This window comes from Amycolatopsis sp. lyj-112, assembly GCF_046549055.1.
Classification (GTDB): Bacteria; Actinomycetota; Actinomycetes; order Mycobacteriales; family Pseudonocardiaceae; genus Amycolatopsis.
Genome location: NZ_JAJPWS010000005.1, coordinates 1 through 453142, shown reverse-complemented (window position 1 = coordinate 453142; position 453142 = coordinate 1). Strand labels below are relative to the sequence as shown.

437 protein-coding genes, 7 pseudogenes and 1 riboswitch (1 of these 445 cut by a window edge) are annotated in these 453142 nt (G+C 67.5%); of the genes and pseudogenes, 241 read left to right on the top strand and 203 right to left on the bottom strand.

The window, feature by feature from the left end; genetic code table 11:
• The 4 genes from gcvH to ACLJRL_RS20715 all read left to right on the top strand — a co-directional run.
• Window positions 1–248, top strand: the 3' portion of a protein-coding gene (gene gcvH / locus ACLJRL_RS20730; protein WP_410657866.1) for a glycine cleavage system protein GcvH. The gene continues 136 nt to the left of window position 1, outside the view; 248 of the gene's 384 nt are visible here — the last part of the coding sequence; its start codon lies beyond the left edge, outside the window; the stop codon is at window positions 246–248.
• A 124-nt stretch (window positions 249–372) separates the two neighbouring features.
• Window positions 373–840 (top strand): glycogen accumulation regulator GarA, encoded by a 468-nt coding sequence (garA, locus tag ACLJRL_RS20725; RefSeq protein WP_037305121.1) that lies wholly within the window; start codon window positions 373–375, stop codon window positions 838–840.
• The gene (locus tag ACLJRL_RS20720; RefSeq protein WP_410657865.1) at window positions 837–1598 is read left to right on the top strand and encodes a MerR family transcriptional regulator; all 762 of its coding nucleotides are present in this window, start codon (window positions 837–839) and stop codon (window positions 1596–1598) included. The genes garA and ACLJRL_RS20720 overlap by 4 nt, the downstream gene beginning before the upstream one ends.
• Before the next feature lie 220 nt (window positions 1599–1818).
• Window positions 1819–2292 (top strand): bifunctional nuclease family protein, encoded by a 474-nt coding sequence (locus ACLJRL_RS20715; protein WP_005150031.1) that lies wholly within the window; start codon window positions 1819–1821, stop codon window positions 2290–2292.
• A gap of 79 nt (window positions 2293–2371) precedes the next feature.
• On the opposite strand, the gene ACLJRL_RS20710 is transcribed toward ACLJRL_RS20715, so the two are convergent.
• A complete protein-coding gene (locus ACLJRL_RS20710; protein ID WP_410657864.1) occupies window positions 2372–3016 on the bottom strand; it encodes a TetR/AcrR family transcriptional regulator in 645 nt (214 codons plus the stop codon).
• A gap of 279 nt (window positions 3017–3295) precedes the next feature.
• On the opposite strand from ACLJRL_RS20710, the gene ACLJRL_RS20705 reads away from it, so the two are divergent.
• Window positions 3296–3880, top strand: a complete 585-nt coding sequence (locus ACLJRL_RS20705) for a MerR family transcriptional regulator (RefSeq protein WP_410657863.1) — start codon at window positions 3296–3298, stop codon at window positions 3878–3880.
• 46 nt (window positions 3881–3926) lie between these two features.
• Window positions 3927–4028, top strand: a riboswitch (glycine riboswitch).
• A gap of 170 nt (window positions 4029–4198) precedes the next feature.
• Window positions 4199–7081, top strand: a complete 2883-nt coding sequence (gene gcvP / locus ACLJRL_RS20700) for an aminomethyl-transferring glycine dehydrogenase (RefSeq protein WP_410657862.1) — start codon at window positions 4199–4201, stop codon at window positions 7079–7081.
• A gap of 3 nt (window positions 7082–7084) precedes the next feature.
• On the opposite strand, the gene ACLJRL_RS20695 is transcribed toward gcvP, so the two are convergent.
• Window positions 7085–7447, bottom strand: coding sequence for a nuclear transport factor 2 family protein (locus tag ACLJRL_RS20695; protein ID WP_410657861.1), 363 nt, complete (start codon window positions 7445–7447; stop codon window positions 7085–7087).
• Between the two features lie 145 nt (window positions 7448–7592).
• Between ACLJRL_RS20695 and ACLJRL_RS20690 the strand changes: the two genes are divergently transcribed.
• Window positions 7593–8402, top strand: a complete 810-nt coding sequence (locus tag ACLJRL_RS20690) for a helix-turn-helix domain-containing protein (RefSeq protein ID WP_410657946.1) — start codon at window positions 7593–7595, stop codon at window positions 8400–8402.
• A gap of 48 nt (window positions 8403–8450) precedes the next feature.
• Entirely contained in the window at window positions 8451–9278 is an 828-nt protein-coding gene (locus ACLJRL_RS20685) for an aldo/keto reductase (RefSeq protein ID WP_410657860.1), read from the top strand.
• A gap of 235 nt (window positions 9279–9513) precedes the next feature.
• Here ACLJRL_RS20685 and ACLJRL_RS20680 read toward each other — a convergent pair whose 3' ends face one another.
• Together ACLJRL_RS20680 and ACLJRL_RS20675 are read right to left on the bottom strand one after the other, a co-directional pair.
• The gene (locus ACLJRL_RS20680; protein WP_410657945.1) at window positions 9514–10185 is read right to left on the bottom strand and encodes a hypothetical protein; all 672 of its coding nucleotides are present in this window, start codon (window positions 10183–10185) and stop codon (window positions 9514–9516) included.
• 108 nt (window positions 10186–10293) lie between these two features.
• Window positions 10294–10614 (bottom strand): annotated as a pseudogene (locus tag ACLJRL_RS20675) (3-methyladenine DNA glycosylase); the annotation flags it as partial.
• A gap of 181 nt (window positions 10615–10795) precedes the next feature.
• Between ACLJRL_RS20675 and ACLJRL_RS20670 the strand changes: the two are divergent.
• Both ACLJRL_RS20670 and ACLJRL_RS20665 read left to right on the top strand, forming a co-directional pair.
• Window positions 10796–12118, top strand: a complete 1323-nt coding sequence (locus ACLJRL_RS20670) for a recombinase family protein (protein ID WP_410657859.1) — start codon at window positions 10796–10798, stop codon at window positions 12116–12118.
• Window positions 12119–12194: 76 nt separating this feature from the next.
• The gene (locus ACLJRL_RS20665) at window positions 12195–12365 is read left to right on the top strand and encodes a hypothetical protein (protein WP_410657858.1); all 171 of its coding nucleotides are present in this window, start codon (window positions 12195–12197) and stop codon (window positions 12363–12365) included.
• A 1692-nt stretch (window positions 12366–14057) separates the two neighbouring features.
• Here ACLJRL_RS20665 and ACLJRL_RS20660 read toward each other — a convergent pair.
• The 5 genes from ACLJRL_RS20660 to ACLJRL_RS20640 all read right to left on the bottom strand — a co-directional run bounded on the left by ACLJRL_RS20660 (window position 14058) and on the right by ACLJRL_RS20640 (window position 15809).
• Window positions 14058–14210: a hypothetical protein gene (locus tag ACLJRL_RS20660; RefSeq protein ID WP_410657857.1), complete on the bottom strand. Its 153-nt coding sequence runs from the start codon at window positions 14208–14210 to the stop codon at window positions 14058–14060.
• Window positions 14211–14236: 26 nt separating this feature from the next.
• A complete protein-coding gene (locus tag ACLJRL_RS20655) occupies window positions 14237–14395 on the bottom strand; it encodes a hypothetical protein (RefSeq protein ID WP_410657856.1) in 159 nt (52 codons plus the stop codon).
• On the bottom strand, window positions 14392–14595 hold the full coding sequence (locus tag ACLJRL_RS20650) for a hypothetical protein (protein ID WP_410657855.1): 204 nt from the start codon (window positions 14593–14595) through the stop codon (window positions 14392–14394). The genes ACLJRL_RS20655 and ACLJRL_RS20650 overlap by 4 nt, the downstream gene beginning before the upstream one ends.
• A 123-nt stretch (window positions 14596–14718) precedes the next feature.
• Entirely contained in the window at window positions 14719–15291 is a 573-nt protein-coding gene (locus ACLJRL_RS20645; RefSeq protein WP_410657854.1) for a hypothetical protein, read from the bottom strand.
• Entirely contained in the window at window positions 15291–15809 is a 519-nt protein-coding gene (locus ACLJRL_RS20640) for an HNH endonuclease (protein ID WP_410657853.1), read from the bottom strand. The genes ACLJRL_RS20645 and ACLJRL_RS20640 overlap by 1 nt, the downstream gene beginning before the upstream one ends.
• 337 nt (window positions 15810–16146) lie before the next feature.
• On the opposite strand from ACLJRL_RS20640, the gene ACLJRL_RS20635 reads away from it, so the two are divergent.
• The 4 genes from ACLJRL_RS20635 (at window position 16147) to ACLJRL_RS20620 (ending at window position 18354) form a co-directional block, all read left to right on the top strand.
• Complete coding sequence (locus ACLJRL_RS20635; protein WP_410657852.1) at window positions 16147–16869, top strand: hypothetical protein; 723 nt, start codon at window positions 16147–16149, stop codon at window positions 16867–16869.
• Between the two features lie 2 nt (window positions 16870–16871).
• Window positions 16872–17429, top strand: coding sequence for an ATP-dependent Clp protease proteolytic subunit (locus tag ACLJRL_RS20630; protein ID WP_410657851.1), 558 nt, complete (start codon window positions 16872–16874; stop codon window positions 17427–17429).
• 32 nt (window positions 17430–17461) lie between these two features.
• A complete protein-coding gene (locus ACLJRL_RS20625; RefSeq protein ID WP_410657850.1) occupies window positions 17462–17758 on the top strand; it encodes a hypothetical protein in 297 nt (98 codons plus the stop codon).
• 314 nt (window positions 17759–18072) lie between these two features.
• Window positions 18073–18354, top strand: coding sequence for a hypothetical protein (locus ACLJRL_RS20620; protein WP_410657849.1), 282 nt, complete (start codon window positions 18073–18075; stop codon window positions 18352–18354).
• Window positions 18355–19064: 710 nt separating this feature from the next.
• Here ACLJRL_RS20620 and ACLJRL_RS20615 read toward each other — a convergent pair.
• Together ACLJRL_RS20615 and ACLJRL_RS20610 are read right to left on the bottom strand one after the other, a co-directional pair.
• The gene (locus tag ACLJRL_RS20615) at window positions 19065–19706 is read right to left on the bottom strand and encodes a hypothetical protein (RefSeq protein WP_410657848.1); all 642 of its coding nucleotides are present in this window, start codon (window positions 19704–19706) and stop codon (window positions 19065–19067) included.
• 207 nt (window positions 19707–19913) lie between these two features.
• Window positions 19914–20444: a hypothetical protein gene (locus tag ACLJRL_RS20610; protein ID WP_410657847.1), complete on the bottom strand. Its 531-nt coding sequence runs from the start codon at window positions 20442–20444 to the stop codon at window positions 19914–19916.
• A 138-nt stretch (window positions 20445–20582) separates the two neighbouring features.
• On the opposite strand from ACLJRL_RS20610, the gene ACLJRL_RS20605 reads away from it, so the two are divergent.
• From ACLJRL_RS20605 to ACLJRL_RS20525, 17 genes are all read left to right on the top strand, one after another.
• On the top strand, window positions 20583–20906 hold the full coding sequence (locus ACLJRL_RS20605; protein WP_410657846.1) for an HNH endonuclease: 324 nt from the start codon (window positions 20583–20585) through the stop codon (window positions 20904–20906).
• A 259-nt stretch (window positions 20907–21165) separates the two neighbouring features.
• The gene (locus ACLJRL_RS20600; protein ID WP_410657845.1) at window positions 21166–21540 is read left to right on the top strand and encodes a phage terminase small subunit P27 family; all 375 of its coding nucleotides are present in this window, start codon (window positions 21166–21168) and stop codon (window positions 21538–21540) included.
• A 5-nt stretch (window positions 21541–21545) separates the two neighbouring features.
• A complete protein-coding gene (locus ACLJRL_RS20595; protein ID WP_410657844.1) occupies window positions 21546–23207 on the top strand; it encodes a terminase large subunit in 1662 nt (553 codons plus the stop codon).
• Window positions 23208–23404: 197 nt separating this feature from the next.
• On the top strand, window positions 23405–24700 hold the full coding sequence (locus ACLJRL_RS20590; protein ID WP_410657843.1) for a phage portal protein: 1296 nt from the start codon (window positions 23405–23407) through the stop codon (window positions 24698–24700).
• Complete coding sequence (locus ACLJRL_RS20585) at window positions 24697–25365, top strand: HK97 family phage prohead protease (RefSeq protein WP_410657842.1); 669 nt, start codon at window positions 24697–24699, stop codon at window positions 25363–25365. Before ACLJRL_RS20590 ends, ACLJRL_RS20585 begins: the two co-directional genes overlap by 4 nt.
• Before the next feature lie 92 nt (window positions 25366–25457).
• Window positions 25458–26639, top strand: coding sequence for a phage major capsid protein (locus tag ACLJRL_RS20580; protein ID WP_410657841.1), 1182 nt, complete (start codon window positions 25458–25460; stop codon window positions 26637–26639).
• A 62-nt stretch (window positions 26640–26701) separates the two neighbouring features.
• Complete coding sequence (locus tag ACLJRL_RS20575; protein ID WP_410657840.1) at window positions 26702–26893, top strand: hypothetical protein; 192 nt, start codon at window positions 26702–26704, stop codon at window positions 26891–26893.
• Between the two features lie 4 nt (window positions 26894–26897).
• Window positions 26898–27689, top strand: coding sequence for a hypothetical protein (locus ACLJRL_RS20570; protein WP_410657839.1), 792 nt, complete (start codon window positions 26898–26900; stop codon window positions 27687–27689).
• The gene (locus ACLJRL_RS20565) at window positions 27689–28132 is read left to right on the top strand and encodes a hypothetical protein (protein WP_410657838.1); all 444 of its coding nucleotides are present in this window, start codon (window positions 27689–27691) and stop codon (window positions 28130–28132) included. The genes ACLJRL_RS20570 and ACLJRL_RS20565 overlap by 1 nt, the downstream gene beginning before the upstream one ends.
• The gene (locus ACLJRL_RS20560; RefSeq protein WP_410657837.1) at window positions 28129–28338 is read left to right on the top strand and encodes a hypothetical protein; all 210 of its coding nucleotides are present in this window, start codon (window positions 28129–28131) and stop codon (window positions 28336–28338) included. The genes ACLJRL_RS20565 and ACLJRL_RS20560 overlap by 4 nt, the downstream gene beginning before the upstream one ends.
• Window positions 28326–29339 (top strand): phage tail tube protein, encoded by a 1014-nt coding sequence (locus ACLJRL_RS20555; protein ID WP_410657836.1) that lies wholly within the window; start codon window positions 28326–28328, stop codon window positions 29337–29339. Before ACLJRL_RS20560 ends, ACLJRL_RS20555 begins: the two co-directional genes overlap by 13 nt.
• Entirely contained in the window at window positions 29339–29782 is a 444-nt protein-coding gene (locus ACLJRL_RS20550; protein WP_410657835.1) for a hypothetical protein, read from the top strand. The genes ACLJRL_RS20555 and ACLJRL_RS20550 overlap by 1 nt, the downstream gene beginning before the upstream one ends.
• A 45-nt stretch (window positions 29783–29827) precedes the next feature.
• Window positions 29828–30262 (top strand): hypothetical protein, encoded by a 435-nt coding sequence (locus tag ACLJRL_RS20545; RefSeq protein WP_410657834.1) that lies wholly within the window; start codon window positions 29828–29830, stop codon window positions 30260–30262.
• A 214-nt stretch (window positions 30263–30476) separates the two neighbouring features.
• Complete coding sequence (locus tag ACLJRL_RS20540) at window positions 30477–33071, top strand: hypothetical protein (protein ID WP_410657833.1); 2595 nt, start codon at window positions 30477–30479, stop codon at window positions 33069–33071.
• A 48-nt stretch (window positions 33072–33119) separates the two neighbouring features.
• A complete protein-coding gene (locus tag ACLJRL_RS20535) occupies window positions 33120–37184 on the top strand; it encodes a LamG-like jellyroll fold domain-containing protein (protein WP_410657832.1) in 4065 nt (1354 codons plus the stop codon).
• Between the two features lie 19 nt (window positions 37185–37203).
• Entirely contained in the window at window positions 37204–37743 is a 540-nt protein-coding gene (locus ACLJRL_RS20530; RefSeq protein ID WP_410657831.1) for a hypothetical protein, read from the top strand.
• Window positions 37744–37891: 148 nt separating this feature from the next.
• On the top strand, window positions 37892–38107 hold the full coding sequence (locus ACLJRL_RS20525; RefSeq protein WP_410657830.1) for a hypothetical protein: 216 nt from the start codon (window positions 37892–37894) through the stop codon (window positions 38105–38107).
• A gap of 40 nt (window positions 38108–38147) precedes the next feature.
• Here ACLJRL_RS20525 and ACLJRL_RS20520 read toward each other — a convergent pair whose 3' ends face one another.
• The 5 genes and pseudogenes from ACLJRL_RS20520 to ACLJRL_RS20500 form a co-directional block, all read right to left on the bottom strand.
• Window positions 38148–39413 carry a helix-turn-helix domain-containing protein gene (locus tag ACLJRL_RS20520; RefSeq protein ID WP_410657829.1) on the bottom strand — a complete coding sequence of 422 codons (1266 nt, stop codon included), beginning with the start codon at window positions 39411–39413 and terminating at the stop codon, window positions 38148–38150.
• An 82-nt stretch (window positions 39414–39495) separates the two neighbouring features.
• A pseudogene (locus ACLJRL_RS20515) lies at window positions 39496–40116 on the bottom strand (3-methyladenine DNA glycosylase); the annotation flags it as partial.
• A complete protein-coding gene (locus ACLJRL_RS20510; protein WP_410657828.1) occupies window positions 40113–41156 on the bottom strand; it encodes a hemolysin family protein in 1044 nt (347 codons plus the stop codon). The gene ACLJRL_RS20510 and the pseudogene ACLJRL_RS20515, both read right to left, overlap by 4 nt.
• Window positions 41153–42511: a hemolysin family protein gene (locus ACLJRL_RS20505; RefSeq protein WP_410657827.1), complete on the bottom strand. Its 1359-nt coding sequence runs from the start codon at window positions 42509–42511 to the stop codon at window positions 41153–41155. Before ACLJRL_RS20505 ends, ACLJRL_RS20510 begins: the two co-directional genes overlap by 4 nt.
• Window positions 42512–42679: 168 nt before the next feature.
• Window positions 42680–43276, bottom strand: a complete 597-nt coding sequence (locus ACLJRL_RS20500) for a TetR/AcrR family transcriptional regulator (protein ID WP_410657826.1) — start codon at window positions 43274–43276, stop codon at window positions 42680–42682.
• Between the two features lie 209 nt (window positions 43277–43485).
• On the opposite strand from ACLJRL_RS20500, the gene ACLJRL_RS20495 reads away from it, so the two are divergent.
• From ACLJRL_RS20495 to pip (ACLJRL_RS20475), 5 genes are all read left to right on the top strand, one after another.
• Window positions 43486–43878 (top strand): hypothetical protein, encoded by a 393-nt coding sequence (locus ACLJRL_RS20495; protein ID WP_410657944.1) that lies wholly within the window; start codon window positions 43486–43488, stop codon window positions 43876–43878.
• Window positions 43879–43880: 2 nt separating this feature from the next.
• Window positions 43881–44507, top strand: a complete 627-nt coding sequence (locus tag ACLJRL_RS20490) for a DUF3558 domain-containing protein (RefSeq protein ID WP_410657825.1) — start codon at window positions 43881–43883, stop codon at window positions 44505–44507.
• Window positions 44504–45865, top strand: coding sequence for a hypothetical protein (locus ACLJRL_RS20485; RefSeq protein ID WP_410657824.1), 1362 nt, complete (start codon window positions 44504–44506; stop codon window positions 45863–45865). Before ACLJRL_RS20490 ends, ACLJRL_RS20485 begins: the two co-directional genes overlap by 4 nt.
• A 24-nt stretch (window positions 45866–45889) precedes the next feature.
• Window positions 45890–46621, top strand: a complete 732-nt coding sequence (locus tag ACLJRL_RS20480; RefSeq protein ID WP_410657943.1) for an ESX secretion-associated protein EspG — start codon at window positions 45890–45892, stop codon at window positions 46619–46621.
• A gap of 176 nt (window positions 46622–46797) precedes the next feature.
• On the top strand, window positions 46798–47703 hold the full coding sequence (pip, locus tag ACLJRL_RS20475) for a prolyl aminopeptidase (RefSeq protein WP_410657942.1): 906 nt from the start codon (window positions 46798–46800) through the stop codon (window positions 47701–47703).
• Between the two features lie 65 nt (window positions 47704–47768).
• On the opposite strand, the gene ACLJRL_RS20470 is transcribed toward pip (ACLJRL_RS20475), so the two are convergent.
• A complete protein-coding gene (locus ACLJRL_RS20470; RefSeq protein ID WP_410657823.1) occupies window positions 47769–48956 on the bottom strand; it encodes a Glu/Leu/Phe/Val dehydrogenase dimerization domain-containing protein in 1188 nt (395 codons plus the stop codon).
• Between the two features lie 173 nt (window positions 48957–49129).
• On the opposite strand from ACLJRL_RS20470, the gene ACLJRL_RS20465 reads away from it, so the two are divergent.
• From ACLJRL_RS20465 to ACLJRL_RS20430, 8 genes are all read left to right on the top strand, one after another.
• On the top strand, window positions 49130–50053 hold the full coding sequence (locus ACLJRL_RS20465; protein WP_410657822.1) for a LysR family transcriptional regulator: 924 nt from the start codon (window positions 49130–49132) through the stop codon (window positions 50051–50053).
• 130 nt (window positions 50054–50183) lie between these two features.
• A complete protein-coding gene (locus tag ACLJRL_RS20460; protein WP_410657821.1) occupies window positions 50184–51449 on the top strand; it encodes a glutamate-cysteine ligase family protein in 1266 nt (421 codons plus the stop codon).
• Window positions 51446–52798, top strand: coding sequence for an ergothioneine biosynthesis protein EgtB (egtB, locus tag ACLJRL_RS20455; RefSeq protein ID WP_410657820.1), 1353 nt, complete (start codon window positions 51446–51448; stop codon window positions 52796–52798). Before ACLJRL_RS20460 ends, egtB begins: the two co-directional genes overlap by 4 nt.
• Window positions 52799–52803: 5 nt before the next feature.
• Entirely contained in the window at window positions 52804–53586 is a 783-nt protein-coding gene (egtC, locus tag ACLJRL_RS20450; RefSeq protein WP_410657819.1) for an ergothioneine biosynthesis protein EgtC, read from the top strand.
• A complete protein-coding gene (gene egtD / locus ACLJRL_RS20445) occupies window positions 53583–54560 on the top strand; it encodes an L-histidine N(alpha)-methyltransferase (RefSeq protein WP_410657818.1) in 978 nt (325 codons plus the stop codon). The genes egtC and egtD overlap by 4 nt, the downstream gene beginning before the upstream one ends.
• Before the next feature lie 46 nt (window positions 54561–54606).
• Window positions 54607–55029, top strand: coding sequence for a nitroreductase family deazaflavin-dependent oxidoreductase (locus tag ACLJRL_RS20440; RefSeq protein WP_410657941.1), 423 nt, complete (start codon window positions 54607–54609; stop codon window positions 55027–55029).
• A gap of 158 nt (window positions 55030–55187) precedes the next feature.
• Window positions 55188–56795, top strand: a complete 1608-nt coding sequence (locus ACLJRL_RS20435; RefSeq protein ID WP_410657817.1) for an alpha/beta hydrolase — start codon at window positions 55188–55190, stop codon at window positions 56793–56795.
• A gap of 130 nt (window positions 56796–56925) precedes the next feature.
• Entirely contained in the window at window positions 56926–57888 is a 963-nt protein-coding gene (locus tag ACLJRL_RS20430; protein ID WP_410657816.1) for a hypothetical protein, read from the top strand.
• 10 nt (window positions 57889–57898) lie between these two features.
• On the opposite strand, the gene ACLJRL_RS20425 is transcribed toward ACLJRL_RS20430, so the two are convergent.
• Genes ACLJRL_RS20425 through ACLJRL_RS20415 form a run of 3 tightly spaced genes read right to left on the bottom strand, consistent with a single transcriptional unit; the run spans window position 57899 to window position 60614 of the window.
• Window positions 57899–58267, bottom strand: a complete 369-nt coding sequence (locus tag ACLJRL_RS20425; protein WP_410657815.1) for a darcynin family protein — start codon at window positions 58265–58267, stop codon at window positions 57899–57901.
• 15 nt (window positions 58268–58282) lie between these two features.
• Window positions 58283–59173, bottom strand: a complete 891-nt coding sequence (locus ACLJRL_RS20420; protein WP_410657814.1) for an SDR family oxidoreductase — start codon at window positions 59171–59173, stop codon at window positions 58283–58285.
• 13 nt (window positions 59174–59186) lie between these two features.
• Window positions 59187–60614: an MFS transporter gene (locus ACLJRL_RS20415; protein WP_410657940.1), complete on the bottom strand. Its 1428-nt coding sequence runs from the start codon at window positions 60612–60614 to the stop codon at window positions 59187–59189.
• Between the two features lie 157 nt (window positions 60615–60771).
• Here ACLJRL_RS20415 and ACLJRL_RS20410 point away from each other — a divergent pair, with 157 nt between their 5' ends.
• Both ACLJRL_RS20410 and ACLJRL_RS20405 read left to right on the top strand, forming a co-directional pair.
• Window positions 60772–61674, top strand: coding sequence for a LysR family transcriptional regulator (locus ACLJRL_RS20410; protein WP_410657813.1), 903 nt, complete (start codon window positions 60772–60774; stop codon window positions 61672–61674).
• Window positions 61675–61930: 256 nt separating this feature from the next.
• Window positions 61931–62374 (top strand): annotated as a pseudogene (locus tag ACLJRL_RS20405) (MgtC/SapB family protein); the annotation flags it as partial.
• A gap of 189 nt (window positions 62375–62563) precedes the next feature.
• Here the strand turns inward: ACLJRL_RS20405 and ACLJRL_RS20400 are convergent.
• Window positions 62564–62965 carry a MerR family transcriptional regulator gene (locus ACLJRL_RS20400; RefSeq protein ID WP_410657812.1) on the bottom strand — a complete coding sequence of 134 codons (402 nt, stop codon included), beginning with the start codon at window positions 62963–62965 and terminating at the stop codon, window positions 62564–62566.
• A gap of 49 nt (window positions 62966–63014) precedes the next feature.
• On the opposite strand from ACLJRL_RS20400, the gene ACLJRL_RS20395 reads away from it, so the two are divergent.
• Window positions 63015–63890, top strand: coding sequence for an NAD(P)-dependent oxidoreductase (locus ACLJRL_RS20395; protein WP_410657811.1), 876 nt, complete (start codon window positions 63015–63017; stop codon window positions 63888–63890).
• Here the strand turns inward: ACLJRL_RS20395 and ACLJRL_RS20390 are convergent.
• Window positions 63887–65023: an FAD-dependent oxidoreductase gene (locus ACLJRL_RS20390; RefSeq protein ID WP_410657810.1), complete on the bottom strand. Its 1137-nt coding sequence runs from the start codon at window positions 65021–65023 to the stop codon at window positions 63887–63889. The genes ACLJRL_RS20395 and ACLJRL_RS20390 overlap by 4 nt on opposite strands.
• 87 nt (window positions 65024–65110) lie before the next feature.
• Between ACLJRL_RS20390 and ACLJRL_RS20385 the strand changes: the two genes are divergently transcribed.
• Window positions 65111–65731 carry a TetR/AcrR family transcriptional regulator gene (locus ACLJRL_RS20385; protein WP_410657939.1) on the top strand — a complete coding sequence of 207 codons (621 nt, stop codon included), beginning with the start codon at window positions 65111–65113 and terminating at the stop codon, window positions 65729–65731.
• Here ACLJRL_RS20385 and ACLJRL_RS20380 read toward each other — a convergent pair.
• Together ACLJRL_RS20380 and acnA are read right to left on the bottom strand one after the other, a co-directional pair.
• A complete protein-coding gene (locus tag ACLJRL_RS20380) occupies window positions 65655–66473 on the bottom strand; it encodes an alpha/beta fold hydrolase (RefSeq protein WP_410657809.1) in 819 nt (272 codons plus the stop codon). The genes ACLJRL_RS20385 and ACLJRL_RS20380 overlap by 77 nt on opposite strands.
• A gap of 75 nt (window positions 66474–66548) precedes the next feature.
• Complete coding sequence (acnA, locus tag ACLJRL_RS20375) at window positions 66549–69356, bottom strand: aconitate hydratase AcnA (RefSeq protein ID WP_410657808.1); 2808 nt, start codon at window positions 69354–69356, stop codon at window positions 66549–66551.
• A 341-nt stretch (window positions 69357–69697) separates the two neighbouring features.
• On the opposite strand from acnA, the gene ACLJRL_RS20370 reads away from it, so the two are divergent.
• Together ACLJRL_RS20370 and ACLJRL_RS20365 are read left to right on the top strand one after the other, a co-directional pair.
• Window positions 69698–71047, top strand: a complete 1350-nt coding sequence (locus ACLJRL_RS20370) for an NlpC/P60 family protein (protein ID WP_410657807.1) — start codon at window positions 69698–69700, stop codon at window positions 71045–71047.
• 2 nt (window positions 71048–71049) lie between these two features.
• Complete coding sequence (locus ACLJRL_RS20365; protein ID WP_410657806.1) at window positions 71050–71592, top strand: molybdenum cofactor guanylyltransferase; 543 nt, start codon at window positions 71050–71052, stop codon at window positions 71590–71592.
• A 13-nt stretch (window positions 71593–71605) separates the two neighbouring features.
• Here the strand turns inward: ACLJRL_RS20365 and ACLJRL_RS20360 are convergent, their stop codons facing one another.
• Window positions 71606–72241: a hypothetical protein gene (locus ACLJRL_RS20360; RefSeq protein WP_410657805.1), complete on the bottom strand. Its 636-nt coding sequence runs from the start codon at window positions 72239–72241 to the stop codon at window positions 71606–71608.
• A gap of 77 nt (window positions 72242–72318) precedes the next feature.
• On the opposite strand from ACLJRL_RS20360, the gene ACLJRL_RS20355 reads away from it, so the two are divergent.
• From ACLJRL_RS20355 to ACLJRL_RS20340, 4 genes are all read left to right on the top strand, one after another.
• Window positions 72319–74595: a hypothetical protein gene (locus tag ACLJRL_RS20355; RefSeq protein WP_410657804.1), complete on the top strand. Its 2277-nt coding sequence runs from the start codon at window positions 72319–72321 to the stop codon at window positions 74593–74595.
• 610 nt (window positions 74596–75205) lie between these two features.
• The gene (locus ACLJRL_RS20350; protein ID WP_410657803.1) at window positions 75206–76276 is read left to right on the top strand and encodes an AAA family ATPase; all 1071 of its coding nucleotides are present in this window, start codon (window positions 75206–75208) and stop codon (window positions 76274–76276) included.
• Window positions 76277–76345: 69 nt separating this feature from the next.
• Window positions 76346–77230 (top strand): DUF58 domain-containing protein, encoded by an 885-nt coding sequence (locus ACLJRL_RS20345; RefSeq protein WP_410657938.1) that lies wholly within the window; start codon window positions 76346–76348, stop codon window positions 77228–77230.
• Entirely contained in the window at window positions 77227–78207 is a 981-nt protein-coding gene (locus tag ACLJRL_RS20340; protein ID WP_410657802.1) for a VWA domain-containing protein, read from the top strand. The genes ACLJRL_RS20345 and ACLJRL_RS20340 overlap by 4 nt, the downstream gene beginning before the upstream one ends.
• An 84-nt stretch (window positions 78208–78291) precedes the next feature.
• Here ACLJRL_RS20340 and ACLJRL_RS20335 read toward each other — a convergent pair whose 3' ends face one another.
• Window positions 78292–78753: a tRNA (cytidine(34)-2'-O)-methyltransferase gene (locus tag ACLJRL_RS20335; RefSeq protein WP_410657801.1), complete on the bottom strand. Its 462-nt coding sequence runs from the start codon at window positions 78751–78753 to the stop codon at window positions 78292–78294.
• A gap of 111 nt (window positions 78754–78864) precedes the next feature.
• On the opposite strand from ACLJRL_RS20335, the gene ACLJRL_RS20330 reads away from it, so the two are divergent.
• Window positions 78865–80460, top strand: coding sequence for an alkaline phosphatase D family protein (locus ACLJRL_RS20330; RefSeq protein ID WP_410657800.1), 1596 nt, complete (start codon window positions 78865–78867; stop codon window positions 80458–80460).
• Here the strand turns inward: ACLJRL_RS20330 and ACLJRL_RS20325 are convergent.
• The 6 genes from ACLJRL_RS20325 to ACLJRL_RS20300 all read right to left on the bottom strand — a co-directional run bounded on the left by ACLJRL_RS20325 (window position 80448) and on the right by ACLJRL_RS20300 (window position 86727).
• Window positions 80448–80879 carry an acyl-CoA thioesterase gene (locus ACLJRL_RS20325; RefSeq protein WP_410657799.1) on the bottom strand — a complete coding sequence of 144 codons (432 nt, stop codon included), beginning with the start codon at window positions 80877–80879 and terminating at the stop codon, window positions 80448–80450. The two genes, ACLJRL_RS20330 and ACLJRL_RS20325, sit on opposite strands and share 13 nt — an antisense overlap.
• Window positions 80880–80956: 77 nt before the next feature.
• Window positions 80957–82243: an alpha/beta hydrolase family protein gene (locus tag ACLJRL_RS20320; RefSeq protein WP_410657798.1), complete on the bottom strand. Its 1287-nt coding sequence runs from the start codon at window positions 82241–82243 to the stop codon at window positions 80957–80959.
• Window positions 82244–82344: 101 nt separating this feature from the next.
• Window positions 82345–83286 (bottom strand): TAXI family TRAP transporter solute-binding subunit, encoded by a 942-nt coding sequence (locus ACLJRL_RS20315; protein ID WP_410657797.1) that lies wholly within the window; start codon window positions 83284–83286, stop codon window positions 82345–82347.
• Entirely contained in the window at window positions 83283–84686 is a 1404-nt protein-coding gene (locus ACLJRL_RS20310) for a sensor histidine kinase (RefSeq protein ID WP_410657796.1), read from the bottom strand. The genes ACLJRL_RS20315 and ACLJRL_RS20310 overlap by 4 nt, the downstream gene beginning before the upstream one ends.
• A gap of 3 nt (window positions 84687–84689) precedes the next feature.
• Window positions 84690–85352 (bottom strand): response regulator transcription factor, encoded by a 663-nt coding sequence (locus ACLJRL_RS20305; RefSeq protein WP_410657795.1) that lies wholly within the window; start codon window positions 85350–85352, stop codon window positions 84690–84692.
• Window positions 85353–85368: 16 nt separating this feature from the next.
• Complete coding sequence (locus tag ACLJRL_RS20300; RefSeq protein WP_410657794.1) at window positions 85369–86727, bottom strand: MFS transporter; 1359 nt, start codon at window positions 86725–86727, stop codon at window positions 85369–85371.
• 191 nt (window positions 86728–86918) lie between these two features.
• Between ACLJRL_RS20300 and fabG the strand changes: the two genes are divergently transcribed.
• On the top strand, window positions 86919–87623 hold the full coding sequence (fabG, locus tag ACLJRL_RS20295) for a 3-oxoacyl-ACP reductase FabG (protein WP_410657793.1): 705 nt from the start codon (window positions 86919–86921) through the stop codon (window positions 87621–87623).
• A 47-nt stretch (window positions 87624–87670) separates the two neighbouring features.
• On the top strand, window positions 87671–88438 hold the full coding sequence (gene fabI, locus ACLJRL_RS20290) for an enoyl-ACP reductase FabI (protein ID WP_410657792.1): 768 nt from the start codon (window positions 87671–87673) through the stop codon (window positions 88436–88438).
• 72 nt (window positions 88439–88510) lie between these two features.
• On the opposite strand, the gene ACLJRL_RS20285 is transcribed toward fabI, so the two are convergent.
• From ACLJRL_RS20285 to ACLJRL_RS20275, 3 genes are all read right to left on the bottom strand, one after another.
• A complete protein-coding gene (locus ACLJRL_RS20285; RefSeq protein WP_410657791.1) occupies window positions 88511–88915 on the bottom strand; it encodes a nuclear transport factor 2 family protein in 405 nt (134 codons plus the stop codon).
• Window positions 88916–88923: 8 nt separating this feature from the next.
• Complete coding sequence (locus ACLJRL_RS20280) at window positions 88924–90105, bottom strand: Cmx/CmrA family chloramphenicol efflux MFS transporter (protein ID WP_410657790.1); 1182 nt, start codon at window positions 90103–90105, stop codon at window positions 88924–88926.
• A gap of 77 nt (window positions 90106–90182) precedes the next feature.
• Window positions 90183–90767 carry a TetR/AcrR family transcriptional regulator gene (locus ACLJRL_RS20275; RefSeq protein ID WP_410657789.1) on the bottom strand — a complete coding sequence of 195 codons (585 nt, stop codon included), beginning with the start codon at window positions 90765–90767 and terminating at the stop codon, window positions 90183–90185.
• 85 nt (window positions 90768–90852) lie between these two features.
• On the opposite strand from ACLJRL_RS20275, the gene ACLJRL_RS20270 reads away from it, so the two are divergent.
• Window positions 90853–91896 carry a ferrochelatase gene (locus ACLJRL_RS20270; protein ID WP_410657788.1) on the top strand — a complete coding sequence of 348 codons (1044 nt, stop codon included), beginning with the start codon at window positions 90853–90855 and terminating at the stop codon, window positions 91894–91896.
• Here the strand turns inward: ACLJRL_RS20270 and ACLJRL_RS20265 are convergent.
• Complete coding sequence (locus tag ACLJRL_RS20265; RefSeq protein ID WP_410657787.1) at window positions 91893–92687, bottom strand: hypothetical protein; 795 nt, start codon at window positions 92685–92687, stop codon at window positions 91893–91895. The two genes, ACLJRL_RS20270 and ACLJRL_RS20265, sit on opposite strands and share 4 nt — an antisense overlap.
• Before the next feature lie 148 nt (window positions 92688–92835).
• Here ACLJRL_RS20265 and ACLJRL_RS20260 point away from each other — a divergent pair, with 148 nt between their 5' ends.
• The 4 genes from ACLJRL_RS20260 to mshC all read left to right on the top strand — a co-directional run bounded on the left by ACLJRL_RS20260 (window position 92836) and on the right by mshC (window position 98323).
• Window positions 92836–94233, top strand: a complete 1398-nt coding sequence (locus tag ACLJRL_RS20260; protein ID WP_410657786.1) for a sigma 54-interacting transcriptional regulator — start codon at window positions 92836–92838, stop codon at window positions 94231–94233.
• A complete protein-coding gene (locus ACLJRL_RS20255) occupies window positions 94230–96188 on the top strand; it encodes a vWA domain-containing protein (protein ID WP_410657785.1) in 1959 nt (652 codons plus the stop codon). Before ACLJRL_RS20260 ends, ACLJRL_RS20255 begins: the two co-directional genes overlap by 4 nt.
• Window positions 96189–96244: 56 nt before the next feature.
• Complete coding sequence (locus tag ACLJRL_RS20250; protein WP_410657784.1) at window positions 96245–97012, top strand: MerR family transcriptional regulator; 768 nt, start codon at window positions 96245–96247, stop codon at window positions 97010–97012.
• A gap of 72 nt (window positions 97013–97084) precedes the next feature.
• A complete protein-coding gene (mshC, locus tag ACLJRL_RS20245) occupies window positions 97085–98323 on the top strand; it encodes a cysteine--1-D-myo-inosityl 2-amino-2-deoxy-alpha-D-glucopyranoside ligase (RefSeq protein WP_410657783.1) in 1239 nt (412 codons plus the stop codon).
• Window positions 98324–98405: 82 nt separating this feature from the next.
• Here the strand turns inward: mshC and ACLJRL_RS20240 are convergent, their stop codons facing one another.
• Both ACLJRL_RS20240 and ACLJRL_RS20235 read right to left on the bottom strand, forming a co-directional pair.
• Window positions 98406–100019 (bottom strand): ABC-F family ATP-binding cassette domain-containing protein, encoded by a 1614-nt coding sequence (locus ACLJRL_RS20240; RefSeq protein ID WP_410657782.1) that lies wholly within the window; start codon window positions 100017–100019, stop codon window positions 98406–98408.
• Window positions 100020–100191: 172 nt separating this feature from the next.
• Window positions 100192–100650 carry a MarR family winged helix-turn-helix transcriptional regulator gene (locus tag ACLJRL_RS20235; RefSeq protein ID WP_410657781.1) on the bottom strand — a complete coding sequence of 153 codons (459 nt, stop codon included), beginning with the start codon at window positions 100648–100650 and terminating at the stop codon, window positions 100192–100194.
• Window positions 100651–100800: 150 nt separating this feature from the next.
• Between ACLJRL_RS20235 and ACLJRL_RS20230 the strand changes: the two genes are divergently transcribed.
• Genes ACLJRL_RS20230 through ACLJRL_RS20220 form a run of 3 tightly spaced genes read left to right on the top strand, consistent with a single transcriptional unit; the run spans window position 100801 to window position 103454 of the window.
• Entirely contained in the window at window positions 100801–101379 is a 579-nt protein-coding gene (locus ACLJRL_RS20230; RefSeq protein WP_410657780.1) for an ArsR/SmtB family transcription factor, read from the top strand.
• Window positions 101376–102614: an MFS transporter gene (locus tag ACLJRL_RS20225; RefSeq protein WP_410657779.1), complete on the top strand. Its 1239-nt coding sequence runs from the start codon at window positions 101376–101378 to the stop codon at window positions 102612–102614. The genes ACLJRL_RS20230 and ACLJRL_RS20225 overlap by 4 nt, the downstream gene beginning before the upstream one ends.
• A gap of 15 nt (window positions 102615–102629) precedes the next feature.
• Window positions 102630–103454: a metallophosphoesterase family protein gene (locus tag ACLJRL_RS20220; RefSeq protein WP_410657778.1), complete on the top strand. Its 825-nt coding sequence runs from the start codon at window positions 102630–102632 to the stop codon at window positions 103452–103454.
• Window positions 103455–103546: 92 nt separating this feature from the next.
• Here the strand turns inward: ACLJRL_RS20220 and ACLJRL_RS20215 are convergent, their stop codons facing one another.
• Window positions 103547–104446, bottom strand: coding sequence for a PAC2 family protein (locus ACLJRL_RS20215; RefSeq protein WP_410657777.1), 900 nt, complete (start codon window positions 104444–104446; stop codon window positions 103547–103549).
• A gap of 364 nt (window positions 104447–104810) precedes the next feature.
• Between ACLJRL_RS20215 and ACLJRL_RS20210 the strand changes: the two genes are divergently transcribed.
• From ACLJRL_RS20210 to hisG, 5 genes are all read left to right on the top strand, one after another.
• Window positions 104811–105491 (top strand): HAD family hydrolase, encoded by a 681-nt coding sequence (locus ACLJRL_RS20210; protein WP_410657776.1) that lies wholly within the window; start codon window positions 104811–104813, stop codon window positions 105489–105491.
• A 55-nt stretch (window positions 105492–105546) separates the two neighbouring features.
• Window positions 105547–107010 carry a DNA-3-methyladenine glycosylase 2 family protein gene (locus ACLJRL_RS20205; protein ID WP_410657775.1) on the top strand — a complete coding sequence of 488 codons (1464 nt, stop codon included), beginning with the start codon at window positions 105547–105549 and terminating at the stop codon, window positions 107008–107010.
• 11 nt (window positions 107011–107021) lie between these two features.
• Complete coding sequence (locus tag ACLJRL_RS20200; RefSeq protein WP_410657774.1) at window positions 107022–107513, top strand: methylated-DNA--[protein]-cysteine S-methyltransferase; 492 nt, start codon at window positions 107022–107024, stop codon at window positions 107511–107513.
• 72 nt (window positions 107514–107585) lie between these two features.
• Window positions 107586–107849, top strand: a complete 264-nt coding sequence (locus tag ACLJRL_RS20195; protein ID WP_410657773.1) for a phosphoribosyl-ATP diphosphatase — start codon at window positions 107586–107588, stop codon at window positions 107847–107849.
• Between the two features lie 32 nt (window positions 107850–107881).
• Complete coding sequence (hisG, locus tag ACLJRL_RS20190; protein ID WP_410657772.1) at window positions 107882–108727, top strand: ATP phosphoribosyltransferase; 846 nt, start codon at window positions 107882–107884, stop codon at window positions 108725–108727.
• A 64-nt stretch (window positions 108728–108791) separates the two neighbouring features.
• On the opposite strand, the gene ACLJRL_RS20185 is transcribed toward hisG, so the two are convergent.
• The 3 genes from ACLJRL_RS20185 to ACLJRL_RS20175 all read right to left on the bottom strand — a co-directional run bounded on the left by ACLJRL_RS20185 (window position 108792) and on the right by ACLJRL_RS20175 (window position 111484).
• The gene (locus tag ACLJRL_RS20185) at window positions 108792–109727 is read right to left on the bottom strand and encodes a ParA family protein (RefSeq protein ID WP_410657771.1); all 936 of its coding nucleotides are present in this window, start codon (window positions 109725–109727) and stop codon (window positions 108792–108794) included.
• A 67-nt stretch (window positions 109728–109794) separates the two neighbouring features.
• A complete protein-coding gene (locus tag ACLJRL_RS20180; protein WP_410657770.1) occupies window positions 109795–110580 on the bottom strand; it encodes a thioesterase family protein in 786 nt (261 codons plus the stop codon).
• 10 nt (window positions 110581–110590) lie between these two features.
• The gene (locus ACLJRL_RS20175; RefSeq protein ID WP_410657769.1) at window positions 110591–111484 is read right to left on the bottom strand and encodes a RecB family exonuclease; all 894 of its coding nucleotides are present in this window, start codon (window positions 111482–111484) and stop codon (window positions 110591–110593) included.
• 143 nt (window positions 111485–111627) lie between these two features.
• Here ACLJRL_RS20175 and ACLJRL_RS20170 point away from each other — a divergent pair, with 143 nt between their 5' ends.
• Both ACLJRL_RS20170 and ACLJRL_RS20165 read left to right on the top strand, forming a co-directional pair.
• Complete coding sequence (locus tag ACLJRL_RS20170) at window positions 111628–112779, top strand: M50 family metallopeptidase (RefSeq protein ID WP_410657768.1); 1152 nt, start codon at window positions 111628–111630, stop codon at window positions 112777–112779.
• Between the two features lie 62 nt (window positions 112780–112841).
• A complete protein-coding gene (locus tag ACLJRL_RS20165; RefSeq protein WP_410657767.1) occupies window positions 112842–113666 on the top strand; it encodes a tRNA (adenine-N1)-methyltransferase in 825 nt (274 codons plus the stop codon).
• Between the two features lie 79 nt (window positions 113667–113745).
• Here the strand turns inward: ACLJRL_RS20165 and ACLJRL_RS20160 are convergent, their stop codons facing one another.
• Both ACLJRL_RS20160 and ACLJRL_RS20155 read right to left on the bottom strand, forming a co-directional pair.
• Entirely contained in the window at window positions 113746–114201 is a 456-nt protein-coding gene (locus tag ACLJRL_RS20160; RefSeq protein WP_410657766.1) for a hypothetical protein, read from the bottom strand.
• A gap of 7 nt (window positions 114202–114208) precedes the next feature.
• Window positions 114209–115033 carry a hypothetical protein gene (locus tag ACLJRL_RS20155; RefSeq protein ID WP_410657765.1) on the bottom strand — a complete coding sequence of 275 codons (825 nt, stop codon included), beginning with the start codon at window positions 115031–115033 and terminating at the stop codon, window positions 114209–114211.
• Window positions 115034–115394: 361 nt separating this feature from the next.
• On the opposite strand from ACLJRL_RS20155, the gene arc reads away from it, so the two are divergent.
• Window positions 115395–117197: a proteasome ATPase gene (gene arc, locus ACLJRL_RS20150; RefSeq protein ID WP_410657764.1), complete on the top strand. Its 1803-nt coding sequence runs from the start codon at window positions 115395–115397 to the stop codon at window positions 117195–117197.
• Window positions 117198–117256: 59 nt separating this feature from the next.
• Here the strand turns inward: arc and ACLJRL_RS20145 are convergent, their stop codons facing one another.
• Window positions 117257–118168: a DMT family transporter gene (locus ACLJRL_RS20145; protein WP_410657763.1), complete on the bottom strand. Its 912-nt coding sequence runs from the start codon at window positions 118166–118168 to the stop codon at window positions 117257–117259.
• A gap of 170 nt (window positions 118169–118338) precedes the next feature.
• Here ACLJRL_RS20145 and ACLJRL_RS20140 point away from each other — a divergent pair, with 170 nt between their 5' ends.
• Genes ACLJRL_RS20140 through ACLJRL_RS20130 form a run of 3 tightly spaced genes read left to right on the top strand, consistent with a single transcriptional unit; the run spans window position 118339 to window position 120325 of the window.
• Window positions 118339–118674, top strand: a complete 336-nt coding sequence (locus tag ACLJRL_RS20140) for a hypothetical protein (RefSeq protein ID WP_410657762.1) — start codon at window positions 118339–118341, stop codon at window positions 118672–118674.
• A gap of 36 nt (window positions 118675–118710) precedes the next feature.
• On the top strand, window positions 118711–119664 hold the full coding sequence (locus ACLJRL_RS20135; RefSeq protein WP_410657761.1) for an aldo/keto reductase: 954 nt from the start codon (window positions 118711–118713) through the stop codon (window positions 119662–119664).
• Window positions 119665–119719: 55 nt separating this feature from the next.
• Complete coding sequence (locus tag ACLJRL_RS20130) at window positions 119720–120325, top strand: hypothetical protein (protein ID WP_410657760.1); 606 nt, start codon at window positions 119720–119722, stop codon at window positions 120323–120325.
• A gap of 8 nt (window positions 120326–120333) precedes the next feature.
• Here ACLJRL_RS20130 and ACLJRL_RS20125 read toward each other — a convergent pair whose 3' ends face one another.
• Complete coding sequence (locus ACLJRL_RS20125) at window positions 120334–120846, bottom strand: NUDIX hydrolase (RefSeq protein WP_410657759.1); 513 nt, start codon at window positions 120844–120846, stop codon at window positions 120334–120336.
• Window positions 120847–120889: 43 nt separating this feature from the next.
• On the opposite strand from ACLJRL_RS20125, the gene dop reads away from it, so the two are divergent.
• The 4 genes from dop to prcA all read left to right on the top strand — a co-directional run bounded on the left by dop (window position 120890) and on the right by prcA (window position 124434).
• Window positions 120890–122392: a depupylase/deamidase Dop gene (dop, locus tag ACLJRL_RS20120; protein WP_410657758.1), complete on the top strand. Its 1503-nt coding sequence runs from the start codon at window positions 120890–120892 to the stop codon at window positions 122390–122392.
• A gap of 97 nt (window positions 122393–122489) precedes the next feature.
• Window positions 122490–122684: a ubiquitin-like protein Pup gene (locus ACLJRL_RS20115; protein WP_037319666.1), complete on the top strand. Its 195-nt coding sequence runs from the start codon at window positions 122490–122492 to the stop codon at window positions 122682–122684.
• A gap of 73 nt (window positions 122685–122757) precedes the next feature.
• Entirely contained in the window at window positions 122758–123594 is an 837-nt protein-coding gene (gene prcB / locus ACLJRL_RS20110; RefSeq protein ID WP_410657757.1) for a proteasome subunit beta, read from the top strand.
• 63 nt (window positions 123595–123657) lie between these two features.
• Entirely contained in the window at window positions 123658–124434 is a 777-nt protein-coding gene (gene prcA / locus ACLJRL_RS20105; RefSeq protein ID WP_410657756.1) for a proteasome subunit alpha, read from the top strand.
• Window positions 124435–124502: 68 nt separating this feature from the next.
• Here the strand turns inward: prcA and ACLJRL_RS20100 are convergent, their stop codons facing one another.
• Window positions 124503–125141: an RICIN domain-containing protein gene (locus tag ACLJRL_RS20100; RefSeq protein WP_410657755.1), complete on the bottom strand. Its 639-nt coding sequence runs from the start codon at window positions 125139–125141 to the stop codon at window positions 124503–124505.
• Between the two features lie 286 nt (window positions 125142–125427).
• Here ACLJRL_RS20100 and ACLJRL_RS20095 point away from each other — a divergent pair, with 286 nt between their 5' ends.
• On the top strand, window positions 125428–126402 hold the full coding sequence (locus ACLJRL_RS20095; protein ID WP_410657754.1) for an ArsR/SmtB family transcription factor: 975 nt from the start codon (window positions 125428–125430) through the stop codon (window positions 126400–126402).
• 9 nt (window positions 126403–126411) lie between these two features.
• Here ACLJRL_RS20095 and ACLJRL_RS20090 read toward each other — a convergent pair whose 3' ends face one another.
• Window positions 126412–127887 carry a bifunctional phosphatase PAP2/diacylglycerol kinase family protein gene (locus ACLJRL_RS20090; protein WP_410657753.1) on the bottom strand — a complete coding sequence of 492 codons (1476 nt, stop codon included), beginning with the start codon at window positions 127885–127887 and terminating at the stop codon, window positions 126412–126414.
• A gap of 148 nt (window positions 127888–128035) precedes the next feature.
• On the opposite strand from ACLJRL_RS20090, the gene pafA reads away from it, so the two are divergent.
• A complete protein-coding gene (pafA, locus tag ACLJRL_RS20085) occupies window positions 128036–129394 on the top strand; it encodes a Pup--protein ligase (protein ID WP_410657752.1) in 1359 nt (452 codons plus the stop codon).
• 79 nt (window positions 129395–129473) lie between these two features.
• The gene (locus ACLJRL_RS20080; protein ID WP_410657751.1) at window positions 129474–130508 is read left to right on the top strand and encodes a WD40/YVTN/BNR-like repeat-containing protein; all 1035 of its coding nucleotides are present in this window, start codon (window positions 129474–129476) and stop codon (window positions 130506–130508) included.
• A 158-nt stretch (window positions 130509–130666) separates the two neighbouring features.
• On the opposite strand, the gene ACLJRL_RS20075 is transcribed toward ACLJRL_RS20080, so the two are convergent.
• Window positions 130667–131248, bottom strand: a complete 582-nt coding sequence (locus ACLJRL_RS20075) for a TetR/AcrR family transcriptional regulator (RefSeq protein WP_410657750.1) — start codon at window positions 131246–131248, stop codon at window positions 130667–130669.
• A 70-nt stretch (window positions 131249–131318) separates the two neighbouring features.
• On the opposite strand from ACLJRL_RS20075, the gene ACLJRL_RS20070 reads away from it, so the two are divergent.
• From ACLJRL_RS20070 to ACLJRL_RS20060, 3 genes are all read left to right on the top strand, one after another.
• Complete coding sequence (locus ACLJRL_RS20070; RefSeq protein ID WP_410657749.1) at window positions 131319–132212, top strand: NADP-dependent oxidoreductase; 894 nt, start codon at window positions 131319–131321, stop codon at window positions 132210–132212.
• A gap of 21 nt (window positions 132213–132233) precedes the next feature.
• Complete coding sequence (locus tag ACLJRL_RS20065; protein ID WP_410657748.1) at window positions 132234–132575, top strand: ArsR/SmtB family transcription factor; 342 nt, start codon at window positions 132234–132236, stop codon at window positions 132573–132575.
• Window positions 132576–132646: 71 nt separating this feature from the next.
• A complete protein-coding gene (locus tag ACLJRL_RS20060) occupies window positions 132647–133522 on the top strand; it encodes a TIGR03620 family F420-dependent LLM class oxidoreductase (RefSeq protein WP_410657747.1) in 876 nt (291 codons plus the stop codon).
• On the opposite strand, the gene ACLJRL_RS20055 is transcribed toward ACLJRL_RS20060, so the two are convergent.
• On the bottom strand, window positions 133519–134217 hold the full coding sequence (locus ACLJRL_RS20055) for an SDR family oxidoreductase (RefSeq protein WP_410657746.1): 699 nt from the start codon (window positions 134215–134217) through the stop codon (window positions 133519–133521). The genes ACLJRL_RS20060 and ACLJRL_RS20055 overlap by 4 nt on opposite strands.
• A 9-nt stretch (window positions 134218–134226) precedes the next feature.
• Complete coding sequence (locus ACLJRL_RS20050) at window positions 134227–134673, bottom strand: SRPBCC family protein (protein ID WP_410657745.1); 447 nt, start codon at window positions 134671–134673, stop codon at window positions 134227–134229.
• A gap of 148 nt (window positions 134674–134821) precedes the next feature.
• On the opposite strand from ACLJRL_RS20050, the gene ACLJRL_RS20045 reads away from it, so the two are divergent.
• The 7 genes from ACLJRL_RS20045 to ACLJRL_RS20015 all read left to right on the top strand — a co-directional run bounded on the left by ACLJRL_RS20045 (window position 134822) and on the right by ACLJRL_RS20015 (window position 139776).
• Window positions 134822–135253, top strand: coding sequence for a winged helix-turn-helix transcriptional regulator (locus ACLJRL_RS20045; protein WP_410657744.1), 432 nt, complete (start codon window positions 134822–134824; stop codon window positions 135251–135253).
• 9 nt (window positions 135254–135262) lie between these two features.
• Window positions 135263–136243: a helix-turn-helix transcriptional regulator gene (locus ACLJRL_RS20040; protein WP_410657743.1), complete on the top strand. Its 981-nt coding sequence runs from the start codon at window positions 135263–135265 to the stop codon at window positions 136241–136243.
• Window positions 136240–137217 carry a helix-turn-helix transcriptional regulator gene (locus tag ACLJRL_RS20035; protein WP_410657742.1) on the top strand — a complete coding sequence of 326 codons (978 nt, stop codon included), beginning with the start codon at window positions 136240–136242 and terminating at the stop codon, window positions 137215–137217. Before ACLJRL_RS20040 ends, ACLJRL_RS20035 begins: the two co-directional genes overlap by 4 nt.
• A 9-nt stretch (window positions 137218–137226) precedes the next feature.
• The gene (locus tag ACLJRL_RS20030) at window positions 137227–137436 is read left to right on the top strand and encodes a bacteriophage holin (protein ID WP_410657741.1); all 210 of its coding nucleotides are present in this window, start codon (window positions 137227–137229) and stop codon (window positions 137434–137436) included.
• A 37-nt stretch (window positions 137437–137473) separates the two neighbouring features.
• Entirely contained in the window at window positions 137474–137812 is a 339-nt protein-coding gene (tatA, locus tag ACLJRL_RS20025) for a Sec-independent protein translocase subunit TatA (protein ID WP_410657740.1), read from the top strand.
• 108 nt (window positions 137813–137920) lie between these two features.
• The gene (gene tatC / locus ACLJRL_RS20020; RefSeq protein ID WP_410657739.1) at window positions 137921–138892 is read left to right on the top strand and encodes a twin-arginine translocase subunit TatC; all 972 of its coding nucleotides are present in this window, start codon (window positions 137921–137923) and stop codon (window positions 138890–138892) included.
• Between the two features lie 8 nt (window positions 138893–138900).
• Window positions 138901–139776 (top strand): diacylglycerol/lipid kinase family protein, encoded by an 876-nt coding sequence (locus ACLJRL_RS20015; protein WP_410657738.1) that lies wholly within the window; start codon window positions 138901–138903, stop codon window positions 139774–139776.
• On the opposite strand, the gene ACLJRL_RS20010 is transcribed toward ACLJRL_RS20015, so the two are convergent.
• Window positions 139760–140347 (bottom strand): hypothetical protein, encoded by a 588-nt coding sequence (locus ACLJRL_RS20010; protein WP_410657737.1) that lies wholly within the window; start codon window positions 140345–140347, stop codon window positions 139760–139762. The two genes, ACLJRL_RS20015 and ACLJRL_RS20010, sit on opposite strands and share 17 nt — an antisense overlap.
• Before the next feature lie 112 nt (window positions 140348–140459).
• Between ACLJRL_RS20010 and ACLJRL_RS20005 the strand changes: the two genes are divergently transcribed.
• From ACLJRL_RS20005 to ACLJRL_RS19985, 5 genes are all read left to right on the top strand, one after another.
• Window positions 140460–143237 (top strand): DEAD/DEAH box helicase, encoded by a 2778-nt coding sequence (locus ACLJRL_RS20005; protein WP_410657736.1) that lies wholly within the window; start codon window positions 140460–140462, stop codon window positions 143235–143237.
• A gap of 217 nt (window positions 143238–143454) precedes the next feature.
• Window positions 143455–144237, top strand: a complete 783-nt coding sequence (locus tag ACLJRL_RS20000) for a DUF4333 domain-containing protein (RefSeq protein WP_410657735.1) — start codon at window positions 143455–143457, stop codon at window positions 144235–144237.
• Between the two features lie 41 nt (window positions 144238–144278).
• Window positions 144279–145478, top strand: a complete 1200-nt coding sequence (locus tag ACLJRL_RS19995) for a GNAT family N-acetyltransferase (protein ID WP_410657734.1) — start codon at window positions 144279–144281, stop codon at window positions 145476–145478.
• Window positions 145479–145513: 35 nt separating this feature from the next.
• Window positions 145514–145924, top strand: coding sequence for a DUF4333 domain-containing protein (locus ACLJRL_RS19990; RefSeq protein WP_410657733.1), 411 nt, complete (start codon window positions 145514–145516; stop codon window positions 145922–145924).
• A 45-nt stretch (window positions 145925–145969) separates the two neighbouring features.
• Entirely contained in the window at window positions 145970–147190 is a 1221-nt protein-coding gene (locus ACLJRL_RS19985) for a GNAT family N-acetyltransferase (protein WP_410657732.1), read from the top strand.
• A gap of 10 nt (window positions 147191–147200) precedes the next feature.
• On the opposite strand, the gene ACLJRL_RS19980 is transcribed toward ACLJRL_RS19985, so the two are convergent.
• The 3 genes from ACLJRL_RS19980 to ACLJRL_RS19970 form a co-directional block, all read right to left on the bottom strand.
• Window positions 147201–148169, bottom strand: coding sequence for a pirin family protein (locus ACLJRL_RS19980; protein WP_410657731.1), 969 nt, complete (start codon window positions 148167–148169; stop codon window positions 147201–147203).
• Window positions 148166–149110, bottom strand: a complete 945-nt coding sequence (locus ACLJRL_RS19975) for a 5'-3' exonuclease H3TH domain-containing protein (RefSeq protein WP_410657730.1) — start codon at window positions 149108–149110, stop codon at window positions 148166–148168. Before ACLJRL_RS19975 ends, ACLJRL_RS19980 begins: the two co-directional genes overlap by 4 nt.
• 76 nt (window positions 149111–149186) lie before the next feature.
• Window positions 149187–149723 (bottom strand): NADPH-dependent FMN reductase, encoded by a 537-nt coding sequence (locus tag ACLJRL_RS19970; protein ID WP_410657729.1) that lies wholly within the window; start codon window positions 149721–149723, stop codon window positions 149187–149189.
• A gap of 118 nt (window positions 149724–149841) precedes the next feature.
• Here ACLJRL_RS19970 and ACLJRL_RS19965 point away from each other — a divergent pair, with 118 nt between their 5' ends.
• The 6 genes from ACLJRL_RS19965 to ACLJRL_RS19940 are packed head-to-tail and all read left to right on the top strand — an operon-like array spanning window position 149842 to window position 153821.
• Window positions 149842–150420: an ArsR/SmtB family transcription factor gene (locus tag ACLJRL_RS19965; protein WP_410657728.1), complete on the top strand. Its 579-nt coding sequence runs from the start codon at window positions 149842–149844 to the stop codon at window positions 150418–150420.
• Window positions 150417–151667 (top strand): MFS transporter, encoded by a 1251-nt coding sequence (locus ACLJRL_RS19960; protein ID WP_410657727.1) that lies wholly within the window; start codon window positions 150417–150419, stop codon window positions 151665–151667. The genes ACLJRL_RS19965 and ACLJRL_RS19960 overlap by 4 nt, the downstream gene beginning before the upstream one ends.
• Window positions 151668–151677: 10 nt before the next feature.
• The gene (locus tag ACLJRL_RS19955) at window positions 151678–152820 is read left to right on the top strand and encodes a M24 family metallopeptidase (protein ID WP_410657726.1); all 1143 of its coding nucleotides are present in this window, start codon (window positions 151678–151680) and stop codon (window positions 152818–152820) included.
• On the top strand, window positions 152817–153269 hold the full coding sequence (locus ACLJRL_RS19950) for an Lrp/AsnC family transcriptional regulator (RefSeq protein WP_410657725.1): 453 nt from the start codon (window positions 152817–152819) through the stop codon (window positions 153267–153269). Before ACLJRL_RS19955 ends, ACLJRL_RS19950 begins: the two co-directional genes overlap by 4 nt.
• Window positions 153270–153307: 38 nt before the next feature.
• Window positions 153308–153535 carry a hypothetical protein gene (locus ACLJRL_RS19945; protein WP_410657724.1) on the top strand — a complete coding sequence of 76 codons (228 nt, stop codon included), beginning with the start codon at window positions 153308–153310 and terminating at the stop codon, window positions 153533–153535.
• The gene (locus tag ACLJRL_RS19940; protein WP_410657723.1) at window positions 153522–153821 is read left to right on the top strand and encodes a hypothetical protein; all 300 of its coding nucleotides are present in this window, start codon (window positions 153522–153524) and stop codon (window positions 153819–153821) included. Before ACLJRL_RS19945 ends, ACLJRL_RS19940 begins: the two co-directional genes overlap by 14 nt.
• A 9-nt stretch (window positions 153822–153830) precedes the next feature.
• Here the strand turns inward: ACLJRL_RS19940 and ACLJRL_RS19935 are convergent, their stop codons facing one another.
• The 3 genes from ACLJRL_RS19935 to ACLJRL_RS19925 form a co-directional block, all read right to left on the bottom strand.
• Window positions 153831–154904 (bottom strand): GDSL-type esterase/lipase family protein, encoded by a 1074-nt coding sequence (locus ACLJRL_RS19935; RefSeq protein ID WP_410657722.1) that lies wholly within the window; start codon window positions 154902–154904, stop codon window positions 153831–153833.
• A gap of 89 nt (window positions 154905–154993) precedes the next feature.
• Window positions 154994–155494, bottom strand: a complete 501-nt coding sequence (locus tag ACLJRL_RS19930) for a DUF3237 domain-containing protein (protein ID WP_410657721.1) — start codon at window positions 155492–155494, stop codon at window positions 154994–154996.
• The gene (locus tag ACLJRL_RS19925) at window positions 155491–155898 is read right to left on the bottom strand and encodes a nuclear transport factor 2 family protein (RefSeq protein ID WP_410657720.1); all 408 of its coding nucleotides are present in this window, start codon (window positions 155896–155898) and stop codon (window positions 155491–155493) included. The genes ACLJRL_RS19930 and ACLJRL_RS19925 overlap by 4 nt, the downstream gene beginning before the upstream one ends.
• 89 nt (window positions 155899–155987) lie before the next feature.
• On the opposite strand from ACLJRL_RS19925, the gene ACLJRL_RS19920 reads away from it, so the two are divergent.
• Together ACLJRL_RS19920 and ACLJRL_RS19915 are read left to right on the top strand one after the other, a co-directional pair.
• Window positions 155988–156575 carry a TetR/AcrR family transcriptional regulator gene (locus ACLJRL_RS19920; RefSeq protein ID WP_410657719.1) on the top strand — a complete coding sequence of 196 codons (588 nt, stop codon included), beginning with the start codon at window positions 155988–155990 and terminating at the stop codon, window positions 156573–156575.
• A 72-nt stretch (window positions 156576–156647) separates the two neighbouring features.
• Window positions 156648–157304 carry a class I SAM-dependent methyltransferase gene (locus ACLJRL_RS19915; protein ID WP_410657718.1) on the top strand — a complete coding sequence of 219 codons (657 nt, stop codon included), beginning with the start codon at window positions 156648–156650 and terminating at the stop codon, window positions 157302–157304.
• A 1-nt stretch (window position 157305) separates the two neighbouring features.
• On the opposite strand, the gene ACLJRL_RS19910 is transcribed toward ACLJRL_RS19915, so the two are convergent.
• From ACLJRL_RS19910 to ACLJRL_RS19895, 4 genes are read right to left on the bottom strand one after another with little or no spacing between them, the layout of a single operon-like run.
• On the bottom strand, window positions 157306–157818 hold the full coding sequence (locus ACLJRL_RS19910) for a hypothetical protein (protein ID WP_410657717.1): 513 nt from the start codon (window positions 157816–157818) through the stop codon (window positions 157306–157308).
• Between the two features lie 55 nt (window positions 157819–157873).
• Window positions 157874–159241: a M20/M25/M40 family metallo-hydrolase gene (locus ACLJRL_RS19905; protein WP_410657716.1), complete on the bottom strand. Its 1368-nt coding sequence runs from the start codon at window positions 159239–159241 to the stop codon at window positions 157874–157876.
• Complete coding sequence (locus ACLJRL_RS19900) at window positions 159234–160061, bottom strand: M55 family metallopeptidase (protein WP_410657715.1); 828 nt, start codon at window positions 160059–160061, stop codon at window positions 159234–159236. The genes ACLJRL_RS19905 and ACLJRL_RS19900 overlap by 8 nt, the downstream gene beginning before the upstream one ends.
• Before the next feature lie 42 nt (window positions 160062–160103).
• Window positions 160104–160700, bottom strand: coding sequence for a hypothetical protein (locus tag ACLJRL_RS19895; RefSeq protein ID WP_410657714.1), 597 nt, complete (start codon window positions 160698–160700; stop codon window positions 160104–160106).
• Window positions 160701–161027: 327 nt separating this feature from the next.
• Here ACLJRL_RS19895 and abc-f point away from each other — a divergent pair, with 327 nt between their 5' ends.
• Window positions 161028–162656, top strand: coding sequence for a ribosomal protection-like ABC-F family protein (gene abc-f / locus ACLJRL_RS19890; RefSeq protein WP_410657713.1), 1629 nt, complete (start codon window positions 161028–161030; stop codon window positions 162654–162656).
• A 70-nt stretch (window positions 162657–162726) separates the two neighbouring features.
• Here abc-f and ACLJRL_RS19885 read toward each other — a convergent pair whose 3' ends face one another.
• Window positions 162727–163992, bottom strand: a complete 1266-nt coding sequence (locus ACLJRL_RS19885) for a family 1 glycosylhydrolase (RefSeq protein WP_410657712.1) — start codon at window positions 163990–163992, stop codon at window positions 162727–162729.
• Between the two features lie 190 nt (window positions 163993–164182).
• Between ACLJRL_RS19885 and ACLJRL_RS19880 the strand changes: the two genes are divergently transcribed.
• Together ACLJRL_RS19880 and ACLJRL_RS19875 are read left to right on the top strand one after the other, a co-directional pair.
• Window positions 164183–165028: an LLM class flavin-dependent oxidoreductase gene (locus ACLJRL_RS19880; RefSeq protein ID WP_410657711.1), complete on the top strand. Its 846-nt coding sequence runs from the start codon at window positions 164183–164185 to the stop codon at window positions 165026–165028.
• 87 nt (window positions 165029–165115) lie between these two features.
• On the top strand, window positions 165116–165718 hold the full coding sequence (locus ACLJRL_RS19875) for a CGNR zinc finger domain-containing protein (protein WP_410657710.1): 603 nt from the start codon (window positions 165116–165118) through the stop codon (window positions 165716–165718).
• On the opposite strand, the gene ACLJRL_RS19870 is transcribed toward ACLJRL_RS19875, so the two are convergent.
• Window positions 165672–166460, bottom strand: coding sequence for a PIG-L family deacetylase (locus tag ACLJRL_RS19870; RefSeq protein ID WP_410657709.1), 789 nt, complete (start codon window positions 166458–166460; stop codon window positions 165672–165674). The two genes, ACLJRL_RS19875 and ACLJRL_RS19870, sit on opposite strands and share 47 nt — an antisense overlap.
• Window positions 166461–166636: 176 nt before the next feature.
• On the opposite strand from ACLJRL_RS19870, the gene ACLJRL_RS19865 reads away from it, so the two are divergent.
• Window positions 166637–167716, top strand: a complete 1080-nt coding sequence (locus tag ACLJRL_RS19865) for a glycoside hydrolase family 5 protein (protein WP_410657708.1) — start codon at window positions 166637–166639, stop codon at window positions 167714–167716.
• A 90-nt stretch (window positions 167717–167806) separates the two neighbouring features.
• On the opposite strand, the gene ACLJRL_RS19860 is transcribed toward ACLJRL_RS19865, so the two are convergent.
• Together ACLJRL_RS19860 and ACLJRL_RS19855 are read right to left on the bottom strand one after the other, a co-directional pair.
• Window positions 167807–168691, bottom strand: coding sequence for a (4Fe-4S)-binding protein (locus ACLJRL_RS19860; RefSeq protein ID WP_410657707.1), 885 nt, complete (start codon window positions 168689–168691; stop codon window positions 167807–167809).
• A complete protein-coding gene (locus ACLJRL_RS19855) occupies window positions 168688–169869 on the bottom strand; it encodes a thiolase family protein (RefSeq protein WP_410657706.1) in 1182 nt (393 codons plus the stop codon). The genes ACLJRL_RS19860 and ACLJRL_RS19855 overlap by 4 nt, the downstream gene beginning before the upstream one ends.
• A gap of 88 nt (window positions 169870–169957) precedes the next feature.
• Here ACLJRL_RS19855 and ACLJRL_RS19850 point away from each other — a divergent pair, with 88 nt between their 5' ends.
• A complete protein-coding gene (locus ACLJRL_RS19850) occupies window positions 169958–170398 on the top strand; it encodes a winged helix-turn-helix transcriptional regulator (protein WP_410657705.1) in 441 nt (146 codons plus the stop codon).
• 72 nt (window positions 170399–170470) lie between these two features.
• Here the strand turns inward: ACLJRL_RS19850 and ACLJRL_RS19845 are convergent, their stop codons facing one another.
• Together ACLJRL_RS19845 and ACLJRL_RS19840 are read right to left on the bottom strand one after the other, a co-directional pair.
• Window positions 170471–171055, bottom strand: coding sequence for a DUF2867 domain-containing protein (locus ACLJRL_RS19845; protein WP_410657704.1), 585 nt, complete (start codon window positions 171053–171055; stop codon window positions 170471–170473).
• Complete coding sequence (locus tag ACLJRL_RS19840; protein ID WP_410657703.1) at window positions 171052–171336, bottom strand: antibiotic biosynthesis monooxygenase; 285 nt, start codon at window positions 171334–171336, stop codon at window positions 171052–171054. Before ACLJRL_RS19840 ends, ACLJRL_RS19845 begins: the two co-directional genes overlap by 4 nt.
• A gap of 93 nt (window positions 171337–171429) precedes the next feature.
• Between ACLJRL_RS19840 and ACLJRL_RS19835 the strand changes: the two genes are divergently transcribed.
• A complete protein-coding gene (locus ACLJRL_RS19835; protein ID WP_410657702.1) occupies window positions 171430–171978 on the top strand; it encodes a TetR/AcrR family transcriptional regulator in 549 nt (182 codons plus the stop codon).
• Between the two features lie 92 nt (window positions 171979–172070).
• Here ACLJRL_RS19835 and ACLJRL_RS19830 read toward each other — a convergent pair whose 3' ends face one another.
• The 4 genes from ACLJRL_RS19830 to ACLJRL_RS19815 are packed head-to-tail and all read right to left on the bottom strand — an operon-like array spanning window position 172071 to window position 174555.
• Window positions 172071–172796 carry a class I SAM-dependent methyltransferase gene (locus tag ACLJRL_RS19830; protein WP_410657701.1) on the bottom strand — a complete coding sequence of 242 codons (726 nt, stop codon included), beginning with the start codon at window positions 172794–172796 and terminating at the stop codon, window positions 172071–172073.
• A gap of 30 nt (window positions 172797–172826) precedes the next feature.
• Entirely contained in the window at window positions 172827–172973 is a 147-nt protein-coding gene (locus ACLJRL_RS19825; protein ID WP_168214319.1) for a hypothetical protein, read from the bottom strand.
• A complete protein-coding gene (locus ACLJRL_RS19820; RefSeq protein WP_410657700.1) occupies window positions 172970–174193 on the bottom strand; it encodes a hypothetical protein in 1224 nt (407 codons plus the stop codon). The genes ACLJRL_RS19825 and ACLJRL_RS19820 overlap by 4 nt, the downstream gene beginning before the upstream one ends.
• Window positions 174190–174555, bottom strand: coding sequence for a hypothetical protein (locus ACLJRL_RS19815; RefSeq protein ID WP_410657699.1), 366 nt, complete (start codon window positions 174553–174555; stop codon window positions 174190–174192). The genes ACLJRL_RS19820 and ACLJRL_RS19815 overlap by 4 nt, the downstream gene beginning before the upstream one ends.
• A gap of 111 nt (window positions 174556–174666) precedes the next feature.
• On the opposite strand from ACLJRL_RS19815, the gene ACLJRL_RS19810 reads away from it, so the two are divergent.
• From ACLJRL_RS19810 to mptB, 6 genes are all read left to right on the top strand, one after another.
• The gene (locus ACLJRL_RS19810; protein WP_410657698.1) at window positions 174667–176457 is read left to right on the top strand and encodes a hypothetical protein; all 1791 of its coding nucleotides are present in this window, start codon (window positions 174667–174669) and stop codon (window positions 176455–176457) included.
• Between the two features lie 292 nt (window positions 176458–176749).
• Complete coding sequence (locus ACLJRL_RS19805) at window positions 176750–178639, top strand: ABC transporter substrate-binding protein (protein WP_410657697.1); 1890 nt, start codon at window positions 176750–176752, stop codon at window positions 178637–178639.
• A 9-nt stretch (window positions 178640–178648) separates the two neighbouring features.
• Entirely contained in the window at window positions 178649–179680 is a 1032-nt protein-coding gene (locus ACLJRL_RS19800) for an ABC transporter permease (protein WP_410657696.1), read from the top strand.
• Window positions 179677–180582, top strand: coding sequence for an ABC transporter permease (locus tag ACLJRL_RS19795; protein ID WP_410657695.1), 906 nt, complete (start codon window positions 179677–179679; stop codon window positions 180580–180582). The genes ACLJRL_RS19800 and ACLJRL_RS19795 overlap by 4 nt, the downstream gene beginning before the upstream one ends.
• On the top strand, window positions 180579–182228 hold the full coding sequence (gene nikE / locus ACLJRL_RS19790) for a nickel ABC transporter ATP-binding protein NikE (protein WP_410657694.1): 1650 nt from the start codon (window positions 180579–180581) through the stop codon (window positions 182226–182228). The genes ACLJRL_RS19795 and nikE overlap by 4 nt, the downstream gene beginning before the upstream one ends.
• A gap of 82 nt (window positions 182229–182310) precedes the next feature.
• Window positions 182311–183870, top strand: coding sequence for a polyprenol phosphomannose-dependent alpha 1,6 mannosyltransferase MptB (mptB, locus tag ACLJRL_RS19785; protein ID WP_410657693.1), 1560 nt, complete (start codon window positions 182311–182313; stop codon window positions 183868–183870).
• A gap of 184 nt (window positions 183871–184054) precedes the next feature.
• Here the strand turns inward: mptB and ACLJRL_RS19780 are convergent, their stop codons facing one another.
• The 4 genes from ACLJRL_RS19780 to ACLJRL_RS19765 are packed head-to-tail and all read right to left on the bottom strand — an operon-like array spanning window position 184055 to window position 187994.
• Entirely contained in the window at window positions 184055–184471 is a 417-nt protein-coding gene (locus ACLJRL_RS19780; protein ID WP_410657692.1) for a TIGR03668 family PPOX class F420-dependent oxidoreductase, read from the bottom strand.
• Window positions 184472–184494: 23 nt separating this feature from the next.
• A complete protein-coding gene (locus ACLJRL_RS19775; RefSeq protein ID WP_410657691.1) occupies window positions 184495–185121 on the bottom strand; it encodes a class I SAM-dependent methyltransferase in 627 nt (208 codons plus the stop codon).
• A 48-nt stretch (window positions 185122–185169) separates the two neighbouring features.
• Window positions 185170–186057, bottom strand: coding sequence for an LD-carboxypeptidase (locus tag ACLJRL_RS19770; RefSeq protein WP_410657690.1), 888 nt, complete (start codon window positions 186055–186057; stop codon window positions 185170–185172).
• Window positions 186054–187994, bottom strand: a complete 1941-nt coding sequence (locus ACLJRL_RS19765) for a prolyl oligopeptidase family serine peptidase (RefSeq protein WP_410657689.1) — start codon at window positions 187992–187994, stop codon at window positions 186054–186056. Before ACLJRL_RS19765 ends, ACLJRL_RS19770 begins: the two co-directional genes overlap by 4 nt.
• Window positions 187995–188137: 143 nt before the next feature.
• Between ACLJRL_RS19765 and ACLJRL_RS19760 the strand changes: the two genes are divergently transcribed.
• The 6 genes from ACLJRL_RS19760 (at window position 188138) to ACLJRL_RS19735 (ending at window position 193193) form a co-directional block, all read left to right on the top strand.
• Entirely contained in the window at window positions 188138–188713 is a 576-nt protein-coding gene (locus ACLJRL_RS19760; RefSeq protein ID WP_410657688.1) for a DUF3090 domain-containing protein, read from the top strand.
• Window positions 188714–188717: 4 nt separating this feature from the next.
• Window positions 188718–189500 (top strand): SCO1664 family protein, encoded by a 783-nt coding sequence (locus ACLJRL_RS19755; protein WP_410657687.1) that lies wholly within the window; start codon window positions 188718–188720, stop codon window positions 189498–189500.
• A gap of 19 nt (window positions 189501–189519) precedes the next feature.
• On the top strand, window positions 189520–190398 hold the full coding sequence (locus ACLJRL_RS19750; RefSeq protein ID WP_410657686.1) for an aminoglycoside phosphotransferase family protein: 879 nt from the start codon (window positions 189520–189522) through the stop codon (window positions 190396–190398).
• Between the two features lie 50 nt (window positions 190399–190448).
• Window positions 190449–191264 carry a DUF3097 domain-containing protein gene (locus ACLJRL_RS19745; RefSeq protein WP_410657685.1) on the top strand — a complete coding sequence of 272 codons (816 nt, stop codon included), beginning with the start codon at window positions 190449–190451 and terminating at the stop codon, window positions 191262–191264.
• A gap of 95 nt (window positions 191265–191359) precedes the next feature.
• Window positions 191360–191791, top strand: a complete 432-nt coding sequence (locus ACLJRL_RS19740; protein ID WP_410657684.1) for an NfeD family protein — start codon at window positions 191360–191362, stop codon at window positions 191789–191791.
• A 58-nt stretch (window positions 191792–191849) separates the two neighbouring features.
• The gene (locus ACLJRL_RS19735; RefSeq protein ID WP_410657937.1) at window positions 191850–193193 is read left to right on the top strand and encodes an SPFH domain-containing protein; all 1344 of its coding nucleotides are present in this window, start codon (window positions 191850–191852) and stop codon (window positions 193191–193193) included.
• Window positions 193194–193268: 75 nt separating this feature from the next.
• On the opposite strand, the gene ACLJRL_RS19730 is transcribed toward ACLJRL_RS19735, so the two are convergent.
• Complete coding sequence (locus ACLJRL_RS19730) at window positions 193269–193811, bottom strand: winged helix-turn-helix transcriptional regulator (RefSeq protein WP_410657683.1); 543 nt, start codon at window positions 193809–193811, stop codon at window positions 193269–193271.
• 68 nt (window positions 193812–193879) lie between these two features.
• On the opposite strand from ACLJRL_RS19730, the gene ACLJRL_RS19725 reads away from it, so the two are divergent.
• Entirely contained in the window at window positions 193880–195220 is a 1341-nt protein-coding gene (locus tag ACLJRL_RS19725; protein WP_410657682.1) for a M20/M25/M40 family metallo-hydrolase, read from the top strand.
• Complete coding sequence (locus ACLJRL_RS19720) at window positions 195217–196467, top strand: MFS transporter (RefSeq protein ID WP_410657681.1); 1251 nt, start codon at window positions 195217–195219, stop codon at window positions 196465–196467. Before ACLJRL_RS19725 ends, ACLJRL_RS19720 begins: the two co-directional genes overlap by 4 nt.
• A 92-nt stretch (window positions 196468–196559) precedes the next feature.
• Here ACLJRL_RS19720 and ACLJRL_RS19715 read toward each other — a convergent pair whose 3' ends face one another.
• Genes ACLJRL_RS19715 through ACLJRL_RS19705 form a run of 3 tightly spaced genes read right to left on the bottom strand, consistent with a single transcriptional unit; the run spans window position 196560 to window position 198904 of the window.
• Window positions 196560–198017, bottom strand: a complete 1458-nt coding sequence (locus tag ACLJRL_RS19715; RefSeq protein WP_410657680.1) for a DHA2 family efflux MFS transporter permease subunit — start codon at window positions 198015–198017, stop codon at window positions 196560–196562.
• Window positions 198014–198316: a hypothetical protein gene (locus ACLJRL_RS19710; RefSeq protein WP_410657679.1), complete on the bottom strand. Its 303-nt coding sequence runs from the start codon at window positions 198314–198316 to the stop codon at window positions 198014–198016. Before ACLJRL_RS19710 ends, ACLJRL_RS19715 begins: the two co-directional genes overlap by 4 nt.
• Window positions 198317–198370: 54 nt before the next feature.
• Window positions 198371–198904, bottom strand: a complete 534-nt coding sequence (locus ACLJRL_RS19705) for a hypothetical protein (protein WP_410657678.1) — start codon at window positions 198902–198904, stop codon at window positions 198371–198373.
• Between the two features lie 82 nt (window positions 198905–198986).
• Here ACLJRL_RS19705 and ACLJRL_RS19700 point away from each other — a divergent pair, with 82 nt between their 5' ends.
• Window positions 198987–199490 (top strand): pyridoxamine 5'-phosphate oxidase family protein, encoded by a 504-nt coding sequence (locus ACLJRL_RS19700; protein ID WP_410657677.1) that lies wholly within the window; start codon window positions 198987–198989, stop codon window positions 199488–199490.
• Here the strand turns inward: ACLJRL_RS19700 and ACLJRL_RS19695 are convergent.
• Entirely contained in the window at window positions 199461–199961 is a 501-nt protein-coding gene (locus tag ACLJRL_RS19695; RefSeq protein WP_410657676.1) for a MarR family winged helix-turn-helix transcriptional regulator, read from the bottom strand. The genes ACLJRL_RS19700 and ACLJRL_RS19695 overlap by 30 nt on opposite strands.
• Window positions 199962–200083: 122 nt before the next feature.
• On the opposite strand from ACLJRL_RS19695, the gene ACLJRL_RS19690 reads away from it, so the two are divergent.
• A complete protein-coding gene (locus ACLJRL_RS19690; protein WP_410657675.1) occupies window positions 200084–200377 on the top strand; it encodes a DUF1330 domain-containing protein in 294 nt (97 codons plus the stop codon).
• A gap of 103 nt (window positions 200378–200480) precedes the next feature.
• Window positions 200481–201239: an SGNH/GDSL hydrolase family protein gene (locus ACLJRL_RS19685; RefSeq protein ID WP_410657674.1), complete on the top strand. Its 759-nt coding sequence runs from the start codon at window positions 200481–200483 to the stop codon at window positions 201237–201239.
• Here the strand turns inward: ACLJRL_RS19685 and ACLJRL_RS19680 are convergent.
• The 9 genes from ACLJRL_RS19680 to ACLJRL_RS19640 form a co-directional block, all read right to left on the bottom strand.
• Window positions 201230–201802 (bottom strand): TetR/AcrR family transcriptional regulator, encoded by a 573-nt coding sequence (locus ACLJRL_RS19680; protein ID WP_410657673.1) that lies wholly within the window; start codon window positions 201800–201802, stop codon window positions 201230–201232. The genes ACLJRL_RS19685 and ACLJRL_RS19680 overlap by 10 nt on opposite strands.
• A 101-nt stretch (window positions 201803–201903) precedes the next feature.
• A complete protein-coding gene (locus ACLJRL_RS19675) occupies window positions 201904–202143 on the bottom strand; it encodes a hypothetical protein (RefSeq protein WP_410657672.1) in 240 nt (79 codons plus the stop codon).
• Window positions 202144–202160: 17 nt separating this feature from the next.
• Window positions 202161–203507, bottom strand: coding sequence for a TRAP transporter large permease subunit (locus ACLJRL_RS19670; protein ID WP_410657671.1), 1347 nt, complete (start codon window positions 203505–203507; stop codon window positions 202161–202163).
• Window positions 203508–203587: 80 nt separating this feature from the next.
• Window positions 203588–204274, bottom strand: a complete 687-nt coding sequence (locus tag ACLJRL_RS19665; protein ID WP_410657670.1) for a substrate-binding domain-containing protein — start codon at window positions 204272–204274, stop codon at window positions 203588–203590.
• A complete protein-coding gene (gene otnC / locus ACLJRL_RS19660) occupies window positions 204271–204909 on the bottom strand; it encodes a 3-oxo-tetronate 4-phosphate decarboxylase (protein WP_410657669.1) in 639 nt (212 codons plus the stop codon). The genes ACLJRL_RS19665 and otnC overlap by 4 nt, the downstream gene beginning before the upstream one ends.
• Complete coding sequence (gene otnK / locus ACLJRL_RS19655; protein WP_410657668.1) at window positions 204906–206150, bottom strand: 3-oxo-tetronate kinase; 1245 nt, start codon at window positions 206148–206150, stop codon at window positions 204906–204908. The genes otnC and otnK overlap by 4 nt, the downstream gene beginning before the upstream one ends.
• On the bottom strand, window positions 206147–206755 hold the full coding sequence (locus ACLJRL_RS19650) for a hypothetical protein (protein ID WP_410657667.1): 609 nt from the start codon (window positions 206753–206755) through the stop codon (window positions 206147–206149). Before ACLJRL_RS19650 ends, otnK begins: the two co-directional genes overlap by 4 nt.
• Window positions 206752–207549: a hydroxypyruvate isomerase family protein gene (locus ACLJRL_RS19645; protein ID WP_410657666.1), complete on the bottom strand. Its 798-nt coding sequence runs from the start codon at window positions 207547–207549 to the stop codon at window positions 206752–206754. The genes ACLJRL_RS19650 and ACLJRL_RS19645 overlap by 4 nt, the downstream gene beginning before the upstream one ends.
• Window positions 207546–208523, bottom strand: a complete 978-nt coding sequence (locus ACLJRL_RS19640) for a phosphoglycerate dehydrogenase (protein ID WP_410657665.1) — start codon at window positions 208521–208523, stop codon at window positions 207546–207548. Before ACLJRL_RS19640 ends, ACLJRL_RS19645 begins: the two co-directional genes overlap by 4 nt.
• Before the next feature lie 127 nt (window positions 208524–208650).
• Here ACLJRL_RS19640 and ACLJRL_RS19635 point away from each other — a divergent pair, with 127 nt between their 5' ends.
• The 3 genes from ACLJRL_RS19635 (at window position 208651) to ACLJRL_RS19625 (ending at window position 211828) form a co-directional block, all read left to right on the top strand.
• On the top strand, window positions 208651–209370 hold the full coding sequence (locus ACLJRL_RS19635; RefSeq protein WP_410657664.1) for a GntR family transcriptional regulator: 720 nt from the start codon (window positions 208651–208653) through the stop codon (window positions 209368–209370).
• Between the two features lie 159 nt (window positions 209371–209529).
• Window positions 209530–210519 (top strand): methyltransferase, encoded by a 990-nt coding sequence (locus tag ACLJRL_RS19630; protein ID WP_410657663.1) that lies wholly within the window; start codon window positions 209530–209532, stop codon window positions 210517–210519.
• Between the two features lie 85 nt (window positions 210520–210604).
• Complete coding sequence (locus ACLJRL_RS19625) at window positions 210605–211828, top strand: hypothetical protein (RefSeq protein WP_410657662.1); 1224 nt, start codon at window positions 210605–210607, stop codon at window positions 211826–211828.
• Here ACLJRL_RS19625 and ACLJRL_RS19620 read toward each other — a convergent pair.
• Complete coding sequence (locus ACLJRL_RS19620) at window positions 211825–212337, bottom strand: CGNR zinc finger domain-containing protein (RefSeq protein ID WP_410657661.1); 513 nt, start codon at window positions 212335–212337, stop codon at window positions 211825–211827. The genes ACLJRL_RS19625 and ACLJRL_RS19620 overlap by 4 nt on opposite strands.
• A gap of 25 nt (window positions 212338–212362) precedes the next feature.
• Between ACLJRL_RS19620 and ACLJRL_RS19615 the strand changes: the two genes are divergently transcribed.
• The gene (locus tag ACLJRL_RS19615) at window positions 212363–212551 is read left to right on the top strand and encodes a hypothetical protein (RefSeq protein ID WP_410657660.1); all 189 of its coding nucleotides are present in this window, start codon (window positions 212363–212365) and stop codon (window positions 212549–212551) included.
• Here ACLJRL_RS19615 and ACLJRL_RS19610 read toward each other — a convergent pair.
• From ACLJRL_RS19610 to ACLJRL_RS19600, 3 genes are all read right to left on the bottom strand, one after another.
• A complete protein-coding gene (locus ACLJRL_RS19610) occupies window positions 212542–213654 on the bottom strand; it encodes a tyrosine-type recombinase/integrase (protein WP_410657659.1) in 1113 nt (370 codons plus the stop codon). The two genes, ACLJRL_RS19615 and ACLJRL_RS19610, sit on opposite strands and share 10 nt — an antisense overlap.
• A 100-nt stretch (window positions 213655–213754) precedes the next feature.
• The gene (locus ACLJRL_RS19605; RefSeq protein ID WP_410657658.1) at window positions 213755–214180 is read right to left on the bottom strand and encodes a nucleoside deaminase; all 426 of its coding nucleotides are present in this window, start codon (window positions 214178–214180) and stop codon (window positions 213755–213757) included.
• On the bottom strand, window positions 214177–215046 hold the full coding sequence (locus ACLJRL_RS19600; RefSeq protein ID WP_410657657.1) for an LLM class flavin-dependent oxidoreductase: 870 nt from the start codon (window positions 215044–215046) through the stop codon (window positions 214177–214179). The genes ACLJRL_RS19605 and ACLJRL_RS19600 overlap by 4 nt, the downstream gene beginning before the upstream one ends.
• Window positions 215047–215138: 92 nt before the next feature.
• On the opposite strand from ACLJRL_RS19600, the gene ACLJRL_RS19595 reads away from it, so the two are divergent.
• The gene (locus tag ACLJRL_RS19595; protein ID WP_410657656.1) at window positions 215139–215585 is read left to right on the top strand and encodes an Lrp/AsnC family transcriptional regulator; all 447 of its coding nucleotides are present in this window, start codon (window positions 215139–215141) and stop codon (window positions 215583–215585) included.
• A 252-nt stretch (window positions 215586–215837) separates the two neighbouring features.
• Window positions 215838–217277, top strand: a complete 1440-nt coding sequence (gene rox / locus ACLJRL_RS19590; protein ID WP_410657655.1) for a rifampin monooxygenase — start codon at window positions 215838–215840, stop codon at window positions 217275–217277.
• Between the two features lie 11 nt (window positions 217278–217288).
• Here rox (ACLJRL_RS19590) and ACLJRL_RS19585 read toward each other — a convergent pair whose 3' ends face one another.
• Window positions 217289–217627, bottom strand: a complete 339-nt coding sequence (locus ACLJRL_RS19585) for a winged helix-turn-helix transcriptional regulator (protein WP_410657654.1) — start codon at window positions 217625–217627, stop codon at window positions 217289–217291.
• A gap of 117 nt (window positions 217628–217744) precedes the next feature.
• Here ACLJRL_RS19585 and ACLJRL_RS19580 point away from each other — a divergent pair, with 117 nt between their 5' ends.
• The 7 genes from ACLJRL_RS19580 (at window position 217745) to ACLJRL_RS19550 (ending at window position 224085) form a co-directional block, all read left to right on the top strand.
• Entirely contained in the window at window positions 217745–218443 is a 699-nt protein-coding gene (locus ACLJRL_RS19580; RefSeq protein ID WP_410657653.1) for an alpha/beta fold hydrolase, read from the top strand.
• Window positions 218444–218534: 91 nt separating this feature from the next.
• Entirely contained in the window at window positions 218535–219230 is a 696-nt protein-coding gene (locus ACLJRL_RS19575) for a TetR/AcrR family transcriptional regulator (RefSeq protein WP_410657652.1), read from the top strand.
• Window positions 219227–220357: an FAD-dependent oxidoreductase gene (locus ACLJRL_RS19570; RefSeq protein ID WP_410657651.1), complete on the top strand. Its 1131-nt coding sequence runs from the start codon at window positions 219227–219229 to the stop codon at window positions 220355–220357. The genes ACLJRL_RS19575 and ACLJRL_RS19570 overlap by 4 nt, the downstream gene beginning before the upstream one ends.
• Before the next feature lie 61 nt (window positions 220358–220418).
• Window positions 220419–221246 (top strand): hypothetical protein, encoded by an 828-nt coding sequence (locus ACLJRL_RS19565; protein WP_410657650.1) that lies wholly within the window; start codon window positions 220419–220421, stop codon window positions 221244–221246.
• A complete protein-coding gene (locus ACLJRL_RS19560; RefSeq protein WP_410657649.1) occupies window positions 221243–222064 on the top strand; it encodes a hypothetical protein in 822 nt (273 codons plus the stop codon). Before ACLJRL_RS19565 ends, ACLJRL_RS19560 begins: the two co-directional genes overlap by 4 nt.
• 325 nt (window positions 222065–222389) lie before the next feature.
• Entirely contained in the window at window positions 222390–222905 is a 516-nt protein-coding gene (locus ACLJRL_RS19555) for an RNA polymerase sigma factor (RefSeq protein ID WP_410657648.1), read from the top strand.
• 52 nt (window positions 222906–222957) lie between these two features.
• Window positions 222958–224085, top strand: a complete 1128-nt coding sequence (locus tag ACLJRL_RS19550; RefSeq protein ID WP_410657647.1) for a CU044_5270 family protein — start codon at window positions 222958–222960, stop codon at window positions 224083–224085.
• A 3-nt stretch (window positions 224086–224088) separates the two neighbouring features.
• Here ACLJRL_RS19550 and ACLJRL_RS19545 read toward each other — a convergent pair whose 3' ends face one another.
• From ACLJRL_RS19545 to ACLJRL_RS19535, 3 genes are all read right to left on the bottom strand, one after another.
• Entirely contained in the window at window positions 224089–224967 is an 879-nt protein-coding gene (locus tag ACLJRL_RS19545; protein WP_410657646.1) for an RNA polymerase sigma-70 factor, read from the bottom strand.
• Complete coding sequence (locus ACLJRL_RS19540; RefSeq protein WP_410657645.1) at window positions 224964–225548, bottom strand: carboxymuconolactone decarboxylase family protein; 585 nt, start codon at window positions 225546–225548, stop codon at window positions 224964–224966. The genes ACLJRL_RS19545 and ACLJRL_RS19540 overlap by 4 nt, the downstream gene beginning before the upstream one ends.
• A gap of 67 nt (window positions 225549–225615) precedes the next feature.
• On the bottom strand, window positions 225616–226254 hold the full coding sequence (locus tag ACLJRL_RS19535; protein ID WP_410657644.1) for a CGNR zinc finger domain-containing protein: 639 nt from the start codon (window positions 226252–226254) through the stop codon (window positions 225616–225618).
• 90 nt (window positions 226255–226344) lie between these two features.
• On the opposite strand from ACLJRL_RS19535, the gene ACLJRL_RS19530 reads away from it, so the two are divergent.
• The 3 genes from ACLJRL_RS19530 (at window position 226345) to rox (ACLJRL_RS19520) (ending at window position 229921) form a co-directional block, all read left to right on the top strand.
• The gene (locus ACLJRL_RS19530) at window positions 226345–227124 is read left to right on the top strand and encodes an MBL fold metallo-hydrolase (RefSeq protein ID WP_410657643.1); all 780 of its coding nucleotides are present in this window, start codon (window positions 226345–226347) and stop codon (window positions 227122–227124) included.
• Window positions 227124–228365 (top strand): MFS transporter, encoded by a 1242-nt coding sequence (locus ACLJRL_RS19525; protein ID WP_410657642.1) that lies wholly within the window; start codon window positions 227124–227126, stop codon window positions 228363–228365. The genes ACLJRL_RS19530 and ACLJRL_RS19525 overlap by 1 nt, the downstream gene beginning before the upstream one ends.
• A gap of 128 nt (window positions 228366–228493) precedes the next feature.
• Window positions 228494–229921 (top strand): rifampin monooxygenase, encoded by a 1428-nt coding sequence (rox, locus tag ACLJRL_RS19520; protein WP_410657641.1) that lies wholly within the window; start codon window positions 228494–228496, stop codon window positions 229919–229921.
• On the opposite strand, the gene ACLJRL_RS19515 is transcribed toward rox (ACLJRL_RS19520), so the two are convergent.
• Window positions 229911–231074 carry an RNA polymerase sigma factor gene (locus tag ACLJRL_RS19515; RefSeq protein ID WP_410657640.1) on the bottom strand — a complete coding sequence of 388 codons (1164 nt, stop codon included), beginning with the start codon at window positions 231072–231074 and terminating at the stop codon, window positions 229911–229913. The genes rox (ACLJRL_RS19520) and ACLJRL_RS19515 overlap by 11 nt on opposite strands.
• A gap of 5 nt (window positions 231075–231079) precedes the next feature.
• Complete coding sequence (locus tag ACLJRL_RS19510; protein ID WP_410657639.1) at window positions 231080–231487, bottom strand: YciI family protein; 408 nt, start codon at window positions 231485–231487, stop codon at window positions 231080–231082.
• 107 nt (window positions 231488–231594) lie between these two features.
• Here ACLJRL_RS19510 and ACLJRL_RS19505 point away from each other — a divergent pair, with 107 nt between their 5' ends.
• Window positions 231595–232344, top strand: coding sequence for a dienelactone hydrolase family protein (locus ACLJRL_RS19505; RefSeq protein WP_410657638.1), 750 nt, complete (start codon window positions 231595–231597; stop codon window positions 232342–232344).
• A gap of 28 nt (window positions 232345–232372) precedes the next feature.
• Here the strand turns inward: ACLJRL_RS19505 and ACLJRL_RS19500 are convergent, their stop codons facing one another.
• Window positions 232373–232957: a TetR family transcriptional regulator gene (locus ACLJRL_RS19500; protein WP_410657637.1), complete on the bottom strand. Its 585-nt coding sequence runs from the start codon at window positions 232955–232957 to the stop codon at window positions 232373–232375.
• A 92-nt stretch (window positions 232958–233049) separates the two neighbouring features.
• Here ACLJRL_RS19500 and ACLJRL_RS19495 point away from each other — a divergent pair, with 92 nt between their 5' ends.
• The gene (locus ACLJRL_RS19495) at window positions 233050–234093 is read left to right on the top strand and encodes an NAD(P)-dependent alcohol dehydrogenase (RefSeq protein WP_410657636.1); all 1044 of its coding nucleotides are present in this window, start codon (window positions 233050–233052) and stop codon (window positions 234091–234093) included.
• A gap of 11 nt (window positions 234094–234104) precedes the next feature.
• Here ACLJRL_RS19495 and ACLJRL_RS19490 read toward each other — a convergent pair whose 3' ends face one another.
• Window positions 234105–234725, bottom strand: coding sequence for a dihydrofolate reductase family protein (locus ACLJRL_RS19490; protein WP_410657635.1), 621 nt, complete (start codon window positions 234723–234725; stop codon window positions 234105–234107).
• Between the two features lie 442 nt (window positions 234726–235167).
• On the opposite strand from ACLJRL_RS19490, the gene ACLJRL_RS19485 reads away from it, so the two are divergent.
• Both ACLJRL_RS19485 and ACLJRL_RS19480 read left to right on the top strand, forming a co-directional pair.
• Window positions 235168–235617 carry a MarR family winged helix-turn-helix transcriptional regulator gene (locus ACLJRL_RS19485; protein WP_410657634.1) on the top strand — a complete coding sequence of 150 codons (450 nt, stop codon included), beginning with the start codon at window positions 235168–235170 and terminating at the stop codon, window positions 235615–235617.
• Between the two features lie 7 nt (window positions 235618–235624).
• Window positions 235625–236506 (top strand): haloalkane dehalogenase, encoded by an 882-nt coding sequence (locus ACLJRL_RS19480; RefSeq protein ID WP_410657633.1) that lies wholly within the window; start codon window positions 235625–235627, stop codon window positions 236504–236506.
• Window positions 236507–236531: 25 nt separating this feature from the next.
• Here the strand turns inward: ACLJRL_RS19480 and ACLJRL_RS19475 are convergent, their stop codons facing one another.
• From ACLJRL_RS19475 to ACLJRL_RS19465, 3 genes are all read right to left on the bottom strand, one after another.
• The gene (locus ACLJRL_RS19475) at window positions 236532–238247 is read right to left on the bottom strand and encodes an ABC transporter ATP-binding protein (protein ID WP_410657632.1); all 1716 of its coding nucleotides are present in this window, start codon (window positions 238245–238247) and stop codon (window positions 236532–236534) included.
• The gene (locus ACLJRL_RS19470; RefSeq protein ID WP_410657631.1) at window positions 238247–239896 is read right to left on the bottom strand and encodes an ABC transporter ATP-binding protein; all 1650 of its coding nucleotides are present in this window, start codon (window positions 239894–239896) and stop codon (window positions 238247–238249) included. Before ACLJRL_RS19470 ends, ACLJRL_RS19475 begins: the two co-directional genes overlap by 1 nt.
• Window positions 239897–240086: 190 nt before the next feature.
• Window positions 240087–241193 (bottom strand): serine hydrolase domain-containing protein, encoded by a 1107-nt coding sequence (locus tag ACLJRL_RS19465; RefSeq protein WP_410657630.1) that lies wholly within the window; start codon window positions 241191–241193, stop codon window positions 240087–240089.
• A 103-nt stretch (window positions 241194–241296) separates the two neighbouring features.
• Here ACLJRL_RS19465 and ACLJRL_RS19460 point away from each other — a divergent pair, with 103 nt between their 5' ends.
• Together ACLJRL_RS19460 and ACLJRL_RS19455 are read left to right on the top strand one after the other, a co-directional pair.
• Window positions 241297–241956 (top strand): TetR/AcrR family transcriptional regulator, encoded by a 660-nt coding sequence (locus ACLJRL_RS19460; protein WP_410657629.1) that lies wholly within the window; start codon window positions 241297–241299, stop codon window positions 241954–241956.
• A gap of 91 nt (window positions 241957–242047) precedes the next feature.
• Complete coding sequence (locus ACLJRL_RS19455; protein ID WP_410657628.1) at window positions 242048–242845, top strand: alpha/beta hydrolase; 798 nt, start codon at window positions 242048–242050, stop codon at window positions 242843–242845.
• A 1-nt stretch (window position 242846) separates the two neighbouring features.
• Here the strand turns inward: ACLJRL_RS19455 and ACLJRL_RS19450 are convergent, their stop codons facing one another.
• The gene (locus ACLJRL_RS19450) at window positions 242847–243626 is read right to left on the bottom strand and encodes an SDR family NAD(P)-dependent oxidoreductase (RefSeq protein WP_410657627.1); all 780 of its coding nucleotides are present in this window, start codon (window positions 243624–243626) and stop codon (window positions 242847–242849) included.
• An 85-nt stretch (window positions 243627–243711) separates the two neighbouring features.
• Between ACLJRL_RS19450 and ACLJRL_RS19445 the strand changes: the two genes are divergently transcribed.
• Complete coding sequence (locus ACLJRL_RS19445; protein ID WP_410657626.1) at window positions 243712–244563, top strand: helix-turn-helix transcriptional regulator; 852 nt, start codon at window positions 243712–243714, stop codon at window positions 244561–244563.
• Here the strand turns inward: ACLJRL_RS19445 and ACLJRL_RS19440 are convergent.
• Window positions 244522–245766: a PucR family transcriptional regulator gene (locus ACLJRL_RS19440; protein WP_410657625.1), complete on the bottom strand. Its 1245-nt coding sequence runs from the start codon at window positions 245764–245766 to the stop codon at window positions 244522–244524. The two genes, ACLJRL_RS19445 and ACLJRL_RS19440, sit on opposite strands and share 42 nt — an antisense overlap.
• Window positions 245767–245877: 111 nt before the next feature.
• Here ACLJRL_RS19440 and ACLJRL_RS19435 point away from each other — a divergent pair, with 111 nt between their 5' ends.
• On the top strand, window positions 245878–246750 hold the full coding sequence (locus ACLJRL_RS19435) for an SGNH/GDSL hydrolase family protein (RefSeq protein WP_410657624.1): 873 nt from the start codon (window positions 245878–245880) through the stop codon (window positions 246748–246750).
• A gap of 84 nt (window positions 246751–246834) precedes the next feature.
• On the opposite strand, the gene ACLJRL_RS19430 is transcribed toward ACLJRL_RS19435, so the two are convergent.
• Window positions 246835–248016 (bottom strand): S8 family peptidase, encoded by a 1182-nt coding sequence (locus ACLJRL_RS19430; protein ID WP_410657623.1) that lies wholly within the window; start codon window positions 248014–248016, stop codon window positions 246835–246837.
• A gap of 272 nt (window positions 248017–248288) precedes the next feature.
• On the opposite strand from ACLJRL_RS19430, the gene ACLJRL_RS19425 reads away from it, so the two are divergent.
• The gene (locus ACLJRL_RS19425; RefSeq protein WP_410657622.1) at window positions 248289–249092 is read left to right on the top strand and encodes a pentapeptide repeat-containing protein; all 804 of its coding nucleotides are present in this window, start codon (window positions 248289–248291) and stop codon (window positions 249090–249092) included.
• A gap of 129 nt (window positions 249093–249221) precedes the next feature.
• On the top strand, window positions 249222–250175 hold the full coding sequence (locus ACLJRL_RS19420; protein WP_410657621.1) for a helix-turn-helix transcriptional regulator: 954 nt from the start codon (window positions 249222–249224) through the stop codon (window positions 250173–250175).
• Here ACLJRL_RS19420 and ACLJRL_RS19415 read toward each other — a convergent pair.
• Entirely contained in the window at window positions 250154–251092 is a 939-nt protein-coding gene (locus tag ACLJRL_RS19415; RefSeq protein WP_410657620.1) for an AraC family transcriptional regulator, read from the bottom strand. The two genes, ACLJRL_RS19420 and ACLJRL_RS19415, sit on opposite strands and share 22 nt — an antisense overlap.
• A gap of 81 nt (window positions 251093–251173) precedes the next feature.
• Between ACLJRL_RS19415 and ACLJRL_RS19410 the strand changes: the two genes are divergently transcribed.
• From ACLJRL_RS19410 to ACLJRL_RS19400, 3 genes are read left to right on the top strand one after another with little or no spacing between them, the layout of a single operon-like run.
• Window positions 251174–252001, top strand: coding sequence for an NmrA family transcriptional regulator (locus ACLJRL_RS19410; protein WP_410657619.1), 828 nt, complete (start codon window positions 251174–251176; stop codon window positions 251999–252001).
• A 32-nt stretch (window positions 252002–252033) separates the two neighbouring features.
• On the top strand, window positions 252034–252525 hold the full coding sequence (locus ACLJRL_RS19405; RefSeq protein WP_410657618.1) for a DUF1772 domain-containing protein: 492 nt from the start codon (window positions 252034–252036) through the stop codon (window positions 252523–252525).
• 57 nt (window positions 252526–252582) lie between these two features.
• On the top strand, window positions 252583–253596 hold the full coding sequence (locus tag ACLJRL_RS19400) for a GNAT family N-acetyltransferase (protein ID WP_410657617.1): 1014 nt from the start codon (window positions 252583–252585) through the stop codon (window positions 253594–253596).
• On the opposite strand, the gene ACLJRL_RS19395 is transcribed toward ACLJRL_RS19400, so the two are convergent.
• Window positions 253560–254693 (bottom strand): glycosyltransferase, encoded by a 1134-nt coding sequence (locus ACLJRL_RS19395; protein WP_410657616.1) that lies wholly within the window; start codon window positions 254691–254693, stop codon window positions 253560–253562. The genes ACLJRL_RS19400 and ACLJRL_RS19395 overlap by 37 nt on opposite strands.
• A gap of 83 nt (window positions 254694–254776) precedes the next feature.
• On the opposite strand from ACLJRL_RS19395, the gene ACLJRL_RS19390 reads away from it, so the two are divergent.
• From ACLJRL_RS19390 to ACLJRL_RS19375, 4 genes are read left to right on the top strand one after another with little or no spacing between them, the layout of a single operon-like run.
• Window positions 254777–255814, top strand: coding sequence for a hypothetical protein (locus ACLJRL_RS19390; RefSeq protein WP_410657615.1), 1038 nt, complete (start codon window positions 254777–254779; stop codon window positions 255812–255814).
• Between the two features lie 37 nt (window positions 255815–255851).
• Entirely contained in the window at window positions 255852–256139 is a 288-nt protein-coding gene (locus ACLJRL_RS19385; RefSeq protein WP_410657614.1) for a hypothetical protein, read from the top strand.
• Window positions 256136–257428 carry a hypothetical protein gene (locus tag ACLJRL_RS19380; RefSeq protein ID WP_410657613.1) on the top strand — a complete coding sequence of 431 codons (1293 nt, stop codon included), beginning with the start codon at window positions 256136–256138 and terminating at the stop codon, window positions 257426–257428. Before ACLJRL_RS19385 ends, ACLJRL_RS19380 begins: the two co-directional genes overlap by 4 nt.
• A 44-nt stretch (window positions 257429–257472) precedes the next feature.
• On the top strand, window positions 257473–257727 hold the full coding sequence (locus ACLJRL_RS19375; protein ID WP_410657612.1) for a hypothetical protein: 255 nt from the start codon (window positions 257473–257475) through the stop codon (window positions 257725–257727).
• A gap of 9 nt (window positions 257728–257736) precedes the next feature.
• On the opposite strand, the gene ACLJRL_RS19370 is transcribed toward ACLJRL_RS19375, so the two are convergent.
• Window positions 257737–258531: a TetR/AcrR family transcriptional regulator gene (locus tag ACLJRL_RS19370; protein WP_410657611.1), complete on the bottom strand. Its 795-nt coding sequence runs from the start codon at window positions 258529–258531 to the stop codon at window positions 257737–257739.
• A 69-nt stretch (window positions 258532–258600) separates the two neighbouring features.
• On the opposite strand from ACLJRL_RS19370, the gene ACLJRL_RS19365 reads away from it, so the two are divergent.
• Both ACLJRL_RS19365 and ACLJRL_RS19360 read left to right on the top strand, forming a co-directional pair.
• The gene (locus ACLJRL_RS19365) at window positions 258601–261333 is read left to right on the top strand and encodes a DEAD/DEAH box helicase (protein ID WP_410657610.1); all 2733 of its coding nucleotides are present in this window, start codon (window positions 258601–258603) and stop codon (window positions 261331–261333) included.
• Window positions 261330–262490: an SWIM zinc finger family protein gene (locus ACLJRL_RS19360; protein ID WP_410657609.1), complete on the top strand. Its 1161-nt coding sequence runs from the start codon at window positions 261330–261332 to the stop codon at window positions 262488–262490. Before ACLJRL_RS19365 ends, ACLJRL_RS19360 begins: the two co-directional genes overlap by 4 nt.
• Window positions 262491–262509: 19 nt before the next feature.
• Here ACLJRL_RS19360 and ACLJRL_RS19355 read toward each other — a convergent pair whose 3' ends face one another.
• The 6 genes from ACLJRL_RS19355 to ACLJRL_RS19330 all read right to left on the bottom strand — a co-directional run bounded on the left by ACLJRL_RS19355 (window position 262510) and on the right by ACLJRL_RS19330 (window position 267233).
• On the bottom strand, window positions 262510–263094 hold the full coding sequence (locus tag ACLJRL_RS19355) for a DUF4865 family protein (protein ID WP_410657608.1): 585 nt from the start codon (window positions 263092–263094) through the stop codon (window positions 262510–262512).
• Between the two features lie 88 nt (window positions 263095–263182).
• Window positions 263183–263587 (bottom strand): hypothetical protein, encoded by a 405-nt coding sequence (locus tag ACLJRL_RS19350; protein ID WP_410657607.1) that lies wholly within the window; start codon window positions 263585–263587, stop codon window positions 263183–263185.
• A 368-nt stretch (window positions 263588–263955) separates the two neighbouring features.
• Window positions 263956–265575, bottom strand: a complete 1620-nt coding sequence (locus tag ACLJRL_RS19345; RefSeq protein ID WP_410657606.1) for an acyl-CoA dehydrogenase family protein — start codon at window positions 265573–265575, stop codon at window positions 263956–263958.
• A complete protein-coding gene (locus tag ACLJRL_RS19340; protein WP_410657605.1) occupies window positions 265559–266164 on the bottom strand; it encodes a TetR/AcrR family transcriptional regulator in 606 nt (201 codons plus the stop codon). Before ACLJRL_RS19340 ends, ACLJRL_RS19345 begins: the two co-directional genes overlap by 17 nt.
• A gap of 32 nt (window positions 266165–266196) precedes the next feature.
• Complete coding sequence (locus ACLJRL_RS19335) at window positions 266197–266664, bottom strand: peroxiredoxin family protein (protein WP_410657604.1); 468 nt, start codon at window positions 266662–266664, stop codon at window positions 266197–266199.
• Window positions 266665–266696: 32 nt separating this feature from the next.
• Window positions 266697–267233, bottom strand: a complete 537-nt coding sequence (locus ACLJRL_RS19330; RefSeq protein ID WP_410657603.1) for an RNA polymerase sigma factor — start codon at window positions 267231–267233, stop codon at window positions 266697–266699.
• 95 nt (window positions 267234–267328) lie between these two features.
• Here ACLJRL_RS19330 and ACLJRL_RS19325 point away from each other — a divergent pair, with 95 nt between their 5' ends.
• The 4 genes from ACLJRL_RS19325 to ACLJRL_RS19310 are packed head-to-tail and all read left to right on the top strand — an operon-like array spanning window position 267329 to window position 270034.
• Entirely contained in the window at window positions 267329–267844 is a 516-nt protein-coding gene (locus ACLJRL_RS19325; protein ID WP_410657602.1) for a DinB family protein, read from the top strand.
• Between the two features lie 8 nt (window positions 267845–267852).
• A complete protein-coding gene (locus ACLJRL_RS19320; protein ID WP_410657601.1) occupies window positions 267853–268620 on the top strand; it encodes an NAD(P)-binding domain-containing protein in 768 nt (255 codons plus the stop codon).
• A complete protein-coding gene (locus ACLJRL_RS19315; protein WP_410657600.1) occupies window positions 268617–269381 on the top strand; it encodes a putative protein N(5)-glutamine methyltransferase in 765 nt (254 codons plus the stop codon). Before ACLJRL_RS19320 ends, ACLJRL_RS19315 begins: the two co-directional genes overlap by 4 nt.
• Before the next feature lie 11 nt (window positions 269382–269392).
• Window positions 269393–270034: a class I SAM-dependent DNA methyltransferase gene (locus ACLJRL_RS19310; RefSeq protein WP_410657599.1), complete on the top strand. Its 642-nt coding sequence runs from the start codon at window positions 269393–269395 to the stop codon at window positions 270032–270034.
• A 1-nt stretch (window position 270035) separates the two neighbouring features.
• On the opposite strand, the gene ACLJRL_RS19305 is transcribed toward ACLJRL_RS19310, so the two are convergent.
• Window positions 270036–270875 (bottom strand): class I SAM-dependent methyltransferase, encoded by an 840-nt coding sequence (locus ACLJRL_RS19305; protein WP_410657598.1) that lies wholly within the window; start codon window positions 270873–270875, stop codon window positions 270036–270038.
• Between the two features lie 27 nt (window positions 270876–270902).
• Window positions 270903–271742, bottom strand: coding sequence for an SDR family oxidoreductase (locus tag ACLJRL_RS19300; RefSeq protein ID WP_410657597.1), 840 nt, complete (start codon window positions 271740–271742; stop codon window positions 270903–270905).
• Window positions 271743–271927: 185 nt separating this feature from the next.
• Between ACLJRL_RS19300 and ACLJRL_RS19295 the strand changes: the two genes are divergently transcribed.
• The 3 genes from ACLJRL_RS19295 to ACLJRL_RS19285 all read left to right on the top strand — a co-directional run bounded on the left by ACLJRL_RS19295 (window position 271928) and on the right by ACLJRL_RS19285 (window position 274189).
• Window positions 271928–272206, top strand: a complete 279-nt coding sequence (locus ACLJRL_RS19295; RefSeq protein ID WP_410657596.1) for a winged helix-turn-helix transcriptional regulator — start codon at window positions 271928–271930, stop codon at window positions 272204–272206.
• Window positions 272207–272430: 224 nt separating this feature from the next.
• The gene (locus ACLJRL_RS19290) at window positions 272431–272607 is read left to right on the top strand and encodes a hypothetical protein (protein ID WP_410657595.1); all 177 of its coding nucleotides are present in this window, start codon (window positions 272431–272433) and stop codon (window positions 272605–272607) included.
• Window positions 272608–273208: 601 nt separating this feature from the next.
• Window positions 273209–274189 (top strand): tyrosine-type recombinase/integrase, encoded by a 981-nt coding sequence (locus ACLJRL_RS19285; protein WP_410657594.1) that lies wholly within the window; start codon window positions 273209–273211, stop codon window positions 274187–274189.
• A 1-nt stretch (window position 274190) separates the two neighbouring features.
• Here ACLJRL_RS19285 and ACLJRL_RS19280 read toward each other — a convergent pair whose 3' ends face one another.
• Window positions 274191–274574, bottom strand: coding sequence for a hypothetical protein (locus ACLJRL_RS19280; protein ID WP_410657593.1), 384 nt, complete (start codon window positions 274572–274574; stop codon window positions 274191–274193).
• A 66-nt stretch (window positions 274575–274640) separates the two neighbouring features.
• Here ACLJRL_RS19280 and ACLJRL_RS19275 point away from each other — a divergent pair, with 66 nt between their 5' ends.
• Window positions 274641–275420 (top strand): glycerophosphodiester phosphodiesterase, encoded by a 780-nt coding sequence (locus ACLJRL_RS19275; protein ID WP_410657592.1) that lies wholly within the window; start codon window positions 274641–274643, stop codon window positions 275418–275420.
• 95 nt (window positions 275421–275515) lie between these two features.
• Here ACLJRL_RS19275 and ACLJRL_RS19270 read toward each other — a convergent pair whose 3' ends face one another.
• Entirely contained in the window at window positions 275516–276190 is a 675-nt protein-coding gene (locus ACLJRL_RS19270; protein ID WP_410657591.1) for a transglycosylase family protein, read from the bottom strand.
• Between the two features lie 270 nt (window positions 276191–276460).
• On the opposite strand from ACLJRL_RS19270, the gene ACLJRL_RS19265 reads away from it, so the two are divergent.
• The 3 genes from ACLJRL_RS19265 (at window position 276461) to ACLJRL_RS19255 (ending at window position 279224) form a co-directional block, all read left to right on the top strand.
• Entirely contained in the window at window positions 276461–277861 is a 1401-nt protein-coding gene (locus ACLJRL_RS19265; RefSeq protein WP_410657590.1) for an MFS transporter, read from the top strand.
• Between the two features lie 30 nt (window positions 277862–277891).
• Window positions 277892–278650 (top strand): thymidine kinase, encoded by a 759-nt coding sequence (locus tag ACLJRL_RS19260; protein ID WP_410657589.1) that lies wholly within the window; start codon window positions 277892–277894, stop codon window positions 278648–278650.
• A 226-nt stretch (window positions 278651–278876) separates the two neighbouring features.
• Window positions 278877–279224: an RNA polymerase-binding protein RbpA gene (locus tag ACLJRL_RS19255; protein ID WP_027945319.1), complete on the top strand. Its 348-nt coding sequence runs from the start codon at window positions 278877–278879 to the stop codon at window positions 279222–279224.
• Between the two features lie 85 nt (window positions 279225–279309).
• Here the strand turns inward: ACLJRL_RS19255 and ACLJRL_RS19250 are convergent, their stop codons facing one another.
• The 3 genes from ACLJRL_RS19250 to ACLJRL_RS19240 form a co-directional block, all read right to left on the bottom strand.
• A complete protein-coding gene (locus tag ACLJRL_RS19250; RefSeq protein ID WP_410657588.1) occupies window positions 279310–280095 on the bottom strand; it encodes an SDR family NAD(P)-dependent oxidoreductase in 786 nt (261 codons plus the stop codon).
• A 76-nt stretch (window positions 280096–280171) separates the two neighbouring features.
• Window positions 280172–281479, bottom strand: coding sequence for a sigma-70 family RNA polymerase sigma factor (locus tag ACLJRL_RS19245; protein WP_410657587.1), 1308 nt, complete (start codon window positions 281477–281479; stop codon window positions 280172–280174).
• 45 nt (window positions 281480–281524) lie between these two features.
• Entirely contained in the window at window positions 281525–281908 is a 384-nt protein-coding gene (locus tag ACLJRL_RS19240; protein WP_410657586.1) for a DUF4406 domain-containing protein, read from the bottom strand.
• A 51-nt stretch (window positions 281909–281959) separates the two neighbouring features.
• On the opposite strand from ACLJRL_RS19240, the gene ACLJRL_RS19235 reads away from it, so the two are divergent.
• Window positions 281960–282757: a DeoR/GlpR family DNA-binding transcription regulator gene (locus ACLJRL_RS19235; protein ID WP_410657936.1), complete on the top strand. Its 798-nt coding sequence runs from the start codon at window positions 281960–281962 to the stop codon at window positions 282755–282757.
• Here the strand turns inward: ACLJRL_RS19235 and ACLJRL_RS19230 are convergent.
• From ACLJRL_RS19230 to ACLJRL_RS19220, 3 genes are read right to left on the bottom strand one after another with little or no spacing between them, the layout of a single operon-like run.
• Window positions 282711–283478, bottom strand: coding sequence for a polyprenol monophosphomannose synthase (locus ACLJRL_RS19230; protein WP_410657585.1), 768 nt, complete (start codon window positions 283476–283478; stop codon window positions 282711–282713). The two genes, ACLJRL_RS19235 and ACLJRL_RS19230, sit on opposite strands and share 47 nt — an antisense overlap.
• 26 nt (window positions 283479–283504) lie before the next feature.
• Complete coding sequence (lnt, locus tag ACLJRL_RS19225; RefSeq protein ID WP_410657584.1) at window positions 283505–285109, bottom strand: apolipoprotein N-acyltransferase; 1605 nt, start codon at window positions 285107–285109, stop codon at window positions 283505–283507.
• A gap of 9 nt (window positions 285110–285118) precedes the next feature.
• Window positions 285119–286729 carry an amidohydrolase gene (locus tag ACLJRL_RS19220; RefSeq protein WP_410657583.1) on the bottom strand — a complete coding sequence of 537 codons (1611 nt, stop codon included), beginning with the start codon at window positions 286727–286729 and terminating at the stop codon, window positions 285119–285121.
• Window positions 286730–287337: 608 nt separating this feature from the next.
• Here ACLJRL_RS19220 and ACLJRL_RS19215 point away from each other — a divergent pair.
• The gene (locus ACLJRL_RS19215; RefSeq protein ID WP_410657582.1) at window positions 287338–288732 is read left to right on the top strand and encodes a KamA family radical SAM protein; all 1395 of its coding nucleotides are present in this window, start codon (window positions 287338–287340) and stop codon (window positions 288730–288732) included.
• A gap of 190 nt (window positions 288733–288922) precedes the next feature.
• On the opposite strand, the gene ACLJRL_RS19210 is transcribed toward ACLJRL_RS19215, so the two are convergent.
• From ACLJRL_RS19210 to ACLJRL_RS19200, 3 genes are all read right to left on the bottom strand, one after another.
• Window positions 288923–293203, bottom strand: a complete 4281-nt coding sequence (locus ACLJRL_RS19210; protein ID WP_410657935.1) for a caspase, EACC1-associated type — start codon at window positions 293201–293203, stop codon at window positions 288923–288925.
• Between the two features lie 20 nt (window positions 293204–293223).
• Window positions 293224–293622 (bottom strand): effector-associated constant component EACC1, encoded by a 399-nt coding sequence (locus ACLJRL_RS19205; RefSeq protein ID WP_410657581.1) that lies wholly within the window; start codon window positions 293620–293622, stop codon window positions 293224–293226.
• Window positions 293623–293968: 346 nt separating this feature from the next.
• Window positions 293969–294184, bottom strand: coding sequence for a hypothetical protein (locus ACLJRL_RS19200; protein ID WP_410657580.1), 216 nt, complete (start codon window positions 294182–294184; stop codon window positions 293969–293971).
• A 471-nt stretch (window positions 294185–294655) separates the two neighbouring features.
• Here ACLJRL_RS19200 and ACLJRL_RS19195 point away from each other — a divergent pair, with 471 nt between their 5' ends.
• The gene (locus ACLJRL_RS19195) at window positions 294656–294844 is read left to right on the top strand and encodes a hypothetical protein (RefSeq protein ID WP_410657579.1); all 189 of its coding nucleotides are present in this window, start codon (window positions 294656–294658) and stop codon (window positions 294842–294844) included.
• A 946-nt stretch (window positions 294845–295790) separates the two neighbouring features.
• Here the strand turns inward: ACLJRL_RS19195 and ACLJRL_RS19190 are convergent.
• The 3 genes from ACLJRL_RS19190 to ACLJRL_RS19180 form a co-directional block, all read right to left on the bottom strand.
• Window positions 295791–296912, bottom strand: a complete 1122-nt coding sequence (locus tag ACLJRL_RS19190) for a hypothetical protein (protein ID WP_410657578.1) — start codon at window positions 296910–296912, stop codon at window positions 295791–295793.
• Window positions 296913–297195: 283 nt separating this feature from the next.
• Window positions 297196–299034 (bottom strand): hypothetical protein, encoded by a 1839-nt coding sequence (locus ACLJRL_RS19185; protein ID WP_410657577.1) that lies wholly within the window; start codon window positions 299032–299034, stop codon window positions 297196–297198.
• Window positions 299035–299441: 407 nt separating this feature from the next.
• Window positions 299442–299888: an anthrone oxygenase family protein gene (locus tag ACLJRL_RS19180; protein ID WP_410657576.1), complete on the bottom strand. Its 447-nt coding sequence runs from the start codon at window positions 299886–299888 to the stop codon at window positions 299442–299444.
• A 243-nt stretch (window positions 299889–300131) separates the two neighbouring features.
• Between ACLJRL_RS19180 and ACLJRL_RS19175 the strand changes: the two genes are divergently transcribed.
• Window positions 300132–301610 (top strand): M1 family metallopeptidase, encoded by a 1479-nt coding sequence (locus ACLJRL_RS19175; RefSeq protein ID WP_410657575.1) that lies wholly within the window; start codon window positions 300132–300134, stop codon window positions 301608–301610.
• A 9-nt stretch (window positions 301611–301619) separates the two neighbouring features.
• Here the strand turns inward: ACLJRL_RS19175 and ACLJRL_RS19170 are convergent, their stop codons facing one another.
• Both ACLJRL_RS19170 and ACLJRL_RS19165 read right to left on the bottom strand, forming a co-directional pair.
• Window positions 301620–302483 carry an urea carboxylase-associated family protein gene (locus ACLJRL_RS19170; RefSeq protein ID WP_410657574.1) on the bottom strand — a complete coding sequence of 288 codons (864 nt, stop codon included), beginning with the start codon at window positions 302481–302483 and terminating at the stop codon, window positions 301620–301622.
• Window positions 302484–302493: 10 nt separating this feature from the next.
• A complete protein-coding gene (locus tag ACLJRL_RS19165) occupies window positions 302494–303174 on the bottom strand; it encodes a GntR family transcriptional regulator (protein WP_410657573.1) in 681 nt (226 codons plus the stop codon).
• Window positions 303175–303312: 138 nt separating this feature from the next.
• On the opposite strand from ACLJRL_RS19165, the gene ACLJRL_RS19160 reads away from it, so the two are divergent.
• Both ACLJRL_RS19160 and ACLJRL_RS19155 read left to right on the top strand, forming a co-directional pair.
• A complete protein-coding gene (locus tag ACLJRL_RS19160) occupies window positions 303313–303486 on the top strand; it encodes a response regulator (RefSeq protein WP_410657572.1) in 174 nt (57 codons plus the stop codon).
• 60 nt (window positions 303487–303546) lie between these two features.
• Window positions 303547–303774, top strand: a pseudogene (locus ACLJRL_RS19155) (LuxR C-terminal-related transcriptional regulator); the annotation flags it as partial.
• 16 nt (window positions 303775–303790) lie between these two features.
• On the opposite strand, the gene ACLJRL_RS19150 reads toward ACLJRL_RS19155, so the two are convergent.
• The 4 genes from ACLJRL_RS19150 to ACLJRL_RS19135 form a co-directional block, all read right to left on the bottom strand.
• Window positions 303791–304063, bottom strand: coding sequence for a hypothetical protein (locus ACLJRL_RS19150; RefSeq protein WP_410657949.1), 273 nt, complete (start codon window positions 304061–304063; stop codon window positions 303791–303793).
• The gene (locus tag ACLJRL_RS19145) at window positions 304060–305070 is read right to left on the bottom strand and encodes a chemotaxis protein CheB (protein ID WP_410657571.1); all 1011 of its coding nucleotides are present in this window, start codon (window positions 305068–305070) and stop codon (window positions 304060–304062) included. Before ACLJRL_RS19145 ends, ACLJRL_RS19150 begins: the two co-directional genes overlap by 4 nt.
• Window positions 305071–305145: 75 nt before the next feature.
• Window positions 305146–306000, bottom strand: coding sequence for an NAD(P)H-binding protein (locus ACLJRL_RS19140; protein WP_410657570.1), 855 nt, complete (start codon window positions 305998–306000; stop codon window positions 305146–305148).
• Complete coding sequence (locus ACLJRL_RS19135) at window positions 305997–306440, bottom strand: nuclear transport factor 2 family protein (RefSeq protein ID WP_410657569.1); 444 nt, start codon at window positions 306438–306440, stop codon at window positions 305997–305999. The genes ACLJRL_RS19140 and ACLJRL_RS19135 overlap by 4 nt, the downstream gene beginning before the upstream one ends.
• Window positions 306441–306569: 129 nt before the next feature.
• On the opposite strand from ACLJRL_RS19135, the gene ACLJRL_RS19130 reads away from it, so the two are divergent.
• Window positions 306570–307397, top strand: a complete 828-nt coding sequence (locus tag ACLJRL_RS19130; protein WP_410657568.1) for a helix-turn-helix transcriptional regulator — start codon at window positions 306570–306572, stop codon at window positions 307395–307397.
• 110 nt (window positions 307398–307507) lie between these two features.
• On the opposite strand, the gene ACLJRL_RS19125 is transcribed toward ACLJRL_RS19130, so the two are convergent.
• On the bottom strand, window positions 307508–307777 hold the full coding sequence (locus ACLJRL_RS19125; protein ID WP_410657567.1) for a hypothetical protein: 270 nt from the start codon (window positions 307775–307777) through the stop codon (window positions 307508–307510).
• A gap of 102 nt (window positions 307778–307879) precedes the next feature.
• On the opposite strand from ACLJRL_RS19125, the gene ACLJRL_RS19120 reads away from it, so the two are divergent.
• From ACLJRL_RS19120 to ACLJRL_RS19100, 5 genes are all read left to right on the top strand, one after another.
• On the top strand, window positions 307880–308197 hold the full coding sequence (locus ACLJRL_RS19120; RefSeq protein WP_410657566.1) for a hypothetical protein: 318 nt from the start codon (window positions 307880–307882) through the stop codon (window positions 308195–308197).
• A 68-nt stretch (window positions 308198–308265) separates the two neighbouring features.
• On the top strand, window positions 308266–308709 hold the full coding sequence (locus tag ACLJRL_RS19115) for a hypothetical protein (protein ID WP_410657565.1): 444 nt from the start codon (window positions 308266–308268) through the stop codon (window positions 308707–308709).
• Window positions 308706–309926 (top strand): ATP-binding protein, encoded by a 1221-nt coding sequence (locus ACLJRL_RS19110; RefSeq protein ID WP_410657564.1) that lies wholly within the window; start codon window positions 308706–308708, stop codon window positions 309924–309926. The genes ACLJRL_RS19115 and ACLJRL_RS19110 overlap by 4 nt, the downstream gene beginning before the upstream one ends.
• Window positions 309923–311215, top strand: a complete 1293-nt coding sequence (locus ACLJRL_RS19105; protein WP_410657563.1) for a tetratricopeptide repeat protein — start codon at window positions 309923–309925, stop codon at window positions 311213–311215. Before ACLJRL_RS19110 ends, ACLJRL_RS19105 begins: the two co-directional genes overlap by 4 nt.
• A gap of 151 nt (window positions 311216–311366) precedes the next feature.
• The gene (locus ACLJRL_RS19100; RefSeq protein WP_410657562.1) at window positions 311367–312890 is read left to right on the top strand and encodes a nucleobase:cation symporter-2 family protein; all 1524 of its coding nucleotides are present in this window, start codon (window positions 311367–311369) and stop codon (window positions 312888–312890) included.
• A gap of 27 nt (window positions 312891–312917) precedes the next feature.
• On the opposite strand, the gene eccCb is transcribed toward ACLJRL_RS19100, so the two are convergent.
• The 3 genes from eccCb to ACLJRL_RS19085 form a co-directional block, all read right to left on the bottom strand.
• The gene (eccCb, locus tag ACLJRL_RS19095) at window positions 312918–316493 is read right to left on the bottom strand and encodes a type VII secretion protein EccCb (RefSeq protein ID WP_410657561.1); all 3576 of its coding nucleotides are present in this window, start codon (window positions 316491–316493) and stop codon (window positions 312918–312920) included.
• A gap of 558 nt (window positions 316494–317051) precedes the next feature.
• A complete protein-coding gene (surE, locus tag ACLJRL_RS19090) occupies window positions 317052–317792 on the bottom strand; it encodes a 5'/3'-nucleotidase SurE (RefSeq protein ID WP_410657560.1) in 741 nt (246 codons plus the stop codon).
• On the bottom strand, window positions 317792–318715 hold the full coding sequence (locus ACLJRL_RS19085; RefSeq protein WP_410657559.1) for a 1-phosphofructokinase family hexose kinase: 924 nt from the start codon (window positions 318713–318715) through the stop codon (window positions 317792–317794). Before ACLJRL_RS19085 ends, surE begins: the two co-directional genes overlap by 1 nt.
• Before the next feature lie 129 nt (window positions 318716–318844).
• On the opposite strand from ACLJRL_RS19085, the gene ACLJRL_RS19080 reads away from it, so the two are divergent.
• Complete coding sequence (locus ACLJRL_RS19080) at window positions 318845–319663, top strand: hypothetical protein (RefSeq protein ID WP_410657558.1); 819 nt, start codon at window positions 318845–318847, stop codon at window positions 319661–319663.
• A gap of 173 nt (window positions 319664–319836) precedes the next feature.
• Here ACLJRL_RS19080 and ACLJRL_RS19075 read toward each other — a convergent pair whose 3' ends face one another.
• From ACLJRL_RS19075 to ACLJRL_RS19060, 4 genes are all read right to left on the bottom strand, one after another.
• Window positions 319837–320625 carry an LLM class flavin-dependent oxidoreductase gene (locus ACLJRL_RS19075; RefSeq protein ID WP_410657557.1) on the bottom strand — a complete coding sequence of 263 codons (789 nt, stop codon included), beginning with the start codon at window positions 320623–320625 and terminating at the stop codon, window positions 319837–319839.
• 91 nt (window positions 320626–320716) lie between these two features.
• Window positions 320717–321667 (bottom strand): Leg1-related protein, encoded by a 951-nt coding sequence (locus tag ACLJRL_RS19070; protein WP_410657556.1) that lies wholly within the window; start codon window positions 321665–321667, stop codon window positions 320717–320719.
• A 9-nt stretch (window positions 321668–321676) separates the two neighbouring features.
• Window positions 321677–322237: a TetR/AcrR family transcriptional regulator gene (locus ACLJRL_RS19065; RefSeq protein ID WP_410657555.1), complete on the bottom strand. Its 561-nt coding sequence runs from the start codon at window positions 322235–322237 to the stop codon at window positions 321677–321679.
• 24 nt (window positions 322238–322261) lie between these two features.
• Window positions 322262–323773, bottom strand: a complete 1512-nt coding sequence (locus tag ACLJRL_RS19060) for an MFS transporter (protein WP_410657554.1) — start codon at window positions 323771–323773, stop codon at window positions 322262–322264.
• 192 nt (window positions 323774–323965) lie between these two features.
• Here ACLJRL_RS19060 and ACLJRL_RS19055 point away from each other — a divergent pair, with 192 nt between their 5' ends.
• From ACLJRL_RS19055 to ACLJRL_RS19040, 4 genes are all read left to right on the top strand, one after another.
• Window positions 323966–325375, top strand: coding sequence for a BNR repeat-containing protein (locus ACLJRL_RS19055; RefSeq protein WP_410657553.1), 1410 nt, complete (start codon window positions 323966–323968; stop codon window positions 325373–325375).
• Between the two features lie 401 nt (window positions 325376–325776).
• Window positions 325777–326577, top strand: coding sequence for a L,D-transpeptidase (locus ACLJRL_RS19050; protein WP_410657552.1), 801 nt, complete (start codon window positions 325777–325779; stop codon window positions 326575–326577).
• A 23-nt stretch (window positions 326578–326600) separates the two neighbouring features.
• The gene (locus tag ACLJRL_RS19045) at window positions 326601–327356 is read left to right on the top strand and encodes a choice-of-anchor P family protein (RefSeq protein ID WP_410657551.1); all 756 of its coding nucleotides are present in this window, start codon (window positions 326601–326603) and stop codon (window positions 327354–327356) included.
• 169 nt (window positions 327357–327525) lie between these two features.
• Entirely contained in the window at window positions 327526–327927 is a 402-nt protein-coding gene (locus tag ACLJRL_RS19040) for a VOC family protein (RefSeq protein ID WP_410657550.1), read from the top strand.
• 7 nt (window positions 327928–327934) lie between these two features.
• Here ACLJRL_RS19040 and ACLJRL_RS19035 read toward each other — a convergent pair whose 3' ends face one another.
• Together ACLJRL_RS19035 and ACLJRL_RS19030 are read right to left on the bottom strand one after the other, a co-directional pair.
• Complete coding sequence (locus ACLJRL_RS19035; RefSeq protein WP_410657549.1) at window positions 327935–328312, bottom strand: RidA family protein; 378 nt, start codon at window positions 328310–328312, stop codon at window positions 327935–327937.
• Window positions 328313–328361: 49 nt separating this feature from the next.
• A complete protein-coding gene (locus ACLJRL_RS19030; protein ID WP_410657548.1) occupies window positions 328362–329552 on the bottom strand; it encodes an MFS transporter in 1191 nt (396 codons plus the stop codon).
• A 107-nt stretch (window positions 329553–329659) separates the two neighbouring features.
• Between ACLJRL_RS19030 and ACLJRL_RS19025 the strand changes: the two genes are divergently transcribed.
• Window positions 329660–332587, top strand: coding sequence for an ATP-binding protein (locus ACLJRL_RS19025; protein ID WP_410657547.1), 2928 nt, complete (start codon window positions 329660–329662; stop codon window positions 332585–332587).
• Window positions 332588–332590: 3 nt separating this feature from the next.
• Here the strand turns inward: ACLJRL_RS19025 and ACLJRL_RS19020 are convergent, their stop codons facing one another.
• A complete protein-coding gene (locus ACLJRL_RS19020) occupies window positions 332591–333667 on the bottom strand; it encodes an acetyl-CoA carboxylase biotin carboxylase subunit family protein (RefSeq protein ID WP_410657546.1) in 1077 nt (358 codons plus the stop codon).
• A gap of 406 nt (window positions 333668–334073) precedes the next feature.
• Here ACLJRL_RS19020 and ACLJRL_RS19015 point away from each other — a divergent pair, with 406 nt between their 5' ends.
• The 4 genes from ACLJRL_RS19015 (at window position 334074) to ACLJRL_RS19000 (ending at window position 338506) form a co-directional block, all read left to right on the top strand.
• Window positions 334074–335690 carry a PLP-dependent transferase gene (locus tag ACLJRL_RS19015; protein WP_410657545.1) on the top strand — a complete coding sequence of 539 codons (1617 nt, stop codon included), beginning with the start codon at window positions 334074–334076 and terminating at the stop codon, window positions 335688–335690.
• Between the two features lie 22 nt (window positions 335691–335712).
• Window positions 335713–337029: a phosphoribosylamine--glycine ligase gene (purD, locus tag ACLJRL_RS19010; protein WP_410657544.1), complete on the top strand. Its 1317-nt coding sequence runs from the start codon at window positions 335713–335715 to the stop codon at window positions 337027–337029.
• A gap of 169 nt (window positions 337030–337198) precedes the next feature.
• Window positions 337199–338038 carry an alpha/beta fold hydrolase gene (locus ACLJRL_RS19005; RefSeq protein ID WP_410657543.1) on the top strand — a complete coding sequence of 280 codons (840 nt, stop codon included), beginning with the start codon at window positions 337199–337201 and terminating at the stop codon, window positions 338036–338038.
• A 21-nt stretch (window positions 338039–338059) separates the two neighbouring features.
• Window positions 338060–338506: a hypothetical protein gene (locus tag ACLJRL_RS19000; protein ID WP_410657542.1), complete on the top strand. Its 447-nt coding sequence runs from the start codon at window positions 338060–338062 to the stop codon at window positions 338504–338506.
• A gap of 75 nt (window positions 338507–338581) precedes the next feature.
• Here ACLJRL_RS19000 and ACLJRL_RS18995 read toward each other — a convergent pair whose 3' ends face one another.
• Window positions 338582–339724, bottom strand: coding sequence for a M20 family metallopeptidase (locus tag ACLJRL_RS18995; protein ID WP_410657541.1), 1143 nt, complete (start codon window positions 339722–339724; stop codon window positions 338582–338584).
• 32 nt (window positions 339725–339756) lie between these two features.
• Window positions 339757–341304: an AbgT family transporter gene (locus tag ACLJRL_RS18990; RefSeq protein WP_410657540.1), complete on the bottom strand. Its 1548-nt coding sequence runs from the start codon at window positions 341302–341304 to the stop codon at window positions 339757–339759.
• Window positions 341305–341419: 115 nt separating this feature from the next.
• Here ACLJRL_RS18990 and ACLJRL_RS18985 point away from each other — a divergent pair, with 115 nt between their 5' ends.
• The 3 genes from ACLJRL_RS18985 (at window position 341420) to ACLJRL_RS18975 (ending at window position 344469) form a co-directional block, all read left to right on the top strand.
• Complete coding sequence (locus tag ACLJRL_RS18985) at window positions 341420–342469, top strand: Lrp/AsnC family transcriptional regulator (protein WP_410657539.1); 1050 nt, start codon at window positions 341420–341422, stop codon at window positions 342467–342469.
• 264 nt (window positions 342470–342733) lie between these two features.
• Complete coding sequence (locus ACLJRL_RS18980) at window positions 342734–343072, top strand: type VII secretion target (protein ID WP_410657538.1); 339 nt, start codon at window positions 342734–342736, stop codon at window positions 343070–343072.
• On the top strand, window positions 343069–344469 hold the full coding sequence (locus ACLJRL_RS18975) for a WXG100 family type VII secretion target (RefSeq protein ID WP_410657537.1): 1401 nt from the start codon (window positions 343069–343071) through the stop codon (window positions 344467–344469). The genes ACLJRL_RS18980 and ACLJRL_RS18975 overlap by 4 nt, the downstream gene beginning before the upstream one ends.
• An 18-nt stretch (window positions 344470–344487) precedes the next feature.
• Here ACLJRL_RS18975 and ACLJRL_RS18970 read toward each other — a convergent pair whose 3' ends face one another.
• Window positions 344488–344880: an SRPBCC family protein gene (locus ACLJRL_RS18970; RefSeq protein WP_410657536.1), complete on the bottom strand. Its 393-nt coding sequence runs from the start codon at window positions 344878–344880 to the stop codon at window positions 344488–344490.
• Between the two features lie 103 nt (window positions 344881–344983).
• Here ACLJRL_RS18970 and ACLJRL_RS18965 point away from each other — a divergent pair, with 103 nt between their 5' ends.
• Window positions 344984–345787, top strand: a complete 804-nt coding sequence (locus ACLJRL_RS18965) for a helix-turn-helix transcriptional regulator (RefSeq protein ID WP_410657535.1) — start codon at window positions 344984–344986, stop codon at window positions 345785–345787.
• Between the two features lie 26 nt (window positions 345788–345813).
• Here ACLJRL_RS18965 and ACLJRL_RS18960 read toward each other — a convergent pair whose 3' ends face one another.
• Complete coding sequence (locus ACLJRL_RS18960; RefSeq protein WP_410657534.1) at window positions 345814–346302, bottom strand: hypothetical protein; 489 nt, start codon at window positions 346300–346302, stop codon at window positions 345814–345816.
• Between the two features lie 136 nt (window positions 346303–346438).
• Here ACLJRL_RS18960 and ACLJRL_RS18955 point away from each other — a divergent pair, with 136 nt between their 5' ends.
• Window positions 346439–346840, top strand: a complete 402-nt coding sequence (locus tag ACLJRL_RS18955) for a winged helix-turn-helix transcriptional regulator (protein WP_410657533.1) — start codon at window positions 346439–346441, stop codon at window positions 346838–346840.
• A gap of 3 nt (window positions 346841–346843) precedes the next feature.
• On the opposite strand, the gene ACLJRL_RS18950 is transcribed toward ACLJRL_RS18955, so the two are convergent.
• The gene (locus ACLJRL_RS18950) at window positions 346844–348628 is read right to left on the bottom strand and encodes a pectate lyase (RefSeq protein ID WP_410657532.1); all 1785 of its coding nucleotides are present in this window, start codon (window positions 348626–348628) and stop codon (window positions 346844–346846) included.
• 169 nt (window positions 348629–348797) lie between these two features.
• Between ACLJRL_RS18950 and ACLJRL_RS18945 the strand changes: the two genes are divergently transcribed.
• Entirely contained in the window at window positions 348798–349862 is a 1065-nt protein-coding gene (locus ACLJRL_RS18945; RefSeq protein ID WP_410657531.1) for a polysaccharide lyase family 1 protein, read from the top strand.
• Between the two features lie 51 nt (window positions 349863–349913).
• Here ACLJRL_RS18945 and ACLJRL_RS18940 read toward each other — a convergent pair whose 3' ends face one another.
• Window positions 349914–350699, bottom strand: a complete 786-nt coding sequence (locus tag ACLJRL_RS18940) for an NBR1-Ig-like domain-containing protein (protein ID WP_410657530.1) — start codon at window positions 350697–350699, stop codon at window positions 349914–349916.
• Window positions 350700–350953: 254 nt separating this feature from the next.
• Here ACLJRL_RS18940 and ACLJRL_RS18935 point away from each other — a divergent pair, with 254 nt between their 5' ends.
• Both ACLJRL_RS18935 and ACLJRL_RS18930 read left to right on the top strand, forming a co-directional pair.
• Entirely contained in the window at window positions 350954–351772 is an 819-nt protein-coding gene (locus ACLJRL_RS18935; protein WP_410657529.1) for a peptidoglycan-binding domain-containing protein, read from the top strand.
• Between the two features lie 107 nt (window positions 351773–351879).
• On the top strand, window positions 351880–352422 hold the full coding sequence (locus ACLJRL_RS18930; RefSeq protein WP_410657528.1) for a hypothetical protein: 543 nt from the start codon (window positions 351880–351882) through the stop codon (window positions 352420–352422).
• Window positions 352423–352460: 38 nt separating this feature from the next.
• Here ACLJRL_RS18930 and ACLJRL_RS18925 read toward each other — a convergent pair whose 3' ends face one another.
• The 4 genes from ACLJRL_RS18925 to ACLJRL_RS18910 form a co-directional block, all read right to left on the bottom strand.
• Complete coding sequence (locus ACLJRL_RS18925) at window positions 352461–353756, bottom strand: MFS transporter (protein ID WP_410657527.1); 1296 nt, start codon at window positions 353754–353756, stop codon at window positions 352461–352463.
• Window positions 353753–354100: a VOC family protein gene (locus ACLJRL_RS18920; protein WP_410657526.1), complete on the bottom strand. Its 348-nt coding sequence runs from the start codon at window positions 354098–354100 to the stop codon at window positions 353753–353755. Before ACLJRL_RS18920 ends, ACLJRL_RS18925 begins: the two co-directional genes overlap by 4 nt.
• Window positions 354097–354252: a ribbon-helix-helix protein, CopG family gene (locus ACLJRL_RS18915; protein ID WP_410657525.1), complete on the bottom strand. Its 156-nt coding sequence runs from the start codon at window positions 354250–354252 to the stop codon at window positions 354097–354099. Before ACLJRL_RS18915 ends, ACLJRL_RS18920 begins: the two co-directional genes overlap by 4 nt.
• 337 nt (window positions 354253–354589) lie before the next feature.
• Window positions 354590–355654, bottom strand: coding sequence for a DUF6348 family protein (locus ACLJRL_RS18910; protein WP_410657524.1), 1065 nt, complete (start codon window positions 355652–355654; stop codon window positions 354590–354592).
• A 161-nt stretch (window positions 355655–355815) separates the two neighbouring features.
• Between ACLJRL_RS18910 and ACLJRL_RS18905 the strand changes: the two genes are divergently transcribed.
• From ACLJRL_RS18905 to ligA, 3 genes are all read left to right on the top strand, one after another.
• Window positions 355816–356076, top strand: a complete 261-nt coding sequence (locus ACLJRL_RS18905) for a hypothetical protein (protein WP_410657523.1) — start codon at window positions 355816–355818, stop codon at window positions 356074–356076.
• An 82-nt stretch (window positions 356077–356158) separates the two neighbouring features.
• Window positions 356159–357256 carry a calcium:proton antiporter gene (locus ACLJRL_RS18900; protein WP_410657934.1) on the top strand — a complete coding sequence of 366 codons (1098 nt, stop codon included), beginning with the start codon at window positions 356159–356161 and terminating at the stop codon, window positions 357254–357256.
• A 54-nt stretch (window positions 357257–357310) separates the two neighbouring features.
• Window positions 357311–359302: an NAD-dependent DNA ligase LigA gene (ligA, locus tag ACLJRL_RS18895; RefSeq protein ID WP_410657522.1), complete on the top strand. Its 1992-nt coding sequence runs from the start codon at window positions 357311–357313 to the stop codon at window positions 359300–359302.
• Window positions 359303–359368: 66 nt separating this feature from the next.
• On the opposite strand, the gene ACLJRL_RS18890 is transcribed toward ligA, so the two are convergent.
• The 6 genes from ACLJRL_RS18890 to ACLJRL_RS18865 all read right to left on the bottom strand — a co-directional run bounded on the left by ACLJRL_RS18890 (window position 359369) and on the right by ACLJRL_RS18865 (window position 366405).
• Window positions 359369–360514 (bottom strand): family 2 encapsulin nanocompartment cargo protein terpene cyclase, encoded by a 1146-nt coding sequence (locus tag ACLJRL_RS18890; protein ID WP_410657521.1) that lies wholly within the window; start codon window positions 360512–360514, stop codon window positions 359369–359371.
• A 35-nt stretch (window positions 360515–360549) separates the two neighbouring features.
• Window positions 360550–361413, bottom strand: coding sequence for a geranyl diphosphate 2-C-methyltransferase (locus ACLJRL_RS18885; protein ID WP_410657520.1), 864 nt, complete (start codon window positions 361411–361413; stop codon window positions 360550–360552).
• Between the two features lie 50 nt (window positions 361414–361463).
• Window positions 361464–362852: a family 2B encapsulin nanocompartment shell protein gene (locus tag ACLJRL_RS18880; RefSeq protein WP_410657519.1), complete on the bottom strand. Its 1389-nt coding sequence runs from the start codon at window positions 362850–362852 to the stop codon at window positions 361464–361466.
• Window positions 362849–364270 carry a family 2B encapsulin nanocompartment shell protein gene (locus tag ACLJRL_RS18875; RefSeq protein WP_410657518.1) on the bottom strand — a complete coding sequence of 474 codons (1422 nt, stop codon included), beginning with the start codon at window positions 364268–364270 and terminating at the stop codon, window positions 362849–362851. The genes ACLJRL_RS18880 and ACLJRL_RS18875 overlap by 4 nt, the downstream gene beginning before the upstream one ends.
• 405 nt (window positions 364271–364675) lie before the next feature.
• A complete protein-coding gene (locus ACLJRL_RS18870; RefSeq protein ID WP_410657517.1) occupies window positions 364676–365326 on the bottom strand; it encodes a response regulator in 651 nt (216 codons plus the stop codon).
• Window positions 365323–366405 (bottom strand): sensor histidine kinase, encoded by a 1083-nt coding sequence (locus tag ACLJRL_RS18865; RefSeq protein ID WP_410657516.1) that lies wholly within the window; start codon window positions 366403–366405, stop codon window positions 365323–365325. Before ACLJRL_RS18865 ends, ACLJRL_RS18870 begins: the two co-directional genes overlap by 4 nt.
• 87 nt (window positions 366406–366492) lie before the next feature.
• Between ACLJRL_RS18865 and ACLJRL_RS18860 the strand changes: the two genes are divergently transcribed.
• From ACLJRL_RS18860 to ACLJRL_RS18840, 5 genes are read left to right on the top strand one after another with little or no spacing between them, the layout of a single operon-like run.
• The gene (locus ACLJRL_RS18860; RefSeq protein WP_410657515.1) at window positions 366493–367950 is read left to right on the top strand and encodes an alpha/beta hydrolase; all 1458 of its coding nucleotides are present in this window, start codon (window positions 366493–366495) and stop codon (window positions 367948–367950) included.
• Between the two features lie 33 nt (window positions 367951–367983).
• Complete coding sequence (locus ACLJRL_RS18855) at window positions 367984–368325, top strand: ArsR/SmtB family transcription factor (protein WP_410657514.1); 342 nt, start codon at window positions 367984–367986, stop codon at window positions 368323–368325.
• A complete protein-coding gene (locus ACLJRL_RS18850) occupies window positions 368322–368990 on the top strand; it encodes a cation transporter (protein WP_410657513.1) in 669 nt (222 codons plus the stop codon). The genes ACLJRL_RS18855 and ACLJRL_RS18850 overlap by 4 nt, the downstream gene beginning before the upstream one ends.
• Before the next feature lie 10 nt (window positions 368991–369000).
• The gene (locus tag ACLJRL_RS18845) at window positions 369001–369615 is read left to right on the top strand and encodes a class I SAM-dependent methyltransferase (protein ID WP_410657512.1); all 615 of its coding nucleotides are present in this window, start codon (window positions 369001–369003) and stop codon (window positions 369613–369615) included.
• Between the two features lie 46 nt (window positions 369616–369661).
• Entirely contained in the window at window positions 369662–370132 is a 471-nt protein-coding gene (locus ACLJRL_RS18840) for a hypothetical protein (protein ID WP_410657511.1), read from the top strand.
• A 44-nt stretch (window positions 370133–370176) separates the two neighbouring features.
• Here the strand turns inward: ACLJRL_RS18840 and ACLJRL_RS18835 are convergent, their stop codons facing one another.
• Window positions 370177–371193 carry an endo-1,4-beta-xylanase gene (locus ACLJRL_RS18835; protein ID WP_410657510.1) on the bottom strand — a complete coding sequence of 339 codons (1017 nt, stop codon included), beginning with the start codon at window positions 371191–371193 and terminating at the stop codon, window positions 370177–370179.
• A 38-nt stretch (window positions 371194–371231) separates the two neighbouring features.
• Here ACLJRL_RS18835 and ACLJRL_RS18830 point away from each other — a divergent pair, with 38 nt between their 5' ends.
• Window positions 371232–372281 (top strand): LacI family DNA-binding transcriptional regulator, encoded by a 1050-nt coding sequence (locus ACLJRL_RS18830; protein WP_410657509.1) that lies wholly within the window; start codon window positions 371232–371234, stop codon window positions 372279–372281.
• Here the strand turns inward: ACLJRL_RS18830 and ACLJRL_RS18825 are convergent.
• From ACLJRL_RS18825 to ACLJRL_RS18810, 4 genes are read right to left on the bottom strand one after another with little or no spacing between them, the layout of a single operon-like run.
• On the bottom strand, window positions 372242–375301 hold the full coding sequence (locus tag ACLJRL_RS18825) for a glycosyl hydrolase 115 family protein (protein WP_410657508.1): 3060 nt from the start codon (window positions 375299–375301) through the stop codon (window positions 372242–372244). The genes ACLJRL_RS18830 and ACLJRL_RS18825 overlap by 40 nt on opposite strands.
• A 17-nt stretch (window positions 375302–375318) precedes the next feature.
• Window positions 375319–376137 (bottom strand): carbohydrate ABC transporter permease, encoded by an 819-nt coding sequence (locus tag ACLJRL_RS18820; RefSeq protein WP_410657507.1) that lies wholly within the window; start codon window positions 376135–376137, stop codon window positions 375319–375321.
• Window positions 376137–377108: a carbohydrate ABC transporter permease gene (locus ACLJRL_RS18815; RefSeq protein ID WP_410657506.1), complete on the bottom strand. Its 972-nt coding sequence runs from the start codon at window positions 377106–377108 to the stop codon at window positions 376137–376139. Before ACLJRL_RS18815 ends, ACLJRL_RS18820 begins: the two co-directional genes overlap by 1 nt.
• A complete protein-coding gene (locus tag ACLJRL_RS18810; protein WP_410657505.1) occupies window positions 377105–378397 on the bottom strand; it encodes an ABC transporter substrate-binding protein in 1293 nt (430 codons plus the stop codon). Before ACLJRL_RS18810 ends, ACLJRL_RS18815 begins: the two co-directional genes overlap by 4 nt.
• A 133-nt stretch (window positions 378398–378530) precedes the next feature.
• On the opposite strand from ACLJRL_RS18810, the gene ACLJRL_RS18805 reads away from it, so the two are divergent.
• From ACLJRL_RS18805 to ACLJRL_RS18795, 3 genes are all read left to right on the top strand, one after another.
• On the top strand, window positions 378531–379550 hold the full coding sequence (locus tag ACLJRL_RS18805; protein ID WP_410657504.1) for a LacI family DNA-binding transcriptional regulator: 1020 nt from the start codon (window positions 378531–378533) through the stop codon (window positions 379548–379550).
• A 125-nt stretch (window positions 379551–379675) separates the two neighbouring features.
• Window positions 379676–381901 carry a glycoside hydrolase family 3 N-terminal domain-containing protein gene (locus ACLJRL_RS18800; RefSeq protein WP_410657933.1) on the top strand — a complete coding sequence of 742 codons (2226 nt, stop codon included), beginning with the start codon at window positions 379676–379678 and terminating at the stop codon, window positions 381899–381901.
• Window positions 381898–383148, top strand: a complete 1251-nt coding sequence (locus ACLJRL_RS18795) for an SGNH/GDSL hydrolase family protein (RefSeq protein ID WP_410657503.1) — start codon at window positions 381898–381900, stop codon at window positions 383146–383148. The genes ACLJRL_RS18800 and ACLJRL_RS18795 overlap by 4 nt, the downstream gene beginning before the upstream one ends.
• A 3-nt stretch (window positions 383149–383151) precedes the next feature.
• On the opposite strand, the gene pip (ACLJRL_RS18790) is transcribed toward ACLJRL_RS18795, so the two are convergent.
• From pip (ACLJRL_RS18790) to ACLJRL_RS18775, 4 genes are read right to left on the bottom strand one after another with little or no spacing between them, the layout of a single operon-like run.
• Entirely contained in the window at window positions 383152–384129 is a 978-nt protein-coding gene (pip, locus tag ACLJRL_RS18790; protein WP_410657502.1) for a prolyl aminopeptidase, read from the bottom strand.
• Window positions 384130–384180: 51 nt separating this feature from the next.
• Window positions 384181–384660, bottom strand: coding sequence for a ribonuclease E activity regulator RraA (gene rraA / locus ACLJRL_RS18785; RefSeq protein WP_410657501.1), 480 nt, complete (start codon window positions 384658–384660; stop codon window positions 384181–384183).
• Entirely contained in the window at window positions 384657–384830 is a 174-nt protein-coding gene (locus ACLJRL_RS18780; RefSeq protein WP_410657500.1) for a hypothetical protein, read from the bottom strand. The genes rraA and ACLJRL_RS18780 overlap by 4 nt, the downstream gene beginning before the upstream one ends.
• A complete protein-coding gene (locus tag ACLJRL_RS18775) occupies window positions 384827–385735 on the bottom strand; it encodes an EamA family transporter (RefSeq protein WP_410657499.1) in 909 nt (302 codons plus the stop codon). The genes ACLJRL_RS18780 and ACLJRL_RS18775 overlap by 4 nt, the downstream gene beginning before the upstream one ends.
• A 79-nt stretch (window positions 385736–385814) precedes the next feature.
• On the opposite strand from ACLJRL_RS18775, the gene ACLJRL_RS18770 reads away from it, so the two are divergent.
• Entirely contained in the window at window positions 385815–386699 is an 885-nt protein-coding gene (locus ACLJRL_RS18770) for a LysR family transcriptional regulator (RefSeq protein ID WP_410657498.1), read from the top strand.
• Between the two features lie 64 nt (window positions 386700–386763).
• Here the strand turns inward: ACLJRL_RS18770 and ACLJRL_RS18765 are convergent, their stop codons facing one another.
• Window positions 386764–387618 carry an NAD(P)-dependent oxidoreductase gene (locus tag ACLJRL_RS18765; RefSeq protein ID WP_410657497.1) on the bottom strand — a complete coding sequence of 285 codons (855 nt, stop codon included), beginning with the start codon at window positions 387616–387618 and terminating at the stop codon, window positions 386764–386766.
• A 26-nt stretch (window positions 387619–387644) separates the two neighbouring features.
• A complete protein-coding gene (locus tag ACLJRL_RS18760; RefSeq protein WP_410657496.1) occupies window positions 387645–388520 on the bottom strand; it encodes an NAD(P)-dependent oxidoreductase in 876 nt (291 codons plus the stop codon).
• 96 nt (window positions 388521–388616) lie between these two features.
• Between ACLJRL_RS18760 and ACLJRL_RS18755 the strand changes: the two genes are divergently transcribed.
• From ACLJRL_RS18755 to ACLJRL_RS18740, 4 genes are all read left to right on the top strand, one after another.
• A complete protein-coding gene (locus tag ACLJRL_RS18755) occupies window positions 388617–391826 on the top strand; it encodes a BTAD domain-containing putative transcriptional regulator (RefSeq protein ID WP_410657495.1) in 3210 nt (1069 codons plus the stop codon).
• Between the two features lie 147 nt (window positions 391827–391973).
• Window positions 391974–394547, top strand: a complete 2574-nt coding sequence (locus ACLJRL_RS18750; protein WP_410657494.1) for an FtsX-like permease family protein — start codon at window positions 391974–391976, stop codon at window positions 394545–394547.
• Window positions 394540–395232: an ABC transporter ATP-binding protein gene (locus ACLJRL_RS18745; protein WP_410657493.1), complete on the top strand. Its 693-nt coding sequence runs from the start codon at window positions 394540–394542 to the stop codon at window positions 395230–395232. Before ACLJRL_RS18750 ends, ACLJRL_RS18745 begins: the two co-directional genes overlap by 8 nt.
• The gene (locus ACLJRL_RS18740) at window positions 395229–395894 is read left to right on the top strand and encodes an ABC transporter ATP-binding protein (RefSeq protein ID WP_410657492.1); all 666 of its coding nucleotides are present in this window, start codon (window positions 395229–395231) and stop codon (window positions 395892–395894) included. Before ACLJRL_RS18745 ends, ACLJRL_RS18740 begins: the two co-directional genes overlap by 4 nt.
• Window positions 395895–395999: 105 nt before the next feature.
• Here ACLJRL_RS18740 and ACLJRL_RS18735 read toward each other — a convergent pair whose 3' ends face one another.
• Window positions 396000–397643, bottom strand: a complete 1644-nt coding sequence (locus ACLJRL_RS18735) for a tannase/feruloyl esterase family alpha/beta hydrolase (protein ID WP_410657491.1) — start codon at window positions 397641–397643, stop codon at window positions 396000–396002.
• 240 nt (window positions 397644–397883) lie between these two features.
• Between ACLJRL_RS18735 and ACLJRL_RS18730 the strand changes: the two genes are divergently transcribed.
• Window positions 397884–402182, top strand: a complete 4299-nt coding sequence (locus ACLJRL_RS18730; RefSeq protein WP_410657490.1) for a GH92 family glycosyl hydrolase — start codon at window positions 397884–397886, stop codon at window positions 402180–402182.
• 76 nt (window positions 402183–402258) lie between these two features.
• On the opposite strand, the gene ACLJRL_RS18725 is transcribed toward ACLJRL_RS18730, so the two are convergent.
• Both ACLJRL_RS18725 and ACLJRL_RS18720 read right to left on the bottom strand, forming a co-directional pair.
• Window positions 402259–403653, bottom strand: a complete 1395-nt coding sequence (locus ACLJRL_RS18725) for a M36 family metallopeptidase (protein ID WP_410657932.1) — start codon at window positions 403651–403653, stop codon at window positions 402259–402261.
• A gap of 131 nt (window positions 403654–403784) precedes the next feature.
• Window positions 403785–404990 (bottom strand): annotated as a pseudogene (locus ACLJRL_RS18720) (hypothetical protein); the annotation flags it as partial.
• A gap of 269 nt (window positions 404991–405259) precedes the next feature.
• Between ACLJRL_RS18720 and ACLJRL_RS18715 the strand changes: the two are divergent.
• The 4 genes from ACLJRL_RS18715 to ACLJRL_RS18700 all read left to right on the top strand — a co-directional run bounded on the left by ACLJRL_RS18715 (window position 405260) and on the right by ACLJRL_RS18700 (window position 412186).
• A complete protein-coding gene (locus ACLJRL_RS18715; RefSeq protein ID WP_410657489.1) occupies window positions 405260–406156 on the top strand; it encodes an RNA polymerase sigma-70 factor in 897 nt (298 codons plus the stop codon).
• A 32-nt stretch (window positions 406157–406188) separates the two neighbouring features.
• A complete protein-coding gene (locus ACLJRL_RS18710; protein WP_410657488.1) occupies window positions 406189–406953 on the top strand; it encodes an SDR family oxidoreductase in 765 nt (254 codons plus the stop codon).
• Between the two features lie 68 nt (window positions 406954–407021).
• Window positions 407022–410105 carry a GH92 family glycosyl hydrolase gene (locus tag ACLJRL_RS18705; protein WP_410657487.1) on the top strand — a complete coding sequence of 1028 codons (3084 nt, stop codon included), beginning with the start codon at window positions 407022–407024 and terminating at the stop codon, window positions 410103–410105.
• The gene (locus ACLJRL_RS18700; protein WP_410657486.1) at window positions 410102–412186 is read left to right on the top strand and encodes an FUSC family protein; all 2085 of its coding nucleotides are present in this window, start codon (window positions 410102–410104) and stop codon (window positions 412184–412186) included. Before ACLJRL_RS18705 ends, ACLJRL_RS18700 begins: the two co-directional genes overlap by 4 nt.
• Window positions 412187–412230: 44 nt before the next feature.
• Here ACLJRL_RS18700 and ACLJRL_RS18695 read toward each other — a convergent pair whose 3' ends face one another.
• On the bottom strand, window positions 412231–412875 hold the full coding sequence (locus ACLJRL_RS18695; protein ID WP_410657485.1) for a DUF4360 domain-containing protein: 645 nt from the start codon (window positions 412873–412875) through the stop codon (window positions 412231–412233).
• 282 nt (window positions 412876–413157) lie between these two features.
• The gene (locus ACLJRL_RS18690; protein ID WP_410657484.1) at window positions 413158–413799 is read right to left on the bottom strand and encodes a DUF4360 domain-containing protein; all 642 of its coding nucleotides are present in this window, start codon (window positions 413797–413799) and stop codon (window positions 413158–413160) included.
• A 448-nt stretch (window positions 413800–414247) separates the two neighbouring features.
• Here ACLJRL_RS18690 and ACLJRL_RS18685 point away from each other — a divergent pair, with 448 nt between their 5' ends.
• Window positions 414248–415237, top strand: coding sequence for a malate dehydrogenase (locus tag ACLJRL_RS18685; RefSeq protein ID WP_410657483.1), 990 nt, complete (start codon window positions 414248–414250; stop codon window positions 415235–415237).
• Window positions 415238–415298: 61 nt separating this feature from the next.
• Here the strand turns inward: ACLJRL_RS18685 and ACLJRL_RS18680 are convergent, their stop codons facing one another.
• Window positions 415299–415658: a MerR family transcriptional regulator gene (locus ACLJRL_RS18680; protein WP_410657482.1), complete on the bottom strand. Its 360-nt coding sequence runs from the start codon at window positions 415656–415658 to the stop codon at window positions 415299–415301.
• 51 nt (window positions 415659–415709) lie between these two features.
• Here ACLJRL_RS18680 and ACLJRL_RS18675 point away from each other — a divergent pair, with 51 nt between their 5' ends.
• Window positions 415710–416567, top strand: a complete 858-nt coding sequence (locus ACLJRL_RS18675; RefSeq protein WP_410657481.1) for an NAD(P)-dependent oxidoreductase — start codon at window positions 415710–415712, stop codon at window positions 416565–416567.
• Here ACLJRL_RS18675 and ACLJRL_RS18670 read toward each other — a convergent pair.
• The gene (locus tag ACLJRL_RS18670; protein WP_410657480.1) at window positions 416542–416685 is read right to left on the bottom strand and encodes a helix-turn-helix domain-containing protein; all 144 of its coding nucleotides are present in this window, start codon (window positions 416683–416685) and stop codon (window positions 416542–416544) included. The genes ACLJRL_RS18675 and ACLJRL_RS18670 overlap by 26 nt on opposite strands.
• Window positions 416686–416728: 43 nt before the next feature.
• Between ACLJRL_RS18670 and ACLJRL_RS18665 the strand changes: the two are divergent.
• Window positions 416729–416949: pseudogene (locus tag ACLJRL_RS18665) on the top strand (NAD(P)-dependent alcohol dehydrogenase); the annotation flags it as partial.
• A 97-nt stretch (window positions 416950–417046) separates the two neighbouring features.
• Here the strand turns inward: ACLJRL_RS18665 and ACLJRL_RS18660 are convergent.
• Entirely contained in the window at window positions 417047–417937 is an 891-nt protein-coding gene (locus ACLJRL_RS18660) for a TetR/AcrR family transcriptional regulator (RefSeq protein ID WP_410657479.1), read from the bottom strand.
• Between the two features lie 66 nt (window positions 417938–418003).
• On the opposite strand from ACLJRL_RS18660, the gene ACLJRL_RS18655 reads away from it, so the two are divergent.
• Complete coding sequence (locus tag ACLJRL_RS18655) at window positions 418004–419794, top strand: right-handed parallel beta-helix repeat-containing protein (RefSeq protein WP_410657478.1); 1791 nt, start codon at window positions 418004–418006, stop codon at window positions 419792–419794.
• A 108-nt stretch (window positions 419795–419902) separates the two neighbouring features.
• Here ACLJRL_RS18655 and ACLJRL_RS18650 read toward each other — a convergent pair whose 3' ends face one another.
• Window positions 419903–421294: a PLP-dependent aminotransferase family protein gene (locus tag ACLJRL_RS18650; protein WP_410657477.1), complete on the bottom strand. Its 1392-nt coding sequence runs from the start codon at window positions 421292–421294 to the stop codon at window positions 419903–419905.
• Here ACLJRL_RS18650 and ACLJRL_RS18645 point away from each other — a divergent pair.
• A complete protein-coding gene (locus ACLJRL_RS18645) occupies window positions 421293–422525 on the top strand; it encodes an aminotransferase class V-fold PLP-dependent enzyme (RefSeq protein WP_410657476.1) in 1233 nt (410 codons plus the stop codon). The two genes, ACLJRL_RS18650 and ACLJRL_RS18645, sit on opposite strands and share 2 nt — an antisense overlap.
• Before the next feature lie 57 nt (window positions 422526–422582).
• Here the strand turns inward: ACLJRL_RS18645 and ACLJRL_RS18640 are convergent, their stop codons facing one another.
• The 4 genes from ACLJRL_RS18640 to ACLJRL_RS18625 form a co-directional block, all read right to left on the bottom strand.
• Window positions 422583–424625 (bottom strand): M3 family metallopeptidase, encoded by a 2043-nt coding sequence (locus ACLJRL_RS18640; RefSeq protein WP_410657475.1) that lies wholly within the window; start codon window positions 424623–424625, stop codon window positions 422583–422585.
• Window positions 424626–424727: 102 nt separating this feature from the next.
• Window positions 424728–425447, bottom strand: a complete 720-nt coding sequence (locus ACLJRL_RS18635) for a histidine phosphatase family protein (RefSeq protein WP_410657474.1) — start codon at window positions 425445–425447, stop codon at window positions 424728–424730.
• 121 nt (window positions 425448–425568) lie between these two features.
• Window positions 425569–426408 carry an undecaprenyl-diphosphate phosphatase gene (locus ACLJRL_RS18630; RefSeq protein ID WP_410657473.1) on the bottom strand — a complete coding sequence of 280 codons (840 nt, stop codon included), beginning with the start codon at window positions 426406–426408 and terminating at the stop codon, window positions 425569–425571.
• Window positions 426408–427454 carry an LLM class F420-dependent oxidoreductase gene (locus ACLJRL_RS18625; protein ID WP_410657472.1) on the bottom strand — a complete coding sequence of 349 codons (1047 nt, stop codon included), beginning with the start codon at window positions 427452–427454 and terminating at the stop codon, window positions 426408–426410. Before ACLJRL_RS18625 ends, ACLJRL_RS18630 begins: the two co-directional genes overlap by 1 nt.
• Before the next feature lie 137 nt (window positions 427455–427591).
• Here ACLJRL_RS18625 and ACLJRL_RS18620 point away from each other — a divergent pair, with 137 nt between their 5' ends.
• From ACLJRL_RS18620 to ACLJRL_RS18610, 3 genes are all read left to right on the top strand, one after another.
• A complete protein-coding gene (locus tag ACLJRL_RS18620; protein ID WP_410657471.1) occupies window positions 427592–428557 on the top strand; it encodes an aldo/keto reductase in 966 nt (321 codons plus the stop codon).
• A 113-nt stretch (window positions 428558–428670) separates the two neighbouring features.
• Complete coding sequence (locus tag ACLJRL_RS18615) at window positions 428671–429684, top strand: YncE family protein (RefSeq protein ID WP_410657470.1); 1014 nt, start codon at window positions 428671–428673, stop codon at window positions 429682–429684.
• Entirely contained in the window at window positions 429681–429902 is a 222-nt protein-coding gene (locus ACLJRL_RS18610) for a DUF5703 family protein (protein ID WP_410657469.1), read from the top strand. The genes ACLJRL_RS18615 and ACLJRL_RS18610 overlap by 4 nt, the downstream gene beginning before the upstream one ends.
• Here ACLJRL_RS18610 and ACLJRL_RS18605 read toward each other — a convergent pair.
• The 10 genes and pseudogenes from ACLJRL_RS18605 to ACLJRL_RS18560 all read right to left on the bottom strand — a co-directional run bounded on the left by ACLJRL_RS18605 (window position 429895) and on the right by ACLJRL_RS18560 (window position 439382).
• Entirely contained in the window at window positions 429895–430638 is a 744-nt protein-coding gene (locus tag ACLJRL_RS18605) for an SRPBCC family protein (protein ID WP_410657468.1), read from the bottom strand. The two genes, ACLJRL_RS18610 and ACLJRL_RS18605, sit on opposite strands and share 8 nt — an antisense overlap.
• Before the next feature lie 48 nt (window positions 430639–430686).
• Window positions 430687–431325 carry a helix-turn-helix domain-containing protein gene (locus ACLJRL_RS18600; protein ID WP_410657467.1) on the bottom strand — a complete coding sequence of 213 codons (639 nt, stop codon included), beginning with the start codon at window positions 431323–431325 and terminating at the stop codon, window positions 430687–430689.
• 40 nt (window positions 431326–431365) lie between these two features.
• Entirely contained in the window at window positions 431366–432244 is an 879-nt protein-coding gene (locus ACLJRL_RS18595) for an alpha/beta fold hydrolase (RefSeq protein ID WP_410657466.1), read from the bottom strand.
• Window positions 432244–433566, bottom strand: a complete 1323-nt coding sequence (locus ACLJRL_RS18590; RefSeq protein WP_410657465.1) for a M20/M25/M40 family metallo-hydrolase — start codon at window positions 433564–433566, stop codon at window positions 432244–432246. The genes ACLJRL_RS18595 and ACLJRL_RS18590 overlap by 1 nt, the downstream gene beginning before the upstream one ends.
• Window positions 433567–433978: 412 nt before the next feature.
• The gene (locus tag ACLJRL_RS18585; protein ID WP_410657464.1) at window positions 433979–434236 is read right to left on the bottom strand and encodes a hypothetical protein; all 258 of its coding nucleotides are present in this window, start codon (window positions 434234–434236) and stop codon (window positions 433979–433981) included.
• 161 nt (window positions 434237–434397) lie between these two features.
• On the bottom strand, window positions 434398–435156 hold the full coding sequence (locus ACLJRL_RS18580) for a hypothetical protein (RefSeq protein WP_410657463.1): 759 nt from the start codon (window positions 435154–435156) through the stop codon (window positions 434398–434400).
• A 267-nt stretch (window positions 435157–435423) separates the two neighbouring features.
• Window positions 435424–435717 (bottom strand): annotated as a pseudogene (locus tag ACLJRL_RS18575) (transposase); the annotation flags it as partial.
• Between the two features lie 126 nt (window positions 435718–435843).
• On the bottom strand, window positions 435844–436191 hold the full coding sequence (locus ACLJRL_RS18570; RefSeq protein WP_410657462.1) for a hypothetical protein: 348 nt from the start codon (window positions 436189–436191) through the stop codon (window positions 435844–435846).
• A 169-nt stretch (window positions 436192–436360) separates the two neighbouring features.
• Window positions 436361–437818, bottom strand: a complete 1458-nt coding sequence (locus tag ACLJRL_RS18565) for a trypsin-like serine protease (RefSeq protein ID WP_410657461.1) — start codon at window positions 437816–437818, stop codon at window positions 436361–436363.
• 43 nt (window positions 437819–437861) lie between these two features.
• A complete protein-coding gene (locus ACLJRL_RS18560) occupies window positions 437862–439382 on the bottom strand; it encodes a S8 family serine peptidase (protein ID WP_410657460.1) in 1521 nt (506 codons plus the stop codon).
• A 269-nt stretch (window positions 439383–439651) separates the two neighbouring features.
• On the opposite strand from ACLJRL_RS18560, the gene ACLJRL_RS18555 reads away from it, so the two are divergent.
• Window positions 439652–442438, top strand: a complete 2787-nt coding sequence (locus ACLJRL_RS18555; protein ID WP_410657459.1) for an AAA family ATPase — start codon at window positions 439652–439654, stop codon at window positions 442436–442438.
• A gap of 668 nt (window positions 442439–443106) precedes the next feature.
• Here the strand turns inward: ACLJRL_RS18555 and ACLJRL_RS18550 are convergent.
• The 3 genes from ACLJRL_RS18550 to ACLJRL_RS18540 all read right to left on the bottom strand — a co-directional run bounded on the left by ACLJRL_RS18550 (window position 443107) and on the right by ACLJRL_RS18540 (window position 445872).
• Window positions 443107–443478 carry a hypothetical protein gene (locus ACLJRL_RS18550; RefSeq protein WP_410657458.1) on the bottom strand — a complete coding sequence of 124 codons (372 nt, stop codon included), beginning with the start codon at window positions 443476–443478 and terminating at the stop codon, window positions 443107–443109.
• A gap of 405 nt (window positions 443479–443883) precedes the next feature.
• Window positions 443884–444045 (bottom strand): hypothetical protein, encoded by a 162-nt coding sequence (locus tag ACLJRL_RS18545; protein WP_410657457.1) that lies wholly within the window; start codon window positions 444043–444045, stop codon window positions 443884–443886.
• Between the two features lie 1473 nt (window positions 444046–445518).
• Window positions 445519–445872 carry a hypothetical protein gene (locus ACLJRL_RS18540; RefSeq protein WP_410657456.1) on the bottom strand — a complete coding sequence of 118 codons (354 nt, stop codon included), beginning with the start codon at window positions 445870–445872 and terminating at the stop codon, window positions 445519–445521.
• A 689-nt stretch (window positions 445873–446561) separates the two neighbouring features.
• Here ACLJRL_RS18540 and ACLJRL_RS18535 point away from each other — a divergent pair.
• From ACLJRL_RS18535 to ACLJRL_RS18515, 5 genes are read left to right on the top strand one after another with little or no spacing between them, the layout of a single operon-like run.
• Window positions 446562–447332, top strand: a complete 771-nt coding sequence (locus tag ACLJRL_RS18535) for a thioesterase II family protein (protein WP_410657455.1) — start codon at window positions 446562–446564, stop codon at window positions 447330–447332.
• The gene (locus tag ACLJRL_RS18530) at window positions 447325–449082 is read left to right on the top strand and encodes an amino acid adenylation domain-containing protein (RefSeq protein ID WP_410657454.1); all 1758 of its coding nucleotides are present in this window, start codon (window positions 447325–447327) and stop codon (window positions 449080–449082) included. The genes ACLJRL_RS18535 and ACLJRL_RS18530 overlap by 8 nt, the downstream gene beginning before the upstream one ends.
• Window positions 449075–450439 (top strand): tryptophan 7-halogenase, encoded by a 1365-nt coding sequence (locus tag ACLJRL_RS18525; RefSeq protein ID WP_410657453.1) that lies wholly within the window; start codon window positions 449075–449077, stop codon window positions 450437–450439. Before ACLJRL_RS18530 ends, ACLJRL_RS18525 begins: the two co-directional genes overlap by 8 nt.
• Window positions 450432–451604 carry a cation:proton antiporter gene (locus ACLJRL_RS18520; RefSeq protein WP_410657452.1) on the top strand — a complete coding sequence of 391 codons (1173 nt, stop codon included), beginning with the start codon at window positions 450432–450434 and terminating at the stop codon, window positions 451602–451604. Before ACLJRL_RS18525 ends, ACLJRL_RS18520 begins: the two co-directional genes overlap by 8 nt.
• Complete coding sequence (locus tag ACLJRL_RS18515) at window positions 451597–452997, top strand: tryptophanase (protein WP_410657451.1); 1401 nt, start codon at window positions 451597–451599, stop codon at window positions 452995–452997. The genes ACLJRL_RS18520 and ACLJRL_RS18515 overlap by 8 nt, the downstream gene beginning before the upstream one ends.
• The last annotated feature ends 145 nt before the right edge of the window (window positions 452998–453142 follow it).

Below are 453142 nucleotides of genomic sequence, written 5' to 3'. Positions count from 1 at the left end.
AGGTCGGCAGGCATGTCGGCGCCGGCGACTCCTTCGGCGAGGTCGAGTCCACCAAGAGCGTTTCCGAGCTGTTCGCCCCGCTCGAAGGCGAGGTGGTCGCGGTCAACGACGCGGTGACCGACTCGCCCGAGCTGATCAACAGCGACCCCTACGGTGAAGGCTGGCTCATCGAGCTCCGGCTCGACGACGCGAGCAGCGTCGATTCCCTGCTCGAGGCCGAGGCGTACCAGGCACTGATTCAGGAATAGCCGCAGGCCGCGGCCCTCCGATCCGAGTAGGGGGAGCCGCGGGCCGGAGATTCGATCAGGCACGGTACGTTTGGCGTCCACAGTTCTTGAGTAGTGGCAACACACATGCGTTAGGAGAGCTCAGGTGAGCACGAACGACGGGCCCGGCGTTCCCCCGGAGCAGTCTCCGGAGCGGACCTCTGTCTTCCGGGCCGACTTCCTGGCCGACGTCGAAGGCACTGAGGCTCCTCCGGCTGCCGAGGCCCCCGTCCAGGGTGTGGACGCGCTTCCCGCCGGTTCCGCGCTGCTGGTCGTCAAGCGCGGCCCGAACGCGGGTTCGCGCTTCCTTCTGGACCGCGACACCACCAGTGCCGGACGGCACCCGGACAGCGACATCTTCCTCGACGACGTCACGGTTTCCCGGCGTCACGCCGAGTTCCGGCGTGAAGGCGGCGAGTTCGTCGTCATCGACGTCGGCAGCCTCAACGGCACTTACGTCAACCGTGAGCCGGTCGACCAGGCCGTCCTCGCCGGTGGCGACGAGGTACAGATCGGCAAGTTCCGACTGGTCTTCCTGACCGGCCCGGGTCACGGGGGCCAGGGGGCACAGTGACAGCGGCCGGGCGGCCTGATCGGGATGCGTCGCAGCGCGATGGGTTGAGCATCGGGGCCGTGCTGGCACAACTGCGCGGCGACTTCCCCGATGTCACCATCTCCAAGATCCGGTTCCTCGAGGCGGAAGGTCTGGTCCAGCCGGGCCGGACGCCTTCGGGGTACCGGCAGTTCGCTCCGGCGGACGTGGAGCGGTTGCGGTTCGTCCTGTCCGCCCAGCGGGATCACTACCTTCCGCTGAAGGTCATCAAGGAACAGCTCGACGCGGCGGATCAGGGCGCCGCGCCCTCGGCGGCGGCACCCCGGCCACCGCGGAAACTCGTTCCGATCGAAGCCCCGGGGGAGAACGGTGGCCTACCGGCCCCCGGGGACTTCGAGACGGACTACGAGATCCGGCTGACCGAAGAAGATCTTCTCCGCCAGGCGGGCATCGACGCCGCGACCCTGGCTGAGCTGCGGCAATACGGTCTCGTCCGCCCTGGCGCGGCGGGTTTTTTCGACCCGGACGCGGTCCTCGTGGCGAAGACCGTGAAGGCGATGACCGAATTCGGTATCGAGCCGAGACATCTGCGTGCCTTCCGCGCCGCGGCCGACCGCGAGGTCGGCCTGCTGGAGCAGATCGTGACCCCGGTGTATCGGCACCGTGACGAGGATGCCAAGGCGAGGGCCGATGAGGTCGTCCGTGAGCTCGCGGCACTGTCCGTAGCGTTACATACGCTCCTGGTGAAGGCCGGAATACGGGCCGTCGCCGGCGGTTGAACGAGTTCCGAGGTCCGGGAACCGCTCCGAGGCCACTTGTCAATGACTGAATGTTCGGCACCCTATGCCGTACCGTGAGAGTCGGGTTTGCCGCGAGCGAACCGAGAATGTCGGAGACAGCGAGCACAGCGCTCGGAAGACGGGTAGCGTCGGACTTGCCGTCGCTTGGTCGTCGAGACAAGCGCTGCAGCCCGTGCGCACGAGAGGGAGGCGAAGCCCGATGAGCGAAATGCGCGTCGTCGGCGTGCGGGTGGAGCTACCTGCCAATCAGCCGATCTTGTTGCTGCGGGAAACCGAAGGCGAGCGGTACCTGCCGATCTGGATCGGCTCGGTCGAGGCCACCGCCATCGCCTTGGAGCAGCAGGGAGTCCGCCCGGCCCGCCCGCTTACCCATGACCTGCTCAAGGAGGTCATCGGAGCACTGGGCCGCGAGTTGGAGCAGGTCGTCATCACGGACCTCAAGGAAGGCACGTTCTTCGCGGAACTGGTCTTCGACGGGGACATCCGGGTTTCCGCGCGGCCGAGCGATTCGGTGGCGCTGGCACTGCGGGTGGGGGTCCCGATCCATGCCGTGGACGCGGTACTGGAAGAAGCGGGTCTCATCATTCCCGACGAGCAGGAAGACGAGGTCGAGAAGTTCCGCGAATTCCTCGATTCCGTATCCCCTGAAGACTTCCGCGGCGCGGACACCTGAGCACGCCGCGAGATTTCGACGAGAAGGGGCAGCGCCGGTGGCGCTGCCCCTTCTTCGTACGTGCGGAGCTCAGGGGTGTTCAGGGTGCGGTGGCCTTGATGAACAGGTCGGCCAGTTCCCGCCCGTAGCGTTCCAGGTCCAGCTTCCGGTCGGCCGCGAACTTCGCGGCGACACCGTCGATGGCCTGCGCGATCGACAGCGCCATCACGTCCGGCGCGAAGTCGCCGAAAGCGCTTTCCTGCTGACCTTGGCTCAGCTGACGTTCGAGCCGTCCGGTGCGGAACTCTTCGACGATCAGGGCCGACATGAACCAGCCCTCGGTGTCGGAGCCGCTCGACGCCATCTCGACCATGACCCGCACCAGTTCCGGGTACGCGCCGAGGAACGCGATCTCCGATTCGACGTAGCCGCGCAGCAGCCCGGCGCGGTCGCTCGTGCCCTGGATGCGTTCTTCGAGGAACTTGTCCTTCATCCCGGTCGCGGTGGTGACCACGGCCTGCATCAGGCCGGCCTTGTTGGTGAAGTGGTACGAGATGATCCGGGTGCTGGACAGCCCGGCCCGCTCCTTGATCTTCGCGAACGACGTCTTGTGGTAGCCGACATCGGAGATCGTCGCGATCGTGGCGCCGACGATCTGGGCCCGCCGGGCGGCTTCGGTGACCGACAGTCCGAGTTCGGCCTGCACCTCTTGCAGGGCGCTCTGGGTCGAGGGATTTACTTGCATGAGTAAAAAGTAACACGGCTGAGTAAAAGTGGCAAGCGTGCTGCCGTTCGGGGGACTGTCACCAACAAGTCTCAAGATGAGCTTGAGGTCGACCGCGCGTCGCGTTGACCGGTTTGCCGGACGCGCTTACCGTCAATGGAGGTAAATCGCCACGGTGTCATTCGGAGTCCGCGTGGTTCGGATGTCTGGGGCGTTCGTTGCGGTTGACTCCGGTGCGTTCCCCCGTGGGAAGGTCCGGCTTTGTTCGCCGGCCGCCAGGTCGGGCGAGGGGAGGCATGCGTGGTCGAGGCTGGTAGCCCTCAGAAGCCGCCTGTTCAGTTCACCACTGACGGCGAGCAGGGTGAACTGTTCCCCGACTCCTCCCTCCCGGACGAACTCGTCGGCTACCGCGGCCCCGCCGCCTGTCAGATCGCCGGGATCACCTACCGGCAGCTCGACTACTGGGCCCGCACGAAGCTGGTCGCGCCGAGTATCCGCACGGCGCACGGTTCCGGTTCGCAGCGGCTGTACTCGTTCAAGGACATCCTGGTCCTGAAGGTCGTCAAGCGGCTGCTGGACACCGGTGTCTCGCTGCAGAACATCCGCGTCGCCGTCGATCACCTGCGCCTGCGCGGCGTCCGCGACCTCGCCAGGGTGACCCTGTTCTCCGACGGCACCACGGTCTACGAATGCACCTCGCCCGAGGAAATCGTCGATTTACTCCAGGGCGGGCAGGGCGTTTTCGGGATCGCCGTCAGCGGGGCGATGCAGGAGATCAGCGGCACCATCCACGAATTCCAGGCCGAGCGGGCCGACGGCGGCGTGGTCGAGACAGCGACTCCGGACGAGCTCACGCAGCGTCGTAACGCCCGTCGCACCGGCTGATCATGAAGCCGCGCGAGCGGCAGGGTAGGCTCACTTCCGCAGTCGACGAATCCGCGCGGGAGAGACCGAGCCACTAACAGCCGAGCTCGGCGCCGAAGGAGCAAGTCCTCCCCGGAACCTCTCAGGCACCCTGGACCGCGCGGATGAGACGCCTCTGGAAAGTGAGCCGGCAGGTCACCACCTGGCGGCCCCGCCGACGGTGCAAGCCCGGCTCAACTCACGGGTGAAACTCTCAGGCGCCCCCACGGGGGTACGGACAGAGTGGGGAGGGCCAGGACAATCCGTCCCGGCCCACCCCCGCGTCTTGGGAGGTCCCCGTTGGAGCCCGTGTCACTCGCCGCTCTCGAAGCCGGAACCTCGTTCGCGGACCGGCACATCGGTCCCGGCGCGGAGGAGCTTTCCCGCATCCTGGACGTCATCGGCGTCGCCTCCCTCGATGAACTCGCCGAGCGTGCCGTTCCCGCGTCGCTGCGGGAATCCGCGACGCCGCCGGACCTGCCGCCACCCGCCACCGAAACCGGGGCGCTGGCCGAACTCCGCGCGCTGGCCGCGAGGAACCGGCCGATGGTCCAGATGATCGGCCTCGGCTACCACGACACCGTGACCCCGCCGGTGATCCGCCGGAACGTGCTGGAGAGCCCGGCCTGGTACACCGCGTACACGCCGTATCAGCCGGAGATCTCGCAAGGCCGCCTCGAAGCCCTCCTCAACTTCCAGACCATGGTCGCCGATCTGACCGGCCTGGCGATCGCGAACGCGTCGATGCTGGACGAAGCGACCGCCGCCGCCGAGGCGATGACGCTGGTCCGCCGCGCGGGCAAGTCGAAATCCCACCGGTTCGTGGTCGACGAAGACACCCTTCCGCAGACGATCGAGGTCTTGCGCACGCGCGCCGAACCGCTCGGGATCGAGCTGGTGACCGCCGATCTGTCCCAAGGCATCACCGGGCTCGGCCTCGGCGGCGACTTCTTCGGAGTGCTGCTGTCGTACCCGGGCGCCTCGGGCGCGGTGCGGGAATGGGACCACACCATCGCCGAGGCCAAGGCGCTGGGCGCGGCCGTGGTGATGGCCGCCGATCCGCTGGCCCTGACCCTGCTGCGCTCGCCGGGTGAGCTCGGTGCCGACGTCGCGGTCGGCTCGACGCAACGGTTCGGGGTCCCGATGGGCTTCGGCGGACCGCACGCGGCGTACCTCGCCGTCCGGCAAGGGCTCGAACGGCAGTTGCCGGGCCGGCTCGTCGGGGTGTCGAAGGACGCCGACGGCGCGCCCGCGTACCGCCTCGCGCTGCAGACCCGCGAGCAGCACATCCGCCGGGAGAAGGCGACCAGCAACATCTGCACCGCGCAGGTGCTCCTGGCGGTGATCGCGTCGATGTACGCGGTGTATCACGGGCCGGAAGGCTTGCGCGCCATCGCGAACCGCGCTCACCGGATGGCCACCGTGCTCGCGGCCGGGCTCGCCGAGAGCGGCGTGGACGTCGTGCACTGCGAGTTCTTCGACACCGTGACGGTGTCCGTCCCCGGCCGTGCCGCGGGTGTGATCGGGACCGCGCGGGAACTCGGCGTCAACCTCAGGCTGGTGGACACCGACCACGTCGCCGTCGCTTGTGACGAGACGACGACCAGGGAGCATCTTTCCTTGGTGTGGAAGGCGTTCGGCGTCGCGGTGTCCGATGTGGACTCGCTCGACGCGGATACCGCCGACGGGTTCCCGCCGGATCTGCGTCGCACCAGCGAGTACCTGACACACCCCGTCTTTCACGCGCACCGCTCGGAAACGTCGCTACTGCGCTACCTCAGGTCTCTGTCCGATAAGGACGTCGCGCTCGACCGGAGCATGATCCCGCTCGGTTCCTGCACGATGAAACTCAACGCCACGGCCGAAATGGAGCCGATCACCTGGCCGGAGTTCGCCGGGCTGCACCCGTTCGCTCCCGCCGGGGACGCGGCCGGCCTGCTCGGTATCGTGAAGGATCTGGAGCACTGGCTGGCCGGGATCACCGGCTACGACGCGGTTTCGCTGCAGCCGAACGCCGGCAGTCAGGGCGAGTTCGCCGGCCTGCTGGCGATCCGGGCGTATCACCGTGAGCGCGGCGACGAGGCGCGGGACGTCTGCCTGATCCCGTCGAGCGCGCACGGCACGAACGCGGCGAGCGCCGTGATGGCCGGGATGCGGGTGGTCGTCGTCCGGTGTGACGACGAGGGCAACATCGACCTCGGTCACCTCAAGTCCACTGTGGACGCGCACGCGGACGACCTGGCCGCGATCATGATCACTTATCCGTCCACGCACGGGGTCTACGAGGACACCGTGCGCGAGGTCTGCGCGATGGTGCACGACGCGGGTGGCCAGGTGTACGTCGACGGGGCGAACCTGAACGCGCTGATCGGTGTGGCGCAGTACGGCAGATTCGGTGCGGACGTCTCGCATCTCAATCTGCACAAGACCTTCTGCATCCCGCACGGCGGCGGTGGTCCCGGTATCGGGCCGATCGGCGTCCGCGCGCACCTGGCGCCGTACCTGCCGAACCATCCGTTGCAGCCGGACGCCGGCCCGGCTACCGGGGTCGGGCCGATCAGCGCCGCGCCGTGGGGCAGCGCGTCGATCCTGCCGATCTCCTGGGCCTATGTCCGGATGATGGGCGCGGAAGGACTCAGGCGCGCGACCCTGACCGCGGTCGCGAACGCCAACTACGTGGCCAAACGCCTCTCGGAGCACTACCCGGTGCTGTACTCCGGGCATGACGGGCTGGTGGCCCACGAGTGCATCCTCGACCTCCGCGCGCTGTCGAAGCGGACCGGCGTCACGGTGGACGACGTCGCCAAGCGACTGGCCGACTACGGCCTCCACGCGCCGACGATGTCCTTTCCCGTCGCGGGCACCCTCATGGTCGAGCCCACCGAAAGCGAGGACCTCGGTGAGCTCGACCGGTTCTGCGACGCGATGATCGCGATCCGCGGCGAGATCGAGAAGGTCGCCGCGGGGGAGTGGCCGGTGGCGGAAAGCCCCCTGCGGAACGCCCCGCATACCGCGCGCTGTCTCGCCGGTGCCTGGGATCGCCCGTACAGCAGGGAGATCGCGGTCTTCCCGGCCGGGTTCACCGCCGCGAAGATCTGGCCTCCGGTGCGGCGGATCGACGGTGCCGCGGGCGACCGCAACCTCGTCTGCTCCTGCCCGCCACCGGAGGCCTTCTCTTCCTGAGTGTCAGCCGGGCATCTTGTCCAGAAAGCCCAGCACCTGCTTGATCCGGCCGTCCTCGACGGTGATGACGTCGAAGCCGATCGCCAGCGGCTCTTCGGCGCCAGGAGCGCCGAGGTACCACTGGAAACGCGCGATGTCGTGGTGTGCCTCGGGGGCGGCGGGCAGGCTGAACGTTAACCCGGCGAACTGGGCCTGCGCACCGGCGATGAAGCCGTCCACGCCGTCGTGACCGGTGACCGCGCCCAGCGGGTCGGTGTAGGCGGCGTCCTCGGTGAACACCTCACCGATCAGGGCGCGGCGCCGGTCCGTGTCCGTCTCGTTCCACACGGCGATGTACTGCTCGGCGATGCGCTGGATGTCCGACATGGAGTCCTCTTTCTCGTGGTGTGACTGGGTTGTGCGGTAACCGATGCCGCAACTCTGTCGGCCGAAGGTGGCTCCCGTCGATTACGCGGGAGGTAATGGCGGCCCGGCGCCCGCGGTGCGTAAGTTCGTGATCGTGACGACCACGATGACGGCGAATCGCGCGGGCAGGCCCGTCGGCGAACTCCTGCGGGAATGGCGCGACCGCCGCCGGATCAGCCAGCTCGACCTCGCCATCACGGCGGACATCTCCACCCGGCACCTGAGCTTCGTGGAGACCGGGCGCTCCCGGCCGAGCCGCGACATGGTGCTGCGGCTGGGAGAACACCTGGAGGTCCCCTTGCGGGAACGCAACCAGCTGCTGCTGGCGGCGGGCTACGCGCCCGCGTACGCCGAGAGCCGGCTCGGCGACCCGGAACTGGCCGCGATCCGCGGGGCCGTCCGGCAACTGCTGACGAGCCACGAGCCGTACCCGGCCGCCGTCGTCGACCGCGGGTGGAACCTCGTCGACGCCAACGCGAGCGTCTCGATCATGACCGACCTGGTCTCACCCGCGCTGATGACGCAGCCGGTCAACGTCCTGCGGCTCACCCTGCATCCGGAGGGTATGGCGCCGCACGTGCTCAACCTGGGGGAGTGGCGTGCCCATCTTCTCGGCAGGCTGCGGCGTCAGGTCGCCCAGACCGCCGACCCGGTCCTGACGGATCTGCTGGAGGAACTGCGCACCTATCCGTGTGATGACCCCGTCCCCGAGGTGGAGGTCCCCGGACCGGGCGACATCTTCGTCCCGTTGCGGCTGCGGCACGAAGGGGTGGAGCTGACCTTCTTCAGCACGGTTTCCACGTTCGGGACGCCGCTGGACATCACCGTCGCCGAGCTGGTGATCGAGTCGTTCTTCCCGGCCGACACGGTGACAGCGGACTATTTGCGCGCGTACGCGGCACGCGGGATGGAATGATGCTGGGCAAGGAGCCCCGCCACCGCACCCAGTGAGGATTCTTCTTCCATGGCCGCACCTTCCGTCGTCCTGAACAACGACGTAGCCATCCCGCAGCTCGGTTTCGGCGTCTGGCAGGTGCCGCCGGGCGACACGGCGAAGATCGTCCGTACCGCGATCGAGGCCGGATACCGCAGTATCGACACCGCCGCGTCGTACCGGAACGAAGCCGGCGTCGGGGAGGCGATCCGCTCGGCGGGCGTGCCTCGCGACGAACTGTTCATCACCACGAAACTGCCGAACCCGGGTCATGGCTACGACGCGGCGCTCCGCGCGTTCGACGCCAGCCTGGCCGAGCTGGGCCTGGACCGGATCGACCTGTACTTGATCCACTGGCCGATGCCGACCCGCGGAAAGTACGTCGAAACCTGGCGTGCGCTGGAAAAGCTCTACGCGGACGGCCGTATCCGTGCCATCGGGGTGTCGAACTTCCATATCCCGCACCTGCGGCGCCTGTTCGACGAAACCGTGATCGTGCCCGCGGTGAACCAGGTGGAACTGCATCCCCGGCTCCAGCAGAAGGCGCTGCGGGAGTTCAACGCCGAGCACGGGATCGTCACCGAGGCGTGGAGCCCGCTGGCGCAGGGGTCCCTGTTCTCGGACGTGACGCTGACCGCGCTCGCGGCCAAGTACGGCAAGACTCCGGCGCAGCTGGTGCTGCGATGGCATCTGCAGCTCGGCACGGTGGCCATCCCGAAGTCGGTGACGCCGTCCCGGATCCGGGAGAACTTCGACGTCTTCGACTTCGAACTCGCCGACGACGACCTGGCCGCGCTGGCCGAGTTCGACGACGGCACGCGGACCGGCCCGGACCCGGACAACTTCGACCTCGTTTAGCCCGTGTCTGGATGTGGGTTTGGTCCGTGAAGGACTCCTTGAGGGACTCAGAGTCCCTCAAGGAGTCCTTCACGGACCTGAGAATACGGACCTAACGTGTACATTCAGACAATTCGGTCAGCGGAGCCTGACGGCGCAGCGACCCAGTACGCACCGTTTAGCCTAGAAGTACGTGAAGGCCCCCTTCCCTGCGTCTAGCGCAAGGAAGGGGGCCTTCACGTACTTACCAAGGAGCTTAGGTGGCCTTGAGTCCCGCGGCGGCGAAGTCGGCCTGCTGGGCGGGCTGCTGCAGGTACTGGCGGAACGTCTGCGAGGCGCGCATCTGGACCTCGTCGATGTTCTTGCCCGCGAGCCCCACGAGCGGGTAATCGGCCGAGCGTGCGGTCGCGACCGATTCGGCGGGCGAGCCGACCAGTTCGGGCTTGGCGGTGCTCAGCTCGGTCACCCAGTAGGACGCCTCGGGCAGCCAAGCCGCGGGCATGCCGCCGATGGCGTCGAGGTTGGTCCTGCCGACGAGTGCGTCGAGCACGGAAGCCGAGGACAGCGCGTCGATCTGGATCACGACGCAGTGGTCGCGGACCACGGTCGCGGCGTTGTTCCACCGTTCCGCGGCCGCACGGACCGGCCTCTCGGCGCTGGGGGTGACGATGATTCGCATCGGGGTGTCACCGGCGGAGCAGGCCTTCGCCTGGGCCTCGGCGCGGGTGTTGAGCTCCCCGTCCGCCCAGTTCCAGCCGAACACACCGATCACGACCAGCGCCACCAGGACGAGGCAGGCGATCGGCCACGTGGCGAACTTGCGGCGGGGTGCCTTCTTCCCGACGATCCGGTGCGAACCGGTCACCTCACTGCGGCCCTGGGGTCGCTTCGGCGGGTCGAGGGGGTGCGGCACCGGCTCTTCGGCCACACTGTGTCGCCCCATCGTTGTCCTTTCGAAAGATGCGCGCACGCGCTGCGTATGCAATCAAACCGTTATCACTCTAACAGGGGACGATGTTACGGGGAATGCGATGACTCACAGTTGTTTTCCGCGTGTCGCGGACGCATTCCTTAACCCCGTCAGCAGCCGTTGGCAATGCGCTATCAGGTGCTTACGCAGAGGTGCGGCCCGGCGGGCGAAACCGGCTTGCGCACGGGCGTACTCGGCCCGGCCTTCCGGCGTCTCGATCCGCACCGGAGAGTAGCCGAAGGACGCCAGGTCGTACGGACTGGCCCGCATGTCGAGCTCGCGGATGTCCGCGGCCAGCTCGAAGCAGTCCCCGACCAGCTCGGCGGCGACGAACGGGCTCAGTTTGTAGGCCCACTTGAACAGGTCCATGTTGGATGACAAGCTACCTAGCATGGTTGGGGCACGTGATGGACTACACAGAAGCACAGCTAGACGGTACTGCCTGCATCGTGTGCGGCAGGGACTTCGTCGGCCCGTCGGTGCCGGTTGGCCACTCAAGCACGGGGTCACAGGTGTTCGCCTGCAAGGGCGACTGTGTGCAGGCTGCTGAGCAGACAGGAGACGTGTCGTGAGCGAAGAGTACGAAGAGTGCGGCGCGTACTACCGCAAGTCTGTTGTCAAGGATGGCGACAAAGAAGTTGAGTCGATAGATGTACAGCGGATGAAGTGCACCGACTATGGCGCTAGTCGTGAGCCCATCCCGTGGAAGATCGTTACCGAGTACATCGATGAGGGGATCTCGGCATCCAAGGGGCTGTACCGGCCGGACTTCATGCGGATGATGCAAGACATAGAAGCGGGCACGTTGAAGCGGCTGGTGGTTCGTGAGCAGGCCCGGTTATCCCGTGAAGACTTTGAACTGCACGTGTTCCTACGGGCGGTCAAGAAGCATGAGGTAGAGGTTCGGGACGCTAGCGGCAGAGAGATCAAGGGTGACCTACTTACCAAGATCAAAGCCGCTGTTGATACCGACTATGCAGACCAGGTTAAAAAGAACTCCACAGAACATCAGGAGTACATAGCTGTAACTGGCAAGCCGCCCGGTACCGGACATAGGCCATATGGCTATACCAAGAACTATGCCAATGTCATTGAAGCAGAAGCGGAAGTTATCCGTGAATGCGTCAAACGTGTAACCGCTGGTGAAAAGCTGTACAACATAGTCAAAGACCTGAACAAGCGAGAGATCTATAAGTACTCAGGCAAGCCATGGAAGTCACAAGACTTGTCCAAGGTGCTCAATAGGTCTGCTAACGCTGCTATCCGTACATACAAGGGTGAAGAGTCCAAGGGGCAGTGGCCAAAGATCATTGAGCCTGAAGAGTACCGGGACGTTAAAGCCATACTTGACAAGAATGAACCCTATTCAGAGACAACCGCTCGAAAGCATCTGCTTGTAGGGATTCTGGTCTGTGGTGTCTGTGGCGTGAAGCTTTCCGCCAAGAACCCTAGCTACTGGTGTAACCCCAATCGTGGGGGATGCGGGAAGATCGTACGAAACATGAAGGCCCTAGATGATTACATGATTCGCCGTACCTATGAGCACATTAAAAAGCTTCCTAAGCCTTCCGATGAGCCCAAGCAGGATGACACCGAAACTAAGATTGAGAAGCTGGAGAAGGAGCGCGAAGAGCTTAGGGAGACTCGCAGTGAAGTAGGTATGAGCTTCAAAGATTTCCACTACTTCGCTACCGAGATTGATAACAAGATCAAGGCGCTTCGCAAGCAGCAGGTAAAGACTATGCCGTTGCCGGTAGATGACGCTCAAAGCTTTCTAAAAGCCGGTACGGATAAGAAGCGGGATACCATCCGACGTCTCTATCCCGTAGTAGGGGTACTTCCGACTGGCAAGCGTGGTCGGAGGTTCAACCCTGATCAGCTTGAGTTCTAGCTCAAAGGTTCGCGGTTGTCGCAAATGTAGTATTAAGGTGAGGGGAAATACCCCCGCCAATAATTAAGGAGCTTGTATGTCAGAGCTACTGTACAGTCGGGTAACCGAGGACAAATCGGAAATCATCCTTGAAGACCGTGAAGGTACTGAGCTTGGTAGGTATCCGAACGCTGATGAGCTGCACAAGGATGCCAAGGAGAAGTACGGAAGCTTCATGCTTATCCCTAGGGAAGAGCAGCAGAAGTAGTTAGAAAACAAGCAAGCCCGGTAGCTGTTTCGGCTACCGGGCTGCTTTATGCCTACGACAAGATAACGTGGATATCCTTTGCTGTTGCTTCATCAAACGTCTCACTAGCTAGAGCTGACATTATCTGACTAATCCACTGTTCGCCTGGTAGGTCCTCCAATCCATCCATAGTGCCTCCTACATGTAAGAGCCCCTAGCAGGGAAAGACTGGGGATCACACCCGCTAGGGACTCTTCTAGTAGAGCACTTCATTTAATTGTTCTCAACTTGCTGAAAATCCAGAAAAACACCGTGACCTACTCGTTAGGTCCCCATACCTCTGAGTAGACCTGAACCGTACGTGAAGCCTTGCCCAACGTAGCGGTCACGCTCATGTCCTGGTTATTCCATTTAAAAACATAAGTGACCTGATCGCCCGGACGTAGTGAGCGGGTAGTGCATCCTCCATCACACTTACCATCGCTGGATACCAGCGGGGCAGACATGGAAATAACAGCAGGCTTTGTAGACTCGCCGTTATTCTTAACCCGAACAATAAGAGTGTTGTAAGACGTATCAGCGGTCACGGTCACACTGTCGACTAGTTCAGGCTCTACCGGGGTTGCTGGCTTGTCACTCGGCTTGGGTGCTTCCACCACAGGTTGCTTGGCGAGCTGCTGCACTGTCGGGTGTTCTACCGGCTGAGCTGTCCTAGGAACGAGCGAGGCAACACGGGGCTTGCTCGTGCTGGTCTTGGGGACACTGATGGCCGGAGAAGGGTTCTCAGGGGCTACAGACGGGGGAGTACTCACAGCGGCCGGAGTGGTCGGGTTCGAGCTGCTTGCACTCGGGGTACTGCTGGCAGGCACAGGAGCCGCTACCTGTGCAGGGGTACCACTCTCGCCGGAAGTCACCAGGACCAGGACAACGACAGTTGCAAGAGCAACCACACCAGCACTCAGAGCTACTACAAACTTACGCTTCATCGTGACCCCTTCTCTTGCGAACATCCAAGGGTAAGGCGAAAGCCAGTAGCAAACATAATTACTATCGGCTTAAACACTAAGAAGAAATCTAGTCGTTGTGTACTGCTAGCGATCAGTCAGTCACGGTACATAGCATGTGACCTTATCCGTAGAAGACCTGGTTTCCTTGTTAACTACTGTGCCGTTCTGCTTGATATGGCATTGAGCATTGCTACCAGTAGCTTCAACGATAGGTTTGGAGTTGGTACCCCATGTGTTGTTACCTAGGTCTACTGCATTGTCTTGAGCGGAGATGCTTGCTTTGCTTCCCGCGCTGATGGAGATCTCATAGGCATAGCTGCTTGCTGCACTGCTTGTAGTAGTAGGTGCTGCACTGGTTGAGCTAGTAGCTACAGGAGCAACAGCCGGGGGAGCAGACGAACAAGCAACACAACCCAGCACTACCGATACTGCAATAATAAAACGTTTCATGGTAACCCCTCTTTAAGTAGAAGACCCCATAGCTTATAGCTACAGGGTCTACCAGACAAGAACTATCACTACCCGTTAATCGATGGATATTCTAGGTAATGGCTTCTCAAGCCTAGATCATGCTTGGTGATGACGTCCGAGCAAGTATTACAAACCATAAGCAGGATATCCGGGGCTAGCTGGATAGAGACCAGTTCCCCCGAACATGGGTGCGGACCATAGTAGGTATGAGCACATCTACAATCCGCAACCCTGCTCATTCGGTATCGTCTTCTATCTCCAAGCTATCTACTAGCTCTTGCGCTGCCTTCTCAAAGGCTTGATAGCGCTTGAGATCACTGATGGTCATCTTTGCCAGATCAAACCCATAGGTCTCGGCAATGCGCTTGGCTTCTCTCAGAAGATCCATGCTTTGACTGTAGGCATCTTCGGGTGTCATTGGGCACCCCTTGTCTTTAGCTCACCTTTGGTAAACATGAGAGTTGTCTCAAACATGTTTTGCCAAGTCTCGTTAGCTAGGTAGTCGGCCATGTTGATTTCAAAGTACTCAAGGAAGTGCTTCAAGACATAGGCGCGTAGTTCGTCGTTGGTCATGCTGCACCCCTTTCAAGTTCCTCAAGTCTTATTGCAACTGCTGTCTTTAAGGTGTCCAGAGAGCCGGCTAGAATTTCAAGGTCCTCAATACTATCTGTCTCAAGGCCGATTATGGTTTTGGTGTTGTGATGCTTGGTAGTAATCCTGAAAGCGTCTGCAAGCTCTACCGGAAAGCTTACGTATACTCGTGCGTTGGTCATTGGTCTTCTCCTAAGTTGTTAGTGAAGCTCTCTAGAGCGGCTTCTGTAGCTCTTATCGCGTCTGCTAATCCACTGAACGCGTTAGTCATGTTCTCCATGTGCTGCTTGAGTTCGTTAAAGCTCTCATCCATGGTCAATCACTCGCCCGTCGTTCCAAGCTTCGTTGTTCATGATGCGATGAACACGAGTGGTTAGCCTGCCTACCTTGGCACTGAACCTCTGGTACTCCTTTGAACCTGTTTCACCCGGATAGTCAGCCGGGGGAGTAAGGAAGTCGGCTTGCTGTGCTGCTGTAAGGCTTGAGAAAGCCTTATCAAAATCTACATAGACAGCGTGTGCCTCACTGGCCAGTGTGTATCGTCCGAAAGCTTCGGCAAGCTCATACTTGTGCTTGCGGATAAACTCTCTTTCGTAGGTGTACTGGCCTGTCTCGTCCCAACGCTGAGCCTGCATCTGGCTGGCAAGCTTCTTTGCTTGGTTGTTGATGATCCGTACTAGATAGTTCTCTGATACATCAGCTTGAGCGCACTTCTCTTCGATAGAGCCTGACTCATACGTGAACCATTGGGCTACTTCTTGACGTAGGTCTTCCGGGTCTAGCTGGTGACTGGTCGCTATCTGACGGAATGAGAAGTAGTTATCTTTGCGATAGATAGCTTCAAGCCATGCTTCGGTAAATGTCTGTTCGATGGTCATCACTTGGCTTCAACCCAAACCTTGCCGGTAGTGATACGGCTGATTAGGGATGCACTGACATTGAACATTGATGAAAGCTCTTTGACAGGCATACCCTGTTTGCGAAGAGCGCGGATGAATGCAACCTTCTGCCAATTCAATCTAGGTGCCTTGTATGCAGTCCCATGCTTTACCGCGTCATCGTAGTTCTCGCGGTGTGTTCCATAGGCCAGGTTCTCTAGACGATTGTCATGCGGATTGCCGTTGAGATGCCTTGAGATCAAACCATCTGGTCGAGTGCCTACAAAGGTTTCCAATACGATTAGATGAACCTTGCGCGGCACCGCACGTTCTTCATTGGATAGCATGGTTACTGCCAAATACTGTGCTCGCTTAGGTCCTACTAGATTAAGCTTGAGCATCTTGGTACGTCCGTATTTATTGGAGCGAACGCGCCCCATGTTGGATACGTCGTAATCCTGGTATCCTGGTACTTGCTTCCAGATCTCTCCGGGTAGGTTGGTTTCACTGTTCTTCATTTAGTTGTTGTTCTCCGTATTAAAGTATTTACAACCTCTCGGCTGCATACTCTAATTATACAATGAATATGTTATTATCGTGCGAACGTCAAAATAGAAATATGCCATCTACCAGGGGCTATACCAAAGGTAACTTAACGTTTAGGTAACATAGTGGGGAAATAGGTGGAAATGCCTACTATGGCCGCACGGTAATAAAAGATTCTTGGTACAATAGATGTAAGAGCGCAAGACACGACTAAAGGAAGGATCTTCCTAACCTAGCTCAATACAAATGGATTTAGTCTCCGGGGTATGTCGTGTCCCCCGGAGACTATTTTTATGTGAAGGACACGACATGTACAAGAAATTAGACTGGCTACGCGTGATAGATACAGCGCTAGCAAACCAAGTAGAGATCAGCTACACCACCAAGAACGGCAAGACTCGTCAGATAAAGATGAGTCCTACAGTGGCGTTCATTGCGTACCACATCGCAGACAAGTTCGCGGACTGGAATACCGGGGAAGAAGTAAGGTGCTCGCACTCAAAGCTAGCTACTACCTTCCACATGTCCACTAAGACAGTCTCAGAAGCTTTCATTCTGCTATCAGAGCTTGGCTTCTTAATAAGAGACGTCACCAAAGAGACAATAGGTGGAACCAACTTCTACGACCTTGCAATGCCTAACCCTAGTTCCCTAGAAACAAGGGTCTGTTCCTCTGAAACAGGGGGTGTGTTCGAGGGAAACAAGGGGGTTGTTTCTCAGGGACAACAAACTACTAAGAGAACTACTAAAGAAACAAATAAGTTAAAGACTAATGCTAGCGTCCGCGAAGCGAACGCCCCGGCTTCGCCGGTTGTCTTCTCTCTATCTTCTATTAAGAAAGCTTCTAATCTTTTCTTTAAATTGAGAGAACCAAAGAAGGGTAACGAGGTAACCGACCCCTGTTCCCTAGAAACAGGGGTGTTGTTCTGGGAGAGAGGCAATGTCGAACAAGAGTCAGAAGACTTGCTCAACTGGGATGAGCCAATGCCGGAGCGAGAAGAAAAGATTGTCAACGTAGGAGAAGACTGGTAATCATGACAGACGAAAGACAACGGGTATTCAACGAGGGGAGCACCTTCTATGTTCTAGGCGAGTTTGACGATGATATGCGTAACGGCCTAGTTGTACCCTTAACAGAAAAGATCAATGAGCTAGCTAGTCAGCGAGACGCTGTGATCGATGTATGGGTTAGCTCAACAGGTGGAGACGCGTTCCTATGCATGGATCTTGTGCAGCGATTTGAGCTAGCCAAGTCACGCGGAATCATAGTGCGAACAATCGTGACAAGTCATGCATATAGCGCGGGGTCAATGTTGGCGGTCACAGGAACACCAGGAGAAAGATACATAGCTTCTAGTGCTGAACACCTTATCCACTATGGAACTCAGTGGGGATATTTGGTTAAGTCGCCAAGAGAGGTTGAGCGAAACGCTCAGCACCAAACACGTTGGTTTGAAACCTGCGTGAAGCACTATGAACGATATGCAAAAGTGCCAAAGCTTAGGGATCACCTTCGAGATGATCTGTTCTTTGTGAGTGCCGATGATGCTATCGCGTGGAAACTAGCAGACAAGGAACTAGGTGAACTATGAAGACATGTACTAAGTGCAAGCAGGCCAAACCCTTGAGCGAGTACTACAAGTCACAAGGCAGCAAAGATGGACTCAACACCGTATGCAAGGTGTGCTATCAGCTTCAAAGTAAAACACGAGAAGCGGAGAAGGCAGCTAGGACGTTCAAGAACAAGGTTTCAGAGTACGAGGCAGACAAGCTCAAAGAAGCCCTTGAGGAGGCGCTAGGGGAGCTAGAAGCCGGATGGAGTCCAGTAAGGCTAGATGCCTACCTAGTCAAGCTTAGAGAGGACTTCAGAGCCAGACAGAAAGAACGTGTGAAAGCTGCTGCTGCATTTCGAGCCAGTTAGACGCAATGCAGCACTCTAATATAGTGAAGAGGTTTCACTCATTTCTTCAACTCCTGTCCCTAGGTGTAGAGCAAGACTCCACCTAGGGACTCTTAATTTCCCGCTAGCAGCGACTCCTTCAACTGTGGTCATAACTAATTTCACCTGCTGCTAGCGGGTCTCAACTAAAGCATTGCGCCTAGATAATGAACGCAAAGATGCTTTTCGCCGGGAACGGCAACTAAACGAAAGACAGGGGATATAAGGCTATGGAGCCAATAATACTGGCTCTAATCGGCCTAGTAAGTGGTGGTGCACTGTTCAAGCTCATAGATATGTGGCTGAACAGACGCAAGCCCAAGTATGAGATGGACAAAGCTTTGAGAGATGAGCTACGTACATCGATAGAAGATTTATCAGCAAAGATCAAAGAACAAGACTTGAGGATAGATGCCTTGGAAGTCGAATCGGCAAGCTGGCAAGCAAGAGCACTCGATTGGTATCAACGTTACAAGATGCTAAAGGTAAAAGCCTTAGAAGTGCTCATTTCGCACGGTGTATCACTAGAAAAGGCTCAGCTTGCCCTACAAGAAGACAATGAAGAGTGGCTACATTAACTAGCTGAGCTTCGCTCAGATGAACGTCACTCGCACACGTAACGTCGCATGCTTCGCATACTCGGTTACGTCAGCACTCGTTACGTTCAGCCCCGGCTAGGGGTTACAAGGACTACCCGACGGCGGGTAAATACAAGATGGTCGTGGGACCAGAAAGGATACGCATGGATAGCGTAGAGAAGTTTTTCAAGTTCAATAATAGTAAGACTACCGAGATATTTGAGTTCAGTTGGATACAGGGCCTTGAGTTAGGTCCAGTAGAACACTGTGGAGTGCAAGGACGTAACGAACAGAGATTAGAAGTTGTATTTGATCAGCGTGACCGTAAGGCAGTAGCAGATCTATTTCGCAAGATGGCGGATAGCTTGAAAGATGATAGATAGCACACTGGCAGCAGTATTCACCTATGTCATGGTAGCTCTTCTATCTGTCCTATTGTTCATAGCTCTCTTCATCTACTAACTAAAACCTAAGGGGTAAAGACATATGACACAAGAATTAAGTAGATACGGTAAACGTATCATCCGAGACAACTATGGAGTATCGCCACAACTTATTGACTTCTCTCTAGTAGTGCAGTCAAACAACGTGGCAGTAGAGTTTAGATATGAGGACAAGGCAAAGGTATTAGAGGTTATAGATCTCATCCGCGCGGCGGTAGAGACAGACCCTGTACCAGACCCACCACCGGTAGAAGAACCACCAGGAGGCTAGGAAAGCTCTTTGTCAGGCTTGAACAGCTTTCCAAAGCTCGGATCGGAATCGGTGATAACACCTAGATCCTCTTGCATCATTGAAACTATTTGAGCGTTGCTTCTAATACCTTCAGCGTGGATCTTTACAAGGTCTAGAGCTTTAAATGCTGCTGCACTAGTTAATGATTGCATGAGGATTGCTATTATACGTTCGGTGCTTACAAGGGTAATCCCGAACTTCACAACTATTCTCATCCGGGCTACAAGCATAAGTTCGTTGTTTAGCTGGTGAAGGTCACCTTTGCTAGCTTCAAGCTTCTGCAAGTATCCTCTGATCTGGCTAATATGGTTGGCAGAGATTTCAGGCGATTGAGAATCAATAGAATCTTGAATCTTTGCGATGCCCTCTATAGAGCTGACGATACTACGAAGATGACGAAGGGTAGATAGGTATGCCTGCCTTCTATCGGCATAGAGAAGCTTGTAACGCTCTTGTATATCTTTATGTTCAAGTTCGGCTTTGTGCTTCTTATGGGTGTATCGCAAGGTAAGGAAAGTACTAAGGCCACCAGCAAGCAGGGTTGCTAGAGCAGTGATGCCAGCTACGACGGCTGTGAACCACCAGGGGCCAGCAGGAGCGGCAGGAGCGTTGTTCATGGGCGAGAAGCCTAGAGCTGGTGGGTAGACAGCACACCAGGGCACAACGTCACGGTGACGGAACAAGATCAACAATTCGCCGGCTAGCTTGGTACAGATCTTGGGACAAACAAGCGGGCAGCTCGTGCACTCGAACTCACCCTGAAAAGCCAAGAGCCCGTACAACCGAGATCCGGCCGTACGGGCTCTGAGAGCGTCTGAGACAGGCTAGTTGGCCTTCTCCAGTACGCCATCCTCAAACGCCTTGTCGATGGCTTCAATGAGCGTGTCGATAGACGGGGCACGCTCAGGCTCAGGGAATCCCAGAGCAACCACGAAGTCCTTGGTTCCCTTGCGGCTCTCCGGGGCATTGGCACCAGCCTTGAAGCCCCCGAAGTCCTTGGTGAACTTGTACTCGGCCCCCTTGGCGGCCAGGTCCTTCATGCTGTGCTTGGACTGGGGGACAGGAGTCAGGTTGGTGGTGGGACCACCAGGGCCGAACGTCTTGCGGTAGCCGTCACCAGGTTCACGGTCCCAAAGCTTGGGGTCTGTCTCGGTGTCAGCCTCTTCGGCCGCCTTGAGGTACTTCGCAACAACCTTGGCGAACGCGGTTGCTTCCTCCGAAGTCACATCAAGTTGGTAGACCTGCTCACCAACCCCGATGAAGATCTTCTCAAGCTCATCAAGGCTTGCTACCTCAGCGGCAGGCTTGCCGGACGTACCGGGAAGGTCAGATACATACGTGATCTTGACGCCCATGGTTACTACCTTTCATGTAGTTGATACCTAGGTACAAGCTAGCACATACCTTTGGTAGCCGTCATGTATGGGTCAAGGTATCCAAGCTTGTAACCCCTCAAGCTTTGAACAAGGTATAGGGGTGGTTCAGCAAAGGTAGTGGTCAACGTGGGTAAGCGGTTCTGTGCAGGGGGATGCAGGCGAGTACTAGCTACGGCCGGTCGCTGCCCTGAGTGCAAGCGAGCCAAGCAGCAGCAGCAAGACCAAGCACGAGGCACCAGCACCCAACGCGGGTACGGCTACGACCACGTACTAGCTAGGGCAGAGCTGCTAGCCGATGAACCTGTGTGCTGGATATGCGGGCTACCTGGTGCGGACACAGCCGACCACCTACGACCACGATCACGCGGGGGTAGGAGTGAGATAGATAACTACCTACCAGCACACAAGAGATGTAATAGCAGTAGAGGCAGCAAGGAATAAGGCAAGCTTAGTGCCTTAGCAATGAGCTTTACATTGAAACAAAAAGATTTTGAACTTCAAGTAGATCAAAGCCTTCTATGTATAAACGATGAATGATTGTGCATGCATGGGGAGGACTGATTGAAAAGTCTAGAGGGGTACCCCTTTGTAGACCCGCGCCTTTTGGTTCTGTGAAAAAACCGGATAGCAGCGGAAAAGTTGTCCATAGCTAAAGGCTATGCATGACTATGCAGTACCTATACATGAAGGAGGTAGATCGATGAGCTTCGAGCCACCTAAGGCAGTAATCGCGGGGGCGCTAGACGAGTGGAACCGTCTACTTCCGTACATGCGAGAACAGAATTACGACGTTGAAGAGAACGTACAACCATACGCTTCCTATTGCATTGCTGTAATGCGTAGAGACGAGTGTGAAGCGAACATAGCAGCAGAAGGCTTACTAGTTAAGTCCCGTAGAGACGGACACCTAGTACGCAACCACGCAACCATGATTCAGCAATCAGCTAATCAGACCATCTTAGAGATATCAAAACGCTTCGGGTTTACCCCGGCAGACAAGAAAGCTCTAGCTCAGGTCAAGGAAGAAGCGGGGGAGGACAAGCCTGATTGGCTTAAAGACATAGCAAGGAAGTGACCTGAATGGAGTTACCTTATGCCGATTGGAGACCGGATGGCGTAGCAGTAGATGAATACCTGTTTGATCAAAGACGTGTAGATGCCTGCATAGGCTTTATTGAAGACGCAATGATTCTAAGCTCTGGTTTTAACCAGGGCAAGAAGATGCGTTTGCTCGATTGGCAGAAGGAAGTATTTACGAAGCTGCTAGGTACCGTTCGTTGGTCATGGGAGCTTGAGCGCTTTGTAAGGCAGTACCGAAGCTGCAATATCTGGATTCCCCGTAAGAACGGGAAGACTACCATCATTGCCGCTCTTGCTATCTACCTACTGTCTATGGATATGCAGGTGTCTACCGGAGTACCCGGTAAGGCAACCATCCTGTGTGGAGCGTTGACAGCCGGGCAGGCTGATCAAATATTCAAGCAAGCTAAAGGCTTCATTCAGAAGAACAAGTACTTGAACAACCCTCGTATCTTCAAGATACGTAACGGTTGGAAAGAGATAGAGCACGTACCAACAGGCTCTATCCTCAAGGTAGTAGCTCAAGGTGATGACATTAAGCTCGGTAGCGAGCCAACAACAATCATCATCGATGAGCTTGCAGTACAGAAGAACGCTGACTTTATCAACTCACTCAAGGGTGGTCAGGGTTCAACAGCGGAACCCTTGCTTATCGGTATCTCAACAGCCGGGTATAAGAACAAGCATAAGTATGGGTTTGAAGAGTGGTCAGGCGATAAGAAGATCCATGAAGACCAGACACTCAATCCACAGAAGCTTGTCTTTATGCGTCCGTTGGACGAGACAGCCGATTGGGAAGATGAGGAGCTATGGCGTTACGCCAATCCTTCTCTAGGTCAAGCCAACTCATTTGAGTTCTTAAGAGAGCAGTACCGAGAGGTAAAGCTCAAGCCTTCCTTGCTGCCATGGTTCAAGGCGTACTACCTGAATATCTGGGGTACTTCCGGAAGCTCATGGATTGAAATGCACCGCTGGGAGCTTTCAGGACAAGCCGGGGGAGTGGTTCATAAAGAACTACTAGACGGCCGTCTCGCATATGGTGGGCTCGATTTGTCCAGCAAGAAAGACATGACCTGTTTCAGTCTCGTTCTACCGGGAAAGCCTGGCAGGGATGAGCAGAACGAGCCGGGTTACACCGTGCTTACGTGGTCTTGGGCTACTCAGTACAGCATTGATTCACGTGACGACCACATGAAGTACAAGCTAAAAGAGTGGGCGGAACAAGGCCACCTGAAAATATTCGACGGAGACGAAATCCAGTTCGAGCAAGTCAGGGACAAGATAGTAGAGCTGTGCAGCTTCTATGACGTTCAAGCCATAGGCATGGACACATGGGGCTCTAAGGATATTTCCCAGCAGCTCGAAAAGCAGGGTATAGAGATCATCGATGTTAGGCAGTCGGCTCAGATCCTAGGACCACCAACAGCACACTTTGAAGCGCTGGTATTGAACAAGCGCATCTATCACGGATTCAATCCGGTGCTGACTTGGAACCTGGAAAACGCGGCTGCTGTGACAGACAATCTTGACCGAACAATCCTTCACAAGAAGAGTTCGGCGGAAAAGATCGATGGTCTAGCGGCAACTATGAATGCTGTTTATCTGGCATATGAGCCGGCCAGTGACTATGAAGCACCACAAATTATTGAGATCGACTTCTGATCTTAGGGAGAGAACATGAATGTAAAAGCGAAGCTTTGTCTTCAACTGGTCGGGGTTATCTCGGTATGCGTTGGGACATTCCTAGTGGCGACGTGGCTAGGCCTGGTAGTTACCGGCTTGCTGCTAACCGCCATCGCAACAGGTCAGCCGGAGAAGCTGCCTGAGCAAGTCTTAGAAAAAGAGGATGACGGTTAAGTATGGGTCTATTTGGAAACTTCGAAAAGAGATCGGAGGTAGCAGCAGCTCAAGCTAGTGCAACATGGCGCGACATTATGCAGCCTGAAGATAAGTCAGGCACTATAGATGAACGTAAGGCTTTAGCAGACTCAGCCCTAGATACCTGTGTATCTACCATTGCGGATACCTGTGCAGGGTTGCCGCTGGATATTTACGAATACCAGCAGGACGCGAACGGTAAGCGTAAGCGTGTCGAGGTAGAAAAGCCTCAATGGCTGGTCCAGCCCAACGTTAACGAGCCACTGCTAGACACTCTGAAAACAACCCTTGTGTCTCTGTTGATGCATGGTAATGCCTGCTGGTTACTCATCCGCAATGAAGCGGGGGAGCTGGTAGGGGTAGAAGTCCTAGACGTAGAACGCGTAAAGGTCTACAAGGACAAGGGGCAGGTTAAGTACACCATTGATGGCAGCAACATGCTTAATGGTGAACAGATCATCAACGGTCACAATATCCTGCATTTCAAGAACAAGGCTTTGCCGGGAGAGTACTGGGGATTAAGCCCTATCGAGCTACACCGTAGAACCATTAACGGTTCACTCAAGTCAGAAGAGATCTCAACAGCGATGTTTGAGAAGGGCTTGATGACCAGTGGTGCTATCACCTATCCGGATAAGTTGGACCAGCCGGAAGCCGACCGAATCAGTAAGCAGCTCAGTGCAGCAGCATCGGTCAAGGATGGTCGAGGAAAGTTCCTTGTCATCTCTAACGGCGGAAAGATTCAACAGCTACAGATCAGCCCGGCTGATGCTCAGTTCCTAGAGCAGAAGAAATACTCAGCTATCCAAATAGCTCGAATCTATAAGTTCCCTGCCTACAAGATTGATCCCAGCGTTACCAGTACATGGGGCACCGGGATTCAAGAGCAGAACCAGAACTTTGTAGATACCACCTTGCGACCATGGATAGACATTCTTGAGTCTGTGATCAATACATACTTGGTCGAGGCCGGGCAGTACGTGAAGTTCAACCTTGACTCTATCTTGCGTGGAGATATCAAAGCTCGTTATGAGTCATACGGTAAGGCTATCTACAACGGCTTCATGGCACCTAATGAAGCTAGAAGCTTGGAAGACATGCCACCTGTCGAGGGTGGAGACACCTTCCTAGTACCTCTTTCTCAGGGAGACAGAGAACAGAACTACCGCAAGGGTGAGGCAGCAATTGCAAAACTCGTAGCGGAAGTGGAAGCACTAAAGCGCGGTATAGCGCTCAACGATAAACCTAATCCTGAAGAAGGAGGTATAATAGATTGAAGCAAGAGATAAGATCTTTTGAGTCTGAGTTTGATACTCGCTCTGAGCATAACAAGCTGGTTATCACTGGATATGCCGCCGTCTTTAATTCAAGGACACAGCTACAGCCGAGACTGTTTGAAGAGATCAGAAGCGGGGCTTTCACAAAGACCATTCAAGAGGCAGACGTCAGAGCCTTGTATAACCACGATCCTATGTACGTACTAGGACGAAACAAGGCCGGTACATTAAGACTGTCTCAAGATGACAAAGGATTGCACTACGAAGTTGATATGCCAGATACCCAGACAGGTAGAGACGTCTACGAGAGTATCCAGCGTGGAGATATTAGTCAGTCCTCATTCGCTTTCTATCCGGTAGCGGGCAAGACTCCTACTGAATGGGAACGTAGCGAAGAAGGTAGATACCTTGTTCGCACACTTCAAGAGGTAAAGCTCAAGGACGTAAGTCCTGTTACCTATCCGGCTTACCAGGATGCCACTGTAGGTGTCCGCGCAGCCGAGAACATCGCAGAAATGCGGGGGCTCGAACTAGGAGATAAAGACCTAGCAGAAGCTCTAGAGCTGATAGAAGAAGAGCAGCAGAAGCCGTCAACAGACACTTACGTTGCCCGTAAGCACATTGATACTCGCATCCTAGAGTTGCGTAACAAGTACCTTAAGTGAGCCGGTAAGAAACCACTCCGAAAGAAAGGTCTTAGCAGTAACCCTACCGGGGGTCTAAACCGGAATACATTTAAGGAACAAGTACACAGGAAATGAAGACCAACAAAGAAAGGCTTCAAGATGCACTAAAGGCGCATGAAGACCTAGTAAGTAAGTTTAATGATCTAGCAGGCCAGGAAGTAACCGAAGAGGTTCGCTCAGAGCTTGATGAACTAGACACAAAGATTGAAGCCCGTGCGGCTGAAATCGATCAGCTAGAAGCTCGTGTAGCTTCCGAAGCTAAGGTAGCTGAGACTCGTTCTCGTTACGCACACATCGTGGATGCAGCACCACAGAAGCGCGAAGAAGGTAAGTTCGGAGAAGAGCTACGTTCAGCGATTCTTGAGGGCAAGCCATTTGATGTTACTGGGGGTCCAGTTGTATCAAACATGGCTGAGTACCGCGCAGCACCCGTAAAGGCTGCTGGTGGTAACTACACCAACGATGACTTTGTAACCGCTGTAATGACAGCATTCGCTGAGAACACTGCTGTATTCCGTGCTGGTGCACGTATCGTTACTACTTCAAGTGGTGAGCCAATCACTGCACCTGTAGTAGCTAACATCGGTGGTGCTCTTACTGCTGAAGCTGCTGCTCTTCCAGAGACAACAGACAACACAGCAAAGACCCTTACCGCTTACAAGTATGGCGCTATTGCCGACTTGTCACGCGAACTTGTAGAAGACACTTCAGTTGATGTTGTTTCTCTAGTTGCAGGTCTTGTAGGCGACAACGTATCTGGTGCAGTGAATGCGCACTTCATTGCAGGTACCGGATCAAGCCAGCCACAGGGACTTATCGTAGGTGCTGGTGCAGGTGCTACCGCTGCTGGTGTTTCAGCAATCACTGAAGCCGACCTATTCGCCCTCTACTACTCAGTTAAGGACTCAGCACGTAACAAGGGAGCATGGTTCATGCACCCAACTACCGCTGCTGCACTACGTAGTCTTGAGGGTCTATGGACAATCAACCCAGCAGCAGACAACCCAGAGCAGCTATTGGGCCGTCCTGTCTTCACTGATTCAAGCATGGAGACACCAGGAGCCAACAAGCGTTCAATTGTCTTTGGTGACCCAAAGGCATACTTCGTTCGCTCTGTTCGTGGTCTACGCGTTGAGCGCTCAGACGATTACAAGTTCGGTAACGACCTTGTAGCCGTAAAGGTTGTATGGCGTGGTGATGGTGTAGTAACCGATCCAAACGCAATCAAGAAGCTAACTCACCCAGCTAGCTAATCAATAGCCGACAAGGGGACCACTTCGGTGGTCCCCTTTGGTATGGGCGGAAAGGACAAGCAATGAAAATCAAGATGGTGAAGAACTACGGCTATGACTTCGACAAACGCGGGGCATGGCTGGAAAGTGATTCTGAAGTAGAAGTAGAAGACAGCCTCGCAGCTCGACTATTGAGCGAAGGTAGAGCAGTACCAGTAGTAGAAGAGCAAGCTTCCGAGAAGAGAGCTAGGAGAGTTAAGAAAGAAGGTGCATGACTAGATGATTAAGCGTGGCAAGAGCGAGGTATTAAGACATACCTTCTATGTTGACGATACAGTCGCTGATGCAGGTACCGTGACCGTAACAGTTACTGATGAAGCTGATACACAGGTATTCACTGGTTCAGCAATCAAAACAGGTAATGAGTACTCATTTACGCTACCTGGTCAGGCAACCTTGGGAAGACTTGCCATTGAATGGAATGGTTCGCTTCTAGACGACACAAGTGCAGAGGAAGTCATTGGTAGCTACCTGTTTGAACTTGCAGAGCTAAGAGAAATATTTGTAGCACGTGACTTCAAGAAGGCTTACTCAAATAGCTTGCTTAGGGACATACGCGACCAGGTAACCGAGACCTTCGAGTCTGTGGCCAACCTGTCGTTTGTGGAACGTCGCAAGACAGTTCGAGTAAGCGTCGTTGCCGGGCAAGCGTTTCTTCCTGTCGTTGCGGTCCGCCAGGTGCTCACTGTGGACGGCGAGAGCTTCACAGGGGACTTCACCCCCAACGGTTGGGTTGACGGGCTCACAGGCAGCTCAGCGACCGTGACATACGAACACGGCCTTGACGGGGGAGTGACTGCCGAAGCTAAGGGCATGGCGCTAGAGCTGGCAGTGCATCTCACAGGGGCTCAGGCCAAAAAGACGCCGGACAACGCGGAGCAACTTACGGACGCGACCACAGGGAACACCTATCGCCTATCTCTAGTAGGAACACGAGGGATTGAAGTTCCCGTACCTCGCGTTGATGCATTCCTCAAGCGCATCAAGTTTGATGTACCGGGGGTGGCCTAATGAGTTTCACAACAGCTATTAACGTGAAAGTTTACTTAGAGAGCCGGCTAGGGGCGCTGCTTAATGACTATGAAGCAGGCATTGAAGTTGTCTATGGTCCATCAGTCAGCAATGACATACGTACAGCCGTAGCTATAGGAAATGTCGAGTGGGAATCCTACGACACAAGCTCTATGGGACCACGTCCAAAGATCTATGAAATCTACACCGTTGAATGTGCTCTGTTGGTAGAACAAGGTGATGGTTCACCACGTGACACCGATGCAACTGCACAAGACATTGTAGAAATCCTGGTCGAGGAACTACGTAGCAACAGAACACTTGGTTTCAATGTCGACTTCACCAACCTAGTTCCTCTTGGTTTGGAATCAGGGATTACTCAAGACGGTGAAGTAGGAACTATATTCAAGTTTAAGATTCAATGTGAGAAGAACCTAGCATGAGCACTCTCACTATAAGGATGCTCAAGGATTGGGCCGGATGGCTCAAAGAAGGACAAACCTACGAACTAGATTACTCGCTAGCAACCATGCTTATTGGACTAAAGAAGGCGCGGTATCACGGTGAAGCTATCAACTTGTTCAAGGGGTTCAATGAAAATAAACCGGCGGATAGCCAGGAAAGAGATGAGATTATATGGCCAACATGATTGACCAGTATATTAACGTGAAGGACGAATCTGTCTATGGCACCGCTGTTGCAGCAAACAGATCAGTAGACTTCAACTCAGAAGACTTTAAGGGCGACTACTCAAACGTCATTATTGCTTCTGGACTTAGAGCAGGCGAGTACGCACCTAATGCTAAGCGCGTTGCTCGAAACCCCAAGGGTGCGACAGGTTCCCTTGAGATCAATGGTGCAAATCAGGGTGTAGCGTTCTGGTTTAAGCACATGCTCGGTAACTACACCTTGGGTACTACTACCTCTGGCGTAACTACCCACACATGCAAGACAGGGGATACCAAAGGTAAGAGCTTCACTCTTCAGAAGAACATGGTTGGTTCCGACGGAATCGCCTATACCAAGACCTATCAAGGTGTAAAGGTAGTCGGCTGGGAGATCAGTAACTCAGTTGACGAGTACATGAAGATCAAGCTTGACCTAGACGGACAGAAGGAAACTCTAGGTGCTGGTGCTGGTCCGCTAGCAAGTCAAGCAAAGAACTTCGGCAACTCAGACAACCTTAAAGAATTCAAGTTCTACGAGGGTGTTGTTAATGTCGGCGGTAGTCAGGTAAGCGTATCTGAGATCTCTATCAAGGGTAAGAAGAACCTTGCGGCTGAACGCTACTTCTTAGGTACACAGCTTAAGAAAGAGCCAATTCAGAACGGGCAGGACGAAATAACCACTGAATTCAAGATGGAGTTCGAGGACCTTACTCAGGAACAGCGTGTAGCTTCTGCTCTTGAATCAGGTGCACAGGTATCAGTATCTGTAACCTGGACTGCAACCGAACCAGAAGCAGGCGGGGGAGTCTCAAGTATTACCTTGACCATGCCAGTTGTTTCGTTAGTAGACGCACCAAGCAGCATTGACGTAGGCAAGCTAGCCGAACAGAGCCTAACTGGAAACGTATTGTGGCCAGGTTCAGGACAGGGCGACAACATGCTTACCGCGACAATAGTTACACCAGACGCTACAGCGGTTTAATGGCGTACGTTCTTGGTGCTAACGCATTCAGGCAACTACGTGCCGACTTGAAAGAGATAGACCGGCAGGCACCTAAGCAGCTAGCCAGAATCAACAAGGAAGTTGCGCAGTACGTAGTACAGGTAGCCAGAGGTAAGGCGAACGAGCTGGGTGGAGTCTTTCGTAAGGCTGCACCAGCTCTGTCCGCATCTGGTTCAGGTTCAGCCGTAGCTGTGTTTCTGAAGAAGACTTCTAGGCCGTACGCGTTTGGTGCCGAGTTCGGTTCAAAGAAGTACAAGCAGTTCGACCCATGGCGGGGGAATCCTAAGGTCAATGCCTTTGATGGTGGACCAGGTTACTTCCTCTATCCATCTATCCGAGACCATAGAGCACGGATTGAAGAGAAGTGGACTGATGCGGTTGAAGCACTACTCAAGATATTTAAGCCTGTCTATGAAGGCTAAGCCTAGACCCCGGCTTTGTAGGGGTCACATTCATATGGAGGAAAGATGACAGACAAGGAATTTACTTTTGACTATAGATGGCAAGAGAGATTGACCCTACGAGACCGTGAAGACTTTGAGCGTGAATCAGGCTATGCATGGGATGACCTCATGAACGGTGGGGCTATCAGAACAGACGATAAGGGAAAGATCCTATGGGACAAGAATGGTGACTACCCACTTCGAGTAGTCAACATGCAGATGAACATAGCCTTTATCTACATCGTAAAGCGTACCGATGATCCAAGCGTCACTATCAACGACATTCGAGACTTACCGGGTGCTGTTCTAGATCAGCTGATGGTCAAGCAGATTCAGATGCTTCAAGAAGCTATGGAAGACGCAAAAAAAGACCTAGCCGACCAAGAGGCGAAGGAACAATCCAAGTCGTCGGCAGACCAGGGAACCGCGAAGTCAGGATCAAGAGCCTCAAAGAAGTAAGGCGAGAGCGCTATAAAGCTTATGCAAGGTTCTGTGAAGCATGGTTCGGCTGGACTTTGGAAGATGTACTAAACCTAACGTTTGAGCAGTATCAAGCCTTTGTTGAACGAGCGAACGAGAGGAATAAAGAAACGAAATAAGGTGACACTTCATGGCTGGTGATAGCCAAGTAAAGGTCCGAGTACTGGGAGACAGTAAAGACGGACAACGCGCGATGCGCGATTATGCCAGATCAGTTGCAGAAGCTGAGAAGGCGAACGAGCAATTTAATGCGAAGCTGAGCAAGTCCACCACCGTTGCTATGAAGATGCTTGGTTCAATGCCGATAGCAGCAGCGGCGGCAGGAGCAGCAACAGGAATTGCCCTAGCTGGTGTACCCATCCTATTTGGTGCAATAGCAGCAGCAGCCTTATCGAGCAACGCACGAGTCAGCTCAAGCTTTCATGAGATGACGGGCAATATCTCTGATGGTGTGAAGTCAGCAGCAGCACCGTTAGAGGGAACCTTAGTCAAGGCTATAGACAAGGTTGATTCAAGCTTCGCGAGAATGCAACCTGCCATTGAAGTAGCCATGACCAGCTCGGCGGGTTCAGTGCTCAAGCTTGTAGATGGTGTAACCGCTCTAGCAGAGAACGCCCTACCAGGTTTGGTGATAGCAAGTCAGAACAGCTATGCGCCGATGGTAGGTATGCAAAACCTGATGGCTAAAGCTGGTACCGGTGCTTCGGACTTCTTCAGAAACCTAAGTAGTGGGGCTGGTTCATCAGGAAGGATTCTTAGCGAGCTAGGAGACGTCGTCAGAGACTTCTTAGGGTTCGCCGGGCAACTGTTTGCCAACCTGAGCAACAACGGCGTAGGTGTGCTTTCACAGCTCAATGCAGCTTTGAACCAGGTCTATCAAATTATTCTTAGAGTGAGCAGCGATGGCTTACCGGTAGCAACTGGTGCGTTCAGTGGATTCATGACCATTGTATCTGGTGCGCTGAGTGTGATCACCGCTGTATCGGGTGCTCTTGGCGGATGGCTAGGCCCATTGGCACAAGTAGCAGGAGCCTTGAAGGCTGTAGATATGATTACCTTTGGAGCGGTGACCAGATCATTCGATGGTCTTGGAGCCAAGCTAAAGGAGTCACCAGGTTTCGCAGCAAAAGCCGGTACCGCTCTAGGTACAACATTGGCTACTGCGATTAGCCCGGCTGGTCTGGCAATAACTGCTTTAGCAATTGGTCTTACCATCCTTGGTGAGAAGCAACAGCAAGCAGCACGTCATGCATCAGAGCACAAGGGACGTATTCAAGAGCTGACTTCGGCAATCCAGCAGGACAACGGGGCAGTCGGTAATGCAACTCAAGCGATCGTAGCTAAGGCATTGGCTGATCAGAACGCGATAGGAAATGCTAAGGCTCTAGGTCTCAGCCTAGGTCAAGTAACCCTAGCTGCGAACGGTAATAAAACAGCACTTGATGGTGTGACAGGCTCTATCGATAGGCAGATTACTTCTGTGCTCGCAGCTTCACCAGAGAATGCCTACTTCACAGATACCTTCAAGGGTTTATCTCAGGAGATGGTGAACACTGGTAAAGGTGCTAACGAGCTTATTAGTAACTACTCATCATGGCGTGCCCATAGTCTTGATTTGAACGATGCTCAGCGTAGCCAATTGGATGCCTTGCTGAACTTGAAGGCAACCGTTCTACAGCAGAACCAAGCTGTTGGTCAGGCAACCACAATCCAGCAGGCATACCAGCAAGCCCTAGCTAATTCATCTACACAGCTAACCGCTTCACAGTATGCATCTCAAGCTACAAGCTCGGCTACTAGCCGTATGGCAGAAGCTATGAAGACCCTTGCGGACTTCACAACCGATGCGGCAGCTAAAGGGCAAGCACTAGTGACCGTGCTCGATATGCTTAATGGTCGTGTTCCTTCTTATGAAGAAGCACAGCAGACCATTAACGACACCCTAAGACAGATGGGTGAAGAGTTCGGTAAGAACATCGACAAGGCGGCGGGGTTCGGAAACCAGCTAGTAAACCTAGACGGCACAGTTAATACAACTACTGCCAACGGTTCGAGCTTGCAAAACCAGTTGGTGACTCTTCAAGGTGGGTTCGCAAACTCAGGTGCAGCCATTCAAGACCTCGTCGGTAAGGGTATGTCTTTATCGGCTGCTACCAACAAGGTAAACGGAGATCTTGGAGCACAGCAGAATCAGCTTATCGGAGTACTTCAAAAGGCTGGGTTGACCAAGGGGCAGATTGATTCATTGATCCGTACCTATGGTCTTGTTCCGAGAGATGTAACTACCAACGTTGTTGCTCACACAGGAGCAGCAGAGGCAGCGATCAACTATGCAGCGAGGGACCGAGTAGTAACTATCTCTACTTCGTTTCGTGACGTAGGTGGAGCTGGCTTCGGTAACCCAACCGGTAGAGCACGAGCTTTCGCCGATGGTGGAATTATCTACAACGACGTTGGCCGAACCTTGACCCCGATGGGAACACAGGCAGCCAAGGTCAATCCGAACACATGGCGTGTCATCGGTGACAACATGCGAGTACCAGAGTCCTTCATCCCTTGGGATGGCTCAGCTAGATCATTGAGCCTGTTAGCACAGACAGCAGATGCTTTTGGTTTGGGTTTGAGCGCGGGACAAGGTGCACCAGTAGTTGTATCCAGTGCGCCAAGTCAAGGCGTGACAATAGTCGTGAATCAATACGGCACAATCGTAGGTTCTAACGGCACACGTGAGTTTGCCGAGATACTTAAACAAGAGATTATCCGAACTGATAGAAGGGCGGGTAGATAAGAGGCAGGGGGCTTAGGTCCCCTGCCTCATTCATATGGAGGATAGAACATGGCAAGAGATTTTGAAGTTCAGATAGATAGGTCTGACGTCGCCGACTTAGCGTTTCCGGTTTGGGAGAAGCTAGAGCAGGTAAGCAAGATTGATACTTCACTTGGTAGAGACTACGAACGTGGTGGCATTAATCCAGGGGACGCAACCATTGCCTTTGAGTTCAATAAGGGTGATACAGGGTTCTCAACTGATGACCTTGAAGAGCTAGTGAATGATGACTATCTCAATGGGTTTAGCTACCTGGCATCAGACTATGTATCGCTAGCTGACAACAAGGTTGTTTTCAGGGATGCGACAGAGACAAACATTGATGCTAAGGGCAAGGTGTTCACTAGAGTTGGCGTATCGCCTGCTGCATATCAGTGGCGCATACCGTTCGATCCTATGTACGCGGCTATCATCGAACCGCTAGAGACCTATGTACTTGCGTGGTCACATTCAGAGACTTCTTATTCAAGTCCAGACCCAACAGTGACAGAGCACGCTAAAGCATTCTGGTACTCGGATGCAGGGGTGCTAGTTCGTGAGGATGAGTTCTTCACTGGCACACTTTCAACCGGGGGAGCGACACAGATAAAGGGCAAGATCAAGGCTCCCTCAAATGCTCGCTATGTGACAGTAGGTGCACAGCCAACCGGGCTAGGTTCAGCGGTCAAGGGTTACAGAGACTTTGTGTACAGCAGCTTTCAGGTTCACAAGTATGACGCTACATATGAAGCGTCGAACGGAGGTAACTACCTAAAGCCGTTCGCGATTGATGCGCTCGAAACCAGGCCACCTCAAGCAGGTACTAAACTTCGTGTCGTATCACCAGGTAACCAGTTCGATAGAAAGAAGTGGTTCCCGGTAAGAATTCTTGGTCATAACCAATACCAAAGAGCCGGCCAGGCATACAATCTATTGCCATTGGCTTACGACATAGACACAATTACAACAGTTGCGGACTTCTTCACTTCAACCAACGCAACTCTAACGCTCAACACAGGTACTCCGATATCGGGTACCAAGAGCTTGAACATCGTAACTACTGCGAGTTCACCAGCGACCATTACGTTAGGAGCTTCAAGCACTACCTTTATGGTTCCGGTTACACCAGGGGTCTTCTACAGTGTCGAGTACACAGGTAGGAACAACATTGCTACAGCAGCGTCAGTAAACATCACTGCAAACTACTTCGGTGGAAGCACCAACATGGGTACCAACGTGATGGGTGCTAGCTCTGGTCCTACATTGCATTCATGGGGCTTCACTGCACCAGCGGGTGTCTATGCCGTTCAGTTCGTCATGAGCATCTCAGGTGGAATTAGAAACATCACCGTTGATAACTTCACCGTACGAACAGCAGTAGAAGAGCCAGGGCCACACTGGAACAAGCTCGATTACATTGGTGATTTTGAGAACCTAACGGGGCTCAACTTGTCACAGTATGTTTGTACTAGCTTGGGTAACACTCTTGCTATTGTGTTTGATTCAACTCAAGCCCATAAGGGTAACCGAGTATTGAAGATGACTAAGGTCAACGGTGCTACATCGGCTAACGCCAGGTTCGGACACGTAGTGAACTCGTTCCCGGCTTACACCGAAGCACGAGGTAAGGCTAACGGTGTCGCATATCAAATGACCTTTTGGGCTAGAGCAAGTTCAGCTAATGCGAACACTAAAGTTCAAGCAGTGTGGAAGTCGAACAACACTCAAGCATTGTTAACCTCACTGCCACAACAGGCTCTCACCACTCAATGGAAGCAGTACATTTACAACTTTGCTGTACCCAGTGGAGCTACAGGTTTGCATGTTGGTGTGCAGATGGCGGGGGATGCGGCAGGTGCAATAGACGTGTTCATTGATGAAGTAACAGTAACTCGTCTACCGCCATACATCCGCTGGGATCTATCAAGCAGTACATCGAACAGTCGTATTTCTATCTATGATATTGACGCTTCTGATTCGGGTGCTGCTGCGATGCACTACGGTAATGACCTTATAGAAGACGTCAACTATGCGCATAACAACTTCTATCATTCAGGTAGTACACGTACCCGATACAAGGCTACTTGGAAGAGTGTTGGATATGACGCACCACTAGGAACTACTGCCTATGTGCAGTGGGTACCTATCACTGGTAAGTATCGTGGTGGTTTCGGAACCGACGTTGAAGGAATGCTCAAGGGATCATTCCCAGTCGAGGTATCAACTCCTATTGCTCTGCCAACAGGTGGGGGAAGTGTAGTGGTTGATGTGCTCGCACCGGATATTCCATGGTGTGCGATGGTGCCGGTAATCTACTTCGCAATGCCTAACGTGGGCGCAACCATGGGCTATGAGTTCATTGATGAATACATAGGCCCTGATGGTTACGAGAACGAGCCAAGCGTTTTGGAGAGTTCAGCTTTCCGGGGGAGTGTCGAGGTACGTAAGGACAAGACCAGTTCAGTTGCAATAGATGGAGAACGCTTCATCACTACAGCCGAGTTGCAATGTACCGACGTGCTTGGACAGCTCGGCAACGTGAAGATTAATACTCCCTACAAGCAGACTGTCATGAACGATGATCCGCTGGTCTATCTTCCAATGGATGATGACCTAACTACCATTGCTAATCTATCTTCTAGAGTGGAAGTTGATTTCAAGGTGAGAACTGTCGGTACTCCGAACAACTGGGGTATCTCTACTGACTCAAAGAGCCTCGCTGAAATAGGGGGTAGTTTCCGCTTTGAGAATCCGCCACTAGTTCCGGGAACTGTGCAGACTCAAGGGCAATTCGTCCATGGTGTCTATGACGGAACCTTGGTTGATAAGTATGAATCGAGCTATGAGGTTTGGTTCATGCGTGACGCTGGTGCGGCTCCGATGGTTGCCGATGGTTTGTTGAATCACAACAGCAGCATGCAAGCGGATGGACGTATTTACATCTGGCTTAACGGTACTGAGCTTTGGTACAAGTGGGGGCAGGCTCCGGGAGTCAAGTACATCTACAACATAGGTTCAGCTCATAACGACGGTAGGCCGCACTATGTAGCAATGACTATGAAGAACGATGTAGCTACTTGCTACTTCGATGGTTCGCCGGTAGGCACATTTACGGCTACTAATAAGTTCGTGAACAACCTTATGGTCGGTGGAAACATTCCAGAGACATACCAGTTCCACACTGGAAACCTTGGTCACTTCGCTTGGTATGACAAGGCTCTGTCTTACGCTGATGTTTATAGGCACTGGCGTGCTGGTCTCAATAATCGCCTAACTGAAACTGAGACAGCACGTATGCGCTATGTCATCGATGCAGCGAAGCAAGCTGGTATTCCGCCAGTACTGCAAACCAGGGACGGTATCAAGCCTAGTTCTACATCTAGGCTGACTCCTGCTAACTGGTCTACTGGTACTTCTCCTGCTGATCTCATGCGTAATGCAGCTGACTCAGCAAGCGGAACAGTATGGGCCGGGGGAGACGGAAGAATCATCTACGAAAACAAGCGTAGTAGATTCACCTATGGTATTACCCAGAGAAACAACACATGGGAGATAGGACCAGGAGACGACACTATCCAACCGGATGGTGATTTCGGTGCTAGTCCTGACTACACCAAGCTTATTAATGAAGTGTCCTACACAGGTAAGTTTAGTAGTGCCAAGGATGGAACCTTACGTGTGTTCCACAGAGTTTCACAGAACAAGTACGGTCGAGTTTCAATAGAAGAACGTACCGAGCTTAGTGATATGACTGAAGCCAGGGAGAAAGCTAACTGGTTGATGTACACCCATGCTAAGCCACTGACTAGGTATGACACCTTGAGATTCACCAATATCAATGCTGCTACAGATGAGTTCTGTAGAGGTGTTCGTATCGGTGACTACATCTATGGAGATCTAGTCAACAGCAACGGTCTAGGTGAAGGACAGCTTAGCCACTTTGTGGAGAAAGTCAGTCACTACATTGAGCCTCTTGAAGGAAAGCTCTTGTGGACTACAAGTATCGAGATCTCACCAGCTTATAACCAAGTTGGATGGATTATTGAAGACCCGGTCTACGGGCAAATGGATGCAGGAAACAGGATTGTTTTCTAGAGAAGGGATTGATTAATGGATGGCTACAGTACCATCACAGGATAACTGGTCAGCGGGGGAGTTTCCTACTGCTGCGAAGTTGAACAAAAACATCAGGGATGCGGTCAACTTCCTGATGAATCCGCCGGAAGCAAGACTAGCTAGGAAGCTTACTGCTCAGACTGGTCTTGGTAATGGTTCTACAACAGCTATCATCTTTGATAGCACGTTGCTTGATAACGACAGTATGACCAATATTGCTACAGCCAATACGCGAATCACTATCACTACAGCAGGTGCATACAATGTAGGTGTAGCTGCTCAACTGGTAGTAGGAGCTGACTTGGCTAACGCTAGATGGATGCAGCTATCCATTCGCAAGAACGGGGGTGTGAACATTGCTACTAGTGTTATGCCACAGTATGGCGTCGGTCTAGGTAGTGGCATGTCTTTCAGTATCCCGAACAACTGTGTTGCAGGAGATTACTTTGAGATTGTATGTAACTCGGCAGGAAGTGCATTCCAAACCAACGCGGTTGGAGATGGCGCAATGTTGTACGCTCGTTGGATCGGTAACTAAAGGCTTGTCACCTCCATATGACAAAGAAGAAGACCCCGGTATAAGGAAGAGATTCCAAGTACCGGGGTCTTTCTTTGTGTGCTGGCCGGCTCACAGATAGTAATATTAGGACTTGACTTAGTAGCTAGTACTAGTCCAAGCTATGTCTATGAACGAGATAGAGGAAGCAACCAACGCGGTGTTTGAAGAACTTCAGAAGGAAGATGGGATGTACCACGTGGTTGGAGAGAAGTTCTCCACAGAAGACCTAGCCGGGTACATCGAACTAGCAAGCCGATGGCTCAAGGATCAATCAGAGCTAACAACTTGGGAGATCAGGGAAGCCAACTGGGAAGAGATCTACAACTACTTCAAGAGCACATAGCAAAGCCGGGGCCACAAGCCCCGGCTTACTGCTGTCTGTACTAGTTGATTCGGCGGATCTCTTCGGCAAGGTCTGTCATGTCCCGTGTGCCGTACTTGTAGGCTGCTGATTTCAACGGAGCCAGCCGAACAGCCTTGCGGCCACTCTGTACCCCTGAGATGAGAGTCAGAGCCTTACGGCCCGTCTCAACGGCCGTGTCTCCTGAACCAGCCTCTAGGTAAGCATGTGCCAAGGTTGCATGCTCGAACGCTGCTGAACGTGATCCAGGCTTACGCTGCTTGAGACACGTGGTGAGATCCTTGATAGCAAGATCTGGGGAAGTCACGACCTGAGCTTGTCCAGTAACAGCGAGAATGTCTGTCTGGTTGAAGAAGCTCATCATGTCTTCATACTCACGCTCAGGCTTCACCTGTCCATAGGATTCCCATGTATGGCCGATGTAACGTTTGATGTGCTGCGTATCCCTATCCTTAAGACGACTGACAGCCCAAGCAGAGTGAGCAGCAAGACCAGCGTTGTACAGGTTGGATTGAATCTTGCTCGCAGGTACTACGGCAAGCTGATACAACTTCAAAGCTTGCTCTGCTTCACCAAAGTGCATCTCAGTCTTACCCGCACTGAACAAGGCTCGGCACTTGCCTAGCTCATCGTTGTACTTACCGGCTATCTCAAGAGCGGTAGAGAAGTGCGACATAGCTAGGTCATAGTCCCGCTGGTCTGTAGCGCACCAACCGGCAAAGCTATTAATCCAGCCCTCCATGGGTGCAAGCCGAGCACGAACGGCTTCGGACATGTCTGCCCGGAGAATCCTTTGAAGCTGCCTGATCAAAGCTTGAGCGGGTACGAGCTGCCCTGAAACCTCTTGCTCCAACCTTTGGATAGCTAGGAAGTACTTATTGAAAGCTACGGCGTCATTAGTGCCGATACGATCAAACTCAGGACTTGGCTCTAGTAGATAGTTCACATGCTCGTATGACTCATCACCGATCATCCGGGCTATTGAGTGCTTGATGAGATCAGGCACAGGGGCATCCGGGCGCGTACCGACAGACCAGCCAAGACCCATACGACCAAGGGGGATCTTCAAGCCTTCTGCGATGCGCTCAAGTACAGCCACACTCATGACCTTGCGACCATGGATGATTGCCGAGATCTCACCTTGGCGCATACCCGTGATGTCTGCCATGCCTCGCTGAGACCAACCACGATCCTTGAGCGCTAGCAAGATGGCTTGCACGTCCCGCGTTGCCAGCATGGTCGTGTACTCGGACCGGTACCAGTTGGGGAGCGCAGGGTGATCAGCCATGCGAAGAGAGTACATCGTGACCAGCGACCCAATCGAGTAACAGCAGGTCAGGAGCTTAGAGCGAAGTAGGTACTTCGCGTGTAAAGTAGTCCATGTTGGCGTGCAGGCAGCCCGGCTGCTCGAACTCGGCCTGGTTCTCCCGCGCCGGCCGGAGGGTGTTGCGCGGCCTGGCGGGCTCGGTGAAGAACCGGAACGCGTCGAAATGCCCGCACCGGATCTCCAGCGACTCGACGACGTCGTCCGTTTCGGTCGAACCGAGCCGCAGCGGAAGTTGTGAGTGACGAACCTCATTTGCGGGCTCTTGGTAAACCATTGCCCATTCATGAAGGCCGAAACAACTCAGCCTCGGCGCGCGCGACGCCGTCGCGGCCAGCAGCCGCTCGACGAACTCCGCCGTCTTCGCCCGGCCCTCGGTGAACCCGGCCGGATCCAGCATGACGCCGTCCGGGGTCTCGACGTAGCCCTTCCGCTCCAGGAACCGGTGCGCGGACGGTCCCGCGAGGACGACGTCGGGCCCAGGTTGCCAGCGCTCGACGTGTCCCGGGCGGTGCGAGTAGTAGGTGAAGAGGAAATCCAGCACCGGATGCTTCTCGCCCCGCGAGCGACGGCGCTGGTGTGGAGTCGTCCAGCGCCGCATCCGCGCGACGTGGTCGTCCTCCCGGGCCCGCCAGGCGGGCTCGGGAAGGACGATCAGGCCGGTCATGACATGACGTGGGTGCCGTCGCGGACAGTTCCCACGTATTCCTCGACGAGGTCTTCCAGCGCGACGACCCCGATGGCGTCTCCGGCGGAGTTCAGCGCCCTCGCCAGGTGACTGCCTTCCTTGCGCATCGCCGACAACGCCTCGTCGAGCCGGGCCTCGGCCCGCAGCTCGGTCAGCGTGCGCGTCTTGTCCGACGGCACGGGGGTCGACGGAGACTCGCTCACGATGTCGAGGACGTCCTTGACATGGATGTAGCCGGTCAGGGATCCGTCGTCGGCGCACACCGGGAAGCGGGAGAACCCGGTCGAGGACACCGCGCGTTCGACGTCGCCCAGCGTGGGCGAGCAGGGCAGCGTGGTGAGCTGCGCCGTCGGGACCAGGACGTCTGCCACCGTCTTCTCCACCGACGACAGCGTCTTGCTCAGCCGCTGGTGCTCGGACTGCTCCAGCAGCCCCTCGCGCCGCGATTCGCTGAGCAGTTCGGCGAGTTCGTCGGAGGTGTAGGCGGTTTCGAGTTCGTCCTTCGGCTCGACCTTGAACAGCCGCAGCAGCGAGTTCGCCACGAAGTTCAGCAGCCAGATGAACGGGTTGGCGATCTTCACCCAGCCCACGTGCACCGGGACCAGCCACAGCGCCAGGCGCTCCGGCTCGGCGATCGCGAGGTTCTTCGGCACCATCTCGCCGATCAGGACGTGCAGGATGGTGATGAACGCCAGCGCGATCGCGAACGAGATCGGGTGCAGCAGCACCTCGGGGATCCCGAGGTGCTCGAAGAACCCGGCCAGCTGATGCGCGATCGCCGGTTCGCCCAGCCGTCCGAGCAGCAGCGAGCAGATGGTGATGCCGAGCTGTGCGCCCGCGAGCATGAGCGAGACGTTCTTGCTCGCGTTGATCACGATCCGCGCGCGGGTCTTTCCCTGTTCCAGCAAGGCTTCGAGCCTGTCGCGCCGGGAAGAGATCAGGGTGAACTCGGCGCCGACGAAGAACGCGTTGGTCAGCAGCAGCACCACGACGAGGAAGATGTTGAACCAGTCGTTCATCGGGCGGGCTCCTGCTCGGGCATCACGGCGAGGTCCGCGGTGTTGCCGCTGACCCGGCGGACCTCGACCTCGGCGATCCGGAGCCGGTCCATTCTGGTCACGGTGAGGCGCCAGCCCTCGAGATCGGTGGCGGCGCCGGGGGAGGGGATCAGGCCGAGCCGTTCGAGGATCAGCCCGGCGATGGTCTCGTAGTCGCCGTCGGGCATCCGGAAACCGGTCTCGTCGGTGACCTCGTCGGCGCGCAGCTGACCGGAGACCAGCCAGCTGTCCTCGCTGACCTGTTGCGAGACAGGCGCTTCGCGGCCGTCGTGCTCATCGCGGACGTCGCCGATGATCTCCTCGACGACGTCCTCCAGCGTCACCAGCCCGGCGGTGCCGCCGTACTCGTCGACGACGATCGCGAGCTGGAAACGGGAGTCGCGCAGCCGGTTGAGCAGCGAGTCGCCGGGCAGCGATTCGGGCACCGTCGGGATGGGGCGCATGACCGAGCCGATCCGCACCGTGGCGCGCTGCGCGGCCGGGACGGTGAACGCCTGCTTGATGTGCACCGCGCCCTGCACGTCGTCGAGATCCTCGGTGTGGACCGGGAAACGCGAGAAACCGGTGCGGCGCGCGATCTCGACGAGGTCGTTGATCGTGTCGTCCACGGCCAGCGATTCGAGCTGGACGCGCGGCGTCATCAGCTCGTCCGCGGTCCGCTCGCCGAAGCGCAGCGACTTGTCCAGCAGTTCGGCCGTCGAGGTGTCGAGCGTGCCGCTTTCGGCGCTCGAGCGCACGATCGAGCCGAGTTCCTGGGGCGAGCGGGCCGACCGCAGTTCCTCCTGCGGTTCGACACCGAACTTGCGGACCAGGAAGTTCGCGCTGTTGTTCATCATGGTGATGAGCCAGCGGAACAGGGACGAGAACCGCGAGTGGTACCCGGCGACGGCACGCGCGGTCTGCAGCGGCCGGGCGATCGCGAGGTTCTTCGGCATCATCTCGCCGAGGATCATCGAGAGCGACGTCGCGAGGATCAGCGCGACGGCCAGGGAAACGCCGTTCGCGACGGGCTCGGAGAGGCCCATGCCGGCGAACAGCGGGTGCAGCAGGTCACCGATGACCGGTTCCGCGAGGTAACCGGTGATCAGCGTGGTGATGGTGATCGCCACCTGCGCGCCGGAGAGCTGGAACGACAGCGTGCGATGCGCCTTCTGCACGGTGTGCGCGCGTTTGTCGCCGACCTGGCGGACGTTCGCGTCGACGGTGCTGCGCTCGAGCGCGGTGAGCGAGAACTCAGCGGCGACGGCGAGACCGGTGCCGATGGTCAGCAGGAGGAACAGGAGAATGCCGAGAACGGCGAACAGGACTTCCATCATTCCGCACCGGCCGGAAAGTCGGCGGGAAGGATGTCCATGGGAGAGCCGGGTGTGCCACCCGGCTCGATACTGTCACCAGGTGACTGCGCGTCGCGCACGAAAAGAGTCACTCCTCAATCGGGAAAAGCCAACAAGAGACCGCCGCTGTCCTGCGGCGATGGATCAATCTTAACGCGTTCCCCCACCTGCGCGGGCGCGGTGCCGCCGCACGCTCTCCTCGACCAGGTCGAGGACGGGGCCGAGATCGTCTCCAGGCAGTCCCATCGCGAGGTGGGAGACGAGCCCTTCCAGGACGAGTTCGAGGTACGCGGTGAGGACGTCGACATCGACGTCGTCGCGGAGGATCCCGGCGTCACGCTGGCGCAGCAGGCGGCGGCGGGTCGCGGCGGTCAGCTGGTGGGACCGCTCGGCCCAGCGGGCACGGAACTCCGGGTCGGTCCGCAGCCGCCGCGAGACCTCCAAACGGGTGCCGAGCCAGTCGGCGGGGTGCTCGCTGCGGTTCGACAGCAGATCACGCATCACCTGGACGAGGCCCTGTTCGGCGACGACGTCGGCCATCCGCACGGCGTCGTCCTCGGCGAGCGCGAGGAAGAGCGACTCCTTGTCGCGGAAATGGTGAAAGATCGCGCCGCGGGAAAGTCCTGTGGCATCCTCGAGCCTGCGGACGGTGGCGCCCTCGTAGCCATAGCGGGCGAAGCACACGCGGGAGCCGTCGAGGATCTGGCGCCGGCGTGCGTCGAGGTGATCCTGGCTGACCCGTGGCATCCTGAGATCCTGTCACCGCGAACCCGGTTAATGCAATCCGTACGTACGTACTGTGACCAGTTCGCGGGAACTTCACGAGGCCGGGGAACCCGGCGACCTCGACACGCGTCCGACTGCTCTGCCGGATCGGCTGACACGCCGTCCGACACTTGGCTACGCTTTGTCCATCACGGTGCGTGAATGCTGAGGGGAAGGTGCGGGGCGTGGAGATGATCGGCGATGCCGCCAGTGCGGTAAAGGCCGTCTGGGGTGACCTCTTCCCGACGCCGGAGCCGACTGTGTACGGCGGAGGCGGCGGTGGGGGCGGCGGCTTCGAGATGAGCCCCGAGGAGCTGAAGACCGTCATCGGGCTTTGGCAGGACGAGCTGAAGAAGGTCGTCGACGACGGCGACAAGATCAACCGCATCGTCTCGGATCTCATGCCGCCGGGGCAGGACGAGGTCAGTTCGAGCTATGTGAACTCCGGTATCGACTCGCTGCTGTCCCTGCAGAAGCAGAACGAATCGATGAAGGCGTACATCGAGGGCTACATCGCCAAGCTCGAAGTCGCCCGTTCGAAGACGATGGCCACCGAAGCGGCCAACACCCTGCGCACGACCTGAGGATGCCGAACGTGTTGAGGAATCGCGCCGCCCTGGCGGCGCTCGTGCTCGTTTCCGCCGCGGTCGCCGGCTGCACGGGGGAGAACCCCGGCACGCCGACGCTGACCCCGGGAACTTCTCCGTCCTCGGCGTCGTCCGCCGCGCCGGAGGACCCGAACGTCCCGAAGGTAGCGATTCCGCTGGACGCTTCGGCGTACGTCGGTGACGCCTGCAAGCTGCTTCCGGCCGCCGCGGCGGCGGAACTGGGGTTCACCGAGCCCGGCGAATCGAAGAACGATACCAGTAATCCGGCCTGCAGCTGGGGGGTCCGCGGCAAGGCCGACTCGCTGCAGATCATCCTCGGCAGTGGCAACCGCGAGAAGGGCATGGGCGGTCTGGCCGGCCTGCACAAGGCCAAGAAAGCCGGGCAGTTGAGGTTCCTGGAGCCGGGCCCGGACGTCGACGGCTATCCGACCGTCTACTACGGAATCCAGGACCGGCGAGCGGGCGGCAACTGCGACCTCGCGGTGGGCGTCGCCGACGATCTGGCGATCAACACCAACGCCGGGGGCTACGACAACGAGCAGGATTCGTGTGAGACCGCGCAGAAGCTCGCGTCGGCCGTGCTCAAGACACTCAAGGGGGCATGAGGGTGGACGGCAAGCAGATCTTCGAGAACTTCACCGAGGGCGACACTCGAAATCTCCGTACCGCGTCTGATCGCGTCGCGGAGCTTTCGAACGCCTACGTCGACCGCGGCCTGAGCATCAAGGGGCTCCAGGAGCGGATGAAGGCGTCCTGGACCGGCGCTTCCGCGGACGCCGCGAACGCCGGAGCCGGCCCGTTGGAGCAGGCCTTCCGTGAGACGGCGGATCCCCTCTTCACGACCAGGGAATCGGTCACCGCGCAGGCCGACAGCTTCGACGAGTCGGGGCATACCGTCGTCCCGGTGCCGGACAAGCCGGAGAAGCCGAACCCGTGGACCACCGGCCTCAAGGGTGCGATCCCGATCGCCGGGCCGTTCATGGTCAACAACGACATCAAGAACTACCAAGAGGGTGTCGCGAAGCACGAGGCGGCGAACCAGAACAACGTCCGCGTGATGGACCAGTACGACTCGGTCACCAGCAACACGCGGTCCGCGCTGCCCACCGACTACGGCGTGCTCAAGTCCGACGGCGCGAACGTCAGCGTCACGACCGGTGGCGGTCCTCCGCCGATCAAGCCTCCTCCGTGGCCGGTGAAGCCCCCCAAGAAGGGTGGCGGTGACGACGAGGACGACAGCACCGAGACCAGCGGCACGAACAACAACGACAACAACCAGAACCAGAACCAGAACAAGCCGGGTGTCGGTGAAGACCGCCCGGTGAACCCGAACAAGCCGGGTGTCGGTGAAGACCGTCCGGTGAACCCGAACAAGCCCGGCGACGGCATCACCACGCCGACGAAGAAGCCGGGCACCGGCGACACGACGCTCCCGACCGGCGTCGGCAAGCCCAAGCCGGGGCAGAACACCGAGATCCCGGGCAGGGGCACCGGCCGGACTCCGGGCGAGACCAGCGACCTCATCGGTATCAACAACGGTCTCGGGCCGAACAACTCCGGTCCCGGCGGATCCGGGCAGAACCAGACTGGCACCGGGAGCGGCCGCGGCCTTCCCGGCCAGGGCAGTGCCGCCGGCAGGCTTCTCGGCGGTGAAGGTGGCCCTGGAGGCGGTCGTGGCGGTGGCCTCGGCGGCCCTGGCGGCGCCGGTTCCGGTGGTCTGGGTGCGGGCAAGGGCAGTGGCATGGGTGGAATGGGCGGCATGGGCGGCGCCGACCACCTCGCGGGTGGTCGTGGCGCCGGTGGGCGTGGCGGCGGCCAGATGGGGCCGATGGGCGCGGGCGGAAGGCGTGGCGAAAGCGACGAGGACGACGAGCACCAGCGTCCCGACTTCCTGATCGAGGCCGACCCCGACGCGATCTTCGGTACGGACCAGCGGACCAGCCCGCCGGTCATCGGCGAGTAGAGGATGACGGTCAGAACGGGCCGGGTGGACGTCCCGGTCGATGCCTTGGCGGTGCTCGCCGAACGCGAACGCGTCGGCGAGCTGCACATCACGCTGCGCCCGGAGCCGCGCTGGATCTCCAGGACCGCACGGGCCGAGGCGGAGAAACAGGTCGACACCGCCTTGGCGCAGGCCGGCTTGACCGACACTCGCGGCCGGGCATCGGTCGACTTCCTGGACTGGTTGCCGGTGCTCACGAAGCCGGCGATCGAGTACTACGGCTGGGTGAACGCCGGCGACCAGACCTACGGCGTCCTGGCGGCTTCGCTGGGTCTGCAGGCGGTGCTGGCGGTGTCGTCCGGCGACTGGGTCGGGCTGCAGGAGATCGACCGCCGCTTCCTGCCGGAGTCGCTCATCGAGCAGTTGCCCCCGGTTCCCGCCGGTGGTGGCCGGCTTCGCACGGTTCGCGCGTACGAACTCGAGGAAGCGGCACGGCGTGGCCCGGACACGCACTCCCTGCCGCCGGTCATCTCGGACATCGTCAGCCTCGTCCAGCGGCCGGTCGAGGGGAGCGGAGAGCTCTACGCGGGTAAGCGGGACGAGGTCGGCAGGCACGTCTCAGGTGAGGATCCGTTGCACTTCGCCGACACCGACTGGGGTCGCTACCTCAGCTACACCACCGGGCACGGTCACGATGCCGTGGTCCACATCGGCCCCGCGGGACCGACCGAACTGGCGGACGCGCTCCGCCACATCTCCGGCCTGCTGGGCAGCTAGACACACAAGTACGTGAAGGCCCCCTTCCTTGCGTTAGGCGCAAAGAAGGGGGCCTTCCCGTACTTGGTCCCGGGCATTCTTCCGGACTATTGTGACAGCGCTGTTGTAATGCTGGCGGGTCTGGGAGGACGAACGTGACACGGCTGTATCCGGAAATCGAACCGTACGACCACGGGATGCTCGACGTCGGCGACGGGCACCTCGTGTACTGGGAGGTCTGCGGGAATCCCGACGGCAAGCCGGCGGTCACGCTGCACGGCGGCCCGGGAACAGGCTGCAGCACCGGGCTGCGCCGCTACTTCGACCCGGCCGAGTACCGGGTCGTGCTGTTCGACCAGCGTGGCTGCGGCCGGAGCACACCGCACGCGGGCGAGCCCGAAGCGGACCTCTCCGCCAACACCACCGACCATCTGGTCGCGGACATGGAACTGCTGCGCGAGCACCTCGGCATCGAGAAGTGGCTGATCTTCGGCGGTTCCTGGGGTTCGGTGCTCGCGCTGGTCTACGCCGAGCGGTATCCGGACCGGGTCTCCGAGATGGTGCTGATGGGCCTGGCCACCGGACGTCGGCGCGAGACCGATCTGCTCACCCGCGGCCTCGGCGGCGTCTTCCCCGAGGCATGGGCGAGGTTCCGTGACGGCGTTCCCGAAGAGGATCGGGACGGCGATCTGGCCGCGGCGTACCTCAAGCTGCTCAGGGACCCCGACCCCGCGGTGCACGAGAAGGCGGCGGCCGAGTGGTGCACCTGGGAGGACGCGGTCATCCCGACTTCCCCGCCGTACAAGAGCTTCGAGACGCCGAAGTTCCGGCTGGCCTTCGCCCGGCTGGTCACGCACTACTGGAGCCAGGGGTCCTTTTTGGACGAAGGCGTGGTCCTGCGGGAGGCCAAGACGCTGGCCCACATCCCGGCGGTGCTCGCCGAGGGAAGCCTCGATCTGAGCAACCTCATCGGCACCCCGTGGGAACTGGCGCACGCCTGGCCGGGCAGTGAACTGGTGGTCGTCGACGAGGTCGGCCACAGCACCCAGGACGAGCCGATGCGCGACGTCCTCATCGGCGCCACCGACCGCTTCGCCTCCTGAAGACGCGCGTGAAGGCCCCCTTCCCTCGGCTCAGCCGAGGGAAGGGGGCCTTCACGCGCAGAGCGTCAGGGAATGACCAGCATCGGCGCGGTCTCCGGGGCCGTGGCGTCCGAACGGGTGGTTTCGGCGAGCCGGAGGCCGGTGGTGCGCGGCGAGATCCGGTCGAGGTTCCACGAACTGAGCAAGAGCGCCACCTTCGCGCGCATCTCGGTCCGCAGCCGCAGGAACGAGTCGGCCGGGTCGGCGCCGACCTCGCCCAGCAGGAGCCACCAGGCCCACGCCGCGGCGCCGGCGTTGGCGACGAAGTCCGGGATCACCGGGATGCCGCGCGCCGTCAGTCCCGCCTCCGCGTCGGGCGTGGTCGCCGCGTTGGCCGCCTCGATGACGACCTTCGCCTTGACCCCGCCCTGGTTCGCGGCGCGCAGCGCGTAGGAGATCGCCGCCGGGACGAAGATGTCGACGTCCATCGAGACGATCTCGTCGCGGGGGAGCAGCCGGACGTCGGCCGGAAGCCGGGTGCGGTCGATCTCGCCGTACGCGTCGCGCAACTCCAGCAGAGCCGGGATGTCGAGGCCCTCAGGCCGGTACAGCGTGCCCGCCGCGTCGGCGACGGCGACGACGCGCATGCCGGCTTCGTGCAGGTACCAGGCGGCGCCGCCGCCCATGGTGCCGATGCCCTGCACGGCGACGGTGGTCTTCGGGACCGCCCATTCCCATGCGTCGGCGACGCCGAGGCAGGCCTGCGCCACGCCGTAGCCGCCGACGACGTCACCGAGCAGGAGCCCGCCGGGAACCGGGGTGGTCAACCCGGCCTGGACGCGCCGCAGGGTGTGCGCCGGATCGGCCGAACGGCGGATCGCGGCGTGGTACGACTGCTCGAGCCCCAGCTTCGCGAACACCTCGTCGATCAGGTGCTGCGGCACTCCGAGGTCCTCGGCGGTGACCCAGTGGTTGTCGATCCACGGCCGCAGGAACGCGCAGAACCGTTCCAGTACACCGAAAGCGCGCTCGTCCTTCGGATCGAAGTCGATACCGCCCTTGGCCCCGCCGACCGGCAGGCCGAAGGTGGCGGTCTTGTTCGCCATCCCCCTCGCGAGGTCCTCGACCTCGGACATCGTGCAGCCCGCGCGCATCCGGGTCCCGCCGGTGGCGATGCCGGAGACCAGGCTGTGCACTACGAGGTAGCCGGTGGCTCCGGTGACGGGGTCGGTCCAGATCAGCCTCATCAGCGGTTCGGCGTTCCTCGCGGCCATGCGGCCACCTCCTTCGGGTTTAGGTCGGTGTTCCTGCGCCACCTCCGAGGGTGCGCCCAGGTGGGCACAGCCGTCCATTTACCGAATCTGAACGATGATGTGCAGAAAAACTGGTGTAACGCTCCTCGACGCGTCATCCGGCACCCGTCCCCGCACCCGTTTACGTTGGAGACATGGAGCTTTCGTTGCACCGCCTGCGGATGCTCCGCGAGCTGAGCAGGCGCGGCACCGTCACCGCGGCCGCCGCTTCGCTGCACTACACCGCCTCGGCGGTGTCGCAGCAGCTGGCGCAGCTGGAGCGGGACGTGGGCGCGAAACTGTTCGAGCGGTTCGGCAGACGGGTCCAGCTGACCGAACTGGGGCTGCTGCTGACCGAGCACGCCGAGGAGATCCTGGGCTCGGTCGAGCGGGCGACGCTGGCGCTGGAGGAGGCGCAGGCGACCGTCTCGGTGCGGCTCATGGCCGGGGTGTGGGCCTCGGTCGCGTCGGGACTCCTGCCGCACGCGCTGGCCGCGCTCGCGAACGACCATCCGGGGATCCAGGTCCGGACCCGCGAACTGGCGCCCGAAGACACCGCCGACGCCGTCCGAGACGGCGAACTGGACCTTTCGTTCGTGATCGACTACTCCGACGCGCCGATGCCGTGGGACGCCGGGCTGGAGCGCGCGGTGATCGCGGTCGAACGGCTGCACGCCGCGGTGCCCGCCGGTGCCGTGCCGTCGGGCAGCGCGTCCCTGCCCGAACTCGCCGAACACCCGTGGATCCTCGCCAGCCCGAAGAGCCACTTCGGGCGCGCGGTGCGCACCGCCTGTCATCGCCACGGATTCGAGCCCAAGATCAACCACGAGGTCGAGGAGCAGTCGACGGCGATGGCGATGGTCCGCGCCGGGCTCGGCGTCACGCTCGTCTCCGACCTCGGGCTCGGGCTCCGGCCGCCCGGGATCGACGTCGTCGCGTTGACCACACCGTTGCTTCGAACGGTTTCGATCGCTTACCGGACGACGTCGTCGCGCCGCCCGGCCTTGCAGCTGGTGATCGAGGCGGTCCGGAATGCCGCGGCGGCCCTGGGCCTGGGCACCGAGCCCGCTTTGCCCTGAATCGTCCAGTCCTGAGGGGTGGTCCGGGAATCCTGCCGAGCAAGAACGGACCTGAATTTGTCGGACCCCGCGTGTAGCGTCCGAAGTCAAGGTTTCTCAGGTATCGGACTACCGACTGGACGGCGGAAAGATGACTACTGTTCATGATTTCCCCGAGAAGTCCGGGAGCGCGTCGAACGCGACGGCGAAGGTCCTTTCGGACCGCGCCGAAGGTGAGGCGTATGTGGCTTCCGTGTGCTTCAAACACGGGCCACCGAGACTCCTCGGCGTAGAGCTGGAATTCACCGTGCACTACGCCGATGACCCCGCCCGGCCCCTCGATCCCGACGATCTGGCCACCGCGCTCGGCCCGCACACCCCGCGGACGTTGCGCCCCGACAGCCCCGCCCTCCCGCTTCCGGCAGGTTCACCGCTGAGCCTCGAGCCCGGATGTCAGGTGGAGATCTCCGCTCAACCACAGACCACGCTGCGCCACCTGGACGCCGTCGTCTCGGCCGATCTGGCCCACCTCGAATCCCTTCTCACCGCCCGAGGCCTGTACCTGGGCGAATCCGGGATAGACCCTTATCGCGCGCCCGTCCGCAAACTGGGCACGCCTCGCTATGCCGCGATGGAACGCCGTTTCGCCCCGATCGGTCCCGGGGGAGCGGCGATGATGTGCAGTACCGCCGGCCTGCAGGTCTGTGTGGACACCGGCGAGGCGGGGGACCTGACGGCCCGCTGGTCCGCCGTCCACGCGCTCGGTCCGCCCCTGCTGGCGACGTTCGCCAACTCGCGTGTCCACGCGGGACGCGACACCGGCCACGCGTCCTCTCGCTGGCTGGCGGTCATGGGGACCGAAGCGGCCCGTACCCGGTCGGGCGAGGCCGCCCGTGATCCCGCCGGCGACTGGGCACGGCGGATCCTGGATACCCCGCTGATGGTGCTGCCGAGGCAGGACGACGACGATTGGGACGCGCCCGAGTCGCTGACGTTCGCGGACTGGATCGACGGGCGCGGCGACGCGGCCGGGTTCGGCAAGCCGACCGAGGACGACCTCGCCTACCACCTGACGACGATGTTCACCCCGGTCCGGCCACAGGGCTACCTGGAGGTCCGCTATCTGGACGCGCAACCTGCCGCCAGGTGGCTGCATCCGGTCGCCCTGCTGACCGCCCTGCTCGCGCGCCCGTCCACAGTGGACAAGGTGCTCGAGCTGTGCGAGCCGGTGGCGGGCGAATGGGAGTGTGCGGCCCGGTTCGGCCTCGCCGACCGGGCGATCGCGGACGTCGCCAGTGAGGTGGTGGATCTCGGTTGCGCCGAACTCGGCACGACCGGCCTGCCACCGGAGACCATCACGGAGATCGGCGAGGGCGTGCAGGCCCTCGTGCACGGATCGAGGAGTTACCAGTCATGAGCGTGGAAAGCACCGAGGTCGACCCGCTTCGCGCGCTGAGCCCGCAAGATCTGCGGGCGCACGCGGCGGAGGCACTCACCAGGGCCCGTGAACGCAGCGTCGCGCTGACCGACGCGGTCGACGACGAGGACCTGGTCCGCCAGCATTCGAAACTGATGTCGCCACTGGTCTGGGACCTGGCGCATATCGGCAGCCAGGAAGAACTCTGGCTGGTCCGCGACGTCGGCGGGCGGGAGCCGCTGCGACCGGACATCGACGACATCTACGACGCGTTCCAGCACGCCCGTTCGGTCCGCACGGAGCTGCCGCTGCTGGGCCCGGAGGAAACCCGCGAGTATGTCCGCCAGGTGCGGGAGAAGTCCTTCGACATCTTGGAAAACGTTCCGCTGGAAGGCAGGCGGCTCACCGAAGACGCCTTCGCTTTCGGCATGATCACCCAGCACGAGCAGCAGCACGACGAGACGATGCTGGCCACCCACCAGTTGCGCCAGGGTGAGCCGGTGCTGCACGCACCCGCCCCGCCACCGGCGCGATCCGGACGGCTGCCGGCAGAGGTCTTCGTACCGGGCGGCGTCTTCACCATGGGCACGTCGGCCGAGCCATGGGCGCTGGACAACGAGCGCCCGGCGCACGAGGTCGCGGTCGACGCGTTCTTCCTCGACACCACGCCGGTCACCTGCGGGGCCTACGCCGAGTTCCTCGACTCCGGTGGCTACCAGGACCCGAAGTGGTGGAGTGAACGCGGCTGGGCGTACCGCAGCGAACACGGCATCACCGCGCCGCGGTTCTGGAAGCGGGAGCAGGACGGCTGGTGGCGTACCCGGTTCGGCGTCTACGAGAAACCCTCCGCCGCCGAGCCGGTGGTCCACGTTTCGTTCTACGAGGCCGAGGCGTACGCGGCTTGGGCGGGCAGGCGCCTGCCCACGGAACCGGAATGGGAGAAGGCCGCCCGGTTCGACCCGGCGACCGGCCGTTCGCGCCGGTTCCCTTGGGGCGACGAGGAACCCACTCCCGACCACGCCAACCTCGGGCAGCTTCACCTGAAGCCGGCGGAGGCGGGCGCGTACCCGGCTGGGGCGTCACCGCTGGGAGTGCACCAGCTGATCGGCGACGTCTGGGAGTGGACCAGCAGCGGGTTCGAGGCGTACCCGGGATTCGCCGCGTTCCCGTACAAGGAGTACTCCGACGTGTTCTTCGGCGGGGACTACCGGATCCTGCGCGGTGGCTCGTTCGGCACGGACGCGGCGGCCATCCGCGGCACGTTCCGGAACTGGGATCACCCGATCCGGCGGCAGATCTTCGCCGGGTTCCGCTGTGCCCGGGACGCACGACCGGGTGAGGTGGCCTGAACGGCATGTGCCGTCACCTCGCGTATCTCGGCGAGCCACGCTCGCCCGCCGAGCTGATCTTCCATGCCCGGCATTCCCTGCTCGTGCAGTCCTACGCCCCGGCCGACATGCGGGGCGGCGGCTCGGTCAACGCGGACGGGTACGGCCTCGGCTGGTACGCCGAAGGCCGGGAACCGGTCCGTCTCCGCCGGTCCGCTCCCTTGTGGACGGACGGCGACCTGCCCGCGCTGGCCGCGTCGCTGCGGTCGCCTGCCTTCATGGCGGCGGTCCGCAACGGCACGACGGGGATGCCGGTGGTCGAGGCGGCCAACGCGCCGTTCACCGGCGACGGCTATCTCTTCAGCCACAACGGAGTGGTGAAGGGGTGGCCCGGCTCGATGGCCGAACTCGCCGCGAAACTGCCGATCACCCGCCTGCTGACGCTGGAGGCGACGACGGATTCGGTACTGCTGTGGGCTTTGCTGCGTGAGCGGCTCGAAGCGGGCGAGGATCCGCTCGCGGCCATCAGGTGGCTGATCGGCGTCGTCGAGGAAGCCGGGCCGGGTTCGCGGCTCAATCTCCTGCTGACCGACGGCCGGACGCTCATCGGTACCGCGTGGACGCATTCCCTGTCCTACCGGGACATCGGGAGTGGTGTGGTCGTCGCCTCGGAACCGTGCGATGACGACCCGGAGTGGACTCCCATCCCCGAACGCCACGCCATCCGGGTCACCGGAGCAGGCGTGGAGATCCTTCCCCTTGAAGAAAGCACTGTCCTCGAAGCCGATCGGAGCCCTGAGGCGCGATGACCGAAGTCGATCTCGACCATCACCGCAGCGAGTCGGACGTCACCGAGCAACTGCGCGCGGACGTCCGGACCGGACTGGAAGCCGAGCAGAAATGGTTGTCGCCCAAGTGGTTCTACGACGCGCGCGGCAGTGAGCTGTTCGAAAAGATCACCGCTCTGCCCGAGTACTACCCGACCCGCAGCGAGCGGGAGATCCTCGCCGCCCGCGGAACGGAGATCGCGGCCGGCTCGGGGGCGCACACCCTCGTCGAACTCGGTTCCGGGTCGAGTGAGAAGACCCGGCTGCTGCTGGACGCGTTGTCCGGGCACGGCACGCTCAAGGAGTTCGTACCGCTCGACGTCTCCGAATCCGCGCTCGCGGAGGCCGCCGAGGCCATCTCGGCGGACTACCCGGCCCTCGAAGTCCGCGGCGTGGTCGGGGACTTCACCCAGCACCTCGACCTGCTGCCGGGTGACCGGCCGCGGCTGGTGGTGTTCCTCGGTGGCACGATCGGCAACTTCCTGCCCGCCGAGCGCGCCACCTTCCTGAGGTCGGTGCGTGAGGTGCTCGACGAGGGGGAGTGGCTCCTCATCGGGACGGACCTGGTCAAGGACCGGGAAACGCTGGAGCGGGCCTATGACGACGCGGCCGGCGTCACCGCCGAGTTCAACCGCAACGTCCTGCACGTGATCAACAACGGCCTCGGCGCCGATTTCGATCCGGCCGCGTTCGACCACGTCTCCTCTTGGGACGAGGAGAACGAATGGATCGAAATGCGCCTTCGCGCCCGCGAGTCGCTGACCGTCGACATCCCGGGCGCCGACCTGAAGGTGAAGTTCGCCGAGGGCGAGTACGTGCGCACCGAGATCTCCGCGAAGTTCCGGCAGGAGGGAATCGCCGCAGAACTGGCCGAAGCCGGTTTCTCGGTGGAGAAATGGTGGACGGACTCGGAATCGCGCTTCGGGGTGAGCCTGGCAAGATCTGTGCGTGGCTAACCCTCTGAGGCTTCTCGCTCGCGCGCTCGGCACGAAACCGTGGCTGATGCAACTCGCGGGCGGGATCATCTGGGTCGACAAGAAACTCCATCGGCTGTTCAAGGGGAAGGTGAGCCTGGTCGCGCTGGCCGGGCTCCCTTCCCTGCGGCTGACCAGCACCGGCCGCAAGAGCGGCCTGCCCCGCGATACCAACCTCCTGTACTTCCCGCACGAGGAGGACTTCGTGCTGGTCGGCTCCAACTGGGGGAGACCGAACGATCCCGCCTGGACGCACAACCTGCGCTCGCGGCCGGAAGCCGTCATCGCGCTGGCGGGCAAGGAGATCGAGGTCCTGGCCAGGGAACTCGAGGGCGACGAGTACGCCGCGATGTGGAAGCTGCTGCTGGACTTCTGGCCGGGTTACGCCATGGAGGAAAAGTCCGCTCGCCGTGTGTTACCGATTTTCGTATTAGAGAGAACCACTCGATAGGTTCGTACCATCCTTTCGGACGGTGACTGGGTAACCGGCTTGTGCGAGGCTCCCTGAGTGTTAACGCGCCGTGACGCCGGCGGTGCGCCGAGCGACATGTTCGCAGCATGTCGCCAGCTGAGGGAGGACTCGTTTTGCCGAGATCCACAAGGAGGCCGGTGCGCGGTCTCGCACTGGTAGGGGCACTCGTGGCCGGCGCCGCGTTGACCGGAATGCCAGGCACGGCGCTCGCCGTCCAGGACGGCGGGCCACCCGCCGCCCAGGTCGGGGCGACCGCGCCGGTGAACTGGGGCGCCTGCACGGCGGACCAGGTTCGCGGCGTTCCCGCCGACCAGGTCAAGCTCTACAGCTGTGCGCGCTACCGCGTGCCGATCGACCACGACAACGCGGCGCTCGGCACGATCGACATCGCGATGCTGAAGCGGGCGGCGAAGACGCCGGACAAGAAGATCGGCTCGCTGTTCCTCAACCCGGGCGGCCCCGGCGGCTCCGGGTTCCGGATGCCCATCGGCGCGACCAACTACTTCCAGCCGCAGGTGCTGGACCGGTTCGACCTGATCGGGTTCGACCCGCGCGGTGTCGGCGCCAGCAACCCGCTCAAATGCTTCACCACGCAGGAAGACGCGAACGACGTCTTCGGCGCGCAGGTCCTCGTGCCGCAGTCGCGGCAGGAGATCTCCGGCACGCTGGCCTCGTACCGGGACTACGGCCAGTTCTGCAAGAACAACGCCGGTGCGCTGCTCAACCACATGTCCACCAAGGACGTCGTACGCGACCTCGACAAGATGCGGGCGGGCGTCGGCGACCAGAAGCTGACCTTCGTCGGCTTCTCGTACGGGACCCTGATCGGGTCGACGTACACGGGCATGTTCCCGAAGCAGAGCCGCGCGATCGTCATCGACGGCAACGTCGACCCGGCACTGCGCACCAGTGACGGCGTGCAGTACGACCGGGAACGCGCTCGCGGGTTCGAGATCGCGCTGGACGGCTTCCTGCGCAAGTGCGCCCAGGTCGGGCCGAAGTGCTCGTTCAGTCCGGGCACACCGCGGGAGAAGTTCGACGAGATCCGCGACCACCTGCGCCAGCAGCCGATCAAGCTGCCGGACGGAAGCAGCTACGACCTCAACGCGTTCACCAGCACGGTGGCCGGGGTGCTGTACTCGCCGACGTCGTTCCCGCCGCTGGCGGACGACCTGCAGGCGCTGCACAACTTCCTCCACCCGCCGGCGGCGCAGACGGCACAGGCCCTCCAGCTGAAGGTGCTCCGTTCGGGTGCGAACGGGCGGGCCGACGCCGACCCGGACAGCCCGTACACCGGTGACGACTCCTACTTCGCCGTGAACTGCTCGGACAAGAAGATCACGATCAAGCAGGAGAAGGTCCCCGAGATCGCCGCGAAGTGGGAGAAGGAATCGCCCACTTTCGGTCGCTACCAGGCGTTCTCCGATATCGCGGGCTGCCCGGTGTGGCCGGCGAAGAAGCCGGACGTCTACCGCGGTCCGTGGCAGGCCAAGACCGACACCCCGGTGCTGGTCGTGGGCAACTACTACGATCCGGCGACCCAGTACCTGTTCTCGAAGCGGATGGCCGACCAGCTGGGCAACGCGCGGCTGCTCTCGGTCGACGCCTTCGGGCACTGCATCCTGGGTGACTCGCTCGGCGTGGACAAGGTGACGGCCGACTACCTGATCGACCTGAAGATCCCGGCCAACGGGCAGGTCTTCCAGCCGAACGTCCAGCCCTTCGAAACCGCCCCCAGCCCTTAAACCTGGGCGTTGGTCCGTGAAGGCCACCTTGAGGGACTCAGAGTCCCTCAAGGTGGCCTTCACGGCGTCCGGGACCAGGGCGGGGACCAGTCCCGGGGAGCTGGCTCTAGGTTTCCGGTGGGGAGGCTGGATGAACCGGAGCAGGTGGGCGAACGCCGGACGTCTGGCGCTGGCCGCGGCGGCAGTGCTCGCCGTCGCTTCGGTGATCTGGGTGGGTAACCAGGACACCGGCTATGGCCCGGTCGAGGCCACCGGTGTACCTGGCTCCTCCCTGGCCTCCCCGGCCCCGGTTTCCGCAGCCGACTACCAGCGCGCGCTCACCGATCTCGACAACGCGGCACGCCCGTTGACCGACCGGGTGATCGGAGCGGGAACGCAGGAGGACCTGCAGGCCGCGAAGGTGAACCTCGGCAGGCTCATCGAGGATCGCGTCCGGGCCTTCGGTGAACTGGTGCCGCCTCCGGAGATCGCGCAGGAGCACCGAAATCTCCGTGAAGGCCTGGCCGCGGAAGGGCGCTGGCTGAACGTGCCCCCGGCCGTGATCGCCGGCCCCGGCACCTGCGGTGCCAGGTCGCCCGGGCGGGTGATCGCCGAGCAGGTGCACGACACCGTCGAGAGCCTTTCGAACACGGACACGGCTCTGCGCAAGGCGATCGCCGCTCTCGCCGCGAAACGATTCGAGTTCGGCAGGTTCCTGCCCTCGCCTCCCGCACCCTTACCCGTCCCGCCGACCTCGCGGCCGCCCAACGGAAAGATCGTGGAGCGATCCGGTCCGCGCGGGGTCGGCAGATTGCAGATCGCCAACGGCTCCCCGTCCGACGTCGTGGTCTCCGTCGTCACCGGTGATCCCTCGAAACCCCAGGTGATGATCTACGTGCACCACGATGCGTCGGCGACCATCACCGGGATCTCGGGGGAGTACCGGGTTTACTTCAAAACCGGCGCCGGCTGGGATCCCGACACGCGGCGGTTCACCTCGGGATGCCGGTTCGAGAAGTTCGAGGAGAGCTTCCCGCCACGATCCGACTGGTGGATCGATGTGCACAAGTCCCCGGTGGGGACAGCGCGGACCGGTCCTGTCCCGGCCTACTGAGGCGGTGGTCTCACACGGTGACGCTCGCGTGGAGATCCAAGCCGTTGTTCGTGGCATACGCGTTCTCGATCCCGACCAGAAGGTCGACGATCTCGAAGTACCGGTCCCAGAACGGCGTCTCGCGCAGTGCCTCGATGAGAAGCTGGTACGAGTGGTGGTCGCGGGCCTCCCACACCCACACGTCGGTCACTCGCGCGGAGTAGAACTCGGTGTCGTAGAACCGCGAGCGGACTCCCTTCACCTTGCTCTCGATTGCCGGGAGGACTTCGGTCGTGAAGGCCTTCACACGCTGCTCGACGGTGAGGCCGAGCCATTCGGGTGTGGTCTTCACCAGGATGAAAGCGGTCACCGGGGTGGATTCCGTCGTTTCTTCGGCCATGGTGGTTCCTTTCGGTCAGGCGTAGGCGCCGGCTTCGATGTCCTCGGCCAGGCTCGGTCCGAACGGAGTCCAGTTGAGGAGTTCGCGGGTGCGAGTACTCGACGCGGACATGTCCAGTGCGAAGAACCTGCCGACGAAACCGAAGTGCTCGCCGGCGTCTTCCGGCGCGACGGACGTCACGGGGACGCCGAGCGTCCGTCCGACGGCTTCGGCGATTTCGCGGGTCGTAATGGCTTCTTCGTCGACGACGTGGAGCAGCGAGCCGGTGGGCGCGCCTTCGAGCCCCAGCCGGACGAGCCGGGCCGCGTCGGTGCGGTGCACGGCCGCCCAGGCCGCGCTGCCGTCGCCGATGTAGGCCGAGACGCCGTGCTTGCGAGCGGCCGCGACGATGGAGGCGAGGAAACCATGGTCGCCCACGCCGTGCACCGAGGGCGCGAAGCGAGCACTGATCACCCGCATGCCCTTCTCGGCGTATTCGAGGGCGAGGTTCTCACTGCCGCCGCGCATCGAATCGGGGCCGACGGCGGGGGAGGGGTCGCTTTCGGTGGCGGGACGGCCCTTGGCCAGACCCGAGAGCGCCGAGGCGAGCACGAAGGCCCGGCCGGTTCCGGTCAGCGCGCCGGCGAAGGTTTCGACGGCGCTCCGTTCGGCCCGGTTGGACATGGGCAGGTTGGCCCAATCGTGCTTGTTCGCCAGGTGGATGACGGCCTCGGCCTCGTCGGCGCCGGCGCGGAGGCCGTCGAGGTCGTCGAGATCACCGCGGCGTACACGTGCGCCCTTCCGTTCCAGGGTGGCGGCGGAGGTGTCCGAGCGGGCGAGGCCGGTGACTTCGTGACCGGCGTCGAGCAGCTCGTCCACGATGGCCGAGCCGATCCAGCCGGTGCCTCCGGTGAGGAAAACATGCATGGAAATGCTCCTTCTACTGGTTCCCGCGGGTGCGGGAAAGACGTGATTGCAGAACGACGAGCGCCCCGAGGACGAGCACACTCACCCCCATCACCAGCAGGGCCGTGCTCGTGCTCGCCACGAACGCGTCGATCACTTCGGGAGCCCTGCCGGGCGTGGTCACGGCGAGGGCCTGCGCCACGGTGTGCGGATCTTGGTTCGCGCGGATGTCCGGCGGCAGCGCCGCGACGAATCGTCCGGTGAGGATCGTGCCGATGACCGCGACGCCGAGGGCGCTGCCGAACTCCCGGGTGGTGGCCTGCAGCCCGGCGCCGACTCCGGCCTGGGCGGGCGGCAGTGCACCGGAGATGGCGCCGGACAACGTCGGAAGTGCCAGTGCGACACCGATGCCGGTGACGACGAGCCAAGCGGCGTAGACGAGATACGGCGTCTGGGAGTCGTTTGTGGACAGTCCGAGCAGTCCGGCGCCGACGAAGACGAACGCGAGGGCGATGGTGGCGTCGAGACCGATGCGGCGGGTCAGACGTCCGACGTGGCGGGCGCCGAAGATGATCGGGAGGGTCATCGGGATGATCCCGAGCCCGGTGCCCAGCACGCTGAATCCCTTGCCGTACTGCAGGAACGACGCGTTGACGTAGAACAGCGCGAACATGCCGAAGAAGATCGCCGTCATCCCGAGACTGGCGCTGCGCAGCGCGGGGACGCGGAAGAGCCGGGGATCGAGCAGTGGGTGTTCGGTCTTCAGTTCCACGATCGTCCACACGACGAACAGCACGGCGGAGCCGGCGAATCCGATGAGGACGATCGGGCTGGTCCAACCCGCTTCCGGTCCTTCGACGATGCCGAGCAGCAGCGCGACGGAAGCACCGACGAGCAGCACCGCTCCGGGCACGTCGAGCCGGCGGTCGTGCCGGGGGGACACCGGGGCGATCCAGCCGACGAACACGGCGAGTACCAGTGAGATCGGGATGGCGGCGAGGAACAGCCAGCGCCACGATCCGCCGGAAAGGACCGCGCCTCCGCCCACATTCCCGATGATTCCGCCGATTCCGGTCATCGACGCCCAGGCCGCGATCGTCGCGCCCTTGCGCTCGGCCGGGACGGCGTGCAGCAGGACGGCGAGCGTGTTGGGCAGCACGGCGGCGGCCCCGACGCCGGTGATCGCTCGGCCGACGAGGAGGAAGGGCACGTTCGGTGCGACGGCCGAAAGCAGGACGCCGACTCCGAACAGTGCCAGGCCGGCGAGCAGGACTCCCTTGCGCCCGAACCGATCGCCCGCGGCCCCGCCGGGGATCACGAGGCAGGCGAAGAAGATGACATAGGTGTCGACGATCCAGATCAGCGCCGACGCGGACGGGTGCAGGTCGCTCGCGGCCAGCATCGGGACGGCGAGGTTGATCGCGGCGACCATCCCGACGACGAGCACGACGCAGGCGCACATGACGGCGAGAAGGCCGCGCTGCGAGACCGGACGGTCCCGGTCGGCCGAGGTGTCCTCGCGAAGGTGAAGTCGAACTGGCATGTCCCTGACGCTATGGACCAGCATGGCCTTCGCGCCACGCAACATTGACAAAGGAGAGTTGCGTAAGATGCAAACCATGGCCGATCAGCTGGACCTGAACCTCCTGCGAGTGTTCGACGCCTTGCTGCGGGAAGGCAGCGTCACGGCGGCGTCCGAGCGCCTGCACCTGTCCATTCCGGCGACGAGCCGCGCGCTGGGCCGGTTGCGGCGGGCGATGGGGGATCCGATCCTGGTGCGCGCCGGCCGGGGGATGGTGCCGACACCGTTCGCGCTCCGGACCGTGCCGCGGGTGCGGTCGCTACTCGACGAGGCTTCCGCGCTGATCAGCGCGGACCGTGAAGTCGCGATCCGCGATCTCGAGCGCACCTTCACGATCCGCATCAACGACGGGCTCGCCGCGACGATGGCGACCGCGGCGGTCGAAGCGACGGCGGCCGTCGCGCCCGGCGTCGTCCTGCGCTTCGTCGCGGAAGGAACCGAGAGCACCGAGGCCCTGCGCGACGGCTCGGTCGATCTGGACATCGGCGCCGGCGACGTCGCGGCACCCGACATCCGGTCGATGCTGCTCTACCGCGAAAGGGTGGTCGGTATCGTCCGCGCCGACAGCACGCTGGGCCGCGCTCGCCGCCCGACGCTGGCGCAACTCTGTCGCTATCCCCACGTTTCGGCCTCGCGCCGCGGCCGGTCCCGTGGGCCGCTCGACGATGTCCTCGAAGCGGCCGGACTTCAGCGCCGTGTCGCGGCCGTCGTGCCGACCTCCGCCGTTTCGGCGTTCCTGGTCGCGTCGAGCGAGTACGTGGGACTCGTTCCGCAGCGGCTCGCCGAGCAGTACGGCCAGGCGCTCGGCATCCGCTGGTTCCCGCTCCCCGCGGACCTGCCGGAGATCGAGGTCCGGCTGCTCTGGCACGCCCGGCTCGACGCGGACCCGGCCCAGCGCTGGCTGCGCGACACGATTCAGGACGCGCTGGGCACTGCCTGATCCGCACTGTCCGGGCCGCCCTGTGTGAGGCGTTCAACGTCGCGCGCGGGGCGACCTCGGCGAATTCCGGTGGTATGGTCCCGAAGGTTGATCAACACCGATCGAGCACGAAAGCGAGGTGAGCGGCACATGCCGGAAGACAGTTCTGGATCGACCGGAAGTCCTCGCCGCTCGCCCCTGTGCGTGGTGCGCTGACCTTTCCGGTCTCCTTTCCCTGTCTGGCTTTGTGTGCGCACGCCAGAAAAGAGCCGGAATCATGAACACCTTCGAAATGCTGCTCAGGGTTGGCACCGGCGTCGGGCTGGGCGCGGTCATCGGGATCGAGCGGCAGTACCGCGCCCGGATGGCCGGGCTTCGCACCAACGCCCTCGTCGCCGTCGGCGCGACCCTCTTCGTTCTGATGTCAGCGCACGGTTTCGGCGGTTTGAGCACCTCCGGTGACGCCGACCCGACGCGCGTGGCCGCGCAGATCGTGTCCGGGATCGGATTTCTCGGGGCCGGCGTGATCCTGCGGGACGGGCTGAACGTGCGCGGGCTCAACACCGCCGCCACCCTGTGGTGCTCGGCGGCCGTCGGATCCCTTGCGGGAGCGGGACTTTACGTTATCGCGCTCGCCGGGACGGTGGTGATCGTCGGGGTCAACGTGCTGCTGCGGCCGCTGGGCCGGGTGGTGGACCGCCGCCCGGACAACCAGGAAGAGCACGAAACGGCCCAGGACTCGGCCTAGTGTCGCGTGACCCTGTTTGCCTTACGCCGCAGCGGCCCACGCGGCCCCTGGCTGCGTCGGAGAAAAGCCCAAGTACATCCAGTACGAGTGACTTTCCTCCGCCTTGCCAGGAACCACGTGGATCCACAGCGCCGCAAGGCAACAGGATCACGCGACACTGGCTCAAGCCGGGACGGGCTCGGCGCCGTCGAAGGGTGGGTAGCGTTCGCCGCCCACCTGTTCGGCGACGTCGATGTAGTCGGCGAGCGCGTCGCGGGATCGCGCGAGCTTCGCCATCTGGTCGTCCAGCCGTCGCAGTCGCGTGTGCATCGCGGCCAGCAGTTCGGGGCACCCGACCAGCTCCGGAGCCTCGCCGATCGCACAGGGGAGCAGGTATGCGATGTCCTCCGAGGACAGTCCGGCGCCGAGCAGATGCCGGATCTGCTTCACCCGCATCACGGCGTCCTCGCCGTACTCGCGATAGCCGTTCGCGCCGCGCTCCGCTTCCAGCAGGCTCTGCGCCTCGTAGTAGCGCAACTGGTGGGCGTTGACGCCCGTCCGGCGACTCAGTTCCCCGATCCGCATCGAATCCTCACTTGACCTTCATACCGGTATCAACGTTGACGATGGTGCCATGAACGAGAAAACCACCGCACCCGTCACGGTCATCGGCCTCGGCCTGATGGGCCGCGCACTCGCCGCCGCGTTCCTGAACGCGGGGCATCCCACCACCGTATGGAACCGGACGCCGGCCAAGGCAGATCAGCTGGTCGACGAGGGAGCCCGGCTCGCTCCGACCGTCGGCGACGCACTCGCCGCGGGCTCCCTGACGATCCTCTGCCTGACCGACTACCCGGCGATGTACGAACTTCTCGACGCGAGCGACATCGACGGCACGGCGCTGGTCAACCTGACCTCGGGCGACTCGGCTCAAGCCCGGGAAGCCGCCCAGTGGGCCGAAAAGCGCGGTGCCCGCTACCTCGACGGGGCCATCATGGCCATCCCGCCGTCGATCGGGACCGCCGAGGCGGTGATCCTGCACAGCGGGCCGCAACCGGACTTCGAGGCCCACCAGGCGACGCTCGGCGCGCTCGGCACCGTCACCTACCTCGGCGCGGACCACGGTCTGGCGTCCCTTTACGACGTGGCGGGCCTGGCCATGATGTGGAGCGTCCTGAACGCCTGGCTCCAGGGCACCGCGATGCTCAGGACCGCCGGTGTCGACGCGGTGACGTTCGCCCCGTTCGCGCGGCAGATCGCCGCCGGAGTGGCCGGATGGCTGCCCGGGTACGCCGAGCAGATCGACAAGGGCTCGTTCCCGGCCGAGGTGTCGGCACTGGAGACCGACGCCCGGGCGATGGCGCACCTGATCGAGGAGAGCGAAACGCTGGGTGTCAACGCCGAACTGCCGAGGCTGATCAAGGCGATGGCCGACCGCTCGATCGCCGCCGGGCACGGAGGAGAGCAGTACCCCGTGCTGATCGAGGAATTCGCGAAACCCAGCGCCTAGACCGGCGCTTCGTCGAACTCGGGGACGTCGGCGGACAGCAGGAACTCGGCCCCGCCTTCGAGTTTCCCGGCCATCTCGCGGGAGCGGGGGAGCATGGTCTCCTCGTAGGCGCGGACGCCGTCGGCGACGGTGGCGGCGTTCGCGAGCGCGACGGCGAGTTCGCTCGCGTCGAGCATGGCGAGGTTGACGCCGACGCCGAGTGGCGGCATGAGGTGGGCGGCGTCGCCGAGCAGCGTCACCGCCGGGTCGTGTTCCCAGGTGTGCGGGACCGGGAGGGCGAAGATCGGGCGGTCGACGTAGGGGCCGTCGTTGTCGGTGATCATCCGGCGCATCAGGGGCGACCAGTCCGCGTATTCGTCACGGAGCAGGGCACGGATGCCGTCGGTGTCGCCGATGGTCAGGCCGTGAGCGCCGATCCAGCCGACCGGCACCCGCCGGATCAGGTAGACGCGGATGTGGTCGCCGCTGTTGCGCTGGGCGAACAGGCCGCGGTCGCCGTCGGCCGCCGCGGCGCTGCCCCGGCCGACCAGTCCGGCGATCTCGGGATGCCGGTTCTCGACGTCGGAGAACCAGGCCTCCAGGAAGCTCACCCCGGTGTACCCGGGGACGGCGGGCGACACGGCCCGGCGCACCCGGGAGAAGGCTCCATCGGCGCCGATGACGAGATCGGTCTCGACGGTCGTGCCGTCGGCGAAACGCAACCGCCGAGGCCCGCCATCGGGATCGCTGATTCTGTCGAGGGCATGGCCCCACCGCACGGTTCCCGGCAGCAGGGAGTCGAGTAGCAGGGTGCGTAGCCGGCCGCGGTCGATCTCCGGTTTGAAGAGTTCGTCCGCTTCCGGGACGTGATGGAACTTGAGCTCGCCGTTCGCGTTCATCTGGCGCATTTCCTGGCCTTCGGGGCGGGCCAGCGCGAAGAACTCGTCGAGCAGGCCCGCTTCGCGCAGGGCGATCTGGCCGTTGTCGGCGTGCAGGTCGAGGGTGCCGCCTTGGTCACGTGCGTCGGGGCTCGCGTCGTGGTCGTAGACGGTGACGGCGATGCCGCGCCGCTGGAGGATTCGGGCGCAGGTCAGGCCGCCGGGTCCGGCGCCGATGATGCTGATGCGGGCTTGGGCAGGTCGTGGGGAAGTCATGTCCCCCAGAAAAGCAGAACGAGTAAAAAAGTGCAACGAGTCAACTTAGTGATCGTGGCAACCGTCGGCTATGCTCGTCTCATGACCGTGCCCCCTGTCGGCCGCCGTGAACGCAAGAAGGCGGCCACCCGGCAAGCGATCGCCGATGCCGCGCTCGAACTGTTCCTGGAGCGCGGCTACGACCAGGTGAGCATCCGGGACATCGCCGACGCGGCCGACGTGTCGACCACGACGGTGTTCAAGCACTTCAGCGGCAAGGAAGCGCTGGTCTTCGACGAGGAAGAAGACCGCGAGGCGGCACTGATCGCCGTGGTGCGGGAGCGAGCCGCCGGTCAGAGCATTCCGGACGCGCTCCGGCAGCACGTCCTCGCCAGCTGGCTGCCGGTGGCGGAGCATCCGCAGGCCGCCGAGTTCTCCGATCTGGTCGAGTCCACACCGGCGCTCCGCGCGTACGGCGAACGGATGTGGACTCGCCACACCGAGGCACTCAGCACGGCCATCGCCGACGACATCGGCGTCCCCCACGACGACCTCGCCTGCAGGGCTCTCGCTCGTTTCGTCCTCGAGATCCCGGCCGTCGCCCACGGGACCCAGGACCGCGCGGCCGCCGTCGAGACGATCTTCGACATCCTCACCCGCGGCTGGCGTGCTCCCCGTCCAGGAACCCCAAGAGGATCCGGGCGAAGTCCTGGGGCCGCTCCAGGTTGATCATGTGCGCGACGCCGGGAACGACGATGCTCCGGACGTCGTGTGCCTCCCGCTCGATCAAGGCGACGACGTCGTGGATGTCGGAGGCGTCGAGAGCGCCGACCAGGGCGAGCGTGCGCGGGGCCAGCTCGCCCGCGCGCTCGAGGGCGCGGAGTTCGTCCATCAGCGTGAAGCCGGCGAGACCGTGCCGGGTGATCGTGTGCGTGTAGAGCTTTCCGCACAGCCGCCGGATTTCCTGGTCGACGTCGGCCGGTGCTCGTTGGGGGCCGTCCACCCACATCCGCAGGATGCATTCGATGGCGGCGGGGAGATCGCCGGCGGCGCCTGCCTCTTCGAGCTTCCGGTTCTGTTCCAGGACAAAGGGATCCTTGAACTCGATGCCGCTGATCCCGGCCGCCACGAGGACGAGGTTCTCGACGAGGTCCGGGTACGTCAGCGCGAAGTCGATCGCGATCCGGCCGCCGCCGGATAGCCCGACCAGGGAAGCGCGGGGGAGTTCGAGCGCGGTCATCAGCGCGTGGAGATCGTCGTAGTGCCGGAACCGTCCGGTGGGCGTGGACGACTCGCCGTGCCCGCGGGCGTCGTAACGGATGGCGGTGTGGTGGCTTTCGAGCGCCGCCATCTCGGCATCCCAGGTGCGGGAGTCGAGCATTCCGCCGTGGAGCAGGATCACGGGATCGCCCTCGCCGCGAATCTCGTATGCCAGCTCACCGTTCTCGACCTGAACTCTCCCGCGGGTCATACGGCACGGTACCGAAGAAACAAGAACGCCCCTTTCCCTGAAATGCGGGGAAAGGGGCGTTCTCGAACAGAGTGCTTACACCTGGGTCATCTTCCGCAGGACGTACTGCAGGATGCCGCCGTTGCGGTAGTAGTCCGCCTCACCCGGGGTGTCGATGCGGACGTCCGCGTCGAACTCCACCTTGGCGCCGTCGGTCTTCGTCGCGGTGACGTGCACGGTGCGCGGGGTCTCGCCGTTGTTCAGCTCGGTGATACCCGAGATGTCGAACGTCTCGGTGCCGTCGAGGCCGAGCGACGAGGCCGACTCGCCCGCCGGGAACTGCAGCGGGATGACGCCCATGCCGATCAGGTTCGACCGGTGGATGCGCTCGAACGACTCGGTGATCACCGCGCGCACGCCCAGCAGCGAGGTGCCCTTGGCCGCCCAGTCCCGCGAGGAACCGGAGCCGTACTCCTTGCCGCCCAGGACGACCAGCGGGATGTCCTGCGCCGCGTAGTTCTGCGCCGCGTCGTAGATGAATGCCTGCGGGGCGTCGTCCTGGGTGAAGTCGCGGGTGTACCCGCCCTGCACGTCGTCCAGCAGCTGGTTGCGCAGCCGGATGTTCGCGAAGGTGCCGCGGATCATGACCTCGTGGTTACCGCGACGCGAGCCGTAGGAGTTGAAGTCCTTCTTGTCCACGTTGTGCTCGGTCAGGTACTGCGCGGCCGGGGTGCCCGGCTTGATCGCGCCGGCGGGGGAGATGTGGTCGGTGGTGACCGAGTCGCCCAGCTTCGCCAGCACACGGGCACCGGAGATGTCGGTGACCGGGGACGGCTCGGCCTTCATACCGTCGAAGTACGGCGGCTTCCGGACGTAGGTGGACTCCGCTTCCCACTCGAAGGTCTTGCCTTCGGGGGTAGGCAGGGACTTCCACCGCTCGCCACCGTCGAAGACGTCGGCGTAGTCCTTGGTGAACATCTCCTGCGTGATGGCGTAGTCGATGGTGTCCTGGATCTCCTGGGCCGCGGGCCAGATGTCCTTCAGGAAGACGTCCTTGCCGTCGGTGTCCTGGCCGAGCGGCTGGTTCTCGAAGTCGAAGTCCATCGTGCCAGCGAGCGCGTAGGCGATGACCAGCGGCGGCGACGCGAGGTAGTTCATCTTCACGTCGGGGTTGATCCGGCCTTCGAAGTTCCGGTTGCCCGAGAGCACCGAAACCGCGGTGAGGTCGTTCTCCTGGATCGCCGCGGAGATCTCGTCCGACAGCGGGCCCGAGTTACCGATGCAGGTGGTGCAGCCGTAGCCGACCAGGTGGTAGCCCAGCTTCTCCAGGTACGGCCACAGGTTGGCCTTGGTGTAGTAGTCGGTGACGACCTGCGAACCCGGCGCCATCGAGGTCTTGACCCACGGCTTGACCGCGAGGCCCTTGTCGACCGCGTTGCGCGCGAGCAGCGCCGCGCCGAGCATGACCGACGGGTTGGAGGTGTTGGTGCACGAGGTGATCGAGGCGATCACCACGGCGCCGTGGTCGAGGACGAACTCGCCGCGGTCGGACGTGCTGACCTTGACCGGCTTGCTCGGGCGGCCGCTGTGGCCGTTGGCGGCCGACTGGACCTCGACCGCGTCCTCTTCCTTGAACGACAGCGAAGCCGGGTCGCTGGCCGGGAAGGACTCCTCGACGGACTCGTCGACGTTGGTGTGCGGGACCTGCTCGCCGCCGACGTAGTCGTGGATCGACTTGCGGAACGCGGACTTCGCGTCGGTCAGCTCGATGCGGTCCTGCGGGCGCTTCGGGCCGGCGATCGACGGGACGACCGTCGACAGGTCCAGCTCGATGTACTCCGAGTACTCCGCCTCGTGCGACGGGTCGTGCCAGAGGCCCTGCTCCTTGGCGTACGCCTCCACGAGCGCGACCTGCTCGGGGGAGCGGCCGGTGAGCTTGAGGTAGCGGACGGTCTCTTCGTCGATCGGGAAGATCGCCGCGGTGGAACCGAACTCCGGGCTCATGTTGCCGATGGTGGCGCGGTTCGCCAGCGGCACGGCGCCGACGCTCTCGCCGTAGAACTCGACGAACTTGCTGACCACACCGTGCTTGCGCAGCATCTCGGTGATGGTGAGCACGACGTCGGTGGCGGTGACGCCGGTCGGGATCTCGCCGGTGAGCTTGAAGCCCACGACGCGCGGGATGAGCATGGAGACCGGCTGGCCCAGCATGGCGGCCTCGGCCTCGATGCCGCCGACGCCCCAGCCCAGCACGCCGAGGCCGTTGACCATGGTGGTGTGCGAGTCGGTGCCGACACAGGAGTCGGGGTAGGCCTGCCCGTTGCGGGACATGACCGTGCGCGCCAGGTGCTCGATGTTGACCTGGTGCACGATGCCGGTGCCCGGCGGGACGACCTTGAACTCGTCGAAGGCGCCCTGGCCCCAGCGCAGGAACTGGTAGCGCTCGCGGTTGCGCTCGTACTCGATCTCGACGTTGCGCTCGAAGGCGTCGGGGCGGCCGAACACGTCGATGATGACCGAGTGGTCGATGACCAGTTCGGCGGGCGCGAGCGGGTTGACCTTGTCCGGGTCGCCGCCGAGGTCGGTGACGGCTTCGCGCATGGTGGCGAGGTCGACGACGCAGGGGACGCCGGTGAAGTCCTGCATGATCACGCGGGCGGGCGTGAACTGGATCTCGATCGACGGGTCGGCGTTCGCGTCCCAGGTGCCGAGCGCGCGGATGTGGTCGGCGGTGATGTTCGCGCCGTCCTCGGTCCGCAGCAGGTTCTCGAGCAGGATCTTCAGGCTGTAGGGAAGGCGCTGGGAGCCCTCGACCTTGTTCAGGCGGAATACCTCGTAGGAGGCGTCGCCCACCTTCAGCGTGTCTTTGGCGCCGAAGCTGTCCTTGCTGGCGGGTGCAGTCACTTCTAACTCCAGTGGCGGGTCAGTTCGGTGTGTTCTCCGGGTCGTTCGGGTCGACCCGGAGCGAGTGTCGCGCACCCCCACCGTAGATCCGGACGCGGGATGGCACACCTCGTTCGTCGCTTCAAACAGTACGCCTGTCCTTTTTGCGTGGCAAGCCGACACGCGGGTAGGGAACGTCTCACCGACCTGCGTCCGTTCGAGTGACAAAGCGTTCGTCTGTTCGTCCCCCGTTGAGGGGAAATGGTGCCTACGGTGTGTAAGTTCCTTGTGGTGCTTCTGGTAATGATGTGACGTCAGTGGCACAGTGAGCTCGTTGTTCATGATCAGGAGGTGGGCGGATCGTGCGTGGTGAAACCGGGTCCGGGACCAGCGCCCGCCGTGGCGTGACCGTCGGGGCGTTCTGCCTCGCCCTGTTGCTGGGGGTGACGGGTACGGGTCTGGCGGTACCGCCGCCTCCGCCGAACCCCAGCGATTCGGAAATCGACTCGAGCAAGTCCGAGGCGAATACCAAGGCCGGCGACGTCGGCAGGCTCACGAACCAGCTCGCCCAGGCCGAGTCGAAGCTCTCTCAGCTCAACGACGACGTCGAGCTGAAAATGGAAGAGGCCAACAAGGCCAGGGTCGACTCGGAGACCGCGCAGGACGCCGCCGCGCAGGCCGACCGCGAGGCGCAGGCCGCGCGTACCGAATCCGACGCCGCGCAGGGCGCCATCGACAAGGCGCGCACGGATCTCGACAAGTTCGCCGCCGCCAGCTTCCAGCAGGGCAGCACGATCGGTTCGGTGTCGGCGTACCTCACCGCGGACAGCCCCAAGGAACTGCTCGGCCGCGCCCAGATGCTCGACGCCGTCGGCGGTAGCAGGCTGAACGCGCTCGACACGATGAAGCGCGCGCAGACGGAGAAGTCCAACAAGGACTCCACCGCGCGCAAGGCGCTGGAGATCGCGCAGGAGCGCAAGCGCGAAGCCGAGGCGGCCAAACACGAGGCCGACAACGCCCAGAGCGCCGCCCAGCACGCGCAGGACACCCAGGCCGTGCAGAACGACGCGCTGTCGGCCGACAAGACGAAGGTCGAGAAGCAGCTCTTCGAAGCGCAGCAGAAGGTCAGCGGTCTCCAGGGACAGCGCCAGCGCTACGAAGACTGGAAGGCGCAGAAGGCCCGTGAGGACGAGGAACGCGCTCGCCAGGCCGCGCTCGCCGCGTCGAAGCCCAGCCAGGGTGGCGGTGGCCGCCCGTCCGGCAGGCCCGTCCAGTCCGCCCCCGCCGGGGCGAGCGTCGAGGCCGTCGTCGCGAGGGCGCTGGCGCAGCTGGGACTTCCGTACGCGTGGGGCGGCGGCAACACCTCCGGCCCGACTCGCGGTATTCGCGACGGCGGCACGGCGGACCGCTACGGCGACTACAAGAAGATCGGTTTCGACTGCTCCGGGCTGATGATCTACGCGTTCGCCGGGGTGCGTGCGCTGCCGCACTACAGCGGCTACCAGTACAACGCCGGGCGGAAGGTGCCGCTCTCGCAGATGCGGCGGGGCGACATGCTCTTCTGGGGCGGGAGCGCCCGGGGCATCCACCACGTCGCGATGTACCTCGGCAACGGCCAGATGGTCGAAGCGCCGCAGTCCGGTCTGCGGGTGCGGATCGCGCCGGTACGCTACGGCGGCATCATGCCTTACGTGGCCCGGCTGATCGGCTAGGCGTGGTCTACGCGGGGATCGTGCTGGCGGGCGGTGCCGCCCGCAGGCTGTCCGGAGTGGACAAACCCGCGCTCCCCGTCGGTGGGAAACCGTTGCTGGCACGGGCTTTGGCCGCGTTGACCGAGGCGGACCCGGTGATCGTCGTCGGCCCCGAACGGCCCGGTTTCGGCGACGTCCGGTGGACGCGGGAGACCGAGCCCGGAACCGGCCCGGTGGCCGCGCTCGCGGCAGGCCTCGCGTTGGTGGACACGGAGATCGTCGTCGTTCTCGCCGGTGATCTCGCCGGCGTCCGGAAGTCCACTGTGGACAGGCTGGTGGCCGCGCTCGGTTCCGCTTCCGGTGCGGTTCTGGTCGACGCCGGGGGAGTGCGGCAGTGGCTTCTCGGCGCTTGGCGGACGGAAGCGTTGCGCGGCGCCTTGCCGGAGACAGTGGAGAACGCGTCGCTGCGGCGGACCTTGGGCGGCCTGGACATCGTGGAAGTGCCCGAGGAACCGGGCGAGAGCGACGACATCGACACGCCCGAGGACCTCGACCGGTTTTCGTGAGTGTGAAGTCTCCCTACAGCAGTGCGGCGGCGAGTGCGGCGTAGGCGCCGCCGCCGACGAGGAGGCCGACAAGGGTCCCGACCGAGACTTCGGCGGTGGTGTGGTCCTTGAGTTCGACGCGGGACCAGCAGACCCAGGCGACGCCGAGGAGCAGGAGCGCGGCCCAGGGGTTGTAGACCTGGACGAGGACGGCGACGGCCCCGGCGGCGACTGCCGCGTGCATGCTGACCTTGAACCTGGCTCCGAACGTGATCGCGACGCAGATGACCAGGCAGAGGAGTTCGGCGGCCGTGAGCGCGATCAGTTCGCCGGGTGCGTCGCCGATGATGAGGATGCCGAAGCCGACGGCGAGGAAGCCGATGCAGGCGGCGAAGGGGATCACTCGGGCGGCCCGGTCGGTGACGTGGTGGCTGTCCCACTGGCCTTTCCTGGCTCCGCGGACGATGACCGCCATCGGCAGGATCGAGCCGAAGACGCCGGTGACCAGGCCCCAGAGCAGTGTTTCGCCAAGGTGCTGGCCGGTGACCTGCCAGGCGACCGCGAGCGGGAGCAGGAGTACCCAGACCCAGGGAGCGAGCACTTCGGTGGCGATGCGGGCTGATCGCTGCCGGGCGCTCGCGGAGGTGGTTTCGGCGGGCACGGTCGACATGGGGCGGCTGCTCCTTCGTGGGCGGTATTTCCCGGCGCGACCGGGAACGTCCCGAGGCGGTTCGACATCATAAGCCGGTGAGCGACCTGGCTTCGGACGGATACGAGTCGGACGTCCTGCGTGACGGCGAAGGGTTCATCGAGGATTTCGACACTTGGTCGGCCCTGCTCGCGCTGGAGGACCTGGTCGACACGGCGCTGGGCCATCCGGAGATCGCCTCCGGGCTCCGCAGGGAGGGACTGCGCGGCGACCACGCCCGGAAAGCCGTGCTCTCCAGTGTTTCCGCGCTCGCGAGGATCCGGATGGAACGCGAGCGGCCGGGCGTGGTCTTCGAGCGCGCCCGGGGCTTTCTGATCAGGCGAGTGAGCCTGCGGGAAGTGGGCTGGCTGGTCATCACGGGGGCCTTGCTGGTGGGCTACCTGAGAGTCCTGCAGCTGTCGTGGGCGGCGATGCCCCTGGCCTTCCAGGTGGTCGGCGTGCTCGGTCTCGGCGGCGTGCTCGGGATGGCCGTCCAGATCATCGGCCGCCGGGTGCCCGGCCTGTTCGTCACCGAGGGCTGGCAGCACGCGGGAGAGTGGGCGCATCCCGAGTTGATCGGGCTCGGTGACCGGCGGGATTTCGCGCTGCGCGAGATCGTCCTGCCCGAACTGCGCGACTATCTCCGGGACCACCGGCGGACCCGCGACCGGGTGACCCTGGTGTTCGAGGAACCGGACGAGACCGCCGATCTCGAAGCGGGTCTCGTCCGGACGGCGGCGGTGAAGCGGCTGCGGCGGATCGTCGACCGGGCGGAGTCGGTGGCCGTCGCGCTGGCAGGGCACCGGGGGACCGGCAAGACCACGTCGATCCGCTCGCTGGAACAGGGTCTGCTCAGCCGGTCGGATCAGGCCGCCCCGCTGGTCGTCGTCGCCTCGGCGCCCGCCGCCTACGAGGCCAGGGACTTCGTGCTGCACCTGCACGCGCTGCTGTGCAAGGCGGTGTTGGCGAAGGTCTCGACCGGGCAGGCGGCGGTGACCGGCCGGACGCGACGGCGACGCGCGCTGGGCAGGGCTCTCCGGAATGCAGTCTCGTTCGTGGTGGTTCTGAGCGTCGTCGCGGCGATCGTCTGGCTCCTGTGGGGCGGGACGCCGCTACAAGCGGGTAAGGACCTCCTCGCGTTCGCGTCCGACGTGGCCACCGGACGGATGACGCCCCAGGAGTTGTGGACGGGGCAGCCGGTGCGGCGGCTCATCGTCGTCGGCCTCCTGGTCTTGTTCCTGCTGCGCCTGGTGTTCGGCGTGCTGGCCGCCTGCGTCTCGGCCGTGCGGTGGACGGTGAACCGGCGGCGGGACACCAGGCTGGCCGGTCTCCGGCGCCTCACCGAACAGCAACTGGACCGGATCCGGTTCCTGCAGACCTACACGACCGGATGGTCCGGAAAGCTGAGCATGCCGCTGAAGGGTGAGGCCGGCCGGACCTGGTCGACGCAGCGCGCCGAGCAGCAACTCACGCACCCCGAGGTCGTCGACAAGTTCCGCGAGTTCGCCGAACTGGCCGCGTGGCGGCTGAGGGCGGAGAAGGTCGCGGGGCGCGTCGTGATCGCGATCGACGAGCTGGACAAGATCGGGGAACCCGAGAAGGCCCACCAGTTCATCAACGACGTCAAGGGCGTCTTCGACGTGCCGGGGTGCCTCTTCTTCGTCTCCGTGTCGGATGACGCGGTGCTCGGATTCGAACAACGCGGTCTCGGTGTTCGCGACGCCTTCGACAGCGCGTTCTCGGAGATGGTGCGGCTCGAACCATTCACTTTGGACGAAAGCAGGCTTTGGATCGCCTTGCGGCTACGGGGAATCTCCGAACAGTTCTGCTACCTGGCGCACTGCCTGTCGGGCGGGCTGCCCCGTGATCTCAAACGATGTGTCGTCGAGATGGTCGATCTCGCGAACGAGGTCTACCAGCCGTCGCTCGAGGTCATCACGCGCAGCCTGGTCGCCGGAGAACTGGCGGGCAAGACCCGGGCCTTCACGGCCACGGCGGTCACCCTGGAGCGGTCGCCGGAACTGGTCGCACTGACCACGGACCTGCTGTCGATCCCGGGCACGGGCACGCCGGGAGAACTGGCCGAACTCGCCGGACGGCTGGTTCTCGACGACAGCGAGGCCACCGCGCCGATCAGCGATCTGCGGTGGCACAGCGGCTGTTTCGTGCTGTTCTGTGCCACGGTGCTGGAACTCTTCGACGACGCTCTCACCGGTGACCGGCTGAACCCCGGGCTGCACCGGCTCGCCGTCGTCCGGCAGCGGATGGCGATGCACCCGCGGCAGGCCTGGGACGACCTGGTGGAGTTCCGGAAGGACCGGGGCCTGGCCGAGTAGGCGAGGCCCACCCGCGGTGTCTGGAGGCGAAAGCGGCGATGGGGACGTGCACACGCTGACTCACGAGTCCGCGCCATGCGATACCGCGGCCGGGCTCCACACCCGTGTCGTCCATCTGAACACGCTCGCCGTCCGCCGGGACACGTGTGTCGTCTCTCCAGCCACGCGAAACCGCCGCCTGCGCACCGGCCAGCAGCCCCGCCAACGCCAAGCAAGCGGGATCACAAACTCGCCCGACGTAGGTACCTCAAACACTCGCGGCCCAAACGACTCCGAATCACTCACGACAACCCGGCCCGACCTCGCGTGACCTGTGGCGCCGCGGCCAGGCCACGAACGCTCGTCTCCTCCGAAAACTCCCACCGTCCGCAACGTGACACCCTGGCAGGCGGACCTCTCGACGTCCGCGGGCTTCGTCCGGGAACTGAAGGGGACCTTCCCGGCGTCTCACGCGGCGAAGGGCGCTTTCCTGGCATGTCATGCAGGGAAAGTCCCCTTCACAGCGGTCATACCGGTGATCCGGTTGGCTACCGTCACGAACGACTGTGTCGCCGAGCACTACGGTCACAGCCGGACGCAAGTACGCAAGCGGGGAACACAGGAGGCACGAGTGACCGAGCCCGGCTACGCCGACGGCGCGCAGCAGCAGCCCGGAACGCCGGCGCGGGACGCCCAGTTGCTGGAGCGGACCGTGTTCGAGGTCAAGCGGATCATCGTCGGCCAGGACAGGCTGGTCGAGCGGATGCTGGTCGGTCTGCTGGCCAGAGGCCACCTTCTGCTGGAAGGTGTCCCCGGTGTCGCGAAGACCCTCGCCGTGGAGACCTTCGCGCGGGTGGTCGGCGGTTCGTTCTCGCGCGTGCAGTTCACCCCGGACCTGGTCCCCGCAGACATCCTCGGCACCCGGATCTACCGTCAGGGCGCCGAGCGGTTCGACGTCGAACTCGGCCCGGTGGTGGCGAACTTCGTGCTCGCCGACGAGATCAACCGCGCGCCCGCGAAGGTGCAGTCGGCGATGCTCGAGGTGATGGCCGAGCGGCACGTGACGATCGGCGGCCAGACCTTCCCGATGCCCGACCCGTTCCTCGTGCTCGCCACGCAGAACCCGATCGAGAACGAGGGTGTGTACCCGCTGCCCGAGGCGCAGCGCGACCGGTTCCTGTTCAAGATCCTCGTCGAGTACCCGACCGCCGAAGAAGAGCGGGAGATCATCTACCGGATGGGCGTCACGCCGCCCACCCCGCAAGAGGTGCTGAGCCCGGGCGAGCTGGTCCGCCTGCAGGGCGTGGCTTCGCAGGTCTTCGTGCACCACGCGCTGGTCGATTACGTCGTCCGCCTGGTGCTCACCACCCGTACCCCGAACGACCACGGTCTCGCCGACGTCGCGGGCTGGGTGTCCTATGGTGCTTCGCCGCGTGCCAGCCTCGGCATCATCGCCGCCTCGCGGGCGCTCGCGCTGGTCCGCGGCCGTGACTACGTGCTGCCGCAGGACGTAGTCGATGTCGTCCCCGACGCGCTGCGCCACCGGCTCGTGCTGTCCTACGACGCGCTGGCCGACGGTGTCCCCATCGAGCACATCATCACGCGGGTGCTGCAGACCGTGCCGTTGCCGCAGGTCTCCGCCCGTCCGCAGGGCGGGACCGGGCAGGGCGGTCCTGTCCCCGCCGGCGCACCGGTCAGGTAAGGAACGAGCGTGAAGAACGAGAAGGGCGAACGTCCTTCGTGGGCCCCGCCGGTACTTCGCGGAGAGCGGATGGAGGCGGGGCTGCGCACGCTCGAACTCGACGTGCGCCGCCGCCTCGACGGTCTGCTGCAGGGCAATCATCTCGGGCTGGTGCCCGGGCCGGGTTCGGAACCGGGCGAGGCCCGGCCGTACCAGCCCGGTGACGACGTGCGCCGGATGGACTGGGCGGTCACCGCGCGGACGACGAGCCCGCATATCCGGGAGACCGTCGCCGATCGTGAACTGGAGACGTGGCTGGTGGCGGACCTGTCCGCGAGCCTCGACTTCGGCACGGCGCTGTGCGAGAAGCGCGACCTGGTCGTCTGCGCGACGGCCGCGGTCGCCCACCTGACCGGTGGCGGCGGCAACCGGATCGGCGCGCTCGTCTCGAACGGGGCGGGCAGCATCACGCGGATCCCGGCGCGCGGCGGGCTTCCGCACGCCCGCGGCCTGGTCCGCAAGGTCGCCGAGACACCGCGTGCCGAGGACGGTGTCCGCGGGGATCTCGCCGCGGCACTGGAAAAGCTGCGCCGTCCGCCGCGCCGTCGCGGGCTCGCCGTCGTGGTCTCCGACTTCCTCGGCGACACGGAATGGCAGCGCCCGCTGCGCGCGCTCGGCGGGCATCACGACCTCATCGCCGTCGAAGTCGTCGACCCGCGCGACATCGACCTGCCCGACGTGGGCACCGTCGTGCTGGCCGACCCGGAGACAGGGAGGCAGCGCGAAGTGCACGCTTCGGCCTTGCTGCGCAAGGAATTCGGCGCCGCGGCGCACGCACATCGGCAGGACGTCGCGGGCGCGCTGCGCCGAGCCGGTGCCGCGCATCTGGTGCTGCGCACCGACTCGGACTGGATCGCGGACATGGTCCGGTTCGTGGTGGCCCGGAAGCGCCGCTGGTCCGGTGGCGTCGCATGAGCCTGACCGGATTTGCTTCGCCGTGGTGGTTCCTGCTGCTGCTGGCGGTCGTCGGGGTGGCCGTCGGCTACGTGCTCACCCAGCGCGCCCGGCGCAAGCGCACCATGCGGTTCGCCAACCTGGAACTGCTGGAGAAGGTCGCGCCGAAGAGCCAGGGGTGGGTGCGGCACGTGCCCGCCATCCTCATCGTGGCATCGCTGCTGGTGCTCACCGTCGCGCTCGCCGGGCCGACCGCGGAACAGAAGGTGCCGCGTAACCGGGCGACCGTTGTTCTCGTGGTCGACACCTCGCTGTCGATGGAGGCGACCGACGTCGCCCCGACGCGGCTGAAGGCGGCGCAGGAGGCCGCGCGGTCGTTCGCGCAGAACATGACGCCGGGGGTGAACCTCGGGCTGATCTCGTTCGCCGGGACGGCGACCGTGCTGGTCGCGCCGACCACCGACCGCGGTGGCGTGGTGAAGGCCATCGACAACCTGAAACTGGCGCAGTCGACCGCGACCGGTGAAGGGATCTTCGCTGCGCTGCAGTCGGTCGAGAGCTTCTCGGCGATCGTCGGCGGCGCCGAGGGGCCGCCGCCCGCGCGCATCGTGCTGATGAGTGACGGGAAGCAGACGGTCCCCGACGACCTGTACGCACCGCGAGGCGGCTACACGGCCGCGCAGGCCGCGAAGCAGGCGCAGGTGCCGATCTCGTCGATCTCGTTCGGGACCACGCACGGCTCGGTCGACATCGACGGCAAGGCCCAAGAGGTCAAGGTCGACGACGAGTCGCTGAAGGAGATCGCGCGGCTTTCCGGCGGCGACTTCTACAAGGCGGCGAGCGCCGACGAGCTGAAACGCGTGTACGGGGACCTCGGCGAACAGATCGGCTACGAGCTGAAGGACGCCGACGCGAGCCGGCCCTGGGTCATCATCGGGACGCTGATCTTGATGATCGGTGCCGCCGCTTCGCTCTTCCTGGGGCAACGCCTGCCATAACCCCGGTCACCCCAGTGCTATGAACGACTCGTTACTTGCAAAATTTGCAAGTAACGAGTCGTTCATAGCATCTGGAGGGGCACGTCAGGGAGCCGCGAAGCCGTTCTGCCGCCAAGCCTCGTAAACGCTGATCGCCGCCGTGTTGGCCAGGTTCAGTGAGCGGCTCGTCGGCAGCATCGGCAGCCGCACCCGGTCGGTCACCTGCTCGGCGTCCTGCACCTCGGCGGGCAGCCCGGCTGACTCCGGCCCGAACATCAGTACGTCACCGGGCTCATAGGCGACGTCGGTGTGCCGCCGCGTCGCGGAAGCGCTGAACGCGAAGACCCGCGCGGGGAGCAGCGCGGCCCAGGCCGCGTCGAGGTCCGTGTGGACGTGGACCCGTGCCAGGTCGTGGTAGTCGAGGCCGGCCCGCCGCAGCTGCTTGTCCTCCAAGGTGAAGCCGAGCGGCTCCACGAGGTGCAGTTCGCAGCCGGTATTCGCGGTCAAACGGATCGCGTTGCCCGTGTTGGGCGGGATTTCGGGGCGGTAGAACAGGATGCGGAACACGAGGGTTGATCGTCTTTCGTTCACGGGCGCGTCGCCTGGGGTCGGCCGGGAGGCCATGAAGCCGGACGAGCATGAGGCCCGCCCGTGACCATCCCACCACAGGAGGGCTTCATGCCTTCGCTCCCTCACCCCCTGTCGCGGCGTCGCTTCCTCGGAGTCGGATCCGCCGGCGCGGCCGCCGTCCTGCTGGGGACCGGTGCCTGGAACGCCGCCGGTGCGATGCCGCTCGCTCGCGGCGCCGGAAACCCGTTCACGCTCGGCGTCGCGTCGGGTGATCCGTTGCCCGGCGGCGTCGTGTTGTGGACCCGGCTCGCGCCGCGGCCCTACGACGCCGACGGCTTCGGCGGAATGCCGCGCAAGCCGGTACGGGTCGAGTACGAGGTCGCGCTCGACGAGCGATTCCGCGGCGTGATCCGCCGGGGTTCGGTCGTCGCCACCCCTGAACTCGGCCACTCCGTGCACCCCGAGATCCACGGTCTCGCCCCGGACCACCAGTACTTCTACCGGTTCCGCACGGGTGACGAGATCTCGCCGGTCGGACGCACCCGCACCGCCCCGATCGCCTGGTCGTCGCCGCGTGAGCTGAACTTCGCGTTCGCGTCCTGCCAGAGCTGGGAGGCCGGGCACTTCACCGCCTACGACCATATGGCGGCCGAAGACCTCGACCTCGTCGTGCACCTGGGCGACTACCTCTACGAAAGCGGTGTCACCGGTGTCGGGCGTGGCACGCCGGTGGGGGCGCAGTTCAAGGGCGAGACCTTCGACCTGGCGCGCTACCGGCTGCAGTACGCGCTCTACAAGTCCGAAGCGCCGCTGATGGCCGCGCACGCCGCCTTCCCGTGGATCCACGTCAACGACGACCACGAGGTCGAGAACAACTGGGCGGGTGACATCTCGCAGATCGACACCGAGCCCGACCAGGACCGCGCGGTGTTCCGGCAGCGGCGTGCCCAGGCCTTCCAGGCGATGTACGAGCACCTGCCGTACCGCATCGCCCAGCTGCCGAAGGGCCCGGACGCCCGGCTGCACCGGCGGCTCGGCTACGGCACGCTGGCCGACTTCACCATGCTCGACACCCGCCAGTACCGCGACGACCAGCCGTGCGGAGACGGGCAGTCGGCCGGCTGCACCGACCGGCTCGACAAGGACCGCACCCTGCTCGGCGCGGAGCAGCGGCGATGGCTGCTCGACGGCTTCTCCCGGTCCCACGCGCGGTGGCAGATTCTCGGCAACCAGGCGCCGATGGGCCAGACCGACACCGACGCGGGCGACGCGACGAACGTCTACCTCGACCCGTGGGACGGCTACGTCGCCGACCGCGACCGCGTGCTTTCGGCGGCGCAGGACCGGGGTGTGCGGAACCTGGTGGTCATCACCGGCGACCGGCACCAGAACTACGCCTGGGACCTCAAGCGGGACTTCGGCGACCCGGGTTCGGCCACGGTGGCGAGCGAGTTCGTCGGGACGTCGATCACCAGCGGTGGCAACGGCGCCGACATGACACCGGCCGGCGAGAACCTGCTCAAGGCCAACCCGCATATGAAGTTCTTCAACAACCAGCGCGGCTACGTCCGGGTCAACATCAACCGGCAGCGCTGGCGGAGCGACTTCCGGGTGGTGCCGTTCGTGAACACGCCCGGCGCGCCGGTCAGCACGCGGGCCAGCTACGTCGTCGAGGACCGCCGCCCCGGCGTTCAGTCCGCCTGAACCGAAAGGAAGGCGGCGTACGCCTCGCGCACGGACGCGGGTGGCGCCGCCTTCCTGAGCGTCTTCGGATCGACGAAGACGTAGCGGTTGGTCGCCTCCAGGCACACCTTGCCGTCACGGCTGATCTCGAAGTCGATGATCATCGACGTCGTGCCGAAGTGGTTCAGGAACGCCGCCACGACGAGTTCGTCGTCGTAGCGGCAGGGCGAGCGATAGCGGAGGTTCGATTCGGCGACCACGAGGTCGGCACCATGGGCCAAGGCCTCTTCGTGGGAGCCGAAAAGGGCTCTCTCGATCTCGAAGGTGGCCATGTCGACGTAGGCGAGGTAGTTGGCGTTGAACACGATGCCCTGCCCGTCACATTCGTGATAGCGCACACGCAGCGGCATTTCGACGATCGGCTTCCGTGGCTCGGTCACCCCGCCAACCTAGTGGTCGCGCGTGAAGGACTCCTTCCCTCGGCTCAGCCGAGGGAAGGAGTCCTTCACGCGCTTGCCTACTCGATGAAGTCGATGTTCGGATGCCGCGGCGACTCGCCGTCGAACATGTGCTTGTCTCGTCCGCGGAGGTGCAGGTCGAAGAACGCGCCGATGTAGTCCCGTTGTGCGGCCAGCGAACGACGGGGATCGATGGTCCCGATGACCGCCTCACGCTTCTCCGGCGCCACGCGCGAACCCAGCTGCGGCACGACGATCTGCAGATCGCTGTAGGCCATGTGCGTGCTGCCGCCGCGCAGGAGCAGGTCCCGCTTCCAGCCCCGCTGGTTCGCCCAGAAGTCCGCCCAGCTGCGGTCGAATCCGGGCTGACGGTGCGTGTGTTCGAGCGGCTTCCCGTTCTCGTCGACCCCTTCCGCGCCCATCAGCAGGAACGGCCGGTCCAGGCCGCGTTTCGTGACTTCACCCGGCACGTAAGGACTGCCCGGGGGATAGCCGAACGCGGTCGCCATCGCGCCGTCCAGGTTGATCCCGGCGTCGACCCGGCGGTCGTGGACCATCGTCTCGCCCGCGGTGAACCCGCCGTAGGAGTGCCCGTAGGCGCCGACCCGGGACAGGTCGAGCGACCAGCCGAGCCCGCGGGGGAGCGCCCGCTTCTCCGCGTCCGGGTTCTCGCCCCGGGTGATCTTCGTGAGCTGGTCGAGGACGAACCGGCTGTCGGCGACCCGGGCGTCGAGCGCCTTCTTCATGTACTCGGGGCCTTCTCCCGGCGGTGTGGCGAGTTCCAGCCGCCCGCCGGGGAACTCGACCGCCGCGCTCTCGTAGGTGTGCGAGAGCGAGACGACCACGTAGCCGCGGCTCGCCAGATCGTCGACGATCGCCGTGTACGTCTCCCGGGGGCCGCCGAACCCGGGGGAGAAGAGCGCGACCGGCTTCGGCGCTCCGTGCGCGACGGGAATGCCGATTTCGGCCTTCCGCTTCGCCGATGCCCAGTCGATGGAGCCGGCCGGGAGGCCGAGGTAGTCCTCGCCCGCCAGCGCCTGGTCGATGACGGTGCTCATCCCGGGCGTGAGCCACGGTGCCCGCGGGCCTTCGGCGAACCGGTCCGCCGGGTAGGTGACGGTGACCATGAGTTCTCGGCGCCGTTCCGGTTTCCACGGATCGGGGCGGGACGGGTCGACGAGGTGGAGGTCGGTGGTGCCGACGTCGTAGTGGCCGGTGAGGGCCGGAGCGGTGAGTTTGGCCTGCTCCGCCGCGATGGCGGGAGCGGTCGCGGTGAGCCCGCCCGCGAGCGCGAGGCCCGCGACGAGCGCCGAACCCCGCACCACCCTGGTGTGTCTCGATGACACTGCTGGAATCCTTCCGGATCGGGGCGGCCGGGTGGGCCGCCTGCTTCCGACCTTGGCAGCGCCCCGGTACTACGCGCATCCGTCTGGAGAGGGAGGCTCGGTCACCCGTGCAGGGCACGGTAGGCCGACGCGGCCCCGGGGTGCAGCGGTACTTCGCCCGTCCCGATCAGCGTCCGGACGTCGAGGAACTGCGTTCCCACCGCGGGTGCGGGGACGAGATCGGCGGCGTGTCCGGCCAGCACCCGCGCCACGGCGGCCGCGACGTCGTCGGGCAGGGAAGGCGCCGCCAGCAGGAGGTTCGCGACGCCGATCGTGCGCAGCTCGCCGACCCCTTGATAGGCCTGCGCCGGGACCTGGACCTGGTCGTACACCGGGCCGTAGCCCGCCCGCAGCGCCGGCAGGTGGGCGTCGAGCGGGAGGAGGGTGATCGCGGTGGTGCGGTTCAGTTCCGTCAGTGCGGGCGTGGGGATCCCGCCGGACCAGAGCAGCGCGTCGACCTCGTGCGCCACCAGCGCGTTGATCGCCTCCCCGAGCAGAAGGTTCTCGGCGCGCACGGGAACTTCGGCCCGGGCGAACAGCCGGGTGCTGAACACCGCCACGCCGGACCCGTTCGCGCCCATCGCGACCGGCCGCCCGGCGAGATCCGCGAGCGACCGCACGCCGCCGTCCGCCCGCACCACGAGCTGGTGGTAGTTCTCGTAGACCCGGCCGATGGCGGAGAACGTCATCGGCACGGAGAACGGATCCGTTCCCGTCAACGCGGATTCGGCGACGTCACCGAGGACGAGCCCGAGATCGGCCCGCCCATCCCGGAGCCGGCGCAGATTCTCGACGCTGGCCTCGGTCGCGACGGCCGTCGCGCGCAGCCGCGGTTCGGCCCGGTTCAGCTGGTCGGCGAGCAGTTCCGCGAACGCGAGGTAGAAACCGCCGTTCTCGCCCGCCGCGATGGTGACTTCCCGTTCGGGGCCTTGATAGCCGGACGTCGAGCAGCCCGCGAGGGTGGCGAGCCCGGCGAGGATCGCGGTGCGCCTGGTGACGGTCATGGCGTGCTCCCCGCGAGCGAAAGTTCGACCCGGACTTCGAGCCCGTGCGGTTCCGCTTGGCGCAGCTCGAATTTCCCGCCCCGGGCGAGCACGTACTGGCTGGCGATCGCCAGCCCCAGTCCCGTTCCGCGCGGCGCGCCGTCACCCCCGGCCCGCCAGAAGCGTTCCGTTGCGCGCTCACGGTCCTCTGTGGACAGTCCGGGACCGTTGTCGGACACGATGACCGTGGCCGTCTCGGCCCCGGTCTCGTAGTCGGTGGTGATGGTCGCGCCGCGTCCGGCGTAGTGCACCGCGTTGTCCAGCAACACATCCAGCACCTGGGCGAGATCGCTTTCCGAGCAGCGCACGGTCACCGGCGCGTGGTGGCCTTCCGACGCAGCCAGGCTGACGCCCGCGTCGTCGGCCGACGGGCGCCACGCGTCGACCCTTTCCGCGAGCACGGAAGGAAGATCGCAGGGTTCGTCGTCGTCGGCTTCGCCGGCGGCAAGCCGGGTCGCCGCACTTTCGGCGAGCGCCAGCGCGAGCAGCCCGTCGAGCAGCGACTCGAGCCGTTCGACTTCGGCGACGGTCGCCCGATAGGTCCGCTGGCCTTCGCCGTCGATCCGCGCGGCGAGCGAGTCGACCCGCAACCTCAAGGCGGCCATGGGATTCCGCAACTGGTGCGACGCGTCCGCGACGAGCCGCCGCTGTTGCTCGGACGCTTCGACGACGGCATCGGACATCCGGTTGAACGACGTCGCGAGCGAGCGCAGTTCCCGGGGACCGGCCCGGTCGGGAACCTCCGCGCGGTGCCCCTCGGTCACGGCCTGCACGCCGGTCTCCAGTTCGTGCAGCGGACGCACCATCCACCGGGCCAGCAGGACGGCGAGCAGCACGAACACCGCCGCCACCAGCACCGCGCCCGCGACGATCGCGGCCCAGCGGGCGGCGACGTCGGCCGCCGCCGTGGTCACCGACGCCCGCAGCACGACGACCCCGGCCACGCGCGTCCCGGTACCGACCGGCCGGGCGAAGTACACCGGATCCGCCGACCACGGGCTCAGCTGTTCGGGGCTTTTGGCGGGCTGGTTCCGCAGCGCCGCCTCGACCAGCGACCGCACCACCGGCTCCGCGGCCGTCATCCCGCCGGTCTCCACCAACGGCACCCCGCGCGCGTCGACCACCACCACGGCCTCGCTGTATAACGACGAATACCGCGCGGCGTCGACGGCCATCGCGCTCGCGTCGGTGGATTCCACGGCCTGCTGGGCGAGGACGACGAACCGGTCGACGTCGGCGGTGCGGGCGATCACGAGCTGCTGGGTCCGCTGGGCCGCGGTCGAGCCGAACAGGGGGATCGCGAACGCGGCGACCACGGTCAGCGCGAGCGCGACCAGGACGACCAGCAGCCGGGTGCGCACCGGTCAGTCCCGGCCGAGGCGGTAGCCGAAACCCCGGATCGTGGTCAGCAGCCCCGGCCGGTCGAGTTTCGCGCGCAGCTGGGTCAGGTGCACGTCGAGCGACCGGGAGACGGCGAGGTACGCGTCGCCCCAGACCTCGTCCATCAGCTGCTGGCGGCTCACCGCGGTGCCCGGACGCGCGGCGAGCACGGCCAGTACCGCGAATTCCTTGGTGGTGAGCCCGATGTCGTGCCCGTCGACGAGCACACGCCGCGCGCCGAGGTCGATCTCGACGTCCTCGACGCGGACGACGTCGTCCTGGGGCGCGGCCGAGGCGGCGGCGCGGCGCACGACCGCGTCCATCCTCGCCAGCAGTTCGGCGAGGCGGACCGGTTTGGTCAGGTAGTCGTCGGCGCCCAGCCGCAGCCCGCGCACCACCGACCGCTCGTCTCCGCGTGCGGTGAGGACCAGCACCGGCACCGGCGAGACCTGCCGCACCTTCCGGAGGACGTCGAGCCCGTCCATGTCGGGCAGGCCGAGATCCAGCAGGATGACGTCGGCGTCGCGGTGCCGGTTCAGCGCGTCGCTGCCCCGGATCACGTGGGAGACGGTGTGGCCGCGCGCCTGCAGCGTTTCGGCGAGCGCGTCGGCGACGCCGGCGTCGTCTTCGACGAGCAGCACCCGCACGGCCACACCTTCCCGCCTAGCCTTCGCGGCTGGACACCGGCTCGGGCTGGGCCTCGTGCTTCCGGTCCAGTTCCGAGGTCTTCGAAGTCTCCCGCATTGTGCCGTACACGATCAGCGACACCAGGACACAGCCCGCGACATAGAAGAAGAACACCGATTCGTGTCCGGCGCTCTTCAGCGCCTGCGCGATGAGCTCGGCGGTGCCACCGAAGATCGCCACCGTGAGCGCGTAGGGGAGACCGACGCCGATCGCGCGGATCTTCGTCGGGAAGAGCTCGGCCTTCACGATCGCGTTGATCGAGGTGTACCCGGTGACGATCACCAGACCACCCAGCATCAGCAGGAAGGCGAGCACCGGCTCCTGGGTCCCGCCCATCAGGGTCATGATCGGGACGGTCAGCAGCGTGCCGGCGATGCCGAAGAACATCAGCAGCGGGCGGCGGCCGATGCGGTCGGAGAGCTTGCCCGCGAACGGCTGCAGGATCGCGGCGACGAGGATCGCGGAGAACAGGATCAGCGTGACCGTCCGGCGCGGGATGCCGGCCGTGTTCTCCATGAACTTCTGGCTGTAGGTGGCGAAGGTGTAGAACGACACCGTGCCACCGAGGGTGAGGCCGACGACGAGCGCGATCTCCTTGGGGTACTTCATCAGCGCGCGCAGCGTGCCCTTCTCGCCCGCGTCCTTGCCCGTACCGCTCGCCTTGGCCTCTTCGAAACTCGCCGACTCGTCCATCCCGCGACGCAGGAACATCACGACGACCGCGGCGAGCGCGCCGACGGCGAACGCGATCCGCCAGCCCCACGAGGTCAGCTGGGCCTCGGTGAGGATGGCCTGCAGCAGCAGCTGGAGGCCGAGCGCCAGCAGCTGGCCGCCGTACAGCGTCACGTACTGGAAGCTGGAGTAGAAGCCGCGTTTGCCCGGAGTGGCCACTTCGGACAGATAGGTGGCCGACGTCGAATACTCGCCGCCGACCGACAGGCCCTGGATGAGCCGGGCCACCAGAAGCAGGATCGGCGCAGCGATCCCGATCGAGGCGTAGGTCGGGGTGAGCGCGATCATCAGCGACCCGGCCGCCATCAACGTGACGGAAAGCACGAGTGCGCTGCGTCGCCCGAACCGGTCGGCGAAACGGCCCAGCATCCAGCCGCCGAGCGGACGCATGAGGAACCCGACCGCGAACACCGCCGCCGTGCCGAGGAAGGCCGCCGTCGTGTCCTTCGTGGGGAAGAAGGACTTGGCGAAGTACGTGGTGAAGGCGGCGTAGGCGTACCAGTCGTACCACTCGACCAGGTTGCCGATCGAGCCGCGCAGCACGTTGCCGACGACTCGTTTCTCGCTTACGGGCGGCGAAGCCTCGCCGATCCGGGTTGTCATCTTTGACCTCCTGTGTTCCGGCTCACGGTGGACAATCGGCGTCGGCCGGGCAAGGTCTTCGCCCGCTTCCTAACATCCGCTTAGGACGGTCGCGGTTACCCGGAGGTAGGGGTGGCGCGACTCTGGCGTGTACCGGGTGAGCCGATAACCTCAGTGCGTCAGCGGGACGAAGACGAGGCGAGGAGAGCTCTGTGGGACGGTCGGTACTGGTCACCGGCGGCAACCGCGGTATCGGTTTGGCGATCGCGAAGGACCTCGCGGCGCAGGGACACAAGGTCGCGATCACGCACCGTGGTTCCGGCGCGCCCGAAGGCCTCTTCGGGGTGCAGGCCGATGTCACGGACGCCGAGCAGATCGACGCCGCCTTCAAGCTCGTCGAGGAGCACCAGGGCCCTGTCGAGGTCCTCGTGGCGAACGCCGGGATGACCGACGACACGCTCCTCATGCGGATGAGCGAGGAACAGTTCACCCGCGTGATCGACGCCAACCTCACCGGCGCCTACCGGGTCGCCAAGCGTGCCTCCCGCGGCATGCTGCGCGGCAAGTGGGGGCGCTACATCTTCATCTCGTCCGTCGTCGGCCTCACCGGCTCCGCGGGCCAGGTCAACTACGCGGCGAGCAAGGCCGGTCTGGTCGGCCTCGCCCGGTCGCTGGCCCGTGAGCTGGGCTCGCGCAACATCACTTCGAACATCATCGCCCCCGGGTTCGTCGCCACGGACATGACCGACGAACTCGGCGAGGACCGCAAGAAGGAGATCCTCGCCCAGATTCCCTCCGGCCGGTACGCCGAGCCGTCGGAGATCGCCGCCGCCGTCCGCTACCTCGCTTCCGAAGAGGCCGGTTACGTCAACGGCGCGGTGCTGCCGGTCGACGGCGGCCTCGGCATGGGCCACTGACGTCCCCGTTTTCCCTTACTGCTCATCACATTCGGACTGGAGGTCCCGTGCCAGGACTGCTCGAAGGCAAGCGCCTGCTGATCACCGGCGTCATCACCGACGCCTCGCTCGCGTTCCACGCGGCCAAGATCGCGCAGCAGGAGGGCGCGAAGGTCGTGCTCACCGGCTTCGGCAGGCTGTCGCTCGTCGAGCGCATCGCCAAGCGTCTCCCCGAAGAGGCGCCCGTGCTGGAGCTCGACGTCACCAACCAGGAGCACCTGGACTCGCTCGCCGACCGCGTGCGTGAGCACGTCGACGGGCTCGACGGGGTGCTGCACTCGATCGGGTTCGCCCCGGCGTCCTGCCTCGGCGCGCCTTTCCTCGACGCCCCGAGCGACGACGTGAAGGTGGCCGTCGACGTCTCGGCGTTCTCCTTCAAGTCCCTCGCCGTGGCGACGCTTCCCCTGCTGGGGCGCGGTTCGTCGATCGTCGGCATGGACTTCGACGCGCGCGTCGCGTGGCCCGCCTACAACTGGATGGGCGTGGCGAAGGCGGCGCTGGAGTCGGTCAACCGGTACCTGGCCCGTGACCTGGGCCCGCAGGGCATCCGGGTCAACCTGGTCAGCGCCGGCCCGATGAAGACGATGGCCGCGAGGTCGATCCCCGGCTTCTCGGACCTCGAAGACGGCTGGGGCGGCCGCGCGCCGCTCGGCTGGGACAGCTCCGACCCGGACCCGACCGCGAAGTCGGTCTGTGCCCTGCTCTCGGACTGGCTGCCCGCCACCACCGGCTCGATGATCATGGTCGACGGCGGTCTGCACGCCACCGGCTTCTGAGTTCTTCCTGCGCGTGAAGGCCCCCTTCCCCCGGCTCAGCCGAGGGAAGGGGGCCTTCACGCGCATCAGGGGTCAGGGGAGGACGGCGTTCGCGACGTGCCAGGAGTCCTCTAGCAGCAGGTACTTGGTGATCAGGCCGTTGTCGTTCACCTCGAACTGGATGGTGAAGGCCGAGTCGATCACCTTGCCGGTGCCGCGGATGGTCGAGCGCAGACGCCCGATCGCGACGGCGTGCGGCCCGTCGGCGAGGACGCGTTCGATGTCGAACCGGTCCTTGATGAGGCCCTTGTCGAGCAGGTCGTAGAACTCGCGGATGTCCGCGCGGGTACGGCGTGGGCCGATCCACGGGACGAGGTCGGTCGCGCCGGGGATGTCCCACGCGACGTCGTCGGCGAAGAGCTCTGTGGCACCGTCGGTGTCCCCTGTGGACATTCGGCGGAAGAATTCCGTGAGGGTGTCCCGGGTTCGTTCGGACATGATTCTCCTTACTGGGTAACGGGTTCGTGAAGCAGGCGGGTGTTGTCGGTGCGCTGGACGCCGGCGGCGAAGGTGAGCGCGAGCACGGTGGCGACGCCGAGCCCGACGCTCACCCACGCGACGCTCGGGTAACCGAGACCGGCGTCGATCGACTCGCCGCCGAGCCACGGACCGACGGTGTTGCCGACGTTGAACGCGGCCGTCGTGCTCGCGCCGACGAGCGTGGGAGCGTTGCCCGCCACGGCGAAGGCGCGCACGTTCAAGGCGGGATTGACGCCGAAGCCGGCGACGCCGAACAGGAAGACGGCGAAGATCGCGACCGGCGTTTCCGGACCTGAGAGCGCGAGCAGTACGAGGGCGAGCAAGGCGATGCCGAGACCGCCGTAGAGGGTCGCGAACGGTTTCGCGTCGGCGAGTCGCCCGCCGGCCGTGATCCCGATCAAGGCGCCGAGACCGAAGACGGAGAGCACGCCCGGGACCCAGGCTTCGGACAGGCCGCTGACTTCGGTCAGCAGCGGTGCCAGATAGCTGAAGGTCGCGAAGATCATGGCCTGGGCGAGGGCGATCACGCCGAGCGCGAGCCAGAACCGGCCGCCGCGGTAGATCCGCAATTCCGTTGCCACATCGGGCTTGTCGCCCCTGCCCTGGGTTTCCGGAACCAGCGCGAAGACGCCGATCAACGCGATGACGGTCAGCGCGGTCACCGCCCAGAACGCCGCGCGCCAGCCCGCGTGCTGCCCGAGGAAGGTTCCGGCGGGCACTCCGGCGATGTTCGCGACGGTGAGACCTCCGACCAGGATGGCCAGCGCACGGCCACGGCGTTCCACCGGAACCAGCGCGACCGCGGTGGCCGCCGCGACGGCCCAGAACCCGGCGCAGGCGACGGCGCTGACGATGCGGGTCGCGAAGAGCAGGGCGTACCCCGAACCCAGCGCGCCCACGACGTGCGAGAGCCCGAAGACGACGAGCAGCGCCATCAACGTCGCGCGCCTGGGCACACGGAGGGTGGCTATCGCGAGCAGGGGAGCGCCGACGACCATGCCGATCGCGAAGGCGGAGATGAGCAGCCCGGCCTCCGGGATACCGACGTTCAGATCGGCCGCCATCCCCGGGAGCAGGCCGGTGATCATGAACTCGGACGTGCCGAGCGCGAACACGCTCAAGCCGAGTACGCAGACTGCCAAAGGCACGGGATTTCCCTCCAGTTTTGTATCGATCGGTCCAAAATGTGGTCAGCGATGAGCCCTTGGGCTTGCGAAAAGTTCGGTTACCGGGTGGCTATCGCGTCGAGTGCGATGGCGGCGACCGCCTTCATGGCCGCGGGTCCTGCGCCGCGCCGCGACATCAGCCGGAGCCCGGCGACGGTGCTGTGCGCGAACTCGGCGATGTCGGCCGGTTCGCGCGAGCCGTCGACCGTCCCGTCCCGTTGGCCCTCGGCGGCGCAGGCCGCGAGAAGGGTGAGATGTCGTCCTGTGTCGGCGTCGATCCGCGCCTTGATCTCGGGGTCTCGTTCGCCGAACTCGGCCACGGTGTTGACCACGAGGCAGCCGCGCCCGTGGTGCTCGACCTCTTCGTCGATGGTGTACGAGAACAGGCCGCGGAACCGGTCGATGCCGGTCCCGGCCTCGTCCAGCAAGGCCGTCCTGGCCTGGATGCCACGCTCGGCGTAGTGGTCGAGCGCGCGCATGAACAGTTCGTGCTTGCTGGTGAAGGTGTTGTAGATGCTGCTGCGGCCCAGGCCGGTGGCTTCGCAGAGGGCCTGGGTCGACGTGCCCTCGTAGCCGCGCACCCAGAAAGCGTCCATGGCGCGCCCGATCGCGGCGCGCTCGTCGAATTCCTTCGGCCTGGCCATGGGGGCGACCGTACCAGGTTTTGGATCGATCAGTTCAGAATGGGCCGGGTCAGCGTGCGGGGCGCCACAACGGCAAGATGGCAGGGTGGGTTACGACGCGCTGCTTTGGCTTTCGTTCGGTGGTCCCGAGGGACCCGACGAGGTGATGCCGTTCCTGGAGAACGTCACGCGGGGCCGGGGGGTCCCGAGGGAACGGCTGCTCGAGGTCGCCGAGCACTACCAGCACTTCGGCGGGGTTTCGCCGATCAACCGCCTGAACCGCGACGCGATCTCCGCGGTGGAGAAGCAACTCGCGACGGCGGGGATCGACCTGCCCGTCCACTTCGGCAACCGCAACTGGCAGCCGATGGTCGAGGACACGCTCGCGGAGATCACCCGGGCCGGGGCGCAACGCGTCCTGGTCTTCCCCACGAGCGCGTACGGCGGCTACTCCGCCTGCCGTCAGTACGACGAGGACATCGAGCGCGCCCGCGCCTCGGTCGGCGATGGTGCGCCGGAACTGGTGAAGCTGCGGCAGTTCTTCGACCACCCGCTGTTCGTCGGGGCCATCGCCGACGCCGTCCGCGCCGCGCACGCGGAACTGGGGAACCCGCCCGGAACCCGGACGGTCTTCTGCGCCCACTCGGTGCCCGAGTCCGCCGACGCCGCGTCGGGACCGCCCTCGGAAGGCGGCCGCCGCTACTCGCGCCAGATCGCCGAAGCCGCCCGCCTCGTCGCCGCCGAAGCCGGGATCGAAGGCTACGACGTCGTCTGGCAGTCGCGTTCCGGCCCGCCGCAGGTGCCGTGGCTGGAGCCGGACATCGTCGACCACATCGACGCGCTGCACGCGGAGGGCGTCACGTCGGTCGTGGTCTGCCCGGTGGGTTTCGTGTCCGATCACCTCGAAGTGATCTGGGACCTCGACAACGAGGCCGCCGAGCGCGCCGCGGAACTCGGCATGGGCTTCGCGCGCGCCGCCACTCCGGACACCGACCCGCGGTTCGCGGAGCTCGTCGTGGAACTAGTGCGGGAGCACACGGAGGGCTTGCCGGCGCGGAAGCTTTCGCCGTTCCCGGCGGCGGGATGCACGGTCAACGGGGCGCCCTGTGCCGTCGGATGCTGCGAGCCCGCGAAACGACCTGCTCGCTAGTGCCGGTCGGCCTGGTCCGCGAACACCCGCACCGCTTCGTTGATCGCCGCACAGCGCGCATGGCGGACCGCCTCGGTCAACGGCCGTAGCGCCTCAGAGCGCCGAAGCGCCGCGGACGCGGACAGTGCCCCGCCCGGATCGTCCGATTCGGCGATCGCGAGGATCGCCGCGATCTCCTCCGACCGCTGAAGCACCCGCAGCGAGCGGCCGGGCATCCCGGCGGGCCAGGGTGAATCGGTGGCCGACTTCAGCCGCGCCGAAAGCTCCGCACGCACGCCTCGCCGCTCGCTGGCGACGTCGAGCGTCTGCAGCGCACCGGCGCTCGCCCGGATCGCGTCGGTGAGGCCGTGTTCGGCCTCGCCCAGCGGGCGGTACTCGAGCGCACCCGGCATCGGCACCGAGTACACGGTCCATCGCATCAGGCCCTCGGCGATCGCTTCCGGGATCACGCCGAATCCGAGATCCGGCAGGATAACGGCCTCTCCGGTCCGTAGCGCGGCCTCGGTGAACGCGCCGCCACCGCCGAGGCCGCGGACGTCGCCGGGCACCGGAAGGAGCAACTGCATGCTCTTCGCGCCCTGCGAGCGCAGGGCGAGCAGCAACTGGACCGGGGTGGCCGCGCGGTTGAACGCGAGCGGCAGGTCGAACGCTTCGGCGGCCGCGGCATCCGCGGCGACGACGTCGTGGGCCTCTCCCCAGACCAGCAGGGCGTCAAGGACGTCGTCGGAGGCGGCGGCTCCGTTCAGCCACGCGGAGGTCCAGACCGCAAGGGTCGCACTGGATCGGCACACCGGACTGATTTTAGTCGTGCTTCGAACGAAACCGGGAAATGGGCGCGTTAACACCGTCCTTGACATCCTCCGATCGAGCCGAGGGCTCTCCGGCACCTGGAGTTGCTTCACGTCGACGGAACGCCGATCGCGACGTAGCGTCGAACGGGTGAACGACGTTCCCGCATCTTTCCCCCGGACAGCCGGGGAGCTCCGCGCGGCCGGTCACCCGCCGCGCTCGATCAAACAGGAACTGCACGACAACCTGCTCACCAAGCTCCGGGCGGGGGACGACCCCTGGCCCGGGATCGTCGGCTTCTCGCGCACCGTGCTGCCGCAGCTGGAACGCGCGCTGCTGGCCGGCCACGACATCGTCCTGCTGGGTGAACGCGGTCAGGGCAAGACCCGGCTGCTGCGTACCCTCGCGGGCTTGCTCGACGAATGGACGCCCGTCATCGAGGGCGCCGAACTGGCCGAGCACCCGCTCGACCCGATCACCCCGGAATCGCGGCGGCGGGCCGCCGAACTCGGCGACGCCCTGCCGGTGACCTGGCGTCACCGCAGCGAGCGGTACACCGAAAAACTGGCCACACCGGACACTTCGGTCGGTGACCTGATCGGCGACGTCGACCCGGTGAAGGTCGCGGAAGGCCGCAGCCTCGGCGACCCGGAGACCATCCATTTCGGACTCGTCCCGCGGGCGCACCGCGGGATCGTGGCGATCAACGAACTGCCCGACCTCGCCGAGCGCATCCAGGTCGCGCTGCTGAACGTGATGGAGGAGCGCGACATCCAGGTGCGCGGGTACACCCTGCGCCTGCCGCTGGACGTGCTCCTGGTGTCGACGGCCAACCCGGAGGACTACACCAACCGCGGCCGCATCATCACCCCGCTCAAGGACCGTTTCGGCGCCGAGATCCGGACGCACTACCCGCTCGACGTCGAGGCCGAGATGGCCGTCGTCAAGCAGGAGGCGCATCTGGTCGCCGAGGTCGGCGAGCCGCTGCTGGAGGTGCTCGCGCGGTTCGTGCGGAACCTGCGCGAGTCGCCGGTGATCGACCAGCGGTCCGGCATCTCGGCCCGGTTCGCGGTGGCGGCGGCGGAAACCGTGGCCGCGGCCGCGTTGCGCCGGTCCGCGCTGATCGGCGAGGAGCCCGCGGTGGCGCGTCCGGTCGACCTCGACGCGGTGCCCGGCGTGCTGCGCGGCAAGCTCGAATTCGAGCCGGGGGAGGAAGGCCGCGAGACCGAACATCTCGTGCACCTGCTCCGCCGGGCGGTCGCGGAGACGGCCCGTTCGCGGTTCGCCGGGTTGGACCTCCTGCCGCTGGCCGACGCCGTCGCGGACGGACATCTGGTCTCGACCGGGGAACGCGTGGCGGGCAAGGACGTTCTTGCCGCGCTGCCGGAACTTCCCGTGCTCCACGACGTCGCGGCCAGGGCCGGGGTGAGCCCGGACGAACCGGCCGGGCGGATCGCGGCGGCGGTCGAACTGGCGCTGGAATCCCTGTTCCTGTCGCGGAAACTCGCCAAGGACTCCGACGACACGACGACCGTCTACGGCCGATGACCTCCCTCCCTGATGGGTACTCGTACGGGCCGTGGCACGACGGTCCGGATCCGCTCGCGCCGCCCGCGGATCTGCGGGACGCGCTCGACGAGATCGGCCAGGACGTGATGGCGGGGGCCTCGCCCCGGTCCGCGCTGGAAGAACTGCTGCGACGCGGGACTCCGCGTACCGCCGGGCTTGACGAGCTGACCCGGCGGCTCTGGCAGCGCCGGTCGGAGATCCAGCGCCGTCACCGGCTGGATGGCACGCTCCAGGAGGTCCAGCAGCTGCTGGATCAGGCGCTGGAAGCCGAGCGGCGCGAGTTGTTCCCCGATCCGGACGACGACGCCCGGTTCCGGGAGGCGCAACTGGACGCGCTTCCGCCGGGAACGGCCGCGGCCGTGCGCGACCTCGCCGAGTACGACTGGCGTTCGCCGCGGGGCAGGGAGAACTACGAGAAGATCCGTGACCTCCTCGGCCGTGAACTGCTGGATTCCCGTTTCGAAGGGATGAAGGAGGCGCTGCGCAACGCCGGCCCGGAGGACATCGAGCGGGCGAGCCGGATGCTCACGGACCTCAACGCCCTGCTCGCAGCGCACACGCAGGGCCGCGAGGACGTTCCCGAGCGGTTCGCCGAATTCATGCGTGAGCACGGCGAGTTCTTCCCGGAGAGCCCGAAGAACGTCGAGGAACTGATCGACGTCCTGGCCGCCCGCGCCGCGGCCGCGCAACGGATGCTGAACTCGATGACCCCGGAGCAGCGGGCCGAACTGGCCGAACTGTCCCAGCAGGCGTTCGGCGATCCCCGGCTCGCGCAGCAGCTGTCCACTTTGGACTCCCAGCTGCGGGCGCTGCGGCCTGGCGAGGACTGGACGTCTTCGGGGCGCTTCCGCGGGGACGATCCGCTCGGTCTCGGCGAGGGCGCCCGCGCGATGTCCGATCTGGCCGAACTGGACGCGCTGGCCGAACAGCTCGGCCAGTCCTATCCGGGTGCGAGGCTGGAGGACATCGACGTCGAGGCGCTCGAACGCCAGCTCGGCCCGGATGCCGGCGTCGACGTCCGGCGACTGTCCGAACTGGAACGCGAGCTCCGGCGGCAGGGCCTGTTCGAACGCGCTCCCGACGGCTCGCTTCGGTTGTCTCCCAAGGCACTGCGACGGCTCGGCGAGACAGCCCTCGCGGACGTCGTCAACGCGTTGCGTGGCAAGGCGGGGCAGCGGGAGACCGAGTCGGCCGGCGCGGCGGGCGAGCCGACCGGCGCGAGCAGGCCGTGGCGGTTCGGGGACATGCAGCCGTGGGACGTCTCCAGGACGGTCCGCAACTCCGTCCTCCGCTCGGTTTCGGTGGGGGAGCGGGCCGTGCGGATGGACGTCTCCGACGTTGAGGTGATCGAGACAGAGCACCGGTCGCGCGCGGCGGTGGCGTTGCTCGTGGACACCTCGTGGTCGATGGTGCAGGAGGGCCGCTGGCTGCCGATGAAGCGGACGGCGCTCGCGCTGCACCAGCTGATCAGCACCCGTTTCCGCAACGACGCGCTCCAGCTGATCACTTTCGGGCGCCATGCGATGGCCGTCGAACTGGCCGAACTGGTGGGCCTGGAGGGCGCCTGGGAACAGGGCACCAACGCCCACCACGCGCTGTTGCTGGCCGGGCGGCACCTGCGTCGTCATCCCGACGCGCAGCCGGTGATCCTGATGGTCACCGACGGCGAGCCGACGGCGCATCTGGAACCGGACGGCACGGCGGAGTTCGACTACCCGCCCCAGCCGAGGACCTTGCTCAAGACACTGTCCGAAGTGGACAGGATGGCCAAGCTCGGTGCGTCGGTGACGGTGTTCCGCCTCGGGGACGACCCGCGCCTGACCGCGTTCGTCGACCTGATCGCCCGCCGCTCGGGCGGTCGCGTCGTCGCGCCCGATCTCGACGGGCTCGGTGCCGCGGTGGTCGGCGACTACCTGCGGACCCGGAAGCGGTAGGTCAGCGCGTCGTTATCTCCGCGCGGCCGCGGAGGCCGTGCCCCTACGCTGGGCCGATGGGGTATCCGGTGGGGAAGGTCGCGGCGTGGTCCGGGGTCACCGTGCGCACGCTGCACCACTACGACGAGATCGGCCTGCTGTCGCCGGGCGGGCGCACCGGCGCGGGCTACCGCAGCTACAGCGACGAGGATCTCGACCGGCTGCAGCGCATCCTGTGCTACCGCGAACTCGGGTTCGGCCTCGACGCGATCGCGAAGATCGTCGACGACCCGGGCATCGACGCGCTGGAGCACCTGCGGCGGCAGCGAGAGCTGCTGGAAGGGCGGATCGGCGAGCTGACGCGGATGGTCGAGTCCGTCGATCGGGTGATCACCGCGAAAGAGGTCGGGGGCGCGCTGACCCCGGAGGAGAAGTTCGAGGTCTTCGGCGAGTTCCACGAACCCGAGGGCTACGCCGAGCAGGCCGTCCGGCGGTGGGGCGACACCCCGCAGTGGCGGGAGGCGGCCGTGCCACTGTCCAAGGAGGAGTGGATCGAGGCGGAGAAGGTCCGCCAGGACTGGGTCCGCCGGCTGCTCGACGTCGTCGACTCGGGCGCTCCCGCCGACAGCGACCGCGCGATGGACCTCGCCGAGGAACACCGGCGGATGCTGGCGGCGTTCATGGGCGAGTGCGGCTACCCGATGCACCGCGAGGTCGCCGGGATGTACGCCACCGAACCGGTCCAGCTGGGGTTCCTGGTGCGCGCGCCGGACCAGCGCCCGGGGATCGGCGAGTACATCCGGGACGCCGTCCACGCGAACGCGGCCAGGGCCGGGGAACGATGATTTCGGTTACTCCGGTCGAGATTCCTTCCCACCGGACGGGAACGGCGCGCCTGCTCCGCTTACAGTCGAGGTATGCAGACTTGGTCATCGGTCGACGTGCCCCGTGTTCCCGGCACCCCCCGTCCGCTGCGGCTCCACGACACCGCGACGGGGCAGATCCGCCCCACCGCGCCCGGGGCCACCGCCCGGATGTACGTCTGCGGCATCACGCCGTATGACGCCACGCACCTGGGACACGCGGCCACGTACCTGACATTCGACCTGGTGAACCGCCTGTGGCGGGACGCCGGGCACGAGGTCCATTACGTCCAGAACGTGACGGACATCGACGAGCCGCTGCTGGAGCGCGCCGCGCGCGACCAGGATGACTGGGTCGTCCTGGGCATGCGCGAGACGGCGCTGTTCCGGGAGGACATGGTCGCGTTGCGCGTCCTGCCGCCGCGGCAGTTCGTCGGGGCCGTCGAGAGCATTCCCGAGATCGTCGAGGTCATCGCGAAGCTGCTGGCGAACGGCAGCGCCTACCGCGCCGACGACCCGGAATACCCGGACATCTACTTCGACCACAACGCGACCGGCCATTTCGGCTCCGAGTCGAACTACGACGCCGAGACCATGGCCAAGTTCTTCGCCGAACGCGGCGGCGACCCCGACCGGCCCGGCAAGCAGCACCCGCTCGACGCGCTCCTGTGGCGGATGGCCCGGCCGGGTGAGCCGTCGTGGGAGTCCGAACTGGGCGAGGGGCGACCGGGCTGGCACATCGAGTGCAGCGCGATCGCGGTCAACCGGCTCGGCCTCGGATTCGACGTCCAGGGTGGCGGCTCGGACCTGATCTTCCCGCACCACGAGTACAGCGCCGCGCACGCGGAAGCCGTCGCGGGGGACCGGCCGTTCGCGCGGCACTACGTCCACGCCGGCATGATCGGGCTCGACGGCGAGAAGATGTCGAAGTCACGCGGGAACCTCGTGTTCGTCTCGCGGCTGCGTGCCGACAAGGTCGACCAGGGCGCCGTCCGGCTCGCCCTGTTCGCCGGCCACTACCGCACGGACCGGCCGTGGAGCGCGCAGCTGCTCGCGGACGCGGAGGGCCGGCTCGCCCGGTGGCGTGACGCGGTCTCGCACGGCACCGGCCCGGCCGCCGAGGACACGGTCGCCCGGCTCCGCGACCACCTGACGGACGACCTCGACACCCCCAAGGCGCTCGCCGCCATCGACGCCTGGGCGGAAGAGGCGCTGAAGCGGTCGGGCAAGGATCCGGCGGCCCCCGGCCTGATCCGCAACGCCGTCGACGCACTTCTCGGCATCGAACTCTGAGGCAACATGGTCCGTGAAGGCCACCTTGAGGGACTCAGAGTCCCTCAAGGTGGCCTTCACGGACATACAAATGTATAACGACCTATACCGCGAGCCGACCCGCTTCCAGCCGAAGGTGCTCGCCCGCCCAATCACGCCGCAGCCATCGATCGTGAGAAGCGATGACGACGGCACCCGGCGCGGTGTCGAGCGCGGCGAACAACTCCTCGGCCAGGGTGAGCGAGATGTGGTTCGTCGGCTCGTCGAGCAGCAGGACCTCCGGGGGATCGGCGACCAGCATCGCCAGCGCGAGCCGCCGCCGCTGCCCGACCGACAGGGCGCCGACGCTGGTTCCGAGATCGCGGGGAGCCAGCAGGCCCAGACCTCGTAGCGCCGGAGCGTCCTCTCCGAGCGCGTCGGCGTAGGTCCGCTGCGCCGACCGATCGGGCTCGGCGAACACGACATCCTGGGCCAGCATGCCGATCCGCACCCCGCGTCCGCAAAGGACGGTGCCGGCCTCCGGGGTCAGCGAGCCGTCGAGCACGGACAGGAGCGTGGACTTGCCCGCGCCGTTCCCGCCGGTGATCAGGAGCCTCGACGTCGTGGTGATGTCGAGCGTCTCCAGCCGCAGCCGGCCGGGGATGTCGAGGCCACGCACCGAGATCGCCGTCTTGTCCTCACCGGGCTTTCCGGTCAGTTCGGCCTGGAATCTCAGCGGGGCGGGAGGTTTCCGCACCTGGTCGCGTTCCAGTTCGTCCAGGCGGAGTTGTGCGTTGCGGACCCGCCGCGAGATCTGCTTCTGTACCCTCCCGGTCTTGAAGTCGTAGAGCATCTTGGCGTTGTCACGCTGCGGCCGGTTGTGCGCGACGTTGCGCGCGGTGACGGCCACCGATTCGCGCAGTTCCTTCAGTTCGTCCTGTTCCTCGGAATAGCGCTGTGCCCAGCGCGCCCGTTCGGCCCGTTTCTGGTCCAGGTAGTCGGAATACGTCCCGCCGTAGCGGGTCGGCCCGCCCAGCGCCGGGTCGAGGTCGACGATGTCGGTGCAGACGGCGTCGAGGAAGACGCGATCGTGCGACGACAGCACGAGAACCCCGGTCAGCGACGCGAGGTGGTGTTCGAGGAACTCCATCGCGGCGTCGTCGAGGTGGTTCGTCGGTTCGTCCAGGATCAGCGTTCCCGGCCGCCGGATCAGCAGCGCGGCCAGGCCGAGCCGGGACCGTTGCCCGCCCGACAACGTGCCGAGCCGTCGCCCCGGATCGATGCCGCCGAGCCCGAGACCCGCGCACACGACCTCGGCCCGCCGGTCGGCGTCCCAGAGATCATGCGCCTGGGCCCATTCGAGCGCGGTGCCGTACTCGTCGAGCACCGCCGCGTCGTCCGGGCGTTCCGCGAGCGCTTCGGTCAGTTCGTCGAGTCTCGCCGACGCCTGCCGGATCTCGGCGAGCGCGTCGTCGACGACGTCGGAGAACCGGGCCGTCAGCGAGAAAGGCAGTTCCTGCAAGAGGAACCCGAGGTCGTCGCCGCGGAGAACTTCACCCGCATCGGGCTCTTCGACACCGGCCAGCAGCCGCAGGAGCGTGGACTTCCCGACGCCGTTCTCGCCGACCAGGCCGAGCCGTTGCCCGGCGGAAGCGGTGAGGTCGACGCCGTCGAGCACGACGCGGGCGCCGTAGGAGTGGACGAGGTCCTTGGCGATCAAGGAAAGGGAAGCAGACATACGACATCACCGCGTTTCGGAGCAGGAGGGATCCCGCCGGGCCTTGTCGCTTACGGGAGCCGTGCTCGACCGAAGCCGCCTCGGAGCGGGGGAGGGGATGCGGTGTCAGTTGTCCATGATGGGAGGAGTCTAACGCAACCCATGTAGCGTTAGTCAACCCCTTTGCTTCAAGTCACTCGGAACGCAGCCGCGCGGCCTCTTGTTCGGCGAAGCCGCGGCCGTCGGTCATGACGCCGAGCAGGGCGGCGAGCTGGCGCCGGTCGAGCCTGCCGAGGCGGTCGCCGAAGAACCGGGCCATGGGGGCGTAGAGGTCGGCCACGTCGCCGAGCCGGTCGGGGAGCGGCCTGATCAGGAGGCGACGGCGGTCGGCCGGATCGGGGACGCGTTCGACCAGGTCCTGTGTCTCCATCCGGTCGAGCATCCGCGTCACGGCGCCGGTGGTCATGCCGAGGGCGCGTGCCAGCTCGGTGGGGGAGGTCGCGGCGCCGCTGATCACCAGCTGGAGCCCGTGCAGCTCGGTGGCGCTGATCCCGAGACGCTCCGCCATGGCCGTCTGGAAGAGCACGGTCGCACTGACGAAGCGGGGGATCTCCAAAGCCGCCGCGGTGGCGAGTTCTCGCTGGTCAGGCATAGGGCTTCCTTGCGCAGTAGTTGACATACGCAGTTACTGAGCTGTGCAGCAGCTGCCTCGGCAAGGGTATCGAGGCCGGTTGACAAGCCTGAAGGCACCTGCAACTCTGAAAGAGAACTTTCGAAAGACTTCTTTCAGATTGGACAGGCGATGACCGCGTTGCCGCCGCGGAAGCGGATCGAAGACGTCGAGCTGATGCGGGCGCTGGCGCATCCGCTGCGTTCGGCGCTGCTGGACCACCTGATGGCGGTGGGGCCGCGGACCGCGAGTGAATGCGCGACGGCCGTCGGATCGAGCGCCTCCAACATCAGCTGGCATCTGCGCCAGCTCGCCCAGCACGGCCTGGTCGAGCGGGTCGAGGGGGAGGACGGGCGGGAACGGCCGTGGCGCGCCTGCCAGGTCGGCCTCGAATTCGGCGACGACCCGACGCTGCACGGGGCGCAACTGGCGGTCATGGGCACGACGCTCGCGCGGGAGCGGGAGCTGACCGAGCGCTACCTCGACGCCGCCGACCGGCTCGACAAGGACTGGCAGGACTCCTCCGGGATCAACACGTACTCCTTGCGCGTGACCGCGGCGGAACTGGACAAGCTGATCGAGGGGATCGACGCGCTCGTGCGGCCCTATGTCGGTGCGATCCGGGAAGACGCGCCCGAGGAGGCCCGGCCGGTGCACCTGGGGTTGCGGGCGTTCCTGCGCATCGACGCGGAAGGAAATCCGAGCACATGAAACTGCTGAGAGAGCCCGCCTTCGCGCGGCTGTGGATCGCCGCGTTCTTCTCCGAGACCGCCGAATGGATGCTGCAGATCGCGCTGCCGGTGTTCGTCTTCCAGGCGACCGGTTCGGCGGCCACGACGGCGTTGAGCATCGTGCTCGGCCTGCTGCCCGCGGTCCTGCTCAGCCCGGTCGCCGGGGTGATCGCGGACCGCTGGAACCGGCGGCTGGTGCTGTGCGTGGTGTGCGCCGGGCAGGCTGTCGTGGCGCTGCCGCTGCTGTTCGTCGCGTCCGGCGGCCCGGTGGTCGTCCTCTACGTCGTCATGGCCGGGCAGGCGGCGCTGGCTTCGCTGTTCGAGCCCACCCGGAACGCGCTGGTGCCGGAGCTGGTCGCCCGGGACGAGCTGATCGGCGCCAACGGCCTCATGAGCATCAACGGCAGCGTCGCGCGCCTCGCCGGGGGCTGGGCGGGCGGCCTTCTGCTCGGTTTCGGCGGACTGGGCTGGGTCGTCGTGGCCTACCTCGGCGTACTCGTGATCGCTTCGGCGCTGCTGGCGCGCCCGTTCGAACGTGCCGCGGCCCCCGCGCCGTCGGGGCCGCACGAGCCGGTGTTGCGGGCGTGGCTCGACGGTCTCCGCGAGATCGGCCGCGACGGACGGCTGCGGCTGGCAGGTGTCGTCGTGGTCCTGACTTCGCTGGCACAGGGGATGTTCCTGGTGCTGTTCGTGGTCTTCGTGCTCGACATCCTCGACGGCAGCGAGGGCGACGTCGGCCTCCTGCGCGGGGTGCAGGCGCTCGGCGGGCTGGCCGCGGGATTCGCCGTCGCCACCTTCGCCCGCAAGGTCGCGCCCGCCGCGCTGCTCGGCTGGGGCGGGCTCGCGCTCGGCCTGTGCTCCGTGCTGATCTGGAACCTGCCCGCGCTGACCGCGTCGCTGGGTGTCTACATCGGACTTTTCGGGCTCGTCGGCGCGCCGGGGGTGCTGGCCGGTTCGGGGATGCTCTCGCTGATCCAGACCGCGGCGTCGCCGGAACGGTCCGGCCGGGTGCTCAGCACGATGTTCGCCGGGATAGCCGGGTTCACCGCGCTGGGCGCGCTGCTGACCGGTGGGCTGATGAGCGCGCTGGGCGCCGGTGTCCTGCTGAACCTGCAGGCGGGGCTGCACGTCGTCTCGGCACTGATCGTGCTGGGCGTGATGGCGTCCGGCCGGTTACGCCAGGATGCGGTCTTGGCGGTTCCCCGGTCCGAGTGAAGCTACGGTGGTGGAGTGCCGCATCTCTTCGCCACCAGCGACCTCCACGTCACCCACGAGGGCAATGCCCCGATCGTCGACGAGGTCGTGCCCCGGACCCCGGACGACTGGCTGCTCGTGGCCGGTGACGTCGCCGAACGTGCCGAGTCCGTGATCGAGGTGCTCAAGACGCTGCGGGAGCGGTTCGCGAAGGTCGTCTGGGTGCCCGGCAACCACGAACTCTGGACCACCCAGAAGGACGAATGCCAGCTTCGCGGGCAGGCGCGCTACGAGCACCTGGTCGAGCGATGCCGGGAGATCGACGTACTCACCCCGGAGGACCCGTACCCGGTCTGGGAACACCAGGAGAAACCGCTCACCATCGCCCCGCTGTTCGTCCTGTACGACTACAGCTGGCGCACTCCGGCGGCCGAAGGGCTGCCGCTGCAGAAGGCCGTCGACCAGGCACGGGACGCCGGCGTGCTCTGCACGGACGAGTTCTTCCTGCACCCCGACCCGTATCCGAGCCGGCAGGCCTGGTGCGCCGACCGGGTCAAGATCAGCACGGAGCGGCTGGAGGCGATCCCCGAAGACCACGGGACGATCCTGATGTCGCACTGGCCGCTGCACCGCCACCCGACCGCGCCGCTGTACTGGCCGGAGTTCGCGCTGTGGTGCGGGACCACCGAGACCGAGGACTGGCACCTGCGGTTCCGGACGGAGGTCGCCGTCTACGGGCACCTGCACATCCCGCGGTCGACCGAGGCGGACGGGGTGCGGTTCGAGGAGGTTTCGCTCGGCTATCCGCGCGAGTGGCGGAAGCGGGCACGGGGGCCTATCCCGCTGAGGCGCATTTTCTGAGGTCGCTCAGGTTTCCCGGATGTCATGAAAGGGTCTTTCAGGACAAAATTCGTCCTGAAAGACCCTTTCATGACACTCACGAATAACGCGAGCTAGCCGCGTCCGGGCCCGTCCTGCCCGGGACGCCGCCGCCGCAGGTACCGCTCGAACTCGGCCGCGATCTTGTCCCCGCTCACGTCGTCGAGCGTGAACTCGGTTTCCGCGTCGCCGCGCTCCTCGAGTCCCCGCACGTACTCGGTGATCTCTTCGTCCTCTTCGGCCATGTCCGTGACCGTCCGCTGCCACTCCTCGGCCTGCTCGGGCAGCGCGCCGAGCGGGATCTCGACGTCGAGGACGTCCTCCAGCTTGTGCAGCAGCGCGAGCGTGGCCTTCGGCGACGGCGGGTGCGAGACGTAGTGCGGCACGGCCGCCCAGATCGACACCGCCGGGACACCGGCCTGGACGCAGTAGTCCTGGAGGACGCCGACGATGCCGGTCGGGCCCTGGTAGTTGTTCAGTTCCAGGCCGAACTTCGACGCGGTGTCCTTGTCGTACGCCGTCCCGGTGACCGGCACGGGACGGGTGTGCGCGGTGTCGGCCAGGAGCGCGCCGAGAGTGACGACGGTGGCGACTTCCAGCTGATGGATGTGTTCCAGCAGTTCGTCGCAGAAGGCGCGCCAGCGCATATTCGGCTCGGGGCCCTGGACCAGGACGACGTCCCGGTTGAGACCTTCCGGACGGCACACCGAAAGACTGGTCGTCGGCCAATCGACCCTTCGGGTGACACCGTCCACCATGCGTACGGTCGGTCTGCTCACCTGGAAGTCGTAGTACTCGTCCGGGCTCAGCTCGGCCAGCGGTGTCGCATCCCAGTTCAGCTGAAGATGTTCGACGGCCCGGCTGGCCGCGTCACCTGCGTCGTTCCAGCCTTCGAAGGCCACCACCATCAGCGGCTTGGTCTCATCCGGGCGGTCGCGGCCGGGCCGCTGGGTCTCGTCGACGGGCTCACTCACCGGACCAGCCTACGACCAGGCGGCCGTACGCTGTTGAGCATGTCCGATCGCCTTTCGTCACCGCTGCTCGACGCGTTGCGTACTCGAGTCCTGGTAGCCGACGGCGCGAGACCACCACTTTCGGTGCGAACTACTCCGCGAACCTGGATTAATAAGACATTCCGGACCGGAGTTTCGAACTCTCCGAAAGGGTGCGCGGCTCGCGTGTGAGGTCGCCGGCGAGTACACGCCGCCGGAGCGCCCGCGGTACAGCCTCGGCTACCGTGGAACCCGGGGCCGGCCGGCTCCCGAACAGCCGACCGATGCGATCGTCTGCCACCACCCGGAGGCGAAGTACTTCACCACCTGAGAACTAGGGGGAACCGTGACCGAACCGTCCACACTGGACGGACTCGCCGCCGTGCTGTGGGATATGGACGGCACGCTGGTCGACTCGGAGAAGCTATGGGACGTCGCCCTCTACGAGGCCGTCGAATCCCTCGGCGGCACGCTGACCGAGGAGCAGCGCCTCAGCCTCGTCGGGTCCAATATGGACGACACGGCCGCGTTCCTGCTCGAAGTCTGCGGCAAGGCCGTCACCGCCGAGTCGGTCGCGGAGATGGGCGAGTGGATCCGGCGGCGCACGGCCAATCTCTTCGACGGCGCCCTTCCGTGGCGCCCCGGTGCCCAGGAACTCCTGGAGCTGCTGCGCGCGGAAGGGGTGCCGATGGCGCTGGTCACCTCCACCGAGCGGTCACTGACCGAACTCGCGCTCAACACCATCGGCCGCGAGTACTTCGCCGCCACCGTGTGCGGTGACGAGGTCGAGGGGCTGAACAAGCCGAACGCGAGGCCGTACCAGCTCGCCGCCGAACTGCTGGGCCTCCCGGCTTCGCGGTGCGTGGCGATCGAGGATTCCCCGCCCGGCGCGGCATCCGCCGCCGCCGCGGGTTGCGGGGTCCTCGTGATCCCGAACGACGTCGAGGTCCAGCCGGGGGAGCGGCTCACCTTCCGCTCGTCACTGGTCGGGCTCGACGTGCCCGCGCTGACCGCGCTCCTGCCCTGACCGCCATGTCGCGTTTCCGCTAGACCTCGGCCGTCCGCTCGGTGATGCTTGCCTGGTGCATGAAGATTTCGAGCGGTGCGTACGGGCGGTGCAGGCGAAGGACGGCCGTTTCGACGGATGGTTCTTCACCGCCGTCCTGACCACGCGGATCTACTGCCGGGCGAGCTGCCCGGTCGTCCCGCCCAAACCCGAGAACATGACGTTCTACCCGAGCGCGGCGGCCGCGCAGGAAGCCGGTTTCCGCGCCTGCAAACGGTGCCGGCCGGACGCGAGTCCCGGCTCCCCGCAATGGAACGAGCGCGCGGACCTGGTGGCGAGGGCGATGCGGCTGATCGCCGACGGCGTCGTCGACACCGGCGGGGTGAGCGGCCTGGCGTCGCGGCTGGGCTACAGCGTCCGGCAGGTCGAGCGGCATGTGCGCGCCGAACTCGGCGCGGGCCCGCTCAGCCTCGCCAGGGCGCAGCGCGCGCAGACGGCGCGCCTGCTGATCGAGACGACGAGCCTGTCGATGATCGACGTCTCGCTGGCCGCCGGCTTCGGCAGCGTCCGCACCTTCAATGACACCGTCCGCGAGGTCTTCGCGCTGTCCCCGACGGAACTGCGGGCGCGCGTCCGCACCGAACCGGCCACCGCGCCCGGGACGCTGTCGCTGCGCCTGCCGTACCGGAAGCCGCTGTTCCCGGACAACCTCTTCGGCCACCTCGTCGCGACCGGCGTCCCCGGCGTCGAGGAGTGGCGCGACGGCGCCTACCGGCGGACGCTGCGGCTCCCGCACGGTCCCGCCCTTGTCGCGCTGAAGCCGGAGGACGGCTACATCGGCTGCCGTCTCACCCTCTCCGACCTGCGTGACCTCTCGACCGCGATCAGCCGCTGCCGCCGCCTGCTCGACCTCGACGCCGACCCGGTCGCGGTCGACGACCTCCTGGCCCAGGACCCGATGCTCGCGCCGATGGTGGCCGCCGCCCCCGGCCGCCGGGTGCCCCGGACCGTCGACGGCGACGAGTTCGCCGTCCGCGCCGTGCTGGGGCAGCAGGTGTCGACCGCCGCCGCGCGGACCCACGCGGCCAGGCTGGTCGTCGCGCACGGCGACCCGATCGAGGACGCGGAAGGCGGCCTGACCCACGTCTTCCCCGACGCCGAGGCGCTCGCGGCCCTCGACCCGGAAAGCCTCGCGATGCCGCAGAGCCGTCGGCGCACGCTGCTCGGGCTCATCGCCGAACTGACCGAGGGCGACCTCGACCTCGGGGCCGGCAGCGATTGGCTGCGAGCCCGGGAGCGACTGCAGGCCCTGCCGGGCTTCGGCCCGTGGACCGTCGAGAGCATCGCGATGCGCTCGCTCGGCGACCCGGACGCGTTCCTGCCGACCGACCTCGGCGTCAAAGTCGCCGCGAAGGAATACGGGCTGAACCCGGCCGCGCTCGTCGAGCACGGCGAACGCTGGCGCCCGTGGCGCGCCTACGCCGTCCAACACCTCTGGGCGACCGGGGACCATCCGATCAACCGGCTGCCCGCAGCATGAGCAGGAGCACTATGCGCACCCACACCGTCATCGGCAGCCCGTACGACCCGCTGACCCTGGTCGCCGACGGCGAGGGCCTCTGCGGCCTGTACATGGTCCAGCAGCGGCACCGCCCGGCCGAGGAGACCTTCGGCCATCCCGATCCGGGCGCGCCTGTCTTCGTGGAGACCGAGAGACAGCTGAAGGAGTACTTCGCCGGTCAGCGAACGGATTTCGACCTTCCGCTCAGCTTCGGCGGTACCGAATTCCAGCGGATGGTCTGGGAAGGCCTGTGCGCGATCCCATATGGCGAGACGGTGTCGTATGGCCGGCTCGCCGACCGGCTCGGGCGGCCCACCGCGTCGCGGGCGGTGGGGCTCGCCAACGGGAAGAACCCGATCGGGATCATCGTGCCGTGTCACCGGGTCGTCGGGTCCACCGGTGATCTCACCGGCTACGGCGGTGGTATCGAACGGAAGCGGCAGCTACTGGACTTCGAACGTGCGGGGGTGACGTTGTTCTGAGGTGTGATGAGGGCGGCGACACACCGGCCCGGGGCAGCGCGGCGCGAGCGCGGATGGAAGGATCTCCAGACTGTGAAGACCTTCGATGAGCTGTTCGCCGAGCTTGCCGACCGGGCCCAGACGCGCCCCGACGGTTCAGGCACCGTCGCCGCGTTGGACGCGGGAGTGCACGCCCAGGGCAAGAAGGTGCTCGAAGAAGCGGGCGAGGTGTGGATCGCCGCCGAGCACGAATCCGACGACAGGCTCGCGGAGGAGATTTCACAGCTGCTGTACCGGGTACAGGTGCTCATGCTCGGCCGTGGACTGTCGACAGAGGACGTTTACCGGTACCTGTGACGCCTTCGCGTCCGGAGAACCAAGGAGAAGCAATGCTGCGTGTAGCCGTGCCGAACAAGGGAGCCCTCGCCGCCGCCGCGACGGAGATGCTCGGCGAGGCCGGCTACCGCAAGCGACATGAGGCTCGCGACCTGACCGTGCTGGACGCGGTCAACGAGGTCGAGTTCTTCTTCTTGCGCCCCAAGGACATCGCGATCTACGTCGGCTCCGGTGACCTGGATCTCGGCATCACCGGCCGCGACCTCGCGCTCGACTCGGGCGCCCCGGTTGAGGAGATCCTCGCTCTCGGCTTCGGTGGTTCCACGTTCCGGTACGCCGCACCGGCCGGCCGGGAGTGGAAGGCCGAGGATCTGCACGGCAAGCGGCTCGCGACGTCGTACCCGCGGCTGGTCCGGGAGAACCTGAAGAAGCGCGGTGTCGAGGCCGAGGTCATCCGCCTCGACGGCGCCGTCGAGATCTCGATCCAGCTCGGCGTGGCCGACGCCATCGCCGACGTCGTCGAGTCCGGTCGCTCGCTGCGCCAGCACAATCTCGTGGCCTTCGGCGACCCGATCTGCGTGTCCGAGGCGGTGCTGCTCCAGCGTGCGAGCACCGAGCACACCCGCGCCAAGGATCAGCTGAAGGCACGGCTGCAAGGCGTCGTCTTCGCCCAGCACTACATGATGCTGGACTACGACTGCCCGCGTTCCCTGATGGAGGCGGCCATCGCGATCACGCCGGGCCTCGAGTCGCCGACCGTCGCGCCGCTCGCGGACGACGACTGGGTGGCCGTGCGGGCGATGGTTCCGCGCAAGGAGGTCAACCGGATCATGGACGAACTCGCCGAAACCGGCGCCAAGGCCGTCCTTGCTTCGGACATCCGGGCGTGCCGACTCTAGTTCCCGATGCTATGAACGGCCCGTTACTTGCAAAATTTGCAAGTAACGGGCCGTTCATAGCGCGCTATCGAGGGCGGTTCGGCTTCTTGGGCATGAGGTCGTAGAGCTTCTTCCGGGCGCCGTTGTCGTTGGCACTGCGCGCCACCGACACCTCGGTGATGAAGTCCTCGAAGACGAAGTCCTCATCCGCCGGCACGATCGCCGGGGCCGGGTGGTTCCGCAGATATCCGTCCAGGGTTTCCGCGATCTCCCGGAACGACAGCGCCTGCAGGGTTTCCGGCGCGTACGTCGTCACCGGCACGCCGTGCGCGGCGGCTTCGTTCATCACTACGCCGAGCGGGACGTGCGACAGCATCGGGATGCCGAAGCCGTACAGCTCCTGCAACGCCGCCGCCGCGTAGTGCGAGATCGGGCGGCGGTAGAGGCCCGGCACGATGCCGTAGTAGGCGATCGGCGGACGGCCGACGGTCTGTTCGACGTAGCGCACCTGGTCCGAAAGCAGGCGTAGCGCGCGGATGCTCGTCCGGTCCGGCTGCACCGGCACGAGGATCCCGTGCGACGCGGCCAGCGCGTTGTTGGTCAGCACGTCGAGCGCCGGCGGGCAATCGATGATGACGTGGTCGTAGTTCGCGAACTGGATGACCCTGGCCAGCTGCCAGCCCGGAACCCGGAACTGGTCCAGCCGCCGGATCAGGTCGAACATCCCCGGCGACGTCGGGATCACGTCGAACGCGCCACCTCGCCCGAGGTTGCTGCGCGGATGGTGGACGGCCAGGTCCTCGATCGGGCCCTTCCACACCTTGGTCAGGGCTTTCGCCAGGCTGGGCATGTCCGGGGCCACCTCGTCCAGACCGAGGATCTCGGTGGTCGCGTGGCCCTGTGGGTCGAGGTCGATCAGCAGCACCCGGCGGCCGCGTTCGGCCAGTGCGGCTGACGCGCCCACGCTGAGTGAGGTCTTACCGACCCCGCCTTTCTGGTTGACCACCGAGGTGATCTGCATGCCGAAGCGCTCCCTGCGTCTGTTGTTCCGGGAAGGCTATTGGAAACACGCCGAGAATGCGCGTCTATCAGCCCGCCTGTCGCGGCCGCACCAGCAGCGCCTGAGCCCCCGAGGCGATCGGCCCGGACACGTCGTGCAGCGTGGTCGTCGCCGTGCCGACACCGTTCGGGCCGATCAGCGTGGCCGCGTCGACGCCGATCCAGTCGCCCAGCGGCGGGCGGCGCAGGTGCACGGTCAGTTCCGAGTTGATGAACCACCACTGCCGCGGGTCGAGGAAGTTGGAGATCCCGTTGCCCGAATCCGCCAGGACGAACAGCCGCTGCAGCGCGCTCGGCTTCTCCCCGTCGACGAGGGCGACGCGCTGACGTCCCCAGACCGTCGCAGGACCGGGTTCGTCCAGCGCGCCCTTCACCCGGCGCCACTCGACGGCCTCCAGGTAGCCGCCGTGCCAGCCTTCCGGCCAGTTCGACGTCGGCCGGCCGTCCGGAGACGGCAGGGCAGGGCCTTCGGGAGTCGCGACCGCGGTGGTGTCCGACGTCGCGATCCGCCACGCCGTCGCCCTGGCGACGACCCGCTCGCCGGCGGTGATTTCGGCCTGGAGCAACTCGACCGACCGGCCCGGCCGCTCCAGCCAGGACCGCACCGAGAGTTCCTTCATCGGGGCGGGACCGAGGATCTCGATCGTCACCCGGGCTAGCTGGCTCGCGTGCGGTGCCTCGACCTCTTCGAGCGCGCGGACCAGTAGCGCCGAGGGCGGCCCGAAATGCTGCGCGTCCGGCGTCCAGGGGCCTGCGGTGTGGACGGTCGGGACGAACCCGCCGTCGCCCGACGGGACGTAAAAGGCTTCTGTCACACCGAGCACCCTAATCCGCACGGTCCAAAACGGACTCTTCACCGGGATCCGGCTCGGGCCAGCCGGGGTAGGGCGGGGGAGTGCCGCCGTACTGCGGGCACACCGCCTGGTGATCGCACCACGCGCACAGTTTGCTGGGATTGGGCCGGAAATCCCCGGTCTTGCCCGCTTTGAGGATCGCCTGCCAGATCGCCTCGAGCGTGCGCTCGAACCGGATCAGCTCCGCCTCGTCGGGCGTGTAGGCCAGGGACTGCCCGTCGGTCAGGTACATCAGTTTGAGCTGGCGCGGCACCACTCCGCGCAGGCGCCACAGCACCACGGCGTAGAACTTCATCTGGAACATCGCCTTGGCCTCGCCGATTTCCCGCGGCGCGGCGCCGGTCTTGTAGTCGACTACGCGGATCTCGCCGGTCGGCGCGACGTCGAGCCTGTCGACGTAGCCGCGCAGCAGCACACCGGAGCCCAGTTCGATCTCGACGTGCAGCTCGCAGGCCTCGGGCTCCAGCCGCCGCGGGTCTTCGAGGCCGAAGTAGGAGTCGAGAAGCTGCTCGGCCGAAGCGAGCCAGGACGTGACGGCCTCGGGGTCGTCCTGATCGAACAGGTCGATCCATTCCGGACGTTCCGCGGACAGGACCTCCCATGCCGGCGCGAGGAGCTCCTTGGCCTGCGGGGGAGTGCGATCGGCCTGCGGGAGGGCGAACAGCCGCTCCAGCACGGAGTGCACCAGCGTGCCGCGCAGCTGGGCCTTGGTCGGGATCTCGGGCAGCCTGTCGACCGCGCGGAAGCGGTAGAGCAGCGGGCACTGCTTGAAGTCGCTGGCACGCGACGGGGACAGGGCCGGCCGACGGCGCGGGACTTCGGCGCCGGGCGGCGGATCGGCGGTGACCGTGTCGGTGTCGGGCATGCAGGGAGGGTAACGCCGAGCACCGACACTTCCGACACTGACAGTTCCGGGGAGGGAACACACCGGAGCGGCAGGACCGACACCACCCGGACGGGCCGGGCGGGTTACCGGTACCCCACACCTCGGCATCTACGCTCTGATCCATGGCGGTGACGGGTGAGCAGGGTCCGCCTCGACGAGGCGTGGCGCCCGAGGGCGGGCTCCTGCTGTTCCGCGTGTCCGGAATCCCCGTATTGCTGGCGCCGTCCTGGTGGATCGGCTCGCTCATCATCGTGGTGCTCTACACGCCCTTGGTGGGACGGCTGCTGCCCGGCGCGAGCACGCTGACGTCGTGGCTGCTCGCTGCCGCGTTCGCCGTCCTGCTCGGACTTTCGGTGCTGGCGCACGAACTCGGGCACTGCCTCGTGGCGCTGCGCCTGGGCATCCCGGTCCGGCGGCTGCGCCTGTTCCTCCTCGGTGGACTGTCCGAGGTCGCCCGGACACCCCGGCAGCCGCGGCAGGAAGGCCTCGTAGCCGCGGCGGGTCCGGCGGTTTCGCTGCTGCTCGGTGCTTTCTGCGGTCTGCTCATGTTCGCCGTGCCGCCGGACGGCGCGGTGTGGCTGCTCATCGCCGAATGCGCCGTCGCCAACCTCGCGGTCGGGATCTTCAATCTCCTGCCGGGTCTTCCGCTCGACGGCGGGCGGCTGGTGCGCGCCGGGGTCTGGGCCGCCACCGGGCAACGGGAGAAGGGCACCCGGGCCGCCGTCGTCGGTGGCGGTCTCGTCGCGGCCGGGCTGCTCGTCTGGGCGCTCTGGGGACTCGCGGCCGGCAGCGAGGATCGCTGGCTGCGGCTCGGTGTCTGCGTCGTGACGGCCTGGTTCGTGATCCTCGGCGCGCGCAGCGAACTCGCCGCCGAGTCACGCCGCGGCTGGCCCGAAGGAGTGCGGCTGAGCGAGCTGATCCGGCCCGTTCTCCAGCTGCCCGCGGAAAGCCCCGTCTCGGACGCGCTGGCCGCCTCCGCGGGCCGTGGGGTGGTCCTGGTGCGCGCCGACGGTGTCGCGGCGGGACTGCTCGACGAGACGGCCGCCGCGCAGCTGGCCGGAACGTCGCCGCACGCGCCCGCCGAGATGGCCGCGGAACCGATCCGTGCCGACACGGTGCTGCTTTCCTCGGAGTCCGGTGAGGAGATCGCCGCGCGGGTCCGGGAAACGGCCGCATGGCAGTTTCTCGTGGTGGACGACGAAGGCAGGCCCGCGGGCGTGCTCCGGCGTGAAGACCTGCGAGCCGCGATGACCCGGAGCCGACCCCCGGCGTAGCGCGGGACGACCACCTGCGAGGATCGGTCGTCGATCAGGGTGTTCGTGGCTATGGAGGTTCAGTGTCGGTCCGAGGGCCGTTTCGTGTTGGTGACCGGGTTCAGCTGACCGACTCCAAGGGGCGGCACTACACCATGGTGCTCGCCGAGGGACAGGAATATCACACCCATCGCGGTGCGCTGGCGCACGACGACGTGATCGGGGCGCAGGAGGGTTCGGTCGTCACTTCGGCCGGCGGCAGCCACTATCTGGCGCTGCGCCCGCTGCTGCCGGATTACGTGCTGTCGATGCCGCGCGGCGCGCAGGTGATCTACCCGAAGGACGCCGCGCAGATCGTGATGTGGGGCGACATCTACCCGGGCGCGCGCGTGCTGGAGGCGGGCGCCGGATCCGGTGCGCTGACCTGTTCGTTGCTGCGGGCGGTCGGTTCGGAAGGCACCGTCCAGTCCTACGAGATCCGGGACGACCACGCCGAGCACGCCGAGCGGAACGTCGAGAAGTTCTTCGGCGGCAAGCCGGACAACTGGTCGCTGACGGTCGCGGATCTGTCGACGCACACCGGCGAGGTCGACCGGGTGGTGCTCGACATGCTGGCGCCCTGGGACCAGCTGGAGAACGTCGCCGCGCAGCTGGTGCCCGGTGGTGTGCTCACGGTCTACGTCGCGACGGTCACGCAGCTTTCGCGGATCACCGAAGCCTTGCGGGATCAGCAGTGCTGGACCGAGCCGGAGTCGTTCGAGACGCTCATGCGGCCCTGGCACGTCGTGAGTCTCGCCGTGCGGCCGGATCACCGGATGGTCGCGCACACCGCGTTCCTGCTGACCGCGCGCCGTCTCGCCGACGGGACCGTTTCGCCCCGCGTCCACCGCCGCTCCGGCAAGGGATGAAACGGATATAGACCGACAAAGGCCCCGTGGGACAGCGAACGTCCTGCGGGGCCTCTTTCGCGACACGCCCGGGCTCACATCACGGAACGCACCATTTTCCGTCGCGTTTCTTGAGCGGGAACGGGGTGTCCTTCTGGCCGCCGGCGCCTTCGACGTGAACGGTCACGGTGGCGGAGTCGCCACCGACCGACGGCGGGTCCGGGACGGTCGCGGTCACCTTGCCCGCGGCCTCCCATTTCCGTTTCAGCTCGGCCAGATCGGCCGACGACTGCTGCACGCAGGTGAGCTTGCCGAACGCCGTCGCGTCGTGATTGACGATGGCCGCGGCGATCGCCTCGCCGACCACCTCGACCGCCGCCACGTCCGGATCCACCGGGACGGGCCGGGACGAACTCGGCCAGGGCGGCGGTGCCGCGGCGCTCGACGCGGCCGGGTCGGAGCCGGACGGGGCCACGAGCAGCAGCCCCACCACGACACCGGCCACGACCGCGCCGACCACCGCCGCTGTGGCGGTGAGCTTGCGGCTCACCGTCACCGGAGCGTCACTTCTTTTCGGCCTTGATGTCCTTGAGACACCACACGCCCGACTCCTTGGCCGCGGTGATGGTGCCCTCCGCGACCTTGGTGCCCTGGGTCGCCCGGTAGCGCCCGGTCGCCCGGTCACCGCTTTCCTTGGCGGGTTCGGTGATCTCGAGCTTGATGGTCTCGAGGGGCTTGCCGTCGTCCTTGGGGTTCTCACTGCGGCAGACCAGGTCGAGGAAGGCCTTCTTGTCGCCGCCGCTGTAAGAGGCCGCGGCACCCTCGAAGACGTCCTGCGGGGTGGCCTTGCCGCCGGGCGCGGGGCCGGAGCCCCTGCTGGCGGAGGTGCTCGGCGAGCTCGACTTGCTCCTGGTGGAACCCGAGGCCGAGGTCTTCGGGGCCGATGAGCCCGTCGGAGCCGCACTGCTGGAACCGGGAGGCGGCGCGGCGGTGTTGTTGCCGTCGTCACCCGAGTTCAGCGCGATGACCAGTGCGGTGACCCCGCCACCGACCAGGACGACGGCACCGACCGCGATGCCGACGATGAGCCCGGTCTTCTTTTTCTTCGGCGGCTCGCCGTAGCCACCGCCTTCCGGCGGATAGGCGTTGTAGCCGCCCTGTTGCTGACCGTACTGGTCCGGCTGCCCGAACTGCTGGGGCTGAGGGCCGCTCTGCGGGTAGCCGCCCTGCTGCTGACCGTACTGGTCTTGGCCGTATTGGCCCTGCTGGCCGTACTGGCCGGCACCGGGGTATCCCTGCTGCGGTTGGGGGCCGCTCTGCGGGTACCCGCCCTGCTGGCCGTACGGATCCTGGCCGTAGCCGCCGGGCTGCTGCGGCGGGTAGGTCATGGCTGTTGCCCCCTAGCTGTTCTGCGAAAATGCTCAACTCGAGTACCGGTTCGCCTGCCCGGCGAACGTCGGCCCGATGCTAGCCATCGAGCCGGATCGCCGCTCGATTAGGGCCGAACTGATACCGAGAACCCGTTTGCACCACGTAGGAGCCGGGAACTCGTCGCAGGTCAGGGCAGGTGGACGGATTGTGACCGTGGGCCTGGAGGGCCCGGCACCGGGATGGCCTCTTGCGCGGTGGGAACGTACGTGCTGTGTGGTCATCAGGAAGGCGACGCGCCGATCTTGTAATGCGGAAAGGCCTTTTCTTGTCGGTGATCGCCGGTACCGTGGAATGAAAAGCACTCCGAGGAGGTGCCCAATGCATCATGACCTTCCCGGAGGTCGGCGCGAGGAGGCCGACCCTTCAGAAACGACCGGACCTGGAATCACATCCGACGAGCAGGCACGTCAAGTTCGCTTCCTCGAGGAGGAAGTCGCTCTGCTTCGCCGGAAGCTCACCGATTCGCCACGCCAGAACCGAGTGCTGGAGCAGCGACTCGCCGAGGCGTCGGAACGTGTGAGCCAACTCACCGAACGCAATACGAAGCTGGTCGAGACGCTCCGCGAGGCGCGTGGCCAGTTGCTCGCGTTGCGAGAGGAGGTCGACAGGCTGGCCCAGCCTCCCAGCGGTTACGGCGTGTTCGTGACCGCTTACGAGGACAACACGGTGGACGTGTTCACCGCGGGCCGCAAAATGCGGGTTTCGGTCTCACCGGCGGTGGAGATCTCGTCGTTGCAGCGCGGACAGGCGCTGCGGCTCAACGAGGCGCTCACCGTGGTCGAGGGCGGTGACTTCGAGCGGATCGGCGAAGTCTGCGCGTTGCGTGAGGTACTGGCCCCGGACGTCGTGGGCGGAAGCCCTCGTGCGCTCGTGGTCGGGCACGCGGACGAGGAGCGGATCGTCCTGCTCTCCGATCCGCTGTCCGAACAGCGCCTCAAGCCGGGCGATTCGCTGCTGGTCGACTCGAAGGCCGGATACGCCTACGAGCGCGTGCCGAAGGCGGAAGTCGAGGATCTCGTGCTGGAGGAGGTGCCCGATGTCCAGTACGAGGACATCGGTGGCCTGAAACGGCAGATCGAGCAGATCCGAGACGCCGTCGAGCTTCCGTTCCTGCACGCGGACCTCTACCAGGAGTACCAGTTGCGCCCGCCCAAGGGTGTGCTGCTCTACGGGCCTCCTGGCTGCGGAAAGACCCTGATCGCCAAGGCGGTGGCCAACTCGCTCGCCAAGAAGGTGGCACAGGCGCGTGGCGACGCGGAGGACGGGAAGTCCTACTTCCTGAACATCAAGGGTCCTGAGCTGTTGAACAAGTTCGTCGGGGAGACCGAGCGGCATATTCGCCTGATCTTCCAGCGGGCCAGGGAAAAGGCCTCCGAAGGCACCCCGGTGATCGTGTTCTTCGACGAGATGGACTCGATCTTCCGCACTCGCGGTTCGGGCGTGTCCTCCGACGTGGAGACCACGATCGTCCCGCAGCTGCTCTCGGAGATCGACGGTGTGGAAGGGCTGGAGAACGTCATCGTCATCGGCGCCTCCAACCGTGAGGACATGATCGACCCGGCGATCCTGCGGCCGGGCCGGCTCGACGTCAAGATCAAGATCGAGCGTCCGGACGCCGAAGGCGCGAAGGACATCTTCTCCAAGTACCTGTCCGACGGTCTGCCGATCCACGCGGACGACCTCGCCGAGTTCGGCGGGGACCGTCGGGCGACGTTCGACGCGATGATCCAGCACACTGTCGAGCGGATGTACGAGGAGACGGACGAGAACCGGTTCCTCGAGGTCACCTACGCCAACGGTGACAAGGAAGTCCTGTACTTCCGTGACTTCAACTCGGGCGCGATGATCCAGAACATCGTGGACCGGGCGAAGAAGTCGGCTATCAAGTCGGTGCTGGAGACCCAGCAGCCCGGCCTGCGCGTGCAGCACCTGCTGGACGCGATCGTCGACGAGTTCGCGGAGAACGAGGACCTGCCCAACACCACCAACCCGGACGACTGGGCCCGGATCTCCGGCAAGAAGGGCGAGCGGATCGTCTACATCCGCACGCTCGTCACCGGCAAGAACCAGGATTCGGGGCGGGCCATAGACACCGCCACGAACACCGGTCAGTACCTGTAGTCAGAGCCGAAGGGGTCCTTCACCGCATGGCATGCGGTGAAGGACCCCTTCGTCGCGTCTCAGACGGGTACGGGGTCTTTCAGCTTCTTGCGCGGGCTCAGCCGTCCGTGCGCGGCCAGGATGCCCAGTACGACGAGCAACGCGCCGACGGGCTGGTTCCACGCCAGAGGTTCGTCGAGGACCAGGACACCGAGCAGGACACCGACAACGGGTGTGAGGTAGGTCACCGCCGAAGCGTTCGACGCGCCCCATTCGGCGATGATCGCCGCGTTCCAGGCGTAGGCGAGACCGGTACCCAGTGCGCCGAGCGCGATCATGCTGAGGACGATCGGCGTGTCCAGGTGTACCGGCGACGTCGCGATGAACGGCGCGAGCAGCAGCATCACCACGGCGCCGCAACAGACCTGCCCGAGCGCGATGGTCGGCGCGTCGAGGTTCCGGCCGGAGATGAACCGCCGGACGTAGACGAACGAGATGCCGTAACAGGTCGTCGCGCCGAGGCACGCCAGTTGCGCGGTCAGTTCGTGCGAGACGTCGATCCCTTGCCAGACCCCGACGATCGTGAGCACGCCGAGAAAACCGAGGACCAGCCCGGTCGTCCGGGCCTTGGTGAACCGTTCGGCCGGCAGCGCGGCGGCCGCGATGAGCATGGTGATCAGCGGGGTCGTCGCGTTGAAGATGCTCGCGAGCCCGGACGAGATGTACTGCTCGGCCCAGGAGAACAGCAGGAACGGGATGACGCACAGCAGTACCGAAACGACCGCGAGATGGCCCCACAGCGCCGGATCACGGGGGAGCGGCTTGCGGCGCCAGGCGGCGATGGCGATCAACGCCAGCGCGCCGAGACAGATGCGGGAGAGTGCCACCTGCGACGGCGAAAGGCCGGTCAGGCCGACCTTGATGAACAGAAAACTCGCGCCCCACACGATCGCGAGCGCCGCGAACCTGATCGCGATTCCGAATTGTCCCACTTATCCTTCTTCCGAGTCCGCGCCTTCGGGCTCAGTGAAGCTGGATTCCACTGTGTACTCCAGCGGTTTTCGGACGTCGTGTCCGAGCTCACGGGTGCGCCTCGGCCGGGGAAACATTCCGGCGTGGTGTTCACGGTAGACGAGCGTATAACGCTCTATACTGCGACACCGTGAGCGAAACTCCAGGACGCCCTCGTGCCCCCATCACCGAAGCCGATGTCCTCGCCTGGCTGGAAACGACGGCGGTCGCCGTCCAATCAGGAGAGGTGAGCGCCCCCGAACTCATCGAGTTGCTGGGGGAGCTGCGGCGCGCTTCCGCCGCCTGCGCCGACGCGTCCGACTGGGCGCTGCTCGCCGCCAGGGAAGAGGGCGCCAGCCTCCGCCAGATCGCGCCGGTCTTCGGCAAGGGATACGTTCGGGCCCCGGCGGCCCGCCTCGAAAAGCTCCATCGGCAGGCACAGAATTCGAGCCAGTGGCTCGCGATCCTTCGCCACAAGAACGTATAACGGCCTATACCGCCGACCGGGAGAGAAGAGAATCCGGTGACAGAGTCCGAAAACCGCATCGACGAGCGGATAGCCGTCGGGCTGGCGGCACTCGGAAGGCCCGCGTACATCAACCTCGGCCGCTCCGACGTGCTCCCGCCCGGACGCGACTTCGAGGCCATGCGCGCGGCGACGTACGCCGTACTGGACGACGCGTACCGCGCGGGTGTCCGCTGGATCGACGTCGCCCGTTCGTATGGTTCTTCGGAAGACTTCCTCGCCGGCTGGCTCGCCGACCGCGCCCATCCGGACGTGACGGTTTCGAGTAAATGGGGCTACCGCTACGTCGGGGAGTGGCGGCTCGACGCCGAAGTGCACGAGGTCAAGGAGCACACCGCGCCGCGGCTCGCCGAGCAGTGGGCGGAAACCGTTGGCCTGCTGGGGAAATCCGTCTCGCTCTACCAGGTCCACTCGCTCACCGTGGACAGTCCGCTGTTCACCGACGAGCGGCTCATCGGCGCGCTGGCCGAACTCTCCGCCGAAGGTGTCCCGGTGGGATTCTCCACGTCCGGCCCGGCGCAGGCCGACGCCGTCCGTCGCGCGTTCGAGCTCGAAGTGTCCGGAACGCCGGTCTTCAGTGCCGTGCAGTCGACCTGGAACCTGCTCGAACCGTCGGTGGGCCCCGCGCTCGCGGAGGCACACGCGGCCGGGAAACGGGTGCTGGTCAAGGAAACGGTGGCGAACGGGCGGCTGGTGGTCGAACCGCCGCCGTCGCTCGCGCGGATCGCGCGGGAGCACGAGGCGGGGCCGGACGCGATGGCGATCGCGGCGGTACTGGCACAGGACTGGCTCCCGGTCGCGGTCATCGGTCCGTCGAGCACGGCACAGCTCGCGGAGAATCTCCTTGCCGCACAGGTGAAGCCGACCCCCGATGAGCTGGAAGAACTGGCGACGCTGGCCGAAGTACCCGTCGCGTACTGGCGGCACAGGTCCTGCCTCGGCTGGCACTGAGCGGCTGGACTACTCTCGCGGCAAACATCGGGCGGGTCACCGGGGAGGCTAGAGGGTGCGTCATCGGCAGGTACTCGCGGTGGCGACGGTCGCCCTGTTCGGATTGTCGGGGTGCGCCGACCGGCCGAACGACCTCGACACCTATTACGACGACCCGACACCGACTCCCACGGTCGAGCCGGTTCAGCCTTCGGTACGGCCACAGGCCGCCTCTGTGTCGCCTCCGCCGACCTCGGCCCCGGTGCCCGCGGCCGTTTCCGCCGCGTTGCTGACCGATGAGGACGTCGCCGAGGAAGAGGTCGTTCCGGGCGAGAGCAAGGTGTCCGGCTGTCTGACCGGTCTCACCCGCGGCACGAGCCGTTCGGTGGCGTGGTCGTACCCGAGCGGTTCGACGCTCGAGCATCAGGTGACCGAGTACCGCGACCGCAAGGCCTCGGAGGTCGTCGCGCAGGCGGACTGCGAGGGCAAGAAGCTCACGCTGACGAAGCCGTCCGGCATCGAGACGCAGCGGGCGTGGTGCGAGGGGACGACCTGCACCGTGTTGCTCGCCAAGGGGAACCTGGTCTCCGCACTGAGCGTGACCGCCGGGACGGAAGCACGCGCGACCGACGCGGCGAAGCGGTTGCTGCCGCTGGTGGCGCAGCGCCTGCGTTCGGCCTAGGACACGGTCTAAGCCTGCTGCCGGAACCATTCCAGTGCGCCCAGCCGTCCGTCCGGAACGAACGGGCTCGACGGGTCGTCGAGCCATGAACGCAACTCTTCGAGTGTCATCCAGCGCCCTTCCACGACTTCCGACGGCTGATGCACGAAGGCGCCGTCCCAGCGCGCCTCGAACGCGAAGTTGTGGCAGCGGATGGTGCCTTCGTCATAGACGTGGGTGAACAGCGGCCGCAGTCCTACTCCGTGAATGCCGAGTTCTTCGGCCAGTTCGCGGCTCGCGCAGTCTTCCGGTGTCTCGCCCGCTGCGACGACACCGCCCGCCCAGCAGTCCCAAGTGGAGGGATAGACGTCCTTCGTGGGCGTGCGCAGGTGCACGTAGACGGAGTTGCCGTCACCCGATCGGACCAAGACCACACCCGCGGCGTGCCAGAGCCCTCCGGCGCGGACCTCGGCGCGGGTGGCCGCCCCCACGACGGCTCCGCCGAGGTCATAGAGCGCAACGAGTTCGTCACTGCCTGACATGGGGGGCATCGTCGCACGGCTTCTACCCCGTAGGGTGGTGGGTATGCGGCGGATCATGGGAACCGAAGTCGAGTACGGCATCTCGGTGCCGGGCGACCCGACGGCGAACCCGGTACTCACCTCGACACAGGTCGTGCTGGCCTACGCGGCGGCGGCGGACGTCCCGCGCGCCAGGCGGGCGCGATGGGACTACGAAGTGGAATCGCCGCTGCGCGACGCGCGGGGGTTCGACTTGACCGGGCCGAGCGGGCCTGGGCACGACCCGGACGTCGAGGACCTCGGCGCGGCGAACGTGATCCTGACCAACGGCGCGCGGCTGTACGTCGACCACGCGCACCCTGAGTACTCGGCGCCCGAGGTGACGAACGCGCGGGACGCGGTCATCTGGGACAAGGCGGGCGAACGGGTGATGGAGGAGGCGGCGCGCAAGGCCGCCAGCGTGCCCGGCCAGCCGCGTTTGCAGCTCTACAAGAACAACGTCGACGGCAAGGGCGCGAGCTACGGCACGCACGAGAACTACCTGATGCAGCGGTCGACGCCGTTCACGGCGGTGATCGCGGGACTGACGCCATTCTTCGCGTCGCGCCAGGTGATGACCGGTTCGGGCCGGGTGGGGATCGGGCAGCAGAGCGAGGAAGCCGGTTTCCAGCTCTCGCAGCGCTCGGACTACATCGAGGTCGAGGTCGGCCTGGAGACCACCCTGAAGCGGGGCATCATCAACACCCGCGACGAGCCTCACGCGGACGCGGACAAGTACCGCCGGCTGCACGTCATCATCGGTGACGCGAACCTGGCCGAGTACTCGACCTATCTGAAGGTCGGGACGACGGCCCTGGTGCTCGACCTGATCGAGGCCGGGATCCGGTTCGACGACCTGAAGCTGGACGAGCCGGTGCGGGCGGTGCACCAGATCAGCCACGACCCGACGCTGAAGGCGCAGGTGTCGCTCGCGAACGGACGGAAGTACACCGGGCTGGACCTGCAGTTCGCCTACCACGAGATCGCTTCGGCGAACCTGGAGCGCACCGGCGCGGACGAGGCCTCCAAGGAGGTCCTGCGGGTGTGGGGCGAGATCCTGGACGCGCTGGCGCGGGATCCGCAGGAGTGCGCGGACAGGCTGGACTGGCCGGCGAAGCTGCGGTTGCTCGAGGGCTACCGCGCGCGGGACCAGCTGGCCTGGGGAGCGCCGCGGTTGCGGCTGGTCGACCTGCAGTACTCGGATGTCCGGTTGGACAAGGGCCTGTACAACAGGCTCGTCACGAGGGGCTCGATGAAGCGCCTGGTGACCGAGGAGGAGGTGCTGGAAGCGGTCACGACGCCGCCTACGGACACCAGGGCCTATTTCCGGGGCCGGACGCTGGAGAAGTACGCCAACTCCATCGCCGCGGCCTCGTGGGATTCGGTCATCTTCGACGTCGGCAGGGAATCGCTGGTGCGGATCCCGACGTTGGAGCCGTTGCGGGGTACGAAGGCCCACGTGGGGAAGTTGCTGGACGACTCCGCGACGGCCGAGGAGCTGGTGGAAGCGCTCACCGGTTCGGACTAGCGGGATCTCCTTTCCTCAGGGTTAAGCGATCACGGATCCCACGGAATGTCGGGACCGCTGGGTAGGCTAGGAAACATCGGCCACACCGGGAGGCGAGATGGCTCAGGAAAAGATCGAAAAGCACGGCGGCGGCGACTCGGACGAGGAGTTCGAGGACGGCGGACCGGCGGGCCAAGAGCGGCGCGAGAAGCTCGGCGAGGACGTCGACACGATCCTCGACGAGATCGACGACGTGCTCGAGGAGAACGCCGAGGACTTCGTTCGCGCGTACGTGCAAAAGGGCGGCGAGTAGCTCGTCGGTGGCGGCCGTCCGCGGCCGCCCGCGCAGAGCCGGCGGATCACACAGATGGGAACTTTGAGCACGTATGGAATACACCTCGGGTAAGTCGGCGCTGCCCGCCGCGTACTTCTCGTCGGCGACCTCGTCGTTCTCGGACTTCCTTCGGGCACAGGCGCCCGAGTTGCTCCCGGAGCGGCGTGCCGTGGCCGGAGCGAGCGGGCTCGACGTGCCGCACGGTACGACGATCGTGGCGGTCAAGTTCGCCGGCGGGGTGCTGATCGCCGGTGACCGGCGGGCGACGTCGGGCAACCTGATCGCTTCGCGGGACATGGAAAAGGTGCACGTCGCCGACGAGTTTTCGGCGGTGGGGATCGCGGGCTCGGCCGGGCTGGCGATCGAGATGGTGCGGCTGTACGCGGTCGAACTGGCGCACTACGAGAAGATCGAGGGCGTCTCGCTCTCGCTCGACGGCAAGACGAACAAGCTCGCCGGACTGGTGAAGGCCAATCTGGAGATGGCGATGGCCGGCCTCGCCGTGCTGCCGCTGTTCGTCGGGTACGACCTCGACGCGGAAGACGCGAAGCACGCGGGCCGGATCGTGTCGTACGACCCGACGGGCGGGCGGTACGAGGAGAACGCCGGTTACCACGCCATCGGTTCGGGTTCGCTGTTCGCGAAGGGCTCGCTGAAGAAGCTGTACGACCCCGACTCGGACGCCGAAGGCGCGATCCGGGTGGCGGTCGAGGCGTTGTACGACGCTGCGGACGACGACACCGCGACCGGAGGGCCGGATCTGGTGCGCCGGATCTTCCCGACGATCGTGACGATCACCGCGGAACAGGGCGCGGTGGCGTTGCCGCTGGAGCAGACGACCGCGGTGGCCGAGGCGATCGTGGCCGCCCGCGCCGAGCGCGGGCGCTAGCCGTCCTCCCTTTCCCTTTCCGATGAGGGCCGGCAAGAGCCCAGAAAAGAGCGGAGCACCACAGTGACGATGCCGTTGTACGCATCTCCTGAGCAGTTGATGCGGGAACGTTCCGAGATCGCGCGCAAGGGCATCGCGCGCGGCCGGAGCGTGGTCGTGCTCAAGTACCGCGGTGGCGTGCTGTTCGTGGCCGAGAACGCTTCGGCGACGTTGCACAAGGTGTCGGAGATCTACGACCGGATCGGCTTCGCGGCCGTGGGCCGCTACAGCGAGTTCGAAAACCTGCGGGTGGCCGGGATCCGGCACGCGGACCTGAAGGGCTACCAGTACGACCGGCGGGACGTCAGCGCGCGTGCGCTGGCGAACGCCTACGCCGCGTCGCTGGGCAGCATCTTCACCGAGCAGCTGAAGCCGTTCGAGGTCGAGGTCTGTGTCGCCGAGGTCAGCGCGACCGCGGCCGAGGACCAGCTGTACCGCTTGACCTACGACGGTTCGATCTTCGACGAGCCGGAGTACGTGGTGATGGGTGGCCAGGCGGACACGCTCACCACGAAGCTGAAGGACAGCTACGAGCCGGACCTGGAACTGGACGTGGCGCTCGGGGTCGCGGTGAAGGCGTTGCGCGACAACACTCCTGCCCCTCCGGCCGGCGCGAACGGTGACACCGATCCGGTGAAGCTCGAGGTCGCCGTCCTGGAGCGGGAGCGGCGCGGCCGCAAGTTCCGGCGGATCGCCGGTGCGGCGCTGGAAGCGTTGCTGCCGGCCGTACCGGAAGAGCCGGCCGAAGACGACGCCGAGGCCGAGGGCGACAAGAAGCCCGAGGACAAGTCCAAGGACTGAGCCAGAACGTGAAAGGCCCCCTTCCCGCGGTGATCGCCGGGAAGGGGGCCTTTTCACGTCACTTCAGATCACTGGGAGGGCGTGTCGCCCCACCACTGGTTCCGCGCGCCGGCCACGAAGTCCCACAGGATGAGCCGCGTGCCGTTGGCGGTGCTCGCGCCATTGGCCGCGGTCAGCTGACGGCCGCTCTGCGAGTTCGGGAAGCGGGTGTAGCCCTCGGGGAGCGAGGTGCTGCCCCACCACTGGTTCTTGGCGCCGGCCACGAAGTCCCACAGCTGGACGGTGGTGCCGTTGCCGTTGATGGAGTTGAGGTCGGCGTCCAGGTACCGGTTGTTGGCGTAGTTCTGGAAGCGGATGAAACCCTCGGGGTTCACGGAGAACCGGAAGATCTGGTGCGCGGCCTGGTCGTTGCAGTCCCAGAGCTGCACCTTGGTGCCGTTCCGGTTGATCGAGTTGAGGTCGGCGTCCCAGCACTTGTTCGGGTCGAGCGCGGACGGGACCAGGTACAGCGGGTCTTCGGCTGCCTGCGCCCGCGCACCGGCGGTGCCGGGAGCCTTGACCGGGATGAGCTTGATGCCGTTGATCGTGACCGTCTTGAATCCGTCGCCGGTGGGCTGCGGGGCAGCGGTGGCGGCGGGCGCGGTCGCGAGCGTCAGGACACCCGCGGCGGCGGCGATGATTCCCGCCAGGCGCTTCATTTTCGTCATTTTCTTTCCCCTTTGTGGAAAGCGTTTTCTCCCAGTGAGTGAAGGGGAACGGCAGCCGTCGCCGGACCACGACGAATGCGTGGCCAGTGGGTACTACCGGTGATTCCCCCTCGTGGAAGGCCCGCGTAAACCCCCGAGAAGCGGACCTTCTGTGAACATCATTCAGGTCTGAACCACTGTCGTCGAGGAGATTTCCGGGAGGGGAAATAACGCACTTCAGTCCTGTAACGGAATGGCCTGGCACACGATCACACGGCGAGGACTTTGATCAGGGGCGAGGATATCCGTGCGTATCGAGCTGACGTTGCAGGACCTGACGCGCGTCCGGCTCGCGCCCGAAGCCGACCCGTTGGCCGAGCTGGTGTCGAGCCTGCAGATCCTGCAGCGCCGCGACGCAGGTTCGGCGTTGTTCAACCGGTGGCGGCACCGAGTGCGGCTCGGGCTGCCGGAGTCGGCCTCGGTGCTGTTGTGGCTGTGCCGGCCGTACGCGCCCATTCCGGGTTTTCTCGTGCCAGGTTCGGATGAATCCGGGCTGGAACCGGGACTGGCGGCGATCGGGCGGACCGAGTCGGTGTGCCTGAAGACGGCGTTGCGGGACGCCCCGGTGAACCGGGACCTGCCCGCTTGGGCGGCGGGGCTGGCCGACGGCGACACCTCGGGGTTGCCGGTGCTGGTCCAGGCGCTGGAGGACTATTTCGAGCTGGCGCTGGCGCTGGGCTGGGACGCGGCGAAGGCGCAGGTCGACGCGGACCGGGGGATGCGGGCGCAACTGGTGCTGAACGAGGGCGTGGACGCCATGCTGACCAGCCTGCGGCCGATGGTGCGCTGGTCGTCCCCAGTGCTGGAGGTCGGGGACGGGATCGTCGGAGCCTGCGGCACCGGCGGGGCCGGGCTGGTGGTTTCGCCGACGTACTTCGCGGTGTGCCCGGTGATCGTCCCGGCCGCCGCGGACGGACCCGTCCGGCTGCTGTACCCGTCGGCGCGGCAGGCGGGCCCGTCGACCGGATACGGACGTGACGCCCGAAGATCGCCCGACACCGCCTTGGCCGACCTGCTCGGGCCGACGAGGGCGGCGGCACTTGCGGTTCTCGCGGTCGCGTGCAGCACCTCGGAGCTGGCCGCCCGGCTGGGCGTGACACCGTCGGCGGTCAGCAAGCACGCCACGGTGCTGCGGCGTGCGGGGCTGATCACCACCGCACGTGACCGCAACACCGTGCTGCACTCGCTGACCCCGCTGGGTAGCGCGCTGCTGGGCGCCTAGGCACAGTGCCTAGAGCCGGTAGATGGTGAGCGCGCTGGGCCGGGACCGGAACTGGAACTCGTTGCCGAGCGGGCCGACCTCGCCGTCGGTGGCGACGCGACGGTTGCCGTTGAGCAGCCGGACGCGCAGCTCGGGGACGTCGAGTTCCTGGTAGACGTGGCTGGCGTTGAGGCTGTTCGTCAGGGTGGCCAGGACGAACCGGGCGCGCGAGTAGGGCAGGTCGGCGCGTAGGTAGCGGACGTCGAGCAGACCCGTGTCGAGCGCCGGGCGGTGCGACGGGGCGAACCCCTTCGGCGCGTAGGTGCCGTTGCCGACGAACAGCAGCCAGATGCTGGTGTGCTTGCCGTTGAGGGTCACTTCGAGCGGTTTCGCGCGCCGGAGCGTGCGGGCCAGCGCGATCGCCGCGGAGGGCCACTTCGGATGCCGCTTCTGCAGCCTTTCCCGGATCCGCACCATTTCCGGGTAGCCGCCGAGGCTGGCGGTGTTGACGAAGTAGCGGTGGTCGTCGTCGTTGATCTCGACTTCGCCGAGGTCGACGCCGACCGCGTTGCCGGCTTCGGTCGCGGCGTCGGCGTCGGGCATGGCGCGCATGCCGACGTCACGGGCGAAGTGGTTGAGGGTGCCGGCGGGGATGAGCGCGAGCGGCAGGTCGTGGTCGGCCGCGACGGCGGCCACCGCCGCCACCGTGCCGTCCCCACCGGCGACGCCGAGCGCCCGCACGGTGTTGTCGCTCGAAGTGATCTCGTCGACGAGCTGATCGCGCAGGTCCCGTTTGGGGTCCGGGTAGAGCAGGGTGGCCTTGGGCCAGGCGAAGCGGACGTCCTCGGTCGGGTCGCGGCCGTCGATCCCGGAGTGCGGGTTGACCAGGACGAGCATGTCCTCGCCGTCGCGCATCTCGGGTGCTTCCGCGGTGTGGGCGGTGCGCCCGGGGACGTCGGGGTTCAGCGGCCACCAGTGCCGGGTGAGCAGGCCCGCGCCGACCCCGATGCTGATCCCCACGCCGACGTCACTGGGCCAGTGGACACCGGTGTGGACACGGGAATAGGCCACGGCGGCGGCCAGCGGGACCAGGGCCGCGCCGGCTTTGGGGGATTCCATCGCGACGGCCGTGATGAAAGCGGCCGCGGACGCGGAGTGTCCGGACGGGAACGACGAGGAGGTCGGGCGACGGACCAGCCGCCGGTGCATCGGCACCTCTTCGGCCGCCGGACGGCGGCGGGGGAACAGCGGTTTGCCGATCAGGTTCGCCGCGGCGCTCGCCCCGGCGATGGCGGCCACGCCCCGCAGCGCGCCTCGGCGTGTCGGGCCTTTCTTGGCCGCCAGCAGGACCGCGACACACCACCAGAGCTTGGATTTGTCCGCACTTTTGGAGAGCGCGGTGATCACGTCGTCGGCCCGCGTCCTCGGCAGCGCAGCGCTCCGTGCCATCAACCTGCGGTCGGTCCGGCCGACCTTGCGGAAAGGGCGCTTGAGCTGCTTTAACACGGTTTCACCGCTTCCGGGTCGGGCTGACATGTGCGTGATACCCGATCGGGACTTTTCGCACACCTTTCACCGAATGCAACGTACCGACCGCGTGTCGACGCCCGAACGGCGCACCGTCGGTGGGTCTTCACCGCCTACTCTGGGAGGCATGCAGCGGCGGATCTTTGGCATCGAGACCGAGTTCGGGGTCACGTGCACCTTTCACGGGCAACGCAGGCTTTCCCCCGACGAAGTGGCGCGCTATCTGTTTCGGCGTGTCGTGTCCTGGGGGCGTTCCTCGAACGTCTTCCTGTCGAACGGCTCCCGGCTCTACCTCGACGTGGGCTCCCACCCCGAGTACGCCACGGCCGAATGTGATGACCTCGTCCAGCTCGTCACGCACGACAAGGCGGGGGAGCGGATCCTCGAAGACCTTCTGGTCGACGCGGAGCGGCGCCTGGCCGACGAGGGCATCGGCGGCGACATCTACCTGTTCAAGAACAACACCGACTCGGCGGGCAACTCCTACGGCTGCCACGAGAACTACCTCGTGACCCGTGCGGGGGAGTTCTCCCGGATCGCCGACGTGCTGTTGCCGTTCCTGGTGACCCGGCAGCTCATCTGCGGCGCGGGGAAGGTCCTGCAGACCCCGCGCGGCGCGGTGTACTGCCTGTCCCAGCGAGCGGAACACATCTGGGAAGGCGTCTCCAGCGCGACGACCCGTTCACGGCCGATCATCAACACCCGCGACGAGCCGCACGCCGACGCCGAGCGCTACCGGCGCCTGCACGTGATCGTCGGCGACTCGAACATGGCCGAGCCGACGACGCTGCTCAAGGTCGGGTCGGCGAACCTGGTGCTGGAGATGATCGAGGCCGGCATCCAGTTCCGTGACTTCACGCTGGACAACCCGATAAGGGCGATCCGCGAGATCAGCCACGACCTCACCGGCCGCCGCCAGGTGCGGCTCGCCGGCGGTCGCGAGGCATCCGCTCTGGACATCCAGCGCGAGTACCACGCCCGCGCGGTCCAGCATGTCAAGGAGACCGGTTCATCGCCCCAGTCCGAGCGGGTCGTCGAGCTGTGGGGCCGGGCGCTGGAAGCCGTCGAGCAGCAGGACTTCAGCAAGATCGACACCGAGATCGACTGGGCGATCAAGCACCGGCTGGTCGAGCGCTACCGCAACAAGCACGACCTCGACCTGTCGAGCCCGCGGATCGCGCAGCTCGACCTGGCCTATCACGACATCCGCCGCGGCCGCGGCATCTTCGATCTGCTGCAGCGCAAGGGTCTGGTCCGCCGGGTCACCGACGACGGCGAGATCGAACTGGCCAAGGACACTCCGCCGCAGACCACGCGGGCGAAGCTGCGCGGCGACTTCATCGCCGCCGCGCAGGCCGCCGGGCGCGACTTCACCGTGGACTGGGTGCACCTGAAGCTGAACGACCAAGCGCAGCGGACCGTGCTGTGCAAGGACCCGTTCCGCTCGGTGGACGAACGTGTCGAGCGCCTGATCAGCTCACTCTGATTGGTCCGTGAAGGCCACCTTGAGGGACTCTGAGTCCCTTAAGGTGGCCTTCACGGATCTTCGAGGGAGAGGTACGCCGATGCGTGCGTTGCTGGTCCTGCTGGGAGCGATCGTCCCGCTCGCGTTCACCGGTGTCGCGCAAGCCGCGCCGGAGTGTCCCGATCCCACGTGGACGGAGACCCCGACCGGTACGGACGCGCAGTTGCGCGGACTGTCCGCCGTGGACGCGCAGACGGCGTGGGTCAGCGGAAGCAAGGGCACGATCCTGCGCACCACCGACCGCGGCCGCTCCTGGAAACCCGTCGCACCGCCCGAGACCGCTGCGCTCGACTTCCGCGACATCGAGGCCTTCGACGCCGACCACGCCGTCGCCCTGTCCATCGGGCCCGGCGACGCGTCCCGCATCTACCGCACCGACAACGGCGGTAAGAGCTGGCGACTGTCCTTCCAGAACAGCGACCCGGCCGCCTTCTACGACTGCATCGCGTTCTTCGACCACCGCCGCGGTCTCGCGATGAGCGACCCGGTCGACGGCAAGTTCCGCCTGCAGTCCACTTCGGACGGCGGCCGCACCTGGCGGCAGGTGCCCGCCGAGGGCATGGTTCCCGCGCTGCCGGACGAGTTCGGGTTCGCCGCCAGCGGCCAATGCCTGACCACCGCCGGCCCGCGTGACGCCTGGATCGCCACCGGCGGTGGAGCGCGCGCCCGAGTCCTGCATTCCGGCGACGGCGGGACGACCTGGGAAGCAGCCGACACCCCGCTGCCCAGCGGTGCTTCCGCCGGCGTCTTCTCGGTAGTGTTCCGGGATCCGCGCCACGGCGTGGCCATCGGCGGCGACTACGCCGCCCCGAACGCGCCCGGCCCGGCCGTCGCGCTCAGCGCCGACAAGGGGCGCACCTGGCGCACGCCCTCGGAAGCGCCTGTCGGCTACCGCTCAGGTCTGGCGTGGCTGGGGAACACGGTCATCGCCGTCGGTCCCGGCGGCAGCGACCTGAGCCCGGACGGCGGACGGCACTGGAAGTCGTTCGACACCGGCTCCCTCGACTCGGTCGACTGTGCCCGCGGCGCGTGCTGGGCGAGCGGGGCGAAAGGCCGGGCCGCCCGACTGTCGTGAGTGATTCGGGTTCTGGTGGACCCCGACGCCCGGCAGTCCTGTGACCACAAGTACGTGAAGGGGGCCTTCACGTACTTGGGGACGTGTTGAGGCCAGAGGTGCTGTTCCGAGACGGGTGAGGGGAACTTTGAGGGACTCTGAGTCCGTCAAGGAGGCCTTCACGGACCTGCGACGCTGACCTCCCAGGCCGCGTCGATCATCCGGAAGATCTCGTCCACCGCGGCGTCCGGGTCGGCCGCCACGCGGGCCAGGGAATGAGCGTCGACCACGAACCTCGCGATCGCCCGGCACGCCGTCGTGGTCTGTGACAGCCCGAGATCGGCGGCGATGGCCGCTGCCAGCGACCCCGCGTGGCGCAGCTTCATCAACTCTTCGTACTCCCGCAGGTCGGGCGAGTCGTCGATCATGCGCCAGATCGGCGCGGCGCTGTCCGCCGCGCAATGTCGCACCATGTCCCGCATTTCGTGGTGTAGCGCGGGGATGAGCGGCTCGTGCGGTGCCCGGCCGGTGACCGCCTGCGTGAGGCGGTGCTCGAAGTTCGTGTCCTGCTCGAACATAAGGGCCTCTTTCGAGGCGAAGTGGGAGAAGAGCGTCGTGACGGCCACGTCGGCCTCGGCGGCCACTTCGCGGATGCCCACCGCGTCGTACCCGCGTTCCAGGAAGAGCCGCAGGGCGGTGTCGGCGATGTTCTGGCGCGTCGCGGCCTTCTTGCGCTCACGGCGTCCGGTCGGCACGGTCATCGCCTGACGCTATCAGATGCAAATCCATAGCTGTTTCAAAACCCTAACCGTTAGTGCTACGGTCGATCGCATGAAGAAAGTGAGCTTTGCCGAATTCGGCGGTCCGGACGTTCTGCGGCTCCTGGATGCCGAGGAGCCCCACGCGGGCCCCGGTCAGGTGCGCATCGCCGTGCGGGCGGCGGGCGTGAACCCCGTCGACTGGAGGATCCGTGAAGGTCAGGTCCTGGGGGCCCATCCGATCGAGTTGCCCTCCGGGGTCGGGCTGGACGCCTCCGGGGTGGTGGACGAGGTCGGCGAGGGTGTCGAAGGGGTCGAGGTCGGCGACCCCGTGTTCGGCGAAGGCCTGAGCACCTATGCCGAGTTCGCCGTGTTGACGGCCTGGGCCCGGATGCCCGAGGGCCTGACGTTCGAAGAGGCGGCGGGGTATCCCTCCGTGGTGGAGACCGCGCTGCGCCTCATCCGAGAGGTCGGTGTGCGGTCCGGGCAGACGCTGCTGGTCAGCGGAGCGTCCGGGGGAGTCGGGTCGGCGGTGCTGCAGATCGCCCGTGACCGCGGCATCACGGTGATCGGCGTCGCCGGCGCCGCGAACCAGGACTATCTGCGCGGCCTCGGCGCCGTCGCCACGACGTACGGCGAGGGCTGGGTCGAGCGGGTGCGGGTGCTGGGCCCTGTCGACGCGGCTCTCGATCTGGCCGGCTCGGGCGTGATCCGTGAGCTCGTCGAGCTGACCGGGGATCCACTGAAGGTGCTCACCATCGCCGATCTCGGTGCGCCGGATCTCGGTGTCCGATTCTCCGGCGTGGCCGGGAGCGTGCCGGACGCGCTCGCCGTGGCCGCCGACCTCATCTCACGGGGGAAGCTCCACATCCCGGTCGAGAAGTCGTACACGCTCGCCGAAGCCGTGGAAGCGCATATCGACAGCCATGCCGGTCACGCACGCGGGCGCCGGGTCATGGTCGTCTGACTTGGTTAAACTCGAAGGACCATGACCGCACACACCGAACCCGCCCCGGATGCCGCCGAGCACCTCGTCGAGGTGTTCAAGGCACTGGCCAACCCGGTCCGGCTCCAGGTGCTGGGCTGGCTGCGCGAGCCTGATCGGCATTTCCCGCCGGAGAAGGCGATCGCCGACCAGAACGAGGTCGGCGTCTGCGTGAGCCACCTCCAGGAGAAGCTGGGACTCGCGCAGTCGACGGTGTCGGCGTACATGGCACTGCTGCAGCGCGCCGGGCTCGTGAAGTCCACCCGGGTGGGGAAGTGGACCCACTATCGCCGCGACGAGCGGCGGATCGCGCAGCTCGTCGACCTGCTCGGACGCTCTATCTGACCCTCCTCGAGTACAACGTATCGAGAATCTGCGATACTTCGATATGTTGTACTCGAGCTGAGGAGAAACAGATGGAACTGGGGCGTTTCGGGATCTGGACGTTCGACTTCGAGGACCAGCCGGCGAGCATGCTGCGCGATGCGGTCCAGGAACTGGAAGAACTCGGCTGGCCCGCGATCTGGATCCCGGAACGGGACGGCCGTGAAGCGCTGACCCACGCCGGATTCCTGCTCGCGTCCACCGAACGCGTCAGCGTCGTCAACGGGATCGCGCGGATCGGATCCCGCGGGGCACGCTGGACCCGTGGTGCGGCGCTCCTGCTGGCCGACGCCTACCCGGATCGGCACGTCCTGGGACTCGGCTTCGGAGGTGCGCGTCCCGGCGTCAAACCGTTGCGGGCGATGAACGACTACCTCGACGAGCTGGACACGGTCACCAGCGCCAACCCGCTACCGGGCGCGCCGATGCGACGTCTGCTGGCCGCGTACGGGCCGAAGATGCTCGAACTCGCCCGCGACCGGTCCGAAGGCGCGCACACCTATCACGTGACCGTGCCGCATACCGTCCAGGCGAGGGAAGTGCTGGGGGACAAGGCCTTCCTCGGCGTCGAGCACGCGGTGCTGTTCGAGACGGACCCGATCAAGGCACGCGAGATCGCCCGCGAGCACCTGCACGGGTATCTCACGTCGGAGTACAACGTCGCCAAGTTCCTCCGCCTCGGCTACACCGAAGCCGACATCGACGGTGGCCGGGGCAGCGACCGGCTCGTCGACGATCTCGTGTTCTGGGGCGATGTCGATGCCATCACCGGCAAGCTGCAGGGCCACCTCGACGCCGGTGCCGACCACGTCGGGATCCAGGTCATCGGCGTCGAACCCGGTGAGTCGGCGATGCCGTACTGGCGGCGGCTGGCCGAAGCGCTGCTGCCGCACCCGGTGTCGCGCTAGCGGATCTGACCGGTCGGGCGGACCACGATCTCGTTGACGTCGACCGAGGGCGGTTGCTCCAGTGCGTAGAGCACAGCCCTCGCGATGTCGTCGGGCTCGAGCTTCGGTTTCGACTTCGCGTCGTCCGGGATCATCGTGGTGTCGACCAGTCCCGGCTGCACCACGGTGACCCGGACACCGGTGCCGACGGCCTCTTCCCGAATGGATCCGGCGAGCCCGGTCACCGCCCATTTCGTTGCGGAGTAAAGGTTTCCGGGCCGGTGGTACCGGCCGGCGACCGAGCCGGTGAGCACCAGATGGCCCTTCGATTCCGCCAGTGACGGCAAGGTGGCGCGTGCGGTGAGCGCGGTGCCGTAGACGTTGGTCAGCACCATGTCCCGCCACTGCTCGGGTTCGGCGCCGCCGTCCCCGAAGAACGAGACCACGACGCTCTGCCCCGCGTTGGCGAACACCGCGTCCAGCCGGCCGAAGGTCTTCTTCACCGTCTCGACGGCCGACGACAGCGAGCCCCAGTCGGTGACGTCCACGGCGAGCGCGAGGGCGCGGTCCTCGCCGAACTCGGCCACGAGGGAGAGCAGCGCCTCGCGGTCGCGGGAGAGCAACGCCAGGCGGTACCCGGCGGCCGCGGCCCGGCGTGCGGTGGCTTCGCCGAGGCCGCGCGACGCACCGGTGATCAGCAGTACTCGATCGTTCATGCCTCCAAGCTATTCGGCGGGCGCGGTGTAGGTGTCCCACTGCGGCACCGGTTCACCGATGAGGGAGGCGCCGAGCCGGTCGAGATAGAAGTGCCAGCCCTTGCGAATGTCCGAAGTGTCCCAGTCGGACGCCGGCATCAGGTGCACGAAGTCGAGTACCGTCCCCGCGCCCTGCGGGGTCAAGGTCAGCTCCACCCGCCACATCGGCTGCCCGGGGTTGTCCAGATCCACGACCAGCCGTTTCGGCGGATCACACTCGCGGATGACGGCGGGATTCGGTTCCGAGCCTTCCTCCGCGGTCATCAACAGCATGATCGTGTTGCCGACCCCGGCCGCACCCGTCCACGTGCCGATCCAGCGGGCCATGCGCTCGGACTCGGTGAGCGCCGACCACACGTCGTCGATCGGGTCCGGGTATTCGCGCCGGAGTTCGAGCCGGGTCTCTTCGTTGTTCATGAGGCGAATATAACTATGAGCTTAAGTAAGCGTCAACTTATGGCACTCGCGAAGAATCGGACGCTGAGCCGTGAACCTCGGGGGAGTTACTCTCTATCGGGAAGTACGCACTTCGAGGTGCCCTACGCAGGCGGAGGTACGGCGAACCGTGGTCACGCGCACGGCACAGGAACGGCGAAACGACGAGAAACAGGCCTACGACGCCTATCTCGCGGCCTGTCCGGCCCGGAAGCTGCTCGACGAGGTCTCGGGCAAGTGGGTCAGCCTCATCCTGGTAGCGCTCGGCGACGGCCCCCAGCGCTACAGCGACCTCTCTCGTCGCATCGCCGGCGTCAGTCAGAAGATGCTCACCCAGACCTTGCGGACCCTCGAACGCGACGGCCTGCTGACCCGCACCGTCACCCCGTGCGTCCCGGTCCGCGTCGACTACGAACTGACCGAACTCGGCATCAGCCTCCGGTCCTTGCTGGCCTGTATCAAGGACTGGGCGGAGACGCGGTTCGACGAGGTCGACGTGGCCAGGGACCGTTACGACGCGCGTTCGACGGCTCTCACCATCGAGGCGGACGGAGCGGGCTAGGGTAGCCGGGTGTCCACCGCCCGCGCCGAACGTCTGGTCAACCTGGTTCTGGCCCTGCTGTCCACCCGGCAGTACCTTCCCGCCGAACGGATCCGGGGCATCGTGCCCGGGTACGCCGACGCGGCCAGCGACGAGGCCTACTTCCGCATGTTCGAGCGCGACAAGACCGAACTGCGCGAACTCGGCATCCCGCTGGAGACCGGCCGCAACTCCGCCTTCGACGCGATCGACGGCTACCGCATCGCCCGCCGTGACTACGAACTCGGCGAAATCGACCTCGCGCCCGACGAGGCGACCGCGGTCGGTCTCGCCGTCCGGCTCTGGGATTCGCCGGAACTGACCGGTGAGGCACAGGGCGCGCTGGTGAAACTCCGCGCCGCCGGGGTCGAGGTCGACGACCACGCCCCGACCATCGTCGAACCCCGCGTCCGCGCCGAACCCGCGTTCGGCCCGCTGCTCGCCGCCGTCCAGGCCGGGCAGGTGGTGCGCTTCGAGTACCGGCGCAGCGGTTCGGCCGAACGCAAGATCCGCACCCTCGAACCGTGGGGCGTGGTTTCCTGGCGCGCCCGTTGGTACGTCGTCGGGCACGACAGGGACCGTGACGCGCCTCGCTGCTTCCGGCTTTCGCGCGTGACCGGGAAGGTCGATCCCGTCGGGAAATTCGGCGTCGTCGTACGTCCGGAGGGGGTCAACCTGCTGCAGATGGTCTCGGCCAGCAGCAGCGACGACCCGTCCGCACCCATCACCGCCAGCGTCTGGGTCGCCGACGGCCGGGCCGCCGGGGTGCGCCGCCGAGGCCGGGTCGTCGGCCGCAGCAGGGCGGGGGGAGAAGAAGGCGACCTGGTGGAGATCGAGCTGTACTACCCCGAATCCGCCGCCGACTGGCTCACCGCCCACGGCCCGGACATCCTCGTCCTCGAACCCGAGGTCCTCGCGAAGTCGGTCCTGAGCCGTCTCGAGGCCGTCGCGCACGCCGGCGGTGCCCGATGAGCGCCACCGGACGGATGCCGCGGCTGCTCGCGCTCGTGCCGTACCTGCTCGCCCGGCCCGGTATCAAGATCACCGACGCCGCCCACGACTTCGACGTCACGCCCAAGCAGCTGCGCAAGGACCTCGAGCTGCTCTGGATGTGCGGTCTGCCCGGCTACGGCCCCGGCGATCTGATCGACCTGTCCTTCGAGGGCGACACGATCGTCGTCACCCACGACGCCGGCATGAACCGCCCGCTGCGGCTCACCGGCGGCGAGGCGACCGCGATGCTCGTCGCGTTGCGGGCGCTGGCCGAGACGCCCGGCGTGCTCGACGCCGACGCAGTCCGCCGTGCCATCGCGAAGATCGAAGCCGCCGCAGGCCAGGCCCAGCCGTCCGGTGTCGTCGTCGGCAGGGGAGTCCGCGAAGGCAAGAAGACCGCCCAGACGCGCGAAGCCGTCCGAATCGCCCTCACCACGAAGCGTGCCCTGCGGATCCGGTACTACACCGCGTCCAAGGACGAGATCACCGAACGCACCGTCGATCCCATGCGGCTGCTCATCGTCCAGGCCGTCGGCTACCTCGAAGCGTGGTGCCGCCGTGCCGAAGACGTCCGGCTGTTCCGGCTCGACCGCATCGACGAACTCACCGTGCTCGACGAGCCCGCCGTCCCGCCCGCGCACGCCCGGCCGACGGACATCTCCGACGGTGTTTTCCGACCGCGTCCCGATCAGCAGGAAGCGGTCCTCGTCCTCGACCCCGACGCACGCTGGGTGGCCGAGTACTACCCGTGCGAGGAACTCGACGAGCTCGACGGCGGACGGCTGCGGATCCGGATGCGCTACGCGGACGAGTCCTGGATGGTCCGGCTGATCCTCGGATTGGGTGGAGAAGCGCAGGTCGAAAGCCCTGTCTTGCTGGGGGAAGCCGTTCGTCGACGAGCGGCCGACGCGCTGGCGCGGGCACGTCACCTTGCGTCAACCTACGAGCAGTAAGGTGACGCCGTGTCGTACCTGCCGAGCATCGCGCTCGCCGTCGCCGGGCTGATCCTTTTCTTTGTTCTGCTCATCAAGTTACGCAGAGTCTTGCGCGTACTCACCCATACGATGAGCATGGTGGCTACGAACACCCGGAAACGGACAGGGCTTCTCCGCGCCCGGTCGGCCGCGCTCCGCGTGGCGATCGCGCAACGACGCGGCCTCGAAGACCGGTAACATCACAACAAGAGACTCGAGAAGGAGGCCGCAAACGATGAACGCGCTGCAGCCGTGGCACATCATCATCCTGGTGCTCGTCGTTGTTCTGCTGTTCGGCGCCAAGAGGCTTCCGGACGCCGCGCGGTCCATCGGCAAGTCCATGAAGATCTTCAAGGCCGAGACCAAGGACATGGCCGGCGGAGACAAGGACAAGGCCGCCGAGACCGAAGAGGTCGAGACCAAGCAGCTGCCGCAGGCCACCACGCCCGCGCCCGCCGCCTCGGCCGCACCGGACACGCAGGTCGCCGACCTTCAGCGCCAGCTCGACGAGCTCAAGAAGCAGCAGGCCCCCACGCCCGCTCCGGCCGAGCAGGCGCAGAAGAACGTCAGCTGAGCGGTCGTAGCAAGCAGCTTCTAGCCAGCCCAGCGGAGCCTGGTCGCGGATGAGCGCGCCGAAGTCACGGCGCGCTCAGGGTGGACCCTGACGAGAACGGACAGTCCAGTGGCGGATTCCGCCTCCGGTGAGGAGCGTCGTGGCACGAAGCGGCGCAAGCGCAGCCGTCGGGTCAATCCCGACGGCACGATGACGCTCATCGAGCACATCTACGAGTTCCGGCGCCGTCTGGGCTTCGCGCTGCTCGCCATCGTGGCCGGCGGGATCATCGGTTTCCTCTGGTTCCAGACCAGGGTGGGCCCGATCCCCTCGCTGGGGCAGATCATGACCGGCCCGTACTGCGGCATCCCGTATCAGCGGAGGCTCGGCGGAGAGCCCAACGGTCCTTGCCAGCTGCTCCAGACGGTCCCGTTCGAAGCCTTCATGATCCAGCTGAAGGTCGGTATCGCCGCGGGCGCGGTGCTGCTGGCACCGCTGTGGCTCTACCAGATCTGGGCGTTCATCGCGCCCGGTCTGTACTCGAAGGAGCGCAAGCACGCGCTCACCTTCGTCGCGTTCGCGTCGGTGCTCTTCGCCGCCGGCGCCGTGCTCGCGTACCTGCTCATCCCGAGCGCTCTCGAACTGCTGATGAACTTCGGTGGCGACCAGTTCATCACCGCCCTCACCGGTGACAAGTACATCTCGTTCATCCTGTCGCTGCTGCTGATCTTCGGCGTCAGCTTCGAACTCCCGCTGCTCGTGGTGATGCTGAACCGCGTCGGCGTCCTCAAGTACCAGATGCTGAAGAAGTGGCGCCGCGGCCTGATCATGGTCGTCTTCGTCTTCGCCGCGTTCGCCACACCCGGCTCGGACCCGTTCTCGATGATCGCTCTGGCGCTCGCTCTGGTGATCCTGCTGGAGATGTCGATCCAGATCGCCCGCTTCCACGACCGCAAGCTCGACAAGGAACGCGGAACCGAGGGTTGGGACAAGCTGGACGACGACGAGGCCGCGCCTTTCGACTACACGCCGAGCACGATCGACGACGAACCTTCGGCCACCACCGGTGGCAAGCGCTCCAGCACCGACGACGTCACCTGATCCGGGGCATGCACGCGGCGCTGGCCGTCCACCCGGCCTCCGGCAACGGTGCCGCGGGACGGCTGATGGAGTCGGTCGCGGCGAGGCTCCGGCCCGCCGTCGACCGGCTCGACGTCCTCGTCGCCAACACGGTCGCCGAATCCCGCGCGCTCATGACCGACTCCCGCGCGGCCGGGCTGGACGTCCTCATCGTTCTCGGCGGTGACGGAGCGGCCCATCAAGGCGTCCAGTTCTGTGCCGAGTCCGGTGTCGCGCTGGGGCTGGTTCCCGCCGGCACCGGCAACGACTTCGCCAGGGCGCTCGGCATTCCCGAGCAGCCCCACGCCGCCGCCGATCTCGTCGCCAGGCACCTCGCCGCCGGGAAACGGCGCCGGATCGACCTCGGCCGCGCCGGTGGCGCCTGGTTCGCCACCGTCCTGTGCTCCGGTTTCGACGCCCTCGTCACCGAACGTGCCAACCGGCTGCGCTGGCCGACCGGCCCGCGCCGCTACGACGTCGCGATCCTGGGCGAGCTGGCCGCGTTCCGGCCCCGGCCGGTCGTGCTTCGCACCGACGTCGAGACCCTCGAACTCGACGCGACGATGATCGCGGTCGGCAACACCCCGTTCTATGGCGGCGGCATGCGGATCTGCCCCGGCGCGGACCCCGAAGACGGCCTGTTCGACGTCACCGTCGTGGGCAACGCGACCCGGCGCGATCTGCTCCGCATGCTGCCCGGTGTCCGCTCCGGGCAGCATGTCTCGCATCCGGCGGTGCGGACCCTCAAGGCCAGCGAGATCCACCTCGCGGGCAGCGACCTGCCTGTCTACGCCGACGGCGAACCGATGGGCAGGCTGCCGATCGACATCACCTGCGTCCCGGCCGCCCTCACCGTCCTCGGCTGACGCCGGCGTAGTCACCCGCCTGCCACACCTGCGCCCGGAACGTGCCCGCCGACATCAGGTCGCCACGCGGGAAGAAAACGCCGCCGCAGCGGTGGCAGAACCACGCCTGCCGCCAATACGCCAGCGCGTCCGGGACACCTCGCCGGATCCGCGCGTTGCGCCTCAGCCGGAGCACGAACAGCACGGCGAACAGCGCGACCAGCGCGAACGCGCCGAACGGGAAGATCCAGGCCCCGATCGCCGCGCCCACGCGCCCGCCCGCGGTCGGTGCGGGGTTCTCGGCGAGCACCTCGTTCGCGAACGAGACGAACACGAACGCGGGAATCAGCAGGACCAGCGCCAGCGACAGGAAGCACCCGCCGCCACGGACCACCGGATAAGGGTTGAGCGCGGCCGCTGTCGCGGTCACCGAAACCCCGCGGTGCGTGGACGCGGCGTAGACCACGCCGTCGCCTGCGGGGATCGCCGTCATCGGCCCTTGCACGCGGTAGGTGGTCTGCCCGCTCTGGAACACCGCCGGCACGCTCTGCACCTGATCCACCTGCGCACAGTGCGGGCAAGCGAGCTTCATGGCGTCCCCTCTCGATCACGAATCCGGCGCTTCGATGCCGGAGGGCCGCCCGCCGTTCCCGAGATCGTCACACCGAGTGCGAACTGTCGGTGGCATGTGGAACCCTGACGAAGTGGCCACTAGCCCTTCTCAGACTCCGGCCGAGGCCTATACGGCCTCCCAGCGCCGCGCTCAGTACCCCCAGCTGACCCGGTTCGCCGCGGAATCGTCGTTCGAGTTCGACGACTTCCAGATCCGCGGTTGCGAGGCGCTCGAAGGCGGCCACGGTGTGCTCGTATGCGCGCCGACCGGCGCCGGGAAGACCGTCGTCGGCGAGTTCGCGGTGCACCTCGCCCTCTCCGAGGGCCGCAAATGCTTCTACACCACGCCGATCAAGGCGTTGTCGAACCAGAAGTACGCCGACCTCGTCGGGCGCTACGGAGCCGACTCCGTCGGCCTGCTCACCGGTGACACCTCGATCAACGGCGGCGCGCAGGTCGTGGTCATGACCACCGAGGTCCTGCGCAACATGCTCTACGCCGGGTCCTCGACGATCAGCGAACTCGCCTACGTCGTGATGGACGAGGTCCACTACCTCGCCGACAGATTCCGCGGAGCGGTCTGGGAAGAGGTCATCCTCCATCTGCCCGAGCACGTCCGGGTCGTCGGCCTGTCGGCCACGGTGAGCAACGCCGAGGAGTTCGGCGAATGGCTCGTCGAGGTCCGCGGCGACACCAGCGTCGTCGTCGACGAGCACCGGCCCGTGCCGTTGTGGCAGCACATGCTCGTCGGAAACCGGCTGATGGACCTGTTCGCCGGCGAGGAGGAACACGCTCCGGGCGCCGAACTGCGCATCAACCCCAGCCTGCTGCGGCGCACCGAGGAGGTCGGCCGCTCGTTCGCCCCCGCGGGGCTGCGCGGACCGCGAGGCCGCCGAGGCGCGCCGTCCCGGATGCCCCGGTTCCGGCCGCCGTCGCGGACCGACACGATCGAGCGCCTGGACAGCGCCGGACTGCTCCCGGCGATCGTGTTCATCTTTTCCCGCGCCGGTTGCGACGCCGCCGTCGGTCAGTGCGTGCGGTCGGGTCTGCGGCTCAACAGCCCCGAAGAGGTCGAGAAGGTTCGCCGGATCGTCGCCGAACGCACCAAGGACCTGCCGGAGGGCGACCTCGGCGTGCTCGGCTACTGGGAATGGCGTGAGGCGCTCGAACGCGGTATCGCCGGGCACCACGCGGGGCTGCTCCCGGCGTTCAAGGAGACCGTCGAGGAACTGTTCGTCCAGGGCCTGGTGAAGGCCGTCTTCGCCACCGAGACCCTCGCGCTCGGCATCAACATGCCCGCCCGCACCGTCGTCCTCGAACGGCTGGTCAAGTACAACGGCGAGGCGCACGTCGACCTGACACCGGGGGAGTACACCCAGCTCACCGGGCGTGCCGGGCGGCGCGGGATCGACGTCGAGGGCCACGCGGTCGTGGCCTGGCAGCCGGGTATCGACCCGAAGCAGGTCGGCGGCCTCGCCTCGACCCGGACGTATCCGCTGCGGTCGTCGTTCCGGCCCGGCTACAACATGGCGGTGAACCTGGTCGCCCAGGTCGGCGCCGAGCAGGCCCGTGAGCTGCTGGAACAGTCGTTCGCCCAGTTCCAGGCCGACCGTTCGGTGGTCGGGACCTCGCGGCGGATCGAGCGGAACAAGGAGGCCCTGCGGGGCTACACCTCCGCCATCACGGGCGACTTCGACGAGATGTTCGAGTACGTCGAGATGCGCGCGAAGATCTCGGCCAGGGAGAAGGCGCTCTCGCGGCAGAACACGTCGGTGCGCCGGGCCGGCACCGCCGAGTCGCTGGAGAAACTCCGAAAGGGCGACGTCATCGCCGTGCCCGCGGGCAGGCGCTCGGGTCTCGCGGTCGTCGTCGACCCGGGGCTGGACCCGATCCGCGAACCGCGGCCCATCGTCGTCACCGAAGACCGGTGGTCCGGCCCGCTCTCGGTCGCCGACTTCCCGTCGCCGGTCGAAGCGCTGGGCAACATCAAGCTGCCGAAGCACATCGAACTGCGTTCGCCCAAGACGCGGCGGGATATCGCCGCCACCCTTCGCAACGCCGGGATCTCCTTGCCCGGCAGGCAAAAGCGCCGTTCGGGGGCCAATGAGGACGGTGAGCTGGCCGCGCTGCGGCGCGCGCTGCGCTCGCACCCGGCGCACGGGCTCGCCGAACGCGAGGCGAACCTTCGCTGGATCGAGCGCTACCAGCGGCTCTCGGCCGAGACCGAGCAACTGGAACGCAAGGTCGCCGCGACCACACACTCGCTCGCGCGCGCGTTCGACCGCATCCTGCGGCTCCTCGGCGAGCGCGGCTACCTCGGCCCGGAATCCAAGGGCGACGGCGAGGACCGCGTCACCGAACACGGCAAGCGGCTCACCCGGCTCTACAGCGAATCCGACCTGCTCGCCGCCGAATGCATCCGGCACGGCGTCTGGCAGGGCCTCGGCCCCGCCGAACTCGCCTCCGTCGTCTCGACGCTGGTCTTCGAGGCCCGGCGCGACACGGCGGGGGAGCCGCGCCTGCCCGCGGGCAAGGTGTTCGACGCCTGGCAGGCGACCACGCGCCTGTGGGTCGAGCTGACCGAAGACGAGCGCCGCCACAAACTCGACCGCAGCCGCGAACCCGACGCCGGGTTCGCGTGGCCCATCTATCGCTGGGCTCGCGGAGAATCGCTGGAGAAGGTCCTCACCGCCGCCGAGGTGAACGGGCAGGAACTGTCCGCGGGTGACTTCGTCCGCTGGTCACGCCAGGTGATCGACATGCTGGACCAGATCCGCGTCGTCCTCGGCAAGGCCGACCCGGTCGGCGCCGCGGCGTCGGAAGCGGTGAAGGCGCTTCGGCGCGGAGTCGTCGCCGCAGGCGGCGCTTAGAACCGCCCGTGTCCTAGCCGCCGGTCCGTGAAGGCCTCCTTGAGGGACTCAGAGTCCCTCAAGGAGGCCTTCACGGACTTCAGGGTGAGCACGGTCGCGTCGAGTTGTCCCGACACCGACCTGGAACAGTGCGCGGGGGCGCCGACCTGTGGTTGGATCGCCGGGAACGGCCTTGCGAATACGGCCGGTGATGATGGCGGAACAGCGGAGGCGAACGATGAGCACGCCGTATGGCGGCAACGACCCGCAGCAGCAGCCCCAGTGGGGTCAGCAGCCGGGCTACGGGCAACAGCCGGGTGGCGCTCAACCGCCGAGCGGTCCGCAGCAGCAGCCGCAGTGGGGTCAGCAGCCGCAGTACGACCCGTCGCAGACGCAGCAGCAACAGCCCCAGTGGGGCCAGCAGCCCGCACCCTACGACCCGTCCCAGCAGCAGCCCGGGTACCCGCAGAGCGGTCAGCAGCCGCAGCCGGGTTACGACCCCTCTCAGCCGCAGTGGGGCCAGCAAGGTCAGCAGCCTCAGTACGGTCAGCAGCCGGGCTACCCGCCGAGCGGGCCCCAGCAGCAGCCCGGCTACCCGCAGAGCGGCCCCCAGCAGCAGCCGCAGTACGGGCAGCCGCAGCAGCAGGGCCAGTACGACTACGGCCAGCCCCAGGGTGAGGCGCAGGACAAGCCGAAGTCCAAGAAGGGCCTGTTCATCGGGATCGGCGCGCTCGTGGTGATCATCGCCGCGGTCGGTGTTCTCGGGTTCGTCACACCGGGCTGGTTCAACACCCAGGTCTTCAACAACACGCAGATGCAGACCGACGTGCAGAAGCTGCTCACCGAGACCTACCAGATCCCGAACGTCAGCGCGGTCTCCTGCCCCTCGGGCAAGGAGGTCAAGGACGGCGAGAAGTTCGCCTGCACCGCCACGATCGAGGGCAAGCCGCAGGAGGTGCCGATCACCGTGAAGGGTGATACCGGCAACTACGAGGTCTCTCCTCCCGCCGTACCCAAGTAAAGGGCGGGCGCCGGGCGCGGTCGATCCTGCATGATCGTCCCATGAGTGATTTCTCAGTGCGGCTGCTGCGATCCGACGAGGATCGGGCCGCGACGGACGTGTTCAGGCGGGCCTTGCACGTCAAAGAGATGACCGACGAGGAATGGGCGGCGATCGCCTCCTCGATGCAGCCGGATCGCGGGTTCGGCGCGTTCGATCCTGAGCTGATCGGCGCCGTTCGGTCCTTCGACACGGAAGTGACGCTTCCCGGCGGCGGCACCACGCCGCTCGCCGCGGTCAGCCTCGTCGGCGTCCGCGCCGACCGGACCCGTCGCGGCGTACTGACCGCGCTGATGCGTGCCCAGTTCGAGGACCTCGCCGACCGGGGTTGCCCGGCGGCGATGCTCCACGCGTCCGAAGGCGCGATCTACGGCCGGTTCGGTTACGGCATCGCCGCGCGGGGCAAGTCGATCGAGGTCGACAGGCATCGCGCGCGGCTCCGCCCCGAGGTTCCGGCCGGCGGTGAGATCTCGTTGCTGGGCCTGGAAGACACCATCGCGCAGTGGCCGTCGCTCTTCGACGCGCTGCCGCGGACCCGTCCCGGCATGATCGCCCGGACCCCGCATCTGTGGCCGGGTTATGAGCGGGACGTCCGCCGGGCGAACGGACCCACCGCCACGGCGGTGCACCGAGGGCCGGACGGCGTCGACGGGTACGTCACCTACATCGTCGAGCGCGCCCATTTCGGTGCTCCGTCGATCTTGAAGATCCTGTCCTTCCACCATGCGAGCCCGGACGCCTTCGCCGGCTTGTGGCGCCACCTGCTTTCCGTGGACCTGGTCGACCGCATCACCGCCGAGAAGCGGCCGCTGGACGAACCGGTCGAGTTGCTGTTCGCCGACCTGAGGCAGGTGACGGTCCAGAAGATCCAGGACGAGGGCTGGCTCCGGCTGGTCGACGTCGCCACGATGCTCGACGCGCGCACCTACCAGGGCGAACCGATCGTCATCGAGGTGCGGGATCCCTTCCTGGAGCACAACTCCGGCCGCTACCGCCTGTCCTCGGACGGCGCCGCACGCACCACGGATCCGGCGGACCTCGCGGTCGACGCCGATACCCTGTCGATGCTGTACCTGGGTGGCTGGCGCGCGTCGGATCTGGCCGTCGCGGGACGGGTCCGCGCCACCGGGGAGTCCGCCTTGGACCGAGCGGACCAGCTGTTCAGCACGCGAGTGAACTCTTGGTGCGGTACCTTCTTCTGACGTTGGAAGATCACTTTCCCCGGGGGTGGAGAAGCTTGAGCAGGCGAGCCGTTCCGGTGCTCGGTCTGTGTTGCGCCGCGTTCGCGCTGCTGGCCGGGTGCTCGGACACCCCGGCCCCCGCGCCGGCGACGAAGACCGTCACGGTCCCGCCATCGACCAGTGCGCCGGCGACCACGGGCAGCAATGCCGGTACATCAGGTGGTTCGTCTTCCACCAGCGTCCCGGGGAGAGTGTTCGACGCCAAGACCATGCAGGCCGACGTGAAGAAGATCCTCACCGAGACCTACCAGGTGAGCGACGTCGGCGACGTGCTCTGCCCGGCCAATCAGACTGTCAAGGACGGCAGCACGTTCACCTGCACCGTCCAGGTCTCCGGCGAGGGCAAGACCGTCACGATCACCGTCACCGGTGGAGACGGCCGCTACGAGGTCGGCGCTCCCGCCTGAAAATCCGTTGGGGTTCGGCGGACCCGGACGGCATTATCTCGTGCCATGAGCGATTTCCACGTGCGTGCCGTGGCCGAAGGCGAACAGCGGGCCTGCCTCGAAGTGCTCGAACAGGCTTTGCACGCCAGACCGCTGTCGGACGAGGCGTGGTCGAAGATGGCGCGATCCTGGCCGGCGGAAGGGAAGTTCGCCGCCTATGACGACCGCGGCACGCCGGTGGGGATCGCCAGCTCCTTCGACACCGAACTGACCGTCCCAGGTGGACACAACCTCGCGGTCGCGGCTGTCGACGGCATCGGTGTCCGCGCCGACTGGACCCGCCGCGGAATGCTCACCGCGATGATGGCCGTACAGCTGGAGGACATCGCCGCCCGCGGTGTCCCGCTCGCCGCGCTGCACGCCTCGGAAGGTGTGATCTACGGCCGGTTCGGCTATGGCGCGGCCACCTATGGGAAAGCCGTCCTCGTGGAACGCCCCCGGGCGAAGATTCGGGACGGCGTGGGGCGTGACGGGGTGGTCCGGTTCGTCACCCCTGCCGAGGCCGTCGAGCGTGTTCCCGCTCAGTACCAACGATTCGCAGGCGAGCGGCCGGGGTTCGTCGCCCGCCCGGATCAGTGGTGGCCGGGCTTCTTCGACCGGCTGGTCACCGGGAACGACGGCTACCGTGTCGCCGTCCACAGTGGACCCGACGGCGACGACGGGTTCGTCGTCTATCAGACCATCGACATGCGAGACCGGCAGTCGCCGGACCGCGGGGCGCTCCTCGACATCCGCGAAATGCACGCCGCGACCCCGCGGGCTTGGGCCGGTCTGTGGCGTTTCCTGCTGTCGGTCGACCTGGTCTCCGCCGTCGCCGGACGAGGCCGCCCGGTGGACGAGCCGGTCGCCGCACTGCTCACCGACCCGCGCGCGGTGAACACCACCGAGGTCCTCGACGACCTCTGGGTCCGGCTCATCGACGTTGAGGCTTCGCTGCGGGCCCGCACCTACGGCGCGGCCGAACCAGTGGTGCTCGAAGTCCTCGACCGTCAGCTTCCGGACAACAACGGCCGCTATCTCGTCGGCCCCGGTGGCGTGGAACGCACCACGGCGGCCGCGGAACTACGGCTGGACGTCGACACCTTGGCGTCGGTGTACCTCGGCCACGGATTCCTGAGCCACCTGGCGCAGGCAGGCCGCGTCGAAGTACTGGACGAGGCCGCGGTCGCTCGCGCCGACACGTTGTTCCACACGCCGCTCGCCCCGTGGTGCGGGACGTTCTTCTAAGACGGGTTCTCTAAGCCGGGTTGCGGCGGGGTTTGATCCGTACCTGCGGCAGCGTGGGTGCGGGCAACCAGGCCGTGGTGCCCTGATACCCGTCCACCTTCCCGAACCGGTCGGACCGCGCCTGCCAGGCTTCCCGGTACTCGGCGATCTCGTCGTGGCTGCGGCCCACGAAGTTCCACCACATCACGAGTTCCTCGGTGAACGGGGTGCCGCCGAGCACGAGCACACGGGCCGGCTCGTCGCCGGGGTTGGCCAGTTCGAGCCGCCTGGCTTCGGGCGCGAGATACGCGAGTTCTCCGGTATTCAGCGCGGTTCCGGCGACGGTGACCGAGCCGATGTCCTGCAGCACACCGTGTTCGAAGGCCGGATCGACGTCGAGCGCGAGCGTCACGCCCGGTTCCAGGGTGAGCTCGGCGCCCAGCAGGGGAGTGAACGCCGGGACCGGTGACGTGGCGCCGGCGAGACTTCCCAGGAAGACCCGGGCGGTCGCGCCGGGCAGGTCCAGCACCGGCGGCGCGTAGTGCCGGAAGTCCCGTGCGGTGTCCCGGTGCTCGTCCGGCAGCGCGATCCACAGCTGCACGCCGTGCAGCGTCCGAGTGTCCTGAGTGGACACCTCCGAGTGGGCGATCCCGCGCCCGCCGGTCATCAGGTTCAGTTCGCCGGGCCGGACCATGGCGCGGGTGCCGATGCTGTCGCGGTGCTCGATCTCCCCGCTGAACAGCCAGCTCGCGGTCTGCAAGCCGGTGTGCGGATGCGGCGCGACGTCCATCCCGCCGGACCCCGAGACGTCTTGCGGCCCGTAGTGGTCGGCGAAACACCACGCCCCGATCAGGGACCGTCGCCGCTGCGGCAGCGTCCGGCGGACACGGATCGCGCGCGGCCCGCCGAGCGGAACCTCACGCGGGCTCAGCACCGTGACGCCGTCTCCCGGCCGGTCCCGGCAGAGGAGTTCGGACGGGTCGGCCTCGGTGTTGCTCACGGCTTGGGGAGCGCGGCGATCAGCCGCTCCACCGAACGGCCGAGGTTCCAGCGTTCGGCCAGTTCCGCGACCTTGTCCGGGTCGACGGGCTCGGACGGCACCGTGTCCGGACGGGACTGCTCGACCGGCGCGTCGGCCGCGACCCGGACCACGGTCGGTGCGACCGCGAGGTAGCCGGCCGCGTCGGAAAGCCGCAGCCGGGTCTTGAGCGGCACCCGCGCGTCACCGGCGTTGGACGCGTCGATCAGCTCCTGCAGCGAACCGAACTGGGTGATCAGCTTCGCCGCGGTCTTCTCGCCGATCCCGGCCACACCGGGCAGCCCGTCCGACGGGTCTCCCCGAAGCGCCGACATGTCGGCGTACGCGGCGCCGGCGTTCTCGACCGGGACGCCGTACTTCTCGGCGATCTCGGCAGGGCCCAGGACCTCGGCCTTGTTCCAGCCTTTGCCGACGTAGACGATCGACGTCGGGGTCGGCTCCGTGCGGACCAGCTGGAACATGTCGCGGTCACCGGTGATGACCTCGACCGCCGATTTCCGCTCGCGGATCGCGAGCGCGCCGATGACGTCGTCGGCCTCGTACCCGGCCGCCTCGGCCGTCGCGAAGCCGAACGCCTCCAGCAGTTCGAGGATGATCGGCACCTGCGGGGTGAGGGTGTCCGGCACCTCTTCGACGTCGCCGCCGTCCGGGACCTCTTCGGCCACTCGGTGCGCCTTGTAGCTGGGCAGCAGATCGGTGCGGAACTTCGGCCGCCAGTCCGCGTCCAGGCAGGCGACCAGCCGGTCGGGCCGCCGGTCGGTGAGGATCCGGGCGACGGTGTCGGTGAACCCCCTCACGGCGTTGACCGGCGTCCCGTCCGGAGCGGTCATCGACTGGGGCAGGCCGTAGAACGAGCGGAAGTAGAGGCTCGCGGAATCGAGGAGAGCGAGTGGTCCGGTCACGCGGACAGCCTGCCATGTCCGGCCCGGAATGTCCGTGAAGGACCCGACCCCCAGCCGAGTCCTTCACGGACATGGGTCAACCGGCGTAGGGGCGGACCCGGCGCGCGTCGCGCAGCGCGATGGCCCACCAGTTCAGCTGGTTCAGCAACGTGGTCGCCGCGATGTCGGCGCCTTCGGCGTCGCGGTGCTCGCCGTCGGGCCCGAAGTTGTCCCAGGCGTAGGGGAAGCTCACGGTCTCGCGGATCGTCATGGCGTGGAGTTCGGCGAAGACCGGGCGCAGATGCTCGACCGCGCGCAGGCCGCCCGAGATCCCGCCGTAGGAGACGAAACCGACCGGTTTGGCGTGCCATTCGGGGCCGGTGGCGTCGAGCGCGGACTTGAAGGGGCCGGGGTAGCTGTGGTTGTACTCGGGGACGATCACGACGACGGCGTCCGCGGCGGCGACCCCGGCCGAGAGGCCGTGGGGGGATTCGGCGAGGTCGATCAGGGACAGGGAGACGTCGTCGCGCTGTTTGGCGCGGTCGAGGAACCAGTTCGTGATGACGGGCCCGAAGCGGCCTTCACGGACGCTGGTCATCACGACGGCGAGCTGGTAAGGCGTGTTCGTTGTCATGACGAGAACCGTAAAACCTCAAGTTAGGGTGAGGTCAAACTCCAGAACCCGCCTTTTTCCAGGAGGCAATCGCAGAGAACTCTTTGCAAAGGATCCTCTGCGGTTCTAGGGTGGCGTCATGGGGAAGAACGAGCGGTATCTCGCGCGGGTCGACGGGCGCATCCTGCGCGCGTTGTCGCATCCGTTGCGGGTCCGGATCCTGGAGCTGCTCCGGGAGGACGGACCGGCGACGGCGTCCGGGCTGGCGAAGCGGGCGGGGGAGAGTTCAGGGACCACGAGCTGGCATCTGCGCCAGCTGGCCGAAGCCGGCCTGGTCACCGAGGACGTCGAACGCGGCAACCGGCGCGATCGCTGGTGGAAGGCCCTGCACGAAGGCGATCAGATGCGTGCCAGGGACTTCATCGGCGACCCCGAGCTCGCCGGTCCCTTCAGCGCCTACGCCCACACGATGATCGAGCGTCGCTACGCCGCCGAAGCGCAATTCGTCGCCGAGGTGCGGGACTGGGCCGACGAGTGGATCGACAACGTCGCGTTCCACGACTCGCCGCTGTCGCTGACCCCCGACGAGACGGCCGCCTTGAGCGACGAGATCCTCGAGGTCATCGGCCGCTACCGCCGCCCGGAGAAGGACGGCGACACCCAGGTCCGCGTCCACTGGGCGGCCTTCCCGAGACGATCGCGGCCGGAACGCCCGTGAGCAGGTTGCCACTGAGGGCCCTGGTCGCGGCTTCGGGGATCTCCTCGGCCGGGGTGACGATGACCCTGATCGCGATTCCCTGGTTCGTCCTGCAGAGCACCGGCAGCGGCACCAAGACCGGCCTCGTCACCGCGGCCGAGGTACTCGGGCTGATGCTCGCGGCGATGCTGGGCGGGCCGATCGTGGACCGCGTCGGCACCCGGCGCGCCAGCGTCGGCGCGGATCTGCTGACCACCGTCACAGTGCTGCTGATCCCGCTCGCCGTCGGCACCACCGGGCTCGGCTTGCCGGGACTCATCGCACTTTCCTTCGTGATGGGCGTGTCCCGAGGACCGGCCGACACGGCGAAGCAGGTCCTGCTCGCGGGAGTCGCCGAACTCGGTGGGATCCGGACGAGCCGCGCCGCGAGCGCCGTCGAAGCGGCGATGAGGACCGGCCGGATGGTGGGCGCGCCCGCCGCCGGCGCGCTCATCGCGCTGATCGGCCCCATTCCCGTGCTGTTCGTCGACGCCGGTGCGCTTCTGTTGTCCGCCGCGCTGGTGTTCGCCGTGATCCCCGCGGCGGCCGGTCCGCCGAGGTCGTCGTCTGGCGGCTACCTCGCGGAACTGCGAGAAGGACTCGGCTTCCTCAAACGCGATGCCGTGCTGCGGGCGATCGTCGGGATGCTGATGCTCACCAGCTGCCTCGACTTCGGGCTCATCGGCGTTCTGTACCCGGCGTACGGCGACCAGGTCCTGCACAGCGCCGCGCTCATCGGCGCGATGATCACCGCCGTCGCGGTCGGCGCGCTCCTCGGATCGGCGCTCTACGCCTGGGCAGGGCACCGGTTCTCGCGTCGCTCGGCGATCCTGGCCGCCGTCGCCATCGTCGGTGCGCCCCGCTTCGCGCTTCTCGCGCTGGAGCCCGCGCCGGTGGTCCTGCTCGCAGGCCTGGTGGTGACCGGGATCGGTGCCGGTGCGATGAATCCGATCCTGCTCCCGGTGGTCTACGAACGGGTTCCCGAAGCCTTCCGTGGCCGCGTGCTCAGTCTTCTGGTGGGCGGCGTGCTGGCGGCGACGCCGCTCGGCTCGATGGCGGCCGGGCTGCTGCTGGACGGCATCGGACTGGTCGGCGCGCTCACCGCTTTCGGTGGCCTGTACCTGATCGCCACCACGTTCCCGGTGATCTTCCGGGTCTGGCGGGGGCTCGACGATCCCGCCCCGGTCGGGGGTGACCGGCCGGTGAGCCAAGGCGCCCGGACCGACTAGGCTCGCCCTCATGTCGCGCCGTTCCCTGCACAACCCAGCCCCCGATGTCGCCAGCCTCCGTGCCCGCCTCGATCGGGCCCGCGCGGCGGCCGTCGCCGCCGACACCGACGCCCTGCTGATCGCGCCCGGCTCGGACCTGCGCTACCTCATCGGTCAGGCCGGGGGGTCCTTCGAACGGCTGACCACGCTGGTGATCCCCGCCGACGGCGTCCCGGCCCTGGTGCTGCCGAAGCTCGAGGCACCCGGCTACGCGGACGTCCCGGCCGCCGAACTCGGCATCGACATCGTCACCTGGGTCGACGGCGTCAACGCCTACGAACTGGTCGCCGACAGGCTCGGCAAGCCTGGCCGGGTCGCGGTCAGCGACTTCACCCCGGCCCTGCACGTGCTCGCGTTCCGCGGCGCGCTCGGCGACGCCGAGCTGACGCTGGCCGGCCCGATCGTGCGCGAACTCCGGATGCGCAAGGACGCCGCGGAGATCCAGGCGCTGCGCGACGCGGGCGCGGCCATCGACCGCGTGCACGCGCGCGTCGGTGAATGGCTCCGCGCGGGCCGCACCGAGGCCGAGGTCGGCGCGGACATCACCGCGGCGATCGTCGAAGAGGGCCACACCCACGCGGACTTCGTGATCGTCGGCTCCGGCCCCAACGGCGCCAGCCCGCACCACGACGTCTCGGATCGCGTCATCGAACGCGGCGACGTCGTCGTGGTCGACATCGGCGGCCCGATCGCCGAGGGCTACAACTCCGACTCCACCCGCACCTACTCGGTCGGTGAGCCGCGCGACGCGGACGTCGCCGAGACCTACGCCGTCCTGCAGCGGGCCCAGCGCGCCGCGGTCGAGGCCGTCCGCCCCGGCGTCACCGCCGAGCAGATCGACGCCGCCGCGCGCGACATCATCGCCGACGCCGGCTTCGGCGAGTTCTTCATCCACCGCACCGGCCACGGCATCGGCCTCGACGTGCACGAGGAGCCCTACATCATCAAGGGCAACGCGCTGCCGCTCGAGCCGGGCATGGCCTTCAGCGTCGAGCCCGGCATCTACCAGCCGGGCCGCTGGGGCGCCCGTATCGAGGACATCGTCGTGGTCACCGAGGACGGCGTCGAGTCGGTCAACCGGCGGCCGCACGATCTGATCGTGCTCGACGCATGACCGGTTCTCTGGAGCCGCTGGACAAGGCGATCGCGCAGGAACTGGCGGCGGACGGACGGCGCAGCTTCACCGACCTGGCCGAGCGGGTCGGGCTTTCGGTGTCGGCGGTGCACCAGCGGGTGCGGCGCCTGGAGCAGCGCGGGGTGATCCTCGGGTACACCGCGCGGCTCGACGGCGAGCAGATCGGCCTCCCGCTCACGGCGCTGATCTCACTGACCCCGAACGACCCGGCCGCGCCGGACGACTATCCGCAGCGGCTGGAGCACATCAAGGAGATCGAGTCCTGCTACTCGGTCGCCGGCGACGAGTCCTACATCCTCCTGGTCCGGGTGGCTTCGCCGCTCGGCCTGGAGGACCTGCTCCGCCGTATCCGGGAGGCCGCCAAGGTCTCGACCCGGACGACGGTGGTGCTCTCGACGCCGTTCGAGGGTCGTTCGCCCACGTTGTGAAAGGGGAGGGCTTGCGCGGCGCTGGTACGATAAAAGGTATGGCAACACGTAAGGTCACTCTCTCACTCGACAGCGGTGCGCTCGAGTTCGCCGAGCGGGCCGCCAAGGCACACGGGATCTCGGTCTCGTCGTGGTTGTCCAAGGCCGCCCGAAGGGAAGCCGTCCGAACCGGATATACCCCGCAGCGCGCACCGGTCGCACCGTCCGCCGAATCGGACGAGGCGGAGCTGTCCGCCGCGGAGAAGGATTTGCGTGCACAGGGGTGAAGTCTGGACGTACCACCCCCCGACCGAACCGGCACGGCAGCGCACCGTCGTGCTGCTGTCCTCGGACGGGGTGAACGAATCCGAGCGGCCTTGGCTGCTCGGTACCGAACTGCTGGACCGTGATCCGCAGGACATCCTCGGCGTCGCCGTCGACGCGCGCTATTGGGTCTCCACGCTGAACCTCACGCGCCTGTACCGGCCGTGGTTCGACGAGAGGATCGCGGAGATCGACCACGAGGTCCAGGAGCGGATCGACATCGCGCTGCGCGCGGCGCTGGACCTCTGACTTCTGCGCTCAGCGGGCGATGACCTCGGGTGCGGCGTGTAGTTTGCCGTCGGGCCCGGAGAGGCACGAGGCGTTGCCGCCCCGTGCCGCGAGGAACTCGTTGAGGCAGTTCGCGACCTGAGCGTGCCCGTTCGCGTTGGGGTGGAACGACTCCTGCAGCGCGTGGCTCGCCCGGTCCACCTGGCCGAGGTCCCGCAGCTGCAAGGTCAGCCTGCTGAACCACTCGTTCGCCGGGTCGCTGGTGCACGCCTCGCGGCCGGTGCCCGCCCGGGACAGGTCGAGGAACCGCGCGGTGGTCGCCCGTGACGCCTGCTTGAGCCCGTCCGCGAGCACGGTGACGCCCTCGCGGCCCATCCATTGCAGATCCTCGGTGCGGAACGGGCATCCGTTGAGGCTGCGCAACGCTTCCGGGATCTTCGGGCCGACTGGGGAGGCGTAGGACATCAGCACCAGCTGGTAGTCCGCCGGGATGTAGCCCGCCTGCGCCAGCACCTTCTTGACGTCGGCGACGGCGTTGGTCACCTTCGGCACCATGGCGTCCACTTTGGACTTCCAGGTGGCGCGGAGTGCCTCGCTGCACGGGGGATTCTGCGGGGAGAACCACGCCTTGAAGCATTCGCTGACCTGAGCGGAGAACTTCGGCTCGTCGTTCGCGCCGACCGCGATCACCACCGCGGCCACCCGGTGGTCCTTGATCAGGTTCGCCAGCTGCTGCGCCTGCGACGGCTCGGTCCACTGCTTGGCCTCACCGAGCGCGATCTGCTCCGACGGCGCCCCTGAGCACGCCAGGTTCACCCGCGCGGTCACGTCGGGGATCTTGACCTGCTCGACGAAGGCGTTGGAGGAGCGATGGCACCAGTTGCCGCCCTGCCCGTTGGTCGTGGGCGTGTAGTCGCCCGCGCCCTCACCGGAGACCGTGCTGTCGCCGAGGGAGACGACAGTCAGCGGCCCCGTTCCCGGCGGGCCTTGGCGCGGGACCGGCTGCCCCGGCCGGCTTTCCGACCCGGAGAAGGCAATGAACCCGACGAGAACCACCACGAACGTGAGCGCGAGTGCACCCCACCACCACCGAAAACGTCGCATCGTCACCGGATTCTACGGACACCCGGCCCGACCGGGTGATCACATCCGGTGTGACGTCCGTTCGAACACGCGTGTCGTCCGGTCCGCTGCTACAGAATCCGGTACATCCGGTGGTCGATGCGGCCTGGACCGTATTCGCCGTAGCCGACCACGACCAGTCCGCTCAGCCAGGAGTAGCGCTCGTCGGAGGTCTCGAACCTGGGCGTCGGTCGTACGTAGCTCTCGTCGACCGAGAGCCGCTCGCCGTCGGCCAGGCGCTGCCGACCATCGGGCGGGAAACGGAGTACTCCGTTCGACTCGTAGTGGATGAGCGCTCCGTCGTGGGTGCGCAGGGTCGCGCGAACGTCCATGCGACTGATCCCGTCGGCTCCCAGTGACACCCAGTCGCCGCCTCCGGGCAGCATTTCACCGCGGAAGCCCGGTCCGGTGAAACGGCCGCCTTTGGTCACGAAAGTCATCCGGGTGCCGAGCGCGGTCGAGATCATCCGGGCCGGTTCCAGGTCGATGCTGAGATCGCAGAGATGCTCGACGGGCAACGCGTCGAGCAAGGCCCGATCGAACAGGGGAGTGGTCGTGTCGGCGGCACTCATGCGGCCCTGCCTTCGAACGCGGCCTTCAGTTCGGCGAAGTCGAAGAAGGTGTCCTTTCGTGCGACGAGGCCGTCGGATGCCACCTCGACGACGTCGAGGCAGTGAACGCCTCGACGATCTTCGCCGGGCCGTTGGAAGGTCAGCGTCCAGTCCAGAACCCAATGGCCGCTACCGAAAAGCACGCGTCGCTCGTCGAAGCCGAAGCCCGGGTAGAGCTCGAAGACCAGCGCGAACTCACGTCGCAGTGCGTCGCGGCCATGGACCGCGACACCGCGACCATGAGCCTGGAACTGCGAGTCAGGGGTGTGCAGAGCAACGATCGCGTCGATGTCGTGTGCTTCCCAAGCGGCGAAATATCGCTTCGCGATCGCGGAAAGATCCAAGGTTGTCGATGGGGTCGTCATGGAACTCCTCAGTTCGGATACACCGACGCTAGGGAATACGGTCGTACGTGTCAATACGTACGACCGTATCTAAGGGTACGATCGTATTCATGACTCGGACAGGCGACGCACGCCGCGGCGCGATCGTCGATCGCGCCATGCACATCGCGTCGGTCGAAGGCATCGAGGGGCTGACGCTCGGGCGTTTGGCGGAGGCTCTGCAGACCAGCAAGAGCGGCATCCAGACCCTTTTCGGCACCAAGCAGGAGCTCCAGCTCTCGATCGTCTCGGCGGCATCGCAGGTCTTCGAGCGAGATGTGTCGCTGCCCGCCGAGCGGCAGCCCGCCGGGCTCGCGCGGCTGCGGACGCTGATGTCGTTGTGGATCGACTACCTGGAGACCTTCGAGGGTGGATGCCTTTTCGTCGCTGCCGCGAGCGAACTCGACGGCCGGCCGGGACCCGTCCGGGACGCGGTCGCAGGCGCCGTCGCCCGAGCAGACACCCTGCTCCGACGTGAGGTCGAACTCGCCCTGCGCCTTCGGGAGCTTCCGTCGGACACGGACGTCGAGCAGCTCGTCTTCGAACTCCATGCCATGGTGCTTCAGGCGAATCACGATCGTCAGCTACTCGGCCGCAAGGACGCCCTGACCCGCGCCCGTAACGCGGTCGATGGCCTCCTGACGCCTCGACTTCGCTGAGTCAGGCACCGACCCGGCGCGCGATCGCGATCACGGGCAGGCTCGGCTGCGAGCGCCGGTACCTTGATCACCATGACGCAGACCCCAGGCCCGGACGCCGAACCCCGCCGCCTCGCCGAGCTCGCGCTCGCCTCCGGCGATCCGACGGCCTGGTTCGAGCCCCTCTACGCCGCCGCCGAAGCCGGACACGCGGTCGTGCCGTGGGCGGGAGGCAAGCCGAGTCCGGAACTCGTCACGTGGGCCGAGACCGCGAAGCACTCGCCGGGTCGCGGCGCGATGGTCGTGGGGTGTGGCTTCGGTGACGACGCCGAGTTCGTCAGCGCGCTCGGCTATCGCACGTCCGGGTTCGACGTGTCCCCGTCGGCGATCAAGGCCGCGAAGCAACTCCACCCCAGCTCCGCCGTGGACTACTCCGCCGCGGATCTGTTCGCGTTGCCGGAAAACTGGCGACACCGGTTCGACCTCGTCGTCGAGATCATGACCGTCCAGGCGCTCCCGCGCGATGTCCGTGCCGAGGCCGTCGAGAGCGTCGCGGGACTGGTCGCGGAGGGCGGGACACTCGTGATCGGGGCCGTCGCCGAGGAAGGCATCGACGAACCCTGGGACGGCCCGCCGTGGCCGCTGACCCGTGAGGACGTCGAATCCTTCACCGAACACGGGTTGCGACTGTCCACACTGGACCGAGTCCGGGATGGCGCTCGGTGGTGGGCGGAGTTCCGGCGCCCATAGGTCACTTGTCGTAGTCGAGCCACCCGCAGACGTAGTAGTTCCGGTCCTCGTTCTTCTCCACGTTCCACGAATAGGTCACGTCGCCGGCCGCCCGGCCGGTGCGCGCGTTCCGTTGCGTGATCTTCGCCTGCACGGTCACGTACTCCATTCCGGGCGGGATGGAGTACGGCAGCATCTCCCAGCGCTCCACATAGTGCCCGTGGAGTTCGAAGCCGAGCAGCGTCTCACGCAGACGCGGACAGGTTCCGCTTCGCAGCGCCATCATGTCGTGGTTGGCCAGGCCGTTCATGTAGACCTGGAACACGCGGTCGATCGCGGCCGGTTCCAGCGACGGAGCAGGTGACGCACTGGTGGTCGGCGTGACGGTCAAGGTCTCGGTCTGAACCGGGGTAGCGGTGTACGAGGTGGCCGTCGGCTCGGGGCCGTCGGGCAAGGCCGGCAACCCGCCTCGGCACGCCGACAGGGCGGCGCCGAGGCCGATCAGGAGCACGCCCGCACGGACACGCGAAGTCATGGGTTTCATCGTCGCCGACGCTAGGCGGGCTTCATGAAATTCGGATGAAAGCCCGTCAGCAGTTCTCCAGGAAGTGCCTCAGCACCCGCGTGCCGAAGCGGAGCCCTTCGACCGGCACTCGTTCGTCGACGCCGTGGGCCATTGCCCGGTAAGGGAAACCCTCCGGCAGCCACAGCGGCGCGAAGCCGTAGCAGTCGATTCCGAGCGGGCCGAACGCCTTCGCGTCCGTCCCGCCACCCATGCAGTACGGGACCACGACCGCTTCGGGGTCCTGTGACCGCAGCGCGTCCGCCATCGCGTCGAACCACGGCGAATCCACCGGTGCCTGGATCGGCGGCTGGTGCGCGACGAACTCCCGGGTGACACCCTCGCCGAGCATGGCGTCGAGTTCGGCGAACAGGTCCGCTTCGGAGCCGGGCAGCACCCGGACGTCCACCTGGGCCTCCGCCGAACTCGGGATGACGTTCACCTTGTAGCCCGCGTCGAGCATGGTCGGGGTCGTGCTGTTGCGGACCGTCGGCACCACCAGCGCTCCCGCCGGGCCGAGCCGCGCGATCGTTCCGTCCATATCGGACAGATCGACCGCGACGCCGAGCGCTTCCCCGGTGCGTTCCAGGAACGCTTGTACCGTCGGGGTCAGCTGGGCGGGCCAGCGGTGCGCCGCGATCTTGCCGAGCGCGGTGATCAGCCGGGTGACCGCGTTCTCGTCGTTGGGCCGCGAACCGTGCCCGGCACGTCCCTTGGCGGTGAGCCGCAGGTGCGCCGTGCCGCGTTCGGCGGTCGCCACCGGGTAGAGGCGCACGGTCCGGCCGTCGGCGGCGGGAACGTGGTAGGTGTACGCGCCCGATTCGCTGATCGCGGCCGCGCAGCCGTCGAACAGATCTCGGTGCGCCGCGGCGAGCCAATGCGCACCGTATTCGCCCTTGTCCTCCTCGTCGGCGACGAACGCCAGGACGATGTCCCGGCGAGGGCGGGCGCCCGCGGCGAAGGCGGCGATCACCATCGCGCAGAAGTCCTTCATGTCCACCGCGCCGCGGCCCCAGAGGAACCCGTCCCGGACCTCGCCGGAGAACGGGTCCACCGACCAGTCGGCCGCGTCGGCCGGGACGACGTCGAGATGCCCTTGCACGAGCAGCGCGGGCAGGCTCGGATCGGTGCCGGGGACCCGGGCGATCACGTTCGCGCGCCGGTGCGCGGACTCGATGATCTTCGAGTCGATCCCGATCTCCGAGAGCAGTGAGGCGATGTATTCGGCCGCCTCGCGCTCGCCCTCGGAATCCCCGTTGCCCCGGTTCGTGGTGTCGAACCGGATCAGCCGCGAACAAACGTCGACGACATCGATGTCAGCGTTCTTGCGAGAACCCGCGTCCGCGATCGCGTCAGAATGGTCGCGAAGCTCGCCCTGCGTTTCCATGTCAGCCATAGATTCCTTGCACCGCCCCGGCCGCGATCGCCGTGACGATCTTGAACGCCTTCATCGCCTCGGTCATGTCGGCCGCGTCGAACCCGACCTTCCGGACACCGATCTGTTCCACCGTCGGGATGACCGCGGCGGCTTGCGCGAGATGGCTCGCGTCGAACTCGACCTCGATCCGGTGGGGAGTCGTGAACCGCTCGACCCGGCCCGCCCGGTTCATCGCGTCCGCCGCGGCGGACGCCAGCAGTTCCGCGGTCCTGGCCGGCGGGAGGCAGATCGCGGCGTACCGGCTGACGCATTCCTTCACCGTCACCATTTCGGCCTCGGGCGCGTAGTCGCGAGCGTCGTCGCATGCCTTGTCGTCACCGGACACCACCAGCACCGGGACGCCGTACTCGGCGGCCATCGCGGCGTTGAGCCTGCCTTCGCTGGCCGGGACGTCGTCGAGCCACACACCGGTGATCTGGTTCTCCAGGTAAGTGTGGGAGAGGACGCCGTCGAATCCGGCACCGGCGTGGTAGCCGAGGAACACGACGCCGTCCATGCCGCTGTCGATTCCCTGCATCATCGAGAGTGGTTTGTGCCTGCCGGTGAGCATCCGGGCGCGGCCGTCGAGGTCTTCGAGCAGGAGGTTCCGCTGGGAGGAATGCGCCTCGTTGACCAGTACGTCGGTGGCGCCGGCGTCGAACAGGCCGGCGATGGTCGCGTTGACGTCCCCGGTGAACAGGCGCCGGAACCGTTGCCACTGCTCGGTACCGGGGATGACGTCCTCGGTCCAGGTGACGCCGGTGGCGCCCTCCATATCCGCCGAGATCATGATGCGCATGCCGGGCACTTTAGCCGAGGTGCTTTGCCTTCGCCGCCGGCATCAGGGCCACGAACCAGAACGCGGGTAGACCGCCCAAGCGCGCTCCCAGGCGGCGGTCCGGCGCCGGTCGAGCACGAGCCGGGTCGCCCGGTGGATCACGACCAGTGCGGCGATCACCGCGAACCACAGCCAGAACGCGACGAGCACGGAATCGAACACGGCCGTCGACGCGGTCTTCGGTGCGGAGGTGAGTTCGCCGCGGGTGTCGACCCAGATCGGCACGGGTGAACCGGCGGGGCTGCCGGGGGAAGCGACGACGGGCCCGGTGTGCCGGTCGCCGCGCGAATCGGTCCAGGCCGCGTCGGTGGTCGAGTCGTCGATCCCGACGCTCTCGCTGTCGGCGATCCGGAGGGGTGCGGCCTTCAGGAGATACGCCGTGGTGGCCCGGTGGTTCGCCGCGTCGGAGGCGGCCGAGGCGACCTGACCGCCGTAATGGGCCGAACCGGCGGTGGCCGCGACAGGGATCGCGAGCAGGGCGGCGAGGATGAGGAGCTTCAGGAGGAGGGCTTCGAAGCGGTCCGAGTTGCGGGCGAGCGAGTTACGCCCCGGGAAGAGCCGTCGTCGGAACCGGGCGACCGGACCGTTGGACCCGTGCACGAGGACCCCATTCCCTCAAGACCGCGAATACCTCCACCTTGGATTGTCGGTCACTCCGGCGCCGATGTCGCGGTAGAGGGACACAGACCACTCTGTGAATCCGTACACAGCCGTTAATTCGTTTTGCCCGTCCGCGTTCTCCGGCTACCTTCGTGCACATGGGCATCTTGTTCTTCCTGTGATCCGGGCCTTCGACGCGGCCCTGGCGTAGAGCCTTCGCTCCGCCGGGCCGCGTCCTTCCGCGTGCGATCCCCCTTTTCTTCGTGCGCGGAAATCGCTCCCTTCCCGATCGCGATCGGCTCTGCCGAGAATCTCAGGAGGACGCCCATGCGTGCCCCGCATCAGACCGCCGGAACTCAACTCGTGCTTTCCGGCGTCACCAAACGTTTCGACGACCACGTCGTCCTCGACCAGGTCGGCTTCACCGTCAAACCGGGGGAGAAAGCCGGTGTCATCGGCGACAACGGGTCGGGCAAGTCCACTTTGCTGCGGCTGATCGCCGGGCACGGCGAGGCGGACAACGGCACGGTCACCGTCACCGCGCCGGGTGGCGTCGGCTATCTCGCGCAGACGCTGGAACTGCCCGGCTCCGCCACCGTCGGGGACGCGATCGACGTCGCGCTGTCCGATATCCGGGAGCTGGAAACCCGGCTGCGGGCGGCCGAGGCGTCCTTGGAAACCGCCGAGGACCTGGTCGCGTACGGCGATCTCACGACAGCCTACGAAGCGCGTGGCGGTTATGAGGCCGATGCCAGGGTCGAGGTCGCTCTGCACGGGCTCGGGCAGCCCGGCCTGGACCGGGATCGTGCGCTGGGCACCCTGTCCGGCGGGCAGCGGTCCCGGCTCGCGCTGGCCGCCACCTTGGCCGCGGCACCCGAACTGCTGTTGCTGGACGAGCCGACCAACGATCTCGACGACGAAGCCGTCGCCTGGCTGGAGAACCACCTCCGCGGGCATCGCGGCAGGCTCATCGCGATCACCCACGACCGGATGTTCCTCAGCCGTGTCACCACCACGATCCTCGAGGTCGACGCCGATCGCCGGACCGTGTACCGGCACGGCAACGGCTATCCGGGCTATCTCGCCGCGAAGGAGGCGTCCCGGGCCCGGTGGGTCCGGGAATACGAGGAGTGGCGCCAGGACAAGGCCCGGCACGAGGCGCTGGCCGACGTGAACATCGACCGGTTCTCGGCCATCCCGCGCAAGGCCCCGGCGGCCTTCAGCGGGGCGGGTGCCTTCCGGGCGCGGTCCCGTTCCCACGGGGCGATGAGCCGGATCCGCTCGGCGCGGGAACGGATCCAGCGGCTCGAAGCCGCGCCGGTCCCGCCTCCGCCGCAGCCGCTGCGGTTCACGGCGCGGATCGCCGGTGGTGAGGCCGAAGTCGATCGGCACGTGGTGAAGGTGGACAACGTCGCGGTGGCCGGACGGCTGCTGCCGACCTCGCTCAGCGTGCTGCCCGGGGAGCGGGTGCTCGTGACCGGTCCCAACGGCGCGGGCAAGACCACCCTCATGCGGGTACTCGCCGGGGAACTGGCCCCGTCGACAGGCTCGGCCGATCGGGCGGGCCGGATCGGGTACCTGCGCCAGAACGGCGGCCTCGCGGGCGACACCCGAACCGTGCTGGAGGTGTTCGCGGCCGGGTACGGCGAGGAGGACGCCGCCGGGAAACTGTTGTCCTTGGGCCTCTTCCGGGCACCGGACCTGCGCAAACCGGTCCGGGAGCTGTCCGTCGGGCAGCGCCGCAGGCTGGAACTGGCCAGGCTGGTGACGGCCGGGACCGACCTGCTGCTGCTCGACGAGCCGACCAACCACCTGGCTCCGGATCTGGTGGAGGAGATGGAGCAGGCACTGGGCGAGTACGGCGGCGCGCTCGTGGTCGTCACCCACGACCGGCGGATGCGGCGGACGTTCGTGGGCAGGCGGCTCGAACTCGCACCCGAACCGGTCGCCGTCTGACCCATCGCCGTCCAACCCCATCGCTGTCCAGCAGAGCGGCCGTCTACAGGGGACAGTCCCCTGTAGACGGTCACTTCAGCGGTACGAGCGGACCGTCGACCTTCGCCGGGTTGAGGCAGCTGTTCAGCCCGTCGACCAGCGAGCAGATCCCCGGTTGCCGCTTGAGCCGGTAGCCCTGCGCCACGCCACCCGCCGTGACCAGTCCCTGGTACGCGGGAACGGCGTCCGTGGGGCGCCGGGTCAGCGTGGGATCGGTGAGGACGTCCACCGTGTACAGCCCGAACCGGGCTCGGTAGCTGCCCCATTCGTAGTTGTCGGTCAGGCTCCAGTAGTTGTAGCCGATGAGGTTCATCCCGTCGGCCTTCGCCCGCTGGAGCCAGTAGACGGTGTCGCGGACGTTGTCGCCGCGGGTGTAGCCGGCGTCGCGTATCTGGCCGTTGTCGGTCGCCATGCCGTTCTCGACGACGTACAACGGCAAGCGCGGGAAGCGGTTGTGGTAGCTGCGCAGCGCGTAGTAGATGCCTTCCGGCTGCAGCTTCACGTCCCAGAACTTGTCGGAGGCGGCGGCGAACACCGTCCAGTTGTCGACGCTGAGGCCGTAGTAGTAATCGATGCCGATGAAGTCGAGCTTGTCCTTGACCTGGTCAAGGAAGAACCAGTCGGCCATGCCGTTGACCCCGGTGATGTAGGCCTGGTTGCTGGTGACCTTCGACGTCGGATCGATCTCGTGGATCAGGTCGTAGGCCCGCCGGTGCGCCTGCACCACATTGGACTGCGCGGCGAAGTACTGAGTCGCGTTCAGCGCGCCGACCTTCTGCTCGTTCTTGAGGAAGATCAGCGGTTCGTTGAACGTCACCCACAGGACCTCCTGGCCGGCGTAGCGCTGGACGATCCGGCGGCTGAATTCCAGCCACGCGTCGGCGGTCCGCGTCTCCGCCCAGCCGCCCTGATCCAGTGCCCAACCCGGGTAGACCCAGTGGTTCAGCGTGATCATCGGCGTCATCCCGGCTTCGCGTACCTGCCGGATCACGTCGTCGTAAAAGGCGAGTGCCGTTTCGTCCCACTGCCCGGGCGCGGGCTCGACGCGGGCCCACTCGACACCGAAGCGGTAGGTGTTGACGCCGAGCCCGGCCGCCAGGCGGATGTCGTCGGCGTAGCGGTGCCGGAAGTCCACCGAGTCCCGGTACTCGTCGACGCCGTCCTTGCCCGCGGCGCGGTCCACGAACCGCTTCCAGTTGCTGTCCGGGGCGCTGCCTTCGGACTGGTAACCCGACGACGCGACGCCCCAATAGAAGTCACGGGACCAGCCGTCGTCCTGCGATGCGGACGCGTTCACGGCGTTCAGTGTCGCGCATAGTGAGACGGCGACCGCCAAAGCCAGCGCCCGGCGTAACCTTCCCCGATGTTCCGGCCACTTCGTCGATCGTTCACGGCTGTCCGCGTCTTCCGCCATCTTGCGGACGTTAACGTGTGTGAACGGTGTAAACAAGCGGCCGTCCGGGGACTTCGACGATGACGTTGGGGAGATGATCGATTTGACCGGCAACCCGGTCCGCCATGCCGTCTACCTGCCGCCTTTCGGCCCGTTCGGCGAGCCCGCGGTGCTCGTCGACCTCGCCGTGCGCGCGGAGGCCGCCGGCTGGGACGGCTTCTTCCTGTGGGACCACGTGGTCGCGGACACGATGCCCATCGCCGACCCGTGGACGACGCTCGGCGCGATCGCGCACGCCACCAGCGGGCTGCGGTTCGGGCCGATGATCACCCCGCCCGCGCGGCGCCGCCCGTGGGTGGTCGCCCGGCACGCGTCCACGGTCAGCCGGCTTTCCGGCGGCCGCCTGATCCTCGGCGCCGGCCTGGGCTCGGACGAATCCGGTGACTTCAGCCGGTTCGGCGAGCAGACCGACCTGCTGACCCGGTCGGCGATGTTCGACGAAGGCCTCGACGTCATCCGCGCGATCTGGTCCGGCAGGCGGTTCGACCACGACGGCGCGCACTACCAGGTCGCGCTGGCCGAAGCCCCGCCCGAGCCGTTCCCGATCCCGATCTGGGTGGCCAGTTCCACCGACAACCCGCGGGTGGTGCGGCGGGCGGCCCTGTGCGACGGGATCTTCCCGAACCCCGAGGACCACACGCCGACCGCCGAGGAGATCGCCGAAACCCACCGCGCGCTCGGCCTCGCCGGGCTCGCCCCGGACCGCCCGTTCGACATCGCCGTCGCCGGGAACGCGAGTCCCGCGTGGGAAGAGCCGATCAAGGTGGACCTTCCCGCGCTGGCGCGGGCCGGGATGACGTGGTGGATGGAGTCGCTGATGCACCTCGATCCGCTGGAGCTTTCGCAGAAGATCGTGGACGCGGGGCCGCCGCGGTGGTGATCTCCGCGTCGCAAGTAGTCCTCTAGTCGCGCATGGGTCGCGCCTGGTCCACAGTGGACAGTCGTTGCGTCGGGGGAGAGGGGTTCGATGTCTGACGAGCCGGACGGGGCCAAGCTCGACGGACATCACACGCTGCATCTGGAAACCGGGGTCGCGCTGATCAACGCCCTGACCGGAGCGCACGTCCACGGCAAGCCGAAGCGAACGTTGAGAGGCGAGGACCTGGTGCGCGCCGCGGCGGGCGTGCTCGGCGACGGCGGGACGGGGAACGGTCACGTCGATCCGTTCGACGCCGAACGCCTGCACACCCTCGCGTCGCGGCTGCGCGCGGTCATCGAGGCGCTTTCCCTTGGTGAGAAAGACAAGGCGGCCGGTCTGCTCAACCGGGTGCTCGCCGAGAGCGACGCGCGCCCGTGCCTGCACCGCCACGACAACCGGTCATGGCACTTGCACTTCCACAGTCCCGAAGCCGATCTCGTCCAGCGGTGGTCGGCCGGGATGGCGGTGTCCGTGGCCGCCGCGCTCGGCGACCACATCCCGCATCGCGTCGGGCTTTGCGCGGCGCCTCGCTGCGATCAGGTGTACGTCGACGTGAGCCAGGCCCAGATCAAGCGCTTCTGCGGGCTGGCCTGCCAGAACCGGGTCAAGGCCGCCGCCTACCGGGCTCGCGTCCGGCGTCCGGATCCGTGACTCCGCCGGGTGTCGCGTCGATGTACCACTCGCGGTTGAACACGAGACCGAAGACCGGCGCGGGAAGCCGGGTGAGCACGCGCATGAGCGGCGCGAGCCTGCCGTTGCCGGTCACCTGCGAACCGTGCGCGGCGATGGCCGCCTGCTTGGCCTTGGCGAAGCGGCGGACGCCGAAGGTGTGCGTGATCTCGGACCTTCCACTGTAGGCACGCAGCAGCGCGTCGACGTCGTACCGGAACGGGATCCGGAGCAGACGCACGATCCGCACCAGGCGGGCGACGGTGTCGCGGGGGATGGTCGCCTCGAACAGCCGGACGTCGCCGGCCAGTTCGGCCGCCCGGGTGCCGACCTCGTGCACCTTGACGTGGTCGCGGTGGCCGTAGCCGCCGTTCCGGTCGTAGCTCAGCAACACCGACGCGCGCTCCTCGCGCAGGATCGCCACGAGCCGGGCAGCCGCCTCGTCGGTATCGGCACGGACAAAGCGAACCCAGCCGGGCGGATCCGGGTAGAGGATCGCGCCGTGACCGCTCCCGGCGTACCCGAGATGCACGACGCGCCGGACGCCCAGCACCTTCGCGCTCGCCTCCAGTTCGGCCATCCGTGACGGGTCCTCGCCGTCCATGCCGATGGTGGCGACCACCAGCACGACCCGATGGCCGTCGGCGGCGGCGCGGGCGAGCGTGCCGCCGGTCAGCAGCGCCTCGTCGTCGGGATGGGCGTGGAAGGCCGCGATGGTCGTCACGCTCCGAGCATGCCCGAGGTCAGGGAAACAGTCGGTGGTCAAGTCTTGACCGTCCGTCGAGCTCGTGGGTAATCTCTCCTTTACTTTCCAATAGTAAGGAAAGTTTCCTATTTAATCCCGCCGCCCTGACCGTCGACGTGCCAACGCCGGTGCGCCGACGCGAGAGGAGAAGCCGAATGCGTTGGGACAAGATCCGTCTCCGGGTGACGGCCGCACTGGCCGCCGGACTACTGGCCCCGATCGCCGCCGCGAGCACCTCGATGGCGACCGAGACCGTGGCCGAACCCGCAACGCAGGCAGCCGCCGCGCTGCCGCCGGGCAGCCCGGCGGCGATCAACGGACAGCTGAAGGTCTGTGGCCTCCAGCTCTGCAACCAGGCCGGTAAACCCATCCAGCTCCGGGGCATGAGCACCCACGGAATCCAGTGGTACAGCCAATGCGTGAAGACCGCTTCGCTCGACGCGCTGGCCAACGACTGGAAGGCCGACGTCCTCCGGATCTCGATGTACATCCAGGAAGGCGGCTACGAGACCAACCCGCGCAAGTTCACCGACATGGTGCACGGGTACATCGAAGAAGCCACCAAACGCGGGTTGTACGCCCTGGTCGACTGGCACCAGCTCACCCCGGGCGACCCGAACGCCAACCTCAGCCGCGCCAAGACGTTCTTCACCGAGATCGCCCAGCGGCACAAGGACAAGACCAACATCATCTACGACATCGCCAACGAGCCCAACAACGTCAGCTGGGACCGCGTCCGCAGCTACGCGGAGCAGATGATCCCGGTCATCCGCGCCCAGGACTCCGACGGCGTCGTGCTGGTGGGCACCCACGGCTGGGGCTCGCTCGGGATCTCCGACGGCCGCACCGAGGCCGACGTCATCAACAACCCGGTCCGTGCGAGCAACTTCATGTACACGTTCCACTTCTACGCGGCGTCGCACAAAGCCGAGTACTTCAACGCGCTGACCCGCGCCGCGAGCAAGATCCCGCTGTTCGTGACCGAGTTCGGCACCCAGACCGCCAGCGGTGACGGCGGCAACGATTTCACCAACTCCCAGAAGTACCTGGACTTCCTGGCGTCGAAGAAGATCAGCTGGACCAACTGGAACTTCTCCGACGACAACCGTTCGGGCGCGGTGTTCAAACCGGGCACCTGCTCGGGCAGCTCGTTCACCGGCACGGCTCCGCTGAAGCCCGCCGGTGTCTGGATCCGGGACCGCATCCGTACCGCGGACAACTTCCCGACCTCCTGATCCCGGCAGCGCGTAGGTCAGGAAAGGGGCTTTCAGGACAGATTCTGTCTTGAAAGCCCCTTTCCTGACGTCTCAGTCGAGCGGAGCGCGCTATCGAGTGCGGTAGCCGCCGTCGACCTCCTTCACCGGCTTGTGCGGGAACCGGCGCTCGGCGTACTCCCTCGCCGGTGAACCCGGCCGCACGTACAGCATCTCTACTTTGTCCTGCAACGGTTTCACCACCGTCCCGAGGAAACCGCGGCGATCGTCGAGGTAGGGCCCGAGCACGTCTTCCCCCGCCGGACAGACGGCCATGCAGTAGGCGGCCTTGTAGTTCGGCTTGAACGCGAGGCTCTGCCACATCGACACCCCGATCGGGCAGGCCGCGACACAGAGCTTGCATTCCAGACAGGGGTTGTAGTCCAGCGCTTCGCCGTGGGAGGACACCTCGGCGCCGACCAGGAGCGTCGCCAGCAGGACGAAGTTGACGAACTTCGGGTGGATGACATTGCGGTGGAGGCCCATGGCGCCGAGCCCGGCCGCGACGGCGACCGTTTTGTGGGCCACCACCCAGATCCGGCCGGGATAGTTCTCCATCTCCATCGGAAAGGTCGCGGACGGGTTGATCGCGCGGTACCCGGCGTCCTGCAGGGCGCGGACGATCGTGTGCCCGGCCTCGTTGATGATTTCGCCGCCACGGTGGAACTCCTGATTGGCCACGCTGCGCGCGGGGGAGCGGACGTCGTCGCGATTCAGCCGGACCACCAGCGAGACCAGGGTCTTCGTGCCCGGCAGCGCACGCAGGACGTGTTCGCGTTCCCCGGCCAGATCCGGATGGCCCAGCGAGACCGCCGCCGCGTCGTCGGCGCCCGCGGCGAGGCAGATCTCCTTGAGCCAGGCGGCATCGATCACCGGTGACGGTTCGCCCCGTGGTCTGGCGAGCACCGCCCGGACCGAGGGATGGTCCGCCAGTTTCTTGGGAAGCCGGCTCGTCACAGCGCCTCCAGGATGGTCGCGTTGGCCTGGCCGCCGCCTTCGCACATCGCCTGCAGGCCGTAGCGCGCGCCGTGGTGGTGCAACGCGTTGACGAGCGTGCCCATCAGCCGGGTGCCGCTCGCGCCGAGCGGATGACCCAGCGCGATCGCCCCGCCGTGGACGTTGACCTTCGCCGGATCGGCCCCGGTCTCCTGCTGCCACGCCAGCACGACACTGGCGAACGCTTCGTTGATCTCGAACAGGTCGATGTCCTCCAGGCGCAGACCCGCGCGCCGCAACACCTTCTCCGTCGCCGGGATGACGCCGGTGAGCATCAGCAGCGGGTCGGAACCGGTGACGGCGAAACTGTGCAGCCGGGCGCGGGGACGGAGCCCGAGCTTCGCCGCCGTCTCACTGGAAGTGATCAGTACCGCGGAGGCGCCGTCGTTGACCGGGCTGCTGTTGCCCGCGGTCACCGACCAGTCGATCTGCGGGAATCGTTCGGCGATCGCCGGGTCCTGGAACGCCGGGCGCAGCTTCGCCAGCGTCTCGAGGTCGGTGCCGGGCCGGACCGACTCGTCGGCCGAGACGATGCCGGAGGGCGTCTCGATCGGCACGATCTGGCTCGCGAACCGCCCGAGCTGGTGCGCGCGGACGGCCTTCTGATGCGACGACACGGCGAACGCGTCCATCGACTCCCGGCTGAGCGACCACTTCGCGGCGATCAGTTCGGCGCTGATCCCTTGCGGCACCAGGCCTTCCGGATAGCGTTCGGCGACGCCGGGGCCGAGGGGATCGGTGCCGGGCAGGACGTTCGACCACATCGGCACGCGGCTCATGGACTCGACACCGCATGCGATGACGACGTCGTAGGCGCCGGCCATGACACCCTGCGCGGCGAAGTGCACGGCCTGCTGGCTGCTCCCGCACTGCCTGTCGACGGTCGTCGCGGGCACGCTCTCGGGCAGTCCGGCGGCGAGTGCCGCCCATCGCGTGACGTTCTGGGCCTGCTCGCCGACCTGGTCGACGGCGCCGCCGATGACGTCGTCGATGAGCGCCGGATCGAGACCGTTGCGCTGGACGAGCGCTTGGAGGGTGTGGGCCAGCAACTGGACAGGGTGGACCTCGTGCAGGGAGCCGCCCGGCTTGCCCTTGCCGATCGGAGTCCGGACGGCGTCCACGATGACCGCGTCGTGCATGGCAGCCTCCTAGCTGAGTTGGGATATCCAACTCACTCTGACATCGAGTGGGTTGGAAATCAAGACTCACTGGGTTTACGCTGATCGCATGACCGAAGGGCCGAGGGACTGCTCGATCGCGAACGCGATGGAGGTGATCGGGGAGCGCTGGAGCCTGCTCGCGCTGCGCGAAGTGTTCTTCGGGGCGCGGCGGTTCGACCAGATCGTCCGCAACACCGGCGCGAGCCGGGACATCCTGACCGCGCGGCTGCGCAAACTCGTCGAGACGGGGATCCTCGAAAAACGGCTCTATGAAGAGCATCCGCCGCGCTACGAGTACGTGCTCACCGATGCGGGGCACGCGCTCAACCAGGTGCTGCTGAACCTGATGGCGTGGGGCGACGAGTACGTGACGGAGGGGCCGCCGCCGACGGTGTGGCGGCATGCCTGCGGGGAGGACCTCGCGCCGGAGACGGTGTGCGCGCACTGTCGTGAACCGGTGCGGGAGAAGGACATGACCTTGGTGCGGACGACGCGCCGGGCTCCGTGAGCGTCATCCTGACCTGCCGCGTTTAGTCCTCTAGTTGCGGTAGATGCGCGTGCATCTACCGCAACTAGAGGACTAAACGCGGGTTGTCGCGAGCCACTTCCGCTCGATCAGCCGCAGCAGAGCGGGATAGACGAACAGGTACCGGAACGGCTTGATGAACGCCATGTACGCGGCGCCGAACCGGCCGTTGGGTTTCACCAGCACCGCCATCTGACCCCGATAGTGCCCGGGTTCGTCCTCGACCCAGGCCAGATGCAGGACCCCGTGCATGGTCCGATTCGCCAGTTCCGCGGCGAATTCGTCGTCCAGCCGGTAGACCGGCGTGAACGGCAGCCAGTCCTCGTCCGGGCCGGTGGGGGTATCGCGGAGGTCGTCCGGCAGCCGGTCCCGCAGCGACTCCACCCGGGAATCGAGACCGGAATCCCGTTCGTCCAAACAGAACAGCGTGCCGAGTTTCCAGCGCAGCGACCACAGTGCCCGCACGATCAGCGGTGCCCCGTCGGGAAAGTCGCCCGACGCGAACTGCTTCACCAGCCGGTCGAAGTCGTCCGGCCCGCCAGGGGTTTCCAACGCCCAGACGTCCTCGATGTCGAAGTCGCCGGCGATCTCGTGGATGCGCCAAGAGTGCGTGGTGTGAGCCGTTTTCGCGAGTTTCATGCCGACACCAGCGAGGTGATCTCGCGCGGCCGGACCTCGCGTTCGTCGTAGGCGACGTCCACGTCCGCGGTCGCCAAGACCTGCATCGAAGCCGCCTGCGCCGCTGGGGATTCCCAGCGCACGATCGAGACGACTGCGTCGCCCGCGGCGGTGACCCAGCAGTCGGCGGCGAGGCAGCCCGGTGTGGATCGCAGGACTCCGGCGACCTTCTGGACCCGGTCGACGAACTCGTCGTGATGGTCGGCGTGCGGGTAGTGCATGGCCACGAATCCGACGTTCATGTCTTTTGTTTCCTCCCAGTACGTTCCGCCATCTATACGGTAGCGTATATATCGCGATCGTGGGGGAACGGTGACGGGGGATACGGTGACCACATGGCAGCTGAAACCCGGACCCCGCCGAGTGCCTGGATCGACGCGGGGCTGCGCGCACTGTCCATCGGAGGCCCTGACGCCGTCCGCGTCGAGGCGCTCGCGAAGACACTCGGGGTCACCAAAGGCGGTTTCTACGGCCACTTCGCCGACCGCGGCGCGCTGATCGAGGAAATGCTCGTCACCTGGGAACGCATGAGCACCGGCGAACTGTTCGAACGCGTCGAGCGCGACGGCGGGGACGCCAGGGCGAAGATCCGGCGCGCGGGGATGCTCGCCAGTGACGAACTCCTGCCGATCGACCTCGCGATCCGCGATTGGTCCCGGCGCGATCCGGCGGTCGCGGAACGGCTCCGGCGGGTGGACAACCAGCGGATGGACTACCTGCGTTCCCTCATGCGCGCGATCTTCGCCGACGAGGACGAGGTCGAAGCCCGTTGCCTGCTGGCGTTCTCACTCGTCATCGGCAAGCACTTCATGGCCGCCGACCACGGCGGCCGCAGCCGTGACGAGGTCACCGAACGCGCCGGGCAACTGCTTCTCGACGGCTAGCCCGGCCAGGCCAGAGCGCGTGAGGGCCACCCTCAGGGACTCTGAGTCCCTGAGGGTGGCCCTCACGGCATCGCTCACCCCCAGCGCAACCCCTAGGCGGCTTCGAGGACGAAGAACAGGAAGCTCGGGGCGGTCGCGAGCAAGGGGAAGTCCTCGGGGAACAGTTCACGGGCGGCCGGCACCGGCTGGGGCTCGCTGATGACGGAGATCCGGAAGCCGGCCGCGGTGAAGGCGTCGGTCATCGCGTGCAGCGGCCGGTTCCAGAAGCTGAACCGGAGGGTCTGGTCACCCAGTGGCCATTCCTGGATCGAGTTGTAGGTCTCGAAATAGTCGGGCCTGCGCCCGGACATGCGCTCGATGCAGTATTCGGCCGTGGGGTGATTGACCGAGGCGATGAGCCGGCCGCCGGTCTTCAGCACACGCCGGATCTCGGTGAGCGCCGGCCCCCAGTCCTGGAGGTAGTGCAGCACCAGGGACGCGATGACGTCGTCGAACGCGTTGTCGGGGTGAGCCAGCGGTTCGCCCAGGTCGGCGACCCGCAGATCCGCCTCGGCGCCCAGCCTTCGCCGGGCCTGCTCCACCATCCCGGCGCTCTTGTCGAAACCGGTCACGAGGGCGCCGCCGTCGCGCAGCGCGGCGAACAGGGGACCGGAGCCGCAGCCGGCGTCGAGGATCCGCCGTCCGGTCACATCCCCGGCGAGGGCCAGGGTCGCGGGCCGTTCGTAGTAGGCGTTGTTGAGGCTGGTCTCGTTCTCGGCCGTGTACGCCTCGGCCAAACCGTCATAGTCGTTCGCCCGCGCGGAATCCGTCCCAGTCATAGGATCCACCCTGGCACAACCGGCCGGTGCTCAGTCGTCGTCCTCTTCGGGCGTGGTCGGGACCTGCTTGCGGGCGACGTAGATGAGCAGCCCGATGATCACCACGGGGCCGACGAAGATCAGGATCTCGTCCCAGCCGCCTTGGTGCATCATCATCACCCGCGCCGCGAGGGTCATGAGCCCGAGACCAGCGCGATCCCGAGCGCGGTGTAGCCGATCATCAGCGCCAGCATCGGGTACTGGCCCACCTTGACGTAGTTCGTGCGCAGGACGCCCACGGAACGATCATGCGCCGAGGTTACGGCCAGGACGTGCCCGGCGACGATTCCGGCGATCTGCACCAGCGCGATCACGCCGGTCGAGACGACCGTGTAGTCGATCGCGCGGCCGAAACCCTGCTGGCCGGAGAACACCGCGAACGAGAAGTAGTGCGCGACGGTGTACCCGACCATGATCGGGATCAGCGACGGCGCGAACGCGGGATACGGGTCGAACCCGCGGCGCAGGTACGGCCTGGTCAGGCTGATGGAGCCGGCGTACGCGCCATAGGTGAGCGCGATACAGGCCGCGAGGCCGGCGGTACCGCCGAGGACGCCCGCGTCGAGCGACGTCCAGAAGGGGAGCCGGGTCAGCCCGTCGAACGCCGTCGACCCGAGCACCACCAGGACCAGCGCAGTCAGCCACGGAGCGGGCGTGATGGTGAGCAGGCCGTCCAGCGGATTCCTGAGCACGAGCCGTCCGTCGGCGCGCCTGCCGAAGGGGGAGAGGGCCGCGATCAGGCGCGCGTAGACCTCGAAAGCGTCGCCGCGGTCGAACCAGCGCGGCCCGAAGACCACACCCAGAGCAATATGTATAACGGCATATACGGAGCAGAACGCCGCGATGGCTCGCGGCGAATCCGAATACGGAAAAACCAGCTCGAGCCAGAGAAACGCGACGAGTCCGGCGATCGCGGGCAGGTATCCGGCCCGCTCCGGCAGATCCTTGTTGCGGACGGGGAGCAGGGCAGCGATCGTCCTGAGTGGATTCAGTCGTCGCCACACCGGCCCGAACAGCAGGGAAAGCGGGACCAGGCCGACCCAGAACCACACGTAGAACCAGGCCGGCGCCGGGTTGCCGGCCGAGTTGTCCGGGCCCGCCCAGGCCATCGCCAGGAATCCCGCGAACAGGACGACGCCGAGCACGCGGAGTGCGATGTGGACGAAGGCGCTGTCCACGAACCGTTGCAGGGAACCCGGAATCGCCCGGCCCGCGTCCGCGCCGCGCAGCTTCGGCGTCTTCCAGAGGATGGTGAGCGCGAAGAACGAGATCACGACGGCCGCGGCCCCCGCGTAGAGCGCGAGCCACAGCGGGACCGGCAGATCGGACCGGCCGCCGAGACCGTGCGCCAGGATCATCCGGTCACCCGGAGCTTGGTCACCGCCGCGCCGCTCTTGTGCAGTTCCACCTCGAAGATCCCCTCGATGTTCGCGGTCAAGGTGATCGTCCCCGGCACGCCGGGCTCCAGCTGGGCGGCCCTGTCGTAGCCGTGGACGTGCAGTTCGTCCGGCTGGTCGGAGGTGACCTCCAGTGCGACGTTCTCGCCGTTGCGCACCGGGACCTCGTCCGGGCCCGCCGTGCGCTTGCCCTCGGTAATCGAGAACTTGACGGTCTTGGCGCCGGGAGCCTGCGTCGGTTCGGCACCGGTCGGACTCGAACATCCCGCCACCGCAAGCAAAGCGGCCACGGTGAGCCCGCAGATCCCGCTGATCCTCCGCATCGAGGTTCCTCCCTGTCGTTCGCCCCGGCTTGCCTAGCCGGGACCTGACCCCTATCGTGTTACCCCAAGGTAACAGTTACTTAGGTTAGCAGGAAGGCGAGCACGGTGTTCATGGCTCAGGAGAGCCCGCCTGCCGGCGGCGCGCAATTCGGGCAGATCGTCATCGCGGGCCTGATGTTCACCGCGGTCTTCCTCCCACTGGCTTTTTTCGTGCTCCGCGAACGCGCGGGGAAGCGGACGATCGTCGGACGGATCGCCGACTGGACGGGTGACTTCAGCGGGCTGCCACGCTGGGCCGCGCTGCCGATGGTCGTCGCGTTCCTGTCGGGGATGTCGGCCCTGATCGGCGTCTACTGGGACGTTCCGATCCACATGGAACTCGGCCGCGACGAAGGGCCGCTCGCGAACCCGTCGCACTACCCGATCTACTTCGGACTGATGGGCATCTTCGCCGCCGGCGTGCTCAGCGCGACCCTGGCGACCAAGAACCTCCCCAAGCGCACCTTCCGCATCGGCCCGCACTGGCGGGCTCCGATGGGCTCGATCCAGATGATGGCGACCGGCCTGATCGGGATCGCCGGGTTCCCGCTCGACGACGTCTGGCACCGGCTGTTCGGGCAGGACGTCACCGAATGGGGTCCCACCCACGTCCTGATGATCGGCGGCGGCGTCAGCGTCGTGCTCGGTCTGCAGTTGCTCCTCGGCGAAGCCCGCCAGGTCGGCGCGACCGGCCCGATCGTGCGCCTGCTCGGCCCGGTGCTCGCCGGTGCCTGGATGATGGGCGCCTCGGCGTTCCTGATGGAATTCGACCTCGGCGTCCCGCAGTTCCCGATGCTGTCCCAGGTCGTCCTCGTCGGCCTGATCGGCGCCTGGACACTCACCTACGGACGGCTTTCCTGGGGACCCGGTGGCGCGCTGATCGTCGTCGCGGTCTTCCTCGTCTCTCGCGCTTCCTTCACCGTCATCCCGCTGTTCGCCGACCTGCACGTGGCCTCGTTGCTGCCGTACATCGCCGAGGCGGTGATCATCGAGGTCGTCGCGCTGGTGATGCGCAATCGCCAGGGTTACTCCTTCGCCGCGGTGGCCGGTCTGCTCGTGGGGACCGCCGGGATGCTCGCCGAGGCGGCGTTCACCCAATGGCTGATGCCGAACCCGTGGCCGACCGCCCATCTGCCGTTGTTCGTCCTGTTCGGTACCGGGGCGGCGCTGGCGGGCGCGTTCATCGGTGTGTGGCAGTACCAGCGGGTCGAGGAGACGGCGACGCTGGTGCCCGCCGCGGGCCCTCGGCACGCGGTCGGCCTCGTCGGCGCGCTGGGAGCGGTCGCCCTGATGTCCTCGGTCGCCGTCCCGGCGGATCCGGAGGCCGGGTTCACCGCGGACGTCCGGCTGACCGAAGCCGCCGCCGGGCTGCCGATCTCGGACCCGCACGGCGGCGGGACGCCGCGCTGGGTCGACGCGACCGTCACGATCTCCCGGCCGGATCTGGCCGACGACGCGGTGTGGCTGAACGGGTTCTCCTGGCAGGGAGGCGATTTCTTCACGGCGCCGCTGGAGAAGATCGGCGACGGCGTGTACCGCACCGCCGAGCCGCTGCCGGTGTACGGCCAGTGGAAGACCGGGATCCGCGTGCACGTCCCGAACCGGGTGATGGGGCTGGCCCCGATCTACGCGCCCGCCGACCCAGCGGCGAACGCCCCGGCGATCGACGCCGCCTCCGGACCGCGCGAGTTCATGTCCGAGATCGATTTCCTGCAGCGTGAGCGGAAGTCGGAGACGCCGGCCGTGCTGTGGACGATCGCCTACGCCACCGTCGGCATCCTCTTCGCCGCCATGTGGGCGTTGTTCGCGTGGCTCTACGCGGCCGCCGCCTCCGCGCGCCGCCGAGAGGTCTCCGTCAGCTGAAGCCCGTGCGATCAGTCCTCTGGTTGCGGTCCTCGCACGTGCGAGGACCGCAACCAGAGGACTTTTCGCTTTGCTCGCACTTCGTTGCCACGTATCGATTGAGCATCATCGCGCGCAAGCTTTTTGCAAGTCCGTTCTCCTTGAATAGCCAGGACACAGGGCAAGTTCCCTCGTCATACGCGGATTCAGTGACCTAATGCTATGTAAGTGTCACTAAAAGTAGCTGTTGACCACGCGATGACGTCCTCCGTGCACGAGCCGTATTGGCGTGTCATTGCGCGGTTACCGCGACATGTGGTTACTTTTCCGCCTCGGGGGTTGGTACACAGCGAAATTCGATGGGGTGGTCTTCGTGCGCACAGAGCGTTTTCCCAGGCGGCAACGTGGTCTCCGCGTAGTCGCGGTCCTTGCCGCTTCGGCGGTGGCGGCGGTGCCGTTCGCGCCCACCGCGGGGGCACAGCAGCAGGGCAAGGTGCTGCGGGTGGCGCTCACGACCGGGATCGACCACCTGAACCCGTTCACCGCCTCGCTGTCGGCGGCGACCCAGGTCGGCCGGTTCAACTACGAGTTCCTGACGCTGCCCTCCGCCGAGGACACCCAGCCCACGGGTGGGGTCGCCGAGTCGTGGAAGACCTCGGACGACAAGCTCACCTGGACCTTCACCATCCGCCAGGGGATGAAGTGGTCCGACGGCAAGCCGGTGACCGCGCAGGACCCCGCGTACACCTTCCAGCGGATGCTCGACGACGAGAACGCCCGCACCGCGAACGGCAGCTACGTCACCAACTTCGAGTCGGTGTCGGCGCCGGACGACAAGACGCTCGTCATCAAGACCAAGGCGCCGCAGGCGAGCATGACCTCGCTCGACGTCCCGATCGTGCCCAAGCACATCTGGGAGCCGATCAAGGACCTCAACGCTCCCTCGACCGACGAGATGGCCGTGGTCGGCGTCGGTAGCGGGCCGTACCTGGTGACCGAGTACAAGAAGAACGAGTTCGTGAAGTTCAAGGCGAACAAGGATTACTGGCGAGGCGCGCCCAAGGTCGACGAACTGCAGCTGTTGCAGTTCAAGGACGCCGAGGCCGCCGTCAACGCGTTGAAGCAGGGCGAGGTCGACGTCATCAACCGGCTCACGCCGACGCAGTTCGACGCGCTCAAGGGCGAGAAGAACATCACCACGAACAAGGCTCCCGGGCGCCGGTACAACGAGCTCATCGTCAACTTCGGCGTCAAGAACGTGGCCGACCAGCCGATCGGTGACGGCAACCCGCTGCTCAAGGACATCCGCGTCCGCAAGGCGATCGCGCAGGCCATCGACACGCAGGCGATCGTCGATCGGGTGATGAGCGGCTACGGCCAGCCCGGAACCGGTGTCGTGCCCGCGATCTACAAGGCCTTCACCTGGACCCCGTCGGACACGGAGAAGACCAAGTACGACATCGCGGCCGCCAACGCCACGCTCGACCAGGCGGGCTTCGCCAAGGGGGCGGACGGCATCCGCGTCGCTCCCGGTGGCGCGAAGCTGGAGTTCCGGCTCGCCGGCCACGCGAACCGGCCGTTCGACCAGCGCACGGCCCAGTTCATCGGCGGCTGGCTCAAGGACATCGGCATCGCCGTCAAGCAGGAACTGGTCTCCGACGACGAGCTGGACGACCGCACCACCGCGGGCAACTACGACCTCGCGATCTCCGGCTACGGCACCTCGCCCGACCCGGACTACGCCCTCGGCCTGAACACCTGCGCCGCGCGCCCGAACGCGCAGGGCAACGGCGGCACGTCGGCGACGTTCTTCTGCGACCCGCAGTACGAAGAGCTGTACAAGAAGCAGCTGACCGAGTTCGACCCGGCCAAGCGCGCCGAGATCGTCAAGCAGGCCCAGGCCGTGCTGGCCAACCAGTACGTCGACGTCGTCCTGGACTACGACAACGTGCTCGAGGCCTACCGCTCGGACAAGTTCGCCTCGTTCACCAAGCAGCCGCAGCCCGACGGCGCGATCCTCGAACAGTCCGGCTACTGGGGCGTCTACGGCGCCACCCCTGTCGACGCGGCGGCGGCCAACTCCGAGGACAGCGGCAGCAACACCGGATTGTGGATCGGCATCGGCGCGGTCGTCCTCGTGGTGCTCGTCGGCGGCGGCGTGCTGCTCGGGCGTCGCGGCAAGTCGGCCGACGACCGGGAGTAAAGGACCGCGTTGACCGAAGCACTCAGTTCCCTCGACCAGACCTCGGCGCTCGTCGATCCCGACGAGCGCCGGGGTGGGACCGGCACCACCCGGTTCGTCCTCTCCAAGATCGGCGGCGCGCTGGCGAGCCTCGCGCTCGTCGTCGTGCTCGGGTTCTTCCTGTTCCGGACGCTGCCCGGCGACCCCGTGCGGTTCATGGTCCGCGACCGGCCGACAGATCCGACGATGATGGCGGAGCTGCGGGACCGGATGGGCGTGGACAAGCCACTGCTGCAGCAGTTCTGGAACTACCTGGTCGCTCTGATCCAGGGCGACATGGGCGACTCGTACCTCCAGAAGCGTCCGGTCATCGATCTGATCGGTGAGCGGTTGTGGCCCACGATCCTGCTCGTGGGCAGTGCGACCGTGCTCGCGATCGCGCTCGGCCTCTGGCTCGGCATCCGCGCCGGCTGGCGCCGGGGGAGCAGGTTCGACAAGGTCCAAACAGGACTCGCGCTGACCCTCTGGTCGGTCCCGCAGTTCTGGCTCGGGCTCATGCTGCTGGTCGCGAGCAACGGGCTCTTTCCCAGCCGGGGCATGCATTCCCCGGACGCCGCGCCAGGTTTCTTCAGTGAAGGACTCGACGTCCTCCACCATCTGGTGCTGCCGTGCGTGACCCTGCTGGTCGTGTTCTACGCGCAGTACATGCTGGTCATGCGGTCTTCGCTGATCGGCGAGATGAACGCGGACTACCTCACCACCGCGCGGGCCAAGGGGCTGCGGGACGACCTCGTGCGCAAGCGGCACGCCGTGCCCAACGCCCTGCTCCCGACGGTGACGCTGGTCTTCATGCAGTTCGGCATGGTGGTCTCGGGCGCGGTCTCGGTCGAGGCCGTGTTCAGCTGGCCGGGGCTCGGCCAGCTGCTCTACGAAGCGCTGCGCGGTCCTGATCTGCCTGTGCTGCAAGGAGTCTTCGTCGTGCTCGCCGGCGCGGTGGTGCTGATGAACCTGCTCGCGGAGTTGCTCTACCGCGTGCTCGACCCCAGGGTGCGGACGGCATGACCACAGCGGAGAAACCCGGCTCGATCGTCTGGCGCCGCCGTCGCGCGGCCATGGCGAAGCACTGGCACGAGTTCGTGATCAACAAGGCGGGCGTGTTCGGCCTGGCCTTCCTCGCCGTCATCACCGTGCTGGCCATCCTGGCCCCGGTGATCTCGGACGAGTCCGGTCTCGACGTCACCAAGGCCACCGGCGGTTCGCTGAACCCGCCCAGCGGGGAGTTCTGGCTGGGCACCGAAATCGACGGCCGCTCGGTACTGCTGATGACGTTCTGGGGAGCGCGGATCTCGCTTCTCGTCGGCTTCTCGGCGGCGTTCCTCTCGGTGCTGATCGGCACGATCATCGGGATCGCGGCCGCGCACTTCGGCGGGTGGTTGTCCGGGCTGCTGCTGCGGTTCACGGACTTCTTCCTGGTACTGCCGTCGCTTGTCCTCGCCGTGGCACTGGCCTCGGTGCTGGAGCAGGGCACCATGACGGTGATCATCGCCATCGGCGTCACCGCCTGGCCGAGTACCGCGCGACTGGTCCGGGCCCAGACCCTGACGATCGAGAGCCGTCCGTACATCGAACGCTCGAAGGCGCTCGGCGGCGGTCACCTGCACATCATCGGCAAGCACGTCCTGCCCGGCGTCATGCCGCTCGTGCTGGCCAACACCACCCTCGTCGTCGGCAACGCGGTGATCGCGGACGCGACACTGGCCTTCCTCGGCGTCGGCAATCCGAACACCATCTCCTGGGGCGCCATGTTGCAGGCCGCGCTGAACAACGGCGCGATCAGCAAGGGCGCCTGGTGGAACCTGCTGCCGCCGGGCTTCGCGATCGTCGTGGTCGTACTCGCCTTCACCCTCGTCGGACGCGCGCTGGAGACCGTGCTGAACCCGCGCCTGAAGGGACAGCACTCATGAGCCCCTTGCTCGAACTGAAGAATCTCGGTGTCACCTACACGACCGGGAGCGGTGAGGTCGCCGCCGTCCGCGGCGTCGACCTGGTGCTCGAACCCGGCGACACGCTCGGCGTGGCGGGGGAGTCGGGCTCGGGGAAGTCGACGGTCGCGATGAGCGTGCTGCGGCTCCTCCCGCGTTCGGCGAAGGTCAGCGGGGAGATCCTCCTCGACGGCGAGGACATCGCGGCCATGAAATGGGGCAGGCTGCGCGCCGTGCGCTGGGCCGAAGCCTCGATCGTGTTCCAGGGCGCGATGCACGCGCTCAACCCGGTCCGCAAGATCGGCGAGCAGATCGCCGAGCCGATCCGCCTGCACCCGCCCGGCGGCAAGGCCCTTTCGGAAGCCGAGGTGCAGGCCAGGGTCTCGGAACTGCTCGAACAGGTCGACCTGCCCACCGGCCGGGCGGGCGCCTACCCGCACGAGCTCTCAGGCGGCCAGAAACAGCGCGTCATGATCGCGATGGCGCTGGCCTGCTCGCCCCGGCTGATCATCGCCGACGAGCCGACCACCGCCCTCGACGTCATCGTCCAGGCCCAGGTGCTCGACCTGCTGGGCAGGCTCGTCGCCGAACAGGGCATCGGGCTGATCATGATCAGCCACGACCTGTCCGTCCTTGCCGCGACCTGCCGCCGCATCGCGGTGATGTACGACGGCGAGATCGTCGAGGAACGGCCGAGCGCCGAGCTGATGGGCGCGCCGCGGCATGAGCACAGCAAGGCGCTCGCGGCGGCGTTCCCGACCGTCGGCGACCCCGTCTCGCGCTTCGCGCCGGCCACCAGCACCCCGCTGCCGCCGGAACCGGACCGCGGCGGCGACCAGCCCGCGTTGCTGGAGGCCGAGGACCTGCGTGTGAGCTTCCGCGACCGCACCGGCAAGCGGATCAACGCCGTCGCCGGGGTGACCCTCCAGGTGCGGCGGGACGAGATCGTCGCGCTGGTCGGCCAGTCCGGCTCGGGGAAGACGACGCTGGCCCGGACGCTGCTCGGACTGCAGAAATCCGACTCCGGAGCGGTGCGCTACGACGGCAAACCGGTCCCGCTCGGCGGTGCCGGGCTCAAGGCGTACCGGCGGCAGGTCCAGCTGGTCCTGCAGGACCCGACGAGCGCGCTGAACCCGAACCACACGGTGTACGAGGCCGTCGCGGAAGGACCAAGGATCCACGGCCTGGGCGCGAACGAGCACGAGATCGTCACCAAGGCCCTGGAAGCGGCCGAACTGAGGCCCGCCGACAAGTACTTCGACCGGCTCCCGCACGAACTGTCCGGGGGCCAGCGGCAGCGCGTCGTCATCGCGGGCGCGCTCGCGCTCGACCCGGGTGTCCTGGTGGCCGACGAGCCGGTGGCGTCGCTCGACGCGTCCGTCCGCGGTGAGATCCTCGCGCTCCTGCTGCGCCTGCGGCGTGAGCTGGGTCTCGCCGGGCTCGTGATCACCCATGACCTCGGGCTGGCCTGGAACATCGCGGACCGGGTCGCGGTGATGTACCGAGGGGAACTCGTCGAGGTCGGTACCGTGGAAGAGGTCCTGCTGGACCCGAAACACGAGTACACGAAGTCACTGCTCGCCGCGTTGCCCGGGGGTACCGCCCAGCGGGCGGCGGCCGACCGATGAGCGACGGGTTTCCCGTGCCGGACGCGGAAATACCCATTGCCGCGCACTCGCACAGGCGCGGTGTGTAACCTCCAATCTCGAAATGGCGACCACGACAGACTCCCCGCAGACGCCCTCGGCCGGCTCGCTCGGCGAGCGGCTCCGGGTGCCTTCCCGGTTCCCGTACCGCACCATCGCGATGGGAACCATAGGCAGCACGCTGCTGATGCTGGCCGCGCTCGGCGCGGGCGGCATCCTCATCCGTGACCCCGTCCTGGGGCACGGTCCACTGTCGTGGATCCGCTACGGCCACGGCCGCATGCTGGCCAACACGATGCTCTACACGGGCTTCGCGCTGATCATCTGGGCGTGGGTCCGGCTGGGCCGCTACGCGCTGGCCGGCCGGATCGGCAGCCGTCCGATCGTGATCGCGGCGGCCTGCTGGATGGCGCCGCTGCTGGTCTCGCCGCCGCTGTTCACCCGGGACGTCTTCTCCTACCTCGCCCAAGGCGCCCAGTTGCTGAACGGGCTCGACCCGTACGCGAACGGCCCGGCCGAACTGGCCGTGCTGCCGGACGTCGTGCAGAACGTCCACCCGCTGTGGCAGACCACGCCCGCCCCGTACGGCCCGCTGTTCCTGCTGGTCGCGAAGGGGATCGTCTCGGTCACCGGCAACGACATGATCGCCGGGGTCATCGCGACCCGGCTCGTGCTGATGATCGGGCTCGTCGGGATGCTGTGGTCGCTGCCGCGGCTGGTCAAGCACCTCGGCGGCAAGCTGCCGATCACCCTGTGGCTCGCCATCGCCAGCCCGATGACGGTGATCCACCTCGTCGGCGGCCCGCACAACGACCTGTTGATGCTGGGCTTCCTCACCATCGGCGTCCTGGCCGCGCTGGAGCGCAAACACGTCCTCGCGATCGTCCTGGTCACCGTCGGCATGCTGATCAAGCCCACCGCGGCCTGGGCGCTGCCGTTCCTGGTCTGGGTCTGGGCGAACCACCTGCCAGGCGACCGCAAGGTGGTCAACTTCTTCCGCGCGGGCGCCGCGTCGGTCGGGATCTTCCTGCCGGTGTTCGTCGTCGGCACGTGGCTCTCGCTCGGCTCGGTCAACCTCGGCTGGCTGACCGGCCTGAAGGCGCCGACGCTGATCGCGAACTGGATGAACTTCCCGACCGGGATCGGCGAGGTCTTCTACTCGCTGGTGAACCTGGTGATCGACGTCGAGGTCTCGCCGTTCGTCACCGTGTTCCGGGCGATCGCGATGGTCGGCCTGTTCGTCTTCGCCGGCCGCCAGTGGTGGCTGGCCCGCAACGGCGGCAACCCGGCGATCCACCGGATGGCGATCGTCCTGCTGGCCGGCGCGATCGTCCCGCCGCCCTCGCTGCCGTGGTACCTGACCTGGGGCTTCGTGGTCCTGTCCGCCTTCGAATGGCGCCGCCGGAACCTCGCCGTCGTCGTCGCGGTGTCGGTGTTCGTGACGCTGGTGTACTACCCGACCGGCGAGCAGGCGCTGTACGACTGGTGGTTCATGGCCGGGGTCGTCGCCGCGAGCGTCTATGCGGCCGCTTCGCTGCTTCGTCCGGACCCGCTGGGCGTTGTCGCGGCCTGGCGAGGGAAGCCGGTGGAGCAGTTCCTGCCCGCTGAAGCCCCTCGCTCCTGACGACCTGGGGGGAGTGCTGGCGGGTACCTCAGTTCGAGGAGTCCGTGAAGGCCACCTTGAGGGACTCAGAGTCCGTGAAGGAGGCCTTCACAGACAGCTGCGACGACCAATGAGAAATGTATAACGCCCTATACGGCAGGGCGACTTCTGCTGCCGTGAAACGGCAGCAGAAGTCCAAAAGCAACTAAGAAGCGCGCCAGCCTCGCCAGGAGTGGACCAGTGTGCTCACGATGGCATGCGGAGCGGGCATCGCTTCGTACTGCGGGTACTTCTCCCGCAGAAGCCGCGCCGGAAGCGCCTGCTCGGCCGGATCGGTGAGTACTCGTGCGACGCCGTCCGCCCGCGCCCACCACAGCTGGGACCAGTCCTCGTCGTAGTGATCGGTCAGGAAGCCGACCACCGGGTTCTCCGCGATGTTCTTCAGTCGCCGCAACGCCGTCGTGCTCTTCGGCTTGTGGTCGATCGCGAACACCACCGAGTCGCCTTCGAGTACGAACGTCACCGGCACCAGATGAGGCACGCCGTCCGAACCCGTGGTCGCCAGCCTCGCGATCCGTTCGCCTTCGAACCGGGCCCGGGTTTCCGCCGCCGTCAACCGCATGCCGTCAACGGTACCGCCGCGGGCTAAGCCGAGCGCCGTACCCGCAGCACGTTGTCCGTACGCGTCCCAGCCTGTCCCTCGGGCCCGGGGAAGTCGCGCTCCACCACGTCCTGGAGTTCCACCGTCCATTCACCCGCGGGCAGTGCCAACGCTTCGAGCACCTCGGCGGGCGTGGGGAAGTGGACGTCGGCGTGCGGCGGCTCTTTCAACCATGTGGGCCAGCCCGCGTGCCCGGCGACCAGCAACGTGCCGCCCGGCGACACGGCGTCGGCGGCCCGGCGGAGTGCTTTGTCCCGCCCGCCGTCTTCTTCGACCGGGGAGTGGAAGAACTGCGCCGAAACGAGGTCGAACCGTCCTTCGGGGAGCGACTCGGTGAGGTCGTGGCGCTCCCAGGCGATGCCGTCGACACCGGCTTCGGTCGCATGCCCGGCGGCGCGCTTCAGTGCGGTGTCCGAAATGTCGACGGCGGTGACGCGCCATCCTTGCTGGGCGAGCCAGATCGCGTCGCCGCCTTCACCGCATCCGAGGTCCAGCGCCGTGCCGGGTGCCAGCGGAGCGACCTCGCGCACGAGGAGCGGGTTCGCCTTCCCGCTCCAGACCTGGTCCTTGTCCCGGTAGAAGTCTTCCCAGAATTGCCGTGAGGAGTCCATGACCGCAAGATGCCCGCGATCCGGAAGAGCGCGCAAGTTCCGTTGCTGTTACGGCAAAAGCGTGATCGTGCCCGCATCGGCGTCGAGGGTCGCGCGGGCGCCGAGCGGGATGGTCGGCGACGCAGGGACGTGGCCGAAGCCGAAGTCCCACACCATCGGCACGCCGAGCGGGCCCAGCCGTTCCAGGAGCAGATCCCGGATCACCCCGGGATCCCCGCATGACGCCCACGATCCCAGCACGACCCCCTGCACGCCGTCGAACCAGCCGGACCGCAGCAACTGCGTCAGCATCCGGTCGATCCGGTACGGGCTTTCGGTGACGTCTTCCAGCAGCACGATCGCGCCGGCGGCCGAACCCTGTTCCGGCGTGCCGAGCCCGGCGGCGAGCAGGGCGAGGTTGCCGCCGATGAGCGTGCCGGTCGCGGTACCGGGTACCAGTGGCGACGAAGTCGGCGACGCGATCGTCCGGACACTCTCGGGTTCGAACAACGACAGCCGCAGGTGTTCCGCGGCCACCGCGTCGAACAGCACGCTCGCCGGCATGGGGGAGAACAGCGTCTCCAGTCCCCAGTGGACATTCACCGCCCGGTGCAGCGCGGTGATGTCGCTGGACCCGGCGAGCACCTTCGGCCCGGCGGCGCGCAACGCGGCCCAGTCGATCAGGTCGAGCATCCGCTGGGCGCCGTAGCCGCCACGTGCCGCGAGGACACAGGTCACGCCCGGATCCAGCCAGGCCTGGGTGAACTCTGCGGCCCGTTCCGCGTCGGGTGCGGACAGGTAGCCCTCGGGCGTCGCGCGGACGCATGCGCCGACGCGGACCTCGACACCCCAGCCGTGCAGCACCGGCAGTGCCTTGTCCACGAGGTCCGCCGGCACGGGACCCGCCGGAGCGATCAGGGCGATCGTGTCGCCCGGCCTCACCTTCGGCGGCTTCACCGGCTGAGCGGGAGCGTCGCCACGCCCGGGGTCTCGAAGCCGAGGATCTGGCCGTAGAAGGACAATTCGGCTTCGAGCGCGGCGACGATGGTCTCCGCTTTCCGGAAGCCGTGCTGTTCGCCTTCGAACCGCAGGTAGGCGTGCTCGATGCCGCGTCCCGCGAGTCCGGCCACGAACCGGTCCGCCTGCTCGGGCGGGCAGATCTCGTCCTCCAGCCCCTGCAGGAACAGCAGCGGCCCGGCGAGGGTCCCGGCGTTGTTGATCGGCGAGCGGTCGAGGTAACGCTGCTCGGTCTCCGGCAGCGGCCCGATGAGCCCGTCGAGGTAGCGGGACTCGAAGTCGTGGGTCTCGCCGCCTTCGCCGGTCCACTGGTAGAGGTCGAGGATCGGGTACATGACGGTGCCCGCGCGGTAGGTCGTCGTGGTGGTCAGCGACGCGGCGGAGGTGTATCCGCCCGCGCTCCCGCCGCGGATCGCGAGCCTGTCGCCGTCGACGGTGCCCTCGGCGGCGAGCGCTTCCGCCACGGCGACGCAGTCCGCGACGTCGACGACGCCCCACTGCTCACGAAGCCGCTCGCGGTAGGCGCGCCCGTAGCCGGTCGAGCCGCCGTAGTTCACCGTGACGACGGCGATGCCGCGGCTGGTGAAGTACGCGATCTCGAAGTCCAGGACCGCGCTGTCGCGGCCGGTCGGCCCGCCGTGCGGGTACACCAGCAGCGGTGGCCGTTCGCCGTCCGGCGCGGCGAAGTCCGCGTTCGCGGGCAGGTAGACGAAAGCGGGAACGCGAGCGCCGTCCTCGGTCTCGAAGATCCGTTCCGCCGGCGTCGAGAGGTAGTCCGGTGACGGCGGCGCGGGTACGGACGCGAGTTCGGTCAGGGACCCGGTGTCGAGGTCGATCTCGAGTACGGCGCCTTCGCGCTCCGGTCCGGCGGCGACGCCGGCGATGCCGCCCGCGTGGACCGCGAAACCGTTGGTGGACCACGCCGTCAGGTCGGCCGCGGCGGCCACCGGGGTGACCTGACGGGTCGCCTCGTCGAGGATGGCGAGCTTGCCCGACGCCAGGACCGCGTGCTTGCCGCCGCCGAGCTGCGTGAACCAGCGTGCGCCGAGTTTCCACAGCGCACCGCCGATTTCCTGCTCGACGGGCGCGAGATTCGTGCTCTCACCGTCGAGCCCGACGCGGTGCAGGTTCCACCAGCCGCTGGGATCGAGGAGCGCGAGCAGGCTGTCCGCGGTTTCCCACTCGACCTGGCAGACGGCGACGTCCGCGGCACCGGCGAGCACTCGGTGCGGGCCGAACGTGCCGTCCTCCAGGACGTCGGCGACGCAGAGTTCCGTGCCGTCCCAAGGCATCGCCGGGTGGTTCCAGCCGATCCAGGCGGCCCGCGCGCCGTCGGGCGACAACTGCGGTGCGGTGAGGAAGTGGTGGCTCGCCGCCAGCACGCGTGCGGTGCCGCCGCCGAGGGGGAGCGCGATGAGGTCGCGGGCGATGTCGGCGCGGCGCGGGCCGGTGCTGCGTTCGCGTACGAGCCACACCTCGCCGGGGCGGCCGGGGCGGAGGTCGCCGTAGCGGATCCCGTGCCGGGTCGTGGGTTCCGGGGTCAGGGCGGTCGTTTCGCCGGTGGTCAGATCGCGACGGTAGACGCGCTGGTCCGCCCAGTGGGTGAAGACGAGGACGTCGTCCATCACCAGCCAGGGCCGGCCTCCGTACTCGTGCACCCGGTTCCGGACGTTCCAGGGAGCGGGAAGGACGTCTTCGACCGTGCCGTCCGCGCGCGACCTCACGAGCGTGACGCGCCCGCCTTCACCGGTTCGGGCTTCGGCCCACCAGACCTCGTCTCCGGCCGTTCCGAGCCATTGCGCGCTGACTCCCGACGCCGCGACGTCCGCGGCAGACAGGGGAGACGTCCAGGTGCCGTAAGGGGCGATCTCAACCACAGGGGAAGACTAGGTTCGCCACTTTGCGCGTGGTGGCCCGGGGCACACCCGTGACAACCCTTTCCGCGCGGCGATTTCGCCCACGGCTGAACGGTGGGGCGGCGGATGCCGATCATGGGGTGGTGGCCTAGGGTCAAAGGGCCATGTCTCGCGTAATCCATGTCTTCCGCCAGCCCGACCGGTTCGTCGCCGGGACCGTCGGGGAACCCGGCGACCGCACGTTCTACCTCCAGGCGTCCGAAGACGTTCGCACGATCAGTGTGACGATCGAAAAACAGCAGGTCGTGGTCTTGGCCGAACGGCTCAGCTCGCTGCTGGAAGAGGTCGCCAACCGGTTCGGCGCGGACGTACCGGCCGACGCGCCCGACGAACTGCTCGACGTCGATCCCCTGACCGTTCCGGTCGAGGAGGAGTTCCGCGTCGGGACCATGGGTCTCGGCTGGGACGCGGACAGCAGCGCCGTCGTCATCGAACTGCTCGCGATTACCGAGGGCGAGGTGGACGAAACGGTCGTTCTGGACGACACCGAGGAGGGGCCGGACGCCGTCCGTGTCTTCCTGTCCCCGGGTGCGGCGCGGGCGTTCGCCGAACGTGCCGACCGGGTGGTCAACGCCGGCCGCCGTCCGTGCCCGCTGTGCGCCGAGCCGCTCGATCCGGCCGGGCACATCTGCCCGCGGCAGAACGGCTACCGGCGCGACGTCGACGTCATCGAGGACTGACCCGGTGGCGGACACTCCACGGGATCTGGTGGCGCGCGGCAAGATCGACGTCGAAGGCAGGCTCGTCGCCGCGTCCAACGTCACGCTCTTCTGCAAGATCGAACTCGACGGTGTGACCGGCAATGTCGTCTACAAGCCGGTTTCCGGTGAACGGCCGCTGTGGGACTTCCCGGACGGGACGCTCGCCGGCCGCGAGGTCGCGACGGCCATGGTCGCCGACGCCTCCGGGCTCGGCGCGATCCCGCCCACCGTGCTGCGCGACGGGCCGTTCGGTCCGGGCATGGTGCAGTTGTGGATCGAGACCACCGATGAGGATCTGGTCGACGTCCGTTCTCCCGAAAGCCTTCCGGACGGCTGGCGTGTCGTGCTGCACGCGCACGACCGCGACGGCGAGCCCGCGGTGCTCGCGCACGCGGATCGCCAGGACATGCGGGAACTGGCCGTGCTCGACATCGTGGTCAACAACACCGACCGCAAGGGCGGCCACGTGCTCGCCGGCGCGGACGGCCGGATCTACGGTGTGGATCACGGCATCTGCCTGCACACCGACCCGAAGCTGCGGACCGTGCTGTGGGGCTGGATCGGCGAGCGGCTCACCGAAGCCGAGGTCGGCAAGCTGCGGGGACTGCGCGAGAAGCTGGACGGCGAGTTCGGGGAAGCGCTCAGCGAGCACATCACCGGGTTCGAGATCCGCGCGATCGCCGAGCGCACCGAGGTGCTTTTGGCCGAGGGTGTCTTCCCCGCGCCGGGGGACGACTGGCGCGCCATCCCGTGGCCGCTGTTCTGAGGTCCCGATGACAGTGGTGATGGACGATCAGGCTCGGGCGCGCCTGGTCACCCGGTTCGGTGAAGACGTCGGCTCGTGGTGCGATGGTCTGCCCGCGCTTGTGGCGCGGTTGGCGAAGCAGTGGGGTCTCACCGTCGTCGATGCGAAGCCGGGCAACACCGGCCGCACTCTGATCTGTGCCGGGGACGACGGCGTCAAGAAGGTCCTGAAGCTGACCCCGGATCACACGATCGCCGAGACCGAGGCCGCCGCGCTGCGTGCCTGGAGCGGCTGTTCCCGCGTCGTGCAGGTGCTCGGTACGGAACTCGCCGACGGTGCGATCCTGCTGGAAGGCATCGATCCCGGCACGCAGTTGTTCGAAGCGGGCGTCAACGTCCCGTGGGCCGAGATCGGTGACCTGCTGACCCAGATCCACGCGGTGGCCCCGCCCGCCGGTTTCTCGACGCTCGAAGACCGCGTGGTGTTCATGTACACGCTCGCCGAGCAGGGCTTGCGCGGATCCGCGGCCGAAGCCGCACTGCCGTTGGAGACACTCGACCGCGCCCGGCTGCGGGCGCTCGACCTCGCGACCAGTGGGGGAGCGACCTCGATCGTGCACGGCGATCTGCACCCGGGCAACGTGCTCGACGGCGGGCCTGGCCGGGGAGCGGTCGCCATCGACCCGCGTCCGAGCGTCGGCGACCCGGACTTCGACCTGGCCGATTGGGTCACGTTGCCGATGATGGACGGCGGAACTCTCGAAGACGGCTTCGACGCCCTCGCGCCGCATCTGCCCGGGTTCGACGCCGAGCGCGTCCGGGCGTGGTGCGTCGCGCTGTCCCCGCTGTTCGTGATCCGCCCGCTCAGCCGCGGTGAGCGGACGCCGTTCATCGAAGCGATGCTCCGGATGGCCGCCTGACCGGCGTGGCGGGGCGACGCTGACCTCGGCCGCCGCTAGCGTCGTCGGCCGTGCGCTCTCATTCGTATGACGACGTGCTGTCCGGGCCGCGCAAGCGGAAGATCCCCGAGGTGCCGGCCGAGCCGGGACTCGTGGTCGAGGACCCGGCCAGCGGATATTGCGGCGCCGTGGTGAAGATCGAGTACGGCAACGTCGTCCTCGAAGACCGGCATGGCAATCATCGCGTGTTCCCGCTGGAGCCGGCGGGATTCCTGCTCGAAGGCAAACCGGTGACGCTGATCCCGGCGAAACCGGCGCCGAAGGCACCGGAACGGCAGATCTCCGCGTCCGGCTCGGTCCACGTCGCGGGACTCAAAGCCCGCGTCGCGCGCGATTCACGCATCTGGGTGGAAGGCAAGCACGACGCCGAACTCGTCGAACGGGTCTGGGGACACGATCTGCGGGTCGAGGCCGTCGTGGTGGAGCCTCTCGACGGCGTCGACGTCCTGTCCGACCGGATCGGCGCGTTCGGTACCGGACCCGGGCGCCGTCTCGGTGTGCTGGTCGACCATCTCGTCGCGAACAGCAAGGAATCCCGGATCGTCGACGGAATCCGTGACGAGAACGTGCTGATCACCGGGCATCCGTACATCGACATCTGGGAAGCGGTGAAACCCTCGGTCGTGGGCATCCGCGCCTGGCCGAAGATCCCGCGGGGCACCGAGTGGAAGGAAGGCGTCTGCGACGCGCTCGGCTGGGGCGAGCCGTACGAGGGCTGGCAGCGGGTCCTGGCGGCTGTCGGCAGCTACCGCGATCTGGAAACACCGCTGATCGGAGCGGTGGAACGGCTCATCGACTTCGTCACCGATCCGGGTGAGGAGTCTTGAATGCGAGGTAGCCGCGAGGTCACTCAAGGTCACGCGTCGGTCACGTCGGTTTCGCTTCTTCGGTATGAATCGGCGCGATCTGGGAGCATGAACGCATGACAGGCGCTCTCATCTGGCTGATCGCCGGCATCCTCTTGATCATCGCCGAGCTCCTCTCGGGGGACCTGTTCCTGCTCATGGTCGGCGTCGGAGCCCTGTTCGGGGCCGGCTCCGCAGCCTTGACCGGGAACCCGTTCATCGACGTCGCGGTGTTCGCCGTCGCGTCGGTCGGGATGCTCGCCCTCGTCCGCCCGGCCCTCAAACGCCGGTTCCTCTCGGGACCGGACATCAAGACCAACACCGACGCGCTGATCGGCGCGCGAGCGGTAGTAGTGTCCACTGTGGACGTCGAAGGCGGCCAGGTGAAGCTGGCGGGTGACGTCTGGTCGGCACGGTGCATGACCGAAGGGGAACCGATCGCCCCGGGTACGTCGGTGACGGTCGTCGAGATCTCGGGCGCCACGGCGGTCGTTTCGGCCGCGCTGTGAGCCGGACGGCCGCACAGCAACAGGTTTCTAAGTAAGGGGAAGGTAGTTGTCAGAGACAGTGGTGTTCATCGTCGTCGGGCTGCTCGCGTTGTTCGTGGTCGTCGTCGTGGTCAAGGCGATCATGGTCGTGCCGCAGGCGCAGTCCGCTGTGATCGAACGGCTGGGCCGGTTCCGGACGGTGGCTTCTCCCGGCCTGACGTTTCTGGTGCCCTTCCTGGACAAGGTGCGGGCGCGGATCGACCTTCGTGAGCAGGTCGTCTCGTTTCCTCCGCAGCCGGTCATCACGGAGGACAACCTGACGGTGTCTATCGACACAGTCGTGTACTTCCAGGTCACGGATTCGCGGGCCGCGGTCTACGAGATCTCCAACTACATCGTCGGTGTCGAGCAGCTGACCACGACGACGCTGCGAAACGTCGTCGGTGGCATGAGCCTCGAGCAGACGCTGACCTCGCGTGACTCGATCAACAGCCAGCTTCGCGGTGTGCTGGACGAGGCCACCGGCCGCTGGGGCATCCGTGTCGCGCGAGTCGAGCTGAAGGCGATCGACCCGCCGCCCTCCATCCAGGACTCGATGGAGAAGCAGATGCGTGCCGACCGTGAGAAGCGCGCGATGATCCTGACCGCCGAAGGTCAGCGTGAATCGGCGATCAAGACCGCGGAAGGCCAGAAGCAGAGCCAGATCCTCTCGGCCGAAGGTGCCAGGCAGGCGACCATTCTCGGCGCCGAGGCCGAACGGCAGTCGCGGATCCTGCGCGCTCAGGGTGAACGTGCCGCTCGCTACCTGCAGGCGCAGGGTCAGGCGAAGGCGATCGAGAAGGTCTTCGCGGCGATCAAGGCGGGGCGTCCCACGCCTGAGGTCCTGGCCTACCAGTACCTGCAGACCCTGCCGCAGCTGGCGCAGGGTGACGCGAACAAGGTCTGGATGATCCCGAGCGACTACGGCAAGGCGCTGGAAGGGTTCGCCCGTGCGCTCGGTGCGCCGGGCGACGACGGCGTGTTCCGTTACGAGCCGCCGAAGGACGACGTCGCCGAGAAGCCGGACCTCGAGGACGAAGAGGTGCAGGGCTGGTTCGACGTTTCCAGTGACCCGAAGGTCGCCGAGGCCGTCGCGGCCGCGGAAGCCGTGGCACGCAAGGAGGTTCCGGCGATCGGCGTCTCGTCGCCGCGACAGGAGCCGCCGGCCGCGCCTCAGGTTCCGCAGGCATCGGGGGCGACCGAAGCTCCGGCCGAGCCTGAGCAGCAGCAGGCCCCGCCTGCCCGGTTGCCGCAGCCCCAGCCTCCGGCGCCGCAGGGAGGTCCGTACCAGGGCCCTCCGGGACAGGCGCCGGGTGGTAGCGGACCGTTCCCGCAGCAGGGTCCGTTCGGCGGGCCGCAGGGTGGGCCGCCGCCGCAGCGCTGAGCAAGAGCCGAAAGGGCCGTCCTGGACGAATTCTGTCCGGGGCGGCCCTTTTCGTGGGTTTGCCTTGCCCCGCCTTCAGGGTTGTTCGGGAGAATCGTGGCGTGCGGCGGCGTTCCACAGGATGGCGATGGGCGCCTGGCCGGGTTTCTCTCGTCCGGCGAACTCGTCGAGGAGCGCGTCGACTCTTCTGTTCAGTTCAGCCTGGTCGCCTGGATCCAGTCGCAGAACGGCCCGCCGTGTGTGCTGGGGGACTGACGGGTCGTTCTCGCTGATCTCCGCGCGGTGTGCGTCCAGGATCGCGAGGTCGACCTTGGCCGTGAGATGGCGATCGCTCGGCGGCTCGAGGTTGAGACGCCAGGTTTTCTTGGTTGCCCGGTAGGGATGTTCCCAGGCTCCTTTGTGCCCTCGCCGTGGAGCCTCGGCCACGAGAAATCCGGTTGAGGTCAGTGCCCGCAACCTGCGTAGCAGCGTGGCGGGTGCGACGTCGAGGCGTTCGGCGAGCTGCTGGTTGGTCCAGGCCGTGTCCAGGCACAACCGCAGGACGCGCCAGCTCAGCGGGTGGGAGAGCGCGCGCAACTCTTCAGGCGTCGCGGCTGGGTCCTCGATCTGTCCGGCCATTGACAGGACTGTAATCGATTTGCATACTCGAAATCAATTTCATTCGATGAAATCGATGAGGAGTCGACGTGGACTCGGTCAAGGAATACGTGCGGCGGCACCGGCCGCGGCACGAGCAGGAGCTTGCCGACTGGATCGCGGTACCCAGCGTGAGCGCTACGGGCGAGGGCATGGAACGGGCCATGCCGTACGCGCTGGAGTTGCTGGAACGCAGCGGGCTCAGCGCACGGGCCGTGGAGACCGGCGGATGGCCGATGGTCGTCGGGCACGCGGCGGGTCCGGCGGATAGTCCGCACGTGGTGATTTACGGGCACTACGACGTTCAGCCGGCGGGGCCGCCGGAGGAATGGCACAGTCCGCCGTTCGAGGCGAGCATCCGCGACGGCCGGATGTACGGGCGTGGCACCGGCGACAACAAGGGGCAGCACCTCGCCCAGCTCCTGGCCCTCCGCGCACTGCGCGAGATCCATGGGGGACTGCCGTGCTCGGTGACCGTCGTGCTCGACGGCGAGGAGGAGATCGGCAGTCCTCATCTGGCCGGCACGCTCGAGGGGATGCGGGAGGAATTGGCCGCTGATCTCGCGGTGTGGAGCGACGGGCCGGTGCACGACAGTTACGAGCCGACAGTCGCGCTCGGAGTGCGCGGTGTCGTGGCCTTCGAGATCACCGTGCGGGGCGCGAACAGCGCGCTGCATTCCGGAAACTGGGGCAACGTCGCGCCGAATCCGGCCTGGGAGCTGATCTGGCTGCTTTCCACTATGCGCGCATCCGACGGCCAGGTGACCATCGACGGCTACGACGCCGGCGTAACGCCCTTGACCGACGCCGAGCTCGACGCGCTGCGAGCACTGCCGATCGACCCGGCCGCGATGCTGGCGGGAGCGGGACTGGACCGGATGGATGTCAGCCGCGGTCAGGACGTCAACGAACGACTCGCGATGCCCACGTTCAGTATCAACTCGTTGACCTGCATGGACAACGACGAGCACCGGACGGTCATCCCGTCGGTCGCGGTGGCCCGCTGCGATATGCGGCTGGCCTGCGGGCAGCGGGCGGAGACGGTCATCGACGCGGTCCGCGCGCACGTCAGTGAGCACCTGCCGCACGCCGAGCTGCAATTCGGGGCGACCATGGAGGCGTCCCGCACCTTACCGGACGCACCGTATGCCGACCTCGTGCTGCGTGGGGTGACCGAGGCACACGGGAAGCAGGCATTGGCCGTTCCGGCGCTGGGCGGCAGCCTGCCGATCTCGGCACTCACCGAGGGTCTGGCGCTGCCCTGCTACGGCATCGCGCTGGCGAATGTCGACGAGCGTAACCACGCGCCGAACGAGAACTTCGAACTGGAGCGGTTCCACCAGGGCATCGTGACCGCGGCCAGTGTCCTGTCCAGCATCGGCCGACGATGAACGCGACCGTGCGGATCGTGGCGGCGGCCTCGACCGGGAACATGTTGGAATGGCTGAGTTTTACCGCCTACGCCTTGGTCGCCGATGTCATCGCGCGGCAGTTCTTCCCGTCAGCCAACCCGGTGACGTCGTTGATGCTGGCGCTGGGTACGGCCGTGGCCGCCTACCTGGCCCGGCCGATCGGCGCGGTGGTGCTGGGGGTCTACGCCGACCGGGCCGGCCGGTTGGCGGCCTTGACCGTGGCCATCCGGCTGATGACCCTCGGCTCGTTGCTGATCGTGATCCTGCCCGGCTACCAGCAGATCGGCGTGCTCGCCCCGATCGGGATGCTCCTCGCTCTGGTGATCCAGGGATTCTCCGCGGGCGGTGAGTTCGGCTCCGCCACCGCGCTACTCGTCGAGAGTCACGCCGGGCGACGTGGCTTCATGGGCAGCTGGCAAACCGCCAGCCAGGCCTTCGCGGTCCTGCTCGCGACCGGACTGCTCGCGACCACGAGCTCCTTCCTGAGCCCCGCGCAATTCGATGCGTGGGGCTGGCGGATCCCGTTCGTGGTCGCCCTGCTCCTCGGCCCGGCCGGCTACTACATTCGCACCCGGCTACGGGACTCACCCGAGTTCATCACCGCGCGTGCCACGTCCGACGCCGGACCGACTCGCCCACTGGCGAACCTCTTGCGGAACGACAAGGCACGGGTTCTGCTGGTCATGGGCATGATCGCGATATCGACGGGGTTCTCCTACCTGATCACCTACATGCCGACGTTCGCCATCCGGCAACTCGGCATGTCCCCATCGACGAGTTTCACCGCGACGTTCGTGACCGGTGCCGTCCTCACCGTGTTCACTCCCGTGGCCGGACACCTCTCCGACAAAATCGGGAGAACCCGGATGCTCACCGCGGCCGCCGCCGTCATCGCGCTCATCAGCATCCCGCTGTTCCTGCTCATCCGCGCCGTACCGGAGATGGTCACCCTGGTGCTGGCCTTGGCGGTGATGGGCCTGGTCAAAGCCTGGTACGCGGGCCCCTTGCCCGCGGCCATGGCCGAAATGTTCCCGGTCGGCAACCGAGGCACCGGGCTGTCGATCAGCTACAACATCGGCGTCATCCTCTTCGGCGGAGTCACCCCACTGGCCATCACCCTGCTGATTTCGGCCACCGGGTCCAAGCTCGCGCCCAGCTACTGGATCACCGCGCTCGCACTGCTCAGCGGTACCTGCGTGGTGCTCGCCCGCCGATACCGGAGCTGAAAGTCCCTTTCAGGTCGTGAGGAAGTCCAGCGTCCGGTACTCGTCGACCACCGCGGCGAGTTCGGCCCACGGTCAGGTAGGCGTCTTGGTCGTCATGCTGCGCTCCGTAAAGTGGAGGGTTCCGCTTTACGGGCGGCTTGAGCGGGCGGGGTGCGCAGCCGGACCACGAGGGCGACCACCATGACCACGAGGGTGCCGGCCAAGGTCACACGATACGCGGACACGATCTCCGCCAGGAGTGCCGCGTCGGCCGCCGGGTCGTCCAGTGCCGCGAGACTTCGCCCGCCGGTGGCCAGCGCGATCAGCCCGGTGAACAGGGCGCTCACCGCGGCGGTGCCGACCGCGTTCGCGACGGTGCTCGTCAGGGGCAGGATCGCCGAGCCCGAGGCGAGGTCCGGGCCGTCCAGGTCCCGGCCGGCGCTCGCGATCGTCGGCATCGTGATCGCTCCGGTGCCGGCACCTTGAAGAGCCGCGAGGATCGCCAGCAACGCGTACGGCGTATCCGGCCCGAGGACCAGCGCCGTCAGCCCGACGGACGTGATCGCCAGGCCCAGACCGGTCCCGACCACGGCCCGTGAGCCGAAGCGTTCGAGGACGCGGGCGGCGATCTGGATGCTGGCGCCCATCCCGATCGCGCCGGGCACCATCATCAGCGCGCTGATCAGGGCCGAATCGCCGCGGATGACCTGGATGTAGGTCGGCATCAGCAGCATCGAGCCGAAGTACGGCGCGGAGTACAGGGCGAGGATCGCCGTGTTCCGCCCGAACGTCCGGTCACGCAGGAGACGGACGTTCAGCAGAGGCGCGTGATGCCGCCACGACCGGCGGACGAACGCCGCCACCGAAGCCAGCCCGGCGAGCACGATCACCGCGCGGACAGGCATGGCCGTCGTCTCTTCGCTGAGGCCGTAGGCCACCGCGACGACACCGGGAACGAGCAGGAGTGCGCCGGTGATGTCCATCGGGCTCCGCTCGGCTGTGGGCGCCGCGGCCGGTATCCAGCGCAGAACCCCGGCCATGGCGAGCAGAGCGGGCGGCACGGTGATGAAGAACAGCGCCCGCCACGACAGGCTGTCCAGCAGGACTCCGCCGAGCAGCGGGCCGAGGATCGGCCCGACGAGCAAGGGGAGACCGGTGATCACCGTCATCCGGGCCCGGCGTTCCGGTGACACCGCACCGAAACCGAGGGTCATGCCCAAGGGGTTGATGAGCCCGCCGGCGAGGCCCTGGACCGCCCGGGCGGCGATCAGCCAGCCCAGATCGCCGGCCGCGCCGGCGGCCGCGGACGCCGCCGTGAACACCAGTAGTGCGGCGAGGTACACCCGGCGCGCACCCCACCGCTGAGCGAACATCGCGGCGAGGGGCATCGCCGCGACCATGCCGAGCGCGTAGGCGGTGGTGATCCATTGGATGGTGGTGAGCGGTGCGTCGAAGGTCGTCATGAACTGCGGCACGGCGACCACGACGATGGTGGTGTCGAGAACGGCCAGCAATCCTCCGAGCGCGACGACCGTCGCGACGCGCAACTCCTGGCCGGACAGCCGGTTCATGCCGCACTCGCCTGTCCCGCGATGCGTCCGGCGCGCAGGGTGCGGGCCCACCGGCCCAGTTCGGACATCGTCGCGACCAAGGCGGCGGGCTCGCCGTCGGTGCCCTCGTAGCCGTCAGGGCCGAGCCGGGTCCACAGAGCGTTGAGGTCGATCAGATCGACCACCACGCCGTCCAGCCCGGCGAGCTCGGTCAGCAGCCAGCTCGTGATGGCGTCAGCGACCCGCTCGTGCCGGACGCCGCCGATGATCACGGCGAGCCGGAGCGGGGATCGGGTCTGTGCGGTGGTTTCAGTGCTCATGCAAGCGACGCTAGAAGTTCGCCCATAGTCGAGCTCAAGTCGCTGCGGCGTGGATCACTCTGTCGTCGTGGACGGCTTCACCGCCTTCGAGTCACCGCCGAAGGCCTCCGCGGCGGCGCTGACGCGAAGTTCTTCGAGCTCGCCGATCTGCCGCCGGGCCCGGGTGAGCAGGTCGTCGAGCCGCCCGGCGTCGAGGCGCGGATCGGTCTCGGCGCGCACTCGCAGGGTTCGCCAGCCGGCGGCCTTGCCTTCTACGCCCAGGCGCATCGCCTCGAATTCCACGACCCGGCTCAGCGGGGACCTGGACACGAGACGCCCGTTCGGCTTGAGCCGCGCGGCCTTCTCCACCGCCCAAGCGGCCACCGCCTTGTAGCGGCGGACCGGGACGTCCAGCGCCGCCATACAGGTCAGGAGTGCGGCGCGGTCGTCGGCGATCTCGTCGGCCAGGCGGCCGAGCGTGCCCTCGGGGTCGCGGGCGCGTTCCGCACCGGCGAGCCGTTTGGCGAGTTCGGTTCCGGCGATCGCGCCGGCCAGATGGTCGTTGAGGTAGATGCCCAGCAGAGCGGGATCGGGGGAGGAGGTATGCATGGTCGAGGCATACCCGCTTCCCGGTGAGGGAAACGGATCGGCACTGGACCTCGACTCAGGTCGAAGGTGCAAGGTGGTCGTCATGGAGCGACCGATCTTCGACATACCGGGCTTCTTGGCCGAGCGCGCCCGGCCCGCCAGCGTGGCCACCACGACCGGCCGCGGCAACACCGCGTTGGCGATGATGTGGTTCGTGGCGGAGGACCGCAGGTTGTGGTTCCACACGCCCGCGGAGACCGGCCGCCCGGCCCCGTTTCTGGACGCGGCGCGGCATGAGCGCGAGGTCGCCGTCATGGTCGCGACGTTCGATCCACCCGACGACGTCCGTCAAGTGCGGATGACCGGGCGCGCGCGGCTCGAGGCCAAGGACGGGGCACGGGTACGTCGCATCTACGAGCGCTACGTCCCTGACTGGAACGCGGCGTGGGCGGATCACGCGGCGTCCCCGAACGCTTGCTTGTGGTCGATGTCGCCGGAGCGGGGGATGGCCGTGACCTATCCCGGGCTGGAGAACGGACCGGTCTTCCGATGGTCGAAGCCGGTTCGGCCTGGCTGGTCAGTTCTTGATTCCGTCTCCGAGGGATAGCAGCAGCTTGCGCAGCAGCGACGTGAGGAGCTCCTGCTCGTCGTCGTTCAAACCGTCGATCAGGTTGCGCGCGTTGGCAGCGTGCCCGTCGATGAGTTCTTCGGCCAGCCGCCGGCCTTCTTCGGTCAGGGTGGTCCGGACCGTCCGGCGGCTTTTCGTGTCCGCGGTTCGGGTGACCAGCCCTTTCGCGACGAGGCGGTCGATCCTGTTGGTCAGTGCGCTCGGGGTCACCATCACCGCGCAGGCCAGATCGCTCATGCGGAGCGTGCCTTTGTCGCCGACCCGGAACAGGGTCGCGAGCACGTCGTATTCCCAAGGTTCCAGGTCTTTTGTGTCGAAGTAGCCCTTCATTCCCTGCTCGAGCAGCTTCGAAGCGCGGACGACGCGGACCACCACTCCGACCGGGAATGCGTCCAGCTGGGGCCGGGTCTCCGCCCACTGCTCGATGACCTTGTCCGCGGCATCGTCCATATCCGGAAGTGTAACAACGCTTCGATGCTGAAGTGTTTGACATCGACGATGGCGCGCCACTATGGTTCCGACATCAAATAGTTCAATCTCAAAGTGTTCAAAATTGAAGCAAGGGATGTGCGATGCACTACGTGGTCATCGTCAGGACTGACGACACTCCGGACAGCGACCTGGGGAACTACCTCGCCAACGTCGGCGCGACCCTGGAACCGTTCAGCGGAGACCTTCTGGCGTTCGCGTCACCCGAGCGGCTCGAAGGCACGGTGGCCTATACCAAGACGGCTGTGCTGTCGTTTCCGTCCGAGCAGGACGCTCGGGGCTGGTATGACTCTCCGGCCTACCAAGAGCTGGCGGCCTGGCGGATCGGCGTGATGGGCCACCAGGTCGAGTTCAACCTGGTGCCCGGACTGAACTGAGACGGCCTTCGGTCGGGGCGGGCCTGCTCCTGCCAAGGCGACCGGTTGAGTAGCATCCGGGTATGCCATCACCATTCCAGGGCACCGACTCATGCCCGATCCGATGACCGACCGCTTAGTTTGTTTAGGTGATTCGTTCACCGAGGGGGTGGGCGACGAGGACCCGTCGTCCCCCAACGGGGTCCGCGGCTGGGCCGACCGCGTCGCCGGCCAGCTCGCGGGCAACCACCCGGACTTTCGCTACGCGAACCTCGCGATCCGCGGCAAGCTCCTCGGGCAGGTCCTCACCGAGCAGGTGGAACCCGCGTTCGCCCTGAACCCGGACATCGTGACGCTCTACGCGGGCGGCAACGACCTGATGCGGCCGAGGGTCGACATCGACGCCCTCCTCGAGGACTACGACGTCGCGGTCGGCAAACTCGTCGCCACCGGCGCCCGCGTCGTCCTGTTCACCGGCGTCGACGGCGTCGAGGACGCGTTGTTCCGCCGGATCCGCGGGCGGGTCGCGATCTACAACGAGCACGTCCGCGGGATCGCCGCCCGGTACGGCGCCCTGCTCGTGGACATGTGGGCGATGCGGCAACTGCGTGACCGGCGGCTGTGGGCCGCCGACCGGCTGCACCTGAACGCGCTGGGGCACAACGAGATCGCGATCGCCGTCCTCGACGCGCTCGGCGAGCCGCACAAGCTCACGCCTGCCGAACTGGGGCCGCGCCCGATGCTCAGCCCTCAGGAGCGGCGCACCGAGAACCTCCACTGGGGCAAGGAACACGCGGTCCCATGGATCAGGCGGCGGCTGCGCGGCGAATCATCGGGCGACACGCTCGCCCCGAAGCGGCCGACCATGGATCCCTACGCCTGACGCGGCCGGAGCCCGTCGAACATGATGCAGATCGTGCGCGATCTCAGCTCAGGACCGGCGTGCTCCGCCGCCTTCGCCGTCCCGATGATCACCGGGATGAGCTCCTCGACGCCCAGATCCTTGCGGGCGTCCCCGGTGTCCTGCGCACGGCTGAGCAGCACCCCGAGGGCGTCCTTGAGGCGTGCGCCGATCACCGACCCCGCCGAGGGAACGCTGACCCCGGCCGCCGACAGCGCCTCGAAGTAGGCGTTCTTGGCGCCGGCCATCTCGATCCAGCCGGTCAGGAAGCCGAAGAAGGCAGCACCGGGATCGGACGACTCGGCGGCCACGGTGGCCTCCGCCTCGTCGGCGAAACGGTGCAGCCGCGCGAAGAGAACGGCTTCCAGCAGGGCTTCCTTCGTCGGGAAGTGCCGGAATACCGTGCCGACACCGACTCCGGCCGCACGGGCGACCTCCTCGGTCGGCGCGCTGGTGCCTTTGGCCGTGAAGACGCGTTCCGCGGCCTCCAGCACCCGAGTCCGGTTACGGCGGGCATCGGCTCGGAGCGGTTTCTCGTCCGTCACAGCGCGGATCCTAGACCCGACCCCACCCGCGCGGGGGACCCTAGGTCGGCATTTCGGCAAGTCACGCAGGGCACATCCGCGTTTAGTCCTCTGAACGCGGGTCACTCGTCGAGATCCGACGCGCCTTCTCGTCCCTCCGGCGTGTACAGCAGGAGAAACGCCAGGACACCCGCGATCCCGGCGACGATGCAGACGTTGTCGGCCACCGACGTGCCGAACGCCGTCACCAGGGGGCCGGAGCCGACGATGATGCCGATGGTCTGCCCGGCGATGACCACGACGCCGCCGAGAAGGAAGGCGAACAGGCAGACGCGCGTCGCTGCCAGCAATATCCGATACATGGGGATCACGCTCCGGTTCAGTGGGGCAGCCACAGGACGCCGACGGCGATCAGCACGCCGAACAGCAGGGTGGGCAGCAGGTAGTAGACGACGACCGGGACGAAGATCCGCACCGGGTTGATCTCGGCGATGCCGGCCGCGACGTACAGCGGTGCCGCACCCGGTGGAGAGCATCCCTCCGACGACGCCCACACGAGGATGGCGGCGAAGGCGACGTGCGGAGGGATGCCGGCGGCGGTCAGCGCGGCGAACGCGACCGGGCCGACCGCCGCGACCGTGGAGGTGGTGTTGAGCGGTCCCGCGACGATCACGATGACCACGCCGACCACAAGAGCCGCGACGAGCGGGGAAACGCCGGTGAGCCCTTCCAGATAGGGCTTGAGCTGGTCGTCCAGGCCGAGCGTCTTCAGCACGTTCGACGCGGCGAACGCGGAGATCATCGTGACCCCGACCAGGCCGAGCTTGGGCCCGACGGCACCGAAGAGGCCCCACCACTGCGCCCGGCCCTTCGGCAGCGCCTTCCGCTCGACGAGCAGCCCGACCAGCAGCATCACGATCGGCAGCCAGATGAGCAGCGGGATCGCGTCGGGAGCGTCGATGCCGATGCGGGCCGAGACGAAGTCCGCGGTCGGCGGGGCGGTGAGCAGGATCGGGACGGCGATCGAGCCGAGGACGACCAGCGACGGCCAGCCTGCCTTGAACGACGCGCGCAGCGGATGGATGTCCTGCGGTTCCATCGCCTGTACGCCGCGGCGCTTGACGATGACGTAGGCCATGATCAGCCGCATCCCCACCATCCACGCCCCGGTGACGAAGATCGTCGCGACGATGTCGCCCGCGCTGAGCACCGGCAGGACGGTCGGTGCGGCCAGGAGAATGAAGAACGCGCCGCTGAACGGGAAAGTGGCCCCGACACCCGCGTTGCCGGACAGCACGAGAGCCGCAGTCTCACCGCTCGCCTTCGAACGTTTCATCCAGGGGATGGTGATCGACCCGACGGTGGCGACGATCGCGGCGCCGTTGTGGGCCACCGCGCCGAACAGGCCGGAGGCCACGGTCGCCGCGTAGGCCGATCCTCCTCGGCGGCGGCCGAGGAACGAGCTGAGGATGTTGACCATCCGCTGCACCAGCCCGGTCCTGGTGAGCAGTTCGCTGACGAAGACGAACGCCAGCGCGGCGAAGGTGATCTCGGACTTCAGCCCGTCGACCAGGCTTTCCCAGGCCACGGAGAAGAACTCCGTGCCCGCGAACGCGGCGGTGACGAGGAATCCGACCACCATCGCTTCGCCGATGTTGCGTTTGAAGACCGCGTTCCACACGACGATGGCGGCGATGAACGCGACGAGGGCCAGGATCGCGTTCATCTGCTGGTCCTTTGTAGCCGGTGCTGGGGGACGGATCGCATGGGGAGGGCCTCCGGTGACGTCATTGGCAGAGGGGGAGATCAGTCGGTGATGAGGCCGGCGTCGCGGTAGGCGGTCTTCGCCTCCGGGTCGGAGAGGAAACGCAGGAGTCCCGCGGCTTCGGGCGCGGCCGAAGTGCCGAGAGCGGCGGACAGTTCGCTGTAGTGCTGGGCCCCGTCGGGGAGCGGGCCGATGATCCGCGCCTGCGGGACGAACTTCAGCTCGCTGATCTGCTGGACGGCGAGGTCGGCCCGCCCGTCGGTGACAGCGAGCGCGGTGAAGCCCTTCTCGACGACGGTGGCGCGTGCGTTGACCTCGGCTTCGATGCCCAGGTCCCGGATCAGCCCGGCGAAGTAGATGCCGCTCGCCCCGCTGCGTGAATAGGCGACGGACCGCGCCGAGGTCAGGGCGGTGCGCAGGGCGTCCACCGTGGTGATGTCCGGGCTGGCCAGTCCCGGCGCGGTCGCGATGCCGATGCCGCTCTTCGCCAGCACGACGCGGGATTCGGGGGTCACCGCGCCGGAGGCCGCCAGTTCGGTGAAGGACTCGCTCACGGCGATCACCACATCCGGCCGCGCGCCTTCGGCGATCTTCTTGACCAGGATGGTCGTGGGGTCGAACGTCACGTCGACGTCGACAGCCTGCTCTTTCGTGAACGCGTCCAGCAGGACTTCGTCGAGCGCCTTCTTCACCGAGAGGGCGCTGAAGAGACTGAGCCGGGTGGTCATGGTGTTTCCCTTCGAGCATGGAGGTCTTCGCGTTGGCGGCCGGTCAACGGCCGGGTGGAAAAGCCGTGCAGGAGAAGGAAGATCTCGGCGGTGTGTTCGAGTTCTTCCAGTGCGTCCAAAGTGGAATCGAGGTTCGCGCCGGCGACCACCGGGCCGTGGTTGGCGAGCAGCACCGCCGAGTGGTCGACGGCGGCGCGGGCGATCGGCTCGGCCACGCGGATGTCTCCCGGCGGGTGATACGGAATCAGCGGAAGGCGCCCGACACGCATCGCGAAGTAGGCCGTGAGCGGCGGGATGGCGTCGTCCGGGTCGAGGCCGGCCAGACACGAAACGGCGGCGGAATGCGTCGAATGGGTGTGTACGACGGCGTTCGCGGTCGGCCGCTGCCGCAGCACGGTCGCGTGGAGGAACGCCTCCTTCGACGGCGGCGGCCCGGCGACGTGCCGCCCGTCCGCGTCGATCACCGACAGGTCGCCGGAGCGCAGGGTGCCGAGACACGCGCCGGTGGGCGTGACGAGAAGGCGATCGCCGTCGCGTACCGAGATGTTGCCCGTGCGGCCGTGAGTGAGTCCTCGGTCGAACAGGGAGCGGGCCGCGGTGACGACTCGCTCGCGCTGGAGCCGGTCGCCGGTCATGAGCCCGCCTCCGACGCGGTCGCGAGGAGGCCGGGATCGCCGAAGTTGCCCGACTTGAGCAACAGGGCCGGCTGGCCGTCGTCCACGGGGTGGATCCACGGCACTCCCGGTGCCGCTTCGGCCCCGATGACGCCGCCACGCACGCCGAGCGCGGTGACGATCGCCCCGGAGGTCTCGCCTCCGGCCGCGACGAGACGGCGTACACCGCGCTCGGCGAGACCGAGGGCGATGAGCCCGGTCGCCTTCTCCAGCACCTCGGCCGACCGCGTGGCACCGAGTTCTTCCTGCGTGCGCTTGAGGTCCGCCGGATTCAGCGACGAGTAGATCAGCGGCCCTTCGGCACCGTTCAGCGAGTCGTACCAGGCCAGTGCCGCCGTCGCGAGGTCGTCCGGATCCGGTGTGCCCACCGCGTCCAGCCGGTGGGTGGGACGGCCGAGCCGCACCAGGACGGCGATCTGTTCGAGGGTCCGTGCCGAACAACTGCCGGACAGGACCACGGCCTGGCCATGCGGTGCGCGGATGTCGCTCGCCGGGGGAGCGGTGGACGTCCGGGCGAGGGCGAGTCCGGCCGCGAGACCCGCCGCACCCGCGACGAGCGGGGCGTCCGCGACAACGCGGCCCAGCAGCCGCAGATCGTCTTCGGTGAGTGCGTCGGCGAGGACGTAGCCCTCAGCCTGCGAGACGGCCTCCCGTACCGTGCTTTCGCCGCGCCGGACGACGTCGTGCGTGAGCAGGGCGATGGGTGTGTCCGTCTGTGCTCGGAGCAGCCGGGGAAGATGGGAATCGGTCATCGGGGTCGCCGGATGGTCGCGCATGGGCGACTCCGCGAGCAGGGTGTCTCCGACGAACAGGTGCCCCTGGTACTGCGTGCGTCCGTGCGCCGGGGAACTCGGAGTCGTGACGACCGTGCCGGCCTGTAGCGCTTGCGACAGCGCGTCGAGGACCGGGCCGATGTTGCCGCGAGGCGTCGAGTCGAAGGTGGAGCAGTATTTGAAATAGACCTGGTCCGTTCCCCGGTCGCGTAGCCGGTGCAGAGCGTCCAAAGAGGACGCGACCGCGTCGGCCACCGGGGTGGAGCGGCTTTTGAGCGCGATCACGACGGCGTCGTGTGCGGGCAGTTCCTCGGTTTCGGGTGGTACGCCGAAGAACAGCAAGGTGCGCAAGCCACCTCGGCGGAAGGCGACCGCGACGTCGGTCGCACCCGTGAAGTCGTCGGCGATCGCGCCGAGCACGCCGGTCATCCCTCGATCACCGCCTTGAGCCTCACCGCGGCGCTACGCGGTCCCGACACCACCGGAAGGCCGAGTGCCGCTGAGAGTTCGTCCGCGGCGGGGGAGAGCGAGTACTGGGCCAGCAGGACGAGGTCCCATCCGGCGGCGTGCCCGCGGCAGGTTTCGACGAGCTTGTCCGGAGCGTGCACTCGGCCGACCTCGACGTCGATTCCCTTGTCGTAGGCCGCCTGCTCGAAGCGCGCTGTCGAATCGCTCAACGCCGAGGCCAGGGAGGCGACCATGAGCACCTTGGCGTGGCCGCTGGCAAGTGCTTCGTCGAAGGCTGCTTCGTCCGGGGCCAGCACCGGGACCGGCGCGTCGGTCTGCTTCGCGATCTCGCCGTAGAGAGAACACGTGAGCAGTACGCCGTCGGCTCCACCGGTCACCGCGTAGTCGATGAGGCGGCGCATCCGGTCGTCCAGCGCGGACGTGCGGCCGCTGTGGCCGACGTCGGCCAAAAGGCGGTCGTCGAGAATGTTCCATGGCTGGGCCCGCGGGAATTCCGTCGCCAGCGCGTCTACGGCCGGGCCGATCGCCGCCGGCGTCGCGCTGATCAACGCGATACGCGGGCTCATCGGATCTGCTCCTTGACCCAGGTGAGCCCGGCCGCGGTTTCGGTGGCGGGCCGGTACTCGCAGCCGATCCAGCCGTCGTAACCCTCGGCCTCCAAAGTCGCGAAGACCTCCGGCCAAGGGACGTCGCCGGTGCCGGGTTCGGCCCTGCCGGGCGCGTCGGCGATCTGGATGTGCGCGGTCTTCGGCAGGAACTCCCGCAACGCCGCGACGACGTCCTTCTCGTCGATGGACGCGTGATAGACGTCGAAGAGCAGGCCGACGTGCTCCTCGCCGAGCGCGTCGGACACCGCTGCGGCATGGGCCTGGCCGTCCAGGATGAAGCCCGGCGCGTCCTGTTCGTTCTGTGCCTCCAGCAGAAGCCGGATCCCGGTGCCGCGTGCGCGTTCCGCCGCCCAGGCGATGTTCACGACGTACTGCGCGAAGGCGCGATCGCGGGAGATGCCCTCCGGCCGGATTCCGGCGGGCAGATGCAGAAAGGAACTCCCCAGGGCCACGGCGTAGTCCAGGCCGAGTTCGACACCGGCGCGGAACTCGGCCGCACGGCCGGGCAGGCACGCGTAGCCGAGGCGTTCGGGCGAGCCGGGTTCGCCGGTGGGGGAGTTGATCAGGATCTGGGCCAGGCCCGCGTCGGCGAGGCGCCGGGCGAGGGTGGCCGCCGGGAACGGATAGGGCGAGGCGTACTCGACGGCGGTGAAGCCGGCCGCCGCGGCGGCGTCGAAGCGTTCCTCGAACGGCAGTTCCGTGAACAGCCATTTGAGGTTGGCGTCGAGGCGCAGTCCCTTGTGGAGGATCATCGGCCCTCCGTGTATTCCGGGTTGACGAGGTTGCCCGGGGTCCGCCCCTGCAGCGTGTCGATCACCTGGCGGGCGGCCATCAGGCTGGAGCGGGAGCGGGCCTGTTCGGTCGCGGCCCCGATATGCGCGGTGACCACGAGGTTGTCCAACCGCCGCAGCCTGCTGTCGATCGGCAAGGGCTCCTCCGTGAGCACGTCCAGGGCGGCGCCGGCCAGCGCGCCGTTCTCGAGCGCGTCGGCGAGGGCTTCTTCGTCGACGACTTCGCCACGCGCGGTATTGATCAGGAAAGCGCCGGGCTTGACCTTGCGCAGCGCGGACGCGTCGATCAGGTGACGGGTGGAGTCGTCGAGGAAGATGTGCAGGCTGAGGAAGTCGGCCTCGGCCAGTACCTCGTCGAAGGTGCCCGCCTCGACGCCGGTCTCCGCCAGGAAGTCGTGGTCCAGCCGCGGATCGTGGGCCAGCACCCGCATCCCCAGCGCCAGCGCGAGGCGCGCGACGGTCTTGCCGATCGAGCCCAGCCCGATCAGGCCGAGCGTCGAGTCCTCGAGTTCGCGGCCGCTGCGCTGCTCCCACGCCCCGGCCCGCACGCTCGCGATGTTCTGCGGGATCAGGCGTGCGCAGTTGAGCATGAGCGCCAGTACATGTTCGGCGACCGACCGGCGGTTGGCGCCGGGCGTGTAGGTGACGGCGACGCCGCGCCGAGTCGCGGCATCGAGGTCGATGTTGTCGTAACCGACGCCGCAGCGACCGAACACCTTGAGCCGCGCCGCGGCCTCGATGACGTCACCGGTGAAGGCGTCGGTACCCGCGACGATCCCGTCGGCGTCGCGGACGACGTCGGTCAGCGACCGCCCGGTGGCCTCGCGACGGGCGGGGGAGGCGAAGACGGTGTCGAAGCCCGCGTCCGAGAGCAGGAGGTCGACCTCGCCTCCGGGTTTGAGGTAGGGGGCCGTCACGAGCACACGCATGGTCATCCGGTTCGTTTCTCCTGTTCAAAGCTGGCTGATGAGAAATACTATAGGATCTGTGTCAATAGTATAGGGAGGCGAGAGGCGGGCTCGCGGACGAGCGGGATATCGTGAACCGACTAAGGAGGGACACATGGCTTCCCCGCGGAAGTCCGTGCGGCAGCCGCTCGCCGACCGGATGTACGAGGTGCTGCTGGGGCAGTTCACCGACGGGCGGTGGTCGGCGGGGCAACCGGTCAACATCGGTGCGCTGTCACGGGAACTCGACGTCAGCCAGACCCCGCTCCGGGAGGCGCTGGCGCGTCTGGAGCACACCGGGCTCGTCCGTCGTGAGGCCCTCAAGGGCTACCGGGTCGCCCCGCTGCTCAGCGAGTTCGAGCTGATCAAGCTGATGGACGCCCGCCTGGTTCTTGAGCCCGCGCTGGCCTATGAAGCCGCTCGCCGCACCACACCGGAGTTCCTGAGTGAGGTCCTGGAGAGCGTCGACGACCTCGCGCGCGCCGCCACGTCGCCGGACACCGCGGCCTTCAGCGCGTACTGGACGATCGACGAACGGTTCCATCTCCTCATCGCCGCACAGGCGGACAATCCGTTCCTGGAGAAGGCTTACCGGTCACTCGGCGGCCAGGTGCAGCGGTTCCGGTTCTTCGCGAAGCTCGGATCGGCGCGTGGCGCCCCCGGGCTGGCGGCAGAGGAGCACCGCGCCGTCTACGAAGCGATGACGGCCGGCGACGCCGATGGGGCAGCGGTCCGGATGCGTGAGCACATCCAGAACGCGAAGCTGCGTGTCCTGGAGGACCGCAGGGCGGTCGAGGGGAGCGCCTCGCCGACCCTGAAGGGCGCCGACGCTTAGAGAACGAAGACTCTCGATGACCTCGAGTTGTCCTTCTTTAAGTGTATAACGCCCTACACATCAGGGCGAGGTAAGAGATCAACTTCTGGGTCGACCGAGCACCTGACTCACCTGACCAAAGCCAGCAAAAGACGTGGACAGGCTCGATAGATTCCGGTCATGAGCCCGTCTTCGATCCTCGCCATGGCCGATCTCGCCACTCCGATGTCGATCCGGGTGGCGGCGACACTCGGCTTGGCGGAGCGCGCGGGGAGTGCGGGAGCGACGGCGGCGCAGCTCGCCACCGAGACCGGGACGTCCGCGGCCGCGCTACAGCGCCTTCTCGATCATCTGGTCACGGCCGGCGTCTTCGCTCTCGACGCCGAGAACGGACGCTATCGGCCGACCAGTCTCGGCGACCAGATGCGGGAAGACGCTCCGGCGGGGATCAAACCCCTGCTGGACATCACCAGTGCCGGCGGTCGCGCCGAACTCGCCTTCGTCGACCTGCTCGAAACGATCACCAGCGGCAAGACCGCGTATGCGCACCGGTACGGCCGGGAGTTCTGGGCCGACATCGACGCCGAGCCGAAGCTGCGAAGCTCCTTCGACGCGCAGATGACCTGGCGTTTCCAGAAGCAGGCGCCGCAGATCGCCGAACGTGTCGACTGGAGCCGTTTCCCGCGCATCCTCGACGTCGGGGGAGGCAACGGAACCGTCCTCGCGGCGATCCTCGACGCCCACCCCGGCCTGCGTGGCGACGTCTTGGACCTGCCGCCGTCCGCGGCCGCCGCGGCCGAGAGGTTCGCCTCGATGGGCCTCGATGACCGGGCCGGTGCCCTTCCCGGGAGCTTCTTCGTGCCCTTGCCCGAGGGCTACGACGTCTACCTGCTGTCCGACATCGTCCATGACTGGGACGACGACCACGCGCGCGAAATCCTGACCAGGTGCCGTCAGGCCGCCGCGCCGGACGGCACCGTGGTGCTGATCGAGCCGGTGCGGGAGCAATCCGGTACGGGGATCGACCTGTTCATGCTGATGTGCTTCACCGGCCGCGAACGCACGATCGGCGAACTGACCGGACTCGCCACCGGCTGCGGGCTGGTTCTGCGGAACTCCGGGCAGGCGTCGGACGGGCGGATGGCGCTCGAGTTCACCGTCGCCGCCTAGGCGTTGTGGTCTGGCACACGTGCCCTGGCGAGGGTTTATGGGGGACCGAGAGGCGAAGCGGCTTCGTATTGTGGACACTCAGAGCGTGCTCCGAGAAGTCGACGATCTTGATCAGCCCGCCCACTCACCGACGGCGCCGCGGTCCGCGCGCCCGGCGCGTGTGCAGGTCTTCGAGAGATTCCTCGACCGGCTGGCCGTCTCGCCCTATCCGCGGGCGATCCTGCTGTATCTCGTGATCCGGACCGCCAGTGTCCAGCTTCTCGGCATGCTGGCGTCGAAGCACGGTGAGACGCTGACCGACCGGCTGACCGCGTGGGACGGTCAGTGGTACCTGAGGCTGGCGGTGCACGGGTACGCCGAGCTGCCGGGGACCTTGGACGCGGCAAGACTGCCGTACCCGGACGCGCCGATGGCGTTCTTCCCGCTGTATCCGAAGTTCGTCGGCGTGGTGATGTGGCTCGGCGCCGACGTCGTCACGGCGGCGCTGCTCGTGTCCGCGCTGGCGGGTCTCGCGCTGGCCTGCGGGTTGATCCGCATCGGGCGCTGTGTGTCGGATCAGGGGGACCGGGCCGGTTTCCTGCTGGTGGCGTTGTGGGCCGGGGCGCCGATGGCGATCGTGTTCTCGATGGCCTACACGGAGGCGGTGTTCTGCGCTTTCGCGGTGTGGTCGCTGGTGGGAGTACTGGAGCGCCGGTGGTTTCTGGCCGGGTTGTGCGCGTTCGCGGCGGGGCTTTCGCGGTCCACGGCGGTCGTGCTGGTGGCGGTGGTGGTCATCGCGGCGCTGATCGCGGCGTTCCGTCGTGCCGAGGAGCGGATGCCGGCGCTGATCGGTGCGCTGGTGGCGCCGCTCGGGGTGGTGGGATATCTCGGGTTCGTCGCTTACCGGACCGGTAGCTGGACCGGGTGGCAGGACATCGAACTGCGTGGCTGGAACACCGAGTTCGACTTCGGTGCGGAGACGTGGGACTCGGTGGTCACGCGGTTGACCGGGGACGAGTCGGTGTTCAGCACGCTGACGGTGCTGTTCCTGCTCGGGGCGGTGGCGCTGGCGGTGGTGGCGCTGTGCATCCGGGTGCCGTGGCCGTTGGCGTTGTACGGCATCGGGGTGCTGGCGCTGGCGATCGGTACGCGGGGGCTGCCGGATGCGAAGATCCGGTTCATTCTGCCGGCCTTCCCGGTGTTGATCCCGATCGCGATCGGTCTGTCAAAGCGGCGGACGGCGACGGCGGTGGTCGCGGCGACCGTCTGGGTGGTGCTGGGCGCGTGGTTCTCGGCGCATTCGCTGACGGCGTGGCGGTACGCGATCTAGATCATTTGCCGGGTCCGGTGGTCGGCGACGTGGACGCGGGTCGCGCAGCGGGTGGTGCAGAACCGGCGGCGGCCGTTGCGGGAGATGTCCACATAGGCCGTGTCGCAGCCTTCTCGTGAGCAGATGCCGAAGCGGTCTGGTGCGTCGCAGACGAGGTGGGCGAGTCCGCCCGCGGTGTAGGCGCGTACGCGGGCGACGGGTCCGGCGTGTTCGTCGACGTAGTGCAGGTGGGGTGCTTTGCCGTCGTGGGTGGAGATGTAGGGCTGGGAGGCTGAGTCGCGCAGGAGTGCGTTGACGAGGTCGACGCGCTGGTCGGGGTCGGCTTCGAAGACGGTGCGGAGGCGTTTGCTCCAGGCTGCGATGTCGGCCGCTTCGTGTTCCTTCACGGTGGTGATGACCATCCGGTTCTTGAAGATCGCGAGCAGGGTGGCGGGGCTCGCGGCGTCGCCGAGGTTGATCAGGTCGGAGGCGATCTGCGCGGCCGCCCCTCCGTAAGGGTTGAAATGCATTGACTCATTACAGCACCATCGGGGCATGGAAGAGAACACCTGCCCGCGGTGCGGTTGGCCGCTGGCCGAATTGCCCGGGGCCACAAGGAACTCTCAGCGGGTTTCCCAGGGAAGGCTGGAGTACGTGCGGTGTCTGTGCGGGAGCTGGCTCGCGCGTGTCGACGGCGTGGTGATCGGCGCGACGAAGTCCCAGCTGGGGACGGCTCAGCTTTGACGGTGGCGCGCTTCGGCCAGTAGTTGCGCGAGGGCGTGCACGGGAGAGGTCTCCAGCTTGTGCCGGTGCGCGTCGTAGCGGTCCCGGGTGGTGCGGATGTCCGCGTGGCCCAACAGGTCCTGGACTTTCTGGACCGGGACGTCGTTGGCCAGCAACAGGGTTCCGGTGGTGCGGCGCGCGGTGTGCGGGGAGATCGTGTTCGCTTCGGGTAGTCCGGCGGCGCGGGCCTGTGTGCGCAGGAGGAACCAGACGTCGCGTTGTGCCAACGGTTTTCCGCCGATTTTGGCGCTGTCGTAGCGGTGGGGCATGGTCGCGAGCAGCGGGCCGGTCAGTTCGTCGGCGCGGACGCCGGTGCGGGTGGCGCGGAGTTCGAGGTAGCGGCGCAGCGGGTGCTGGGCGGCGGGGACGAGCGGGACGAAGTCGCGGTGGCCGCCTTTGGCGGTGTAGCGAAGGATCGTGTGCCCGGCGTCGGTGTCGAGGTCGCGCACGGTGGCGGTGGTGAGGCCGGAGACGCGGAGACCGGTGTAGAAGAGGATCGCGACGACGGCGGCGTCTCGCCAGGAGGGTTCGGTGTCGTTGGTGCGGGCCCGGTTTTCCATGTGGTTGAGCAGTTTCGCGGTGGATTCGCCGCCGAGCGCGGGCAGTGGCGGTGTCTTGCCGGTTTTGGGCCGGGTGACCGCGGAGACCGGGTTGCGGTCGGCGATGTCGTTGGACTGCAGGTACCGGTACCAGCTGGAGATGCCGGCGAGGGTGCGCGCGACGGTGGTGTCGGCGGCGGGCCGTGGGGTGCCGTCCTTGCCGGTGACGGTGAGGGTGTTCTTCCAGGCGTCGACGTCGGCGCGGCGAGCCTGGAGGGGGTCGAGTCCGGTGCGGGCGCACCAGCCGAGCCAGGCGGAGAGGTCGGCGTAGTAGGCGCGGCGGGTGTGGTCGGTCTTGTCGGTCTCGAGCCAGAGCGTGGTGATGTGCCGGATCGCGTAGCGGTCGAGCGGGTCGGCCGGGGGGAGCGCGGGCAGGAGCGCGACGGCTTCGGCGAGGACCTGTCGCCGGTTCTCGGCCCTGGTCTCCGGCAGCCTCAAAGCGGCGGGCACGAGTTCGGCGGACATCGCGATCATGCTAGCGGCAGATTCCCCGGGTTCCGTGAAGGACTCCTTGAGGGACTCTGAGTCCCTCAAGGAGTCCTTCACGGAACTGGAACGCTGAGGGTCAGGTGTAGTAGCCCTCGACCGGGACGCGGGCTTCGTCGAACAGTGCCGGGCCTTCGAGCCGGACGCCGGGGCTGCTCACGGGCGGTTTGAGCGCGGTGATCTGCTCATTGGAGAGGGCGAAGACGACGCGTCCGAGGCCGGAGCGGTCGATGGCGCCCTGGCACATCCCGCACGGTTGGCAGCTGGTGTACATGGTGGTCTCGGCCGCGGCGGCCGGGGTGAGTTCGCGGGCGGCCCAGACGGCGAGCTTCAGTTCCGGGTGCAGGCTGATGTCCGCTTGCGAGATCGTGGTGTTGTGGTCCTCGACCAGTACGGCGCCGTCGGGGCCGACCAGCAGCGACCCGAAGGGCGGGTCGCCGTCGGCGCGGGATTTCGCGGCGAGTTCGATGGCGCGGCGGAGGAATTTCTCGTCTTGGTCGGTCATGATCGCTCCAGTTCGGGACGGTACCGGCCCAGTTGCCAGTGGGCGGCGACGGTCGCCAGGGCCTGCCATGCGGCTTCCGGGCGGAGGGTTTCTTCGGGGTCGCCGGAGAACGGGTCGAGGACGACCGTCTCGGCGCCGAGGTGGCGAAGCTGATCGAGGTCGTCGACGACCTGCTCGATCGTTCCTTCGCCGGCGCGGCGTTCGGGCCCGGTGACCGGCTGGTCGGTGAGGTTCAGCAGGATCCGCGGGGTGAACGCGGGGATGGGCCGGTCGTGGGCGTCGGCGATGGTCTTGACGCGGGTGAGTGCTTCGCGCAGCCACGGGAGTGTGGTCCGCAGGGGGTGCCAGGCGTCGCCGATCCGGACGGCGCGGCGGATTCCGGCGTCGCTGTTGCCACCAACCCAGATCGGGATCTTCCCGGCGCGGTAGTCGGCGTCGTCGGCCCAGGCCGCGCGGACGGCGGTGAGGTGGTCGTCGGTCAGCCGTCCGCGTTTCTCGAAGGGGACGTCGAGCGCTTCGAACTCTTGGCGGGCCCAGCCGGAGGCGACGCCGAGCACGAGCCGTCCGTTGCTGAGGCTGTTGAGGTTCGCGGCCATGCGGGCGATCAGCAGCGGGTGGCGGTACGGGACGATGAGGACGGTGGTTCCGAGCCGGATCCTGTCGGTCACGCCGGCGAGCCACGACAGGGTGGTGAAGGGCTCGTAGAACGGCGCCGGGTACTGCTCGGCGACGTCCGGGGTGATCGCGACGTGGTCGGAGACCATCAGCAGGTCGTAGCCGAGGCCTTCGACCGTGGCGGCCCAGCCACGAAGGATTCCGGGGTCGGTACCCGGTCCGAAATTGGGGACGTTGACACCTATTCGCACAGGTAAAGGCTATCGGTGAGGCGGAAATCCGGGAAGAGATCATTCCCTCCGTATGGGCTGGTTCGCCGTGGATCTGCCGGTAGGATGGCGGAATGACCGAGATTCTCGATGCGACGGACTGGGCGATCCTCGGCGAGCTTCAGAGGGACGGCCGTCTCCCGCTGACCGAGCTGGGGAAGCGGGTCAGCCTGAGCGCGTCGGCGACGACGGAACGGGTCAAGCGGCTGGAGTCGGCCGGGGTGATCACCGGGTATCGCGCCGACGTCGACCTGGAGAAGGCCGGATATGTGGTGCTCGCGGTGGTGCGGTTGAAGTATCCGGGGAGCAAGCACGCGCCGTTGCACAAGCTGCTGGCCGAGCGGACCGAGATCCTCGAATGTCTTCGCACCACCGGGGATGACTGCTATTCGCTGAAGATCGCGGCGCCGTCGATGGGGCGGCTGGAGGAGATCGTCAACGAGCTGGCGGTGTTCGGGAGCACGAACACCAACATCGTCTACAACCAGACGTTGCCGTATCGCGGTCCGCAGGGGCCGTGACCCGGTGCGGCCCGGTGGAGCGGCCGCACCAGACGACTTCGCCCTCTCCGGCGCTGATCAGCCCCGCCTAAAGAAGTGGACGGGATGATGTCCGGGCTTGTAACTTGCGGTCGACCGTGACACCGCCCGAGGAGGTGAGACCCATGAACGCTGTATCGCTGTGGGTGCTCCCTCTTCCGTCACGGCCGGGCGACTGACGTAGGTGTCGCCGGGAGCGCCTCGCCACCAAGGCACTCCCGAAAGGCAACACCTATGCACTTTCCGCAATACACCCACGACGTGATCATCGCCGGATGCGGGCCGGCCGGCGCGATGCTGGCCGCCGAACTGAGGCTGCACGATGTGCGGGTACTCGTTCTGGAGAAGGAGACCGAGCCCGCGTCGTTCGTCCGCATAGTCGGTCTGCATATCCGCAGTATCGAGCTGATGGCCATGCGCGGGCTGCTGGACCGCGTTCGCGAACACGCACGACAGCGTCCGGCCGGAGGTTTCTTCGCCGCAATCGCCAAACCTGCGCCCGAGGGCCTGGATTCCGCGCACGCCTATCTGCTGGGCATCCCGCAGCCGGTCATCGTTCACCTGCTCGAAGAACATGCGAAAGAACTGGGTGCCCAGGTCCGGCGCGGTTGTGCGGTGGCCGGGTTCGAGCAGGACGACGAGGGCGTGACCATCGAGCTCGCCGACGGGGAACTGATGCGTTCGCGTTACCTCGTCGGCTGTGACGGCGGGCGCAGCACGGTGCGCAAACTGCTCGGCGTCGGCTTCCCCGGCGAACCCGCCCGGTCCGAGACGCTGATGGGCGAGATGGAAGTGGGCGTGCCGCAGGAGGAGATCGCCGCCAAGGTGACCGAGATCCGCGAGAGCAACAAGGTGTTCAGTCTCGGGCCTTTCGGCGAAGGCGTCTATCGCGTCGTCGTCCCCGTCGCGGGTGTCAGCGAGGATCGCGCGGAACCCACCCTCGAGGACTTCAAACGGCAGTTGCGCGCCATCGCCGGAACCGATTTCGGCGTGCACTCCCCGCGCTGGTTGTCCCGCTTCGGCGATGCCACCCGGCTGGCCGAACGTTATCGGGTCGGACGGGTGCTGCTGGCCGGCGATGCGGCGCACATCCACCCGCCCGCCGGCGGACAGGGGCTCAATCTGGGCGTTCAGGACGCGTTCAACCTCGGCTGGAAACTGGCCGCGCAGATCCGCGGCTGGGCACCGGAAACCTTGCTGGACACCTACCAGGCCGAACGGCATCCGGTCGCCGAGGACGTGCTGGACAACACCCGCGCCCAGATCGAACTGCACTCCACCGAACCGGGCCCGCGGGCCCTGCGCAGGCTGTTCACCGAACTGATGGACTTCGACGAGGTGAACCGCCATCTGATCGAGAAGATCACCGCGATCGACATCCGCTACGACTTCGGCGCGGGCCCCGACCTGCTCGGCCGCCGCCTGCGCGACATCGACGTGAAACAGGGCCGCCTCTACGGTCTGCTGCATCGCGGCCGCGGCCTGCTGCTGGACCGCACCGAACGCCTGACCGCCGGCGGCTGGTCGGACCGGGTCGACTACCTCGGGGATCCCGCCGCGGCACTGGACGTCCCGTGCCTCCTGCTCCGCCCCGACGGCCACATCGCCTGGATCGGCGACGATCAGCAGGACCTGGACGACCACCTCTCCCGCTGGTTCGGCAAGCCCGCCTGACGGGGTCGGACCTAGCGGTCGTCGTACGACGCGCGGGCGGCGTCGATGTGCGGCAGGTGCGTGATGCTCCACTCGAGCAGTGGTGCGGTGGCTTCGCGCAGGGTCCGGCCCATCGTGGTCAGTTCGTAGCTGACGTGCGGCGGCATGACGTTGCGGACCGTGCGCGTCAGGATCCCGTCGCGCTCGAGGTCGCGCAGCGTCACTGTGAGCATGCGCTGGCTGATGCCGTCGATGGCCCGCTTGAGCTCGGTGAAGCGTCGCGGCCCGTCCTTGAGCATGCGCACGATCAGCAGCGCCCACTTGTCCCCGACGATCCCGAGGACTTCGCGGGCTTGGCACGGGTCCTGCATGGTTACCTCCTGAGAACCGGGGCACCGAAAAGTGCCGTATTGCCAGGTGTGCGTTGGGTGGATCACGATCTTCTCGGTTACCAAAGAGTACCGAGGCACGAGGAGGAACCGCCGACCATGGCCACATTTCTGTTGGTACACGGCGCCTGGCACAGCGGGCGGAGCTGGGATCGGGTGGTCCCGCTGCTGGAGTCGGCCGGGCACCGGGTGCTCGCGCCGTCGCTGACCGGTTACGGCGACAAGGCACACCTGCTGGGCCCTGAGGTCGGGCTAGGCACCCACGTTGACGACGTCACCGGCCTGATCGAAGGCGAGCGTCTCGACGACGTCGTGCTCGTCGGGCACAGCTACGCGGGGATGGTCGTATCGGGGGTTGCCCACCGGGTCCCGGAGCGGATCGCGCGTCTGGTGTTCCTCGACGCGATGGTTCCCGAAGACGGCGAAGCCGCGGTCGATGTCCTTCCAGTCACCAAGCGGCTCATCGACGTCGCCGTAGACGGCTGGCGGGTTCCGCCGATGCCGGAGCAGCCGCCGCCGCTGGGCTTGTTCGGGGTCACCGATCCCGAGGACGTCGCCTGGTTGCGCTCGATGCTGTCGGACCAGCCGGTGCGGTGCCTTCAGGAGCCGGTCCGGCTGGACGACCCGGCCGCGCGCACGATCCCGCGTACGCACATCCACTGCGTCGGGGCCGGCCCGGCGGGCATCACCCGGCGTCCTGTCCCGGCAGGCGAGCGGGTGCGGGAGTTGCCGACCGGCCATGACTGCATGATCACCATGCCCGTCGAGCTCGTCGGGCTGCTGCTCGAGGCGGCCTAACTGAGCTACGACGACCCCTGACGGCGTGACCTGTACCGAACATGTTCGCTCCGAACTTGTTCGTACCGAACATGTTCGGTACGGTCAGATTATGGCACTTGAAGAGACCCGCCGGAGCCGCCGGGATCGACCGGCCAAACCCGCACTGACCCGCGAGGGCATCGTCGTCGCGGCGGTCGGGATCCTGCGCCGGGAAGGCCTGCAGAAGGTCACGATGCGCCGCCTGGCGCAGGAACTCGACACCGGCGCGGCGTCGCTCTACGTCTACGTCCGCAACACCGCCGAGCTGCACGCCGCGATCCTCGACGAACTGCTGGGCACGATCGCCCCGCCGCCGGACGACGGTGACTGGCGCACGAAGCTCGAAACGTTGCTCGCCGCCTACACCGCGATGCTCCTGGAATACCCCGGTCTCGCCCTCTCCGCGCTGGTGGCCCGCCCGAGCGGCGAGCACTACCTCGGCCAGGTCGAGACGCTGCTGACGCTGCTCGAAGAAGGCGGCGTCCCGCGAGAACAGCGGGCCTGGGGCGTCGACGTCCTCCTGCAGTTCGCCACCGCGACCGCGGCCGAGCACGCCGATCAGCAGCCGGCGGACGAGTGGGACGCCCTCGCGCGCGCCGTCCAGGACGTGGACGAGCGGGCCCACCCGCGGATCGCCGCGCACGCCACCGACCTGCTTTCCGGGCAGCCGCGGCAACGGCTGTCGTGGGGCTTCCAGGTGCTCATCGCCGGAATCACGCACACCTCCGTGCCCTCGGAAGTGCCCTCGGAAAGGAACGAGACATGACCACCCATCACCCCATCGCGATCATCGGCGCCGGCCTCGGCGGACTCACCCTCGCCCGCGTCCTGCACGTCAACGGCATCGAAGCCGCCGTCTTCGATCTGGACACCTCACCCTCCGCCCGCACCCAGGGCGGCATGCTCGACATCCACGAAGAATCCGGCCAGGAGGCGCTGCGGGCGGCCGGTCTCCACGAGGAGTTCCGCACACTCGTCCATCCCGGCGGTGAAGCCCTGCGGATCCTCGACAAGCACGCGGTCGTCCATCGGGAGGAGGCCGACGACGGCGACGGCGGCCGTCCCGAAATCGCCCGGGGCGACCTCCGCGACCTGCTCCTCGGCTCCCTGCCCGACGGCATGGTGCGCTGGGGCTCGAAGGTCACCGGCGCACGTCCCCTCGGCGGCAGCCACGAAGTCGCGCTCGCCGACGGCACGACGTTCACCACCGGCCTCCTGGTCGGCGCCGACGGCGCCTGGTCGAAGGTCCGGCCCCTGGTGTCCGACGCGAAGCCGTCCTACGAAGGGCTCTCCTTCATCGAGGTCCATCTGCACGACGCCGCGACCCGCCATCCCGCGAGTACCGCGCTGGTCGGCGGCGGCATGCTCTTCGCACTCGGCGAGGGCAAGGGTTTCCTCGCGCACCACGATTCCGGCGGAAGCCTGCACGTCTACGTCGCGCTGAAGACCGGCGAAGACTGGATCTCCACCGTCGACTTCACCGACACCGCGGCGGCGAAAGCCACGATGCTCGAACACTTCGACGACTGGGCCGACGGCCTGCGCGCACTGATCGCCGACGCCGACGGCGAACTGACCCCGCGCCCGATCCACGCACTCCCGATCGGCCACAGCTGGGACCGCGTCCCCGGCGTCACGCTCCTCGGCGACGCCGCACACCTGATGTCCCCCTTCGCCGGCGAAGGCGCCAACCTCGCCATGCACGACGGAGCCGAACTCGGCCTGGCCATCGCCGCGCACCCCGGCGACGTCGAAGCAGCCCTTGGCACCTATGAGAAGGCGCTGTTCCCCCGAAGCGAGGCCTCCGCCGCCGAATCCGCCGAGAGCCTCGTCCTGTGCTTCGCCGAAGACGCACCGCAACCGTTGCTGGAGCGCTTCGCCTCCTACCGCTGAGGCAACCTCGGCCCGGCATCCGACGTGTAGCGGGCAGAGGAAGCACTCCGAGGGGGAGTCCGTGAGCAAACAGAACAACGCCAGGGCCGAACCGACCCTGGCGGAAATCGAGGCAACCCGCGCCTGGCTACGCAAGCGCGGGGTCGAGGTGGACCTGCCGACCAGGATGCTCACCGTCCGGATCGGTCCCCGCCAATCGTTCGGCATTGCAACGCGGCCCCTGTGGCACCTCGGTTCACTGGCGGCGGCATTCGGACTGTTCATCGCGTCCGGCTTTCTCCCCGTGGTCGACTACTCCGAGATGGCCGAGAGCAGGTACGTCCACCTCGGCATCGCCACTATCCAGCTCGGGATCTGGCTGTCCTTCCTGTATCGCGAACGGCAGCTGGGCGGCTTGCCGGATCGGCGCTCCGGGCGCCCGTCCGCGTTGGAAGTTCTGGGCGGCTGGTACCTGGTCTCGCTGCTGATCACTTTCGTCGGCGGCGGGGCGCTGGGCGTCACGATGTACCTCACGACCCCCGCGCGGACGTACGCGTGGACCTGGCTGGCCGGGCTCGGCTGGGCCGCCCTGTGCTGTTCGGTGATCCTTCTCGGGACGCTGCTACGCGGGGTGCGTGCCGACGACGAAGCTTCGGCGGCCGTCGATAGAGCCCTGCGCAATCAGGACTGCTGGATGGTGGTCCCCGGGATCTATGCGCTGGCGGCCCTGGTCGATCCGCTCTTCAGTCACCGGTCCCCGGCCGGGTTCACCTGGTGGCTGGTGCTTTACGCCGTGGTCTCGATCGCTACGACGGTGATCGGTGTGGGGCGGCTGCCGCGGCACCTCGACCTTCCGCTGGGGGACTACGAGACATCCACTCGTCACGAAGTCGAAGGGGGACGGCGGTGAAAGCGAACACGGGCCGGTCAGGGGAACTCAGGCCGGCGGAAGTCGCCGCCACCCGTACGTGGCTGAGCAAACGCGGCATCGAGGTGAACGAGCCGACCAGATTGCTCTCCCTCCGGATCGGCCCTCGCAGCAACCCCGTGGAGGGGAGCAGCTTCCGGTGGATCATGGGGGCGGCGATCGTGGGCGCGCTGCTGAACTTCGCCTACGGGTACCTGGGGGAACTCCCGGGTGTCCGTGCGGAGGACATGACCGACACCAGCTATCTCTACTTCTTCGCCACCTGCACGCAGCTCGCCTTCTGGCTGGCGATCTTGCGCCGCGAGCGGGCGCTGGGTCCCTTGCCGGTCATGGACGAACGCTCCGGACGGCCATCGGCACTGGCGGTCCTGGGCGGCTGGTACCTGGCGTCGTTCCTGATCACTTTCCTCGGCGGCGCGGCGCTCGCCGCCGCCATGTACCTCACCACCCCGGACAAGACCTACGCGTGGAGCTGGCTCGGTGTGCTCGGCTGGGCTGCCCTGTGCTGCGCGGTGATCCTCTTCCAGACGCTGCGACGCCCGGTCTACGCCGAAGACACGGCATCGGCCGCCGTCGACACCGCGCTCCGCACCACGGACAGCCAGATCGCGATGACTGCCGTCTACGCGCCCGCCGTCCTGCTCGACCTGCTGTTCAGCCACCGGGCGCCGGCCGAGTTCACCTGGTGGCTGGTGGCCTACGCCGTCCTCGCCGTTGCGACGACGGTGATCGGCATCCGGCGGCAGAACCGGCGTATCCGCACGCTACCGCCCGGCGACTACGAGGCCTCCGACTTTTGAGATCACCGCGCACGCCGTCGAGGTTGATACGCGACCTCGCAGAGCGCCTCGCCCGTGTGATGTGCGTCATGCCGGCCATTGCGGGTTAACGTGCCCTGCAGGTTTGTCGCGGCTTCTACCAAGCATAACCTCGCCTGGTGAACAGGCTTGGACCGGTTGTGAGGGGCTCTAGGCCTTCGTGTCGCGTGGTTGGGGTGAACACTTCCCACGGCTCAGGCGAATATCCGATGTGACTAGGGCTGAGCGGTGCGCCGCGGCAAGTGGGGTGGACGGTGATGACCGACCGGACTTGTGCGGGGACGACCTTCAGTCGATCTTCCAGAGCTTGTTCGACAAACATGCCCGGGATGTGCGCCGATATTTGGCCAGCCGCGCCGGGCCGGTGGTAGCCGACGATCTGGTCAGTGACACGTTCCTGATCGCGTTGCAGCGGCGGGCCAGCTACGACCCGGCACGGGCCGGAGCCCGCGCCTGGTTGTTCGGCATCGCCACCAACCTGCTGCGCCAGCATGCCAAGGCCGAAAACCGGTACCTGCGGATGACCGCCCACGATTTCGGCACGCAGGTCACCCCCGGTCATGCCGATCAGGTGGCCGACCAGGTCGACGCTCAGGTCAAGGTCCGGGAACTGGCCGCTGCACTGGCCGACCTCGCCCCGGGGCATCGGGACGTGTTGTTGCTGGCCAGCTGGGGAGAGCTGGATGCCAGTGAAATCGGTGCGGTACTCGATATTCCCGCAGGCACTGTCCGTTCCCGCCTGCACCGGGCCAGACGGCTCCTCCGAGCCCACACAACAACCAAGGCCCTACACAGTCTGGAAGGAGAGCGCACCGATGACTGAGGACAACATCCGCCATTTGTGGACGAACGACGAGCTGGACAAGGCACTGAACTTGCTGCGCGCCGAGGACCTCACCGACCAGCGGCCCCTGGCCGCCGCCAACAACGTCCTGCTGAACGCGGTGCGGTCCATCGAAGAAGAGGACACTCCTGTGCCTGGACCCACCCCACTGACCGAGGTTCGGGGAAAGCCGGCATCCCCCCTTGGGCGGCGCTGGTGGATCAGTGCCGCCGCGGCGGCGGCGGTGATCGCCGTCGGGGCCACCGCGGCGATCACCGGAACCGACCATGGTGAGCCTTCGGCCCAGTCGTCGGCGGCCGCGCCGGGAGTGAAGTTCGTGTCGGTGCAGCAGGCACTGAATGCCGCCGCCGACAAGATCCAGGTCGCCGGTGAGACTCCCATCCCCGCAGGCAAGTTCCGCTATATCGCGACCCGCACCTGGATCCTGTCGAACGACAGCAGGGTCCCGGTCGCCTTCTCCGGCGAAAGGCTGGCGCAGACCTGGCAGCCCAGCGACTTCGACGGGGAATGGCTGCTCAAAACCGCGCCCACAGGGAACAGGAAATGGCTCATCGGCAACGAGCAAATTCTCGAGACCTTCAAGAAAGCACAAGGTGGCGGGCTCGTCGCGGAGTGGCCGAGCGGTGAATGGCGCGCCACGAGCGGAAAGTTCTCCGGCCTGGCCATGTCCTTTGTCGGCCGGTCCGCCGACAAATGGGGCACACCCACCAAACAGCGACTGGACGGGTTGCCGCGTGACCCGCAGAAGCTGTACGACCTTATGGCGGCCGACTTCTCGGTGGTGAACAAACCCAAGCTCGGCGGGGTACTGGACGTCGCCACACAGCTGCTCAAAACCGGTACCTTGCCGGCCGACCTCAAGGAGTCGCTCTACCGCGCGGTGGCCAAGATCCCCGACCTCAAGGTGACCGAGCAGGTGGCCAACCTCGACGGCCGCACGGGCGTCGCACTGGGCGTCGACCCTGTCGACGGCACCTTCCGCATGGAAATCATCGTCGACCCCGCTACCGGCGAATTCATCGGGCAACGCATGACCCGGCTCAAGCCGGATGAAAACGACATCACGACAGCGGGCATCAAACCTGGCACCGTGACCTACTCCAGCTCCGTCCAGACCACCATCGTCGACAAGCAGGGAGCTGTCCCGCCAGGAAACTGACTCCTACGAGTAGGTCCGGCTCAGCGGGATCGCCTCCCCGAGCCCGGCGAGCTTGTGCGGGTTGCGGAACGCGTAGATCCGGCTGACCTGCCCGTCCTCGATGACGAAGCCGATCGCCGAATCGAGTTCGCCGCCGATGTCCACCCGAAGCGCCGGGGCGCCGTTGAGCCACACGGCCTCGACGTGCGCGCCGGGCACACGATGTGGGAAGCCCGCGAGAAGCCTCGACACTCGCGCGGCCCCGGAGATCGGTTCCAGGAATGCCTGCACCACTCCGCCGCCGTCGGCGACCATCACCACGTCGGGCGAGAGGATGTCGAAGAGTCCCTGGAGGTCTCCGGTTTCGAGGGCTGAGCGGAACTTCTCCACCGCGGCCTGCTGATCGGTTTTGCTGACCGCCATCCGGGGACGCCGGGCCGCCACGTGTTCCCGGGCGCGGTGGGCGATCTGCCGGACCGCCGCCGCGGACTTCCCGACCGCGCCGGCGATCTCGCCGAACGGCGCGTCGAACACCTCCCGCAGCACGAACACCGCCCGCTCCGTCGGGCCGAGGGTCTCCAGCACCGTGAGCATCGCGATCGAGACGCTTTCCGCGAACTCGACGTCCTCGGCCACGTCAGGGCTGGTCAGCAGCGGCTCGGGCAGCCATTCCCCGACGTAGTCCTCTCGTCGTCGCGTCAGCGTGCGGAGCCGGTTGAGCGCCTGCCGGGTCACGATCCGCACCAGATAGGCGCGCGGGTCGCGGATCTCGTCCTGGTCGACGGCCGCCCACCGCAGCCAGGTCTCCTGCACGACGTCTTCAGCGTCGGCCGCCGAGCCGAGCATCTCGTAGGCGACCGTGAAGAGCAGGCTGCGATGGATGACGAACGGGTCTTCGCTCATGCCTGCACGACCGTCTTCGGCGCGAGCGGCCGCAGTTCGCACGCGGCGGCGAAACCCTGCGCTTCGATCCCGAGCGCGCTGTTGGTGCGGGTGGACATGTTCGCGAACGCCACCGACGCGGTGAGCTCGACCAGCCCCGCCGGGCCGAGTTCCTTGAGCAGCGCGGCCGCCAGTTCGTCGGTCACCACGGTCGGGGTCTGGCTCATCGCCTCGGCGTACTCCATCACCCGCCGCTCCAGCGGGGTGAAGACGTCCGATTCGCGCCACCTCGGCACCTCACGGGCCTTCTCCACGTCGAGACCTTCGTTGTGGGCATGGAAGTAGCCGAAGTCGAGGCACCAGGTGCACCCGACGAGCGACGCGACGGCCATATGCGCGAACGACTTGAGGTTCGGGTCCACGGTGTCCCACTTGTCGACCTTGCGGCCGAGCGCGCTCATGTTCAGCACCACGGCACGGTGATGCCACATCACCTCGGCGGGTTCGGGTACCTCGCCGAACATCCGGCGGCTGAAGGTCTTCACCAGCCGCCCGCCGATTCCGGTGAGCTCGGCCTTGGGAACCCTGGTCGTGCCGGTCATGTCTCCTCCTGGTGTCGCTGGCTTCGGCATGAAGACACCAGGCGAACGTGGGTTGTGACAGCCGGGTTCAGACCGGTTCGGGCTGGGTGCGCCGGGCGTAGGCGCGGGCGGCCCGGGCACGGTCGCCGCACCGGACCGAGCACCATTGACGGCGGCCGTTGCGGAGGAAGAACCGGCTGCAGGGGGCGGATCCACAGGCGGCGAGCCGTTCGGCGTCCGGGCCGGTGAGCAGATCCGCCGCGTTGGCCGCGAGAGTCGCCAGCGCGTGCTCGACGATCTGGGTGATCGGATGCGGCGCGGTGCGGCACAGTCCCTGGATCGGGTCCCAGCGCAGAAGCGCCGCTGTCGGAGCCTTGCTCAGCGCGTCGTTGACGGCGGTGAGAGCGCTCTGCGGTGCCGGATCCGAGCAGGACCGCGAGGCGAACAGCACCCGCACCTGTTCGCGCAGCGACCGGACCTGCGCCGCGCACATCTCTCGCAGTTCGGTCTCCGGCGGGGCGAATCCCTGCTCGACCAGCCACCGGGTCGCGCTGTCCGGCGTCCCGAGCTCATCGGCGAACTGACCGCCGGGCAGCGCGACGGCGGTGTTGGCGAAGGCGAGCGCGACGTACTGCTCCGCGCCCGGTGCGGGCGGCAGGACAGCGGTGTCGAGGTCGGTGCCGGCGTTGTCGTCCACGCTCTCATGGTAGGCGGAGGCCTCAACCATGAGAGAGCCTCACGGATGTGGTTGCACTCTTCCGTGAGAACGGTCTAGGGTCACTCACGGAAAGAACAATACCTATCCGTGAGGTGGATGATGACAGTCGGCGCGAACTCGGTCAGCGAACAGGTCCCCGTCCAGGTCTTCGGCGGGCCGACCGCTCTGATCGAGTACGGCGGCCTGCGGTTCCTGACCGATCCGACCTTCGACGAGCCCGGCTACTACCCGGGGCCCGGCGGAAGTCCGGGCCTGACCAAAATAGCCCCGCCCTCGCAGAACCTCACCGACCTCGGCCACGTCGACGCCGTCCTGCTGTCCCACGACGAGCACGCCGACAACCTCGACAACTCGGGCCGGAAACTGCTGACCGAGGTACCGCTGACGCTCACCACACCCAGCGGCGCGGGCCGTCTCGGCGGCACCGCGAAGGGGCTCGCGCCGTGGGAAACGGTCGAACTGGCCCGCCCGGACGGGGGAGTGGTGACCGTGACCGGCGCACCGGCGCTGCACGGTCCGGAAGGCGCGGAGAAGGTCACCGGCGACGTCGTCGGCTTCGTGCTGACCGCCCAGGACCTGCCGACGGTCTACGTCAGCGGCGACAACGCCTCGCTCGACGCCGTCCGGCAGGTCGCCGAACGCTTCGGCCCGGTCGACACCGCCGTGCTCTTCGCCGGGGCCCCGCGGCTGAAGCCGGTCTTCGACGGCGCCCTGCTCGTCCTCGACAGTGCCCTCGCCGTGGAGGCGGCGAAGATCCTCGACGCGCGCACCGTGGTAGCCGCCCACCTCGACAGCTGGGACCACTTCACCGAAAGCCGTGACGACGTGGTGGCCGCCTTCGCCGCCGCCGGCCTGGCCGACCGCCTGCGCCCGGCCTGATGCCCCGGCACCTGACCGAGCCGGTCACCGAGCCCCCGGGGCCTTCGCTGCCCCGGACCCAGAAACGCACCCTGCTCGTCCTGACCGTCTCGCAGGTGCTCAGCGGCGTCGGACTGTCGGCCGGGGTCACCGTCGGCGCCCTGTTGTTCCAGGACATGCTCGGTTCCACCGCGATGGCCGGACTTCCCAGCGGTCTCCTGACCGCCGGAACCGCGCTCGCCGCCGTCGGCGTGGGCCGCCTGTCGCAGTCGAGGGGCCGCCGCCCCGGGCTGGCGGGCGGCTACGTCGCCGGAGCCGTCGGCAGCGCGGGGATCATCGCCGGCGCGGCCACCGGAAGCACGATCCTCATGGTCGTCGCCCTGGTCCTCTACGGCGCGGGTGCGGCGGCCAACCTCCAGGCCCGCTACGCCGGGGCGGATCTCGCCGCCCCGGCTCGCCGGGCCCGGGCGGTGTCCACCGTCCTGGTCGCCACGACACTGGGAGGAGTGGCGGGGGCGAACCTCGCCGCGCCGACCGGGGGCCTGGCCTCGGCACTCGGGCTCCCGCCCTTGACCGGGCTGTTCCTCGTCTCCGGAATCGCCTACGCCCTGGCCGCCGTCGTCCTGCTCGTCTGGCTGCGTCCCGACCCGTTCCTGCTGGCCCGCACCCTGCCGCCGGACGAGCGGGCGAGTCCCTCGGCAACCGGTTCGGAGCACGGTCTCCTTGTGCGGCAAGGCGTTCTCGTCATGGTCCTGGCCCAGATCGTGATGATCGCGATCATGACCATGACGCCGATCCACATGCTCGCCCACGGGCACGGCACCGGCGCCGCCGGACTGGTCATCGCGCTCCACGTCGGCGCGATGTTCCTGCCCTCGCCGCTGTCCGGAGTGCTCGTCGACCGCTACGGCCGGAAGGTGATCGCCATCGCCGCGGCGATCACCCTGCTGATCGCCGCCGTCGTCGCGGCGGCCGCACCGGCCGATTCCTTGACGCTACTGACTTTCGCGCTCATCCTGCTCGGACTGGGCTGGAACCTCGGCATGGTCAGCGGCACCGCGATCATCACCGACGCCGCACCCGTGGCCACCCGCGCCAAGACCCAGGGGACGGCCGATGTCGCCATCGCGATCGGCGGCGCGGCAGGCGGGATGTCGTCCGGCTTCGTCGTGGTCGGCGTCGGCTATCCCGTGCTCGCCCTCGCCGGCGGTGTGCTGGCTCTCGCGATCATCCCCGCCGTCGTCCACAGAGGACGGAAATGACAAAGGCAGAGAGCTCTGCACTCCCTGCCACTTCTAACATATAGCGCACCCTGGGGCTTGCCACAAGACCCGGGTCATGCCGCAGAATCTCCCGGCTGAACCGCACCGGAGTTCGAACGGGGGATTGCATGATCGACGTGATCGTGGCGGGTGGTGGACCGACCGGCGTGATGCTGGCGAGCGAGTTGCGGCTGCGCGGCGTCCACGCTGTCGTGCTGGACAAGGAGCCGGAGCCGACCAAGGTCGTCCGCGCGATGGGTCTGCACGCGCGCAGTATCGAGATCCTGGACCAGCGAGGGGTGCTGGACAGGTTTCTGGAGCTCGGCCAGAAGTACCCGGTCAGGGGTTCTTTCGCCGGTATCACCAAACCGGTCCCGGACGGGCTGGACACCGCGCATCCCTACCTGCTCGGCATTCCGCAGACCGTCGTCGAGCGGCTGCTGAACGAACACGCCGCCGAACTCGGCGTCGAGATCCGGCGAAGCAGCGAAGTCGTCGGGCTGAGCCAGGACGACGACGGCGTCGACGTCGACCTGGCCGACGGCACCAGGCTGCGCGCGCGTTACCTCGTCGGCTGCGACGGCGGCCGCAGCACGGTGCGCAAGCTGCTCGACGTCGACTTCCCCGGCGAACCGAGCCACATCGAAACCCTGCTGGGGGAGATGGAGCTGACCGCGACCCCGGACGAACTGACCGCCGTGATGACCGAAGTCCGCAAAACCCAGCTGCGGTTCGGCGCCATGCCCCTCGGGGACGGCGTCTACCGCGTCGGCGTACCCGCCGACGGCGTGACCGAGGATTCCCGGGTCCCGCCGACCCTCGAAGAGTTCAAGCGGCAGCTGCTCGACGTCGCCGGAACCGACTTCGGTGTGCACTCGCCACGCTGGCTCTCCCGCTTCGGCGACGCCACCCGGCTCGCCGAGCACTACCGGCGCGGCCGTGTCTTCCTGGCGGGGGACGCGGCGCACATCCACCCGCCGACCGGTGGGCAGGGACTCAACCTCGGCATCCAGGACGCGGTCAACCTCGCCTGGAAACTGGCCGCCGCGATCGACGGCCGGGCACCGGAAGGGCTACTGGACACCTACCACTCCGAACGGCACCCGGTGGCCGCCGACGTACTGGTCAACACCCGCGCGCAGATGCAACTGATGGCCCTCGACCCCGGCTCCCAGGCCCTGCGCAAGCTGCTGACGGAACTGATGGACTTCGACGACGTCAACCGGCTCCTGATCGAGAAGATCAGCGCGATCGGGATCCGCTACGACTTCGGCGAAGGACACGAACTGCTCGGGAAACGGCTGCGGGACCTGCCCTTGAAACAGGGACGCCTCTACGAGCGGATGCACGACGGCCGCGGCCTGCTGCTCGACCAGACCGGTCTGCTTTCGGTACAGGGCTGGGAAGACCGCGTCGACCACGTCGTCGAAGTCAGCAAGGAGCTGGACGCGCCCGCCGTCCTGCTCCGGCCGGACGGCCATATCGCGTGGGCCGGGGACGATCAGCAGGACCTGACCGGCTCCCTGCCCCGGTGGTTCGGCGCTCCTACGGGCTGACGTCCTGCCCGCGGCGCAGCAGTTCGTTGAGCCGAGCGGCCTGACGCGTGAGATGAGCGCGTTCGGGGAGATTGTGCGCAAGCTCGGCGGCCTCGGCGTAGAGCCGCGCCGCGGTCGCCGGGTCACCGTCACGCTCATGGAGGTACGCCGCCACGGCGGAGTGCCGGGGCAGAGCGGGGTCGAGCTCCGCCAAGGCGGCGAGGCCGGCACGCGGGCCGTCGGCCTCGCCGACCGCGACGGCCCGGTTGAGGCGGGCCACCGGGTTGTCGGTGAGGCGCACCAGCTCGTCGTACCACTCGACGATCTGCACCCAATCGGTCTCCTCGGGCACCTGGGCGTCGGCGTGGAGCGCGGCGATGGCGGCCTGGGCCTGGAATTCCCCCAAGCGGTCGTGGGCCAGCGCCGCCTGGAGCACCTCGACGCCCTCGGTGATCAGACGCGTGTCCCACAGGCCGCGGTCCTGCTCGGCGAGAGGTACGAGGCTGCCGTCGGCGCGGGTCCGAGCCTCACGCCGCGCGTGGTGGAGCAACATGAGCGCGAGCAGGCCCGCCACCTCGTCATGGTTGATCCTGGCCGCCAGCTGACGGGTGAGCCGGATCGCCTCGGCGGCGAGGTCGACGTCGCCCGAGTAGCCCTCGTTGAAGACGAGGTAGAGCACGCGCAGCACCGTGGCGACATCGCCGGCCTGGTCGAACCGGACCTCCGAGACGGTCCGCTTGGCCCTGCTGATGCGCTGAGCCATGGTCGCCTCGGGCACGAGATAGGCCTGCGCGATCTGCCTCGTGGTCAGACCGCCGACCGCGCGCAGCGTCAGCGCGACCGCCGAAGCCGGCGTCAAGGACGGGTGAGCGCACAGAAAGTACAGCTGCAGCGTGTCGTCCACCGCCGTGCCCGGACCGGGCACGGGTTCCTCCTCGACGAGCACCTCGCGCCGCCTCCGGGAGGTGGCGGCGCGGGTGGTGTCGAGGAACTTCCGCCAGGCCACGGCGACCAACCAGCCCTTGGGGTCCCGCGGCGGATCCTCCGGCCACACACGGACCGCTTCGATCAGCGCGTCCTGCACGGCATCCTCGGCCGCCGCGAAGTCTGCTCCGCGACGGACGAGGATGCCGATGACAGCGGGGGTGAGGGTCCGCAGCAGGGAATCGTCCACCTGCATCACTCCGTGATGGTCGGCGGTACGCCGTAGGCCGGGCGCAGTTCGAGCCACTCGTGGATCGGTTTCCCGCCCGCACCCGGAGCCGCGGACAGCTCGCCCGCCAGTTCGAGCGCCCGTTCGTAGGTCTCGACGTCGATCACCATCCAGCCGGCGATCAGGTCCTTGGTCTCCGCGAACGGGCCGTCGGTGACCGGCGGCCGCCCCTCGCCGTCATAACGGACGAACGTGCCTTCCGGGGCAAGCGCCAGCTCGCCGACGAACTCGCCGGTGGTCCTGAGCCGATCCGCGAAGTCCTGCATGTACTGCACGTGGTCCGTGATCTCCTCCGGCGTCCACTGGTCCATCATCACGTCGTTGACCGCGGCCGGCGCGCCGCGGTAGTGCTTGAGCAGCAGGTACTTGGCCATGATGTTCTCCTTAATGCGTTACGGGCTCATTCTTCAATCCCCGGGACGCAGCCACATCCGGGATCTCGACATCCGCCGGGAAAGTTTTTCCTGGCAAGATCGAATCCATGCCCATCAAGACACTGCGGATTCCTACCCCGGACGGCCAGGCCGACGCTTTCGCCGCCTTCCCCGACGACGGCGAGCGGCACCCGGGCGTGCTGATGTACATGGACGCCCTCGGCCTCCGGCCCGTGCTGCAGGAGATGGCCCAGGAACTCGCCGGCCACGGGTACTACGTGCTCGTCCCCAACGTCTACTACCGGCACGGCCCGGCACCGGTGGTCGACCTTCCCGACCACATCACGGCCGAGATCCGGCCCGAACTCTTCGGCAAGCTGATGCCCTTGGTCCAGGCCCACACCACCGAATTCGCCCTGCGCGACGCCGACGCCTACCTCGAGTTCCTCATCGCCCAGCCCGAGGTCAGCCCCGGACCGGTCGCCGTGACCGGCTACTGCATGGGCGCCGTCCTGGCGATGCGGGCCGCGACCGCCCACCCCGACCGGGTCGCCGCCGTCGCCGGCTTCCACCCCGGCGCCCTGGTCACCGACGCACCCGACAGCCCGCACCGGCTCGTCTCCAGCCTCACCGCCGAGGTCCACCTCGGGTTGGCCGTGAACGACCTGTCGCCCGAGGGCATCAGTGAGCTGAGCCAGGCCTTGGACGCCGCGGATGTCCGCTACACCTGCGAGATCTATCCCGACACCGTCCACGGGTTCACCATGTCCGACACCGACGCCTTCAACCCCGCCGCGCTGAAACTCCACTGGGAGCGGCTGATTCCCCTGCTGGACCGGGCCTTGAGCACCGAGTGACCTGATCTCGCCCGGATGTGCCACCGGCTCAGGGTGCGACGGTGCGCAGAACGCAGTCACGCAGCAGTGCGCGCCGCTGAGCGTGGAGGTCCGAGGGCTCCGTCGCGGTGGCGGCGTAGACGTTGCTCACCGGCGACCAGGCCATGGACATGGCGATGACCAAGGCCATCACGTCGAAGGGGTCGCCCTGCCTGATGCGCCCGGCGGCCTGGGCTTCGGCGATGGCTCGAAGCTTGTGGTCGTCGTAGCGCTCGTGCTCCGCGACGAGATACCCGGCCGGGCGCCGCTCCAGACGGGCCCAGGTGGCGAGGCGGATGAGATCGGGACGGGCGAGATACTCGTCGTAGAGGCGCACGGCCCAGTCGGCCAGGTCCTCGACGTCGATGGGGACGACGTTGGTTATCCGCTCCAGTGAGGCGAAGAAGATCGCGTCGAAGAGCTGATCCTTACCGCCGAAGTAGCCGTAGAGCTGAGCCTTGTTGGTCCGAGCGGCGGTGATGATCCGATCGATACGGGCCCCGGCGATGCCGTACTGGGCGAATTCCCGCGTGGCGGCATCGATGATCCGCTGGTAAGTCGCGGCCCCACGCGCGCTCGATGGCTGATCCGACATACCCCCACACTAGCAGACTGACCAGTCTGTTTGCTGATTCACACGAGGTTGCCTACTCTGAAATAGACCGAACAGTCTGTTTAAGGAGAAGGATGCGCACCACCATCGGCTGGCAGGCAGACCCCACGACGCGCTCACTGCGCCGCACGACCCTCCAGCGTCGGGACCTGCGCCCGGAGGACATCGCGGTCCGCGTCGACTACTGCGGCGTCTGCCACAGCGACCTGCACGCCCTGCACCAGTTCACCGGCGACACGGACGGAATCCTGGTACCGGGGCACGAGTTCACGGGCACGGTGAGCGAGGCCGGCAGCGCGGTCACCGGCTTCGCGCCGGGAGACCCCGTGGCCGTCGGCAACATCGTCGACTCATGCGGAACCTGCCCGATGTGCCGAGCCGGCCAAGAGAACTTCTGTCGCGACTTCCCGACCCTGACCTACGGCGGGAGCGACCGGCAGGACGGCGCGACCACCCTGGGCGGCTACTCCCGCGAGTACCTCGTGCGCGAGAAGTTCGCCTACCACCTGCCCGCGGGCCTCGATCCGGCCGGAGCGGCCCCCTTGCTCTGCGCCGGCATCACCGTCTGGGAACCGCTACGAGCCCTCGGGGTCGGCCCCGGAAGCACCGTCGCCGTGGCCGGACTGGGCGGTCTGGGGCACCTCGCCGTCAAACTGGCCGTCGCGCTCGGCGCCACGACGTCCGTCATCAGCCGCTCCCCGGACAAGGCCGGCGAAGCACGCAGTCTCGGCGCGGACGGCTTCGTCATCTCCACCGACGACGCACAGATGGAAGCCGCCCGGGACCGATTCGACGTGCTCATCGACACCATCTCCGCTCCCCATGATCTGAACCCCTACCTGCGCACGGTCGCCATGGACGGCACCCTCAGCCACCTGGGCCACCTCGGGCCGGTCACCGTGGACACCACCGACCTGCTCATCGGCCGCAAGAAGCTCAGCTCCGCCGGCAGTGGCGGTCGCCCGTCCACCGCGGCGATGTTGCGCTTCTGCGCCGAGCACGGCATCACCGCCGACATCGAACTGCTGCCGTCGTCTCAGGTGAACACGGCCCTCGAACGCTTGGGGCGCAACGACGTCCGCTACCGCTTCGTACTCGACCTGTCCGACCTGGACTGATCGGTCTTCGGCTACCGGGCCGGGGTGGAGGTCGCGTACCGCGGGCTCCCACTGGGCCGGTAGACCTGGATCGTCACGCCACTCGAGGTACCTCGCGAGTCGACCAGTTCCAGTGCCGTGTCCCGGCCGGCGGCGGGGAACAGGCGCGTGCCCTGGCCGACGATCACGGGATAGGTCAGCAGGATCATCTCGTCCACGAGGCCGTCGGCGAGCAGCCGGCGGACCAGGTCGCCGCTGCCGTGCACCTGCAACTCGCCTCCCGGCTTTGCCTTCAGCTCGCGAATAGCGGCCACGAAGTCACCGGAAAGGACGGTCGTGTCCGCCCAGCCCGGGTCGGTGAGCGTGGTCGATGCCACGTACTTGGGCCGCGAGTTCAACGCCGCCGCGATGGGGCTGGTGCTCGGATCCTCCATCGCTCCCCACGAACCGGCGAAGATCTCGTAGGTTCGACGACCGAACAGGAACGCGTCGGCGCGCTGGTAGACCTCGCAGAGGTACGTCTCGACCTCGTCGTAGAACAGTGGCAAGGCCCATCCGCCGCGCTCGAACCCGCCCCGGCGGTCCTCGTCCGACCCGCCGAGTCCTTGCATCACGCCGTCGACGGAGACGTTCGTGGTGATGGTCAGTTTCATGATCGCGGTTCCCTTGCGGTTTTCGGACGCCCTCTCGTGGACGTCCTCTCACCCCTACTACGAATTCCCCGGCTCAGATCCGACATTTGCCGGCTGAATCTTTGCGGGACGAGCCTGCGACGGCCAAAAACCTATCGCCGACCAGGCAAAACGCTCTCAGATCGCCGCTGAGCGACGAACGACGCCCACCGGGTGTCAGCACCCTCGCCGCGCACAGTTCGCCCGCGGGCCGATCCGCCGATTCCGGCGCGTACCCAGTCGCGGGCGGCCGTCATCTCCGTTCTTCGCCACCCCAGGACGGCACTCAGTTATAAGGGTCATTATCACGGTGCATACCCTTGAGTTTGGTTACGCGCGTCCATGACGGTTAACTGGTAACGCGTATCGCGTGCCGACAGAAATAAGCTGGACATGTACATCATGTCTATGTACTGTTTCCGGCATGAGCAGGGAATTCAGGGTTTCGACGCCGGGCTTCCTCGTATGGCGGCTCTCGATGAAGTGGCGAGCGGCCATGGACAGGGCCTTGGCTCCACTGGGGCTGACCCACGCGCAGTACGCGGTGCTGTCGTCGCTTTCAGGGATGCAGCGGGAGGGGCTCGTGCCGAGCCAGCGCGCGCTGGCCGATCACACCGGCCTGGAACCGCTGTACGTCTCGAAGCTGGCCCGCGCCCTGGAAACCGACGGGCTGATCGAGCGCACTCGCGACCCGGTCGACACCCGGGCCGTCCGGCTGTCCCTCACCACACGCGGCAGCGAGGTCGCCGGCGAGGCGATCGCGATCGTCCATCCGCTGCTGGACCGGCTGACCGAACCGCTCGGTGAGCGCGTCGACGAGTTCGTGCGCGAACTGAACGCCCTGCTCGACGTTTCTCTGGATCCCACGGAATGAGGTCACCATGCCCGACATCGCGGTACTCGACTCGACGATGCACTACGAAGAACAGGGGAGTGGGACGCCGATCGTCTTCCTCCACGGCAATCCGGTGTCGTCCCACGTGTGGCGGAAGGTCCTGCCGCTGATCGACGGGCCGGGGCGGCTGCTCGCGCCCGACCTGATCGGCATGGGCCGCTCCGGCAAACCGGATATCGGCTACAAGTTCGACGACCACGCCCGCTACCTCGACGCCTGGTTCGACGCGCTCGGCCTGGACGAGGTCATCCTGGTCGGCCTGGACTGGGGCGGGGCGCTCGGCTTCGACCGGGCCGCGCGGCATCCGGAGCGCGTCCGCGGTGTCGCGTTCATGGAGACGATCCTCAGACCGATGACCTGGGCGGAGTACCCGGAATCGGCCCGCGAGCGGTTCCGCGCGTTCCGGACGCCGGCGGGCGAGAAACTGGTGCTGGAACAGAACATCTTCATCGAAGACGCGATCAAGCGCACGATCCTGACCGGTCTGAGCGACGAGGACCACGACGTCTACCGCGCGCCCTACCCGACGCCCGAGAGCAGGCGGCCCCTGCTGGAATGGCCGCGCGCGATGCCGATCGACGGCGAACCCGCCGACGTCGTGGCGCGCATCGAGGCCTACGACAAGTGGCTCGCCACCAGTGACGACGTCCCGAAGCTGCTGCTGACCTTCGACGGATCACCGGCCCTGCTGGTCGGGCCGGAACTGATCGGCTGGTGCGAGGAGAACATCTCCGACCTGGAGATCGTCGCCTGTGGTGCCGCCGCGCACCTGGCACCGGAAGACCGGCCCGCCGAGATCGCCGCCGCGCTCACCCGCTGGGCGGACGAGCGCGGCCTGCGCACGACGAACACGGTGCCGCACGCCTGATACCTCGCCGTCAGGACTTACCGGCTCAGCCGGGCGCCGCCGGTGTTAAGGAAGCGTTCCAGAAGTCGGCGTAGCGGCCACCGCGGCGGAGCAGCTCGTCGTGGCGTCCTTCTTCCACGATCCGGCCGCCGTCGAGAAAGGCGATGCGATCGGCGCGTTGGACCGTTCGCATCCGATGAGCGACCATCACCACCGTCCGGCCGGCCATCAGCCGTTCGATGCCCTCGTGGACGGCTGTCTCGTTCACCGGGTCCAGCGCGGAGGTCACTTCGTCCAGAAGCACGATAGGCGCGTCCTTCAGCAGAGCCCGCGCGATCGAGACGCGCTGGCGTTCGCCTCCCGACAGCAGCGTGCCGCCCTCGCCGACCTTTGCCGCCCATCCGCCGGGCAGCCGCTCGATCACCTCGTCCAGCCGCGCGGCGCTCGCCGCCGTCCGCAGCTCAGCCTCGGTGGCCTCGGGGCGGCCCAGCCGTACGTTGTCCTCGATCGTGCCGTCGAAAAGGTAGACGTCCTGGAAGACGATGGCGATCCTCGCCATCAACTCCTCGGTGCCGATGGCGCGCACGTCCACGCCGCCTACGCGCACCGCGCCCGCGTCCACGTCGTGGAAGCGCGCGAGCAACTGCAGCAGTGTGCTTTTGCCCGCGCCTGAGGGGCCGACCACGGCAAGCCGCTGTCCCTCGGGCACGGACAACGACAGGTCCTCGAACACCGTGCGGTCGCCATACTGGAAGGCGACGGACTCCAGAACCAAGCTATGACCCACCGGCTGGATCGGTTCGGGTGCTTCCGGTAGCGGCTCGGTGCGCAGGACCGCGTCGAGTCTGGCCAGCTCGGAGCGCGCGGCGCGGAGTTTGCCGCCCATGTCGGCCAGCGACAGGACCGGATCGGCGCAGCGGGCGGCCAGCACCAGGATCGTCAGCACCTCCGCGACACCGATGCTCCCGCCGAGCGCGAGGTAGGTACCCAGAACCAGCAACACGGTGAACATCGCCTGCACCACGAGCGTCAAGCCGATCATGCCGGGCAACACCGACAACACGGTTCGGCGGGAGGCGCGCTGAAGTTCCCGCAGCGCGTCGTCGAGCAACGCGAAGCGTTGGACGCTCCGGCCGCCGGTGCGCAGCACCGGCTGGGCCTGGAGGAACTCGATGACCCGCCCGGTGGCCTCGGTGTCCCGTGCGTGGCGGTCAGCATCGCCTGCGGCCATCGAGCGGCCGGTCCAGATCTGGATCGCCGCCACAAGCGGCACGGCGACCAACGCGGCCAGCCCCAGCTGCCAGTTGAAGGCGAGCATCACGCCAACGATCGTCACCGGGGTGACGAAGGCGGAGATGTAGGGCGCCAGCAGATGCGCGAGCACGCCCATCGTCTCCAGCACGCCCTGGCCGGCAAGGACGGACACCTCCCCGACTCGGCCGGGGCTGTACCAGCCGAGGGGCAGCCGGGCCAGATGATCGCCGAGGCGGTGATACATGCCACGCAACAGCGTGGTTCCGGCGCGGAAGCCGAACAGATCGCTGACATAGCGCAGCACCGCGTAGATCGCGACCGCGCCGCCGAACGTGATCAGCCAGGGCAGCGCTTCTTCGGGGTCGCTGCCGAACAGCGCCGCCAGCACGGGAACCAGCAGGGCGTAGGACAAACCCTCGACGATCGCGGTCATTGTCATCAAGACCACGGTGCGACGCACTGGCCGGGCGTGATCATGGCCCAGGACGTGCAGCAGCATGCGAATCATCAGTGCTCCTTGGATTGCCAGAAGGCGGCGAACTTTCCGTTCTCTGCCAGGAGGTCTGCGGGCCTGCCCTGCTCGACGATCGACCCGTTGTCCAGCATCACGATGGTGTCGGCGTCGGCGACCGTCTCCAGGCGGTGGGCGATGACCAGGATCGTGCGATCGCTCTCCAGCGCCGCCAATGCCTGCCGTACCGCCTGCTCGGTCTGCGGGTCGGCAAAGGCGGTCGCCTCATCCAGCACCAGGACGGGTGTGGCGGCGAGCAGGGCCCGGGCGAGTGCGATCCGCTGTGCCTCGCCACCCGACAGCCCGGCCTCCTGCCCGAGCACCGTGTCGTAGCCGCGTGGCAGGTCAAGAATTCGATCATGGATGTTCGCCATCCGGGCTGCGCGGACCACGTCGTCGAAATCAGCGTGTGGTACGGCAAGTGCGATGTTGTCCGCGACAGAGGCGCGCAGCAGGCGAACGTCCTGGAAGACGAAGGAGACAATGCGGTAGAGGTCATGGCTGCTGAGCTCGCGCAGATCGACGCCGCCCAGGGTGACCGAACCGTGGGTCGGGTCGAAGAAGCGCGGGAGCAACTGGACCAGCGTGGACTTACCGCTGCCCGAGGGCCCGACGATCGCGGTGACCGTGCCCGGTTCGAGGACCAGGTCGATCCCGCGCAGCACCTCGCGATCGGCTTCGTAGCCGAAGCGGACGTCACGCAGTTCCACCCGGTGGCCCTGCGGCGCGATCGGGTGCGCGGGCTCCGGCAGCGGCGCCACCTCGAGCACGTCCCGGATTCGGCCGATCGCGCGCTTGGCGGTCTGCAGGTCGTTGAAGCTGTGGGCGATGAGGGCCGCCACCGGAGCGGTCAGGCCCAGTCCCAGCAGCAGGAAAGGCAGCAGGTCGGCCGGGGGCAGGCCGCCGGCCGTGATCAGGGCGGTGCCGCCGATCAGGACGACCAGCAGCACGAACGGCGGTGACAGCACCAGCTGCATTCCGGCGGCGATCACGGAGAGGCCGCGCACAAAGCGAGAGAAGATGCCGACGAAATCGTCGGTGGCCGTGCGGAACCTGCGGTGGGCGCGCCCGGAACCGCCGAACGCCTTGACCACCGAGATTCCCTGGACGAACTCGACGACGGAATCGGCGATCTGCCCCATGGCCGCATCGAACTGTTTCTCCTCACGCAGCCGGGTCGGGGTCATCATCAGCGGGACGTGCGCCACGGCCAGCACCACCGGGATCAGCGTGATCAACGTGAGGCGCCAGTCGATGGTGAACAGGTAGACCAGCGAGAGCAGGGGCACCACGAACGCGGCGACGAGCTCGCCGGGGGCATGGGCGATGAACGGGTGCACGGCACTGATGTCCTCGCCCACCACTTTGGCCAGCTCCCCGGTCCGGCGCCGGGAGAACCAGCCGATCGGCACGCGTCCAAGCCGCGCGGCCAGGTGCCTGCGAAGAGCCAGTTGCACTCGGCCGTCGAGAAGGTGCCCGATTGCCGACGATGCGGCGGTGAACAGCAGTCGGACGAGCAAGCCGATCGCACCGGCGATCACCACGAACCAGACATGATCGTGATCGATCGGGCCAGGCGCCAGCAGGCTGCGCCCCAGTTCGATGACCGCCAGCAGCGGCGCCAGACCCGCGACGGCGCCGAGCACCTGCAAGATGACAACGGCGGCGAAGCTCCATCGGTAAGGGCGCAGCAGCCCTTCCGTGGACTTTCCCGCCGCGTCATCGGCGTCCAGTGAGGGCGGGGACTGCTCCCTCGTCGGCGCAAAGTCGGTCGTGGTCATCGCTCTCCTGTCTCGGCGTGCTTGTCGGTTTGACGAAACGGCTTCTCCGGCCCGGTCAGCCGTGCATCGCCACGCCGTACAGAGCCGCGAGCGCGTCGTCGATGGGATGGGGCTGCGGCCTGCCAGAGGAGTCGAGCTTGTTCCACCGCTGCAGGTTCGTCGCGACGGACATCTGCCGCTTGCCGTCGGCGCTGGTCATGGCCAGTGCTCCGGCACCCCAGACGGTGCCGCCATGCCCCCAGAAGGTGCCACCGGGCATCTCCATCGGGTACAGGCCCAGCCCGTAGTCGATGATCTTGCTCTCCTGGGAGAGGACCCGGACAGTGCGCCGCATCTCCGCCAGCGACGACGGGCTGACGATCTCCCCGGCGAACAGCAAGCCGAAGAACCGGTTGAGATCCGCGACGGTCGAGATCAGCGAACCCCCCAGCCCCGCATACGACATGTCGAAGACGCTGAAGTCGTGCGGCGGCTCGATCATGCCGAACCATGCCTCGTACATCTGCGAGTGCGGCCCGTTGACGTGCGGACTGTCCGGAAATTCGGTGTCTCGGAGTCCGGCGCGCTCGATGACGTTCTGGGTGATGTACTTCTCGGCCGTAATACCGGTTACCTGTTCCAGAAGTTGGCCGAGGAGCAGGTAGTTGGTGTTGGAGTACAGCCCCGGCGTGCCGCCCGGCGGGCCGAAGGCGGGCGCGCTGACACCCATCTCGATCAGGCCAAGGGGGTCGAACCGGGTGAACCGGTGGTCGTAATGGCTCTGGGGCGTTGTGTCCGCCAGGGCCGGAAAGGGCTTGAGGGCGGGGTAGGCGTACCGGAGGAATTCGGCGAAGCCGCTGGTGTGGTTGATCAACATCCGGACCGTGATCGCATCGCCGCGTTCTGCGGGAACCAGCTTCGGCAGATAATGGCCGATCGGCGCGTCGAGCCCGATCTGACCGCTTTCCACCTGCTGCAGCACAGCGGCGGCGGTGAAGGTCTTGGTGATGCTGCCAACGCGGTGCCGCATGTCGGCGGAGACGGGGCGGCCGGTGGCGACGTCGGCGACCCCGGCGGCACCGCACCAGACCTGGTCGCCGTCACGAACCTCGGCGAACAGGCCGGGCATTCCGGCGCGGTGGACGTTCTTCAGGGCGGTGTTCAGCTCCGCGGGACTTCTCATGACAGGCGTCCTTCCGTGGGTACGGACTCATGTTGCCAGGATGCACGCGGTGCGTGCAACACCGAGTGCATGAGTTAGGCTGAGAGCCGGCGAGAGGGGTTAGATGACAGGCAGAAGGCGCTGGTCGACCGAGGACATCCTGGATGCGGCGGCGGAGTTGCTGCGCACGAGCGACGCCGAGTCGTTCAGCGTGCGCAAGCTCGCAGCGGTGCTCGGCACCGATTCGTCCAGCCTCTACCGGCACTTCCGCAGCAAGACCGAACTGCTGCGCGCGGTCGCCGACCGGATCCTCTTGGCCGCTATCGACGGCTACCAGCCCGAAGGTGACTGGAAGCAGCGCATCATGACGCTGGCCCTGCGCATGCGAGAGGCATTCGGCCAGCACCCCCAGCTCGCCGCGGTCTCCGGACGCTATGGCTCAGGCGGCACCGGTTCCCGGCTGATGATGGAAGAGGCGCTGCAGGCGCTGCGTACCTCGGGACTGCCCGAGGCGGAGATCCCCGCGCGCTACCACCAGCTCGTGGTCCTCGTCGCCGCGTTGATCTCCTCCGAGGCAGGGGTCAGCGCCCTCACCCCCGAAGAGTACGAACAGGGAATGGAGCTGTTCCGCGTCTCTGTACTCGGCGCCGACCCCGAACGCTTCCCGGCTGTGGCCCATTTCGCCCGCGACATCCGCCCGCTCGGGGTGGACCGCCGCGCCGCGTTCGAAGAGATCCTCGCCGCGCAGCTTGCCCACATCGAGGCCACGATCTGCCTGAGCTAGTGTCGTGCGGCGCTGCACTCTGCGCACAGGACCGGGTTCGCTGGTGGCGATAACGGCACCGGGCACACGCCCGCGGCCCTACCGTGGCCGCATGAACTCACCGATCACGGGCACCGCCGCCGGCGTGCCGTTCACCGCGTTGCCGCCTGACGGCGACGGTGCCGCGCCGCTGATCGTCACCTGGCACATGCTCGACGCGCCGAGGTCGGACGCCGCGTTCGCCGCCGCGCTGCCGATGCACGGCCTGCCCGCGTGGCGGGTGCACCTCGGGATGCCGATGTGCGGGGCACGCATGGTCGACGGCAACATGGACGCCGGGGCGGAGCTGATGCGCAAGGACGTCCTGATGTCCGTTCTCCACCCGTTCGTCCAGCAGGCGGCCGAGGAGTTCCCGGCCGCGCTGGCGTCGATCCGGGCGCAGCTGCCGGTCGGCGACGGTCCGATCGGGGTACTCGGCGGCTCGCTGGGCGGGGCCGTCGCGCTGCAGATCCTCGCCGGCACGGACATTCCGGTCTTCGCGGGTGCGGTCGTGAACGCCGCGATCCGGATGCGGTCCGTCGTCGACCTGTTCCCCGGCGACTATCCGTACGACGCTGAATCCGAGAAAGCCGTCGACAGCCTCGATTTCCTCCCCCAAGCGGCGGTCATCGGTGACCGCGCGCCGCTGCTGGTCGTCAGCGGCGCGCAGGACCACCCGGCGCTGCGTGCCGACGCGCTCCAGCTCGCCGCCGCCGCGGGCGAACGAGCCGAACTGCTGTCGATCCCCGGGCTGGAGCATCCGCTCGCCGACGAGCCCGGTATCGAGCCCGCCCCGCAACGGCCCACGACTCGCGAGGTGGACGCCGGTCTGACCACGTGGTTCCGGCGACACCTCGCGCAGGCGGGCTGACCTACGACACCATGCCGCCGTCGACCCGCAGCACCGTGCCGGTCACGTAGGAGGAACGGTCGCTCAGCAGCCACGCGGCTGCCTCCGCGACCTCCTCGGGTTCGGCCACGCGCCCCAGCGGGGTCTGGGCGTTGAGCCGTTCGAGGATGCCCGGCGAGCTCTCCACCCAGTCGCCGAACATCTCGGTCATCGTCGTGCCGGGGGCGACGGCGTTGATCCGGATCCCCTCCGGCCCGTAGGTGACGGCGGCCGACGCGGTGAGACTGTTGACGCCGCGTTTCATCGCGCCGTACGCGGGAAGTTCGGGGTTGGCCATCAGGCTGCCGACGCTGGTGTTGTTCACGATGGCCCCGGTTCCCGCGGTGGCCCGGATCGCGGCGATCTCGGCGACCATCGACAGCCACGGGCCTTTCAGGTTCACCTCGTAGATGTGGTCGAAGTCGGCCTCGGTCACGTGGTCCATCGGTCCGGGTGGGACGTTCGTCGCGCCGTTGTTGAAAGCGACGTCGAGCCGGCCGTGCAGGTCCACCGTGTGGTCGACGGCCGCGCGGATACTGGCCGCGTCGCCCAGGTCGCACACCACGTGGTCGGCGATCCCGCCCGACGCGCGGATCTCTTCGGCCACGGTCTTGAGCTGGGTCTCGGTACGTGCGGCGAGCACCACCCGGGCACCTTCCCTGGCGAACAGCCGCGCCGCGGCGGCACCGATCCCTCGCCCGGCGCCGGTGATGAAAGCGACCTTGCCGTCCAGCAGGCCCGAAACAGTCGTGGAGTTGGTCATGGCTCCGAGCGTCCACCGGCTCCGGGCGGCTATCCAGGCATCGGCGGTACCTGGATAGCGCGGGCCCATCACGCACACTGGGGAGGTGGACGGAGCAGAACTGGCGAGCTTCCTGCGCGGCAGGCGTGAGCGGATCACCCCCGCCGACATCGGCCTGCCCGCCGGGCCTCGCCGCCGCACACCAGGGCTGCGCCGTGAAGAGGTCGCTCAGCTGGCCTTCATCTCCACCGAGTACTACACGCGGCTGGAGCAGGCCCGCGGTCCACGGCCGTCGCGCGAGGTCCTGGCCGGACTGACCAGGGCGCTGAGGCTGTCGGACGCGGAACGCGATCATCTCCATCACCTCGCCGGAGCACCCCCGGGCCCTCCGCCCGGTCCTTCACGGGAGGTGCGGCCGAGCATTCTCGCGCTCTTGCACCGCCTCCCGCAGGCGGCGGCGATCGTGCTGTCCGCGACCTACGAGGTCATCGCGTGGAACGATCTGGCCGCGGCGCTGATGGAGGACTTCTCGGCGCTGTCACGGCGTGACCGCAACCTCGTCCGGCGGACCTTCCTGGGGCCACGCCCGGAAGAGCAGCGGCTGTACGGGGTGTCGGACGATGGCGAATTCGCCGCCGGCGCGGTCCGGAGCCTGCGGGCCACCGCCGGTCGCTACCCCGACGATCCCGAGGTGACCGGGCTGGTGCGGGAGCTTCTCGACGGCAGTGAGGAGTTCGCCCGGTTGTGGGCCGCGCACGAGGTGTGCGCCGAACCTGCCCTGTGCAAGACCTTCCAGCACCCGGTGGTCGGCCCGGTCAGCGTGAACTGCGACGTCCTCGGCATCACCGACCGGGATCAGCAGGTCGTGATCTACACCGCCGATCCCGGTACTCCCTCCGAGGAGGCGTTGCGGCTGCTATCGGTCATCGGGACGCAGCGGATGGACGTGCCGCTCTGAGCCGACCGGTGGGTTTGTAGGTTCCCTCGATACCAGCGAGGACACGTGGGGATCGATCCGCAGCGCGGTCGCCAGCGCGAACCGGCCCGCCGGGTCGTCGATCGTGCCGCCGAACAACGTCCGCAACTGCCGGATCCGGTACCGGACGGTCTGGACATGGACGTGTAGTTCGACGCCGATCGCCTGCGGCTGGTCCGGCCGCGCGAGCCACGCGGCCAGGGTCGCGGTGAGCCGCTGCCGGGACGGTTCGGGCAGGCCGGCGAGCGGCGCGAGGACGTCCTTGGCGAACTCGGCGGCGAGTTCCGGATCGGCGGTCAGGAGCAGGTCGATGTGGTGGTCGGTGGTGTGCACGATCGCGCCGGTGCCGAGTGCACCGGTGCGCGTCAGCCGCCACAACGCGCCCGCGCGGCGAGCACTGAGCGCGGCCGAACGCAGCGGTACCACCGGTCCCACGCCGGCCTGGTCGGGATCGAGGAGATCGCGTAGCCGGCCGAGATACCACTCGAGGCGGTCGGCGGGCATGACCACCGCGGTGAGGTCGTCGTGCCGGCCGACCAGTACCCGGCTCGGCATCCGGTCCAGCAGCCGGGGGACGACATCTTCGCTGGTGACGGCGATGGCGAGCCGTCCGGGCAGTGCCCACGCGGCCTGGCTCGCGGCGTCGTCGAGCACGTCACGGGCAGCCGCCGGTTCGGTGAGCAGGAGCCCGAGAAGCCGGTCCCGCCGTGCTTGCCCCGCTCGTGCGGCCTGCGAGCGCGCTTCGGCGTACCCGTCGGCGGCCGCGGCCGAGAGTTCGGCGATGAAGGCGAAGAGCCCTTCACCCAGTTCGACGACGGCCTGGGTCGGGAGATCGGCGGCGGGCGCGCACGAGGTGAGCTGACGCCAGACACCCAGCGCGGCCGACTGGTAGAAGCCGAGCATCTCCTCCAGGCTCCGGCCCGCCGTGTGCTGCGCCCGGCCCTGTGCCCGGTAGACCTGGCGGTCGGTGGTCGTGTCGGGATGGCCGAACTCGCCGAAGAAGGCGTTGAGCGCGAGGCCGACGGTGGCCTGGAGGTTCGTGACCGTCCGGTCGTCCAGCGGGGTCCGGAGCCCGGCGTGCACCTGCTCCATCGCGGCGGACGCGATCGCGGCGATATCCGGCTCCAGCCGGGCCAGCACCGAGGCGTCCAGCCGGCGCCACGGTTGTGCGGACGCCTTCGTCATAGAGGCAACCTACAAAACTCCGGACAAGAACGCGCGGCTCGAATCTAGTGATTCACCCACCGCCCGGCGGACGCTGTTCCCGGCATTCGACGACGCATGCAGGAGGCGGCAGTGACAGGTTCTCGCTGGGCAAGACTCGCTCGTATCGCCGCGGTGGCGGGCACCGCACTGACTCTCGTCGGCATCGGGACACCGGCGCTGGCCGCACCGGAACGCCAGGTGTACGTCGCCATGGGGGACTCGTTCTCGGCCGGTTCGGTCGTTCTCCCGCAGAGCGACCTGCTCACCTGCGCCCGGTCCGCGATCAACTACGCGGGCCTGCTGGCGAAGCAGATCAAGGTCGACGTCCTGCGTGACGTCACCTGCGGAGCCGCGACGACGAACCACTTCGTGAACCCGCAGCCGGGCATCATCTCCGGGACCAACCCGCCGCAGTACGACGCGTTGTCGGCCGACACGACACTGGTGACCGTGGGGATCGGCGGCAACGACATCGGGCTGGTCGGGCTCGCCACCTCCTGCGTCAACCTGCTGCCGGTGGGCACGTCGTGCAAGGCGACCAACACCGCGGGCGGCGTCGACAAGTACGCGACCAGGATCGACGCCTTCGCCCCGACGTACGGCACGGTCATCGCCAAGATCCGCGAACGTGCCCCGCAGGCCAAGATCCTGATGGTCGGCTACCCGACGGGGATCAAACCCGGCGGCTGCTGGCCGCTCGTCCCGGTGCTGCCGCAGGACGCGGACTACATCCAGGGCAACATCGACCGGCTCAACGCGCGGATGTCCGAACAGGCCGCCCGGCACGGCGCCACCTACGTCGACATCCGCATACCGAGCATCGGCCACGACGCGTGCCGGCCGATCGGCGTCAAATGGATCGAAGGCCTGATCCCGTCGGTGGTGAACAACAGTTTCGCGCCCCTGCACCCGAACGCCGCCGGGCTCGCGGCCGTGGTGCCGAGTATTCGCAAGGTGCTTTGAGCGAGGGTCTCTCTCCGGTGTCATGAAAGGGTCTTACGGGACAAATCTTGTCCCGTAAGACCCTTTCATGACATCCGCGATCCTTTAGGCGGTGGGCGCCCAGTACAGGAGCCGGTTCGGCGAACCGGAGCCCGGGTTGGTCACCTTGCCCGGGGTGGCCGCGTTGATCAGCGCGGTGGCCACCTGGGCGGGCGTGGCGGTCTTGTTGTTCTGCAGGAAGCGGGCCGCGACACCGACCACGTGCGGGGTCGCCATCGAGGTGCCGCTGATGGTGCTGGTCGCGGTGTCGCTGGTGCTCCACGACGAGGTGATGCTCGTGCCCGGCGCGAAGATGTCCACCAGGTTGCCGTAGTTGGAGAAGCTGGAGCGGGCGTCGGTGTTGGTGGTCGAGCCGACGGTGATCGCCTGGGTCACGCGGGCGGGGGAGAAGCCCGAGGCGTTCGCGTTGGAATTCCCGGCGGCCACGCCGTAGGTGACGCCCGCGGCGATCGACCGGCGGACGGCGTCGTCGAGGGTGGTGGAAACGCCGCCGCCGAGGCTCATGTTGGCCGCGGCCGGCTTGACGTGGTTGCGGGTGACCCAGTCGATGCCCGCGATGACACCGGCGGTGGTGCCGCTGCCGGAGTTGTTGAGCACGCGGACGCCGTAGACCGTGGCGCCCTTGGCGATGCCGTACTGCGAACCGGCGATCGTGCCCGCGACGTGGGTGCCGTGGCCGTTGCCGTCCTGGGCGACGGCGTCGTTGTCGACGAAGTCGTAGCCGTTGCGGGCGCGGCCGCCGAAGGTCTGGTGGCTGATGCGGACACCGGTGTCGATGACGTAGACGTTCACGCCGGCGCCGGTCGAGGTGTAGCTGTAGCGCTTGTCGAGCGGGAGGTTGCGCTGGTCGACCCGGTCCAGGCCCCAGGAGGGCGGGTTGACCTGTGTCGCGGTCGCGCGGACGACCTGGTTCTGCTCGACGGACTCGACCGATGCGTCGGCGGCGAGCCGCTTGGCCTGCTTCTCCGACAGTGACGCGGAGAATCCCTTGAGCGAGCCGTTGTAGACCTGCTCGACCTTCGCACCGAAGCGGTTTGCCAGCGCGCCCACGACGCCGGTGTCCTTCAGCGTGACGATGTAGCTGTTCGGGATCGCCTCAGGGGCGCCGGCGGCGAGGATCTGGCCCTCGGCGGCTTGTGCCGGGGCGGTGGTGACGCTGATCGCGACGGCGACCACGCTCGCCATTCCGGCGCCGGTCAGCCAACGCGACTGTCTCGTCTCTCGCATGCGTTTCGTCCTGTCGTTCGCAGGGGGACCGGCCGGTCAAGACCACCGCGGCGGGAAAACGGTCCAGCACGACCGCATGGGACGGCACCTGCCGAAGCCCACGAAGATCGAGGTTATTGAGCGTTTGACATGTCCGATATCGACTGAATGGGGCAGGACCAGACCTTCGTCTGGCGGCCATTGGCGGTGGGTGCCCTGCACGGAAAGTGCCCGGGAGTGCCTCCGTACCCTGTGAGCGGAACCCCTCTCGATCATCTGGAGCCCGAACCGCCGTGCCAGTCCCACTGAACCTGCTAGCCGACTGCGAGAACTGCTTCGGTTTGTGCTGTGTCGTACCGGCCTTCGCGGCGTCGTCCGATTTCGCGATCACCAAACCGGCCGGCCAGGCGTGCCCGAACCTGCGCGAAGACTCCCGGTGCGGCATTCACGACAAGCTCCGGAAGACGGGCTTCACCGGCTGCACGGTCTACGACTGCTTCGGCGCGGGCCAGAAGGTCTCCCAGGTCACCTTCGAGGGCGAGGACTGGCGGAAGACGCCGAAGACGGCCAGGTCGATGTTCGCGGTCTTCCCGGTGATGCGGGATCTGCACGAACTGCTCTACTACCTCACCGAGGCGGCCGCGCTGCCGACGTCCGCGCCGATCCGGGACGACCTGGCCGGGATGATCGACCGGACCGACGCCATGACCCGGGAAAAGCCCGACGTCATCCGGGAACTGGACGTCCACCCCCACCGCGGCGCGGTGAACGCGCTGCTGCTGCGCGCGAGCGAACTCGCCCGCGCCGCGGTGCCGGGCAAGAAGAAGGACCGGCGCGGCGCGGACCTCATCGGCGCGAAGCTCAAGGGCGCGAACCTGCGTGGCGCGCTGTTGCGCGGGGCCTACCTGATCGGTGCGGATCTCCGTGGGGCCGATCTTCGCCAGGCGGACGTCATCGGGGCCGACCTGCGTGACGCCGACGTCCGCGGTGCGGATCTGCGCGATGCCCTCTTCCTCATCCAGTCCCAGCTGGACGCGGCGAAGGGTGACGCGACGACGAAGCTCCCGGAGTCCTTGTCGCCTCCCTCGCACTGGTAACCCACTCCCGCAAGTAGTCCTCTAGTTGCGGTCCTTGCGTGTGCAACTACCGCAACTAGAGGACTACTTGCGGGCGTGGGGTGTCCAAAGTGCTCACAGGCTGAGCGGTTTGGCTGCGAGACTGGGCCCATGCGTGCCGATCGCCTGGTGGCCACCCTCCTGCTGATGCAGGCCCGTGGCCGCGTCACGGCTTCCGAGCTGGCCGACGAGCTCGAGATCTCGATTGCCACGGCCCGGCGCGACCTCGAGGCCCTGTCCGCGGCGGGAGTGCCGGTGTACCCGCAGCCGGGCCGCGGCGGCGGGTGGTCGCTCGTCGGCGGCGCCCGGACCGACCTCAGTGGTCTGTCGGCGATGGAGGCGCAGGCGTTGTTCCTGCTCGCGGGCCCGGCGGCGTCGGTCTCGCCGGAGGTCAAATCGGCGCTGCGGAAACTGGTCCGCGCGCTGCCGGACACCTTCCGCGCCGACGCGCAGGCCGCGGCGGACGCGGTCGTCATCGACCCGTCACGCTGGGGCGAGCGGGAGAAGGAACGTCCCGAGCTGCTCACCGTGCTGCAGGCCGGGATCGTCCGCCGTCGCAGAGTCCGCTTCGGCTACGCGAAGAAAGGCGCCGATCCGGTCGAGCGGGTCGTGGATCCGTGGGGGCTCGTGGACAAGGACGACATCTGGTACCTCATCGCCGGCACCGAAAAGGGCCAGCGAACGTTCCGAGTGGACCGCATGTCCGACGCGGAGGTGAGCGACCTGCCCGCCGGGCGGCCGGACGACTTCGAGCTGTCGCGGGCGTGGGAGCAGGTGGTCGACCAGGTGGAGCGGCGCCGGTCCGGGCTCGACGCGACGGTGCTCATCGCGGAGCGGCATCTGCCGATCCTGCAGGACCACTTCGGGCGGCAGTCCGAAGTGGAGGAGACGCTCGACGACGGCCGCGTCCGGGTGCGGGTGTCGGCGCCGGTGGCGTGGATGATCGCCCAGCAGCTGGCGGGCTGGGGCTCGATGATCGAGGTGCTGGGCCCGCCGTCGGTACAGGAAGAACTCGCGCGGATCGGCGCGGAACTGGTCGGCCGTTACGCGACACCGGTGCGGTAGCCCTGCGGGCTGACGCCGTGTTCGCGTTTGAACGCGGTGCTGAGCGCGAACGAACTGCCGTAGCCGACCTGGCGGGCGACCGCGCCGATCGTGACGTCCGGTTGCTGGCGCAGGAGATCCGCGGCGAGCGCGATCCGCCAGCCCGCGAGATAGGTCATCGGCGGTTCCCCCACCGCGGCGGTGAACCGCCGGGCGAACGCGGCCCGCGAGACTCCGGTGTCGGCCGCGAGATTCGCCACCGTCCACGGCTCGGAAGGCCTGTGCTGCAACAGTTTCAGCGCCCGCCCGACGACGGGGTCGCTATGTGCGCGGTACCAGGCGGGCGCGTCTGCGCCGGGCCGGTCGAACCAGATGCGCAGCGCGGAGACCAGCAGCAGGTCCAGTACCCGGTCCAGCACGGCCTCCTGCCCGGGGGAGTCCTTGACGATCTCGCCGGCGAGCAGCGGCACGAGCGGGTTGTCCCACTCCTCGTGCCGCACCACGATCAGGGACGGCAGCGCGGTGAGCAGCCGCCTGCTGATCTCCCCTTCCAAGGGATACGTGCCCGTCAGCAGCACGACGGGGCCGTCCGGATCGCTACCCCAGGTGCGGACGCCGAGATCGGACAGTTCGGTGAGGTGCTGACCGTCGGGGGTCAGGCATTCCTGTCCCGGCAGGATCATCGCCTGCGGCGGGGTGCCCGGGTCGTCCGCGACGAGATACGGGTCCGGGCCGCGGGCGATGGCGACGTCACCCGTACCGAGATGGACGGCGTCGCCCCCGTCGGGTACGACCCACGACTCGCCACGGACCTGCGCGATCACCGTCAGCGGCGCCTCGTCCTCGACACGCAGCGACCACGGCGGGGTCATCACCGACTTGAGCAGGAACGCGCCGCGGGCACGGGGGCCGTCGAGCAGTCCAGCGAGAGGATCCATGCCGCCAAGTGTAGACGATGAAACATGGAAGAGAGCCTTTCAACTATGTTCCGTCTCATTCGGAACCGCTTGACTAAGGGCATGACGAACACGAAGAACACCGAAACGGTCCTGGTCCTGGGTGCGACGGGCAAGACCGGGCGCCGGGTCGCGCAGCGGCTCACCGAGCAGGGCATCACGGTCCGGAACGCCTCGCGGCCCGGCTTCGACTGGGACGACCGGTCGACCTGGACGGCGGCGGTCACCGGCGTGAGCGCGGCCTACGTGACCTACTACCCCGACCTCGCCTTCCCCGGCGCGGCCGAGTCGATCCGCGACTTCTCGAAGCTGGCCGTGGAGCACGGCGTCCGCCGCCTGGTGCTGCTCTCCGGCCGCGGCGAAGAGGAAGCCGTTGTCAGCGAACAGGGTGTGCGCGACTCCGGTGCCGAGTGGACGGTCGTGCGGGCCTCCTGGTTCGCCCAGAACTTCAGCGAGCACTTCCTGCTCGAACCGGTGCTCGCCGGTGAGATCGTGCTGCCCGCCAGGCAGGTGACCGAACCGTTCATCGACGTTGAGGACATCGTCGAGGTCGTGGTGACGGCGCTGACCACCGACGGGCACAACGGCCACGTCTACGAGCTGACCGGACCCCGGTTGCTGAGTTTTGCGGACGCGGCCCAGGAAATCAGTAAGGCTGCCGGGCGGGATGTCCGGTACGTTCCGGTTTCCGCGGCGGAGTTCGCGGCGGGCGCGGCCGAACAGGGCGTGCCCGAGGAGGAGATCGAGGGCCTGACCGACCTGTTCACCCGAGTCCTCGACGGCCGGAACGAGTCGCTGACCGGAGACGTCGAGAAGGTGCTGGGCAGGCCCGCGAGGGACTTCTCCGTGTACGCCGCGAAAGCAGCGGCGACCGGGGTCTGGAATCGATGAAACAAGCGGGAATCGAAAGAAAGGCGACAGGCATGTCGACGCTGAGCGAGATCGTCCTGATCGCGGCCGTCATCGCGGCCGGGTTGATCGCGGGACTGTTCTACGCCTACACCTGCTCGGTCATGCCGGGACTGGCGCGGGCCGACGCCCGCACGTACGTGACCGGGATGCGGGAGATCAACATCGCGATCCTCAACGGCTGGTTCGCGTTGAGCTTCGGTGGCGCGCCCCTGCTCGCCGCGGTGGCGGCGGCACTGCACTTCCGTGCGGATCTGCGGTCCGCGCTGCCGTGGATCATCGCGGGGTTCGTGCTGCTGCTGGTGATGCTGATCGTGACCATGGCGATCAACGTGCCTTTGAACAACGCCCTCGAGGCCGGGTTCAACGGCGACAACACCGACTTCGAGGCGCTGCGGGCGAAGTTCGAGGGTGTCTGGGAGCGGTGGAACCTGGTGCGGACGCTGGCCGCGATCGGCGGGTTCGGGGCGCTGGTGGGCGGGCTGATCGTGCACGCCCGCGCCTGATCCGCCGACGTGGAAACCCTGCGACAGACGGCGTATCCGGCGAATACCGTCCGTCGCATGCACGCAGACTCCACCTCCCTCACGTGGCGGCCGCTCACCGGCGAGGACGCCAAGGCCTCGGCCGATCTCCTCAACGCCATCGAGACCGTTGACGAGATCGGCGAGAACTACACCGAGGAAGACACGCTCCAGGAGCTGATCGACCCGTACGCGGACCTGGAGCGGGCGAGCCTCGCCGCCTTCGACGGCGACGTGATGGTCGGCTACATGAAGATCCGCCACAAGCCGTCCGCGGAAGAGATCCACCGGGTCTTCCTGGACGGCGGGGTCCACCCCGCTCATCGCCGCCGGGGTATCGGCACCGCGCTCGTGGAAGCCGGAGTGGCGGCGGCGAAGGTGATGCACGCGAAGCATCATCCGGCGCAGAGGCTCGTGGTCGACGTCCACAAGAGCGAGCGCATCGCCGGACTGGCCGAGCTGGTCCGCTCCCAGGGTTTCGAGCCGGTCCGCTACTTCCAGCGCATGGAGCACCCGCTCGGCGACGCCGTCCCCGGCACGGCGATCCCCGACGGGCTGCGAGTCGAGCCTTGGTCGGAGCGGAACGACGAGGACTTCCGGTCGGTCCGGAACTCCTCGTTCGAGGACTACTGGGGTTCGGTCCAGATGCCCGCGGACCTCTGGAAGAACAAGATCACCAACCAGACGTTCAAGCCCGAGAGCAGCTTCCTGCTCCGGGAGGAGGCGGGCGGGGCCCCGGTGGGAATGCTGGTGACCCTGTCCTGGGAGGCCGATACGGAGGCCACCGGCGTCCGTGACGCGCACTTCATGGCCATCGGAACGCTCCAGGACCACCGGGAGCGGGGCATCGCGGGCGCGCTGATCGGGCACGCGCTGCGGGCCGCCGCCGGCCAGGGCTACGGCCGTGCCAGCTTGAGCGTCGACTCGGCGAGCCCCTCCGGAGCGTCAGGAGTCTTCGAGAAGGCCGGCTTCACACCGAAGATGCGGTACGTCCGCTGGGCACTCGAGGTCGGTGCTCAGCGGGCGAGTCGTTCCAGCAGCGGCACGATCTGACCCGGCGGCGGGTAGGCGGCGACCTCGTTCCGCAGCCGGACCGCCGCCGCCCGGTAGGACGGTTCGCGCAGCACCTCGGCGACAGCGTCGCGGACGTCGTCCGGGGTGGCCTCGATGACGTCGAGCACCGTGCCGAGCCCGAGTTCGGTGACGCGGTCGCCGTTGTGCGGCTGGTCGGCGCCCATCGGCAGCAGGACCATCGGCAACCCGTGTTCGATCGCGCCGAGCAGGCTTCCCGACCCGCCGTGGGTGATCGCCGCGTCGCAATACGGGAGGACGCCGTCCTGCGGCAGGTACCGGGCGAGGTGGACGTGCTCCGGTTGCGGCCCGAACTCCGCGGGATCGAGGAGACGGCCGACGGTCACCACACAGGTCGCGTCGACCTCCCGCAACCCGGCCAGGACCCGCGCGAACAGATCACCGGATTCGGTGTTGAAGATCGTGCCGAGGGTGAAGTAGACGGCCGGGCGTCCCTCGACGTGCCAGTCCGGCACCGGGCCGCGGCCGGGAACGGGCGGATGGAACGAATGCGCTGTCGGTGGCAGCGGGAACCGCGGATCCCGGAAGCTCTCGGGGAACGGGGAGAGCACGAGATGGCGGTGGGCCATCTCCAGGTTCCGTTGCGGTGGAAGGCCGTATGCCGCGCGGACCTCGTTGAGCGCGCCGTCGACCAGGTCCGCGCGGATCAGGGAACCGGAGGCGATGACCAGGACGGTCGCCTGCGGAAGCCCGAGCGTTTCGGCGACGATCATCGCTCCGTGGTCGGCTTCGTCGCACACGAGCAGATCCGGTGCCCAGTCCCCGCACAGCGCCAGGACGTCTTCCGCGCGCCGGGGCGCTGTGCGCCGGACGAAACCGTCGCGCAGGTCGGCGTCCTCGCGGTCCCGGTCGACGGCGAGCAGGGGACGGCGTTCGCCTTCGCTGCCGAGGTTGGGGCCCGAGGGAAAGGCGGTGAATCCGGCGGCCTCGACGACCGGGACCATCAGCGGCTCGCCGGTGAACGCGATCGTGTGACCCGCTTCGTTCAGCGCGCGGGCGATCGGGACGAGGGGACGGAAGTGGCCGTTGCCGCCGGCGAAGGTGAAGAGAACACGCACATCCTCGACCCTACCGGCGGGACCGGCGGTTCTCCCGGCGTTGCCTCGCTTCCGGGCGCCGGAGGCAGCGCTACCCTGCTCTCGTGATCGATACGGACGCCGACGAAGTCCGGCTGTGCGCGCTGGAAGGCTGCGAGAATCCCCTGCCCCCGCCCGCGGTGGACGCCGAGGGCAAACGCAAGGGCGGGCGGCCTTCGGCCTACTGCGGTAAGACGCACGCCGACGCGGCATCGCGGGCGCGCCGGGCCGCCGCGGTGGCGAGCGTGGCCGACCCGCTGCTCGAAGTCCGCCGGATCGCCGACGAGTTCACCCCGACGGCGGCGTCGCTCGTCGAACTGCTCGACGCGATGCGCGCGCGGTTCGACGCCGCCGCCGAGGCGGCACTCGGCCGGGTCACCGAAGCCGAGACCGAAGCGGCGACGGCGCGGCATGAGACCGAGGACGCGCAGCAGGCCGCGGCGAAGGCCGACACCGCCCGCGCGACCGCCCTGGCGGCCTCCCGGGACGACAAGATGGCCAAGGCCAAAGCGGAACGCACCGCCGAACAGGCCTTGAAAGACGCCGAGGAGACCCGCCAGCGTTCATGGGCCGAGGTCGCCGCGCACGAACGGGCTCGTGGTGCCGCCGAGTCGGCGACCGTCGCGGCGGAACGGGCCCGCGATTCCCTGGTCGCCGACCTCCGGACAGCGCGCGAGGAATTCTCGGCCGTGCGAGCGGAAAGGGCGCGGCTGACCGCCGACCTGGGCGAGCGCGACACGGCGCTGGCGCGCGCGGTGGCCGAGCTCGAAGCGCTGCTGGACCGGCTCGACGAAGCCAAGGCACGGCTGACCGTGTCCGAAAAGGACTGTGCCGGGGCGCGTCAGGAGTCCGCCGGCCTGCGGGGCGATCTGGACCGCGTCCGGGCGGACCTGGCGCAGGAGCACACCGCCCGCAGCCTCGCCGAAGCCCGCGCGACGGCGCTCGGTGAAGAGCTCGAACGCGCGCGGGCCCGGGCGGCCGCCGATCAAGCGCGGTACGACGACGTCGTCCGGCAGCTGGCCGAACTCGCCCGCCCTCCGGCCGTCGAGGAAGCGCCCGCCCTCTCACCCGAATCGGCTGTGAACCCTCCCGAAGTCCACTAGTGTCCCGCTGACCTAGTCGGGTTGGAGGTCGCGGGCTGTGAGCGGGTACGAGGTCGAGATCGGTCAGCTGCGCAACGCGGCCAAGGCGGCGGGATCGGCGGCGGACCAGGCCAGGGCCGTGGAACCGGGTACCGGCTTGGACGCGATAGCGACGGCATTGCCTGGTGGGGATGCGGCGAAGAGCGCGCCCACCCTGGCGTCGGCGTTCAATGACCGCGCGAAGGGGTGGGCCGGCGAGATCCACCAGTGGAGCGAATCGATCACGTCGGCCGCGAAGGCGTACTCCGAAAATGAGGACTCCGCGGAGGAGGCTTTCGGGGGATGACGGCAGGCTACGACGATGTCCGCAAATGGAACGCCGAGGCGCTCCACGCGTCGGCCACCAACCTGGGCGGGCGGCGGGACAAACTCATCGGGCTTCAGGACGAGCTCGACGACGCCAGGAAATTGCCCGATTGGCACGGCCCCGCGGGCGAGCGCGCCCGCGGTTCGCTGGGAGACACCCGGAACAAGGCCGAGATCCTGATCGCGCAGCAGTCCGCCGTCGAACGCGCCCTGCAGAACGCGTCGGACGACGTGTCCGCCCTGAAGACCCGGGTCGCCAACAACGACTCCCTCGCCGACACCTACCAGTTCCGCATCGCCGCCGACGGCGCGATCGTGGACAACAAGCCCGCCGACCCGCCGCCGAAGTCACGGTTCGAAGCCGAAGACCGCGCCGAGGCCCGACGACACCGCGAAACCATCAAGAAGCAGCTGGAGCAGGAAACCAAGGCGATCCTCACCACGGCGAACAACATCGACACCGCCCTCGCCCGGGTGATGCGGCTCGCGCAGGACGGCGAGATCAGCGACCACGGAGCGACCACCCTGGCAGGCGCCAGGAAGGGCGGGGAGATCGACGCCCAGGTGATCGAGATGGAGCAGTCGCTGCGCGACGCCGGGCTGCTGACCGGGCCGCCCGCGTCCGGCCACTACCGGCAATGGCTCGAGAACGCCGTGCGCCGGGGCGTGCCGATCGACACGATCAAGAAGATCGCCGCCGACCACGACATCACACCTGAGGACTTCAAGGTCCTCGACGGAATGGAAGAGATCCGCGAGGACGAGGACGGCGACGGGACCTTCAAGTCGTACTTCCTGATGCCGACCGACGTCAGCGGGGACGACGCCGCCAAGGCGGTGCGGATGACCTACCTCATGAACACGGGCACCCCCTGCGAGGGCGTCACCGGCCTGAGAGTGGTCTTCGACTCCGGCACCCAGGAGAGCACGGAGCAGGTGTGGACCGCGCCGCAGCCGGGAGTGCCGGTGGAACACATGGACCTGCTGAAAACCGGCGGGGGAACCTCCCCGGACACCGGTGGACCCCTCCAGGTCCAGAAACCGCTGCCCACGGACTACGACTGGACCAAGGCGGGCTCGATCACCTTCTCCGTCGACGGCCCGAAGTCCTACGGCGCCAAGGCCGACGTCGCCCAGGTGCTGGCCGAGTCGGCCCGGCACCCGTCCGGGAGCTACCTGTTCGGCAGGCTCGGCTGGATGGACGCCTCGGCCGTCGGACGCGAGAACCAGAAGTCGTTCCTGACCGTCTGCACTTCAAGCTCGAACTGATGGCAGCCCTGAGTGACGGCAGCCCCTGAGTGACGGAGCCGAACATGGACACGCCGGATGGCACCACCCGCACGAGCGCCCTGCGGACAGCGCTCCGGCGCCTCGTGCTCGGCGCGTTCGCCTGCACCGCGGCGGTGATCGTGCTGCTCGTCGGCACGGCGGTGCTCAGCGCCACCGGATTGTCGTCGGATCCGCACGGCTATGGAATGTTCGCGGGAATCCTGTTCGCGGCGGTCCTGACACCGATCGCGCTGGCGCTGTGGCTGCTGTACCGATCACTGCGACGACGCGGACACTGAGACCGGCGCTCACGACGGCAGTTCGGACTCCGAGGTGCTCGCCTCGCCGATGACCAGCTGCTCGACCCCGTCCAGGAGCCGCGCCAGCCCGAACCGGAACGTGGACAGCGGCGCGCTCGCCGCGCCGTGCGCCTCACCTGCGGCCTGACCGATCCGTGCCGCCAGGGGGAAGAGTCCCGCGTCGGCCTCGGGGATTTCGGCGAGCACCGGCGCGCTGGCGGTCCACCACTCCAGGTCCGTCATCCCGGATCGGCGGACCAGGCCGGCGGATTCGACTGAACCGCGTGCGATGCCCTGGACGAAGCCGTTGACCATGGCGACGACGGCGTCCATTTCGAGGTCGGTCAGCCCGATCGCGTCGACGGCGCTCAGTTCGCGTTCGTGTTTGGCGAAGGAGTGCGGGCCGAGGGGAATGCGGCCGGTGATGAGCTGGAGCATCCACGGATGACGGTGGTACATCTCCCAGGCGTCCGCGGCGAGGAGCGTCATCGTGGCCCGCCAGTCGTGGCTCGGCGGGGGATCGGTGAGCTCGCCGTGGACCCGGTCCATCATCAGGTCGAGCAGTTCGGAGCGGCTGGGGATGTAGGTGTAGATGGACATGGGGGAGACGCCGAGCCGTTCCGCGGCCCGGCGGACCGACAGGGCGGCGATGCCTTCGGAGTCGGCGAGTTCGATCGCGGCGGTGACGATCTGGTCCACGGTGAGCTTCGGTTTGGGGCCGCGGCGAGGTTTGTCCCGCACGCCCCAGAGCAGCTCGATGGTCCGCCTCGGATCGCCCGCTCCGGTGTAGTCCGTCTCACTCATCCCGGTTCTCTCTACGGTGTACAGAGTTGTGTTATCCTGAACTGTACACCGTACAGAGATTGGGGCTTAGTGACGTCTCACGACGGTTTCGACAGTGTCGTGTTCGAACCGAAGAATCCCCCTCGGACCAGCGGATTCGTCTTCTGGAACGCCGAGGGGAGCGAGCCGGGTGGCGCCACCGGGGAGGTGACGGTCGCCCTGCCGGAGATCCGGTCGGTGCCGTGTGTCCGGCTCTCGATGGCCGAGGCGCTCCCCGCGCTGCTGCGGCGCCGGGACAGTGAAGATCCCTCGGCGCGTTTCTGGGGCACGGCCACCGCGGCGGCCTTGAAGCTCGCCGAGGCCGGCAGGCTGCTTCCCGGCCTCACCGACTCCGATGTGGACGCCTGGCGCGCGGGCCCGCTGGAACCCGCCGACGCCGCGTGGCTGCGCGAGTTGTCCGAGGCGATGCCCGCGCGGGCCCGGGCGATCCCGGACGGAAATCTGCTGCCCGCGAGGTATCCGCTGCTGCGCGCGTTCCTCGACGCGGTGGCCGACACCTTGCCCAGGACGCCCGCGTCCGCGCAGGCGACCGGCGTCAAGGCCTTCACCGCCCCGGCCGCCCATCACGTCCCGCAGCTGCGGGACTGGGCCGCCGAGGTCGCGGCCGGGCTGGATTCCGGTGTCCGGGTCTCACTGCGGGTCGAAGCGTCCGGAGACGACTTCGTGAGTGGCCGCTTCAGCGGAGTCGTCCAGGTGCACAGCCTGTCCGACCCGGGCGTCCTGATCGACGCCGCCGCGTTGTGGTCGGGAGACGACCGGCTCGGCCCCAGGGCCCGTATCGACGTGATGCTGGCGCTGCGCCGTGCCGCGCAGCTGTGGCCGGCGCTCGCGCCGCTGCTCAGCGCCGCTGTCCCGGACGAGGTCGGGCTCAGCGACACCGACATCACCGAACTGCTCACCACCGCCGCACCGCTCCTGGCCACGGCGGGGATCGACGTGCACTGGCCCGCCGGCCTCGCCCGCGACCTGAGCGCGAAGGCCGTCGTGGGCGGCGGTGACGCGCCACCGGGTGACCTCCCGTCCTTCTTCGCCGGCGGCAGCCTGCTGCAGTTCGACTGGCAGCTCGCCCTCGGCGACACCCCGCTCACCACGGCCGAGATGGACGCGCTCGCCGAGGCACACCGGCCGGTGGTGCGGCTGCGGGACCAGTGGGTACTCGTGGACCCGGCGCTGGCGGCGAAGGCGCGGGATCGCGCGCTCAAACCCCTGACCCCGATCGACGCGCTCGGCGCCGCCCTGAGCGGCACGGCCGAGGTCGACGGCGAACGCGTCGACGTCCTCACCGACGGCTGGCTCACCGCCCTGCGGGAACGGCTGCTGGCGCCGCCCGAACCGCAGGCACCGCCGCGGGGCCTCGCCGCGACCCTGCGCGACTACCAGCTGCGCGGCCTGCAGTGGCTCACCGCCATGACCTCGATCGGTCTCGGCGGCTGTCTCGCCGACGACATGGGTCTCGGCAAGACGATCACCCTGATCTCGCTTCACCTGCACCGCGGCGAAACCGCGCCGGGCCCGACGCTGGTCGTCTGCCCGGCGTCCCTGCTGGGCAACTGGGAACGGGAGATCACCCGGTTCGCCCCCGGAGTGGCCGTGCGGCGATTCCACGGCACCGAGCGGTCACTCGAAGGACTCGACGACGGCTTCGTGCTCACGACCTACGGCACGCTGCGGGTCGATCCGGACGCGCTGGCGACCGTCCACTGGGGACTGCTGGTCGCCGACGAGGCGCAGCACATCAAGAACCACCGCTCCTGGACGGCGAAGGCGTTGCGGACGCTGACGTCGTCGGCGCGGGTGGCGCTGACGGGCACACCGGTGGAGAACAACCTCGGCGAGCTGTGGGCGATCCTCGACTGGACCACTCCCGGCCTGCTCGGCTCGATGGCCGACTTCCGCCGGGTGTGGGCGAAACCGGTCGAGTCCGGAAACGACCCCGAAGCAGCGGATCGGCTCTCCCGGCTGGTCCGCCCGTTCCTGTTGCGGCGCCGCAAGGCCGATCCGGGGATCGCACCCGAACTGCCCGCCAAGACCGAGACCGACCGGCCGGTGACGCTGACCGCGGAGCAGGCGGCACTGTACGAGGCGACGGTGCGGGAGCTGATGGCCGACATCGCCGGGAGCGACGGCATCGCGCGCCGCGGCCGGATCGTCAAGCTGCTCACCGGGCTCAAGCAGATCTGCAACCACCCCGCGCAGTACCTCAAGGAACCGGCGGAGTCGGTACTGGACGGCCGGTCCGGCAAGCTCGAACTGCTCGACGAGCTCCTCGGCACGATCCTGGCCGAGGACGGCGCGGCGCTGGTGTTCACCCAGTACGTCGCCATGGCACGGCTGCTGGAACGCCACCTCGCGCAGCGGGGGATCGCCACTCAGCTGTTGCACGGCGGCACGCCGGTCCCGAAGCGCGAGGAACTCGTATGCCGGTTCCAGGCCGGTGAGGTTCCGGTGTTCCTGCTCTCGCTCAAGGCGGCCGGTACCGGGCTCAACCTCACCCGCGCCGACCACGTCGTGCACTACGACCGCTGGTGGAACCCGGCGGTGGAGGACCAGGCGACCGACCGCGCCTACCGGATCGGGCAGACCCGCCCGGTCCAGGTGCACCGGCTCATCGCGGAGGGCACGGTCGAGGACCGCATCGCCGCGATGCTGCGGGAGAAGCGCGCACTCGCCGACGCGGTGCTCGCCGGTGGCGGCGAGGCCGCGCTCACCGAACTGACCGACACGGAACTGGCCGAACTGGTCGAGCTGAGGAGCCGCCGATGAGCACGCCAGACGATCGCGTCCGCGGATTCCCCGCCTTCGGGCCGCAGGGCGGCCACGGCCAGTTCGCCCGCTCGTGGTGGGGCCGCGCGTGGATCAACGCGATGGAAGACACCGCGCTGGACCTGCGACAGCTCAAACAGGGCCGCAAGTACGCCGCGGCGGGCCGGGTCGGGCCGATCACGGTCAGCCCCGGCCGGATCGCCGCCGTGGTCGACGACCAGGAAGGCCAATACCGCACCGAGGTCCGGCTCGCGGAACTGACCGGAACCGAATGGGACCGGTTCCTCGACCGGGTCGCCTCCCGCGCCGGGCACCTCGCCGCGCTCCTGGACCGGGACATGCCGCACGATCTCATCGAGGCCGCCGACGACGCCGGGGTGCACCTGCTGCCCGGTATCGGCGACCTCGACCCGGACTGCGACTGCCCCGGCTGGGAACTGCCGTGCCGCCACGCCGCGGCGCTGTCGTTCCAGGCCTCGTGGCTGCTCGACGCCGACCCCTTCGTGCTGTTGCTGATGCGTGGCAAGGGGGAGCGGGAACTCCTCGACGAGCTGCAGCGGCGCAACGCACCGCGGTTCGTGCGCACCGGAGACGACGGCACCCCGGCCGAGCAGGCCTACGCCGACGAGCCCGGGCCACTGCCGGACCTGGACGGGTTCACCCCCACCGGCGGGCCGACCGTGCCCGGCGCACCCGGTATCCCGGCGGAGACCTTCGCCCTGTTGAGCGGCAACGCGAGCTATCAGGCGGGCGCCCTGCTGGCCGCGCGGCCGAAGCTCACCAAGAAGCAGGACGCCGTCCGCCTCGTCGCGAGCCACCCGGAGACCACCGAGCGGCTGCGACCGGCCGAGCGCGGTGAGGACTTCGACCGCGCGGTGCTCGCGTGGCGGCACGGCGGCCGCCCCGGACTCGAGGTCCTGGAGACGTCGTGGACGCCGCCGTCGCAGGCGATCGGCCGGGCGAGGGTCGCCCTGGCCGAGGTGATGGACGATCCCGGGCAGAGCCTGGACGTCGAACGCAACCATTGCACCGTCCACGGAACCGGGGTTCAGGTGCGGCTGGGCAAGGACGGGCTCTGGTATCCCTACCGGGATCAGTGGCCCGCCGGGTCGCCCGAAGCCGATCCTGGAGTGCTGTTCGCCGCGCTGCTCGGCTGAGCCCTCACCACCGCACCGATCACCACTGCCGTCCTCGCCGCAGCTCATCCAGCTGTGGCGAGGACAGGTGCAGGATCCGGTACCGGACCTCGTCCGACTTCGGCGCCTCGTCACGCCACAGGCTGTAGCGCACCACCTGCCAGCTCCGCGGATCGACCGCCAGCGCGCCGGAATGCGCGCCCTCCTGCCGCACGTGCTCGCGGAGGCCGTCGAGCGCCTCGCCCAGGAACGCGACCGGGTCGGCCTCGGCGGGGATCTGCTCGACATGTTTTCCCGCCGCCACGGGGGGAATGCCGTACGCCGGTCCGTCCTCGAAGCCGAGCACGGTCCAGTGCTGCACGGCGGGCCGCCCGAACGAATCGATGATGCCGGTGAACGGGCCGCCCCACAGGAAGGTGTTCATCCCGGCCTCGTCGTGCCAGAGATAGAACGGCGAGTACTGGTTCAGTGTCGAGCCGTCGACTCCGCGTTCGCGGATCCCGAACACCTTCAGCCCGAGCCCGGCGAAGTCGTCGACCAGGTGCCCGCGCGTGGCGACGCGCTCGCGGATGATGCCCATGTCGTAGTCGGCGGGGAGCGTGATCTCGTACTGCATCGCGTGCATGCCGTACATACTAGTAGGTACAGGCAGTGGACAGGGAGGTCCGATCCGAACTCGCCGGTGGGAACTTCACCGTCCCCGGCGGAGTACGTTATTTCTTGCTGAGCCTGATGATTCCTTCACCGTCCTGCACCGCGAGGATGACGATCAGCTGCCGGTTGATCTGGTGGGCCATCCCCGCCGGCCCCGACACCGCCTCGCCCATCCCGCCCGACGCGGGGGCCAGGCCCACCTTCCCCGCCTGCACCGCCACCGAGAGCGGCCCCGCGCCGCCGTCGTTGGGCACCTGATCACCGGTTCTCACCAGGACCTCGCACGTGCCGTCGGCGCAGGCTCTCAGGTTCCGCCCGTCCGCCGCGACGAACGGGGCACCGGACGGCGCCGCCGCCTCGGCCATCGGCACGGTCCCCGCGGCCGGTTTCGTGCTCGCTTGAGCGAAGATCGGCGTCGGTTCCGCCGTCGCACAACCGGCGGCGAACAGTGCCACGGGAATCACAAGCAGGAGTCTTCGGCGACATGCCGCAGGATCGACCATGACCGACGAACGTAGCCGACGCGCGACCCCGTGGATGCGCCCGAATTCCGCAATCCTGCCGCCATTCGCAGTGCCCGGGCGCCGTCCGGCCGGAGGAACCGACCGGACCGCAGCGCCACGTGGTCAGGTGGGCACTGTGTGTCGAAGTGAGGGCGTCTGTTCGCAACCAGGACGAAGGCGTGACTCGCGTGATCAGGCACGGAACTCACGTGACTGGATGCCGCACTCGCATGTACGGCGTCTGATCACGCGAGATGCGTCTCTGATCACGCGAGTGCGGGCCGTGCCACCCGGGTCACGACCACAGCGTTGCCTCACTCGCCAGGAACTCAGACCTTCGCGCGGGCGATGATCGCGCGAGTGTCCACACCGGACGGGAGCGTCCCGAACGCGACACCCCAGTCGCCGCCCAGCCGCGACGCACAGAACGCGTCGGCCACCGCCGGCGTGCCGTGCCGCACCAGCAGTGAACCCTGCAGGACCAACGCCATCGACTCCACGAGCCGCCGGGCCCGGTACTCGATGTCCGACAGGTCGGACAGTTCCTTACGCAACCGGCCCACCGCGTCGTCCAGCCGCGCGTCCCCACCGGCGGCCTGCTCGACCTCCGCGAAATACGCCGCCACCGACTCCGGCTGCTTGGCCATCGCCCTGAGAGCGTCCAGCGCGGCGACGTTGCCCGAACCCTCCCAGATCGACATCAGGGGAGCCTCACGGTAAAGCCGCGGCATCCCCGACTCCTCGACGTACCCGTTGCCACCCAGGCACTCCAGCGCCTCCACCGCGTGCGACGGACCGCGCTTGCACACCCAGTACTTCGTCACCGCCAGCCCCAGCCGCCGGAACGCCTGCTCCTGCTCGTCACCGACCCGGTCGGTCGCCGCGGCCAGCCGCATCCCCACCGTCGTGGCCGCCTCGGACTCCACCACGAGATCCGCCAGCACGTTACCCATCAGCGGCTGATCCACCAGGTGCGCACCGAACGCCTGCCGGTTCCGCGCGTGGTGGATCGCCCGCACAGCGCCGTACCGCATCCCCGCCGCGCTCCCGACCGCGCAGTCCAGCCGGGTGTTGTTCACCATCTCGATGATGGTCCGGACCCCACGACCCTCCTCGCCGACCAGCCAGCCGATCGCGTCGTCGTACTCGATCTCCGACGACGCGTTCGACCGGTTGCCCAGCTTGTCCTTGAGCCGCTGCAGCCGGATCCCGTTGAGTGAACCGTCCGGCAGCACACGGGGGAGCAGGAAACAGGAGAGCCCGCCCGGCGCCTGCGCCAGCGTCAGGAACATGTCCGACATCGGCGCCGAGGTGAACCACTTGTGCCCGACGATCACATGGCTGCCGTCACCCAGCGGCCGCGCCGTCGTCGTGTTCGCCCGGACGTCCGACCCGCCCTGCTTCTCCGTCATCGACATCCCGGCGATCAGCCCGCGTTTCGTGCTCGGCTCACGGAGCCCGAAGTCGTACTCCGTCGACGCCAGCAGTGGCTCGTACCGCTCGGAAAGCTCGGCGTTGAACCGCAGTGCCGGAACCGCCGCGTACGTCATCGAAATCGGGCACGTGTGCCCGGCGTCGACCTGGCCCCAGACGTACATCTTCGCCGCCCGCGCCGCATGCGCGCCCGGCCGCGAATCCCGCCACGGCGTCGCGTGCAGCCCATAGGACACCGCGACGTCCATCAACTCGTGCCAGTAAGGGTGGAACTCGACCTCGTCGATCCGGTTCCCGGCCCGGTCGTGCGTCCGCAGCACCGGCTCGTTCTCATTGGCCAGCCTGCCCCACTCCTGGGCCTGCTCACTCCCGGCCAGCCTGCCCAGGGCGTGCACCTCCGCCACCGCCCAGCCCGCGTCCGCCCGCTCGAGCGCCTCCAGCAACGCCGGATCGGCGGCGGCGTCGTACTCCGCCAACGGCGGCACCTGGTTGGTGACCTCATGAGTGGCCGGCATCGGAACCTCCCAAAGAACGCAGGACGAAAGTGCGCAGCCCGGACACCTCGTCCGCACTGCCGGTGGTCAACGGGCCGATCAGCACCTCGGCCGCGGCCCCGACGAGCGCCGCCGCGGTGACCTCGGCGTCCTGCGCGGGAAGCACCCCGGCACGGACGCCATCGGCCACGTGCTGGGCCACGACGTCACGGAAAGCACGCCGGAACACCAGACGCTCGGCCTCGATCGGCGCGTCGACAGGCTCGGCGAGCAGCGCGTACGCCATCCGCGGGGTCTTCAGCGCACGCATCGCGAAGGTGTCGAAGACGGCCACGACCCGCTCCGCCGGCGTGCCCGGCCGCTCCGACACCACGCGTACGGCCTCGACCTCACGCGTGACGACCTTCCGGAACAGCTCGACGACCAGCGCCGCCTTGGTGGGGAAGTGGCGGTACACGCTCCCGACCGCCACCCCCGCGCGCTCGGCGACCGCCGACACCGAACAGCCCGCGTAACCACGCTCGGCCAACTGCTCCATGGCTGCGGCGAGCAGGGCGTCGCGCTGGGTGTCCAAACGCTCTTGGACCTTCGGGGTACGGCGGTACGGCACTCAAGAAGTGAAGCACCGATTCACACCTTCAGTCAACGAACCCGAAGCAGATCGTCGACGGCCTTGGCGATGCCCTTCTTGTCGTAGCCGTTGACAGGCATGGTCGCCGCATGGGCATGACGGATCACCCCGTCCCGGTCGATCAGCAGGCTGCCGGACTGCTGCAGAGCACCGAACACCTTCTTCACCAGCCCGACCGCCTCATGGGGAGTACCGCGCCGACCGGTCACCACCTGGAACGGCAGAGCACGCTTCTTCCGCCAGGCCCCGGCTTCGGCCCGGCCCTCCGGCACCGCGACCAGGACGCGCACCTTCGCGGCCGCCAGATCCGCGGCACGCCCCGCGAGGTCTTTGACGTGGCCGTTGCAGACGGGGCAACCGGTCGAGCGCATGAAGTAGAGCAGCACGTTCTCCGTGCCGCGGTAGTCCGCGAGGCGGACCGCCTTCCCGGCGGTGTCTTCCAGCGCGATGTCAGGCATCGGGAATCCGGTTTCGAGCATGAGATCTCCTCGTGAGATGGGTCGGCTATCGATCACTTCGGGTCGTTCAGCAGGAGTTGGCGAACCGTCGCCCGGGCCCGATGCAGCCGGGACTTCATCGCGGGAGTGCTCAAGCCGAGCGCATCGGCGACCGCCCGGCCCGAATAGCCCTGGATGTCCCGCATGATCAGGACGCGACGCTGATCGGCGGGCAACCCGGCCACCACCTCGGCCACCCGCCCCGCCTCCAGCCGCTGCAGGACGTCGTCCTCCGCCGAAACCGCCGCATCGAGACGCGCCAGGTCATCACCACGCAACGCCCGGCGAGCCCGCCGCAGACACTCGTTGCGCACGATCCGGAACATCCACGACGCGAGCGCACCGGAAGCCCGCAGAGTGCCGATCTTGCGGTACAGGATGATCAGCGCCTCCTGCGCGGAGTCCTCCGCATCCTCCGGCGAAGCGCACAAAGAACGCGCGAAGCGCTGCACATGAGGGTGCGAACCCGACACCAGAGCAGCGATCGCGACCGCGTCCCCACCCTGCGCGGCCGCGACCAAAGCCTCCCTGGGCCAACCCGCCTCAGCCATACCCGGCCCTACCTCCTCCGACGCCGAGCGTGTCCCGGCCCTTACAAGAGTCGGCGCGTACATCAAAGGATTCACCCGATGGCATGATCGCCGGTATGACTTGGACCGCCCCTGAGGTGACCCGTCCGTCCGGCGACACCGCCGCCGACGAGCGCACCCTCCTGCCCGGCCTGCTGGCCTGGCACCGCAGCACCTTCCTCTGCAAATGCGCCGGCCTCACCGGAGAACAACTCGCCCAGGCCTCGGTCCCGCCGTCCAACCTCACCCTCCTCGGCCTCATCCGGCACCTCGCCAAGGTCGAACGCATCTGGTTCCGCCTCCGCTACTCCGCCCAGGACATCGGCCCGCTCTACGACCCCGCCCTCGGCAAGGACCATGACTTCGAAGTCCTCGACGCCACCAAAGCCGAAGAGGCCTACGCGACCCTCCTCGAGGAAATCCGCCTCGCCGACGAAGCCGCCGCCGAAGGCTCACTCGACGACACCTTCACCCACGGCGACGACACCTTCTCGCTGCGCATGACCTACGTCCACATGATCGGCGAATACGCCCGCCACAACGGACAGGCCGACCTCATCCGCGAACGCGTCGACGGCGTCACCGGCGCCTAGGAGTGACCATGAACTACGGATTCGTGGGCGCGGGGGAGATCACCGCGGCCATCGTCGAAGGCCTCAGCAAAGACGTCACCGACGCGCCGTCGATCTTCCTCTCACCGCGTAGCCGCAGCGTCGGCCAAGAACTCGCCGACCGCTTCCCGAACGTCAAAGTCTGCGCCGGCAACCAAGAAGTGCTCGACAACGCGACGTCGATCGTCCTCGCCGTCCGCCCGCCGATCGCCCAGGAAGTCCTCGCCGACCTGACCTTCCGCCCCGAGCACGTCCTGATCAGCGCCCTGGCAGGCGCCCGCCTCGCCCAGCTGCGCGAATGGGCCGCGCCCGCCGGCGACGTCGTCCGGACGATCCCGCTGCCCCCGGCCGCCCGCCGCCAGAGCCTCACCGCCATGTACCCCGACAACGCCGCCGCCCGCACCCTGTTCGACAGCATCGGCGGCACCGTCGTCCCCGACGAAGAAGAAGGCCTCAACGTCTTCAGCGCCGCGACGGCCACCTTCGCCGCCCACCTCGACTACCTCGGCACCATCGCCGCCTGGATGACCGACCAGGGCATCGAAGACACCGTCGCGACCACCTTCACCAGCCACATCTTCGGACAGCTCGGCCAGTCCCTCCTCGAACACGACGGCGCCCTCGAAACCCTCACCGGCAAGCACATGACCCCCGGCGGGCTCAACGAACAACTCCTCACCGAACTGCGCACCGAGGGCGTCCCCGACACCGTCCGGCACGCCCTCGACGGAATCCTCACCAGGCTGCGAGACCGGTGACCCCCTCGATCATCGACAGGCTCCGCGCAGCAGGCTGCGTCTTCGCCGAAGACGAAGCCCGGCTCCTCAGCGGCGAAGCACGCACACCCGCCGAGCTCGACACCATGGTCGAACGCCGGGTCGACGGCGAACCACTCGAAGTCATCCTCGGCTGGGCGGAGTTCTGCGGACTCCGTATCGTCGTCGAACCCGGCGTCTTCGTGCCACGCCAACGCTCCGAACTCCTCGTCCGCCACGCCGTCACCCTGGCCGGACCGGGAGCCACCGTCCTCGACCTCTGCTGCGGCACCGGAGCACTCGGCGCCGCCATCGCCGCCGAGCTCGGCGAAATCCGGCTCCACGCGGCCGACATCGAACCCGCCGCCGTCCGCTGCGCCCGCGCCAACGTCGCCGACGCCGGGGGAGAGGTCTACGAAGGCGACCTCTACACGCCACTTCCCGCCTCCCTGCGCGGGCACGTCGACCTCCTCATCGTCAACGCGCCCTACGTACCCACCGACGCCATCGCGATGATGCCGCCCGAAGCCCGCGACCACGAACCCCGCGTCGCACTCGACGGCGGACAGGACGGCGTCGACGTCCACCGAAGAGTCGCCGCCGAAGCACCACAATGGCTCGCACCGGGCGGGCACCTGCTGATCGAAACCGGGGAGAGCCAGGCCGCACGCACCGCGGTAGCCGTGGCGCACAACGGATTGACCCCGCAGGTGATCACCGACGACGAGCTCTACGCGACGATTGTTGTCGGTGCCAGGGGATAGGGTCCCCAGCCGTGACCGACTACCTCGACATCACCCGCACCGCCTATGACACGGTCGCGGCCGACTACGCAGACCTCCTCCGCGGCCATCTCGCCAGATCCACCTGGGACCGCGCCGTTCTCGGCGCCTACGCGGAACTCGTCCAAGCCGGCGGCGGCGGGCCCGTCGCCGAGATCGGCTGCGGACCCGGCCGCATCACCGAACACCTCCACGGCCTGGGACTCGACGTCCACGGCGTCGACCTCTCACCGGAGATGATCGCCGTCGCCCGGAAGTGGTATCCACACCTGGACTTCAGGATCGGGGAGATGCCCGGTTTGTCCATTGAGGACGGCGCACTCGCCGGCGTCGTCGCGTGGTACTCGATCATCCACACCCCACGGGAGCGGCTGCCGGAGATCTTCGCCGACTTCCACCGCATCCTGCGCCCGGGCGGGCACCTGATGCTGGCCTTCCAGGTCGGCGACGAAGTGCGCCACATCGAACACGCCTACGGGCACGACATCTCGTGTGACGCCTACCGGCTGCTGCCGGAGGCGATCGCCGGACAGCTGGGGGAGACGGGGTTCTCGATGGTGTCGGAACTCGTTCGCGAGCCATCCGAGGAGTTCGAGAGCACGCGGCAGGCCTACCTGATCGCCCGCAAACAGTAGGTCACGGACGGCGAGCCTCGATGAGCCAGGCCGCCGAGTCGTAGAACACGCCTCGGTCGGTCTGGTGCTCGGCGAGATCGGCCCGCAGCGTCTCGATGGCCTTGGTGCGCGTGCTCTCGTCCAGGTCGCTCAACCGCCCACCGTGCTGCTCGACGATGAACTCGGCCGCGTCATCGACCTCCTGACCGAAGTACATCGGCTTGTTCACCGCGGTCGACCGGACGTCGGCGTACCCGGCGGAGGTCAGCAGCCCTTCGGTTTCGAGCGGGTCGCTGAGCGCGAGGTCGAACGGCGGCATCTCACGACCGGCGGCGAAGATCGTCCGGAACGTGGTGATCCATTCGTTGAGCCGGAACGGCCGCCACGTCAGCAGTACGAGACGGCCACCCGGCCGCGTCGCCCGGGCCAGGTTGGCGAACGCGGCCAGGGGAGTACCGAAGAACATCGATCCATGCCTGCTGATCACCACATCGACGCCCGCCTCGGCGAACGGATGGACCTGGGCGTCCACCTGTTCGAAAGAGACGTTGGGGACACGTTCCTGTTCGGCGAGCCGACGAGCGAGACTGAGCATCTCACCGGACAGGTCCACGCCGAGCACGGAACCGTCAACGGCTTGTCGTGCCGCGTCCCGAGTCGTCTGGCCGGCGCCGCAACCGACGTCGAGGACGTTGTCGGCCGGTTGGATGCCGGCCGCGGCGAAGAACGTGTCACGGTAAGCGGCCACACCGTCGTCGAACCGCTGAGCGCGCTTCGTCCAGCGCGCGCCCTCCTCACCGTCCCACGCCTTCAGCATCCGCGCGTTGGACGGATCGACGCGCACAGCGGTGCTCTCGGTCATTTCGGCTACCCCAGGGTTTGATCAGTCTCAGCGGAACGCGGCGATATTACGGGCTGCCCACTCGGCGAACGAACGCGGCGCTCGGCCCAGAACCCGCTCGACGTCCGGGCTGATGCGCAACTCGGCCGGGCTCGGGGAGCTGAGGATGTCCAGGGTGTCGTCGGCGAGTTCCGCCGGCATGCTCTGGGCCATACCGGCCTTGGCCTCGTCGCGGGTGAGCTCGTGAAACCGCACCGGCGAGCCCAGCACTGCAGCGATGGCTTCCGCCTGCTGGCGCGGTGTGATCACCTCCGGACCGGTCAGTTCGTACACGCCGCCGGTGTGCCGGTCGTCCAGCAGGCAAGCCGCGGCCACGTCGGCGATGTCCGCCGGATCGATGATCGGCACCCCGGTGTCACCGAAGGGCGCGGCGACGACCTGCCGCGCGCGGACGGACTCGGCCCACCACAAGGCGTTGGAGGCGAAGCCACCCGGCCGCAAGATCGCCCAGTCCAGCCCGGAGTCCCGCAGCACGTCTTCCAGCGCGCGCATCGCGATCCGCGTCGTGCCGAAGGGCCTGGTCGCCACACCCAACGTGGAGAGCAGGACCACCCGGCGGACCCCGCTGGCCGTGGCCTTGCCGATGATGTCGGCCGGGTCGGCTCCGGCGGCGTGCAGGTCGCCCGAAAGCAGCAGGAACAACGCCTTCGCCCCGGCCAACGCGGGCTCGAGGCCGGCCGGATCGGCCAGGTCGGCCACTACATGGCGGCCGCCGTCCGGCGCCGTTGCGGCGTGCCGCGACACCGTCGTCACCTGCTCGCCGGCCTCGACCAGCGCCTGAGTCAACGGCCGGCCAACATTCCCGGTAGCCCCGGTCACTACGATCATGAACAGCTCCTTTGTCCGATGTTCTCTGTGGTCAAGACGCTAGGAGCTGGGCTAACTTTTGGTAAGGACATACCTCGGGGTAAGCTCATCACGTGGCGGAAGGCGCGCAGTTCACAGAGGCCGATACCGGGGCTCGGTATGAGGTGTTTCACACCGACTGTCCCGCGCGCGAGGTGGTCGATCACGTGACCAGCCGGTGGGGGATCTGGGTGCTGATCTCCTTGCAGAGCAACGACCTCCGGTTCTACGAGCTGCGCGAGAGCATCCAGGGCATCAGCGAGAAGATGCTCGCCCAGAGCCTGCGCGCGCTGGTCCAGGACGGTCTCGTCTGGCGGAAAGTCACGCCGACGACTCCGCCTCAGGTCACCTACGGCCTGACTGAGTTCGGCGAGGAAGTCGGCGAACCACTGGCCGAACTGTTCGGCCGGATCACACAGCGGCTGTCGCCGCGCAGTGCGGTATAGGCGGTGCGATGCCACCGGTTCTCGTGATTGTCAGCAGCCAGGCTGTCGGTCGAGTCTGCCAAGGCATGTGCACCCTCGCCATCGCCACAGTCACCCGGCGCGGTGAGCCACGCATCAGCTGGCGTCGACGGGCACCTCCTGCACGGCCGCTGGATCGTCGGCACCCACCGCCAGGCCGCTAAGCCCGTCATCTCGCGGCGCGGCCCGGCATCAGCGCGACCTTCATGCGCGGCGAGCAGCTCGGCATCTTCACGCACGGACACGCCGTTCCGCTGAACCCCGAGGGGACGAGCAGCGACGACCCGACTTGGCCGGCGATCCGCGACTACCTCGTCAACCACTACGACGGCGACAGCGATGACCCGTTCTGGGACGAGAACGTCTGGTATCAAACCGAGTAGCCAAAGTGGCGCCGGGGAGGCCTTCGCAGCCCCAGATCCCGGCTACTTGACATAATGTACATTATCGGCACTTTGGCTGACCAGGATAACGAGGCCCGAGAGGGGTCTCTGACGAGACCTGAAGGGGTCTTTCCGGCCGCGCACCACACTGCGGAAGCTCCGTTCGTCGCGTGGCACGCGCCCGCGGTCTCCCCGGGTCTTCCTGCGCCCCGAAGTCAGGCCTTCGGACCTCAGTGGCCAGAGACGCCCTCGAAGACGTGGATCAGATGACCGATCACCCATCCTTATTACGTCACAGTGACGAATCAACCCGGACGTCTGGGGTGTCGAACGCGCACAGGAAGACAGTTGCTCCGGCGAACCTCGGGGTCGGCGGATGCCTGAGCCTCGCGGCCTCGGGTTCAGCCAGGGATCGCCTGGAGTGTCATGAAAGGGTCTCGTAGGACAAAAAACGTCCTGAAAGACCCTTTCATGACACTCCAGGAGGCGGCGAGCGAACCGAGATCCCCCGCGAGAGGTTTCCGGACCCACCACTCCGTTTCATGCATAATCACTATTATGCATGAAACGGAATATAACCCAGTGTAAGACTGTCGGTGCCATGCGGTACAAGATGCCTATGAGGGTTTCCGAGGCACAGCAAGCCTTTTTCGCCGCACGTCGTCCCCGCAAGGATTCCCCTCACACCACCGACGCCTACCGCCGGGACCTCGCCGGCATCACCACTCTCCTGCTCGGCGAACTGGGCCGCTCCCCTGACGAGCTCACCGTCGAGATGCTCACGGCGCAAGCGCTGCGGAACGCGTTCGGCGCCTTCGCGGACACGCACGCCAAGAGTTCGGTCTTACGCGCTTGGTCGACCTGGAACCAGTTCCTCACCTTCTGCGTGTCCGACGGGCTGCTGGCGGGCAACCCGATGGGCGCCGTCGCCCGGCCGAAGGCGCCGCCGCTGACACCGAAACCGTTGCGGGGCGAGGAAACCCCGGAGCAGTTGCTCGCGGCCGCGGCGGACGGTTCGCGTCGTACGCGGGATCCGTGGCCGGAGCGGGACGTCCTGGTGATCGCGCTCGGGCTGGTCGCCGGACTGCGCGCGGCCGAGATGCGAGCGCTGACGACGAGGTCGTTGGTCGGTCGTACGGGCGAGATGCGGTTGCACGTCCATGGCAAGGGCAGTCGCGACCGGTCGATCCCGGTGCAGCCGATCATGGAGAAGATCATCGAGGAGTACCTGGCCTCGTGCCGTCGTCGCTTCGCGCAGCAGCGGTTCGGGCCCGCCACTCCCCTCCTTCGCGATCGTGCGGGCGAGCCGATCGGCCGCGGCGCGCTGGAGTACCTGGTGAAATCCTGCTATCGGTGGGCCGGGCTGCATGACCGGGTGCCGGTCGGGGCGAATCTCCACGCGCTGCGGCACACTTTCGCGACGCGGCTGGCCGAGGACGGCGCGACGGCGTCGGAGATCATGGCGCTGCTGGGGCACGCGAGCCTGGCGACCAGCCAGAACTACATCGAGGCGACCGGGCGGGAGCAGCGGGCGGCGGCCGCGAGCAACCGGACTTACCGGGCGCTGGACGGGATCGTGTAGGTCAGCGGAGCTGTTCGAGGTCCTTGGCGGCCTGGGCGATCTCGCCGGCGAGGCCGCGGAGTTCGCTGACGGAGGCGCCGTCGTCGGCTGCGGTGACGACGTCTTCGGCGGCGCAGCGGAGCTGGAAGAGCCGGTCCTGGAGGGTGGCGATCTCGGTGTCGGAGAGGACGACGGCGTCTTCGGGCAGGCCGCTGCGCTGGAGTGCCGTGCGGCGTTCGTAGGCGCGCTGGCGACAGGATTGCCCACAGTAGCGGCGGCGCCTGCCGACGTTGCCTGCCTGTTCGAGGCGTCGGCCGCACCATCCGCAGTGCTTCGGTGCTCCCGCGCGGCGCAGCTCGGACAGCTCTTCGGCGGACGTCTTCGGCTGCTCGGCGACTTCCCTCACGGCACGAACCCTAGCTGGCCATCGGACGATCATGCCGGGGCCACAAGGGAAGTGCACACTAGTGGGGTGCCGACACCGTTTCCGTACCTCGCCGACCCGCTTCCCCGTGCCTTCGCCCACCGGGGCTGGCACCTGGGTGATCTGGAAGGGCTGGAGAACTCTCTGCCGGCGTTCCAGCAGGCCGTGACGGAGGGCTATCGCTATCTGGAGACCGACGTGCACGCGACGTCGGACGGTGTGGTGGTGGTGCATCACGACGCGGCGCTGGATCGGACGACGGACGGTGCCGGGCTGATCGGCCGGCAGACGTGGGCGCAGCTGCGGAACGTCAAGATCGGTGGTCGTGCTCCGTTGTCGCGGCTGGAGGACGTCCTTGAGGAGTTGCCGGAGGCGCGGTTCAACATCGACGTGAAGTCGAACCAGGTGGTGGCGCCTTTCGTGCGCGCGATCGAGCGGACCGGGGCGTACGAACGGGTCGCGGCGGCGTCGTTCTCGGATGCGCGGCTGGCACGGATCCGGAAGCTGGCGGGGCCGAAGATGGTGACCGCGATGGGGCCGCGGTCGGTGGCGATGCTGTGGGCGAACGGCTTCGTGCCGCTGATTTCGTTGCGGGCGTTGTCGCGGGGTGCGATGGCGCAGGTGCCGGTGCGTCAGGGGCGGTTGAAGGTGGTGGACCGGGCGTTCCTGCGGCAGGCGACGCGGGCGGGGATCGAGGTGCACACCTGGACGGTGGACGATCCGGCGGAGATGCGGCTCCTGCTGGACCTGGGGGTGCACGGGATCGTGACGGATCGGCCGGATCTGCTGCGTGAGGTGCTTCGGGAGCGAGGCGCTTGGCCGTCCTGAGTGCCTTCCTGCTCCCCTCGTGCGTGCTATGAACGGCCCGTTACTTGCAAAATTTGCAAGTAACGGGCCGTTCATAGCATGGGGCAGGCCGAGGTCTACCGGGGTGCTTTGCCGTTCCAGGCGGCGTCCCAGGTCTTGGGTCCGAGGAGGCCCGAGTCTTTGATGCCGTTGGCCCGTTGGAGGGCGAGGACGGCTTCGCGGGTCTTCTCGTAGTAGCAGCCGGTGCCGGTGAAGCCGTAGCCGAAGGCGTTCATCCTCAGCTGGAACGCGACCAGTGGCTGGGCGCAGTCGCCGTAGGCGTAGACGACGCCGGGCCAGGCGGGCTTGGGGCCGCCGGGCGGGGCCGGTGGGGTGGGCTTCGGCTTGGGCGGCGGCGGTGGGGCCGGTTGTCCTCCCCCGCCGATGTAGGCGGAGTCGGCGTAGCTCGGGACGCGTTTGCTGCGGGCGTCGCCGTCGTTGCGGAAGCCGAGTTTGCCGGCGCATTCCCAGGGTTGCCAGCCGCGCATGCGGTAGAGGTAGAGGGCCCGGTAGTCCTGTTCGCGGGGGCTGGCCTGGTCGGGGCGTCCTTGGCCGCCGACGCTGCGCCAGGTGGGCAGGTCGAACTGGTAGGCGCCGTAGTAGCCGTTGCCGGTGTTGATGGCGTAGCGGCCGCTCGATTCACACATGCGGAGTTTGGCCCAGTGGGACCCGTGGGGATCCGCGGCGGCGGATCCGGTGGTGGCGATCTGCAGGCCCGTCACGGCGAGGGCGAGCAGGAGCGTTCTCGCCACTACGCGGTGTGCTGTGCGAAGGCGATGGGTCCTCATGAGCGGAACAGTAAATAACGGACACTTGCTTCACAAGAGTCACACCACGCCCTTCAGCCTCACATGAAACACACGCGCTTTCTGTCAGCGACACGCCGACGATGGTCGCGAAGCCGGCCGAGAGGACGTGTCGGGCGTCGAAACGAACACGGTCCGGACTCGTGCCGGACAGGTGCGGGTGATCACCAGTAGTCTCCCGCCTGACCTCGACGTTTACGACCTCAGGAGCAGTGCATGACGGTGGCCGGGACCCGCGATCGCAAGCGGGTATGGCGCGCTTGGTACCTCTACGACTGGGCCAATTCGCCGTTCTATTCGTCGGTGATCACCGTCTTCGGAGCGCTCTATTTGAGCGATGTGGCGTCCACTGATGCCAAGGCGAATTTCACCCTTAACGGGGACAGGGCGTGCACCGATTCGGGTGGAGTCGCGAACAAACTCCAGAACTGCGACGTCTCGTTGTTCGGGCTGCATTTCCCGGCGGGATCGCTCTGGGGGTATCTGCTGTCGATCGCGACGGTGACGCAGGTGCTGGTGCTGCCGATCGCGGGCGCGATCGCGGACCGGAGCAGGCACAAGCGGCGGATCCTGGGCGGGTTCGCGTTCCTGGGTGCGGTGGCGTCGGCGCTGATGTTCTTCGTCGCGGGGACGAACTGGCAGGTCGGGGTCTGGACGTTCATCTTGGCCAACATCGGTTACGGCGGCGCTCTGGTCGTCTACTACTCGTTCCTGGTCGACATCGCGGAGCCTGATGAGCGGGACTCGGTGTCGACGAAGGGGTGGGCGTTCGGGTACCTCGGTGGCGGTCTGGCGCTGGCGTTGCAGCTGGTGTTCTTCATGAATCACGAGTCCTTCGGCGTGAGCGAGGGGCTGGCCGTCCAGATCTGTTTCCTGACGTCGGGGATCTGGTGGGCGTTGTTCACCATCCCGGCGGTGCGGGCACTCCCCCAGATCCATGTGCCGAAGTCCGCGGAGCGGGGTCTCTCGGTGCTCACGGCGGGGTTCAAGGAGCTGAAGAAGACGATCTCCGAGGCGAAGGCCTATCCCCTGACGCTGGCGTTCCTGGGGAGTTATCTGGTCTTCACCGACGGGATCACGACCGTGGTGGCGGTGTCGGCGCAGTACGGCAAGGACGAGTTGAAGTACAGCACCGAGGTCCTGATCGTGACGGTACTGGTGATCCAGTTCCTGGCCTACGCCGGTGCGATGATCCACGGGGCGATCGCGGCCCGGATCGGGGCGAAGAAGACGATCCTGGGCAGTTTGGTGGCGTGGGTGGCGGTGCTGGTCTTCGCGTTCTTCATCGAGGCCGGGCAGCCGTTGCAGTTCTACGCGGTGGCCGTCGGGATCGGGTTGGTGCTGGGTGGAACGAACGCGTTGTCGCGGTCGTTGTTCGGTCAGATGATCCCGGAGGGGAAGGACGCTCAGTACTTCTCGTTGTACGTGGTCGGTGAGCGGGGCACGTCGTGGCTCGGTCCCCTGTTGTTCGCCGCGGTCGGGCAGATCACCGGTTCGTTCCGGTACGCGATCATCGCTTTGGTGATCTTCTTCGTACTCGGGTTCGTGTTCGTGTGGCTGGTCCCGGTGCGGCGGGCGATCGAGGCGGCGGGCAACCGACCACCGGCGGTGCTGTGACCGGAAGGGGTGCCGATAGGGTCGAGCGTCGTGACCGTACTGAAGGAGAGTGGCCCGGATCCCACGGACGCGTTGTCGTCGGTGCCGGTGGCGGGTTCACGGCGGAGTGTGCCGGTCGTCGGGAGGCTGAAGTTCTGTTACGGGCCGATGGACTGCGGGAAGTCGACGCTGGCGTTGCAGATCGACCACAACCACGCGCGGCAGGGTCGTCGCGGGATGGTGCTGGTGCGGCATGACCGGTCCGGCGAGCCGCAGATCACCAGCCGGATCGGGCTGACGCGTAAGGCGACCGAGGTGGGGACCGATACCGATCTGCGGTTGCTGGTGCGTGAGCAGTGGGCGGCGGGGCGGCATGTGGACTACCTGATCGTGGATGAGGCGCAGTTCTTGTCCCCCGATCAGGTGGATCAGCTGGCTGAGCTGGCCGATGACGTCCAGATCGACGTGTACTGCTTCGGTATCGCGACGGATTTCCGGAGCACGTTGTTCCCCGGAGCGGCGCGGTTGTTCGAGCTGGCCGACGAGTTGCAGCCGGTTCAGGTCGAGGTGTTGTGCTGGTGCGGGCAGACGGGACGGTTCAATGCTCGTGTCCGGGACGGTGAGGTTTTGCGGGCTGGGGACACCGTTGTAGTGGCGGATACCGAACAGTCTGTAGTTGAATCTTCATCAACATTACGTTCTGAGGGCGAATCGAACACGGTCCGTTATCAGGTACTGTGCCGTCGTCACTTCCGTCTGGGTGACCTGGGTCCTACCACGGCCCAACACGGTCAGTTACGGTTGACGTAACGGGCGTACTACTAGCCCATCTGGGGGATATCCGCACCAAGATGGCCGTATTCACGTCACGCCGGAGCGCGAAGTCACTCCTACTAGAGGAAGCTGATGCCACCGGGTGACGCAGCTCATCGTGAGCAAGGACATGGTGTTCAGGGAATCCTCTGGCCCCCTTTGTCGTTGCATAAAGTGAGCATCACCCTGGCTCCACCCGGAGCTGACTGAAAGGACCCCCATCATGGCCGACCGTGTTCTCCGTGGAAGCCGGCTGGGAGCGGTCAGCTACGAGACCGACCGCAACCACGACCTCGCGCCTCGGCGCACCGTGCGCTACGCCTGCCCCAAGAACCACGAGTTCGAGGTGCCCTTCTCCGACGACGCCGAGATCCCCTCGGTGTGGGAGTGCAGGCTGCACGGCAGCGAGTCCGAGATCGTGGACGGCGGACAGCCGGAGCAGAAGAAGGTCAAGCCCCCGAGGACGCACTGGGACATGCTCCTGGAGCGCCGCTCGATTCCGGAGCTCGAAGATCTGCTCAACGAACGTCTCGCCGAGCTGAAGGGACGACGGACCAGCCGGTCCGCCTGACGGCACGGCACAAGTAGCTAGCCCCACCACGAACGACGAAGGCCCCCGCGACCTCCCTCCGCGGGGGCCTTCGTCATGTCCGGGGTCAGCTGGGATACATGCTGGTGACGTTGACGAAGGTGGCGGTGATGCCCATGGCGTCGTCGGAGGCGAGGAACGCCAGGGTGGCGGCGACCTCCGCCAGCCTGGGCGATCGTTTGGTCATCCGGGCCTCGGTGAGGGCGGCGAGGACGTTCTCGATCATCTCCGGGGTCGCCGGCAACCGGTTGTCGACGGCGGCGAGCTTCTCGGGGGTGAACGTCTCCGGGATGCCGGCCACCCAGATACCGAGGGCGCGGACGCCGTGCGGGCCGATCTCGACGGCGAGGTTGCGGATGTAGGTGTCCAACGCGGCGTCGATCGAGCCCGTCGCACCCATCATCGGGCTGCCGTGAGCGGAGCCGCTGTCGAGGGCGAGGATGACGCCGGAACCCTGGGCGATCATGTGCCGGGCTGCCGCGCGGGCGGTGATGAAGTTGGTGGTGATGCCGGTGGTGATCGGGCCGACGTAGTCCTCGACCGACATCTCCACGAGCGGGATGCCCTGGATGTCGCCCCGCGTGACGAGGTTGAGCGAGATGTCGAGGCTGCCCGCCTCGGCCACCACGGACGCCGCGTGGTCGTCGACCGCGGTTTCGTCGAGGGCGTCGACGACGGCGACGTCGGCCTGTCCCCCGGTCCCGTTGATCTCTTCGGCGAGCTTCGTCAGCGCCGGTTCGTGGCGCCCGGTGAGGAAGACGCGGGCGCCGCGCGCGGCGAACTCCCTGGCGACACCGCCGCCGATCGATCCGCCGGCGCCGTAGAGGACCGCGTTCTTGTTCTCGAGGCTCATGGGTGTTCCTTCCGCGTAGGTCGGTTCGTGGTGCTCGACCGTTGAGACGCAGAAGGTGGCCGGGACTCATCGGTCTTCAGGTGATCGTCAGGGGCAGTCCGAACGCGGGGAACAGATGCGGTTCGAAAGCGGTGATCTCGGCGACCTTCCCGTCCTCGATCCGCAATACGTCGAGGACCTGGGCCCGGTAGATCCGGGTGCCCGGCCGTCGGACGTATCCGGCCGCGGCGGGGAGCCGGTTCGCTCTGGTCGGCAGGTGTTTCCATTCGCCGAAGTACGTCGGTGAGGCTGGATCGAGGGACTCGCTGACGAACTTGAGGAAGACGTCGCGGCCGGAGAACCACAGTGGATTCGGAGGCATCGTGAGCAGCACGTCTTCCTTGAGCAGCTCGGCCATGCCCCGGAGGTCGCCGCTGCCGGTGGCGGCGGCCATGTAGCGCCGCAAAATCGCCTGCTCCTCCTCGGTCGGCTCGGCGGTCCGCACCCACTCGGCTCGGCGTCCCGGCAGACGTTCCCGCAGGGTGGGCCGGGCACGCTGGAGTGCGCTGGTGACCGAAGCGACACTGGTTTCCAGTAGCTCGGCGGTCTCCGCGGCCTTCCACCCGAGGACGTCGTTGAGGATCACGACGGCCCGTTGCTTCGGCGGAAGGTGCTGAATGGCGGTGAGGAACACCAGCTCCATCGTCTCCCGGGTCTCCGCGACCTCGCCGGGTTCGGCCTCCGCCGAAGCGACCTCCTGGTCCGGGAACGGCTGCAGCCAGGGCATGAACTGGGGTGGTCCGCCAAGCTGGTCGACGCCCGGCAGCGGGTCGTAGGGGCGCGGGACCCGCTTGATGCGACGGAGGAAGTCCAGGCAGGTGTTGGTGGCGATGCGGTAGAGCCAGGCGCGGAAACTCGACCGGCCTTCGAAACCTTCGCGGCCACGCCAGGCTCGCAGGAAGGTCTCCTGAACCAGGTCCTCCGCGTCGTCGTAAGAGCCGACCATGCGATAGCAGTGGACGCGCAGTTCCCGCTGGTGCTGCTCGATCCGGCCGGCGAAGGCGACTTCGTCCAGGATTTCCGTCACAGGCTCCGGCGTGACGCTTTCATCCGGCGATTCGGTGTCTTTCGTGCTCAGCGCGAGCTGCGCGATGCGCCGCAGCCTGCCGACGTCCGAGGTGAGCGTGGTGAGGTCGGCGAAGAAAGTGTCCGGTGGCTGGGGTGTCAGCCGGTTCGCGACGCGGCCGACCTCGGAGATGAGAGTCGCGACGTCGGAGGTGGGGGTGCGCCGTGACCGGTAGGCCTGCTGGCGGCACGCGGCCGAGCAGTAGACGGCGGTGCGCCCGCGCGACCCCGTCTTCGGTGGCAGTGGGCCGCCGCATTTCGCACAGGCCTGTCCGGTCACGGATTCACCTTCCCCCGGAAACGTCACGCTCGATCGCGTTACGCATTATGCCGACGTGGCGGGCAGGTATCCGGGGATATCTTCGAGGTGGTGGTACACCGCCAGTCCACGGGACAGGGCGATGGCGACGTCCTGGTCGGCACCGGTGGACTCCCCCGGCAGGCGCAGGACGGCGTCGCAGTGGTGCAGGAGCCTGTCTGCGGTCGGGTACATCACGTCCTTGGCGACCGGGTCGGCGATGGTCTTCCCGCCCGCGCCGCGCAGTACCGGCAGGGCGACCCACTCGCCGATCATCGGCACGTGGCCGCTGCGGAAGATCGGCCACGCGGCTTCTTCGAGCCGGGCGAGGTTGCGGGCGAGCAGTTCGGGGTCGTCGCCGGTGCCGGAGCGGTACGGACCGGCGATGAGAATCAGGAGAGGTTTGGTCATGAGCCGGAGCATAATGTGCAACAATCGGCAAAAACAAGGAGGAACGTGCAAATGTTGGCTGCGCAACGACGAGACCTGCTGCTGGAGCGCCTGAAAACCGACGGCCGGATCGTGGCCAAGGATCTCGCCGCCGAACTAGCCGTATCGGAGGACAGTCTTCGCCGTGACCTGCGAGAACTCGCGGCGGCCGGGCTTTGTCAGCGAGTCTACGGCGGAGCTTTGCCACTCTCCCCCGCCACCGCGGACTACGCGACGAGGATGGCGGTCAGCGTCGCGGGCAAGGAACGGATCGCGAAACGTGCAGCAGCGTTGATCCGGCTCGGGTCGACCGTCATCCTCGACGGCGGCACCACCGCGCTCGCGCTGGCGAAGGCCTTGCCCGTCGACCTCGAGGCGACGATCGTCACACACAGCCCCACCGTCGCGGCCGCGCTCGTCACGCACCCGAAGGTCGAGGTGTTCCTCATCGGCGGGCGGCTGTTCAAGCACTCCGCGGTCACGTGCGGTGCGGCCGCGGCGGAAGCGGCCAAAGGGATCAACGCGGACCTGTTCTTCCTCGGCGTGACCGGGGTGCACCCGGAGACCGGGCTCACCACCGGTGACTCCGACGAGGCCGCGATGAAGCGGACCCTCGCCAAACGCGCGGCCGACACCTACGTGCTGGCCAGTTCCGAGAAGATCGGTGCCGCGTCCCCGTTCACCGTGCTTCCCCTGTCCGACGTCGCCGGCGTGATCACCGACGCGGCACCGGACGAACCGACCGTGCGGGAACTGGGAAAGCTCGGGGTCAGCGTGCTCGGGGTCAGCCCTTCTTGGCCAGCCCGCGCAGCTGCTGCCAGCGACGCTTGAGACCCCAGACGCCGACCAGCACGATCGCCTCGCGCACGACTGAACCGCTCATCTTCGACTGACCGATCTCACGTTCGGTGAAGGTGATCGGCACCTCGACCACCTCGAAGCCGGCGAGCTTCGTGCGGAACGCGAGGTCGATCTGGAAGCAGTAACCGCGCGAAGCGACCTCGTCGAGCGCGAGCTTCTCCAGCACCGTGCGACGGTACGCGCGGAAACCCGCGGTGATGTCGTTGATCTTCGTGCCGAGCGCGATCCTGGCGTAGAAGTTCGCCACCCAGGACAGCGCCTTGCGCCGGAACGGCCAGTTCACCGTGCTGCCACCGGGAACGTACCGGGAGCCGATGGACAGATCCGCGTCTTCCAGCGCCGCGAGCACCCGGGGAAGGTCTTCCGGCGCGTGCGAGCCGTCGGCGTCCATCTCGACGATGGTGGCGTACTCACGGGCGAGACCCCAGCGGAACCCGGCGACGTACGCGGCACCCAGCCCGGCCTTCTCGGTCCGGTGCATGACCTGGATCCGCTCGTCGGCCTTGGCGAGTTCGTCGGCGATGTCGCCGGTCCCGTCCGGGCTGCCGTCGTCGACGACGAGGGCGTGCACGTCCGGGAGTGCCTTGAGCAGGCGTTCCAGGATCGGGCTGATGTTCTCCCGCTCGTTGTACGTCGGGATCACCACCAGCACCGGGTCGATTCCCTGGTCCCCCCGTGGCGCCTGCGCCATCCGTCTTTCCTCCGTGTTCCGGCGGGTCAGCCCGCCGCTTCCCTCGTTGCCTTGGCGACGCTCGCGCGCCGGGTGCGAAAACGGAGCACGAACCCACCGGCCACCCCGGCGAACGCCAGGGCCAGCAGCCCGTACTCCGTCGTAACACCGAGTAGATCCGACAGCGTAGTCTGCTGCCTCAGCGGTACTCGCCCCACCAGGGAATCTGCGGTGAACAGGCTGGTAGAGGCCGTGATCGAACCGTCGGGGGCGACGATCGCGCTCACTCCGCTGGTGGCGGAGACGACGACGGCGCGGCCGTGCTCGACCGCGCGCAGCCGAGACATCGCCAGCTGCTGGTAGCTCATCTCCCCCGGCCCGTACCAGGCGTTGTTGGTCGGCACGACGAGCAGTTCGGCTCCGTCGGCGACCGATTCCCGGGCCGGGTAGTCGAACGCGGTCTCGTAGCAGATGAACACCCCGACCTTGGTTCCCGCGACCGACAGCGCGGAGTTGGCGCCGTCACCGGGTGTCATGTTCGCCACGCTGTCGACGAACGGGGTCACCAGCTCGGCGAGCTCGCGGGCGGGGACGTACTCGCCGAACGGGACGAGCTGCTGTTTGGCGTAGCGCTGGCCGGGGCCGGTGACGGGGTCCCAGACGAGCGCGGAGTTCTGCGCGGAGCCGTCCGGCAGCCGGACCAGCGCACCGATGATCGCCTGGATGCCGTAATCGCGGACCATCTGATCGACACCGGTGTCACCGGAGCGCATGGCCATCGCGGTCTCCGGCCAGATCAGCAGATCGATCTTGGTGTTGCTCGCCTTGAGCTGTTCGAGCAGCCGGGCGCTCTCGGCGAGGTGGTTGCTGCGGAGTTCGTCGCGGCGGCCTTCCAGCGCGAGCCCGATGTCAGGGGCGTTGCCCTGGACCGTGGCGATGGTGAGTTCGCCGTCCTGGGCCTCGGTACCGATCGTCGGCCACACGGCGAGACCCGCCAGCGCCGGCACCAGCGTCAGTACCGATGCGGCCACGAGGGAGCGCCGGGGGCCGGCGGCCTTCACGCGCAAGCACACCGCGGCGAGGCCGAAACCGGTCAGGACGACGGCGAGGCCCACCAGCGGAGCGCCGCCGATCGACGCCAGTGGGAGGAACGCGCCCTCGGGCTGGCTGAACGCCACGCGGCCCCACGGGAAACCGCCGAAGGGGAACCAGGCGCGCGGGGTCTCCAGCGCGATGATCACCAGGGCCGCCCAGAGTGGCCCGAGCGGCAGGTTCCACACCACGGTGGCGAAAGCTCCGCCGAAGCCGAGGTACACCGCGAGCGCCATCGCCAGGCCGAGCCATGGCCACGGCCCGAAGCCGGGGCCGAGGAAGTCCAGCAGCCAGGTCAGCAGTGGCAGGAAGAACGCCACTCCGAACACGAAGCCGTAACCGAACGCGCCGCGGAACCTGCGTCCGTGCACGACCAGGGCGAACGCGGTGAACGCCAGCGGCGCGAGCCACCAGAGCGGGCGGGGCGCGAAGCTCAGGTACAGCGTGAATCCCGACGCCGCGGCCACGACGAAACGCAGGAGCCAGGCGCGCGAGAACCGCCTGCGCCCGGCCGGTTCGGGCGCCACGTCGGGGTCCGGATTCGTCACGGTCGAAGACACTCCTGAACCCTAGGCCGTCCGGGTGAACACATCGTGGATGACCTGCCCGTCGCGGACGGTGCGCAGGCATCGGGGCAGCGGAGCGCCTTCGGCCAGGTTCGGGAGCGGGGGAACGCCGGCCCGGGGGTCGGTCGACCAGCGCTGGACCCGGGAATCCGGTGTCGCCACGACGAGGTCGGACGCGTCCCAGATCGCGTAGTGCGCGGGAGCGCCCGGCGTCAGGCTGCCGGTGACGCCGTCGTTGACCCCGGCGGCGCGGTGGCCGGCGCGCGTGTGCGCGGTGAAGGAGGCGCGGGCGGACAGGCCCGAGCCCGGGGTGCGGTGGTAGGTCCCGGCGCGGACGGTGGCCCACGGGTCCAGTGGCGTGACCGGGGCGTCGGAGCCGAAGGCCAGCAGGAGTCCTTCGGCGGCCATGGCCGCGAAGGGATTGAGCTTCGCGGCCCGGCCGGCACCGAGACGGTCGGTGTACATACCGTGCTCGCCGCCCCAGGCGTCGTCGAACAGCGGCTGGACCGAAGCGACCACACCCCAGCCCGCGAGTGCCCGCGCCTGGTCGGTGTCGATCATCTCGACGTGCTCCAGCCGGTGGTGCCGGGCGGCCAGCGCCCGCTGTCCGACGGTCTTCTCCGCCAGGCGGAATCCTTCGACGACCTCCGCGACCGCGGCGTCGCCGATGACGTGGAAGCCTGCCTGCAGACCGGCTTCGGTGCAGGCGGCGATGTGCTCGCCGATGGCGGGTGCGTCGAGGTAGAGCGTCCCGGAGGTGCCGGGTGCGTCGGTGTAAGGCTCGTGCAGGGCGGCCGTGCGAGAGCCGAGGGCGCCGTCGACGAACAGGTCGCCCGCCACTCCCCTGGCTCCCAGCGCGCGGGCGGTGTCGACTCCGCCGCGCTCGCCCCAGTAGCCGACGACCTCGGGCAGTCCCGGCCCCGCGGCGAGGGTGAGCAGGCCGGTCAGGTCGTCGGCGCCGGAGATGTCGGGGCCGGCGCACTCGTGGACACTGACGATGCCCTGGGCGGCTGCCTCGGCGAGGAACGCCCGCTGGGCTTCGCGGCGCTGTTCCGGGGTGATCGCCTCGCGCATCGCGGCGCGGACCCGGTGATGGGCGTCGCGGGTCAGGGGTCCGTCGACGGACCAGCCCTGGGTGTCGTGCACGCCGGGGGCCAGTGCGACGAGGGCGCTGGAGACGAGGGCGGAGTGGACGTCGACGCGGCTGAGGTACACCGGCGTCGTTCCCGCGGCTTCGTCGATCTCCGCGCGGCTGGGCAGCCTGCCGTCGCGCCATCGTGACTCGTCCCAGCCGTGTGCCACGAGCACCTGGCCGGGCCGGGCGGTGTCGCGGACGGCGGCCAGCAGTTCGGCGGCGCTGCGGACGGTGGTCAGGTTCAGCCCGGTGAGGTGCAGGCCGGTGGCGGTGGCGTGGACGTGCGCGTCGACGAACGCGGGGGCGACGAACGCGCCGTCGAGGTCGACCACCTCGGCGTCGGGGTGCAGGGTTTTCGCCGGATTGTCCTGTCCCACCCAGACAACGGTTCCGTCCGTGATCGCCATGGCGGTGGCGTCGGGGGCCGACGGAGTGTAGGTGCGCCCGCCGAGAAGGAGGGTCGTTCGCGCTTTCGTCACGCTTCCGAGTTTGCAGCGTGCGGCTGATCACGACGTGGCTAGGGTCGGTGAAATGAGCCGGGGAGCCGGATCCATGAAGTTCGAAGCCGATCGCGCCGTCGTCGGGACCACCGTGTCGGCGGCCTTGGGGCTCGGCGCGGTGGTCGTTTCACCGCCGTCCGTGACACCTCGATCCTGCGGCCGTTGATCACCTTGGCCGTGCCGGCTGGGTGGCCCACTGACCTGCTGCTGGCCGTGTACACCGTGGCGTACCAGCCGGTGCTGGGCTTGCTGGCGGCCGCGGTGGGCGTCGCGGCCGGATGTCTGGTGGGGGCCTCGCTGGAGGGTGCAATTCGCCGTCGGTGGCGCGGTCGTCCCCGTACTCGGCCCGCTCGCCTCGGTGCTGGTGTTCGGCGGCGCCGGAGCCATGACGTCGACCAGGCTCGAGCCGGTCCATCACCTCGGTTCTTCGGCGGGGTCTACTGTTCCTCGCCGCCGCGGAGTACCTCCGTAGCCGCTCACGAGCGGAGTCAGTGTCCGCCTGACACACCGAGCAAGGCAGGAATATTTACGTCTCCGGAACGATGTGACAGGATATTTTCACGCGTTTCCGACGACGAGGAGTACAAGTGACTGCGATCCAGGAACCTGCCTCCCCGGTGGCCGCCTACGATCAGCCCTACGACTACACCCGAGTAGAGCTGGTCGAACCCGATTGGCGCCGTTTCCCCGGCTGGCACGACGTGACCGAGGCAGAGTGGCGCGACGCGCAGTGGCAGCGGGTGCACTGCATCCGCAACGCCAAGCAGCTGCGGGCCCTGATGGGCGATCTGCTCGAGGAGCGCTTCTACGAAGACATGCTCGCCGACCAGCGCGAGATGGCCACGATGTCGATGCTGCTTCCGCCGCAGATGATCAACACGATGGCACCCAACGCGGGCACTGACCCGGCGAAGGTGACCGAGGCGTTCTACCTCGACCCGATCCGCCGGTACATGCTTCCCGTGCGCAGCGACCGCGACACGGTGTGGCCGAGTCATCCGCACTCCGAGCGTGACTCGCTGCACGAGGCGGAGATGTGGGTCGTGGAGGGGCTGACGCACCGCTACCCCACCAAGGTCCTCGCCGAGATGATCTCGACCTGCCCCCAGTACTGCGGGCACTGCACCCGGATGGACCTGGTCGGCAACTCCACCCAGCTGATCGAGAAGCACAAACTCTCGCTCAAGCCGGTCGACCGCCAGGACGCGATGATCGAGTACCTGAAGAAGACCCCCGGCGTACGCGACGTCGTGGTCTCCGGCGGCGACGTCGCGAACGTGCCTTGGCCGCAGCTGGAGTCGTTCCTCATGCGGCTGATGGACATCGACACTGTCCGCGACATCCGGCTCGCGACCAAGGCCCTCGCCGCCCTGCCACAGCACTGGCTCCAGCCGAAGGTCGTCGAAGGCCTCGAGCGGGTCGCCGGCACCGCACAGCGCCGCGGCATCAACCTCGCCATCCACACCCACGTCAACCACGCCCAGTCGGTGACGCCGCTGGTCGCCGAAGCTTCCCGGACCGCGCTCGACGTCGGCGTCCGCGACGTACGGAACCAGGGCGTGCTGATGAAGGGCGTCAACGCGACGCCCGCGGAGCTGCTGGACCTGTGCTTCGCACTGCAAGGCGAGGCGAACATCCTGCCGTACTACTTCTATATGTGCGACATGATTCCCAACGCCGAACACTGGCGGGTTTCCGTGCACGAGGCGCAGGAACTGCAGCACGCGATCATGGGCTACCTGCCGGGCTACGCCACCCCGCGCATCGTCTGCGACGTGCCGTATGTCGGGAAGCGGTGGGTGCATCAGTTGGCCGAGTACGACCGCGAGTTGGGCATCTCGTACTGGACCAAGAACTACCGGACCGGAATCGAACATGAGGACCCGGAGGCTTTGCAGCGCCGGTACCCGTACTACGACCCGATCTCCACGCTGCCCGAAGCCGGCCAGCGCTGGTGGCGCGACCAGCCCCGGACGCCCTAGCGGACCGGACACCAAGAAGTCCTGTCGAGGGGGCGTTTAGGCTCATGTGCGAGCTTCGAACGCCCCTTCGTTGTACCGGCTGTTTGTGCTGGGCGCGCCACCCATCCTCTCAGTCCGCTCACAACGGAGCGGCAGAGAAGCTGAGATGGTTCAGACGGCGGTGGAGAGGTGCCCTCTATTCCTCGGCCAATTAGGTGCAAGCTGTGGACTTTGGCTCCCCCTGCGCATACTTGGCCCAGTCCGTCTGGTCCATGGGCCCGACCTCCGCACACAACGTCCGGTAGGGGTCGATCCTGCGGTCAATGTGCCACAGTGCCACCGTTCCGGTGTTCGTCACGGTGATCAAGCTGTCGCCGGTCGGGGTGAAGTCGAGGTCGAACACCGCTCCGCTGCTGGTGACCTCGATCGGAAAGCCCAATTCCTTACCGGTTCCCGGATTCCACAAGCGGACCGACTGGTGTCCGCTGACGGTGGCCAGTACATCGCCGCTCGGGCTGAAGGCCAACTGGTCGATGCCCACGATCTTCCAGCGGTCGGTCGTAGCAGCGGCGATGGGCTCACCGATTGCTCGCTGCGAGTCCAGGTCCCAGAGGTAGACGTTGCCGTCACGGCTTCCCGCTGTCGCCAGCATCGTCCCGGTTGGGTTGAACGCCAGTTTGTTCACCTCGGAGTCCGGATGTTTGATGGCACCGCGGAGTTGGCGTTGTGTCGCCGGATCCCATAGCCGCACGAAGCCATCCGCACCCGCGGTGGCGAGCAGCGTGCCGGTCGGATTGAACGCCAGCGCTCGCACCTCGTTCCGCTTCGGCGAGTTGGCGGTAACCGGGTTCGCGACGATCGGATCGCCGATCGCCTTCCTGGTGCTCGTGCTCCACAGCCGCACTGCGCCATCGCTGTTGGCGGTCGCGAGGAGGCCGCCATCGGGGCTGAACACGACAGTGCTCACGCCGTACACCCCGTCCGGACCGTAGGTGCCAATCGAGATCGGAGGACCGGCTTCCCGCTGGGTGCCCGGTTCCCATAGCCGCACGGTGCCTTCCGCGCCCGCGGTGGCGAGCAGCGTTCCGTCAGGGGTGAAAGCCAGCGCCTTTACCGCGCCCCGGGTGGTCGCCGCAAACGGAACACCGTAGAGCTGTTGGATCACCGGGTTCCACAGCCGAACCGTGCCGTGGCTGTCGGAGGTGGCCAGAGTCTTAACCCGCGGGTTGATCGCGGCCACAGTCGCCTGATAGCCGAAGGTCCCGGCGCTGATAGGCGCGCCGACCGGATTTCTGGTGGCCGGATTGTACAGACGCACGGTGTCGTCTCCAGCGGCGACAGCGAGCATCGTGCCGGTCGGGTTGAACGCCAACCCGGACGTTAGCGTTGCGTGCTCCAGGTAAATGGAGTCGCCAGCCTCCTTCCTGGTCGCGACGTCCCAGAACCGCACCAATCCGTTGGCCTGGGTGACCAGGGTGGCGCCGTCGGGGCTGAAGGTCACCTCCTCCACACCGCCGGTGGGATGCACCGCGAGCGGGACGCCAATCGGTTGCTGAGTCGCCGGATCCCACAGACCGACCGTGCCGTCTCCGTTCGCTGTGGCCAGAATGGTTCCGCCCGGGTTGAACGCCAGTTGTGCCACACCTTTGCTCGCCGTGATCCGACGGCCGATTTCGCTGCCGGTCGCCGGATTCCAGAACCGGACGGTTCCATCCGTGGCCGCCGTGGTCAGGACAGCGCCGCCCACGTCGAACGCCACTGCGGTGACACTGCTGTCCGCTTCGGCACCGCGGAGGGGAGCGCCGACCTCCCGCAGATCAGCGGAGTTCCACAATCGCGCCCAGGGCCCGTCCATGGTGGCCAGCAGTGCGCCGTTGGGTGAGAACGCCACCGCGGCCTCACCGCGGGAGGCGTACTCGCCTGGCGGCTCGACACGGGCGATCTCCCGCCCGGTCGTGGCATCGAACAACAGTACGGTCCCCGTATCCGTGGACACGGCCAGTGTCGTGCCGCTCGGGTTGAAGGCGACCGCTTCCACCAATCCGGCATCAAGGCTGTTGAAGGGCGCACCGATCTGGGTGCCATCCACCGGGTTCCACAACCGCATCTCCGGCCCGTTGACGCTGGCGAGGACGGTGCCCGCCGGGTTGAACGCCAAACCCTTCACGCCGCCGTTGTGTCCGATGAGCATGCCATTCTGTTCTTTTCTTGTGAGCAGCGTGCTGATCGCGGTTCGTGCCTGTTCCGTCGGCGATACATGCCAGGCTGCAGCGGCCAACTGTCTGGCACGTCGTGGATCCGACGGGTCGACCATCAGACTCTGCCCGGCCAGGTGCCGCGACAGCGCGATGTCGCGCTGGGCGCCTGCCTCATCCGCGTTGTACAACGCAAAGCCCATTGCCACCAGCGCCGCCACCGTGAGCAGCACCAGTCCAGCACGCGAAGCCTTGCCTCGCCGCGACTTGCGCAGCTCCATCCGCTCACTGGCGGCTAGGAAGGCCTTGCTGGCCGGTGGCAGTCCGATCCAGTGCGTGGCGCGAGCGCGAGCGCCCGCCAGCCGGTTGCCCCGGTACAGCAGGGAAGGGTCGCGATCGGCGCCTTCCCAGGCAGCGGCGTCAGCGTCGAGTTGCTGACGCAGATGAAGCCAGTCACGGTCGGTGTTGATCCACTCTCGAAGCAGCGGCCATTCCCGCAGAAGGGCTTCATGGCTGATGCGGACGGTGTCGCGATCCAGCGTGATCAGCCGGGCGCGGGAGAGTAGATCGAGGGCCTGCCGGGCACGGACTTGAGGCAGGTTATCCAGCAGCGCGGCGCGGGGAACCGGGCGGGCGGTGTCGGCCGCGTCCTCACCGACCCGGACCAATCGGAGCAGGATGCGGCGCACGACCCCCTTACCGGCAGTGTCCAGCGCGGCATACACCTGGTCGGCGGTGGTCGCGATCGCGCTGGAGATTCCGCCGCTCGCGCGGTAGCCCGTGAACGTGAGACGGGAGCCGGAGCGTTCGCGCCAGGTCGCCCAGAGCGCGTGAGACAACAGCGGCAGCGCTCCGGTGGTTGTGCCGAGCTCGTGCAGGATCGCGTCAGCGAGACCGTCGTCCAGCGTCAGTCCGACGGCGGCGGCAGGTTGTTCGATGGTAGCGCGGAGTTCTTCGCGGGTCAGCGGTTCGACCAGCAGCTGACGATCGCGCAACGCGGCCAGGAGTTCGGGGTGTTCGGTCGCGTGGCCGTAGAAGTCGGCGCGCAACGTGAGGACGACCAGGCCGCGGGCAGACTCCGCGATCGCGGCCACGGCCCGCAGGAACGCGGTGCGCTCGGCCAGGTCTGAGCACAGAGTGAACAGCTCCTCCAGCTGATCGACCAAGATGATCAGCCGTTGACCGGGCCTATCGGCGAGGAACACGTCAACGAGTTCAACCGCGTGAGAAGGACTTTCCCGAAGCAGATCAACGGAATCAGGAGCGCAGAGTTGGTTTGCCAGACTGCCCAGAGGGCTCGCGGCCGGAGTTAGGCGCACGCATGGCCAGCCCACAGACCCCGGCAGATCCGGCAGCCCGCTATCGCGCAACGCCGCGAACAAGCCTGCGTTGAGCAAAGACGTCTTACCCGAACCGGACGGGCCGACCAGCACCACAGGGCCGTCCGCATAGGCGATCGACGCGAGCACGCGTTCAGTCATCCGCGCGCGTCCGAAGAACACATCGGCGTTCTCCGTGCCGAACGCGCCCAGTCCCGGATAGGGACAGCGGCCGGGCGCGGGATCTTCCTGCTCGGGTCGTGGTTCGGCCTGCATCGCCGGGTTAGCGGCGATGACCAGATCGCCTGCGCGGTTTTCCGCACGACGCCGTGGCCACGGCCGATGCTGCTCGCGCAGCTTCCGATCGACGGCGTCATAGACGGCGTCCAGGGTCAGCATGTGCGGTCCGCGCGGGTCGCCGCGTTCCAGCACTTCCAGGAACGCGCCGGTGAACGCCGTGTGCTTCGCGTCGGTCGGCGCCAGGGCGAGCTGCTCCGCGGACCCGATGAGGTACGTGCCCTGCGCGGGCTCCAGGGCGGACATCACGCCGGACGCCTGGCCGCCCAACGACGGCCTGCCGGAGAAGCAGCAGTCGAGCACGACCACAACAGAGGACGCGCGGCTGGCGGACAGTGCTTGCCGCAAAGAAGAGAACGACAACGCCTGATGGTCGGCCATGCCGGGCACGAGCTGGCCGGTACCCATCGCGGCCAAATACAGCTTCTCACCCGGCCCAAGCAGGCCATGCCCGATGAAGTAGACCAGCAGCACCGTATCCGCGCGCTGCGCCTCCTCGGTAACGATCTCCGCCATTGTCCGGGCGTCGGGTAAATCGGGCTCCGCACGCAGATTGTCGGGCAACACCCCGCATCGCTCAAGGAACGCCACACGCAGATCCTCGAAGCTGCGCCCCACCGATGGCACGGACGGCAGTGCCGGCCCAGTGTGGGTAGCAGTCCCTATCAGCAGAACGCGCACACCCGCACCGGACAGATTCGTCACTTACCCTCGATGCCCTTCGTCTCATCCAGCGCCGCGCCCAACATCTCGGCCAGTTGCTTGACCTGCCGCTCAAGAGCGGCGGTATCGAGCTCGGATACCTTCGTGGCGCTGAGTTCAGCCGATCGGCCGTCATCGAGTGTCACCTTGATGTGGACGTCACCGCGTCTGAGGCGCAGCCACGCGATAACCGTGGTGGCGAACGCCGTCGCCGCTCCCGCCGGACCGAGTGCGACCACGAGCGCGTCCAGCAGCGGCCCCAACGCGCCCGACGGCGGCGGGCTCTCGCGGAGACCGACCGCGCCCTTCAGCTCCTGAACGTCGGTCAGCCAGCCGTGCAACGATCGCAACTCGTCGGCCACATCCTGGGCCTCCGCGGTTACCAATGCATCCACCATGTTGACCCCCCGAGAGTTGATCACTCGCCCTTCCAATCAGGGTAGCGACCTCTCACTCCCTGGTGTTAGCGAGACAACGTCGACCGAGGCGCTTGCCGAATAGGCCGCTGCCCGGATGAGCGGATGCCGGAAGGCAAGCCCGCGGTCGTCGATCGTGATCAGCCGCGCTTGCTCGGCAGGTACTGGCCGACGTCCTCCCGCAGCGCTTCGTTTCCCCGATGGAGGTCCTCGCCGAACGCGAGCCGGGTGTTCTCGCCCCCCGGTTCCGACGACCCATCACCGCTGACGCTCCTGCTGCACGCCTGGGACGTAGCGGACGACGGCCGGCTCAGCGTCAGCTACCAGGTTATTTCGCAACACGACCCACGTCCTGCCCACCGCCGGAATCCGCATCCATGTCCGGCACCTCGACCTGAAGGTCGAACTCGACCAGCTGCTCGGCCAGATCGACGCACTCGCACATCACATCAACGGACTCACCACTCGCCCCTGAGCACGCCCCGCAGGAAGACGCAACTGCCACTACAAGCGCGAACAGTTTTCCCTGGATACCAATGGGCACCCGCTGCTCCTGGACTCGACAGTCATCGCGGATCTGATCCGGGGCTCGATCGACCACAGCGCGCCCGCGACAATCCCCGCTACAGCGGGGCCGGACGCCATCGGCGCGATGATCCTCGGTCGTGCGCGAAGCCATCCCTTGGACATCGACGCGTCCCAGGCGGAAGTAGCACGATAGGGGCGACAACCAGTTGAGCCAGCGCCCACCCAAAACAGGCTCTGCTGCTGGCCATCCGGCACCACGCAGCTCGGCAACCCCAGTCCACGTCACGAAGCAGCAACACAAGCGGCTCGTTCAAGTAATCTTGGCTGGGCCACTGGGCAAACTGGCTTCGAAGAGCTCGATGATCACAACGACGCTCGTTGCACCGGACGTCGTTGTGATCATCGATATTGTGGCGTCATCACGTCCATCGACGCCCGAACTCAACCCTCGACGATCGAGGGGACGAAATCATTCACGGCCAATTTGTTGCAGCGGCGCACACTCGACCGGGCTGCACAACGTGACCTCGATCAGCGTGATGCCGCCGCGTGGGCCCTCTTCGACGAAGTTGATGGGGATCTTGCGGCTGGTGACCGTCCTGGTTTTCTGCCCGAGCCGGACGCCGCCCTGGAAAAGGTGTACGAGACCTGGGTCGATCCGGCTTCGGACGTGTAGTCCTCTACCCAACCTTGAATCTTCACCGAACGCTCGAACCAGGTGACCGATCCCCCAGTCGCACCTCCTTTGATGTACCAAGAACCGATCGGGCTTGTCGGGTATGCCGCGCCCGCAGGGACTGCGACGGCCAACGAGGTGCCGACGATCATCGCCACTCCCGCCGCGATGTGCTTCACGGCACCAGACACGAAAAATCTCTTCCTGCCAACTCTTTGTCCCCTTGTCGGATCAGACATGAGGCCGACTACGCCCTACCCTTCCAAATCTGCGGTTCAGCAGCAGACACGCCGGCCTCACGGTCGATACAGCGGCTGGTCAGACCAACCAGCCGTACCTCACACGCCGACCACAGCAGAGGCGTTGCACGACAGGACGCGCGTGACCCGGATGGCCTAACAGGGCGTTGGACGATGCCACCCCCTGTGCCTTGGCAAAGCCATACGGGTTCCCGCTTGTCGAGACGCGCGGTCCAGGTCCGTCGATTTGCCACTGGTGAAGACACACGAGGTCCTGGGCTGTGGAAAGTCCACTGAGCAATCGCAGCTGACGGTCGTTGTCACTTCACGGAGAAGCCGATCCCCTCGTCAGCAGCGTGGAGAGGAGGCCGCACCGGCTTGCTTGCCACGCAGGTCAGATGATTCTGCGCTATTCGAGTGAACTGGGCGCGAGCTACTCAACCTCGCCAGAACCTTCTGCGTGCTGATCACGGAGCCGGACCTAGCCGGACTCTGTCGTTCTGGAGGGATCTCACGTAAATGCTGCTCGAATCGCGGTACGCGGCGCCTCGACCGGTGCCCAACCGAGGAAACCTGTTCGCCGGACGTGCTCGTGAGGGCGCTGAATAGTCGCGTCGGCGATCGCGATGGGGGCCGGCTGGCGGTGGCGAGCGACGGAACGCCGGTCGGCGCGGTCGACGGGACCACCTGTTCCTGAACCTACGACGTCACCAAGGATTTTCGGCGTACTCGCGAAGCGCGGCCGAGATCTGCCGCCGGGTGCCGGGGTCCGCGGGTGGCTCGAAGCGGACGACCGGCAGGCCGTACTGCCAGGCGGGCGTCATCGTCGCGCCGGGAAGGTCGCGAAGCCTGTCGAAGGGGATCCAGGCCCAGTCGTCCTGCTGGGGGTCCAGGTTTTCGAACCCGACGTACTCGACGAACGGAAGGTACCGGGTCGGGCCGACGAGGGTTGTGGAGCTGTAGCTGAACGGGAGCGAGGTCTTCGCATTCTCGCCCCGTTGCGCCGCCACGACGTCCGCTTCGACACCGTGCAGGTGCTCACGGAGGTAGTCGATGAAATCGGCGTACGCGACGACCCGCTGGATCACCTCGGCTTCGCGCACCGTCGGGTATGCCGGTGAGTCCTCCGGCGGCCGCCACGGGCTGAGTGCGCCGTCGACGATCGCGTAGGGCGCGGGAGACAGCCGCCGGTTTCCCGAATACCGGAAGCGGTCGATCGCGCTGCTCACCATGACTTCGAGATACTCGCCGTCCGCACCGATGATCATGATGTCGTCGTCACAGGCGGGCAGGACGATGAGTTCACCCGGCACCCGATTCCGCCACGGCTCCAGCACGGCCGGGGCCACGAGCGGAATGGTGCGGCGAGAACTCCGCACGGACCGCACGGCGAAGCTCTTCGCCGGGCCGCCGTCACCGATCTTCACCTCGGCCCCGCCGGTTCCGCCGAGCAGTCCGGCGGTGGTGGCCCGCGCCCGCTCGATCGCGGTGGCCCGGTCCGCACCCAGTTTCTCCAGCAGTTCCTGCGTGACGACATGGTTCTCACCGGTCGGTTCCTCGAAGACCAGCCACGGCTGGAACAGATCGAGTTCCGGCCGGAACTGCCAAGCCGCCGCGGTGTCGCCCCCGAGCACCGCGGTCCTGATGAGGTCGCCGTGCGGGTCGAGCGGGCCGGGGTCGCCGCTGTGAGGGTCACGGAAGGCGGGAGCCCGCAGGGTCAGATACAGGTCGTCGATCGACGGTTCGGCCGGACTCGACGTCGACGGACTCGTGGTGTCGGCCGCGGCCGATCGCGTTCGGGTACGGCGCATCCGGTCCAGAATTCCCATTCGGCCACGTTAGCAACGCGGCCGATCAGGGAAGGGCGAGACGAACGATCTTCCGGGTCACCGAGCCGAGCTGTTTCCTCAGGGAACCGGTGTTGTACGCAGGTTGTGGCGTTCGCAAATAGCCTCGCACCTCGGCGGCGATCTGCGAATAGCGGCAATCATCAACGCGTTGGTTTTGGGCGGGGCTCCGCTGGCTGAAACGGTTGTGCCACCGGGGGCCCGTCAGATGGCTCTTGCGACCGAAAGTCTCTGGTTCATGCCCGTCACACGGCAGCAACCGGTGTCAGCGGAGCCGGTAAGCGTGAACGATGCTCTGGGTCGTGGTGTTCCCGTCGGCATCGGCGGCTTTCGCACGCAGGGAGACAGATCCGGTCGCCGGGTGGCGGAGCTCGGCGTTGTACCGGCCGTCCTGCCCGCTCACCTTCGCGGGCCGCCAGTTGACGCCGCCATCGTAGGACGCTTCGACCTGCAGGGCGGTGATCGCAGCGGGACCGTCCTGCCGGGACACGGTGACCGGGACGGTGAAGGTGCCGCCGCCCGGCGCGCTGTTGGCCAGATCCACCGCCGGGGTGTAACGCACCTCCAGTAGCGGCAACGCTCGGCTCGGTCCCTGGACGTGCCCGCTGCGGAAGGTCCATTCGGCGGAGACCTTGGTGGACAACGGCGCCCAGGGTTCGTCGCGCTCCGCCTCGGTGGTCAGCCGGTAACCGGCCTCCTCGGTGGGCGCCACGAAGACAGCGCGCCCGGGGGTCGCCTGACTACCGAAAAGCCGGCCTTCGCGGTAGAGCGCGGTGCTGCCGCGGTCACCGGGCGCGTCCAAGTCCGCGGTCGCGGTGTGCCCGGCACCGTCGGAGAACAACGGGATGCTGATGTCGATCTCCTGCGCGGTGCGTACGGCCCAGGGGCTGTCGGCCGGATAGGTGCGCTTGCCACGGAAGCCGGGGCCGGTGACCGCGCCGTTCCAGGCAAGCCGGTAGCTTTTGCCCGCCGCCAAGAGCTCCTCACCGCGCAGGTCACCGCCGACGCTCGGAGTTTGACTCACCAGAATATTGAGGAAGGCCCAGGTGCCCGGCGTGTAGTACTCCTGGCGTTCCGCCCGCACCAGCCCAGGTGCTCCATAGCCAAGCCGGGACATTCCCAGACGTATCCCTCCCACCCGGTGGATCGCGTGCATCTGGGGCGGTGATTCCGCCGAGTAGCCGTGGAAAGCCATGGTCACCGCGGCGAGCTCGGACTTGCGCACCGAGTGCTCGAGTTGTGCCGGGACCCGTCCGGTGGCCGGGAAAGACAGTTCATAGGCGTCCCGGATTTCCGGGCGGGCGATCACGGCCGCGGTTCCGGTGCCGGTGCGGGCCAACGCGGCGAACCGCCCGGCGTTCGCACCGGCGATCTGGACGGTCGGCAGTACCAGTGCCCCGGCAGCCTTGGCACCGGTGAGTTCGTTGGACGGTTTCGCCGCGGCCGCGATCCGGCTGCCTGGCTGCCCGGCAAGCTCCGTACCCTGGCGCACCGCGTCGGCAGGGGGCAGCCATGCGGCCACCATCGCGCCACCGTGTTCGCGCACCGAGGCGACCCGTTCGGCCAGGGTCTCCGGGGTGGTGTCCCAGGGCAGTTCGAGCACCACCAGCCGGTCGCGCACGTCGACTCCGGCCAGGTCTTGCGGGCGACCCGCGCCGCCGAACGCCAGCGCGGGCGTCCGTGACCCCACCGGCAGGGGTGCGCCGATCGCCGCGGTGGGGACCGGGAAGCGCTCCGGCTGTTCGCCGAACAGTTCGAGCCGCGGTTGTTCCAGACGGTGGCCGGCGCCGAAGTAGAAGGCGGCCGACGAGGTGCCCGGCACGGTGCCTGCGAACATCTCCTGGAAACGCTGATCGAACGGGAACACCATGGACTGCGTCTGGTCGGCGCCCAGGCGCACTCCCAGCTCGACCATCGAACCGCCCCCGGTCACCTCTGGCTGGTCGACGTTCGCGGTGACCTTCGCGGTCTGGCGGGTGTCCAGGGTGACGGTGGAGTCGCGCGTCAGGTTGAGCTCCGGGTGGGCCATCGCGGCCATCGACGGGTCCAGCCCGGGACGCGGCGTGATCAGGCTGCCCACCAGCGCGTAACGGCCAGCGGGCAACCGCAGGGTGGGTCCCGGCCGGCACATCGGATTCGCGGCCGCCACCGCTGAGGCTGATCACATCGAACGTCGCGCGAGAGTTCGCGGTCGCCACGGCACCGTTGCGGTCGATCATGCGCAGCGTCAGCTGGTAGACCGGTGCCGCCACCGCCTGTACGCCCGATACCGCCAGCAGCGCCGATACCAGCGCCGTACTCAGTACAGCAGTTCGCCGGAAGTGCGTGCTTGCCCGATTCATCAACTGCCTTTCGCTCGATGAGTGGACCATGTATCTCGTATCCGCTCGCGGGCGTATTCGAGTTCACGCGGTCTCGGCACATCGGGTTCTCGCCACCGACCGCAGCCGCCGGCTTCCGGCGCTGCGGCTCCCTGGCTCCGTCGTCCGGGCACTTGCGCGGCCCACGAGCTCAGGCAAGAGCGGCGACCAGCAGGGCGAAGGCGGCGATGATGACGGCGACGCGGACGTAGTGGAAGCGGTCCCAGCGGTTCATCTGCTGTTTCCAGTCGGCGGGCCGGTTCTCGGCGGTCCACGTCTTGCCCCGGTTGTTGATCGGGACGAGCAGCAGGAGCGACATGACCACGCTGACGATCAGCAGCGCACCGGCGGTGACGACGAGTCCGGCGCCGGGGTGCTGCCACCCGGCGATCGCCCAGACCGCGACGAGGATGAGCGAACCGATGTACCAGACCGGCATGACAGCGCCGAGCATCCGGCCACCGTGGGCACGGCCACGCACCATGCTGTCGTCGGGGAGGGCGTTGAGGATCGGGTTGATGACGAACGCGACGGAAAACTCCACGCCCACCATCAGGCCGACGAGGACGGTGGTGACGATCTCAAGTGCCATGAGCATGACTGCCTCTCCCGAAATCTAGCGTTGCTAGGTTGTGCCGCAACGCTAGCACTAGCGTCGCTAGATTGTCTAGCAGTGCTAGGCCTCGCGTCCGCGAGCCGTCTCATCGCGCAACGGCCCGCGAACTCGCCGAGCAGCATCTGCCGCGCACTGCGGGTGGCTGTGCTTATCCCCCGCTTAGCTCGTTGCCGATAGCTTGCTGATCCGCCCTGCCGTCATGCTCCTTAGCTGGAGGTTCAGGAATTGACACGACGACTACGTGCGATCCGCGACGGCGTGGCGGTGCTGCTCGTCTTGTTCCTGTACGGATCGATGCTCAACTCGACGGCAATCGCGTCGCCTGCGGACGACGGTCTCAACGTCACGCATTACGCTCTCGATCTTCGCTATCAATCGGCCCCTGAGACTTTGTCCGGTGTCGCGACCATTTTGGCCACCGCCACCCGCGAATTGCCGGAATTCGATCTCCATTTCCTGCTCGCGGTCTCGTCGGTCTCGGTGAACAACGAACCGGCCGAGTTCTCCGCCAAAGACGGCCGGCTCACAGTGACCCCCGCAACGCCGGTCGCCGACGGCGCCGACTTGCTCATCGTGGTCCGCTACCGCGACAACCCGGCCAACTACCCGCCTGGCGGCGAACACGGCTGGGGTTGGCGCCACTCCCCCACGGGAGCTGTGGCCGTCGCCAGTTCTCCTTGGTGGTACCCGAGTTCGTTCGACCCGGCGGACAAAGCGACCTTCGACGTGTCGATCATCGTCCCGCGGGGCGTCGAGGCCGTGGCCAACGGCACGCTGCAGTACGGCCCTTTCCCCGTACCCGGCGGTGACCGATGGTCCTGGCGGGGCGACACGCCGCAGGTCAGCGAGTTGGCGTTGCTCGCGATCGGCCAGTATGAGCTGCGAACCTCAACCGGTCCGGCGGGGCAGCCCGTGGTCACCGCCTACAGCACGGATCTCGGTGCTCTCCGCGCTCCGGCTCTCGCTTCGGTCGAGCGGACGCCGGAAATCGTGCAGTCCCTGTCGAACTGGTTCGGCCCGTACCCGTATCACGCGCAGGGCGGAGTGGTGGATTCGTCGTTCTTCAATGTGGTCGCGACAGCGACCCGGCCGATTTATGCCGGTGGTTATTTCCGGAGCGGCGCGAACGCGTCGATGGTCGCCCACGAAAACGCCCACCAATGGTATGGCAACGCGGTGAACCCGGTCAGTCCCGATACTCGATGGATGTCCGAAGGATTCGCCACCTACGCGGAATTCCTCTGGTCGGAACACGAAGGCCTGGGTACCGCGGCCGAACTCGCCCAGTACTACTACGACCAGTTCCCCGCGGACCATCCGGACTGGCAGCAGCCACCTGTCGTCCCCGACCCCGACAGCCACTCGGCATTCCCGATCTACACCAGGGGCGCGCTGGCATTGCAGGCGCTTCGCACCACGGTCGGCGACGACATGTTCTTCAAGATCATGCGCACCTGGGCTGTCGGGCAGGAACTCGACAAGGCGCCGACCACAGTCGAGTTCGTCGAACACGCCGAACGGATCTCCGGCGCGGACCTCTCCGACCTGTTCCAGGCCTGGCTCTACGCCGCGGAGCGCCCCGCGGCCGGACCCAACGCCGGGCCGTCGACGACCAAGAAGACGGCCGAACCCGGGTCCTACGGCCAGATCACCGCCAACAGCAAGCTTCTGCTCTCGCAGAACAGAGATCGCTACCGCTCTTGAACAGCCAAGTCATCGGCGATGCCTGGTGTCGGTGCCGCGCTCGGGGAAGTCGAGGCCGTGCATGCCGGCGTACTGCGCGGTCTGCGGTGGTGTCCAGTCGGTGACCAGTGCCGGATCGGGGCGGAGGATCTCGACCTCCAGCGGCCGGCAGACCTCGATCGGATCGCGAGCATCGGGACCCCACATAGGAACGGACAGATCCCCGGCGGGACAGGTGGACATGGCACACAGCAGATCCTGCTCGGCGAAGAACTCGAAGAAATCCCCTGGCCTCGCCGGAGAAGGCTTCATGAAGTACTCCCCGTCCTCGTTGATCCCCGTCACGGTGAAGATATTGAGAACGTCGTGGACGTCGAGCTCGGTGAGTCCGTAGGGCAGAACGGCCCGGGTGAGGTTGGAATGACAATGGACGTCGGCGTCCTCGCCGGTGAGGATCCGGTTGATGTAGGGATCGCATCGCGAACCCAGCAAATCGTGAACGCGACCGCCGTCCTCGTCGGTGCCGTACCCCTCGAGGGTGTCGTTGGTGATGGTCAACAACGGCCGCAAGTACGGCAGCGTGGACCAAAGCCGGTCGTAGCGAGTGACATGGGTCCCCTGAAGCTGCCGCGTCCGTGAGGTCCACAGCCGCTCGCGCGGGTTGTGCCGGTTCCAGACATTGAAGTCACCACATTGCGGACCCGCGGCGGTCGTGATGATCCGGCACAGGTGACCCGCGGGAACCTCCCACGCGTAACCCGAACGGATCGGCACCTCGAACCGCTCGACCGGCTCCCGGCCGGGACTTTCCGAGGCGAGCCGGTCGTAGAACGCACGATCCACCTCCAGAACACTGCCCGGCCTCGCTTGGTAGTAACTCGCAAGTGACCCCATGGTCTTCCTCCTACTTTCCTCGATTTCCGGTTGTACGCCGCAGTTCGTCGAGTACCTGCCGCTCCGAGTCCTGGAGGTAGAGAAGGAGGACACCCAGGCTGTACGTGCGCCTGCCCTGTCTCAGGCACTCCAACAGCTCGCGGTCGCGCTCGGCCCAGCCACGCTGGAACTCCGCCTCATCGCAGGACCTCCCCCACGCCAGACGTAGCTGAGCGAGCACGCTGTTGAAGAACTCGTTCACACGGTCGCTGCCGAGCACGGACACCAGCGCCTGGTGAAACCGCAGGCTGGCGGTCCCCGCGGCCCGCCAGTGTCGGTCGCGCTCCGCCCGCTCCTTCTCCGCTACAGCCGCTTCCATCGCGATGAACACGTCCTCATCCGCCGCGCTGCTTTCCAGCACGGCCTGAGTTTCCAGCGCCCGCCGCGCCCGGTAGATATCGCGAACATCGGAAGCTTCGAGCAGCCGGACCGCGGCACCCTTGTTCGGCTCCTGGACGATCAGTCCCTCCGACGTCAGCGACCGCAGAGCCTCCCGCAACGAATTACGGGACACCGCGAGCTCGGCCGACATCGACACTTCCCGCAGCGCGGCACCCGGCGACAGCGCGCCCTCGAGGATCCGGGTTCGCAGCGTGTCGACGACCCTGTTGATCGTCGCCGCCCCTGCGGAAGCAGGCCTGCTCTCCACCATGCCAATCACGTTATTGTTCAACAAACAACACGTCAACAACCACCCATCAAGAGCAGTGGCTGGACGTCTCCTTGATAGGACCCGAAGCGAAGCGGCAAGTTTGTTGAACAATATGGCGCGCCTTCCGGCACTGGATCGGTGACGCGCATCGAGGTCGTCGCGGCGGTCGGCCGGGGCGACGAGGTGGTCGCGGCGGCGTTGCGGCACCGGCCCGACGTGGCCGTGATCGACATCGAGATGCCGGGGCTCGACGGCCTCGACGCCGCGGACAGGCTGCAGCGCGAGCTTCCCTCCTGCCGAACCTGGTGCTGACCAGGGTGGGACGTCCGGCCTACCTGCGGCGCGGCGTCGAGGCGCAGGTAGGCCGGGTTCATGCTCAAGGACACGGGGCCACGGGAGGTGGCCGAGGCGATCCGCGTGGTGGCCGCCGGTGGGCGGGTGATCGATCCCCAGCTCGCCTACGCGACGTTGGGGTCGAGCGGAAGTCCGTTGACCGAGTGTGAAACCGATATCCTGCGGCTGACCGCCGCCGGCGCGACGCCACGGGAGGTCGCCGCCAAGCTGTACTTGACCTATCGCACGGTCCGCAACTACCTGGCCTCGGCGAGCCGGGCACTCAGGTTGGCCAGGCCGCTACCGGCGCGCTCCGAAGCGGGCCCCGCTTCTTCAACACGGCCCAGACCACCTTCCCGCCCGACAAGGACCGGCTGCAGCCCCAGACCTGCGCAATCTTGGCGACCGGCCACAGGCCCATCCCGGGAGCGGCCGGATCCGCCTGTTCCGCCGTCGAGACGTCGTCATGGACGGCCACGAAACGGTCCACGGCGTGGGAGGCGAAGAGCTTCCGGTGTTCCGGCACCAGGTGCAAACCGGTGCCGCCGGCGCTCATCGGTCCGGCCTGATCTCCTGATCGAGCGCGAGAAGAAACCTGCGGAGAGTCTCCGCGGCCGCCGATGATTCACGGACGGTTTCCTCAAACCGCCGGTTCACCCCTGGCCGCCCACGAGTGGCGGCCCGGCGCCGCATCCGCTCCGCGAGGGAGACCCGTTCGTCGAGGGACCGCAGCGCGGTCCACAACGCACGCTCCAGCTCGACGTCGTGCGCGCCGAGCAACGCCTCGTCCGTCCAGCCGTGCCCGATCCGGCACCGGAACTGGCCGTCCGCGGAGCCGACTTCCAGCAGGGAACCCTGGCAGTCCGGGCATTGGTAGCCGGCCGCGGGCGTCGAGCCGCCGACCGTGACCGCGCCCAGCCGGACGCCGTCCCGGGCGATCCGTTCCTCCAGCAGCAGGGCGGCGGGGACCGGCGAGGCCGGCATGTCGTCGACCGGCGTGCGGACCACCTTGTCCAGCACCTTTCCGAGCAGATCGGCGGGGTGGACGTACTCGGTGGTAACACGGGCCAGCGCGTTTTCGGGCATTCCCGGGTACAGCGCGTCCGACGGATCCTGCACCATCGCGAGGCCTCCGCGATCGACGATCGTGCGCAGGCCGATCGCCCCGTCGTCGAGGACGCCGGAGAGGACCACGCCGACGACACGGGGCCCCGCGGTCACCGCGGCGGAGCGGAAGGTGGCGTTGACGGCGGGCCGGTGCCCGTTCTCGGTCGGGCCACGGCTGAGCACCAGGACGCCGTCGTCGAGGAGCAGATGGCGATCCGGCGGCGCGACGTGGATCATGCCGCCGGTCAACGGCGCCCCGTGTTCGGCGGCCACGGCGTCGAGCGGACCGGCCCTGTCCAGGATCCGCGCGAGCGCGCTCGACACTCCCGGGGCCAGGTGCATCACGACGAGCACCGCGGCCGGGAAGTCCGGCGGCAGGGAGCGGACCAGGGTACCCAGGGCTTCGACGCCCCCGGCCGACGCGCCGACCACCACTACATCACGGTGGAAGGGCACCGCGACCACCTCCTCGCGCCGTCGCTGCGTCGACCCATTCCTCCGGGGTAACCGGGATGGACGGATCGAAACCCGTCAGTCCGGCACGGCGCCCGGATCGGCGAACTCCCGGACGAACTCGGCGAAGGTGCGGGGCGGACGGCCGGTCAGATCCAGCACCGCGGTGCTGACTTGGTCCTCTCGACCGGCTCTGATGCCGTCTTCCATGGCGGCGAGGGCGGCGGCGAACTCGACGGGCGTGCCCGCCGTCCGGTATCCGGCCGCCTGCTCGTCTGTTCCGATGCGCACCACCCGGACCGGTCGTCCGGTATGGGCGGTGATGATCGCCGCCGCCTCTGGGTAGCTCAAGGCCTTCGGTCCGGTGAGCAGGTAGTCACGTCGGTCCTCGGGCTCGGCACCGGACTCGGTCAGGAGCGCGGAGGCAGCGGCGGCGATGTCGCGCGCGTCGATCCAGCCGACCCGGCCGTCACCGGCGGCGGTGCGGATCTCGCCGTGCCTCCGGATCCGCTCGCCGAGAGGATGCGGGCTCAGGAAGTTCTGCATGAACCCGGACGCGCGCAGCACCACCCACCCAGGCTGCGCGCGCACCATCGCGGCCAGCTCCAACGCGCTGGGGGCGTTCGGCAGCACGATGGAGGAGCCGAGAAGCACGACCCGGCGCACGCCGAGACGTCGTGCCTCGGCCAGGAACGGGCCGACCTGCGGCAGTGGATCCACGCTCTGCACCGGAGGCACCACGAAGACCCGGTCCATTCCGCGAAGCGCGGCCTGGTGGGTGGCCGGGTCTTCCCAGTCGAACCGGACCGCGTCCGGATCGCCGGCAGGTGGATGACGACTGGCCACCCGTACCGGCACACCCTTGCCGCGCAACAGGCCGGCCAGGGCGCTGCCGGTCTTCCCGGTGCCGCCGGTCACCAGCACGCCGGTCATCGGACGGACTCGGAACGCAGCGCGTCGAGAAGCTCGGGCAGCGACCCCGCCGCCGAGGCGGTGGCCAACGGGCTCCAGTAGTCCCGGTAGCGGGTGATCAGGCCGTCCTGGACGGTGAGCACCACGATGTAGTCCAGCCGATAGGGCTCGCCGGTGCGCACAGTGCTCCCGGTCCCGGTGAACTCCACGACAAGGGTGTCCGGGTGTTCGGTGTGGTGGACGGTGAAGGACGGAATCTCGCGCATGTCCATCAGCTCCGGCAGGCGGCCCAAATAGGCGCGGATCTCAGCCCGCCCGGTCAGCAGGCGCGGCGAGTTTCCAGCGGCGAACGGAAACTCGGCAATGCCGTCTTCCGCCCACAAGCCGGCGACGGCGTCCGTGTCCTTGGCCAGCATCAGATCCAGCAGCCGCCGGATTGTCTCCTCAGGGGTGCTCGGCAAGGTGTCCTCCAGTTTCGACGGGGTGGTCAGTCCGAGAGTGGACGCGGGCCCGCCTCCGCGGAACGGACGGCCAAGCCCCGGACCGCCAGTCCGTGGCTAACCCAGGCACCCCGTGCCACCATGGACGAGGTGAGCAGAAGCGAACTGGCCGACTTTCTGCGCCGTCGGCGGGAAGCACTGCGCGCGGATCAGGTGCCGGTCACGGCAACGCATCCACCGGGCCGGCGTGCCCGGCGCACTCCCGGGCTGCGTCGCGAAGAGGTGGCCGCACTGGCAGGGATGTCGGTCAGTTACTACGAACGGCTGGAGCAGGCCCGCGCACCGCGCCCGTCCCCGGAGGTGCTGGCCGTACTGGGGACGGCGCTGCGGCTCAGCGTCGCCGAACGCGAGCATCTGGCGCGGCTGGCCGGGCAGATCCCGCCCGGCTCGGACGCCGATCGGAGTCCGGTGCCCGCCGAGGCCCGTCTGCTGCTCGAGCGGCTCGGGCCGATACCCGCCTATCTCGTCGACGAGCGGCTGGACATCGTGGCTTGGAACAGCGCGGCGTCCGCGTTGATCCCTGGTTTCGGGTCGCTGCCCGCCGAGGAACGCAACACCGTACGGCTCACCATCCGGCTGGGCGGCACCTTCTGCTGGGCACCGCCGGGCGAGGAGGGCGAGTACGCTCGGCAATTCGCCGCCCGGCTGCGCGCGGCCAGCGTCCGCTACCCGGCCGACCGGGTCCTCGGCGAGCTGGTCAACGAGCTCGCCGCGCACAGCCCGGAATTCGCCGCCGGCTGGCGCGACCACGACGTACGACCTGTCCCGACGCTGCGCAAGTACCTGCGCCATCCCGAACTGGGCGAGCTGGAAGTGATCTGTCAAACCCTGCTGTTGCCCGGCACGGACCTGCAGCTGGCCATGTACACCGCGGAACCGGGCAGCCCGAGCGCCGCCGCGCTCGCCCGGTTGACCTGAGCCCCGCAGACACCTTTGCCTTACCCCACAACCGGTAGGACCGTTCGCGGCGGTTCAGCCACGATCCGGGTCCGCGAAAACGCCCGCTACCCAATCGGCGATATAGGTACTCACGTGGGAAAGGTGGTCGAGTCCGATGTGCTCGGTCGCCCGGCCTGATCGTAGGAGCGGTGCGCGTAGTCGAGCGGGATCTGGCGGTCTTTCTCGCCGTGGGCGATCAGGAACGGCACGGTGATCTTCTCGACGACACCGTCGAGGTGCACGCTGTCGGCGAAAGCGATGAAGGTGTCGAGGTCGTCGCGCTGCTCGAGCCAGTCACCGATACGCGACTCAGGTGAGTCTCGTGCCTCTCGCTCGGTCAGCCCAGGAGCGAGACCCACATCACCGACGGATTCATGGCGGTGTGGTCCGTTCGACCGACAGTGCGCGGGCGCGCCTGCGGATAGCTTGTGGCCGACCCCCACAACACCCGTAGGAGCACCATGACGACCGCCCGGCGCGTACTCACCGTTCTGGCCACCGCAGGGCTGGTCATCTCGGTCCTCGGCGCAGGTTCCGCCTCCGCCGCGACCAAGGGCAAGATCTACATCTCCAACAACTGCGGCAAAGCGGTCTCCACCACGATCCACCGCACCAACGGCTCGATGATCGCGGGCACCGGCGCCGCCCCGGCGGGCAGCTATTTCGGCTACCCGGTCGACCCCGGCACCTATCAGGTCCGCGTGCCCGCCGGTAACCGGAACGTGCAGATCCTCGACCTCGGCGGCAAGGCGCACTCGGTCATCGTCAAGGCCTGCTGACCTACAACCAGGGCACGACGCCGCGCAGCGGCCGCACCACCTGTTCGCCGCAGACGAGAGAGAACCGCATGACCGGAGACAACAGCCCCGAGATGGTCGCCGAACTGGACCGTCTCGACGAGGCGGTCAAAGCAGCGCCCGCAGGAGACACGGCGGCGCAGATCGCGCTGTGGCGGCAGGCGACCTGTTTGGAGCACTGGTTCTTCATCGCGCGGGGCTCGACCGAACAGCCCCGTCCCTACGCTGTGGCCTCCGAGCAGGGGCCGATGATCTGCCTCTACAGCAGCTCCGCACGGGCGAACGAAGCTGCCCGTGTCCTCGGGCTGGTCGATTCGGAGGGTGAGGCGGTGCCGTTGTACGGCGTGCCGATGCCGGCTGCGATCGACTACGTCGCCTCGTTCGACAAGTCCGGCGTCGTCGGTGTGACGCTGGATCATCCGCGGATCGGTCACCACATCCCGCTGGCGAATCTGGGTGTGCTCAAAGGTTGGATCGAAGGGGCCGCGCGGTGAGCGGTGACAACCCAAGCGACAGCTTCGTCGAGGTGATCGCGCGTGAGGTGGAGGCCGACCCCCGTAATCTGGCGCTGCGCGAGGACTTCGTCACGCTGCTGCTGAAGCACGACCCGGACCGCGCCGCCACCGAACTGGCGGCGTTCGAGGCCTCCGGCGGTGATCCGGTGCGGATCCGTCTGCTGCGCGCCCGGCTGATGGCGGCGCGGTTGCGCACCTCGAACCCCTCGCCGGTCGCCGAATCCGTACGGCCCGAAGGTAGCAAGCCTGCCCCTGTTCCGACCCCGGCCGATGGGGACCGTCAGGACAGCGGTGCCGCTGCTTCAGCGTCGCTGTGGGACACCGAGCGCCCGGCGGTGACCCTGGCCGACGTCGCGGGTCTCGCCGAGGTCAAGCGGCATCTGGACACCACCTTCCTCGCTCCGCTGCGCAATCCCGAGCTGGCGGCGGCGTTCGGGCAGAAGCCGGGCGGGTCGCTGCTGATGTACGGCCCACCCGGTTGTGGCAAGACGTTCATCGCCAGGGCGATCGCCGGCGATCTCGGCGCGTCCTTCATCCACGTGACCCTCGCGGACCTGCTCGGCCAGTGGATCGGGGAGAGTGAGAAGGCGATCCAGAGCGTGTTCCGCCACGCGCGCGCGGCAGCGCCGTGCGTGATCTTCTTCGACGAGTTCGACGCGCTCGGCGGACGGCGTACCTCCGGTGGCGGCGGGTCTCAGTCGATGCGGATGCTCGTCACTCAGCTGCTGGAAGAACTCGACGGCGTGGCGGGCGCGAACGACGGGGTCTACTTCCTGACCGCGACGAACCGGCCGTGGGACATCGACTCCGCGCTGCGTAGACCGGGCCGGATCGACAAGACGGTGCTGGTGCTGCCACCGGACGCGGTCGCCAGGGCGGCGATCGTCCAGGGCACGCTGGCGGGCAAGCCTGCCGACGATATCGATGTCGTGGCCGTCTCCGCGGCGACCGAGGGGTTCTCCGGCGCCGATCTCGGTCACTTGACGACCACCGTGCTGCAGCAGGCGATGGTCGAGTCGATGAGCAGGGGCGACCTGGTGCCGGTCACCACCGCGGCGCTGTTGACGGCGGCCGGCGACATCATCCCGTCGACGACGTCCTGGTTCGACCAGGTGGCGCCGGTGCTGGAGTACGGCGTCGACGACGGCACCTTCGACCAGCTCCGGGCGTACCGGGTCAAACGAGGAATGCGATGAACGGCGACGCCGTGGAGCGGGCCCTGGATCTGGCCTGGGAGCTTTTCGCGGCACAGCCGTCGCATCCCAAGGTCGCCGAGCTGGCGCTGCAGGTGCTCGCGGCCCAGCCGGAACGAAGCAGCGTGTCGTTGTTGCTCGGCAATCACCGTGAGATCTGTGGCGAGGCTGACGAGGCGCGTCGTCTTTACCTCCAAGTGGCTGGTCGCCGCGATCGCCAGTTCATCAACGCGGCTCGTGCCCTTCGGCATTTGGCGTTCGCCGAGCGCGATCGTCCCGCGGCGCTGCGGTGGGCACACACCGTGCTGACCGAGGAACACGAGGAGTGGGACGACTGGATGGAGCTGGGGTCCGCCCAGGCGCTCTGCGGGGAGCACGAGGACGGGTGGCGCCAACTCGACGAGGCGGTCGCCCTGTGCTCCCGGACGGTGCCGGACGAACTGCCCAAGGCACTCGGGAAACGCGCGGTGTACCTGCTGGGGAGCCTCGCACCACCCGACCGGTTCGCCCACGCGGCGGAGGAGGCCATCCGGGCCGATGCGGCGAACTCCTGGGTCGCGCTGATGCTCGGCTGGTCCTACCTGGTGCAGTACCGGTTCGACGACGCCGAACAACTCGGCCTGCGACTGCTACGCGAGAATCCGACCGAAGGCCAGATGCAGAATTTGGTGGAGACGGCTCGGACGATGCTGCGGATCACCGAGAACGCGCACGCCCAGGACATCACCCTGCAGGACATCCGCCGTACCGGGGTGATCGAGCTGGGGTGGCAGCAACTCCGCGACCAGATGCTCGGCACCGACCTGGCCTCCGCGCTGGCGGCGTTGGACGACGTGATGCCCGCCGACCTGCGCGCCACCCTGCGACCAGGAGCCTCGATCTCCGATGAGTCCGAGGCCGACAAGATCGGGTCCATGGTCGCGGAGGATCTGGTGGCCTGGCACGACGGCCAGCAGCCCGGCTCCGGTTCCGCCTGGGGCCTGGCCGAGCCGTTCCGCCTGATGTCAGCGGCCGAGATCATCACCCTGGGCACCGAGATCGAAGCCGACCCGGCGGCGCACCCGGCCTGGCCTGAGAACGAGATGTGGGAACAGGTGATGACCGACGACGCCGGGGCGTACCTGGTCGCCCTCGCGTTCGGGGCACTGGCCAAGCGTCGCCCCGGGCAACCCGACGAGCCCGTCGCCGCGTCGATGGCCGACTGGATCTGGGACCGGGTGGCCGGCTTCGGTGGTCCGGACCCGCGACCAGCGCCCCGGAAGACCGAAGATCTCCCGCAGCGAACTGCGTAGTTTCCTCACTCCCCACCTCGCTTGCCTCCTCACACCGGCGACGGGCTGGTCTGCGACTCCACATTCAGTCTTGCTAGTTCTGCTATGTGGAAGTTAACCTCCGCAGACTGAAATTGCCCGGCATCGCTCGCTTCTATCGAGAGGTGGATCCATGGTGAAGAGGACGCGGGCCGAGGCGGCTGCGGCCGTCAGGCCCGAGGATGAACGGCTAGGGATCGGCAAGAGTTTCACCTACGGCATCCAGCACGTTCTGACGATGTACGGCGGGATCATCGCACCGCCTTTGATCATCGGCAGTGCCGCGGGCGTCTCGTCCGCCGAGATCGGGCTGCTCGTCGCATCGTGCCTGTTCATCGGCGGGCTGGCGACGATCCTGCAGTCGTACGGCGTGCCCTTCTTCGGCTCCCGGCTGCCGCTGGTCCAGGGCACTTCCTTCGCCGGCGTGGCGACGATGACCGCGATCGTGGCCGATGGCGGACTACCCGCCGTGTTCGGGTCGGTGATCGCCTCCGCACTGCTCGGCCTGCTCATCACTCCGGTGTTCTCCCGGCTGGTGAAGTACTTCCCGCCGGTCGTCACCGGGACGGTGATCACGGTGATCGGGCTCAGCCTGATGCCGGTCGCGGCACAGTGGGCGATGGGCAACAACGCCAAGGCGGCGGACTTCGGCTCGGTCTCCAACATCGGGCTGGCCGCGCTGACCCTGACGATCGTGCTCCTGCTCAGCAAGATCGCCGTCCCGGCGATCTCCAGGCTCTCGATCCTCCTTGCGATCGTGGCGGGCACCATCCTGGCCGCCGTGCTCGGCAAGGCCGATTTCTCCAAGGTCTGGGATGGACCGATCTTCGCGGTACCGACACCGTTCGGTTTCGGCGCGCCCACCTTCGACGTCGCCGCGATCGTGTCGATGTTCATCGTCATCCTGGTGACCCTCACCGAGACCACGGCCGACATCCTCGCGGTGGGCGAGATCGTCGGAACGCGGGTCAGCAAGCGCCGGATCGGCGACGGCCTGCGTGCCGACATGGCCTCCTCGGCGATCGCGCCGATCTTCAACGGGTTCATCCAAAGCGCGTTCGCCCAGAACGTCGGTCTCGTCGCGATCACCGGAGTCAGGAGCAGGTTCGTGGTGACCGCCGGCGGCGTGGTCCTGCTGATCCTGGGAATGCTCCCGGTACTCGGCCGGGTTGCCGCCGCGATCCCGTACCCGGTCCTGGGCGGTGCCGGCCTCGTGCTGTTCGGCACGGTCGCGGCGTCCGGCATCAAGACACTGTCCAAAGTGGACTACAGCGGGAACATGAACCTGGTCATCGTGGCGGCCTCGGTGGGGCTGGGCATGATCCCGATCGCCGCGCCGGACTTCTACCACCACTTCCCGGCGTGGGTCGGCACGATCTTCCACTCGGGAATCAGCTCCGCCGCGCTCATGGCCGTCGTGCTGAACCTGCTGTTCAACCATCTGAAACCAGGCAGGGCCGGCACCGAACCGTCGGTATTCGCGACGGCGACCCGGGTAATCGACTACTCCGACCTCAAAGCCTTCTCCCAACTGGAGAACGGTGACAAGATCGTCGACGGCAAGATCATCGACGCCGAAGGCAACCCCATCCCGATGCGGGACACGGACGGCCGCCCGGTGCACTACCGGATAGGAACCGAACCGGAAGAGCACTGACGCGGCAAGGCACGGGTTCTGGTTCTCCTACTCCTTCGGTGGCAGCCATGCGAGTTGGACCAGGTCCCTCTGCCCGCGCCGGTCCACTAGCCAGCCGCTGCCGGGTGGAAGCACCTGCGCGTGCATTCCACCCAACAACGGCCCCTCGTCACGATCTCCGGACAACATGAGACCCGGTGTGCCGATCTCCCTCAGTCTCGCCAGGATCGGCTCGTTCAGGCCGTGGACCGCGCCGCTGGAACGCCGGGTCACCACCACGTGCAGCCCGATGTCCGAACCATGTGCGAGCAACGGCCACAACGGCATGAGGGGATGCTCTTTATGGGTGGCCACCATGTCGTAGTCGTCCACCAGGACGAAGACCTCCGGGCCTACCCACCAGCTGCGGGAACGGAGCTGCTCGGCTGTGACGTCCCGTCCTGGTAGGCGTTTGGTCACGGCCACGGCCACCTCGGCGAGCAAGTCGCGGCTGTGCGCGTCATTGTCACCACTGCCGAGGAGGTACTTCTCGCTGATCTCACCGACCAGCCCTCGCCGGTAGTCGACCACGACGATCCGGGCCTCGGTCGAGGAATATGCGTTCTCGATCCGGCGTGCGAGCGCGCGTAGGAACGACGTTTTGCCGCACTCGGTGTCGGCCAGCACGAAGAAGTGTGGGTCGGTGGCGAAGTCCAGCCGCAGGGGAGACAGGTCTCGCTCATAGAGGCCGATCGCGAGGCCGGCCTCGGCTCCGGCCAAGGCGTCGTTGGGGGGCAGGGCCTCGTAGGGCAGCATGTCCGGCAGCAACCGCACCGACGGAGCTGACGGTCCCTGCCAGGCCGAGCCGATCGCACTGACCAGCCCGCTGACACTCTCCGCAAGACCTTCCGTGGTGTCCCCTACATCGACGCGGGGTAGCGCCACCAGCATTTGATGCGCGCTCATCGAGATCCCCCGGCCAGGGGCGTCGGCGGGTACGTTCGACGCGGCGCGCCCGTCGATGATCGACTCGTTGGAGTCGTCGATCTTCAGCTCGAGCTTGCTGGTGAAAAGATCTCTTACATTCGCCTGGAGTTCGAGCGCCTGGGCGCAAGTTGCCACCAGATGCACGCCATACGACAGGCCGCGGGCGGCCATGTCGCTGACCACCTCCCCCAGCTCGGCGAAATCGCTGCGCAGGGTCTGCCAGCCGTCGACCACCAGGAACACGTCGCCGTGCGGCTGCTCGGCGAACTGTCCCTCGTGCCGCGCCTTGCGGTAGGCGGCGATACCGTCGATCTGATGCTCGGCGAACACCCTCTCCCGCTGCTCCAGCACCATGGCGACCTCGGCGACGGTACGACGGACTGCTCCGGCGTCCCACCGGCCGGACACGCCGGCAACGTGAGGCAGCCCTTCAATCGAGGAAAGCGTGCCACCGCCGAAGTCCAGGCAATAGAACTGCACCTCACGAGGAGTGTGGGTGAGCGCCAGGCTGGCGATCAGCGTGCACAACGCAGTGCTCTTGCCAGTCTGTGGGGCGCCCAGCACGAGCACGTGCCCGGTTCCGCCGGACAGATCCAGCGTCAGCAGGTCCCGCCGGAGCTCAACCGGGCGATCCACGATGCCCAGCACCGGGCGCAAGGCCCCAGGCAGTTCGGCCGAGCCTGCGGTCAGTCCACGCTGGGGGTCGATGATCGGAGCGGGCAGCAACTCACCGAGGGCGGGCGACTCGTCCAGCGGCTGCAGCCACAGCTGGCGCGCCGGTGCGCCGACACCCTGCAGCCGGCCGACGACGATCTCCAGAAGCGTCTCGCCGAGCACCTTCTCCTCGTTCTGCTCCAGTTCTTCCGTCCTGGTCTCATCTTTGTGTCGTTGGTGTACAGCCGACACGTGAGCGGACCGAAACCGTTGCATCGGGTCGTTGCCCACCTTGAGCAACCCGTGCCCCGGTGCCCGCGGCAAACGGAACGCGTCGGTCATACCCAGCACCATCTTGCTTCTCGTCTCGGTGGACGTGCGCAGACTGATCCAGTAGGACAGGTGAGATTCCAGTCCACGCAACCGACCTTCATCCAGCCGTCGTGTAGCCAGCAGAAGATGCACGCCCAGCGAGCGCCCGACCCGTCCTATCTGGACGAACATGTCTATGAAGTCGGGCTTGACAGACAGCAGTTCGGCGAACTCGTCACAAATCACCAGCAGTGACGGCATCTCCGGCAGCGACGCTCCCGCACTACGGGCTCTCTCGTAGTCACGTACAGAACTGAAGTTGCCAGCCGTGCGCAGCTGTTCCTGGCGACGGGTCAATTCTCCGTTGATCGTGTCGGCCATCCGCGCGATCAGGTGCGGCTCCCCAGCCAGGTTCGTGATCACCGCGCCGGTGTGCGGCAGCGCGTCAAGCCGCGTGAAGGTGCCCTCGCCCTTGAAGTCGATCAGCAGGAAGTTCAGTGAGCTCGGCGAGTGCGTGACCGCAAGCCCGAGAACGAGGGTGCGCAGCAGTTCCGACTTGCCGGAACCCGCCATCCCGACCAACAGCCCGTGTGGACCCATGCCGTCCTGGGCCGACTCCTTCAGGTCGACCTCGACCGGGGTCCCATCGGCCCGAATGCCGAACTTGATCCGCAGCCGATCCCGGTTCAGCCGGGGAACCCAAGCAGCGGCCGGGTCGAACTCATACGGATCGCCCAATTCCAAGAGCTCAGCCAGGTCGAGTTGAGAGCTCATCGGCACAACACCGCCCAGCCCGGTGGCTCTCTCGAACGAGATGAGGCTGCTGAAATTCACCCCGTCGAACCGCGCATCGTCGGTGAAAGTCGCCCCGTCGAACGAGATGGAGCCAGTGAGGGTCACCTCGTCGAACCGGGCAAGCCCGGTGAAGGTCGCGCTGGTGAATCGGGCAGGCCCGAGCCGGCATGCTCGGAGATCGAAGTCAACGAGGTTGGCGCCGGTGAGATCGAGGTCGATACCGTCCCAGAACCGGTCAGCGTCCCGTGGGGCGAGGTGGTGAGCGAGGATGCGCTGGGCCGCGAGCCGGACCTCACGCTCCTGGACCTGGTCACGGTACTCGTCGTGCCGATGCCGATCTTCGTCATCAGAGGGTGGCGCACCGGGAGATCGGTAGGGCATGCGCAGGTAGGCGCAGAGCACGTTGACCACTGTCTGCCGGTGCTCGGAGTTGTTCTGGGCCAGTCGCTCCAGCGCGTATAGCCCGCCAAGCCGCACCGGCGCCTTGTCAGAACCGAGTTGCTCGACCGCCTTGCTATAGAGCTCGGTGACGCGCCGCTCAGTTGCATCCGTATTGGCGTTGCCGGCAACCTCCAACTGATGGAGTAGCGCACGTTCCCGGTTGTCCAACTCTGCCTCTGTGGCCCGCTGCCGTCGCCAGGTCAGGTAGAGCGCGAACAAACCACCACTACCCACGCCGAGGCTCAGTCCCACCTTCAAGGCGTCCAGCCGGGCGGTGACCAGATCTTTCCCCGTGAGGCCACGGGTGGCCGCCCACCACAAGGTGATCACTGCCCCAGTGACCACCACCAGCACCACGACCCCGCCGGCAACGACCTTCCACCGCGAGATCGGCGGCAACACCATCCGCGGCGACAGCTCACCCTCGACCGGACGCGGGTTGAGATCAGGCGACATGAGACCAAACGATATCGACCCGGACAGAGTCTCACTGGCAGCAGCGAGAGTGGGCCTGGACAAGACCATTTCAGTTGAGCATGTTTCCGCGACCGGCTGGTCGACCCCTGCTGGAGCAACCCGGCCATGTCAGGAAGCATCTCCTTACGTCGCCCGGCCGCACCCATCTGCCGGCATGAACCTCCCTGCCAGCGCTTTTGCGGTCTCCCGCAAAGCATCGCGGCGGCGGCCCGGCGCCAGGAAGGCTGCTCTTCCAACCAGCACCACTTGGGGGAGGAAGTCATGCGATTTCGTCGGTTCACCACGGCGTGCGTGCCACTCCGGAACCGGAACCTTCACAACGGTGATCCTGTGCGCCGCGAACGGGAAAGAGTTCCAGCGAAGCGGCGACATCGGCTCCCGCAGGGTATCCGGAACCACGGCCATCGTGAAGTTCTCGATCGCGAGGTGCGAACCGGGCGAACACGCGTCCCGGAAGGCCATAATCGCATAGCCGCGGGCAGGCTGTCGTCACAACGGACGTCGTGACGACACCCTCTCAGCTTGCGGAGGAAACGGTCACAGGTGCAGGTCCGGGTCCTCGGTGACCGAACGCAGGGCGGTCACCGTCGGGTAGCCGTCAGCGAGCAGGCGGGCGTCGCTGCCTGGCGGCAATTCTCCGTCGACGGTCACGGCCGCGAGCGTGAACGCGCCGTCCTCGCCGTCCTGGATGTGGCTGCGCACCGCACCGAACTCAGCCAGCCCGGCCCGCTGCAAAGCGCTTGCCTCGGCGCGGTCGGGGACATTGAGGTTGAGGACCGCGCCCGCCGGGAGCGCCACGAGCCGGTCGAACAGCGTCGCGGCGACGGCGACCGCCGCGTCCCAGTGAGGGTCAGGGCCTGGATCCAAACCCACATCGAGCGAGACCGCGAGGGCCCGCGCGCCGTTGATCGACGCGGTCAGCGCCGCGCCCACGGTGCCGGAGTGCAGGACCGCGCGCCCGACGTTCGCCCCCCGGTTCACCCCGGACAGGACGACATCCGGCGGCTCACCGAACACTCCCTGCGCGGCCGCCAGCACGATCAGGCCGGGATGCGCGGCGACCGCGTACGCCGGCACGCCCGGGACACCGGACAGCTCCCGCCGCTCGACCGCGACCCGGCCCTCGCTGCCGGCTCCGGACAGGCCCGCGCTCGTACCGCTGGCTTCCTCGGCCGGCGCGGCGACCACCACGGTCCAGCCGTGCTCCACGGCGCCGAGCGCGAGAGCGGTCAAACCCGGCGAGCCGATCCCGTCGTCGTTGGTGATCAGCGTCCGCATCAGGGGGCCTCCCACGGCGTCAAACGCACACGTCCGGTCAGTTCCCGCACCGCGCCGTTGTTGCCCGAGCCGAGGCCATGCCGGGTCACGTTGATCGCCCCCGCGGCAGCCCCGAGCTTCAGCGCCTCTTCCAGCGACCTGCCCTGCGCCAGGCCGACGGCGAGTCCGGCGGTCATCGAGTCGCCGCCGCCGCGGGTGTCCACCGGGGTCAATTCGGGGGACTTCGCCAGGACGAGCTTCCCCTCGATGAGGGCCAGCGTCTCCTCGGCTGCCCGGGACACCACGACCGCGCGGGCACCGGAGGATGCCAGCTCGCGGCACCCGGCCGCGAGATCGGGCAGCGAGTCCGACTCGGCCAGGCCGTCGTCGACCATTTCTTCGTGGCTGATCTTGATCACCGCCGGGCCGCCCGCAAGCGCCCGGGCGAGTCGTTCCCCTGACAGGTCCACCACCACCGGGGTGCCCTGGGCACTCAGGTCACGAGCGAGCCGCTCATACACCGAATGGGGCACCGGAACGTCTTCCTCGGCCGGGCCACTGAGGATGACGACGTCCGCACGAAGCCCCTGCACCAACGCCAGCTCGTAAAGGTCATCCAGCTCGTGCCGGGACAGCGCGTCCGCGGGCATCCGGACCACCTCGTCGCGGCGACCGTCCCGCCGGTCGTGCACGTAAGCACCATTACGCGCGGCGACCTCCCGGACCTCGACGTCGACACCGATCAAATGCCGCAGCACCTGCCCGGTCTCACCGCCCAGGGCGCAGCACACCACCGCTCGAGCGCCCAGAGCGTCGATCATCCGAGACTGCCACACCCCCTGTCCGCCCGCGTGCACATGAACATCAGGCACGCCGTCGATCTCTTCCACCGTCACCGTCAGCTGCGGAGACGGCGCGAACACCGCCACTCGACCCTCAGTCATACCAACAGCTACCCGTTTTGCCTGATTTCATTCAGGACTGTCCCCAAGCGAAGCGGCCTAGGTCCTCGGCGGATTATTTTCTGTTATGCCAATTGACACAAGTAGCCGATTTTGACTACGGTCCCAGCTGTGGATCAAGCACGAGGACGGGGCAGGCCACGGAAAGACCCTGCGGCGCTGGCCCGATGGACGCCTCCCGAAGGATGGTCACGGCTGGTCGCCTGGATCTCTCCGGAGGAGAAGAAGGCACTGAAGCACGTGGCGGTCGAAGCCGACGTCCCGGTGGCGGAGTTGATCCGGGCGCTCGCCGGAGGACTGGCCGGCGGCGTCATCTCGGCCGAGGAACTCATCGGGCACGTCGTGAAAGGGAAAACCGTCATGGAGAAGATCCCCACGCTCTTCGAGCGCGATGAGCGCTTCCACGTCATCGACCGGCCCCGCGCCGAGTGCGCATGGGTCTTCGATGGCGCCGGTGTGGGGACCGAGAAACTCGACGGCACCAACATCCGGTTGACCGTCCGCTCAGGCCGGCTGGTCAGGGTCGAGAAACGACGCAACCCGAGCAAGACGCAAAAGCAACAGGGCATCGTGGACGGCTGGTACGTGGACACCGACAGCGAATCCGCCGACGACAAATGGATCCTCGCGGCGGCAGGGAACACCGACGTGTCCGAATGGCCGGACGGGGAGCACCCCAGCGAGGCACTCGGCCCACGCATCCAAGGCAACCCACTGGGACTGGAAGACCACCGTTGCATCCCCTTCGACTTCCAGGCACCGACCCTGCCCGAGGCGCCGCGCAGCTACCACGAACTCCGAGACTTCCTCGCCACACTGGACAGCCACTTCTCCCCCGGACACCCCGCCGAAGGCGTCGTCTTCCACCACCCGGACGGGCGCCGAGCCAAGATCAAACGCAAGGACTTCCCCCGAACGGTGACGACATAGCCTTCTCCTAGCCGGCCACAAGGCGATGTGCGTTTCGGCCGGCTTGATGTGCGGTTACGTGTCGGCCTGACCACCGACGTTCAGGACAGGTTTCCCGGTCCGGATCGTCCAAAATGGACTTCGCCGCGTTCGCCGGCTCCGCCAGGGGCGAGCGTCCGGCGTGGGGCGGGCTGTCAGCGGGACAGTGCGGCGATGAGCGGGCCCGGGTCGGGGTGCTGCGACGTGCCTTGGAGGATGACGGAGGTGGCGCCGGCGGCGGCCAGCTCGTCGATCAGAGCGCGGGCACGGTCGCCAAGGGCGGGTCCGTCCGGTTCGATCTCCGCGAAAACGATGACCTGCGGCGCTGATCGGCCCACGGCCTGTGCGGCCTCGGCGACACGGGCGGCCTCCGAAGCGACGTACTCCGGGTTGACGAGCCAGGCGTCCAGGAGCACGCCGTCGCCCACCTCACCTGCCAGCGCGACGGTCTTCGGCCCCCGCCCGCCGATGATGAGCGGCGGCACCTGCTCCGGCGGCCAGTCCAGTGCCACCGCGTCGAGACTCACATAGCGTCCGGTCACGCTGACCGTCTCGCCGTGCAGCAGCCGCCGGACGGCGTCGGCGTGCTCGCGCAGCAACGTCATCGGTGACGCGACGCGGGCGCCGACCTGCCCCATCCAGTCGAGCACCCCGTGCCCGGCGGCCGGGACGAACCGGCCGGGGAACATCCGCGCCAGCGTCGCGATCTCCATGGCGGCGACGGCGGGATTGCGCAGCGGCACCGGCATCAGGCCGATCCCGACGGTGAGCCGCTCGCTCCACGCCAGCGCGGCAGCGGCACTGGTGAGACCACCTTCGAGGAAACAGTCCTCCCACAGCCACAGCTCGTCGATACCGGCCTCGTCCGCCGCGACGACGGTCTCCCGCAGCTCCTCCGGCGGCAATTGCGGACGGAACACCACTCCCACACGAACTTCAGCCATGATCTCTACGCTAGCCCACCCCGGCTCTCCTCCGTCGGAAGATCAGCTCGCCGGCCGATGTCGCCGTTGCCGCGCCGAGCAGGACACGGAACTAGGGACGCAGCAGGTAGCCGAGCACTCTCCGGCGGGCGGCGGCATTGTCCGGGCTGGGGACGAATACCGCCTCCAGCAGGACGAGGACATCATCGCGGGCGGCCCTCGTGCGCATGATTCGCTTCCACAGCCAGAGGTTCAGCGCGTGGCGGCGGGCCGAGGTGGTGGCCAGCCGGAGGACGTTCTTGACGTTGCGCCGGGCCTTGGCCGGGAGCGTGCGCAGATCGACGTACCGCTCGAGCAGCGTTTCCGGCAGCACGTCGAGGCCGTACTCGGTCATGAAGTCGAAGTCCGTCCGCCACGTCGCCGCGCCCAAGTAGTCGACCATCCGGCACCAGCCACGCAGGAACGTCAGTTCCAGCGGGGAATACGGGGCCGGGTCGATGTCCGCGATCGCGGTGACCACGACGTCGAGGCAGGTCTTGTGCGCCTTCCACAGCGCGATCCGGATCGGCTCGAAATCGGTCGTGGAGTCCGTGTTCGCGACCAGGACGAAGTAATTCCGCCAGCATTCGACGCTGTGCGCCAGTCCGTCCGGAACCACACCGCTCCGCGCGTACCGGAACCGGGACGAGGCCGGAGCGTCGGCGATTTCGAGCCGGGGCACCACGCCGGCCTGTTCCGCGCCCAGCCACGGGATCACGCTGAGCGTGTAGTTCCCGTAGGCCCACGGCGCGTCCGGATCGATCCGGCCATCCGTGCTCGTGGTGGCGCCCAGCCGCCCGGTACCGCATTGCCATTGGAGCTGGAAAGTCCAGGCCCACAAGGGATTGTGCCGGTTGTCCGCTCCGAACAGTCCCGCGGTGTTGGTGGCGTCGATCAGGGTCCGGTAGGCCGCCATCCGCTGCTCGAACCGGAACGGGTCGAACCGCGCGGTCAGGTCCCCGGCCGTCGTCCAGATCTCGTACAGGCCCAGGCCGGCCAGTTCCTTCGGATGGACTCCGGTCACTCGGAAAAGCTAACGCGGTTCTTCCGGTCCTGCCACGTTCACCACCGACTGCGCGATGTGCTCGGCGACACTTTGGCGAAGTTCGGGCGGGAGTGGTTCGTCGGTCAAGGACTCGTACATCCACAGGCCGTCGGCCGCGAGGCGGGCGACGAACCGCGCGAGTGCTTCGGGGTCGGACGCCGCCTCGTCGATCGGAGGGGTCCACCGCGAGAGCACCTTCGTCCACGGCTTCATGTAGTCCGGATGAGTGGCTGCCTCGATGATCAGCGACAGCTCCGCCCGGGTCGAACTCTGGGTCGTCACGCGGGCATAGGCGGCAAGGCGTTCATCGCCGGAGGCGTCCTGCGCCGTCTTGCCTGCCGCGTCCACCATGCCGGCCTCCCACTGCTCGGCGAGGTGGTGGTGGATCGCCTTCAGCAGGGCGTCACGACTGCGGAAGTGGTACATCAGGCCGCCCCTGGTCAGCCCCGCCTGCGCCGCGACGGAATCCAGGGTCACCCCTGTCACGCCGTCACGCTGGACGACGGCGACAGCCGCGTCCAGGATCTTCCCTCGGTTGCTCTGGCGCATGGTGCCCTTTCCGGACGGACGATTTCAGTGGCTGACGGTAGCGACCTCCGGCGCGGGCCGGGAACCGTGCCGGCGAAGCAGGGCCCAGGTGACACCGGCGGCGACCGCCAGCACACCTGCGGCGATCACCATCACCACGGTGTAAGCATTGTCGAAGGCCGCGGACGCCGCGTCGATCAGCGCCCTGTTCGCGCCGTCGCCCTGACCTGCCGCCGACATGGCCGAGGTGACACTGTCCCGGGCAGCCTCCGGTGCCCCGGCCGGAAGCCGGATGGTCGCGGCGAAGATGCCGGTGAGCAGACTTCCCAGCAGCGCCACCGCGGTGAGGTTGCCGAACTCGTAGGACACCTCCTCCACCGAAGACGCCATCCCCGCACGGTGCGCCGGGACGTTGCCGATGATCGCGCTCGACGCCACCGACATCGGCAGCCCCAGACCCGCGCCGGTGACGACGAGGCCGACGATCATCCAGCCCAGACCGAACTGCAGGCCCACGATCGTCCCGAGCACTCCGACCGCACTGACCGCGAGACCGCCGGAGATCAACGGCAGCAGGCCGACGCGGTGCAGGATCGCGCCGCCGAGCATGCCGGTGGGCAGCGATCCGAGCGCGAGGGCGGCGACCAACAGCCCCGCCTGGAACGGGCTGAAGCCGGCCACGAGCTGGAACCGCTGTGTCGTCACCAGCTGGATGCCACCGACGGCGAACATCGCCACCGCTGCCGCGACGGTCCCGGACAGGAAGGGCGCGTTACGGAAGATCGCCAGGTCGAGCAGCGGATACGGGAGTCGCCGCTGGCGTCGCCCGAACGTCCAGAACCCGGCTGCGGACACCAGCGCCGCACCGAGCACCACGGTCCACGACGGCGCGACCTTCGAGAACTCCTTGATCGCGAATACGAGGCCGACCAGTCCGGCCATGACCTGCAGCGAGGAGAGCAGGTCCCAGCGCTTCGACGGGTCGCTTTCTCCTGCCGGGGCGAGGATCCATCCGGCGACGAAAGCGGCGACGACCACCGGGATGTTGATCAGGAACACCGAACCCCACCAGAAGTGTTCCAGCAGCAACCCGCCGACGATCGGCCCCAGCGCGCCGCCGACGACGGAGAGGCTGCCCCAGACCGCTATCGCTATGTTCCGTTCCCGCTCGTCCTCGAAAGCGATCCGGATCAGCGCGAGGGTCGCGGGCATCATCGAGGCGGCACCCACGGCGAGCAAGATCCTGGCCGCGACCAGGATCTCGGGATTCGGCGAGAACGCCGCCATGAGCGACGCCGCCCCGAACACCGCGAGCCCGATCAGGAACATGCGGCGGTGCCCCACTCGGTCACCGAGCGTCCCTGCCCCCAGCAGGAGCCCTGCCATGGTCAGCGGATAGGCGTTGATGATCCACAGACTTTCGGAGCCGCCGGCGCCGAGCTCCCGCGTCAGGGTCGGCACGGCCGTGTACAGGATCGAGTTGTCCAGCATGATCAACAGCAGGCCTGCCGCGACCGTGACCAGCAAAGTCCATCGTCGAGCCGGGCTCAACGCCATCGTCCACCTCTTCCGTGAGTGCCGAGCGGCACCCTCAAACTATACAATCATGAATGTACAGTTTGACCTGTAAGCCCGGTCACCGGCCGCCCTCCGTGACCATTGATCCGGACCAGGCAGACGGTTAGCGTTAACACTCCCCCATGTGCCGTCGCCGAGGAGAAGCCGTAGATGTCCAGAGCGTCGTCGAAAGTGACTTCTCTGCTCACTGTCACCACGCTGCTGCTCACCGCGTGGCCGGCGGTGCCGACCGCCGCGACACACCGAATCGCCGCCTCCCCGACCGCCGCGCTGCTGCGAGACACTCAGCTCGATCCGTCCGCGCTGTACTTCGTCTCCTACGACGGGCTCGTGAACAACGGGTCGTTCCAGCAGGACGCGATCGTCAGTCATGCCGGCTACCAGTACGCGGCCTGGTATACCGCCGACCGCAGCGCGGTCGTCGCACGCCGTGAACTCCCCGCCGGCGGCTGGGAAAAGGCGGTGCTCCCGCACAAGCTGAGTGCCGACGACTCGCACAACGTGATCTCACTCGGTATCTCACCCGCCGACGGACGCCTGCACATCGCCATGGATACCCACAACACCAAGGTCTTCTACCTGAAGTCGGAAGCCGGGCTCGCGTCATCCCCGGCGTCACGCACCTGGTCGGCCGCTCGATTCGGCGCGGTACAACGAACGGTGGATGGCACCGATCTCGGCGCCATCACCTATCCACAGTTCGTGCTGACACCGGAACGCCGTCTGCAGCTCAGCTATCGCACCGGCGGATCGGGCAACGGCACCAACGAACTCGCCGAGTACAACGGGACATCATGGCGAAAGCAGGGTAAGTGGTCATCGGCCACCGGTGCGTGGACCGCGCCGAACGGGGTGACCAGCACGACCCGGAACATGTACCTGCACGGCTTGACCTACGGCCGCGACGGGAGGCTGCACGCGGCATTCACGTGGCGGGAGGGCAATACCGGCGTCCTGTGCGCCCCTGGCGGCCTCAGCAACCACGACACCGGCTACGTCTACAGCGACGACCGCGGCCGCACGTGGCGTGACAACACCGGAATCGCCGTGGGCACGACCGGCGGGGCCCAGGTGGCGGTTTCGCCGAACCTCGTGGTGGACCCGCTCGGCCCGAACCACGGCCTGATGAACCAGGAAAGCCAGGCGATCGACTCGGGAGGCAGCCCGCACGTCGTCATCAGCTACGTACCCGGCCGGTTCACCCAATGCGTCACCGGGTACGCGGCCGACCGTGTCCGCTGGGGCAGAACGTTCCACCTCGTCCGCAACGCCGACGGTTCGTGGACCAAACGCGAGGTCCCGATCCCGCCCGATGCCACCGGACGCACGCGGATCGTCTTCGACCGCACCGACAACGCCTATCTGATCATGCCCTACGGCAGGATCGTGTCCGCTTCGAAGGCAAGCGGATGGACGGACTGGACCCTGGTGTTCGACCGGCCGGGCATGAACGCTTTCGGCGAGGTCAATGTGGACTATTCGCGGCTGTCGAGCGAAGGCGTGCTGTCGGTCTTCTATCAGCAGCGATCCAGCGGCGTGACGCCTTCCGCCGTCCGGGTCGCCGATTTCCGCCTGAGCTGAGGCCCGAACGGCAGGATTTCCGGCTCCGGGTAGAGGTCGATATGGTCCGTGCCCAGCCGGCGCCGTTGCCGAGGGATCTCAGAACCCCTTCACGGGCTCGATGTCACCGGCTTCGAACACCATGAACGACACCTTGTTCCGTGCTACATGGATCGCGGCGGCGTGCTTGCCGTTCTAGTCGGTGACTATATTTCCGAGCGTGCCACCGGGCGACACGCTCGTGCGTGCGTCTTTTTCCTTTGCGATTTCGTCCACGCATCACAAAAACACATTGTTTTCGATCTTTACGCGACCCGGATCCGACGGGCATTTCGATGGCGCTACGCTCTCGTCGCGTCGCCTGATCAGGCCACACTTTCTTTGCCTGCTGGTCAATTCTCACTGTTCAGGGATTGGGTCGTATGGAAAGCTGTGATCTCGCCTATCCCCGGGCGCGAAAGCGTAACCGGGCGCAAATCTGTGGTTTCGCTGCGCTGATCGTCCTGCTGGTCGCGGGCTGCGGCAGCGAACCGGTGACCCCGGCCCCGGCCGCGGTCGGGCAGGAGGATCTGACCCTGCTGCCCGAGGCCACCACGTTCGGCACCCTCACCGACGCGGCCAAGGACTCCGGTGCCGCGGCCACCGGCAAGGTCGTGCACCCCAAGGACGACCTCGTCGTCTACCAGAGCGTCGGCGGCAAAGCCGTCGCCAAGCTCCCGTCGATCCAGGTGGGCTCCCCGACCTGGGTCCCGGTGATCGCCGAACAGGGCCCGTGGGCGGAGATCCTGCTCCCGACCAGGCCCAACGCGTCCGCGGGCTGGGTGCACCTCGACCCGGCGCGGGTCGAAACCGCCCAGAACGACTACACCATCGACATCGACCGGGCGGCCTTCTCGCTCGAGCTCACACGGTCCGGCAAGGCGCTGGGCAAGTGGACGATCGGGACCGGGAAACCCGAGTACCCGACCCCGCAGGGCCGGGCCTTCCTGCTGGCGTCCATCGAAGAAACCGTGAACAAGTACAGCCCGATCGTGCTGCCGCTGAGTGCGCATTCGGAATCACACGAGACGTTCGGCGGCGGCCCCGGCACGGTCGGCATCCATACCTGGCCGAATGAAAGTTACGTGGGCCAAGCGAACAGCGACGGCTGTATCCGCGTGCCCAAGGCAGCGCTCGACGAGCTTGTGAAGGTTCCGCTGGGCGCCATTGTCAACATCGTCTGAACAATTCTTGAAAGGGTACTGATTTGTTCCCCAGAAAAGCTCTCGTCGGTGGAATCGCCCTCAGCGCGGTAGCGCTCACGGCCATCGCCCCCGTGGCCGGTGCCACCGGACACGGCAGCTCGGCGTTCGCCCTGTCGGCGTCCGGCCTGCTGAAGATCGACCCGGTCCCCGCGGTCGACGGCTCGGACGGCTTCCAGCAGAAGTCACTCGCGGAGTTCTCCCTGCCTCTGCAGCTGGTCAAGCTCACCCTGCTCAACGCGCAGGCGGGCGGAGACAAGGCCAGGGCCAGCATCAAGGACGTCAACGTGAACCTCGCCGGGCTCATCGGGCAGCAGGGCAAGCCGCTGGTCAGCGCATCGGCCATCGAAGCGGAGTGCAAGGCCGGCAAGGGCGCCTCCTCGCTCGCCAAGGCGAACATCGGCGGTATCAAGCTCGACGTCGCCGCCGCGCCGAACACCGCCGTCGGCGTTCCGGGGCTGGCCTCGGTCACGCTGAACAAGCAGGTCAAGCACAAGGACGGCTCGTTCACCGTCACCGCGCTGTCGATCAGCGTCGACGGCATCCAGACGCTCGACCTCGCCTCGGTGACCTGCGCCGCGGGCAAGGGTGACGGCGACAACGGCGGCGGCTCCACCACCGAGCCCACCCCCGGCAAGCCGAGCACCACCAAGCCGAGCGCCCCGGCGACCACGTCCAAGCCCGCCGGCGACAGGCCCACCCCCGACGGCAAGGCCCCCACACCCACCCCGGCCAAGGCTCACCTCGACGTCACCGGCTGACCCCAGAAGTACGTGAAGGCCCCCTTCCTTGCGTCTAGAGCAAGGAAGGGGGCCTTCACGTACTTCCTGGTTGCGGCCTGCGGCACGCTCGGAGGTGCCGGTCCCGGTGGTCGACGGCGAAGATCGGGACACGCGAGTGAACACCGACAAAGAAGGAGAGGAATAGACAATGTCGACGAAAATCATCATCAACCTGCCGTCGAAGGACGTGGAGAAGGCGCAGAGCTTCTACTCCGCGCTCGGCTACTCCATGAACCCGGATTTCACCGAGGAAGATGTCGCGTGTGTGGTGATCAGCGACGAGATCCAGGTGATGGTGCTGGCCGAGAAGATCTTCAGTAAGTACACCAAGCGCGAGGTCGCTGACGCCTGGAAGGTCACCGAGACGATTCTCGCGCTGTCGGTGGACAGCCAGGAAGAAGTCGACGCCCTCGTGGACAAGGCACTCGCCTCGGGCGGGTCTCCGGTCGAGCAGCCGGACACGCATGACATGCACAGCCGCAGCTTCTACGACCCCGACGGCCACATGTGGGAAATCGTCTGGTTCGACCCCGCGGGCTTCGAAGACTGAACCGACGTCATGCCGCCGCGACGGCCTCGATCTCCAGCAGCCAGGACTCGTCCCAGCAACCGGTGATGATGATCCCCAGCGACGGTCGGTGGCCGGCGAGAATCTCCTGCCTGATCTTGGAGCTCATTTCCCGATCCTCGCGATCGGCGAGGTAGGTGGTGACCTTGACCAGATTTTCCACGGACATTCCGGCCTCGTGCAGCACCGACAGCACGTTGCGCCACACCAGGCGGCACTGGGCCTCGAAGCCTTCTGGGACCGCCTCGCCGGCGGACAACGGCGCCTGCCCGGTGATGAACAGCAACCGGTCGGCGCCGCTGACAAGGGCCCCTTGGGAGAGCCCGGGATCCGCGAGATGCGCGGGGTCCACATTGGTGAAGTTCATGGCGGAAATGCTAGGGAGCCTTTCGCCGAGATGTCTTCCGCGCGCATGCTCAATTACCCGCGGGCGCCTCGGCATGCCTACGGTCGCGCAATGCCGGGATGATGGCGACCAGCAGCACCACCGCGGTCAGCCCGAATCCGACCGGGTAGCCCACAGGTCCGACCACGAAACCGAAGCCCACGGCACCGATGCCGAGCCCGGCGTCGTACGCGAAGTTCCACAGCGCGCTCGCCCGGCCGAACTCGGCCTCCTTGACGCGCTCGAACATCATCACCATGGTCACGTTCTGCACCACACCGAAACCGATGCCGAAGAGCACCATCCCCACGATCACCGTGAGCGGGCTGTCCAGCCACACGATGCACGAGGTACCGCAGGCCGCCGAGAGGACAGCCGGAACCAGCAGCCGGGACGCGCCGTGGCGATCCGCGATCCAGCCCGCGGCCCACCGCGCCAGCGGGACCACACAGGACTGGACGAGCAGAGCCAGCGCGGCCAGCCGTCGCGACTCCTGCGAAACCGCGAGCGGCAGGAATGTGGCGAACACGCCCGCCGCCACCGCGAGTGCGGTGAAGATGATCGTCGGCCGGGCGAGTGCACCAGTGATCCCCCTGAGGACCCGGTGCTCCTCCTCGATCTGTGCGGCCTTGGCCGGTAACAGGGGTACGACGAGCAGCCCGGCAAGCCCGATCACCGTCGTGGCCACGAACACCGCCGAGAACCCGATGTGATCGCTGAGCCACACTCCGGCCGGGAGCCCCACGATGGCGGGTACCGCGCAGATGACCCCGTACAGGCCAAGGCCCTCCCCGCGGCGCTCGGCCGGGACCAGTTCGGCGACGAGCGCACCGCCGGTGACCACGATGAGCCCGAACCCCGCACCCCGGATCAGCGAAACCAGGACTACCAGCTCCATCGCCGGTGAGACGATCAGCAGCAGCGAGGGAACCGCCAGCAGGAGCAGCCCCAGCCCCAGCACGGCTCGATATCCCAGCCGCGTCAGCAACTTCGGCGCGGCCAGTTCCAGCAGCACGGTGGTGAGCATCATCGCGCCGGTGGACAGACCCGCACCGAGGCCGCCCGCGTCCGAACCTCCTACGTACAGTGGTACGACTGACAGGAGCAGGAAGAAGTTCGTGAGCGCACCGAACGAGGCCAGCAGCAGCAAGAGCATCGGACGGCTCAGGATCGGCGGCAGATGAGCTTTACCCGGGGCGGCGAGTTCGGCAGTGGTCGTCATGTACACAGCGTCGCGTGGAACGGCCGCGGTAGGTATCGGTCAGGTTTCCCCTTCGGGTACCTAGATGTGCCGGGCACCCTCCCTACCTACCTAGGGCGGCGGGCCGCATGAGCACCGGCTCGGCGAATTCCGTCTTCGTGGGCAGGGAGCAGGACCTTGCCACGCTCACCGACGCCTTCACCCGGACCGGCGACGGGGTTCCCGCCACCGTGCTGGTCAACGGGGAAGCCGGAGTGGGGAAGTCCACGCTGATCGCGCGGTTCGCGACGGAACTGCCCGAGCCGACAACGGTGCTCACCGGCGGCTGCCTGGACCTCGGCGACACCGGCCTTGCCTTCGCGCCGTTCACCGCCGTGCTGCGCGGGTTGGTCCGAGACCTCGGGGTGGCAGGCGTGATCGAGTTGTTGCCCCGCGGCGATGTGGGTGAGCTGTGCCGGTTGCTGCCGGCCCTCGGCATCCCGGAAGACCTTGGCGACAGCCCGGAGCTGGCAAGGGCCCGCCTGTTCGAGCAGTTCCTCGCGCTGCTGGAGGCGATCGCCGAGGACAGGCGGGTCGTCCTGGTCATCGAGGACTTCCATTGGGCGGATCAGTCCAGCCGGGACCTGTTGAGTTTCATCATCAGCAACCAGCAGGCGACACCGAAGCTGCTCACGATCGTCACGTATCGAAGCGAGCACCTGGATCGCGACCACCCGGGACGCCGGGTACTGGCCGAACTGGCCCGCGTGGCGTGGGTGCGACGGCTCGATCTCGGCAGGCTCACCCAAGCAGGCGTGACCGCGCAGCTGCTCGGCCTGCTCGGCCAAGAACCCGAGAGCTCGCTTCGCGACGAGATCTTCTCGCGCAGCGAGGGAAATCCTCTGTTCGTCGAGGCGTTGCTGCCCTATGCCGGCCGGCCCACTTCACGGCTGCCGAAGTCGGTCCGGGACCTCCTGGTGAGCCCGCTGGAGCGATTTCCAGCCGACACCCAGGATGTCATCCGCGCCGCGGCCACCGGAGGCGTCCGCGTGGGTCATGACCTGCTGGCTGCTGTCACGGGCCTCGACGACACCGCGCTGTCCGACGCGCTTCGCCCGGCGGTGGCGTCGAACCTCATGGTCGTCGATGACGACGCGTACGTGTTCCGGCACGCGTTGATCCGGGAAGTAGTCCACGAGGACCTGCTGCCTGGAGAACGTGGCCAGCTGCACGTCCGTTATGCGGAAGTGTTCGAGCAGCACCCGCGGCTCGCCCCGCCGGGACGTGTCGCGGTCGAGCTGGCCCACCACTGGTACGCGGGGGCGAGGCAGCATCCCGCCAAGGCACTGACGTCCGCGTGGCAGGCCGCGAGGGAAGCGCGGAAATCGCTGGCCCACGCGGAAGAGCGGCGCATGCTGACCCGGGTGCTGGAGCTGTGGGATCGCGTCCCCGAGGCCGCCACCGAGGTGGGTGCCGACCATGTCACGGTGCTGCAGAAGGCGATCGAAGCGGCGATGCTCGCCGGCGAGGGCGCCGAGGCCACGGCGTTGATCGACGAGGCGCTCGCGGAGATCGACCCCGCCGAGCCCGCCCGCCTCGGACAGGTGCTCAGGCATCGCGGCGAGTTGTGCCACGCGCTCGGCCGGCCGGGCGGGCTTGACGACCTGCGGGAAGCCGCCCGGCTCGTCCCTGCCGAGCACCCGGCCAGGACCTCCGTCCTCGCCACGCTCGTGAACCGCCTGCTGACCGTGCCGCGGGAGGAAGAAGGCCGGGCAGCCGCCCAGGAGGCGATCCGCGCGGCGCGGCAGGCCGGCGACGTCCGGTCCGAGGCCGTGGCCACGGTGGACCTCGCGTATTCCCATGCGCGGACCGGCGACATCGACGGGCAGCTCCCCCGCATCGAGCAAGCGCGCGAGACCGCTGAACGCCGTGGCGACCACATCGCGGTCCAGCACGCTTTGCGGCGCGAGGCCGATCTGCTCCAGGGCGCCGGCCGGTACGAGCGAGCGGTCGACAGCGCCCAGCGTGGGCTCGCGACGTGCACCCAAGCCGGGTTGACCCGCACCTCCGGCCCCATTCACGCCGCCAATCTCGCGGAGGCGTTGCTGTGCCTGGGCCGGTGGGAGGAAGCAGGCGAGATCATCGAGCACGTCCTCGAGTTCCCGCCGATTCCCAGCTCTCACGCCTACCTGCACATCCTCCGGGGGACGATCGGACTTGCCCGCGGCGACCTGGCACGAGCACAGGCCGCGAGCGACTACGCCCGCACGGTGTTCTCCGATGGCCATGCCGATACGCAGGACCTCCTCCCGCTCGCCCGCTTGGAGGTGGACCTGCGACTGGCACAGGACAGGCGGGAAGCCTCGGTGGAGATCGCCGCGCGCGCACTGGCGAGCAAGGGAATCGAAGAGAGCCCTCGCTGGCTCTGGCCGCTGCTCGCCGCCGGAGCGCGAGTGGCGGGGACGGACACCGCGGCCGGCGGCGCGCTGCTGGCCGACCTTCGGGCGGTCGCGGCCCGGCTGCCGGTGATCGGCCCGGCGCAGCAGGCCCTTCAGCTCCTCTTCACCGCCGAGCTGACCCGCTCGCTCGGCCGCTCTGATCGAGCGGCCTGGGATCACGCCGCGGCCGCGTTCGGTGAGCTGTCCGAGCCGTACCCGCAAGCCCAAGCGCTGGTGTCAGCCGCGGAAGCCGCCGCTGACGCCGGCGAGCACGAGCAGATCGCCGAACGGCTTCGTGGCGCCACCGAACGTGTCAGCCTGCTCGGCGCGCACCCGCTCCGTACCCGGATAGACCGGCTGGCGAAGGCGGCACGCATCCGCTTGCCCGAGTCCGGCGACGTCGCCGGTTCCGAAGATGAGCTCGGCGAGCGCAACCGGCGGCGCCTGGGACTCACCGAGCGTGAGATCGAGGTGCTTCAGCTCGTCGCGGACGGGCGCACCAATCGCCAGATCGGCGAGGAGCTGTTCATCGCGGTCAAGACGGTGAACGCGCACGTCTCCAACATCCTCGGCAAACTGGAGGTCAGCGGCCGCGTGCAGGCCGCCACCGTCGCGCACCGCATGCACCTGCTCGACTGATGATCAGGACGCCACCTTCACCTGGTCACTGAACCACGCGGCGAGGCCACGCATATCGTCCGCGAGCCCGTTCTCGTCCTCACCCCGCATGACGACCCTGGCAGCTCGCAGATGCGACGCGGCGGACACGTCCGGGACGGTGTCACCGACCCGCAGGTTCCCCTGTACCGCGACGACACCCCGATACGCCCGGAGATCGTCGGAATCCGGCATCGACGTGACGCGTCCGGGGTGGGCGATCAACTGCACCCAGCCGTACGGACTGGTGTCCGACCGGCCCGCCGAGATTGCCGACGGCAGGCCGAGGACCGCTCTCGCCCACTCGTCGTACAGGTCGACACCGAATTTCGCTTGCGTCGTCTCGTAGACCATCCCGCCGCCGATGCGGCCCGCGCACTCGCTGAACGCGAGCCTGCCCTCGTGCTCGAACACCTCGAGGTGGAATACGCCGTCCGTGTGCCCCAAGGCCTCGAGCGATCCGGTGGTGAGCTCGAGTGCCTGCTCGTAGAGACTCGCACTGGTCGTCGGGTCGACGGTGACCGAGCCGACGAGGCCGCCGTTGCGGATGTCGATGACGTTCTGCAGGTACCGCGAAATTCCCAGGAACCGGACCTCGCCATGGCGCACGACGCCGTCGAAATGCAGCTCGTCTCCTGCCATGAACTCCTCGACCAGCCACGGACCGTGCTGCCCCGACGAGGCGATGGCGCTCTTGGCCCGCTCGAGCGATTCCCCGTCCCGCACGGAATAGGTCAGCTGGGAACAAGATCCGGCGAGGGGCTTCACCACGAACGGGGAGTCGCCGTCGGCGATGGCCAAATCGGTGGCGGAGACAACGGTCCGGCATTCCGCCACCGGGATACCGGCGCTCCGGACAAGGTTCTTCTGGACCATCTTGTCCCGCAGGGCGACGGCCGTGGTGATCGGAATTCCCGCCAGGCCGAACGCTTCGGCGAGAACCGCCGCCGGCACGATACACGTCTCGTACTCGCTGCAGACAATGTCGAATTCGCGCGCGTCGACCGACTCGCGCAGGAGGCCCGAGACCACGTCGTCGACACGGGCCGGATCGGAAACCACGACGACCTTCCCCGTGAACCCGTGCTTCGCCGGGGCTTCAGCGTCCGACGCGGCTACGACGAAGGCGGTGTCACAATGATGGCGGGACAGTGAATCGGCAACCTCATTCCACCATCCCAGGTAAAGAACACGCGTCCGTTCGCCTGGTTCGACTTTCCTGGGACCCATCACATACCCCTCGCCGCGAATGGACTTCTTGATTCGCGAATAGCCCCCTATTTTCCGGCACCGGCAAGTGTGCCCCGGCGGGCAGGCCGATGTCGACGTGGCGTCACGATCGCGCAGTTCAGAACAATGAGATCCCCGGCTTGAGGTCAAAGCAGCATAAGAGACGACGTGACGATGTCCGGTTGGGCAGCCTTGGCGGTGGACAACTGCGTACAGGCCAGGAAAGTTGGAGGACCACGTGCCAGAGCACACCAGGTCGCCGGCCGACGATGGCGGTGAGCCTCGGCTTCTGTACGGCGTCGCATCCGACAGGCCGGCACCGGTCGACGAGGCCACCGAACTCGGCGAGCCCGATCAGGTCGCGGACCTGGTCCAGGCGCTCGACAGCTGCGCGTGGCGGTTGCGTGCCGCGCGACGCGACATCGAGGAGTACGTCGGTTACTGCGAGCGCAACGCGCTACCGGTGGACGAACCGGTGATCACCGCGCTGACGGATTCCGCCCGGCAAGCCGGAAAGCGCATCGCCGAGCAACGGGAGTCGCTTCTCACGCGGTCCGAAATCGACGTGAACGACCAGTCCACGGGTGAGCTGGCTCTCCGATTCGGGCTCGCCACGCTTTCGTATGTCCGGGGCGCGTTGGAATGGCGCTCCGCCGCCTTCGACCAGTCCCTGGCCGTGCAGTTCTTCGATCTCCGGGCGCAGGGATCACCACGGGTCAACTACGAGCGTTACGAGCACAATTCGGTGCATCAGGTCGAGGCACAACTGCTCGAAATCCTCGGCCTGTCGCCGGAAAGTCATTCGGTGAGCGCCACGTCGTCCGGGGTCGCCGCCTACACCCTGGTGGAGTGCTTCCTGCTGAGGGAGCGGCTGCGGAGCGGCGACCACGTCCTGATGGCGCCGTACATCTACTTCGAGGCGTCCGAACAGCTGACCACACTGCCGTTCATCCAAGTCGAACGGGCCGCGGGGTACAGCATCGAAGAGATCATCGCCGATGTCGTCCGATACCGCCCGCGAGCGATTTTCGTGGACCCGCTGGCGAACACCGCGCAGCAGCGGATGATCGACCTGCCCGGGTTGCTCGCCCGGCTGCGGTCGGTGGTCCTCGAGCGGACCACGGTCGTGATCGACGGCACCATGCTCTCCGGCGGCCTGCCTGCCGAACTGCTGGCCAGCGACGACGCGGTCGAGGTGCTGTACTACGAAAGCGCGTCGAAGTATCTGCAGCTCGGCATGGATGCGGGAATGGCCGGCGTGGTGGCTTACCCGATCGAACTGGGGGAAGCGTTCGACCGGCAACGCCGCAATACGGGTTTGATCCTTTACCGGCACGGCGCCGACCTGTTCCCGCGATACCCGAAGTCCTTCTACCGCAGGCGCATGACGAGGATCGGGGCGAATGCGCTGCGGACCGCCACCCTGCTGCGCGACGATCACCGGGTCACCGACGTCGGCAAGGTCAGCTACCCCGGCCTTCCCGATCACCCCGATGCCAGGATCGCCGAACGGCTGCCATACGCGGGCGGGTGCATCACGTTCCTGTTCCACGAGCGGGAACGCAACACGAGAGACGAGCTCAACGTGTTGTTCGACCGGGTGTTCACGCACGCCCGCCGCTTGGGTGTGCAGCTGACCAAGGGAGCCAGTTTCGGTTTCTCGACCCCGAGGATATCCGCGGCGGATGCCTTCGCCGAGGGCGAGCCTCCCTTCCTGCGGCTTTATCTGGGCGACCGTGGGGACCAGGTCGAATCGCTCGCCAAGGCGTTCGCCCAGGCGCTGGACGACCACGTCGGTCAGTCGCTCACCGATTTCACGAACGACGAACCGACGCGAGTTTCTCGAATCTCGTAACCGCCCGGAACGGAAGCCTCCTATGCGTAACGTGCTCATCATCGACTACACCGGCAGAGGCCACGCCTTCGCCGACCTGTTCGTCCGAACCGACCCGGACGTCACGGCTCACCTCGTCCCTGGTTGCGGGGCGATCAGCGAGGATCGCATCATCTCCGCCCCCTGGCTGGACATGTACGACCCCGGCCCGGTGGTCGAGTACGCACAACAGATCGACGCCGACCTGGCCATGGTGGCTCATCCCAGGCCGCTGACCGAAGGCTTCATCGACGCGCTGCGCGCCGGCGGAATTCCGACCATCGGCCCGGACAGGTCCGCGACCCGCCTCGAGTCCAGCAAGAAGTTCACCAAGGAACTGTGCTTCAAGTACGGCATTCCGACCGCCGGCTACCGGTACTTCGAGGATCCGGAAGCGGCCATCGAGTACGTCCGCTCGGTCGACGCGCCACATGTGGTCAAGGGCAACGAGTCGTGCCAGGGCAACGGGGTCTTCATCTGCGAGACCGAGGCCGAGGCGATCGACGCGATCACCAGGCTGATGGTCACCCGGGACTTCGGTCCCGGCGGGGACACCATCATCATCGAGGAGAAGCTGGTCGGCAGGGAACTGTTGTACTTCGCGCTGGTCGGCGGGGAACACCACCTGATGTTGCCGATGGCGGTGGACTATCCCCTGTCCGACGACGGCAACCACGGCGTCATGTGCGGCGGGATGGGCGCCTTCTCGCCGAGCCCCGACGACACTCCTGAAGAGATCGAAAGGTTCGAGCGGCAGATGATGCGGCCGCTGCTGGCCGCGATCAACGCCGAGGGACTCGACTACACCGGGGTGATCTATGTCGGCTGCATGCTCGTCGGCGACCAGCTCTACCTGATCGAGATCAACGCCCGCATGGGCGACCCGGAAGCCGAAGTGGTGTTCCCCCGGATCACCACCAACTTCACCGAAGTCTGTACCGCCATTCTGGACGGCAAGCTCGGTCTGCAACCCCCGCTGACCATCACCGACGAGTGCTTCGTCAACGTCGTCGCCAGCCAGGGACCGACCCGCGAACCCGGCAAGTCCTATCCCGGCTGGCCTTACGGTGAGTACGGCCGGAACTACCCGATCACCGGTCTGGATGCCGTCGACCAGGACCGATGCCGCGTATTCTACGGCTCGGCCCGCACCAAGCCCGACGGCCGGCTGGTCACCGACGGCGGCAAATGCGTCAACCTGGTCGGTCGCGGCGCGACAATCGAAGACGCGGCGGTCAACGCCTACCTGGCCATTGCCGAGGTGAACTTCCAGGGCATCAGGTACCGCAACGACATCGCCAAGGCCATGCCGTGGGACTGACTCCCCCGCGTTTAGTCCTCTAGTTGCGGTAGTTGCGCGTGCAAGGACCGCGACTAGAGGACTAAACGCTCTTGGGGCGAGCCGGCGGTAACGCGAATGGCAGGAATGTTGCCATGAATGTCTTTTCGGGCTCTCGGCCGCGAGGCGGGTCACGGTCCACAGTGGTCTCATGGGAGAAACCACGGGAACGGACGTCCGGAGGGCCGCGGTCCAGGTCGACGGCGAAACAGCCGGTTATCTGACCGCGGGGCAGGATGGCCCGGCCGTGTTGCTGCTGCACGGAACGTATTGGAGCCGGGTCTGGCTTCCCGTACTGAGCCATCTCGCGGAGGCGGGCCTCCGTCCGTTCGCGGTCGATTTTCCCGGAATGGGACGCTCGGGAGGCGAGCTCACCCTGGAAACGGCCACGGTCCCGGCCCTCGCGGAGTGGACGGCCCGATTCGTGTCCGCGCTGAAGATCCCCGGACCGATCGCCTTGGCAGGTCATGACATCGGCGGCGCCGTCGCCCAGCATCTCCTCGCTCACGATCAGCTGGAGATCTCCCGGCTGGCGTTGGTCAACTCGGTCACCTACGACTCCTGGCCCGCGCCCCACGTGGCCAGGCTCCTGGACCGGGAAGCCTCCGCGCCGACCACCGGCGACGAGTTCCTCGCCGCCCGCCGCCAGGCCGTGACGACGGACCTGGCCGGTGCCGCCACCGAGCAGGTGATCGCCGAGTATCTCGAACCGTGGGCCGATCCGCGGGGCCGACGCTCGTGGCTGGCCATGGCAGGCGCGGCCGAAAGCCGCTACACCCTCGATCTCGTTCCCGCGCTGCAGCGGTCCACGACACCCAAGTCGCTGATCTGGGGCGAGGACGACGCCTTCGAGAAGGTGGAGTACGCCGAGAAGTTCGCCTTGGAGATCCCGCGAACCACGCTTATACGTGTCCCGGAAGCGAGCCACATCCCCACCGAGAACTCCCCCGGCCTGATCGCCCGCGCCCTCGCCGACTTCTTCACGACCTAGCTCGGCGGGCAGAATCACGCTATGTCCGGCAACGAGATTCGCTTCGACCGTCAAGTGCGCGAGCCTGGCCCGCTGGTGGTGATCCCGCGCATCGACGGCGTGTTACTCACCGAACTGGTCGATGCGTACGAGATCGACGCGGACATGCAGCCCGCGGGCGATGCCTACGGCGGCCTCATTCCGCAGTATTTCCGGTTCGGGCCTCTGGATGAGCACTTCCTCGGACGGTCCGCCGACTCGGTGGGGCCGAAGACGCCCGTGCTCGGCTGCGCATGTGGCGAGTGGGGATGCTGGCCGCTCCTGGCCCGCATCACAGTGACAGACGATCTGGTGCAGTGGGACGGCTTCGAACAACCCCATCGCGCGACCCGTGACTACACCGGATTCGGGCCGTTCCAGTTCGACCGTCGCCACTACGAAACTGCGCTGCGGGACCTGAAAGCAGAAATCGGCTCAGCTGACACCTGAGGCGCGGCCTGCCTTGAGCGGGGAGGATTTGGGCCGTCCAACGGCCCAAATCCTCCCCACTCAACAATGCGGCACTCACCCAAGCCGTGTCAGCAGACCGGCGACGAGCGCGACCCGGTCCGGAATGACGTCGACGACCACGTGTTCGTGGCGCGCGTGGGCGCCGGCGCCGCTGCTACCCAGCCCGTCGAGCACCGGAACGCCCAGTGCAGCAAGGAAGTTCGCGTCGCTGCCGCCGCCGACGCTGATCGGTTCGAGCGGCCCGCGTAGATCGCAGGCGACCTCGTCGGCCAGGTCGAACAGCGCCTTGCTCTCGGGGGTGAGGCGCAGGGGCGGGCGGCTCCACTCCCCCGTCACGGCCACGGTGACGCGCGGATCGGCGGGCCGGAGATCGTGGAGTACCTGGTCGATCCGGTCGGCTTCGGCCTGCTGGGTGATCCGGATGTCGACGAGGCAGCGGGCCCGGCCCGCGATGACGTTGCGCGCGGTGCCTCCCTCGATGGTGCCGACGTTGATCGTGGTTCCGGCGCCGGGATCCGCCGCCGCGGCCAGCTGCCCGACGATCTCGGCGAGGGCGTGGACGGCACTGGCGCCTTCGGCGGGTTCGTTGCCGGCGTGGGATTCGATGCCGGTCGTGGAGACGGTGAAGGTACCGACTCCCTTGCGTTCGGTCTTGACGTCCCAGCCGATCCCCGGTTCGAGCACGAGCGCGGCCGCGCGGTCACGGGCGGCGTTTTCGATATGCCGCCGCGAAACCGGGCTGCCGAGCTCCTCGTCGCCGTTGAACACGAACGTCACCGTGGGATGGGGCAGGTTCAGTGCGCGCAACGCCCGCAGCGCCCAGACCCCGGTGACCAGTCCCGCTTTCATGTCGTAGACGCCCGGCCCGGTAGCCGTTCCGCCTTGCAGAGTGAAGGGCCAGCCGGCCAGGGTCCCCTCCGGCCACACGGTGTCGTAGTGGCCGATGAGGAGCACCGGTTTCCCTGCCGTGCCGGGATAGGTCGCCTCCAGCACGTCGCCGTACCCCTCCTGCGCGCGCCGCGTCCACTCGGCGGGCGGGCCGAGGCGGTCGTGCAGCCAGCCCTCGATCCAGTCCGCGGTGGTGTCCAGCAACGCCTTGCCGGTGCTGGGCGACTCGTGGCCGACCAGCACGGACAGGTCGTCGAGCAACTCGTCGAGGTGCTCATGGCACCAGGCTGACAACGGTTTCGCGGACATCGACAGCGCCAATCTTGATAGGGAGCAAAGGTTCATCGAACGGGGACGCCGGGGCCGAGTGGGATCCCGAGCGCGTACCAGGCCAGGAACATGCCCAGCCAGACGACGAGGTTGACCACGGCGAGCGGCAGCACCAGCGACATCAGCGTGCCGATCCCGGCGGAGGGCCGGTAGCGGCGGATGAAGCCCAGTGCGATAACGAAGTACGGGCTCATCGGGGTGAGGCTGTTGGTCGGAGCGTCGGCGATCCGGAACAACGCCTGAGTGGTCTCCGGCTGGATGTCCAGCAGCATCAGCATCGGCACCAGCACCGGCGCGACCAGGGACCACATCGCCGAACCGCTGGTGAGCAACAGGTTCAGCAGGCTGATCAGCAGTACGGCGCCGATGAAGATCACCACCGGCTGCGCGCCGAGCGAATCGAGCACGCGGGCACCGCTGATGGCGATGACCTGGCCGATGTTGGTCCATTTGAAATAGCCGAGGAACTGCGAGACCGCGAAGAACAGCACCAGCACCGGGACCAGTTCGCGCAGCCCTCGCGCCATCAGCTCCGGGAAGTCCTTCGGTGAGGTGATGGCTCCCACGGTGATGCCGTAGACGGCGCCGATCACCATGAAGAACAGCATCAGCACCACGGCGATGTTGTCGAGCAGCAGAGAGTCCACAATGGACCCGTCATCGCCGCGCAGCGGCGACCCCGCGGGCAGCACCGCGACCACCACGGCGAGGACGTACAACGCCCCGGCGAGGACCGCCCGGCGGACGCCCTTGCGCTCGGCCGGGGACAGGGACATGTCCGGCAGTTCCTCGACGTCGGTCAGCTCCGGCTCGGCGGCGTTCATCGCGGCGACCCGCCGGGTGACGACCGATTCCGTGACCAGCGTGATCGTGATCGCGAGCAGTAAGGACGACGCCAGGGAGAAGTACCAGTTGGACACCGGCGTGACGGTGTAGGTGGGGTCGATGGTGTGCGCGGCCGACGTGGTCAGTCCCGCGAAGATCGCGTCCGATCCTTCGATCACCGGGCTGATGCTGCTGGCACCGCCGACGGCCACATAGGCCACGACCGCGCCGATGATCGGGCTGCGGCCGACCGCGCGGAACACGATCATGCCGAGCGGGATCATCACGACGAACGCGGCGTCTCCGGCCACGTGGGAGAACATGCTGGTCAACGCCAGGGAGAAGGTCACCAGCTTGCGCGGCACCCGCGTCAACGCCGCCCGCATCAGGGCCGGCAGCAGGCCGGTGCCGTCCGCGACCGCCACCCCGAGCATGACCACCACGATCAACCCCAGTGGCGGGAAGTTGACGAAGTTGTCGATCAGCTTGCCGAGGATCACTTCGACCCCGGCGTCGGAGACCAGGCTCTTGACCGCGATCTCCTTGCCGTCCGCCGGGGAGACCACCGAAACGCCGAGGCCGGCCAGCAGCCAGCTGGCCGCCACCACCAGCACGCTCAGGATCACGAACAACCAGAACGGATGCGGCAGCTTGTTGCCCGCCCGGTCGACGAAGTCCAGCACTCGCAGGATCAGCGACGACACCGAACGCCGGGACCTCGTCGTCTCGGTCATGGGATCCTCCGCTGACGCATCGTCGGTGACATGGTCCGAGATGACACATCACGATGCACACTTGTGTCAACCGTTGGGCTTCAAATGGCAGGATCGTTCTGTGTAGGCTGTCCGCATGGGATCACCGGAGCACGCCCTGGACGACGCCGACCTCGACCTCGTGGCCGCGCTCCAGCTCGCGCCGAGAGCGACGCTGAACACCGTCGCCGAGATCCTCGGTACGTCGGCCAGCACGGCCGGGCGTCGTATCCAGCGGCTGCAGCAGCTCGGCCTGCTGCGTTTCATCTGCACCGTGCACTGGTCGCTGCTCACCACCGGCAACCCCTACGTGGTGTGGATCCGGTGCCGCCCGGGCATGATCACCGAGGTCACGGCCGCCATCCAACGGGTGCCGCAGGTGCAGTCCCTGTTCATCACCACCGGCGACTCGGATATCTACTGCACCCTGTATCCCTTGCCTGGCACGGATATGCGCCGCCTGCTCACCCGGACACTGCCCGACACGCCCGGTATCGCGTCCATCCAGTCGCACCTCGTGCTGCGGGCCCCCCGGCAAGCGGTGGCCTGGCGTCTCCACCGGCTGCCCGAGGACCAGGCGGAGGCGCTGCGCGGGCAGGCCGACTCGGTGCCCAGCCCGATGCCTGCCGCTTTGGGGCCGCTGACCGAGGTCGAGTTCAGCACGCTCCGGCTTCTGCTCGACGACGGCCGGATCTCCGCGGCGCAGGTCGCCCGCGATCTCGACATCAGCCGGTCCACCGCCTACCGGACCATCCAGTCACTGCTGGAGACCGGCGCCGTCCGGCCCAGAGTCGAGATCGAACCCGCCGTGCTCGGCTTCCCGATCACCGCGCTGTTCACCCTGGACGTCCGGCCACAGCACGTGCCCGCCGTATTGAGCGCACTCGGCGAGCATCGGCACGGGCGGTTCACCGCGATGACGGCCGGGCCCGCTTCGGTCCTCCACCACGGCGTGTTCACCGACGAGGAGCACCTGTCCCGGTTCGTCACCGACGACCTCGGCGCGCTGCCCGGCATCAACGGCCTCAACATGTCGACGACGCTTTCCGTGCTGCGACGTCAGTGGATCGACCGCGACGAGGACCATCTGCTGGCGCAAGGCGCCCGCGACATCCTCTCGCCGGACGGGGTGCTCGCGGGATCGTGACGGACGGCCCGGAATTGTCGGTGCCTGATGCCATGATCGACACGCCCGAGATTCCCTTGGGCTGGGTGGGTAACCCGGCTGGGCGGCGTCACTCGACGAGGGCGCCGTCCAGCACCCGCGTGCCACGGCCGCTGTCGGACCCCGGTGGTGCCGGGAATTTCCCGGCACGAGATCATCTCCGGCGAGCTGTTCGGAGTTCTGTTCATGTTTCTCCGTGAAGCTCTTGTGCACCATGGCGCGGAGGCGCAACACGAGGGGTGACAGATGGATTTCCAGGTCGTGCCCGGAGAAATCAGCACGCACGCACAGCATGTCGACGGGATCGCCGATCGGCTGGGCACCGCGCTGGCGGCGGCGAAGACCGCGGCCATGTCGGATGAGGCCTATGGCCTGATCTGCGCGTTCGTACCACCGTTCATCAACCCGGCGGAGGAGAAAACGGTCGACTCGATCACGGCCGCGATCGACGCCGTCCGAGCCACCGCCGCGAACCTGCGCACGGCCGAACAGTCCTACACCGAACAGGACACCGCGAACGCCGGAGTCCTCCGCCAGCACCTCGACGCGCTCGCGACAATGCCAGGAGAGACGAAGCAGCGATGACCAATCCTCTTGTCGCCGCACCGAAGGATTCCACCACCGCGGTGTCCGGCGTTCCGCTGCTCGAATCCGCCACCGAACTCAAGGCGTCGATCGAAAGCGGTGACTGGGCGGCCGTCGCGATGGGCGCGGTCGGCACCGCCATGGACGCCGTGTCCGCCGCGCTCGACCCGTTCGGCACCATCCTCGCCGCCGGGGTCGGCTGGCTGATGGAGCATGTCGGGCCGCTCAAGGAGGCGCTCGACGCTCTCGCCGGGTCGCCGGACGAGATCGCGGCGCACGCGGAAACCTGGCAGAACGTCGCCGGTGAACTGGGCTCGATCAGTGGCGATCTGGACGCGATGGTCGTCGCCGACACGGCGAACTGGTTCGGCACCTCCGCCGACGCCTACCGCACACGGGGCGCCGACATCGCGGCGCTGGTCGGGGCCTGCCAGCAGGCCGCGGACGGAGCGTCCTCCGGCACCAAGATCGGCGGCGAGGTGGTCACCGCGGTCCGCACGCTGGTCCGCGACACCATCGCCGAACTCATCGGCAGGCTGATCAGCTGGGCGCTGCAAGTACTGTTCACCCTCGGAATCGGGATGGCCTGGGTGGTGCCCCAGGTCGCCGCGGCCGTCGCGAAGACCGCGGCCAAGATCGCCAACGTCACCACCAAGCTGGTCAAGGCGATGAGCGCCCTCGCCCCGCTGATGAAGAAGGCGAGCGGCATCTTCGCCGACGCGGAGAAGGCGCTACGCAAGATCGACGCGGGCAAGGCCGGCCCGGGCGGAAAGCCCGGCGGCCCGAAACCGGGCGGCGAGTACAACGGAACTCGCGGTGGCGGTGGTGGCGGCAAGGGAAAGCAGCCCAAGCCCCAGCCCAACCCGCCGCTCCCGCCGTCGGAACTCGGGAAATTCGACAATCTCACGCCCGCGCAGCAAGAGGCCGCGCGCAAGTCGAAACAGTGGATTCTCGACCACCAGGACAGTGGCCAGTTCGGCGCCTGGCACAACAAGGTGGACGACAACAAACTCTCGTCGCTGGGGCTGGGCAACAATCCCCAGGGCGGTGCCGGGTCCACCTGGGGTGGCCGGATCTACGGCAACCACGGCGCGGAAGGCAGCAAGATCGGGAACGAGGGCAGGCTCCCGCACGACGGCAAGGGCAACGTTCCCCAGCCGACCGGGCCGGACGGAAAGCCGATGAAACCGTACGACGGCAAGTACTACGAATTCGACGTCCACCCGACGCCGCGTTATGACAACAAGCCCATCCGGGACCCCGACCAGTACACGGACTTCCACGGGAAACCCTTGCCGGAGTCGCAGCGGGTGAAACCGGATCGCATCATCAAGGACGAGAACGGCAAGTTCTACTATTCGCCGAACCACTACGGCGGGTTCTTCCCGGTGCCGTGACGTGAGCGGGCGGCGACATCACCCGTCCAAGGTCCGTTTGATCACGGTCATGCCCTGTGTCATGGCCGTGGTCATCGGCGCGGCCAGGTCGTCGGGAAGCACGTCCCGGGTCCACACCAGCCGGCAACGCTCGGCGCCGTCGGCGACGACCTGCATGACCGCGTTGTCGTGCTCTACGTTGCCCCCGACGACCGAGTAAACGATGCGGCGCGAGTCGTGGTCGACGGTGACCCGCCGTTCCCGGACGACCGTGCCGTCGGCGAAGGTCACCACTCGGCAGTCGGCCTCGATCCGGGTGTCCACGACGAACCCCGGCGCCATCCGCGAGGGACCGGTGTCGAAGTCGCCGAGCACCTCCCAGACTTTCTCGGCGCTGGACTCGATCAGGATTTCTTGGGTGATGGAAGCCATGTCTCCTACCTGTGTCGGACGTGTGCACATCCTGCGCCGAGGCGGCCGCGCCCGTCTTGAAGATCCTTGCGGAATTGTCGGTGCCTTCGCCTAGCCTCCAGCCGTGCTGTCCTTCGTCGCCCTCGTCAGCCGCCCGGACTTCGCGGTCACGGCGGTGGACTGCCGTGATGATCACCGGGCCTGGTCGGAAGAACAGTCGCGTGAGGACGTGCGGGTCGTGCTCGTGCGCGAAGGTGGGTTCCGCCGGCGCGTCCGCGGCGTCTGCGCGGATCTCGACCACGCTGTCGGCTATCTCGGGCTGCCCGGCGAGGAAGAGCACTTCGCCCACCCCGCCGGCGGGGATGCCTGTACCTCGATCAGCCTGACACCCCTGCTCTGGCGTGCCCTCGCCGGCGATTCACCACGGCTTGAAGGTTCGGCGCTCTACGTCGACGGCAGGCTCGACCTCGCCCACCGGCGCCTCCTGGCCGCTATCCGCACCGCTGACGCCGACTACGCCGCCGCTGAAGGGCTGGCGGGTCTGCTGGCCGAGATCGTCCACCGAGTCGTCGCCACGACCACCCCCGGCTCCGTCGGTGCCGGCGACCAGAAACTGGTGGCCGCGGCCCGCGACGTGATCGGCGAGGGGAATCATCCGGCCGCGGGCGGGCTGATTCCCCTCGCCGCTCTGTTAGGTGTCTCGCCGTACCGGCTGAGCCGGGCTTTCAGCCGCGAGCTGGGGGTATCGCTGACCCGCTACCGAAACCGGGTCCGGGTGACACGCGCCCTGGACCGGCTGGAAGCCGGCGAACCCAGCATCTCCGTCCTGGCCGCCGATCTCGGTTTCGCGGATCAGGCGCACCTGTGCCGGACCATGCGGGAGCACTTGGGTCACACACCCACCGCGCTACGCAGACTGCTCGCCTGAAGCAGCGGCGTCATCGACTCCGCTGCTCATCGGCGGATTCGGCGGTCCACGGCCATCCAGTTCGTTTCCCACGTCGTTCCGCCGTCGGCCGAGAACGCCTGCTCGAATCGTGCCTCGTCCGGGCTCGGGCGGGTGATGAGGAACCGCACCTTGATCGGACGTCCGCCGAGCTGGTCGTCGCCGTGGAATTCACCCACGCCATTGCGGAATCCGCCGTACACCGCGGGGGTGAGCAACCCGTCGCGCATGTTGATGAAGGTCAGGCTCCACCGCTGCGCCTGCGGCTCGTACAGCCGCAGGTTGAGGGCGTTGATGCTCCCGTTCGGCCCCGAGACCTGGAACTCGAGGGCGTCCGCCCGCCGGTCCATGAGTGGACGGACGACGCTGGTGCCCGCGAACTGGAGCCACACGTCCGCGGATTCCGAGAGCGGCTCGGCGAGGACCCGCACCGTGGAGCGCCAGCTGCCGATCTCCCAGTCGAAATCTCGTTGGCCGTCGGCGGCCGTCTGTGACACGAGAGATGGCGACACGGGAGACGGTGAAGCGTCGCCCGACACCGCCGTCGCGACCAGCATGAGGGCCGAAAGGCCCGCTATCAGGATTCGTCTATATGGCACGGTCATGGTTCGACTATCCGAGTGGAGCACGGCCATGGACAAGAAGGCACCTGCAGGTAACCCCTCGCGCCCCAACCCGCTTCCCGGTTGCCCGATGGCCGCGGCGTTCGCCGCGATCGGCGGGAAATGGAAACTGACCCTGCTGTACTGGCTCGCCCATGGCGAGTCCCACTTCGCCGGCCTCCGCCGCAGAGGCACCCCGATCACGCCCAAGGTGCTGGCCGAACAGCTGCGCGAACTCGAAGCCGACGGGCTCGTCGAACGCGTGGTCACCGGGCCGGTCCCGGCGCGCGTCATCTACCGGCTCACTCCCTATGGGACCACTGTCCTGCCCGTCGTCGAAGGAGTCCGGGTCTGGGGCGAGGCTCACCTTCAGCTCACCCGCGGTGAAGCCGCACCGGATGCGGCGATGGGCTGCGCCGGCGCGATCGGGTAGGCGCTACCGGCCTGCCGCGGTCCAGGAGATCAGCTTGCCCATATTCGCGACATAGGTGCTGCCGTTGATCACCAGCGGTCGCTCCTTCGGCTGGTACGGCGGCTCTTCGGGCGGGGTGAGCGAGTCGTACGGTGAGGTGTCGTAGACGTCGCCCACGTGCTTGCTCATGTACGCCTTGCCGAGATAGGGCGTCGCCGGGGAGGGACCGCGGTACGGGTTGGTGATCGCGTCCGCCGGGGTCAGCCAGTAGTCGTTGCCGCCGAGCCTGCCGACCAGCGCCGTCGCCTCCGCGTCCGAGACGACCGGCAACTGTGGTGGTGCGCCGAGGAAGAGGTCGGTCAGCTGGGGCTCGCGCGGGGTGAAGTAGCGCGGGAGCGGAACCGAGACGCCGCTGAGCGGCGAGCGTGCCTTCAGGTCGGCGACCTGTGCCGGGGTGAGCGACTTCAGTTGTTCGTAGGTGGCGCGCAGGGCACCGGTGTCGATCGCGCGGCCGCCGGAATAGTGGCTCAGCGTCGCGCGGTGGTCGTTGTCGGTGTAGTAGGCGCCGTTGCGGATGTTGGAGCCGAAGCGGTGGACGAAGCGCGCCCGGTTGGTGCCCAGGTCGACGAAGGTCGGGTGGGTTCGCCCGGCCAGCAACGGATTCTCCGCGAGTTGCTGTGCGGTGAGCGGGCAGCTGTCGAGCCAGGCGATCGCTTCGGGAACCCGCTCGAGGTAGCCGTGGTCGCCGGTGAGCCGGAAGTAGTGGAACAGCTGCTGCACGTTGGTCTGCGTGGTGTGCGTGGTCAGAGCGCGCGGTTCGTAGGAGCGCGCACCCGCCGGGGCGCCCGCGGGCCTGCCACCCGTCGCCTTGGCCAGGTGCTGCAACGCCCAGCCCGCCTGTGGCCCTGGTTGCTGGAGGCGGCGCAAGCAGCCCATCGCGCGGCGGATCGGTTCGGCCAGCCCCGGCTTGTCCAAAGTGGACATGCACATCAGCAGGAATTTGATGTTCTCGCCGAGCACGTCGTCGTTGAAGGTGACGTGGCCGGTGTAGTCACCGTCTTCCATGCCGTGCCGGACGTCGCCGGGCAGCCACGACGGCCGTGCGTCGGGCCACGGCGTGTCCTTCACCGCCCCTGCGAACCGGGGAAAGCGCTGCGGCCAGCCGCCGTCGGCGATGCCACCGCGGATCTGCGCCTTCACCACGAACCTGAGGACCCGGTCGAGTGCCGCGTGGAAGCGATGATCGCCGCGTTCCAGGTACAGGCGGAGGATGAACTGCGCGGCGGAGGACGTGCCGGCGTCGTCGAAGGTCGCGTTTCCGTAGTAGTGCTGGAATTCCTCCAGCCGCCAGCCGTTCGCGCCCACGGTCTCGTACCACTTCCGCAGCGACTTCGTGCCCGCGAAGTCGTGCACGTAGTTCCAGCCGCCGCCGGGCAGCTGGACGGCCGCCAACGCGAGTCCGGTGCGCGCGGCGGCGCGGTAGAAGCACTCCTCACCGGTCGCGTGGTAGGCGTCGAGCAGGCTGTGCCCGATCGACGGCGTACCCGGTGGCTGTACCCAGCACATCGTGCGTTCGGCCGCCATTTCGCCCCAGGTCTGGGACAGGTCGGGCAGGTAGCTCCAGACATAGGCGCCGCGATGGGAAAGCTGCTCGTCGAAGTACGCCGCGGCTCGTCGCATCGCCACCGGAACTCCCGGTGCGGCGGCCGGAGCGAGGGTGGCGGCCCGGGCCGCCTGGTGTCCGCCCGCGAGGGCGGCGACCGGGACAGCGGTGGCGAGGAGACCGAAGCTGCGGCGCGTGAGGCTCATGATCACAACTCGATTCATGTATCTGAACGTCGTCCACATTTGTAAACGCATCCTGAGACCTGGGAGCGCTCCCGTCAACCTGGTTCGTCCGCCTGGAGCAATATCGGTGAGCCGCGGTGCGCCTGGCCTCGCAATTCACCAGTGTGAATCGGCAATCGGTGAATGACTGTTGACGCCGCACCGGTTCATTGGTCTCCTGTTCTCGGCGCCGTTCGGCCCGGATTCCGGATCACAATCCTTTTCGGACATTCTCATTTCTCGACCGCAAGGAGGCGGCGAAATGATTCTGCGCTCTTCTCGGATTCTTTCAGTTCTGACATTGGCGGTGGTCACGTCGGCGACGGTGGTGACCCCGGGCGCGAATGCGGAAATCTCCCTACAGGCGGCACCGATCGGCTGGGCGAGCCAGAACGGCGGTACCAGCGGCGGCGGTGGTGCCCCACCTGTCACGGTCACCTCCGCGTCCGCATTGAGTTCGGCGATCAGCGGAACCGGCGCGGCGGTCGTCCGGGTATCCGGCACCATTTCCTGCTCCGGCATGCTCAAGGTGGGCTCGAACAAGTCCATCATCGGCAATTCCGGCGCGACGATCGCCGGCTGTGGCCTGACTCTGAGCGCATCCAAGAACGTGGTGATCCAGAACCTGTCCTTCCGGGGCTGGAACGACGATGCGATCAACGTCGAGAAGGCGTCGACCAACGTGCTCGTCGACCACAACACGTTCACCAACGGATACGACGGCGCCGTGGACATCAAGCGCGCGTCCGATTTCATCACGGTTTCCTGGAACAGGGTGCACGGGCACGGCAAATCCATGCTCCTCGGGCACAGTGACGACAACGGAAGCCAGGATCGCGGCAAACTCCGCGTCACCTATCATCACAATTACTTCGACGGTTCCGGAACACGGCATCCGCGGGTGCGCTTCGCCAATCCCGTGCACGTCTTCAACAACTACTACCGGGACAATGAATACGGCGTCGCGTCCACCTGCAACGCCGGCGTGCTGGTCGAGAACAACCATTTCGACAACGTCGACGAACCGACGCTGGTCGGCTACGCGGATTCGCCGGCGGGCACGCTCGTGCAACGCGGGAACCTGTTCACCGGATCCGGTTCGCCCGAGGCGAGCGGGAGCGTGGCCGGGATTCCGTATTCCTACAGCCTGGAGTCCGCGAGCGCGGTCAAGGGCAGCGTGACCGCCGGAGCCGGGGCGGGCAAGATCCAGCCCTGACCGGCCTGGCCGCTCCGGAGCCTGCGTGCTCCGGAGCGGTGCCCGGCGGCCTCAGGGGCGTACGAGCACGGAAAAGTAGATCGGCTGGCGCGTGGGCAACAGTTCCCGGTCCTGCTCGTCGACCATTTTCCAGAAGACCTTGCAGTCGACCGGGGCCGTCGGCGGCGTGCTCACGGTCACCGTCACCTGGACGTGCTGCTGCGGGGCGGTGTCGTTAATCGGGATGCGTTCCGGGGTGCGACAAGCACCGGGGGCGACCGGGAGATCGGTGCGGCGGAGATAGCGTTTCCGCCATTCGACCGTGCCGGTGTTCTTGACCTCCCACACCTTCACGAACTGGGTACCCGGTTTGACCACGGTCTCGTCGGGGACGGTCACGTCGGCGATGAACTTGCTCGAGTCGCCCGGGTGGTGCGGCCCGGCCGGCCCGGCGGCCTGCGTCTCCTGCTCACCTGGAAGCAGTACGACCACGACGGCCGTGATCGCGGCGATGAGGACGATGGCCAAGGGCACGAGGACCCGCTTCGATCGCCACCACGCCGCGGGCGGCTCGGCGGCCGGTTCCCTCTCGGCGGAGAGCACGAGCTGGACGCCCTGCCATCGGGCGTGCCATTCCTCTTCGTCACCGTCGCAGGCGCGCACGAACTCGCGGACGGTCTCCCACGGCTGCAGCCGACGTCCGGTGACGGTGAGATGCAGGGTCGCGTGAGACACCGCGCCGGACTTCGCGGCCATCTTCCGAAAAGACGGCTCCCCGGCGCGCGTCCGCAGCTTCCGCAGCTCGGACATGAACGCTTCCAGCTCCGGCGTCCGCTCTCCCGTTTGCAGTCTCGGCACGCTCCCCCTCGCGATCGTGTCAGATCCGGACACGATTTCCGTCACTCTGCGCGGCCGGGCAACTATACCGCGAACTCCCCCGAGATCGCCGTGCCGACCAGCGGATCCGTCGCCGTCCACCCACTGTCAAACGTTGTCAACCTGCGGTTTTTGACGTCAGACGTTCCGTCCAGGAGGTTCCGGACAGGCCCCCGGACGGGCCACTGTCGGACACAAGCTGCTCACAGGGAGCAGCATCGACAGAAGGAGTGGTCATGCGCAAGGTGGCAACCGCCGCGATGTTCACCGCCCTGTCCGGAGCCGCGCTCATGGGCATGACGGCGGGACAGACCGCGGTGGCCGCACCCGCGGTGAACATGGAATCCGTCGTCAAGGCGGCCATGTGGGACCCGTACAAGGCCGACCAGTCGGTCACGCCGGGTTCCGGTGAGAGTGTCAAGGCTGTCGAGCAGGCACTGGCGGCGAAGAACATGCTCGACAAGAAGCAGGTCGACGGTCACTTCGGCACGTCGACGGTGGCCGCATACGCGAAGTTCCAGAAGTCGCTCGGGCACAGTGGCCTGGCCGCCAGTGGCCTGCCCGGCAAGGGCTCGCTGACCGAACTCGGCAAGGGCCGCTACACCGTGACCGCGCCGATCAGCGTCGGCGCGAAGACCAGCCTGGACGGCAAGACGGTGAACAAGCGCACCGCCGACATGATCGCGGCCGCGGAGAAGAAGGCCGGGGTCAAGTTCACCGTCACCCAGGGTTCGTACAACGCCGGCGGTGTCGGCGCCTCGGGTGGCACCCACGACGGCGGCGGCGCGGTCGACATTTCGGTGAACAACATCTCCAACAAGGACGCGGCGGTGAAGGCGCTGCGTGAGGTCGGGTTCGCCGCGTGGCACCGTACGCCGAGCCAGGGCAACTGGGTCGAGCACATCCACGGCATCGCGATCAGCGACACCGACATGTCGCCGCAAGCGCAGGCTCAGGCCGGTGACTACTTCAAGGGTCTGAACGGCCTCGCCGGCCACGCCAAGGACGACGGCCCGAAGGTCAAGAAGGTGACCTGGGAGGAGTCCAAGCGCTGACAGCGCGGACGACATCTCGTGAAGGGGCGGGCGGCTTCGGTCGTCCGCCCCTCACTGTTCGGTGGTCGAGGTGCGGTTTTGTCGTAGGTGTTCGGGAGAATGCCGAAATGACCGAAACACCTGCCGCAGCTGACTCTGAGCGACGGTTTCATTTGGAGGCTTTGCGCGATGTCGTTCAGGCCGAACTGGCTGCCGCCGGGTTGCCGGTCGCCCCCGGTGACGGTCCGATGGGTACCGCCGGAGCGGTTGTGACGGTCGACGTGCCGGACTTGCACGGCGTGTTGGTCGACTGGCGAGAGCACGATGTCCTTGTCGATGCCGCACAAGAAGCCTGGTTCGAGGACCCGCATCGGGAAGGCGAGGAATGCGCCGCGTTCAAGCGGTTGCTGTCCACGATCGGCGAGGCGATGTCCACAGCGATGCGGGCCATCCTGACGGCCGCCGGATTGGAAGTGTCCGGCACCGACAACGACTACGCACCCCACGAGCTCTTGATTACCCGCAGGGTGGTCCCGTCGGTGTGGCGTGCGCGGCGAGACGCCCAGTTCAGCCGGCGGTATGAGTCGATGGTCGCGGCCTGGAAAGTGCGGAATGCCGCCGAATGCCCGAAGCCGGACTGCGAGCACCACAGCGGTCTGAACGTGACCTGAGGTCGAGGCTATTCCGCCGGTTGCGATGGCCGATCCTGTCAGCGTTCGGTGGTCGAGGTGCGGGTCGCGGTGTACACGGCGAGCACGAGCGCGGCGGCGAAGACGAGATACGTGAAGGAGAGGTCTGTCGTGCCGGAACTGAAGGCCCCTCCCGCCGCGCGACCGAGCAGGCCACCGAAGGCCTCGGCCGTGATGACCGCGGCGGCCAGTTCAGTCGCGTCGAGGTCACTGGTGCCGGGGGTCGTCGACAAGATGTAGAGGGCCGGGTAGGCCAGGCCGACGCCGACTCCCGTGATGGTCCAGCCGATCAAGGCGACCGTGAAGGAAGGCGCCCCGACGGCCGTGGCCGTGACCCCGGCGGCGGCAACGGCCAGGCCGATCACCGGGAAACGACGTTTCGCCTTGCCTCGTACGAAACGAGGGACGGTGAGACTGGTGAGCGCCCACGCCAGCGGTGCGGCACTGAGCACGATGGCCGCTTGCCCGAGCGTGGCCCGGTAGGTGTCGGTGAGCAGGACCGTGACGAGGCTGTCGGCACCGAAATAGCCGACGGCGAACAGCGTCATCGAGGCCAGCGCCGAGGGCGTGCCCCGCGCGAGAGTGCCCGTCCCCCTGGGCATGATGGCGCTGATGCCGATCGCCGCCACCAAGGCCCCGGCGGCCGCGATCGGCCACCATCCGGTCCCGAGCACGATCCCCGCGACGCCGATCGGGGCCAGCAGCGTACGGCCCAGAGGTCGTGCCGCCGTTGCCTGTGGCTGTTCACCGCGGGTGGCGCGGACGACGAACAGCCGTCCGATGAGGACGAACGGGACCGGGACGAGCAGGGTCCAGCGCCAGCCGACGAGATGCTCCATCCCGAGTGTCGCGGCCGGCCCCACCATCGCGGGCAGGATCCACATCGCCGACGACGCGGCGACCACCCTGATCCGCAAGGGCTCGTCGAGATGCCGGATCGCGGTGCTCACTCCGAACACCGCCAGCAGGCCGCTCGCCGAACCTCCGGCGAACTGCCCGAGCCCGAAGACCCAGGCGTGCGCCGCGGTCGCGGCCGTCACCACGCCACCGAGGTAGACCGCGACGGCGACGCCCAGCGTCCTGGCGGCTCCGAGCACCTCGAGCGTCCGGCCCGCCAGCGGCAGGGCGACGAACAGTCCCAGCGTGGACCCCGCGATGAGCAAGGCCAGCTGATCCCGCGCCCCGAGGTCGGCGGTCACCACCGGCAACAGCGTCGACGCCACGAAACTCGTCACCGCCGCGGCGAATTCCAGCGCGACGATGCCCCCCGCCAGCAGCAGAGTGCCGGCACCGCGGCCCGAGGCCGCTCCGGTCACGTATACAGCTCGCGGTCGAACAGGTTGATCTGCACCCACACCCCGTCCGGATCCCGCACTCGCAACGACTGCCCGAAGTTCTCGTCCATCACCAGCCCGGTCTCGAAACCGGCGGTGCTCACGCGCTCCGCGACCTGTTCGAGGGGCTCGTCGCTCTCGAAGGCCACCTCACAGCGGCCGCCGTCCTGCTCGTCGTCCAGATGGACGGCCACCGTGCCGCTTTCGCCGGCCAGTTCCACCCAGTTCCCCGGCCGCGAGGCCGACGCCGGCTCCACGCCGAGCGCCTCGTAGAACCGGACCAGCGCGGCGGTGTCCTTCGTATAGCGGATCGCGATCACCTTCACTGCTGCTCATCCCCTTTCTGCCGCAGGTACGCCTCCAACGCCCGCTCCACGAAGACGGACAGCGACACCTCCGCATCCACGGACGCGTGCTTCACCCGCCGCACCAATTCCCCCGGCAGATAGATATTGAACTGCTGCTTGTCCGAAGGCATGGCTAGCATGCTAGTAAATTAGCCGCCGGAACGCCAGGGTCTTAGTGACGACGGGCGCCCGATTGCCGCCTATATGTACCGTTCTGAGCAAGGTCTTGAGTGGCGATTCGTATACCCACGGCCGGGCCCGGCGTTCCGCGTGGTCACGGTGCTGACGATGAAGGAATTGGGACACTCAACGTCCCAATTCCTTCATCGTCGCCTGGTGCTCTGGGGTTGTCGGGTGTGGTGTGAGTGTGGAGGATTTGGGACGTTGGATGTCCCGAATCCTCCACACTCACGGGGGTCGTTAGAACGACCCGAATCACTCACGACCACCTGTACCGAACCAGCCGGACTACGCGGGGGCAGGCACGAGCAGGCCGAAGACGCGCATCGCCACCTTCTCCTCGGGAAGCGGCGCCTGGTGCTCCGCGATCACCGCCTCGCCGCGTGGCCACGGCTCGCTGTTCAGCAGTACCTCGTTGGTCTGCAGCCGCCCGTTTTCGTACGCGACGAACAGGCGTAATGCGTGCGCTTTCTGGACGAGAGGCTCGGCACGCAGCGACTCCAGCAGGCTGTCCAGCAGAGGGCTCACCGACGGCGCGTGTTCGAGGAACAGGTTGATCTGGGCGCCCAGCAGCAGATGGAACACCCCGTCCGGGTGTTCGTAGCGCTCCCGCTCGACCTGGTCGGACGCGGTGCCGGGGCGCAGGAGGCCATCGATGATCGGGTGCAGCGCGCCGCCCAGGAACACGGTCACAGCCTGGCCGATCGCCTCGCGCCAGGTGGCCCCGTACCCGGCGAAACTCTCCACCAGCCATGGCTTGGCCAGTCCCGGGTGGGACAGGGCGAAATCGACCTGGACGATCACCGCTCCGGCCGGGGCAGGGTGGACGACGAGCTTCGCCTCGGCCTTCGCTTCGCCGTCGAGTGAGGTGCCGTGCTCACGAAGAAGGTCCTCGAACACGGCTTGTGGCGAAGGCACGCCGCCATCGCCCTGCTCGACCGGCTCCAGGTCCTTGATCAACGCCGCCTCGCCGAGGACGATGTCCGGGAGTTCCACCCCGTCTTTCATCGCTTCGTTGATCACGCCGAAAGTGCTGCTGCGCACCGCGATCCGCTCGAACTCGCCACGGTGCCCGTGCTGCGCGCGGTCGAACGCCGCCACGAACACCGGTTCGTCCGAGAGTTTCAGCCGCCCGCCCGGAGCCACTACCCCGTCCGGATACGACGCGGCCGGCAGCAAACGTTGCGTGTACGCCATCGGCAGGAAGACCAGCAGCCGTTCGGCCAGCCACGGTTCGACGCCCGTCCCGGTCAGCCGCTCCCACACCTGGTCGTCGCTCGGTGGTTCCTCGCCGGCACAGAACGCGGCGATCCCGACCTCGACGGCGGCGTCCAACTTCACGGATTCGATCACCTCGTAAGCCTATTTCCACCGTGTTATCGAGTGTTGCGGGCGTACTCGTTGCGCCGAGTAGAGCAATCTCGCGGCTTTGCCGTCATGGGGTTTCCCGTCGCACGTCGGAGTGTCGCCGGGGCAATCGCCCGGCGACACTCCGACGTAGAGGGGTCAGGCTGATGTTCGTACAGAGCAAGTCGACCGACGAGATTGGCGAAATCGGTGTCTGGCTGACGGGCGAGTTCGGCGGTCGCTTGCCCGCGACCATGATCAGCAGGGTGCTCAACGCGAGCAGACGTGATCTCGAAGGCCGTATCGACACCGAGGAACTGGCCGAAATGTTCCACGCCCTGTGCCGCTTCCGGCTCCAGCGGATCCTGGCCGCGCAAGAGCAGACCAAGATCACGATTCCCGCGCCGTCCATCTCCCGGCGGCGATAGCCGCGTTCCCGTATTGGGGACTACGTCACTCGGCGCCCACCACGGAGCGGCGATGTCACGCAGGGTGTGCGAGGGTGACGTCATGGCCGCCTCCCGCAGACGATTCGCAGTGTCCTGGACGACCGTCGCCCCGGTGCTCGCGCTGCTCGTGCTGGCGCTGAGCTGGGGTCGCGAGCTCGGTCCGGTACCGGTGGCGCTGGTCGCGATCGCGCTGGCGGGAACCGTGCTGGCCGCGGTGCATCACGCCGAGGTGGTCGCCCATCGCGTCGGAGAACCCTTCGGCTCGCTGGTGCTGGCGATCGCGGTGACGGTCATCGAGGTGGCGCTGATCGTCACGATGATGTCCTCCGGCGGTCCCGAGGCCGGGACGCTCGCCCGCGACACGGTGTTCGCCGCGGTGATGATCACGATGAACGGCATCGTCGGCATCTCGGTCATGGTCGGCGCCCGCCGCTACGGCGAGACGCACTTCAACCCGGAAGGCAGCGGCGGCGCCCTCGCCACGGTCGCGACGCTCGCCTCCGTCACTCTCGTACTGCCGACGTTCACCTCCACCACCCCCGGCCCCGCGTTCAGCGGCACGCAGCTCACCTTCGCCGCCATCGCCTCGCTGCTGCTCTACGGCCTCTTCGTGCTCACCCAGACCGTGCGCCACCGCGACTTCTTCCTGCCCGTGGAAACCGATGGCTCGATCAAAAAAGAGGAACACGCCGAGCCGCCCACGAACAAGGCCGCGCTGATGAGCCTGGGCCTTCTGTTGCTCGCCTTGGTCGCGGTCGTCGGCCTGGCGAAGGTCGAATCCCCCGCGATCGAGGCCGGGGTCCGCGCGGCCGGCTTCCCGCAGTCGTTCGTCGGCGTCGTGATCGCTCTGCTGGTGCTGCTGCCCGAGACCCTCGCCGCGACGCGGGCCGCGCGGCGCGACCGGATGCAGACCAGCCTCAACCTCGCCTACGGTTCGGCGATCGCGAGCATCGGGCTCACCATCCCGACGATCGCGCTGGCGTCGATCTGGCTGGACGGGCCGCTGCTGCTGGGCCTGGGCGCGACTCATATCGTGCTGCTCGCGCTGACCGTCGCGGTCAGCGTGCTCACCGTGGTCCCCGGCCGCGCGACCCGTCTGCAGGGCGGCGTGCACCTGGTGCTGCTGGCCTCGTTCCTGGTGCTCGCCGTCAACCCGTGACGCGAGTCCTCTTCGGACGGTGTTCTGTCGGTGGGCGCGGGTAATCTCTGTCCCGTGAACGCTCGGGAGCGCATCCAGGAACTCGCTGATCAGATCGTCGTGCTACGCGACGCCTACTACCGCGGATCGCCGAAAGTGGCGGACGCCGAGTACGACGTCATCGAGGACGAGTTACGCGGCCTCATCGCGGCGAACCCCGAACTGGCGCCCGATCCGAACCCGCTCGACCAGGTCGGCGCCCCCGCGGTGCTGCACGCGCCGATCCGGCACTCGCGCCCGATGTTGTCGCTGGAGAAGGCGACCAAACCCGAGCAGGTCGCGGCGTTCTTCACCCGGTTCCCCGGCCAGTCCGTGGTGGTCATGCCGAAGCTCGACGGCCTGTCGCTGGCCCTGGTCTACGAGAACGGACGGCTGGCGCGAGCGGTCACCCGCGGCGACGGCACGACCGGCGACGACGTCACCATGCTCGTGCGGGCGCTGACGGACGGGGTCCCGGACCGGGTCGACGCGCCCGGCCGGGTCGAAGTGCGCGGTGAGGCGGTCATGCTGCGCTCCACCTTCGCCGCGTACAACAAGGTGCACGCGGACAAACCGCTGATCAACCCTCGCAACGCCGCCGCGGGCACCCTGCGGGCCAAGGATCCGGCCACCGTCGCCGAACGACGTCTGCGGTTCTTCGCCTTCGACCTGAGCACCGAACCCGACAGCGCGGACACCGACCTCGACGGTGCCCTGCGGACGCTCGGCTTCACCGCCGCCGACATGCGGCACTGCGACGACGCCGAAGCGGCGCAGGCCGTGATCACCACGATCGAACAGCAGCGCAACGACCTCGACTACGACCTCGACGGCGCCGTCCTGCGGCTCGCCGATCGCGACGCTTACGCCGCCGCCGGTACCCGGTCGAGCTCACCCCGAGGCGCGCTGGCGTTCAAGTTCGCCGCCGAGGAGAAGACCACCGTGCTGGCCGACGTGGTCTGGGATGTCGGCAAGACGGGCAAGATCGCCCCCGTCGCCTGGCTGGAGCCGGTGTTCGTGGGCGGGACCACGGTCACCCGCGCGACGCTGGCCAACCAGGAGGTGATCCGCGCCCGTGGCATCAAGATCGGCGACACGGTCCTGGTGCGCCGCGCCGGCGACGTGATCCCGTTCGTCGCCGGTGTTCTCGACGCCGAGAAGCGCACCGGTGAAGAACGTGAGATCGTGCCGCCGTCGGTGTGCCCGTCGTGCGAAGAGCCGTTGACCGAACAGGGCAACAGCCGGGAACTGTTCTGCACCAACGTCGCCTGCCCGGCTCAGACCGTGCGGCGCCTGATCCACTGGGCCTCGCGAGCCGCGGCCGACATCGACGCCATCGGCGGAGTCTGGATCGAACGGCTGGCCGAGGCCGGGATCCTGGAGCATCCGTCGGACTTCTACCGGCTCACCAAGGAAACACTGCTGGAGTTCGACCGTATCGGCGAGATCTCCGCCGCGCGCATGATCGAGTCGATCGACGCGAGCCGTCAGGTCGGGCTGCGCCGGGCACTGATCGGGCTCGCCATCCCGATGGCCTCGGAGGGCACGGCGGCCCGCCTGTGCCGAGCGGGATTCGGCTCACTGGAAGCCGTCGTCGAGGCGGGCGAAGACGGACTCGTTGCCGTGGAAGACATCGGGCCCAAGGTCGCCGCCTCGCTGATCGAGCACCTCACCCGGCTGACGCCCGAACTCGAACGTCTGCGCGAGGCCGGCGTCTCGCTGGACGTCCGCGACGAAGACCTCCCGCCGGTCGTTGTGGCCGGTGCACCGCTGGAAGGCAAGACAGTGGTGGTCACCGGCTCGATCAGCAACCCGCGCTCCGGCGAGAAGGTGCCACGCCCGACCTTCCAACGGTTGTGCGAGAAGGCCGGGGCGACCATCGCGTCGTCGGTCTCGGCGAACACCGACATGCTCATCACCGGTGCCGATGTCGGCGCCGCCAAGATCGCCAAGGCCGAGAAACTCGAGGTCGAGGTCGTGGACCAGGGCGTGATCTGGCAGCAGCTGATCGCGGCCGGCGTCGTTTAGGGGCTCGTGAGTGGTAGCGACGGTTCTGACAGACGGTTCTGACCGTCACTACCACTCACGAGCCGATCACCTCTCCTCCGGCTTCGTCCGGTACCGCGGGCTCGTGGAGTGCCACTCGAAACCGCCGCCCATCCAGCCCCGCAACCCGCGCAGGAAGCGCTGCAGTTCCGGCGACGGCACCGCGATGAGCTCTTCGTGCGCCGCCTGGAAATCCCGGACGACGTCGTTGTGCAGACCGACCGTCACCTCGGTGGCTTCCTCGATCGAGCAGCCGCGATCGCCCGCGATCAGCAACACCGTGTTGCACGGCGGCGACTCGTCCTCCAGGTCCTTGGTCACCGAGTGGAGATCGTTGACGAGCACGGCGGCGGTGCCCGCCTGGATCGCCGCTTCACGGACACGCGGGTCGTAGTAGAGGTTCGACGTCAGCTCGTAGCCGCCGAGGACGTCGATCAGCGTCATCGAGGTGTAGAAGCTGTCGTGCTGCCGGGCGGCGAGGTACTCCCACGCGGGCGGGTATTTCGCGCTGTGGCGCCAAGCCGCGTACGCGCTCCAGCTCACGAACATCGCGAAGGTCGAATAGCAGACCCGCTGAACCTGTGCGGCCGTACCGGCCCGCCGCAGGTAGTCGATCCCCGAGTTCAGCGCGATCAGGACCCGGTCGCCCCGGAGCGTCTCGTCGAGTTCGCGGCTGAACTCGCCCAACGACGGAAGCGGGTCCATCGCCGCCATCGCCAGCGCGAGCTTCGGCGGGAGCTCGGCTGGAATGGCGCCGAGTGAGGTGTCGTCGGCGTAGAGATCGTCGGCCGCCCACCAAGCCGCGTTGAGCCTCGCCGAGATCAGCAGCCGCTCCGGATCCTCACAGTCCGGGTGGGCGAGCATGACCAGCCTGCCGAAGCCCGCCTTTCCGATCTGGCTGCATTCCTCCTCGCTGAACCCGCATTCCGCCGCCCACGCGATCAACCGCCGGTCGACCTCGTCGGCGAGCGGGTCGTTGATCCTTTCGGTGACAGGGCAGTACAACGGCGACGCCGTGCCGTCGCCCCAAGGCCTCATCGCGTACGCGGGATCGTGGCCCGGTTCGGGCCCCGGCAGCGGCGGGATCTCCACCGCTGCCGGGGGGTATGCGAGCCGGGCCGCCAGGCGCGCAGCAGACGTTCCCAGACCCCTGGGCCCCGCCAGAAGCGTGGCCAGAGCGCCGTGTTCCGTCATCGCAGTCACTCCGGTGGTCTCGGTTCGGCGCGGGATCAGATCCGGTCGGCGGCGATGAGCAGGTAGTGGAAGCTGCCTTCGCGGTAGGCGTCGAGGAACGGGCCCTCGATCCCGGTAGCCACGGAGGACTTCGCACGCAGCTCCCAGTACGGGATCGTCTGCGCGGTCAGGTCGACCACCGAAATGGGCACCAGGTTGTTCGCCGTCATCGCCTTGAAGTACTGGCTGCGCGGGTGGATGTTGCAGGTGTAGTGCTGGTCGATCTGGGCGACCGCCTTGGACCGGCCACCGGTCACGTCGTTGTAGCAACCGGTGATGGTGACGTAGCGGCCGCCGAACTCCAGTTGCCGCGCGTGTTCGGCGAACAGGTCGAACAGGTCGACGTACATGGTGCTCTCGTTGTTCCAGATCGCCTTGCGTGACCCGGTTTCGAAACCGGTGTCGAGCATGTTGCGGAAGTGGTAGCGCACCCGGTCGTCCACTCCCCTGCGCGCCGCCTGCCCGTTGGCGAACTCGACCTGCTTCTCCGAGATCGAGACACCGTCCACCCGGCAGCCGAACCGCGCGTTGGCCATGATGCTCGAACCGCCGCGTCCGCAGCCGGCGTCGAGCAGGCTGTCGCCCGGTGTGACGTCGCCGAGGTGGTCCATCAGGACGTCCGCCTGCGCGGTCTCCAGCCGGTGCATTTCCGCGATGATCCGCTCGTCGCGGGTCTCCTCCGGGCCCTCCAGCACGGACCAGTCGACCTCACCCACGCCGTAGTGATGGTGGTAGAGCCCGTCCACGTCGCCCAGACGCAGGTTGACCGGGTCCTTCTCCTTGTTCCAGTACGACGCCACCGACTTCTGGTATTCGGTGCGCAGAACCTTGGCGGGAGCGGGGGTAGGAGCGATGGTCACTTGCGTGGTCCTTTCTCGGGCGTTCGCTGTCATTCCGGATCGAGGAGGGGTCAACGCGCGACCTCGACGTTCTCGAGTACGCCGAGCGCGTCGGGCACGAGGACGGCGGCGGAGTAGTAGGCGCTGACCAGATAGCTGGCCACGGCCTGCTCGTTGATTCCGTCGAACCGCACGTTCAGGCCGGGCTCGTACTCGTCGGGAAGGCCGGTCTGGTGCAGCCCGATCACCCCGTTGTCCTCGACGCCCGTTCGCATGGCGAGGATCGACGACGTGCCCGCGTCGGTGATCGGGATCTTGTCGCACGGCAGCAGCGGCACCCCGCGCCAGGCGGACACCACCTTGCCCTCGACCGTGGTGCCTTCGGGATAGAGGCTGCGGCGGGTGCATTCGCGGCCGAACGCGGCGATCGCGCGCGGATGGGCGAGGAAGAACTTCGTCTTGCGGCGGCGGCTGACGAGTTCGTCCATGTCGTCGGGCGTCGGCGGGCCCGAATGGGTCTGGAACCGCGACTTGAGATCCGCGTTGTGCAGCAGGCCGAACTGGCGGTTGTTGATCAGGTCGTACTCCTGCCGCTCCCGCAGCGCCGACACGGTGAGCCGGAGTTGTTCGTCGAACTGGTTCATCGGCCCGTTGTAGAGATCGGTCACCCGGGTGTGCACCCGAAGCGACGTCTGGGCGACGGCCAGTTCGTACTCGCGCGGCGAGAGCTCGTAGTCGACGAACGTGCCGGGCAGCGGTGGCTCACCATCGTGCCCGGACGACATCCCGATCTCGGCCTCGCCCTTGGCGTTCTGCGGTTTTTCGCCCAGTGCAAGGAGATCCTGCACGTGCCGGCGCATCGCCTCGGACCGGCCGTTGAGGTCGGCGAAGTCGTCCGCGCGCAGGGTCAGCACGGTCACCGGGGTGACGGCCTTGATCGTGAACGGCCAGTTCCTGCTGATCCCGGCGAGCATCTCGTCACCGAAGTGATCACCGTCGGCCATGCTGCCGATCGTCGCTTCGCCGCCGTACTCACCGGGCGCCACCTTGGCCACCTTGCCGTGCGCGACCAGCACGACCTCGTCCAGCGGCGAGCCGTGGCTGACGATCGTCTCGCCCGGCGCGTACTCGTGCTGCTCGAACCGGTCGGCGAGCGCGGTGAGGGTGTCCTCGTCGTCGAAACCGCGCAGCAGAGCCAGTTCCGCCAGTTCCTGCGGGACGACCCGGACTTCGGTACCGACGTTGGTGAAGCTCACCCGCCCGTCACCGATCGCGTAGGTCAGCCGCCGGTTGACCCGGTAGCTGCCACCGGTGGCTTCGACCCAGGGCAGCATCCGCAGCAGCCACCGCGGTGTGATGCTCTGCATCTGAGGCGGCGTTTTGGTGGTGGTGGCCAGGTTCCGCGCGGCCGCGGTGCCGAGACTGAGCCGCTGATCGGCCTCGGGTGTCGTGGCGGTCATCCTTCGCGGCCCAGTTCGGCCGCCTCGAGCACGGCCAGCGCGTCCGGGACCAGAACGGCCGCGGAGTAGTAGGTGCTGACGAGGTAGGAGATGATCGCCTGCTCCGAAATCCCCATGAAGCGGACGTTCAAGCCGGGCTCGTACTCGTCGGGCAAGCCGATCTGGCGGAGGCCGACCACGCCCTGGGTCTTCTCGCCGGTGCGCATCAGCAGCACCGAACTGGTACTGGTCGAACTCACCGGGATCTTGTTGCACGGCAGGATCGGGACCCCGCGCCAGGACGGTACCTTGTGGCCGCCGAGGTCGGCGCCGGTCGGGTAGATACCCCGCTTGCTGCATTCTCGGCTGAACGCCGCGATCGTGCGCGGATGCGCCAGGAAGAAGCCTGGTTCCTTCCATACCATGGAAAGAAGTTCGTCGAAGTCGTCCGGTGTCGGCGGGCCGGTGCGCGTCGGGATGCGCTGGCCGAAGTCGGCGTTGTGCAGCAGGCCGAAGTCCTTGTTGTTGATCATTTCGTGCTCTTGCCGCTCGCGCAGCGCCTCGATGGTCAGGCGGAGCTGCTGCTCGGTCTGGTCCATCGGCTGGTTGTAGAGGTCGGAAACCCGGCTGTGGACCCGCAGCACCGTCTGGGCGACGCTCAGTTCGTACTCGCGCGGCGAAGTCTCGTAGTCCACGAACGTGCCCGGCAGCAACGGTTCCCCGTCGTGCCCGGACGAAATGTCGATCTCGGCCTCGCCGAAGTCGTTGGCACGCCCGGTGTCCTGCGATGTACGCGCGATCTGCGCCTGCAGGGATTCCGACTGCTCCAGCACATGCTCGAAAGCCTGGCGGGACAAGGTCAGCACGGTGCCCGCCGTCGCGGCCTTCGCGGTGAACTCCCAGATGCCGTCGTCGGCGACGAGCGCCTGCGCCCCGAAATAGTCGCCGTCCTTGACCACGCCCAGCGCGGTCTCCTCACCGTAGGCGCCGGGGCCGGTCTTGGTGATCTTGCCGTGCGCGATGAGATAGACCTTGTCGGCCTGGTGCCCGAACTCGACGAGCACGTCGCCGGGCTCCACCTCCTGCTGAACGAAGCGCCTGGCGAGTTCCTCGAGCACCTCTTCGTCGTCGTATCCCTTGAGCGGCTTCAGTTCACCCAGTTCCGCCGGGATCACGTTCACGTCGGTGCCGGCCTTCGAGAACGTCACCCGGCCGTCGCCGACCGCGTAGCTGAGCCGCCGGTTCACCCGGTAGGCGCCACCGTTGACCTGAACCCAGTCGAGCATCTTCAGCAGCCACCGGGACGAAATGCCCTGCATCTGCGGAGCGGACTTGGTCGTCGTCGCCAGTGTGCGCGCGGCGGCCCGGCCCAAACTCAGCTGCGGATTTCCCGGCCCCTGGACACCCTCGGCGGAGGTGTCCGATTCGGTCACGGTCACAGCAAGGTCCACCCTTCGATAGTCGCGTGAAAAAGACAAGATCCCTGAAGAAGCGGTGGGCCGGAATTCCCCGAGGTGGCGGCCCCGCTTGGATCAACATAGCAAGGTGTTTTGCCCGCACAAGCGCACTTTCGGGTAAGGCGAAAAGGCCACCCGAATGCCGATTCTCCGAATACGCCGAAGCCTTTTGTTAACGTCACTTAGGCACTGAAAAGCCCCACACAATCGGTCCAGTAACAGCGCTCAGGTGTTAGCCGGGACCGCCGCAGAACTCGTGTACGCATTGTCGATGCGGCCGTTCGAGTGGGCAGGCCGATCTCTTTCGGGTCGCCTGTCCGTGCTTGTTCGGGGATGGCTTGACAGGCAGCGACGAAACGTAGGGTCGCGCCCCCACACTCCGTCGTGTCAGTCGTCCCAGGTGACCAATCCGTACTTGTGCGCCTTTATCACGGCTTGTACCCGGGTCGCGACTCGAAGCTTGGCCAGGATCCGCTCGACGTGGACCTTCACCGTGCCGGCGGCGATGCCGAACTCGTCGGCGATCTCGGCGTTGGCCGATCCTCGGGCGAGACCGCGCAGCACCTCGGTCTCGCGCGGGGTGAGAAGTGCGAGTTCCGGCGGTGCGGGGCGGGGCGACGTGCGCGCGAACCGGGTCACCAGCCGCCGGGTCACCTGGGGATCGATCAGCCCTTGCCCGCGGTGGGCGAGCCTCACCGCGTCGACGAACAACTCGGGTGCGCTGTCCTTGAGGACGAAACCGACCGCCCCGGCCTGCAGCGCGCCGAAGAGATATTCGTCCAGGTCGAACGTGGTCACCGCGATGACCGCGGGTTCGGGATCCAGTGCGTGCAAGCACCGGATCGCCTCGATGCCGTCCAGGCCGGGCATACGGATGTCGGTGAGCACCACGTCGGGCTGCCGCCGCCGAGCGAGGGCGAGCAGGTCGGTGCCGTCCACGGCCGCGCCGATCACCTCGATATCGGGTTCGCCGGAGAGCAGCAGGCGCATACCTTCCCTGGCCGCCTCTTGGTCGTCGGCGACGAGCACCCGGATCACGAACTTCCCCCGTCCCAAGGGATCGTCGCCCGGACCCGCCAGCCCCGGCCTTCGCGCGGGCCGGCGCTCACGGTGCCGCCGAGCAGTGCCGCGCGTTCACGCATGCCACGTATTCCGTTGCCGTTCAACGCTTCCACCGCGCTTCCGCCGTCGTCGTCCACGGTCACCACCACTTCCTTGCCCCGCACGCTGACCTTTACTTCGGCTCGGTGTGCCGAGGCGTGGCGCGCGATATTGCTGAGTGACTCCTCGACGATTCGGTACACGGCCGCCTGGACATGGCCGGGCAGGTCGACGTCGCCGAGTTCCAGCACGAGATCCACGGGCAACGCCCCGCGCATCCGGCCGGTCAGGGTGTCCAGTTCGGACAGTCCGGGCGACCCGTCCTCACGCAGTACGTCCACGAGTGAGCGCACCTGCCCCAGCGCCTCCCCCGCCAGTTCCGCGATGGCCCCGAGCGCCCTGCCGGGGTCCGTGCCCGCCTTGCGGCTACCCAAGGCCTGCAGGCGGATCGCGCTCAACTGGTGGCCGACGAGGTCGTGCACATCCCTGGCGACGCGGTTCCGCTCACGGTCCCGAGCCCGCCCGGCTTCCGACTCGACGAGCCGCCGCAGAGCGCTCGCCCGGTCCGCGTGCAGGCGCAAGGCGTACCCGAGGCTGACCGGCAGTACCGCGAGCCCCGCCGAGGTGAGCACATCGGACGGCACGATCGAGGCGCCCCGCAGGGCGGCCACCACGAGCATCCACGCCGTGGCCGCGAGGGCGAGCAGGACTCGGTGACGCCGCAGGTGATAGGCGGCGGAGAACACCGCGGTCATCGCCGCCCACGGCGAGGCGGGCGAGCCGAGCCAGAGCGAGCCGAGGGTGATCGCACCGGTGACGGCCGCCGACGCGAGCGGGAGACGGCGGCGCCAGAGCAGCGGCACGCAGGCCATGACCGTCCACGACACCACGCTCACGGAGCCCCGCAAGCCGTCGAGTGCGGGCAGCCCGAGCGAGATGACGAGGACGGCCGCGGCGATCAAGCCGTCCTGGGTCGTGTCCGGGACGGCCCGCCACCGGGCGGCGAGTGCGCTCATCGATCCCCGTTCTATGCCGAGCGGCAGATGCGCCGCTCGCGCTCGTGCTGCCAGCGTGAAGCGGCAACTTAGGGAGGATCATCTCGGATGACAAGTCGAAGGTACGGCGCCGTGGTCATCGCCGGAGTGCTCGCGCTGGCGGCGCATCCCGCGTCGGCGGCCCCGCATCCGGCACTGGACTGGCGTGACTGTGGCGAGAGCACGCAGTGCGCGGTGCTGACCGTCCCGGTGGACTGGGCGGATCCCGGCGGCGCCGCGACCGGCATCGACGTCGTGCGGGTGCGGGCGAAGGATCCGGCGCGACGGACCGGCACGGTGGTGGCGAACCTCGGCGCCGGGAACAGCACGGCCGGCATCCTCGGACCGAGGCCGGCGCCGATCCAGACCTGGCTCGACGAACTCACCGAGCGGCTGGACGTCGTCGTGTTCGATCCCCGCGGCCTCGGCCGGACCGTCGGCGACACGCAGATCGCCTGTCCTCGTCCCCCGGCCTCGATCGTCGGCCTGGTGCGGAACCAGACCGAAGCCGGCTGGCAGACGCAGGTCCAGGAGAACGCCGCCTACGACGCCGGTTGCCGTCAAGCCGCGGGGCCCGCGTTCTCCGGGCTCGACTCCTGGCAGATGGCGCACGATCTCGACGCGATCCGCGCCGCGCTCGGCGAGCCGAAGCTGCGGTACTTCGGCAATTCCTACGGCACCACCTACGGACAGGCCTACGCCGAACTCTTCGGCGACCGGCTCGAGAGGCTGTACCTCGACGGCGTCGCCGATCACACCCGGACCCGGCTCGAGGACTGGCTGGCCTCCTACGCACGCACCCAGGAACGACAGCTACTGCACTTCCGGGACTGGTGCGAGCGCACGACGTCCTGCGCGCTGCGGGGCCGGGACGCCGCGAAGGTGTGGGACGACCTCGTCGCGACGGCTCGGCGCGCACCGATACCGGCACCCGAGGCGGGACAGGGCCGGACAGCCACCGTCGGAGATCTGTTCGCCGGCGCACTCGTCGGCATGACTCCGCCCCGATGGCCCGCCCTGGCTCAAGCCATCGCGAAGGCGCGCACGGGTAACGCGAGCGACTTCCACACGGTCCTTCAGTACCCGCCGAACGGGCCGATCGGTTCCGTCCAGAGCGCGACCCTGTGCCACGACTTCATGCCCGCGTTGCCGACCTACGCGCAGTTCGTCCACATCGAGCGCCGCCTCAAGACCCTCGCGCCGCGCTTCGGCTGGATCGAAGGCCGCTTCGAACTCGGGCGCTGCGCCGGTGTTCCCGGCGACCCGGCCTATCCACCGCATCCGCTGTCGGCTCCCGGCGCACCACCCGCGCTCGTGACGATCGGCGAACTCGACAACAACACCAGCAACCTCGGAGCGGCACACGTCGCCGGGCAGCTCCCCCGAGCGCGGGCCGTCTGGCACGGCGACGGGCACGCCGCCTACCTGCTGGGCAACACCTGCCTCCGCGAGCACGGCAACGCGTATCTCGTCGACGGCGTCCTGCCCCCGCCCGGCACGTTCTGTCCCGGCGAACTCGCCCCTTGAGAACTATTCAGCCGAGGCTGTACTGTTCGGGCTGTGCTGACATGTGAAACCCAGGGCGCCGCACTCGCCCGGCTCGGCCGGGCACTCGCCGACCCGAACCGGTGCAAGATCCTGGTCGCCCTGCTCGACGGCGTGAGCTATCCCGGCCAGTTGGCCGGGCAACTGGGGCTGAGCCGGTCCAACGTGTCCAATCACCTCGCCTGCCTGAGGGGCTGCGGGCTGGTCGTGGCCGCCTACGAAGGCCGCCAGGTCCGCTACACGCTGGCCGACGAGCACCTCGCCAAGGCGCTACGCGAACTGGTGCAGGTCGTGCTCGCCGTCGACACCGCGCAGCCCTGCGTCGACGATGCGCCCGTCCTTCGGGTGCTCTCATGACCGAGCGGCTGATCCCGGTGGAAGACGGTGCCTGCGCGGACGGCTGCTGCCCGCCCGTGTCCACTGTGGACCCGGACCGCCGGGCCGTACTCTCGCGCCGGGTGCGGCTCCTGGTCGCCGCCACCATCACCTACAACGTCGTCGAAGCGATCATCGCCCTCTCCGCCGGCACGATCGCCTCGTCCACCGCGCTCATCGGCTTCGGACTCGACTCGGTCATCGAGGTCGCCTCCGCCGCAGCCGTCGCGTGGCAGTTCTCCGGCCGCGATCCCGAAGCCCGCGAACGCACCGCGCTGAAGGTCATCGCGGTGTCCTTCTTCGCCCTGGCCGCCTATGTCACCGTCGAATCCGTACGCTCGCTGTTCGGCGCCGACCCCGCCGGGCACTCCACGGTCGGCATCGTGCTGGCGTCGGTCTCCCTGCTGGTGATGCCGTTCCTGTCTCACGCCCAGCGCCGCGCCGGCCGCGAACTCGGCTCCGCGAGCGCGGTCGCCGACTCCAAGCAGACCTTGCTCTGTACCTACCTCTCCGGTGTACTGCTCGTCGGCCTGCTGCTCAACAGCCTCTTCGGCTGGTATTGGGCCGATCCGCTGGTCGCGCTCGTCATCGCCGCCGTCGCCGTCAAGGAAGGCCGCGAGGCCTGGCGTGGCGAGCACTGCTGCTGAAAGGAGTGCCATGACCCCGCGTCCCGACCGGTGGAATCGCTACTGGGACGGCAAATCCCGCGGCTACGACCGGGAAATGCAGTTCCTCGACCGCAAGCTCTTCGGCGATTCCCGGGCGTGGGCCTGCGGCCAGGCGACCGGCAACGCGCTGGAGGTCGCCGTCGGCACCGGCCTGAACCTGCCGCTCTACCCCGACGACGTCAACCTCACCGGCATCGACCTCAGCGACGGCATGCTCGACATCGCCCGTGGCCGGGCCGAACGGCTCGGCCACACGGTGACCCTTCAGCGAGCCAACGCCCACGACCTGCCCTTCGAGGCGGAATCGTTCGACACCGTGCTCTGCACCCTCGGTCTCTGCGCCATCCCCGACGACGGCAAGGCGCTGGAGGAGATGGTCCGCGTCCTGCGTCCCGGTGGGCGGCTCATCCTGCTCGACCACGTCGCGAGCACGTCCCGCGTCGTCCGCGGTCTCCAATGGATCACCGAGAAGGTCACCGTTCCCATGGCGGGCGAACATTTCCTGCGGCGTCCGCTGAGCAAGATCACCGCCCTCGGCTTGACCGTCGAGGATCGGCAGCGGTTCAAACTCGGTCTGGTGGAACGGCTCGTCGCCCGCAAGTGAAACGGCGTGTCATCGGAATTTCATCGCCGCCGCCGATCCTGATGACGTGACCTACCCCCAGCAGCCGCCGCCTCCCGTCTGGCCGCAGTACCCCGTTCCGCCGCGGAAGAAGTCCCCGAACGTGGGCCTGATCGTCGGGATCGCCGCCGGTGCCCTCATCGCCGCCGGTGGCGTGACCGCGGCGACCTGGGCGATCGTCACCAGCGGCGACACCGGCAGTGACACTGGCGGCGACGCCGGCAAGGCCCCCGCGGTCGACCCCGATCCCTTCTCCGCACAGGCCGGAGACTGCATCTCGGCCGACGAGAACGCCGGGAGCAATGGCGAGTTCAGCGGCAGCGCGATCCGGGTCCACTGCTCCGACGGTTCGGCGAACTACACGGTGATCGCCCAGCTCACGTCCGCCACCGGCGCCGACTGCAACTCCGTCCCGGGCTACGAGTACGGAAACCCCGTCGTTTACGACTTCGAATCGGGAATGTCCAGGGAACTCTGCGTCATGCCGAAGGCCTCGTGAGTGGTAATGACGGTTAGAACCGTCATTACCAGTCACGAGGAGCGTCAGGGGTTGATGCGGGTGTAGGCCGGTTTCGCCCTCAGGTTCGTGTCGAACAGGCAGGCCGCGCCCTCACTGGGGAAGGTGTCCGGCACCCACGAGTGCCGGTCGGTGAAGCCCCAGGTCGTGAACTCCACGCATCGCGCTACCGCGTGGCAGCCGTCCCAGAGCTGCTTGAAGTAGTTCGCCTGCACGGCCAGTTTGGCGGCGTCGGCGGGCATCAGGATGCGGACGTCGGCCTCGGTGATCGCCACGTCCACGCCCAGCGCGGCGAACCGGGCGAGATTCGCCTGGTACCCGGCCGGGAATCCGTACTGGGTCGCGAGGTGCGCCTGGAAACCGACGCCGTCGATCGGCACGCCCTGCTTCTTGAGCTTCCGCACCAGGTCGTACAGCGCGTCGCTCTTCGCGTTCAGGCCTTCGGTGTTGTAGTCGTTGATGTACAGCTTGGCCGACGGGTCGGCGGCACGGGCCCAGCGGAACGCGTCGGCGACGTAGCGGTCACCCAGTTTCTGCTGGAACACCGACGAGCGGCGGGTGCCGTCGTCGTTGAACATTTCGTTCACCACGTCCCATGCCCGGATCTTGCCCTTGTACCGGCCCATTTCCGTGGCGATGTGCTGTTTCACCGCCGACCGCAGTTCGCCTGCCTCCAGGTCGTTCACCCAGCCGGGCAGCTGGCTGTGCCAGACGAGCGTGTGCCCGCGGACGGACTTGCCGGTCCGCCGGGCGTAGTCGACGATCGCGTCCGCGCCCGACCAGTCGTAGTGGCTGCGGGTCGCCTCGACGACACCCCATTTCATCTCGTTCTCCGGGGTGACGTTGTCGAATTCCCGGGTGAGCACGGAACGGTAATCGGCTTCGTTGGCCAGATGATTCGCCGCGACGGCGCTGCCGACGTAGCGGTGAGTGATGTTCTTCAAGGGAACGGCTGCCGAGGCCGGTGTGACGTTCGAGAGCGTGACACCCGCGACGGCGACCAGAACGGCGACCGCCCGTATCCTGAAAATTGTGTTCTTCATGGATCTCCTTTCGAGAACTGCGCAGTAGAATCCCTGTCATGCCAACGGAACCTCGGATCACCATCAGCCGGATCGCCGAGGAGGCGGGGGTGTCGGTGCCGACCGTTTCCAAGGTCGTCAACGGCCACTCTGACGTCGCTGAAGGAACTCGGGCCAGAGTGGAGGAATTGATCCGGAAATACGGTTACCGGCGCCGCGCAGACGAACGGTCGCAGCGGTCACGTCTGCTGGAACTGATGTTCCACGAACTTGAAAGCACCTGGGCGCTGGAAATCATTCGGGGAGTGGAGAACGTCGCCCGCGAAAACGGTATGTCGGTCGTTCTCGCGGAATCGTCGGGGCGGCACACGCCCGCCCATGACTGGCTGGAAAGCGTGCTCACCCGCCGCCCGGTCGGCATCGTTTCGGTCTGTTCCGATCTCACCAGCGGCCAGCTGGGGAAACTGCGGGCGCGGGACATCCCGCTGGTGGTGATCGACCCGGCCGGGCAGCCGGGGCCGGAGACGCCGTCGATCGGCACGACCAACCGGCAGGGCGGGCACTCCGCCACCCGGCACCTGCTCGAACTGGGACACCGGCGGATCGCGGTGATCGGCGGACCCGACGGCGTGCTGTGCAGCCGGGCGAGGATCGACGGCTACCGCGCCGCTCTGGAGTCCGCCGGGCTGGCCTTCGACCCGGCGTTGGTGCGCCGCGGCGACTTCCACCCCCACTCCGGCTACCGGGAACTGACCTCACTGCTCACCCTCCCCGACCGGCCGACGGCGGTGTTCGCCGGCAGCGACCTGCAGGCGCTCGGCGTCTACGAGGCCGCGCGCGACGCGGGCCTGCGCATCCCGCACGACCTGAGCGTGGTCGGCTTTGACGACCTGCCGCTCGCCGGCTGGCTGACGCCCGAGCTGACCACGATCCGACAGCCGCTGCGGCAGATGGCGGCCGCCGGTGCGCGGCTGGCGATTTCGCTGGCCCGCGGCCACATGCCGGACAGTCACCGCATCGAACTCGCCACCAGCCTCGTGGTCCGCCACAGCACCGCGCCCCCGGCGGGTCACGTTCCCAGCCGGACGCTCTCCGGCGGCCCGAGGTAGCTGGGCCGGAGGCCGCCGGTGTCGACCACCAGTTTCTGCACGACGACGGTGGGGTCCACCATCCAGAACTTCAGCACATGTGGTCCTGGCGCGGTGATCACGTGCCGCGTCGCGGTCAGGTTCACGTTGTCCGAGGTGGTCCATTCCCACTGTTTGTTCATCGTCATGTCGTCGGCGCCGGTCGCCTTGGTGATGTTCACGACCTGCGGGCTCTCGCCGTCGAACGACACCGCGTACCGGAGGCCGTCGCCGGACAGCACGTTGCTGCGCGGCGAAAGATACGCCCAGACGACCACGGTTCCCGGGTTGAACAAGGTCATCCGGTACTCCAGCCGTGGCCCGGCACCCGCGGCCAGGCTCGGCGCGGTGACCGGGAACGGAGTCATCCCGCCACCGGTGCGCCCGATGTCCGGGATCCGCCGCCACGATGCGCCGGCCGCGCCGATGGCGGCCGTGCAGTGCTCGGCCTCCATGGACACATATCCCCCGGCCTCGATGAATCCGCGACGCCACGAGCCGGGTAGCTCCGGGTTGCGCACCACCGCCTCGACCCGGACCCGTCCGCCCGCGCCCGAAACGGTGATCGGCACCGTGGTCTTCCCTCTCGGTGCACGAGACCAGTCGATACTCACGCCGATCCGGAGGTCCTTGTCCACCCGGCCGCCCCGCGGCTCGACGCGGACCCAGGGCACGCCGGCGGTCACCGTGCAACGGAACGGCGTCCGGCCCCGGTTGAACACGTCGATGTACTGGCCGGGTCCACTTTGGAAGGGGCTGAACTCGGGGAGCACCGGGGTACCCGGCGTCGCGGGCCACCACTGGTCGGAGCCGTCGATCGCGACGCCCAGCTCGGCGGCTTCGGGCAGGCCGAGCCGCCGCACGGCGGGGAAGATCTCGTCCGGCAAAGCGACGTTGTCCTTCTCTGGCTGCTGCCAGGGCGCGTTCGGGCCGTAGCGGGCGATATCGCCGTAGCCGATATGCGGCTGTGTCTGGAATCCGCGCCATTTCCCGGCGGCGATCCCGGTGTTGAACTTCCGCGCCAGCGCCAGATCGTCGGCGAACCTCGCTTCGGTGACCGCCGCGAGATCGTTGGCCGACGCCCGGCCCTGTGCCGCGTACAGCAGGTTCGTGAATTCGGCCCGCCGCAGTGCGTAGAGGTTGGCCGACGCCTTCACCGCGTAGAGCACGAGTTCGTAGTAGGCGTCCCGGTAGGCCGCGGGCAGCCGTGCCGAGATCTTCTCCGCGCGAGCGGCCAGCTCTTGCCATTCCGCGGTGACGACGTCGAGTTCGAGGTAGTTCACCAGGCTGAACGGCGTGGCCTGGTCGTCGTACACGATCGCCGTCGAGTCCGTGGCGGGATCCTTCGCCGGATCGCGCGTGATCCGGCGGTTGAGCAACTCGGGTTTACGGCGCGACTGCAGCCGCCCGTAGGTATGCAGGACCTCCGCGATCGCCGCCGCCGTACCCGGGCCGAAGTTCGTCTCCGCGAACCCGCGTTCCCAGGTGGACAGACGTTCGAGCGGCCAGGCGCCGGGATCCCAGGCATAGTCGAGGAAGAACTGAAGCGGCAGTTCGTTGCCCTTCAGGTCGCCGGCGTTGACCACCCACAACCGGTCGGTCCCGTACTCGACGGCCTGGTTCAGCTGTTCCCAGACGTTCGGCAGCAGACTCGTGTCGACCCACTTGTAGTTGCGGCCACCACCGACGTAATCGAAGTGGTAGTAAAGCCCGTACCCGCCCGGGTGCCTCGGCAGCGCCTGGTCGGGGTGCTTGCGGACGTTGCCCCAGTTGTCGTCGGTGAACACGACGATGACGTCGTCCGGCGGCCGCAGGCCTTTCGCCCAGTACCGCTGGACTTCCTTGTAGAGCGTCCAGACCTGCGGCACCGACGTCAGGTCGCGGCCGGTTTCGCGGGCGAGGATCTCGCGTTCGGTGGCCAGGATCTCGCGCATCAGGTCGATCCCGTCGCCGTCGGGCAGGCTGACGTCGCCGTTGCCGCGCATCCCGAGGGTGACAACGCCTTCGAAGTCCTCCCGGACCATGCGCCGGATCCCGTCGGCCCAGTACGCCTTGATCGCCTCGCGATTGCGGCGGAAACTCCACTCCCCTGTGCCGCCGTACGGGTCGTGCCCTGGCGTCGCGTGCCGGTTCCACTCCTCGATCCCGCGCATCATCGGCGCCTCGTGCGAGGTCCCCATGACGACGCCGTACTCCTTGGCCGTCGCGTGGTTGAGCGGGTCGTCCTCGGCGAACGCCCGGCCCCACACCGCGGGCCACAGGTAGTTCCCCTTGAGCCGCAACAGAGTCTCGAACACTTTCGCGTAGAAGGCACTGGTGAAACCGTTGGGGAAACCGGGTGCGTGCCCCGGCCCGAAGTAGGCCGGTGCCCAGGTGCCGAGGGCGGGGTTCTCGTCGTTGATGAAGAACCCGCGGTACTTCACGTGCGGCGTCCCGAGGCTGAACCGCGCACCGGACACGTGCAGCTCGTCGGAATGGCGCACCGGTACGTCATCCCACCAGTACCAGGGCGAAACCCCGATCCGGCGCGACAGTTCGTAGACGCCGTAGATGACGCCGCGCTGGTCGCTGCCGGTGAGTACGAGCCGGCCGTCGACGACCTGGCTCAGCGACGTCTCCCACTCCCCGGCGATCCCCGTGACGTCCAGTTTCCCGGCGGCCACGAGGTCGTCGACCAGCGGACTGTGCCCCAGCGTCCCGATCAGGACGACGGGCCCTCCGGCGGGCGGCCGGTCGAAGACCAGCGCCGGACGTACTCCGGTGACCCGCTCGATGTCGGCCTGGAGATCGGCGGCCACCCGGAGGACTCCCGGTTCGTCGCCGGAGCTCACCACCAGCGTCGCGGTCTTACGGTTCGTCACCAGCGGAAATCCGCCTTTGCCCGTGACGTAGGCGTCTGGTGCCGCTTCGGCGACACCGGGGGTGAGTGTGGCACCGGCGCCCAGCACGGCGAGCAGCCGCAGGAAATCCCTGCGGTGCACGCTTTGCTCGTCGGACGTCATCTTCGACCTCCTGAAAGTCAGCCCTTCACGGATCCGGTCAACCCGCCGACGATGCGACGTTCGGCGAGCACGAAGAACGCGAGCGCGGGGATCATCGACAGCGCGGTGAACGCGAGCACCCGCGCGGTGTCCTGGGAGTACTGGGATTGGAACGTCGCCACGCCGAGCGGCAGCGTGAAGTTCGCGGAGTCGTTGAACACCAGCAACGGCAACAGGTAGAAGTTCCAGCTGGTCACGAACGCGAGCACGGCGACGGTGGTCAACGCGGGCGCGGACAGCGGCAGCAGGATCCGCCAGAAGAAGCCGAGCCTGCTCGCCCCGTCGAGCACAGCGGCGTCCTCGATCTCCCCGGGGATCGCCCGCATGAACGGCCGCAGGATCACGATGGTCACCGGCAGTGAGAACGCGGCTTCGGGAATCGCCACGCCCCAGAAACTCTCCAGCATCCCCAGCTGACGCAGCCACAGGTAGAGCGGCAGGGTCGCCACCCCGAGCGGGAACAGCAGACCGAGGGTGAACAGCGTGTAGAAGCCCTCGCGGCCCTTGAAGTTGTAGCGGGACAAGGCATACGCGGCCATCGACCCCAGTACGACGGTCAGCGTCGTGGCGATCACCGCGATCAGCGCGCTGTTGCCCAGGAACGTCCAGAACGACGGCGAACCGAGGATCGCCGCGTAGTTGTCCCAGACCCACGGCCCCGGCAGACCGCCGGGCGAGGAGTTGATCTGCGCGGTGGTACGGAATCCGCCCAGGATCACGAACAGCAGCGGCACCACGGTGATCCCGAGAACGGCGATCGCGGCGACGTATCCGATCGGCGTCCCGGCGCGGCGCATCAGTCCACCATCCTGGTCAGTGCGCCGTCGGTGTCGCGGCGCAGGGCGAATCGCTGGTAGAGCAACGCGAAGAGGAAACAGACGACGAACAGGATCACCGCGACCGCGCTGCCGAACCCGAACTCGTACCGTTTGAACCCGTGGTCGACCAGGTAGGTCGCCATGGTCGCCGACGAGTTCGCCGGACCGCCCAGCGTCATGATCCACACGAGGTCGAACAGCTGCAGCGAGCCGATCACCGACAGGAACACCCAGATCCGGATGGTCGGGCCGAGCAGCGGCAGCACCACGTGCCGGGTGGTCTGCCAGGCCGACGCGCCGTCGAGCGCGGCCGCCTCCCGCAGTTCCGCCGGCACGCCCTGGAGCCCGGCCAGCAGCAGGATGATGCCGAAGCCGATGTACTTCCAGGTGATCACCGCGAACAGGGTGTAGAGCACGATCCCCGGGTCGGCGAGCCAGTGCTGGACGAGCCCGCCGAGCCCTACAGCGCGAAGCGTCTGATCAACGAAACCGTCCGGCTGCAGCATGAGCAGCCAGATCACCGCGGTGATCGCCTCCGACAGCACATACGGCGCGAACACCAGCGCTCGCAGCACCGCTCGGCCGCGCAGCTTGCGGTTGAGCAGCATCGCCAGCCCGATGGACAACGGCAGCTGGACCACCAGGGACAGTCCGGCGATGATCAGGTTGTGCCCGATGGCGCCCTGGAACACCTCGCCGGACAAGGCGTCGGCGTAGTTGTCCAGGCCGACGAAGTCGTCCAGCGGGCCGAAGCCGTTCCACTCGTACAAGCTGTAGAAGGCCGCGATCCCGATCGGGACCAGCACGAATCCGGTGAACAGCAGCAGAGCGGGCGCGAGCAGGAACGTCAGTTCCAGCTTCTTGCGCGCCCCCGGCCGTCGCAACCGGACCCGGGCCGGGGGTGCGGACGGCCGCGCCGCCGTCCGCACCCCCGTGGTCGTCGCCGTCACTTCTCGCCTGCCGCGGCCTTGTTCACCGCTTCGACGATGCCTTCCGGAGTGCCCTGTCCGGCGAAGAAGTTCGCGACGGCGTCGTTGAGCGCGGCTCCCACCGCGGTCGGGAACGCCTTGTCGAAGTACATCTGCAGGTAGGGAGCCTTCTGGCCGTAGTCGAAGACGGTCTTCAGCGACTCGGTCTTGAGCGACTTGGCCGCGGACGCGGTCATCGGCAGGCCCGCGCCCTGGGCCGCGAGCTGGTTCTGCACCGGTTCGCTGCCGAGGTACTGCAGGAAGTCCGCGCACGCCTTGGCCGCGCGAGTGGTGCAGGAGAAGCCGTCGCCGCCGCCCAGCACCGCGGCCGGGTCACCCGCGCCACCCGGGACCGACGGGAACGGGAACCAGCCCACCTTCGAGTCGAGGTCCTTGTCCTCGGTCAGCGAGGTCATCGTGCCGGGGTTCCAGTCGCCTTGCAGTTCCATCGCCGCCTTGCCGTTGGCGACCAGGCCGGCCGAACTGCCCGCGCCCTGCTGGGCGGGTGTCCCGGTGAACCCGGGCTGGAACGGCTGGGTGGCGAGGAACGCCTGCAGATCCTGCCCCGCCTTCGTCCAGCACGGGTCCTCGAGTTTCACCGACTTGACCGACTGCTTCAGTATGTCGGCCGAGCAGGCACGCAGCGCGAAGTAGTTCCAGTAGAACGCGTCCGGCCAGCGGTCCTTGCCGCCGACGGCGACCGGGGTGAGGCCCGCCTGCTTGAGCTTGGCGACGGCGGCGTTGAGTTCGTCCATAGTGGACGGCGGGGCCGTGACGCCGGCCTGGGCGAACAGATCCTTGCGGTACCAGAATCCGACGAAGTGCTGTTCCCACGGGACGCCGTACTGTTTGCCGTCGACCTGCCAGCTCTCGGCGAGCTTGCCCACCGAGGTGAGCCAGCCCTTGGTCGACTCGGTCAGGTCGGCGACCTTGCCGGAGGTGGCCTGCGACGCCAGTTCGCCACCACCCCAGGACTGGTAGACGTCCGGCGGTTCGTTCGACTGCAGGGCGAGCGGCACCTTGGTGGTGAACTCCTCGTTCTGCAGCGGCTGGCCCTTGATCGTCACCTCCGGGTGCGCCTTCTGGTAATCGGCGATGACCTGGGCCCAGATCGACTTGATCGGGTCGGTAGTGCCGTTGTGCCACCAGCTCAGGGTGACCGGCCCGCTGGGCGCGGCCGCGGGCTCGGTGCCCCCAGAGCAGCCGGCGAGCGCGAGCGGGACGGCCGCGGCGAGCGCGGCGACGGCGGGGATTCGACGGTGGGAAAGCATGGTGAGTCCACTCCTGACGACTTCGGCCGAGTAGGACGGGGCGTGACTGCGCCCGGACTGGCGATGAGTTTGCTCGCCCGAAAATCCAATGTCAATCGTTGTCGATAACGTTTTACATGGCTAGTCTGAGCTCATGCAGCCCAGTTCGAGGGTCACGATCCGTGACGTCGCGGCCCGTGCCGGCGTCTCCGTGGCGACCGTTTCCAAGGTGATCAACGACCGTTACGGCGTCGCCGCCGCGACCCTGGCCAAGGTTCGCGCGGTGATCGACGAGCTCGGCTACGAGGCGAGCCTGGTCGCCCAAAGCCTGCGCAATCACAAGACGAACGTGATCGGCATCCTGGTCGCCGACCTCGAACCGTTCTCCACCGAGCTGCTCAAGGGCGCGGCGGACGCCATCCGCGGCACCGGGTACGAACTCGTCGTCTACTCGGCGGGCGGCCGCACCGGGGATTCGACAGGCTGGGAGAAGCGCTACCTTTCGCGCCTGTCGGGCACGCTGGTCGACGGCGCGGTGCTGGTCACGCCGGTGGCCTCACTGGAAGCCGTCCCCGGAACGCCGGTCGTCGCGGTCGATCCGCACACCGGGCCGTCCACGGTGCCCACCATCGATTCCGACAACCTGCGCGGCGCCCAGCTGGCGACCGAGCACCTGCTGGAACTCGGCCACCGCCGGATCGGTTTCCTCTCCGGACGGCCGGATCTCGAATCGGCCGAACTGCGCAAGACCGGTTACCTGCGAGCACTCACCGCCGCCGGCGTACCGATCGACGAGGACCTGATCCGGCTCGGTGCCTACGATCCGGAGATCTCCGCCCGCTCCGCCCACGAACTCCTGACCAGCGACGAGCGGCCGACGGCGGTGTTCGCCGCCAACGACATCTCCGCGATCGCGACCGTCGGGGCGGCCGCCGAACTCGGTTTGTCCGTGCCGGACGACCTTTCCGTGGTCGGTTTCGACAACGTCCCCGAATCCGCGCTGTGCACCCCGCCACTGACCACAGTGGACCAGCCCATCCGGGAGATGGGCCACCGCGCCATCACGCTCCTGGTCTCGCTGATCAGCGGGGAACCGAGCGAGGAAACCCACATCACCTTGTCCACCGGTCTCGTCGTGCGCCGCTCCACCCGCGCACTCGAACCGCGTTCCTGATCCCGGCGAACACTCTTCGCCGTACTTTCTTCGAAGGGCGGACAGCTTTGACCACGCAGCCCAGCGCGTCTCCGCGCCCCTGGCACGACACTGCGGCGGATCCCGCCGACCGAGTCCGCGCGCTGATGGACGAGATGACCCTGCGGGAGAAGATCGCCCAGCTCTACGGTGTCTGGGTCGGTATCGACTCCGGCGGCGAGATGGCGCCGCACCAGCACGATTTCGCGGCCGCTCCCCTGGATTGGGATGGACTGGTGCGCCACGGCATCGGCCAGCTGACCAGGGTGTACGGCACCCGGCCCGTCGACCCGGTGATCGGCGCGCGCAGCCTGGCCCGCACCCAGCGGGAGATCGTCGGAAGCGGTCGTTTCGGCATTCCGGCGGTGGTGCACGAGGAAACCCTCACCGGTCTCGCCGCCTGGCAGGCCACGGTCTATCCGTCGCCGCTCTGCTGGGGGGCGAGTTTCGACCCGGACCTGGTGTACCGCATGGGTGCGCGGATCGGGGAAACGATGCGGCGGCTCGGTGTCCACCAGGCACTCGCCCCGGTACTCGACGTCGTGCGTGATCTGCGCTGGGGCCGGGTCGAGGAGAGCATCGGCGAGGATCCGCACCTGGTCGGCACGATCGGCAGTGCCTATGTCGCCGGTCTGGAGTCGACAGGCGTGATCGCGACGCTGAAGCATTTCGTCGGCTACTCGGCCTCCCGTGCCGGCCGGAATCTCGCGCCGGTTTCGGTCGGTCCGAGAGAACTGGCCGATGTCCTGCTGCCGCCGTTCGAAATGGCGTTGCGGGCAGGCGCCCGGTCGGTGATGAACGCCTACACCGACAACGACGGCGTCCCGGCCGCCGCGGACGCGGCACTGCTGACGGATCTGCTGCGCGACACGTACGGTTTCGACGGAACCGTTGTCGCGGACTACTTCTCCGTGTCCTTCCTGTACAAGCTGCACGGTGTCGCGGCCGATCGCGGAGACGCGGCCGGGCAGGCGCTGGCCGCCGGGATCGACGTGGAACTGCCCACTGTGGACTGCTACGGCGAACCGTTGCTCGCCGTGGTGGAAGAGGGCGCGGTCGATGCCGCCGTCGTCGACCGCGCCCTCGAACGGGTACTACGGCAGAAGTGTGAACTCGGGCTGCTGGACGAGGACTGGGCACCGGAGGTACCCGACGAGATCGACCTCGACGACCCGGAATCCCGTGCGTTGGCAAGGGAACTGGCCGAGCGCTCGATCGTGCTGCTGCACAACGACGGAACACTTCCCCTCCCCGCCGGCCGCAAGATCGCCGTGGTCGGGCCGCGGGCCGCCGAACCCGGAGCGATGCTCGGCTGCTACTCGTTCCCGATGCATGTCGGCGTGCACCACCCGGATGTGCCGTTCGGGGTGGCGGTTCCGACGGTGCTCGACGCGCTGAACGAGGACTTCGAGGTCACTTACGCACTCGGCTGCTCGGTCCTCGACGGCGAGGACGCCGACATCGCCGAAGCCGTCAACGCGGCCGAGGACGCGGATGTCTGCGTCGCGGTACTCGGGGACCGCGCGGGCTTGTTCGGTGGTGGCACTTCCGGTGAGGGTTGCGACGCCGCCGACCTGAAACTGCCGGGACGGCAGGAAGAACTTCTCGAAGCCCTGCTCGCGACCGGGAAACCGGTGGTGCTGGTGCTCCTTTGTGGACGGCCGTACGAGCTTTCGCGGCAGGCCGGCCGGCTCGCCGCGATCGTCTGCGGTTTCTACCCGGGTGAGGAGGGAGCGGTGGCGCTCGCCGGTGTCCTCAGTGGACGGATCAACCCTTCCGGCAGGCTCCCGGTCGGGTTCCCCGGCGAGGCGGCGTCCCAGCCCTCGACGTATCTGACGTCGTCGCTCGGGCAGCGCAGCGAGGTCAGCACGGTCGACCCGACGCCGCTTTTCCCGTTCGGGCACGGGCTTTCCTACGCCGCCGCGACCTGGGACGACGTCACGGTGGCGGATCCCTCGTGGCCGACCGACGGAAGCTGCCGGGTCCGGGTGACCCTGAGCAACGGCACCCGCCGCGCCACGACCGAAGTCGTCCAGATCTATCTGCACGATCCGGTGGCGGAGGTCGCGAGGCCGGTCCAGCAGTTGATCGCGGCGAAACGGGTCGACCTGGCCCCTGGTGCGACCGAGGTGGTCGAGATCGGGCTGCACGCCGACCTGACGTCCTACACGGGACGCGCGGGCGGACGGCTGGTCGAACCCGGTGACGTCGAACTTCGGGTCGGCACGTCGAGTGCGCGGATCGTCGCGACACTCCCCTGTACCTTGACCGGTCCGCGCCGCGAAGTCGGCTTCGACCGTGTGCTGGCGCCGGACTTCGGCGGAACCGCATGAGACGCAGGTGGCTCGTCACCGTGCTCGCCTTGCTGACGGTGGTGGCGGCCAGCACGCCCGCGTCCGGCCGGCAGACCCAGCATGTCGTGCGGCAGTGGGTGAACACGTGGACCTCGATGCCGCAGCTCACCGAGCCCGGCAACATGCCACCCGCCGCGTTCGTCCGGGACGGCGTCGTCCTGCCGGACACCACCCTGCGGCAGACGGTGCGGTTCTCCGTAGGCGGCGACCGGATCCGGTTGCGGTTCTCCAACGCCTTCGGTGGCGCGCCGCTGCCGATCACCTCGGTGTCGATCGCGGCTCCGCTCGGCGGGAAGGCCGGTGTCGGCGAGATCGAGCCGGGCAGCGCGCGGGCTGTGACGTTCCGGGGCAAGCCGGGCGCCGTCGTCCCGGCCGGCGCACTGGTGGTCTCGGATCCGCTGGACTTTTCGGTACAGGCGCGGCAGAACGTGACGGTGACGGCCTACTTCGCCCAGGGTCAGGCGTCGACGTCGATCACCTCGCACCCGGGTTCCCGCACGACGTCGCAGCTCCTCGCGGGTGACCACGTCGCGGACAAGGATCTGCCCGGTGCGACGCCGGTCGACCATTGGTACTTCCTCAGCGGCGCCGAGGTGTTCGGTCCGAAGAGGACAGAGGCCGTGGCGGTGGTCGGCGACTCGCTCACCGACGGCCGGGGCTCGACCACCAACGGGAACGACCGCTGGCCGGATCACCTGCGGATACCCGATGTCGCGGTGCTGAACCAGGCCGCCGGCGGAAATCGGGTGCTCGCCGACGGCCTCGGCCCGAACCTGCTGTCCCGGGTGGACCGGGACGTGCTGGCGCAGAGCGGGGTATCGTGGCTGGTGGTGTTCGAAGGCGTCAACGACATCGGCACCGCGGCCGCGACACCCGAGGCGCAACGACAGGTGGCCGCCGATCTGATCGACGCCTACGACCAGATCGTGGTTCGCGCGCAGGCCCACGGAATCCGGGTCTACGGCGCGACGCTGACCCCGTTCGGCGGGAACACCGGCTACGACGACCTCGCCGGGACCCGGGAATCCGCCCGCCAGGCGGTCAACACCTGGATCCGCACGAGCGGCCGGTTCGACGCGGTGCTGGACTTCGACCGCGTCGCCCGGGATCCGGGGTTCCCGGCCCGGCTTTCGCCCGCCTACGACGTCGGCGATCACCTCCACCTGGGCCCGGCCGGATACCGGGCGCTGGCGGACAGTGTCCCCGCGCGCCTGTTCAGGCGGTGATTCCTACCTCGAGGCGAACCGGTCCAGCGTTTCACGGACCCGCGCGGACATGGCGGCGCTGCCGCCGTGTCCCGCGTCGTCGATGACGACCAGTTCGGCGTCCGGCCAGGCGCGGGCGAGCAGCCAGGCGGTGTCCAGCGGGCAGCTCAGGTCGAGCCGTCCGTGGATCAGCACGCCGGCGATACCGGCCAGACTTGGTGCGTTGCGCAGCAGTTCGCCGTCGGAAAGCCATGCGCCATGGGAGAAGTAGTGCGCGCAGAGGCGAACGATGGCCAGCCTGTCGGTCAGGGGCCGATTCGCGAAGGCTCCCGGTGTCCCGTTGGGCTCGTGGGCCTGGAGTGCGTCTTCCCAGGTGCACCAGGCATCCGCGGCATGCTCCCGGACGACCGGATCGGGATCTTCCATCAGGCGCGCGTAGGCGGCGACGAGGTCACCGTCGCGCTCGGTCTCGGGGACGGCGGCGCGAAACTTCTCCCACTGCTCGGGGAAGAGCCGTCCGGCGTCGCGGTAGAGCCAGTCGACCTCGGCCCGCCGGCTGGTCGTGACGCCGGTGATGACGATCTCCGAGACCCTCGTGGGGTATTGCTGGGCATAGGCCAGCATCAGCGTGGAGCCCCAGGAGCCGCCGTACAGCAGCCAGCGCTCGATCCCGAGGTGTTCGCGCAACCGCTCGATATCGGCGATCAGGTGGGCGGTCGTGTTGTGTCGCAGGTCGGCGGCCGGATCGCTCGCATGCGGGGTGCTGCGCCCGCAGCCGCGCTGGTCGAACAGCACAGCCCGGTATCGGGCAGGGTCGAAACCCCGGCGTCGCACGGGAAGGCTCCCCCAGCCGGGTCCGCCGTGCACGAACAGAGCAGGTTTGCCGTCGGGGTTGCCGCAAGCTTCCCAGTAGACGCGAGCGCCGTCGCCGACGTCGAGCAGACCGTGCTCGTAGGGCTCGATCGGTGGGTACAGCGGGTCTGTTTTCTCGGCGCTTCTCACAACCGAGAATATAACAGCGCTTATACAAGCATGGGAGCGGCAGGTTTCCGGTCAGCGTGCGGGTAAGACCACGACGCCATCGTCGTCGGAATAGAGCGTGTCGCCGGGAGTGAAGGTCACTCCCCCGAACCCGACCGGGACGTCGACCGCGCCGGCGCCCGCCTTCGAGCTCTTGCGCGGGTTGGTGCCGAGCGCCTTGACGCCCAGCGGCAGTTCGGCGAGTTCGGCGCTGTCGCGGACGGCCCCGTTGACGACGATCCCGGCCCAGCCGTTGTCCACGGCGGACTTCGCGATCATGTCGCCGGTGAGCGCGCTGTGCAGCGAGCCGCCGCCGTCGACGACCAGGACACAGCCGTCGCCGGGGGTGGCCAGCAGCTTCTTGACCAGGCCGTTGTCCTCGTGGCAGGAGACCGTGCGGATCGGGCCGGAGAACGTCCGGTGGCCGCCGAACTGGCGGAACTGGGTATCGCAGACGCGCAGCTTGTCGCCGTGTTCGTCGACGAGGTCGGCGGTGGTGAAGGAATCGATCACGGCGACTGAGTGTAGGTGTTCCCGGCCGGCTGGTGCTGTGCCGCCAGGATGCTCGTGGTTGTCGTGACGATGGCGGCCACCGTGTCTTCCGCACCGGGCGCGGGTCTGGTCGCGCTCACGATGGCGTCGACACCGGCGAATCCGGCCGCACCGACAACGGCGATCTTCATCGGGTGACGCCTTCCTTCCGGGTCTTCGGGGTGATCTGGCCGGCGACGATCGAGGCCAGGGCCAGGGCGAATCCGAGGAGCTGGAGCAGGCCGAGGGACTGGCCGAGCAGCGCGGCGCCGAGTATCGCGGCGACCATCGGCGACAGCAGGCCGAGGACGGCGACGGAGGTGACCGGCAGCGACGTGATGCCGCGGAACCACAGGACGTACGCCAGCAGGCCACCGATCAGGCCGAGCCAGAGGTAGCCGAGGACGGCGCTCAGGTCGATGGCGGGCGGCGCGCCTTCGAACAGGAAGGTCACCGGCAGCAGGAAGAGGCCGCCCGCGGTGAGCTGCCAGGACGCGAACGCGGTCGGCCCGACGTCGGCCGGGCGTCCCCAGCGCTTGGTGAGGGTGACGCCCAGCGCCATCGTCGCGGCGCCGCCGAGGCCGGCCAGGATCCCGACCGTGTCGAAGCCCGCTTCAGGACCGATGACGACCAGTCCGACGCCCACGATCCCGACGATTCCCCAAGCGAACCGCCAGGCGGACGCGCTCTGACGCAGCACGGCCACGGCGAGGACTGCGACCAGGAGCGGCTGGGCGGCGCCGAGGGTGGCCGCGACTCCGCCGGGAAGCCGTTCGGCGGCGACGAACAGCAGGGGGAAGAACATCCCGATGTTGAGGACGCCGAGCGCGGCCGCCTTCAGCCACCAGGTGCCGCGCGGCAGCGTGCGGGTGATGGCCAGCGCGATGAGACCGGCGGGCAGAGCACGCATGAGGCCGGCGAAGAGCGGGTGGCCGGACGGGAGGAGTTCGGTCGTGACCACGTAGGTCGTTCCCCAGACCACGGGGGCGAACGCGGTCAGCGCGGTGACGCCGGTCAGGGTGCCGGCGGTGAGCGGTGTGGTCGTCAGCGTTTTCACGCTTCTCAGCTTCGGCGCTGTCGATCGATGAGTCCAACACATGTTTGTCACTTGATCCATCGTGATTCAAGATGGATCGATGGAGCTTCAGCAGATGCGGTACGTCATCGCGGTGGCGGAGACGAACAGTTTCACCCGCGCCGCGGAACGGTGCCTCGTCGTCCAGTCGGCGTTGAGTCACCAGATCGCGCGGCTGGAACGGGAACTGGGTGCCCGGCTGTTCGAACGCACGAGCCGCCGGGTGCGGCTCACCGCCGCCGGTGAGGCGTTCCTGCCCTCGGCCCGGCAATGCCTCGACGCCGCCGAGCGGGCCGGCGCCGAGGTCTCGGCGGCCGTCGGCGAGATCCGGGGGCGGCTGACGGTCGGGGTGATCCCCACCGTCGCGGCCGTCGACGTCCCGGCCGCGCTGCAGACCTTTCACCGGCGCTACCCGCATGTCCGGATCGGGCTGCGGGTCGGCGGGAGCGAGTATCTGGTCGAGCAGGTCAAGGACAGCGCGATCGAGGTCGCGTTCCTCGGCCTTTCGGTGTCGGACCGGCCGGAAGGTGTCGGCACCTGCGAGCTGGGGCGTGACGACCTGGTCGCCGTCGTGGCGCCGGGACATCCGCTCGCCGATGCGTCCGAAGTGGATTTGAGCAGGCTCGCGTCGGAGGTGTTCGTGGACTTTCCGGCGGGGACGGCGGGACGGGCTCAGACGGACCAGGCCTTCGCGGCCGCCAGGCTGCACCGGGAAGTGGCTTTCGAGGTGACGGCCGCCGACTTCATGGCGCGGCTGATCCACCAGGGACTGGGCGTCGCGCTGCTTCCGTCCCGGTACGTGCCGAACCTGACCGGCGTGGTCACCGTCGCGGTGACGGACGCGCCCGGCCGGATCGAGCACCTGGCCTGGAACCGGTTCACCGTCACGCCTGCCGCGAAGGCCTTTCTGGAGGTGCTGGGAGTCGTAAGCGGGGACGTTCCGTGAAGGCCTCCTTGAGGGACTCTGAGTCCCTCAAGGAGGCCTTCACGGACTGCGCGAAACCCCGAACTCAGCCCTCCTTGATGACCTCGTACAGGCTGGTCCACGAGCTCTTGCCGTGTCCTGCCGCGATCGCCCGGTCGTAGTGGGACTTGATCGCCTCCGGCAGTACGACGTCGATCCCGGCGTCCCGGCTGGCCTGCGCGATGTGGTCGGCGCTCGCGCCCATCATCGTCACGTCGGCCTCGTCGCCGGGGTGTTCGCCCTTCTCGACCTGCTCCGCCGCCGCCTCCAGGTAGAAGGCCATCATCGCGAAGTTCTCCTTGGCGTACGGGAGGAACTTCTGGACTGGGACACCGGCCGAACGCACCAGCGCGGTGGCGTGCAGGAACGCCGACAGCGCGTTGAGGAAGATGTCCAGCTGCGCCTGGTAGAACAGCTGCGCCAGCCGGACGTCCTCGCCGAGGAAGTCGGCCCGCCCGATCAGCGCCAAGGTGTCGCGGTACTTCTCGAACACCTCGGAAGGCCCGCTGTAGAAGACGTACGCCTCATCCTTGCCCACCAGCGGGGCCGGCACCATCACGCCGCCCGCGATGAACCGCCCGCCGCGAGCCTCGACCCATTCGGCGGCCTTGCGGGTCTTCTCGGGGGTGTCCGAGCTGAGGTTGACGATCACCTTGCCCGCCAACGCCTTCTCGGCCTTGCCCAGGATGTCGTACATCGCCGCGTAGTCGGTGAGGCTCAGCAGCACCAGTTCCGACGCGCTCACCGCGTCGGCCACCGTCTCCGCGCGCACGGCACCCGCCGCGACGACGCCGTCCGCGCGGCTCGCGGTGCGGTTCCACACCGTCACGCCGTGGCCGTTCTCCAGGAGAACCCGGACCATGGCCTGACCCATCGGACCGAGCCCGATCATCGTGATCATTGTGTTTCCCTTGCTGTGTAGTGGGTTTACTTCTTGAGGAGTTCGATGACGCCGATCAGGTCCTCGTCGCCGTGCCCGGCCGCGACCCGCCTGTCCATCAGCGGCTGGAGCGGCGTGAGCAACTCGGCGCTGACGCCCTGTTCCTCGGCGGCCTTGGCCAGGTTCGGGAAGGCGGCGGCCTGCATCGCGAGGTTCGACACGACGTCGGTCACGTAGTCACCGTCGTCGAGCTGCTCGGCGGCACGCTCGGTGAAACCGCTCATCGCGTCCATCCAGCCGCGGAGCAACGGCGCGAAATCCTTGGCCTTCACTCCGGCGGAGCCGACCAGCGCGAACGCCTGGATGACGCCGATGAAGTGCCCGTACATCCCGCTGAGCAGCGCGATGTCGTGCAGTGGCGCCAGTCCGGGGTCGGCGCCGAGGTAGTTGGTGCCGCCGAAGGTGTCGAGCGCGGTGCGGGCCCGGCCGAAAACGGTGCCGGAGCCGCTGTAGAAGATGAACGCCGCGGGCGAGCCGATCATCGGCGGAACGGCCATGATCCCGCCGTCCAGGTACTCCGCGCCCAGCCCGTCGGCCCACGCGCTCATCTCGCGAGCCTGGCCGGGGGTGCCGTTGGTCAGGTTGACGAACAGCCGCCCCCGGAGCCCGGCCGCGGCCGGGTCCAGTACCTCGTGCACCGAGTCGTAGTCGAGCAGGCAGGCGATCACGATCTCGTTCGCCGCGAGCGCCTCGTCGATCGTCGAAGCGACCGAAGCGCCCTTCGCGGCCACCACCTCGGCGCGGCTCGCGGTGCGGTTCCACGCGGTGACCGGATGTCCCGCGGCCAATAGTGCCTCTACGAGCGCGGTTCCCATCGCGCCCAGCCCCAGTACCGTCACCGGGGTCTTGCCGTGTTCGGTCATGAGCACCACCGTGCCGGGGGCCGCGCACGGATCGCTGCGGGTCCGCGCACGGCGCCACCCGAGAACCTGTCGGTGGTCCGCGCTAACGTCGGTTTCGTGCGTTTCGGAGTGCTGGGGCCGCTCGCCGTGTGGACGACCGCGGGCGAGCCCATCGTCGTGCCCGAGGCCAAGGTCCGCCTGCTGCTCGCCGCCCTGCTGACCAGGGAGGGCCGGGCGGCGCCGGTGGGTGCGCTGACCGACGATCTGTGGGGCGAGCACCCGCCCGGCAACCCGGGCAACACCCTCCAGACCAAGGTCTCCCAGCTGCGCCGCACACTCGATCGCGCCGAGCCGGGTGCCCGGGACCTCGTGACGCACCAGTCCGCCGGGTACGTCCTCGCCGTCGAGCCCGAGGACCTCGACGTCCACCGGTTCCACGTGCTGACGGCGCGGGCGGCGGACACGACCGATCCCCGCGCTCGCGCCGCGCTGCTCGCTGACGCGCTGGCGTTGTGGCGAGGACCCGCGTACGCCGGGTTCGAGGACGAGCCGTTCGCGGTCGCCGCGGCGCAGCGGCTGGAGGAGGAACGGCTGCTCGCCGAGGAGGACCGGGCCGAAGCCCGGCTGGCGCTCGGCGAACACGGCGCTCTCACCGGGGAACTCGCGGGCCTGGTCACCCGGCATCCGCTGCGAGAACGGCTTCGCGGTCTCCTGATGCGCACCCTCTACGCCGCGGGCAGGCACAGCGAGGCGCTCGAAAGCTACGCCGAACTACGGGCCCGGCTTCAGGACGAGTCCGGTCTCGATCCGGGGCGGGATCTCGCCGCCCTGCACCAGGCGATCCTCACCAGGGACCCGGATCTCGAACCTGCCCGGGTGCCCGAGCCGGTACACGGGAACCTGCCGGGGTCGCTCACCGAACTGGTCGGCCGGACGACGGCGGTCAAGGAGGTCGGCGCGCTGCTCACCGACGCGCGGCTGGTCACCCTCACCGGCCCCGGCGGCGTCGGGAAAACCCGCCTCGCCATCGAGGCCGCGGCACGGCTCGCGCCCACGGTGACCGACGGCGCCTGGCTCGTGGAACTGGCGGGCCTCGACAACGTGGCCTGCTCGACGTGCCCGCCGGAGGACCTCGTCGCCGTCGTGCTGACGGCCGTCCTGGACATCCGCGAGGAGCCCACCACCGCGAAGCCACTGGCCCAGTCTCTGGCCGATGCCTTGCGAGACAAGGAGATCCTGCTCGTCCTCGACAATTGCGAGCAGGTCGTCGAGCCGGTCGCCACCTTGGTGGAGCGGCTGCTCGCGGCGGCACCCCGGCTGCGGATCCTCGCCACCAGCCAGGAACCGCTCGGGCTGCCTGGCGAGCACGTCTGGGCGGTTCCGCCGCTCGATCTGCCCGAGCAGGCGGATTTCGCCGCCGTCCGGGACTCGAGTGCCGTGCGGCTGTTCGCCGCCCGGGCCGCGGCCGCGGCACCGGGGTTCGCCCTCGACGCGGACAACGCGGCCGTGGTGTCCCGGATCTGCCGCACGCTCGACGGGATCCCGCTGGCACTGGAACTCGCCGCGACCCGGGTCCGGACGCTCGGGGTGCACGAACTCCACACCCGGCTCGATGACCGGTTCAGTCTGTTGTCCTCGGGCAGGCGTGGTGGCCCGGCGCGGCAGCAGACGCTGCGCGCGATGATCGACTGGAGCTGGGATCTGCTCAGCGAGCCCGAGCAGATCGTGTTGCGCAGGCTCGCCGTTCACGCCGAAGGCTGCGGTCTCGACGCCGCCGAGGCGGTCTGCGCGGGCGGCGAGATTTCCTCCGCCGACGTGCTGGACCTGCTCTCCCGGCTCGTAGACCGGTCCTTGGTGGTCAGCAGGCCGGGCAAGTCCGGGGAGCCGAGGTTCCGGTTGCTGGAATCCGTCTCGGCTTACGCCTTGGAACACGCGAAGCAGGCCGGCGAACTCGACGACCTGTACCTTCGGCACGCTCGTTTCCACCTCGAACTCGCCGAGCGTGGTGACGCCGGCCTGCGCGGCCGGGAGCAGCGGCGCTGGCTCGACAGGCTCGACGCCGAAGCGGCCAATACCCGGCGGGCGCTGGAAACCCTGCTGCGGCAAGGCGAGCACGGGCTCGCGCTGCGGCTGACGAACGCGTCCCTGTGGTTCTGGTTCCTCCGTGGACGGTTCACCGAGGCGCGTCGCTCCCTCGACCAGGTGCTCGACCCGGACACCGGCGCGGGCGACGAACGTGCGCAGGCCCTGGGCTGGTGTGCGGGGATCGCGGTGCTCGACGGCACCTGCACCGAAAACACGGTCGCTGAAAGCACAGCTGAGGAAACCGCGTGGGGCATCACCGATCCCGCGGCCCGGGCCCGGACGCTGTGGTTCCTCGGGTACGCGTGGTCGACCGTCGGCGACCTGTGCCGGGCGGAGAACCTCACCTTGGGCGCGCTGGAAACCGCGCGCGACAGCGGCAACGACTGGGTCGCGGCGGCCGCACTCGCCGACCGGGCCGGTCATCTGGCGGCCGGAGGTGATCTCACCGGCGCCGGACGGATGGCCGCCCGCAGCGCCGGGATCTTCGACGGCCTCGGCGAACGCTGGGGCTGGCTGCAGGCGTCGTTCGTCCTCGGCATGCTCGCCTCGATCGCCGGCGACTACGACCACGCCGCCCGCGTGCACCGGGAAAGCCTCCGCCGCGCCGAGGAACTGGGTCTCTGGCCGGAGGTGTCCTACAAACTCTCCTGGCTCGGCCGGACGGCGCTGCTCACCGGCGATTTCGAGAAGGCCGGGGACTTCCACGAGCGGGCGAGGACGCTGGCCGTGGAGCACGGTTTCAAACCAGGTGAGGTCTACGCCGAGACCGGGCTCGCGCTCGGCGCACGACGCCAGGGCCTGTTCGACGAGGCCGAGAAACATCTGCTGTCCATTCTGGAGTGGCACCGCCGGGTGGAGTCCGAAGCGGGCAGCACGCTGGTCCTCGCCGAACTCGGCTTCATCGCCGAACAACGCGGACAGGCCACGGAGGCGAAACGGCTCCAGCGGGCCGGCCTCGCGATCGCCCGGAACTCCGGGGATCCGCGGGCGATCGCGCTCGGTCTCGAAGGACTCGCCGGCGCCGAGGCCGCGGGCGGAGACCATCACCGGGCCGCGCGGTTGCTCGGCGCCGCTGCCGCCGCCCGGGAATCGGTCGGCGCTCCCCTGCCGAAAGCCGAACGCGGCGACGTCGACCGGATCACCGCGATGGTCACCGCCGCCATCGGGGAATCCGCTTTGTCCGAAGAGGCCTCTAATGGCGCTGGCATGCCGATCGACCGTCTGGTGACGGACAGTGTGTAGTCGCGCACAAAGATCATCTCAATGGGCTATGGCATTACTTCACGTCGACAACAAAGGCCCTTTCTTCCTGTTTTCCTGCCGACCCAACGGGTAGCGTGCGCGTCCATGCGGGTGAGGTGGGGGACTTCCGGCGGACCTAGAGTGACGATGCCGTGGCGAGCGGCTCCGCGGGCGGCGTTGACCAGCCCGCTGACGCTCATCATCGCCGCGGTGACGGCGTTGCTCGCCTGTTTCCTCGGCACGGCCGCCGTGCTGCAGGCTTCGGCCGCGGGCGGCGCGGCGGTCACGTACCAGAACGGCATCGCCTGTCCGGACAACTACGGGCCGGTCTTCAGTAAGGGCAATGTCCCCACCGAGGCCGTTCCGCAGATCGTCGACTCGGTCCGTCGTCACGCGTCGACGCACGGTTTCACCGCACCCGTCGCTTCCCGCTATACCCCGGTGCTGTTCGGCACCGAGTTCAACGGCGACCCCAACTACAAGGTCACCCTCGCCTACCGCGACCAGGCAGGTCTGGACCAGCTCACGCTGACGGAGGGATCACGGAACTCCGGGTTGCTGCTCGGCACCGTCGTGGCCGGGGCGGAGAAGATCGGGGTCGGCGCCAAGCCGAGCATCAAGGGCACGCCGGTGCCCCCGGTGACCGGGCTCTACCGCGACCTGCCCGACCCCGCGCCGCGCTGGTGGTGCTCACAGCAACGCAACGCCGTGGTCGACAGGCTCGCCAACGACCCCCTCGACTCGGTCATGTTCGCCACCGACGGGAAGACCTTCGACGACACGGTCCGCTCGCTCGGTATTCCGACGATGAAGACGTTGTACGTGTCGTTCTACGAGACTCCGCCCAAGACCGTAAGCGAGGCCGAGGATCTGCTGGAGCGCTCGAAGGCGATCATCGCCGACGTGAAGGCGGATCTGACCGCCCGGAGCCTCGGTGACGCCGTCGTCGGTTCGCTGCCGTTCGAACGGTCGGTGGCGATCAGCAAGCAGGCCGAGGCGAACGTCCTGGTCTCGATCCTGCCGCTCGCGGCCATCAGTGTCCTGGTCGGCTGTGCCGGTATCGGCACGGTGGCCTTGCAGTGGCACCAGCGCCGCCACGCCCAGCTCAGGCTGCTTTCGGCTCGCGGTAGCTCGCCCAGGGCGCTGGGCATGCTCGCGGTCGCCGAACTCGGGCTGCCCATCGTCGCCGGAGGTGTGGCGGGGGCGGTACTCGCCCGGCTGCTCCTCGGGGTCTACGGACCACCAGGCGAACCCGACGGCGGGGCGACGGTGTTCGGGTCGCTCGTCGCGGCCGCGATCCTGCTGATCTCGCTCACGCTGCTGGCCGGGGTGATCGCGGTCCGCACGCACCGGGAGTTCGAACTGGGCCGGATCCGGTCGAAGGGACGCAAGGGGCTCAAACTCCTCGTGATCTTCCCCTGGGAACTGATCACCGCCGGAGTGGCCCTGCTCGGCTGGAACCGGCTCGTCGACTACGGCAGCGCGTCCCGGGTCGGCAACCCGCTCCCCCAGGTCGACCCGCTCGCGCTCACCTATCCCGTGTTCGTGGTGCTCACCGTCGGCCTGCTGGCCGCGCGGCTGGCCTGGCTGGCGCTGCACGCCTCGCACCGCGCGCGGCTGTGGTCCCGGCCCGCGCTGCAACTGGCGATCCGGCGGCTCGCCAGCGCCCGTGCCCCGGTCACCGGTGTCCTCGTGATCGGCACGCTGGCCATCGGCACGCTGGCGACCGGGATCGGGATCGCACGCGGCCAGGAAGAGGCGCTGCACACCAAGTCGGCGATCTTCGTCGGTGCCGAAACCCGCGTGGACACCGAAAGCGTCGTCGGTACCGGCAAGGTCCCGCTGCCCGCGCAGATCAGCGACTCCAGCACGGTCGTCGGGGAACTGACCGGCACCGGCAGTGTGGTGCTGGTCGTGGATCCGCAGACCTTCCGGCGTGGCGCGGCGCTCGGCCCGCTCGCCGGAGACGACGTCGACAGGCTGCTGGGCCTGCTGTCGAGCCCCGGCACCGGTGTCCCGGCGATCCGGATCGGGAGCGACGCCGGCCAGAAGCCGAAGTTGCCGTCGGGTCTCGGCGACGCGCGGACGATCGGTGAGCTGCCGATGTGGCCGATCATCGGCACCAAAGCCGGCTACGTCATCTCCCGGACGTCGCTCAGCACGGCGCAACTGGGCTCCGTGCCCAAGTGGAGCCTCTTGTCCGGCTCGCCGGTGTCGCTGCTGACGGAGTCGTTGACGGCCGCGGGGATCACCCAGCCCAACCGCATCACGCGGGAGTCGGCGCTCGACGCGCTCCCGTTCTTCGTCGTGTCCTGGACGTTCTCGTTCATGGCCCTGCTCGGTGCCGTGCTCGGAGTGGTCGCGGTGCTCTCGCTGCTGGTCGCGGTCGAGGTCCGGCGTCGGCAGAACGCTCTGGCCGGAGCCTTGGTGCTGCGGATGGGGATGCGGCCACGTGCCCTGCTGGCGAGTCATCTGATGGAACTGGGCGCGCTCAGCGGTCTCGCCGTGGTCATCGGCGTCGTCTGCGGTGTCTCGGTCGCGGGCCTTTCGGTACCGCGGTTCGACCCGGCGACGTTCCTGGCGCCACGTTCGGCGTTGCCCAACCCGACCCCGTTCGCCCTGACCGTGCTGGCCATCGGCGTGCTCGTCGTGGCGCTGGCAGGCTGGATCGCGATGCGCTCGGTGCGCACCGCCCGGACCGCGGAGCTGATCCGTGCCTGAGAAACCGATCTTCCAGCTGCGCGGTATCGGGGTCGACTACCAGACCCCGGCGGGCACGGTCACCGGCGTCGACGACGTCACCATCGACATCCCCGCCCGCGGGATCACCGTGCTGGCCGGCCCGTCCGGCTCCGGCAAGTCCACCCTGCTGCGGACGCTCGGCCTCTTCGAACAGCCCGCCCGGGGCGCGATCTCCTTCCAGGGAACCGAAACGGGCAAGCTGCGGCATCGTGAACGCCGGGCGTTGCGGCGTGACTACCTCGGGCTGGTGTTCCAGAACCCGACCGACAACCTGCTCGCGTATCTCAGCGTCGCCGACAATCTCCGCGCGGCGGCGGAATCGGCGGCGACGGAATGCCTGCCGGAAGACATCCTTGAGCAGCTGGGGCTGGGCGGCACGGGCGGCTGGCGGATCTCGGCGCTCTCGGGCGGGCAGCAGCAGCGGCTCGCGTTCGGCTGCACGCTGGCACGTCGCTCCACCGTCATTCTCGCCGACGAACCGACGTCCCAGCTGGACGAGGCGTCGGCCGATCTGGTGCTCGACACCCTGAAGTACCTGGCGGGCCAGGACTTCGCCGTCATCGTCGCCTCGCACGACGACCGGCTCATCGAACTCGGCAGTCGTGTCGCACGGATGCACAAGGGCACACTGGAAGGCGTGGAAGAACGAGAGGTCGTGCTGTGACGGTGGAACCCGCCCTGGAGGCCGTCGGTCTGCGCCGGCGGTTCCCTCATCCCAGCGGGGACGTCGAGGTGCTGCGCGGTCTGGAACTACAGGTGGCCGCCGGTGAACTCGTCACGGTGTCCGGCCGGTCCGGCTCGGGCAAGAGCGCGCTCTTGGCGTTGCTGTGCGGCTTCGATTCGCCCGATTCCGGCAGTGTCCTGCTGGACGGCGTCCCGATAGCGGGCGCTCCCGCCTGGCACACCTGCGCGGTGCTGCCCCAGGCGCTCGGCCTCGCGAACGAACTGACGATCGCGGAGAACGTGGCCCTGCCGTTGCGGCTGCGGTCCGACATCCCCAAACCGAGCGCGACGAGCATCCTCGAGCGGGTTTCGGAACTCCTGGACGAACTCGGGATCGGCGAGCTCGGCGACCGCTACCCGCTCGAGGTCTCCTTCGGGCAGCAGCAGCGGGTCGCGCTCGCCAGGGCGGTCAGCGGGCGGCCCCGGGTGCTGCTCACCGACGAGCCGACGGCGCACCTGGACGCCGGGAGCACGCCTCGGGTGCTGCGGTTGCTGCGGCGCTGCGCGCAGGAGGGCGCCGCGGTCATCGTGGCCACGCACGACGACGACGTGCATCGGATCGCCGACCGGCGGGTACGGCTGCTGGACGGCGTCCTCTCGTAGAAGTACGTCGTGAGCTGAAGGTACGGAAATGTCATGAAAGGGTCTTTCAAGACACTTTTTGTCCTGAAAGACCCTTTCATGACACAAGAAGAGCGCGGCCGAACCTTACGGAGCGATCGGGCCGGCCTTCCCGTAGAGATCGTTCCCGGCCCAGTTCACGATGTCCTGGGTGGGACGTGACGGTGGCGCCGGGACGAAGTTCGCGGCGTCGTCGACACTTCCGCTGCCGTCGTATTTGGCCTGCAGCGGGTACGGGAACACCGGCCGGGTGCGGGTGACCTTGCCGTCGGCGTCGCGGCCGGTGGCGAGGGTCCGGTCGGGCGCGGTGCCGCGTTCGACCCAGGAGACCAGTTCCTTCAACGGGTCGTACTCGGTGAGCTTGTCGCCGGTCGCGCAGTGGTAGAGGCCGGGCACCATGAACAGCCGCGCCCAGTTCTGTGTCGCCGCGAGCCCGCCCGAAGCGCGCGCGAGCCGCTGGTAGTAGTCGATGCTGCCGGCCGCGGGGATCGCCTGGTCCGCCCAGCCGTGCCAGATCACGAGTTTTCCGCCGGAGCGGCGGAATTCACGCAGGTCCGTCGACATCGCGTTGGAGCGGACGCCTTCCGGGGTGAGCCGGTCGAATTCGCGGGAAGTGAAGGCGAACTTCTCGACCGACGAATGCGGCGTCCCGATCGGGTAGGCCATGTACTTCAGGTAGTTGTCGGCGAGCGAGTGCGCGAAGCCGACACCGCCGAATTCCGGTGCCGGGATGGTCCAGCCGTACCAGGACAGTTCGGAGCCGACGGTCTGGCCGCCGGGGTAGAGCTTGCGGCCGCGTTCGTCGGTCGGCGGCGCGTAGATCTTCTTGGTGGCGGCGACCTGTGCCGCGGTGAGGCAGCCGGCGTTGTCGGTGCCGGGCGGGCAGGCGATCGTGGCCGGGTCGAAGCGGCACGAGCGCGGGTCGTCGATGGCGCCGTCGGTGAGACCGTCGGAACGGTCGCAGGACGACACCGCCGCGGCGTGCAGTGCCGGGAGTTTGTCGGCGGTCAGGATCGGTTTGCCGTCGGCGCCGGTGTTCACCTTGGCGAGCCAGGTCTGGTAGACGCCGAGCAGCGGGCCCCAGTCTCCGGCGGGGGCGCCGGCGATGATGCCGTCGAAGTCGTCCGGGTAGCGCTGTGCCAGCAGGAGTGCCTCGCGGCCGCCGTCGGAGCAGCCGCTGAAATACGACTTCTTCGGTGGGGCGCCGTAGAACGCGGTGATGAGCCGCTTCGAAGCGCGTGACACCACGTGCGGCGCGCGGAAGGCGAAGTCGTCGCGGGCGGCCTGGTCGTTCTCCGCCCACTTCCCGTCGTCAAAGATCTGCGGGGTCTTGCCGACGTGGCCGTCGTCGGTGGCCGCGACCGCGACGTCGCCACCGTGCGGCAGCCCGCAGTCGGCGAACGGCGGAGTGTTGACGCCTCCGCAGAAGCCGCCGCAGCCGAACTGCAGGTAGCGGCCCGCGTAGGTCTTCGTCGGCAGCCTGAGCTGGAACTGCACCGCCGGCTCGACGTAGCCGCGGACGTCGCAGTTCTCCGGTTCGGTGGCCGTCGCGGGCACCACGGTCGCGGTCTTGACGTGCGTGACCGCACCCGGAAGATCGTAGGTCCGCACCAGATCCGCGCAGGTGCGCACCGGACGGAACGTCGTTTCGCCGGCGGTGACCGCCGGCGCCGTGAGTATCGAGCCTGCCGTGATGAGCGCTGCCACGCCGAGCATGGACAACCGCCGCATTTCCCCACCCCAGATTCCCGGATCGGCTTGAAGTTGATCCATCCACCCTGGCCCGGCCCCCAGGTGTTGTCCACCGTGTTTCGACCATGGTCGCCCGCACATCCGTGTTGTCCAGTTCGGGTCAGGTTTGTCCGGGTGTCTTGACATCGATGTCACACGCGAGTTCTTCTCTCTTGGCGCCACCGGTCCCCGCCTGCGCGGCGCCCAGCATGCCCCCAGCGAGAAAGCATTGGTGCAACGATGCCCCGAAGCGTCAGACCACTGGTCTGCAGCCTCCTGAGCGCCACGGTCCTGGCGTCGGGACTGGTCGCCGTCACGGCGTCCGGTACCGCCGCGGCCGAGGACGCTCCCCCGGATTTCCACTCTTCGTTCGAGTCGGGCGAACCGCAGCCGACGTGGAGCGACACGGTCGACATCGCCCCTTCGGGCAAGCCGAAGACGTTCGGCGTCGACGGCGCGAACGCCACCACCATCCCCGGTGACATCCGCGGCCGGGTGACCGAGACGTCGGCCAACAGCGAGAACACCCCGAACGAGGGGGCCTCGAACCTGGTGGACGGGTCGACCGACACCAAGTGGCTGGCCTGGACGCCGACCGGCTGGGCGCAGGTCGCGCTGTCCGAGCCGACGTCGATCACCCGGTACGCGCTGTCCTCGGCGAACGACTTCGACAACCGCGACCCGCAGGACTGGGCGTTGCAGGGCTCCGCGGACGGTCAGTCCTGGACGGAGCTGGACAAGCAGACCGGGCAGAAGTTCTCCGGCCGCTTCCAGTCGAAGGAATACCGCCTCCCGGCCGCGAGCCCGGCGTACAAGTTCTTCCGGCTGAACGTCACGAAGAACAACGGTGGCGACATCATGCAGCTCTCGGAGCTGCTGCTGGCCAACGAGGACCCCGCTCCGCCGGCGCTGCCGAACATGCGCAGCTTCACCGACAGCGGCCCGACCAGTGGCTACACCAACAAGAACCGGGTCGGGTTCACCGGTACGCGGGCGTTCCGCTACTCCGGCAGCCACAAGGCGCAAGGGCACGGCTGGTCGTACAACAAGATCTTCGACGTCGACATCCCGGTCGCGGCGGCCTCGGAGCTGTCCTACAAGGTGCAGCCGGAGTTCATCCGCGGTGACCTGAAGTACCCGAGCACGAACGTCGCGGTGGACCTGGCGTTCACCGACGGCACGTACCTGAGCCAGCTCGGCGCCGTCGACCAGTACGGTTTCGGGCTCTCGCCGCAGGGCCAGGGCGCGAGCAAGGTGCTCTACACCAACCAGTGGAACCTGGTGCGCTCGCAGATCGGCGTCGTCGCGAAGGGCAAGACGATCGACCGGATCCTGGTCGGTTACGACAACGCAGACGGCCCGGGTTCGCTGCAGGGCTGGCTGGACGACATCAAGGTCTCGGCCACGCCGACGCCGCCGGCGAGCCTGCGCCCGAGCGACAACGTGCTGACCACGCGCGGCTCGCTGTCCAACGGGTCGTTCTCGCGCGGCAACAACATGCCGGCGACGGCGGTGCCGCACGGGTTCAACTTCTGGATCCCGACCACCGACGCGGGCACGTTGAGCTGGATGTACTCCTACCACTCGCGCAACAACGAGCAGAACCTCCCGGCGCTGCAGGCGTTCTCCGCGAGCCACGCGCCCAGCCCGTGGATGGCGGACCGGCAGACCTTCCAGTTCCTGCCTTCGGCGGCGACCGGGGTGCCGAACCCCGACCGTGAAGCGCGGAAGCTGCCCTTCAAGCACTCCAACGAAACGGCGCGGGCGCACTACTACGGTGTCGACTTCGAGAACGGCATCAAGACCGAGGTCGCCCCGACCGATCACGCGGCGCTGTACCGGTTCGAGTTCCCCGGTGCCGACTCCAACCTGATCTTCGACAACGTCAACAACAACGGCGGGCTCACCCTCGACCCCGCCGGCCGGGCCATCACCGGCTACAGCGACGTGAAGAGCGGTCTGTCCGCGGGTGCGTCCCGGATGTTCGTCTACGCCACCTTCGACAAGCCGGTGACGGCCGGTTCGAAGCTGTCGACCGGTTCCGGTGACCAGAAGCGGGACAACGTCCTCGGTTATCTCCGGTTCGACGCGGGCGCCGACAAGACGGTGAACATGCGGATCGCGACCTCGCTGATCAGCGTCGATCAGGCGAAGAAGAACCTGGAGCAGGAGCTGGCTCCGAACGCGACGGTCGAGTCGGTGGGCGAGACGGCGGCGAAGGCCTGGGACGAGAAACTCAAGGTCGTCGAGGTCGAGGGCGCGTCGAAGGACCAGCTGACCACGCTGTACTCCAACCTGTACCGCCTCTTCCTGTACCCGAACTCGGGCTTCGAGAACGTCGGCACCCGGGAGAAGCCGGTGCAGAAGTACGCGAGCCCGGTGTCGCCGAAGACCGGCCAGGACACCCCGACGCAGACCGGGGCGAAACTGGTCGACGGCGAGTTCTACGTCAACAACGGGTTCTGGGACACCTATCGCACGGTGTGGTCGGCGTATTCGCTGCTCAGCCCGGATACGACCGGGAAGCTGGTCGACGGTTTCGTGCAGCAGTACCGCGACGGCGGCTGGATCTCACGCTGGTCCTCGCCCGGGTACGCGGATCTGATGACCGGCACGAGTTCGGACGCCGCCTTCGCGGACGCCTATCTCAAGGGAGTCAAGGGTTTCGACGTCCAGTCGGCGTACGACTCCGCGATCAAGAACGCCACGGTGACCCCGCCGAACGGGGCGGTCGGCCGCAAGGGCATCGACCAGGGCACGTTCCTCGGGTACGCGCCGAACACCGCGGACCACGGCTTCTCGTGGGCGATCGAGGGCTATGTCAACGACAACGCCATCGCGAACATGTCGAAGAAGCTCTACGACGAGGCTCCGGCGAACGACCGCCGCAAGCAGGAGTACCTGGACAACTACGGGTACTTCACCGAGCGGGCCCAGCAGTACGTGAACGTGTTCGACCCGAGTGTCGGCTTCTTCCAGGGCCGTGACGCGGCGGGCAAGTTCACCCGGAGCAAGGCGGACTTCGATCCCGAGGTCTGGGGTATCGACTACACCGAGACCAACGCGTACGGGATGCGGTTCTCCGTTCCGCAGGACGGCCAGGGCCTGGCGAACCTGTTCGGCGGCAAGGCGGGGCTGGCGTCCAAATTGGACGAATTCTTCGCCACCCCCGAGACGGGGCTGAAGTACGGCAGTTACGGCGGCGTCATCCACGAGATGACCGAGGCCCGTGACGTCCGGATGGGCATGTACGCGCACTCCAACCAGGCGGCGCACCACACGCTCTACATGTACGACTACGCCGGTCAGCCGTCGAAGACGCAGGCGAAGGTCCGCGAGGCACTGTCCAGGCTGTACGTCGGCAGCGAGCTGGGCCAGGGCTACGGCGGCGACGAGGACAACGGCGAGCAGTCGGCGTGGTGGCTGTTCGGCATGCTGGGCTTCTACCCCCTGCAGGTCGGCAGCTCGGACTACGCGATCGGCTCGCCGCTGTTCACCAAGGCGACCGTGAACCTTCCCGGCGGCAAGAAGATCGTGGTCAACGCGCCCAAGAACAGCGCGAAGAACGTCTACGTGCAGGGCCTGAAGGTGAACGGCAAGGCGCAGACCTCGACGTCGCTCGCGCACGCGTCGATCACAGGAGGCGGGACCCTGGACTTCGACATGGGCCCGAACCCGTCGGCGTGGGGCACCGGCCCGGACGACGCGCCGAAGTCGATCACCAAGGGCGACGCGGTGCCGACGCCGGTGCACGACCTGACCGCTCCGGTCCAGGGCGGGAACGCCGCGTTCTTCGACAACACGTCGCAGACCGAGGCGAAGGTGAAGGCCCCGATCCAGTACCAGGTGCCGTCGACGAAGGAAGCGGGTTCGTTCTACACGCTGACTTCGGGCAAGGGTGCCGGTGATGCGAAGAGCTGGGTGCTGAAGGGTTCCTACGACGGGAAGACGTGGGCGGTCGCGGATCAGCGGACCGAGCAGGCGTTCCCGTGGCGGCAGCAGACCAGGGCGTTCAAGATCGCGAACCCGGCGCATTACGCCCACTACCGGCTCGAGGTCACCGCGACCACGGGCGGGGAGGCGTCGCTGGCGGAGTTCGAGGTGCTGGGCAAGCCCGACGCGGCGTGCACGCAGACCGTCACCGGCGAGCGCAAGGGCCCGCTGACCGTGCAGAACGGCGTGACCTGCCTGGACGGCGCGACGGTGTCCGGTCCGGTGTCGGTGGCACCGGGCGCGAGCCTGATCGTCCGCGGCGGAACGATCTCCGGGCCGCTGACGGCTACGGGTGCGGCGCAGGTCGTGCTCGACCGCACGAAGGTGAACGGCCCGGTGGCGATCACCGGGGCGACCGGACCGGTCTCGATCGAACTGACCGAGATCGGCGGTCCGGTGGCGTTGACGGGCAACAAGGGACCGGTGCTGACCTCGAGCACGATCGGCGGACCCTTGGCGTGCGCGGCCAACTCCCCGGCGCCGACGGACTACGACCTGCAGAACACCGTCCGCGGCCCGGCCGCCGGGCAGTGCGCGAAGTTGTAGCCGTCCGGTAAGCGCGTGAGGGCCACCCGCAGGAACTCTGAGTCCCTGCGGGTGGCCCTCACGCATTCGTCGTTGCTCAGGCGGGTGCTCCGCGGACCGCCAGCGTCCTCACGTCCATGTACAGGCAGCCGGCCGTCGTAGGCTGCGGTGAGCAGGCCTTGTCCGGGTAGAACGACAGCTGGTTGGACTGCACGGTCAGCCGGACGAACTGGACGCCGGTCCCGCTGCCGGGTGCGAGCGGGAGCGCGTGGAGCTTGTCCAGGTCCGCCGGCTTGAAGTCGCCGGAACCGGCCTTCACCCAGGTCGTGCCATCGACCGATGTCTCGACCGTGACGTCCTTGGCCGCGGCGGGCGGGTCGTCGCCGCAGTTGTTCGACGGATCGATTTCGATGGCGCTCACGTTCACGGGTTTGGCCAGCTTGACCGTGACGAACCGGGACTGGACGGTCCCGTCGGGGTTGAGTGTCTTGTCGGTCGACCAGCCACCGCCGCCCAGCAGCGAGGACTTCAGCAGGTCGCCCGGGCCGCACCCGTACAGGGTGAAGTCCTCGCCGTTGAAGGCGGCGACACCGGCACCGGCGCTGCTGGAGGCCCAGTTGAGGCGCAGCGCCCAGTTCACCGTGGTGGTACCGGAGCGCACCGAGACCGCGCGGATCTCGCCGTCCGCGCCGCCGCCGGTGGCGTAGACCTTCGGATAGGTGCCGGGGGGCACGCCGGGAATGGCGTAGCCGCCGTTGGCGTCGGTCACCGCGGAAAGCGAGCCACCGAAGCCGGAATCGTGTCCGCCGAAGCGGACCGCGACACCGGCGATCGGGGCGTTGCTGTCGCGGTTGGTGACCTTCCCGGTGACGGTCCCGGTCGGGGTGCCCGCGGGCGGCGGCGTGGAGAAGTCTTCCGCCGGCACGGTGTCTGCGCCGGTGATCGAGCCCGCGAAGTAGCCCATACCGCGGGCGGCGAAGGCCTTCCACAGTTTGGCGTGCGCGCGGCCGCCGTTGATCACCGTGTCGGCCTGCAGGATCGAGTTCCGCATGTCCAGGAACGACGGCGACGCGGGCGAGAGTTCCATCCCCCGGGTGACCAGCGCCCGGGTCAGCTGCACACCGAGTGCCGAGCGGACGTCCCACAGCGTGCTCGCCCAGATCTCACCGTCGGCGTGGACCTCGGGGAAGCCGATGATCCGGCCGAGATCCCCGTAGGTGTAGCCGCCGGGGCCCGCTCCGGGGGTGCCGGGACACTGCGGCGCGCCTGCCCCGACCGGGCAGTCCAGCGGCTGGGTGCGCGCGAGAGGCTGGCCGTTGCTGACGTAATCGCCGGCGAGAACTTCACCAGGTGCCGGAGTGTCCTTGATCGCGTTCCTGCCGACGAGGTAGTCGAAGGCGTACCAGTCGCTCCAGGCCTCACCCATCGCGCCGGACTGCAGGGAGTTGAGGGTGGAGTTGCCCTGCGCGTCGACGACGAGCCGGTTGGACAGGCCGTGGCCGTACTCGTGGTGGATGATGCTGGCGTCGTCCGCGGAGTTCGCCGCGAGGAACGGGTCCGTGGGGTCCGCGGGTTGTGGAACAGGAACATCCCCATCGTCGGCGGCCGGCCGTCGGGCGGGGTCCCCATGAAGGCGTTGTTGTAGAAGCCCGGTTCCTTCGCGCCGAGCAGGGTGTGGACCTGGACGGCGTCGCCGTCGACCTTCTCGAAGTTCCCCGCCGCGCGGGTGAACCCGATCGGGAACGAGGCGAGGTGGTCGTGGAAGCTCCCGACGTAGGCCAGTGCCTGCACCGCGTTCTGCTCGCGGTTCTTCGCCCATGAGCCCGGTGTCTTCGGGTCCCAGGAGCACGGCCTGCTCTCCGAGCACGGCGGGCCGACGACGGCGGTGAAATCGGTGAACTTGTAGCGGTAGGTCCCGTCCTTGCCGGGCAGGACCTCTTCGGACGGCTGTACCTTCAGGTCGCCGTTGATGTCGGCGGCGACGTGCGCGACGTTGCCGTCCAGCGTTTTCGCGTCGGCGGGCAGCCAGCCGCGCTGGGTCAGGTTCACCGGTTTCTGCGGGCCGGGACTGGCCTCCCAGGCGAGCCCCTTCGCGCCGTCCGCGTCGTTGGCGTGGCTGACCAGGTTCTTGCGGTAGAGCAACGCACCGGTCTGCGCGTCGGTCACCTGCTGGAACATCTTGTCGATGCCGGGCTTGGCCAGCGTGTGCCAGGCGAGACGCACACCGTCGGCGGTGAGGAAGGCGACCTGCTTCGAATCCGGGCCGGGGGCGGCGAGCGTGGCCGCGCCCAGTGAGGCCGGCAGCCCGCGCACCGGCGAACCGTCCAGCTGGATCAGCCGGCCGTCCTTGGCCACGTGGGCCTTCAAACCGTTGCCGAACAAGGGAACCCCACCGACGGCCTGGGTGAACGACAGGTGGTGGACGCCTTCGACGTCGACGTAGTCCTTGCGCAGGTTCAGTTTCGCGGTGTCGTCGGCGCCGAGGCCGACCAGTCCTTCGTGCTGGCGTAGGTAGTTCAGCACGATTTCGCGCGGCGATCGCGGGCTCGGGCCGGTGAGGAACCCGTCGGTGCGCGCGAGGACCCTGGGTGTGCCGGTCAGCTCGTCGAAGTCGAGCAGGGCCTGGTTCCCGAGTTCCGCGCGGGCCTGCGCGACGGAGCCGGCCCGGGAGGCCGACCGTGTGGCCTGTGCGCCGAGGACACGCGGGCTGGTTCTCGCGGTGTCGCGGACATCGACGTCCTTATCGGATCTGTCCGGTGTGGCCTGTACGGCGCCCGGCGCCGGTGCCGCACCGGCTTCGGGCACTGTGACCAGTGCGAATATCGTCATTGCGGTCGCGGCGCATAGTGAGGCACGCGAACGCGACGTAGGTGACGTCACGGAGACCCCTCTCTCAATGGTGACGCAGACGTTCCCTTCGTACCGATACAGTCACGGTCGACGTCAGCGCCGATCAGGTACGACCATCCCGGTCAGCGGTACCCCGGCGCGCGATCGTCCACTGTGGACGGGCGGGATTCGTAGGGGGAAACCTTGTCGGATGGGGATTGGTTCGGAAGCGACGTGAGTCCCGGCGATTTCGCGATCACCGAGGCCTGATGGACCGGGTAGCCGAATTCGAAGAGTCGCGGTCCCTGATGTTCGGGCTCGCGTACCGCCTCCTGGGCTCCGCCGCCGAGGCCGAGGACGCCGTCCAGGACGCCTACCTGCGGTGGGCGGGAGCGGAGCGGGACATGATCGAGTCGCCGCGGGCGTGGCTGGCGAAGGTCGTCACCAATCTCTGCCTGAACCGGCTGACCTCGGCCAGGGCGCAGCGGGAGCGGTATGTCGGGCCGTGGCTGCCGGAACCGATGTTGACCTCCGAGGGTGCACTCGGGCCGCTGGAGACCGCGGAGCAGCGGGATTCGGTGTCGCTGGCGATGCTGGTGCTGCTGGAGCGCCTGACCCCGGTCGAGCGGGCGGTGTTCGTGCTGAAGGAGGCCTTCGCCTACAGCCACCGCGAGATCGCCGCGATCCTCGACGTCTCCGAGGTCAACTCGCGTCAGCTGCACAGCCGGGCCCGCCGGGACCTCGCCCGGCCCCAGGAACGCCAGGTCGCGGATCGCGCCGAGGTCCGGCGGCTGGTCGAGAGCTTCCTGTCCGCGGCTAGCGAAGGTGACCTGACCGGGCTTGAGCAGTTGCTCACCGCGGAGGTGACCGCGTGGTCCGACGGCGGTGGCAAGATCACCGCGGCCCGGCGGCCCGTGCACGGCGCGGCGAAGGTCGCGCGTCTGTACGCGGGAATGTTCGCCGGTGCGACGGGGGTGTCGATCGAGATCGGCGAGGTCAACGGCGCGCCCGCGGTGGTGGCGACGGCGGGCGGCGCGTTGTACGGGGTCCTCGGTTTCGAGGTCGTGGACGGCCGGATCAGTGGCCTGCGCGCGGTCGCGAATCCGGACAAGCTCGGGTTCTTGTCACGGCAGCTGTCACATTCCGGGTCGCTGTCCAGTCCTTAGGGTGAAAGCTCTTTGCTGAACGGAGGACTCCTGTGACGAAGCCGATTCTGGTGACCGGTGGTACCGGCGCCCTGGGTCGCGAGGTGGTACGGCTGCTGCTGGCCGAGGGCAGGCCGGTGCGGGTCATGAGCCGGCGGCCACGTCCCGCGGACGATCGCGCGGCCTACGAATGGGCACAGTGTGACCTGCGGACCGGCGCCGGTGCGGCCGACGCCGTCGACGGGGCCGAGGTGATCATCCACTGCGCGTCGACCCTGGGCCGCGGGGACGAGCAGGTGACGCGGAACCTGGTGGAGGCGGCTCGGCAGGCCGGGAATCCGCATCTGGTGTACATCTCGATCGTCGGCATCGACGTCATCCGGTTCTTCTACTACAACGAGAAGCTGGCCTCGGAGAAGGTGGTGGAGGAATCCGGTCTGCCGTGGACGGTGCTGCGCGCGACCCAGTTCCACGACCTCGTCGCGCAGGCGTCGTCGGCGCAGCGGCGGCTGCCGGTGACGTTCATGCCCGCCGGTTTCCGGTTCCAGCCGGTCAGCACGGCCGACGTCGCGGCCCGGCTGGTCGCGCTGGCGTCCGGTGAGCCGGCGGGGCGGGCGCCGGATCTGGGTGGCCCCGAAGTGCGGACAGCGCGGGACCTGGCGGAGGCCTACCAGCGTTCGACCGGGCGGCGGACGCCCGTGGTGCCGCTGTGGCTGCCGGGGAAGGCGTTCCGGGCTTTTCGGGCGGGCGGGAACCTGACGCCCGAAAACGCGACCGGTGTGGGCACCTTCGAGGAGTTCCTGGCGCAACGCTCGTGAGCGTTTAGTCCTCTGGTCGCGGTCGGCTACGCCGCGCCGTGCTCACACTCTGGAGTTACGGTGGCCTGGTGACGATCACCGGGTTCTTCTCCTCCTTCGAAACGGGTGATCCGCAGCCGCTGGATCCGGCCCTGCGCGTCGGCACCGGACCGCGGTCCTCACCGACGGCGAAGACGGGCGTCGGGTTCACCGGCGCCCGTGCCCTCCACTTCGAAGACACCGTGCGCGCGACGCTGTTCGAAGTGGACGTCGAGGTCACCGGGCACACCGAACTGTCCTATGTGGTCTTCCCCGAAGCGGACACCGGCCCGAGCTACCGCAGCACGTTCGTGGTGCTGGAGGTCGAGTTCGCCGACGGGACGTCCGCCGGGTTCAGCGCCGCCGGACAGGGCCTGGACAAGACGCTGTACGTCGATCAGTGGAATCTCGTGCGCCGCCGTCTCGGGGAGTTCGCCGGACGGCGGATCGCCCGGATCGTCCTGGTCAGCGAACCGCCGCCCGGCGAAGACGTCGTGTCCGGCTGGGTCGACGACGTCCGTGTCGCCGAACGCGCCGTCGAGGAGAAAGAGCCGGTCGACCACGTCCGCACGACCCGCGGTACGCATTCCAGCGACAAGTTCTCACGCGGCAACAACTTTCCCGCCACGGCCGTGCCGCACGGCTTCAACTTCTGGACGCCGGTGACCGACGCGGGCGTCACCAACTGGCTCTACGGTTACCACCATCACAACGACGCCGAGAACCGCCCGGCGCTGCAGGCGTTCGCGTTGTCGCACCAGCCGAGCCCGTGGATGGGCGACCGGCACACCTTCCAGGTGATGCCGGGGATCGGCGCGGTCGAGCCGGACCGCGGACGCCGCGCGCTCGCGTTCTCCCATGACGACGAGACCGACCTGCCGCATCACTACGGTGTCCGGTTCGCCAACGGCATCACCACCGACATCGCACCGTCGGATCACGCGGCGCTGGTCCGGTTCACCTTCCCGGGTGAGCGGGGCTGGCTGCTGTTCGACAACGCCCGCAACCGCGGCGGCCTGCGTATCAATGCGGCAAAAGGCGTGGTCACCGGCCATACGTGGGTGCGCAGCAGGCTGTCGGCCGGAGCGCGGCGGATGTTCGTCCACGCCGAGTTCGACGTGCCTGCCGAGCGGGGCGGCCGGATCCGGCGTCCGCTGTGGCGCACGGTCACCGGGTTCCTGGAGTTCGGGGCCGGTGAGGTGACGATGCGGATCGCGACGTCGCTGATCAGTCTCGCCCAGGCGAAGCGGAACCTGGACCTGGAGATCCCGGCCGGGACGACGTTCGAGCAGGTGCGGGACAAGGCCCGCGAGGAGTGGGCGCGGGTGCTGGGCCGCGTCGAGATCGAGGGCGCGACCGAGGACCAGCGCACGACGTTCTACTCCAGCCTCTACCGCCTGTTCCTGTATCCGAACTCCGCGCACGAGGACACCCCCACCGGCGTCCGCCACGCGAGCCCGGTCGTCCGCCGGTTCTGGCCCAGCACCCGCACCAGGACCGGCGCGAAGGTGGTGGACGGCGAGATGTACGTGAACAACGGTTTCTGGGACACCTACCGCACCACCTGGCCCGCGTACGCGCTGCTCACGCCCGGCCGGTGCGGGCGGATGATCGACGGTTTCGTCCAGCAGTACCGCGAGGGCGGCTGGATCTCGCGGTGGTCCTCCCCCGGCTACGCCAACCTCATGACCGGCACCAGTTCCGACGTCGCGTTCGCCGACGCGTATCTCAAGGGCGTACGCGGCTTCGACGTCGAAGCCGCCTACGAGGCGGCGCTGAAGAACGCGACGGTGACGCCGCGCGGGCAGAACGTCGGCCGCAAGGGCCTGCACGAGTCGATCTTCCTCGGCTTCACGCCGACGTCGGTCCACGAAGGCCTGTCGTGGGCGCTGGAGGGCTGCATCAACGACTTCGGCCTGGCGAACCTCGCCGAAGCGCTCGGCCGGCCCGACGACGCCGCGTACTTCCGGCAGCGCTCGCAGCAGTACGCGAACCATTTCGACCACCGGATCGGGTTCTTCCAGGGCCGCAACCGTGACGGCAGCCGGCACTTCGCCGCCGAGGGCTACGACCCCGAGGCGTGGGGTGGCGACTTCACCGAGACCAACTCCTGGAACACGGTCTTCTCCGTCCCCCACGACGGCGCCGGTCTCGCCGCCCTGCACGGCGGCACCGAAGCATTGGAGTCCACATTGGACACCTTCTTCGCGACCCCGGAGACCGGGCGCAAGCCGGGTTCGTACGGCGGGCTGATCCACGAGATGACCGAGGCACGCGACGTCCGGTTGGGCCAGTACGGGCATTCCAACCAGCCGTCCCATCACATTCCCTACATCTACGGCTACGCGGGCGCGCCGTCGAAGACGCAGCGGATCGTGCGGGAGGTCCTGCGGCGGCTCTACGTCGGCAGTGACCTCGGCCAGGGTTATCCGGGCGACGAGGACAACGGCGAGATGTCCGCCTGGTACGTCTTCAGCGCGCTCGGGTTCTACCCGCTCGCCATGGGCAGTCCCGAATACGCGATCGGCTCACCGCTGTTCACGAAGGCGACGGTCCACCTGGAGAACGGCAAGGACCTGGTCGTCCACGCACCCGGCAACTCGGCGAACGCGGTCTACGTCCAGGGCCTGACGATCGACGGACGCCCGCACGAGAGCAGCACCCTCCCGCACGCGCTGCTGGCCGACGGCGCGGTGCTGGAGTTCACGATGGGTGAGCGGCCCTCGGAGTGGGGACGGTCCCCCGCCGAACCCGCCGACCCGCGGCCTCTCACGGACATCGCGGTGGGCGCCGGCGCCCTGTTCGACGACACCACCAAGACCGAGGTCACCTTCCCCAGCGCCACGCCGACCATCGAGTTCCCCGTCGAAGACACGCCTCGTGACGTGGTGATGTACACGCTGACCTCGGGAAGCCGCCGCGGCGATCCGCGGTCGTGGGTGCTGGAAGGCGCCGACGACGACGAAAGCTGGGTGACGCTCGACGAGCGCGACGACGAGACGTTCCGATGGCGCCGTCAGACCCGGCCGTTCGCCCTCGCCGAGCCGGCCAGGCACGCCCGATACCGTCTTCGCATCATCTCGTCCACCGCCCGGCGGGTCACCCTCGCCCAAGGAGAGCTGCTCGCCCGATGATCACCCGCATCACCCAGGCCGCGACCGACCGGCTGGTCGCCTCGGACCCCGGCCTGGTCCGGCTCCGGCTCGCGTTTTCCGCCGTGCTCAGCATCGTCGTCGCGGTGCTCGCCATCCTGCCGCTGCACCAGCCGCTCACGGTCACCCTGGTCGCCGCGATCGCGGCGATGACGTCCGCGTTCACCGTCAACGACGCCACCCCGGGGAAGCAGGCGGTGACGCTGGTCCTGGCGCTGTTCCTCGGTGGCGCGTCGCTCACCGCGGCGAGTGCCGGTTCGGCGGTGCCGCCGCTGGACAGTGTCGTGTTCGTGCTGCTGATCTTCGTCGCGGTCTACGCCCAGCGGTTCGGTTCGCGGGGGATCGCGCTGGGGTCGCTGGCGTTCTTCCTGTTCTTCTTCGCGATGTTCCTGCAGACGCATCTGCGGCAGGTGCCGGTCCTGTTGCTGGCGCTGGTCATCGGGATCGCGGCCAACGCCGTCGTCCGGTTCGTCCTGATGCGCAAGCGCACGGACGCGGAGTTCCTGCGGGTGCGGCGGGCGTTCCGGGCCCGGCTCGCGGCGGTGGTCCGGGCGTCGGAGGACTACCTCGCGGTCGGGGGCAGCGAGCGCACCCGCAAACGGCTCCGGACGGCGAACTCCCGCCTGCACGAATGTGTCCTGCTCATCGAGGACGCCGCGCCGGAGGTGATCGGCGAGGAGTCGGTCGGCAGGCTCCGCCGTCGCGCGATCGAGGTCGAACTGGCGGTGCAGTGGCTGGCGATCACCGTGCAGCGCACCTGCGCGGAAGACCTCGGCGAGGACGTCCGGGACGATCTGATCGCGCGGCTGCGCCGGTTCCGTTCGCTGATCGAACGCGATCCGCGTGAACTGCCGCTGATCAGCGAGACCGACGAGTTCAGCAAGATGCTGGTGGAAGGCAGCCGCATCGACGAGCACGCCGCGCCCGGCGACGGGGTCCGCCGGGCGATCGCCGAACTCGCGCTGGCCGATGTGCGGGCGCAGCGGGTCGCGGAGCACGACGTCACCGACGAGCCCGAGGATCCCGACGAGGAGGACGAGAAGTCGGCGGCCTTCGCTTACGACAACCAGACTCGCAGCGCGATCCAGGCCGTGGTCGGTGGCGGTCTCGCGGTCCTCGGCGGGGAACTGGTGTCGAGCCAGCGGTGGTACTGGGCGGTGCTGACGGTGTTCGTGGTGTTCATCGGCTCGTCGACGGCGGGCGCGACGTTCGTGAAGGGCGCCCGGCGGCTCGGCGGGACGCTGATCGGCATCGTCGGCGGGCTGGTGCTGACGTTGCTCGTGGCCGGCAGTGTCCCGGCGACGCTGGCGCTGATCCTGGTGTGCGTGTTCGGCATGGTCTACATGGCGCGGGTGTCGCAGGTGGTGATGGCGTTCTTCGTCACCAGCATGCTGGGCCTGCTCTACAGCCTGCTCGGGACGTTCAGCCTCGAGGTGCTGTGGATCCGGGTCGCGGAGACCGCGGTGGGCGCGGCGGCCGGGGTGCTGGCGGCGGTGGTGATCGTGCCGGTGCGCACCCGCGCGGTCATGCTGGACGACGTCTCGACGCTGCTGGACGAACTGGACGAGTTCGTGGAGAAGACCGCGGCTCTGCTGACCGGGGCCGAGAACGTCAACGTCATCGAGAAGTCACGGGATCTGGACCGGGCGGTGGACAAGGTCCGCACCACCATCGAGCCGCTCACGCACCCGGTGAACCTCAGCAGCCGCCGCGACTACGGCTGGCATGTGCTGACCACGGTGGAGACCATCGCCTTCCGCGCCCGGCATGTCGCGGCGCGGTCGCAGCCTGGTCTGCTGGTGAACGAGACGGACCGGTTGCTGCTGTTCACCGGCCGGATCCGCGAGAACATCGGGGTCCTGCGCGAGGCGACCGGCGATCCCGGCGGTTCCGGGCACGGCGGTCTGGTCCGGGACGACGGGACCCCGGTGGCGGACCGGATCGACGATCCGCAGGCCCGTTCGGTGCTCACCAGCCTCGGCCACCTCGACGAGACCGTGATCGCGCTCGGCCGGGCGTTCGGGGTGGAGGCGGGCGACCCCCTGCCTTCCGGGAAAGGGTGACGGCCTTCTTCGCCGTGAATCGAAGAAGGCCGCCACCTCAGGGATCAGTTCTTCGGTTTGGGACAGGGTTTCCAGGAGAAGTGGTACGTGGTCATGATGGCGCCGTCGGTGGAGTCCATGGTGACGAAACTGGTGGTCTTCTTCGGATCGGAAGTGCCGACCGCGGCCCGCAATTCCGTGTTGATGTTGAAGTTCCGGTCCTCACCGCAGGGCTTGTAGACAATGGCGCCGACCTCGATCTCGTCGGTGAACTGCCAGTTGTCCTCGAACGGGCCCTTCAGGTTGTGGTTCACGTAGGACGTCGGCGAATTGCCCTGGAAGTAATAGTTGGCTCGTTCCAGCCCGGTGGCCCCCGCGGCCAGCGAGGCGAAACCGCGGTAATCCGCGCTCGCGATACCGTAGGTGAATCCCTGCGGCACGTGAACGTAGAGGTTGAGCTGACAGTTCTTGCGCAGATCGGTCGGTTTCGCACCGATGCCGACCTGAGCCGTGTATTCACTGTAGGTCACCGTGAAAGCGGTGTTGTCCGGCGACACGGAAATAGCGGATGTGCCCGGTCTGCATCCTGTTCCGTTAACGGTCACGACGTCGATGACGATTTTATCGGCGGGCAACGGTGGTGGCACCCAGCCATTCGGACTGACCACCGAGGAGAAAAGCGTTACGGCAGCAACCAGCGCATTGAGCATGGGATCCTTCCCAAAACTTCCACACGGCGGGGAACTGGGCGAATTCGATATTAGCGAGACGATCTCTCCCCTGCCGCCCGCCAATCGGACGAAAACGGGTTTCGGTCACCGATGAATGCGGTGACACTGATAAAAGGGTTCATCGAGAACGCTCGTCGCCGCCGGACAGGGCGACGACGAGCAGCAGCGCCCTCGGACCGGACGAGGAAGGCCCGGCCAGGCACGTGAACAGGCGCGACGGCCTTCTTCCGAGCTGGGAAGCAGGCCGTCACCCTGGAGATGTCAGGAGGCCGGGCAGGTCTTCCACGAGAAGTGATAGGTGGTCTTGAAGGAACCGTCGGTCGAATCCATCGTGATGAAACTGGTGGTCTTCTTCGGGTCCGACGTACCGGCCCCGACCCTCAGTTCCGTGTTCACGTTGAGGTTCCGGTCCTCGCCGCAGGGCTTGTAGATGATGACGCCACCCTCGGCCTCGTCGCGGAATTGCCAGTTGTCCACGAGCGGACCGTTGACCGAGTGGCTCACCTGCGCGGTCGGAGAATTACCCTGGAAGTAGTAATTCGCCCGCTGCAGCGCCTTGGAACCCGATTCGAGTGAGGCGAACCCGCGGTAGTCGGCGCTGGCGATGCCATAGGTGAACCCCTGCGGAACATGGATGTTGAGGTTCAGCTGGCAGTTCTTCCGGAAGTCGGTGGGCTTCGCGCCGACGCCGATCTGGGCGGTGTATTCACTGTAGGTCACCGTGAAGGCGCTATTGTCCTTCGCGACGGCGACCGCCGACGAACCCGGCGGGCAGCCGGAACCATTGACGGTGATCACGTCGATGGTGACCCGGTCGGGCGGCGGTCCCGGCGGCGGCGACCAGCTATTCGGTGTTATTATCGAAGAGAACAGCGATACGGCGGCAACGACTGCGGTGAGCATGGGGTCCTTCCCAAAACTTCCACACGGGGGCGGGGAACTGGGCGGACTCATGTTAGCGAAACGATCTTCACCGTGCCGCCCGCCAAGTGGCCGCAACCGTCCCGGCAATCGGTTCATTAAATTGTTCCGGACTCTGTAACCGTTTTCCGAAGCCGAAGAAAACACCACCGGCTCGGAAAACACCACTCACTTCGCACGATATGAAAAAGGCTTTCGCGGATTCGGTGTTGACGATTCCGCGAAGACAACGGTCTGACTGTGGTGAGCCTCGCAGTCTCAGCACCGTGGCGCCGTGCGGAGGCGTGCCTGACGTGATCAGGCACCGCACTCGGGTGATCAGGGACGGCATCGATCAAGAAAACAGTGACTGGGCGCACCCGGACGGCGACTCGGGACAGGACTAGCATCGCGGTACAAAGTCGATGTCGCCTCAAGCTGGAGAACCGCAATGACCCAAGCCCCTGTCAACGTCACCGTCACCGGTGCGGCCGGCCAGATCGGCTACGCGCTGCTCTTCCGCATCGCTTCCGGTCAGCTGCTCGGCCCGGACACTCCGGTGAAACTGCGGCTCCTGGAGATCCCGCAGGCGGTCAAGGCGGCTGAGGGCACCGCGATGGAACTCGAAGACGGCGCGTTCTCGCTGCTCGCGGGCATCGACATCTTCGACGACCCGAAGCAGGCCTTCGAGGGCTCGAACGTCGCCCTGCTGGTCGGCGCCCGTCCCCGTGCCAAGGGCATGGAGCGCGGCGACCTGCTCGAGGCCAACGGTGGCATCTTCAAGCCGCAGGGCGAGGCCATCAACGCCGGCGCGGCCGAGGACATCAAGGTCCTCGTGGTCGGCAACCCGGCCAACACCAACGCCCTCATCGCGCAGGCCCACGCGCCGGACGTCCCGGCCGACCGCTTCACCGCGATGACCCGCCTCGACCACAACCGCGCCCTCGCGCAGCTGTCGAAGAAGCTGGGCGTACCGGTGACCGAGCTGAAGAAGGTCGCGATCTGGGGTAACCACTCCGCGACCCAGTACCCCTCGATCGCGCACGCCGAGGTGTCCGGCAAGCCCGCCACCGAGGTCCTCACCGACCAGCAGTGGCTGGCCGACGACTTCATCCCGACCGTCGCCAAGCGCGGCGCGGCGATCATCGAAGCCCGTGGCCTCTCCTCCGCCGCCTCGGCCGCCTCCGCGGCGATCGACCACGTCCACACCTGGGTCAACGGCACCCCCGAGGGTGACTGGACCTCCGCTGCGGTCGTGTCCGACGGCTCCTACGGTGTCCCGGCCGGCCTGATCTCGTCGTTCCCGGTCACCGCCGCGAACGGTGAGTACAAGATCGTCCAGGGCCTGGAGATCGACGACTTCTCGCGTGCCCGTATCGACGCTTCGGTCAACGAGCTGGCCGAAGAGCGCGACGCGGTGAAGAAGCTCGGCCTCATCTGAGCCTGAGACCTTTCACGAGAGGCGGCCGCATCCCGGTGGGATGTGGCCGCCTTTTCGTTCGTCAGCTCGCCCGCCGCTCGCCGCCGATGATCGTGTCGAGGTTCGCCCGCGTCGCTTCCAGCTCACCGATCGCCTCGTCGATCCGGGCACGCTGCCGAAGCAGGCCATCGACCAGCTCCGGGCAGTCCGGCGTCAACCGGCCGCCCTCGTCGACGATGCACGGCAGCACCTCGAGGATCTGCGCGGTGTTCAGCCCGGCCGCGAGCAGGATCCTGATCCGCCGCACCACCGCCACATCCGCGTCGGAGTAGGCGCGATACCCGCTCGGCCGCCGCTCCGGAGTCAGCAGGCCCTGCTCCTCGTAGTACCGCAGCGCGCGCTCACTGATCCCCGTCCGCCGCGCCAGTTCCCCGATCCGCATCGCACTCCAGGCTTGACTCTGACGTCAATGTGAAGGTTTAGCTTAGCCGCCATGACCTCAGTGACCGTCCTCGGACTCGGCCCGATGGGACACGCCCTGGCCGCCGCGTTCGCCGCCGCCGACCTGCCCACCACCGTCTGGAATCGCACCCCGGGAAGGGAAAGCGGCCTCGATGCCGCCGTCGCCGGCAGCCCCGCAGAAGCCATCGCGGCGAGCCCGCTCGTCATCGTGTGCGTACGGGATCACCCGGCGGCCCGATCGATCCTCGACACCGACACCCTCAAAGGCCGCACCCTGGTGAACTTCAGCGGCGGCTCACCACAGCAGGCCCGCGCCATGGCCGGCTGGGCCGCCGAACACGGCATCGACTACCTCGACGGCGTCATCGTCGCCACCCCCGAAGCCATCGGCGGCCCGGAAGCGGCCCTCTTCTACAGCGGCCCGAGCGACGCCTACGACATCCACCGGCCGGCGCTCGCAGCGCTCGGCGAGAACGCCCACTACCTCGGCGAGGACCCCGGCCGCGCCGCCGCGTTCGACGCGGCACTGCAGGACATGCTCTGGACGTCGATGAGCGGCGTCGCGCACATGTTCGCCCTCGCCGGAGCGGAGAACATCGACGCCACCGACATCGCCGGGCACGCGAAGGCGATGCTCGGGTTCTTCCCCGACATGATCGACCTGCTCGCCGGACAGATCACCGCGGGCCACTTCCCCGGCGACGTCGGCACGCTCGACGCCACGGCAGGCGTCATGGACAACATCCTGAGCGCCGTCCGGGCGAACGGCCTCGACAACGGCGTACTCAGCTCCGCCCGCACCGAAGTCCAGCGAGCCATCGACGCCGGACACGGAGCAGAAGGCTTCGCACGGCTCGCCACGCTCACGAACGGAACTGCCGCGCCTTGATCCCGTACTGGCCCATCTTCCGGTAGAGCGTCGCCCGGCCCATCCCGAGCTTCTCCGCCGCGCCGACCACCGTCGCCCCCGGCTCGGCCAGGCACCGCACGATCTCGTCGCGCTCCATCGCCTGCAACCGACCCAACCGGTGCCCGACCCCGGAGAACAAGCTCCGGCACGCGGGCGACCACCACGTCGTCGGCTACGGCGAAACACCGACGTCATCTCCACCGAGATCAACCTCATCGGCTCCTAAACCGACCTGTGCGAACTCATGGTCCTCGCCACACAAGGCCGCGTGAAACTCCACACCGCCCGCTACCCGCTCGAGGAGTTCCAGACCGCACTCGACGCCGGCCGGATCCGCGGCCGCGCCATCCTCATCCCGTGATCCCACCGCTGTCCTTGCGGTTTGAGGTAGATCCGTAGTTAGCTGAAGTTGATCTTTCTCTTTCCCGAGCTGAATAGGTCGTTATACACTTCGAGACTCACGCGCGGGTCGCTTGGCGTTGGCGGTAGGCGCGTTGCTGGCAGGCCCTGGAGCAGTAGTCGCGGGGCCTGCCCCGCGCTCCCCCGGTCAAGGGTTTGCCGCACATCACGCACTCCCCTGGTTCACTTTCGTCACGCGTTTCCTCACTCCCCTGGCTTTCGATGAGCGCCTGGACGCCGTCGAGGGTGCGTTGCAGCCCGAACTCGAAGGGGTCGAGCGGCTCGTCCATTCCCCCGCTCTCCCAAAGCTTTCCCAAGGCCGGGTATGCGTCGAAGCGCTCGAACAGGGACTCGCGTTCGCTCCACCAGTGTTCGTGGGAAAGCCCGGTGCGTCGCTGAAGCTCCGCGGCGTCTGCCGCCTGGCGCGCGGCGGACTCGACGAATCCGCCTACCAGGCTCACCACGGCGATCACCTGCGCCGGCGGCAGCCCGGTCCGCGAGGTGACGTCCAGCGCGTGGTCGTAGCCGGCCATGATGTTCGGGCCGGGCAACCGCCGGGTTCCGGCACTGTGGACCAGCCACGGGTGACGACGGTACGTTTCCGACGCCCGCCGCGCCCAGCGTTCGAGACCGTCTCGCCAGCCGAGCCCGTCCGCCGGCTCGAGCGGTAGCTCGCCGTAGACGGCGTCACGCATGAGTTCCACCAGTTCCGCCTTGCCGGGCACGTACCGGTACAGCGACATCGTGGTGGTACCGAAGCGTTCGGCGACCTTGCGCATCGACAGTGCGGCCAGCCCTTCCGCGTCCGCGACCTCGATCGCGGCCGTGACGATCCGGCCGAGGCTCAACCCGGGCCGATCCGGTTCGGGCGCTCCCCACAGGAGCTCGATCGCGCGCTCCGGATCCGGCTGCGCGTCGCCTTCCGCCACCACTGCTCCCTTGACGCTCATCGCTCGATCGTGTTTAAGTGATAAACCCGAGTATATCGCATAAACAACTTCCAGGAGCCCTCCGCCATGCCCGAAATCAGGTTGTACGTGTCTCCCGACGGCCAGGACGACTGGCCAGGCACCTCCGACCAGCCTTTCGCCACCCCCAGAGCGGCGCGGGACGCCGTCCGCGCCCTCACCGCCGGGATGACCGGGGACATCGTCGTCGCGTTCACCGCCGGTGTCCACCACCTCGAAGAACCACTCGCCTTCGAAGACACACGCTCCGATTCCGGCAAGAACGGCTTCCGGGTGATCTACCAGGCGAACGGCTACGGAACGCCCGGCCAGGAGGACGTCGTGCTCAGCGGCGGCCGCGAGTTCACCGACTGGGCGACGGCGGCTGACGGCGTCTGGACCGCACCGATCGGCGTTCTGGAGCCGCGACGGCTTTCCGTGGACGGCCGTCCCGCCAGCCGGGCGGCCCGCGACACTGGACTCCCGGGTTCCGTGACGAAAACCAGCACTGGTTACGTCACGGACAGTGTGGAGCCTCAATCCTGGCCGGCCGCGTCGGGACTGGAGTTCGTCTACCCCGGCGTCTACCCGTGGTCCGAAGCCCGCCTCACGGTCGCGTCGATCTCGGGGGACGACTCCACGACCACCATCACCATGGCGCAACCCGCCTTCGACAACGCCAAATCCCTCTACGACTCGAAGTGGTACGGCGCGGGAGGCGACGGAACCTGGGACGGCCTCGCCGCACCTTCCGTGCTCGAAAACAACTTGGCCTTCCTGAGCGAGCCTGGCACGTTCGCCGTCGACAGTTCCCGGCCGGGCGACCATGTCCTGCACTATCGCCCTCGCCCCGGTGAGGAGATCGGCAAGACGACGGTGATCGCGCCCGTGCTCGAAACGCTGGTCAGCGGGAAGGGCGTGCACGACATCGTGCTGCGAGGCCTCACGTTCGCCGACGCGGCCTGGTCGGGCCCCACCCGCATCGGCGGTTACCTGCACTTTCACGGTAACGCCCACCACGAGCAGGGCGAATTCCAGAAGATCGACCTGGGCGCGGAGGTGGGCTACGTCCACGTGCCCGCTACCCCGGCCCAGCTGCCCGCCAACGTCACGTTCGACTCGGTCAGCCGGATCGTGCTGGAAGATAACTACTTCACCCGCCTCGGCGCGGGTGGCGTGGTGATCGAAGACAGCATCGACGTCGAGGTCAGGGCCTGCGTCTTCGACGAGATCTCGGGCAGCGGGATCGCGATCCACGGCAGTACCCGGGTGGCGGTCGAGGACAACCTCGTCCATCACATCGGCACCGAGTACCGCGGCTCGCCCGCCGTCCTGGTGGTCGAGTCCGAGGAGACCACCGTGGCGCATAACGAGATCCGCGACGTCCCGCACAACGGCATCGTGATCACCGGCGGCGACCGGGCCAAGGGCACCCAGGTGATCGCGAACCTCGTCGAACGCACCATGGGGAAGCTGATGGACGGCGGCGGGATCTACCTTTCCGCGCCGCAAGGATCGTCGTTCGCCGGCGGGGCGATGGTCCGCGGCAACGTGATCCGCGACGTCCTCACCTCGTACAACTTCGGGCTCTACACCGATTACGGCGCCGCGTGGATCACCGTCACCGGCAATATCGTCCACCGGGCCGATACCCCGATCGTGCTCCAGGTCGGCCCGCCGATGGAGAACGTCGCCTTCGTCGGCAACTTCTGGGACGTCCGGCCGGACGGCTACGACGACCCGCCCAAGACGGTGACCGTGGCCGGCAACACCTTGCTGCCCAAGGAGAACTTCGAGGAAGCGGTCATGGCCGACCCGGCGGGCGCCGACATCCTCGCCCGGGCGGGGCGCCGGACCTGAGAAAGCGCGTGAGGGCCACCCTCAGGGACTCAGAGTCCCTGAGGGTGGCCCTCACGCGCGTAGCCTGCTCTAGACAAACGCACCGCCGTCGCGGTGACGTATAGGTCGTTATACACTTCTCTCGATTTCGCCGAGTCGCTGGATTCCTTCGGAGAGTTCGGCGAGATCCGCCGTGGCGGCGAAGCCCAGTCGCAGAAAGGGTCCGGCGGGTTCGGCCGGGAAGAACCGCTCCCCTGCCCCGACCACCACTCCCCTCTCCCTCGCGGCGCGGGCCAGTGCGTTCGCGTCGCGCCCCGCCGGGAGCCGTACCCAGAGATGCAGTCCCCCAGCGGGCATCCGCGCGACAGTCCACTCAGGACATTCCCTGGCCAGTGCCGACGCCGCCTTTCCGCACCGTTCCCGCAACTCCCCGCCCAGTTTCCGGACATGCCGTTCCCAGGACGGCGCGCTCAGCAGTTCCAGCGCCGCCTCCTGCAGCGGGCGGGAGACGAAGAAATCGTCCACGCGCCGGACGGCCTTCATCCGGTCCAGGACCGGACCTCGCGCGATCAGCGCGCCTATCCGCAGGCTTGGCGCGGCGGCCTTGGTCACCGACGTCAGGTGGACGACCGTTCCGTCACGGTCGTCGGCGATCAGCGGACGCGGTGCCGCGGTCCCGTGCGACAGGTACCGGGCGAAGTCGTCTTCCAGCACGAACGCGCCGGCCGCCCGCGCCACCTTCAGGACCTGCTCGCGACGCTCGGCGGCCAGCACCGTCCCGGTCGGATTGTGAAAGGTGGGCTGACAGTAGAAAAGCCGGGCACCGGTCATCGCGAAAGCCTCGGCCAGCAGGTCCGGGCGGACGCCGTCGTCGTCCAGGGGGACCGGCACCGGGCGAAGTCCGGCGGCACGCGCGGCGGCGAGCGCTCCGGGATAGGTGGGCGATTCGACCAGCACCGGGCTTCCCGGAGCGGCGATGGCCCGGAACGCCATCGACAGCCCGCTCTGCCCTCCGGCGGTGATCAGGACGTCGTCGGGGGACGCGCCCGCCGGGCCCGCGAACACTGATCGCAGCGCGGCCGATCCGGTGGCGGGTGCCCGGTCCCAGGCGTCCGGGCGGCGACCGGCTCGCGCGAGTGCCGCGCTCAGGAACCGGGCCGCTTGAAGGGATCGGTGCGGATAGCCGCCGTCGAGCAGGATCGCGCCGTCCGGCGGCGGCCCCAGTGTGTCCGTGAGAGACCTGGTGTCGACGCTGCGGTCGGTCAACGCGACGGTCTGCCAAGCCGTGTCGACGGGCTCACCGGCGGACCTCGGCTTCATAGCCACGTAGGTACCGCTCCCCGGACGGGTCACGACAACGCCTTCAGCGGCTAGCAGAGCGATCGCGCGCGACACCGTCACCGGCCCGACCCGGTAGCGCTCGATCAGCTCACGGCTGCTCGGCAACCGGTCCCCCGATGCCGCGCTTCGGACCAGTGAACGCAACTGGACGACCAAGGCAGAAGTGCTACTATCCGACATGAGGGAACATGATAGTGCTACTGGAAGCGGGACGGAATCACTACTGGACGTTCCGGCCCTGCGAGCCGACACCCCCGGTAGCGACAAGGTCGTCCACTTCAACAACGCGGGCTGCGGGCTCCTGGCGAAGCCGGTCCTGGCCACGATGCTCGACCACCTGAATCTCGAAGCCGAGATCGGTGGCTATGAGGCCGCCGCGGCACGAGCGTCCGAAGTGGACGGTTTCTACCGCGAAATCGCCGCCTTGATCAACGCCCGGCCGCGCAACATCGCGTTCGCGGCCAGCGCCACCCATGCCTACTCGACGGCGCTGTCGTCGATCGCGTTCGAACCGGGCGACGTCGTTCTCACCACCCGCAACGACTTCATCTCCAACCAGATCGCGTTCCTGTCCCTACGGAAACGGTTCGGTGTCGAGATCGTGCACGCCCCGGACGCGGCTGAAGGCGGTGTGGACGTCGAGGCGATGGCAGCGCTCATGCGCGACCGGCGGCCGAAACTCGTCGCGGCCACGCATATCCCGACCAACTCCGGGCTGGTCCAGCCGATCGCCGAGATCGGGCGGCACTGCCGTGAGCTCGGCCTGCTCTACCTCGTGGACGCCTGCCAGTCGGTCGGGCAGTATCCGGTCGACGTCGAGGAGATCGGCTGCGACCTGCTCACGTCGACCTGCCGCAAGTTCCTGCGCGGTCCTCGTGGCTCGGGATTCCTGTTCGTCTCCGACCGCTTTCTCGAAGCAGGGCACGAACCACTGTTCATCGACATGCACGGTGCCCGATGGAGCGCGCCCGGGGAGTACGACCCGGCGGAGTCGGCCAAGCGGTTCGAAGAGTGGGAATTCCCTTACGCCACAGTGCTCGGCTGCGCCCGGGCGGCGCGCTATACCCGTGAGGTCGGCCTGGAGTCGATCTCACGGCGTACGCCCGCGCTCGCCGCACGGCTCCGTGACGAGCTCGCCGCCGTGCCGGGGATCGAGGTTCTGGACCGGGGGCCGAAGCTGGGCGCGCTGGTGACCTTTTCGGTCAAAGGCTGGGAAGCCACCCCGTTCAAGGCGGCCATGGACGCCCGGCGGATCAACTCCGCGCTGAGCTACCGGGAATTCGCGCAGTTCGACTTCGGGGACAAGGACGTCGACTGGTGCTTGCGGCTCTCGCCGCACTACTACAACACGGAACAAGAGGTGGACGACGTGGCCGCGGCGGTGGCCGAACTCGCCGTCCGCCACGCCTGATCGCGGTTTCCCTGCCTGGGCACTGGGGGTGCTCGGGCAGGGAAACCGTCAGCGGTGTCAGGCTCCGGCGAGGCCGCGGCGCTTCAGCAGCGGCTCGATCTCCGGGTCACGGCCGCGGAAGGCGTGGAACGCCGCCATCGGGTCGACACTGCCACCGCGCCCGAGCAGTTCACGACGGAAGTGGTCACCGTTCTCCCTGGTGAGCCCGCCGTTCTCGCGGAACCACTGGACGGTGTCGGCGTCGAGCACCTCGCTCCAGATGTAGGAGTAGTACCCGGCGCTGTAGCCGCCGCTGAAGATATGCGCGAAGTAGGTGGTGCGGTAACGCGGCGGTGCGGCTTCCAGTGCCACGCCGGCCTTCGTCAGCGCGTCGATCTCGAACCGCTGGACGTCGTCGACCTTGTCCTCGGTGCCGAGCGCGTGCCACGCCTGGTCCAAAAGGGACGCCGCGAGGTACTCGGTCGTCGAGAAACCTTCGCCGTACTGCTGCGACGCGAGGAGCTTGTCGATCTGCTCCTGCGGCAGCGGCTCACCGGTCACGTGGTGCTTGGCGTAGTTGGCCAGCACCTCGGGCCACAGCATCCACATTTCGTTGACCTGCGAGGGATACTCGACGAAGTCACGCGGGACGTTGGTGCCGGAGAACGTCGGGTACCGCACGTCCGAAAGCAGCGAGTGGAGCGCGTGCCCGAACTCGTGGAAGGCGGTGACGACCTCGTCGAAGGTCAGCAGGGTCGGCTCCCCCGCCGGCGGCCTGGCGACGTTGAGGACGTTCACCACGACCGTCTTGGTGCCCAGCAGTTTCGTCTGGTCGACGAAGTTGTTCATCCAGGCGCCGCCGCGCTTCGAGTCGCGCGAGTAGTAGTCCAGCAGGAACAGGCCGAGTTCCGCGCCGTCGGCGTCGAAGACCTCGAAGATCCGGACCTCGGGGTGGTACTTCGGCAGGTCTTCCCGTTCGGTGAAGCTCAGGCCGTACAGCTTGGAGGCGGCGAAGAAGACACCATCGGTGAGGACGCGGTTGAGCTCGAAGTAGGGCCGCAGCGCGGCGGTATCGACCTCGAACCGGTCCTTGCGGACGCGCTCGGCGTAGAACGCCCAGTCCCACGGCCGCAGGACCGCGCCGGGGATGTCGGCTTCCAGGTAGCGCTGGAGTTCTTCGGCCTCCCCCTTGGCGTTGGCGACCGCGACGGGCGCGAGGCGTTCGAGCAGACCGGCCGCGGCCGCCGACGTCTTCGCCGTCTCGTCCTCGATGACATATGAGGCGTGGTCAGGGAAGCCGAGCACGGCGGCCCGCTCGGCACGCAGCCGGACGATCCGGGCCACGACGTCGTTGTTGTCGAATTCGTTGCCCCGGTTGCCGCGGGACACCGACGCGGTGAAGATCCGCTCGCGCAGCGCGCGGTCTTCCAGCGAGGACAACGCCGCCTGCGCCGTCGGCAGGGTCAGCTTGAGGACGTACTTGCCTGCCTCGCCGGCGGTCTCGGCGGCCGTGGCGATGGTGTCCTCGGTGAGCCCGGCGAGTTCCGCGACGTCGTCGACGACCACCGCGAGTTCGTTGGTGTCCTTGAGCAGGTTCTGCTGGAAGCGGGTCGACAGCGTCGAGAGCTGCTCGTTCAGTTCGCGCAGCCGCTTCTGGTCAGCTTCGGGGAGCCCGGCACCCGCCCGGCGAACGTCGGTGTGGTGGCGTTCGAGCAGCCGGAGCGACTCGTCGTCCAGGCCGAGTTCGTCCTTGCGCTCGTACAACGCGTTGATCCGGGCGAACAGCGCCGGGTTCAGGTTGATGGCGTCGGCGTGCCCGGCCAGTCGCGGGGCCATCTCCGCCTGGACCCGCTGGATCTCGTCGTTCGCGTTCGAACCCGCGAGGTTGAAGAACACGCTGGCGACCCGGTTCAGCAGCCTGCCTGCCGTCTCCAGCGCGACGATGGTGTTCTCGAAGGTCGGCGGCTCGGCCGAACCGGCGATCTCGTCGATCTCGGCCGTGTGCTCGGCCAGGCCCGCCTCGAAGGCGGGCAGGAAGTGCTCGTCGGCGATCCGGTCGAACGGCGGAAGGGCGTAGGGCAGCTCACTCGGCGCGGCGAACGGGTTGTCCTGCGAAATCATCGGTGTTGCTCCCGGGTCGTCGGATCTGCTGGTCTGGCCACCCTACGGGCAGTGAGGGGCCGGTGGATGCCGTCCGTGGCGGTGACGCCGGGACCGCGTCGGTCACGCTCCGGTGGTACCGCCGACCACCGCGTCGGAGCTCTGCTTTCCCTTGCCGCGCTTGGCTTTGCGACCCTTGGGCTGTGGTTCCGGCGGTGCGATGCCCGCCAGGTCTCCGCCGTTGTCGTTGATCCTTAACACGAACGGACGAGTCTCGGTGTAGCGGACCACCGAGACCGAGGCGGGATCGACGACGATCCGCTGGAACGCGTCGAGGTGCTGGCCGAGCGCGTCGGCGAGGATGGACTTGATGACGTCGCCGTGGCTGCACAGGAGCCAGACCGCGTGGTCGCCGTACTTCGCGCTGATCCGGGCGTCGTGCGCGCGGACGGCCGCGACCGAACGGGCCTGCATCTCCGCCAGCCCTTCCCCGCCGGGGAAGACGGCGGCCGAAGGGTGCGCCTGCACGACCCGCCACAGCGGTTCCTCGAACAGATCCTTCAGCGCGCGCCCGGTCCATTCGCCGTAGTCCACTTCGGACAATCCGGGCTCTTTGACCTTGTCCAGACCGCGCGCCTCGGCCAGCTTCGCGACCGTCTGACGGCAGCGCAGCATCGGCGAGACCACCAGCTCGGCCAGCGGCACCGGCGCCAGGCGCTCGACCAGCGCGGCCGCCTGCGCCCGGCCGGCGTCGTCCAGGCCGACCTTCGGGGTGCGCCCGGCGAGGACGCCCGAACCGTTCGCCGTGGACTTGCCGTGGCGCAGAAGGATCACAGTACTCACGTGGACCACCCTACGTGCCGTTCTTTGTCCAGGTCCGGCCCTCGGACAACTCCCGCAATTCGTCCTCTAGTTGCGGTAGTTGCACACGCAAGGACCGCAACTAGAGGACGAAACGCGCGGATCACATGTGCGGGCCGGCCTGAGGGTCCAGGGCGCCGGTGAAGATCAGCACGAACAACAGGGCGCCGAGCACGAGCCGGTAGATGACGAACGGCACGAAGCTCTTGGTCTTGATGTAGGCCATCAGCCAGGCGATGACGACATAGCCGACACCGAAAGCGACCAGCGTCGCCAGGATCGTCGGCCCCCACTGGGCCGGGGCGCCGTCCTTGCCGATGTCGGTCAGCTTGTACAGCCCCGAGCTGAACACCGCGGGCAGGGCCAGCAGGAACGAGTACTCCGCCGCCTCGGCGCGGGTATAGCCGAGCAGCAGCCCGGCGCTCGTGGTGCCGCCGGACCGCGAGACCCCCGGGATCAGCGCCAGTGCCTGCGCGAAACCGAACCCGAGACCATGCGGAACGGTCAGATGGTCGAGCGTGCGCTCCTGCTTCCCGATCCGGTCGGCCAGCAGGAGGATCAGGCCGAACACGATCAGGGTGGTCGCGGTGATCCGCAGGTCACGGAAGGACTCGTCGATCGCGTCCTGGAGCAGCAGGCCCAGCACCGCGATCGGCAGCGAGCCGATGATGATCAGCCAGCCGAGCCGGGCGTCCGGGTCCTGACGCCACTCCTTCTTGTAGATGGAGAAGAACCAGGCGCGGAGGATGTTCCCGATCTTCTTCGAGAAGTACAGGATGACCGCGAGTTCGGTGCCGATCTGGGTCACCGCGGTGAACGCCGCGCCCGGGTCGTCCCAGCCGGCGAGCGCGGCGGTGATCCGCAGGTGCGCGCTGGAGGAGATCGGCAGGAACTCGGTGAGCCCCTGGACGAGGCCGAGGACCAGTGCTTCGAACCACCCCATCAGACGACACCGGCCAGTTCGATCGCCTCGGCCGCGACCTCGAGGGCGCGCGCGGAGCTTTCCGGGTCCGGCATGGAGGGCGCGACGGTCAGCGTCGTGACCCCCGCCTCGGCGAAGGCCGTCATCCGTTCGGCGATCCGTTCCTTGGGTCCCAGCAGGGACGTCGCGTCGATGAACTCGAGCGGGACCGCGGCCATGGCGCCCGCGTAGTCCCGGCCGAGGTACTTCTGCTGGACGTCGGCCGCTTCGGCCTCGAAGCCCATCCGGCAGGCCAGCTGGTTGTAGAAGTTCTTGTCCCGGCTGCCCATCCCGCCGAGGTACAGCGCCGCGTAGCCGCGGACGGCGTCTGCGCAGGCCTTCCAGTCGTCACCGACCACGAGCGGGACGGTGGGGACGACGTCGAAGCCCTCCAGCGACCGCTCCGCCTTCTTCGCACCCGCGCGGATCAGCTTGAGCTGCTCGTCCGCGTGCTCGGGCGAGAAGAACACCGGCAGCCAGCCGTCCGCGATCGCGCCGGTCAGTTCGAGGTTCTTCGGGCCGATCGCGGCCAGGTAGACGGGGATCTCGTGGCGTACCGGGTGCACGGTCAGCGTCAGCGCCTTGCCGGGCCCGCCGGGCAGCGGCAGTTGGAAGTGCTCGCCCTCGTACTTGAGCCGCTGACGGCTCAGCGCCTTGCGGACGATCTCGACGTACTCGCGCGTGCGGCCGAGCGGCGCCGCGAACTTCACACCGTGCCAGCCTTCGGAGACCTGCGGTCCGGAAACGCCGAGGCCGAGGCGGAAGCGCCCGCCTGAGAGCGTGTCGAGGGTCGCGGCGGTCATCGCGGTCATCGCCGGGGTCCGTGCCGGGATCTGCAGGACGGCGCTGCCCACGTCGATCCGCGAGGTCTGCGCCGCCACCCATGCCAGCACCGTCGGCGCGTCCGAGCCGTAGGCCTCCGCGGCCCACACGACCGCGTAGTCCAGTTCGTCCGCCTTCTTCGCCAATGCCAGGTTGGCCGCGTCGTTCCCCGCGCCCCAATAGCCCAAATTCAGTCCGAGTCGCACGGCCTGAATCTATCCAGCGGAGTGTCACTCCTCCGTTCAGGGTGTTGACACCGCGGTGACCCGGCCGGTGGTACTCGATCACGACACGCTCACCTGCTCCCCATGCCGCACCGGCACTCCGGCTAGGCTCGCGCGTCGTGGAAAAGCGACAGCTGGGCCGGTCGGGACTGCGGGTCTCGCGGATGGCCCTCGGGACCATGACGTGGGGTGGCGACACCGACTCGGAAGAGGCGGCCAGCCAGCTGGTCGCGTTCGTCGACGCCGGGGGCACCCTGGTCGACACCGCCGACATCTACGGCGAGGGCGAGAGCGAACGCGTCCTCGGCGGCCTGCTCGGCGACCTCGTCCCGCGGGACGACATCGTGCTCGCCACCAAGGCCGTCGCCCGCCGAGCCGACGGCCCGTTCGGCGGCGGGGCCTCGCGCGGCGCGCTGCTGACCGCGCTCGACGGCTCGCTGCGCCGCCTCGGTACCGACCACATCGACCTGTGGCAGCTGCACGCCTGGGACACCACCGTGCCGGTCCACGAGACGCTGTCGGCGCTGGAGTACGCCGTGACCAGTGGAAAGGTTCGCTACGTCGGTATCTCCAACTACTCCGGCTGGCAGCTGGCGACCGCCGCCGCGCGCAGTTCCGCCGTCGCGCCGCTGGTCTCGACGCAGGTCGAGTACTCGCTGCTGGAGCGCGGCGTCGACCGCGAGGTCGTCCCCGCGGCCGAGCACCACGGCGTCGGCCTCCTGCCCTGGGCTCCGCTCGGCCGGGGCGTGCTCACCGGCAAGTACCGGTCCGGGACGCCCGCGGATTCGCGGGGCGCATCGAGTGTTTTCGCGGGTTATGTCGAACATCACCGGACCGAGCGCGCCGCCCGGATCGTGCAGGCGGTCGCGACCGCCGCCGACGGCCTCGGCACCTCGCCGCTGTCGGTCGCGCTGGCCTGGGTCCGTGACCGCCCCGGTGTCGTCGCGCCCGTGGTGGGGGCCCGTGACACCGGTCAGCTGACCGGGTCCCTCGCGGCCGAGGACATCACTCTCCCGCCCGCCATCCGATCGGCGCTCGACGACGTCAGCGCGATCGAAGTCGGGTACCCCGAACGCGGCCTCTGAGCCGTCCCGAGAACTGGATTTGGTGACTGTTGGGTGACACAGACGTGACGCGGCGGGGTTCCTGGGGGATGCTGGACAAGTCCGTTTCACGAGTAGCAGGTGGAGGCACCAACGTGGGTCGGCTGTCCGCCGTTTCCCGGATCGCGATCCCGCTCGCCGGTGCCCTGGTGCTGTCGTCGTGCAGTTCGGACGATTCCCCGAACGACACCCTGCAGATCGTGCAGAACCCCGTCGCGGTGACCGCGGCCGTCTCCCCCGCGGTGACGGTCCGGCCCGCCGGTTCGGTCCTGGCCGGGCCAGGGGTCCGCGCTCTGGCCACCGACGCCGCCAGCAAGACGCTGGTCGTCGCCGTCTCGGAGCCGCCGTCGCTGCGCATCTACGACCTCGCGTCCCTTGACGCCCCGAAGACGACCGTGGCCCTGCCCGGTCCGGCCGAGCGGCTCACCGTCTCGGGTTCGCAGGTGCTCGCCAGCGTGCCCGGCAAGAGCGTCCTGGCGAAGGTCTCCCTGCCCGGTGGCGCGATCGAGACGATCCCGGTCGCGGGACAGCCGTCGGCCGGTCTCGCCGACGGCGACGCGACGCTGGTCTCGGTCCGCGACCGCAAGGTCGTCGAGGTGCTGAGCAAGAACGCGGGCCCGAAGACCATCACCGGCCAGATCTACAGCGCCGACGACATCTTGAACACCGGTGACGGCGTGGTCGTCCTGGACAAGCTGCGCACCGCCCTGTTCACCGTTGACCTCGCCGAAGGCAAGATCGGCGAGGGCCTGCGGGCGGGCGACGGCGCGGCCAACGCGGTCACCGACGACTTCGGGCGCATCCTCGTCACGGATGCGCGAGCGGGCGCCCTCCTGGCGTTCTCCACGACGCCGCTCCTGCTGCGTCAGCGTTACCCCGTCCCCGGCGGGGCGTACGGCATCGCCTACGACCGCACCCGTGGCCTGGCCTGGGTCACTCTCACCGAGCGCAACGAGGTCGTCGGGTTCGACGTCCGCGGCGGGGAGCCGATCGAGAAGCACCGGTTCCCCACCGTGCGGCAGCCAGATTCGGTCACCGTCGACGAGCAGGGCGGCCGTTTGGTCGTCGGCTCGGCCATCGGAGAAGGGATCCAGGTGATCACGCCATGACAGTGGTGGACGAGGCGGTGGTCGAAGGGGATTGGGAGTACCGGCGGTTGCAGTTGCCGCCCGGTGTGTCCCGGCGGGCGGCGGCTACGCAGCTGTCGATCCACGCCGAGTTCGCCGGCTGGGAACTCTCGACGGTCCGGCTCTACTCGGATGGGACTCGAAGGGTGTGGTTGCGCCGCAAGCGCAGCGCCACTCCCCTGCCCGGCCTCATCACCTGAAGACCCGGGCCAGCCACGAGGTCCAGAGCTTCTCCTGAGCGGCGGGATCGACCTCGCCGAATAGGTGATGCATCGCGACCATCGACCCGGTGAACCCGCGCACGAACCGGATCAGCGAACCGGCCGTCCGGATGCCGACCGTCTGCGCGTTCGCCAGATAGACCTCACCGTCCATAGTGGACACCGATGTGGTGGACAACCGGACCCTGTCCCCCGCCTCCGGCCGCCCGGCGAGACCGAGTTCCCGGCCCAGATCCAGCCACGCCCGGTCCCAGTCCTGGACCATCGGCCCGAAAACGGTGACCGGCACGGCTTTCCGGCCGGCGAACGCGGTCAGGTACTCGACCAGGGTGCGGAAGAACAGCTCGCCACCGGCGCTCATCGCCTCGAACTCGTCTTCCCAGTCGTCGCCGGGCAGGAAGCCGCTCGTCACGGCCCGCAGCACGGTGCTGCCGCCCGAGCGGCCCTCGATGAGGAACTCGTAGGCGACGAACCGGCCGTCCGGGTCGGGTTCCGAGCCGTAGACGAGCCGCTCCAGCGGATCCCACGAGGTGATCGCGGACTCGGGTTCGTAGCCCCCGAACGCCGTCTTCACCGTGCCGCCGACGCCGCCGTCGACCTCGTTGCGTCCCATGAACCACGACGTGATCCCGGGCCCGGTCGCGATGGCGGCCCAGACCTCTTCCGGGGTGGCGTCGACCTCGGCGCGTTCGGTGAGCTCGAATTCGTGTCCCACCTCAGCGCTCCTCATTGCCTGTTAGTGAACCCGCGTCCGCGATCGCGTTCACGCGTTGCGCCCCTCTTTGGAGTGCATCTCAAGCTCCGCCAACAGGCTCTCGGGTTCGGTTTTGACGCTCGGGTGGACGGCGACGACGATGCGATGGTCGCGGCCTCCGTCGGCGCCTTCGTCGTGATACTTGCTCACCAGGTTCGAGATCGCGACGGTGAGTTCCTCGGCGAAGGCGGCCCTGTTCGCCGGGGACGAGAACCGCACCTCACCGTCGAGCGCGAAGGTCGCGACCCGCTTGCGCGCCTTGGTGGAGCCGGTGATCAGCAGGCCGACGTCGCGGACCAGCCTGCCCGCCACCGCGAGCAGCCAGCGCGCGGAAAGCCGGTCCGGCGATTCGGCCGGGTCGGGCTGCACGGCCGACAACGCGGTCGGCGAGATCACGTAGGACGACGCCGTCGCGCGCATCATGCGCTCGGTCACGTTGCCCTTCCGTCGTTCCTCGACGAGTTCGACCAGCCCGTGCTTCTCCAGCGCGCGCAGGTGGTAGTTCACCTTCTGGCGCGGCAGGTCCACGCGGGAAGCCAGCATCGTCGCCGACGCGGGTTCGGACAGTTCGGAGAGCAGCCTGGCCCGCACCGGGTCAAGCGACACTTCGGCCGCTTCCGCGTCCTCGATCACCGCTACAGAGAACATGGCAAGAAGGTGCCACCGAAAAGAGAAGTTGTCAAGGATTCTAGGATTGTCGGCGAGCTTCGCCCACCAGAGTCAGGATGCGCGGCACCACCTGGGGCGCCGCCTCCAGCGGGACGACGTGCCCGATACCCGGCAGCACCACGGCCGTCCCGTTCTCCACCGCGCCGGCCAGTTCCTCGACGTCGGCCGTGGGCACCAGCTTGTCGCGTTCCCCCACGATAGCCGTCACCGGCACCGCTCCGACCTGCGACAACGCCGATTCCCGGGTGTAGGCGTCGAGAGCGGGCCGGAACGCGGACACCGTCTGCGGCCAGTTCCCGCGGATCATCCGCACGGTCAGTTCGACGTCGCCGGGCACCGGGTCGTCACCGAAGAGCCACCAGCGCAGCCCGGCCGTCACCGCCTTGCTGGTGTGGTCGCGGACCAGGCCGATCAGCTTGGTCCCGAAGACCATCTCCAGGTCGCGGCCGAGCTTGCCGAGCGCGTTCGGCCAGATCGCGTCCGGGGTGACGCCCCCGGCCGACATCGCGAGCAGCCCGATGCCCGCCACTCTGGCCGCGAAGACGTCCGGATGCTTCTGGGCGAGCGTCAGGATCGCGAGACCTCCCATGTCGTGACCGACCAGGACGACCTTGCCTTCGGGGACGACCTTGTCCAGGATCTCGGCGAGGTCGTCGCCGAGATGCCCCATGGTCGCCGAAGCGGGCCTGACGTCGCCGGACTCGCCGTGTCCGCGCTGGTCGTAAGCCAGCACCGCGATCGGCTCTTCGGCGGCTTCGGCCAGGACAGGCGCGATGGCGCGCCAGCTTCGCCTGTCGAGGGCGTAACCGTGGACGAGCACCACGGTCACCGGCGCCGACGGGTCGCCCCAGCGTTCGAAATGCAGGGGTGTCCCGTCGGCGACCAGCAGACCCGGCATCAGGAGGAGCGCAGGAAACGGTCGAGCACACGCACGCCGAACTTCAGCGCGTCGACCGGGACCCGCTCGTCGACGCCGTGGAACAGGGCCGAGAAGTCGAGGTCGGCGGGCAGTTGCAGCGGGGCGAACCCGAAGTTGCGGATCCCGAGTGATTGGAAGGACTTCGCGTCCGTACCGCCCGAAAGCATGTACGGCAGCGTGCGGGCGCCGGGGTCCTCGGCGAGGACGGCGGCGGTCATCGCGTCGACGAGAGCGCCGTCGAAGGTCGTCTCGACCGGCGGCAGCTCCATCCACTCCTTCTCGATGTCCGGGCCGAGGATCTCTTCCAGTTCGGCGTTGAACGCCTCGAGCCGGCCGGGGAGGATCCGGCAGTCGACCGACGCTTCGGCGACCGACGGGATGACGTTGGACTTGTAGCCCGCGGTGAGCATCGTCGGGTTCGCCGTGTCGCGCAGGGTCGCGCCGATCATCCGGGAGATATTGCCGAGCTTGGCGACCGAACCCTCGATGTCGTCTTCGGGGAAGTCCCAGCCGGTGATCTCGGTGACGCCGTCCAGGAACTCGCGGACGGAGTCGGTCATGACCAGCGGGAACTTGTGGTTGCCGAGCCTGGCGACGGCTTCGGCGAGCTTGGTGACGGCGTTGTCGCGGTGGATCATCGAGCCGTGGCCGGCGGTGCCGCGCACGCGCAGCTTCATCCAGCGGATGCCTTTTTCCGCCGTCTCGATGAGGTACGCGCGGACGTTGTCCTTCAGCGTGATCGAGAAGCCGCCGACCTCGCTGATCGCCTCGGTGACGCCTTCGAACAGCTCAGGCCGGTTCTCGACCAGCCACTGCGCGCCGTACTTCCCGCCCGCCTCCTCATCGGCGAGGAACGCGAAGACCAGGTCCCGCGGCGGGACGATACCGTTCATCTTGTAGTGCCGGGCCAGCGCGAGCGCCATCCCGCACATGTCTTTCATATCAACGGCGCCGCGGCCCCAGACGTAGTCGTCCTGGATCGCGCCGGAGAACGGGTGGACCGACCACTCGGAAGCGTCGGCGGGGACGGCGTCGAGATGACCATGGATCAGGAGCGCGCCCCGCGACGGGTCGGCGCCGGGCAGCCGCACGATGACGTTGTGGCGGTTCTTGCCGCCGGACTCGACATAGGTGATCTCGTAGCCCGCGTCGGTGAGCTTCTCGGCGACGTACTCCGCCGCGACGCGTTCGCCGACGAGCGTGTCGGGGTCACCGGTGTTGGTCGTGTCGATGCGGATCAGTTCACTGGTGAGGGTGACTGCCTCTTCGGCGGCTGCTTCGATCAGATTCGGTTCGGTCACCAGGCATTCCTACCATTGGTGGGCTGACACGACCCGTCTCGACCGCCGCCTGGACACGTGTGAAGACCCACTCCCGCGGCGCCACCGCCACACGGGCAGCCGATCGAGGGACCCGCGCTCGAGCACTTCCGTCAGTGCACGGCCAGGACGCCGCCGGCCGAGGCCCAGGGAGCCAGGCCTCACACGACAGCACCGACCCGAAACGGACAAATCGAGCCCAGAGGGCGGATGTTAAGACGACGGCACCGCCCGGAAATCGCTCATTCCCGCCTCGACGCTCAGCAGGTCAGATCCCGGCCGTCAGCCGACCTGGGTTGAAGTGTCCGCACAGGCCCCGTGGCTCTGCGGCGCCTTGCCGCGACAGTGACACCAGGCTGCCCGGGGCGAACTCAGGGACAGTGGAATCCCGACGTCAGGTCCGGAAGCGCAAGTACCGCATACCGAGAGCTACCGCGGCGCAGAACACCAGCCCCACGATGACCAGTACTCGGCGCGCACCCTTCGGTTTCGGCTCCCGGGCCTCCATCGACACGCCGAAACCGAGTAGCGCACCGAACACCACCCCGATGACCCCCGCCACCACAGGGTTCAACCAACTCACTTCGGCGTCTGTGGCGGAGCCGTACCACGCACCCATCCCGCCGAAGACCGCGGCCGGGACAACGGTCATCACTCCGGCATGGCGTGCAATCCAGCGCCTGCGTCGGTGTTGCTTCTCCGACGGGGCGGCCTTTTCGTCCACTGGACTCGACATGGCCACATGCTTCCCGATCCGGAGGCTCCCCAAACCGGACGGACGCGACCGCTGAGGGCCCCGCGGTGGTGACGTGGTCAGTCGAAGAGTGAGGCCCTGATGGTCTTTACCTCTCCCGAGGAGAATGCGACCTGGGCGGACGCGTAGAGCTCATAGTCGCTGCCGATACCGGGCATAGTCCGGGACACGGTGGTGGACCAGTAAGCGGTGCGCCGAGTGCAGGACGGGTCGCAGAGGTCGCGGGTCTTATGGGTGTCGGTGCCGTCCGAGACGTTGCCGACCCGGACCGACCGCGGCTCGATCCACTTGCCGGCGGCCGGGGTGACCGTCAGTTTGCCACGCTCCTGCATGGTGCCCCGGTAGCCGCGTTCATGCCGGTAGACACAGAACTTGCCAGCGGTGTAGGTGGCGCACTTCCCAGCGATCCGTGCCCAATCACTCCAGGAGGCCACGACGTAGAAGCTAGCGCCGCCGGAGATCTCGCCCAGAACCCTGTACGTCCCGGCGGTGGTACTTGCCGGAGACCACGCGGAGGACCACACGGAGGTCTGCTCAGTGCAGCCGCCCGCGCAGACCGGGGTCAAATTACCCCAACTCCAGTTATAGGTGGTCGGCTTCATCCAGTGCCCCGCGGTGGGAGTGACGGTGACTCTCGCGCGGTAACCGTTGACCGACCCGGCGTCGGTGACGCGCTTCTGCACCTCAGCGCAGACCGAACCGAGGCTCTGACCGTTGACGTCCGTGACGGTCTGGCAAACCTTGTCGTGAGCTTGCCAGGTGGCCGCGGCCTGGGCGACGGGTGCACCGACGAGGCCGCCCCCGACGACCGCGGTCATGACGCCAAGAGCGATCAGGGCCGTTCTGAGTTTCCGCAAAGCATTTCCTTCTGATCGAACCGCCGATGCGACTGAGATGACGTGGTGCCGCACCCCGAACCCTGGACACCGCTTGCCCTGCGGCGGCGTTCCCCGAAAATATCCGACACATCCCCCGGGCAGTGTGGGTCGATCAGCCCATTGACGACACCGGAGATCGTGTGCTCGCTCGACGAGCACTGAGGTCAACCCCGGCACTTCGGGACCACAGATCACTTAGAGCGTGTCTCATGTGGTGAGTTTGCGGAGTTTCTTGTGGCAGGTGAGGCTGGCTCCGAGGATGAGGAAGTGTTCGGCTTTGCGTTCGTAGCGCAACGTGAGGCGGCGGTATCCGGTGAACCAGGCCATGGTTCGTTCGATCACCCAGCGGTGTTTGCCGAGTTTGTCCTTGGATTCGTTGCCTTTGCGGGCGATGCGGACCTTGATGCCGCGGTCGCGGATCCAGCCTCGCAGGTCGGGCTGGTCGTAGGCCTTGTCGGCGTGCAGCTTGTCCGGCTTACGCCGCCGCGGACCGCGGCGGGACAATCCAGGTGTGGCCGCACCGCTAAGCCACATCACGACTCTCAGGCTTCCGGCGCGGCGAAGCCCTGGCTATCCCACACGCCCGCTGCCGGCAGTCGTCGACCACCTCATGCGGATTGAGGCGGCTCAGCGGTCGAGGCTGCCCTGACGCAACAGGCTCTTCCCGACCGCGTAGTTCTCGATCCCTTGAAACTCAGGATCTCGGCCCCTTCTCATCGAATCGGAGCCGATAGCCATGGCCGTCAGCGTCTCCGGGTGGGAGTGCGGCGCGGGGCCGTCGGGCGCTTCGCGGTCGTCGTGGAACGGTGAGTCGTGGTCCGCGTCGCCTCTGGCGTCAGCTGGGTCGTAGTGGTCACCGGTGTTCCCGGCGGTGACGACATCGACGTCGTCAGGGGGCCGGTCGCCACCGTCTTCGGGGCCGGCGGGGTTGTCGCTGGCACCACCTGACCAGTCCCCGCCCCTCCCCCTGCGCACGCGCCGACCAGCACACCCGCGCACACGACCAGGCCACAGCACCACACCCGCATGGCCCGGACCCTAACAGCCGCCGCATCCTCGGTCGGCCATGACTGACGGGAGACAACAGCCCGCCGTGGAGCCCGTGACCGTATGGTGGTCATGGGCTCCACAGGGTCGGGTCAGCTCATTGGACGGTAAGGCTGTATTCGGCGGTACCGGTTTTGCCGGTGCTGTCAGTGGCGGTGATGGTGATCTTGTAGGTGCCGCGCTGGAACGGGGCAGCGATGGACATGCGTGATGTACCGCCAGGGGTGACGGTGGATGGCTGGAACATCGGGGTGAACGTCAGGCCTGTCGCGGCGAGTGTGCTGTTGCCCGTTCCTCCGGCGACGGTGACGGTCGCGTTGACGAACGAGCCGGGTGTCACCGTTCCCGCACCGGGAGAGACGGTCGGCTTGGGGCCTTCCGTGGTGCCACCGTCGCCGACGGTCAGGGTGTAGTCGGCGGACTTGGTGCCGGACGAGCCTTTCGCCGTGACGGTGATCCGGTGCGTGCCTTTCGGAGTGCTCGCCGCGGTCTCCACGGTAAGTTTGGCGACGTCGCCGGAGTTGAGGGACGAGCCGGGCTGGAACGTGGCCGTCGCGCCGTCGGGCAGGCCGGTGGCGGCCAGCTCGAGCTTTTCAGGTCCCGCGTCGCCTGCCTTGGTCACGACGGAGGTCGAGATGTACTTGCCGGGCTCGGTTTTTCCGGCCGCCGGACTGAGGGAGACGCCGAACTTCCCGTCACCGGGCTGAGTGCCGCCGATCTCGCCGCGGGCCCAGTCACCCATCTCGTTGGTGAGCCGGGCCATGATGCTGTAGCGGTCGCATCCGCTCGAGCCCCACGAGACGACGCCGACGATCACGCCGTCCACGATGAACGGCCCGCCGCTGTCGCCGGAGCAGGTCGCAGTGCGTCCGTCGTCGTACCCGACGCACACCATGAGGTCGGGGTTCACCCGCACGTTGAACACCTGGCAGTTGTTCGCGTCGTTGACCGGCATCGTGGTCTTGTACAGCGTGCCGGATCCACCGCCGGACGAGGTGCGTCCATAGCCGACAGCGGCGCCCGACTTCCCCGGCTTGGTCAGCTCGGCATCACCCGATCCGGCCACCTTGGCCCACTGGCTCTCCGGGACGGGCAGGTCGGTCTCGGTGGTGATCACCGCGACGTCGTAGCCGGTCTGCCAGGAGTTCGGGCCGGTGTAGCGGGGATGCACCTTGTAGGAGGCGACAGGGGTGCGGAAGGTTTCGTCACCTGGAGTGTTCAGGTCGTCGTCGCCGTAGAGGTAGCTCTTCGCCCCGCCGACGTCGATCATGCAATGCGCCGCGGTGATGATCTTGCGCTTGCCGACGACGGAAGCGGTGCAGGACTGTCCCTGTGGGCCGCCACCACCCGCTCGCAGGCCCGCGATGATGTAAGGGTTTTCCCGCACGGTCGTGCGTTGTCCGTTGACCACCCGGGTTCCCATGTCCGGGGGACGCAGCTGGTCGGTGGGTGTCGCGGCGATGGCGGTGGGTTCGGCGTTCGCCGTCCCGGTCGTGGGCAAAGTGATCACGGCCAGTGCCATGGCGACGGCTGTGACCAGACGTGCTGTTCTCATCGTGCTCCTCGGTTCGCAGGGTTGTCCGATGGGGCGTTCCGGATCAGAACGTGATCGACCAGCCGGTCAAGGTGCCGGTATCGAAGCGGTGGATGTCGCGCACCTGAAGCTTCCAGGTGCCGTTGGCGTTCTCGCCGGAGGCGTTCACGGTGAAGGTCTGATGCACACCGCCTGCCTCGCCGATTCCACCCGCTGGTTTGAGAGCCGACGTGGCCCCGCTCGGTCCGATCAGGTCGATCGCGAGGTCCGCGGAATAGGTGTGGTCGATGTCCACCCGTACGGCCAAGCCCGCCGGAGCGTTGCCGTCGCAGCCGCTCTGGGTCACGACGCTGCCCACGGCGGCCCCGGCGTCGGGGATGGACACATCCTCGTCATTGGACTTGACACCGCACTTGGGCGGCGTGCCACCGCCGATGAATCCGGTGTAGAGCAACGCGTCCGGCGAGCCCGCGCCGGGATCGGTCACCAGCCCCGGTGAGGCGTTGCGGACGAGCGCGTCGCGTACTTGCTGCGGTGTCGCGCCGGGATTCGCGGCGAGGTACAGCGCCGCCGCACCCGCACCGTGGGGCGAGGCCATCGAGGTGCCGCTGCCGGTACGGTAGCCGCCGGTGTGGTCGGTGGAATAGATGTTGCCGCCCGGGGCGAACAGGTCGACACACTTCCCGTAGTTCCCGCTACGTCCGCCGCCCTGGTTGATCCAGCCGACGGTCAACGCTTCGGGGGTACGGCCGGGGCTGGCCGTGCAGGCGTCCTGGCCGTTGTTGCCCGCGGCGACGGCGACCACGAAACCCTTGTCCACCAACGCTTTCACTTGAGCGTCGCCGACGCCGACGGTGTCCATGACCAGGCTCAGGTTGACCACGGCCGGTTTGACGCCGTTGGCGGCCACCCATTCCAGTCCGCTGACGGTCGCCGAGTCCGGTCCGGAGCCGCCACAGCCCAGTGAGCGGACCGCGACCACTTTGGTCTTCTTGGCGACGCCGACGGTCTTGCCCGCGATGGTGCCCGCCACGTGGGAGCCGTGCCAGAAGCAGTCGCTCGCGTCGTTGTCGTTGTCGATGAAATCGCGGCCGTGCGCGGCCCGGCCCTCGAATTCGGTGTGCTGGATACCCACGCCGGAGTCGACGACATACGCGGTGACACCCTCGCCGGCGTTGGGGTAGACGTACTTCTTGTCCAAGGTCTTGGTGCGCTGGTCGATCTGGTCCAGCCCCCACGACGGCGGGTTCGGCTGCTCTCCGGCGGCACGTGCGACGCCGTCCTGGTGCACCGTCCGCACCGTCGGGTCGGCGGCCAGGCGCCGGGCCTGCCGCTCGCTCAGGTCTCGCACCGAGAACCCGTTCAGAGTCAGCGCGTAGGTGTCGACGACCGCACCGCCGTAGCGCTGGGTCAACGAGGCGGCCCCACCCTGAGCGGCTGCCTGAGCGCCGTCCCGGAGAACCACTATGTAGCGACCGGCGATCGGCTGCCGGGCTTGCACGACGTCGCTTTCGGGCGTCGCGGCCGACGCGGCGGGGCTCACCGCCACCAGTGCGGCCGCGATGCCGAACAGACCTAACGTCATTCGGGTCTTGTGCATCTCTCCTCCATTTCCCGTGTGCGCCTGGCGCACCGCTTCACCATTCGGCGCGGGCGGAGGGGAAACAATCGTGGTGAGACCCCGGAGGGGTACGGCATTACCGTGATCAGGGTTACGCAGTGGCGACGGTCCGACGTATCGTTGCGGCCTCCTGGAACCGGTGTGACCAGCGCGAGGTGGCAATGGGCGGAGAGATGGCACGTCCGCCGAAGTTCGGCACGGGTTCTCTGTCGAGGCGCGGACGATCCACCCCGATGGTCGGCCGGACCGTGGAACTGGCCGCCCTGTTCGACGTCGTCACCTGCCCGCCCGCGGTGGCGTTCGTGGAAGGTGAGGCGGGGGCCGGAAAGACCACCTTGATCGGCGCCCTCGCGACGGCGATGCGCGGCAGGAACCTGTGGATGGCCGTCGGTACCTGTCAGCCACTGGATGAACCCTTCCCCTATGGCCCGTTGCTCGACTGTCTCGGGCGAGCCGGGGACAGGGTGGGCCATCCCGATCCGGTGACCGGCGCACTTCGCGGACACCTGCCGGAACTCGCCGATCTCCTGCCGCCGGCACCGCCGCCGCTGGACTGCCCGGAGGCCGAGCGCCATCGGATGTTCCGTGCGGTCTGCGCGCTGGTGCGCGCGCTCGGGCCGGCCGTGCTCGTGGTCGAAGACGTGCACTGGGCGGACGACGACACCCGTCAGGTACTGAGATTTCTGCTCGCCGATCCGCCGCCCGGACTGTCACTGGTCGTGACCTACCGGCGCGAGGAACTTCCCGGCGATGCCCCGCTGGGGCCGGTCGTGCACCCACCGCCCGACGTTGTCACCCAGCACCTGGGACTACGACCGTTCGAGGAGCCGGAGGTACGGGCGCTGATCGAAGCCGTGGCAGGCGACGTCGTTTCGGAGTCGTTCGCGACCGCGGTTCTGCACGAGACCGGCGGAATTCCCTTCGTGGTCGCGGAAACGGCCCGTGCGCTGCGTGACCGGCTGGTGGACACCCGGATCGAGGGGGTGGTGGCGGGCCGGGTCCTGGCCACCGTCGATGTGCCTGTCCTGGTGAAGGAGTCGGTGCTCGAACGACTGCACCGGCTGATCGAACCGGAGCGCGCGGTTGCCGAGGCGGCGGCCGTGCTGGGCGATGCGGTGCCGGCGGAGATCCTCGCTGCGGTCGCGGGGTCTCCCGGAGTGCACCCGGTGGTGAACTTGGTGCGCTCCGGTGTGCTGGCGGAGGGCCCGCCGAACCGGTACGGCCTTCGGCACGGCATGGCGCGGCGGGCGGTGTACGCGGCCTTGCCGGGACCGCGTCGGCGGGAGCTGCACGGCGCCGCGGTACGCGTGCTGGCCGACGTGGCCGGGTGGCCGGTCGCGCGGCTCGCCAGGCACTGCGCCGAGGCGGGCATGCCGGAAGAGTGGCTGCGATACAGCGAAAGCGCCGCGGACGTCGCGGCCGAGGCAAAGGACATGTCCCTTGCGGTGGACCTGCTCTCCCAAATGGTCTCCGACCGCGACGTGCCCGCCGAGGACTTGAACCGGCTGGCCACAAAACTCTGTGGATACGCGCTGGCCGGGCTCCCGGACGCCGACGTGATCATGCGCATCGAAGCACTGCGGTCAGACCCCAGATTGACCGCCGACGTGCGCGGCGAGGCGCGTCTATGCTTCGGCATCCTGCTGGTGCGCGAGTCCCGGCTGGACCGCGGATATGCCGAAATCGCCCACGCGATAGAGCTTCTCGGCGACCAGCCCGAGCGCATCGCGTCCGGGATGGCACTGCTCTCCGTGCCCTACCTTGACATCGCCACCGTAGCCGACCACCACGCCTGGCTTCTGCGGGTGGAGGACCTGCTCGCTCATCTGCCGCAGCGCCCTGCGCGCACAGCGGTCCTGGCCACGGTGCTCGGTGGGCAGCTCATCGTCGGTGACCCGGTCGTCTGGGACCGGATCACCCTGCTGCCCGTGCTCAACGACATCGACGACCCCACCGAGATCAGGCACCTCGCCCGTGCCCACGCCAACCTGGCCGACGCGTGTTCGTGGACCGGCCAGGACCGGCAGGGACGAACGTTCCTGCACACCGGGTTGGCGATGGCCTCACGTGCGGGCGCCGATTACGTGGTGGCGACAGCCGAAGCCACCGCGGCCCGGCTGGATTGGCTCGCGGGCGAGTGGTCCGGTCTGGCCGAGCGGGTACAGGCGCAGATCCACGCCTATTCCCATCTGCCACACATCGCGAACGAACTGAACCTGGTCATCGGCTGGCTGGCCGCCGCACGCGGCGACTGGCTGACCGCCGAACACGGATTCCACGCCGCCCTCGACATTCACCCGACAGCGGTGATCCCGGTGGCGGTGGCCGCGGCGGGAGGAATGGCCGCCATGCTGCTCAGCAGGGACGACACCGCGGCTCGCGGTCACGCGGAGCGCGGACTTGCCCTGCTCCGCGCGAAGGGCTCCTGGGCATGGACCGCCGAGATCGTCCCCCAGGCGGTCGCGTGCTACCTCGCCGACGACGAGACGGGTGCCGCGCGGCAACTCGTAGCAGAGACCGAGGAGGAGCTCGACGGCATCGACGCGCCCTCAGCGCGGATGGCGCTCACGGTGTGCAGAGCGCAGGTGGCCGCCGCGGCAGGAGATCACGACGACGCGGAGCAGCACTACCGTGACGCGCAGCTGCGCTACCAGGAACTCGGGCAGCGCTACCGCGCCGCGCAGTGCGCCGACAGGGCCGCTCGCATCACCGGCGCCGATCCTGCGGTGTTCCGTGAGCTGGCCGTCACATTCGACACCCTGGGCGCCACGGTCGACGCGGCCCGCTGCCGTCACCACATCCGCAGCACCGGCACCGTCATACCTTCCGTCCGTGGCCGCCGCAGCTACGGCACGCAACTGTCGCCGCGCGAACACGATGTCGCACGCCTGCTGGCCAACGGCCACACCAACCGGGAGATCTCTCAAGCCCTGTTCATCTCACGGCGCACCGTCGAGGACCACGTCGCCAACGTACTCCGCAAACTCGACGCGTCCTCCCGGCACGATGTCCGACTCTGAACCCACTGGGAGTCAAACCGACCCAGGCCAACCGCCCGAAACTGAGCTGAAGAAGACCGGCCCGATGGCGGATCCGATTCCCGTCGACATCGAAGTGAAGACTTGGGACTACGCCCACGATGACACCAGCATGCTGCAAGTCGTCTTGAGCTATCCCGCCAGTACGGATGGGCGGAGGTTCTCCCTGGTCACTTCAGGGCAGTTCGCACTGAAACCCGATGCGAACCCGAACTTCTTCTGCGACTCCGGTAATCAGTCGGTTCGCGCAGGTGCTGCTCGGAAATGTGACAGCAAGTACGCCATATCGTCCGTGTCAGACCTCGAGTACCGGCTCGACGACCAGTTGGGCCGTTACTCCATCGACGGAGTCCACTCGGTTATCGACAGGCACGGATACGACAAGAGGACGGCGGACGTCGTCACGGGAATCTTCTCACCGCGGCAGTTCCGGACCGGAAGATCTACTTGTTCTTGCCGGTCAACCGCCTGGAGCGACACCAACTCGGCGCGGTCGATTAGCGGCGCACGGCACCCAAGTTCACGGGTGACTCTGAGCCACGGATGACTTCGACGCTAAAGCTCGCGCGCATCGCGTCAGACAGGAAAGTCCTGTTGATCCCAGCGCCCAGGGGTGGCGGCATCGGCTCACAGGTTGGTGACGGTGGTGTCTATCGGCTCTCCGCTTGGCTGATGGAGACGGGATGCCGATCGGGATCACTCGTGGTGATCCGGCCGCCTGGCGCGCAGGCCGGGTAGCTGATGGGGCTGGTATCGATGCCGGCCGACCAGAGACGGCGGCACAGATGCAGGAGATTACCGGCGCTCAACTCCGGAGCGATGGTTCCTGAGCGAGCGTTGGTGTCGCCGTGTTCGAGCATGAACAGGGTGTTCCCGTTGCGCAGCTGCACCCACCCGTCACCTGCCTGGCGGACTTCGCAGTCCAGGGCGAGGTAGAACCGCACCGACCGTGACAAGCGGTTGGCTCGGATACGCCGTATATCCGGGGAAATCGACAAGTTCGCTAGACCGGCTTTGTCCACGATGGGGCTCCTGACGAGACGGGTTCCTGGTGTGACCCGCCGCGGTCTGGAGCGGTGACGACCCCCGGCATCGGTGCTGGGCCCGAACCCGGTCGGCCGTCGGCGCGAACCGTCGCACCGGTCGCAGGAAAATGCAACCAGCGGCGGTAGCGGGATTGGAGCCCGCCAACGTCCGGGAATGCAGAATTCCCTTAGGCCTCGGGGGTTCTCGGCTGCGGCGGGCCAGGGCAAGATCGCACCGGACATGCCAGGTTAACCCGATCGTGTCACCCCTGACGCCGCAGAGCCGACTGGCAGGTTAAGCCCGCGTCGGTGCCATCGACGCCTGTTGGTAGGCGAGTCGGCGAAGACGGCGACGAACCGGGAGCCGATCGCAGTCAGCGCCGCCTACCGCCCCGCGAAGGTTCAGCGCTCCAACCCGTCGGCGGGGTCGAGGCCGAGAATCGCGAGCAGCAACGCGCAATCCTCGACGTCCTTCGCTACCGACGCCACCAGGCGCACGCCACGACAACGCTGGTCATGGCTGACCTCGTAGGGATCCGCCCTGACGCTGTCGAGACTCCTCACTGGCCGCCTCACCACGACGGAACCTGCTTTCCTACGGCCCTCATCGTCGACATCACGCCACCCTCCCGAATCGGCTGTTCTTCGTGGAATCGGCCGAGGGCTGGGGCTGCACCGGTGAAGTCGTCACGAAGACGCGTCTCAACACCGGCGATCTCCCCAGCGTAACCCCGGGGCCTCGGCACCAGTCTTTGGCGAACGGGTGGGTATGCATGTTCTGGATCATTCGTGTGCAAGACCTGAACCACCCACGTGGATGAGCACGTCAGCGGACGAGAGGCCCTAGTAGTCCGTCGCGGCTTAGTTGTGGGGAGCTGAAGGGACTTTCCCTCGTCTCGCGCGGTGAAGGGCGCTTTACCCGCATCGCATGATGCTGTTGGCGAATTGGTGGCCACGCGAAAGGATTCCCCTGGTTGTCGTGTGCTCTTAGGGAGGTCACGCGTGACTGGATGGAGATCACGCGTGTCCAGCCGGAGAACTTGCGTGATGGGACGCGGAACACTTGGCGGGCCCGCCCCGGCCGCGACGTGGACCGCTTGTCCTCGGCGACCGGGACACCGGGGAGGGTTGGCAAGGTTGTGAGGGCCTCCTTGAGGGACTCTGAGTCCCTCAAGGAGGCCCTCACAACCTTGAAAATACGGGCAAATAATAATCAATCAGACATTTCTACCCGATTTTTGTCCTTTGTGGACAGCCGGGCGTCTCAGGTGCCATCGCCTCAAGTTCCTGACATTGCGGCCGCATCGAACCCCACTCAGAACAGGTCACAGAACGACTTTCCCCCTTCAGCTCCACCACGATTAAGCCGCGACGGACTACTAGGCTGGTAATCGCGCGCCCTGGACCGCGGCCGACCGGTGATGGAGAAGCCGACTCGATCGGAGTGACCAGAGGTGCCGACGGAAGACCCTCCACACGACCTGGCGGAGCCAGGACGACGTCCTGCCGGCCAGACGCCGATCGACGTCCCGGCCGCTGCCGGCAATGTCGTCGACAGCACACCTTTTCGACGCCGGCGACATCCGGCCATGACCGTCGCCTCGGAGACAGACCCGGCCCAACAGGCAGAGAGCGCTCACCGGGACTGGCCCACTCGCCACGGCGGCGCCTACCCACTGGGATGGCGAGTCCATTACCGCCGCCGCATCCGCAAGGACCCGTCCAGTCCGACAACTCGAGCGAAGCGCGAAGAGAGCGGAACGGTCGTCGGGTGCAGCCTGCGCGACGAGCACACCGGCACCACCTGGGTACCCATCCGCACGGACCGCGCTCCCACCGGCACCCCGCCCACGTCGTCCGGGCGACCGACATCCTGGACACCGAACCACCCACGGATTCACCACTCAGCCAGTCATGACGCCTGACGTCAGCCGCGCGCTACCCTGATCCGCCACAGCGCCTGTCCACTTAGGACATGTGCTGACGGCTCAGCAGGCCGCGTCGACCGCTTTCGTGGGACCATTGGTCCAGTCCATTTCAACGAGACGCGGCATCAGCACCCGGCGGTATCACCCGGTCCGGATACCTGCGCTGGACGGCGTCGGCGACATGGATCGCGGGGCGTCCCATGCGATCGAGGTCGTCGCGGCGTAGATCGCCGACAGCACTACCCGGAGATCCGTCGCCACCGGCGACCGCAACGCAAGGATCGCGTGCGCGTATCCTCGGCTTCCACCTTGGCCCGTTCCAAGCCGGCGCCCGGGCGACGAGCCAATCGAGTTGGTGGCGGTATGAGGCGCGTTCGCCCTCCACGGTCACGGTGGTGAGTGTGAACGTGCTGTTCTCATCGTTCTGGATATGGCTGCGCACGGCGCCGAACTCGGCCAGCACCGCACCCTTCGGCAGACCCGCCTCGGGCGTGGTCGGGGACGTTGAGATTCAGGACTGTCCCATCCGGCAGTTCCACGAACTGATCGAACAGCGTCGCGTCGACGGCGACCGATGTCCCAGTTCCACCGCACGAGCTTCCCTCTGGAGGGAACTTCACGAACTTTGCGCCAGGGTCAATTCCATTGACCCTGCCACGTTGCCTCGGCGTCTTCCCGTCGCCCCTCCTGAGGTAGCCCAGATGAGGGAGCGAAAGGGCTATCTGACTAACACTTGCAGGCAGTTTGATCTCGCCGCCAAACCGTTACCCCATCCAGCCTAACGGCGTCGTATCTTTCGGACCAACGACTCTGACGGCTACCACGTAGCGGGCAAGAGTCCGAAGGAGTCTCGCACCTTTCCCGTGGTCGGCGCGGCCGCGGAATCACCCAAAGGTGCGGGCGAGACGGGTCCGGCGAGTCCGGTTCGTCAAGGCGCGCCAGCGGCGCAGTGCCCGGATGTTCACCGGACCAGCGCGACATCGTGAAAATTCGCTTGCCGGGCACGGCTGCCGATATCCCTTTGTCCGATGTGGACCCGCGAGGTGCACGACGCTTTCGGGTCCCGTCGACGGGAATCGTGTTGTGCCTGCCAGCTTCGTCTTCGATGACTGCGGTCAGTCCGTCGAAGGCCCATTTCGGGAGAGCGTACCGATGAATGCTGCCGTAACGCCATTGTCCACAATGGACTTCAGAGGTGACTTTGGCGAGATATGTCTTTGTTTTCCTCCTGCGGGCGGGACGGTTCTCGGCTTGCGCGGGTTCGTTCTCGCCTCGTCCGGGGTCGAGCTGTGGGGTGTGGAGTACCCCGGGCACGGGGAACGGCTCACCGAGCCGCCCGCTGAGTCGGTCGAATGCCTTGCCGAGGAGATCGCGTTGGAGTCCCTCGGCCGCTTCGGGGCCGCAGGGTCTTCGCGGGTCGTGCTGATCGGGTTCAGTATGGGCGCGTTCGTCGCGCTCGAGGTGGCCCAGCGCATGCACCTCCGGCGGCGGACGGCACCGGCGGCGCTGATCGTCGTGGGCGTGTGCGCGCCGCAGCGGCGAATGCCCGGGAGATACGCGAAGGCCGAGGTGAGCCAGCTCCTCGACAGGGCCGGCCTGAGCCCAGCCGGGTGTCGCCAGTCCCCCGAACTCCGGGAGTACGCGCTGGAACTGCTCCGCGGGGATCTGCGGCTGACCAGTGCTTACTCCGGCCCCGCGAAGGTGCTGTTGCGCTGTCCGATCATCGCGATCCGGGGCGAGGACGACCCGGCCTTCACGACTGGCGATGACGCGATCCGGGCGTGGCGGGTGTGGACGTCCGGGAAGTTCACCGGATGTGTCGTGCCCGGGGGCCATCTGGGGGTGCTCGAGCCCGGCAGGGCAGCCGGCTTCTGGGCGCTGGTCCGCCGGGCCGGGTTCGGAATGGAGCCGTGCGATGAGTGACTTGGCACCGTCCGTGGTGCGCGGCGTGAGGCGACAGCTTCCCCCCGTGACCTGGTGCGACTTGTTCGAGCGACAGGCTCGGCGGTCGCCCGCCCGGATCTGTCTGGTCGCTGATGAGGTCGCCTGGACGTTCCACGAACTCGACCTCTGGGGCAACCGGCTCGCGCAGGTCCTGCGGGACGCGGGCGCGGTGCCGGGAGCCGTGGTGGCCTGTGCGTTGACGAGGTCGGTGCGGGCCGTGCTGGGAGTGCTCGCGACGGCGAAGGCCGGGGCGGTCCCTTTGCCGATCGACCCGGCCCTGCCCGCCGCACGCCTTGATGCGATCCTCGCCGACGCCCGGCCCGCCGTGGTCCTGACGGATGTCGTGAATCTCGCCGCGCGGGCGGATGTGGTGCTGTCCGATGAGGACTGGAAGTCGGAACTCGCCGGGCTGGACGGGCGTCGGTTGTCGAGGACCGTCGCTGGCCCGGCGTACATCATCTATACCTCCGGTTCGACGGGCGTTCCCAAGGGCGTGGTGGTCGGGCACCGGAGCCTGGTCAACCTGTACGGCGAACTCGCCGGCCGGTTCTTCCCCGCGGGCCGCGGGCCTCAGCGGGTGGCGCACGGTATGCCGCTGGCCTTCGACGCGTCGTGGAACCCGCTGTCGTGGATGGTGGGCGGGCACGAACTGCATCTTGTTCCCGATCCCGTCCGTGCCGACCCGGAGTCCTATGTGGACTTCGCGCGAGAGCGCCGGTTGTCGGTCGTGGAAGCGGTGCCCGCGCAGATGTCGGCGCTGCTGGAGGCCGGGTTGCTCGACGGCCGGAGTCGTCCGCGGATGCTGCTGATGGGCGGCGAGGCCGTCGGACAGGACCTCTGGTCGCAGCTGCGTGCAGCGGTGGGCGTCACCGCGGTGAACCTCTACGGCCCGACCGAGTGCACGGTGTTCACCACGGCCTGCCGGCTCGGCGAACACGTGACGCCGTCGATCGGGCGGCCCATCGGCAACACCACGGCCCAGATCGTCGACGATGATCTGCGGCCCGTGCCGGAGGGGGAGGCCGGCGAGCTGCTGATCAGTGGGTCTTGCCTTGCCCTGGGCTATCTCGGCCGGCCGGAGCTGACCGCGGACCGGTTCGTCACCGCGGGAGAACGCGGGTACCGGACCGGCGACCGGTGCCGTCTCCTGGCCGACGGCCACCTGGAGTGGCTGGGCAGGCTGGACGATCAGGTCAAGATCCGGGGTCATCGGGTCGAGCCGGGCGAGGTGGAGCACGCGCTGCTCGCGCTGCCCGGTGTCCGGCAGGCCGTGGTCCGGGCCGAAGGTACCGAACCGAAGCTGGTCGCCTATGTCGTGCTCGACACGGGCACGGCCGCACAGGCGCGGGAACGGCTGCAGGCGGTGCTGCCGGCCTATCTGCTGCCCTCCGAGGTGATCCCGCTGGAGGCCATGCCGCTCGGACCGAACGGGAAGATAGACCGGACCGCCCTCGCCCCGCTCGTCCCGGCTCCGAAGCCGGTCGTGCTGACCCCCGCACAGGAACTCGTCGCCGCCGCGTTCCGCGTCCAGCTGGGGATTCCGGCGGTCGACGCGGACAGCGACTTCTTCGCCCTCGGCGGGCACAGCCTCTCCGCCGCGGCGCTCGCCGCACGGCTGCGGGCGCTGGAGGTGCCGTGTTCGCTGCGGGACGTCCTGCTACGGCGCACGGTCGCCCGGCTCGCCGAACTCGTTCCCACCACAGCGAAAGGAGCGCGCCGTCATGGATGACTACGACGTGATCGTGGTGGGCGGCGGGCCGGGCGGCGCCACCGTCGCCGGGCTCACCGCCGCGGAGGGTCACCGGGTGCTGCTGCTGGACAAGGACAGATTTCCTCGCTATCAGATCGGCGAATCCCTGCTGCCCGCCACGATCCACGGGATCTGCGCGATGCTCGGGCTGCGCGACGAGATCGAGCAGGCCGGTTTCGTTCGCAAACGCGGCGGCACCTTCAAATGGGGCGCCAGTGCCGAGCCGTGGACGTTCTCCTTCGCCGCGTCCGACCGGATGGCCGGGCCTACGTCCTACGCTTATCAGGTCGAGCGCGCCCGGTTCGACGCGCTCATGCTCGACGGCGCCCGGCGGCTCGGCGCCGAGGTCCGTCAAGAACATCGGGCGCTTGGCACGATCCGCGCCGGTGACCGGATCGGCGGCGTCCGCTACACCGATGACACCGGACACGAACAGGTGGCGATGGCCAGGTTCGTCGTGGACGCCTCCGGGCATGGCAGCAGGCTTCACCACGACGTCGGCGGCAGCCGCGAGTATTCGCCGCATTTCCGTAACCTGGCGCTGTTCGGGTACTTCGAGGGCGGCGACCGGATGCCCTCACCCAACGCGGGGAACATCTTGTGCGTCTCGTTCCCCGACGGCTGGTTCTGGTACATCCCGCTGTCGGACTCCTTGACCAGCGTCGGAGCCGTCGTCACACACGAATCGGCGGACAGAGTGCAGGGTGACCCCGGCGCGGCCTACGCCTCGCTGATCGAGGATTGCCCGCTCATCAGCGAGTTCCTTCGTACTGCGCGCCGCGCGACCGACCCACCCTACGACCGGCTCCGCGTGCGGAAGGACTATTCCTACGACCGGACCGTCCTGTGGTCGCCGGGAATGGTGCTGGTCGGAGACGCCGCGTGCTTCATCGACCCGGTGTTCTCCTCCGGCGTGCACCTGGCCACCTACAGCGCGCTGCTGGCCGCCCGGTCGATCAACAGCACCCTGTCCGGCGTCGCGGACGAGAACCGGTGTTTCGCCGAGTTCGAAGCCCGCTACCGGCGCGAATTCGCGCTGTTCCGGGACTTCCTCCTCACCTTCTACGAGCAGGACACCGACAAAGGCGACTACTTCCGGCACGCGCGACAACTCACCGATCATCACGGAACCGCCGACGAAGCCTTCGCCGACCTCGTCGGCGGAGTGTCCTCACAGGACTTTTCCGGAACGATGTTCGGTGACGTGCTCGCCGAAGGCGCGCAGCTGCAGCTACGCGGCCTGCTCGGCGACGCCGCGGGCGACGAGCCGCCGATGTTCCCCGGCGGGCTCGTCCCCACCGCGGACGGCAGGCGGTGGCAGGTGCCCGATGCCTGACCTCGCACTCCTGCTGGCCGCGCTCGCCGTGCTGCTGACCCTGGCCCGCTGCTTCGGCTGGGTCTTCACCAGGGTGAGGCAGCCGGCCGTCCTCGGCGAGATCACCTGCGGGCTCGTCGTCGGCATCGCCCTGCAAGCCGGGCCTGGCCTTCCCGGCCGGGTCGACACAACGCTGGAGGCCCTCGCCCAGCTCGGCCTGGTCCTGTTCTTGTTCGGTGTCGGCGCCCATCTCGCGCCGTCGATGACCGCGGCACGGATCACGGCGGCGTTCGTCCCCGCTCTCGGTGCGACCGTCGTCCCGGTCGTCCTCGGCGCGTTGCTGGCGCTCTGGCTCGCCGCACGCCACGCCCCCGCCGGGGTCACCCCGTTCGTCCTGTTCGCCGCGGCCGCCATGGCGGTGACCGCCTTTCCTGTACTGGCAAGGATCCTGGCCGAACGGCGCATGCTGAACGACTCCCGCGGCCGCTGCGCGCTCACCGCCGCGGCGATCACCGACGCCACCGCGTGGACAGCACTCGCCTTCGTCGCCGCCTCAGTCCACAGTGGAACCCAGGTCTGGTCACTCCTGGGGACGCTCCCGTTCCTGCTGGCCCTGCTCGTCCTCGCCCGGCCGTGGTCCGGCCGGGCGATGGATCGCCTGTCCGCGCCGACCGCGGCCGTGACCATGGTCGCCATCGCCTGCGTCGGGGCGGCGGTGACCGACTCCATCGGCCTGCACGCGGCGATCGGCGCGTTCCTCATCGGCGCCGCCATCGGCAGGCCCGCGTCCCGGCACGACCCCGCCGCGCTGATCGCGCCCGTCGCGTCCCTTCTGGTCCCGCTGTACTTCGTCCTCATCGGACGGAAGGTCGACTTCGGCGACCTCGACACCACTCTGGTGGCCGAAACCTTCGCGATCATCGTGGTCGCCGTCCTCGCCAAAGGCGGCGGCGCGTATCTCGGTGCCCGCCTCGCCGGGCAGCCACCCCGGCCGGCCGCGGTGTTCGCGACCCTGATGAACACCCGCGGCGTCACCGAACTCGTCTTCCTCAGCATCGGGCTCGGCCTCGGCGTCATCGACAGTGCCTTCTACACCGCGATGGTGGTCATGGCCCTCGTCACGACCGCCATGACCGGACCACTGCTCAACCACCTCGAACGAGACAAGGTGACCCGAGATGCCTGACCACCCAGCGGAACCGTGGCGGATCAAAATGGTCGAACCGATCAGCACCACCACCCGCGAATACCGCGAACGAGCACTCCGGGCCGCCGGCTGGAATCCCTGTCTGCTCCGCTCCGAAGACGTCTACATCGACCTGTTCACCGACTCCGGCACCAACGCCATGTCCGACCGGCAATGGTCGGCCCTCATGCGCGGAGACGAAGCCTACGCCGGCGCGCGCAGCTTCTACATCTTCGAACAGGCCGTCCGCGCCCACTACGGCTACGAACACGTCATCCCCGTCCACCAAGGCCGCGGCGGCGAGAACATCCTCTCCCGCTGCCTCATCCGACCCGGCACCCACATCCCCGGCAACATGTACTTCCCCAGTACCCGCGCCCACCAGGAACTCAACGGCGCCACCTTCCACGACGTCATCATCGACGAAGCACACAACCCCACCTGCGAACACCCGTTCAAAGGCAACGTCGACCTCGCCAAGCTCCAGGCCGTCATCACCGAACACGGCGCCACCGCGATTCCCTACGTCTCCCTCGCCGCGACCGTGAACATGGCAGGCGGCCAGCCCATCAGCGTCGCCAACCTCACCGCTGCCTGCGACCTCGCCCACGCCCACGGAATCCCCGTCTTCCTCGACACCGCCCGCGCCGTCGAGAACGCCTGGTTCGTCAAACAGCGCGAGCCCGGCTGGGCGCACCGCTCGGTCGCGGACATCCTGCTCGCCCTCTGCTCCCCCACCGACGGCGCCGTCATGTCCGCCAAAAAGGACTGCCTCGCCAACATCGGCGGCTGGATCGCTCTACGCGACCCCGAACTCGCCGAACAAGCACGCGGGCTGGTCCTGCTCTACGAAGGCCTTCACACCTACGGCGGCATGGCTGGCCGCGACATGGAAGCCATCGCGCAAGGCATCACCGAATCCGTCGACGAACACCACATCCGTGCCCGCGTCGCGCAGATCGAATATCTCGGCCACCGGCTCGACACCGCGGGAGTCCCGATCATCCATCCCGCCGGCGGCCACTGCGTCTGTGTCGACGCCACCGCCGTTCTCGCCCACCTCCCCCGCACCGCGCTCCCCGGCCAAACCCTCGCCGCCGCCGTCTACCTCGACGGCGGGATCCGTGGCGTCGAACGCGGCACCGTCTCCGCCGGGCGCGACCCGGCAACCGGCGAAAACCGTTACCCGCCACTGGAATTTCTCCGGCTCGCCATCCCCCGCCGCGTCTACACCCAAAGCCACATCGACCACGTCGCCGACAGCCTCATCCGCGTCCACACCCACCGCCGCACCATCACCCACGGCCTCAGCTTCACCCACGAGCCACCCCACCTCCGCTTCTTCCAAGCCCGCTTCGCCCCCACCGCCGGCACCAGCATCTACACCACCTGAATCGGTGAGAGCGGTCGCCTAGGGCGTGTCCTGCGGATCTTGTTCATGATCGTGTGCTGACAATTGGGTTGTGGTTGGTCGTGGTGAGCTGACGGATAAGGCGTGGGCGGTGATCGCGCCGTTGTTGCCTGCGGAGACGGGGCAG

Coding starts and splice junctions, on each gene's coding strand:
- ACLJRL_RS20715 (WP_005150031.1), top strand. CDS start 1,819: ATGAGCGAAATGCGCGTCGTCGGCGTGCGGGTGGAGCTACCTGCCAAT.
- ACLJRL_RS20710 (WP_410657864.1), bottom strand. CDS start 3,016: ATGCAAGTAAATCCCTCGACCCAGAGCGCCCTGCAAGAGGTGCAGGCC.
- ACLJRL_RS20695 (WP_410657861.1), bottom strand. CDS start 7,447: ATGTCGGACATCCAGCGCATCGCCGAGCAGTACATCGCCGTGTGGAAC.
- ACLJRL_RS20690 (WP_410657946.1), top strand. CDS start 7,593: ATGACGGCGAATCGCGCGGGCAGGCCCGTCGGCGAACTCCTGCGGGAA.
- ACLJRL_RS20685 (WP_410657860.1), top strand. CDS start 8,451: ATGGCCGCACCTTCCGTCGTCCTGAACAACGACGTAGCCATCCCGCAG.
- ACLJRL_RS20665 (WP_410657858.1), top strand. CDS start 12,195: ATGTCAGAGCTACTGTACAGTCGGGTAACCGAGGACAAATCGGAAATC.
- ACLJRL_RS20660 (WP_410657857.1), bottom strand. CDS start 14,210: ATGGATCTTCTGAGAGAAGCCAAGCGCATTGCCGAGACCTATGGGTTT.
- ACLJRL_RS20655 (WP_410657856.1), bottom strand. CDS start 14,395: ATGACCAACGACGAACTACGCGCCTATGTCTTGAAGCACTTCCTTGAG.
- ACLJRL_RS20650 (WP_410657855.1), bottom strand. CDS start 14,595: ATGACCAACGCACGAGTATACGTAAGCTTTCCGGTAGAGCTTGCAGAC.
- ACLJRL_RS20645 (WP_410657854.1), bottom strand. CDS start 15,291: ATGACCATCGAACAGACATTTACCGAAGCATGGCTTGAAGCTATCTAT.
- ACLJRL_RS20640 (WP_410657853.1), bottom strand. CDS start 15,809: ATGAAGAACAGTGAAACCAACCTACCCGGAGAGATCTGGAAGCAAGTA.
- ACLJRL_RS20635 (WP_410657852.1), top strand. CDS start 16,147: ATGTACAAGAAATTAGACTGGCTACGCGTGATAGATACAGCGCTAGCA.
- ACLJRL_RS20630 (WP_410657851.1), top strand. CDS start 16,872: ATGACAGACGAAAGACAACGGGTATTCAACGAGGGGAGCACCTTCTAT.
- ACLJRL_RS20620 (WP_410657849.1), top strand. CDS start 18,073: ATGTGGCTGAACAGACGCAAGCCCAAGTATGAGATGGACAAAGCTTTG.
- ACLJRL_RS20615 (WP_410657848.1), bottom strand. CDS start 19,706: ATGAACAACGCTCCTGCCGCTCCTGCTGGCCCCTGGTGGTTCACAGCC.
- ACLJRL_RS20610 (WP_410657847.1), bottom strand. CDS start 20,444: ATGGGCGTCAAGATCACGTATGTATCTGACCTTCCCGGTACGTCCGGC.
- ACLJRL_RS20600 (WP_410657845.1), top strand. CDS start 21,166: ATGAGCTTCGAGCCACCTAAGGCAGTAATCGCGGGGGCGCTAGACGAG.
- ACLJRL_RS20595 (WP_410657844.1), top strand. CDS start 21,546: ATGGAGTTACCTTATGCCGATTGGAGACCGGATGGCGTAGCAGTAGAT.
- ACLJRL_RS20590 (WP_410657843.1), top strand. CDS start 23,405: ATGGGTCTATTTGGAAACTTCGAAAAGAGATCGGAGGTAGCAGCAGCT.
- ACLJRL_RS20580 (WP_410657841.1), top strand. CDS start 25,458: ATGAAGACCAACAAAGAAAGGCTTCAAGATGCACTAAAGGCGCATGAA.
- ACLJRL_RS20575 (WP_410657840.1), top strand. CDS start 26,702: ATGAAAATCAAGATGGTGAAGAACTACGGCTATGACTTCGACAAACGC.
- ACLJRL_RS20570 (WP_410657839.1), top strand. CDS start 26,898: ATGATTAAGCGTGGCAAGAGCGAGGTATTAAGACATACCTTCTATGTT.
- ACLJRL_RS20565 (WP_410657838.1), top strand. CDS start 27,689: ATGAGTTTCACAACAGCTATTAACGTGAAAGTTTACTTAGAGAGCCGG.
- ACLJRL_RS20560 (WP_410657837.1), top strand. CDS start 28,129: ATGAGCACTCTCACTATAAGGATGCTCAAGGATTGGGCCGGATGGCTC.
- ACLJRL_RS20555 (WP_410657836.1), top strand. CDS start 28,326: ATGGCCAACATGATTGACCAGTATATTAACGTGAAGGACGAATCTGTC.
- ACLJRL_RS20550 (WP_410657835.1), top strand. CDS start 29,339: ATGGCGTACGTTCTTGGTGCTAACGCATTCAGGCAACTACGTGCCGAC.
- ACLJRL_RS20545 (WP_410657834.1), top strand. CDS start 29,828: ATGACAGACAAGGAATTTACTTTTGACTATAGATGGCAAGAGAGATTG.
- ACLJRL_RS20540 (WP_410657833.1), top strand. CDS start 30,477: ATGCGCGATTATGCCAGATCAGTTGCAGAAGCTGAGAAGGCGAACGAG.
- ACLJRL_RS20535 (WP_410657832.1), top strand. CDS start 33,120: ATGGCAAGAGATTTTGAAGTTCAGATAGATAGGTCTGACGTCGCCGAC.
- ACLJRL_RS20530 (WP_410657831.1), top strand. CDS start 37,204: ATGGCTACAGTACCATCACAGGATAACTGGTCAGCGGGGGAGTTTCCT.
- ACLJRL_RS20525 (WP_410657830.1), top strand. CDS start 37,892: ATGAACGAGATAGAGGAAGCAACCAACGCGGTGTTTGAAGAACTTCAG.
- ACLJRL_RS20520 (WP_410657829.1), bottom strand. CDS start 39,413: ATGGCTGATCACCCTGCGCTCCCCAACTGGTACCGGTCCGAGTACACG.
- ACLJRL_RS20510 (WP_410657828.1), bottom strand. CDS start 41,156: ATGAACGACTGGTTCAACATCTTCCTCGTCGTGGTGCTGCTGCTGACC.
- ACLJRL_RS20505 (WP_410657827.1), bottom strand. CDS start 42,511: ATGATGGAAGTCCTGTTCGCCGTTCTCGGCATTCTCCTGTTCCTCCTG.
- ACLJRL_RS20500 (WP_410657826.1), bottom strand. CDS start 43,276: ATGCCACGGGTCAGCCAGGATCACCTCGACGCACGCCGGCGCCAGATC.
- ACLJRL_RS20495 (WP_410657944.1), top strand. CDS start 43,486: ATGATCGGCGATGCCGCCAGTGCGGTAAAGGCCGTCTGGGGTGACCTC.
- ACLJRL_RS20490 (WP_410657825.1), top strand. CDS start 43,881: ATGCCGAACGTGTTGAGGAATCGCGCCGCCCTGGCGGCGCTCGTGCTC.
- ACLJRL_RS20485 (WP_410657824.1), top strand. CDS start 44,504: ATGAGGGTGGACGGCAAGCAGATCTTCGAGAACTTCACCGAGGGCGAC.
- pip (WP_410657942.1), top strand. CDS start 46,798: ATGCTCGACGTCGGCGACGGGCACCTCGTGTACTGGGAGGTCTGCGGG.
- ACLJRL_RS20470 (WP_410657823.1), bottom strand. CDS start 48,956: ATGGCCGCGAGGAACGCCGAACCGCTGATGAGGCTGATCTGGACCGAC.
- ACLJRL_RS20465 (WP_410657822.1), top strand. CDS start 49,130: ATGGAGCTTTCGTTGCACCGCCTGCGGATGCTCCGCGAGCTGAGCAGG.
- ACLJRL_RS20460 (WP_410657821.1), top strand. CDS start 50,184: ATGACTACTGTTCATGATTTCCCCGAGAAGTCCGGGAGCGCGTCGAAC.
- egtB (WP_410657820.1), top strand. CDS start 51,446: ATGAGCGTGGAAAGCACCGAGGTCGACCCGCTTCGCGCGCTGAGCCCG.
- egtC (WP_410657819.1), top strand. CDS start 52,804: ATGTGCCGTCACCTCGCGTATCTCGGCGAGCCACGCTCGCCCGCCGAG.
- egtD (WP_410657818.1), top strand. CDS start 53,583: ATGACCGAAGTCGATCTCGACCATCACCGCAGCGAGTCGGACGTCACC.
- ACLJRL_RS20440 (WP_410657941.1), top strand. CDS start 54,607: ATGCAACTCGCGGGCGGGATCATCTGGGTCGACAAGAAACTCCATCGG.
- ACLJRL_RS20430 (WP_410657816.1), top strand. CDS start 56,926: ATGAACCGGAGCAGGTGGGCGAACGCCGGACGTCTGGCGCTGGCCGCG.
- ACLJRL_RS20425 (WP_410657815.1), bottom strand. CDS start 58,267: ATGGCCGAAGAAACGACGGAATCCACCCCGGTGACCGCTTTCATCCTG.
- ACLJRL_RS20420 (WP_410657814.1), bottom strand. CDS start 59,173: ATGCATGTTTTCCTCACCGGAGGCACCGGCTGGATCGGCTCGGCCATC.
- ACLJRL_RS20415 (WP_410657940.1), bottom strand. CDS start 60,614: ATGTGCGCCTGCGTCGTGCTCGTCGTCGGGATGGTCGCCGCGATCAAC.
- ACLJRL_RS20410 (WP_410657813.1), top strand. CDS start 60,772: ATGGCCGATCAGCTGGACCTGAACCTCCTGCGAGTGTTCGACGCCTTG.
- ACLJRL_RS20400 (WP_410657812.1), bottom strand. CDS start 62,965: ATGCGGATCGGGGAACTGAGTCGCCGGACGGGCGTCAACGCCCACCAG.
- ACLJRL_RS20395 (WP_410657811.1), top strand. CDS start 63,015: ATGAACGAGAAAACCACCGCACCCGTCACGGTCATCGGCCTCGGCCTG.
- ACLJRL_RS20390 (WP_410657810.1), bottom strand. CDS start 65,023: ATGACTTCCCCACGACCTGCCCAAGCCCGCATCAGCATCATCGGCGCC.
- ACLJRL_RS20380 (WP_410657809.1), bottom strand. CDS start 66,473: ATGACCCGCGGGAGAGTTCAGGTCGAGAACGGTGAGCTGGCATACGAG.
- ACLJRL_RS20360 (WP_410657805.1), bottom strand. CDS start 72,241: ATGTCGACCGTGCCCGCCGAAACCACCTCCGCGAGCGCCCGGCAGCGA.
- ACLJRL_RS20345 (WP_410657938.1), top strand. CDS start 76,346: ATGGAGGCGGGGCTGCGCACGCTCGAACTCGACGTGCGCCGCCGCCTC.
- ACLJRL_RS20340 (WP_410657802.1), top strand. CDS start 77,227: ATGAGCCTGACCGGATTTGCTTCGCCGTGGTGGTTCCTGCTGCTGCTG.
- ACLJRL_RS20330 (WP_410657800.1), top strand. CDS start 78,865: ATGCCTTCGCTCCCTCACCCCCTGTCGCGGCGTCGCTTCCTCGGAGTC.
- ACLJRL_RS20315 (WP_410657797.1), bottom strand. CDS start 83,286: ATGACCGTCACCAGGCGCACCGCGATCCTCGCCGGGCTCGCCACCCTC.
- ACLJRL_RS20300 (WP_410657794.1), bottom strand. CDS start 86,727: ATGACAACCCGGATCGGCGAGGCTTCGCCGCCCGTAAGCGAGAAACGA.
- ACLJRL_RS20285 (WP_410657791.1), bottom strand. CDS start 88,915: ATGTCCGAACGAACCCGGGACACCCTCACGGAATTCTTCCGCCGAATG.
- ACLJRL_RS20275 (WP_410657789.1), bottom strand. CDS start 90,767: ATGGCCAGGCCGAAGGAATTCGACGAGCGCGCCGCGATCGGGCGCGCC.
- ACLJRL_RS20255 (WP_410657785.1), top strand. CDS start 94,230: ATGACCTCCCTCCCTGATGGGTACTCGTACGGGCCGTGGCACGACGGT.
- ACLJRL_RS20250 (WP_410657784.1), top strand. CDS start 96,245: ATGGGGTATCCGGTGGGGAAGGTCGCGGCGTGGTCCGGGGTCACCGTG.
- mshC (WP_410657783.1), top strand. CDS start 97,085: ATGCAGACTTGGTCATCGGTCGACGTGCCCCGTGTTCCCGGCACCCCC.
- ACLJRL_RS20240 (WP_410657782.1), bottom strand. CDS start 100,019: ATGTCTGCTTCCCTTTCCTTGATCGCCAAGGACCTCGTCCACTCCTAC.
- ACLJRL_RS20235 (WP_410657781.1), bottom strand. CDS start 100,650: ATGCCTGACCAGCGAGAACTCGCCACCGCGGCGGCTTTGGAGATCCCC.
- ACLJRL_RS20230 (WP_410657780.1), top strand. CDS start 100,801: ATGACCGCGTTGCCGCCGCGGAAGCGGATCGAAGACGTCGAGCTGATG.
- ACLJRL_RS20225 (WP_410657779.1), top strand. CDS start 101,376: ATGAAACTGCTGAGAGAGCCCGCCTTCGCGCGGCTGTGGATCGCCGCG.
- ACLJRL_RS20200 (WP_410657774.1), top strand. CDS start 107,022: ATGCGCACCCACACCGTCATCGGCAGCCCGTACGACCCGCTGACCCTG.
- hisG (WP_410657772.1), top strand. CDS start 107,882: ATGCTGCGTGTAGCCGTGCCGAACAAGGGAGCCCTCGCCGCCGCCGCG.
- ACLJRL_RS20185 (WP_410657771.1), bottom strand. CDS start 109,727: ATGCAGATCACCTCGGTGGTCAACCAGAAAGGCGGGGTCGGTAAGACC.
- ACLJRL_RS20175 (WP_410657769.1), bottom strand. CDS start 111,484: ATGCCCGACACCGACACGGTCACCGCCGATCCGCCGCCCGGCGCCGAA.
- ACLJRL_RS20170 (WP_410657768.1), top strand. CDS start 111,628: ATGGCGGTGACGGGTGAGCAGGGTCCGCCTCGACGAGGCGTGGCGCCC.
- ACLJRL_RS20155 (WP_410657765.1), bottom strand. CDS start 115,033: ATGACCTACCCGCCGCAGCAGCCCGGCGGCTACGGCCAGGATCCGTAC.
- arc (WP_410657764.1), top strand. CDS start 115,395: ATGCATCATGACCTTCCCGGAGGTCGGCGCGAGGAGGCCGACCCTTCA.
- ACLJRL_RS20125 (WP_410657759.1), bottom strand. CDS start 120,846: ATGTCAGGCAGTGACGAACTCGTTGCGCTCTATGACCTCGGCGGAGCC.
- dop (WP_410657758.1), top strand. CDS start 120,890: ATGCGGCGGATCATGGGAACCGAAGTCGAGTACGGCATCTCGGTGCCG.
- ACLJRL_RS20115 (WP_037319666.1), top strand. CDS start 122,490: ATGGCTCAGGAAAAGATCGAAAAGCACGGCGGCGGCGACTCGGACGAG.
- prcB (WP_410657757.1), top strand. CDS start 122,758: ATGGAATACACCTCGGGTAAGTCGGCGCTGCCCGCCGCGTACTTCTCG.
- ACLJRL_RS20100 (WP_410657755.1), bottom strand. CDS start 125,141: ATGACGAAAATGAAGCGCCTGGCGGGAATCATCGCCGCCGCCGCGGGT.
- pafA (WP_410657752.1), top strand. CDS start 128,036: ATGCAGCGGCGGATCTTTGGCATCGAGACCGAGTTCGGGGTCACGTGC.
- ACLJRL_RS20080 (WP_410657751.1), top strand. CDS start 129,474: ATGCGTGCGTTGCTGGTCCTGCTGGGAGCGATCGTCCCGCTCGCGTTC.
- ACLJRL_RS20075 (WP_410657750.1), bottom strand. CDS start 131,248: ATGACCGTGCCGACCGGACGCCGTGAGCGCAAGAAGGCCGCGACGCGC.
- ACLJRL_RS20070 (WP_410657749.1), top strand. CDS start 131,319: ATGAAGAAAGTGAGCTTTGCCGAATTCGGCGGTCCGGACGTTCTGCGG.
- ACLJRL_RS20065 (WP_410657748.1), top strand. CDS start 132,234: ATGACCGCACACACCGAACCCGCCCCGGATGCCGCCGAGCACCTCGTC.
- ACLJRL_RS20060 (WP_410657747.1), top strand. CDS start 132,647: ATGGAACTGGGGCGTTTCGGGATCTGGACGTTCGACTTCGAGGACCAG.
- ACLJRL_RS20055 (WP_410657746.1), bottom strand. CDS start 134,217: ATGAACGATCGAGTACTGCTGATCACCGGTGCGTCGCGCGGCCTCGGC.
- ACLJRL_RS20050 (WP_410657745.1), bottom strand. CDS start 134,673: ATGAACAACGAAGAGACCCGGCTCGAACTCCGGCGCGAATACCCGGAC.
- ACLJRL_RS20035 (WP_410657742.1), top strand. CDS start 136,240: ATGAGCGCCACCGGACGGATGCCGCGGCTGCTCGCGCTCGTGCCGTAC.
- tatA (WP_410657740.1), top strand. CDS start 137,474: ATGAACGCGCTGCAGCCGTGGCACATCATCATCCTGGTGCTCGTCGTT.
- ACLJRL_RS20015 (WP_410657738.1), top strand. CDS start 138,901: ATGCACGCGGCGCTGGCCGTCCACCCGGCCTCCGGCAACGGTGCCGCG.
- ACLJRL_RS20010 (WP_410657737.1), bottom strand. CDS start 140,347: ATGAAGCTCGCTTGCCCGCACTGTGCGCAGGTGGATCAGGTGCAGAGC.
- ACLJRL_RS20000 (WP_410657735.1), top strand. CDS start 143,455: ATGAGCACGCCGTATGGCGGCAACGACCCGCAGCAGCAGCCCCAGTGG.
- ACLJRL_RS19995 (WP_410657734.1), top strand. CDS start 144,279: ATGAGTGATTTCTCAGTGCGGCTGCTGCGATCCGACGAGGATCGGGCC.
- ACLJRL_RS19985 (WP_410657732.1), top strand. CDS start 145,970: ATGAGCGATTTCCACGTGCGTGCCGTGGCCGAAGGCGAACAGCGGGCC.
- ACLJRL_RS19970 (WP_410657729.1), bottom strand. CDS start 149,723: ATGACAACGAACACGCCTTACCAGCTCGCCGTCGTGATGACCAGCGTC.
- ACLJRL_RS19965 (WP_410657728.1), top strand. CDS start 149,842: ATGGGGAAGAACGAGCGGTATCTCGCGCGGGTCGACGGGCGCATCCTG.
- ACLJRL_RS19955 (WP_410657726.1), top strand. CDS start 151,678: ATGTCGCGCCGTTCCCTGCACAACCCAGCCCCCGATGTCGCCAGCCTC.
- ACLJRL_RS19950 (WP_410657725.1), top strand. CDS start 152,817: ATGACCGGTTCTCTGGAGCCGCTGGACAAGGCGATCGCGCAGGAACTG.
- ACLJRL_RS19945 (WP_410657724.1), top strand. CDS start 153,308: ATGGCAACACGTAAGGTCACTCTCTCACTCGACAGCGGTGCGCTCGAG.
- ACLJRL_RS19935 (WP_410657722.1), bottom strand. CDS start 154,904: ATGCGACGTTTTCGGTGGTGGTGGGGTGCACTCGCGCTCACGTTCGTG.
- ACLJRL_RS19930 (WP_410657721.1), bottom strand. CDS start 155,494: ATGAGTGCCGCCGACACGACCACTCCCCTGTTCGATCGGGCCTTGCTC.
- ACLJRL_RS19925 (WP_410657720.1), bottom strand. CDS start 155,898: ATGACGACCCCATCGACAACCTTGGATCTTTCCGCGATCGCGAAGCGA.
- ACLJRL_RS19920 (WP_410657719.1), top strand. CDS start 155,988: ATGACTCGGACAGGCGACGCACGCCGCGGCGCGATCGTCGATCGCGCC.
- ACLJRL_RS19915 (WP_410657718.1), top strand. CDS start 156,648: ATGACGCAGACCCCAGGCCCGGACGCCGAACCCCGCCGCCTCGCCGAG.
- ACLJRL_RS19910 (WP_410657717.1), bottom strand. CDS start 157,818: ATGACTTCGCGTGTCCGTGCGGGCGTGCTCCTGATCGGCCTCGGCGCC.
- ACLJRL_RS19905 (WP_410657716.1), bottom strand. CDS start 159,241: ATGGCTGACATGGAAACGCAGGGCGAGCTTCGCGACCATTCTGACGCG.
- ACLJRL_RS19900 (WP_410657715.1), bottom strand. CDS start 160,061: ATGCGCATCATGATCTCGGCGGATATGGAGGGCGCCACCGGCGTCACC.
- abc-f (WP_410657713.1), top strand. CDS start 161,028: ATGCGTGCCCCGCATCAGACCGCCGGAACTCAACTCGTGCTTTCCGGC.
- ACLJRL_RS19880 (WP_410657711.1), top strand. CDS start 164,183: ATGATCGATTTGACCGGCAACCCGGTCCGCCATGCCGTCTACCTGCCG.
- ACLJRL_RS19875 (WP_410657710.1), top strand. CDS start 165,116: ATGTCTGACGAGCCGGACGGGGCCAAGCTCGACGGACATCACACGCTG.
- ACLJRL_RS19865 (WP_410657708.1), top strand. CDS start 166,637: ATGCGTTGGGACAAGATCCGTCTCCGGGTGACGGCCGCACTGGCCGCC.
- ACLJRL_RS19855 (WP_410657706.1), bottom strand. CDS start 169,869: ATGCACGACGCGGTCATCGTGGACGCCGTCCGGACTCCGATCGGCAAG.
- ACLJRL_RS19850 (WP_410657705.1), top strand. CDS start 169,958: ATGACCGAAGGGCCGAGGGACTGCTCGATCGCGAACGCGATGGAGGTG.
- ACLJRL_RS19845 (WP_410657704.1), bottom strand. CDS start 171,055: ATGAAACTCGCGAAAACGGCTCACACCACGCACTCTTGGCGCATCCAC.
- ACLJRL_RS19840 (WP_410657703.1), bottom strand. CDS start 171,336: ATGAACGTCGGATTCGTGGCCATGCACTACCCGCACGCCGACCATCAC.
- ACLJRL_RS19835 (WP_410657702.1), top strand. CDS start 171,430: ATGGCAGCTGAAACCCGGACCCCGCCGAGTGCCTGGATCGACGCGGGG.
- ACLJRL_RS19830 (WP_410657701.1), bottom strand. CDS start 172,796: ATGACTGGGACGGATTCCGCGCGGGCGAACGACTATGACGGTTTGGCC.
- ACLJRL_RS19825 (WP_168214319.1), bottom strand. CDS start 172,973: ATGACCCTCGCGGCGCGGGTGATGATGATGCACCAAGGCGGCTGGGAC.
- ACLJRL_RS19820 (WP_410657700.1), bottom strand. CDS start 174,193: ATGATCCTGGCGCACGGTCTCGGCGGCCGGTCCGATCTGCCGGTCCCG.
- ACLJRL_RS19815 (WP_410657699.1), bottom strand. CDS start 174,555: ATGCGGAGGATCAGCGGGATCTGCGGGCTCACCGTGGCCGCTTTGCTT.
- ACLJRL_RS19810 (WP_410657698.1), top strand. CDS start 174,667: ATGGCTCAGGAGAGCCCGCCTGCCGGCGGCGCGCAATTCGGGCAGATC.
- ACLJRL_RS19805 (WP_410657697.1), top strand. CDS start 176,750: ATGTGGTTACTTTTCCGCCTCGGGGGTTGGTACACAGCGAAATTCGAT.
- ACLJRL_RS19795 (WP_410657695.1), top strand. CDS start 179,677: ATGACCACAGCGGAGAAACCCGGCTCGATCGTCTGGCGCCGCCGTCGC.
- nikE (WP_410657694.1), top strand. CDS start 180,579: ATGAGCCCCTTGCTCGAACTGAAGAATCTCGGTGTCACCTACACGACC.
- mptB (WP_410657693.1), top strand. CDS start 182,311: ATGGCGACCACGACAGACTCCCCGCAGACGCCCTCGGCCGGCTCGCTC.
- ACLJRL_RS19780 (WP_410657692.1), bottom strand. CDS start 184,471: ATGCGGTTGACGGCGGCGGAAACCCGGGCCCGGTTCGAAGGCGAACGG.
- ACLJRL_RS19775 (WP_410657691.1), bottom strand. CDS start 185,121: ATGGACTCCTCACGGCAATTCTGGGAAGACTTCTACCGGGACAAGGAC.
- ACLJRL_RS19760 (WP_410657688.1), top strand. CDS start 188,138: ATGTCTCGCGTAATCCATGTCTTCCGCCAGCCCGACCGGTTCGTCGCC.
- ACLJRL_RS19750 (WP_410657686.1), top strand. CDS start 189,520: ATGGACGATCAGGCTCGGGCGCGCCTGGTCACCCGGTTCGGTGAAGAC.
- ACLJRL_RS19740 (WP_410657684.1), top strand. CDS start 191,360: ATGACAGGCGCTCTCATCTGGCTGATCGCCGGCATCCTCTTGATCATC.
- ACLJRL_RS19730 (WP_410657683.1), bottom strand. CDS start 193,811: ATGGCCGGACAGATCGAGGACCCAGCCGCGACGCCTGAAGAGTTGCGC.
- ACLJRL_RS19720 (WP_410657681.1), top strand. CDS start 195,217: ATGAACGCGACCGTGCGGATCGTGGCGGCGGCCTCGACCGGGAACATG.
- ACLJRL_RS19715 (WP_410657680.1), bottom strand. CDS start 198,017: ATGAACCGGCTGTCCGGCCAGGAGTTGCGCGTCGCGACGGTCGTCGCG.
- ACLJRL_RS19710 (WP_410657679.1), bottom strand. CDS start 198,316: ATGAGCACTGAAACCACCGCACAGACCCGATCCCCGCTCCGGCTCGCC.
- ACLJRL_RS19705 (WP_410657678.1), bottom strand. CDS start 198,904: ATGCATACCTCCTCCCCCGATCCCGCTCTGCTGGGCATCTACCTCAAC.
- ACLJRL_RS19700 (WP_410657677.1), top strand. CDS start 198,987: ATGGAGCGACCGATCTTCGACATACCGGGCTTCTTGGCCGAGCGCGCC.
- ACLJRL_RS19695 (WP_410657676.1), bottom strand. CDS start 199,961: ATGGACGATGCCGCGGACAAGGTCATCGAGCAGTGGGCGGAGACCCGG.
- ACLJRL_RS19690 (WP_410657675.1), top strand. CDS start 200,084: ATGCACTACGTGGTCATCGTCAGGACTGACGACACTCCGGACAGCGAC.
- ACLJRL_RS19685 (WP_410657674.1), top strand. CDS start 200,481: ATGACCGACCGCTTAGTTTGTTTAGGTGATTCGTTCACCGAGGGGGTG.
- ACLJRL_RS19675 (WP_410657672.1), bottom strand. CDS start 202,143: ATGTATCGGATATTGCTGGCAGCGACGCGCGTCTGCCTGTTCGCCTTC.
- ACLJRL_RS19670 (WP_410657671.1), bottom strand. CDS start 203,507: ATGAACGCGATCCTGGCCCTCGTCGCGTTCATCGCCGCCATCGTCGTG.
- ACLJRL_RS19665 (WP_410657670.1), bottom strand. CDS start 204,274: ATGACCACCCGGCTCAGTCTCTTCAGCGCCCTCTCGGTGAAGAAGGCG.
- otnC (WP_410657669.1), bottom strand. CDS start 204,909: ATGACCGGCGACCGGCTCCAGCGCGAGCGAGTCGTCACCGCGGCCCGC.
- otnK (WP_410657668.1), bottom strand. CDS start 206,150: ATGACCGGCGTGCTCGGCGCGATCGCCGACGACTTCACGGGTGCGACC.
- ACLJRL_RS19650 (WP_410657667.1), bottom strand. CDS start 206,755: ATGAGCCCGCGTATCGCGTTGATCAGCGCGACGCCGGCGGCGATCGGC.
- ACLJRL_RS19645 (WP_410657666.1), bottom strand. CDS start 207,549: ATGATCCTCCACAAGGGACTGCGCCTCGACGCCAACCTCAAATGGCTG.
- ACLJRL_RS19640 (WP_410657665.1), bottom strand. CDS start 208,523: ATGACCATGCGTGTGCTCGTGACGGCCCCCTACCTCAAACCCGGAGGC.
- ACLJRL_RS19635 (WP_410657664.1), top strand. CDS start 208,651: ATGGCTTCCCCGCGGAAGTCCGTGCGGCAGCCGCTCGCCGACCGGATG.
- ACLJRL_RS19630 (WP_410657663.1), top strand. CDS start 209,530: ATGAGCCCGTCTTCGATCCTCGCCATGGCCGATCTCGCCACTCCGATG.
- ACLJRL_RS19620 (WP_410657661.1), bottom strand. CDS start 212,337: ATGCATTTCAACCCTTACGGAGGGGCGGCCGCGCAGATCGCCTCCGAC.
- ACLJRL_RS19615 (WP_410657660.1), top strand. CDS start 212,363: ATGGAAGAGAACACCTGCCCGCGGTGCGGTTGGCCGCTGGCCGAATTG.
- ACLJRL_RS19610 (WP_410657659.1), bottom strand. CDS start 213,654: ATGTCCGCCGAACTCGTGCCCGCCGCTTTGAGGCTGCCGGAGACCAGG.
- ACLJRL_RS19605 (WP_410657658.1), bottom strand. CDS start 214,180: ATGACCGACCAAGACGAGAAATTCCTCCGCCGCGCCATCGAACTCGCC.
- ACLJRL_RS19595 (WP_410657656.1), top strand. CDS start 215,139: ATGACCGAGATTCTCGATGCGACGGACTGGGCGATCCTCGGCGAGCTT.
- rox (WP_410657655.1), top strand. CDS start 215,838: ATGCACTTTCCGCAATACACCCACGACGTGATCATCGCCGGATGCGGG.
- ACLJRL_RS19585 (WP_410657654.1), bottom strand. CDS start 217,627: ATGCAGGACCCGTGCCAAGCCCGCGAAGTCCTCGGGATCGTCGGGGAC.
- ACLJRL_RS19580 (WP_410657653.1), top strand. CDS start 217,745: ATGGCCACATTTCTGTTGGTACACGGCGCCTGGCACAGCGGGCGGAGC.
- ACLJRL_RS19575 (WP_410657652.1), top strand. CDS start 218,535: ATGGCACTTGAAGAGACCCGCCGGAGCCGCCGGGATCGACCGGCCAAA.
- ACLJRL_RS19570 (WP_410657651.1), top strand. CDS start 219,227: ATGACCACCCATCACCCCATCGCGATCATCGGCGCCGGCCTCGGCGGA.
- ACLJRL_RS19545 (WP_410657646.1), bottom strand. CDS start 224,967: ATGAGCGAAGACCCGTTCGTCATCCATCGCAGCCTGCTCTTCACGGTC.
- ACLJRL_RS19540 (WP_410657645.1), bottom strand. CDS start 225,548: ATGACCGGCACGACCAGGGTTCCCAAGGCCGAGCTCACCGGAATCGGC.
- ACLJRL_RS19535 (WP_410657644.1), bottom strand. CDS start 226,254: ATGGTTGAGGCCTCCGCCTACCATGAGAGCGTGGACGACAACGCCGGC.
- ACLJRL_RS19530 (WP_410657643.1), top strand. CDS start 226,345: ATGACAGTCGGCGCGAACTCGGTCAGCGAACAGGTCCCCGTCCAGGTC.
- ACLJRL_RS19525 (WP_410657642.1), top strand. CDS start 227,124: ATGCCCCGGCACCTGACCGAGCCGGTCACCGAGCCCCCGGGGCCTTCG.
- rox (WP_410657641.1), top strand. CDS start 228,494: ATGATCGACGTGATCGTGGCGGGTGGTGGACCGACCGGCGTGATGCTG.
- ACLJRL_RS19510 (WP_410657639.1), bottom strand. CDS start 231,487: ATGGCCAAGTACCTGCTGCTCAAGCACTACCGCGGCGCGCCGGCCGCG.
- ACLJRL_RS19505 (WP_410657638.1), top strand. CDS start 231,595: ATGCCCATCAAGACACTGCGGATTCCTACCCCGGACGGCCAGGCCGAC.
- ACLJRL_RS19500 (WP_410657637.1), bottom strand. CDS start 232,957: ATGTCGGATCAGCCATCGAGCGCGCGTGGGGCCGCGACTTACCAGCGG.
- ACLJRL_RS19495 (WP_410657636.1), top strand. CDS start 233,050: ATGCGCACCACCATCGGCTGGCAGGCAGACCCCACGACGCGCTCACTG.
- ACLJRL_RS19490 (WP_410657635.1), bottom strand. CDS start 234,725: ATGAAACTGACCATCACCACGAACGTCTCCGTCGACGGCGTGATGCAA.
- ACLJRL_RS19485 (WP_410657634.1), top strand. CDS start 235,168: ATGAGCAGGGAATTCAGGGTTTCGACGCCGGGCTTCCTCGTATGGCGG.
- ACLJRL_RS19480 (WP_410657633.1), top strand. CDS start 235,625: ATGCCCGACATCGCGGTACTCGACTCGACGATGCACTACGAAGAACAG.
- ACLJRL_RS19475 (WP_410657632.1), bottom strand. CDS start 238,247: ATGATTCGCATGCTGCTGCACGTCCTGGGCCATGATCACGCCCGGCCA.
- ACLJRL_RS19465 (WP_410657630.1), bottom strand. CDS start 241,193: ATGAGAAGTCCCGCGGAGCTGAACACCGCCCTGAAGAACGTCCACCGC.
- ACLJRL_RS19460 (WP_410657629.1), top strand. CDS start 241,297: ATGACAGGCAGAAGGCGCTGGTCGACCGAGGACATCCTGGATGCGGCG.
- ACLJRL_RS19455 (WP_410657628.1), top strand. CDS start 242,048: ATGAACTCACCGATCACGGGCACCGCCGCCGGCGTGCCGTTCACCGCG.
- ACLJRL_RS19450 (WP_410657627.1), bottom strand. CDS start 243,626: ATGACCAACTCCACGACTGTTTCGGGCCTGCTGGACGGCAAGGTCGCT.
- ACLJRL_RS19440 (WP_410657625.1), bottom strand. CDS start 245,766: ATGACGAAGGCGTCCGCACAACCGTGGCGCCGGCTGGACGCCTCGGTG.
- ACLJRL_RS19430 (WP_410657623.1), bottom strand. CDS start 248,016: ATGCGAGAGACGAGACAGTCGCGTTGGCTGACCGGCGCCGGAATGGCG.
- ACLJRL_RS19420 (WP_410657621.1), top strand. CDS start 249,222: ATGCGTGCCGATCGCCTGGTGGCCACCCTCCTGCTGATGCAGGCCCGT.
- ACLJRL_RS19415 (WP_410657620.1), bottom strand. CDS start 251,092: ATGGATCCTCTCGCTGGACTGCTCGACGGCCCCCGTGCCCGCGGCGCG.
- ACLJRL_RS19410 (WP_410657619.1), top strand. CDS start 251,174: ATGACGAACACGAAGAACACCGAAACGGTCCTGGTCCTGGGTGCGACG.
- ACLJRL_RS19405 (WP_410657618.1), top strand. CDS start 252,034: ATGTCGACGCTGAGCGAGATCGTCCTGATCGCGGCCGTCATCGCGGCC.
- ACLJRL_RS19400 (WP_410657617.1), top strand. CDS start 252,583: ATGCACGCAGACTCCACCTCCCTCACGTGGCGGCCGCTCACCGGCGAG.
- ACLJRL_RS19380 (WP_410657613.1), top strand. CDS start 256,136: ATGACGGCAGGCTACGACGATGTCCGCAAATGGAACGCCGAGGCGCTC.
- ACLJRL_RS19375 (WP_410657612.1), top strand. CDS start 257,473: ATGGACACGCCGGATGGCACCACCCGCACGAGCGCCCTGCGGACAGCG.
- ACLJRL_RS19370 (WP_410657611.1), bottom strand. CDS start 258,531: ATGAGTGAGACGGACTACACCGGAGCGGGCGATCCGAGGCGGACCATC.
- ACLJRL_RS19360 (WP_410657609.1), top strand. CDS start 261,330: ATGAGCACGCCAGACGATCGCGTCCGCGGATTCCCCGCCTTCGGGCCG.
- ACLJRL_RS19355 (WP_410657608.1), bottom strand. CDS start 263,094: ATGCACGCGATGCAGTACGAGATCACGCTCCCCGCCGACTACGACATG.
- ACLJRL_RS19345 (WP_410657606.1), bottom strand. CDS start 265,575: ATGCCGGCCACTCATGAGGTCACCAACCAGGTGCCGCCGTTGGCGGAG.
- ACLJRL_RS19335 (WP_410657604.1), bottom strand. CDS start 266,664: ATGCTCGAAACCGGATTCCCGATGCCTGACATCGCGCTGGAAGACACC.
- ACLJRL_RS19330 (WP_410657603.1), bottom strand. CDS start 267,233: ATGGCTGAGGCGGGTTGGCCCAGGGAGGCTTTGGTCGCGGCCGCGCAG.
- ACLJRL_RS19325 (WP_410657602.1), top strand. CDS start 267,329: ATGACTTGGACCGCCCCTGAGGTGACCCGTCCGTCCGGCGACACCGCC.
- ACLJRL_RS19320 (WP_410657601.1), top strand. CDS start 267,853: ATGAACTACGGATTCGTGGGCGCGGGGGAGATCACCGCGGCCATCGTC.
- ACLJRL_RS19305 (WP_410657598.1), bottom strand. CDS start 270,875: ATGACCGAGAGCACCGCTGTGCGCGTCGATCCGTCCAACGCGCGGATG.
- ACLJRL_RS19300 (WP_410657597.1), bottom strand. CDS start 271,742: ATGATCGTAGTGACCGGGGCTACCGGGAATGTTGGCCGGCCGTTGACT.
- ACLJRL_RS19290 (WP_410657595.1), top strand. CDS start 272,431: ATGCGCGGCGAGCAGCTCGGCATCTTCACGCACGGACACGCCGTTCCG.
- ACLJRL_RS19285 (WP_410657594.1), top strand. CDS start 273,209: ATGCGGTACAAGATGCCTATGAGGGTTTCCGAGGCACAGCAAGCCTTT.
- ACLJRL_RS19265 (WP_410657590.1), top strand. CDS start 276,461: ATGACGGTGGCCGGGACCCGCGATCGCAAGCGGGTATGGCGCGCTTGG.
- ACLJRL_RS19255 (WP_027945319.1), top strand. CDS start 278,877: ATGGCCGACCGTGTTCTCCGTGGAAGCCGGCTGGGAGCGGTCAGCTAC.
- ACLJRL_RS19250 (WP_410657588.1), bottom strand. CDS start 280,095: ATGAGCCTCGAGAACAAGAACGCGGTCCTCTACGGCGCCGGCGGATCG.
- ACLJRL_RS19240 (WP_410657586.1), bottom strand. CDS start 281,908: ATGACCAAACCTCTCCTGATTCTCATCGCCGGTCCGTACCGCTCCGGC.
- ACLJRL_RS19235 (WP_410657936.1), top strand. CDS start 281,960: ATGTTGGCTGCGCAACGACGAGACCTGCTGCTGGAGCGCCTGAAAACC.
- ACLJRL_RS19230 (WP_410657585.1), bottom strand. CDS start 283,478: ATGGCGCAGGCGCCACGGGGGGACCAGGGAATCGACCCGGTGCTGGTG.
- ACLJRL_RS19205 (WP_410657581.1), bottom strand. CDS start 293,622: ATGGTGGATGCATTGGTAACCGCGGAGGCCCAGGATGTGGCCGACGAG.
- ACLJRL_RS19190 (WP_410657578.1), bottom strand. CDS start 296,912: ATGGGAATTCTGGACCGGATGCGCCGTACCCGAACGCGATCGGCCGCG.
- ACLJRL_RS19180 (WP_410657576.1), bottom strand. CDS start 299,888: ATGCTCATGGCACTTGAGATCGTCACCACCGTCCTCGTCGGCCTGATG.
- ACLJRL_RS19170 (WP_410657574.1), bottom strand. CDS start 302,483: ATGGGGTCACTTGCGAGTTACTACCAAGCGAGGCCGGGCAGTGTTCTG.
- ACLJRL_RS19165 (WP_410657573.1), bottom strand. CDS start 303,174: ATGGTGGAGAGCAGGCCTGCTTCCGCAGGGGCGGCGACGATCAACAGG.
- ACLJRL_RS19150 (WP_410657949.1), bottom strand. CDS start 304,063: ATGAGCGCCGGCGGCACCGGTTTGCACCTGGTGCCGGAACACCGGAAG.
- ACLJRL_RS19140 (WP_410657570.1), bottom strand. CDS start 306,000: ATGACCGGCGTGCTGGTGACCGGCGGCACCGGGAAGACCGGCAGCGCC.
- ACLJRL_RS19120 (WP_410657566.1), top strand. CDS start 307,880: ATGACGACCGCCCGGCGCGTACTCACCGTTCTGGCCACCGCAGGGCTG.
- ACLJRL_RS19115 (WP_410657565.1), top strand. CDS start 308,266: ATGACCGGAGACAACAGCCCCGAGATGGTCGCCGAACTGGACCGTCTC.
- ACLJRL_RS19105 (WP_410657563.1), top strand. CDS start 309,923: ATGAACGGCGACGCCGTGGAGCGGGCCCTGGATCTGGCCTGGGAGCTT.
- ACLJRL_RS19100 (WP_410657562.1), top strand. CDS start 311,367: ATGGTGAAGAGGACGCGGGCCGAGGCGGCTGCGGCCGTCAGGCCCGAG.
- eccCb (WP_410657561.1), bottom strand. CDS start 316,493: ATGTCGCCTGATCTCAACCCGCGTCCGGTCGAGGGTGAGCTGTCGCCG.
- surE (WP_410657560.1), bottom strand. CDS start 317,792: ATGCGGACGCTGATCACCAACGACGACGGGATCGGCTCGCCGGGTTTG.
- ACLJRL_RS19085 (WP_410657559.1), bottom strand. CDS start 318,715: ATGACTGAGGGTCGAGTGGCGGTGTTCGCGCCGTCTCCGCAGCTGACG.
- ACLJRL_RS19075 (WP_410657557.1), bottom strand. CDS start 320,625: ATGGCTGAAGTTCGTGTGGGAGTGGTGTTCCGTCCGCAATTGCCGCCG.
- ACLJRL_RS19065 (WP_410657555.1), bottom strand. CDS start 322,237: ATGCGCCAGAGCAACCGAGGGAAGATCCTGGACGCGGCTGTCGCCGTC.
- ACLJRL_RS19060 (WP_410657554.1), bottom strand. CDS start 323,773: ATGGCGTTGAGCCCGGCTCGACGATGGACTTTGCTGGTCACGGTCGCG.
- ACLJRL_RS19050 (WP_410657552.1), top strand. CDS start 325,777: ATGGAAAGCTGTGATCTCGCCTATCCCCGGGCGCGAAAGCGTAACCGG.
- ACLJRL_RS19040 (WP_410657550.1), top strand. CDS start 327,526: ATGTCGACGAAAATCATCATCAACCTGCCGTCGAAGGACGTGGAGAAG.
- ACLJRL_RS19035 (WP_410657549.1), bottom strand. CDS start 328,312: ATGAACTTCACCAATGTGGACCCCGCGCATCTCGCGGATCCCGGGCTC.
- ACLJRL_RS19030 (WP_410657548.1), bottom strand. CDS start 329,552: ATGACGACCACTGCCGAACTCGCCGCCCCGGGTAAAGCTCATCTGCCG.
- ACLJRL_RS19025 (WP_410657547.1), top strand. CDS start 329,660: ATGAGCACCGGCTCGGCGAATTCCGTCTTCGTGGGCAGGGAGCAGGAC.
- purD (WP_410657544.1), top strand. CDS start 335,713: ATGCGTAACGTGCTCATCATCGACTACACCGGCAGAGGCCACGCCTTC.
- ACLJRL_RS19005 (WP_410657543.1), top strand. CDS start 337,199: ATGGGAGAAACCACGGGAACGGACGTCCGGAGGGCCGCGGTCCAGGTC.
- ACLJRL_RS19000 (WP_410657542.1), top strand. CDS start 338,060: ATGTCCGGCAACGAGATTCGCTTCGACCGTCAAGTGCGCGAGCCTGGC.
- ACLJRL_RS18995 (WP_410657541.1), bottom strand. CDS start 339,724: ATGTCCGCGAAACCGTTGTCAGCCTGGTGCCATGAGCACCTCGACGAG.
- ACLJRL_RS18990 (WP_410657540.1), bottom strand. CDS start 341,304: ATGACCGAGACGACGAGGTCCCGGCGTTCGGTGTCGTCGCTGATCCTG.
- ACLJRL_RS18985 (WP_410657539.1), top strand. CDS start 341,420: ATGGGATCACCGGAGCACGCCCTGGACGACGCCGACCTCGACCTCGTG.
- ACLJRL_RS18980 (WP_410657538.1), top strand. CDS start 342,734: ATGGATTTCCAGGTCGTGCCCGGAGAAATCAGCACGCACGCACAGCAT.
- ACLJRL_RS18975 (WP_410657537.1), top strand. CDS start 343,069: ATGACCAATCCTCTTGTCGCCGCACCGAAGGATTCCACCACCGCGGTG.
- ACLJRL_RS18970 (WP_410657536.1), bottom strand. CDS start 344,880: ATGGCTTCCATCACCCAAGAAATCCTGATCGAGTCCAGCGCCGAGAAA.
- ACLJRL_RS18955 (WP_410657533.1), top strand. CDS start 346,439: ATGGACAAGAAGGCACCTGCAGGTAACCCCTCGCGCCCCAACCCGCTT.
- ACLJRL_RS18950 (WP_410657532.1), bottom strand. CDS start 348,628: ATGAGCCTCACGCGCCGCAGCTTCGGTCTCCTCGCCACCGCTGTCCCG.
- ACLJRL_RS18935 (WP_410657529.1), top strand. CDS start 350,954: ATGCGCAAGGTGGCAACCGCCGCGATGTTCACCGCCCTGTCCGGAGCC.
- ACLJRL_RS18930 (WP_410657528.1), top strand. CDS start 351,880: ATGACCGAAACACCTGCCGCAGCTGACTCTGAGCGACGGTTTCATTTG.
- ACLJRL_RS18915 (WP_410657525.1), bottom strand. CDS start 354,252: ATGCCTTCGGACAAGCAGCAGTTCAATATCTATCTGCCGGGGGAATTG.
- ACLJRL_RS18905 (WP_410657523.1), top strand. CDS start 355,816: ATGTTCGTACAGAGCAAGTCGACCGACGAGATTGGCGAAATCGGTGTC.
- ACLJRL_RS18900 (WP_410657934.1), top strand. CDS start 356,159: ATGGCCGCCTCCCGCAGACGATTCGCAGTGTCCTGGACGACCGTCGCC.
- ACLJRL_RS18890 (WP_410657521.1), bottom strand. CDS start 360,514: ATGACGGAACACGGCGCTCTGGCCACGCTTCTGGCGGGGCCCAGGGGT.
- ACLJRL_RS18880 (WP_410657519.1), bottom strand. CDS start 362,852: ATGACCGCCACGACACCCGAGGCCGATCAGCGGCTCAGTCTCGGCACC.
- ACLJRL_RS18865 (WP_410657516.1), bottom strand. CDS start 366,405: ATGAGCGCACTCGCCGCCCGGTGGCGGGCCGTCCCGGACACGACCCAG.
- ACLJRL_RS18860 (WP_410657515.1), top strand. CDS start 366,493: ATGACAAGTCGAAGGTACGGCGCCGTGGTCATCGCCGGAGTGCTCGCG.
- ACLJRL_RS18850 (WP_410657513.1), top strand. CDS start 368,322: ATGACCGAGCGGCTGATCCCGGTGGAAGACGGTGCCTGCGCGGACGGC.
- ACLJRL_RS18845 (WP_410657512.1), top strand. CDS start 369,001: ATGACCCCGCGTCCCGACCGGTGGAATCGCTACTGGGACGGCAAATCC.
- ACLJRL_RS18835 (WP_410657510.1), bottom strand. CDS start 371,193: ATGAAGAACACAATTTTCAGGATACGGGCGGTCGCCGTTCTGGTCGCC.
- ACLJRL_RS18830 (WP_410657509.1), top strand. CDS start 371,232: ATGCCAACGGAACCTCGGATCACCATCAGCCGGATCGCCGAGGAGGCG.
- ACLJRL_RS18825 (WP_410657508.1), bottom strand. CDS start 375,301: ATGACGTCCGACGAGCAAAGCGTGCACCGCAGGGATTTCCTGCGGCTG.
- ACLJRL_RS18820 (WP_410657507.1), bottom strand. CDS start 376,137: ATGCGCCGCGCCGGGACGCCGATCGGATACGTCGCCGCGATCGCCGTT.
- ACLJRL_RS18810 (WP_410657505.1), bottom strand. CDS start 378,397: ATGCTTTCCCACCGTCGAATCCCCGCCGTCGCCGCGCTCGCCGCGGCC.
- ACLJRL_RS18805 (WP_410657504.1), top strand. CDS start 378,531: ATGCAGCCCAGTTCGAGGGTCACGATCCGTGACGTCGCGGCCCGTGCC.
- ACLJRL_RS18800 (WP_410657933.1), top strand. CDS start 379,676: ATGGACGAGATGACCCTGCGGGAGAAGATCGCCCAGCTCTACGGTGTC.
- ACLJRL_RS18795 (WP_410657503.1), top strand. CDS start 381,898: ATGAGACGCAGGTGGCTCGTCACCGTGCTCGCCTTGCTGACGGTGGTG.
- ACLJRL_RS18780 (WP_410657500.1), bottom strand. CDS start 384,830: ATGAAGATCGCCGTTGTCGGTGCGGCCGGATTCGCCGGTGTCGACGCC.
- ACLJRL_RS18770 (WP_410657498.1), top strand. CDS start 385,815: ATGGAGCTTCAGCAGATGCGGTACGTCATCGCGGTGGCGGAGACGAAC.
- ACLJRL_RS18765 (WP_410657497.1), bottom strand. CDS start 387,618: ATGATCACGATGATCGGGCTCGGTCCGATGGGTCAGGCCATGGTCCGG.
- ACLJRL_RS18760 (WP_410657496.1), bottom strand. CDS start 388,520: ATGACCGAACACGGCAAGACCCCGGTGACGGTACTGGGGCTGGGCGCG.
- ACLJRL_RS18750 (WP_410657494.1), top strand. CDS start 391,974: ATGCCGTGGCGAGCGGCTCCGCGGGCGGCGTTGACCAGCCCGCTGACG.
- ACLJRL_RS18735 (WP_410657491.1), bottom strand. CDS start 397,643: ATGCGGCGGTTGTCCATGCTCGGCGTGGCAGCGCTCATCACGGCAGGC.
- ACLJRL_RS18730 (WP_410657490.1), top strand. CDS start 397,884: ATGCCCCGAAGCGTCAGACCACTGGTCTGCAGCCTCCTGAGCGCCACG.
- ACLJRL_RS18715 (WP_410657489.1), top strand. CDS start 405,260: ATGGACCGGGTAGCCGAATTCGAAGAGTCGCGGTCCCTGATGTTCGGG.
- ACLJRL_RS18700 (WP_410657486.1), top strand. CDS start 410,102: ATGATCACCCGCATCACCCAGGCCGCGACCGACCGGCTGGTCGCCTCG.
- ACLJRL_RS18695 (WP_410657485.1), bottom strand. CDS start 412,875: ATGCTCAATGCGCTGGTTGCTGCCGTAACGCTTTTCTCCTCGGTGGTC.
- ACLJRL_RS18690 (WP_410657484.1), bottom strand. CDS start 413,799: ATGCTCACCGCAGTCGTTGCCGCCGTATCGCTGTTCTCTTCGATAATA.
- ACLJRL_RS18685 (WP_410657483.1), top strand. CDS start 414,248: ATGACCCAAGCCCCTGTCAACGTCACCGTCACCGGTGCGGCCGGCCAG.
- ACLJRL_RS18680 (WP_410657482.1), bottom strand. CDS start 415,658: ATGCGGATCGGGGAACTGGCGCGGCGGACGGGGATCAGTGAGCGCGCG.
- ACLJRL_RS18675 (WP_410657481.1), top strand. CDS start 415,710: ATGACCTCAGTGACCGTCCTCGGACTCGGCCCGATGGGACACGCCCTG.
- ACLJRL_RS18670 (WP_410657480.1), bottom strand. CDS start 416,685: ATGGAGCGCGACGAGATCGTGCGGTGCCTGGCCGAGCCGGGGGCGACG.
- ACLJRL_RS18660 (WP_410657479.1), bottom strand. CDS start 417,937: ATGAGCGTCAAGGGAGCAGTGGTGGCGGAAGGCGACGCGCAGCCGGAT.
- ACLJRL_RS18655 (WP_410657478.1), top strand. CDS start 418,004: ATGCCCGAAATCAGGTTGTACGTGTCTCCCGACGGCCAGGACGACTGG.
- ACLJRL_RS18645 (WP_410657476.1), top strand. CDS start 421,293: ATGAGGGAACATGATAGTGCTACTGGAAGCGGGACGGAATCACTACTG.
- ACLJRL_RS18650 (WP_410657477.1), bottom strand. CDS start 421,294: ATGTCGGATAGTAGCACTTCTGCCTTGGTCGTCCAGTTGCGTTCACTG.
- ACLJRL_RS18640 (WP_410657475.1), bottom strand. CDS start 424,625: ATGATTTCGCAGGACAACCCGTTCGCCGCGCCGAGTGAGCTGCCCTAC.
- ACLJRL_RS18630 (WP_410657473.1), bottom strand. CDS start 426,408: ATGGGGTGGTTCGAAGCACTGGTCCTCGGCCTCGTCCAGGGGCTCACC.
- ACLJRL_RS18610 (WP_410657469.1), top strand. CDS start 429,681: ATGACAGTGGTGGACGAGGCGGTGGTCGAAGGGGATTGGGAGTACCGG.
- ACLJRL_RS18600 (WP_410657467.1), bottom strand. CDS start 431,325: ATGTTCTCTGTAGCGGTGATCGAGGACGCGGAAGCGGCCGAAGTGTCG.
- ACLJRL_RS18595 (WP_410657466.1), bottom strand. CDS start 432,244: ATGCCGGGTCTGCTGGTCGCCGACGGGACACCCCTGCATTTCGAACGC.
- ACLJRL_RS18585 (WP_410657464.1), bottom strand. CDS start 434,236: ATGACCGTTGTCCCGGCCGCGGTCTTCGGCGGGATGGGTGCGTGGTAC.
- ACLJRL_RS18580 (WP_410657463.1), bottom strand. CDS start 435,156: ATGACCGCGGTCGTCGGGGGCGGCCTCGTCGGTGCACCCGTCGCCCAG.
- ACLJRL_RS18565 (WP_410657461.1), bottom strand. CDS start 437,818: ATGAGAACAGCACGTCTGGTCACAGCCGTCGCCATGGCACTGGCCGTG.
- ACLJRL_RS18560 (WP_410657460.1), bottom strand. CDS start 439,382: ATGACGTTAGGTCTGTTCGGCATCGCGGCCGCACTGGTGGCGGTGAGC.
- ACLJRL_RS18555 (WP_410657459.1), top strand. CDS start 439,652: ATGGTCGGCCGGACCGTGGAACTGGCCGCCCTGTTCGACGTCGTCACC.
- ACLJRL_RS18535 (WP_410657455.1), top strand. CDS start 446,562: ATGAATGCTGCCGTAACGCCATTGTCCACAATGGACTTCAGAGGTGAC.
- ACLJRL_RS18530 (WP_410657454.1), top strand. CDS start 447,325: ATGAGTGACTTGGCACCGTCCGTGGTGCGCGGCGTGAGGCGACAGCTT.
- ACLJRL_RS18525 (WP_410657453.1), top strand. CDS start 449,075: ATGGATGACTACGACGTGATCGTGGTGGGCGGCGGGCCGGGCGGCGCC.
- ACLJRL_RS18520 (WP_410657452.1), top strand. CDS start 450,432: ATGCCTGACCTCGCACTCCTGCTGGCCGCGCTCGCCGTGCTGCTGACC.
- ACLJRL_RS18515 (WP_410657451.1), top strand. CDS start 451,597: ATGCCTGACCACCCAGCGGAACCGTGGCGGATCAAAATGGTCGAACCG.